Here is a 396,988-nt window from a genome sequence, read left to right on the forward strand (position 1 = left end):
CACCGCGTCATCATCGTGCGGATAGGTAAGGACCAGCTTGCCCTTCAGCTTCGGGTCGAGGAAATCGAGCGCATCACGCGGCGCCTGATCCATCGCGATCTGGTTGACATTGACGGTGTTGCTGAAGGCGAAGAAGCCGATGGAGTGGAAGGCGCCCTCGGGATCGCGCGTGTCGGGCCACAGCACATCCCAGTCGAGCGGCTTGTAGGCCAGCAGCTTGCCGTCGGCCTTCCAGCGATCGAAGTCACGCAGCGTCTGCAGCATCGCGACATCGGCTTCGAGCCGGCCGCGGGCGAGCTGCAGGTCGATGCGCGCATCGTGATACTTCGACAGGTCCGCGAAGATGCGGATCTGCATGCCCGGGAAGCGCGCCTTGAAGGCGTTTTCCCAGGCCGCATAGGCGTTGGGGACGTCGCCACCGGCATAGACGACAAGCTGACCGCCCTCGGCCATGGCGGCGCGATGCAGCTCATCGAGGCTGCGCGTCTCCACCGCCGGCGCCGGGCGCTGGGGCGTCGCATCGGCGAGCGCGCGCCCGGCGGCGAATACGGCCGGCGCTGCGGCCAGCAAACGCGTCAGGCCGCGGCGATGCAGGGGTATGGGGGTGGCGTCGGCCATTGGTGCGATCCTGGTAATCCGGTGATGGGCCGGATATCGAACCTGCCGTCGGTCACAACAATCGCGGCCGGTGCTTACAGAAAGTATCGAATTACGTTATAAAAACGCCATGGAGCGCCTGAACGGGCTGACCGCCTTCATCCGCACGGTCGAGCTGGGCAGCCAGGCTGCCGCCGCCGAAGATCTCGGCCTGTCGCGCATGGCCGTCAGCCGGCACATCCAGGGGCTGGAACGCCGGCTCGGCGTCCGGCTGCTCCAGCGCACCACACGCCGCCAGACGCTGACCGAAGCCGGCACCGCCTTCTTCGACCGTGCGCGCTTGGCCCTCGAGCAATTGCAGGACGCCGCCGACCACGCCGCCGAGTTCCGCACCGCGCTCCATGGCACGCTGAAGATCAGCGCGCCGGTCTCCTTCTCGACGCGCAGCCTGGCACCGGTGCTGGCGCGCTTCTCGACCGAGTATCCGGAACTGCAGGTCGAGCTGATGCTCAATGACCGCCAGGTGGATCTGATCGAGGAAGGCTTCGACCTGGCCTTGCGCATCGGCGAGGTCACGGATGGCAGCCTGGCCGTCCGCCGGCTTGCCCGATTCCCGGTCATCCTCTGCGCCTCGCCGGATTATCTCGCGCGCCACGGCACGCCAACCACGCTGGAGGATCTGCGGCAGCACAACTGCCTGCGCTACCTGCTCTCGGGCCAGAGGCACGGCTGGACGCTGCCGGACATCGACGGACAGCGCCGGCTGATCCCGGTGCGGGGGAACCTCGCGACGAACAATGGCGATGCCTTGCTGGCGGCCGCGCTGGCCGGACAGGGGATCATCCTGCAACCGACCTTCATCGTGCAGGAGGCGCTGCGGGAAGGGCGGCTCGTCACCGTCATGGCGGATCGGGAACCGCGGCGGATCGACCTTCATGCGGTCTTCCCGGCGACACGGATGATGCCGGTCAAGCTCAGGCGGATGCTCGATTTCCTGGCGGAGGCGTATCGCGACGCGCGCTGACGCCGGGTCGACGACGACCTTGTCCGGAGCGCCTTTGGAAAGGGGCGCTGCCCCCTCCAAACCTCACCCCGCCGAAGGCCGAAAGGCCTTTGGAAACCTCCATTTGATGCTGGGCGCCAGGGACCTGTGCAGCCGGACAATACGGTTGGCGCCCGGTGCCAAGAAGCGATCTGGAGCCCCCGGCAAGGCGCCCGCCCCGATACGGCCGATCGCCCGACCCGTCCTGCGCCAAGCATTGGTTTCCAAAGGCCCTTCGGCCTTTGGTGGCACGGGGTCCGGGGAGGGGCAAAGCCCCTCCCCGGCGTGCCGCACCGCCCGTCCTATTCGGCCACCGCCACCTGTCGCACTGGGGCGCCTTCCCGCGGCAGCAGCAGCGCGGCGCAGAGCATCGCCGCCGTCAGCACCGCCAGGATGCCGAACAGCACCCCTGCCCCAGCCGTGTCATCGGCATAGGCCCAGGCGACCAGGTTCACCCCCAGCGGCGTCGCGGCGAAGCCCATCGCGAACTTCATCCCGAAGGCCAGGCCGCGCCGCCGGCCGGAAGAGTAGCGCGCGAGCAGAAGGTTCTCGACCGGGGCCGACATGTCGAAGGTGAAGCCGATCACTGCCGCGGCGATCACCGCCGCCGGACCACCGATCGCCCCGGCCAGCGCCAGGGGCACGAATTTCAGTGCGAAGGTGCCGACATAGAGCCATTTGAAGGGCAGCCGATCCGCCAGCCGCCCACCGACAAGCTGCCCGACGCTGCCGGCCAGTAGCGTCGCCCCTACCACCAGCCCGAGCTGCGCGGATTCCCGGACATCGAGCGCCAGCGTGTCGCTCAGCCATTTGGGCAGGGCGGTCGAGAAGGCCGCATAGACGATGGACCCCAGCGAGAAGGTCACCGCCAGCACCACCAGCACCCCGAAGGGTGCGCGGATATCGGCCACCGCCGCGCCATGCCCCGCATGCCGTGCATGATCCGGCGACCCGGCGACCTGCCCGCCGGCAATGGCCGCCGCGAGCAGCACGCCCACCGCGATCGTCACCAGCCCCGGCGCGATCAGCGCCGCGCGCCAGCCAGCTCGGCGAGACCACCCGCGATCACCGCCGCCAGCGCCACGCCGATCGACCCCGCGATGCCGATCCAGCCCATCACCCGCCCGCGGACGGCCGCCGGCACAGCCATGGTGGCCCAGGCCAGCGCCACCGGATGGTAGATCGCCCCAAACAGCCCGATGGCCCCCAGCGCCACCCCCATTCCCGCCGGCCCATTCACCAGCCCCGCCCCGACAGCCGACGCCCCGATGCCCAGGTAGAACACCGCCATCATCCGCGCATGGCCGAAACGGTCCGCCAGCCACCCCGCCGCCGGCGCCCCAAGCCCGATCAGCATCGCGCCCACGGTCCAGAGCGTGATGATCTCCGCATAGGGCCGGTCCCAGACCCGTTCGAGGATTACCGCCAGCGTCAGGAAGACGCCGGTCAGCACGTGATGCAGGAAATGCCCGGACGCGGCGAAGAGGACGGTCAGCCGCGCCGCGGGCGCCATGCTACTGCGCCGCCGCGGCGGTGACGCCGGCGACCCGCGTGCGGGTGCGCAGCGTGACGAATTCCTCGGCCGCGGTGGGGTGGATGCCGATGGTGCGGTCGAAATCCTGCTTGGTCGCGCCCATCACCACCGCAATGCCGATGCCCTGCATGATCTCGGCCGAATCCTCGCCCAGCATGTGGGCGCCGAGGATCTTCTGCGTGTGCTGGCAGACCACCAGCTTCATCAGGGATTTGCGCCCCTGCCGCTTGCTGATGGTGTGCCGCATCGGCGTGAAATGCGCGACATAGACGTCGACGGGGCCGCGCTCGGCGGCTTCGGCCTCCGTCAGGCCGACGGTGGCAATGGGCGGCGACATGAAGACCGCGGTCGGCACGTTCTCATAGGACGCCTTGCGCGGGTTCTTGCCGAACAGCGTGTCGGCCAGCGCGTGGCCGACCGCGGTCGCCATCGGTGTCAGATTCACCCGATCGATCACGTCGCCGATGGCGTAGATGTGCGGGACATTGGTGCGGTGTTCGTCATCCACCACGACCGCGCCGCCGCGCGTCGTCTCGACGCCCGCCTTGTCCAGGCCGAGACCCGCAGTGTTCGGCACGCGGCCGGTGCAGAAGAAGACCGCATCGGCCTCCCGCATGAACAGGTCTCCCTGGGAGACGACCAGCGTCTCCCCCATCCGCGCGATACGCGTCGGCGTGACGTCCGAGTTCAGGCGGATGCCCTGGGCGGCGAGCGCCTCGGCCGCCGCGGCGCGGATATCCTCGTCGAAGCCGCGCAGCGGCAGAGGCGCGCGATAGACCAGGTCCACCTCGGCGCCGAGGCCGCGCAGGATCGTCGCGAATTCCACCGCGATATAGCCCGACCCCAGCACTACCGCCCGCTTCGGCAATTCCTTCAGCGTGAACAGGTCGTCGGACACCAGGCCGAGTTCCGCCCCCGGGATGTCGAGTCGATGCGGCGTCCCACCCGTCGCGATGACGATGCGTTCGGCGGTCACGCGCTGCCCCCCGACATCGAGCGTATGCGCATCGACGAAGGTCGCCCGCGCATCGAAGCTGGTCACCCCTGCTCCGGCGAGCAGCTTCCCGTAGATGCCCGACAGCCGCGCCACCTCGGCATCCCGCGCGGCGGCGAGCTTGCCCCAGTCATGGCCATGGACCTCCATGTCCCAGCCGAAGGCTGCCGCATCTTCCGCCCAGGCGCCGTACTCGGCGGCATTGACCATGATCTTCTTGGGCACGCAGCCGACATTGACGCAGGTGCCGCCCCAGAAGCGTTCCTCGGCCACCGCGACGCGGGCGCCATGCCCCGCCGCGATGCGGCCCAGCCGCACCCCGGCCGAACCGCCGCCAATGACGAAAAGATCGAAGTCGTAGGCGGCCATGGGTCGCGCTCCTCAAGTCATTCGGCGTGCAATCTGGGCGTTCGGGTGGCAGGTGCCAACCATGCGATATTTGCGAATAAGTCTCATTTGCTATATCCGCCGACCATGTTCCGCCGCCGTCCGTCCCGCCCGCCCCGGCCCATCCGTCCGGTCATATCCCCCGCCACGATCCGGGCGACGAGCCCCGAAGCCCTCGCCGCCGCCTTCGCCGCTCCACCCGACCAGGCCGCCCCCTGGATCGAGGCCGCGGCCAAGCTCGGCCATGTCCGCGCGCAGATGCTGTGGGGCCAATACCTGCTGGACGCGGTCGGTGGTGTCCCGCGCGACCAGGTGGCAGCCGTCGAATGGTTCCGTTCGGCCGTCCAGGCGGGCGACCGGGAAGCCATGAACATGCTCGGCCGCTGCCATGAGAATGGCTGGGGCCTGCCGGTAGACTACGCCGAGGCGGTGCGGTGGTTCCGCGCCTCGGCCGAGGCCGGATTCGACTGGGGGCAGTACAATTTCGCCAACATGCTGCTGCGCGGCGACGGCATCGCCGAGGACCGCGCCGAGGCCCTGCGCTGGTACCACGCCGCCGCCGCCCAGGGTCACGCCAAGTCGATCAACATGGTCGCGCGCTTCTACGAGGAAGGCTGGGTCGTCCCGCGCGATCCGCAGCGCGCGGCGCAGCTCTACGCCGTCTCCGCCGAGCGCGGCGACTTCCGCGGCCAGTTCAACCTGGGTGTGCTGCTGACCGCGCGCGGGCAGATCGAGGACGCAGCCCACTGGTTCCGCGAGGCCGCGCGCGTGGCGCACGACACCTTCCGACGCGGCATGGCCGAGAAGCTGGCGGCGCGACCGGAACCGGAGCTGCAAGCTATCGCCGCGGAGATCAGGGAGGGCTTTGCCCTCACCGAACCTCACCCACCAAGGGAACCCATGCGCGTTGCCGGCAACGCGCATGGGAGCCCATCGGCCCACGGCCTTTGGAAACCATCACCTGGCGCCGGGCACGACGGTCAGCCCATGGGCGAGCAGAGTTCCACCAGAGCGCCGTTGATATCACGGACATAGCCGACAAGCTGGCCCCAGGGTTTCTGTTTGGGCGGCATCAGGGGCACGGCGCCGGCTGCCACCGCTTTCGCATAGGCGCCGCGCACATCCTCCGTCACCAGGCCGATCTCCACCGCCGGCGGCGCATCGGCCGGACGCGTGTGGCGGAAGACCGCGCCCTGGTCCTCGATCAGCGATTCAGCCGCGAAGGCCAGGGCCGTCGCGCCCGTCTCCATCTCGGCATAGCTGCCGTCATCGGCGGCGAAACGCTGCGCGAACCCGAAAGCCGCCGTGTAGAAGGCGACCGTCGCCGCCACATCCGGCACGTAATGGATGACATATCCCAGCTTCATGGCGCGGGCCTTCGTGGCACGACGATGCGCACGGTGAAGACCTGCACCTCCTCGCCCTTCTGGTTCAGGGTCCGGTTGCGCACCAGCGCCGAACCGCGGTCAGGCCGGGATCGCGACGGCGCCGCCTCCAGCACCTCGATTTCCAGCGAGAGGCTGTCGCCCGGTCGCACCGGGCGCGGCCATTGCAGATCCCCACCCCCGCCGATGATGCCGCCGGCGATGTGTCCCACCGCCTCGACCACCATGGGCATGGTCAGCGCCGCCGTGTGCCAGCCGCTCGCCGCGAGGCCCTGGAACAGCGGATGCGTCGCCGCCGCCGCCGGGTCCGTGTGGAAGGGCTGCGGATCGTAGCGGCTGGCGAAGGCGATGATCTCCGCCTCGGTGATCGTCACCGGGCCGGCGGTGAAACGCCGGCCCGGGGTCAGGTCCTCGAGGTAGAGCGGGTCCTTCACGTCCCGATGCCGCCGAGGGCGAGATACTTCACCTCGAGATATTCCTCGATCCCGAGATGGCTGCCCTCACGGCCCAGGCCGGACTGCTTGAAGCCGCCGAAGGGCACCTCGGCCGTCGAGATGATGCCTTCGTTGATGCCGACGATGCCGTATTCCAGGGCCTCGGCGACGCGGAAGATGCGGCCGACGTCGCGCGCGTAGAAATAGGAAGCGAGGCCGAACTCGGTGTCGTTGGCGAGCTGGATGGCCTCCTCTTCCGTCTTGAAACGGAACAGCGGCGCGACCGGGCCGAAGGTTTCCTCGCGGAAGATGAGCGCGTCATGCGCGACATTCGCGAGCACCGTCGGCTCGAAGAAATTGCCGGTGTTGCCGAGCCGCTTGCCGCCGGTGACGACCTTCGCACCCTTGGCCAGCGCATCGGCGATGTGCTCCTCAACCTTCGCCACGGCCTCCGCGTTGATCAACGGGCCCTGCGTCACGCCCGGTTCCATGCCGTTGCCGACCTTGAGCGTCTCCACCGCCGCCTTCAGCTTGGCGGCGAAGGCGTCATAGACACCGTCCTGCACCAGGATGCGGTTGGCGCAGACGCAGGTCTGTCCGGTGTTGCGATACTTCGACGCCATCGCGCCGAGGACAGCCTGATCCAGATCCGCATCGTCGAACACGATGAAGGGCGCATTCCCACCCAGCTCCATCGAGGTCTTCTTGATCGTCGCCGCACACTGCGCGAGCAGCACGCGCCCGACCTCGGTCGACCCCGTGAAGGACAGCTTGCGCACGATCGGGTTGGAGGTGAGCTCCTTGCCCGTCTCGCCGGAAGGCCCGGTGATGACGTTGCACACGCCGGCCGGCATGCCCGCGCGCTCGGCGAGCACGGCGATCGCGAGCGCGCTGAACGGCGTCTGCGAGGCCGGCCGGATCACGCCCGTGCAGCCCGCGGCCCAGCCCGGACCGGCCTTGCGGGTAATCATCGCGCTCGGGAAGTTCCACGGCGTGATCGCCGCGAAGACGCCGATCGGCTCCTTCGTCACGATGATGCGCCGGCCCTTGGCGTTCTGCGGGATGGTATCGCCATAGACGCGGCGGCCTTCATCCGCGAACCACTCGATGAAGGACGCGGCATAGACCACCTCGCCCTTCGACTCCGCGAGCGGCTTGCCCTGCTCGGCCGTCATGATGGCGGCGAGGTCGTCTGCATTCTCATGCATCAGCGCGGCGAGCTTGTGCAGGATAACCGCGCGGTCCTTCGCCAGCATCGCGCGCCAGGCCGGCCAGGCGGCGTTCGCGGCCTCGATGGCGCGGCGCGTCTCCACCCCGGACAGGGCGGGGACCTGGCCGATCACCTCACCGGTCGCGGGGTTGCGCACGGCCAGCATCTTGCCGCTGTCGGCCTGCACCCATTTGCCGTCGATGTAGTTGGCCTGACGGAAGAGATCGGGATCCTTGAGCGGAACTTTGGCGGTGACGTCGAGCATGGCGGTCCCTTTCCTCCGGGGTGTGGCCGGAAGATAGGACCGCTACCCGCCGCTGTCAGGATGCCGGGGCTTCTCCCAGCATCGCGAGCACCCGGGTCGCGGTGGTGCCGATGTGGTCCCGCAGCCCCTGCAGGGCCGCCGCGTCACGGGCCAGCACCGCATCGCCCAGCGCCTGATGCGCGGCGGAACTGCGCGGCCAATCCTCCATCGCGCTCTTCATCAGGCGGCGATAGCGGGTGGTCTGCATGTAGAGCTCGTCGCAGAAGGCGCGCAGCGCGATCAGCGGGCAGGCCGCAATCAGCGCCCGATGGAAGCGGTGGTGCTTCGCCTCATAGACATCGAGCCAGCCGGGCTCGGGACGGCGCCGTTCGATCTCCCGTCGCATCAGGGACAGGCTGGCGACGATCTCGTCCTCCCAGGCTGCGTCGCCGTGCTCCATGGCCAGGCGCAGCGCCTCCGGCTCCACGATCTGCCGCGACCGCGTGATGTCGAGCAGATGCGTCCGGGTGACCGGCGGGACCGAGAAGCCCTTCTGCCCCTCGAAGACGACGAAGCCCTCGGCGGCGAGGCGCGACAGCGCCTCCCGCAGCGGCGTCGCGCCGTAGCCGAAGCGCGCCGTCAGGTCCCGCAGCCGCAGGCGCGCATCGGGCGGCAGGGCGCCGGCGACGATCTCCTCCCGCAGGCGGTGGGTCGCGGCCTCGACGGCGGTCGCCGGTTCTGTGTTCATCCAGAAAATATATTTTGGGTTGCCATCTCGATCAAGCTGCGCATGATCGACAGCATTCGGGAGCGAACGGAGCGTCCATTGGCCCAGCGCGATGCCACCCATGACCCTGCGCGAAAGAGCTGGGTCGCCTCGGCGAACACGTCTGAGACGGATTTCCCCATCCAGAACCTGCCGCTGGGCGTGTTCAGCACCGACGGCACGGATCCGCGCTGCGGCGTGGCGATCGGTGATGCCGTGCTCGACCTGTCCGCCGCCTTCGCCGCGGGGCTGGTGACCCATCGCGCAGTGACGGAGTCTTCGCTCGCTGCGCTCATGGCCCAAGGCCGGGCGGCTTCGGCGGCGCTGCGCGCGGAAGTCTCGGCCCTGCTGACTCAGGGATCACCCGCCCAGGCGCAGGCGGACGCGCTGCTGGTGCCGATGGCCGCGGCGCGCATGCACCTGCCGGCGACGATCCGCAACTTCTCCGATTTCATGGTCAGCTACGACCATTGCCTGCGATCCGGCCGCCGGCGCGATCCCGAGAACCCGCTGCCGCCGGCCTTCCGGCAATTGCCCGTCGCCTACCATTCCCGCGCGTCGTCCGTGCGCGTCTCGGGCGAGGCGGTCATCCGCCCCCACGGCCAATGGCGCCGCCAGGACGGCACCATGCAGTTCGGCCCGACCGAGGCGATGGACTACGAGCTGGAAATGGCGATCTGGATCGCCGGCGACAACGCGCTCGGCGCGCCCGTGCCGATGTCCGCCGCGCCCGACCGCATCTTCGGCTACGGGCTGCTGAACGACTGGTCCGTGCGCGACGTGCAGCGCTGGGAGATGCCGCCGCTCGGCCCCTTCCTCGGCAAATCCGTCTCCACCTCCGTCTCGCCCTGGATCGTCACGGCCGAGGCGCTTGCGCCCTTCGAGGTGCCGGCGCCGGTGCAGGACCCACCCGCCCTGCCCCATCTCGACAGTCCGTGGAACCGGTCCAACGGCGCGCTGTCCGTGCGCATGACCGCGGCGATCCTCACCGCGCGCATGCGCGCCGAGGGGATGGAGCCCTTCCTGCTGACCGACACGCAGTTCGCGGACATGTACTGGACGGCCGCGACGATGGTCGCGCACCACACCTCCAACGGCTGCAACCTGCTGTCCGGCGACCTGCTCGGCAGCGGCACCGTCTCGGGGCCCGAAGAGATCGCGCGCGCCTGCCTCGCCGAGATCAACCAGACCGGCGCCGTCACCCTGCCCACCGGGGAGACCCGCCGCTGGATCGAGGATGGCGACGAGATCGTCTTCCGCGGCCGTGCCGAGGCCCCGGGCGCCGTCCCGATCGGCTTCGGCGAATGCCGCGGCGTGCTGCAGCCCGCCATCGCCTGGCCTGCCTGATCCAAAACCCCGCGCATGGCCACCAGGGCAGGCCCGCGCACGCTACCGCCCCAAGAGGAAACGTCCCATGGCACGAAGGCTCATCGACATCTCGGTCGCTCTGAAGGCGGGCATCGCCTCCGACCCGCCGCGCATGCTGCCGGAGATCGAGTATCACGACCACAAGATGACCGCGCCCGCCATCGCGCAGGAATTCGGCATCAGCGTCGATCAGCTGCCCGAAGGCGAATACGCCGCCGTCGAGCGCGTGCGCATCAGCACGCATAACGGCACGCATCTCGATGCGCCCTATCACTTCTTCTCCCGCATGAACGAGCGCACGGTGCCCGGCGGCGAACCGTCCTGGCGCATCGACGAGGTGCCGCTCGACTGGTGCTTCCAGCCCGCGGTGAAGCTCGACTTCCGGCATTTCGACCATGGCTATGTCGCGACGCCCGCCGATGTGCAGGCGGAGCTGAAGCGCATCGGGCACACGCTGAAGCCGCTCGAGATCGTCGTCGTGAACACGGCGGCCGCCGCACGCTACGGGCAGGACGACTACATCCACTCCGGCTGCGGCATGGGCAAGGCGGCGACGCTGTGGCTGCTCGAACAGGGCGTGCGCGTCACCGGCACCGATGGCTGGTCCTGGGATGCGCCCTTCTCCCTCACGAAGAAGAAGGTCGAGGAGACCGGCGACGCCTCGCTGATCTGGGAAGGCCACCGTGCCGGGCGCGAGATCGGCTACTGCCACCTGGAGAAGCTGTCGAACCTCGACCAGCTCCCACTCGATGGATTCATGGTCGCCTGCTTCCCCGTGAAGGTTTATCGCGGCTCGGCGGGCTGGACCCGCGCCGTCGCGATCATCGAGGAGTGACCCCGATGCGTCGCGCCCTTCTCGCTCTCGCCTTGCTCGCCCCCATCGCGGCCAAGGCGGATTTCCCCGATCGCCCGATTACCATCGTGCTGCCCTATGCGCCCGGCAGCGCGTCGGATTCCTATGGCCGCGCCCTCGGCGAGCACATGACGCGCATGATGGGTCAGCCGGTGGTGCTGATGAACCGCGACGGCGGTTCCGGCGTGGTCGGCATGCGCTTCGTCGCGCAGAGCGCGCCGGACGGCTACACGCTCGGCCTGACGCCGGTCACGCCGGTCGTCGTGCAGCCGCACATGGTCCGCAACCTCGGCATCGGCCCCGAGAGCTTCCAGCCGGTCTGCGGCACCAACGAGAATGTCCTCGGCGTGCTGGTGCGCGCCGACAGTCCCATCCGCAACCTCAACGACCTGGTCGAGGAAGGCCGCAAGCGGTCGCTGACCTATGGCAGCCCGGGGCCGAATTCGCTGCCGCAGCTCGGCGTCTTCCGCATCCAGCGCGCGACGGGGGTGGAGTTCAACCATATCCCCTTCCGCGGCGACCCGCCGCACCTGAACGAACTGCTCGCCGGCCGCCTCGACTTCTCGGCGGCCGTCGTCGCCTCGGCAAGCGGCCTGATCGACGCGGATCGGCTGCGGCTGATCGCGGTGTTCTCCGCCCGCCGCCATCCAGACTACCCGAACGTGCCGACCGCGCGCGAACAGGGGATCGACGCACAGCAGCTCAGCCAGGTCGGCATCTACGCTCCGCGCGGCACGCCTGAGCCGGTGATGGCATTGCTGGAAGAGGCCTGCCGCACCGGCACGGAGGACGAGACCTTCCGCCGCGTTGCGGCCACGCGGAAGGTGCCGGTGAACTTCATGTCGCGCGCCGATTTCACCGCCATGGTGAACAGCGAATACGAGGCCTATGGGCGCATCCTGCGGGAACTCGGCGTCCAGCCGGAATAGGACCCACCAGGGGGGCGGGGGCCGGAGCTCCCCGCCTCATCCCGCCTGCCGGACCACATGCCCCCGGATCGCCTCGGGATCCGTGCGCATCCAGCCCTTCGACCGGGCATAGGCGACCATCGCGGCGAACTGATCGCGCCATTCGGCGGAACCGGACCGACCCGAGGTCTCGACGAGCCAATCGACCGAGACCCAGGCGTGCTCGCTCCCCTCGAAGGCCACGATGCCATGCAGCGCCTCGGCCAGGCTCGCCAGGCCCTCCTGCGAACCTGCCATGATCACGCTGAAGCGCCGCAGATCGTCCACGTCAGTCAGCCGCGCCGGCTGGCCCGGCGCCAGATGCACCTCCATCGCCTCACTCCACCGTCACGCTCTTCGCAAGATTCCGCGGCTGGTCCACATCCGTCCCCTTCAGCACCGCGACATGGTAGGCGAGGAGCTGCACCGGGATGGCGTGCAGGATCGGCGCCGAGAACGACCCCACCCGCGGCAGCACCACGACGCGCTCGGCGAAGCTGCGCAACTTCATCGCGCCCAGGTCGTCCGTGAAGGCCATGATCCGCCCGCCACGCGCGGCCGCTTCCTGCAGGTTGGACGCGGTCTTCTCGAACATCGGCCCGGACGGGCATAGGGAAATCACCGGCACCGCGGAATCGATCAACGCGATGGGCCCGTGCTTCATCTCGCCGGCGGCGTAGCCCTCAGCATGGATGTAGCTGATCTCCTTGAGCTTCAGCGCCCCTTCCATCGCGATCGGGAACAGTGAGCCGCGGCCGAGGAACAGCACGTCGCGCGCCTTGGCCACCTCGGCGGCCATGGCGCGGATCTCCTCGTCGCTGTCGAGGACGGCCGCCGCATTGCCCGGGATTTCCAGCAGCGCGGCGGTGAGCTTCGATTCATCCTCGACGGAAATCGTCCCGCGCGCGCGGCCGAAGCCGATGGCGAGGCAGGCCAGCACCGCGAGTTGCGCCGTGAAAGCCTTGGTTGAGGCCACGCCGATCTCGGGGCCGGCGACGGTCAGCACGGCGCCGTCGCTTTCGCGCGCCATGCTGCTCTCGGGCACGTTGACCACCGAGAGCACTTTCTGCCCACGCGCGCGCAGCAGGTGCAGCGCGGCCATGGTGTCGGCGGTCTCGCCGGACTGGCTGACCAGGATCGCGGCCCCGCCCTCGGGCAGCGGCGGCTCGCGGTAGCGGAACTCGGAGGCGACATCGGCATCGACGGGGATGCGCGCGAGCTTCTCGATCCAGTAGCGCCCGACCTGGCCGGCGAGGAAGGCAGACCCGCAGGCGGTGATGGTCAGCCGCGGCACCTTCACGGGGTCGAAAGGCAGCTTCGGCAGGCTGACGCTGCGCGACATCGGGTCGAGATACTGGGTCAGCGTGTCGCCCAGCACGACCGGATGCTCATGCAGTTCCTTTTCCATGAAGTGGCGGTAGTTGCCCTTGCCGGTCGCGGCGCCCGACACGGCGGTCAGACGAACAGCGCGCTCCACGGGACGATCATGCACATCGAAGAACTGCGCGCCGGCATCGTTCACCACCGCCCAATCGCCCTCCTCGAGATAGGCGATGCGGCGCGTCAGCGGCGCGAGCGCCAGCGCATCGGAGCCGACAAACATCTCCTCCTCGCCATAGCCGACCGCCAGTGGCGCGCCCTGCCGCGCGCAGATCAGCGTGCGGGGATGGCCGGTGAAGATCATGGCGAGCGCATAGGCCCCATGGGCACGGCGCAACGCGGAGGAGGCCGCCTGCTCGGGCGACAGCCCCTCCAGCAGGTTCTGGTCCACCAGGCGGGCGAAGGTCTCGGTGTCCGTCTCGGTCTCGAAAGCCTGGCCCTTGGCTTCGAGTTCCGCGCGCAGCTCGGCGTGGTTCTCGATGATGCCATTATGGACCACGGAAACACGCGCCGTGCCGTGCGGATGCGCGTTGCGCTCGGTCGGTGCGCCATGCGTCGCCCAGCGCGTATGGCCGATGCCGGTGGTGCCCGGCAGCGGACTGGCATCCAGCACGGCGGCCAGGTTGGACAGCTTGCCCTCGGCGCGGCGACGGTCGATGTGCCCGTTCACCAGCGTGGCGATGCCCGCGCTGTCATAGCCGCGATATTCCAGCCGCCGCAGAGCTTCGAGAATGCGCGGGGCGGCTGCCTCGCGCCCGACGACGCCGACGATTCCGCACATCAGATTTTCTCCTTCAGAGAGCCCGGCCGATTCAGACCTGCGCGCCCCGCGGCGCTTCGGTCATCGGACGGGGTCTTCCCCTTCTTGCCCTGGAAGCCTCGCCCCTCGTAGACGGACTGCCGGCCGCGGGCGATCGCCAGCGCGTCGTCCGGCACATTCGTCGTGATCACGCTGCCCGCGCCGACCAGCGCGCGCGCGCCGACCTTCACCGGCGCGACGAGCGCGGTGTCCGACCCAATGAAGGCGCCCTCGCCGATCTCGGTGCGGTGCTTGTGCACGCCGTCGTAGTTGCAGGTGATGGTGCCCGCGCCGATGTTGGCGCCCGCGCCGACCGTCGCATCGCCGAGATAGGTCAGGTGGTTCGCCTTCGCGCCCTCACCGAGCGTCGTGGCCTTCAGTTCCACGAAGTTGCCGACATGCGCATGCGGCTCGATCACCGTGCCCGGGCGCAGCCGCGCATAGGGGCCGATGATGGCATCCCGCTTCACCGTGGCGCCTTCCAGATGGCTGAAGGCGCGGATGACGGCGCCCGTCTCCACGCTCACCCCGGGTCCGAAGACGATGTTCGGCTCCAGCACGACATCCGGCGCGAGAGCCGTGTCATGGCACAGATGCACTGTTTCCGGCGCCAGCATGGTCACGCCGGCATCCATCGCGGCGGCGCGCAACCCCGCCTGCACCTCCGCCTCGGCGACGGCGAGCTCGCCCTTGCTGTTGATGCCGCGCAGTTCGGATTCCGCCGCCTCGACGAAGGCGACCCGACGACCCTCGGCGCGCGCCAGCGCGACCACGTCGCCCAGATAGTATTCGCCCTTCGCATTGTCGTTGCGCACTTCCGCCAGCCAGCGGGCGAGGTCCACCGATGCCGCGCAGACCACGCCGGCATTGCACAGGCCGATGGCGCGCTCGGCCTCGGTCGCCTCGGCCCATTCGACGATGCGTTCGACCATGCCGTCCGGGGCCGTGACGACGCGGCCATACTTCGCCGGATCGGCCGGGCGCATCGCCAGCAGCACCAGGTCGGCGCCGCCCCGCGCGGCGAGCAGCCGCCCCATCGTCTCCGCCGTGATCAGCGGATTGTCGCCGTAGAGCACCGCCACATCGCCCGCATAGCCGCCGAGCATCGGCATCGCCGCCAGCGCCGCATGCGCCGTGCCCAGCCTCTCCCGCTGCACCGCGACCTCATGCGGCGCGACCGCGGCTTCGAGCTCCGGCATGTCGGGTCCGACGACAACCACGACGCGATCGAAACGCGCCTCCACCGACGCCAGGAGGTGCCGGATCATCGGCCTACCTCCCAGCGGATGCAGGACCTTGGGCTTGGTCGATCGCATGCGGGTCCCGAGACCGGCAGCGAGGATGATGGCAGCGGCGGGCATGCCTTTCGGTAACAAGCCGCGTGGTGCCGCGTCCAGCACGACGATGGTCAAGTCGCATTGCGGCGTGTGTCGCGGTGCCCCGGCGCACGGAACGGTCTCTTGCCTGAACCATCCGGGCTGCGTAGCGATGGGGTATGAACAGGATCGCCGTCTTCGACCTCGATGGCACGCTGGTGGACAGCGCGGCCGACATCCATGCCTCGCTCGACCGGCTCATGGCCAGCCTGGGACTGGCCGGTTTCACCCGCCCGGAGGTGATCGGCATGATCGGCGACGGCGTCCGCGCCCTGGTCACCAAGGCGCTGACCGCCCGCGGCCAGCCCTTCGACGAGGCCGCCCTCGACCGCTTCACCGCGGACTACACCGCCGCCGCCTCCGACCAGACCCGGCCCTTCGATGGCATCCCCGAACTCCTCGACGAATTGGCCGCCGAGGGCTGGCGCATGGCCGTCTGCACCAACAAGCCTGAGGAGGCCGCCCGCAAGCTGCTCGACGATCTCGGCCTCGCCGACCGTTTCGTCGCGCTCGGTGGGGGCGATTCCTTCCCCGTCCGCAAGCCCGACCCGCAGCACCTGCTGGCGACCCTCGCGGCGGCCGGCGGTGAGGTCGCGCACGCCGTGATGATCGGTGACCACCGCAACGACGTGCAGGCGGCCGAAGGGGCCGGCGTGCCCTGCATCTTCGCCGGCTGGGGCTACGGGCCGATCGCCATGGCCAACGGCGCGCCTGTCGCCGCACGCCCGGGGGATCTGCCGGGGATCATGGCGGCGCTGCTGGCATAGGACCGATAACGGTCAACCTCACGGCTGACCCGGCATGAGGCGGCAACGCCGCTACCCATGGGTGCGACAGGGGGCAAGCCGCCGCCCGACACGCCCCTTTGTCGATGCCAAGATGACGCTGTCGGGCGCGCGCCCCGCGCCGCCGGGCTCGGGCGCGGCCATCCGGTGGACTTGGCGTGCCCTGTTCCCGGATGAGGCGCCGGTCAGCCCGGCAGCCCGGAATGCCCGCCACGTGTCGCAGAGCCCGCGGCCGGTTCGCCGGCGGCGTGTGCCGTCGCGGTCATGTGGTCCAGAGCCATCTGCATGCGCTCGATGTCCTGCCTCGGCGGGGCCCCGAACATGCGGCGGTACTCCCGGCTGAACTGCGATTGACTGTCATAGCCCACCGTAAAGCCGGCCAGCCCGGCGCTCGTGCCTTCGGCAAGCATCAGCCGCCGCGCCTCCTGCAGGCGCAGCTGCTTCTGGTACTCGAGCGGCGTCATCCGCGTGATCGCCTTGAAATGGGCGTGCAGGGAGGAGGCGCTCATGCCGGCCGCGGCGGCGATCGTGTCGATCCGCAACTGCTCGCGGAAGCCATTCCGGATCGCGGCAATGGCGCGGGTCACCCGGTTCAGGCGGCTGTCCCCGGCCGCCATGCGCCGCAGCATCGCGCCGTGCGGCCCGGTCAGCAGGCGATAGAGAATCTCCCGCTCCACAAGTGGTGCGAGCACGGCAATGCTGTCGGGCTGACCGAGCAGCTTCACCAGACGACAGACGGCGTCGACCAGATCAGGATCGCTGGGATAGACGGCCAGCGTGGGCAAGTCGTCCGCCTCGGGGGCACCGCGGTCCGCGACCGTCAGCTCGGCAAGGGCCGCCAGGTCGAGATCCATCTTGCAACAGAGATAGGGCGCGCCCGGACTGGCTTCGAGCACATGACCGACCAGCGGCAGATCGACCGAGACTAGCAGGTAGCGCGACGCATCATAGACAACGCTGTGTTCGCCAAGGGAGACGCGCTTCGATCCCTGGGCGATCAGGCAAAGAGACGCCTCATAGACCGCGGGCACCGGCACGGTCGGCCTGTTCGCCCGGATGAGCGACAGCCGCGGCACTGCCGTTCCGGACATGCCCGCTTCCGGCGCATGACGCGTGATGAGCGCGGCGAGTTCATCGATCCCGTCCATGCCCCCTTGATCCACCATGTCGCGAAGGCCGGCAAGCGTCACCTGTAGGATTTGTAGGATTGTGCAAATCCCATGGACGATCGCTCTAACGCCCGCCGCGACGGTTGCGCCATCTCCTGCCCTGCAATTCCCGAACGGAAAGGAACCAGCATGACGGGACTTAGCGAGAAGATCGTCCTCATCACCGGCGCGTCGAGCGGCATCGGCGAGGCGACGGTACGCGAACTGGCCGCGGCGGGCGCGAGGCTGTTCATCGGCGCACGCCGCAGCGAGCGCCTGAAGGCGTTGGCGCAGGAATTGGGCGCACAGGTCGACTGGCGCGAACTCGATGTCACGGACCCGGACAGCTTCGGCGCCTTCGCCGAGGCCGCCGAAGCGCGGTTCGGCCGGATCGACGTGCTGGTGAACAATGCGGGGATCATGCCGCTGTCACCGCTCGCCGCGCTGAAGCGGGACGAATGGACACGAATGATCGATGTCAACATCCACGGCGTCCTGAACGGCATCGCCGCGGTCCTGCCGCGCTTCGTGGCGCGCGGGAACGGCCATGTCGTCAATGTCGCGTCGGTCGGCGCACATCTCGTGCTGCCGACGGCCGCGGTCTATTGCGCCACCAAATATGCCGTGTGGGCGATCACCGAGGGGCTGCGGCAGGAGCATGACGACATCCGCGCCACCATCATCTCGCCCGGCGTCGTCGCGACCGAACTGGGCAACGACATCACCGACCCGCAGGTAGCCGCCGCGCTCAAGGATTGGCGGCAGAAGTCGCTCACCCCCGATGCGATCGCCCGCGCCATCCACTACGCGCTCGCGCAACCCGAAGGCGTGGACGTCAACGAGGTGATCGTGCGTCCCACGGCCGCCAACATGTAGGGGAGAACCCGGCACTTCGGGGTCGGCCTTCGGGCAAGCAGGCCGGCTCCCCGAAGGGCCCTCCCGCCCCTCTCAATGCGCCGGGTCGCTGCAATGCCCGTGGTCGAAATCCGCCAGTGTCTCGATCACCCGGCATTCCCCGACCACCCCGCCGGCGCAGCTCGTCGCCATCCGTTCCAGTTCCGCGCGCAGTGCGGCCAGCCGCCGCATGCGCGCGTCGATCTCGCGGATCTGCGCCGTGGCGAGGTCATGCGCCTGCCCGCAATCGGCCTCCGGATGGCTGGCCAGGTCCAGCAATGCGCGGATCGCGGCACTCTCGAACCCCAGTTCCCGCGCGTGGCGGATGAAGCCGAGCCGGCGCAGATGCGCCTCGGCATAGACGCGGTGGCCGCCTTCGCTGCGGGCCGCGGGGGGCAGCCAGCCCTCCTGTTCGTACCAGCGGATGGTGGTGGGCTTCACGCCCGTCGCACGGGCCAGGTCGCCGATGGAATAGGTCATCCGTCGCGCTCCGCCAGGAAGCGGGCGAAGGCGGCCAGCGCCTTGTCGCTCGCATGGTGTTCGAGACCTTCCGCATCCTGTTCCGCCGTCTCGGGATCGAGCCCGACGGCGATCAGGAACCGCACCACCAGGTCGTGCCGCGCCTTGGCCGTGGTCGCCATCTCGGTCCCCGCATCGGTCAGGAACAGGCCGCGATAGGGCTTGGTCTCGACCAGCCCGTCGCGCTGCAGCCGCCCGACCGTCGCGGTGACCGTCGCCTGGGACACGCCCATGCGGCGCGCCAGGTCCACGGCCCGCGCCTCGCCTTCCACCCGCAGCAGGTCGGCGATCAGTTCGACATAGTCCTCCGCCGTGGCGGTGCGGTCCGCCTCCCGCTGCCGCGCGAAGCGGGCGGCCTGGTCCTCGGCGGGGGGAAGCGAACGACGTGGCATCTGAGACTGGCGATTCCGCAATTGACCCTCTTGATAGCCGCCCGAACACTTCTTAGCCTAGGCTAACTTTCGGAGACACTGCATGACCCCGCCCTCGGACACTGCTGCTGCGGCACTTCCCGGCCCGGCCCCCAGTCTGCCGGAGGTGCACCGCTCCGTAGCGGTGCCCAATGCCGGGGGGTTCCTGCGCAAGCTGTTCGCCTTCATGGGGCCGGGCTATCTGGTCGCGGTCGGCTACATGGACCCGGGCAACTGGGCGACCGCGCTCGCCGGCGGATCGGCCTTCGGCTACACGCTGCTCTCGGTCGCGCTGCTCTCCTCGCTGATGGCGATCCTGCTCCAGGCGCTCTGTGCGCGGGTGGGCGTCGCCACGGGGCGCGATCTCGCCCAGCTCTGCCGGGAACGCTTCCCGAAGCCCGTCGCCTATCCGCTGTGGCTTTTCGCCGAGGCCGCGATCTGCGCCACCGACCTTGCCGAGCTGATCGGCACGGCGATCGCGCTTGAACTGCTGTTCGGCATTCCGCTGCTGGTCGGTGTCGTGCTGACCGCGCTCGATGCCTTCCTGATCCTGTGGCTACAGAACAAGGGCGTGCGCTGGCTCGAAGCCCTGATCTTCGGCCTGATCATGCTGATCTTCGGCTGCTTCGCGGTGCAGATCGCGCTGTCGAACCCGGTCTGGGGCGATGTGCTGCGGGGCTACATCCCGGCGACCAGCATCGTCACGAACCAGACCCAGCTCTACATCGCCATCGGTATCCTGGGTGCGACGGTGATGCCCCACAACCTCTACCTGCACACTGCCGTGGTGCAGTCCCGCGCCTGGGAGGACAGCGAGGCCGGCCGCAGGGAGGCGATCCGCTTCGCCACCTGGGACAGCTCCATCGCCCTTGGCCTCGCGCTGATGATCAACTCCGCGATCCTCATCACCGCCGCCGCGGTCTTCCACACGTCGGGCAACACGGAAGTCGCGGAGATCCAGGACGCCTACCAGCTCATGACCCCGCTGCTGGGCGGGACGCTGGCTGCGACGCTGTTCGCCGTGGCGCTGCTGCTGTCGGGCGTCAACTCGACGGTCACGGCGACGCTGGCGGGCCAGGTGGTGATGGAAGGCTTCCTGCGCTTCCGCCTGCCGCCGGTGACGCGGCGGCTGATCACCCGGCTGATCGCCATCGTCCCGGCGGTGATCGTCACTTGGCACTATGGGGAATCGGGAACGGCACAGCTGCTGATCCTGTCCCAGGTGATCCTGTCCATGCAGCTTCCCTTCGCCGTCATCCCGCTGATGATGTTTGCATCGGACAAGCGGCGGCTCGGCGCGCTCGCCGCGCCGCGCTGGCAGGTCGTGCTTGGCTGGGCCTGCGCGCTGCTGATCCTGGTGCTGAACACCAAGGTGCTGTTCGACGCGCTGTTCGGGGACTGACGCCAACGGCCCTGTCCGGGACCGTCGGCATCCGCATGTGCCGGCCATCGGATGTCGGGCGCGAACCACCGGCCTGCCTGACTTCACCGGGCTGCCGGCGAGCCGCATTCCGGTACCCCGGTCATGTTGCAGGGCAAGGTGACCGGGAACTCGTCGCGGCCTCGGCACGAGACCCGTGCCGCTGGCATGACACGAATTCGCCTCTTGAACCTCCAGCCGCTGGAGGCCCCATACCCATATCCGTGAGCTGAGGAGCCACGGTTGATGGGATCGCAGAACAAGGTGCAGTGGCGCGTCGAGGGCATGGATTGCGCCGCCTGCGTGATGAAGGTGACGAAGGCGGTCGAAAGGCTGCCCGGCGTGTCCGAGGTCTCGGTCAACCTGATGTCGGAGCGGCTGACCGCGACGCTCGTCCCCGACACAGGCAGCGCCGAGGCCATCATCCGGCAGGTCACTGCGCTCGGCTACACGGTCAGCCCGATCGATGGCGTGGCGCCGGCCGCGCCGGCGCATCACCACGACCATGACCATGACCATGACCATGACCATGACCATGACCACGATCATGATCACGGCCACGACGCCGCCGGGGAGGCCCCCGCGGCCCACGGTCACGACCATGATTCCCCCGCCGATGCCGGCAAGCCCTGGTACGCCACCGGCAAGGCGAAGCTGGTCTGGCTGCTCGGCGGGCTGGTGGTCGGCGCCTATGCGCTGTCGCTCGCGCTGCCGCACAACTTCACCTACCCGCTCTTCCTCGCCGCGACCCTTGTCGCGCTGATCCCCTTCGGCCGCCGCGCCTTCGCCCTCGCCCGCGCCGGCAGCCCTTTTTCCATCGAGACGCTAATGGTCACCGCCGCCCTCGGCGCCGTGGTGATCGGCGCGGCGGAGGAAGCCGCCGTCGTCGTCCTGCTCTTCGCCCTGGGCGAGATGCTGGAAGGGGTCGCCGCCGGCCGCGCGCGGGACGGCATCCGGGCGCTGGCCGCGCTGATCCCGCGCATCGCGCTGCGTCTCGGACCCGACGGCACCACCGAACAGATCCCGGCCGAACGCCTCGCCATCAATGACCTGGTCCTGGTGCGCCCCGGCGACCGCGTGCCCTGCGACGGCGTGATCGAGGACGGCACCTCCGCCCTCGACGAGAGCCCCGTGACCGGGGAGAGCATCCCGGTCACCCGCGCCCCCGGGGACGCCGTCGTCGCCGGCAGCATCAATGCCGAGGGCGCGCTGCGCATCCGCGTCACGCGCGCGGCCGCCGACAACACCATCGCCCGCATCATCCGCATGGTGGAGGAAGCGACCGCCTCCCGCGCGCCCACCCAGCGCTTCATCGAGCGCTTCGCGGCCTGGTGGACACCCGGGGCAATGGCGGTTTCCGCCGCGGTGATCCTCCTCACGCCGTTCCTCTTCGGCTGGGACTGGGAGACGAGCCTCTATCGCGGCCTCGCCGTGCTGCTGATCGCCTGCCCCTGCGCGCTGGTGATCTCAGTGCCTGCCGCGATGGCCTCGGGGCTGTCGGCCGGGGCGCGGCGCGGGCTGCTGATCAAGGGCGGCGCGGCGCTGGAAGCGCTCGGCCAGGCGCGCCACGTCGCCTTCGACAAGACCGGCACGCTGACCGAGGGCCGGCCCCGCGTGACCGACCTGCTGCCCGCCGCGGGCGGCGACGAGGCCGCGCTGCTGGCCATGGCCGCCGCGGTGGAGCAGGGCTCCTCCCACCCCCTCGCCCGCGCCATCCTGGCCGAGGCCGAGTCGCGCGGCGTCGCCATCCCGCCGGCCGACGCCCAGGGCGCGATCCCCGGCCGTGCCGTGACCGGCCTCGTCGACGGCCGCCGCATCAGCATCGGCAGCCCGCGCCATGCGCGGGAGGAAGGTGCCGATCTGGGTCCGCTCGCCGACGCCGTCGCGCTCTGCGAAAGCGAGGGCAAGACCGTCGCCGTGGTCATCGCCGATGGCGCCGCCGCCGGGCTGATCGCGCTGCGCGACGAACCCCGCGGCGATGCGCCGTCCGGCGTCGCGGCCATCCGGGCGCTCGGGCTGCGCCCGGTGATGCTGACCGGCGACAATGCCCGCACCGCGACGGCGATCGCCGAGGGGCTCGGCCTGGAGGCCCAGGCGGAACTGCTGCCCGACGACAAGCTGCGCGCCATCGCCGCGCTGCGCGAGGATGGCGCGGTGGTGATGGTGGGCGACGGCATCAACGACGCCCCGGCCCTCGCCGCCGCGACGGTCGGCGTGGCGATGGGCGGCGGCACCGATGTCGCGCTCGAGACCGCCGACGCCGCCGTGCTGAAGGACCGCGTCTCCGGCGTCGCGGAACTGGTCGGCCTGTCCCGCGCGACCCTGCGCAATGTGAAGGAAAACGTCGCCGTCGCGGTCGGGCTGAAGGGCGTCTTCCTGGTCACCACGCTGATCGGCGTCACCGGCCTGTGGCCGGCCATCCTGGCCGATACCGGCGCCACGGTGCTGGTCACGCTCAACGCGCTGCGGCTGCTGCGCTGGCGGCCTGCGGCGTAGCGCGCCCCCTGGAACCGTCGCCGCTGTCGTGCCACCACCGGCACCCAGACAGCGACGGCTCCGGTGACGATGACCCTTCTCCCGCGCGGCCTGGCCGCCCTGATGCTTCTCACTGCCTGCGCCGCGCCGGGCGAGCGGACCGCCGTCGACAGCCTCTCGCCCGAGGCGAGCCTCGATGCGCGCAGCCTCGGCCGGGCTGCCGCCGCCGCGCGGCCGGCCTCGGTGCAGGTGCGGGATGAGCCAGGCAATCCGGCGGTTCTCTTCACCGTCTCGCCGCGGCTGCAGACCGGGTCGCCGAACAGCCTGCCGATGATCGTCACCAGCTTCGGCGCGGAACGCCAGCGATCGGACGGCGCGACCGCCTATCGCGCCCTGGTCAGCATCAGCAATGCGCGCCGCGCGGCGGGATTCGCGCATGCCGCCACGCGACAGGGCACGGACATCCCGCTGCAGGTCCTGTCGCGCGACACGCAATGCGCCGGCGCCGGCTGCCTCTTCGCCGAAACGCTGATGCTGACCTTCCCAACCGACATGGTGCGCCAGGCCGCCGAGGCTGGCGCCCCGCTGCGCGCCCGCCTGACCGGCAGTGCCGCCTATGTCGAGGCCAACATCCCCGCCGGCCATGTCCGCGCGCTGTGGGAGGCGACGGCGGCCCCCGCGACCCGCTGAAGCGCCGGCCCCAGCCAACAGCGGCTGCAGGGGACCTGGGCCGACTGCCCCGCGCGTCCTGTCCGGGCATCCATGCCATCGCCCGCCCCCGCGGTGAGGGTGGCTGGACCGTCCGGCACGGTTTCCGCTACATGGGGAGAAGATGAGAATGCTTCTCATCCCCACCTGCGGCTGGAGCGCCGCACCCGACGCGGCCCTGCCCCACACCTGACGATGATGCGCACAGACCCCGTTCCCATCGTATGCACCGCGCCGCGTTCCAGGCCATGACCACCGCCACCGATGTCACCATCGCCGGGGCGCAGCGCTTCGACCTCGCGGGCGCCAATGGCGGGGCCTATCGCGTCATGGTCGCCGTCCCGCGCGGGCCGATCCCCGCCGGAGGGTTTCCCGTCCTCTATCACCTCGACGGCAACGCGGTCTTCGCGAGCATGGTCGAGGCCCTGCGCATCCAGGCCCCCCGCGGCCCGGCGACCGGCGTCGCGCCGGGCGTCATCGTCGGCATCGGCTACTCGGTGGATGGCCCCTTCGACCGCAACCGCCGCACCTTCGACTACACCCCCGCCGCCGATCCCGCGACGCTCGGCGAACGCCCCGATGGCGGTGCCTGGACCGAGACCGGCGGCGCCGACGCCTTCATCGAAGTGCTGGAAACCCAGGTGAAGCCGCTGCTCGCCGGCCTCGCGCCGATCGACCCGGCGCGACAGGCGCTGTTCGGCCATTCCCTCGGCGGGCTGCTGGCGCTGCATCTGCTGCTGACCCGGCCGGAAGCGTTCGCCCGCATCGTCGCGGTCAGCCCGTCGCTCTGGTGGAATGGTGGCGCGCTGCTGCGCGACCTCGAGGCCCGGCATGCCAGCCTGCCCGCCAACCGCGCCCGCGTAATGATCGCCGTGGGCGGCGAGGAGGAACCCCCCGAGACGCCCGGCGAGGACCCCCACGCGGCCCGCCGCCGCTCCCATCGCCTGATCACCAACGCCCGCGCCTTCGCCGACCGCCTGCCCGCCGATGTCTTCCGCATCCTCCCGGAGGAGAATCACGGCTCCGCGGTCCATGCCGCGCTCGGCCCGGCGCTGCGCTTCGCGCTGCCCGCCGGCCCCGCCCCAGATCTCACCGGAACCAGGCCATGACCCCGTCACGCCGCTCGGCGCCCCTGCTGTCGCGCCGCGCCCTGCCCCTGCTGCTCGCCCCCTTGGCCGCCCCGGCCCTCGCCCGGGCTGGTGAGGCGGTGGTGGTGAAGGACCTGCTCGGCCGCGAGGTGCGCCTGCCGCGCCCCGCGCGCCGCATCGTGCTGACCCAGGGGCGCCACCTGCCGGCGCTCGCCCTGATCGACCCCGACCCGCTGAGCCTGATCGCCGGGTGGTCCGCCGACCTTCGCCAAGCGAACGCGCCGGAATACGCCCAGCTCCGCGCGCACGCGCCGGGGGTGGACCGCATCCCCATCATCGGCCGCGGCCCGGTCGACACCATCTCCTTCGAGGGCATTCTCGGCCTGCAACCGGATCTCGTGCTGCTCAGCCGCTTCACCGCCGGCGGGCCGGATGGCGGGCTGGTCCGGCGGCTCGACGCCGCGGGGCTGCCCTGCGCCGTGATCGATTTCTTCGCCGATCCGCTGATGGATTCCGAACCCAGCGTCGCCATCCTCGGCGCGCTGATCGGCCGTTCGGAACAGGCAGCCGCTTTCAACGCCTATTACCGCACCAAGATGGACCAAGTTGCCGCGCGCGTCGGGTCGGTCGAACCCAAGCTGCCGATCCTCGTCCATGCGCATGCCGGCGGCACCGCCTGCTGCTTCTCGGCCGGCAGCGGCATCTTCACCAGCATGGTCCACGCCGCCGGCGGGCGCAGCATCGCTGAGGGCGTGCTGACCGGCCAGATGGGCCAGCTCAGCCTGGAATACATCCTCTCGGCCGATCCCTTCGCCTATGTCGCGACGGGCGGGCCCTTCGGCGGCGCGCGCGGCGGCATCACCATGGGCACCGGCGCCACGGCGCCGGAGGCGCGCGACGGCCTCGCCCGCGTCATCGAGACCACCGGCCTCGACAACCTGTCGGCCGTGCGGGCCGGCCGCGCCCATGCGCTGTGGCACGGCTTCAACGACACGCCCGCCCATTACCTGGCCGTCGAGGCCCTGGCCCGCTGGCTGCACCCGGATCGCATGCAGGGCATCACGCCCGATGCCTCGCTCGCCGAGCTCAACGACCGCTTCCTGTCCATCAAGATGCAGGGCACCTACTGGGTCGATCTGCGGTGAGCGCGGTCCTGTCCGAGGGCTCCGCCGGCGCGATCGCGGCCTATCGCGCCAGCCTGCGCCGCCGACGGCTGGTGCTGGGCGTGCTGGCCGTCATCGCGGTCGCGGCCTTCCTGGCCGATATCGCGATCGGCCCTTCGGCGCTGTCGGCGGCCGATGCGCTGCGCGCGCTGTTCGATCCGTCCTCGGCCACGCCGCTGTCGCGGACCGTGGTCTGGCAGGCGCGGCTGCCGCCCGCCGTCATGGCGGCGCTGGTCGGCATGGCGCTCGCCGCCGCGGGGGCGGAAATGCAGACCATCCTCAACAACCCGCTTGCCAGCCCCTTCACCCTCGGCGTCTCCTCGGCGGCGGCCTGCGGGGCGGCACTCGCCATCGTGCTCGGCCTGACGATCCCGGGCCTGCCGGCGCGCTGGGCGGTGTCGGGGAATGCGTTCCTCTTCGCCTTTGCCTCCGTCGCGCTGCTGCAACTGGTCATCCGCTTCCGCGGCGCGGGGGTGGAAACGCTGGTGCTGCTCGGCATCGCGCTGGTCTTCACCTTCAACGCCATCGTCGCGCTGATCCAGTTCGTCGCCAGCCAGGACGCCTTGCAGCAACTCGTCTTCTGGACACTGGGCAGCCTGGGCCGCACGCAATGGGACGGCATCGCGCTGGTCGCCATCGTGCTGGTGGCGGTGATCCCCTTCTCCTGGCGCGCCGCCTGGCGGCTGACCGTGCTGCGGCTCGGCGAGGAGCGCGCCCGCGGCCTCGGCGTCGATATCGGCGCGCTGCGCTTCGCCGCGCTGCTGCGCATCTCGCTTCTCGCCGCCGTCGCCGTCGCCATGGTCGGCACCATCGGATTCATCGGGCTTGTCGCCCCGCATGTCGCGCGGCTGCTGCTGGGCGAGGATCATCGCTTCCTGCTGCCCGGCAGCCTGCTGTGTGGTGCCGCGATCATGTCGCTCGCTGCCTCGGCCTCCGAGATGCTGGTGCCCGGCGCTGTGCTGCCGCTTGGCATCGTCACCGCCCTGGTTGGGCTGCCGGTCTTCATCCTGCTGATCCTCGGCGGGCGGAGGCGCGGATGAACGGGCTGACACTTGCCGGCGTCACCGCTGGCTACCGCCATCGCCCGGTGCTGCGCGGCCTGACCTGCGGCCCGATCCCGAGCGGCTGCGTCACCGCCCTGGTCGGTCCGAACGCCGCCGGCAAATCCACCCTGCTGCGCGCCATCGCCGGCCTGGTCCATGCGCAGGGGTCGATCCGCTTCGGCGATCGCGAGTTGATCGGCATGCCGGCACGCGAGCGCGCCCATCACCTCGCCTTCATGCCGCAGGCTCTGCCGCAGGATACCGGATTGTCGGTCATCGAGGCGTTGCTCGGCGCCTGGCGCGCCATGCCCGATGGCATGCTCCGCGGCAGCGAGGCCGCGCTGCTGAATCGCGTGGGGGAAGTGCTGGACCGGCTGCGGCTCGGCCATCTCGGCATGGCGCCGTTGCAGTCGCTGTCGGGCGGGCAGCGCCAGATGGTGGCGCTCGCCCAGGCGATCATCCGCGACCCGCCGCTGCTGCTGCTGGACGAACCGACCAGCGCGCTCGACCTGCGCCGGCAGCTCGAGGTGATGGGGCTGCTCGGCGAATTGGCGCGCGAAGGGCGCACGGTGATCGTCGTGCTGCACGACCTGTCGCTCGCGGCCCGCTGGGCCGATTGCCTGCTGGTGATGAACCAGGGCGCGGCGCACAGCTTCGGGCCATCCGAGACCGTGCTGACGCCGGAGATGCTGGACGAGGTATATGGCGTCGAAGCGCGGATCGAGCCGTGTTCGCGCGGCGGGCGGACGCTGCTGATCGATGGGGTCAGCGAACGAGCGATGCCGGGATAGCGTCCCTCCGCCTCCACCATTGCCGCGCTTGGCGCTTCACCCCGTCTTGCACCACATCCGCATCAGGTTGTGGTAGCAGCCCACCAGTCCGAGCACGCTGACATGGTCGTCAGGCAGGATCTGTCGTGCCTGGATGATGGACATGTCCATCTCAAACAGCAGCCGGCGCTGGGCGTCGTCGGCGACCATGGACTGGGTCCAGAAGAACGACCCCCAGCGGCTGCCGCGCGTTACCGGGTTCACGCGGTGCAGGCTGGTCGCCGGATAGACGATCATGTCGCCTGCCGGCAGCTTCACCGCCTGCGCGCCGTAGGTGTCCTCGATGACCAGTTCGCCGCCGTCGTATTCCTCGGGCGCGCTGAGGAACAGCGTCGTGGACACGTCCGTCCGCATCCGTTGGCCGGAGACGGTGCGGATCGCGTTGTCAACATGGGTGTTGAAGGTCATGCCGACGTCATAGCGGTTGAACATCGGCGGATAGACCTGCAACGGCAGCGCCGCCGAGGTGAAGAGCGCATTGCGGCCGAGCGCACGCAGGACGATGTCGCCCAGCTCGCGCGCCGTCGCGGAATTCTCCGGCACCTGAAGGTTGATCTTGATCTTGGCCGATTGTTCCCCGGCCGTGACGCGCCCATCCACCCAGTCGGCGGCGTCGAGCTTCCGGCGACAGAAGGCGACCTCCTCCGCGGTCAGGACATTGGGGACGTGAATCAGCATGCCATTCTCCTTGGTGGCGCTACGCCGATGCCAGGGCGGGTGCGCACGATAGGAGGCCGTCCAGACGGCATTGTCCGGACGGCCCCTGCGGCCCTTCACAGGGCGATGTCATGACCCGACCAAGCGGTGCAGCCCGGCTGGGACAGGCATCTCAGAAGCTGACGCCGACCGTCGCCGTCACCGCACGGCCCGTCCCGATCACGGCGCGGTTGCCGAAGAGCTGGGTGTAGTTGCGGTGGTCGGTCAGGTTGTAGCCGTTCACCCGCACCATGAGCTGGTCGTTGATACGGTGCGAGATGAAGGCGTCGAGCGAGAAGTTGTCCGGCACCTCGTTGGTGTTCGCCGCGTTCACATAGGTCTGGCCGCTCCAGGTGAAGCCGCCGCCGACCGTGACGTTCCACGGCGAGCCCTGGTTGAACTCGTAGCTGGTCCACAGCGTCGCCGCGTTCTCCGGCACGTAGGGCACGCGCTGGCCGACATTCGCCGCGTTGGCCGAGCTCGTCGTCTCGCTGTTCATGTAGCTGTAGCGCGCATTGATCAGCCAGGCCGGCGTGATGCGGCCCGTCACGCCGAGATCGACGCCGCGGATCCGCTGCTGGTCACCCGTGGAGAAGACGGTGCCCGTCGCCGGATCGGTCTCCGTCGCGTTGTTCTTCTCGATCTGGTAGACGGAGGCGCTGAGGCCGAGCCGCCCATCGAGGATGCTGGCCCGCCCGCCCACTTCGAAGATCGTGTTCTGCTCAGGATCGAGGCTCGCATTGGCGGCGCTGGCCTGGCCGGGCTGCGTGGCCCAGTTCGACCCCGGCGCAAAGGTCGACTGCGCGTAGGAGAAATAGAGGGTGTATTCCGGCGTCGGCTCCCAGATGATCGACGCGCGCGGATCGACGAAGCTGTTGTCGGCGTTGAGCGTGGTCACAGGGTTGGTGCCGCCGTAGGCGGTGTAGTCAGACTGCTGGCGCGTCCAGCGCACGCCCGCAAGGACCGAGATTTCCGGCGTGAACCAGACGCGGTCGCTGGCGAAGATGGCGGCCTGGGTCGTCTCGTTCTGCCGCTGGGCCGTGGCGCCCGTGCTCACCGCATAGGCGAAGTTCAGGTCGTTGTTCGGCGCAAAGAGGTTGCCGCGATAGGCCGTGCGCCCGGAATCCGCCGTGTAGGTATAGGTCGTGCGCTGGAAATCCTCATACCACAGGTCGAGGCCGAGCGTGGCTTCATGCCGCAGCGACCAGGTGTTGAAGCGCGCCACGCCGGTGGTGATGTTCTGCACGCCCCAGGTCTGGGTGGTGTAGGGCGAGCCGCCGCCGCTGAGGCTGTATCGCGGGATGCCGCCGCCGCCGAACAGATTGCCCACGCAGGTCGCGTCGCAGGACGCGACGGAGAAGCTATAGGACTTGTCCGCGAAACCGAGACGGGTGTCATTGTAGACGGTGAGCCAGTCACTGGCACGGTGCTGCAGGCGCGCCGTCACCCGGTTGACCGTGGCCTGGTCGCGATCGGTGAAGTCGCTGCCATACCACGTGGCACGGGACACGCCGTATTCGGTCACAGGCCGTCCGACCGTCGATCCGGGGCGAGTTGCGAACATGACGCCGGCATCGGCCGGTTCGTCATAGCGGTAGTACATGTATTCCAGGGTGAAGGTCGTGTCGGTGCCCAAACCGAAGGCCACCGACGGCGCGATGCCCCAGCGTTCGCCCTGCGGCATGTGCCGGTCGGTCAGGCGCTGCTGCTGGTACATCATGTTGAGGCGGAAGGCGCCCGTGTCGCTGAACTGGTAGTTCGCGTCGGCGGTGGCGCGCCCCATCATGGTCATGCCGGCCGTGACCTCGCCCGCGAGCGAATTGCCCAGATGCGGCACGCGGCTGTTGATGTTGACGACGCCGCCCGCGGCACCCGACCCGAAGGCCACGCCCGACGGGCCGAGCAGCGCCTGCACTTCCTCGAAGGTGAAGGAGTCGCGGCGGAAGCTGCCGAAGTCGCGCAGGCCGTCGACATACAGGTCGTTCTGCGAGTTGAAACCGCGGATGCGGAGCTGGTCGCCGTTGATGCCGCCATTGCCCTCGCCGATCGACGAGGTGATGCCCGGGACGTTGCGCAGCGCCTCGCCGAGCGAGGTCACGCCCTGCTGCTGCATCACTTCCCGCGGCACGACCTGGATGGTCTGCGGGATGTCCTGGATGCGGCCCGGCAGGCGACCGAGGCCGGTCGTGCCTTCCAGCGTATTCTCCGGCTGCTGGCCCTGCACGCTGATCTGCGGCAGCGCGACGCCGTCGGGCTGCGCGGCCGGATCGGCGGTCTGGGCATCGGCCGTCGAGCCGCCGGCGAACACCATCCCGGCCGCGAGGCCGGTGCCGAACACGGTCGAACCGACCGCCGTTCTCAGGGATGAGGCCACTGTCATCAAGAATCTCCCACCTGGATGCGCCACGGGGCGCGATGGCCGCACCGTGATGCGATTGAGAGTCGTTATCAAGTAGGTGAGAGGCTTGTTGATCCACCTGGGTTACTGGCCCGTAACGCCTGTGACTTCCTTGCAACAAGCAGCCGGAACGTTCTGCCGCACCGCGTGATGGCGGCCTCTCGCCGAATTCGGTCCCGCGAACTGGCCGGTGGGACGGGGAAGCCCTACCCCGCGCGTCGTCACCCAGTCGGGGGCGGCCCCATTCGGATCGTGGCCGCGTCCCACAGCACCTGCGCCCCGATGTCGCGCAGCCTGCGACACCCGGTCAGCGCCATCGCGACCTCGAATTCGGCGCGCAGCATCTGCACCGCATGGGCGACGCCCGCCGGCCCCGCCACCGCCAGGGCATGAACATAGGGCCGCCCGATCAACACCGCCGTCGCGCCGAGAGCGAGCGCCTTCAGCACATCCGTCCCACGCCGGATGCCGCCATCCATCAGCACCGGCACGCGCCCAGCCACGGCCCCGGCGACGACCGGCAATGCCTCGATCGACGCCGGCAGCGTGTCGAGCACACGCCCGCCATGGTTCGACACGATGATGCCGTCCGCGCCCTCGGCGATCGCGCGCTCGGCGTCTTCCGGCGCCGTGATCCCCTTGACCAGCAGAGGCAGACGCGTGGCGGCGCGCAGGCGCGCAACATCCGCCCAGCGCGCGGCGGTATCGATGAAACCGTTGAAGATCAGGCTCTCGCCGAGTCGTGCGCACGGCACGGGTCCCGGCCGGGCGCCGTGCAGATGCGCAGCCGGCCCGAACATCCCCGGCGCCACGCCGGCCCGGCGTTCCCGGTCGCGCATGCCACTGACCGGCGCGTCGGCGGTCAGCACGATGGCCTTGGCCCCGGCCCGTTCCGCCCGTGCGACCAGGCCCAGGGTGAAGTCGCGATCATGCTGGATGTAGAGCTGGAACCAGAAACTGCCACCCGTCGCGGCTGTCGCGATCTCCTCCACCGCAGCATCCGATTCCGTGCTGACGACGAAGCCGGCCCGCGCACCCACTGCCCCCACGGCCGTCGCGAGTTCCGCCTGCGGGCAGGCCAGCCCGTGATGCGCGACCGGGGCGAGCAGGATCGGATGCGCGAAGGTTTCGCCGAACAGGTCGAGCCGCGTGTCGCCCCCCGCCAGATCGGCGAAGACACGTCCCTTCAGCCGGATCGCTTCGAAAGCCTCGCGATTGCGCCGCAGCGTGATCTCATCGGCGGCGCCTCCGGCGACATACGCCCAGGCCTGCTCCGACAGCCGACCCCGCGCGTGGCGCTCGTAATCCGCCAGGCTCGCCACATCGGCGGGGATCTGGAAGCGACCGCTCATCGCCGGCGATGGCCCCCGCCCTTTCCTTCGGCTGCCTGTTGGTCGAGACTGCGTCGCATCCGCATCCACTACCCACGGGGCGCCCGCGTGTCCAATTCCCTGCTGCCCATGCTCCGCCGCCACGAGGCCGAGCTGATCGCCATCCGCCACGACCTGCACCGGCACCCCGAGCTGGGCTTCGCGGAAAGCCGCACCGCCGCCATCGTCGCGAAGGCGCTGCGCGGCTGGGGTATCGAGGTCGCGGAAGGCATCGCCCGCACCGGCGTCGTTGGCACCATTCGCGGCCGGCGCGGCGGGTCGCGGGCCATCGCGCTGCGCGCCGACATGGACGCCCTGCCCATCGCCGAGGCGACCGGCCTGCCCTACTCCTCCGCCAATCCGGGCGTCATGCATGCCTGCGGCCATGACGGGCATACGACGATGCTGCTCGGCGCCGCCCGGCACCTCGCCGAGAATCCGGATTTCGAGGGCACCGTCCACCTGATCTTCCAGCCGGCCGAGGAGGGCCTCGGCGGCGGCCGGCTGATGGTCGAGGAGGGGCTGTTCGACCGCTTCCCGGTCGATGCTGTCTTCGGCATGCACAACGAGCCCGGCCTGGCGCTCGGGAAATTCGGCATCCGCGTCGGGCCGATGCTGGCCAATGTCGATACCTGGTCCGTCGTCTTCCGCGGATCGGGCGGCCACGGGGCCGTACCGCACCGCGCGACCGACCCGACTCAATCCCTGGCGCAGTTCGTCGGCACGCTGCAATCGGTGATCGGCCGCAATGTCCCGCCCGGCCAGACCGCGGTGCTCAGCGTCGGCCACATCGCCGCCGGCGACGCCCGCGCCCCCAACGTCATCCCCGCCGAGGTGACGCTCTCCGGCACCGGCCGGTCCTTCCTGCCCGCGGTGCGGGAGGTAATGGAACGCCGGCTGCGCGAGATCGCCTCGGCCGCCGCCCTCGCCCATGGCTGCACGGCCGAGATCGTCTATCGCCACGACTACCCGGCTCTAGTGAACACGGCGGATGAGGTCGCCCTAGCCGCCCGCGCCGCGACCGCGCTGGTCGGCGCCGGGGCCGTGAACGCCGACTATCCCCCCATCACCGCCGGCGAGGACTTCGCCTACATGCTCCAGAAGCGTCCTGGCGCCTTCATCCTGGCGGGCAATGGGGTCGCCCCGGACGGAACCTTCCACCACGTCCACACCCCCCGCTTCGACTTCAACGACGGGCTGCTGGCACTGGGGGCGGCGTATTGGGTCAGCCTGGTGGAGCATGCGCTGGGCGGGTGAGTGCGGAACGGCGCCACGGTTGCAGCGGGGCGGGCTCTGTCCCTCCCCGAGCCCCAAGGCGGCCAATGGCCTTCCTGGCGACCAGCCTGCTTTCGCAGTCGCCGTTGGGGGGCGCGCCGCCCCTCCAAACCATCCCGCCAAGTACCTGGAGCACTTGGAACGCAATCTGTTTGGTACTGGACGCGACGGACATATCGCCCCCGCAAGGCGCGCATCGTGCGCGAGAGCGGGTCTCGGCGCCATTCTGCCAGCAGCGCATGGCGCCAAGTATCGGTTTCCAAAGGCCCTGTGGACGGTGGCTCCCCATTGACGTTGCGAGGCAACGTCAATGGGATCCCGTGGCGGGGTGAGGTTTGGAGAGGGGCGGCGCCCCTCTCCAATGCGCCCCCTCCCCAGGCATTCCCGTCATGCAGCGGCTTGAAGTTGCGAATGATCCGCAATCTTGCCTATACCGCCGCAGCGCCGGATCGGCCGGTCGCGTGGATCGGGATGGCGCATCGGGGAAGGATGGCGTGATGGCGAAAGTGGGGACCGAGGCTGACCCTGCGCCACGCGACGGGCTGCTCTTCACCCTCATGGTCGCCGTCTTCTCGGGCAGCATGGCGATGATGGCCTTCGTCGCGCTGATTGGCCCGATCGCACGCGTCACCGGGCTGCAACCCTGGCAGGCGGGATTCGCCGTCGCTGCCTCCGGCGTCATGTGGATGGTCAGCGCCCGTCCCTGGGGCCTGGCGAGCGACCGGCTCGGCCGCCGCCCGGTTCTGATCGCCGGCGCGGTGGGCTTCGCCCTCGCCTATTGGGCGCTGTGCCTCTTCGTTGATGCACTGCTGCGCTGGCAGGTGCCGGTGCTCGTCGCCTTCCTCGGCCTCACCATCGGGCGCGCGCTGGTGGGCGGCGCCTATGCCGCCATCCCCGCCGCGAGCGGCGCACTGATCGCCGACCGGGTGGAGCCGGCACGGCGGGCTTCGGCCATGGCCGCGCTCGGGACCGGCAGCGGGGCGGGGCTGGTGGCGGGGCCGGCGCTCGCGGCGCTGCTGGTGCCCTATGGGCTCAGCCTGCCGCTGGTCGCGACGGCGATCCTGCCGCTCATCGCGCTGGCCGCGCTGTGGTGGAAGGTCCCGGCGACGCCGCCCAAGCCCATGCCGCAGCGCCATCGCCTGGCGCTGACCGATGCGCGGCTGCGCCATCCGCTCGCCATCGCCTTCACCGCCATGTTCAGCGTCTCCATCGCCCAGGTCAGCATCGGCTTCTACGCCATGGACCGGCTGGGCCTGTCGCCCGAGGCCGCGGCGCAGGCCGCCGGCACGGCGCTGATGCTGGTGGGCGTCGCGCTGGTGCTCTCGCAGACTGTCGCGGCACGCCGGCCCATCGCGCCGGCGCGCATGGTGCAGCTCGGCGCACTGGTCGCCGGAATCGGCTTCGGCGCCGTGATGCTGGCGGATCGAAGCTGGATCCTCAGCGCCTGCTACTTCGTCGCCGCGCTCGGCATGGGTTGGGTGTTCCCCGGCTTCGCGGCGCTGACCGCCAATGCGGTGGGCCCTGCCGAACAGGGTGGCGCGGCGGGCGCGGCGGGTGCCGCGCAGGGCCTCGGCATGGTGGTCGGGCCGCTGGCGGGGACGCTGCTCTACGCGCTGGCGCCGGGCCTGCCCTACCTGCTCGCCGGGCTGCTGTTGCTCGGTGTCTCGGCCTCGCTGTGGTGGGTGCCGCGCCGCGTCGCGCGCGGTGCCGCGCCATGACCCTTCACGCCTCTATCGGAACGCCGCCGTGCTCCCACTGAAACAGGTCTGGCCAGAGGAATTCGCCGCGCGCTATCGCGCCGCCGGATATTGGCGCGGCGAGACCTTCCCCGGCTTCCTGCGCGCCCGCGTTGAAGAACGCCCCGAGGCGGAGGCGATCATCGCCGGCGATGTGCGCTGGACCTATGGCGAACTCTGGTCGCGCGCCGAAACCGCGGCGGCCGGCTTCCTAGCCCTCGGCCTGCGGCCGGGCGATCGCGTGGTGGTCCAGCTCGGCAACATCCCCGAGTTCTTCTCCGTCGTCTTCGGCCTGTTCCGCGCGCAGATGGTCCCGGTCTATGCGCTGCCCGGGCATCGCCTGACCGAGATCGCCCATTTCGTCCACAAGGCCGAGGCCGCGGCCTATGTCTGCGCCGATCGCGGTGCGGATGGCTTCGATTATCGCGGGCTGGCGCGCGACCTGCGCGCCGGCGCGCCCGATCTGCGGCAGGTGATCGTGGTGGGCGAGGCGGAGGAGTTCACGCCCCTCGCCGGCCTCGACGGCGACCGCTCCGCCTTGCCGGGCGATCCCGACCCGTCCTCGGTGGCGTTCCTGCAGATTTCCGGCGGCACCACGGGGCTGTCGAAGCTGATCCCGCGCACGCATGACGACTACATCTACAGCTTCCGCGCCTCCAACGAGATCTGCGGCGTGACGGCGGACAGCGTCCACCTGATCGCCCTGCCGGCAGCGCACAATTTCCCGATGTCCTCGCCGGGGCATATGGGGTCGCTGCATGCAGGCGGGCGCGTCGTGCTGGCGCCCTCGCCGAGCCCCGATATCTGCTTCCCGATCATCGCGCGGGAGAAGGTGACGATCAGCGGCCTGGTGCCGCCGCTCGCGCTGCTCTGGGCACAATCGGCGCCGGCGTCGAAGCACGACCTGTCGAGCCTGAAGGTGCTGCTCGTAGGCGGTGCCAAGCTGACGCCCGAGGCCGCGCGCCGTGTGCAGGACGCCCTGCCCGCCTGCCGCCTGCAACAGGTCTTCGGCATGGCCGAGGGGCTGGTGAACTACACGCGGCTCGACGACCCGGATTCCACCGTGCTGGAAACCCAGGGCCGCCCGATCAGCCCGGATGACGAGGTGCTGATCCTCGACGACCAGGGCAATCCGGTGCCGGAGGGCCAGCCCGGCAACCTGCTCGCACGCGGTCCGTACACCATCCGCGCCTACCACAATGACGACACCGCCAATGCGCGGTCCTTCACGCTGGACGGCTTCTACCGCACCGGCGACATCGTCTGCCGCACGCCCGGGGGCTACCTGGTCGTCCAGGGCCGCGCCGGCGACCACATCAACCGCGCCGGCGAGAAGATCTCGGCCGAGGAGATCGAGGACCATCTCCTGGCCCATCCCAACGTCTTCGACGCGGCGGTGGTGTCGGTGCCGGACGAGTATCTCGGCGAACGGTCCTGCGCCTTCATCATCCCGCGCGGGGAGAAGCCACGCGCGGCGGCGATCAAAGCCTGGATGCGCGGCCGAGCCATCGCCGAGTTCAAGGTGCCGGACCAGGTGGTGCTGGTGGACAGCTTCGAGACCACCGCCGCCGGCAAGATCAGCCGCAAGGAGCTGCGTGCCCGGCTGCGCGCGAAGCTGCTGGCCGAGGAAGCCGCACAGTGACGACGATGACGCAAGAGAGCATGCGCGCCGACCTCGCGCGCCTGCTGCGTATGGCACCGGACGAGATCGAGGAGGACGACAACCTGATCGACCTCGGCCTCGATTCCATGCGGGCGATGTCGCTGCTGACGCGGTGGTCGGAACAGGGCGTGGAACTGGACCTCGCCGCGGTGGCGGAGACAGTGACGCTGCGTGCCTGGTGGGCCCTGGCCGAGACGGCGATGGCGCGCGCCCATGGCTGACGGTGACGTGCGCGCGCCGGCCCTGGCGCTGAGCGAGGCGCAGGAAGGCCTGTGGTACGCGCAGCGCCTCGACCCCGGCAATCCCGTCTTCAGCACCGGGCACTATCTCGACCTGCGCGGCGCGCTCGACCTCGAGGCCTTCCGCGCCGCGGTGGACGGCATGGTCGCCGAGGCCGACGCGCTCGCCTTCCGCATCGAGGACGCGCCGACCGGCGTGACGCAGCGCCCTGACCCGGCGCTGCGGCCTTGGCTCGAGATCGTGGACCTGTCGCGCGACGCCGATCCACTCGCCGCGGCGCGGGCCGAGATGGCGCGCGACATGGCCAGGCCGGTCGATCCCGCACGTGGGCCGCTGGCCGCGGAACGGCTCTATCGCCTCTCGGAGACGCGTCACCTCTGGTATCACCGCGCCCATCACTTGGTGCTGGACGGCTTCGGCACGGAGTTGCTGATGCGTCGTGCGGCTGCGCTCTATGCTGCTCGCGTGACGGGCGCCGATCCCGGCCCGCGCCTCGCCGCCTTCGACGCCGCCATGGCCGAGGATGCCGCCTACCGCGCATCCCCGCGCCGCGCGAAGGATGCCGCCTATTGGCGTGACGCCATGGCGGATGCGCCTGATGTCACCAGCATCGGCCAGGGCGTCGCACTGACCGCGCGATCGACGCACCATGCCGCTGCGGCGATCCCCGCCGACACGGCCGCCGCACTGCGCCGCTTCGCGAACGCGCATGACCTCGCCTGGCCCGATGTGATGACCGCTCTGCTCGGCGCCTATGTCCGCCGCCTGACCGGCGAGGCAGAATCCATCATCGGCGTCACCTTCATGAACCGCTTCGGCAGTGCCGCGGCGCGCACGCCGGCGACGGTGATGAACGTGCTACCGCTGCGCATCCGATTCGATGAAGCGCAGCCGCTGGCACAGGGCGTGGACGATGTCGCGACTCAACTTGCGGCCCTGCGCCGCCACGGACGCTATCGCGGCGAGCAGATCCGCCGCGACCTCGGCCGTGTCGGCGCGGGCCGCCGCCTGCATGGCCCCATCGTCAACATCCAGCCCTATCATGAGCTTCCCACCTTCCCCGGACTGACGGCGGAGCTGCATCTGCTCGGCACGGGTCCGGTGGACGACATCACGTTCGACCTGCGCGGCGATCCGGCGGCAAACGCCCTGCGCCTCGATGTCGAGGCCAACCCCACCCTCCACAGCGCCGAGGAGACCGCCGGCCACGCGGCCCGCGCGGCGCAGTTCCTCGCCGCGGCGCTGGAGGCCGGCGACCTCGCTTCCGTCGCGACCGCGACGCCCGAGGAAGCACAGCGCTTCGTATTCACGGTGAACGAGACGGCGCATCCGCTGCCGGACACCACCCTCGCTGCGCTGATCGCGCGGAGAATGGCGTCACAGCCGGATGCCGAGGCGCTGGTCTTCGAGGGCCGCGCGCTGACCTATGCGGAACTCGACCGTCGCAGCGCCGCGCTGGCCGGCACGCTCGCGGCGCGCGACATCGGGCCGGGCGATCTCGTCGCCATCGAGCTGGACCGTTCGGTGGACCTCATCGTCGGGCTGCTGGGCGTGATCCGCGCCGGCGCGGCCTATCTGCCGATCGACGCCACGCATCCGGCGGATCGCATCGCGCGCATCATGAAGGCCGCCGCGCCGCGTGTGCTGCTGTCCCACGCGGCGCTGCCCGGCAGCGTCCCGCTGCTCCCGCCCACCGGCTGGCCGGAGACCGGCGCCGCGCCGGACGGCCCGGCGCCGAGCGATGCGGCCTATCTTCTCTACACCTCGGGTTCGACCGGCGAGCCGAAGGGCGCCGTCATCGAGCATCGCGCCATCGTCAATCGCCTCGAATGGATGGGCGTCCACTACGGCATCGGCCCCGGCGACCGCATCCTGCAGAAGACGCCGGCGACCTTCGACGTCTCGGTCTGGGAGTTCTTCCTCCCCTTCCTCTCCGGCGCCACGCTCGTCGTCGCGGCACCCGGCGCGCATCGTGATCCCGCCGCCATCGCCCGGCTGATCCGCGACCAGCGAATCACGACGGCGCACTTCGTGCCCTCGATGCTCGCCGCCTTCCTCGCGCATCCCGATGCCGCCGGCATTGCCATGACGCGCGTCTTCTGCTCGGGCGAGGCGCTGACGCCCGATCTGCGCGACCGCTTCCACGCGACGATGACGGCGGAGCTGCACAACCTCTACGGCCCGACCGAGGCCGCCGTCGATGTCAGCTATTGGAACGCCTCGCGCGGCGACCGCAGCGACCCGATGCCGATCGGCTTCCCCGTTTGGAACACGCGGCTCTACGTGCTCGATGCGGCGCTGCGACCAGTGCCGCCGGGCGTGACGGGGGATCTCTACATAGCCGGCGTGCAGCTCGCGCGCGGCTATCTTGGCCGGCCGGATCTGACCGAGCGCGCCTTCATCCCCGACCCCTTCCACCCCGGCGAGCGCATGTACCGCACCGGGGACCTCGCCCGCTTCCGGCCGGATGGCGCGATCCTCTATCTCGGCCGCGCCGACGGGCAGGTGAAGCTGCGCGGCCAGCGCCTCGAACTCGGCGAGATCGAGGCGGCGATCGCCTCTTGCCCGCTCGTGCTCCAGAACCGCGTCATCGCGCGGGAGGACCGGCCGGGCGACAAGCGCCTCGTCGCCTATCTCGTCCCCGCGCCGGACTACGAGACGGAGGATCTGCGCGCCCATGTCGCCGCGCGTGTGCCGGACTACATGGTGCCCTCGGCCTTCGTCGCGCTCGATTCACTGCCGGTGAACAGCTCCGGCAAGCTCGACCGCAACGCCCTGCCCGTGCCCGACCTGCCGCAGGGCGCCGGGCGCGAACCGGCGACGGACACGGAACGCCGCGTCGCAGCCCTCTTCGCGGAATGCCTCGGCGTCCCGAAGGTCGGCGCGGATGACGACTTCTTCGCCCTCGGTGGCCATTCGCTGCTCGCCGTCGACCTGATGCTGCGTGTGCAGGAGGAATTCGGCCGCGATCCCGGCCTCGGCGCGCTGTTCGAATACCCCACGGTCGCGCGCCTTGCCGGCCTGCTCGATTCGACGGCCGTGCCGCCTTCCGATGACGGGCTGCGGCCGCTGATCGTGCTCGCGCGCGGCGAGGCGAATCGCCCGCCGCTGTTCGTCGTGCATCCGGCGGGCGGCATCGCCTGGTGCTATGGCGGCATGGCGCGGGCGCTGGCCCCGGAGATCGGCGTGCTCGGCCTGCAATCGCCTGCCCTCGACGCCGCGATCGCGCCGGCGGCGAGCATGGAGGCACTGGCCGCCGACTATGCCGACCGCGTGCTCTCCTCCGGCACGAAGGGCCCAGTCCACCTCGCCGGCTGGTCGGTCGGCGGCATCATTGCCCAGGCCATGGCGGTGCGGCTGCGCGACCTCGGCCGGGAGGTCGGCCTGGTCGCCCTGCTGGATGCCTATCCGGCGGAGGTCTGGCGCGCCCAGCCTGAGCCCGACGATGCCGCGATCTATGGCGCGCTGATCGCCATCGCCGGCATCGATCCGAGGCAGCACCCCGACCTGCCGCTGGAACGGGCTGCGGTCATCGACTTCCTGCGTCGCATGGGCACGCCCCTCGGGCGCCTGCCGGAAGCCGCGCTGGACGGCGTAGTGCGCGTGGTCGAGGGCAACAACCGCCTGGTGCGCGGCCATCACCATCGCCGCTTCGACGGCACACTGACGCACTTCCGCGCCGCCCACGACCATGCCGGGCGCGGCCTGTCGCCCGTCCTGTGGACACCCCACGCCGCGCGCCTGGAGACTATCGACGTCCCTGCCCTGCACGGCCAGATGATGGGCGAGGCCGCCACGGCCGTGATCGTCCCGGCGCTGCGCCGGCGCATGTAACGAATCCTCACGGCGCGCCGGCAGTGATTGACCTCGGCGGCTCGTCTGTTACGCAACTCATTCTCATTTGCATAAAGACACGGGCGCCCCGCGGCGACCCGGCCGGGGATCTGCATGATGACGCTGCATTGGCGGGATACGCCCGAACGCTATGGTCTCGTCTCGCGGCTGCTGCATTGGGGCATGGCGCTGATCCTGCTGTGGCAGTTCACCGGCATGATCCTGCGGCTGATCCTGGGCCGCACGCCGCTCATGGCCTTCTGGGTGGGGTCGCACCAGTCGGTCGGCACGGTGCTGCTGGGGCTGATCGTGATCCGGCTCGCCTGGGCCTTCGCCAACCGTAGGCGCCGGCCGGCGCATGACCGGACGCCGGTCGGCCGGGCCGCTGCCATCGGCCAGGGGCTGCTCTACCTGCTGATGCTCGTCATCCCCGCCATCGGGCTGCTCCGGGCGCTCGGCAGCGGCCGCGGCTTCGCCTTCTTCGGTCATCAGGTGGTGGAACGGACGGGCCAGCGCATCGACTGGATGGTCGCGCCCGCCCAACTGCTGCATTCCAAGCTTGCCTGGCTGCTGCTGGCGCTGATCCTGGGCCATGTGGCGATGGCGCTGGTGCACCAGTTCGCCTGGCGCGACGGCGTGCTGCTGCGCATGGCCGGGCAGGCACCGCGCCGTGCCGCCGGGGACGCAGCGTGACCGGCACGGCCTGGAAATCCGGGCCGGCCGACCCACACTAGCCGACGGGATTGCGTCGGCGCGCGAGCGCGCCGCGGTGCAGGAGACACCCCCATGCGCTCTCTCTCCCTTTTCGCCGCATCGACCATCGCAGGGCTGGTCGCTGCGGCGCCCGCCATGGCCGGGGTCGACATTACCTTCGTCAATCCCCGCGGCTTCACCGATGCCGGGCTCTACAGGGTCGGGCGGGTGGATGAGAATGCGCCTGCCCTGACCGGCCTGCGGCGCATTTTCGAACGCAGCGGCCGGGGCCTGCCACCGGGCCAGGACCTGAAGATAGAGGTGCTGGACGTCGATCTTGCGGGTTTCTTCCCGCCCTGGCGCGGCACGAGGCCGCCGATCCGCGTCATGGAACCGACGACCTGGCCGCGCATCACGCTGCGTTACACGCTGACGCAGAATGGCCGCGTGATTGGCAGCGACGACGCGGTGCTGACGGACATGACCTATCTGCGGCGCCCGGCCGTCGCGCGCTCCACCGATCCGCTGCGCTTCGAGGAACCCATGATCGCCGACTGGTTCGCCGTCCGCTTCGGCGTGACGCGGCGCCCCGCTGCGCGGTAGCGCCCGCTCCCGACGCCCTGGTGGCGCCATTCCCGGGGCGCTAGACGCCCAAATGCTCGGTGAGCATCTCCCGTCGGGCCTGCAGGGTTGCGGACGCGCCGTCGAAGACGATGCGCCCGCCGGCCAGCAGGATCGCGCGTTCGCACAGCCGCAGCGCCAGGGGCAGGTTCTGTTCGACGATCAGTACCGTCTTCCCTTCCGCTTCCAGCCGCCCAAGGGTGGTCACGATCACCTCCTCCGCGATCGGCGGGGCGAGGCCTTCGCTCGGTTCGTCCAGAACGAGCACTGGCGCCTGGGTCAGCAGCGCCCGGCCGATTGCGAGCATCTGGCGCTCGCCGCCGGACAACGCGCTGCTGAGTGTGGCCCGCCGCTCGGCCAGGCGCGGGAACAGCGTGAAGACGCGGTCGAGCGTCCAGGTGCCTGACCGGCCAGACAACGTCGCGAGACGCAGGTTCTCGGCCACGGTCAGGTCGGGAAAGCCGCCGCGTCCCTGCGGCACCAGCGCGATGCCGAGCCGCGCGATGCGATGCGTCGGCCAGCCCGCGACCTCGCGCCCCATGACTCGCACCGACCCCGCCACCTGAGGGCCGAGATTGAACACGGCATGCACCAGCGTCGTCTTGCCCGCCCCGTTGCGACCGAGCACCGCCACGCGCTCGCCGGGCCGCAGCGCGAGCGATACGCCCTCGAGCACCGCCGCGCCGCCATAGCCGGCCGAGACGCCGGACAATTCGAGAACAGGGCTCACGGCGCCGCGCTGCCAAGATAGGCGCGGCGCACATCGGCATCCGCGCGCACCTCGTCCGGCGTGCCGACGCGGATGACCCGGCCGAGTTCCATGACCACCACCCGCGCGCAATGGCCGAAGACGATGTCGATGTCGTGCGCGACCAGCAGCAGCGCCGTGCCCGGATGGTGACGCCGCAGCATGTCCAGCAGCCGGTCCGATTCCGCGCGCGTCAGCCCGGCCGTGGGTTCGTCCAGCAGCAGCAGGCGGGGAGACAGCGCGAGAGGCATCAGCGCATCGACGATGCGGCGCTCGCCGTGGGAGAGGTCGCGCAGAGGCGTGTCCGCGCGGTGGCCCAAGCCGGCCTCCGCGAGCAGCCGCGCCGCCGTGTCGTCCGCCGCGGCCGTCCCGCGGCCACCACCGAACCAGCGCAGGCCGTCGCCGGCATGTTCCCGCACAGCCATGGCGATGTTCTCGCGTGCCGTCAGGCCGGGGAAGACCATCGCGGTCTGGAAGGTGCGGGCCATGCCGCGCGCGACACGGCGTGTGGGCGGCATGCCGCGCAGATCCTGCCCAGCGAAGCGGATGCTGCCGGCATCGGGCGGCAGGAAGCCGGTAATGACATTGAACAGCGTGGTCTTGCCGGCACCGTTCGGGCCGATCAGCCCGACCGCTTCGCGTTCGCCGATCTCGAAACCGATGTCGGTCAGCGCGGCGAAGGCGCCGAAGCGTTTGCCGACGCCGCTCAGGGCAAGGATGGGAGTCATTCGGCACCCCCACGCCAACGCCGCATCCCGCCGGCAATGCCATTCGGCAGCAGCAGCACGGTCAGCACGAAGACCAGTCCGACGCAGAGCTGCCAGCGATCCGTCCAGGCGCTGAGATAGGTCTGGATGCCGAGATACACCGCGGCTCCCAGGAAGCCGCCCCACAGCGAACCGATGCCGCCGATCACCAGCATGATCACCATGGCCGCGGATTGCGTCCAATGCACGGATTGCGGCCCGACATAGAGGTTGACGAAAGGATAGAGCGCCCCCGCCGCGCCGGCGATCGCCCCCGCCAGCAGCAGCGCGCGGAAGCGCACGGCAAACAGGCTGTAGCCTAGCGCGCTCATCCGGATCGGCTGTTCCCGCGTGCCGACCAACGCGCGACCAATCGGCGCGGCGACATAGGATCGCGCTACGAGCCAGGCCAGGATCGCGAGCAGCACCGCCAGCAGGAACAGCGGCTGCGCGCCGGGCAGCGCCCAGGGGCCGAACGACAGCGCCGGCAAGCCACGCAGCCCATCCGCGCCGCCGGTTACGTCGCGCCAGTGAAAGGCGACTTCCCACACCATCTGCCCGGTCAGCAGGGTCAGGATCAGCAGGAAAAGCTGCCCGCTGCGCAGGATGACGACGCCCATCGCCGCCGCCAGTAGCGTGCCCGTGGCGATGCCCGCGCCGAGCATCAGCAGCACATCGCCGCCCCAGGCGCGCGCGGCGATCGCGGCGGCATAGGCCGCGCCGCCGAACAGCGCCGCATGCCCCAGCGACACCAGCCCGCCGAAGCCGATCAGCAGGTCGAGGCTCATCACCGCGATGCCGAGCAGCAGGATCTCGGCGAGGAAGCGCAGCAGGAAGTCATCCGCGAGGACAGCGGTCACGACGGCCAGCAGGGCCGCCGCCAGGACGGCGCGGGTCATATGCGGCGGAGCGGCGGTGCCACCAGCCCGGACGGGCGGAGCATCAACAGCAGCACCAGCACTGCGAAGGCCGCGAGATTGGCGAATTCCGGAAACCACACCTTGGAGAAGGTCAACGCGAAGCCGACCACCAGCGCACCCGCGACCGTGCCGCCGAAGCTGCCGAGGCCACCCACCACCACGGTGACGAGGGCGAGCAGCAGCACCTCCTCATCCAGCCCCGGATAGGCAGCGAGCATGCCCGCACCCAGCGCGCCTGACAGTCCGCCCAGACCGGCGGACAGCACCAGCACCAGGGTCAGCACGCGGCGCGTGTCGATGCCGAGCGTCTCGACGATGCCGCGATCGCTGACCGCGGCGCGCAGCACCGCACCCCAGACCGTGCGGTCGAGCAGCAGCCACAGCGCCAGCCCCAGCGCCACGCCCGCCCCGATCAGGAACAGCCGGAAGATCGGAAACGGCATGTCCAGGATGAACACCACGCCCTGCAGCGTCTCCGGCAGCTCGGGTGTCAGGATCTGCGCGCCGAATCCCCAGCGCATCAGGTCGGCGAAGATCAGCGACAGCCCATAGGTCAGCAGCACCTGCATCAGATGCGGCTGCGCGTAGAACTGCCGGAAGGGGAAGCGCTCCAGCACCGCGCCGACCAGCCCCGACGCCAGGAAGGCCGCCGGGAAGGCGAGCCACCAGGGCGCCCCGCTGCCCAGCCAGAAGATCCCGACATAGCTGCCGAGCAGGAAGAAGGCGCCATGCGTCAGGTTCACGAAATTCATCAGGCTGAGCACCACCGAAAGCCCCAGCCCGTTGAGCAGCAGCAGCGCCGAGAAGGACAGTGCGTTCAGCGTCTGAACGGCGGCATAGCCGAGCAGGTCAGGCATTCGGCCCTGGATCGCGGAGCTGCGGATAGGTGTGCACGACGGTGTTGACCAGCGGCTGGCCCGGCGCGCCGGCATTCACCTCGTTCACATGGATGTCGAGGATCGCCTGCCCGTTGCGCGGGTCGAAGGGCATGCTGCCGAAGGCGGTGTCGATCGGCGCGTCGAACAGCGCCTGGCGGGTCTGCGCCCAGTTCCCGGTCGGGTCGCCGTTGGACCGCTCGACGGCCGCGCGCAACACCTGGCCGCAGACATAGCCGGTGGTGCTGAACTCGCCGGGCAGGGGCTTGCCGGTGGCGCGATAGGCCTCGACGAAAGCGGCGGAGGCCGGCGCGGTCGGCGATTGGTGGAAGGTGTTGATGGCGCCGAGCGGCGCGTCGCCGACCGCGGGCAGCACGTCTTCCTGGTCGAAGCAGGCGCCGGTGCCGGTCAGGCGGATGCGCCCGGCCAGACGGTATTCCTTCCACTGGCGCAGGAAGCGCACCGCGTCGCTGCCGGCGAAGAAGACATAGACGGAATCGGGCCGCTCGGCGGCGATGGCGGTCAGCAGCGGGCCGAAATCGGCGGTGCCGAGCGGCGTCCAGAATTGCCGCCCGATCCGTCCGCCGAGGCCCTGATAGGTCGTGACGAAATCGCCGACATATTCGCGCCCCGCCGCGTAGTCGGACGCCGCAGTGACCACGCGCGCACCCGACTGAGTCTCATACGCGCGCCGCGCGGCGCTGCTGCCCAGCATCCAGTTCGTCTTGGTCGGGCGCAGGACATAGGGGCTCGCCGCCTTGCGGGCCAGGTCGTTGGCCGAACCCAGGATGAAGGTCGGCTTCTGTGCCTCGGTCACCACGTCGCGCAGCGCCAGCGCAACACCGGAATGGATGACGCCGCAGAGTAGGTCCACGCGGTCCTGCTCGATCAGCTTGCGCGCCTTGCGCACGCCGTCATCGGGACGCGCCTGGTCGTCCTCGACGATCAGTTCCACCGGGCGGTCGGCGAAGCGTTCGCCGGACTGCACCAGCAGCAGTCGCATGCCGGCGCGCATGCTCTCACCGAGTGCCGTGAAAGGGCCGGAGAGGGAGGTGATCATGCCGATGCGCAGCGGCCGTGGCTGCGCGAGCGCTGCGCGCGGCAGCGCGACGGCCGGAAGGCCGGCAAGGGCAAGGCGGCGGGTGATGCGCATGGTCGGCGGTTCCATCTGCGGCGACTTCGATGTGGCGGCGCGTTTCGCTGTTACGATAAGTTGCGAGTAATTCTCACTATCTTGTTGCAGAGCATGGGGGCCGCGACAAGGTGTCCTCGCTGCCGCGGTTCATTGCCGCGCCTCGGCAATGATGATAATGCGAGGCATTCTTAGTTATCGACCATCCCTCCTCCGAGGAAGGCCTCCGATGCCCTCACCGTCCCTGAACCGCTCGGCCGTTTCGCGGCGCCATCTCTTCGCCCTGCTCGGCGCCGGCGCCGGCCTCGCCGCCATGCGCCCCGGCCCCGCCAGCGCGGCGCCGGCAATCGAGAAATCCCTGAAGGTCGGGACCGGGCTCTATGAGCTCGCCGTCAGCACGGTGAGCGACCTGGTGCATGTCGCCGCGGTCGGCCCGCGCGGCGCCAATGCCGCGAAGATCCTCGGCCTCGACCTGCGCACGCTCGAGACCCGGCAGACGATCGAACTCGGCGAGGATGCGGCCTTCGGCCTCACCGCAAACAACCGGCGCGGCCTGCTGCTCGCGACCGGCACGCGCTCGGGCGCGCTCAAGATCATCGACGTACGCACCGGCACGGTGCGCGCGAGGCTGACCGAGGGCGAGCAGTCCCATTTGCGCGAGGTCGTGGCCGACGAAGCCCGTGACCGCGCCTTCGCCACCTCCTTCGGCGCGCGGGACCGGCCGAGCGCAATCTGGGTGGCGGACACGGCCGGCGACCGCATCGCGAACGTCATCACCGAGGGGCTTGAGGGCGGCATCACCGGCATCGCCTTCGACGCGGCCAATGACCGGCTTTTCGCCACCGCGCTCACCTCGAACGAGGTCGTCGAGGTCAGCCTGGCGCGCAATGCGGGCGTCCGCCGCTTCCCCTCGGGCGGCGAGGGCGCGGTCAACATCGCCTTCGATCCCGCGAGCGGCCGGCTTTTCGTCGCCAACCTGCGCAGCGGCACGCTGACCGTGCTCAACGCCGCCTCGGGCGAGGTGGTGAAGTCGATCGCGACGGGGGAAGGCGCGCTCGGCGTGGCGCTCTCCGGGGACGGCGCCATCGCCTATGTCGCGAATCGCGGCGCCGGCACGACCAGCATCGTCGACCTGCGCAGCCTGACGGTGACCGCGAATCTCGCGACCGGCACGCATCCGAACACCGTCGCGGTCGATAAGCGGAGCGGGCTCGCCTACGTCTCGAACAAGGCGCGGATGCCACCGCGCGGCCCGCGCCCGGCAGCCGGCAGCCCGCCACCACCGCCGCCCGCGCCGATCGACGATCCCAACGGCGACACGGTCAGCATCATCCGTCCCTGAGCCGCCCGCCTGCGGTCCTTGCCCGGCAGCATCCGCGCTGCCGGGCCTCGCCCCGACTCAGAGTCCGTCCGGAGATTCCGGAACCGCGCCACATGCCGCGTTTCCAGACAGGCTCTCACAGCAGCCCGCGCGCGATCCCGCCATCGACGTTCACCGTCTGCCCGGTCACATAGCCGGCGCGCGGGCTCGACAGCCACACCACCATGGCCGCGATCTCCTCCGGCGTGCCGAAGCGGCCGATCGGAATTTCATGAGCGAATTCGGCGATGATTTCCTCGAAGGGCACGCCGCGTTCCGCCGCCATCTTCGTCGCGCGGTCGGTCCACAGCCGCGTCAGCGTCCGCCCAGGCGCGACGCAGTTCACGCGGATGCCCTCGGCCGCGTATTCGCCGGCGAGGGTCTTGGTCAGCCCCAGCAGTCCCGCCTTGTGAACGTTGGACACGATCTGGTTGGGATAGGGCATGCGCGACGCGGCCGCCCCCAGCAGCACGACCGACGGTGCCGCGCCTTGGCGCAGCAACGGCAACGCCGCGCGCACCACCCGCACGGCGGACAGCACGTTGAACTGGTAGTTGCCCATCCAGTCGGCGTCGGTGAGCGCCTCGAAGCCCGAGCGGATCGACCCGCCCACCGCATCGACCAGCGCGTCGAGCGCACCCCAGCGCGACGCGACCTCCGCCAACAGGCGATCAGCCGCACCTTCGGCGGTGATGTCCGCCACCGCCGTTGCCGGCCGGCGTCCGGTCTGCGCCGCGATGCGGTCCGCCGCCGCCGCGATCCCGGCCTGGTCGCGGGAGGCGATCATCACCTCCGCCCCCTCCCCCGCCAGCACTTCCGCCGTCGCGAATCCGATGCCGGCGGAGGCACCGACCACCAGCACCCGCCGCCCCGCATAGCCGAGATCCATCGCGCTTCCCCCGTCTCGTGTTCAGTCCCGGAATTCGATGCGCAGCTCCTGCCCCTCGGCCGTGCTGCGCGTGCTGTGGCTCGTCGTCTCGCGCAGCGCGAGCCACAGCGAGACCGCTTCCATGGCATCGCCCCCGGCCTCGATGTCGTCCAGCGCCGGCCGCCGCGCCGGCTTCGGCAAGGGCTGGCCGCGGAAGGTGATGGTCAGCGCCACCGCTTCCTCGAGCTGCGTCGCCGTTACCGTCATGCTCGACAGGCCGCGGCCGGCCAGCAGGTCGCCGAGTTCGGCGAGCGCATGGTGCATCTTGCGCACCGTCTCGGGCCGCAGCCCCCAGGCGCCGCCGATGGCATGCGCGCTGTCCTGCAATTCATCGCCCATGCCGGACCAGAAGCGTTGCTCGAAACGCTGCACGCGCTTGACCAGCGGCAGGGTGACCAGGTTGGCGAGGAAGGCCACCAGCGCCGCCATGGCCAACGGCGCGGCCAAGGGAGGCATGGCGGTCGCGAAGAAGCGCGGGGCCGTCAGCACCGCGAGCCCCGCCGTCAGCCCCAGCCCCGCCACCACGGTGCGCCGCGTGTCGAGGCTGCGCAGCACCACCATCGCGCAGCCCTGCGCCATCATGAATCCGGCGACATAGAGCAGCATCGCCGCCTGCACCGGCGCCGGCACCAGGATGAACAGCGCCACCGCCTTGGGGCAGAAGGCAAGAAGGAACAGGACCGCGGATCCCGCCCAGGCGATGCCGCGGGCGAAGGATCGCGTCGCGATCGACAGCGCCGCGCAGGAGGCCGACGCCCCGCCCGGCAGCGCGCCCACCGCCCCGGTCAGCGCCACGGCCAGGCCATGGGCAAGGATGCCACGGCGGATCGGCCCCGGATCGGCCCGCGTCCACCCGCCATCGGTCGCCCGCTGGAAGGCGACGAGCACGCCGACCGTCGAGGCCAGGGTCGGCACGAGCGTCAGCAGGAAGCCCAGCAATTGACCGCGGTCGAAATGGAAGTCCGGCACCGCCGCGGGCCGCGGCAGCGCAAACCAGGGGGCGGACACCAGCAGGTCATGCGCCCCGTCCGGAGCCATGCCGAGGGCCAGCGAGACAACCGTGCCGACCGCCGCGCCGATCAGGACGGCATAGGGGGCGAAGCGCGACCGCCGCACCGCGACCGCGACCATCACGGCGAAGGCGCCGAAGGCGACGAGCGAACCGGGCAGCGCATCCCGCGGGGAGGCCGGATCGACATGCACAAGCGTCATCATCGCCGGCAACAGGGATGCGCCCACCATGAAGACCACGACGCCCGTCACCTCGGTCGGCAGCAGCGCCGTCAGCCGCCGCGTCAGCGGCGAGAACAGCATCGCGACCAGGCCGGTGATCACCACCATCGCCGCAACCTGCCCCAGCGTCGCGCCCTGCGAGGCCGCCAGCAGCATCGGCGCCAGCAGCGTCGCCGAGGGCGCCGCGACGATCGGATAGCCTGAGCCGAATGGCCCCCGCGTCAGCCCCTGGAGCGCGGCGTAGAGCGCGAGCCCCATCAGAGACAGGCACAGCAGGTTGGTCGCATCGAGCTGCGTGCCGCCGAAGGCCGCGGCGGCGATGCCCGGCAGCAGGAAATAGATGGATTGCAGTCCGATCTGCTGGCTGGCGAGGGCGAAGGCGCGCCCCGACGGCACCTTGTCGTTCAGCCCCAGCACCACATCGGGCACATGGGTCGGCACGCGGTCCCCGCGCCGGCCGATCAGCGTGCCCCAGAATCCCTCGACCCGGCCGCTGCCGGCTTCGGCGCTCATGGCGTGGGCATGGTGTGGGCGAGACTGCCTCCGAGGCGCAACGGCTCCGCACGGCGGGCGAGGCCGGTGGCGTCGTCCGTCTCGACGAACAGGCCGCAGAGCGTCGCCTCGCCCTCCGCCGGCGCCAGGCGTTCGGCCGGGACCTTGCGCCAGAAGCGCAGGGAGGCCCCACCCTTCTGCATGCCGATCACACTGTCATAATCGCCGCACATCCCGGCATCGGTCTGATAGGCGGTGCCGCCGGCTAGGATCCGATGATCGGCTGACGGCACATGGGTATGCGTCCCGATCACCAGCGAGGCGCGGCCATCGAAGGAATGGGCCATGGCCTGCTTCTCGGAGGTCGCTTCGGCATGGATGTCGATCACCACGGCCTGGACGCTGCCCTGCGCGCCGAGCGTGTGCTTTGCGAGTTCCGCCTGCACCGCGCGGAAGGGATCGTCGAGCGGTTCCATGAACAGCCGCCCCATCGCCTGGATCACCAGGGCGCGACGCCCGCCCGGGACCTCGACCACCGTCGCGCCGCGGCCCGGCGTGCCGGGGGCGTAATTCATCGGGCGGATCAGACGCGGTTCGGATTCGATGAAGGGGATGATCTCCTTGCGGTCCCAGGCATGGTTGCCGAGCGTCAGCACATCCGCCCCGGCGGCGAACAGCGCACGCGCCATGTCGGGCGCGAGGCCGAAGCCGTGCGAGGCGTTCTCCCCGTTCACCACCACCAGGTCGAGTTGCAGGTCGCGGCGCAGCGCGGGCAGCGCGGCTTCCACCGCGTCGCGTCCGGACCGCCCGACGATGTCACCGAGGAAGAGGAGCCTCACGAGCCCCGGCCGCAGATCACGACGCCATTCTCCGTCGCCACGCGGCCGAGCCGGATATCGGTCGGGCCCGCGGGCACTCCCGGAGGTTCCTGCATCTCCTGTGCCGCATAGGCAACCCCGATCGCGGTCGCCTGCGGCAGGGCGGCGAGGGTCCGATCGTAGTAGCCGCCGCCATAACCGAGCCGCCGGCCGGAGCGGTCGAAGGCGAGCAGCGGGACGAAGAGCCAGTCGGGCGTCACGTCATGGCCCGTCGCGGGATGGCGGGTGCCCATGGGGCCGTGCGCGAGCGGATCTCCCGCCGCCCAGCGCCGGAAATGCAGCGGCTGGCCGCGCTTCGGCGTGACCGGCAGGCAGAGCTTCTGGCCGCGCTCCGCCAGGGCGTGCAGCAGCGGCTTCACATCAATCTCGGGCCCCATGGGCCAGAACAAGGCGACCATGGCCGATGGCGGCGGCGGGCAATCGCGCAGCACCACCGAGGCAAGCGCCTCGCCCTTCCCGGCCGGATCAACCGTCGCGCGCCGCGCCAGCGCCAGGCGCCGTGCCTCGGCCTTCAGTTCGGCAAGCAGGACGTCGCAGTAGGGAGCATCACTCATCGGGCCACCCTACCCTGCCCCCGCGCGCCCGAAAAACGGATCGCAGCGCTGCCGCGATGCGCGAGCGCACAGACCGACCACGGCACAGGGCGGCACAATGCGCCGGACGAAATCCAGGCCGGCAGCAGGGTCTGGTGTACCGAAAGCGGATCGCCGCCGAGCCGCGATCCGGGAGCGCACAGCGCGACCGCGCTCAGGCCGACAGCGGCGCCCGGCCGACCAGCGCGGGGCGCGAAAGCCAAGCCGGCGGATGCCGGCGCTGGCGTCCGAGGCACAAAAAACCAGCCAGCGGCCGGCACCAAGAACGCCCGCTGCAAAGCTGGCACTGAACGTGAAGTGCGGAGCCACCATGGCCGCTGGCGTCTCATCCTCCCAAGGCCTGCTAATGCAGGTGGGCGCCGGGTGCCCGGACCACGATCCGGACAGAGCCAGCTCCCGGAGGATGCTTATTGGCCCCGGGGATGAATTGCCTGGCGCACCGGGCAGCTCCGCAGGAGATACCTAGGCGCGCTCCAGGGTCGCCGCAATGCCCTCGATCGCTTCGGCGAGCGCATTCAGCCGGTCGGCGAGGTCGTAGTCGGGCGACGGCGCAACGGGCGGTGCGGCGGGAACGGCGCCGCCGGCGCGCATCGCGCTGTTCTCGGCCTGGAGATCCGAGGTCTCGTCGGCCAGTTGCAGGGCGGCGAGCAGCAGCATGCGGGTCTCGCCGAACTGCATGCCCATGGCTTTGAGCGCGCCGATGCGCTTGTCGACCTCGGCGGCCATGTTGGTCAGGTGGCGTTCCTGGCCGTCCTGGCAGGCGACGGGGTGGGAGTAGCCGCCGACGCGGACCGTGACCTGTGCCATCAGCCCTCCTCACCCAGCACGCCGCGCAGTCGCGCGATGGTTTCGTCGAGACGGGCAGCCAGAGCCGCCACGGCAGCCGGATCAACGCCCGGCGGGGTGGAGTCGCCCTCACCCCCGGCTGGTGCCGCCGGACGAGACGCCGCAGCGCGTGTGAGCCTCTCGACCGCCGCTTCCAGCCGCTGGGTGGCTTCGGCCACCGGATCCACCGCCTCGCTCAATCCGCCCCCTAGAACGGTTCGTGATTCACTTCCCCGCGATGGCTCGCAGGGCTAGGGAAAGGCTTGGCAGAGAGGGGCCTCGGGGTCAACGGTGACATCAGGTGTCAGCATGCCGGCCGTCGTGGTCCACGCTCTCGCCCAGGCCGAGGTGGCGCTGGCGGCGGCCGGGCCGGCGGGGGTGATGCTGCTCTCCGCGCCCGGCGCCGGCACCTTTGCCGGACCGGCCTGGTTCCTCGCCCTGGCGGCCGAGGCGGCGCGGCGCCATCCCGGCAAGGCCTGGGTTGCGGCGCTGGACTGCGCCGATGCGCCGGGCGCCGCGCTCGCCGCCCTGCGGGCGGGCACGCGGATCGTCGTGCTGGCCGGTGCCTGCCCTTCCTTCCCCGCCGTCGCGGCCGCGGCTTCCGAGGCCGGCGCGACCCTGCTGCCCGCCCGCCCGGCGGCTCTTGACCTCGGCCGGCTCGACCTGCGCCGGCGCGATGACCTCGCGCGCATTGCCGCCTGGTTCGCCATGGAAGCGCCACAGGGATCGGTGAAATCGCCTGCCCCGTGACAGAAACCGGCACCTGCGCTATCGCGCCGGGGTCGATCGGATGCCGTAGAAGGAACGCCGGACCATGAAACTGACCCGTCGCGTGAAGGAAATCCTCTCCTGGTATGAGAGCGACAACCCCGGGACCAAGGCGAACCTCGCCCGCATCCTGATGGAGGGAAAGCTCGGGGGCACCGGCAAGATGGTGATCCTGCCGGTCGACCAGGGCTTCGAGCATGGCCCGGCCCGTTCCTTCGCGCCGAACCCCGCCGCCTATGACCCGCACTACCATTTCGAACTGGCGATCGAGGCCGGGCTCAACGCCTATGCCGCGCCGCTCGGCATGATCGAGGCGGGGGCTGCCTCCTTCGCCGGCTGCATTCCGACGATCCTCAAGGTGAACAGCTCCAACAGCCTGTCCACCACCAAGGACCAGGCGGTGACCGGGTCGGTGTCCGACGCGCTGCGCCTGGGCTGCTCGGCCATCGGCTTCACCATCTATCCCGGCAGCGAATACCAGTTCGAGATGATGGAAGAGCTGCGCGAGCTCGCCGAGGAAGCGAAGGCGGCCGGCCTTGCCGTCGTCGTGTGGTCCTATCCGCGTGGCCCGATGCTCGACAAGGTGGGCGAGACCGCCTTCGACATCTGCGCCTATGCCGCGCACATGGCCGCCCTGCTCGGCGCCCACATCATCAAGGTGAAGCCGCCGATGGAGCCGCTGTCGCTGGAGGCCGCGAAGAAGGTCTACATCGAGCGCAAGATCGACGCCTCCAGCCTCGCGGCCCGGGTGAAGCATGTGGTGCAGTCCTGCTTCAATGGCCGCCGCCTGGTGGTCTTCTCCGGCGGCGAGGCCAAGGGCACCGAGGCGCTGCTCGAAGAGGTGAAGGGCCTGCATGCCGGTGGCGCGAACGGGTCCATCGTCGGCCGCAACGCCTTCCAGCGGCCGAAGGAGGAAGCGCTGAAGCTGCTCGCCTCCATGATCGAGATCTACAAGACCAAGCCGTAAGACGCCCCCGATCGGGCGTAGCGGCAGCGCCGCCGCGGGGGATGCCCCGCGGCGGCGCTTTTCTTTCAGATGACGACGTGCTCGCGCCAGTGGCGATGCAGAGCCGCGATATCGCCCTCGGTCATCAGCGGCATCGCCATGCCGATCTGCGCATCGGTCCAGTCCCACCAGCGCAGTTCGAGAAGCATGGCGCGTTCCGCCTCGGCGAAGCGGTAGCGGATGAGCCGCGCCGGATTGCCGCCCATGATGGCGTAGGGTTCGACATCGCGCGTCACCACCGCGCGTGCCCCGATCACGGCGCCGTCGCCGACCGTAACGCCGGGCATGACCATCGCCTCTGCCCCGATCCAGACATCATGGCCGATGACGGTGTCGCCGGCCGGGCGATAGCCATCCGCCGCGGCGGCGAAGACGGGCTGGTCCGGCACGTAGTGGAAGGGGAAGGTGCTCACCCAATCGAGGCGGTGGCCCTGGTTGCCGGCCATGATGAAGCTCGCCCCGGTGCCGATCGAGCAGAAGCTGCCGATGACGAGCCGGTCCACCCCCGGATCGGGCGGCAGGTAGCGGGCGCAATCGTCGAAGCCATGCCCGTGGTAGTAGCCGGAGTAGTAGCTGTGCCGCCCGACCACGATGTTGGGGTTGGTCACCTGACGCGACAGAGGAATGCCCTTGAAGGGGCTCTCGAAGACATTCTGCATGGATTAGTGCCCTTCCGACGGACCAGCCGTCGGCTCATGAAGTATCGCCGCCGGGGACGCGCTCGTCCGCCGGCTCCTCGGGGCCCTCGCGCGCAGCGCGGGGCCGGTTCAGGTGGTACTCGGGGCCGATTTCATGCGTCGGGAAGGTTATCCGCCCGGACCGGACGACTCAACAGGCGCCCGGAGCACGGGCGTCCTCGCCTCAGGTTGACATTCCCTTTCATGTGCCCTTGGTGCGATCCAAACGCTCCATGAGGATATCCTGATGTACGAAGATCGCGTCCGTCGCGCCGACCTCCGCGACCGGATCGTGACCGCCGAGGAAGCGGCCAACTTCATCAAGGACGGCATGACCGTCGGCATGAGCGGCTTCACCCGCGCCGGCGAGGCCAAGGCGGTGCCGATGGCGCTCGCCGAGCGGGCCCGCCGCGACCCGTTGAAGATCACGCTGATCACGGGCGCCTCGCTGGGCAACGACCTCGACAAGACGCTGGCCGAGGCGCACGTCCTGTCCCGCCGCATGCCCTTCCAGGTCGATCCCGCCCTGCGGAAGGCGATCAATGCCGGCGAGGTGATGTTCGTCGACCAGCACCTGTCCGAGACCGTCGAGCTGCTGCGCAGCCGCCAGATCGGCCCGGTCGACATCGCGGTGATCGAGGCCGTCGCCATCACCGAACAGGGCGGCATCGTGCCCACCACCTCGGTCGGCAATTCGGCGTCCTTCGCCATCCTGGCCGAGAAGGTGATCATCGAGATCAATCTCTCCCAGCAGGCGGAACTCGAAGGCCTGCACGACATCTACATCCCGACCTACCGGCCGCACCGCATGCCGATCCCTGTCGTGGCGCCGGAAAGCCGCATCGGCCTGCCCTTCATCCCGATCGACCCGGACAAGATCGCGGCCATCGTCATCACGACGAAGCTCGACAGCTCCTCGACCGTGCTGCCGCCGGATGGCGAGACGCGCGGCATCGCCGGCCACCTTACGGAGTTCTTCCTGCACGAGGTGAAGAAGGGCCGCCTGACCGAGACGCTGCAGCCGCTGCAGGCCGGCATCGGCACGATCGCGAATGCCGTGCTGCACGGCTTCATCGACACGCCCTTCCACAACCTCAAGATGTATTCGGAGGTGCTGCAGGATTCGACCTTCGACCTGTTCGATGCCGGCAAGCTCGACTTCGCCTCGGGGTCGTCCATCACTTTGTCGAAGGCCAAGTACGACGCCGTCCTGCCCGACCTGCCGCGCTACAAGCAGCGCCTGATCCTGCGCCCGCAGGAGATCAGCAACCATCCCGAGATCGTCCGCCGCCTCGGCATCATCGGCATCAACACGGCGCTGGAATTCGACCTCTACGGCAACATCAACTCCACCCATGTCGGCGGCACGCACATGATGAACGGCATCGGCGGGTCGGGCGACTTCGCGCGCAACGCCTTCATGTCGATCTTCGTGACCAAGGCGACGGCGAAGGGCGGGAACGTGTCGAGCGTCGTGCCGATGGTCAGCCATGTCGACCATACCGAGCATGACGTGGACATCGTGGTGACCGAATGCGGGCTCGCCGATCTGCGCGGCCTCGCTCCGCGCGAACGCGCCGAGGTCATCATCGCGAACTGCACGCATCCCGACTATCGCGACGCGCTGAAGGACTACGTCCGCCGCGCCCAGGCGCGCGGCGGGCACACGCCGCATGTCCTTGAGGAAGCGCTGTCCTGGCATACGCGGCTGCGGGAGACGGGGAGCATGAAGGCGTAGGACGCTTGGAGGGGGCTTTGCCCCCTCCAAACCTCCCCCACCAAAGGCCACAGGGCCTTTGGAAACCGTCACTTGGCGCCGGGCGCCGTGGGCCGGATGGGTGCCGAAACCCACATTTGCGCACGGAGCGCGCTGTGAGGGCGCAGCATGCCTTTCGCGCCCGGCGCCAAGTATCCGGCATTCCAAATGCTCTCAGCATTTGGCGGGGTGGTCCGGAGGGGCAGAGCCCCTCCGGTCGCCATCGGGCCTCACCCCTTCCAGGGATCATAGGTCCCGAAATCCCACAGATACCCACCCGGATCGCGCGCCACGTACTCCCGCGACCCGTACTCCCGGTCGAGCGGCCCTTCCAGGATCTCCGCCCCCGCCGCCCTTGCCTTGGCGCAGTGCGCGTCCGTGTCGGCCACCACGACATAGAGGCAGTCCGTGACCCCGCGGACCTCGGCCGGCAGGTGCATGTCGAAGAACTTCCGCTCCGCCCCGCCCACCATCACCATGCCGCGAGTCTCGCCCGCGCCATAGGTCAGCTCGGCATGAATCACCCCGCCATCTGGGCTGGGGATCACCAGCTTCTCGACGAAGCCGAAGGCCTCGGTCAGAAAGCGGATCGCGGCCTTGGGGTCGGCGTAGCGCAGACAGGGAATCACGGCGGATGAATGCGGCATCTCAGGGCGTCTCCTCGGAAGGCTGCCGACTCTATCTGATCACGCCGCCGCGGCTCGATCCCGCCACCTTTCGTGATCGCCTGGCCGAGGCGTTGGACGCCGGCGACGTCGCCTGCCTTCAGCTCCGGCTGAAGGATGCGGCGCAGGATGAGATCAAGCGCGCGGTCGAGGTCCTGATGCCCATCGCCCAGGCCCGCGACGTCGCCTTCATTCTCAACGACGATGCGAAGCTAGCTCACGCGCTGGGCTGCGACGGGGCGCATCTCGGCCAGACGGATGGCGACCACGAAGGGGCGCGCAAGCTGCTCAAGGACCGCATCCTCGGCATCACCTGCCATGCCTCCCGCCACCTCGCGATGGAGGCGGGCGAGCTCGGCGCCGACTATGTCGCCTTCGGCGCCTTCTTCCCCACCGACACGAAGGAGACGGTCCACACCGCCGGAACGGACCTGCTGGAATGGTGGTCGGAGATGATGGAGATCCCCTGCGTCGCGATTGGCGGCATCACCGCCGCGAACTGTGCGCCGCTGGTGCGCGCGGGGGCGGATTTCCTCGCCGTAGTGGGCGCGGTGTGGAACCACCCCGAGGGCCCGGCAGCCGGGGTGCGCGCGATGAACGCGGCTACAGTGCGCATGTGATCAGTCATAATGTGTCTCGCTTGGCCAAACGGGCAATGAACACACTCGCTGAACTCGCTCACAATTCACGGGTTAGTCGGAGAATAAGTCAGATACCCAGCAATTCTCGGAGCATTTTGAGTCAGTAAATACAAAGAAACGGCACCTGTTATTATCATTCTAGTTATATCAACGGCATCTTTTCCAATCTTAAGTATCTTAAATATTTTAATGAAATTCATCTCTATTTCTCTCATGATGGATTTTTCGTCAAAATCTGGAGATTGTCGAATTGTTTCTTTTGCTACAAAATATGCTGCCACGACATTTCGAAGCGACTCTACTGCATATCCGTGGTCTAGCCATTTTAGCTTCTCCAATCGAAATTTAAATTCTATCAAGCCATCTATCATGGCTTGCCGGCAGAAATCCAAATCATCCGTTTGTCTATTTTCCAATAAATTCAAAAATTCATCGATTATATTTATTAATTCACTAACCTCGGTCTCTTCGAGAAAATCATACGCATACGCCTTCCTCAAAGAGATCGAAGCCATTTTAATAGCGGATGTATTATTGTCATTGATATATCTTTCACAAACTGTCTGCCAAGTATTTACTAACCCAGTCTGCGAAAATGCCAGAGCACATTGGTCTAATTTTCCAATAATTTCCTCCTTAATGTCGTCAGCAAAATCTTATTTCCTTATTATTTCTTTGAGTTTATCGAATCTCTTCGAGATTTGGAATAGTAATTGAAAAAAATCCATAGACCATGAAGTTACGCCGAATCTCTTCGCAAGAAAGTCGGCGCCTCTCTCGTTCGAATTTTCGACTAACGATCTACAGAGGTCGGCGAGTTCTCGTGCAGGATCGGTAGTTCTAACCACAGCGAAACTCCAGATCGGATTGTCTTGTCCGCCGCCTCGTATCGCCAGAAAGCGCCGCTAATTCTATTTTTCGCCTGACGGGTCCGTCAGTCAATCCCGGCCGAGTCTAGCGATGTCCGATGAGATCTGACCGAGCCGCATTACCCACCGGCTGAGTCCCTTGGCTCCTTGGCAATACGGACGAAGATGCCCAGCGCCTCCTCCGGGCTCGCCTCGCGGTGCTTCCCGGCCAGCACATCGGCGCGCGACCACAGCCAGGACGGCACCGCGTCGTCCCGCATCTCCCAGCCGGGGAACAGCCGCGCCTCAGCCGGTTCCAGGCGCAGCAGCGTCACCTCGACATGGCGGATGTCGCGGCGGATGCGGACGAAGGTCTCCTCCACCGCCTGGCGGGGGCCTTCCAGCAACTGCACGAACAGGTCCCAGCGGCTGACCAGCATCCCTGTGACGTCCGCTGCCGCATTGCGGGCACGGGCGACGGTCAGGATATCGGCAAGCTGCTGCGGGTCGTATCCCAACGGGCGGGAGACGTAGATCAACTGGATCAGCGACATGCGCTCTCCTGTTCGCCTGGCCGGCGCGCGATGCTGACATGATTCTCACACTTTTCCGAGAGGGCCGATGAACGAGACCGAGTTCCACCGCCAGCTTCATCGCCCCGGCACGCTGATCGATGTCGGCGCGCATGACGGGCTGATTACCCTCCCCCTCGCCCGCCTGCCCGGCTCCCGCGTGATCGCCTTCGAACCCCTTCCCGCCGCCTTTGCGCGCCTCCAGGCCACGCTGCGCGCTGCTTTCGGGGGTATGCCGGCGCATGTGGACTGCCGCGCTGCCGCCCTGGGCGACCACGCGGGCGAGATCACCCTCGCCATGCCGGTCCTCGACGGCGTCGCGCAGGAACAATGGGCGAGCACCGCCAAGGACTACGCCGCGCATGTCTCCGCCCGCGTCGCGGTCGAACGCTTCACCGTTCCATTGCTGCGCCTGGACGATCTCGGCCTGACGGACGTCACCGCCATGAAGATCGACGCGGAGGGCGCGGAATACGAGATCCTGCGCGGCGCCCGCGACACGTTGCTGCGCTGCCGCCCCGTCCTGACGATCGAGATCGAGGAACGCCATCGCGAAGGCAGCACCTGGGCCGTGCCGGCCTTTCTCGATGCCCTTGGCTACGACGTGCTCTTCGAACTGCACGACACCTGGCATCCGGTCGCCGCGCTCGACCGCGCGACCATGCAGCGTGCCTCGCCCGATCCCTCCATCTTCGAGGCCTCGGACCCCTATGTCTTCGTCTTCTACGCCCTGCCGAGGGAAGATGCCCCGGCCCTGCTGGCACGATTGCAGGCCCCGGCGTAGCCTTCCGCCCAACGGAGGGAACCATGTCCATCACCGCGCAACGCTTCACCGTCACCCGCGCCTCGGGGCTGCTGGGGGCGGAGGTCTCGGGCCTCGACTGGCGCCGCGGCATCGACGACGCGACGCTCGCCGCGCTGCGCGACACCTGGCTGGAACACGGCGTGCTGTTCCTGCGCGATGCGGCGCTGCCGGCGGCGGATTTCCTCGCCTTCGCCGCGCGCTTCGGCACGCCGGTCGAATATCCCTTCGTGCGCGGGCTGGATGGCTTCCCGCAGATCACGCCTGTCATCAAGGAACCACATGAACGGGTGAATTTCGGCGGCGTCTGGCATTCCGACACCGCCTATCTGGACCGCCCGCCCATGGCGACGATGCTCATCGCGCGAGAGGTCCCGGCCGCCGGCGGCGATACCCTCTTCGCCGATTGCCGCGCGGCCTATGAGGCACTGTCCCCCGGCCTGCGCGCGACGCTCGACACGCTGCGCGCCATCAATTCCTCGAAGAAGGCCGATGCCTCCAAGACGCGGGAGGACCGCCAGAAGGAACGTGGCGCCGTCACCAACGCGGATGTGCTGGAAGCCACGCATCCGGTGGTGCGCACGCATCCCGAGACCGGCCGCAAGGCGCTCTACGTGAACCTCGGCCACACCACCCGCTTCGATGGCTGGACCGAGGCGGAATCGAAGCCCCTGCTCGATGTCCTCTTCGCCCACATCACCAGGCCGGAATTCACCTGCCGCTTCCACTGGACGCCCGGCGCGATCGCCCTGTGGGACAACCGTTCGGTCCAGCACTATCCGGTGAACGACTATCACGGCCTGCGGCGGGAGATGCACCGCGTCACCCTGCTCGGCGACGTGCCCGTCTGACATTGGGCAGCGACGGTTGACGCGGCGGCGCGTCCGTTGGATGGGCTAGGACTGGTTGAGGGATCAGAAATGTCGTCATTGCTGCCCCTGGAGGGGCTTCTTGTCGTTGCGATGGACCAGGCCGTGGCCGCGCCCTATTGCGCCTCCCGCCTCGCCGACGCCGGTGCCCGCGTCATCAAGATCGAACGCCCCGAGGGCGATTTCGCCCGTGGCTACGACGCCGTGGCGAATGGCCTCTCCTCCTACTTCGTCTGGCTGAACCGGGGGAAGGAGAGCATCTGCCTCGACATCAAGAAGCCGGACGACAAGGCACTGCTCGAACGCCTGATCGCCAAGGCCGATGTCTTCATCCAGAACCTCGCCCCCGGCGCGATGAAGCGCGCCGGCTTCGGCAGCGCCGAGCTGCGCGAGAAGCATCCCCGCCTGATCACCGTGGACATCTCCGGCTATGGCGAGGAAGGCGACTACGCCAGCATGAAGGCCTATGACCTGCTGGTGCAGGCGGAATCGGGCCTCGCCTTCGTCACCGGCCGCGCCGAGGGCCCCGGCCGCGTCGGCGTCTCGGCCTGCGACATCGCCTGCGGCATGCACGCCTATGCCGCGGTGCTGGAGGCCCTGCTCTCCCGCTCGATCAGCGGCAAGGGCCGCGGCATCGCCGTCTCCCTGTTCGACGGCATGGCCGACTGGATGTCCGTCCCGCTCCTCCAATACGAGGGCACCGGCCGGAACCCGCCCCGCATCGGCCTCGCCCATCCCTCCATCTGCCCCTATGGCGCCTTCCAGACCAAGGACGGCCACGACGTCCTGATCGCCATCCAGAACGAGCGCGAATGGGCCACCTTCTGCACCCATTTCCTCGACGAGCCGGATCTGCCGCAGAAACCCGGCTTCACCGTGAACAACGACCGCGTGGCTCATCGCCCCATGGTCGACGCGCATATCCAGGCCATGTTCGCGACCCTGACCCGCGACGAATGCGCGGCGAAGCTGCGCAAGGCCAACACGGCCTATGGCTTCGTCAACGACTGCGGCGGGTTGCAACAGCACCCGGTGCTGAAGCGGAAGCCCGTGGAGACGGAGAAGGGACCGATCCAGATCGCCCTGCCCGCGGCGCGGCTGTCGGATGGCGAGCGGCCCTTCGGCAAGGTGCCGTCACTCGGCGAGCACAGCGAGAAGATCCGGGCGGAATTCGCGGCGTAGAGCGAGGTCCAAGGAGCTTCGCCCCGCCCCAAACCTCACCTCTCCCCTGTGATCCGGCCAAGCCCGGCCGGTGAGGCTACTATCGGAGGGGCTCTGCCCCCCCGAACCCCCCGCCAGGGGCTTGGAGCCCCTGGACCGCAATCTTCTGGCGCCGGGCACGACTTTCCAGTCACCCCCGCCAGGCGCGCTGCGTGCGCAAATGCGCGTTTTGGCATGTATCCTGCCAGTGGCGCACGGCACCGAGTTGAGGTTTCCAAAGGACTTTCGGCCTTTGGTGGGTTGGCTTGGAGGGGCAAAGCCCCTCCAACGCCCCAGTGAAATGCCCGAGCTGACCGTTTGGCCCGGCGGAGAAGGCTCAAGACGGCCAAAGGCACCCGCCGTCACATCGGCCGCCGGAAGAACAGCACCCGCGACGGCGCCGGCGAGTTCCGCACCGGCTGCGGCGCCGGCGCCACCCGCCCGATCGCCATGATCGGCGCCGCCCGATATGCGTCGAGCCCCCGCCCTTGCCCCGCCGCCCCTGGTGCAAGCGGGATCACCTGTGCCCGTTCCGCCCGGTTCGCCAGGCTCAGCGGCCCGCTGCCACCGGCGGCGAAGCGCGCCAGCAGCGCGGCCTCGGCGGCTGGATCGCCGGGCGGACGGCCCTGTTCCCCGGCCCAGGCCTGGAGCACCCGGGCGCGATAGGGCTCAGCCCGTTCCGGCGTCTGGGAATGGTAGTGGCCGGCGGCGCGCGCCCAGTCCTGGGTAGAAGCCTGCAGTTCGGACAGGAATTGCGCGGCGTAGCGGGCGTTGGTCAGCGGGTCGAAGGCCTGATCCAGGCCAGGGAAGGCATTGGGGTGGTGGTAGAGGTTCACTTGCATGCAGCCGACGTCGATCAGCCGCACGCCGCGGGCCTGAAGTTGCCGTACCTCGGCAATCGCTGCCTCCCGCGTCGGGAAGAACATGCCGCGGCCCTCGGCGTTGATGGTCCAGGGCCAGGGGCCGAACTGGCCAGTCACGGGGTCGCGCCGGCCGGATTCCACCCGCCCGATGGCTTGGAGGAGGCCCGCCGGCACGCCCCTTTCCCGCTCGGCCGTGGCGATGGCGGCCCGGCAGGCGGCACCGGGGTCGGGCAGAGGGGGAGTCTGGCCCCCCGCGACAGGGGCGAATCCCAGGAGTCCGAGCAGGAGCGACAGGGCGATGAGGGGATTCGGCAGGGCTGGGCACATGCCTGGGCAAGCGCAAGGCCCATGCCACGCAACAAACCTGCGCGGCCATGCTGCGCCGCGCCATTTTTGCTGCAATGCAAAAAGTCTCTTGCAGGAGGCGGCCACCGCGCATAAGTTCCGCCTCGCAGCGAGTTGGCCTCGCCACTCGCTGTCTTTCTTGGACGTTTCCTCCCTAAACTTGGCGGTGCCTTCGGGCACCGCCTTTCTTTTTTCCGGCACACGAGAGAAAGAATTTCTCCAAATGGAGAAAATCCTTCTACGCCATGCTGCACTGCATCAAGCTCGGAGAAAGGTCCAATCGGTCGTCGTCAGATGCCCGATCAGGGCGGTGAGGTCCCGCGCCAGGGGAACCAGCCCGGCATTCCGCTCGATCCGCGTCTCGTCCATGTAGAGCGAGCGGGCGATCTCGATCTGCAGGGCATGCACCGCATCGCGCGGGCGGCCGTAATGGCGAGTGACATAGCCGCCGGCATAGGGATCGTTGCGCCGGACGCGGTAGCCGAGGCCGAGCAGCACTTCCTCGACCAGCCGCGTCGCTCGCGGGGCGCAGGCCGTGCCATGGGCGTCGCCGAGCACGAAATCCGGCGGGTTGGCGAGCTGCGCCGGATGCGCCGGCATAGAATGGCAGTCGATCAGCAGGCAGAAGCCGAAGCGGGCCCGGGTCTCGGCCAGAAGCTGCGCCAGGGCGGCGTGATACGGCTCCCAGCACTGGCGGATGCGTTCCTCGGCCTCGGTGAAGGACAGGCGGCGGCGATAGACCGTCTCCCCGGTCGCGACGATGCGCGCGATGGTGCCCAGCCCTGCGCCGACGCGGGGGCTTGAGGTGTTCACCCAGGGCGGCAGCGGCCCATCGAACATGCCGGGGTCGAGTTCCCAGGGTTCGCGGTTCACGTCGCACCAGACGCGTGGAAAGGTCGCGGCGATCAACGGCGCGCCATGGGTCGGGGCGGCGGCGAACAGTTCGTCGACGAAGGAATCCTCGCTGCGGCGAAGCGCGAGCGGCGCCAGCCGCGCCTCGGCGACCAGCCGCGCCGGATAGTCGCGGCCCGAATGCGGCGAGGCGAAGACGATCGGCAGGGTCTGCCGCGCCGGGCGTTGGATGTGGAAGGGCGCGGTCTGGGCCGGCGCGTCCAGGTTGGGGGCGGGAAGGTCCATGCAGCTCCAACGGAACCATAGCACCCGATCCGTGTCACGCCACAGACATCTCCCGGGACCACGCCGGCGGCCCGATGCCACGCATCGGGCCGGGAGCGCACAGCGCGACCGCGCCCAACCCGCCAGCCGTCGCCCGTGCGCCAGTGCACGGCGCGAAGGCAAGGCGGCCGGATGGCCGCCGCCCGCCGTCTGAGGGCAAAGCAAAGACTCCGGCCGCCACTGGCGGCCGGGATTAGCGAAATAGTCAGCCGCGCCGTCGCATGCTGGTCCCGATGTCCGGCAAAACCAGCGGTGCCAAAAACAGCGGCACCATCGTCATCAAGCGAGAGGAAGTCATCGAAGGCGGCCACCACGGCGGCGCGTGGAAGGTCGCCTATGCCGACTTCGTCACGGCCATGATGGCGTTCTTCCTGCTGATGTGGCTGCTGAACGCGACCACCGAGGAACAGCGCCGCGGCCTGGCCGACTATTTTGCGCCGACCAACCTGCTGGCACGCTCGGTTTCCGGCTCCGGCCAGCCCTTCGGCGGCCAAACGCCGAATGATGATGGCAACGTCACCTCGAATTTGGGCGCCATGACCATTCAGCCCGGCCGCCTGCCGGTGGTGATGGATATCGAGGAAGACGACACCGAAACCCCCGCCCGCCCCATGCCCCGCCGTGACGGCCCCGAGGGCCGCGAGGATGCCGAGGATGCACGCCTGACCGTCGCCACCCCGCCCGGCGCCCAGGCCGGGCCGGAGCCGCCCCGTGGCGGCCCGTCCGACACCCCGGCGCCCGAGGCCAGGCCCGAGGCGCTGGGCGAGGTCGAACTGCGCCAGGAACTCGCCCGGCGCGAACGCGAGGCCTTCGAGGCCGTCGCCCAGCAGATCCGCGACACCGTCGCGGCCGATCCGGCGCTCGCCGACCTCGCCCGCCAGATGCTGGTGGAACAGACCCGCGACGGGCTGCGCATCCAGCTCATCGACGCCGACCGCCAGCCGATGTTCGCCCTGGGCGGGACGGCGCCCAATGACCGCGCCCGGGCGCTGCTGGCCCGCGTCGCCCAGGCCGCCGCGCGTCTGCCCAACCCGATCGCCATCGCCGGTCACACCGACGCCACGCCCTTCCGCGGCGGGGGTGAGCGGAGCAACTGGGACCTCTCGACCGAGCGCGCCAACGTCACGCGCCGCCTGCTGATCGAGGCCGGGCTGCCCGAGACCCGCATCCGGTCCGTCTCCGGCCTCGCCGATCGCGAGTTGCTGATGCCCGACGCCCCCAACGCGTCGGCGAACCGCCGCGTCTCCATCACGGTCCTGCGCCAGAATCCGGACGCCGCCCCATGATCGCGCTCGCCGGCCTCGGCTTCCTGCTGGTCTGCGTCTTCGGCGGCTATGTCGCCGCGGGCGGGCATCTCGAGATCATCCTGCATTCCCTGCCCTTCGAATTCGCGATCATCGGCGGGGCGGCGATCGGCACGCTGATCATGTCCAACAGCATGGCCGAGCTGAAGCATGTCGGCGGCGGCTTCGGGAAGCTGCTGAAGGGCGCGAAATACACGCGGCAGGACTACATGGACCTGCTGTCGCTGCTCTACTACCTGGTGCGCCTGGCGCAGACCAAGGGGCCCATGGCGCTCGAACCCCATATCGAGAAGCCGGAGGAAAGTGCCGCCTTCAACAAGTTTCCGCGCATCGCCCATGACCATCACGTGGTCCATCTGATCTGCGACTATCTGCGCATGGTCGGCATGAATGCCGACGATCCGCATCAGATCGAGGACGTGATGGCGCGCGAGCTGAAGAAGGCAAAGGAGGAGGAGATGCACCCCTCCCACGCCATGCAGGCCATGGCGGATGCGCTGCCGGCGCTCGGCATCGTCGCGGCGGTGATGGGCGTCATCAAGACCATGGGGTCGATCGACCAGCCGCCGGCGGTGCTGGGGCGGCTGATCGGCGGCGCGCTGGTCGGCACCTTCCTCGGCGTGCTGCTGGCCTATGGGCTGATGGGACCCTTCGCCTCACGCCTCAAGGGCGTGGTGGAGGAGGAGAGCAAGTTCTTCGAGGTGATCCGCGCCGTCCTTGTCGCGCATCTGCACGGCAATGCCCCGCAGGTCGCCGTCGAGACCGGCCGCAAGATGGTCCCCACCGGCCACATGCCGAGCTTCCAGGAACTCGAACAGACGCTGCAGGAATTGCAGATCGCCTGACGGTCAGTGGATGGGGTGGCCAAGCTGTTCCAGCGCGAAGCGCAGCGGCGCATCAGAGATGCGCAGTAGCCCCGCATGGGCGTTCTGCAGCTCGAGGATCATGAAGATTGCGCCGCTCACCGCCAGCGCGCCGGCGCCGATCGCCAGCACGATGATCGTGTTGGCGCGAACGAACAGCCCCATGGCGAGGAACATCAGCGACAGCCAGGACACCAGCACGGCGAGGAAGGGCCATTGCAGGTCGTCCGTCACGTCGCGCACCAGCAGCGTTGTGCGCGCCTGCACCAGACGTGAGGCGATCGCCAGCGCCTGCTGCTGTGCCGCATGCTCCGCCGCATTGGCCGGCTGGAGGCCCGCCACCGCGTCGTAGAAGGCGTCCAGATGCTGCGGGTCGATCATCGCCGTCTCGTCGGACCGCGCTTCCAGCACATGGGCGTCGATCGCCGCGTGCAGCATGCGGCGCAGCGCCGCCCGGGCCGACGCCGCCGCCGGGCCGGTATGGGCCAGCGCCCCGTCGAGCACCATGATGTCGGCCGCGAGCGCCGAGGCGCCATCGGCCTGCTCACGGTAGTGGGTATTGGCCGAGGCGATCAGCAGGCCCAGCACCAGCGTCGCGATGGAGGCGATGAAGGCCTGGACCAGCCGGACCACATCCTTCGATTCGCCGCTGCGGTGATCCTCGAGCAGGGCGCGATGCAGCAGCAGGCCGACCAGGCCGAAGGCGAAGGTCACGACGAAGACCCCCGCGCCGATCAGCAGCGTCATCTCGACCAGTCCTCTCCCTGGCGCGACGCGCATCCCGCGCGCGCCCAGGGCCGATCATGGCCATGGGCGCGCGGCGCCGCCAAGGGTCAGCAGCTTTGTGTCAGGCCTTCACGCCATAGATGGCGCGCGCGGCTTCCGGGCTGACCAGCCCGTCCTCGATGTCACGCTGCACGAGGGCCGGGTCGCGTTCCTTCGGGTCGCCCATGCCACCGCCGCCAGGCAGCTTCAGCAGCAGGCGACGACCCTTGGGAACGACCTGGAAACCCTTGGTGCGCAGGATCGTGCCGTTGGAATCGTTCAGTCCGACCCAGCCTGTGGCGCCTTCCCCGCCGCCCTCACGTCCCTTCGGCGCGTTGGCGACGCGGTCGAAGATGGCATTCACGGCGAATTCGGCATCGCCCTTCGCGCCGATCTCCATCACCTGCCCGAAGCCGCCGCGGGTGCGGCCCGCGCCGGCCGAATCGGGGCGGAGCTGCTTCTGCCAGAAGATGACCGGGGCGACGTTCTCGGTCGCCTCCACCGGCATGGTGCGCACGCCGGACGGGAAGGCCGTGCCGTCCAACCCGTCCTTGGTCGGCCGCGCGCCGGTGCCGCCGGAGTTGAAGGTGATGATCTCGAAATCCTCGGTCTCCGCCGCCTGGCCGGAGACCTGCGAGCCACCCCGCAGCGGCGGGTTCCACAGCGCCGAGGAGCCTTCCGCATTCACCCGATGCGGCACCGCCTGGTGCAGGCAGCCCATCATCAGGTCGGGCAGCAACTGGCCGACGACATGGCGCACGCTGACCGGATACGGGCGCGGGGCGTTGAGGATGCAGCCCTCCGGGATCTCCATCTGGAAGGGCAGCAGCGACGCCCAGTTGTTCGGCACTTCCGGTGCGACCACGACCTTGATGCCGAAGCAGGCATAGGCGCGGCAATAGGCCGGCGGGACATTGATGCCGCGGCTCGACAGGCCCGAGGTGCCGGCGAAGTCGACCACGATGCGGTCGTCATGCGTCGTCATCTTCGCCTTGAGCGTGACCGGGGCCTCATAGCCGTCCGACACGATCGAGGCGTGAAAAGTGCCGCGCGGCAGCTTCGCGATCTCGGCGAGGGTCGCGCGGGTGCTGGCCTCGAAGATGTAGGCCCCGATCTCGTCGAGGCTGTCCATGTCGAACTCGTCCAGCATCTCGACCAGACGCTTCGCGCCGGCGTCGTTGCAGGCGCAGAGGCTGTAGATGTCGCCCTCGAGCTCGACCGGCGTGCGGGACCCGGCGCGGATGAAGTCGAAGAAGGTCTCGTTCGCGACGTTGCGGTCGAAGCACTTCACGATGGGGATGTAGAGGCCTTCCTCGAAGACGCTCCGCCCCTCGGGCCCCATGCCGAGGCCACCGATATCGATGATGTGCGCGGTGTTGGCAAACAGCCCGACGATCTTGCCCTTGCGGAAGGCCGGCGTGACGACGGTCAGGTCGTGCAGGTGGCCGGTGCCGAGCCAGGGATCGTTGGTGATGTAGTGGTCACCCGGCTGCATGCCGGCCGCGGGGAACTTCGCGAGGAAGTGCCCGACCGCCTCCGCCATGGAATTCACATGGCCTGGTGTGCCGGTCACCGCCTGGGCCAGCATGCGGCCTTCGAGGTCGAAGATGCCTGCCGACAGGTCGCCCGCCTCGCGCACCGTGGTGCTGAAGGCGGTGCGGATCATGGTCTGCGCCTGTTCCTCGACCACCGCGATCAGGCGGTTCCACTGGATCTGGCGCTGGATGGTGGCGAGTGCGCCGGTTTCCTTGCTCATCACGCGGCCTCCTGCGTCAGGTCGAGATAGCCGAGCCCATCCATCCGGCAGTTCCAGGATGGCCCGATCAGGGTGCTGGTCTCCGCCTCCGCCACGATGGCGGGGCCGTGGATCGTCGCACCGGGGGACATGTGGTCGCGGTCATAGACCGGCCATTCGGTGACTTCACCGGTCGCCGTGTCGCGCACCATCTGGGTGCGGATGGGCTTGGGCGCGGGCGCATCGGCCACGGGCGCGGCCGGTTCGACATGCGCTTCCACGGTGCGGACGGTGACGGCGAAGGAGAGGATCTCCACATCCGAACCGGGCACCGGTCGGTCGTAGAAGCGGGTGTATTCGGCGTCGTAGTCGGCGCGGATCGCGGCGACGTCGGATGCGGTCAGCGCGCGCGGCGGCAGGTGGACCGCGATCTCGTGGCCCTGGCCGACATAGCGCATATAGGCGATGCGCGTTTCCTCGACCGGCGCGCCGAAGGCGCCTTCGGAGACGACCTTGGTCGCCTCGGCCGACATGGACGACAGCAGCCCGTTCACCGCGGCGAGGTCGAAGGACCCGAAGCGCTGATACAGCGACTTCACCACCTCATACGCGACGGGCGCGCGCAGGAAGCCGATGGCGGACCCGACGCCGGCGCCGCTCGGCACCAGCATGCGCTTAACGCCGATCTTCTCGCACACCCGGTAGCCGTGCACCGGCCCGCCGCCGCCGAAGGCGATGACGAAGCGGCCATCATAGCCCTTGCCGGATTCGATGGCGTGAACGCGCGCGGCGTTCGCCATGTTCTCATCCACCATCTCGACCACGCCGAGCCCGGCCATCTCAGCCGACAGCGCCATCTTGCCGCCGACATGCTCCGCAAGCGCGGACAGCGACAGTTCCGGCTTCAACGGCAGCGACCCACCGGCGAACAGCGAGGGCTCATAGCGGCCGAGCGAGAGGTTCGCATCCGTTACCGCCGGATGCGTGCCGCCGCGGCCGTAGCAGGCCGGTCCCGGATCGGCGCCCGCCGATTCCGGCCCCACCTGGATGCGGCCCATGGAATCGACCTGGGCGACGGACCCGCCACCCGCACCGATCTCCACCATCTCGATGACGGGGATACGCAGCGGCAGGCCGGAGCCCTTCTTGAAACGGCCGACGCGCGCGACCTCGAAGGTGCGGGACGCCTGCGGGCGGAAATCGTCGATCAGGCAGACCTTCGCCGTGGTGCCGCCCATGTCGAAGGACAGCACCTTGTCGAAACCGCGCTGCTTCGCGACGAAGGCGGAGAAGATCGCGCCACCCGCCGGGCCGGATTCCACCAGGCGGATCGGGAAGCGCGAGGCCGTCTCGATCGTCGTCAGCCCGCCGCCCGACAGCATCAGGAACAGCGGGCAGGTCAGCCCCGCGGCACGCAGCCCGACTTCCAGCCGCCCGAGATAGGACGCCATCAGCGGCTGCACATAGGCATTGGCAACCGTGGTCGAGAAACGCTCCCATTCGCGCATCTCGGGCGAGACCTCGGAAGACAGCGAGACCTTCACCTCCGGCCACATCTCCCTCACGATCTCGGCCGCGCGCTGCTCGTGCGCCGGGTTCACGAAGGCATGGAGGAAGCCGATGGCGAGGCTCTCGATGCCTTCCTCCTTCAGGAAGGCAACCTGCTCGCGCACCGCCGCCTCATCCAGCGGGAGCAGCACCTTGCCGGTGTTGTCCAGCCGTTCCGGCACCGCGACGCGCCAGCGGCGACGCACCAGCGGCTGCGGCAGTTCGATGTTCAGGTCGTACTGGTCGTAGCGGGCCTCGTTGGCCAGCGCGAGGACATCGCGGAAGCCCTCGGTCGTCAGCAGGGCGGTCTTCGCACCCTTGCGCTCGATGATCGCATTGGTCGCGAGCGTCGTGCCATGGATGACCAGGGCGAGATCGCCCGCCGCCATGCCGGCCTTGGCGAGAACCTGGGTCACGCCTTCCAGCACGCCCTTCTCGGGCGCGGCGGGGGTGGTGAGGACCTTTGCCGTCCAGCGCTGCTCGCCCTTCTCGATGGCGAGGTCGGTGAAGGTGCCGCCGATATCGACGGCAAGGCGAGCTTTGGCCATGTCAGATGTCATGCTGTCCTGGAAACGGAAAAGGTCGTGATGCGCGGGACATGCATACCCCGCGCCAGCGGCGATCAGAAGACCGCCAGGCGGGAATTCAGCAGGTCGGTCACCAGCATGCAGCCCGGCGCGTGGGTGATGCAGAAGGGTGGCTTGCTGGCGGCGACCACGGCCTGGGGCGTCACGCCGCATGCCCAGAAGACGGGCAGTTCATCCTCGGCCACGGTCACGGCGGCACCGGCATCGACCTTGGACAGGTCGGTGATGCCGATCATCTCCGGCTTGCCGATATGCACCGGCGCGCCATGCACCGAAGGAAAGCGCGAGGTGATCTGGATGGCGCGGATCGCCTCGGCCGGGGTGAAGGGGCGCATGGACACGACCAGCGGGCCGTGGAACGGGCCGGCAGGCACGGTCGGGACGTTGGTGTTGTAGACCGGCACCGGCACCCCTTCCTCGAAATGGCGCAGGCACAGCCCGTCGGCGAGCAGCGCTTCCTCGAAGGAATGGGAACAGCCGAGCAGGAAGGCCACCAGGTCGTCGCGCCAGAGATGCGTGATGTCATGGACCTCCTCGACCATCATGCCGTCGCGCCAGACGCGGTAGGTGCCGATGTCGGTACGGATGTCGATGTCACGGCCTAGGCTCGGCAGCGACGGATCGCCGGGTTCCGAGGACGCCAGCAGAGGGCAGGGCTTCGGGTTCAGCGCGCAGAAGCGTTGGAAATCGGGGGCGAGGTCACGCGGCAGGATGGCAAGGTTCGCCTGGACATAGCCTGGCGCCATGCCCTGGGTCGGGCGGGTCCATTCGCCGCGGCGAATGCGCTGGCGAACGTCCCAGCCTGTCTCGTGCAACGCGGGATTGTGGTCCATGGGTGCCTCCTGGTCCGCGAGGGCATAGCAGCCCCCGCCGCGCCCCGTGTCGAACGCGAAATCTGGATCGATCCGATCGCAATTATCGATCATGCGTTCCGGAAATCTCCCGCGCCAATGCCGCAATGGTCGCTGCGACGTGGCTGTCGGGCTTGCGGATATAGCTGACATGGAAGGCGACGTCCGGCAGCGTGACATCGGTGACGTGGATCTGTCGCAGCGCACCCGATGCCAATTCACGATCGGCCACGATCAGTTGCATCACGCTGACGCAGACCCCCGCGCGGGCCAGTTCCGCCATCGTCGCGATGGACGTGCTGCCCCACAGCCGCACCCCTGGCGTGCCGGCCTGGTCGAACAGGGCGCGCAGCGCAGCCGAGACCTCCGTGTCATGCGAAAAGCTCAGGATCGGCCAGCGCGTGAGTTCCGCCAAACGCAACGGCCTGTCCGGCAGACCGAGCGCAGGGCTCGCCAGCCAGCCGAGGGGATAGGAACACAGCGGCTCGTTGATCGCCCGCGGATCGTCCACCGTCCCGGCCAGCATGGCGATGTCGATATGCCCGGCCACGAGGCTCTGGCGCAGCGCCGGGGTGATGTCCACCACCATATCCAGCACGATGCCCGGATGCGCCGCGCCGATGCGCTGCACCAGGCGCGGCAGTAGCGTATGCGCAAGCGTTTCCGAAATGCCGATGCGCAGCAGGCCGCGCATCGAAGCGGGGTCGGCGATGGCGCGCAGCATCTCCTCGCGCAGATCGACCATCTGTTCGGCATAGCGCAGCAGGGCGGTGCCCTCGGCGGTCAGCGTGATACGCGGACCACGCTGGAAGATGCGGATGCCGAGTTCCTGCTCAAGCTGCGCGACACGGGCGGAAATCGCCGATTGCGTCGTGTTCAGCCGCGCCGCAGCGGCGCGGAAGCCGCCAAGGCGGACGATCCAGAGGACGGTCTCTAAGGAGCGGAGGTCGCGCATGGGATTCCGAGAGGGGCGTCGCCCCTCTCAGGCTCACCCCGCCAAAGGCCCGAGGCCTTTGGAAACCGATACCGGGCGCGGGGTGCCGCTGTCAAAACGAAGCCCATCAGCCGCGCCGAGTGCCGGCGGTCCAGGGTGCACGGCACCCTGGCGGGGTGGCTTGGAGGGGCAGAGCCCTTCCAGCCTTACTGCGCCGCCTCCGCCGCCCAGCGCTGCACCACGGCACAGGCCTGCGCGAAGTCTTCCATCCGCATCGCCTCATGCGGATTGTGGCTGCCATTCTGGTTGCGCACGAACAGCATGCTCGACGGGATCTTCGCCTCGGCGAAGGCGGCGGCGTCGTGGCCGGCGCCCGAGGCCATGTCGAGATGCCCGACGCCCAGCGCCTCGGCCGCGCGCTTCAGCCCGGCACGGATCTCCGGGTCCATGATGGCCGCGCGGCTGCCCGTCTCGGGGCCGAGTTCGAAGCGCACACCGCGGCGGGCCTCGATCTCCTCCATGAAGCGGTGCATCGCCTCGAACATCAGGTCGCAGGCATGCGGGGACACGCTGCGCACGTCGAGCTGGAAGGTCGCCTCGCCGGCGATCTTGGTGAAGCCGGCCTCGGCCGTCGTCGCCATGGTGCAGAAGGTGCAGACCAGCACATGGCCCATGGTGTCGAGCCGACACCATTCCTCATCCATGCGGTGCACCAGCTCGGCCAGCGCGGCGGCCGCGTCGCGGCGATACTTGCGTGGCGTCGCACCCGAATGATTGTACTCGCCGGCCACGCGACCCTGGCGCAGGCGGCGGCTGCCGGGAATGCCGGTGACGATGCCGATCGGCAGTTGCTCGGAGTCCAGCACCGGCCCCTGCTCGATGTGCAATTCCAGGTAGCCGGCGACGTTGTGGGCGCCGAGCGCGTGCTCGCCGCGCGCGACGGCGTCCGGGTCAAAGCCTTCCTCGCGCATGTGGTCGGCCAGGCTGCGGCCGGTGTCGTTGCGCGGGATTTCGAGCCCATCTGCTTTGAACAGGCCGAGCGCCATGCGCGACCCCGGATAGGACACCGGGAACCAGGCGCCGGCTTCCTCGGCGCGGATCGCCATGACGGTGATGTCGCGGCCAGGCACGAAGCCGGCGCGCTTCATCCCCGCCACCGCGGCGAGGCCCGCGAGCACCCCGGCCGCGCCATCGTAGTTCCCGCCCTCCCGGACGGAATCGAGATGGCTGCCGATGACGATCCGCTTCGCCGTCCGGTCCGTCCCGGGCAGGGTCATGTAGAGATTGCCCGCGACGTCATTCGCGCATTCCAGGCCGAAGCGTTCCGCCGCCGCGCGCACCAGGGCATGGGCCATGCGCTCGCCGGGGCCATAGGCCTCTCGCGTCACGCCCTCGCCATCGGTGCTGCCGGCCCTGAGCCCGGCGAAGAGTTCGTCGGCAAGATCCACATCGGGGGTCAGGTTCGGCAGCATCGTTTGGTATCCCTGGGTTTGGAGCTTCCGATTCAGACCTCCGGGTGCTCGGCGCCGATGGCGCCTGCGCCCTTCGGTCATCGGATGCTCACAGCATCGACCGCACGCGGCCACCATCCACGCGGACCATCGAACCGGTGATGTAGGAGCCGGTCTCGCCAGCGAGGAAGGCGCCCATCGGGCCGTATTCGCTCGGCTCGCCCACGCGGCCCGCCGGGACTTCCTTGCCGGCGCGCGCAATCTCCTCATCGACCGTCGTGCCGGCCTTCTCGGCGCGGGAGGCAGCGGTCTGGGTGATGCGGTCGGTGCGGATCGACCCCGGCGCCAGCACGTTCATGGTCACGCCATCGGCCGCGACCTCGCCCGAGAGCGTCTTCAGCCAGGCCCAGATGGACGCGCGCAGCGTGTTCGACAGCGCGAGGAACGGGATCGGGTGCTGCATGCCCGAGGAACCGACCACGATCACGCGGCCCCATTTCTGCGCCCGCATCGCCGGCATCAGCTTCATGGTGATGCGGATCGGCGAGACCACGATGTTCTGGAACCACTTCACCATGTCCGCTTCCTTCATCTCGGAAGCGGTGCAGGGCGGCGGACCGCCATGGTTCAGCACCAGGATGTCCACGCCGCCCATCGCGGCGACGGCGGCATCGGCGAGCTTGTCCATCTCCTCGCCCGAGGAGACATCGGCCTGCACCACGGTCACCGCCGGCGCGCCGAGCGCCTTCAGATCGGAAGCGGCCTTCTCCATCGCGGCGACGTCGCGGCCGCTGATGGTCAGCACCGTGCCCTCGGCCGCCAGCGCATCGGCGATCGACCGGCCAAGCCCCTTGGCGCCGCCCATGACCAGGGCGCGTTTGCCCTTCAGACCAAGATCCATGCTCATCCCTCCCGAAACCGGCTGCAAAAATGGGAGCGGACCCTGCCCCCTCCCCCGCCCCCTGGCAAGACGGGCGGTGCCGGGCCATGGTGCGGCCCGTTGATTCGAATCAAAGCAGGAACCGTTCCATGGCCAAGCCCACCGTCCTGGTCACGCGCAGACTGCCCGAGGGCGTGCAGGACAAGCTGGCCGCGACCTTCGATGCCCGGCTGAACCCCGAGGACGCCGCCTGGTCAGGCGATGGAGCGGAGATCGTCCGCCGCGCGGCCGAAGCGGGTCCGGCCGGCATCCTCTGCGCCGCCGGCGATGCGCTGAATGCCCGGACCATCGCCGCCCTGCCGGACAGCGTCCGCATCATCGCCACCTTTTCCGTCGGCACCGACCATATCGACCTGCCGGCGGCGCAGGCGCGTGGCATCGCCGTGGCGAACACGCCGGACGTGCTCTCCTTCGCGACCGCCGAGATCGCCTTCACCCTGATGCTCATGGCCGCGCGCCGTGCCGGCGAAGGCGAGCGCCTGGTCCGCGCCGGCGCCTGGACGGGCTGGGCGCCGACGCAGCTCATGGGCACGACGCTGGAAGGCAAGACGCTCGGCATCCTCGGCTTCGGGCGCATCGGGCGGGAGCTCGCGCAGATGGCGCGCGGGATGCGCATGGCGATCCACTACCGCAACCGCAGCCGCGTCGCACCCGAACTGGAAGAGGGCGCGATCTATCACGACAATGACGACAGCTTCCTCGGCGCGATCGACGTGCTGTCGATGCACATCCCGGGCGGGGCGGAGACGCGGCGATGGCTCGATGCCACGCGTATCGCGAGGCTGAAGCGCGGCGCCATCGTGGTGAACACCGGCCGCGGCACCACCGTGGATGACGACGCGCTGATCGCCGCGCTGCGATCGGGCCACCTCGCTGCCGCCGGCCTCGATGTCTATGACGGCGAGCCGCGCGTGCATCCGGGCTACCTTGTGCTCGAGAACATCGCCCTGCTGCCCCATCTCGGTTCGGCGACCGTCGAGACACGCCAGGCCATGGGCGATCGCTGCATCGAGAACCTCGCCGCCCTGCTGATCGAGGGGCGCGAGCCGCCTTTCCGCGTCGCCTGACCTTCCCCACGCAAGGACACCGCCATGCATTTCGACTTCCGCAGCATTCCCCCCGAACAGGCCTACAAGCTCGTCGTCGCCTCGGTGGTGCCGCGCCCGGTCGCCTGGGTCGTCACCCAGGACCGCGAGGGCAACGTCAACGCCGCGCCCTATTCCTTCTTCAACGCCTTTTCGAGCAACCCGGTGATCGTCGGCATCGGCTGCGGGCCGCGCTCGCCCGGCTCGCCCAAGGACACGCTCGCCAATATCGAGGCGACGGGGCAGTTCGTGGTGAACCTCGTCTCCGCCGCGACCGCGGAGCAGATGAACGTCACCGCCATCGACTTCCCCGCCGGCGTGAACGAGATCGAACAGGCCGGCCTGACCACCGCGCCGAGTGCCGTGGTGAAGGTGCCGCGCATCGCGGAAAGCCCGGTCGCGCTGGAATGCGAGATCTTCCAGTTCGTCCCGGCCGGCCACCACACCATCGTCATGGGCCGGGTCGTGGCCGAATACGTCCGCGATGACTGCGTGATGGATGCGTCGAAATTCTACCTCGACACGCCGAAGCTCGAACTCGTCGGGCGCATGCATGGCCGTGGCTGGTATGCGCGGACCACCGACCGCATCGAAATCCCGCGCATCCCGCTCGCCGATTGGCAAGCGCGGCAGAAGTGACGCGCGGCGCGGCCTGACGCGCTCGCACTGGACACCACGGCGCGCAGCCGTCAGCCTGGACCGCAATGCTGCGGCCCAGGCAAGGGCCCGCGCCGGAGAGGATGTCCATGACCGATCTGCGCCCGTCGCGACGGAGCCTGCTGCTGCTCGCCGCCACAAGCCTACCCACCCCCGCGCTGGCCCAGGTCTATCCCGACCGCCCGCTGCGCTTCGTGATTCCCTGGCCGCCGGGCGGCACCAACGACATCGTCGGGCGCCTGGTCGCGGACGGCCTCGCGCACCGCCTCGGCCAGCCCGTGGTGATCGAGAACCGTGGCGGCGCCGGTGGCGCGCTGGGGGCGGAGGTGGTCGCGAAATCGGCCCCGGACGGTTACACGCTGCTGCTCGGCGGCTCGGGCAGCCTCACCATCAATCAGCTCGTCCGCAAGCGCCTGCCCTATGACCCGGCGACCGCCTTCGCGCCGGTCGGAATGATCGGCAGCGGCGCGAACGTCATCATCGTTCATCCCTCCGTGCCCGCGACCAACCTGCGCGAGTTGCAGGCCGTGGCGCGCGCTGCGAACCCGCCATTGAACTATGCCTCGCCCGGGGTCGGCAGCACCGGCCATGCGGCCGGCGCGCTGATCACCCAGGTGCTGGGCGTCGAGATGCAGCATGTGCCCTATCGCGGCACCGGCCCTGCGATGAACGACGTGGTGGCGGGCCGCATCCAGGTCTTCACCAACGCCCTTGCGCCGATGCAGCCGCAGATCGAGGCCGGGACGGTACGAGCCCTGGCCATTGCCGGCCCGCGTCGCAATGCCGCCCTGCCGAACGTGCCGACCACGGGCGAGGCGGGCTTCCCCGACATCCAGGCGGCGACCTGGTACGCGCTGTTCGCGACCGGCGGCACACCGCCCGACCGGGTCGATCGCCTCTTCGCAGCGCTCTCTGCCACGCTGGCGGATGGCGACATCCGCAAGAAGCTGGAGGATGGCGGCCTCGACGTCGAACCGAGCGAAAGCCCCGCCGCCTTCGCGCGCTTCGTCGCGGAGGATGCGGCGCGGTGGGAACCCGTGGTGCGTCGCGCGGGTGTCAGCGTCGAGTGACGGACCAGAGAGGGGCTTTGCCCCTCTCCAATGCCCCCTCCCCCTTGCGGCTGCGCCCCGTTGCGGCAGGATGGGCGTCAAGGGATAAGGAAACAACGTCCATGATCGCTCGCCGCCGCTTGGCGCTTGCGGCCCTTCCGCTGCTTGCGGCCCCCGCTCTCGCCCAGGGCGCGCCCTGGCCGAACCGCACCATCCGACTGATCGTGCCATGGCCGCCCGGCCAGGCGACCGACCTCGTGGGCCGCATCATGGCGCAGCGCTTGTCGGAGACGCTCGGCCAGCAGGTGGTGCCGGAGAACAAGCCCGGCGCGGGCGGGTCGATCGGCACGGATTTCGTCGCCAAGGCGGCACCCGATGGCTACACGCTGCTCGCCGCCTCGATCGGGCCGATCTCCTTCGGGCCGCTGTTGCAGCGTCTGCCCTACGATGTGGAGCGCGACCTCGCTCCCATCGCGACCTTCTCGGGGTCGCCTTATTTCCTCGTCGTGCGCGACGACAGCCCCGCGCGCGACGCGAAGGGACTGATCGACCTGCTGAAGCGTGAGCCGGGCAAGCGCAGCTATGCCTCCTCTGGCGTCGGCGGCGCGCAGCACCTGCTGACCGCGCTGCTCGTCGCGCGCACCGAGGTCGATGTGCTCCATGTCCCCTTCCAGGGCAGCGGCCCGGCCATGGCGGCCTTGCTCGGCGGCCAGGTGGATTTCGCCATCGAGACCCTCGCAGCCGCGGCCGGGCTGATCCGGGAGGGCAAGCTGCGCGCGCTCGGCAGCACGGTCGGCCGCCGCACGGCATTGATGCCCGAGGTGCCGCCGCTCGCTGAAGTGCTGGACCTGCCGGGCTACGACTATATCGGCTGGATCGGCATGATGGCGCCAGCGGCGACGCCGCGGCCGATCCTCGACCGGCTCTCGACAGAACTCGCCACCGCCTCGGCGCTGCCCGAGACGCGCCGGCGCCTCGCCACCATCGGCACCGAATCCCTCCCGCGGAATCCGGACGAGTTCAGCAGCCTGCTCGCACAGCAGCGGGAGGCCTTCGGCACCGTCATCCGGCAACTCGGCATCCGGCCCGATTGACCTGCGACAGCAAGGACAGACCCATGACCCGCACCGTCGGCCACCTCCTGGCCGAAAGCCTCGCCGCCCATGATGTCGATCTCATCTACGCCGTGCCTGGCGAATCCTATCTCGGCCTGACCGATGCGCTGACCGAGTTCCCGCAGATCCGCCTGGTGGTGTGCCGGCATGAAGGCGGCGCCGGCTTCATGGCTGTGGCCGATGGGCGCATGCGCGACGGGCGGGCCGGCGTTGCCCTCGTCTCGCGCGGGCCTGGCCTGACCAACGCGATGGTCGCACTGCACAGCGCCTATCACGACGCGACGCCGCTCGTGATCCTGGTCGGCCATGTGGAACGCAAGGATGTCGGCCGATTGGCGCTGCAGGAGCAGAACTACTCACGCCTGCTGGCCGACGTGACCAAGGGCGTGCTGGAGGTCATCCAACCGATCCAGGCGAGCGAGGTGATCGCGCGCGCCTTCCACCTCGCCCAATCCGGCACGCCCGGCCCGGTCGCCGTCATCCTGCCCGAGGATATCTTCGACGAACCCGCCGAAGGCCCGGTGGTGAAGCCGCGCACCCTGCCTCGGCCCGGACCGCGGGCCGAGGACCTCGATGCGCTGGCCGAGATGCTGGCCAATGCGGAACGCCCGCTGGTGCTGGTGGGCGGCGCGATGACGACGGGCGGGACACAAGCGCTCGCCGACCTGACGCGCCTTGCCGAGGCCTGGTCCCTGCCGGTCAGCCCGACCCATCGCCGGCCGCATCTGTTCGACGCGCATCACCCGAACTACGGCGGCTACATGGGCATCCGGGTGCCCAAGCCGCTGATCGAGGAAATGAAGAAGGCGGATCTGATGATCTGCCTCGGCGAGCGGCTGTCGGACAGCATCAGCCAGTCCTACACCTTCCCGGCCGCACCCGATCCGCAACTGCCGCTGGTGCAGGTCTGGCCGGATGCCAACGAGATCGGCCGGGTCTGGCGCGTGGACCTGCCGATCGCCGCCGACCCGCATGCGGTGATCCGCGGACTTCTGGCCCGCAATGCGCCGGAAGCGAGCGAGGCGCGCAGACGCTGGGTGAAGGGGCTGAACACCATCCACCGTTCCTTGCTGGCCCCTGAATGGGACCGCATGGAAGATGGGGTGAATTTCGGTGCCGTCTGCGCCGCCATGGCGCGTCACATCCCGGATGACGCCGCAGTCACGTCCGATGCGGGGAATTTTGCTTCTTTTCTGCACAGATATTTTCCATTCAGGCAAACCCACATGTTTCTTGCCTCAAATGTGGGCGCCATGGGGTCGGGCGTGCCGATGGCCGTCGCCGCCGCCCTGCGCCGCCCCGGCAAGCGGGCCGTGGCCTTCGTGGGCGATGGCGGCATCCTGATGACCGGCAACGAGATCGCGACCGCAATGCGGGAGAAGGTCGCGCCCGTGATCATCCTGTCTGACAATTCCACCTACGGCACGATCGGAATGCATCACGAAGGCCGCTATCCGGGCCGCCCCTACGACCAGGCGACGCGGCTGGTGAACCCGGATTTCGTGGCCTGGGCGCAATCCTTCGGCGCGGCAGGCTTCGACATCCAGGCCGAGGAGGACATCGAACCGGTCCTGACCGCAGCCTTCGCGGTGACCGACCGTCCGGTCGTCGTGCATGTGAAATCCTCCGCCGTTCAGGCCTCGGCGTGGAAGAAGCGGACCATGCCGTTGCCGGTCAGCGCCTGATCTCCCGAAGGCACGCCGCGCGGTATCCGGCGGCGTGCCCTTTTGGGGCTTCTTTGCGCTGCGGCCGCCACCTCCGCATGGAAATTTTATGGCCGGCAGCGCGAAGCTGCGCCACCGGCCGGCGCGCATCCGATGGGCGGATGCGCGCCGGCTGGCCTGCCCGGTTCGTCGCGCCGCGCGGTGGGCGAGGCCGCGTCAGCACGATTGCCATTTTGCGGCACGCGGCTTGCTCGGGCTTGTCATGGGAAGGGAAGGCCCGGTGCCCGGGCGCTCTCTCGACGTCGCTAGGCGACGCAGAAGAAAAGGACCAGACGCCCAGATGTTCAAGAAAATCGCTGCTCTCGCCCTTGGGTTCGGCCTGCTTGCCGCACCGGCGGTTGCCCAGGTCGATCTCGGTTCGGGTTTCTCCCTCACCGGGACGGTGACCGGGACGACCGACTACGTGTTCCGCAACATCAGCCAGACCAACAACCGGCCGGCGATCCAGGGCAGCCTGGAGCTGTCGCATGAGACCGGGTTCTACATCGGCACCTTCGCGAGCAACGTGGCCTTCCCGAACACCAATGCCCGGCAGGAAGTCGATGCGATCGGCGGCTTCCGCTATACCTTCGCCGAGGCCTTCACCGTCGACCTCAGCGCCGTCTACTACGGCTATCCGGGCTATTCGGAGCAGCCGGGCCAGAACCAGATCGCCTTCTTCGAGACGGTCCTGAAGCTGAAATACGCGCTGGACCCGGTGACCTTCGTCGGCACCGCCGCCTGGTCGCCCGACTACTTCGCATCCTCGGGCGACAGCTGGTGGCTCGAAGCCGGGATCGACGTGAAGCTGCCCATCCACGACATCGTCATCTCGGGCCGCGTCGGCTATCAGTGGATCGAGGACAACGCCCGCTTCGGCGCGCCGGACTACTTCGCCTACAGCGTCTTCGTGACTGTCCCGATCGCCTACGGCTTCTCGGCCGCGGTCGGCTTCTACGGGACCGACATCAGCCAGTCCCAGTGCGGCGGGCTGAAGGTCTGCGACAACCGCTTCATCGGTTCGATCAGCTTCACCTTCTGATCGGACGTCTCGCGGAAGTTGGGGGGCCCTGCCCCTCCAAACCACCCCGCCACCGGGGTCCCATTGACGTTGCTTTGCAACGCCAATGGGTGCCCCTGGTGCCTGGAGCACTTGGAACGCAATCTTCCGGTACCGGGCGCAGCGCCGGTGCTGCGCCCTCTAAACGCCCTTTGTGCGCAAAGGCGGGTTCCGGCACCATTCAGGCCATGGCGCACGGCGCCAGGTATCGGCTTCCAAAGGCCCTGTGGCCTTTGGTGGGGTGAGTCCGAGAGGGGCAAAGCCCCTCTCGGTCCCACGGTGCAGAACGAACCCTCCGCGCGGCGTCAGCCCAGGTCCAGCTTCCGCGGATCCAGCACCACCTGTGGCAGGTCATAGGCCATCAGGTCAGCGTGCAGCCGTGGCAGATCCGCCTCAAACAGTCCGCGCGTGACCCCGGCGGCGAGCCGCGGCGCGGCGATGGCCATGGCGTTGATCGACGCCCCCGACGGCCCGAAGGACATCGACGTCCCGATACCGAACAGGTGGATGTCGCGGATCCAGGGTGTCTCGCCCGGCCGCTTCTCCACGAAGGATGAGTCCGGGGCAAGGTAGGGAAAGGCGAGCAGCCGGTCATCCGCCTCCTCGGGCGGCGGCGTGTAGCGGTCGGCCCAGAGCGCGATGTTGTCCGCGCAGGCCTCCAGCATCGGCACGGCGAAGGGGTCCATCCGCACGCCGGTGCCGCAGATGGCGAAATCGGCAGTGACATCGCCACGCGCCGTCTCCAGCACGAGGCGGCCCTGTGCTTCCCGCGCGCCGGTCCAAGGCTGGCCGACATGCATGGTGAAGTTCGGGAAAGCATTGGCGCGGTCGTAAGTGTCCTGCGCGAAGCCCTCCCGCATGCCGAGGATTTTCGCCATGAAGCGCCAGCGCCAGGCGTCCGGCATGTCGGCCATGTGGCGCAGGAAGCCGGCGAAACTCAGCCAGCGATAGGGCTGCACCACCATGGGTTCGGCGCGGCGGCAGAAGAGGTGCACCTCTGCCGCGCCGGCCTCGAGCGCCATGGCGGCATTGTCGAAGGCGGAGGCGCCGGCGCCCAGAACGGCGACCACCTTGCCGCGCAGCCCAGCGAAGTCGATTTCCTCCCAGGCATGGGCGCGGAGCGGCTTCGGCAGGGCCTCGACGAAATCCGGCATCCAGCGGCGGCCGACGCCTTCCTGGCCTGTCGCCAGCACGACCTTGCGGGCGAGCATCGCGCCGTCGCTGGTGTCGACCGACAGGCAGGGCAGGCCGTCATCGGTCCGAGCCGGCGTGATGCGCCCGGCGGTGACGCCGTTGCGCACCGGGATGCCGGTCACGCGGCGAAACCAGACCAGGTAGTCGTTCCACAATTCCTTCGGGATCAGGCGCATGGCGGCGAAATGGGCGGGACCCCACTGCGCCTCGTGCCAGGCTTGGTAGGTTAGGGAGGGGATGCGCAGATCCGGCCCCGTCTGATCCTTCAGGGACCGCAGCGCGCGCATGCGGGCATAGGTGACCCAGGGGCCCTCGCGGCCGGCCGCAGCGCTGTCCACCACCAGGATGTTGTCCACCTTGTCGCGCCGCAGCGCGAAGGCGACGGCGAGGCCCCCCTGCCCGCCCCCCACGACCAGGCAGTCGAGCACCGGCCGGTCGCCAGCCGTCTTCGGTTCCAGCCAGGCGGGACGAGGATGGGCGATGAGGTCGAGGTCGCGGGCGACATCCGCCTCAAGTTCGAGCAGCGTGCGCGGTGCGGGCATGGCCTTCCAGATGCGGCGCGACCCCGCCGCACAAAATCAAGGCAACCGATCAGGAATTCGGCGGATCAATGAGGCTGACATGGGCAGCGACCACCCGCCAGCCCTCGGGCAGGCGCACCCAGGATTGCTGCTGGCGCCCGATCTTCGCACTGCCAGCCCGCTGGAAGGTGATCGAGGTGGTCGCGAAATCCTGCCCATAGGTCGTGACGGAGCTGCGCAGCACCGTCCGAGCCAGGCCGACCGGCGAGCGCGCGGCACGGAACGCCGCGATCTCCTCCGCGCCGAACAGGTTCTCCCCAGTGCCGAAGCGAACCGTGGTCGGGCTTTCCCAGAAGAGTTCGTCCAGAACGCGGACGTCGTTGGTGACGAGGGCGGTCTCGTAACGGGCGAAGGCGGCTTCGACCTCCGCCTTCACCTCCGGGATGTCGATGTCCATGGCCGTCAGGCTCCGAAGGGGGCGACGGGCGCGCGGGCCACGCCGTCGCGTTCAAGGGCGCGGGCGACACGCAGGGCGAGGTCCTCCCGCCAGGCCGGCGCGATGACCTGAACGGCGAGCGGCAGAGACCGCCCCGCCGGCCAGAGCGGCACAGCGACCACCGGCAGGCCGATGAAGGAAATCGGCTGGGTATAGACGCCGATATTCGGCCGCAACGGCAGCTCGACGCCGTCCAGCATCACGGTCTGCGTGCCGAGCTTCGGCGCCGACATCGGCGTCGCCGGGGCGATCAGCACGTCATGGCGCGCGACCAGAGACGCGGCGGCGTCCGCGAACCAGCGGCGAAAGCGTTGCGCCGTCTGCACCCAGGACGCCGGCAGCAGCGCGCCGGCGATCAGGCGGTCGCGCACGGCGGGGTCGAAATCAGCGGGGTGCGTGCGCAGGCGCGGGCCGTGGAATTCGGCGGCCTCGGCCATGGTAATGAGGAAGGCAGCGCCGCGGGCGCGTTCGGCTTCGGGCAGTTCCGCTTCCTCCGTCACGCGAAGCGCGGCGCAAGCAAGGTCCAGCGCGGCATCGCTTTCCGCCAGACGATTGCGCGCGAACCAGCCGCCGAGGCGGGCGATGCGGATGCCCTCCACACCGCTATCAAAGCCGGAGCCGATGGGTTCCGGCGCGCGCACCGTGCAGCCGGGATCGCGCGCATCGGCCCCCTGCATGACGTCATAGGACGCCGCGAGATCGCGCACCGATCGCGCCAGCGGCCCGACATGGTCGAGCGCCGTGACGAAAGGAAAGCTGCCCCCGCGCGACAGTCGCCCATAGGTCGGCTTCAGCCCGAAGGTTCCACAGAAGGAGGACGGCACGCGGATCGACCCGTTGGTGTCCGACCCCAGCGCAATCGTGGCGAGACCGCCCGCCACCGCCCCGCCCGAACCACCCGACGACCCGCCGGTCATGCGGGTCACGTCATGCGGATTGCGCGACGGCCCGTCATGCGCGTTCTCGCCGGTGAAGTCATAGGCGTATTCGCCCATGTTCAGCCCGCCGAGCAGCAGCGCGCCGGCGCCCTCCATCCGTGTCACGAGCGTCGCGTCGGCAGTGGCTGGCGGCAGGTCGCGATTGATGCGCGACCCGGCGCGCGTCGGCAGGCCGGCAATGTCGAACAGGTTCTTCACCGCGAAGGGCGCGGCGGCGAGCGGCGGCAGCGACTCACCCTTCGCCTTCGCCGCGTCCAGCGCCGCGGCACGCGCCCGGGCACGATCGGCCGTCACGTCGGTGAAGGCGTTCAGCACCGGATTGCGCGCGACGATGCGGGCGATCGCGGCCTCGGCGATTTCCGCGGCACTCGCTTCCCCCGCCCGGAAGGCCGCGGCAATCCCGACCGCATCGCGGTCCAGCAAGGCGTCGAGGCTCATCGGCCAGGCTCGAAGATCGGCGCCGGCTCCGTAGAATCCGGCAGCGGGAAGAGCTGCAGGGAAGTCGCGATCGGGCCCGCCACGCGCAGATTGGCAATCACGGCCGCGCGCCAGGCGGGGTCCATCGGAATGCCGGTGGCGGGAAGCAGCGCATCCAGCAGCGCCTCGGAATCGGGGGGTATCGGGTCAGGCATGGGGCAAGGCTCCGGTGTCGCGGCGTTGCATGCAATCCCCACGCCGCGTGATCACCGGGTCCGGGGTCAGCCGCCCGCCATCCGCGCCCAGAGCTGCCGCGACAGCGTGCCCAGCCGATCCTCGATCGCGATCATCGCATCCACCACCAGATCCTCGCGCCAGCGCTGGCCGAGGATCTGCACCCCGATCGGCTTCGGCCCTTCCGGGAACTCACCCAACCCCGCCGGCACATTCCCCGCCGGCAGGCCGAGATAATTGCCGAGCGTCGACCAATGCCCCTGCCCGATGCTCTCGCGCAGGCCCTCGGCCCCCTCCGCGTCGCGGCCTGGCGCGTAGAAGGGCACCGGCAGGAAGGGCGAGAGGAAGAGCGGATACTCCGCCATCAGCTCCGACCATTGCCGCGCATAGAAGGTGCGGCGGGCGAGCATCTGCAGCATCGGCTTCATCTCGACCGTCGGGGTGCGACGGTAGTTCTGCTCGAAGACGCTGACGATGGCGGGGGATCCGTATTTCTCGATGTCCTCGGCCATCAGGTGATAGCTCTCGGTCATCAGCGCCTGGCGGCCTTCGAAGGCGATCTCGCGCAGGGAGGGCGCCGCCATCTCCTCGACCACATAGCCCGCATCGGTCAGCGCGGCGCGGGCGGCGAGCAGTGCCTTCTCGACCAGCGGATGCAGCGGCAGGTCCGGCGCCTCCAGGCTGAAACCGACCTTGATCGGGCCGTCCAGCGCCGGGCCACGCCAGGGCAGCGGCACATGGAAGGGATCGCGCGGATCGGCGGCGATCATCGGCGGCATGGACAGGTGCAGGTCCCGCGCGGACCGCGCCAGCAGCCCCTGCGCCGACATCTGCTGGGCGAGGATGCCGCGCTCGGCCGTCTGCGACGGATTGTAGACCGGCACGCGCTGCACGCCCGGCTTCACGGTGACGATGCCATTGCCGGCGGCCGGAAAGCGCAGCGACCCGCCGATGTCATTGCCATGCCCCAGCGCGCCGATGCCCGCCGCCACCGCAGCCCCTGCCCCGCCCGAGGACCCGCCCGGGCTGACATGCTTCCCCCAGGGGTTCCAGGTCCGCCCGAACAGTGGATTGTCGGTGTCGCAGCGGCGGGAGAATTCCGGGACATTGGTCCGCCCGATCACCACCGCCCCGGCATCCAGCAGGTTCTTCACCAGCGGCGCATCGCCCGGCGCGATCAGGTCCTTGAAGGCGACGACGCCGTTCGAGCTTGCCTCCCCCTTCTGGTCGATATTGATCTTGATGGTGATGGGCACGCCATGCAGCGGGCCTTTCGGCCCCTTCCACGCATCCAGCGTCTTCGCCCGTTCCAGCGCCGAGGCCGAGAGGTCCGTCACCACGGCGTTCAGCCCCGGATTGACCGCCTGCATCCGGTCCACCGAGGACTGCACCGCATCCACCGCACTCACCTCGCCCTTTCGGATCAGGGCGCTAAGCTCGGTGGCGGACTTTTGCCAAAGCGGACCCGTGGACATGACGGCGCGACCCCTTCCGTGGAACAGGCGCGAATGATGCCCGGATGCACGCGGAGAACAACTCGCCGCGCCGCTCGATCCGCTTGCCTTACGACCCTCGGTGCGCATACGCCATGATTTGGCCCATGGCGTCGTGTTCCCTGGGCTGCCCGGCGAAGCATAGCGCCGGACTGCCAGGAACGCCCGATGCCCGATCCCGACGCCCCCGCGCTGTCCGTCGTCGTCCCCGCCTACAATGAGCAGGAGGTCCTGCCGGAATTCCACCGACGCCTGGCCGCCGCGCTTGCGGGCATCGGCATGACCTGGGAGGTCGTCTATGTGAATGACGGGTCCCGCGACACGACGCTCGAGGTCATGCTCGGCATCCAGGCCGCGGATCCACGGGCAGCAATCGTCAACCTGTCCCGCAACTTCGGCAAGGAGATCGCGCTGACCGCGGGGCTGGATCACGCCCGCGGCGCCGAGGCGATCGTCGTCATCGACGCCGACCTGCAGGACCCGCCGGAACTGATCCCCACCCTCATCGCGACCTGGCGGGAGGGCTTCGACGTCGTCTACGCGCGGCGCAACACGCGGGAGGGCGAGACCTGGATGAAGAAGGCGACCGCGCACGCCTTCTACCGTGTCATGCAGCGCCTGGGCGGCAAGGTGCAGTTGCCGCCCGACACCGGCGATTTCCGCCTGATGTCCCGTCGCGCCATCGACGCGCTGCTGACGCTGCGCGAACAGCACCGCTTCATGAAGGGGCTCTTCGCCTGGATCGGCTTCCCGTCCAAGGCCGTGCGCTACGACCGCGCACCGCGCGCCGCCGGGGAGACGAAGTGGAACTACTGGAAGCTGTGGAACTTCTCGCTGGAGGGCATCACCTCCTTCACCGTCGCGCCGCTCAAGGCGGCCACCTATGTCGGGCTGATCACGGCGATCGGTGCGGTGCTCTACCTGGCGCAGCTAGTCATCCGCACGATCTTCTTCGGCAATCCCGTCGCGGGCTATCCCAGCCTGCTGGCCGTGGTGCTGTTCCTGGGCGGGGTGCAGATGATGATGCTGGGGATCATCGGGGAGTATCTCGGGCGCATCTTCAACGAGACGAAGCGGCGGCCGCTGTACTTCGCGGAGCGGGTGCTGCCGAGCCGGATGGGGTGACACGCTGGCCAGGCCGCACCTTCGCCGCAGGCTGCGCCGATGATGCCGGGGAGGCGCTCTGCACTCTCCCTGAGCCAACCATCGTCAAAAATGTTCCATATGTCGCAGTTGGAGGGGCGCCGCCGCTCCAAGCCTCCCCGCCAGGATGCTGGGCATCCTGGACCGCAATCGTCCCGGTGCCGGGCGCGACAGATGGAATGCCCGGCCAAGTCGGCATCCTGCGCAAAGGCGGGTTTCAACTCGCGGTCTGCTGGCGTGATAGCTAGGTCTGCAAACGCCCATCGGCCGACGCGGACTCCCACTCGCGTTGCGAAGCAACGTGAATGGGAGCCCTGGCCGACAGCAAGGCCAGGAGGAAGTAAAGGCCTCTCCGCTCCCGACCCTTACGACGCCGGCGCTGGGGCGACGTAGATCTGGCCCCCATTCGCACGGAACGCCTCTGCCTGTTCCGCCATCCCCTTTTCCGCCGCGTCCCGGATCTCCTGCGATATCTTCATCGAGCAGAATTTCGGCCCACACATCGAGCAGAAATGCGCAAGCTTCGCGCCCTCGGCCGGCAGCGTCTCGTCGTGGAAGCGTTCCGCCGTCTCGGGGTCGAGCGCCAGGTTGAACTGGTCCCGCCAGCGGAATTCGAAGCGTGCGCGCGACAGCGCATCGTCACGTTCGCGCGCGGCTGGGTGGCCCTTCGCGAGATCCGCCGCATGCGCCGCGATCTTGTAGGTGATGACGCCCGTCTTCACGTCGTCACGGTCGGGCAGGCCAAGGTGTTCCTTCGGTGTGACGTAGCAGAGCATGGCGCAGCCGAACCAGCCGATCATGGCAGCGCCGATGCCTGACGTGATGTGGTCGTAGCCCGGCGCGATGTCGGTGGTGAGCGGGCCGAGCGTGTAGAAGGGCGCCTCCCCGCAGACTTCCAGCTGCTTCGTCATGTTCACCTGGATCTTGTGCATCGGCACATGACCCGGGCCTTCAATCATGACCTGCACGTCCTGGTCCCAGGCGATCTTGGTCAGCTCGCCGAGGGTTTCCAGCTCCGCGAATTGTGCGGCGTCGTTGGCATCGGCGATGGAGCCGGGCCGAAGGCCATCGCCGAGGGAGAAGGACACGTCATAGGCGCGCATGATCTCGCAGATCTCGGCGAAGTGGGTGTGGAGGAAGTTCTCCCGATGATGCGCCAGACACCACTTCGCCATGATCGATCCGCCGCGTGACACGATGCCCGTCACGCGCTTCGCGGTCAGCGGGATGTAAGCCAGCCGCACGCCGGCATGGATGGTAAAGTAGTCGACGCCCTGCTCGGCCTGTTCGATCAGCGTGTCGCGGAAGATCTCCCAGGTCAGGTCCTCGGCGCGGCCGGCGACCTTCTCCAGCGCCTGGTAGATCGGCACGGTGCCGATCGGCACCGGGGAGTTGCGGATGATCCATTCCCGCGTGGTGTGGATGTTCCGACCGGTGGACAGGTCCATCACCGTGTCGGCACCCCAGCGGATCGCCCAGACCAGCTTGTCGACTTCCTCGCCCACCGAGGACCAGACGGCCGAATTGCCGATATTCGCGTTGATCTTCACCAGGAAGTTCCGGCCGATCGCCATCGGTTCGGATTCCGGGTGGTTGATGTTGGCAGGGATGATGGCGCGGCCGCGCGCGACCTCGTCGCGCACGAATTCCGGCGTGACATGGTCGGGGATGGCGGCGCCGAAGGATTCCCCGTCGCGCGCGGCGGCCTCGATCATCTTCGCGCGGCCGAGATTCTCGCGGATCGCGACGTATTCCATCTCGGCCGTGATGATGCCGCGCCGCGCATAGGCAAGCTGCGTCACCGCTCCACCGGCGCGCGCGCGCAGCAGCGACCGCGCGCCGCGATCGAAGACCGGCACGGTGATCGCCTCGCCCGGACGCAACCCGTTGTCCTCGGGACGGATGGCGCGGCCCGCATGGGTCGTGACATCGCCGCGCGCCTCGATCCAGGCGCGGCGCAGTTCCGGCAGGCCGCGCCGGATATCGGCCGCATGCGCCGGATCGGTATAGGGGCCGGAGGTGTCGTAGACGCGCACCGGCGGCTCGTTCGCAGTCGGATGTAAGTCGATTTCCCGCATCGCAACACGGAGCGCCGGATGCAGTTGGCCGGCGACATGCACCTTGCGCGAGGCCGGCAGCGGTCCTGTGGTGACCTCGGGGATCTGGGGGGGAAATGTATCTGGCATCTTGGATCTCCTATCGTTGATTCGATGGAGACCCGGGCTAACGAAGCGCGGGACGGAATCGGGGCACCCGGTTCCGCATGTTCCTTGTCCCTACGCCGGCATGACCCGGATCAGGTTCAAAGGGTCACCGCGCTACCAGCGGTATCTCAGCCCCTGCGTGGGGCCCCCCTTGGAACGCACTGACATTGCTCCGTCATGTGCCGCCGGGTCAATCCTCGGCTGCCCCCCCTTTTCCCGAACGCTCGGTCGGGCGAACATGCGTCGGATCGAACAAGGAGGAAGCGGCGCCATGACGCTCGAACCCGGCCGCCCCAGGCCGGAACCCACGCCCGAGACCAAGCATTTCTGGGACGGCACCCGGAACGGCAAGCTGCTGCTGCAGCGCTGCAAGGACACGGGCAAGGCGTATTTCCCGCCCCGTCCCTTCAGCCCCTACACGGGCTCGCGCAATGTCGAGGTCTTCGAGGCCTCGGGCAAGGCAACGTTGCATTCCTACGTCATCCATCACCGGCCCGTGCCAGGCTTCAAGCCGCCCTACGCCATCGCGGTGGTCGAACTGGAGGAAGGGCCGCGCATGATGACGAACATCGTCGACTGCGCGCAGACGCCCGAAGCGCTGGTGCTCGACATGCCGCTCGAGGTCGCCTTCACCAAGATGGATGAGGAGATCACCCTCGCCCTGTTCCGTCCGGCGAAGGGAGCGTAACGCCATGACGATCAAGCCAGGCGAGATCGCCATCGTCGGTGCCGCGGAATCCACGCGCATCGGTGCCGTGCCCGAGATGGCGCAGATTATGCTGCACGCCGATGCCGCGCTGAACGCGATGGCGGATGCGGGCCTCAAGCCGTCCGACATCGACGGCGTGGCCTGTGTCGGTCCGATGATGCCGCAGCAGATCGCGCACTACCTCGGCATCACGCCGAAATGGGTGGATGGCACGGGTGTCGGCGGCTGTTCCTTCATGCTGCATGTCCGCCACGCGGCGGCGGCCATCCATGCGGGCTATGCCAAGACCATCCTCATCACCCATGGGGAAAGCGGCAAGTCGCGCGTCAACGCGACGCCCCGCCCGCCGGAGCCGCAGAGCCTGAACGGCCAATTCGAGGCCCCCTTCGGCCCGATGGGCCCGCCCACGCTCTTCCCCATCCCCGTGCTGCGCTACATGAAGACCTATGGCGCGACGCATGAGCACTTCGCCAAGGTCGCGGTGGTGCAGCGCGAATGGGCGGCGAAGAACCCGCGCGCGGCCTTCCGCGATCCCATCACCATCGACGACGTGCTGAACAGCCGCATGATCGCCTATCCGTTCCGGCTGCTGCAGTGCTGCCTGGTCACGGATGGCGGCGGCGCGCTGATCCTCACCTCGGCCGATCGGGCGAAGGATTTCCCGCAGAAGCCCGTCTACATCCTGGGCAGTGGTGAATCCGTCGAGACGACGATGGTCAGCCAGATGGAGGACTTCACCTCCTCCCGCGCCTTCCGCGTCGCCGGGCCGGAAGCCTTCCGCATGGCCGGGCTGAAGCATGAGGACGTGGATCACCTGATGATCTACGATGCCTTCGCGCATCTGCCGCTCTACGGGCTGGAGGATCTCGGCTTCGTCAAGCGCGGCGAAGCGAAGGACTTCATCTGGGAAGGCAATACGCGCATCGGCGGCAAGCTGCCGATGAACACCAATGGCGGCGGCCTGTCCTACACTCACACCGGCATGTACGGCATGTTCGCCCTGCAGGAGAGCGTGCGCCAGGTGCGCGGCATCGCGCCGGCCCAGGTGCCGGACGTCACCATCAGCGTCTGCCACGGCGTGGGCGGGATGTTCTCCGCCTCCGGCACCGTCGTGCTGTCCAACGAGCGGCCATAAGGCCGCGCCCCCGGTCCCGCGGCATCACCGCGGGACCGGCAACAACCCTGCGCTCGGGAGATACGGACCATGACCATCACGACGAAGCGTCGTGCCCTTTTCGCTGCCGGCGGCGCGCTGCTCGCCGCTCCGGCCGTGGCCCAGTCGGGCTTTCCCAACCGGCCCATTCGCCTGATCGTGCCCTGGCCGCCGGGCGGGTCCACGGATGGGCAGCTCCGCTCGCTGGCCGATCTCGCCACGCGGCATCTCGGCCAACCGGTGATCATCGAGAACCGCAGCGGCGTGTCCGGTACCCTCGCCGCGCAGATGATGGCGGCCGAACAGCGCGGCGACGGATACCTGGTCGGGCAGATGCCCATCACGGCCTTCCGCATGCCGATGATGACGTCCCGCCCCGGCTGGGACCCGATGAAGGACTTCACCTACATCATCCACCTGACCGGATACCTCTTCGGCGTGGTGGTGAAGGCCGACAGCCCCTGGCAGACCTGGCAGGAGTTCATGGCCTACGCCAAGGCGAACCCGGGCAAGGTCGCCTATGGCTCTCCAGGCGTGGGATCCACGCTGCACATCACCATGGAACGCATCGCGGCCGAGAACGGTATCGACTGGCTGCACGTGCCCTTCCGCGGCGGCGCGGACAACATCCAGGCGGTGCTGTCCGGCCAGACCCAGGCGAATGCGGATTCGACGGGCTGGGCACCGCTGGTCGAAGCCGGGCAACTCCGCCTGCTCGTCACCTGGGGCGAGAACCGCGCCGCGCGCTTCCCCGATGTGCCGACACTGCGGGAGGTCGGGATCAACATCGTGTCGGCGTCGCCTTATGGCCTCGCCGGGCCGAAGGGCATGGACCCCGGCGTGGTGCGCGTGCTGCACGACGCGTTCAAAGCCGCGCTGATGGACCCCGCGCATGCCGAGGTGCTGGCACGCTACGACATGCCGCGCATCTACAAGAACAGCGCGGACTACACGAACTTCGTCGGGCAGGTGATGGAGGAAGAGGGGACGATGATCCGCAGGCTGAACCTGCGCATCAACTGACGGAAATGGAGGGGGCTTTGCCCCCTCAAGACCTCCCCCACCAAAGGCCGCAGGGCCTTTGGAGACCGTCACTTGGCACCTTGCGCCGCGGTCAGGATGGAACGCCGAAACACACCCTTGCCCACAGAAGGCGCTGGGAGGGGGTAGCGTGCACGCCGTGCCCCAACACCAGGTGCCGGCGATCCAGGCCACACGGTGGTCCGGAGGGGCAGCGCCCCTCCGGCTCCGTCCCAGCAGGACCATCGGGGATGATCCGGAAGGCCTTTCGGCCATTGGTGGGGAATCGGAGAGGGGCGACGCCCCTCTCGGTCACTCACCCGCCGGCAGATCCACCTTCCCCGTGTGAAGCTGCAACCGGGAGAATTCTGGCGCCTCCTGCCCCGCATCCTTGAAGGCCTGCTTCAGCGCCGCGATGTTCGGCGCCAGGATCGACTCCCGGTTCGCGCTGACCCAGTCCCGCGACTGCTGCGGCATGGCGAGCGAGCCCTGGAAGCGCGGCATGACCCACCGCGCGAAGAGCTCGAAGGACCGCCAGGTCGCCTCGCGATCCGCCCATTCATGGGCGCGGAACAGGATGCCGCCGGTGCCGCCATCGGTGAAGGACAATAGGCGCTCGATGCCGGCCGCGATGGTCTCGGGCGATCCCACCAGGGTCGAACCTTGCGCCAGCCCGTCGCGCAGCGGGTCTTCCGAGCGCATCGGCGGACGGCCCAGGGTTTCGGAGAAATAGGTCAGCGTCTCCATCGCCTCGCCATGGCGGACCTCGCGCAGGGCGCGCTCGTCATCCTCGGCGCAGTGCATGTTCACGACCAGCCGCCAGTTCTTGCGGTCCATGGTCTTGCCATGCTTGGCAGCTTCGGCCTCTGCCATCCGCCACTGTTCGGCGAGCATCTTCGGCCCGCCATGCAGCCCCGCACCCAGAGACAGAAGCCCAACCCCATGCTTGCCGGCGGCCAGCGCGCCGGAGGGCGTGGTGGAGGAGGCGACAGTGACCGGAAAGCGCGGCTCAGACCAGGGCGCCATATGGAGCCGCGCCTCGCGCAACGTGAACCAGTCGGTCTCCATCGTGACCGGTTCCTCGCAGGCGAGGAGCTTCATGATGGCGGTCAGGGACTCATCCATCCGCCGGCGCTGATGCCCGGGATCGATACCCATCATGTAGGCGTCGGAGACCAGCGCCCCCGGCCCGCAGCCCAGGATCACCCGCCCCTTCGTCATGTGGTCGAGCTGCACGAAGCGCTGCGCGACCAGCAGCGGATGATGGTACGGCAGGCTGGTGACGCCCGAGGCCAGCGTGATGTGCCGCGTCTTCTCGGCGAGCGACGCGATCATGATCTCGGGGCTCGCGATCAGTTCCCAGCCGGCGGAATGGTGCTCGCCGATCCAGGCCTCGTCATAGCCAAGGGAGTCGAGCCACTGGATCAGCGCCCCGTCGCGATCCATCGCGAGCGTCGGGTTGTCCCCGACCCGGTGGAAGGGGGCGAGGAAGATGCCGAAGCGGAGACGGCGCGGGGCCATGCGGAGGGTCCTTCTGATTGCGGCGCGCGGCGCCAGTCACATGGAGGGTGGATCGCCGGCGAGAAATTCCTCACCGCCATAATCGGCTTCGATCGGCAGGCGCAGCCAGCGGCCTTCAGGCGTGTCGCGCTGGATGGGCTGCACCGTCACCACAGGCTTGGCGCGCGCGGCGGCGAAGGCCTCTGCGACCGAGTTGCTGCGCGCCAGCTTGGTCAGGTTCATCCGCGTCGGGAAGACAAGTTTGCGCGTGCCGGCTTCGCCCTCGGCCAGCGCGTCGAGGGGGCGGATCCAGACGCTGTCCACCGCCTCGCCGCCATCATGCACGGCATCCTGGTCGGCCGGCGCGGCCGCGAGGAAGAAATGCGTGTCGAAGCGCTTCGGCACCGGGATGGGCGTGATCCAATGCGCGAAATGCGCGAGGGCATCCACCGCCGGCACCAGGCCGCGGGCGCGCAGCATGGCGGCAAACTCACCCTCGGCGGGGGGCACGTCGCCAGGTCCGGCGAGCAGCACGCCGCATTCCTCCCAGGTCTCGCGGATGGCGGCGACGCGGAAGGCCGCGGTCGCATCGCCGCCGGCCAGCACGGCATCGGCGGGTTCCACGCGGCCGCCGGGAAAGACCAGCGCGCCGGAGGCAAAATCGATCTGATGGTGGCGGACCACCATGAACACTTCGAGGCCCTGCGGCCCATCGCGCAGCAGCAGGACGGTCGAGGCAGGACGGGCGGGCACAGGGGCTGACATGGGTGCCATTGCAGCGCGGCTCGCCGCCCACGGCAAGGCGCGTTGACGTCATGAAGCCTGCACCGCAGGCTTTCCGCCAAACAATTGGGGGAGATGGCAATGGTCCAGCTTGCGCACTGGGCGCGACAGGATCCGGGAAAGATCGCGGCGCATTTCCCCGATCTTGGCGCCGAGGTGAGCTTCGGCGTACTCGACGCGCGGGCGAACCGGATCGCGCAATGGCTGATCGGGTTTGGACTGCAGCCGGGCGACGGGATCGCCATGCTGCTCGACAACCGGCCGGAATTCCTCGAACTCGCCTTCGCCTGCCGGCGGGCGGGGCTCTACTACACGCCGCTGTCGGTGCATCTGCGACCGCAGGAAGTCGCCTACATGATGACCGACGCGGCGGCAAAACTGATCATCGTCTCGCCGGGTCTGGCGGAACTCGCCGCGGCATTGCTGCGCGACGGCGCGACCGGGGAGGCGCCGCGCTTCGCGCTTGGCGAGGGTCTGCCCGGCTATGAGAGCTTCGAGGCGGCGGTCGCGGCCTATCCGGTGCCGGCTGCGCTGCCCGAACGGCCGGTCGGTCGGGAGTTCCTTTACTCCTCCGGCACGACCGGCCTCCCCAAGGGGATCAAGCGGCCGATGCTGCCCTGGGACAAGCGCGACGCCCCGGAATGGGACATGACCTGGAAGACGCTCTACGGCTTCGGCCCGGACATGGTCTATCTCTCGCCCGCGCCGCTCTATCACGCCGCGCCCCATGCCTATGTGCGCCGCACCATCACGGAAGGTGGAACCGCGGTCATCATGGCCAAGTTCGACGCGCTGCGCGCGCTGGACCTGATCGAGCGCCACCGCGTCACGCACAGCCAATGGGTGCCGACCATGTTCGTGCGCCTGCTCGCGCTGCCGGAGGCGGAGCGCGAGCGCTTCGACGTCTCCTCCCTCCGTGTCGCGATCCATGCCGCGGCACCCTGCCCCATCGCCGTGAAGCAGCAGATGATGCGGTGGTGGGGTCCCATCATCTGGGAATACTACGCGGGTTCGGAGAGCGTGGGGACGACGGTGGTCTCGCCCCAGGACTGGCTGGCACGGCCCGGCACGGTCGGGCGCCCGGTGAATGGCGTGCGGCTGCATATCTGCGACGACGACGGCAACGAACTGCCCGTCGGAGAAACGGGGCGCATCTGCTTCGAGGGCGCGCCGCGCTTCGCCTATCACAACGCGCCGGAGAAGACGGCCGCGGCCTACAATGCACGGGGGTGGGCGAGCCTCGGCGATCTCGGCCGCGTGGATGAGGAGGGCTGGCTGTATCTCTCGGACCGGCGGGCGGACCTGATCCTGTCCGGCGGCGTGAACCTCTACCCGGCCGAGATCGAGGCGGTGATCGTGCAGCACCCCGGCGTCGCTGAGGTCGCCGTCGTCGGCATCCCAAACGCCGATTTCGGGGAGCAGGTCCATGCCGTGGTCGTGCCACGCGACCCGCACGCGGACACCGCGGCCTTGCAGGCCGAACTCGAAACGCGGTGCCGCGAGAAACTTGCCGGGCCGAAGCGCCCACGCTCCTGGGAGTTCGTCGATGACCTCCCGCGCAGCGAGGCCGGCAAGCTGCTGCGCAGGATCCTGAAGGAGCGCTACCTCACCCCGTCCTGAGGCCCAGCCGTTCCACGCGCTGCCGCTCGGCCGCGTAGGTCTCGAGCAGGTTGCGCGCGTAGTCCTCGCTGCTCAGGTATTCGACCGGCTGGTCGAGCCGCCGCAGCGTCGCGAGATGCGCCGGATCATAGAGCGCGGCCTTGAACCCGTCATGCAGGGCGCGGGTGACCGCCGGGTCGAGCCCCGCCGGCCCGGCGAGCCCATAGGGCGAGGTCACGACCATATCCTGGTAGCCGAGTTCGATCAGCGTCGGCACGGTCGGCCAGCGCGGGGACCGTTCGCGCACCCAGACGTTCAGCAGGCGCAGCTTCCCCTCATCGACGAGCTGTCCGATGCCGGAGCCGGCGGCCTGTGCCTCGATATGCCCGCCCATCAGCGCCGGCGCGGCTTCGGCCTCGCCCCGGAAGGGAACATGGATGACGTCGAGATTCTCCCGCGCCGCGAGATCGACCATGGTCAGGTGCGGCGTGCCGTTCGCGCCGGTATTGCCGATGCGGACCTCTCCCGGGCGTCGCCGCGCATCTGCCACCAGATCCTGCCAGGTGCGATAAGGACTTTCGGCCGAAACCAGCACGCCGAACAGGTAGCCGGTCAGGTGGATGATCGGCGTGAAGTCCTTGGTCGCGTCATAGGGCATGCGCTGCATATGCGGCAGGCGCAGCACCGGCAGGGTGATCTGCGCGACCAGATAGCCATCGGGCCGTGCCCGCGCGACCGCCGCTGCGCCCAAGGTGCTTCCGGCGCCGGGCCGGTTCTCGACGAGCACGGTCTGGCCGAAATGCCGCGTCGCGGCCTCGGCGAAGGAGCGCATCTGCACATCCGTGGCACCGCCCGGCGTGAAGGGCACCAGGATGGTGATGGGCCTGTTCGGAAAGCGCTCCTGCGCCGCCGCGCCCTTCACGAAAGGCGCGGCCAACGCGGCACCCAGGGCACCGCGTCGCGTGAATACCGTCATTCTTGTCCTCCCTTCCCGCGCGTCACAGCGTCCGCGCGATGATTTCCTTCATGATCTCGGAACTGCCGCCATAGATGCGGCCCACCCGGGCATCCGCCCAGGCGCGGCCAATCTCGTATTCGGCCATGTAGCCATAGCCGCCATGCATCTGCAGGCAGTCATCCAGCAGCTTGTTCTGCATCTCGGTGCCGAGCAGCTTTGCCGTCGCCGCCATCTCGATCGACAGGCCGCCCTGCATGTGCAGCGCCAGGCAATGGTCGGCGAAGACGCGGAACATGGTGGCGTTGGCCTTCAGCTCCGCGAGCTTGAAGCGGTTGTGCTGGAAGTCGAAGACGGTCTGGTTGAAGACCTTGCGATCCTTGGCATAGGCGATGGTGGTGTCGAGCATCGCCTCCATCGACGCGGCCGCGCGGATGGCGATGATCAGCCGTTCCTGGGGCAGGTTGCGAATGAGGTAGGAGAAGCCGCTGTTCTCCTCGCCGAGCAGATTCTCCGCCGGCACGCGCACCTCGTCGAAGAAGAGTTCCGAGGTATCGGCGGCATGCAGGCCGATCTTCTCGAGGTTGCGGCCCTTGGTGAAGCCGGGCGTGCCTTCCTCGACGCAGATAAGGCTGATGCCCTTGCGGCCCGCAGCGGGGTCGGTCTTGCAGACCACGATCACCAGCCCACAATTCTGGCCGTTGGAGATGAAGGTCTTCGACCCGTTGATGATCCAGTCAGACCCGTCGCGCCGCGCCGTGGTGCGCACCGCCTTGAGGTCCGATCCCATGCCCGGTTCGGTCATGGCGATGGCGGTGATTATCTCGCCGCGCGCCATGCGCGGCAGCCAGTCGCGCTTTTTTTCGGGCCGGGCGAGGTCCTCGACATAGGGCACGACGATGTCGGAATGCAGCGGGAAGCCGATGCCGGAGGCGTTGGTGCGCCCGATCTCCTCGATGATCACGGCGGAATAGCCGAAATCGGCGCCGGCGCCGCCATACTCCTCGGCCAGCATGGGGCAGAGCAGCCCCTCCGCACCGGCCTTGCGCCAGACCTCGCGCGGCACGATGCCGGCGTGCTCCCAGTCGCGGTGGAAGGGCACGATCTCACGTTCGAAGAAGCGGTGCACCTGGGCGCGGAACAGCTCGTGCTCGGTCGTGAAGACGGGGCGCACGGTTGCGGCGGCCATGTCCATGGGCGGGTCCTCCGGTTTGCTTGGCCGCAATGCTACCGTGCGGCCGGTGCGGCTGTCAGTGCCGTCGCGATCTCCTCCGGCGACAGGCCCCAATCTGCCAGGGCAGCCGCCCCATCGGCGCCGCGCTCCGGCGCGGGGCGCGGTTCGGGCGGCGGCGTGCGGGAAAAGCGCGGGCTCGGCATGGGCTGGAAGCCGCCGGCGCGGGGGAAGAAGGTGCCGCGCGCGACATTGTGCTGATGCCGGGGCGCTTCCTCGAGGTCCAGCACCGGAGCGACGCAGGCGTCGCTGCCTTCGAAGACCGCGGCCCAGTCGTCGCGTGTGCGCGTGCGGAAGATGGCCGCGAAAGTCCTGCGCATGGCAGGCCAGCAGGCCGGATCATTGCGGTCTGCGAACTCGGCGGCCTCCAGGCCCAGGCCCTTCAGCAGCAGCGCGAAGAACTGCGGTTCCAGGGCGCCGACGGCGACGTACTTGCCATCCGCGCAGTCATAGGTGTCGTAGAAGGGGCAGCCGCCGTCCAAGCGGTTGGTGCCACGCGCATTGCGCCAGGCGCCGGCCGCATAGCGCCCGAAGAAGGCGCCCATCAGCGTCGCGGAGCCATCCGTCATCGCCGCATCCACGACTTGGCCACGACCGCTGCGTGATGCCTCGAAGATCGCGGCCATGATGCCGTAGGCGAGCAGCATCCCCCCGCCACCGAAATCGCCGACGAGGTTGATCGGCGGCACGGGCCGTTCACCGGCACGCCCGATCGACCCCAGCGCGCCGGTCAGGGCGATGTAGGTGATGTCGTGCCCCGCGGCTCGCGCCAAGGGCCCGTCCTGCCCCCACCCCGTCATGCGGCCATAGACCAGGCGCGGATTGCGCGCCTGGCACGCCTCCGGCCCCAGGCCGAGGCGCTCCGTCACGCCGGGGCGGAAGCCCTCGACCAGCACATCCGCGGCTTCGACCAGCTTCAGCACCGCCGCGACGCCGGCCGGCGATTTCAGGTCGAGCGCGACGCTGCGCCGCCCGCGCCCGAGCACGTCATGGGGATCGCCTTCCGTTGGCCCTTCGGGTCGGTCGATACGCAGCACCTCCGCCCCGAGATCGGCCAGCATCATGCAGCAGAAGGGACCGGGCCCGATGCCGGCGAGTTCAATCACGCGAAGACCGGAGAGCGGGCCGGGCATGGGTCAGCGCCCCTCGAATTTCGGCGGGCGCTTCTCGCGGAAGGCCGCCACGCCCTCGACGAAATCCGCGGAGTTGCGGATCGCGGCCATGCGCTGGCCATGGATCGCCATCTGCTCGGACGGGCCGCGGGGGATGATGTCCTCGGTGACCATGCGCTTGATCTCACCCACCACCATCGGCGCCATGCCGAGCAGTTCGGTCGCCCATTCCTTCGCCTTGGCCAGCGCCTCGCCTTCCGGCACCACCTCATTCACCAGGCCGACACGTTCCGCGCGCTGCGCATCGATGATGCGGCAGAGCAGTGCGATCTCCATCGCGATCTTGTGCGGAATGCGGCTGACCAGGCCGGCGATCATGCCGCCGGTCAGGCCGAGCTTCGCCTCGGGATAGTAGAACTTCGCGGTCGATCCGCAGACCATCAGGTCGCACATCATGGCGAGCACGATGCCGCCACCGACGCACCATCCCTCGACCGCGCAGATCACCGGCTTGAGCGGCTTGAATCCCACGGTCGGAATGGCGCGCCACAGTTCCGGCGGGTCCGCGACATCGGCGCCGAAGGTGAAGGCGCGCGTGCCCGTCGCGGTGATGATGGCGCAGCGCAAATCGTCGCGCCGCTCGAACTCCTTCATGACGACCTGAAGCTGCTCGGCCATGGGCTTGCTGATCGCATTGCCCTTGGCCGGGTTGTTCAATGCCACGATGCGGATCGGACCTTCGTCCGTGACAGTCACCAATTCCACGTCAGTTCACTCCTGCTCCGGTACGTCGAATGATTTCCGCGAAGATCGCGCGGTCGCGCGTGATGCGGTTGGCGAAGGCTTCGCCGGTCTCGAAGGCGGGTCGCAGGCCGCCGATCGCCATGCCACGGGCCACCTGTTCGGATTTCAGTGCCTCATCGAGCGTCGCGGCGATGCGTTCGCAGACCGGTCGCGGCGTGCCGGCGGGGGCGGCAATGCCGAACCAGGACATGGCGCCACGGTCGGCAAGGCCGACCTCCATGAGTGTCGGCACGTCGGGGAATTCCGGGTGGCGCTGGTCGCCGAAGCTCGCCAGCGCACGCAGCCGGCCGTCGCGCACCATGGGAAGCGCCGCCGGGTCGCAGATCATCTGGATATGTCCCGCCACCAGGTCGTTCACCGACAGGCCGGACCCGCGATAGGGGACGTGTTCGAACTGGGCGCCCGCCTTCTCGCCGAAGATCTCGCACTGCATCTGAGTGATGGTGCCGTTGCCGGCGGACCCGAAGCGGATCTGTCCGGGATGCGCCTTGGCGTAGGCCACCAGCTCCTGGATCGTACGCACCGGCAGCGAAGGGTTCACCACCACGAAGGCATCCGAGGCCGCGATGCGTGCAATGGGGACGAAATCCCTGTCCACGTCATAGGGCGGCCGCATCATGGTCGGACTGATCGTGAAGATCGCGGTGGGAAAGAGCAGCAGCGTGTGCCCGTCGGGCCGCGCGCGGGAAACCATCTCCGCCCCGATCGTGCCGCCGGCGCCGCCCCGATTCTCGATGACAATGGTCTCGCCGATGATGCGCGACCATTCCTGCATCAGCGGACGGGCAACATTGTCGGTGCTGCCGCCCGGCGGATAGGGCACGACCAGCACCACCGGGCGGCCATCCGGCCAGGCCGATTGCGCAAATGCCGGTCGTGCGAGCAGCCCGGCGCCAAGCAGCGGCAGGATGCGGCGATGCAGCGTCAGTGTCATGGCGTCTCCTCCTTCTTGAGCGTGGCGCGGGCATCCACGGCGATCGCCCCCTGCCCTGCCGCGCGCAGGATCAGCGGGTTGACGTCGAGTTCCACCAGGCGCGGGCCGAGATCGGCCGCGAGCCAGGATAGGCGTTCCAGCGCCGCGGCCGCCGCGTCGATGTCGGCGGGCGGGCGGCCGCGCAGGCCATGCAGCAGCGGGGCGACGCGCAGACCCTCGATCAACGCGCGCGCGGTCGCGGCGGAGACCGGCGCGGGCGCCATGCGCACATCCTGCAGGAACTCCACGAGGATGCCTCCCGCGCCCACGATCACCATCGGGCCGAACTGCGGATCATGCGTGGCACCGAGGAAGAGCTCGGCCTCACCGCGCGCCATTTCCTGCACGACGCAGCCCTCGGCCGCACCCGGCGCGGCGTGGTCGAGCGCCGCGATGATGTCGGCGAAGGCGGTACGCAGCGCGTCCTCGTCCCGCAGGTTCAGCCGCACCAGGCCGAGATCGGATTTGTGCACCACCGCGCGGCTGACGCCCTTCAGCACGACGGGGAAGCCGATGGTGCGCGCAGCGGCAACAGCCTGATCCGCCGTGGCGGCGGCGGCTTCACGCGTCACCGGCAGGCCGTAGGCGGCGAGCAGGCGCTTCGCTTCGCCTTCGGTCAGGACGCCGGACGGCAAGGCCGACGCCGGGCCGGTGCCTGCCGGGCGCAACGGCGCGTCGCCAGCGACACGGCCGGCGGCGGCGGCATCCAGCGCGCGCGCCACGGCCAGGGCATCCGCCATGCGGTCGTAGAAGGGAAAATCCGCGGCGCGCATCACCGCGCGCGACGCATCGCCCACCGCCCCCGCTGTCATCAGATACAGCAGCGGCTTGCCGCCCTCCCGCGCCAGCGGCGGGAACAGCGCCGTGCGCCCGGCCATGTCAGGCTGCGTCGTCATGGGCACGACCACGGCGCCGACATCGGGGTCCGCCATGAAGGCACGGATGCATTCGGCAAGTCCGTCGCCGCTGGTGCCTTCATGGAAGGACCCCGTATCGACGGGCAATGCCACATGGCTGTCCGGCATCCAGCGCCCGAGCACCGCCCGCGTCTCCGGCGCCATCCGCGCGATGCGCAGACCCACCCCCGGCATCATGTCCGCAAAGGTCACGGTACTGCCGCCCGACGACGCAATCGGTGCCAGGCCAAGCCCCGGCGCCGGCCAGCGTGGCAGCCGCACCGCCGCGTCGCAGGCCAGCACCATCGCCTGCGGGTCTTCCATCACCACCGCGCCGGCATCGCGGCAGATCGCCTCGAAGGCCGGGAAGGCGCCGGCGAGGCTCGCCGTGTGCGATCGCGCCGCCTGGGCGCCGGCCTCGCTGCGCCCGGCCTTGACGATGAAGACCGGCTTGCCGGCCGCGCGCGCCGCGTGCAGCGACGCCCGGAAGCGTGCCGGCTCCCGCAGCCCTTCGATGTAGAGGCCGATCGCCCGCGTCGCCTCGTCCGCGACCAGGTGTTCCAGGAAATCCTCCAGCCCCAGATCCGCCTGGTTGCCGACCGAGACGCAGCAACTGAACCGCGCCCCGTGATGCCGCCCGAAGGACAGCAACGTGCCCATCAGCGCCCCGGACTGGCTGACCAGGCCGATCGATCCCGGCGCGTAATTTTCCTCCTCCAGGGCGAGGCTGGAGGACAGCATCGCCCGCCCGACCGGGTTGAAGATGCCGAGGCAGTTCGGCCCGACCAGCCGCATCCCCGCGCGGCGTGCGATGGCCAGGACGCGGTCCTGCAGTGCCGCGCCCTCGGGCCCCGCTTCCGCGAGCTTGCCGGTGATGATGATGCAGGCGCCCACGCCGGCGGCGGCGCAATCGGCGATCTGCGCCTCCAGCGTGGCCGCCGGCACGGCGAGGATCGCGACATCCGGAGGCTCAGGCACCGCGCTGACGCGCGGATAGGCCGGCAGGCCGCGGATCGTCGCACGGTTCGGGTTGATCGGCAGCAGCCGGCCCGGAAAGCCGTGCTTCTGAAGATAGTGGATCACCCGCCCGCCGAACTTGCCGACATCGTCCGACGCGCCGACCACCGCGACGGATCGCGGCGCGACGATGCGCGCGACCGGCAGCGGCCGCGCCACTCTCGTAGTTCCCTCCAAAGCCCGTCTCCATCCGCGGGTTCGATGGAGGCAGGCTAGGGCAGGTTGCGCGGCGCGTCAGCCCACTGGATCGGCCCGGAAGCCTTTTCCCCAACGCGACAGCCGCGCATGGGATGGCGAGGGGAAATGCGCGAAGCAGAGCAATGTCTGTGCTTCGCAGGCGCATTCCAGCACGCGCCGGCGGGTCTGCGCCGCTATGGCCGGGTCCCAGTCGGCGCGCATGCTGATCTCCGGGTAACGCGCCTGGAGCGGGGAATGGATCAAGTCGCCGGTGAACAGCGCCTCCTGCCCCGCCGAAACGACGCGCAGCGCGACATGGTGCGGCGTATGGCCGGGCGTGGGTTCCAGGCGGATGGCGTCGGTGATGGCGTAATCATCGGCGACCATCTCGGCCCGTCCGGCCTCGACCACCGGCAGCACGGAATCGGCGAAGGGATAGGCGTGCGCCTTGGCGTGCTCGCCGGCCCAATAGGCATATTCCTCGGCCGAGAAGACGTAGCGTGCCTTGGGGAAGGTCGGCACCCAGCGGCCATTCTCCAGCCGCGTGTTCCAGCCGACATGGTCGACATGCATATGGGTGCACATCACGATGTCGATATCCTCGACCGTCAGGCCGAGGGTGGCGAGGCCGCGCATATAGGCCTCGCCGCGCATCCGGTTCCAGAAGGGGTGGTTCGGGCGTTCCTTGTCGTTGCCGACGCAGGTGTCGACAAGGATGGTGTGGTGCTTCGTGCGCACCACCCAGGACTGAATGCACAGCACCAGCTTGCCCGTCACCGGGTCGAGCGCCATCGGCTCGAGCCAGGCGCGGTTCTCCGCCAGTAGTTCCGGCGTCAGGTTGGGGAAGAAGGTGAGCGGATCGAAGAGCGGCGTCTCTTCCTCGACGATGCGCTGGATGGTGATGTCGCCAAAGGCGAAGCTCGTGGTCATGACTGTCCCCTTCCCTATCGTGCCTCATGGTCGCGCGGTGCGCGCAGCAGCACGATGCCGACGATCAGCGCCGGCACGCCGCTGGCCGTGAAGCCGAGCCCATAGCTGCCCGTCGCGATCAGCACGCCGGAATAGACCAGCGGCAGAAGCAGGCCTCCGAACTGTCCGAAGGACAGCACGCCGCCCGTCACCGCGCCATGCTGGCCGGGATCGGCCAGGCGGGAAGCCTCGGAGAGCAGCACGCCGTGCCAGGACATCGCTGTGGCACTGAGCACTGTCGCCACGATGCCGATCAGGAACAACGGCCATTGCGCATTGAGCAGCGCCATGGTCGCAGTGCCGCCTGCCATGCCCAGGGCGAGCCAGCACATCACCATCGGCGGCTCCACATGCCCACTGCCGAGCCAACCCCAGAACAGGCGCCCCGGCACCGCGATCACCATCGCCATCGAGAAGACGAAGCCCGCTGCCGCCAGCCCATGGCCAAGCTCCGTCAGCGCCACGACGAAGTAGGAGGTGAAGACGGTCTGCAGCCCGTTGAAGGCGAAGCAGGCGAAGGCGAGCCGCCGCAGATCCGGCGCGGCGAGCACGCTCGTCAGCGTCCGGTGGAAGTCCGACAGGCGGAAGGACTGGCTCGGCTTCCGGTCAGAATCGAACTGCGCGCGCAGCGGCTGCAGCATCACCGCGAAGATCAGGCAGGCCGCGCTGGCGATCAGCAGCGTGCCGCGCCAGCCGGTCAGGCCGGTGAGCCAGGGGCCCAGCACGCCCGCGGCCAGCAGTCCCACGGGCACCGCGGTCTGCTTGATGGCATAGATCAGCGGCGCACGTTTGGGCGGCGTATAGTGTCCGAGTAAATGCGAGCTGGCCGGCGTGGACATCGCCGCCGCCCCGCCGCCGATCACACCCGAGAGCAGGAAAAGCAGCACCGGCCCCACTGTCGCGAGAGCCATGCCGAGGCCGAGCAGCACCAGCGCCACCTGGCTCATCCGCAGCGCGCCATGGCGCAGGATGAAGGACCCGCAGCCGAGCTGGAACAGCAGAGCCGAGGCCGCCTGCGCACCGACATAGATGCCGAGCCAGGCGGGGTCGATGCGGAGATCCTCGAAAATCGCGGGCGCGATGATGGGGGGCAGCGAGCGGCCGACCGTCGCGAAACTCTGCTGGAGGAACATCGCCGAGAGAGCGAGCAGCAGCAGCTTCTTGGCGTGATCGAGGCGCATGTCGCTCCGTCGTGGTCCCCGTCGCGGGCCGAGGGCTCCGCCGAGGCAGCACGATAGGCACAGCGAAGCGAGGCTGCGAAGCCCCCTGCCCGATTGTGCGGCGCCATTGCCACCTCGGCGGGCAATGTGTGACTGTGCAGGGCAATTGGTCTTTCCTGGTGCCTTGCTCCGATGACGGGCTAGCCTTTTGATGCGGCACGTCAATCACGCCAGGAGACCGGCCATGGGCTTCCGCCGACTGCGCACCACGCTGCTCGCCGCCGCCATCGCTGCCGCCCCGATGATCGCCGCCCCGGCCCAGGCCCAGCAGCGCCCGATGGTGTGGGGCGACAGCCTGCCGGCCACGCTCGACCCCCACGCCATCTTCGACGTGCCGAGCCAGTTCATCCTGCTCAACGCCTATGACGGGCTCTATCGCTACCAGGCCAATCCGCCGCAGCTCGTGCCTTGGCTCGCTGCGAGCCACACGACCAGTGCCGACGGCCTGACCTGGGAGTTCACGTTGCGCCCGGGCATCAAGTTCCAGGACGGCAGCGACCTGACGGCCGACGACGTCGTCTATTCCTTCCGCCGCCTGCTCGCGATGCGGCGCGCGCCCGCCGCCGCCTTCACGCCGGTGCTGAAGCCCGAGAACGTCACCGCGGCCGGTCCGCTCACCGTGCGCTTCGTGCTCTCCTCGCCCTATGCACCCTTTCTGTCCGCGATGCCGCTCGTCGCCATCGTGAACCAGCGCGCCATCGCGCCGCATGTGCAGGGGGACGACTGGGGCACGGCGTGGCTGTCGGCAAATGGCGCCGGGTCAGGCGCCTATCGCATCGTGCCGGAGACCTATCAGGCGCGGGTCGCGCTCGACATGGAACGCTTTCCTGGCCACTTCATGGGCTGGTCGCACAATCAGCGCCCGATCGAGTCGGTGCGGTCACGGCCGGTGATGGAAACCTCGACCCGCGTGCTGGCTCTGCTGCGCGGCGAGATCGATGCGACGGACTCCTACCTGCCGACCGATCAGGTCGAACGCGTGGATCGCAATCCCCGCACCCGCGTCGCCCGCGATGAGAGCATGCGTGTCTTCATTATCCGCATGAACAACCGCAAGCCGCCCTTCGACAATCGCGATGCACGCCTGTGCTTCGCGCATGCCTTCAACTACCAGGGCTTCAACGAGATCGTGCTGCGCGGCCTTGTCGTCCGCAATGCTGGGCCCAACCCGAACAACCTGTGGGGCAATCCGCCGGACCTGCAGCCCTACAACTTCGACCTCGCCGTGGCGCGCCGGCATTGCGATGCTGCTCGGGCAGCGGGTGCACCGCTTGATCGCGAGATCGAGATCCATATCCAGAGCGAACTGGAGCAGACCGTCCAGGCCGCCCAGATGTTCCAGGCCGACCTACGCCGGCTCGGGGTGAACCTGCGCATCGTGCCGAACACCTGGCCCAATATCACCGCGGCCACCGCCCAGGCGCAGACCACGCCGGACATGTGGATCCACTGGGTGTCGACCTATTTCGTCGATCCGGAGAACTGGATCGGCCAGATGTATGACAGCCAGTTCCACGGCACCTGGAAGGCGAGCTCCTGGTACACCAATGCGCAGGTCGACGCCCTGCTGCGCCAGGCGCGCGGCAGCCTGGACCAGGCCGAGCGTGACCGGCTCTACCAGCAGGCGACGCGCCAGGTGGTGGCCGACAGCCCGGACATCTGGGTGTACAACACGCTGAACCTGCGTGGCCTGTCGCGGCGCGTGCAGGGCTACCAGTTCTCTCCCGTCGGGTCGGGCGGCGAGATGCGCCTGATGTCGCTGGAGAACTGATCGCGACGTCATGGCGCGCTATATCCTGCGGCGTATCCTGCTGACCCTGCCGGCCCTGTTCGGCTTGGTCATCCTGACCTTCGTGCTGTCGCGCGTGATCCCCGGCGATCCGGCGACAGCCCTGGCCGGCGATGCGGCGACGCCGGCCCAGATCGCTGATATCCGGGCCCGCTACGGGCTCGACCGGCCGATCATCGAACAGGCCGCGATCCATGTGCGGCAGGTGGTGACCGGCGATTTCGGGCGCAGCATCTTCTCCGGCCGGCCGGTCGCCGAGGAAATCGCGCAGCGCCTGCCCGCCACGTTGGAATTGACCTTCGTCGCGTTGTTCCTGGCGACGGCGCTGGGCATTCCGCTGGGGCTGCTGGCGGCGTTGGACCACAACGGGCCGGTCGATCATCTGGTGCGGGTTCTCTCCGTGGGCGGGCTTGCCATCGCCTCCTTCTGGCTCGCGATCATGCTGCAACTGTATTTTTCCATGGACCTCGACATTCTGCCGCTGCGCGGGCGCATCGACGTCGCACTCGGCATGCCGCCCCGGGTGACAGGGTCGGTGCTGATCGACAGCCTGCTCGCCGGACGGCTCGACATGTTCGCGAGCGCCTGCCGGCACATCGTCCTGCCGGCGGTGACGCTCGCCCTGCCCGGCCTCGCCACCATCGCGCGCTTCACGCGCTCTGGCGTGCTCGAGACGCTGCAGAAGGACTTCGTCCTCTATGCCCGCGCGGCGGGCTATGGGCGGGTGCGGCTCGCGGCGATCTACGTACTGCGCAATGCGGTGAATGTGACGGTAACGCAGATCGGCCTGCTGTTCGGCGCACTGATCTCGGGCGCCGTCGCGGTGGAGGCGGTTTTCGACTGGCCGGGCCTCGGTACCTATGCCGTGCAGGCGATCCTGGCCGCGGACTACAAGGCGCTGCTCGCCGTCACGCTGGTGGTCGGCGTCGTTTATGCGGTCGTGAACGTCGTGGTGGACGTTGTGCAGGCGCTGATCGATCCGCGCGTCGCGGAGGATCACCGGTGACCGCGCTGCGCCATATCTTCCGCGATCCGGTCGCGGCCTTCGGCCTGCTCATCGTCATCTTCGCACTGGTGGTCGCGGTCTTCGCGCCCTGGCTCGCGCCCTACCCGGACGATGCTTTCGAGAGCCACATCCTCCAGCGTCTGCGCCCGCCCTCGACGGAATTCCCCTTCGGCACGGACAATCTCGGGCGCGACATCTTTTCCCGCGTGATCCTCGGCACGCGCAACGCCTTCGCGGTGGCGATCACGGTGGTCGTCGCGGCGATGGCGATCGGCGTGCCGGTCGGCCTCGCCTCCGGGTGGCGGGACAATTGGGTGTCCGACACGCTGATGCGCGTGACGGATGTGTTCCTTGCCGTGCCGCAGCTCATCCTCGCGCTCGCGCTGGGGCAGCTCATGGCGCCGGGGATCGGTACGGCGATGGTCGCGCTCGCGCTGACCTACTGGCCCTTCTTCGCGCGCACTGTCTATGCCGAAACGCGACGGCTGCGCGGGTCGCTCTTCGTCGACGCGCTCGCCGGCATCGGGGCTAGCCCGACGCGCATCCTGTTCCTGCATGTGCTGCCGAACGCCGCGCCGGCCATCCTGGTGCGCGCGACGATCGGCATGGGCTTCACCATCCTGACCGCGGCGCTGCTCGGCTTCCTCGGTGTCGGCGCGGCACCGCCCTCGCCCGATTGGGGGCTCGCCGTGTCGGAGGCCCGGCAGCATCTGCCCGAAGCCTGGTGGTTCCCGACTTTCCCGGGCCTGGCCATCCTGCTGCTGGTGCTGGGCTTCAACCTGTTGGGCGACGGGCTGCGCGATGCGGCCGATCCGCGCCTGCGCCGGTCCCGCCGATGACCCGCCCCATCCTTCAGCTCGAGGGCCTGGCCGTGCAGCTCCGCACGGAGGCCGGCACGGCGCGCATCCTCGACGACGTCACCTTCAGCGTGCCGGCGGGCGGCAGCCTAGGCATCGTCGGCGAGAGCGGCTGTGGCAAGTCCACGCTGCTGCGCGCGATCCTTGGCATTCTGCCGCGTGGGGCAGAGACGCCCGTCGGCAGCATCCTCTTCGAAGGGCGCGACATCCTCACCGACCGCGCCGCCTCGGCACGCGGGCGCATCGGCTTCGTGCCGCAGGATCCCTATCTCTCACTCAACCCGGTGTTCCGCGCGGGGGACCAGATCCTCGAGATCATGCGCCGCCACGCGCCCGGATCGCGCCGCGACCATCGCGCCCGCATCGTCGAGCTCTTCCGCGCCGTGCAACTGCCCGACCCGGAAGGCGCGCTGTCGAAGTATCCGCACCAATTCTCCGGCGGCCAGCGCCAGCGCCTGCTGATCGCCGCGGCCCTGGCCTGCGACCCGTCGCTGCTGGTGGCGGACGAACCCACCACCGCGCTGGACGTCACCACGCAACGCGAGATCCTCGCACTGCTGCGGCGACTGGCGACGGAGCGCGGCCTCGCCCTGCTGTTCGTGACCCATGATTTCGGCGTGCTCGCGGCGGTCTGCGATCGCGTCACGGTGCTCTATGCCGGGCGCGTGGCGGAAGGCGGGCCGACCCGCGCGGTGCTCGACGCGCCGGAGCACCCCTACACGCGCATGCTGCTCGCCTGCCATCCGGATCGCGCGACGGATCTGGTGGGCATTCCCGGCGCCGTCCCGGCGGCCACTGCCCAACCCTCAGGCTGCCGCTTCCATCCGCGCTGCCCGATCGCGCGCCCGTCCTGCGCGGAAGCGCCACCGCCTGCCATCGCGATCGGCGACCGCGTCGTCGCCTGCCCCTATCACGCGGAGCCGATCCTTGCCTGAGATCCTCGGCGCGACAGACCTCGTCGTCGAACTTGGCGCGCGGAAGGGGCTGCTGCGCAGCCGTCCGGGCGTGCGCGCCGTGGATGGTGTCGATCTCGCGGTACAAGCGGGCGAGACCTTCGGCATCGTCGGCGAGAGCGGCTGCGGCAAGACGACTCTCGCCCGCACGCTGCTCGGACTGCAGCGCGAGAGCGGCGGCGTGATCCGGCTCGAGGCCGGCACCGTGTCGGGCCAGGAGCCGCGCGCGGCACGCGCCTCCCGCGCCGCGGTGCAGTATGTGCATCAGGATCCGGGCGCGGCGCTCGATCCCTGGTGGCGGGTCGGCGCGACGCTCGCCGAGGGCCTGCGTATCCACGGCGTCACCGATGCGGCGGAACAAACGGCACGCATCGCGGAGATGCTGACCGCCGTTGGCCTCGCGCCCGCCATGGCGGATCGCTACCCGCATGAACTATCCGGCGGGCAGCAGCGGCGCATTGGATTGGCGCGCATCCTGCTACTGCGGCCGAAGGTCGTGATCCTCGACGAGCCGACGGCAGGGCTCGACCTGTCCGTGCAGGCCGCCGTTCTGCGGCTGTTGCGCGATCTGCGGGACCGCTTCGGCCTGACCTATGTGTTCATCTCGCACGACCTGTCCGTGGTGCGGCGCGTCTGCGACCGCGTCGCGGTGATGTATCTCGGCCGCATCGTGGAACAGGGCAGCGCCGAGGAACTCTTCGCCACGCCGCGCCATCCCTATACCCGCGCGCTGCTGGCCGCCGCACCGCATCTCGACGGGCGTGAGACCGGCCCCGCCCTGAAGGGCGACCCGCCGAGCCTGCGCGCCATCCCGTCCGGCTGCCGCTTCCATCCGCGCTGCGCCATCGCCGTCCCCGATTGCGCCATGCGCGATCCGGTGCTGGAACCGGCCGGCCCGGACCACATCGTCGCCTGCCATCGCTGGCGAGCCGCCTGAAGGCACCGCCCATGTCATCCTGCGATCCCGTCACGCTCGAGATCATCCGAGGCGCCGCACGCGCTGCCCAGGCGGAAATGGAGGCGTTGCTCGAGCGCACCGCCATGTCCGCCTTCATCCGCGAGAAGAAGGATTTCTACACCGCGCTGTTCGATGCGGATGGCGCGATGGCGGTGGGCAGCGACCTGCCGATCTTCGGCGACATCGTCGGCCCCGTCGCCGAGCGCTTTCCGATCGAGACCATGCGCGAGGGCGACCTCTACTGGTACAATGACTGCTACGGCAGCCGCGGCGCGGTGTCGCATTCCAACGACCAGGTCTTCCTCGCGCCCGCTTTCCACGATGGCAAGCGCGTCGGCTTCGTCATGGGCTGGGCGCATTTCTCCGATATCGGCGGGCTGCGTCCCGGGTCGATCAGCCCGGATGCGACGGACCATTTCCAGGAGGGCATCATCATCCCACCCTCGCGCCTGATGCGCGACGGCGAGATGAATGAGGACCTGCTGCGCACCTTCTGGCGCAACAGCCGCTTCCCCACCCAGTCGCAGGGCGATACGCGCGCATTGATGGCCGCGGTGCGGCTCGGCGAGAAGCGCCTGTCCGAGATCGCCGGGCGCTTCGGGCCCGATGTGCTGGCCGATGCGTTCCGCCAGTTGCTCGACCGCACCGAGGCGATAGTGCGCGCGAAGCTGGCTGCCATCTTCCCGGTCGGCACCACGCGCTTCGCCGACACCATCGACACGGACGGGCATGGCAACGGCCCCTTCACCCTGCGTCTCGCCCTGACGCGCAGCGCGGATGACCGCTTCACCTTCGACGCGACCGAGACCGACGACCAGGCGCCGGGACCGGTCAATCTGCTGATGCATCCGGATGTGCCGGGCATGGCGCTCGGCCTCTACGTGCTGCAAGGAACAACGGGGCAGGTACTGAATGCCGGGGCACCACGCGCCATCGACGCGGTGCATCTGCGGGAGGGCTCGTTGCTCGCGCCGCGTGCGCCGGCGCCGCTCGGGCTGCGCGGCGTCACGATGATGCGGCTGCTGGCTGCGCTGCATGGACTGGTCGCAGTCGCGCAGGGCGGCCAGGCGCCGGCCGCGCATTCCGCCTATGTCGTCATCGCGCTGCGCGGGATGGCGGGCGGGAAGCGCTTCCTGCTGAGCGACGGCATCGGCGTCGGCTATGGCGCGCGCCCCTTCGCCGATGGCACAGACGCCGTCTATTTCGTCGCGCAGGAAAACTATCCGGCCGAGTTCATGGAACTCACCTATCCGGTGCGGCTGCGGGCCTATGGCATCAACTGCGATTCCGGCGGCGCGGGACGCTGGCGCGGCGGCTGCGGCGTGGTCCGGGAATTCGAGGTTCTGGCCGATACCGCGATGCTCGCCGTGCGCATCGACAGCGTGGTGAACCCGCCCTGGGGCGTGTCCGGCGGGATGAATGGCGGCTCCGGCGGGGCGACGATCGGTGGCCGGCCCATCGCGCCGCTCTCGGACGGCAACATGCTGAAGAAGGGCGACGTCTTCCGCATCGAGACCGGCGGCGGCGGCGGCTGGGGCCACCCCTTCGACCGCCCCGCTTCCGACGTCTTGGCCGATGTCGCCGGCGGTTTCGTCAGCATCGAGGCCGCCGCGCGCGACTATGGCGTCGTGATCCGCGACGGCGCGATCGACGCCGCCGAGACCGAGGCGAACCGCGCCACCCGACCGGCCTCCGGCCTGTTCCACCGCCGGGAGTATCGCGATGCCGTCGCGTGACCTGCTCGTCGCCGTCGATATCGGCGGCACCTTTACCGATGTCACGCTGCAGGATGCCGCGACGGGCCGCGCCTGGACGGCGAAGACGCCCTCGACGCCGCGCGATCCCTCGGAGGGCTTCATCGCCGGCGTGACGCAGGCGCTGGCGGAAGCCGGGCGCGACGCCGCCGAGGTCGCGCGCGTGCTGCACGGCACCACCGTCGCAACCAACATGATCCTGGAAGGCCGCACCGCGCCGACCGCGCTGATCACCACGCGCGGCTTCCGCCATGTGCTGGAGATCGGCCGCGCTGACTTGCCGCGACGCGACAATCTCTGGGCCTGGGTGAAGCCGAAGCGGCCCGTCCCGCCGGGCCTGGTCTTCGAGGCCGCCGGACGCATCGCCGCCGATGGATCGGAACTGGAAGCGCTGGACGAAACCGCGGTTCGCGATGCCGCGCGCGCAGCCAAGGCGGCCGGCGTCGCCGCCATCGCCGTCTGCTTCCTCCATGCCTTCGCCAACCCCGCGCATGAACGCCGCGCCCTGGCCATCCTGGCCGAGGAGGTGCCCGACCTGGCGCGCACCGCATCCGTCGATGTGCTGCCCGTGGTGCGCGAATACGAACGCAGCATGGCCGCCGTGCTGAATGCCGCAGTGATGCCGGCGATCTCCGGCTACATCGCGCGGCTAGAGGCACGGCTGGATGCGGCCGGCGTCGCCGCACCGCTGCTGCTGATGAAGTCGAATGGCGGCGTGGCCGGCGCCGCGGCGATCCGGCGCGCGCCCGCGCAGACCGCCCTGTCGGGCCCCGCGGCCGGTGTCGTCGGTGCACGCGCCGTCTGCGCGGCGGCGGGTGTGGCGGACCTCATCACCGTCGATATCGGCGGCACCAGCGCGGACATCTGCCTGATCGCGCAGGGCGAGATCGGCCTGACCCAGCATGGCCGCGTCGGCCCCTGGCCGCTGCCGCTGCCCATGGTGGACATGGTGACGATCGGCGCGGGCGGCGGGTCCATCGCCCGTGTCGGGACCGACGGCACGCTGACGGTCGGCCCGCAGAGCGCCGGCGCTGATCCCGGCCCGGCCTGCTATGGCCGCGGCGGCACGGAAGCGACGGTGACGGATGCGCATCTCGTGCTCGGCCACCTGCCGGACCGGCTGCTGGGCGGGCGCATGGTGCTCGACAGGGCGAAGGCGCGCATCGCGGTTCAGGCCGTCGCCGACGCGCTGCTCCTGCCGATCGAAGACGCCGCGCGCGGCATCCTCGCCATCGCCGACAACAACATGGTGGGCGCGATCCGCGTCGTCTCGGTAGAACGCGGGCATGATCCGCGCGACTTCACCCTGGTGCCCTTCGGCGGTGCGGGGCCGTTGCATGGCTGCGCGCTGGCGGAACTGCTCGGCATCACGCGTGTACTGGTGCCGCCGAGCCCGGGCGTGCTCTGCGCACAGGGCCTGCTGGCGGCAGACCTGAAGGCCGAGTTCAGCCGCACCGTCGCCGAAGCCCTGGACGGTGCTGACCGCACGCGGCTGGAGGCCACCTTCGCCGCGCTGGAAACCGAAGCCGCCGACTGGTTCGCACAGGAGGCCGTCGCGCAAGCGGATCGCAGCACGCGCCGCGTCGCACTCATGCGCTACGAGGAACAGGGACACGAACTCGCCATCCCCTGGCCCGCGGATGGCGATCTCGCGGTGCTCGGAGCGGATTTCGCGGCCGCGCATCGTGCGCTCTACGGCTTCGACCTGCCGGACGTCGCCGTGGAGATCGTCACCCTGCGCGTCGAGGCCGCCGGTGCTCTGCCGACCCCCGCGTCCTCGCCACCCCTGGGCGGCGCGGCGGAAGGCGCCATCACGGGCCATCAGACCATCCGCCTGCGCGACGGCGCCGTGGAGGCGCCGATCATCGATCGCGTGCGGCTTGGCCCCGAGGCGACCTTCGCCGGGCCCGCCATCGTCACGCAGCTCGACGCGACCACGCTGGTCGCGCCGGGCTGGCAGGCGCGGATGGATGCATCCGGCGCCCTGCTGCTGACGCGGTCAGCCTAGCGCGGCCAACGCGTCGGCGAGCGCCGCTTCGGCTTCGCGCAGCGCGAAAGCGAGGCGGTTGCCGGCGCGGCGCGCATCCACCGCGGCGAATTTCTCCGCATCGCTGCCGGCGTCCGTCGCCGCCAGGTCACGGATCGGCTGCAACACCGCCCAATCGGGCAGCGGCAGCGCATGCGGATGCAGGAAACGATCCCCCTCCGCATAGTCCATCGGCACCAGCGCGCGGGAGACGCGCATCAGCGCCGGATTGACCCGCTGCGCCGCCGCCGGTGTCGCACTGCCGGCGCGCGCGGTGACCTGCCGCGCGGCCTCTTCCACACGCGCCGCAGCCGCCGCGAGATGGCTCAGATCGAAACACCCGGACAGCGCGCCCTCCAGCGGCACGAGCGCCTCGCGCAGCGTCGCCGCCATCGCAGCGTGATCCAGCGGCAGCACCGTGTCCGACAGCAGCCGCCACACCGCCTGGCCCAGCACGCGCGTGTCGCGCACGAGATTCGCCTCGTCGATCTTGTCGATCAGGTCGTCGGGCGTATGCCACCACCAGCCGAGCGCATTGCGCGCCGCCGCATGGCTCTTCGCCTGCTCGCTGATCGACCCGAACATGGAGGGGATGCCGATGCCGACGAAGCTCTCGTCGCTCCTGCGATTCTTGCGCTTGCCGACATAGGGCTGGTTGGCGTGACGCGTCACCGCCTCCTCGGCGAGCTTCCGGAGTTCGGCCATCGCCGCCGCATGGGTCAGCACCGACGCCCCGACGCCGCCCAGACTGTCCACATTCACATGCGCGACGCAGCGCCGGTCGAGCTCATCCCAATGCGTGTCCGCATACCAGGCCGATCCCGAATAGCGCCCATGCGAATGCCCCGACCAGAAGCACACCCGCAGACCGCGCTTCCAGCCGGCGCGGCGCCCGGCGCAGAGCCGCGCGACCTCCATCATCCCGGCATTGGCCGAGCCATTGTCCATCACGCCGAAATACCAGGTGTCGTGATGGCCGGAGAGCATCACGAAGCTGTCCTCCCCACCCGCTGGCGCATCGAGTTCCGCGACCAGGATCGGCGTCTTGCGCCAACCCGTATCGACCTCGGCATTCAGCGTCACGACCGGTTCCTTCCCGGCCGCAAGCGCATCGCGGATCGCGATGCCATCGGCATGGCTCACCGAGCACACGACGGTGTTCGGCATTTCGCCGATCGTGCTCGCCCCCGGGCTGCCCCAGACCGGTGAGATGCACATCTCATGGATGTGCTCGTGATGGCTGATGTGCAGATGGCCGGCGGCGCCCGCCCGCATCGCGCGCTGCGCCGTGGCCGGCGTCGCCATGCCCTCGATCAGCAGGATGCGGCCGCGCAGGTCCTTGCCGGCGAAATCCGCGGGACTACCGCTGCCGACATGGACCGGCACGCCCGACAGCCCGCCCGCCGGCGACGGCTTCGAGAAGGATTGCGTGATCGCCTTCAGCGGCTTGCCATCCACCAGCACCGAGGCCTTGCCCGGCAGGCTGATGAAGGCATCGTGGAGGATGACCTCCGTGCGGAAGCCATAGTCCCGCATGCGGCCCTCGACGAAGCCGAGCGCCTCGCGCTCCTCCGTCGTGCCGGACAGCTTCACCCAGCGAGCGATCTCGCGCAGGTTGGCCATCATCTCCGGGCCGCTGACCTCGTCCGTGAGCGTTCCAGCCACATCATCCTCCTGCGCCGTGCGGCATGATGCTTGCACCCTCCGGCGCGGTCGTGAAGGTGGGTCCCGCCGGCGCGACGGAGGATTGCCATGACCGCCACCGAGACACTCGCCACCTGGGTCGCAACGGTGCCGCGCACGCGCACCGCGGCGGTCGCGCCACTCGCCACGGCCGGCATGCGCGACGCGATCGGCTGCATCCTGGCCGGCGCGCAGGAGGAGACGCCGCGACGCGTCGCCGCCGCTGTCACGCGCTGGGGCAGCGGCCCATCCCATGTCATCGGCAGCGGCCGCGCCCTGCCCTCACCCTGGGCAGCGCTGGTCAATGGCACGGCGGCGCATGTGCTCGACTACGACGATACCTTCGGCCCGTTGAGCGGCCATGCGACCGCGGTGCTGGTGCCGTCGATCCTGGCTTTGGGCGAGGAGATCGCGGCCGACGGACCCGCGCTGCTCGATGCGCTGGTGGTCGGGCTCGACGTCATGGCCGCAGTCGGGCGCGGCGTGAATCCGAAGCACTACGCGCTGGGCTGGCATGCGACCTCGACCATCGGGGCGATCGGCGCGGCCGGGGCCTGCGCACGGCTGATGAACCTCGATGCGCGCGGTGCGCAGGATGCGCTGAGCCTCGCCGTCAGCATGGCGGCCGGGACACGGATGCAGCTCGGTGCGCCGGCGAAGTCGCTGCATGCCGGGCTTGCAGCGAAAGCGGGCATCCTCGCCGCGACGCTTGCCGCCGAGGGCGTCGGCGGTGCGGCGGAGGCGCTCGAAGGCCAATGGCGCTTCGTCGAGATGTTCACCGGCCGCCCCGCCCCCGAAGGCGTCATGGCACCGCCTGCCGACGATGCGCCGCTCGCCATCGAATCCGATGGCCTCGCCTTCAAGGCCTATCCGACCTGCGCGGCGACGCATCTCTCGCTCGATGCGCTGCTCGCCCTCCGGCCGCATTTCGCGCCGGAGGAAGTCACGGCCATCGAGACCGACCTGCCGCTCGTCCTCCGGCGCAACCTGATGCATCCCGATCCACGCACCGGCATGGAAGCGCGCTTCAGCATGGAATACTGCCTGGCCGCCGCCGCGACGCAGGGTGCGCTCGGTCCGGCGGATTTCGAGGGCGCGGCGCTGGTGCGGCCGCCCGTGCGCGCCCTGATGCCGCGCATCGCGATGCAGGGCCTGCCCGAACCCGACGGCGCGCCGCCGCCCGCCACCACGGTACGGGTGCGCCTGGCCGATGGCCGCGTGCTGACCGAGACGCGCACCATCCGCCGCGGCTCGCCCGACAATCCGATGAGCGAAGCCGAACTGGTCGCGAAGTTCCGCGACTGCGCGTCGCGGCTGCTGCCGCCGGAGCGTGTGGCGGCGGCGGAAGCGGCGATCGCGGGGCTGGCGTCGGGTGGATCGGCGCGGGATCTTGTGGCGCTGCTGTCCGGCTGACGCATGAACGTCGCCCTGTCCGGGCACATGCCCTGTGCTGCCGAATGGAGAGGGCCACCGCCCCTTCAGTTCCGCCCGCGCCAGTCATTCCCGGCAGCCGCAAGGATCACGAGATTTCCTGCTCACGCAGGACCAATGCCATTCGGTCGACGAATGCCCTATCCCAGGGAGACGACCTGCGCCGTTTCCTCCGCGGCCTCGATGTCGCCAGTCGCAGGCCAGCGATACCGGCGGATCGCCTGAACGAAGCTCGCCACCGCCGGCGACCAGCGTCGCCCGGCGACGGTGACGAGGCATATGTCGCGCACCACTTCCGGTTCTTCCACGCGGCGCAGCACCAGGCCGGGATGCGTCGCGGAGAATTCCGGGATGAAGCAGACACCCATGCCGGCGGCGACCATGGTCTGGATCCAGTCCTCGCGCTCAGAGCGGTAGGAGCGGTTGATGAAGGCGCCGGCGGTCTCGCAGCGTTCGCGCAGCACGTCGCGGAATTCGCAATTCGCGCGCTGGAGGTATGTCTGCCCATCCATGTCCTTCATGGCGATGGCGTTGCGCCGCTCGAAGGGATGGCCGATGGGGCAGGCGAGGACGAAGCGTTCGCGATAGAGCAGCTCGGCGCGCAGGCGATCGTCGAAGGCCTCGGGCTGGGCCATGACGGCGATGTCGATCTCACCCTGCAGCAACGCGGCGGACAGGCGCGAGGGCACGGCTTCGCTCAGCGTCAGCTCGATGCCGCCATGGTCGGCCCGGAAGCGGTTCAGGAAGCCGACAAAGCGCATCGGCCCGATGGTGCACATGACGCCGAGGCGCAGATGCGCGCTTTCCAGGCGCAGGAAGCGCGCGGCGCTGTCCTTCGCCGCGGCGGTGCGCGCCATCACCTCCTCCAGATGCGGATGCATGAGCCGGCCGAGTTCAGTGAGGTGGGTGTTGCCGCGTTCGCGGGAGAAGAGCAGCCCGCCGAGCTCGGCCTCCATCTTCTGAATCGCGCGCGTGAGCGCCGGCTGGCTGACGTTGCACTGCTCCGCCGCCTTGGTGAAGTTCAGCGTCTGGCAGACGGCCAGGAAGTAGCGGATCTCGTGGATCTCCATCGCGGATCCCCTTCAGCACATCGCGCCCGGCGGCCGGGCGGCCGCGGGATGCATCGGTCCGGCGCGGGACCTTAGCCGCGCCGGCGATCCGGGTTCCATAACGATCGGCCATGGAATCCCTGCCGGACGGGCATTGGCCCGCACGGGCACGCGCGCCGATCCTGTCCAGGCGGGCGCATGCAGGTATCCGGCAGGCTCCGCCACGCGAACCACGGGGATGCGAGGAGGACAGCCGATGAGCGACATGATCATGACGCCGGCCGGTTTGACGGAAACGGGCGACCGCCCGCGCGAACTGGAAGGGCGGGTGGCGATCGTCACCGGATCAACGAGCGGGATCGGCCTCGGCGTGGCGGAGGCGCTTGCCGCGCGCGGTGCCGCCGTGGTGCTCAACGGCTTCGGCGATGCCGCGGCGGTCGAGGACACCACCCGCCGCATCAGCGACGCCCATGCCGTGCCCGTGCGCTACGACGGCGCCGACATGTCCGACCCGGCGCAGATCGAGGCGCTGGTCGAACGCACCCGCCGCGCCTTCGGCCCGACCGACATCCTGGTGAACAATGCCGGCATCCAGCATGTCGCGCCGATCGAGGAATTCCCGCCCGAGAAATGGGATGCGATCACCGCGATCAATCTCTCGGCGGCGTTTCACGCGACGCGCGCGGCGCTGGGCGCGATGAAGGAACGCGGCTGGGGACGCATCGTCAATGTCGCCTCGGCGCACGGGCTGATCGCCTCACCCTTCAAGAGCGCCTATGTCGCCGCGAAGCATGGCGTGATCGGCCTGACCAAGGTCACGGCGCTCGAGGCCGCGGAACATGGCGTCACCTGCAACGCGGTCTGCCCGGGCTATGTCTGGACGCCGCTGGTCGCCGGCCAGGTCGCCGCGCAGGCGCGCGCGCATGGGCTGAGCGAGAAGGAGGTGATCCGCACCGTCTTCCTCGCCGAACAGCCGACGCGCCGCTTCGCGACCATCGAGGAGATCGCGGCGACCGTCGCCTTCCTCTGCTCGGATGGCGCGGCCTCGATCACCGGCGTCGCGCTGCCGGTGGATGGTGGCTGGACGGCGCATTGAGGGCTGCCGGGGGCGTTCAGGCGCAGGCGGCGGACAGCCCCTGCGCCGCGCACCAGGCCTCGGCCTCGTCCGCGGCCTCCCGGTCGGCGGCGCGCAGCAGGTCGAGGAAGGCCGTCTCGGCTTCCGGCATCGGCGCGTTGCGCAGCCGGACGATGCCGGGCAGCACGGACATCCAGGGCTCGCGCCAGCGGATCGCGGCGACCTCGCCGCAGCGCAGCCAGGGGGCGGCCACCGACAAGGTGGTCCCTGCGATCGCGTCCGAATGGATGGCGGCGCGCAGCATGGCCGTGGGGCTTTCATGGACGAGCGCGGGAAAGGCCGGATGCATCCAGCCGGCCTGCCGCGCCACGGCGCGCGCGGCGGCCAGCGGCGCATGCACCTCGGTGGGGACGCGCCCGATGAAGACCATCGGATAGGCCATGATGTCCGGCAGGCCGATCCCATCCAGCGTCAGCAGCGGGTGACCCTGCCGCACCACGAAGACCCCCGGATGCGGCCGCAGGCGCTCGACCTCGAAGGCCGGATCCTCGCCGAGGCTGCGCAGGTCGAACAGCCCGAGCGTCGCCTCGCGCGCATGCAGCGCCGCCGGCACCTCCGCCCAGTTCGCTGCGTTGAGCCGCACCCGCACGCGCGGATAGAGCGCCAGCATCCGCGACGCCGCCACCATGGCCAGCGTCTCGGCCATGAAGGCGCCGGCCACGATGGTCAGGTCGCGGACCTGGTCGCCCCGCACCTCGGCGGCGCGGCTGTCGAGCTGCTTCAGTCGATCGAGGATCACCGTGGCCTCGGCGATGACGGTGCGGCCGAGATCGGTCGGCAGCATCCCGCGCGGCGTCCGTTCGAAGAGCGGCCCACGCAAACGTGATTCCAGCGAGGCCAGTTGGCGGGTGAGGGCCGGCTGGGCGACCCGGAGTACGCGTGCGGCGCGGACCATCGTGCCGTGCTCGGATATCGCGAGCACCAGCCTTAGATCACGCATTTCGAACATATGCTTCTCCGGGCAAGCGGTCATTGCGGATTGGGTATTGGTCTTCCACCCCGCGTGCGGAGCATAGTCCGCGCGCCGGCCACGGAAAGGACAACGCAGTGCAGGGAGAGATTGCCCATGCGCCAGGGCTGGCGACCGAAGGCGCCATGGTCCGCATCCCCGGCGGCACCTTCCTCATGGGTTCCGACGTCCATTACCCGGAGGAAGCGCCGCAGCATCGCGTTCATGTCGATGCCTTCCGGATGGACGCGACCACGGTCACCAATGCGCAGTTCGCCGCCTTCGTGGACGCGACCGGCTATGTGACCGTCGCCGAGCGGCCGCTCGATCCGGACCTCTATCCGGGTGCGAAGCCCGAGAACCTGCAGCCCGGCGGCCTCGTCTTCCACATGACGGAAGGGCCTGTCGACACGCGCGACATCTCCAACTGGTGGCGCTGGACCCAAGGCGCCTGCTGGCGCGCGCCCGAGGGCCCCGGGAGCACGATTGAGGGGCGCGAGAACCACCCCGTCGTGCAGGTGGCCTATGAGGATGCGGAAGCCTATGCGGCCTGGGCCGGCAAGGCGCTGCCGAGCGAGGCCCAGTGGGAGTTCGCCGCGCGCGGCGGACTGGAAGGGGCCGAGTTCGCCTGGGGCGACGACCTCGCGCCGGGCGGGGTGCATGTCGCCAATACCTGGCAGGGGCCCTTTCCCTGGCGGAACTTCCTCGCCGACGGGTTCGAGCGGACCTGCCCGGTCGGCTCCTTCCCCGCCAATCCCTATGGGCTGTTCGAGGTCTGCGGGAATGTCTGGGAATGGACGACGGATTGGTGGGCCGCGAAGCACGCGCCCGATCCGGACAAGCCCTGCTGCACGCCGGCCAACCCGCGCGGGCCGGATATCGCGGGCTCCTTCGATCCCGCCCAGCCGCGCATCCGCATTCCGCGGAAGGTGGTCAAGGGCGGCTCCTTTCTCTGCGCACCGTCCTACTGCCGGCGCTATCGCCCCGCCGCCCGCCACGCGCAGATGGTGGACACGGGCATGAGCCATATCGGCTTCCGCTGCGTCCGGCCTGAATCCCCAGCGACCTGACCCAGGATCTTCAGGAGTGGCCACCATGAACCGGAAGAATTCGCGTCGCGACCTGTTGCTCGGCGGCAGTGCGCTGATGGCGGCGGCTACGCTCGGCGCCCCCGGCGCCCGCGCCCAGCAGACGCCGGCCCCAGCTGGTGCGGCCCCGGCCGCCGCCACCGGCCGCCGTCAGCCGAACATCGTGTTCATCATGGCCGACGATGTGGGGTGGTTCAACATCCGCGCCTACAACCGTGGCATCATGAACACGGATACACCGAACCTCGACAGGCTCGCTGCCGAGGGGATGCTGTTCACGGACTACTACGCGGAGGCGTCCTGCACCGCCGGCCGCGCCAACTTCATCACCGGCGAGCTGCCGATCCGGACGGGCCTCACCACCGTTGGCCAGGCCGGCGCGACGGTCGGCATGCCGGCCGCGGCGCCGACCATCGCGACCGTCCTGAAATCGATGGGCTATGCGACGGCGCAGTACGGCAAGAACCACCTGGGCGACCGCAACGAGTTCCTGCCGACGCTGCACGGCTTCGACGAGTTCTTCGGCTACCTGTACCACCTCGACGCCATGGAGGATCCGTTCTGGCATTCCTTCCCGCAGGAACTGCGGGACCGCGTCGGGCCGCGCAACCTGGTCCGGTCCTTCGCGACGACTGTGGACGACCCGACCGAACAGCCGCGCTGGGGCAAGGTCGGCAAGCAGCGCATCGTCGACGAGGGCCCTCTGCCACCACGCCCGATGCCGGGCATCCGCTACAACATGCACACCTTCGACGAGGTCATCACGGAGAACGTGAAGGACTTCATCGATCGGTCGGTCGAGGCGAACAAGCCCTTCTTCGTCTGGATGAACCCGACGCGCATGCACGTCATCACCCACCTCTCGCCCCACTACCAAGGCCTGCGCAACGGCCAGAATGGCTGGTACGAGGAAGAGGCCGGCATGAAGCAGCTTGACGACAATGTCGGGGCGGTGATGGCGCATCTGAAGGCGAAGGGCCTCGACGACAACACCATCGTCGTCTTCACCACCGACAACGGCGCCGAGAACTTCACCTGGCCGGATGGCGGCAACACGCCCTTCGCCGGCGGCAAGGGCACGGGGCTCGAAGGCGGCTTCCGCGTGCCCTGCATCGCCCGTTGGCCGGACCACATCCCCGCGGGCAAGGTCGAGAACGGCATCATCTCCGGGCTCGACTGGTTCCCCACCTTCGTCGCCGCGGCCGGCAATCCGAACATCACGCTCGAACTGCGGCAGGGCAAGGATCTCGGCGGCACGACCTACAAGGTGCATCTCGACGGTTACGACCAGACGCCGATGCTGACCGGGCGCGGGCCGAGCAACCGCAATGAGGTCTTCTACTTCACCCAGACGCAGCTCGCCGCGGTGCGCATCGGCGACTACAAGTACCGCTTCCTCGACCAGCCGACTGGCTGGCTGGGCGGCACGGTGCAGCTCGACTGGCCAATGATCACCAACCTCCGCCTCGATCCCTTCGAGCGGATGGGCATGCCGAACGGCGCCAATGGCTCGCTGAACTTCTACCAGTTCTACGTGCATGAATTCTGGCGCTTCGTCTTCGTGCAGCAGGAAGTCGGGCGCTATGCGCAGACCTTCATCGACTACCCGCCGATGCAGGCCGGTGCTTCCTTCAACATGGAAGCCGTGAAGCAGCAGGTTGAGCAGGCGATCACCCGGGCTCGCCGCATGAACCAGTGACCCGCGGCACTGCCCGGCAGCCTTTTTGGCCGGGCAGTGCGCTATAAGGTGTCCGTCGGGGCATGGCATCACGGCCCGACTGGCGCAGCAGGACGGGGCGCGCATCGCGGCGCCCCGCTCCGGACTGAGAGGTGAGGAGCTGCCGGCATGAAGACGACATTCGACGGTTTGCGGCGCCGCCAGGCGCTGATGGCTGCGGCTGCGGCGCTGATGTCCCCGCGCCTCGCCCTCGCGCAGACCGACAATCCATTGCCGTCCTGGCGCGACGGGCCGCGGCGCCAGGCGCTGCTCGATTTCGTCGCCGCCGTGACTACCGAAGGCGGGCCGGATTTCGTGCCGCCGATCGAACGCGTGGCGACCTTCGACAATGACGGCACGTTGTGGGTCGAGCAGCCGGCCTATACCCAGTTGTTCTTCATCCTCGACCGCATCCGCAGCATGGCGCCGCAGCACCCGGAATGGACCGCGGATGCGATCTTCCGCGCGGCCATTGAAGGCGACATGGCCGCCCTCGCGGCCGGCGGCACGGCGGGGCTCGTGAAGCTGGCCGCCGCGGCGCAGGCGGGCGGATCGCCCGAGGACTTCGTCAAGCTGGCGGCCGACTGGCTGGAGACGGCGCGCGACGGGCGCTGGCACAAGCCCTTCACCGAGCTGGTCTATCAGCCGATGATCGAGGTGCTGTCCTTCCTGCGCGCCAAGGGCTTCTCGACCTTCATCGTCACCGGCGGCGGCGTCGATTTCGTCCGCAGCTTCTCCGAGCGCGTCTATGGCGTGCCGCGGTCCCAGGTGGTGGGGTCGACCTTCGCCCTGAAGCCGGGCGAGGCGGATGGCCGCATCACCCTGACACGGGAGCCCACCATCGACTTCGTGGATGACGGGCCGGGCAAGCCCGTGGGCATTGCGCGGCACATCGGCCGGCGGCCGATCGCCGCCTTCGGCAACTCGGACGGCGACTATCAGATGCTGCGCTACACCACCGAGGGCACCGGCCGCCGGCTCGGCATGATCGTCCATCACGACGATGCCGGGCGCGAATACGCCTATGACCGGCAGAGCTCCATCGGGCATCTGGAGAAGGCACTGGACGAGGCGCCGCAGCGCGGCTGGCAGGTGATCTCGATGAAGGACGACTGGGCCCGCATCTTCCCCTGACCAGCCGGCCCGCGGCGGCGCGCGTCAGGTCACGCTGATCCGTGCCGCGCGGGCGACCTCGCGCCAGCGCAGGATGTCGTCGCGCAGCGCCTGGCGGAAGCCGTCGATGGGCAAAGGGGCTGGCATCGCGCCCTCGGCCGAGAGGAAGTGCTGGTAGGACGGCGCGACCACGGCCTTGTTGATCTCGGCATTCAGGCGCTGCTGCACCGGCACGGGCACGCCGCGCGGACCGAGGATGCCCCACCAGACCGTCACCTCGAAATTGATGCCGGTGCTTTCGCGGATGGTCGGCACCTGCGGCATGGAGGGCATGCGCTCGGCCGTGGTCACGGCGATCACCGGCACGGTGCCGGCCTCCACCAGGCCACGGACCGAGGCGATGGTGGTCATCAGGAAGTCGATGCGGCCGGACACCAGATCGGCCTGCGCCGGCGCGATGCCGGCATAGGGAATGGCTTCCATCTGGAGGTGGCTTGCCAGATTGAACGCCTCCATCGCGAAATGGCCGACGCCACCGAGTCCCGCCATGCCATAGAGCAGCGAACCCGGATTGGCGCGGGCATGGCTCACGAGCTGGTCCATGGTGCGGAAGGGGCTGTTGGGCTTCGTCACGACCACCATCGGCGCAGTGCAGAGCTGCGCGATGGCATCGAAGCTCTCGATGGCGTCGAAGGAGGTGCGGCGGATGGTGGAACTGGTGGCGAAGGAGCTCGACACGAGCAGCAGCGTATGGCCATCGGCCGGCGCGTTGGCGACGAAGGCCGCGCCGATGGATCCCGCCGCGCCGGGCCGGTTCTCGATCACCACAGGCTTGCCGAGGGCGGTCTGCAGCGCCTCGGCCACCGGCCGGGCGAAATTGTCGTTGCTGCCGCCGGGCGTGAAGGGCACGACGATGCGGACAGGCTGGTTCGGCCAGGCCGGCGTCTGCGCCCGGGCGTGGCCGGCGAGGCCAAGGCCGGCGGCGGCGCCGAACAGGGTGCGGCGGGAGGTTTGGATGGGCATGGGGTTTCCTCCGAGGGCCCCGGGGCAGGGAGGCTGCGACCGAGGCGATGCGAACTGATATTATTGTACGGACATGAGTATAACTTTCCGATGCCCCGATCAATAACCCCCGCCCGCCGCGGCCGGCCGCCCCGTCTGGACGTCAACCCGGCCGCCGCGTCGGATGCCGCGCAGCTCCTCGCCGGCAGCCAGCCGCTCTACGTCACCGTGGCGACCGCCCTGGCGGCGGAGATCCTCGACGGCCGGCGCCCCGTCGGCGCCCTGCTGCCGACCGAACAGGAGCTCTGCCAGAGCTTCGGCGTCAGCCGGTCGACCATCCGCCAAGCGCTGCGGCGCCTCGGCGAGATCGGCCTCGTCGCCGGCGCGCAAGGCGTCGGCACGCGCGTCATCGCCGACCAGCCGCGCGGGCAATACGTGCTCGCCGTGCGGTCGGTGACCGATGTGATGGGCTATGCCGAACGCGTCCGGCTCGACATCGCCGAGCGCGTGACAGTGAAGGCCGACGAGGCGCTGGCCGCCCGGATCGGCTGTGAACCCGGCACGGCCTGGGAGCACGTCACCGGCATGCGCTGCGCGGCCGAAGGGCGCGGCGCGCCGATCTCGATCTGCGAACTCTACATCGCCGAGGAATTCGCCGATGTGGTGGAGTCGAAGGAACTCGCAGACATCCCGGCCTATCGCCTGATCGCTCGCCGGCGCGGCATCGCGGTCGAGGCCGTGGAACAGGAGATGGGGGCCATCGCCCTCGACGCTACACAGGCGGCGGCGCTCCGTGTGGCGCCGGGGTCGCCGGGGCTATGCATCCGGCGGCGGTTCCTCGCCGCAGGCGGGACGCTGATCGAGGCGACGACCAACATCCACGCGGCAGCGGACCACTTCGTCTACACGCTGCGACTGGGCGCGCCGGACGGCGGGTGAGTGCTTCATTCTGCACTATGGGACCGAGAGGGGCTTTGCCCTTCTCGGATTCTCCCCAGCAAAGGCCGAAAGGCCTTTGCAAACCTCAACCTGGCGCCGGGCGCCACAGGAAGAATGATGCCGAGACCCGCTCCTGCGCACGAAGCGCGCGGGGATGGATCAGAATGCCCGTAGTGCCTGGCGCCAACAGATTGCGCTCCAAGTGCTCCAAGCACTTGGCGGGGTGAGGTTTGGAGAGGGGCAGAGCCTCTCTCCATTGCCGTCAGCGCCTCATCTTCGCGCGTATGGGGCAGAGCCCCTCCGATAGCGACCTCTACGCCGCCAGAACCTCAGCGAGCGGCGCGACATCCGCGAGTTCGTCCACCTGCCACAGCATGGCGAGCGCCTCTTCCGCCTTCGCCTGTCCCAGGCGAGGCGCGGCGAGGCCGAGGAACTTCTCCGCGACACCTTCGTCGCTCAGCGGCTTGGACGCCGAGCCATACGGCTCCATCACCGTCCGCTGCAGCACGCTGCCGTCATGGCGCGTGACCGAGACCTTCGCGCCGCGCTTGCGGGGATAGATCTCGTCGCATTCGGCATCGACGCCGGTGGTAATGCGGCCGGCCAGGTCAATGATCGCCGGGTCCTGGCGGTCGGCCTCGCCGAAATCCGCCAGCGTGACGCGGCCACGCTGCAACGCCGTGGCGACGACGAAGGGGATGCTCATCTGCGCGGTCGTCATCTCGGACCAGCCGACGCCGCCATGCGTGGCGGCGACGCGGTAGCTGCCGATCTCGACGGACTTCACCTGCTCGGCGATCAGGCCCTCGGTCGCGGCCATGTCCAGCACGGCATCGACCATGGCGTGGATATGCCGGCAGGAGGCATAGGGCTTCATGTAGCAGTTGGCGACGGCGAAGCGTGACTTCGGATGGTTGTCGCCGGCAGCGAGCAGGTCGATCTTCGCGTAGTCCACCTCGCCGGTGTCGCCGCCGGCATAGGCGTTGAAGTAGCCGTCCTTGAATTCCAGGGCGCCGCGCGGGCCGGGCAGGCCGGATTCGGTCAGCAGGGCAGCGAGCAGACCCTCGCGCGCCGCATGGCCCGGATGGGTGCGCTTCACGTCGCCGCCGGCGAGGAAGGTAAAGATCCCCGCGGCATAGGAGGCTGCGGTGCCGATCATGTTCTCGACCTGGTCGGCATCATGGCCGAGCAGGACGGAAGCAGCGCTGCCGGCCGCGAAGACGCCCGCGGTGCCGGTGTTGTGGAAGCCGCGCCAACGCGCGCGCGGATGGCTCGCGGCGGAGATGCGGCAGGCTGCCTCGTAGCCCGCGACGATCGCGGTCAGGAAGCGGCGGCCATCGACATGGCGCTGCGCGCCGAGTGCCAGCGCGGGCGGCACCACGACGCCGCCCGGATGAACGGAACCGGCGCGGTAGCCGTCGTCGAGCTCCAGCCCATGCCCCGCCGTGCCGCCGATATAGGCTGCCGAGAGCGCGTCATAGCGCTGCGCCACGCCGGCCATGGGCACCGCGCCGGCGCCGATGCCGGCCGCCGCGAAGGCCTTTTCCACCGACAGCGTCGCGTCCTGCGTCGCCCCGGCGATCATGGCGCCCAGCGTGTCGATCAGGTGCCGCCGCGCCGCATGCCGGGCGAAATCATCGACCTGGTCGAGGTCGAGGCCTGCGACGAACTCGGCAAGCGCCCGGGTCGGACCGGTGGTCGTGACACCTGTTTCGGGAAGGGGCATGTCCATCGGTGCGTTTCCTTGCTCTGATAGCCGGCCGCGCAGGCCGAGTTGTCATCTTGTAAGAACAAGATTATGACCGCGCCGTCCTGTGTGCAAGCGGCGCGGCGGACCCTGTACTGGAGGAAGCGGCCATGGCCGACACCGATGTGAACGACACGCTCCTGGAAACGCAGGAGGGCCACGTCGTTACCCTGTCCATCAACCGCCCGCCGAACAATCACGTCAACCGGGATCTGATCGTGCGCATCGCCGAACGGCTGGAGGCGCTGGACCAGGATTCCCGGTGCCGGGCCGTGGTGCTGACCGGGACAGGCAAGCACTTCTGCGCGGGGGCGGATTTCTCGAAGGGCGATTCCGGCGGGCTCTCCTCGCCGGAGGGGCAGCCGGGACGGATCCTCTACGTCGAGGCCGGGCGGCTGCTGCGGACGCGCAAGCCGATCATCGCCGCGGTGCAAGGGGCGGCGATCGGCGCCGGGCTCGGCCTGGCGGTCGTCACGGATTTCCGCGTCACCTGCGCCGAGGCGCGCTATTCGGCCAATTTCACGCGGCTCGGTTTCCATCCGGGTTTCGGCCTGTCCTACACCCTGCCGCGGCTGATCGGACAGCAGCAGGCGGCGTTGCTGTTCTACACCGGCCGGCGCATCGACGGGACGGAAGCGGAACGCATCGGCCTCGCCGACATGCTGGTGCCGCAGGCGGAGGTGCTGTCCGCCGCCCAGGCCCTGGCGCGGGAAATCGCGGTGTCCTCGCCGGCGGCGGTGCAGACCGTCCGTGCCTCCATGCGGCGCGGCATGGCCGAGGCCTTCGATGCCGCGACCGAGCGCGAGTTCATGCAACAGAGCTGGCAGCGGCAGATGGAAGACTTCGCCGAGGGCCGCGCCGCCATGGCCGAGCGCCGTGAACCCCAATTCAAGGGACGCTGATCGTGAATGCGATGAATGACCGCGCCACGCTTGCGGATGCGATCTTCCGGCCGCGCGCCATCGCGCTGATCGGCGCCACCGCCGACCAGACCAAGAACAACGCCCGGGCCCAGCGCGTGCTGAAGAAGGCGGGCTATGCGGGCCGCATCCTGCCCATCAATCCCCGCGCGGCGGAGATCATGGGCGATGTCGCCTATCCCTCCATCCGCGAGGCGCCAGGTCCGATCGACCACGCCTTCATCATGGTCCCCGCCGCGGCGGTGCCGGATGCCATCGCCGGCTGCGTCGAGAAGGGCGTGAAGGTCGCGACGTTGTACAGCGCCGGCTTCGCGGAACTCGGCGCCGAGGGCCGTGCCGCGCAGGACCGCATCGTCGCCATGGCACGCGAGGGTGGGATGCGGCTGATCGGGCCGAACTGCCTCGGCCTGGTGAACGTCACCGATGGCGTGCCGATCACCAACAACGCGGCGGTCGAGGCCGAGGCGCTGAAGCCCGGCTGGCTGTCCGTGGTGTCGCAGAGCGGGTCGATGATGGGCGCGCTGCTGTCGCGCGCCATGGCCCGCGACTTCACCTTCGCGAAGCTGGTGAGCGTCGGCAACGAAAGCGACATCGGCGCCGGCGAGATGGCCGAGCTGATGGTCGAGGACGAGGCGACGCGCTGCGTGCTGATGTTCCTCGAGACGCTGCGCGATGCACCGAAGCTCGCCGCCGCCGCGCGCCGCGCGCATGCGCTGGGCAAGCCGGTGATCGTCTACAAGCTCGGCCGGTCGGATGTCGGGCGGCAGATCGCCGTGTCGCATACCGGGGCGATGGTGGGCGCGGATGAGCTCGCCGCGACCTTCTTCCGCGAGAACGGCATCCTGCGCGTCGAGACGCTGGAGGGGCTCGTGGAACTGCCGCGCCTCGTGCTCGGCCGCACCCCGCCCAAGGGCAACCGCGTGGCCGTGCTGACCGGCACGGGTGGCGGCGCCGCGATGGTGGTGGACGGCGTCGGCCTGCGCGGGGACGCGGTCGTCGGCCCGACGACGGAGATGCGCGAGCGCCTCGCCGCGCAGGACATCCATATCAGCGCCTCCCCGCTGATCGACCTTCCGATGGGCGGCGGCAAGGGGCAGTACACGACGGTGCTGAAGGAACTTGTTGCGTCGGACCACTGCGATGCGGTGGTCGCGGTGCTGGGGTCCACGGCGCGGCTGCGGCCGACCCAGGTGAACGAGAATGTGCTCGACGTCTATGACGGATCGAAGCCGATCGCCGTCTTCGCCGCCCCGCAGGCCGATGAGGCGATCCGCATCTGCGACGAGGCCGGCATCGCGGCCTTCCGCACCCCCGAGACCTGCGCCGATGCGCTGCACAGCTTCCTGAACTGGCGCGCCCCGAAGCCGGTGGAGGCCGTGCCGCCGGCGGCCTGGCGCGGCGCGGCCGAACGGCTCTACGCCGTGGGCGCGCCGCGGCTCGACGAGGCGCAGGCCTGCGCGGTGTTCGAGGCGCTGGGCATCGAAGGCCCCGGCAGCCGCATCGTCGCGGCGCCGGAGGAGGCGACGGGCTTCGCCGGCCCGGTGGCGGTGAAGCTGCTGTCGCCGGACATCCTGCACAAGACCGATGCCGGGCTGGTGCGGCTGAATGTCGAGGGCGATGCCGCCATCCAGGCGACCGTCGCGGACCTGCTGGCGATCGCCCGCGACAAGTTCCCGCAGGCGCGCGTCAAAGGCGTGCTGGTGGCCCCGATGCATCGCGGCCTTGCCGAGGTGATCCTCGGCTACCGCCGGGACCCCGAGGTCGGTCCGGTGGTGATGCTCGGCATGGGCGGCGTGCTGGCGGAGTTGAAGCGCAGCTATTGTGTCCGCCTCGCGCCGGTGAGCGAGGCCACGGCGCTGGAGATGATCGCGGAACTGCCGGAACTCAAGCTGATCCAGGGCTTCCGCAACCTGCCGCGCGGCGACGTCGCGGCCCTCGCGCGCGCCATCCGCTCGATCTCGCTACTCGCCTGCCTGGACGGCGAGGCCGTGCAGGAAGCCGAGATCAACCCGCTCATCATCCGTGCCGAGGGGCAAGGGGCCGTCGCCGTCGATGGCCTCATCGCCCTCGGCTGATGCTTCAGGAAGTCGACCGATGACGATGATCACCGAAGAGGCCCGCATGCTGCAGGACCTCGTCGCCAAATTCGTGGAGCGCGAGCTGATCCCGCTCGAACCCGCCGTGCTGGCGCGGGAAGCGGCCGGCCAGAAATGGGCGCTGACCGAGGAAGAAGAGGGTCCGATCCTCGACAAGTGCAAGGAACTCGGCCTCTGGGGCCTCGACGTGCCGGAATCGATGGGGGGTGCGAACCTCGACACGGTGACGCGCATGCTGGTGGAGGAGGAAGTCTCCCGCACCATAACGCCCTTCGAGTTCCCGCCCGACAGCCCCAACCTGCACATGATGCTCTCGGTGGTGAACGACTATCAGCGTGAGCGCTACCTGCAGCCCTATGCGGACGGCACGGCGAAGTCGGGCATCGCGATCTCCGAGCCCGGCGCCGGCGGCGACCCGGCCGGCATGATCACCCGCGCGCGCAAGGACGGCACCGACTGGGTCATCAACGGCCGCAAGATCTGGGTCAGCCGTGTCCCGGCCGCCGACTTCATCATCGTCATGGCCCGCACCGGCGAGGGCAAGCGCGCCGAGGGCATGACCGCCTTCATCGTCGAGAAGAACACGCCCGGCTTCATCATCGAGCGCGAGATCAAGATGATCGGCGGCCGGCTGACCTATGAGCTGGTCTTCGACGAATGCCGCGTGCCGGAATCCCAGGTGCTGGGCGAACTCGGCCAGGGCTATGCGCCGATGCAGCTGCGCCTGAACGTGCGCCGGCTGCAGATGGGCGCCCGCTGCGTCGGCATGTGCCGCCGCGCCATCGAGATGATGACCGAGCAGGCCAAGCAGCGCGTGACCTTCGGCGTGAAGCTCGCCGACCGCCAGGCGATCCAGTGGTGGATCGCCGATGCCGCCATCAAGATCCACGCGACGCGGCTGATGGTGCTCTCGGCCGCCGAGAAGATGGATGCCGGGCAGGACGTGAAGGACGAAGCGTCCATGATCAAGGTCTTCGCGACCGAGATGGCGCGCGATGTGCTCGACCAGGCGATGCAGACTTTCGGCGCCATGGGGATGACGAAGGAGATGCCGCTGCACCTGTTTGCCCAGCAGGCGCGGCTGATGCGGATCTATGAGGGCCCGACCGAGGTCCACCGCATGGCCATCGCCAAGCGCGTGCTGCGGCGCGGGTCGGTCTGATCGGTCGGGGGGCGGCGGCTGCGGCCGCCGCTCGCCTGCCGCCGGGTCAGGCCGTCGCGTTGCGCAGCTTCACCGCCGGCGCGCGGTTCCGCCACAGGCCGAGCAGCAGCGAGGTCAGCGCCAGCGTGTCCGAGCAGAGGCCGAACACCGACCCGACCATCAGATTGTGCGAGCACCAGAAGAACACCGAGGCCAGGAACCACAGCCGCAGCTTCTGCGTGTCCAGTTGCAGCCGCCCGAAGGCCGACATGGCCTGCCCGCCCTGGGACAGCAGGGACGGCAGGCCGTTCCAGGTCAGGGCACTGACCACGCTGCCGATGGCGAGGGTGGCGCCCACCACGGCGATGCGATGCCGGCGCTCAATCAGCACCACGAGCGCGATGCCCTGCAAGGCGCCCATGACGCACATGGCGGCCGCCGTCGTGGCGCCCAGCAGCAGGTAGTGCAGCGCGAACAGCAGAGAGCCGGCCACCTGCACAGCCAGGATCGCCTTACGCCGGCGCAGCAGCGGCCAGGTGATGGACGAGCCGAGGGCGACGAAACCGGCAATGTTCGCAGGCTCCGTCAGCGCGGCGACGGAAGGCAGAAGGGCGGAGAGGGACACGATGGGCTCCAGGCGGGCACCGGCGTGAATCGGATGCTCGGCGGAGGGGAGATACGCGAAAAGCAGGGCGAAGATGTGACCAGAGCCACGCATCAGGCGCATGGCATCTTTGACATCATGTGACAGCAGCATGGAATGCGAGCCGCCGTGGCGATGGCTCATGTCGCAGTGATGCGGCGGCACCACAATGGTCTATCGATGCGAAATAGCATCGGCTTCATGCTTCCCTGGGTGATTTAGGACTTGTTAACGTATGCGTGAAGTTTGGGCACCGTACCGCCCATTTGAACCAGCGGCGCCGCGGATCGGGGGATTCCAGGCGCCGTCGCTGCACGCATCAGGGGGTCATCAATGAACCACATCGTCGAGCCTCGTCGGCTAGGGATGCTTCGGCCGTCGGAACACGTCTCGCTTGGGGTCCCGCAGGACCCGATCGCCGCGGCGACGCATGCGATCGAGCGGATTCTCGCCGCGGCCCATGAGGCCGGGCAGGACGATGCCGTCCGCCTGCTGCACGCGGTGACGGCTCTGCTGTCGGCTGCGCCCCGCCAGTAAGGGCGTTTCCACCGGGCATCGGTCCGGGCTGTGCGGCCCGGCATCGCCATGGAAACATGGCGGCGCCGGGCCTTTGCATGTCCGGCCATGAACAGGGAGACGTCCGCCATGATCGCCAAGGTCGCCTTGGTCACCGGTTCGGGCCGCGGCATCGGGCTCGCCACCGCGCGCCGCTTCCTGGCCGAGGGCTGGCGCGTCGCATTGCTCGACATCGACGGAGGGCTGCTCGCCGCGGCCATGGCCGATATCGGCGAGCCCGACCTCACCCTGCCGCTGCTGTGCGACGTCGCGGACGGGCCAGCCCTGCGGGCGGCGGTGCAGCGGGCCGCGACGCATTTCGGCCGGCTCGATGCGCTAGTGAACAATGCCGGCATCGCCGTGTTCAAGCCGATCCTGGAGACGACGCCCGAAGAATGGGCGCGCACCATGGCGGTGAACCTGACCGGCCCCTTCCTGGCCACCCAGGCGGCCGCGCCGATCATGGCCGAGACCGGCGGCGGGGCGGTGGTGAACATTACCTCCATCTCCGGTGTCCGTGCCTCGACGCTGCGGGTTGCCTACGGCACCTCGAAGGCCGCGCTCGCGCATCTGACGAAGCAGCAGGCGGTGGAACTGGCCGCACTCGGCATCCGTGCGAATGCGGTGGCACCCGGCCCGGTCGATACGGCCATGGCCAAGGCCGTGCACACGACGGAAATCCGCCGCGACTACCACGATGCCATTCCGCTGAACCGCTATGGGCTCGAGGAGGAACTCGCCGAAGTGATCATCTTTCTGTGCACCGAGCGCGCCTCCTACATCACCGGCCAGGTCATCGCCGTCGACGGCGGGTTCGAGGCGGCCGGGATCGGATTGCCGACCCTGCGGGCAGCGCGGCGGAACCTGTAGGCGGCACCCACGCGCGCGAGGGCCCGGAGGCCGTCGACCTTCACGGTTCCCGCGTCGTCGTGCGGCACCCACGCGCGCGAGGGCCCGGAAGAGGACCCCTTCGCCGAGGGCGTGATACGCCCCCCGCATCGAACCGATGCGGGACCGGTCTTGGCGCTCTGCCCGCCGCGCGGACCACACTCCCGCCTGCAGATCCGGCGATCGCGCCGGCGCAGGTCGAGGAGGGTGTCATGAACCATCAGCCCGGAACCCCCCGGCGCAGCCATGGCGAGGCGGCGCCCGGCGCCTGGGAAGCCCTGATGGCCGCCGCCCAATGCGGCGATGCCCGCGCCTATGACCGGCTGTTGCGGGAGATCCTGCCACTGCTGCGTGCCGTGGCACGCCGGCGGCTCAACAATCCGGCCGATGTCGAGGAAGCTGTGCAGGACACGCTGCTGACCGTCCACCAGCTTCGCCACACCTACGAACCCGGCCGGGCGCTGCGTCCGTGGCTGCAGGTGATCTGCGAGCGCCGCTGCGTCGACCGCATCCGCTGGCGGCACCGCCATGCGCGCGACGAGTTGCCGATCTCCGAAGCCGAGGAATGCATCGCCGCGCCGGCGACGCGCGACAATGGCCCGGGCCAGGTGATGGGCGCGGAGTTGCGATCCCTGGTCGCGACGCTGCCGGCCGCGCAACGCATCGCGCTGACCCTGACGCGATTCGAGGAATTGTCGCTCGCGGAGGCGAGCCGGCGGTCGGGCTTCTCGGTCGGGTCGCTGAAGATCGCGTGCTGGCGCGGCGTGCGGACGCTGCGGCAGCGGCTGGAGCAGGCGGCCTGAGAGTCTGTCCGGAAAATCTGGCACCGGCCCGCACCCCACCCGGCCACCCATTCAGGACACCGTCGTTGGGTGGCCGGGTGGGGGCGCGGGCCGGTGCCGGACCTCAGCAGTCGCCGCCACGCGACTTCTGGGACAGGCTCTCAGTCCCAGCACTCCTGCGCCGCTTCCTCCAGCACCCAGGCGCGGAAGGCGGCGACGCGCGGATGCGTCACCGTCGCCTCCGGGCAGATGAACCAGTAGCTGCTGTCGGCCGGTACCTGTTGCGGCAGCGGCCGCACCAGCCGCCCGGCGCGCAGATCCTCCCCGGCCAGCACATGGTTGGCGAGAGCCACCCCCTGCCCGGCCATGGCCGCCTGCAGGCTCATATGCGTCTGCGCGAAGTGCAGGCCACGCGAGGCATCGACCTCCCCCGCGCCCACGGCGGCGAGCCAGGCGCTCCAGGGAATGTCGTGCAGACGGCCGAGGCTGTCGGCCCAGGTATCCTCATGCAGCAGCGTGAAGTGCGCCAGGTCGTGCGGGTCGCGCAGCTTCGGGCCGGAGCCGAGCAATTGCGGGCTGCACACCGGGAAGACGATGTGCGGGAACAGCAGGTCCGCGTGCAGCCCGGGCCAGGACGGACCCGGCCCGTGGCGGATGGCGACGTCGACATTCTCGCGCGTGAAGTCGGTCGGCAGGGGGTTCACCTCGATCCGCACGTCGATATCGGGATGCCGCGCGCGGAATCCGCCGAGGCGCGGAATCAGCCAGCGCGCGGCGAGCGAGGGTGACATGCTGGCCGTGAGCACCGGGGATGCGGCATGGCGCCGCACGCGGTCGCTGGCCGCGGCGAGGCGGGCGAAGACCTCGCGCAATTCGCTGCCGTAGAGCTGTCCGGCATCGGTCAGCAACACGCCCCTGGGCAGGCGGCGGAACAAGGCGACGCCGAGCCAGTCCTCAAGCTGCTTCACCTGCTGGCTGACGGCCCCCGGGGTGACGAGCAGATCCTCCGCCGCCTTGGCGAAGCTGAGATGCCGCGCGGCGGCCTCGAAGGCACGCAGCGAGGCCAGGGGTGGCAGGCGCGAAGACATAGGCAAGAGATAGTTCGGCTAAGCCTCATGCGCAATCGAATTGGTTTGTGAATGACGCTGACCGGGACCAGAGTCTCGTCAGAAATTCCAGCGAAATGCGGGAGAAATCCATGTCATTCACCACCTTCACCTCGGCCGCGCGGGCGCTGCCCGCTCTCCACCTGTCGCGGCTTGCGGGCGATGCCCTTCATGCAGTCAGGCTGATGCTGGCGCGGTCGCGCGAGCGGCAGGTCCTCGCCACGCTCGATGCCCGCACCCTGCGCGACATCGGGGTGACGGCGTTCGAGGCGGGAATCGAGGCGCGCAAGCCCTTCTGGCGCGTCTGAGCCTCAGCGCGCAGCCTGCCGCGTGGCCGGCCAGGCGATCCGCGCCTGCGCCAGCCGCGCGGCGGCGATCGACAGGCACATCGCCAGGAAGGCCACCCAGGCATAGGGCCAGAACAGCGGCATGCCGAGCAGGATGAGCCCGTCATTGCCGCCCGGCACCAGCAACCCGCCCCAGGCCATGATCGCCCCGCCGGCGAAGCAGCGCAGCAGCGCCGACGACGTGACGCGCTGGCTGCCCAACCGGCCCGCATGCCACCCGCCCAGGATCGCGCCCGCCAGCAGCGCGCCGAACAGCAGCAGCCGCGCCGTGACGCTGGCCGCCATGCCGCGCGATGCTTCCATCAGCGCGTCCGTGTAGCTCCAGGCGCCCACCAGCAGCAGCATGACGACGAAGGTGATGCCGATCACCGTCGTCGCGGCATGCGGCGTCCAGCGGCCCCTGGCGTGCCGGGCCAGTCGCCAGGCCAGCACCAGCGCGACCGGCAGCGCCGCCCAGGCCGGTGCCTGCAAGATCGGCGAGGCTGCGGCCGGCATCACCGTGGCCCCGCTGCCGGCTAGCCGTGCGAAGGCAAGGCAACCCGCGAAGAAGCCGATCGGTGTCGCGAGATACGCCCATTCCCCATTGCCCAGCCGTGCGATGGACCCGAAGGCACAGGCCCGGTTCACCCAGGCGCCAAGCCCGAGCAGCACCGCCCCCGCCACCGTCCATCCATGCAGCGCGTAGCCGCCCGGCATCGCCCCTGGCAGCCCCAGCGCATTCGCGACGACCAGCCCGCCCGCGACCCAGGCCGAGGCCTCGACCATCGCGGCGAGGCGGCGGAAGGACCGCTTGTCGATCACCTCATCCACCGCCGCCACCGTGCAGGTGGCGCCGCGCTGGATGGCGAAGCCCATCAGCCCCGCGCAGATCGCCGCCAACACGAAGGCGGCACTGAGCAGCAGGATCTCCATGGCGCATCCTCCCTCACGCGGCGGCGCTTCGTTCGGGGGGTGTCTCCGCCTCGGCCGGCTCGCTCTCATGCTCGACGCTGCGGGTGAAGCGGATATGCGTGATGTCGGCCGGGAACAGCATGCCCCAGCTCCATTCGACGAAGATGCGCAGCTTCCGCCCGAAGGTCGGCATCTGGGAGAGGTAGTAGGCGCGCCACAGCAGCCAGGCCGGCAGGCCCGCGATGCGCAGGCCAAAGACCTCGGCGACGCCGTTCATGTGGCCGATCGCCGCCATCGACCCGCGCGGGCGATAGCGGAAGGGCCGCACCTCCCGCCCTTTCAGCGCGGCGAGCAGGTTGCGCGCGAGCTGTTCGCCCTGGCGGATGGCGAATTGCGCCGTCGGCGGGGAAACGCCGCCATCCCGCGCATTGACCACCCAGGCGCAGTCGCCGACCGCCCAGACGTTGGGCAGGCCCTCCACGCGCATGCCCGGCTCGACACGCATGCGCCCGCGTTCCAGAGGCAGGCCGAGGGAATCGACCAGCGCGTTGGGGCGCGTGCCGATGGTGCCGATCATCGTCGCGCCCTCGATCAGCTCCCCATCGGCGAGCATCACGCCATCCTCCCGGATGCGCGCCGCCGAGGCATCGAGCCGGATCTCCACCCCATCGGTCATGAGCATCCGGTGAGCCGCCTCGCCGAGCGATGCCGGCAGCTCGGGCAGCAGGCGCGGCAGGTTCTGCACCAGCACGACCTTCAGCGCCTTGGCCTCGGCGCCCGGGTAGTAGCGCGCGATGCCCTTCAGGCAATCCGCCAGCGCCCCGGCGACCTCGACGCCGGAGAAGCCCCCGCCGATCACGACGAAACGCCCGAGGCGACGCCGGATCGCCGGATCGCTCTCCAGCTCGATGCGCGCCAGGCGCCGCAGCACGATGTTGCGGATATGCAGCGCGTCGCCGACGGTCTTCAGCGGCAGCGCATGTTCCGCCATGCCGGGGATCAGGTCCCGCCGGGCGCGATTGCCGAAGGCGAGCACCAGGTGGTCGTAGGCGAAACCTTGCTCGCCGGCGAGGGTGTCGCAGGTGATGCGCCGCGCCGCGAGGTCGATCCCCGACACCCGCCCCATCACGAAGCGCCCGCGCCGCCCGATGCCGAGCACCTGCCGCAGGGGGGCCACGACATGCTCCGGGAAGACCGAGGCACCCACCACCTCGGAGAGCATCGGATTGTAGGTGGTGTAGCTCTCCTCGCTGATGAGCAGCACTTCCCAGCCGGGCGGCAGGCGCCGGGCCAGCATGCTCGCCGCGGTGGAGCCGGCGAAGCCGCCGCCGATGATCGCGATCCGCTGCATCCTCGCCTCCCTCACCCTTCGCTGAGGATCGTGCCGGCTTCGGTCTCATGGAGGATGAATCCCTCCAGCGGATCGAACTGATGCGTCCAGGGCTGCTGGTCGAGCACGCGGATGGTGTCGGCGTAACCCGCTTCCCAGCGTTCCCGGATGCCGCGCGCGCTGAAGTCGATGTCCTTGGTGTGGTCTTCCCCCACCACGGCGGGGGCCTGCAGCCGGACGACATGCATGCGCGTGAGGCAGCCATAGGCCGTCATGTGCCGGATCTCGGGATCGGCCTTGGTCTCCTCCGGCAGGCGCTGGGCGAGTTCCGCGATGATGTGGCGCAGCCGGTGGATCTGCTTCTGCCGCTCGACCTGCGACTTGGCGCGGGAGGCGTATTGCACGTCCTTCTGCCGCGCCATGACCTTGATCATGTCGTCGGGCTCGGGCCCTTCCGGGTGCCAGATGTTGACGGTGAAGACGAGGCCGCTGCGCCGCGGGGCATCGTCGAACACCGCCTCGACCGGCGTGTTCGAGAGGATGCCGCCATCCCAGTAGAGTTCGCCATCGATGCGCACCGCCGGGAAGGCCGGCGGCAGCGCGCCGGAGGCCATGACATGGCGGATCGAGACCGGCATGTCGCGGCTGTCGAAGTAGCGCATCTGCGCGGTGCGGACATTGGCCGCACCGACGGTCAGTCGCGTCGTGCACGCGCTGAGGATCTCCGTGTCGATCACCTCGTCCAGCGTCTTCTCGAGCGGCGCGGTCGAGTAGTAGCCGGCAGTCTCCGGCTCCAGCGTCAGGCCGAGTGCCGCCAGCGGGTTCGGCTTGAAGAAGGCCGGCAGCCCGCCGAGCACGGTCATCGCATTCGCCGCCGCCGCACCCCAGCCGGGCATGCGGCAGACGAACTCGGCCACCGGGTCGCGCTGCATGCGGGACCAGAATTCCCGCAGGCGCGGCAGCCGCTGATCGGGCCGGTTGCCGGCGATGATCGCGGCGTTGATCGCGCCGATGGAGGTGCCGATCACCCAGTCCGGTTCGATACCGGCCTCGTCGAGCGCCTGGTAGACGCCCGCCTGATAGGCCCCGAGCGCGCCGCCGCCCTGCAGGACGAGCACGATCTGACCGAGCTGCGTCCGGTCGATCACGGCGTGCCGCCTGGTGTCCGGTGTGGTGAGCATGGTCGGGCGTCCTTCGATGCGGGATGCCGCGGCGCATCGGGCGGCAGCCCGCGCGACCGTCGGTTTCCCCCATCGGTTCGTCAGCGGCCGCGCAATGGTTTCGCTGGCGGCGCGCTACCGCCGCCGCATGATCGCCACCGGCACCAGGGCCGCGGCGCAGATCAGCGCCACGGCGAGAAAACTGTCGCGGAAGGCCAGCATGCTGGCCTGGGACAGCAGCATCTGGGACAGGAAGTTCTCCGCCGCCGCCTGGCGCAGGGGTTCCGCGACCCCGTCCTGCGCCAGCAAGCGTTCCACCTGATCGAGCAGCGCGCGCGTCGCCGGCCCGCCGGTCTGGGTGTCGTTCAGCGCCTGGACGTGGAACTGGGTGCGGCGTTCCAGGATGATCGAGAGCAGGTTCACCCCCATCGCGCCGCCGAACTGCCGCGCGAAATTCACAGCCCCCGACCCCTGCCCCACCCATTTCGGTGGCAGGGCCCGCAGCGCGCCGGCATTCATGCTCGGCATCGCGAAGCCGAAGCCGATCCGCCCGATCAGCATCCAGATCGCCAGCGTCCAATAGGGCGTGTCGGTCCCGATCCCATGCATCAGCAGGGAGGAAGTGCCGAACAGCAGCAGCCCTGCCCCGATCGGCATCCAGGGCGGGAAGCGATCGGCCAGCCGCCCGCCGATCGGAAACACCAACACCATGGCGAGGCCCGCCGGCATCAGCAGCAGCCCGGCCCGCGTCGCAGTATAGCCCTGCACCGTCTGGGCAAAGAGTGGGACGAGATAGGTCGATCCGAACAGCGCCGCCCCATAGACCAGCCCCACCGCCGCCGAACAGGCGAAGGCGCGCACCGTGAACAGGCGCGGGTTCAGCATCGGCGTCTCGGTGCGCAATTCCCACAGCACGAAGCCGACCGCCGCGCACAGGGCGAGGCCGAGCTCGACCATGACGCGGTTGGACTCCCAGCCCTCCCGCTGGCCGCTGGACAGCCCGGTCAGCAGGGCGAGCAGCGCCAGCACGAGCAACAGGAAGCCCGGCCCGTCGAAGCGCCGGCGCTGGCCGCCATGCGACGGCCCGGGCAGGAAGACGAGCCCCAGCGCCAACCCCGCGAGTGCGAAGGGCACGCCGAGGAAGAACACCGCGCGCCAGCCCGCCCCGTCCACGATCACGCCGCCCACCGCGGGCCCCAGCGCCGGGGCCAGCACCACGCCCACCGCATAGAGCCCCATCGCCGCGCCGCGCCGCTCGGCTGGGAAGACCTGGAAGATGATCTGCATGCCGAGCGGCTGGATCATCCCCGCCGCCGCGCCCTGCAGCACGCGCCCCAGGATCAGAACGCCCTCATTCGGCGCCGCGCCCGAGATGATCGACCCCAGCACGAACAGGATGATCGCCGCGGCATAGGTCAGCCGGCAGCCGAAGCTGTCCACCAGCCAGCCATTCAGCAGCATGGTCGAGGTCACCGCGGCCAGGAACGCCGTCGCGATGAGCTGCGCATGGTCCTGCCCGATGCCGAAGGCGCCCATCACCTGCGGCAGCGCGACATTGACGATGGTCGCCGACAGGATCGTCGCGATGGTCCCGATCATCACCGCGAAGGTGACGAGGAAGCGATAGGACGCGCCCCAGCGTTCGCGCATCTCCTCGATGGGCGGCCCCGCCAGCCGGCCAGGCCAGGCCGGCGCAGCGGCCGCGTCACTCACGCGCGAGCGCCTCCACCTCGACCATCATGCCGGGCCGCAACAGGCCGTCGCGGGTGCCCTGCGGCAGGGCGATGCGCACCGGCAGGCGCTGGGTGATCTTGGTGAAGTTGCCCGAGGGATTCGGGCTCGGCAGCAGCGCGAATTCGCTGGTGGCGGCGGTGCCGACGCGTTCGACCACGCCGTCGAAGTTGCGGCCCGGATAGGCATCGACCCGCAGCCGCACCGGCGCGCCGGGATGGAAGTAGCGGATCTCGGTCTCGCGCACATTGGCCTCGACCCGCACGCGGGCGGGGTCGTGGATCAGCATCAGGCGCTGGCCGGCGGTGACGTATTCGCCGCGATCGACGAAGACGCGGCCCACGGCGCCGTCGAAGGGCATCAGGATGGTGCGGTCGCGGATATCCATCGCGATGCGGTCGCGCTGGGCCGCCAGTTCGCGCTGCTGCGGGTCCAGCGCATCGAGCTGGCGGCGCAGCACGGTCAGTTCCTCCCGCGCCGCGCCGGCGGTGGCGAGCTGGGCCTCGGCGTTGCGGATCTCGGCGGCGACGGACAGCACCCGCTGGGTCGCCGATTCCAGCAGCGCGCGCGTCTGTTCATGCCGCTGCCGCGTGCCGGACCCGGTGCCGAAAAGCTGCCCGGCCCGCTGGAACTCGCCTTCGGCGAAGACGCGTTCGGCCACGGCGGCGGGCAGCGCCGTGCGAGCGGCTTCGAGCCGGGCGCTCTGGGCCGCCTGCTGGCTTTCCGTCTGGCGGTCCACCATGGCGAGGCGGGCTTCCAGCTCGGCCCTGCGCGCGGCAAGGCCGGCGAGGCGCGCCTCGGTCTCCCGCAGGGCGAGCTCGGCCTCCCGGCTGTCGATGCGCAGCAGCACCGCGCCGTTCGCCACGCTGTCCCCGGCGATCACGTCGAGTTCGGTGATCCAGCCCGGCAGGCGGCTGGACAGGGCGACCATGTCCGCCGCGATGCGCGCATCGTCCACGAAGATAGTGGTGAAGCGGTGATGGACCCAGGTCGCCGCGCCGCCGATCACCGCCAGCACCGCGACGAGACCGGCGGCGAGCCGCATCCGGCGTCGGCTGGCCCGGCGCGGCGGCAGCATCGTCGTGGGCGTGCTGCTAGGCTGACCGACGTCCATCCCCGGCCTCCTCCTCCAGCCGCGCCAGCCCGGCCGCGACGCGCTGCAGCACGGCGAGGCAGACGGCCAGTTCCTCCTCCGGAATGCCGGCGAGGATATCGGCGCGGACGGCGGCGGCCTCGCCCTCGATGCGCATCACCACAGGGCGCGCCTGGTCCGTGAGATGAATGGTCTTGGCACGGCGATCCTGCGGTGCGGTGCGGCGTTCGACGAAGCCCTGCCGTTCCAGCCAATCGAGGGTGCGGACCAGGGTCGGACCCTCGATGCGCAGCCGCGCGGCAAGTGCCGTCTGGGTAATGCCGTCGCCGCGGCGGGCCAGGTTCAGCAGGACCAGCCAGCGCGCCTCGGTCAGGCCGAAAGGCGCGATGCGCTGATCGAGCCGCGCCCGCCAGCGCCGGGCGATCTGGCCGATCGCGACGCCGAGTTGCCAACGCGTCTGGGCGAGGCCGGAACCATCAGGCATGCCGGTGACGCTAGCAGGACAGTTAGGTGACGAATAGGTAGGAGGCTAAGAAACCGCGTCGACCATCCGGCACCGGCCCGGCCCCTGCCGCGCCCCGGCACCTGACAGCAGCATCCCGGATGGATGGCCGCTGGAGCGCAGGCCCGTGCCGATCGATCCGGGAATGCTCTAGGATCGCCTGCGGAATGGACGGAGCTGCGCAGTCAGCTCGGTCCATGCGCGACAATGGGACAGGGATCTTCCCTGATCCTGGAACGGGCGGAGGCCGTCAGACCATGAGGACCCTAAGAAGGGCCCTGATCGAGGGCGCGATGGTGGTGCTGCCGATCGGCGCGATCGTGCTGCTCATCCTGGGCATCGTGCACAAGCTGCAGGAAGCCGCCGATCCCCTGGCGGGAAGCTATGTCCATCCGACGCTCGTCGCCGTCGGCATGCTCGTGCTGCTCTGCCTCCTGGTCGGGCAGTTGATCCAGTCCGCGGGCGGGCGCTGGGCCCGGCGCCTCCTCGAGGACAAGCTCTTCGAGAAGATCCCCGGCTATCGCCTGGTGAAGGCCCTGACCAGCGACGGGCTGTTCGGGCAGGATGGCGGGCGGGTCATACGCCCTGCCCTGGCCTCGATCGAAGACGGGCAGTGCCCCGCCCTGGTGATGGATGAACTCGATGACGGGCGGTTCGTCGTCTTCGTGCCCGGATCGCCGGCGCCCATGTCCGGCGCGATCTACATCTTCACCCCGGATCGCGTGAGCTTGCTCGATGTTCCGTTGCTGCCCTTCATGAAGGCGATCTCGTCCTGGGGCCTCGGCCTCCGCGAACTGGTCACGACCGAGGCGGCCTCGCGCCAGGCGGCATCACCGGTCCCGGGATGACGGGTCGTCCCTGACGGTCCCCGGACGAGGGGTCTGCCGGGCGCCCGCGCGTGCGGGATGCGACCATTCTGATGGGCAGCATCCCGGTTGCCGCTATAGCGCCACCTTGCCGGCCAGCGCAGCCATGCGCTCGGCGTCGGGCATCCGGCCTTCGAACCAGATCGCGGCGCATACCTTCGACATGGCGTTGCCGTCATGGCCGATGCCGGGCACCACCTCGATCCGCCAATGGCAGGGCACGCCGCGCCGGGCCGCTTCCTCCCGCGCGAAGCGCAGGAAGTTGTGGGCGCGCGCGAAGCGGTGCGGGCCCTGGGCGATGGCCTCCGGGTTGGATGGCAGGGAGGCGCCGGCCGTCTCCACATCCGCGTCGCCGGCGAGGATCAGCAGCGGATAGGCCAGCCAGGCCTCGACATCCGCATCGGTCAGGCCGATGCCGCCGAGCCCTTCCGGAAAGCGCCGGTCCAGCGTCGGGAGCGAATACCAGCCGGCATTGCCGCAGCCGATGGCGCAGAAGGGCGAGCGGTCCGTCAGCGAGGCCATGCGGTGCGCATATTGCGACCCCGCCGAATGGCCGAAGAGGAAGGCCTGGCGCCGCTGCGTCACGCCACCCGCACGCAGCGCCGCGAAGACCCGCGCCGGGACGTGATAGGCCCAGCCCTCCGCCGGGGTCACCGCGCCGGCGTCGTCGAGCACGCCGCCATTGTTGTAGGTCTCGGCCCCCGGATGCGTCGTATTGGCGAAGGTCGGCGCCAGGATCAGCAGACCATGGCGGTCGGCGGCCTCGATCCAGAAATCGCGATACTCGTCGCCATTCCGGCCCATGCCGTGCTGCACGAAGACGACGGGCTTGTCCGGCCTATGGCCGGCAGCGCGATAGGCATTGAGCACCAGCTCCTTCCCCGGCGCATGCAGCGCATCGGTGAAGGGCATGGCAACGCGGCCCGGCGCGGCGAGCGCGCGGGCCAGTTCCTGCGGGTCGATCATGGGGCGGGCTTCACCTCGGCGGCGGGAGTCGTCTGGTCCACGCGTCCCGCGAAGGCGAGGCCCCGGCGGAAGGCCCAGGCGGCATTCTCGAAATGGATGGGGATGATGGGCATGCGGTCGCTGACGAGGCGGCTCGTCTCCTCCATCAGGCGCTCGCGCTCGCCATCGTCCATGGCGACGAAGGAGGCACGGGCAGCCCGGTCGATCTCCGGGTCGGAGAATTCGCCGTAGTTGCTCATGCCATAGCCGCGCGCGCGGTCGGTGGTGGTGATCCAGGACCGGACGAAGAGCTGCGTCTCGGCCGCCGCGGGCGACCAGCCGCCCATCGGCACCGAGAATTCCTTCCGCCCGCGGCGCGGGAAGAAGACGTTGGACGGCATGGCATCGACCGTGACGGTGACGCCGACGCGCTGGAAGAACTGCGCCAGCGCCTGGGCGATGCGGGCATCGTTGATGTAGCGGTTGTTGGTGGCGTGCAGGGTGAAGGAGAAGCCGCTCGCCACCCCGGCCTCGGCCAGCAGGGCGCGGGCCCGGGCGGGGTCGTAGGGCAGCGCGCCGACACCCGCGACGGTGCCGCGCATGCCCTCTGGCAGAAGCTGCCCGGCCGGGGTGGACAGGCCGTCCATGATGCGGTCGGCCAGCACGCGCCGGTCGATGGCGAGCGACAGTGCCTGGCGCACGCGCGGGTCGCGTAGAGGATTGGCGCCGTTCGGCCCCTGCACGAACGGCGCGTTCTCCCGCTGGTCGAGCTGGAGGAAGACCAGCCGCAGCGTCGGCGACACGGCGAGGGCGAAGTTCGGGTTCTGCCGGATGCGCGGTACGTCGGCCGTCGCCGGCGCCTCGATCAGGTCGAGATCGCCCGCCAGCAGCCCGGCCAGGCGCGGACCGGCATTGGTCACCGGGCGCAGGCGGACCTCGGCCCAATGCGGCTTCTCGCCCCAGTAGGTGTCGTTGCGCTCCAGCACGATGCCGCTGCTGCGGTCATAGGAGCGCAGCCGGAAGGGACCGGTGCCGATCGCCGCGCGGCCTTCGTTGAAATCGGCGAGGGTCGGCCAGGGCCCCTGCTTGCCGCAGCCATCGGGAGTGAAGGTCAGGCCGCTGCGCTCGCCGCGCGACAGGATGGCGATGCCGGCGAGGTCCGCGGTCAGCAGCGGTTCCGGCGTCGCGGTGCGGATCACCAGGCGCTGCGGGGTCTCGACCGTCATGGCCGCGATGCGGCGGATCTGGCGGGAGAAGGACCCGACCACCTCGCTGTCGTTGTTGAGCACGCGGCAGTAGGAATAGACCACGTCCTCGGCGGTGAAGGGCTGGCCGTTGTGGAAGGTCACGCCGTCCCGCAGGTCGAAGACCCAGGTCAGGTCGTCGCGGCGCGACCAGCCGGTGGCGAGCGCCGGCGCCGGGACCTGCCGCTCATCGAGCCCGGTCAGGCCGTCGAACACATGGTCGCGATAGGTCGAGTTCGGCGCCGAAGCATAGTTGTGCGGATCGGCGGCGCTGGTCTCCGCGGCCATGCCGATGCGCAGGGTCTGCGCGGCAAGGGGCGCAACGAGCGCGGTGGCGAAGGCGAGCGCAAGGGCAAGGCGGCGCATGAAGAATCCGTCCGGATGGAGTCGCGAAACGGCGCGCACCCTACGCCGGGGGCGGCGCCATGTCGCCCCGGGCCCGGCGACCTCTAAGGCCGTTTGGAAAGATCATCCTGATGCCCCGTGTGCTGCCGCTGCAGACCCAGGAGAGGCTTTGTCCCTCCAGCGACGACAGCAGAAGCATCCGGGCCATCGGGACGGTCATTGACCGAGGGCAACACCCCCCGCGAGCTCGTCGAAGCCTTCGCGACGGGCCGCGTGGTCGGTGAGCAGATTGGCCGCCACCAGGGCGGCGACACCAAGCAGGAACGGGATCAAGGGTCGGTCTCCAGATTTCGGTTCCTCCCCAACCCGACGGTTATGTTGCATCGCACAATGGCGCTGTCCAGAGGGTCGTCAGGACATTCTGACATGGACCGGATGTGACAGGGGGACGAGCGCCGTCAGCGCGACCCCGTGCCCGGGCGGCGACGGCGCATTGCTGCGGTGTCGCGGCGTCGGGCGGGCCGGTACCGGCGATCATGCCCGGAGCGATCTTTCAACTCCCGATACGGCCTTCGATGCTATTCTGGAGCCCTCCTCCGATGGCGGGCCCGGCATGTTGACGACGCTCCTCGCGCAGTTCGGCATCAGCACCGCGGCGGCACTGGGAGCCGCCTGGACCGCGGTCAGATTCTTCGGCGCATCGTGGGTCGAGCACCGTTTCAAGCAGCAGCTCGAGGAGTTGAAGTTCCGCCATGACCAGCAGATCACCAGCCTCAAGCTGGACCTCGACATCCTGCGGAACCGCGTCTCCAAGTTGCACGACCAGGAATTCATCGTGCTCCCGGAAATCTGGAGCAAGATGTCGGCGGCGCTGAGCCGGATCACCGCGGCCAGCGATCCCCATCGCGCCTATCCGAGCACGATCGGCATGAACGAGGGCGAGCTCAACGAGTATCTGGAGACCGCGCCCCTGCTGGTATGGGAAAAGGGCGCGATCAGGAATTTCGCAGCGGACAGGCAGCAGGAACGGGACACGTCCCTGCGCAACATGCTCGACTGGGCGGGCTACCGGCAGGCACGCCAGCTCGCGGAGGATTTTCGCGCCTTCCTGCAGTCCCGGCGCATCTTCATGTCGGAGGACCTCACCCGCCAGCTCGACCGCTGCAACGAGACGCTCGACGCCGCCGTTTCCGAGTTTCGCCACTTCCTCGAAGCGCGCCAGGCGAACCGGTCCTTCGACTTGGTGATCTGCCCGCGGCTGAAGGAGGAGTCCGCGAAAATGGCGGATGCGGTACGGGTCGAGATCCAGAAGAAGCTGATCCCTGAACGGGCCAACTGAGACGAACGACCTGTCTGCGGGACCTCGGTATTCCCTTTTGCAGGCCCTCAAACGCCGGGCTGCCGGCGCGGCGCACTCAATCGGCCGCCGCTTCCATCATGCAGGCCTCGTAGAGGCGCGGGTGCTCACGACGGACGCGCAGGGCGAGACGCGTCGCGACCTCGGCATTGGCCTTGGTATCGCCGATCAGGTGGGTGTAGCCGACACGCTCGGCCGCCTCCGGATCGAAGGCATCGTTCGAGGAAGGGAAGAGGAACCCGACCCGCACCGCCGCCGCGTGGCGAGCCTGCCAGTCGAGGAAGGCGGCCAGGAAGTACTGCTCGACCAGGATGTTGTCGCGCACGCCGAGCGACGGAAAGATCAGCCGGTTGCGCGGATGGCGAATGACCTCCATCGCCAGCCGCGCATAGCGCGCGAGCAGTGCCGTATCGTTGCCGCCCAGGATGCCGCAGCAGATCGCCCGGTTGCCCTGCCGCGCCGCGTAAGCCGCCCATTGCGGCGGCACCCAGCCGTCGCCGCGGGCCATGCCGCGCATGAAGGCGTCGATCCGGTACAGCGACTGATCCTCGAAGTCGAAGCGTTCCGGGTTCTGCGCAAAGACGGCAGCCTCGATGACGGGGGCCGGGAGGGGCTTCCAGAGAATGACATCGCTGTCGAGATGGACGAAGGGTTCGGTCTGCGCGGCGTAGGTGCTGAGCTTGCCGAGCACCCACCATGCGTCGTCATCCTCCGCGTCGAGCGCATCGAGCGTCAGCGCCACATGCCGGAAGGGCAGCCGCAGCCGGTCCACCAGCAGCGCGGCGCCGGCGCTGTCGGCATGCAGGCAGGTCACCGGGTAATGGCGCGCCGCCTCGGTGACCGAAAGCGCCCAGGCGAGAAGATGCGTAGCCTTCGAATGCCAGGCGCGGTGGTAGTAAGCGCGATAGGGCTTGGACCAGAAGGACCAGACCGCCCGGGTCACAGGAGGTGGCTGCCGATGCCCTGCGACACGGCGCCGGATGAAGACCCCAGGACCAGCGCCATGACGGCGAAGACATCCGGAACCTCCAGGAGCCGGCCATCCACGGCGAGGATCAGGCTGCGCGGGCCGATCGCGGCGTCGCCGGCGATGTCGATGGCGATGTCCACTTCCTCGGCGCGGCGGTCGAGCACCTCGATGCCGATTCCCGAACCGGAGAAACGCAGCCCCGCGTGACGCAGCATCCCGGACCCGCTGAGTGTCGCGACGATGAGCGACCGGCGGACACCCCAGTTGCGCGAACATCTGATCCGGTCGGGCGGGTGCGTGCTCATCCGCGGTTCCGCTGCGGGTATGGCCGATCTCATCCCGGTGTCGGACGGCCACCCGGCTCCCCATCGTGGGACGCCTCGCTCGTGCCGTACAGGGTTCGAGACACCAAGCAGCCATGATCGGCGCCATGCGGCGACGCCGCGGTGTGGCTGCCCCGGACGTCCCTGCGGACGGACCCGGAGGCCGATGCCCCCTCGCCGAGCGATCGGGCTAGCGCAGCCCCGGATCGTCCAGGATGGCCAGCACCGCGTGCAGGATCCGCACGGCCCGCTCATGCCCTGCCTCATGGGCATTGGCGAGCGCACTCTCGAGCGCCGGCGTCACCGCAGCGAGATATCCGGTCGCGAGTTCCGATGAGGCTCGCAGCGGAAGCCGCGTGGAGACCGGCAGATCGGTTGCATGGGAAGGCGCGGCCGTCATTTTCATAGCAAGCGTCCTATCGCTCACTGGTTCAACTACACTTTCAAGCGTTAGTTGCGCCCCCATGCGTGTTTCAACTATCATTCGCTCGCGTAATGGTTGCGTTGCGCTCTCAGCCGGACTAACCGACTGACACTGCTCCATCTTGCGTTATCTCGCTCTTGTTTCGTTGACGCACAATTAACGAACGCTATGCTCGCGTGACGATTGGTCACGCGCTTTTCGCAATGGTTTTTTGGCTCTCCGGCCTGCCGCGGGGCTATGCCGCGCAGCCGTTCCGCCCTGGCCAGCAGATGGGCAAGGCATCGATTCGCCTTTCGGAGGACTTTATGCAGGGAAGAGGCGTCGCCGCTGCCGTCGAGAAGGCCATTCGGGATCAATTGGCGCTGACGGATCAGCCGCGTGCCGCTCTCATGTTGCTTGCGGAGGAGTTGTACACTGCTCTGGCGCGGGTCGCCGATGCTGGGCCGCCCGGTGCATTGGACCATGTGCGACGCGAGTTCCGTGAGGCCATCGCGAAAATCTGGCGCGAGTACGGCAACGACGAGCCGTTGCCGCCGATCAGGATCCTACCCGTGCACGCACTGGGGACCGGCATCGACAGGCACAGCGGCGGCGAGGCCCAGCCCCCAGCGAGCACGTGATCGCCGGAAACCCGGCGTCCCCATCCGCCAACCAGACCCGATCGATTCCCGGCCCTGCCTCTCGCCCACGTCACAGCAAGCCGGCCAGGCCACGCTGTCTGCGGCGGGCGCGCAGACCCACACGCCAACGACACCCTCCTCGGACTGAGGTGAGGCTGCAACCGGGCCTTCCGGGTCCGGCAGACCACACCCCCCAAGGCACGCTGCCGGCGAAGCCCCGCGCGTCCGTGATGCGCGACCTCGCCTCTTCGCCGATCGCGCGGAGAGGCCCGCTTCCTCCAATGCCGCTGTCACTCCGAGCGAAGATCCTCGGCGGCCTGACAGCCGCGCCGTGCGTCATTCGCGGCGTCATGCGCCGCACGGATCGGGCGTGGGAGCCGCCGCCCTCCGGTCGCCGCCAGCACGATCGACACCGCCGTCGCCAGCGACACGCGATGCCCGATGGAGACGTAAAGCGGCTTCGCCCCACGTCGCGTGCGCAGCGCCATGCCGATGCGCCGGCCCTTCCACAGCAGTGGCGCAGTGTCGCCGGGCGCAGGCCCGGGTTCGCCCCCCCCCACCAGTAGCGACTTCGCCACGCCGATCGTCGGCACGCCGAGCACCAGGCCGAGATGACAGGCCATGCCGAAGCCCCGCGGATGCGCCGTGCCCTGCCCGTCCACAAGCAGGACGTCCGGCATCACCGCCAGCCGGGACCAGGCGGCGGCCAGCGCCGGCACCTCGCGAAAGCCGAGATAGCCGGGGACGTAAGGAAAGTCGGCTCGGCGCGTCTCGCTCGCCTGCGCCAGCACGGCGCCGTCGGCATCGAGCGTGACGAGCGCCGCATGCACGAGCTTCGCCGGATCGAAGCGCGTGTTGCTGACATCGGCACCGCCGAGGCGCCGCGGCGCGGATGGCAGATCGTCTTCGGCGACCAGCAGCGCGGCCATCTCGGCCTGCGCGGCGCGCGCCTGCGCGATGTCGCGCGGGTGCAGCCAGTGCGGTGGAGTCTCCGTCGCCATGATGCGACCATGCCATGGTTCGGAGCCGGCCTCGATGGCGTGCCGCCGGCTCGCGCCACCCGGCCCGTCACGCTCGCATATGATCATTGCGGACGGCATTGGAGGGGCGCCACACCTCCAGACCACCCCGCCGCGGGTCCCCAAGGACGTGGCCATGCAAAATCCTCGGGGACCCATCGGCCCGAGGCATTTCGAAACCTCACTGGGCGCTGCGCGGGCCCCGTGTTCGCCCCTCAACGCGTTCCGCGCAGGATGGGCATTTCAGCGCCCGTCGTGACAGGTATCCATCGCGCCACCTATCGGCTTCCGCGGACATCGTGCCCGACAGGTGCTTCGTCCCCCTGCCAGCACGCTTTGCGCGCAAGCGTGGCTTCCGCATCAGGCCCACCAGTCGCCCCACATACCAAATGGAGGTTTCCAAAGGCCCTTCGACCTTTGGCGGGGTGAGCCCGAGAGGGGCTTCGCCCCTCTCGGTCCCGCAGCGCCGCCGCGTGTCAGAAGCTCCCCGTGTAGCGCAGCCTGGCCAGGATCGAATGCGACGTGCCACGGCTGCCGCTTTCCTCATCGACATAGCGCGCATACTGGTAGCCGAGATCGGCGCTGAAGCCGTAGCCGATCGCGCGGCCGACCGAGACCTCGTACCAGTTCTCCGCCGGCACCGGGTCGATGCTGCGCTTGCGGCGAAGCTGCTGCCAAGCGGCGACGCCATGCCAGGGACCGATGCGGTGCTGGATGCCGACCGTGGTGAAGGTGACGCGGTCGCTCAGCGTCGTCTCGGAGGTGTCGATCATCTCCTCGCCGGTATCGGCGTCGATCGAGGTCGTCTCGACTTCTACGCGCGGGCGGCCGCCGGCATTGCGGAACTGCACGCCCTCGACGAAGAGCAGCGTCGCCTGCTCGCGATCCCAGCGATGCTCATAGCGCGCCCCGGCGGCGTAACCCCATTCGCGCGCGGTGCCGTCCGACCCCGGCGCGAGCGACATCACCGCGACGTGATAGGAAAAGCCCGGCAGGAAGGGGATGCGGTCGCCATCGAGCGCGACGACGCCGTTGTTGAAGGTGCCGTTGTTGCCCGGCCCGCCCTGCGCATCCGTGTTGCGATTGTAGCGCTCATAGCGTTCGGAACAGCAGCGGCGCGAGGTGACATAGGTTCCGGTCAGGAAACTACGATCCAGCGTGAACAGCGCGGCCGAGATGTCGTGCTCGCCGAAGCGCGGATCGGAGACATAGGTCCAGGTCCCCGCCGCGCCGAGCGACTGGTCCACCAGATAGACCTCATGCGCGCGGATCGCGGTCAGGATGCCGGGGAAGTCATGGTAGCCGCGGCCGAATGGCGCGACCAGGATGCCGCCCTGCAGCACCAGCGTGTCGGCCGGCTTGAACTCGGCATAGAGCTGTTCGAGGAAGATCGCCTGGCGGCGGAAGCCAATCAGCCCGCCATCGGGGAAGCCGCCGGTCGAATCGCCCTCGCCAATCGGTTCCGTGGCGAGCACGCCCTGCAGCGAGAAATTCTCCGTCAAAGCGAGGCCCATCGCGACCTCGCCGAACAGGAAGACGGAGGTGCCGGTGCGGGCATCATCGGTGGCATTGGTGGTGCCGACGCCGATCATGCTCATGTCGATCTCAGTGGAGAGCTGCGGGAAGCGCACCCCAACTGCCGCCGGTGGGACTTCCGGCAGGGGCTGCGTCAGAGTTGCCGCATCCTGCGCGGCGGCCGGAAACGCGAGGGCGACCAGGACAGCGGCAAGGCTAGTGCGCCTCACGAGGCACCTCCGCGCATCGCCGGGACCAGCAGGCCGACATTGTGGCGGAACATCGCCTCATAGGTCGGTGCCGGGCCGTCCGGCGGGGACAGGGCATCGACGTAGAGCCGTCCGCCGAGCTGCATGCGCGCCTCGGTGGCGACGCGGCTGATCATGGCCGGGTTGGTCATGTTCTCCATGAAGATCGCCGTGATGCGCTCCTGGCGGATCTGCCGGATCAGCCGGGCGACCTCGGCGGCAGAGGGTTCGTCCTCGGTCGAGACGCCCTGCGGGGCAAGGAACTCCACGCCATAGGCCGCCCCAAAATAGCCGAAGGCATCGTGGCTCGTGACGACGCGGCGGCGGTCGGGCGGCACCGTCGCGATCTGCGCGCGCACCCAGGTATCGAGACTGGCGAGGCGGGCGATGTAGGACTCGGCATTGCGGCGATAGGTCGCCTCGCCTTCCGGGTCGGCTGCGATCAGTGCGGTCGCGATATTGCGCACATAGACCTGGCCAAGACGCAGATCCTGCCAGGCATGCGGATCAGGCACGCGGCTCGGCCCGACGCTGTGCGGCCGGCGCCGGCCGGCGCCGCCATGATCGTGGTCGTGGCCGGCCATGGCGCGGGGCGTGATGCCTTCGGTCGCCGTCGTCACCGTGCCGCGGAAACCGGCGGCGCCGACCAGCCGGTCCATCCAGGCATCGAAGCCAAGGCCGTTGCGGATCACCACCTTCGCATCGCGCAAGGCGGCGACGTCGGAGGGGCGCGGCTGGAAGCCATGGGCATCGGCGTTGGGACCCGCGATGACGCGCAGCGCGATCCGCTCGCCACCGACCTCAGCCGCCATGTCACCAAGAATGGAGAAGGAGGCGACGACCGTCAGGCGGGAGGTCTGCGCCGCCGCCGGGCTGGCAGCGAGAAGGGCAAGGAGGACACGGCGATGCATGGGCCAACTCGATGGGATGTTATACTATAACGATGCCGCGACACGGCGCGCTTGGCAAGGGTGACGCGGGATCCCACCAAAGGCCGAAAGGCCGTCCTGATTACCCCGCTGCTTCCACTGGCGCAGTTGGAGGGGCGCCGCCCCTCCAAACGTGCTTGGAGCACCTGGAGAGCAATTTTCTGGCGTCGGGCGGACGTGTCGGGATGCTTCGACCCGACGCGCACCGTGCGGGAAAGCGGGGCTCGGCACCATTCCGCCTGCGGTGCGCGGTGCCAGGTCGAAGTTTCCAAAGGCCCTTCGGCCTTTGGCGGGGTGAGCCCGAGAGGAGCAGGACCCCTGCCGGTTCCGCAGCGACGTATCGGAACCATGAGGATGGCAATGGCGCCGCCGGCCGCGGTGGTCCGAAGGGACAGAACCCCTCCGGCTCCAACCTCGGCGAGGCTCTCGCAAGGCCCCGAAAGCTGTCCGGCCTCGCGACTGACGGTTCGAGGGCGAGTGCTGCTCAGCCCTTGCCGAACAACCGCCTCAGCCAGCCAAGCAACCCGCCGCCCTGTGCCAGATCCCGCCGCCGATGCGTCACATGCGGCCGGCGGGCTGGCGGCGGCAGGGCGCTCGCCACGCTGTGCCGGGCGGCGTCGTGGGAAGCGATCAGCCGGCGCTCCAGTGCGATGACCTGGCTGACGGCCTCGGGCGGGGACAGTAAGGCGAGTTCGGCCGCCGTCGCCTCGGCGTCGTCCCAGGCTTCGGACCGGCGCAGGGCGTCCACCACACGCACGGTCTGCTCGGCGTCGAGCGGGGGTCCGCTGCGCCACAGCGCCACCGCATCCTGCCGCCAGGCATTGGCGAGGTCGGACTTGCCGGCGTCGTCGGCGACCCAGGCGGCCTGGAGGGTGGCCTCGGCCGCGGCGTGCAGCGCGCCCGTCTCCTCGAGCACATGGGCCCAGGCGAGGAAGCGTCGCGCCAGCGGCGGGTGGGACGCATCCTGGATCAGCGCCCGGAACGGCGCGGCCGAGACCGCCGCCGCCGCGCCGGGATGCGCCCGCGCGATGGCTGGGGCGGTGTAGTGGCAATGCGGGCATTGCTGCAGCCAGCGCTGCATGGTCGACCGGACCGGCTCACCCGGGCGCAGGTCGAGATCGGGCGCCTGTTCCGGCGGCGGCAGGCGGAACGGGGGCTGGCGGCTCTCGCGCCCACACACGCCGCAGGCAACTTGGCCGGCGGCGGCGGAACGCGACGGTGCGGACGGCGTCTCTGCCATGGAGGCGTCACGATACACCATGACGGACCGAGCCGGTATCGAGCGATGTGATCGATGCACCATTGCAGTGACGCGCGGGCTTGGGCACATGTTGTCCATGCCCCGCGGCGACCTTTTTCCCGATATCGCGCCTTATGAAACCGGCCTGCTGCCCCTGTCGGGCGGGCACGTCATGTATTGGGAGCAGGTCGGCAATCCGCGCGGACAGCCTGTGCTGTTCCTGCATGGCGGGCCAGGCGCCGGGGCGGGCGCGGTGCATCGGCGTTTCTTCGATCCCGCCCATTGGCGCGTGGTGATCTTCGACCAGCGCGGCGCCGGCCGGTCCCGCCCCCTCGGCGAGCTGCGCGAGAACACCACGCCGCACCTGGTCGAGGACATCGAGACGCTCCGCCGTTTCCTCGGCATCGAGAAATGGCTGCTGTTCGGCGGGTCCTGGGGGTCGACCCTCGCCCTCGCCTATGCGCAGGACCATCCGACCCGGGTCGCGGGCTGCGTGCTGCGCGGGGTCTTCCTCGGGCGGCATGCCGAGGTCGAGTGGTTCCTGCGCGGCCTGAAGCGCGTCTTCCCCGACGCCTGGGCCGCCTTCGCCGAGCACCTGCCCGAAGCTGAGCGTGGCGATCTGCTGGGCGCGTATCTGAAGCGGCTGTGCGATCCTGACCCGGCGGTGCACCTGCCTGCGGCGCGCGCCTGGAGCCAATATGAAGGGTCGTGCTCGACCCTGCTGCCCTCCCCCGAGACGGTGGCGAGCTTCGCGCAGGATCGTACCGCGCTCGGCCTCGCGCGGATCGAGGCGCATTATTTCGCCCACGACCTGTTCCTGCCGCGCGAAGGGCTGCTCGGGCGCATCGGCCGGTTGACCGGCATCCCAGCCGAGATCGTGCAAGGCCGCTACGACATGGTCTGCCCGCCGGAGACCGCCTTCGACCTGGCCGCGGCCTGGCCTGGCGCCCGGCTGACCGTGGTACCGGATGCGGGGCATTCGGCACTGGAACCCGGTGTGCGGACGGCCCTGGTCAGTGCGGTGGAGCGGTTCCGGCGCCGCTGAGAGCGTGGTATGAGGGCGCCGGTGGGTCCCCGTAGCTCAGCAGGATAGAGCACAGGATTCCTAATCCTGGGGCCGTGAGTTCGAATCTCGCCGGGGACGCCACTTCCACTTCCTCCAACTACTCTCCCGGCTGGGCCTGCGCGCCGTGTGTGGCAGCTATCCCGCGGTTTTCGCGGGCCAGGTGGCAGATGCGAGACCGCAACGAGCGCCGAAAACCCTCTCTCTTGCGCGGTTTCTCTCCGAGCCTGGGGACTTGGGCGATTTACTCGCCAGGCCGGAAGTCACGGGAATCCTCGGTTTTCTGCGGCCGAAAATTGGCTGAGTTGGTGGAGCGCGTTGCCCCCCAATCCACCTCTGATCCGGCAGCCCGCGTCACGGCGTGGAGGCAGCCCCACTCGCGCCACGCAGCGCTTCCCACAACTCCCCCGGTCCGAGCAGCGTCGCCAGCATGCGCGCCCGGATCGTCTCCGAGTTCAGCGCCTGCTTGCTCATCACCTGGTGCGCAGCCATGGCGTCCATGATCGCGTTCATCAGCTCATCGCCGAGATTGGGGGAGTTGGTGAACTGCTCCTTGGTGTTCGCCGTTGCCTGGCTGCGGAGCAGGTCAGATTCCAACATCTTCGTCTTGATGACCCCGTCCACATAGGCCACGGCGTCCCCCTCGGTGATCTCCCCCTCGAACAGGTCGTTGATCGCCGAGATGATTTCCTGCAGCCGCAGCTTGTGCTTGTCCTGCACCTGGCCCGAACCTGTCTCGGTCACCGGCGTCAGTGGCGCGGCCAGCGCATTGCCGCCCAGGTTCAACTTCTGTTGCCCTAGATCCCGCATCCGATGGTGCGTCAGCTTCAGCGCCGAGAGATCAATCCCCTCCCGCTCTCGCCCATAGTCCAGCAGCGGCAGGAGCATCTTGGCGAAGAGGTAGAGCTTCTCGAACTCAGTGTTCCCGTAGTCGAACATCTGGCCCAGGAACTCGTACACCCGAACGTAGCTGCCCAGGTCCCGCTTGAAGAGCCACAGCGCCTCCATCTCGTCCTTGGCCGCCTGCTGCGCCTTGGACCCATCAGGCTCGCCACGGAACGCCTGCTGCGCCTGCTTGAACTTCGTCAGCAACCGGCTGCTCACGGGACCGATCGCGGCGTCGAGGTCGCCCTGCGTAGCTTTCGGGTTGATCGCCACCTTGGCGACCCGCTCGACCTCGTACTGGTCGTAGTATCCCATCGCATCCAGCTTGTTCCGCAAGTCCAGAACCACGTTGGGGTCGCTGACGTCGGCCAGCGCCGCGGTGGTGTGGTACTGCTTGAAGGCCTCCAGCACGGCCTCGGGCTCGTTCACGAAGTCCACCACGTAGGTGGTGTCCTTGCCCGGGTAGGCGCGGTTCAGGCGCGACAGCGTCTGCACCGCCTGGATGCCGCCGAGCTTGCGGTCCACATACATGGCGCAAAGCAGCGGCTGGTCGAAGCCGGTCTGGAACTTGTTCGCCACGAGCAGGATGCTGAATTCCGGCGTGGCGAAGGCCTCCCGAATATCCCGCCCACGCAGGCCCGGGTTCAGGCTCGTCTCCGTGAAGGCTTCAAGCCCGGTCTCCGGGTCATTCACCTCGCCCGAGAAAGCGCCGAGCAGCCCGATCGCATAACCCTTCCTGGCGATGTAGGCCTCCATGGCCTTCATCCAGCGCACCGCATCCTTTCGGCCGGCGGTCACCACCATCGCCTTGGCCTTGCCGCCCAGCAGGTGCGCCACGTTCTGCCGGAAGTGCTCGACCACGATCTCCACGCGCGCGGCGATGTTGTGCGGGTGCAGGCGCACCCAGCCCATGATCCCCTTCTTCGCCTCGCTGGCGTCCACCTCCTTCTCGTCGATCTCCTTCCCCGCATGGGTCAGGCGGAAGGCCATCTTGTAGGCGGTGTAGTTCTTCAGCACGTCGAGGATGAAACCCTCCTCGATCGCCTGGCGCATGGAGTAGGTGTGGAAGGCGATCGGCAGATTGTCCTTCCCCGCCGGCTTGGATGGATCCGGCCGGCGGCCGAACAGTTCCAGCGTCTTGGCCTTGGGCGTGGCGGTGAACGCGACGAAGGTGATACCGGCATCCTGGCCGACGCGCCCGCTCATCTCCGCGGCCAGCAGATCCTCGATGCTGGCCTCGCCGCCATCGTCTAGATCCTGCTGTTCCTGCGCTGTCAGCGTCATCTTCAGCTTGGCTGCTGCCTGTCCGGCCTGGGAGGAATGTGCCTCGTCCGCGATCACCGCGAAGCGCTTGCCCTTGCTGGCGGACAGGTCCCGCACCGCCTTGAGGGCGAACGGGAAGGTCTGGATGGTGCAGACCACGATCTTCTTGCCGGACGCCAGCGCCTCGGCCAACTCGCCGCTTTTCGCCCCGCCATCGCCGGTGATCACCGCCACCACGCCGGCGGTGCGCTCGAAGCCCTCGATCGCCTCGCGCAGCTGCTTGTCCAGCACCGTGCGGTCGGACACCACCAGCACGGTGTCGAACACCTTCTTGCTGCCGGCGTCATGCAGGTCGGCCAGGAAATGCGCCGTCCAGGCGATGGAGTTGGTCTTGCCGGACCCGGCCGAGTGCTCGATCAGGTACTTCCCGCCCGGCCCATCCGCCAGCACCTGCGCCACCAGCTTCCGCGTGGCATCCAACTGGTGGAAGCGCGGGAAGATCCAGCCCTTCAGCTTCTTCTTGTCGTCCTTCAGCGGCACCAGGTAGCGGCCGAGGATCTCCAGCCAGCCATCGCGCTGCCAGACCTGCTCCCACAGATAGGCGGTCGGGGCGCCATTCGGGTTGGGCGGGTTACCCGCGCCGAAATCATGGCCGCGGTTGAACGGCAAGAACTTGCTGTCGGCGCCAGCCAGCAGCGTGCACATCTGCGCCTCGCTATTGCTGACCGCGAAATGCACCAACGCACCACCGGGGAAGGCCAGTAGCGGCTCCGCCGCGTTCTTGCCGGGCGCCTTCGGCAGACGGTCGAAGCGGTACTGGTCCACCGCATCCTGCACCTTCTGGGTGTAGTCCGACTTCAGTTCCACCGTCGCGACGGGGATGCCGTTGAGGAACAGCACCAAGTCGAGGCAGTTCTCGCCATGCACCGAGTACCGCAGCTGCCGCACCACCCGCAGCCGGTTGGCGGCGTAGCGCGCCTGCAGCGCATCATTCATCGCCAACGCCGGGCGGAACTGGCACAGCGCCAGACGCTGCTTCAGCCCCACCACATCGAGGCCGGCGCGGAGCACCTCTAGCGTGCCCTGCCTGTCCAGCGCCGCGCGCAGGCGGTCGGCCAGCACGGTAGCGGCGGCGGGGCCATTGGCCTTGGCCAGCGCCCCCCAGGCATCCGGCTGGGTCGCCTGCACCCAGGCGATCAGATCCTCGGTGAACAGTGCGCGCTGGCGGTCGTAGCGTGCGGCGGCGTCGGCCTCATACAGCCAGCCATGCGCAGCCAAATGGGCGCAGATGCCATCCTCGAAGGCAATTTCCTTGTGGATGCCGGTCATGGTAGCGCCAGCACGCGTTGGCGCAGGGCACCATCCAGTCGGATCATGGCGTCGATCATCTCATCCTGGATGCGGGGCCACTCCGCCTCCGCCGAGCGATAGCCGCCGGAGACCGGATGATAGACGCGGCATTGCCGGACCCCCTCCTTCTCCTGCCAGATCAGGGGCGCGCGGAAGGCGGCCTCGATGGCCTCGCGGCCCTCCTGAAGGCGCAGGAGCTGCTGCCGCCCGTCATCGCGCTGGATCAGCAGTTCAACCCGCGACGTATCCTTCGCCACGACGTAGTTGAGCGTGAAGCCCGACTTGCCGATCGAGCCGAACAGGACGCCGAGATCCGCATCCGGCGTCCGGCCGCGATGCAGGTCGATGCGCGGCGCGGCGCGCTCGGCGAGCTGCGCCAGGAACCGGGCGAGGAGATTCGCCCGCTCGCCACGCTCCTTCCGCTCGGCCGCGCGCTTCTCCTCAAGCCGGGTCTGGAACTCGGCCGTCTCAGGCAAGGGGATGATCGGGTGGATGTCGAGCAGCAGGCGCCCATCCTCCATCCGGTAGGGCTTGAGCCGGACGCAGCGGATATCGACGTCGTGGTCGCGCAGCCAGAGCACCGCGGTGGTCAGTTCCTTCCCGAAATCCGCGGCGGCCAGGACGATGCGCGTGTCCTTCGCGAAGCTGTCCTCGTCCGGCGCGCTCCATCCGAGGAAGGCGAGGATATCCGCGCGGGCCGTGTCGGTGTCCGGGTTGGCGCGGTCACGGTAGCGGGCGAGCGCGTCCACCGCATGGCTGAAGGTCATCTTGGCGACCATGGCGGCGTAGCGCAGCGCCTGCAGTTCCATATGGCCGCCATCATCGGTGCGCTTGAGCTCCACGACGACGAGGTTGGCGTTGTCGTCGAGGCAGAGAAGGTCGATGCGCCGGGTGCTGTCGGCCCAGTCGCTGAATTCCTCGGCGAGGACCATCAGGCCGCCTTCCAGGCTGGCGATGCGGTCCTTCAGCAGGCGTTGGATGTCGCCGCGTTCGCGCAGGCCCGCGGCTTCGAAGGTGGTGGCGGCGACCGGGACCAGGCCTTCGGGGCGGGCTTCATAGATCGGCATGGCGAGGGCCTCAGCCGGGGCGTGCAGGCGCGAGGCCCATGGCGGCGAAGGCGGCTGCCACGTCCGGCTTCATCGACCAGCGGGGGGTGCGTTCGGTCAGGTCCGCGAGGATGCCGCAGTAGAAGTCCTTGTTGGGCCGGTCCGACGGCGGGGCGGGCCAGAGATAGGCCTCGCGGTTGAAGCACATGGTGCCGAAATGCATGTGCCACGCCTTGCCGCCCCAGCCGAGCGCACGGGACAGTTCCTCGGAGGTGGCGCCGGGATGGTCCAGCAGGGCCTGGATGACCTTGCGTTCCGTCTCGGTCATGGGGTGGGCGCGGAAGGCTTCGGCCACACGCTGGGCGACCGGCAGGGGGCCAAGGCGGTCGATCAGCGATTGGCGATCGGCTTCCGCTTGGTCCGCCATGGCCTGCAGGATGCGGGCCGCGTCGGTCTTCTGCTGCGGCGTTCCCGTCGCCTGCAGGCGTTCGGCATTGGCGCGGAGGCGCGCGCGTTCCTCGGTGGACAGGCTGGGCAGGGTCTGCAGGGTTCGGTCGATGCTCATGCTGCTTCCTGTGCCGCGGGGACGAGGCCGCGCACGTCGATCTTGCCGGTGACGGCGGCGGAGATCAGGGCGGCGCGGCGTTCCTGAAGCAGACAAATCTGTTTCTGTACCTCCGCCTCGACCCCGGCAAACTTCGCCAACGCATCCCGGATGAAGGCAACAATTCGATCCTGCTCCTCCAAGGGCGGCACCAGAACTGCGCTGGCCCGCAACCTATCGCTGCGGATGCCGCTGGCCGTCGATCCGCTCGCCCGGGTCCAAAGTTCCTTCCGGCCGAAGTCCGATCGAAAATGCCAAAAGAGGAAGTCGCTCCTGATCTTGGCTTCATCGGCCTTCAGAAGGATCATCCGTTGGCCGGGTGCAACCCTCGTATCCTCAATTTGAGCAACCTCGCCGAGCGGCGCTTCGGTGGTGAGCAGGACGTCGCCGAGGGCAGGAAAACCGCGGGTCATCCGCGAAGCATACTCAGCTTCTGATATGAACACCGGATCGAGGGCGTGATCTATGCGGCCCTCCTTGATCTGAGTGGCGGTAATGAGGGGAATACCATCGTCGATCTTGTTGGGTGTCGAACCGCGGTAGTCGACGAACTGCCGTACCACACGCGTCAGCGGCAGGACTTCCCAATGCTCTGGCACAAATGCCGGGGTGCCAACGCCCGAAGGCTTGGTCCGCGGTGCGTGTGCGGCGCCCGTCGTCATGGCACCATAGACGACGCTTTGCCGCTTCTCCTTCAGCAGCCCGATCAGCCGCTCCTGCTCGGCCACCAGCGCGTCAATCTTGCCGGTCTCGCGGTCGAGGAAGGCAGCGATGGCGGATTGCTCGGCCGGCGGTGGGACCGCCAGCAAGATGTTCCGCATCTCCGAGAAGTTCGTGCTCCAGAGATCGGCTACGATGCCTTTCCCGTAACGGTAGAACTCCTCCTGGAAGACTGGGCTCTTCAGCAAGTGGCCCACGAATTCCATCTCGATCGGCTGATGCGGATAGAGCACGATATTGATGAGGGAGACGGAGCCATCGAGCGCCGATAGCCCTGATGAGCCCTTTCGATCCGAGCGCCCATTGATGACGAAGTCACCGGTGCAGACGCGCTTGCGATTGTCACCATCGTCTGTCTTCGCCGCCGTTTCGAGCTGGGGCACTATTCCGTTCTTGGTGACAGAGAGCGCAGGAAAATCCCGATCGCTCACCTTTTCGCGGCGCTCTGCCAGGTAGTAGCCGAGCCGGCGTAGGGTCCAATGCGCCGGGACCTCGCCAAGCCATTCAACGCCGCTGTCCTGATACGCTGGATATCTCGAAACGCTCATGCTTTGCCGCCTCCAGCCGGTGGGGCCATCTGCCGCTTCGGCGGCGTCTTCGCCGCGGCTTCCAACTGCCGCAGCGCATCCGCATCATCCTCGGCACCGTTCACGCCGCCAGCCCGCCGATCATTGCCAGAATGCGGTCGGTCACCTGCTTCAGGTCGGCATCGATCTCAGCCAGCGGCCGCGGTGGTTCGAAGACGTAGAAGTGCCGGTTGAACGGGATCTCGTAGCCGGTCTTCGTCTTGTCCTCGTCGATCCAGGCATCGGGCGCGTGGGGCAGGACCTCCCGCGCGAAATACGCCTGCACGTCCTCGGTCAGCGGCACGTTCTCGGTGTCGCGCAGCGCCGGGTCTGGCTGCGGCTTGCCCTTCTGCTTGCCCTTCTGGCCGAGCACGGGCCGGCCAGCCTCATCCTTAAGCGGCCGTTCCACGGTGATGGTGCGGTAGCCGAAGGCCTCGTTGCGGAACACGCGGGAGAGCGGGGCCAGCTTCACGGTGCCGCCCTCGGGTGCGGGCGGTGGGGCCTCGCCGTCGCGCACCACCACGCGGCTGGTCTTGCCGTCCGCGGTGGTGAGGGTGGCGAGCTGCGCCTCGACGCCATCACCGAACAGGCGCGTGACGGCGGCGATGTCCTCCTCGCCCATCTCCTTGCGCTTGGAGCCGAGGCTCTTGCGCATCTTCTGCCACAGCGCGGAGGCGTCTATCAGCTGCACCAGGCCGCGCCGCGCCTCGGGCTTCCGGTTCGACAGGACCCAGACATAGGTGGCGATGCCGGTGTTGAAGAACATGTCGGCGGGCAGGGCGATGATCGCCTCCACCAGGTCGTTCTCCAGCACGTGGCGGCGGATCTCGCTTTCGCCCGAACCCGCGCCGCCGGTGAACAGCGGCGATCCGTTGAGCACGATGCCGATGCGGCTGCCGCCATCCTTGGCGGGGCGCATCTTCGAGATCAGATGCAGCAGGAACAGCAGTGAGCCGTCCGAGATGCGCGGCAGGCCGGGGCCGAAGCGGCCGGCATGGCCCATCTGCTCGGCTTCCTTACGGACTTCCTTCTCGACCTTCTTCCACTCCACGCCGAAGGGCGGGTTGGAGAGCATGTAGTCGAACTTCCGCCCGGCATGCCCGTCATCCGATAGCGTATTGCCGGGCAGGATGTTGGCGACGTTCTGGCCCTTGATGAGCATGTCCGCCTTGCAGATGGCGTAGCTCTCGTCGTTCAGCTCCTGGCCGAACATGGTCAGGGAGGCCTTGGGGTTGTGCTCCAGCAGGTGCTCGCCGGCGACCGAGAGCATGCCGCCCGTTCCCGCCGTGGGGTCGTAGATGGTGCGCACCACCGGATTGCCGGGGGTGAGGATGTCGCTGTCCTCAATGAACAGCAGGTTCACCATGAGGCGGATGACCTCGCGCGGGGTGAAGTGCTCACCGGCGGTCTCGTTGGAGATTTCGGCGAACTTCCGGATCAGTTCCTCGAAGGCCAGGCCCATGTCGTGGTTGTTCACGGCGTCCGGGTGCAGCGGGAAGCCGGCGAACTTCTCGGTCACCTGGTAGAGCAGGCCAGCCTTTTGCAGGCGGTCGGTCTGCTCTGCGAAGCGGAAGCGCTCAAAGATGTCGCGCACCGCGGGGGAGAAGCCCTGGATGTAGGCGGCGAGGTTGGCGGCCAAATGATCCTGGTCCCCCATCAGCGTCTTCATGTCGAGCGGGGAGGTGTTGGCGAAGGGCACGCCGGTGAGACGGAGCAGAAAGGGTTCGGGGTTGATGCCGACTGCTTCCTTGGCGGCCTTCTCGGCCATCACCTTCGCCTTGGTCGGCGCCAGGACGCAGTCGAGGCGGCGCAGCACGGTGAAGGGCAGGATAACCTTGCCGTACTCGGAGGGCTTGTAATCGCCGCGCAGCAGGTCGGCGACGGACCAGATCAGCGCCGACAGAGAGGCGTGGGTCACCGCTGGTGGGATGATGACATCTGATGACCGCGAAGTGGTGCTGGTTGGTGTCGTCATGGCACTGTCGGTGAGTCCCGTTGGGAGCCGGACCAACGTTCGAGGCGATGGTGCTTCGGAAGCGGCTGGCAGAAGACTTTGCTGCTTCGGTTGAGAGGGCCGCCCCTGGGTCAGTGCCACCGACCCGCCCCGCCCGCGGCCGGCGATGATGGTGCCGTCCTCGATGAGTGCCGCGTGGACGGTCCAGTAAGTATCGTCCTGCCAACCCAGGGTATCGCGCAGGCGCCCATTGCCGGCGCTGCCGCCAAGTTCCTTCAGGGTCTCGATAAAACGCTCACGTAGGACTTCGCGGACCATGGCTTCCCGGGATCATATTGGCGAAGCAGCCTGACGATTCGGGGCTGCGGCGCGATATGATCAACCATGGGTGGAACGGATTCAATCGCGCGGTGGGTTATGCCTGGTCCGCGCGCGCGAATCTTGTCTGTGTGCCTTCCATGCGTCACCCGAGAGCGCGACGTTGCTCCGCCCACGCGTCGTCGATCGACATCCCGGGCCGGATGCTGTTCGCGTCCACGGCCTGCCGACCATCGAGGATGCCCTCCACCAGATCCGGCGCCAGCAGGGTTAAGCGCAGCAGGCGCGCGACATAGGACCGATCTGCCCCCTCGGCGACGCCCAGGTCGCGCATGGAGGCGTAGCGTCCCTCCTCCAGCATCCGCCGCCAGCGAAATGCCCGCGCCAGCGCCTTCACCAGGGCGGGATCGCCGCTGGAGGTCTCCACGCCCGGCCCGTCCTGGCGAGCCTGCACTGGCGCCCCATCCGGCCCGATGATCTGCTTCCGCCCGCCGCGGCGCCGGATGGTCATCGGCACCACCACCGTCACGCTGGTCATGCTGCGATCGCCTCGCGCGGCTGCTTCGCCACCATGTCCCGCGCCAGCCCAGCCAGCCCTTCCAGGTTCAGCCGGATCTCGGCGCCCGCCTCGGTGACCATCACGCGCTCGACCAGCAGCCGCACGATCCGCTCCTGCTCGCCAGGGAACAGCTCGTCCCAAAGCGGGTCGAGCCGGCCGAGCGCGTCGCGCACTTCGGCCTCGGTCAGGTCCGGCGCCTCCTCCCGCGCTGCCCGCCACGTGCCAACGACGACTTCGGACTGACGTAGCAGCGCACGGACCTGCGCCATCACTAGCCCTTCGATCTCCCCGGCCGGCAGGCGCCGGTGCGGCGCGTCGTCTGCCCCGCCCTGCAGCACCGCCTGGCTGACGTAGTAGCGGTAGAGCCGCCCCTTCTTCCGGGTGTGGGTCGGCGACATCGCCCGCCCGTCTGGCCCGAAAATCAGGCCGCGCAGCAGCGCCGGCGCGGTGGCGCGGTTCTTCGCCGCGCGAGCACGTGGGCTCTCAACCATGATGGCGTGCACCCGGTCCCACAGATCCCGCGGGATGATGGCAGCGTGCTCGCCGGGATAGGACGTCCCCTTGTGCACCGCCTCGCCAAGAAACGTGCGGTTCACCAGCAGCTTGTAGACCGCCCCCTTGTCGAAGGGCCGTCCGGTCTTGGTGACGAGGCCCTCGGCCCGGAGGACGGGCAGGAGCCGGGTGGCAGAGCCGATCTCGGCAAAACCCTCGAACACCCGCCGCACCGTCGCGGCGCCGGCTTCGTCGACCACGAGCTTGCGGTTCTCGACCCGGTAACCAAGCGGCACCGGCCCGCCCATCCACATCCCCCGCGCGCGCGAGGCGGCGATCTTGTCGCGAACGCGCTCGCCAATGATCTCCCTCTCATATTGCGCGAAGCTCAGCAGGATGTTCAGCGTGAGCCGGCCCATGCTGGTGGTGGTATTAAAGCTCTGAGTGACAGCAACGAATGTGACCTCGTTGTCGTCGAAGGTCTGCACCAGCTTGGCGAAGTCCATCAGCGAGCGGGACAGGCGATCAATCTTATAGCAGACGATGACGTCGATCAGGCCGGCCTCGATGTCGGCCAGCAGGCGCTTCAATGCGGGGCGATCGAGCGTGCCGCCCGACACGCCGCCATCATCGTAGCGATCGTGCACTAGCACCCAGCCCTCGGAGCGCTGCGACGTGATGAAGGCCTCGCACGCGGCCCGCTGCGCGTCGAGCGAGTTGAACTCCTTGTCCAGCCCCTCGTCGGTAGATTTGCGGGTGTAGACGGCGCAGCGGAGCTTGCGGATTTTCGCCGGCAGGACGGGTTCGCGGCGGGTCATGCGCCGGGCTTCCGCAGGCCGAAGAACACCCAGCCGTTCCAGCGCGTGCCGGTGATGGCGCGGGCTATGGCGGAGAGCGATTGGTAGGGGCGACCCTGGTATTCGTAGCCGTCGCGCGTGACGGTGACGACATGCTCGACGCCCTGGTACTCGCGGATCAGCCGCGTGCCGGCGATCGGCCGCTGCTCGTGGCGGATGCGACGCAGGGTGATATTCCTGCCGTCGAATTGCTCGCCCAGCGCCTCGAGCCGCGCCAGCGTCTCAGGCTTCAGGCCGCCATAGGCGAGTTCCTGGATGCGGTATGCGAGGCGGCTCTCCAGGAAGCGCCGATTGTACGGCGGCGGCTCCGTGCCGAAGAGGCTGCGCCACTCGGCCTTCAACTCCCCGATCGGCATGCCCGGCAGCGCGGCGAGACGCGCCGGCACGTTCGGCTTCGGGATGGCGGTTATTGTCGTCGTCGTGGCGTTCGGCTTCGCGCGGGTCATGCGTCTCCCTTTCCCCTGGGGTTCGCACGAAGGCGCTGGCCGGGGACGGAGTGTAGGCGAACCACGCTCTCGCCGCCGGCCGCGCGGACGTCTTCCGCGGCAGCGCGGCTGCGCAGCCGCAGCAGGCCGCGGGCAAGGAGGTCGCAGACCTCGCGGAGATGGGGTGGGAGGTGGGCGTTGATGGGACGGTCGTCACGCTGCATGGCGTGACAATACGAATCGTTGATCGCTGCCGGGAGTGCTGATTTGTAGCGCTACGCCGTGCTTCGGCCGGCTGGCCCGTCCTGCTCAGGCGACCGAGACGTCCGGCGGCAGGATCACCACCCGCGCCCCGATCGGGACGCGTTGGTAGAGGTCGATGATGTCCTGGTTGATCAGCCTGACGCAGCCGGCCGAAGCCATGGTGCCGATGGTCCAGGGCTCCACCGTGCCGTGCAGGCGGTAATAGGTGTCGACGCCGTCCTGGTAGAGGTAGAGCGCCCGCGCGCCGAGCGGATTGCGGCCGCCACCTGGCACGCCGTCGCGGAACGGGCCATAGCGCTGCGGATCGCGCCGGACCATGTCGGGCGTCGGGCGCCAGTTCGGCCAGGCGGCCTTGCGCTCGACAAAGGCTTCGCCCGTGAGATTGAAGGCCTGGTCCCGGCCCACGGCGATGCCGTAGCGCATGGCGCGGCGGCCCTCGAGGGCGAGATAGGCATAGCGGGCGGCCGTATCGACGACGATGGTCCCCAGTTCGTCATCGCGCGGATAGGCCACCTCGCGACGGAGGAACCGCGGATCGATGCGCCGGAGGTTCACCGCCGGGATCCAAAAGCGATCCGTGGTGATGGCCGCGTAGATCCGGCGATAGTCCGGCTCGATCGCCGGCACGGCCGCGGGCGGCGGTGCGGGCGCAGCAGGTGGGGCGGCATCAGCTTGGGGCGACGCCACGCCCGGCACGGTTTGCGGCGCCTCGGACGACGCGCACGCCGCGAGCAGGCCAGGCAGGCCGGCGACAAGGCTCCTTCGGCTAACCCGCATCGATCGTCCGGAATCCCCTGAGCAGCAGCGAAACTGCTTGCGCCAAGTCAACGATAGCGACGACGCCGTTGTCCACAGGCTCGCCGCCGCTTACGCGCCGACCTGCCGGCCGAGCCAGATCACCCGCCCGATGACATGGACGTCCTCCGCGCTCAGACCCCGCTGCGGCTGATAGGCGGCGTTGTCCGACAGCACGCTGAGCCGCGGCGGCCGGCCCAGCTCCACCTGCACCCGCTTCACCTGCAGGCCGTTGCCGGTGCGGATGACGTAGATCCCGTCCTTGTCCCCCGGCTGATTCTGCCGGAAGTCGACCAGCACCGTGTCGCCCGTGCGCAGGGTCGGCTCCATGGAGTCCCCATCCACCGAGATCACCGCCAACTGGTCGAGCGGCGCGGTGGTGACCGTGCGGACCCACTCCTCCCGGAAGGCAATGCGATAGACCACCGCCTCCCGGTCGATCTCCTGGCCCGGGCCGGCTGAGGCGCGGGCATCATAGACGGGCAGCAGCGCCCAGTTGTCGCCGCCCATGCTGATCACCTCGGCCGCGGCCGGGCCGGTGTAGGAGGTGGGCGGCCGCGGCGGCGCAGCCTTGCGTCGCACCCGCTGGCCAAGCACCGCAGCGGCTTCCTCCGGGGTGTTGATGGCGATGCCCGCGTCACCCGCCTCCTTGCCGAACAGCAGCATCTGCCAGGTGATGCCGAGGGGCACGGCGAGCTCGCGCGCCGCCCGCGCCGTGAGCGGCCGACGGCCACTCTCATAGGCGCGGTAGGTCGCCTCCGGCACGCCGGCGAGACGGGCCAATTCGGCCCCTGAATCAATGCCCTTGGCTTCGCGAAAGCGGCGGAGGCGGTCTGCGGTGGATTCCATGGCGCTGCAATATGTAGCGCTTTCTTCGCGATTGTGTAGCAGGTTTCTGCATATACAAACAGTCTTGTTTGCGTGCCGCGACGGAGCGTATCTGTCCGGCATGCCCGCCAGGTCATCCCCCCGCCCGCGACCAGCCGCGCCAACGCGGCGGGCTTCGCCCTCCCCGCCTTCGCCGCCGCGCAGCTTCGCCGAGGTGATCAGTCTCTGGCCCAGCGCCAGCGACCTCGCCGCCGTGCTCGACGTCGAGGCGGTCACTGTCCGCGCCTGGCGCCGCCGGGGGATCCCCGCCCGCTACTGGGCCGCGGTCGCCGAGGCGGCGCGTTTCAGCGGCCGTCCCATCGATGAACGCCTGCTCGCCGAGCTGGGCGCGCTCCGGAGGTACCGCCATGCATGATCTCGACACCGCCCCGCCGGCATCCCCCGCGCTGCCCGATCAGGTGCTGCCGCTCGGCTCGGCGGAGCTGATGGCTTGGGTGGTGAACGCCATGCCCGGTGATCGCGCCATTTACTGGCGCGGCCATGTCGCGCGGGACATGTGGCACGGCTGGGCTGCCGGCATGCGCCGTCGCGACTGTAACGCCCTGGGAGAGACGGCGCGGCTCGCCTTCCGGTTGGCCGAGAGGGGCTTCCTTCGCCTCGTTCAGCATCGCATCGGTCCGCACGACTATGCCTATGTCGCCATCGCGCTCGGCATGTCGCCCGCGCGGCCCGCACCGCAGGTGATCGCGTGATGGGCAAGGCCTCCCGCGACAAGGGCCTGCGCCGCGAGCGGGCTATCGTCGATGTCCACCGCAAATCCGGCATCCACGCCGAGCGCGTGCCGCTGTCCGGTGCACTCGGCTACCGCGGCAACGACGCCGATGTCGATCTCTACGTGCGCGGCGCCGAACCGGTGAAGGCCGAGGTCAAGGCGCGCGGCGACGGCGCCGGCTTCAAGACCCTGCTGCGCTGGATCGGGAACAAGGACGCGCTGGTGTTGATCCAGGACCGCACGATGCCGCTGGTCGTCGTCCGGTTCGACGTCTGGCTCGAGGTCGCCGGCCGTAGCGCGCGGTTCAATGACCCGGATGGCGATGCCGGCCGTTGCGCCCGCCGCCGCAGCGCCGAGCAGGGTCCGCTGCCGCCGACCGACGCCATCGCGCGGGAGGCCGCATGAGCCGCCGCCCCCTCCGTGCCCGTCACCTGCAGCGCGCCCGCGACCTCGCCCGAACCGCGGCCGGCGGCGCCGCCCTCGCCGGCGGCTTCCTCGCCCTGTGCTGGGCCGTCGGCCTCGCCTCGATCCCCTGACGCATCCCCGCCTCCCGGAGACCGTTCCATGAGCAACCGAACCACCCTCGCTGATCTGCGCGGCATGGATGCCGGCCAGGCGTCCCGTCTGCCGCCCGCCCATCTTGCCCTGCTGCTGGAAGACGCCGCCGCGCTGCGCGCCGATGCGAAGCACGTCTCCGACCTGCTCGCCGACGCCCTGCATCGTCGCTACGGCCCCGTCGCCACCGAGCGCCGACAGGCTGAGGGCAAGGACACCGGGCGGGTCCGCTTCCTCGACGCCGGCTTCGAGATCTCCGCTGATCTGCCCAAGCGGGTGGAGTGGGACCAGGGACGCCTCGCGGCCGCGACCGAGACCCTCCGCAGCTGGGGTGAGGATCCGGCGGATTACGTCGCCACCGAGATCAAGGTCCCCGAGAGCCGCTTCACCGCCTGGCCGCCGAAGCTGCAGGCGCTGTTCCAGCCCGCGCGCACCGTCGGCACCGGCCGCCCCTCCTACAGCCTCGAACAGGTGGAGTGCTGAGCATGACCCACGAACTGCGCATCCGCGTCGCGATCCCGCTGGAGGGCGACGCCATCGCCCGCGCGAAGGAGGTCACGGCCTTCGAGGAGACGCTCGACGGCTTCGCCGAGGCAGTCGCCCGCGCCGGCGGCGACATCAGCGTCGACGTCATCAAGGCCAAGCCCCGCGCGCCGAAGCAGGAGACGCATTGATGGCGATCTCCCTCGCATCCCTGCGTCGCAGCGGCGACGCGCGGCCGCCGCGTTTTCTCGTCTATGGCGTCGCCGGCATCGGCAAGACCCAGCTCGCTGCCGGCGCCCCGGCACCGGTCTTCCTGCAGACGGAGGACGGGCTCGGGACCATCGCGGCCGACACCTTCGGCCTGCTGCGCAGCTTCGAGGCGGTGATGGAGGCGATCACCAGCCTCTACACCGAGCCCCACCACTTCCAGACCGTGGTGCTCGACAGCCTCGATTGGCTGGAGCCGCTGATCTGGCAGCACACCGCCGAGGCCAATGGCTGGAATGACATTGAGCAGCCCGGCTACGGCAAGGGGTATGTCGCCGCGCTCGACGCTTGGCGCGCCTTCCTCGACGGGATCAATGGGCTGCGCGACGACCGCGGTATGGCGGTGATCCTCATCGCCCATGCCGACATCCGGCGCTTCGACAGCCCGGAGACGGAGCCCTACGACCGCTACCAGCCGAAGCTCCATGCCCGGGCCGCCGCGCTGGTGCAGGAGCATGTCGATGCCGTGCTCTTCGCGAACTACCGCATCACCACGCTGAAGTCGGATGCCGGCTTCGGCAAGAAGGTCGTCCGCGGCGTCACCGGCGGCGATCGCCTGCTGCACACCGTCGAGCGCCCGGCCTTCCTCGCCAAGAACCGCTTCGGCCTGCCGGAGAGCCTCGCGCTCGACTGGCCGACGCTCGCCGCCGGCATCCCCTTCTACGGCGCCCCCAACACCTCTTCCCCAACGCCCACCGCCCCGACCGACAGGAGCTGAGCTATGGCCTCCCTCAACGGCACCTTCGACGCCAGTGGCGTCGCCCCCGCCCAGCCGATGGATCCGCTGCCGGCGGGGAAATACCGCGCGCACATCATCGAGAGCGAGCTGCTGCCGACGCGCTCGGGCGATGGCCAGTACCTCAAGCTGGTGCTCGAGGTGCTCGACGGCCCCTATGCCCGGCGCAAGCTGTGGGACCAGCTGAACCTGGTGAACGCGAGCACCCAGACCATGGAGATCGCGCAGCGGACGCTGTCGGCGATCTGCCATGCGGTTGGGCAGATGCAGGTCGCCGACAGCGAGCAGCTGCACTTCAAGCCGATGCTGGTCAGCGTGAAGTACGAGCCGGCGGGCACCGACAAGCACGGCGTCTTCCATCAGGCCCGCAACAAGATCACTGGCTATGCCGCGGAGCGTGCCGCGCCCGGGATCGTCTCGGCAGCGGCGCCGCGCGGCCCGGCGCCCGCTCCAGCCGCCGCCGTTGCAGCGCCGCCTCGGCCGGCGACCGCCACGCCGCCCTGGCGCCGCAGCGCCTGACCCGGGTGCGCCATGGTCGTGCTGCCGCCCCCGCCCGCCGCCACGGTCGCCGCCATCTACGCCGCCTACGAGGCGGCGGGCGATGCTGGCTGGCGGGCCCATCTCGGCGCCTCGCAGATCGGTACGGGCTGCGAGCGCGCGCTCTGGTGCGGCTTTCGCTGGGCGACGCGGGCGCGGCACACCGGCCGGCTGCTCCGGCTGTTCGAGACCGGGAACCTCGCCGAGGCGCGCTTCGTCGCTGACCTCCGGCGTATCGGCGTCACCGTGCTCGACATCGATCCGGCGACGGGGCGGCAGTGGACGCTGCGCGATCCCACCGGCCACTTCGGCGGCAGCATGGATGCGGTCGGCATCGGCTTTCCCGAAGCGCCGAGAGCCTGGCATGTCGTCGAGTTCAAGACGCACAGCGCCAAGTCGTTCGCCAAGCTGACCGCGGAGGGCGTGGCGAAGGCCAAGCCGCTGCACTGGGCACAGATGCAGGCCTACATGCAGCTCGCCGGCATCGATCGGGCCTTCTACCTCGCGGTGAACAAGGACACCGACGAGCTCTACCAGGAGCGGGTGCGCTACGACGCCGAGGCCGGGCTCCGGCTGCTCGCCAAGGCGCAGCGCATCATTACTGCAGTCCGACCGCCGGCACGGATCAGCGAGGATCCGGCCTGGTGGGAATGCCGCTTCTGCGACCATCACGCGGTCTGCCACCAGGGCACCGCTCCCGAACGCCACTGCCGGTCCTGCCTGCATGCCTCGGCCATGGCTGAGGGCGCTTGGCACTGCACCCGCCATGACCTGCCGCTCTCGCGCCGCGAGCAGGAGGCCGGCTGTGCGGCGCATCTCTACATCCCGGATCTGGTGCCGGGCGAGCAGATCGACGCCGGGGAGGATTGGGTCAGCTACCGGCTGCGGGATGGCAGTGCGTGGCACGATGGAGTGGCAGCGTGACCCTGTCGCTGCGGCCCTATCAGCGCGCGGCGATCGACGCGCTGTACGACTACTTCGGCGGTGCCACCGGCAATCCGCTCGTGGTGATGCCCACCGGCACGGGGAAGTCGGTCGTCATCGGCGGCTTCATCCGCGAGGCGATCGCCGCCTACGCCGACACCCGCGTGCTCGTCCTCACCCATGTGAAGGAGCTGATCCAGCAGAACTTCATGGCGCTGCTGCGTGCCTGGCCCGAGGCGCCGGCTGGGATTTACTCCGCCGGCCTGTCGCGACGGGACATTCGCGCGCAGGTGCTGTTCGCCGGGATCCAGTCCATCCACCGTCATGCCCGACAGGTGCAGCGCTGCGACTTGGTGCTGATCGATGAAGCCCATCTCCTCGGGCGCAGCGACAGCGGCATGTACCGCTCCTTCCTGCAGCAGCTGAACGAGATCAATGGCGGGCTGCTCAAGGTCGTGGGCTTCACGGCCACCCCGTACCGCCTCGACAGCGGGCTGCTGCACGAGGGCAAGGATCGGCTTTTCACGGACATCGCCTACGAGGTGCCGGTGCTGGACATGATCCAGCAAGGCTATCTCTGCCCCGTCGTGCCGAAGCACACCGAGACGCAGCTGGATGTCGGCGGGGTCGGCACGCGCGGCGGCGAGTTCATCGCCAAGGACCTCGAGGCCGCGGTGGACCGCGACGAGGTCACCCGGGCGGCGGTACAGGAGATCGTCCAGCATGGGGCGGGCCGCGGCTCCTGGCTGGTGTTCTGCTCCGGCATCGCCCATGCCCGCCATGTCCGCGACGCCATCCGCGAGCACGGCGTCTCCTGCGAGACGGTCACCGGTGATACGCCGGCGCCCGAGCGCGATGGGATCCTAGCCGCCTTCAAGGCGGGACGGCTGCGCTGCGTCACCAATGCCAATGTCCTGACCACCGGCTTCGACGCGCCGGGGACCGACCTGATCGCCCTTCTGCGCCCGACCAAGAGCGTCGGGCTCTACGTGCAGATGGTCGGCCGCGGCACGCGCCTCGCGGAAGGAAAGGACGACTGCCTGGTCCTCGACTTCGCGGGCAACACGGCGCGGCACGGACCAATCGACAAGGTGGATGGCCGCAGGAAGGAACCGGCCGCTGATGGCGAGGCGCCGATCAAGGTCTGCCCCGAGTGCCAGACCATCAACCATGCCAACGTCCGGCGGTGCATCGAGTGCGACTACGAGTTCCCGCCGCCGGAGGTGAAGGTCGCGGCGCAGGCGGCGTCGAATGCCCTGCTGTCGATCCAGGAGCAGGCCGCGTGGTGCGAGGTCACTGGCATTCGCTACGCCCGTCACGAGAAGCCCGGCAAGCCCGCCTCGCTCCGCGTGATCTACGAGTGCGGCCTCACCTCGCACAGCGAGTGGGTCTGCTTCGAGCACCCCGGCTTCCCGCGCGACAAGGCCTGCACATGGTGGCGTCGTCGTGCACCGCATCTGCCACCGCCGGACACGGTGGATCAAGCCATGGCCACGACCAGTGCGCTGCGCCAGCCGATCGCCATCCAGGTTCGCCCGGTCGGCCAATACACCGAGATCGTCAACGCGAGGTTCGTGTGATGTACGCACCATGGAGACGTCCCGCTGAACCGAGGCCGGAATCTGAAACCTCGCCGGCTCGCCTAGACGAGGCCGAGGACAAGAAGCGCAGAAATCGCGAAGCGGCGCAGCGTTATCGCGAGGCCAACCGCGAGAAGATCCTGGCCAAGCAACGCGAGCGCCGTGCTGCCGACCCCGCGAAGGCCCGCCTGCAGCGAGAACAAGCGATGAAGCGCTGGAAGGAACGCAATCCGGAGAGGGCAATTGCCAAGCATGTCCTTCGCTACGAAGCGGTGGTCGAGCAAGAGCGTGAAGCAGCCAGGCAGCGATCGCGCGAGCGGCGCGCACGCGATCCCGAAGCTGCACGCGAAGCGGATCGTCAGTACCGCGCCCGGAATCTCGATCGGATGCGAGCCCAGGCGCGGGCGCGGTACGCGCGGAAGAAGACGGCAAGTGCAAGACATGAGAACGATCCGACGCCTACGGAGATGCCGGGTCTGCCAACGTCCAGCGCGCCATTGGGACTGGTTCCATCGGCACCGGCCGTTGCGGGTTCATTGGACGGTGCCGTCCTGCTCTCCGTTTTGCCTAGCCCTCTGGCCGGAGCGCCGCATGGTTGATCCCAACGAGCAGGAGGTCGCAGCGATGCGCGCCGCCGGCGACATCGCCGGGCAGTTCATCGAGACGGTCGGCCGCAGCGATATGGCGACCTGGTCGGCGGAGGACTGGCGCGGCTTCATCGAGGCGATCTGCGGCGCCTACGTCGACAGTCTGGTGGAGCAGCAGATCTCTATCACCACCGCATTGCATAAGGTTCAGGGAGTCCCCGGATGAGCGACCAGCATTGCAGCAGCTGCCGTTGGTGGGTGCCCCACTACGTCTATGGGAGCATCGGTGAATGCCGCCGGCACGCGCCGCGACCGGCAGTGAAGGGTAGCGTCAATGCGGAGGACGAGGATGCCTGGCAGGCCATCTGGCCTGACACTGGCAGCGATGATTGGTGCGGCGAGCACGAACCAACCGATACGCCCCGAGGCCTGAAGGCGGAATGACCGACGCCTCGTTCATGGCGGAGCACGGGGCACGGTTGGTGGACAACGGCTATCCCGTCATCCCCATCATGCCGGGCGCCAAAGTGCCGGGGCGCTTCAGCATGGGCGAGTGGACACCGTATCCCGACTGGATGCGACACGCCGATCGGCCGACGAAGCCGTTCGAGATCGACATCTGGCGGCGCTGGCCGGGCTGCGGTGTCGGAATTGCTTGCGGCGCGGTGGTCGGGCTCGACATCGATGTCACCGATGCGGCGCTTGCGATCCAACTCACCGACCTGGCGACGGAGATGCTCGGCGAGACGCCCTGCCTCCGCATCGGCCAGGCACCGAAGCGCCTGCTGGTCTACCGCACCGAAATGCCCTTCGCAGGCCGGAAGCGCCATCCGCTCGAGGTTCTGGCGCGCGGCCAGCAATTCGTCGCCCACGCGATCCATCCCGGCACGGGGAAGCCCTACAGCTGGCCGCAGGACAGCCTGCTCGACGTTCCGCTGGCGTCGATGCCCGCCGTTGCGGAAGACCAGGTCATGGCCTGGCTCGACCAGGCCTATGCGCTGATCCCGGCGGAGATGAAGCCGCGCACGCTGATTTCCGACAGCGCGCCGGCGGGTGCGTGGAAGGGCCCGTCCGATCCGCACGGCACCTTCGAGGCGGTGCAGGCCGCCCTCCAGTTCATCCCGAACGAGGATGTCGACGGAGCTTCCTGGATCACCATGGGCGCGGCGATCAAGGCGGCGCTGGGGGAGGAGGGCCGGCAGCTCTGGCTCGACTGGTCGCGGCAGTCCTCGAAGTCGGGCGCGTCGGGCCGCGGCGACACGCCAGAACGTCGCTGGAAGACCCTGCGTCCGCACAGCATCGGCGCCGGCAGCATCTACGCCATGGCGATCGAGCGCGGCTGGGTACCGTCGCCGGAGGTCACGTTAAATGCCACGGCGGCGGAACGCGCGGCGCAGCCGCACCCCGCGGCAGGCTTGCTGGCGAAGGTAGCGAACGCGGCGCCAACGCCAGCGCCGCCGACGTACCGTGTGCCGCCCGATCTCCTCGAGGTCGACGGGGCGCTGAAGCTGTTCGTCGACTACGCCACCAGCACGGCCGTCAGCCCGCAGCCCTTCCTGGCACTCGGTGCCGGGCTCTGCCTGCTAGGCGTGGTCGCCGGCCGGCGGTATCGCACGCCGACCGACCTGCGCAGTAACCTCTACGCCATCGGCATCGCCGACAGCGGCGGCGGCAAGGACCATGCGCGCCGCTGCGCGAAGCGCGCGCTCTACGCTGCAGGGCTCGATCGCTACCTCGGCGGTGAGGATCTCGCCTCCTCCGCCGGTCTGCTCGCATCGCTGCAAATGCATCCTAGCCGCTTGTTCCAGGTCGACGAGTTCGGCCAGTTCCTGCGGCTGGTGCTGGCACCGCGCGCGCCCTTCCACAAGGCGGCGATCTGGACCGAGCTGACGAAGCTCTACACCTCGGCCTCCGAGGCCTATATCGGCGCCGAGTATGCGGACCAGAAGGCGAAGCCCCGCGTCACCCTGCACCAGCCCTGCGCCTGTCTCTGGGGCGTCACCGTGCCGGGCCCGTTCTGGAAGGCCATCGAGGGAGGCGCCCTCAGCGATGGCTCCCTGGCGCGCTTCCTGATCTTCCTGACCGAGGACGACTATCCCGCGCCGGTCGAGCATCCGGCGGACGCAGAACCGACTGCAGCGCTCGTCACGATGCTGCAGGCCATCGCCGGCGGCGTGCCGGGCCACGATCACGGCGGCAACCTAGCCGAGGCCATGCAGGCATCTGCGCCGGTGCGGCCCTACGTGGTGCCGCTGACGCCCGACGCTGAGGCGGCGATGAGTGCGGTTCGGCACGACGCCACCGAGCGCCTGCGGTCCCACAAGGGATCCTTCGCAACGGCCCTGTTCGGGCGTTACGCCGAGAACACCGCGAAGCTCGCCATGCTCGCCGCGATCAGCCGCGATCCGGCCCAGCCGACGACGGTGGTCCGGGACGTGACGTGGGCCGCGCGCCTCGTCGAGCACTCGATCGGCACGCTCCTGCGCGAAGCCGAGCGTCGCGTCTCGGACAACGACACCGAAGCCAAGCACAAGCGGCTCCTGGAGATCGTGCGAGATGGCGGGCGTCAGTCGCGCAGCGACATCACGCGGCGATCGCAGTTCCTCTCGCGCCGCGAACGCGAAGAGATCTTGGCCTCACTGATCGAGGCGGGCCTCGTCATCGCGGAACAGGAGCCCGGCGCGACCAAGCCGACCACCTTCTACAGCGCGGTCAGTCCGGCCTGGCCCGCGCGCGCCACGGAGGCCTCACCATGAAGCATCCAGCTCGCACGAGATTTCCCGCATGCCCAAACCCAGGCGCGCGGCCGGGTTGGGAGGTATCTTCAATAGTTCAATCTTTCTCGCGCACGCGTGGATGCACACGCGCGCCCACGGCCAGGGGCAGATGTATACCCATTGAAGTATTATTATTATTGAATTTTCTCCCCTCTCCCAAGGGGCTGCCCGCATGCATGCGCGCGACCGCGCGGGTGGTGCGGCCGTGACGCTGCCTGGCTCTCCGCGACCGCCGCGGTCGTCGCTCGACCTTGGTCACAGCCCGCCGACGGACCACGACCTCGACGGCATGCGCGCCGCTGCCTGGCACCAGCACGGCGTCGCCGCCCTCGCCATCCACGACATCACCGACCCCTGGCTGCGCCAGGCGGTCATCAACGAGGCCACCCGCCGCTGGGGGGCGCGCAGGACAGGAGATCGCCATGGTCGCTAAGCGCAAGCGCCGGAAGACGCCGAACAACACTGCGGAGGACATCGGCCGCCCGAGCCGCTGGCGCCTGCAGCATGGCGGCTTCACCGAAGGCGTCCGCGAGGCGGACCCCGAAACCGGTGGACCGGTCGTCCACCGCTACGCCATCGACACCCTCGGCGTGATGCTGAACAACGGCACGATCACCCGCGAGATGCACGATGCGGGCGCGATCTTTCGTCGTCAGTTCCGTGCCGCTGCGCTCGACACGCTGCGCGCCATGCCGCTGATCCGCGTTCATGGCGGTCGCAGCGTCGACACCACGACCGAGCAGCAATTCCAGGCGCGGGAGAAGGTGGCGGCGGCGATCGATGCGCTCGGTGGTCCTGCCAGCCCCGCCGGTGCCTGCGTGTGGCATGTCGTCGGGCTGGAGAGTTCGATCACCGAATGGGCGCGCCGGTCCGGCTGGGGCGGGCGTCCGATCGGGCATGCGCAGGGGCAGGGCGTGCTGGTCTCGGCGCTTGGGGTGTTGGCGGCGCATTACGGGCTGACGCGCGTCGCGGCCTGATCTTCCGAAGTCCGCCAACATGCCAAAGGCACTAGGCAACAGTGATCGGGTGCGGTGGGATTAGAGTAGGTACGAGATTCGGCCGCAGTCCCGATAAGGAAGGGGCTCAGCTCCAGTAGGTAGTCAGCGATGGATTGCAGTTCCCGAGCCACTGCGTTGCGGACATCGCCACGAAGGTCCGTAGCGCGATTCCTCTTGGACACGAACGTTTGGCGCTACGTTGTGGACGAGGAGGCTGTGCCTGCTCTCTTGGCGGCGGTTCGAAAGAACTCGACTGAAATCTTGATCGCCCCTGGCGTGGTCTACGAGGGGCTGCGCACGCGAGATGCAGATGTTCGCCGGCGCCTCGCTTGGGCGATGACACGCCCGAAATGGCGCCGTCTAATGCCAGAGGCATTCTCGGAAGCACAGGAGTTGCTCGGCGAGATCCGACGGCTTCGTCCAGCTTGGCTCCGACCGTCACCGAATCGGATCTGGTCCAACAGGTTCCGACGCGATTGGTCACGCATGAAGGGTGGGTTCTGGGATCGCGTTCAATTTTCTCCTGATGACGAGGCACGACACATTCGCGATCTGGGCGATGAGCACCTGGAGGCAGCCAGGGTCCAAGCTCAGGAGCGCAGGGACGCCTTTCGACAATCCTCGTGGAAAGAGACTGATCGGCTCGACAAGACATTCGTTGAGTTCATTCATCCACCTCCAGGGTGGAAGGGTGGAAGCATAGAGGCTTGGCGAGCCCTTGGATGGTCCACGACGACCATGGCCCTGGCGACGCAGGGACACCCGTATATCGACTGGCTTTCTGACGAGGTCGATCTCGATCGTATCCGCACCGATCACGCTGCTTGGGCCCGCTTCTGGTTTATCGATGCCGACCTCAAAGCGATGCCGCGGTTCTGGGTTCGGTGGGCGTTTGAGCACGTCCAACAGTTCCGGCGCGTGACAGACGGCACACCCGGAGATGCTCAAATAGCAACCTATCTGCTTGACGCCGATGTGGTCGTCTCAGCGGACAAAGGCCTCATACAGATCCTCGACAGGGTGAGGGGTTCTTGTCCCTTCCGGCTTGCAGAGGGGCACCTGCTCGAGGCCGGTAGGCCGGGCGTCGACGCGTTGCTGCAGCAGTTGCGCCACCCCTCCGATACCTGAGGTGATTCTACCAACCGCTACATCTTCGCACTCCCCAGCGGAATCTGGTTTGGGTAGGTTCTCGATACTCGTTGGAGATGCGACCGCGGCGCGGGCTCCTGAGCCACAGCGTCGCCTAACTGAGACAGTGGCTCGCGAGCCGATGGTTCCTTCCTGGGCCCGGCGTATGCGGGGGGCGGAAGCGCGCAACATCGCTAGCGCCTGGCCCGAAACATGGTTCGCAGTTCGCACCCTTCGGCTCTAATATCAATCGCTTAGCTGCGAACCATTGTCGCGTCGGTTCGCAGCCGCGGTTCGCACGGTTCGCACCCCACCCCCTTCCCGGATGGCCCAATGACGCTCCCCTGGATGGCAGCGAAGATCCTGCTGCGCCCGGTGGCGGAGCTGCGCGCGCATCCCGGCAACGCGCGGCTGCATGGCGCGGCACAGATCGAGCAGATCAAGGCCAGCATGCTGGCCTTCGGCTTCACCAACCCGCTGCTGGTGGACGAGGCCAGCGTGCTGATCGCGGGCCATGGCCGGCTCGAGGCGGCCCTCGCGCTCGGCATCGAGAAGGTGCCGACCATCGTGTTGCGGCATCTCTCCGCCGCGCAGAAGGAGGCGCTGCGCCTCGCCGACAACCGCATCGCGGAGAACGCAACCTGGGACCAGGCGCTGCTGCGGGAGGCGCTCACGGCGGTGCAGGCGGCGCCTGACCTCGACCTTGCGGCACTCGGCTTCTCGTCTGCGGAGCTCGACGACATCCTCGCGGCGGCTGGAGAGGCCGTGTCCAACGGCGACGCGCCCGAGGCTCTGTCGGCGCCCGCGGTCCAGGGGGGCGGGGACGGCGCGGCGGGTGCGGAGCAGGAGGGGGCGGAGGATGATCCCGCCAACGCCGAACCGGATCCGCCGCGCCAGGCCGTCACCCGGCCGGGCGACCTCTGGCTGCTCGGCGAGCACCGCCTGCTCTGCGGCGACAGCACGGATGCCGCGACGGTCGCTCGCGTCATGGGCGCGGACCGCGCAGTGCTGCTGTTCACCAGCCCGCCCTACGGTAACCAGCGCGACTACACCACAGGCGGCGTCTCGGATTGGGACGCGTTGATGCGCGGCGTGTTCCAGCACCTGCCGGCGACCCTCACCGGGGATGGCCAGGTGCTGGTGAACCTAGGCCTGATCCACCGCGAAGGCGAGTGGCAGTCCTACTGGCAGGGCTGGCTCGATTGGATGCGCGCGCTCGGCTGGCGACGCTTCGGGCTGTACGCCTGGGACCAGGGTCCCGGCCTGCCGGGCGACTGGAACGGCCGCCTCGCACCGGCCTTCGAGCTGCTGTTCCACTTCAACCGCGAGGCCCGTGCGCCGAACAAGATCGTCCCCTGCAAGTGGGCCGGCACGCCGAACAAGGGCAGTGGGCTGCGCGCCGCCGACGGCGAAGTAAAGGCCTACACCCATATCGGCCTGCCGGTGCAGGAGATGCGGATCCCCGACAGCGTGCTGCGCATCACCCGCCACAAGGGCCGTGGCATCGAGACCGAGCACCCGGCAGTGTTCCCCGTCGCGCTGCCCGAGTTCCTGATGCGCGCCTACACGGAGGAAGGGGACTTCGTGTTCGAGCCCTTTTCGGGGAGCGGGACCACCATCCTGGCGGGCCAGCGCACCGGGCGCCGCGTCTGCGCCATCGAGCTCGCGCCGGCCTATGTCGACCTGACGATCGCCCGCTGGCGGATGCTGCATTCCGACCTGCCAGTGATGCTGGCGGACAACGGCCGCGACTTTGACGCCGTCGCCGCAGCGCGGACGGAGGCCTTGGTCGATGCTGCCTGATCTCGCGGTCACCACCGTCCCGGTCGCCGCGCTCGTCCCTTACGCCGAGAACGCCCGCACGCACTCCGAAGCGCAGGTAGCGCAGATCGCCGCCTCCATCGCCGAGTTCGGCTTCGTGAACCCGGTGCTGGTGGACGCCACCGGCGTGCTGGTCGCGGGCCACGGCCGGGTCATGGCGGCCAAGCGCATCGGTATGGCCGCGGTGCCGGCGATCCGGCTCGCCCACCTGACCGAGGCGCAGGCCCGCGCCCTCCGCCTGGCCGACAACCAGATCGCGCTGAACTCCGGCTGGGACGAGGCGCTGCTCGCCGCCGAGATCGCCCGCATCCGCGATGAGGCGGTGGTGGACCTCGACGTCCTCGGCTTCTCGGGGATGGAGCTCGACCGGCTGCTGGCCGCCGCGGATGCCGGCCTCGAGGACGACGGCGACGATGCGCCGGCCCCTCCCGCGGTGCCGGTCATGCGCACGGGCGACCTCTGGCGCTGCGGGGACCATCGCCTCCTCTGCGGCGACGCCACGAAGCTCGGCAACGTGCAGCGCGCGCTCGGCGCCGACCGCCTCGCCGACATGGCCTTCACGGACCCACCCTACAACGTCGCCTACCAGGGCGGCACCGCGGCCCGAATGACCATCGCCAACGATGCGCTGGGCACCGGCTTCCTCGACTTCCTCCGCCCCGCGATGGCGAACCTGCTCTCGGTGACGAAGGGCGCCTGCTACGTCTGCATGTCCTCGTCCGAGTGGCCGACGCTGCATCGCGCCTGGCAGGAGGCGGGCGGGAAGTGGTCCAGCACCATCATCTGGGCGAAGAACACCTTCGCCCTCGGCCGCGCCGACTACCACCAGCAGTTCGAGGCAATGCTCTACGGCTGGAAGGCCGGCGCGCAGCACTACTGGTGCGGCGCGCGCGACCAGGGAAATGTCTGGCACTTCGACAAGCCGGCGAGGAACGACCTCCACCCCACCATGAAGCCGGTGGCGCTGGTCGAGCGCGCGATCCGCAACAGCAGCAAGCAGCGCGACACGGTACTGGATCCGTTCGGCGGCTCCGGCACGACGATGATTGCGGCGGAGCGGACTGGGCGGCGCGCCGTGCTGCTCGAGCTCGACGCGGCCTATGCCGACGTGATCGTCCGGCGCTGGCAGGAGGCCACCGGTGAGGCGGCCGTCCTGGATGGCGAAGACCGCACCTTCGCGGATGTCGCCGCTGTGCGCGGCTTGGCCGCGTCACACGACAGCGTCGCAGCGTAGCTCAAACCGGCATTCGGGATGCCCGGCCGCGGCGCAGGCCACCTCGCGGCAGACGGGCTCACCCGCGCGCCCCGCCATCTCCAGCACATAGCGCATGCCGCCGGCGAAGCTGCCCTCGAATGTGTAGCAGACGTGCCGCCTTGTCTCGGGCCCGTAGCCGAGCGCGAAGGCGGAATGCCGCACGGTCACGGTCGCCGTCCCGGCGGCCTCGTCCAGCGCGGTGATGTCGAGCTGACCATAGCCACGCTGCGACAGCCGCTTGAGGTAATGGCGGAAGGTGTCGACCGGCGTGAGGCCGTGCGTCTTGGCCTCTGCCCGGCACCATTGCAGGGCGGAGAGGTCGCTCGAAGCGTAGAGGATCTCCCGATACGCCGCGGGGCCGATGGCGGCCTCGATGCCCTTCTGCATATTCACCAGGAAATGCCGCGGCAGGTAGATCATCGGCAGGCCATCGGTCGTCCAGATGCCTGTCTCGGGATCCACGTCGATGGGAACTTGCGGCTGGGCCATGGCTTCTCCTGACGGCCGCGGGCCCAAGGGCCGGGGCGGCGATCGCGATGTGATCGGGAAAGCGCAATCTTAGCAATGGGATAACGCTGCACCTCGCTTGGCTCGGGCGGGGCACAGCGCGAATGGTCCGTCACGCGCAGGGGATGCCCTGCACCAAGACGGAGACGACGATGACCGACCGCGAAGCCCGCGCCGCGCGCAACCAGCAGAAGAGCCTCGAGGCCTTCCTGCAGCAGAAGGCCCGCTTCGACACGATGATCGCGGAGCTGCAGCAGATGAGCGCGGACCACTTCGGGGCGGATCCCGAGGACGTCCTCTGGGGCAAGGCCGCCACCCTCGAACACTGGAACAGCCGGCTCGCGAGCGTGACGGATTGCTACTTCAGGCGGGGCGAATTCGCCGAGTAGCACGCGGCACAACCCGCTGCGGCCCCGACCGGCAACGGGCTCCCATCGCAGCAAGCTGCGATGGGAGCCCGGACCGGCGGGGCTCCCGGCAGTAGGGGCCGATCGTCGGCACCCGAAACCGGAGACCACCACGATGACGAAGCTTACCGACACCCAGCGCGTGATCCTGAGCGCCGCCGCGCAGCACGAGATGGGCCTCGCCCGCGCGCCGAAGACCCTGCCGGCCGCTGCCCGCAACGCGGTGTTCCGCAGCCTGATCAAGACCAACCTGCTCACCGAGATCAACGCCCCGCGGGAGCATGTCGGGCTCGGCTGGCGCCAGGATGAGGACGGGACCTGGATCGTGGCGCGCATCACCGACGAGGGGCTGCGCGCCATCGGCATCGACCCGAACGAGGGAGACGCGAAGGCCGCCGCGCCGGTGGCCGACACAGCGCCCACGGGCGGGGAGGACGCCGCGGAGGGAGATGCCCCCGCGGAGGAGGCCGAACCCGCCCACGCCGCGCCCACGTCCGCCCCGCGCGCGAGCCTGCGCGATGCCGCCGCCGCGGTCCTCGCAGCCTGGGACGACGAGGCCAACCGCGAGACTGACATGATCACCGCCCTCGACGGGCCGATGGCGGCTCTCCGCGTCGCCCTGGCAGGCAAGCCGCCCCGCGCGCGGCGCAAGCCGCGCGAGGGCACGAAGCAGGAGCAGGTGCTCGCCCTGCTCCGCCGCGAGGAGGGCGCCACCATCGCGCAGATTTGCGAAGCCACCGGCTGGCAGCAGCACACGGTTCGGGGCTTCTTCGCGGGCCTGAAGAAGCGCCAGGGGATCGAGGTGCAGGTGCTGGAGCGGGTCCGGCAGGTCGGCCCCAACAAGGAGGGCGCCCGCGGGTCCTACACGGTCTACCACCTGCCGGCCTGAGCCCGCCGAAACTCCGCGAAGGGGCCCGCCGCCGAGGGGTAGCGGGCTCTTCTTCGTCATGACCATCTTGAGCGGCGGGAGGTCGCCGCCATGCCGGAGCTGACCCCCTCCACCCGCGAGGCCGCCCGCCGCATTGGCATCACCGAGACGGCGCTGCGCAAGGCCGAGCAGACCAACCGGATCGCCCGCGAGCCGGACGGCCGGTGGGACATCGACAAGACCCGCCGCCGCCTGGTGGAGACCGCCGACCCCGTGCGGTCGCCGCTTGCTGCGGGCAGCGGCGGTGACGGCACGCCTTACGCCCGGCTGAAGGTCGCGCAGCTCGCACTGAAGGTGGAAGCGCAGCGGCTGGCGCTGGACGAGAATAAGCGCCGGCTGCTCGACGCCGCGGAGGCCAACGCCACGATCGACGAGATCGCCGGCGCGATGCGCGACGCGCTGCTGAACTGGCCCGCCCGCGTGTCGGGGCTGATCGCCGCGGAGCTCGGTGTCGACCCGCACCTGCTGCAGACCATCCTGCAGCAGCACATCACCGACCTGCTTTCGGAGGCGGCCGATCGCTTCGATCCCACAGGCATCGGCGGAGATCGGTCCCCGGACGCGTGACCATGTGCGCCGGCGCGCCGGGGCGATGCTCCGACCGCCGCCGCAGCTCAGGGTGTCGGAATGGGCGGAGCGGCATCGGATCCTCGGCAGCCGCGCCTCCTCGGAACCCGGTCCTTGGCGGACGAGCCGGACCCCGTATCTGCGCGAGGTGATGGACGCGCTGTCGGCGGTGCATCCCGCCCGGCGCGTGGTCTTCATGAAGGGCGCGCAGGTCGGCGCCACCGAGGCCGGGAACAACTGGCTCGGCTACATTCTGCACCACGTGCCGGCCCCGGTGCTGGCGGTACAGCCGACCGTCGAACTCGCGAAGCGCTTCTCGCGCCAGCGCATCGACCCGCTGCTGGAGGAGACACCAGCCCTCCGGGAGCGCGTCGCCCCCGCCCGCGCGCGCGACAGCGGCAACACGCTTCTGTCGAAGGAATTCCCCGGCGGCATCCTGGTGCTGACCGGGGCGAACAGCGCGGTCGGGCTGCGCTCGATGACGGCGCGCTTCCTGTTCCTTGACGAGATCGACGCCTATCCGGGCGATGTCGAGGGCGAGGGCGATCCGATTGCCCTGGCCGAGGCGCGGGCGCGCACCTTCGGCTGGCGGCGCAAGGCCTTCCTGGTCTCGACGCCGACGATCGCCGGGCGCAGCCGGATCGAGCGGGAATACGCCGCCTCCGACCAGCGGCGATTCTTCGTGCCGTGTCCCCACTGCGGCGAGATGCAGTGGCTGAAGTTCGAGCGGCTCCGCTGGGAGAAGGGCGACCCCCGCTCAGCGCGCTATCACTGCGAGGCCTGCGACGAGGCGATCGAGGAGCACCATAAGACGGCCATGCTGGCCGGCGGCGCGTGGCGGGCGACCGCCAGCGCCGAGGATCCGCACACGGTGGGGTTCCACATCTCCTCTCTCTATGCGCCGGTCGGCTGGTACTCCTGGGAGCAGGTCGCTCGGGATTGGGAGGCAGGCCAGGGCAAGCCCGAGGACCTCAAGACCTTCAGGAACACCGTGCTCGGCGAGACCTGGCAAGAGCGCGGCGAGGCGCCGGATTGGGAGCGGCTGGTCGAGCGGCGCGAGGACTTCCGGATGGGCGTCGTGCCGGCCGGGGCCCTCTGCCTCACCGTCGGCGTCGACGTGCAGGACGACCGCCTGGAGTGCGACGTCTGGGGTTGGGCCGAGGGGTACACCTCCTGGCTCGTCGACCACGTTGTCATCCCGGGCAGTCCGCGTGAGCGGGAGCCTTGGGACGCGCTGGCGACGCTGCTCGGGAGGGATTGGCCCAGGACCGGCGGCGGCACCCTCCGCGTCGTCAAGGCCTGCGTCGACACCGGTGGCCGGGACACCGCGGCGGTCTATGGCCATCTCCGGCGCCTGCGGGATCCGCGCATCGCGCCGACCAAGGGCGTGGACGGCTGGAACCGGGCGCAGCCGGTGCAGGGTCCGACGCCAGTCGATGCGCTGGTCGATGGCCGCAAGCTCCGCCGTGGTCTGAAGCTCTGGACGGTGTCGGTCTCGACCTGGAAGGCCGATCTATATCGCCGGCTCTGGCTCGGCCGCGGCGACGCGGAAGAGTTCCCGCCCGGCTGGGTGCACCTGCCGCGGGGCATCGAGGCGGAGTGGGTGAAGCAGCTGGTTGCGGAGCAGCTGCGCACCACCAAGGATCGCCGCGGCTTTGCCCGGCAGGAATGGGCCAAGCTGCGCGAACGGAACGAGGCGCTGGACTGCGCCGTGCTGGCACGCGCCGCGCTCTGGCTGCTCGGCGCCGACCGCTACGGCGAGCGCTTCTGGCAGCAGCTGCGGGACCAGATCGCCGATGCCCCGCTGCGGCCGAGCGAGCTTCCCGCCGGCGGGAATGTCGCGCCGCCGTCGCCACCGCCGGTCGCGCCCGACACCCATCGCCCGCGCGGCTGGCTCGCGCCACGCAGCGGTTGGCTGCGCTGACACTGGAGATCTCCATGACCGCCATCGTCTCGGTGCGCACCACCATTGCCGCCGGCCAGGCGCTGAGCGGACCCGTCGCCAGCGTCGGCTACGGCGTCTGCCTGTTCCTGTTGCCGGCCGCCTGGACCGACGCCCCTCTTACCCTGCAGGGCTCGCTCGACGAGGGCGAGCCCGCGGCCTGGGCGGACCTCTATGACCATCTCGGCAACGAGGTGGTGCTGACGATCGCTGCCGGCCGGGCGCTCACCCTGCCGCCGACACTGCTGCTCGGCTGGCGCTGGCTGCGGCTGCGCTCCGGCCTCGCCGCCGCGCCGGTGAACCAGGCAGCGGAGCGCCTGCTCACCCTCGGCATCCGGCCCCTCGCGTGACCGCGCTGTTCCAGCACCACCTGCCGCCTGCGCCGGCGATGCTGCCCTACGTCTCGGGGCGGTTCTACGCCTCGCAGCATGTGCGCGCGGTGGGCGGCGCCGTCGCGATGACGGCGAACCGGCTCTGTTGCGTGCCCTACGTGCTGGCGCGGCCTGGGCTGTTCTCGGCCATGGCGGTGAGCGTGACGACCGGCGCCGCGGGCGTCCTGCGCATGGCCTTGGCTGCCGACGATGGAACGGGGCATCCCGGGCGCCTCATCGAGGAGCCGGTAGCGGACGCCGACACCACCGCCGCCGGCAATGCTCTCTGCCCCTTTGCACAACCGCGCTGGATCCCGACCGGGATCTGGTGGCTGCTGTTCTGCTTTTCCGGGGCACCCACGGTGCGCGGCACCAGCACCCAGGCGTTCAGCGGCGGCAACACGCTGCTGCTCGGCTCGGCCGCGGCGGATGGCGGCGCTGGTGGCGGCACCAGCGGCAGTGAGAACGGCTTCTTCGTGGCGCTGACCCACCAGGCCGGTGTGCCGATCATGCCGAACCCGCCGATCGGGCTGTCCTATCTGGTCAACGCAGCGGCGCCGCTGCCGACGCTGCGGGCGGCGTGATGGATCCGACCGTCCTTGCATGGGCGCTGGCGCAGCCGGCCGGCAGCCGTGCCGCCACCCTCGCGGCCGCCTACACCGGCGGCACCACGCGCGTGACTTTCGACGGCCGCACCGTGGAGTACCGAAGCCTCGACGAGCTTGGCCGCGCGCTTGCCGCGCTGCATGGCGCGGAGAACAGCGCGGCGCGGCGGCCCGCGGTCACGCTGGCGAGCTTCACCCGCGGAGGCAGTGCGTGATCGACCGCATGACGCGCCGCTTCCGCGGTGCCTGGCATGTGCTGCGCGGCTACGCCGCGGCGCAGGACCACCGCGCCTCGGCCTGGGCGCCCTCCGGCGGCAGCGCCAATGCCGAGGTCGGCCTGGCCGCGTCGACCGTGGCACGCCGCGCGCGCGACGCTGTCCGCAACGATCCCTACGCTAGCCGCATCGTCGACCTGTGGACCGGCAATGCGGTCGGTGCGGGCATCACCACCCGCTGGCCCGACGATGCGCACAGCCGCGCCTGGCAGCGCTGGGCGGAGAGCACCGCCTGCGATGCCGAGGGCCGGCTGGACCTCTACGGTCTTCAGGCGCTTGTCATGCGTGCCGTTGTCGAAAGCGGCGAGTGCTTCGTGCGCTTCCTGATGGTGCCGCCATCGCGTGCCAATCCGATCGGCCTGCGCCTGCAGGTGCTGGAGAGCGATCACCTCGACACGGCGCGCAACGGCATGGTCGACGTCGCGCCGACCATCCAGGGGATCGCCCTCGGTGAGGTCGGCGAGCCGGTCGGCTACTGGCTGCATCGCGTGCATCCCGGCGCGGCGTGGCTTCTCCGGGGTGCAACCTGGCAAGGCAGCGAGCGCATCGCGGCCGATGATGTGCTGCACGTCTATCGTAAGCGCCGGCCCGGCCAGCTGCGCGACGTCTCCTGGCTCGCGCCCATCCTCCTTCGCCTGCGCGACCTCGGCGACTACGAGGCCGCCCTGCTGATGAAAGCCAAGATCGAGGCCTGCCTCGCCGCCGTGGTGACGGAGGAGGGCGACGAGGCGCTGACTGGCGCCGCCGCCGGCCTGCTGCGGGATGCGCAGGGCCGGACGGTCGAGAGCTTCGAACCTGGGATGATCCTGTATCGCCGCGGCATGGGCAGCGTGGAGGTGGTGAACCCCTCGGGCGGCGGATCGCATGCAGCCTTCGCCCGCCGCGCGCTCGAAGCCGCCGCGGTCGGTGCCGGTCTGACCTACGACCAGGTCTCCGGCGACCTCACCCAGGCGAACTACTCCTCGCTGCGCGCCGGCAAGATCGAGTTCCGCCGCCTCTGCGAGCAGGTGCAGTACGGCATGCTGATCCCGATGCTCGTGCGCCCCATCGCCGAGCGCTTCCATTCGCAAGGTGCCCTCCTCGGTCTGTGGGGCGCCGAGATGCCGGACGGCGTGTCGCACGTCCCGCCGGCGCATGAGATGATCGATCCGCTCAAGGATACCACCGCCCTGATCGCGCAGGTGCGCGCCGGCTTCGTGCCGCAGCCCGAGGCGGCGGGGGCCTTCGGCTACGACTTCCGCGCCGCCGTGGAGATGATCCGCGAGGCCAATGCGCTGCTCGACGAGGCCGGCATCTCGCTCGACACCGATCCGCGCCGGGTCGCGAAGTCCGGCGCGGCGCAGGACGCCGCGCAGATGGCCGCGGTCGAGATCGCCGCCACCGGCGCTGCGGCACCGCCGCGCGAGACCCCAGCAGAGGGCTGACCATGACGGACATCATCGAACCGGGCGGGGGCGACCCCGCGCCGGAGCCTGCTGCTGCGCCGGATCGACTTCCCGCCGCCGGGCAGTTGATCCTGGCGCAGCGCGCCATCACCGCCCCCGCCACCGTCGACCGCGCTGCACGGACCGTTGAGGTGGTGTGGAGCACCGGCGCGCGGGCTCGGAACTTCGTCCCCGCCCTCGGCCTGATCACCGAGGAGCTGGAGATGTCGCCCAACGCGGTACGCATGGACGCACTCCGCTCCGGCCGCGCCCCGGTGCTCGACACCCATCGCCGCGGCGGCGCGCGCGACGTGCTCGGCCGCGTCACCGCGGCCCGCCTCGAGCGCGGCCGCGGCTATGCCACACTGCAATTCAGCACGGCCGCCGACGTCGAGCCGGTCTGGCAGCGCATCGCCGACGGCACGCTGCGCGCGGTCAGCGTCGGCTATCGCGTGCACCGCTATGTGCCGCGGCCGGACGCCGCCACTGGCGAGACCATCCAGCGCGCGGTGGATTGGGAGCCCTTCGAGATCTCCGTCGTGCCGGTCCCTGTCGACCGGGACGCATCCGTGCGTGGCGAGGCGCCGCAGGGTGCGCCCGCCATCGCCATCGAACCCGCCCTGCCTGGCGAGAATACCCCCATGCCCGAGACGACGCCGGAAGCCCCGGCCGCCCCGGCGCCGTCCGCGCCGCCCACCCCGCCCCAGGAGCCGACTGTGACCACCACGCCCGAGCCGACCCGCGCCGCACCGGACCTCGACGCGGTCCGTGCCGAGGCCCAGCGCGCCGAGCGCGAGCGCATCGCCGGCATCGACGCCGCGGTCGAGGCCGCCCGCGCCCTGCTGCCCGTGGAACGCATCACGCCCATCCGTGCCGAGGCGATCGCGGCCGGCTGGACCGGCGACCAGGCCCGCCGCGCCCTGTTCGACGCCCTGGTGGCGCGGGGGCCGCGCCCGTCCATTCCCGCCCGCCCGGAGACCGGCCCGAGCCACGACGACCCGGCGCAGATCCTCGACGCCATGGCCGAGGCGCTCGCCGCCCGCGCCATGCCCGGCTATCAGCCCCAGGGGGAGAATGGGCGGGCCGGCCGCCATGCCGAGTTCATGGGCTGGCGTCCCTCCGACATGATCGGCGAGCTGCTGCGGGCCCGCGGCGAGCGGAGCGTGCCGCGCAACCCGACGCTGCTCGCCGAGCGGGCCTTCCACACCAGCTCGGACTTCCCGCTGCTGCTGGCGGCCGCTGCCAACAAGATGCTGCTCGCTGCCTACCAGCCGGCGCAGCCGACCTACCGCCAGATCTTCCTCCGCCGCGACTTCCGCGACTTCAAGCCGCACCGGCACCTGCGCATCGGCGACTTCCCGACCCTGCTGCCGCTCGCCGAGAATGGTGAGATCCAGGTCGGCACCATGTCCGAGAGCCAGGAGATCGTGCTCCTGCAGACCTTCGCGCGGCGCATCCGCGTCACCCGGCCAATGCTGGTCAACGACGATCTCGGCGCCTTCACCGATTTCGCCGCCGCCATCGGCCGCCGTGTCGCCGAGTTCGAGAACGCCACCGCCTACAACCTGCTGAACTCGGCCAATGGCGAGGGCCCGACGCTGACCACCGGCAGCGCGCCGGTGTTCGCCACCGGTGCGGCGCGCGCCAACAAGGCCAGCACCGGCACCGTGCTCGACACCTCGACCATCGGCGCCGGCCGCACCGCCATCATGAAGCAGCGCACGCTCGACGGCCTGCCGATCTCGATGGGCCAGACCATGCGGCTGCTGGTCGGGCCCAACCTCGAGCTCGCCGCGCGGCAGGCGACGGTGGTCGTGCAGGCGAGCGAGATCGGCAAAGCCAACGTCTTTGCCGGCTTCGTGCAGCCGGTGATCGAGCCGCTGATCGGGGCGAACCGCTGGTACCTGTTCTCCGACCCGGTCGCCGCACCGGTCTATGTCTACGGCTACCTGAACGGCGCCGAGGGGCCGCAGGTCACGACCGGCCCGGTGCAGGGCGCGGACGGTGTCGAGGTCAGCGTCATCTTCGACTTCGGTGTCGGTGCGATCGACTGGCGCGGCGCCTGGTTCAACCCGGGCACCTGATCCCGCCGCTCCCCTCCATTCCATCCGCATCGCGCCAGGGCGCCGCCGGACCTCCGGCCGGCGCCCTGCGCGCTTTCAGGAGACCTTCTCATGCGCAACTGCATCCGTCCCGACGCGCGCTCCATCCCGATGGTGGTGCCCTATGCCGGCGGGATCCTCTCTGGCCAGGGCATGCTGGTCGGCGCCTTCTTCGGGGTGGCGGCCTCCGACGCTGCCCAGAACGCCAACGTCGACTGCGAGACCCGCGGCGAGTTCGAACTGACTAAGGAGCCCGCGCTGGCCGTCAGCCAGGGGGCGCGGGTGTTCTGGGACAATACCAATCGCCGCATCACCACCACCGCCACCGGCAATTTCCAGGTCGGACTCTGTACCGTCGCCGCGCTGGCAGGGGATGCCACTGTGCGCGTGATGCTTGCCCGTGTGCCGGCCTCGGGGGCGTGATGGCTGCGCTGCTGCCGCGCGACCGCGCGCGCCTCGAGGGCGTGCACCGCGACCTGGTGCGCGTCGTCGAACGGGCCCGCCTGACGGTGCCCTTCATCGTCACCGAGGGGCTGCGCTCGCGGGCCCGGCAGACCGGGCTGGTGGCGATCGGTGCCTCGCGCACGATGAACAGCCGGCATATCACCGGCCACGCGGTCGATCTGGCCTACTGGCTGGACGACGGCGACGGCACGGTCGAGCAAGGCGAGATCCGCTGGGATTGGCCGCTGTATGAGCAGATCGGCGCCGCGATGAAGGCCGCGGCGAAAGAGCTCGGTGTGGCGATCGTCTGGGGCGGCGACTGGGCCTCCTTCCGTGACGGGCCGCATTTCGAGCTCGACCGCACGGCGTATCCCTGATGGGCGCCGCGATCCTCGCGCTGCTCGGCCGGCACGCGCTGCCGATCGGTCTGGCAGCAGCCGTCGCCATGACGGCGCTGACGGCCACGCACTTCCGCACCCAGCGCGACGCGGCGCGTGCTGAGGCGGCCATGGCCAGCCGTACGGCCCAGGCCAATGCCACGGCGCTCGCCCAGGCCACGGTCGAGCACGACCGCCACATCGCCGCGCTGACTGGCGAGGCCGAACGCGCCCGTGCCCAGGCCGCGCGCCTCGGCGCCAACCTGGAGGCTCTCCGCCGTGACCCGAGCCACGCTGCTGGCGCTGCCCCTGTGCTGCGCGATGCTGTCGACCGCTTGCGCGCCGGCCGCACCGCCGGAGATCCGGCTGCTGCCGCTCCGCCTCCCTGACGCCCTGCTGATCTGTGCGGCCGCGCCGGCACTGCCGATCTCGGACATCCTGACCCAAGGGCAGGTGGCGGAACTGCTGCTGGCCTATGACGCGGCCCATTCCGACTGCGCCGGGCGGCTGGCCGCGGTGCGGCGGCTGAATCCCACCGACGCGGGCGAGCAGTGAACGCCTTCGCCGATGCGATGGGCGCGCTGGTCGCCGATCCAAATCTCGGGGCCGACACTGTCTACCGGCAGGGCGGCATCGGCCCGGCAGTTCCGGTCCGCGTCCTGCGGTCTTCGCCCGACGGCGTCATCGATGCCTTCGGCACCGAGATCCTCTCGGCCACCGACATCCTCTCGGTTGCCATCGCCGCGCTGCCTGACCTCGCCGCCGGCGACAGCTTCGCCATCGGCCCTGACCTGCTCACCGTCACCCACGCCGAGCGCGACGCCTCCGGCACCGCCTGGCGCGTGCTCTGCCAGCGATAGGAGTTCCCGCCATGCCGCAGAACGCCCTGACCCTGCTGGAGATCCTGCGCGACCTGCTGCTCGGTGCCGCTGCCGGCCTCGCCGGCGGCTTCGTGCGCTGGAACAACCCGGAGCGTCGGCGCTTCGGCTGGTGCCTGGCCTGGGAGGTGCCCTCCGCCGCGCTGGTCGGCAGCGCCGGCTATGCGCTCGGCGGTTTTCTCGAGTTCAACGAGTACGGCCGGTTCCTCTTTGCCTTCGTGTTCGGCTACCTCGGCCAGGCGGCGCTGCATGACCTCGCTGTCGCCATCATCCGCCACCGCACTGGCCTGCCACCAGGCAGCACGCCGTGAGGCTCGGCGCCCGCATCGTCGGCGACCTGCGCCAGGTGCTCGCCGCCGAGGTCCGCGCCGGCGAGCGCGCGGCGATGACGGCGATCCGCGCCGAGACCGAGCAGGTGACGCAGGAGCTGCGGCGGCAGATCACGAGCAGCTTCGGCGGCAATGCGCGTGGCATCGCCAGTGCCTGGCGCTCTCAGGTGTTTCCCCGCGCGGGGCAGTCGCTGCGACCCGCCGGGCTGGTCTGGACCAAGGTGCCGAACGTCATCGATGCCTTCGATCGCGGCGCGCTGATCCGCGCCAAGGGTGGCCGGAAGTTCCTCGCCATCCCGACCGGCTTCAACGCGGCGCGGGGGCGCCGGGGCCGCGGCGAGAAAGGCATGCGCGTCACCCCAGCGCAGATGGTGGCGTCGGGGCAGGCATTCCTGCGGCCGTTCCAGTCGGGGCGGGGTTTCGTGTGGTGCCTGCCACTGCGACAGGGCGAGCAGACCGGACGGCGCCGCCGCACCCGCCTGGTCGCCGGCGGCCTCGCCGAGATCGGCACCGGCAACCGCAAGGGTCGCGAGGCCTGGGCGCGCGGCATGCTCGCCCGCGGCATGGTGCCGATGTTCTTGCTGCTGCCGCAGGTGAAGCTCGCCAAGCGGCTCGACGTGAAGGGTGCCGCCGAGCGCGGCCTGCGCCGGCTGCCCGGGCGCTTCGTGGCGGCGTGGGAGCGTGAGAGCGGGAGGACGACACCGTGAGCATGCGCGAGACCGCCATCGCGGCGCTGCACGGCCGGCTGCAGACCGCGCTCGCCACCCGCAATCCGGCCCCCCTGATCCTGCGCGGCGAGACCGTGCCGCAGCGCCTGCCGCCAGGCGGCCTCGTTGTCATTCGCGACGGGGAGACCGTCGAGGAGACGGCGATCCTCTCGCCGCTCGCCTGGGCCATTGAGCATCGTGCCGAGGTCGAGGTCACCGCTGGTGGCGCGACGCCCGCGGTCCGCAATGCGCTGCTCGACGCGCTGCTGGTAAATATCGCCGCCGCCATCACCGCCGACCGCACCTTCGGCGGTGCCGTGGAATGGGTGCAGCCCGGCGCGCCCGATTTCGAGGATGTCGAGTTCGAGGGTGCCGCCGCTGCTCGCACCGCCTCCGTCCCCGTCACCCTGTTCTTCACCGTCGCCGGCTCGCCGCTGGCCTGACGCTTCTCCTCCCCGTTGATCCCGGAGATCCCCGATGCCCCGTGCCATCGGCGCCAATTGCCGCCTGCTCATGATCCCCGAGGCGACCTACGGCACTGCCCCCTCGGGCGACTGGCTGCGCATGCCCTTCCTCTCCTGCGACCTCGGCGCCGAGCAGCCGCTGCTCGATGCCGACGTGATCGGCGTCGGCAGCAGCCGCGATCCGGCGGCACCCTTCCTCGACACCGTCACCGTGCAGGGTCAGGCGGTGGTGCCGGTCGATCTCAACAACATCGGCCACTGGCTGCGCCTGCTGCTCGGCCCGCCGACCACCACCGGCACCAGCCCGAACTTCATCCACAGCTTCGGCTCGGGCGCCGCCGCGCTGCCCTCGAACAGCATCGAGATCGGCTATCCGGACGTGCCGAACTACGATCTCTGCACCGGCGTGCGCGCCGACACGCTGGAGATCGACTTCTCACCGACCGGGCCCGCCACGGCGACCTTCGGGCTGATGGGGCAGGGCTCGACGCGCGGTGCCTCGAGCTCGGGCGGCACGCCGAGCGCCGCCGCCTACAACGCCTTCAACAAGGCGCAGGGGGCGATCAGTCGGAATGGCTCGGCACTCGCCCAGGTGACGGGTGCGCGGCTGACCTATGCCAACGGTATGGAGATGGTCCGCACCATCCGCGCCGATCGGAAGGTGGAGGGCGTGGATCCCGGCATCGCGCGCGCCACCGGCCAGATCACCGCGCGCTTCGCCGACACCACCCTGCTCACCCAGGCGCAGAACAACGCGCCGGCGGAGTTCGCCTTCAGCTACGCGATCGATGCGAACCGCAGCCTCACCTTCACGCTGCACGAGGTGTACCTGGCGCTCGCCAAGACCCCGGTCGAGGGGCCGGGCGGGGTCGAGGCGAGCTTCGAGTTCCGCGCGGCCTACAACGCAACCGCCACGCGCATGATGACGGCGCTGCTGAAGAACCAACAGGCGGGGACGGAGTACGCGTGATGCGCTAAATGCCAACTGCAAATGGTCCTTCCATTACGGCGTCAGTATACAACCCGAGGTGGAAATACCGTCCACGATATGGCACCTTCTTCGTTGACGAATCGGGGTCCGGCGAGTGCCCGACAATCTTCCTGCTGTTTCCGTTCCGCATCCATTTTCGGTCGGACCCGCCGCTCAGCGCCGAGCCGAACTCCTGGCAATCTTCGATCGCCTGAGCACCGAAGGACAGGAACTGGTCGTCGCTGCCGCACGCATCGCGCAGCGGCACCACGGCTGCATTTCGCGCCAGGCTCGCGGCGCTTCCATCGCGGAGGTGGACGACTGACAGCGACCTCCAATCAACGGACCCGAGCGGCGCATTGTTGATCAGAAGCAGCGGTCGTGCCCGAGTTGGTGCTCGAATGTATGGGCTGGACAGGTTGCCGAGATCGCTCGGAGGAATTGGCCGGCTGCAGCGGAGTGTTCGTGAACCGAGCTGCCGGCTCGAAAGGATAGGACATTGAAGGAACTTGGCTCGTAACCGGTCTCTCGATGTCCACTTCGCGCCTACTGAAGCGCTTCGAGATCGGCGATGAGGATTCTCTAACTTGCCACTCGGTGACTATGGAGTGTCGCCGACTGCAGGCTCGAAGCCTGCCTTGACCGGCGCACGCCGCGCCGCGGCAACGATACGACCAGCGAAACAGAGAGGCAGCGTCACAAGTTGGTCCTGCGCGGCGGCCACGTCAGCAGAAGTCAGCGCGCCGGTGATCCGGACGCGATGCTGGTGGCCCTCTGGCACCAGCACCAGACGCCCGGCGTCGAACAGTACGTGCATGTGAATCGTTAGCAGCAGCCCGTTATCTGGGGAGTTGTCGTCAAATCCATCCGGGGCGGTCACGATGTGCGCGGCGTTCAGCAGAAGTGGATCGTCGCAGCCGGTGATAGCGCAGCGTCGACCGAACAAAAGCATCACCTGCCGTCGGAATTGCCCCTGACCAGGACGCAGCATCGCCGACCCCTGTACACGGGCCAGTGGCAGTCGAGCCATGGGCGGTTCGATCTGGGGGGGTGCGGGGGCGTCATCAGGGTCGCGTGGAACTGGGAGTAGGCCGTGGGCGGAAGTCCAGTGCCGATAGTCCTCGGCCATTGGGTTCGACGGGATCAGCGTTGCGATGGCATGCAGCGGCACAGATTCGATGTGGAAGGTCGTGCCTGTGAGATCAGGGCGCCACATCGTGCGGGCAATCTTGCCGCTGTCCTCGCTGATGCGGACACCTTTGAAGACCCGGGATGTGTAGTCATCAATCACGCTCGGAGCGAACGCATGGTCCGGAATGACGAATGGATCGCGACGAGGATCGTTCGGGAACCAGTCAACGATATTGCGATGCTCCATTGGCCCCGTGGGCGTCGCGACAAATGCGATCTCCGCAACGTTTGGGGCGATCTTGATGGCGTGAATGAGGTGCGTCTTGCGGACATAGGCGCGCGCAAGATCATGGGAACTGGCAAACTCCAGCAGATGCTGCGACTGAGGGTCGTCCAGCGGTGCGCGGGCCGCCGCGATGATCCGCTGCTGATGCTCCCCCTGACGGACATGGATGCAGAGCCCCCAGGTCGTGGGATCGAAGCCCAAGGCACGAATTGAGTCGCCCAATGGATTCTGGAAGTCGATGTAGACGCGGTCGTCTTCGACGCGTGGTGAGAAGGTGGCCGAGACGGGGATGATGTCGTCGCCGCCGTCTTGGCGGCTTGTGGGTGACGTCGCCTGCGTCGGAAGAAAACGCCTATAGTCGTCGAAGTCTGGTGTGTCTTGCGCGTCCTGCCACTGCGCGTCGGTGATGGACGTGGCAATCCTGCGCCAGTCAGCAAAGGCGCGTACCTTCGTCATGGCAAAGGCGACCGCGTAAGGTGGCAGATCGACGCGGGAGTCGGTTGCGCGGACTACCTCATCGATCATTCGCGCCCGATCACCCGGTTCGCGAACGAGCCAGGGAATGAGCACCGGGCCCAAGCCGATACTAGGTTGGCCAGTGGCTTCGTTCACAACAATCACACTCAGCGGCGGGACGTTAATTCCCTGCTGCTGACCGACTTCCCATAGCAGATGACCAAGGATGCCGATTTGCCTGCCAACTCCCAGAGAATGTAGCGCCAAGCCGTACTGACGACGCAGTCGATTAGCGACGTCGCCATAAGTGATCTCACGCCGCTGCTCCAACGACGTGATGAGGATGTCGAACAATGGCTTGGTGAAGTTGGTCATGGTGAATATTGGCCCGCGACCCAAAGCGATCGCAACTATCGGACTGCCTGGAACGGGCCGCTGCAGGCCACTTCGCTGCGGCCAGCGGAAAGTCGATCGACTGGCGCGACGACAAGAGGGGGCGGCGGTGTGGGCTAGCGACAGTCGGATGCCCTCAATCTCGCTCACTGCGCTCACCCCGCGCTGACGCGCATTGCTTCGCTTCCTTCCTTCCACATGGAGAAGTCCATGCTCACCCTCGACCTTCCGGCCGAGCCGTACTGGCTCGACCTGCCGCGCGGCGTCCGCGTCGAGATCCGGCCCGTGACCACCGCGGTCATGGCCGCGGCGCAGGCCGCCGCTGCGCGCCGGCTCGCCGCAATCCGCATCGCCGACCCGGACCTCGACCCCGACATGTCCCGCGGGCTCTCCTTCGCCTTCCTGGTCAAGGCGCTGGCCCGCCACGCCGTCACCGCCTGGGAGGGTGTCGGCGACGCCGCGGGCACGCCGCTGCCGCTCTCGCCCGAGGCGGTCGAGCGCCTGATGGACCTCGACGACATCGCCGCCGCCTTCTGGGACCGCGCCACGGCGCCGGTCGCCGCGGTGGCCGCCGAGGGAAACGGCTGAGGGCCCGCGCCGCCTGGCACTTTGGCTGCGGGCCCGACTACTGCCGCGGCTGCGCCGCCCTCGGCCGCGACTGCGCCGACGCCTGCCCCTACGCCGCGCACGCCCCCGCCAGCCTTGAGGGCCACGCCTGCTGGGCCGCCGGCACGACGTACGCCGCAGTCACCATGGCCGGCCTGACCCTCGACACCGCCGGGGCGCTCGCCGCGGCGCGCGACCTCGGTGCCGCGGGCTGGGCTGCCGCCGAACTCCTGCTCGCCATCCGCATCGGCATGGCCGAGGGCGCTGCCGCCCGCCGGGACGGGGAGGGAATGCCGCATGGCTGAGGCAACCCGCCGCGTCTCGGTGCGCCTCTCGCTGGACGATGCCGCCCGGGTCAAGGCCGGGCTGCGCGAGGTCGGCGAGACCGGCCAGCGCTCCCTCGACCAGATCAAGGGCGGCGCCGAGCGCGCCTCCCGCTCGCTGGAACTGCTCGACGTCGCCGTGCGGGGGATTCAGCTCGCCGGCGTGGCGGTCGCCGCCCGGGCTCTGGTCCAGGCCGGCGACGCGCTCACCCAGAGCCTCTCCCGCCTGCAGAACGCCACCGGCTCGGTCGAGCGCGCCGGCCAGGTATACGAGGCGCTCTATCGCAACGCGCTGCAGACCGGCGTCGCGGTCTCGGAGAGCGTCGATGCCTTCCAGCGCTTCTCGATCGCCGCCCGCGAGATCGGCGCCACCTCCGACCAGGTGGTCCGCCTCGTTGGCGGCCTGCAGCGCGTCGCCATCGTCTCCGGCGCTTCCACGCAGGAGATCTCCTCGGCCACGCTGCAGCTCGCCCAGGCGCTGGCCTCGGGCGTGCTGCAGGGCGACGAGCTGCGCTCCATCCTCGAGGCCATGCCGCTGCTGGCCGAGGGGCTGGCCAAGGAACTCGGCGTCTCGATCGGCGAACTGCGCAAGCTCGGCTCCGAGGGCAAGCTCACCGCCGAACGGGTCTTTCCGGCCCTGCTGCGCGCCACCGAGCGGCTCGGCGCGGAACTCGACCGCGCCCCACTCTCCCTCGGCCGCGCCTTTGGCCAGCTGTCCGTGGCGACGGAGAACTTCCTCGGCCAGCTCGACCGCGCCATTGGCCTGTCCAACGCCCTGGCCCGGGCCCTCTCGGCTGCGGCCCGCGCGGTGGACGGCGTCCGCCAAGGCGCCGGCCTGCTGACCGAGGAGGAACGCTTCGCTGGCATGCGCCGCCAGGCCGAGGCGCTGGCGGCGCAGATCGCCCGGCTGGAAGGCCAGCAGGACGGCCGCGCCAGCCTCACCGCCCCGGTCCGCCGCGGCAGCATCCGCCCCGGCCTGGTCGGCACCGCCGAGCAGCAGGCAGGCGTCGATCGCGCCGCCCGGCTGGAGGAAATGCGCCGGCAGTACACGGAGCTTCAGGCCGAGATCACCCGCGGCGAGCAGGCCGCCGGCGAGCGCCAGCGCAGCGAGCAGGAGAGTGCCGCTGCTGCCGCGGCTGATGCCCGCCGGCGCCGCGCGACCCAGGACGTCCAAGACCTCACCCGCGACCTCGACGACCGCTTCCGGATCAACCGGGAATACGAGGAGCGGGTGCGCCGGCTGCGCGAGGCCGAGGCCGCCGGCGGCGTCACCGCCGCCGAGCGGACCCGCCTCGAGACCCTCGCCCTGCAGGAGCGCGACGAGGCACTGCGTCGGCTGGAGCCGCGCGTCGCCGCCGTCCGCCGCGCCAGCACCGAGGGCGCGCGGGAGGCCCGCGAGGCCGAGCGGGAGCTGAACGAGCTGCTGCGCGAGCGCGAGCGGCTGATCCAGCAGAACGAGACCGCCTATGAGCGCTACCAGCGCCGTCTCGCCACCCTGTCCAGCCTGGTGGAGCGCGCGGAACGGGCGGGCCGGGCGGTGCCCGACGAGACCATCCAGCGCGAGGCGGTCGCGGCGATGGAGGAACTGGAGCGGGCGGAGGAGCGTGTGCAGCGCGGCGCGGAACGCACCTCCGACACCGTCCGCGAGCTGGGACTTACCTTCTCCAGCGCCTTCGAGGACGCGATCGTCAAGGGCGAGAAGTTCTCCTCGGTGCTGGAGGGCCTGCTGCAGGACATCACCCGCATCCTCGCCCGCAAGGTCATCACGGAGCCGCTGGGCAATGCGGTCTCGGCCGGGCTGTCGGGGATCTCCTTCGACAGCCTGTTCACCGATATCGGCTCCTGGCTCGGTGGCCTGTTCCGCGCCGAGGGTGGGCCGGTCGCCGCCGGCCAGCCCTATGTCGTCGGCGAGCGCGGGCCAGAGTGGTTCGTCCCGCGTCAGGCCGGGACGGTGTTACCGAATGGTGTGGCGCCCGGCGGGGGCGGTCCGACCATCCACACCAGCATCACGATCGACGCGCGCGGTGCCGATGCCGGCGTCGAGGCGCGGCTGCGGCTGCTCGCCGGACAGATTGCGCGGCAGGCCTCGGCGATGACGCTGGACGCCATCCGTCGTGGTGGGGCGGCCTACGACACGGTGCGCGGGTAGCCGGAGGGGTCCAGCATGACCGAATACGCCTGGCCGGCCGCGCTACGCCCGTCGCGACTGAGCTTCTACCTGCAGCACAACACGCTGCGCTTCGTCTCGCCGGTGAGCCGCGCCACCCAGGTGCTGCGCCGCGACGGCGCGCGGTGGATCGCCGAGGCGAGCTTCGATCCCCTCAACCGCACCCAGGCCGGCGTGCTGGAGGGGCTGCTGGCGGCGCTCGCCGGCTCGGCCAACACCGTCCGCATCTGGGATTGGCGGCGCGAATACCGCACCGGCGATCCGCGTAGTCAGGGCGAGATGCCGTCAGGGCCCTACTCCTTCTCGGACGCGACCATCTTCACCGATGGGACGGGGATGGTGGTGGGCAGCGGCACGCCGTCGCTCGCCGTCGGCGCTGCACGCGGCGCTCTCTCCCTGCAAACTCAGGGCTGGTGGCCCAACGCGGTGGCGGTCGGGGCGGGGGACCATATCGGCCTCGCCGGCCGGCTCTACATGGCGACGGAACGCGTCGTCGCCTCCGGCACCGGCACCGCCACCATCCCGATCGCCCCGCCACTGCGCGCCGCCGCCCCGCTCGCCGAGCCGCTGGTGCTGACCACGCCGACGGTGGCCATGCGCCTCGCCTCCGACGACGAGGGCGCCAACCCCACCCGGCCGGGCCGCTTCACCGCCATCACCATCCGCCTGGAGGAGGCGCTCCCATGACGGAGGGCATCACCGCCACGCCGCGCCTCTCGCCCCAGGCTGCGGCCGCTGCCACCGCGCCGGTCGCCACGCCGGTGGTGCTGGTCGAGCTCGACTTCGCCTCCGGTCCGATCCGCGCCTGGACCGGGCTCGGGCCGCTGCATTGGGCTGGAGTCACCTATGAGGGCATGGGCACCATCGGCGCCGTCTCCGACATCGAGGAGACCGCCGAGCTGCGCGCGGTGCGCATCACCCTGACCCTCTCGCCTGTGCCGCAGGAGGTGGTCGACATCGCGCTGGCCGAGCAGTCCTTCCGGCTGCGCCCGGCGCGGCTGTGGGGCGCGCTGCTCGATGCCGAGGGCGCCTTCGTCGCCGACCCGTTCCCGCTCTGGACCGGGCTGATGGACACCATGCAGGTGGTGGACGGCGCAGAGCCCAGGATCTCGCTCACCTGCGAGAGCCGCCTCGTCGACCTCGAGCGCGCCGAGGTCCGGCGCTACACCGATGCCGACCAGCAGGCCGAGTATCCGGGGGACCGCTTCTTCGAGTTCGTTCCCGCCCTGCAGGAGGCGGAGATCCGGCTGCCGGCGAGCTGATGACCCGGCTGCCGGATTGGCACGCGCGGTTGGCAGCCCTGCTGGCCGCGGCGGAGACGCGCCGCTTCGAGGCCCATCGCTGGAACTGCGGGCGGTTTGCCCTGGCAGCGGTGATGGCGACGACCGGACGCCGGCCGGCCTGGCGCAGCCTGCCGACGCTGGAGGCGACCTCGGACAGCGCCGGCTTCCCGCGCATCCCGCCGGCTTTCGCGCGGGCCGGCGACATCGTCCTTGCGAGCGACCCACCGCGGTTCGGCGTCGTGGTGGATGGCGGCCGCGCTGCCTTCGTCGGGCCCCGCGGCTTGGTCCGCATCTCCCTGACCGATTGCACCACTGCCTGGAGGATTGGCTGATGCCGGCTGCGGTGCCGCTTATCGCCGTCGCGGCTGCCGGCATCGCCTCCGCCGCGGTCGGTGGCGGGATCATCGGTGCGGTGGTCGGCGCCGGCGCTGCCTTCATCGTCTCCGCCATCGGCCAGTCGGTCTTTCCGCAGAAGCAGAAAAAGCAGGCCGGCCTCAGCCCACAGGCGGCGGCGATCGCCGGCTTCGACGCCGGCCAGCCCGGCGCCGGCCGCACCCAGGCCTTCCGCCAGCCGGTCACCGAGCACCAGCTCGTCGTCGGGCGGTGCAAGGTGTCGGGACCCATCGTCTTCCTGCACTCCGCCACCGACGACGAGGGCCGCGCCGATGGCTACTTCTACTCGGTGGTCGTACTGGCCGCGCACCGCGTCCGCGCCATCGGCGAGGTCTATCTCGGCGACAAGGTCGAGAGCGACGGGTCCCTCGCCGGGCTGGTGCGGATCGACCGCCACCTCGGCGAGCCCGACCAGGCGGCCGACGCCAACCTCATCGCCGAGACCGGCGGCCAGTGGACCACCGAGCATCGCGGCCGTGGCCGTGCCTATGTCGCGGTACGGCTGAAACTCACCGCCGAGGCGTTTCCCGCCGGCCCGCCCAACATCGCCGCCATCGTCGAGGGCGCCGACACCATCCTCGACCCGCGCACCGGCAGTGTGGGCTGGTCCGACAATCCCGCCCTGCTGCTCGCCTGGTACCTCACCGCGCCCTTCGGCTGGCGCGCCGCCTGGGCCGACATCGACATCCCCGCCCTGATCGCCGCTGCCAACATCTGCGACGAGCTGGTCGGCACCCGGGCCGGGATCTACGAGCGCCGCTACACCGCCAATGGCGTGCTGTCCCTCGCCGAGGGCAAGATCGCCATCACCCGCAAGCTCGCCGCTGCCATGGCCGGCGCGCTGGTGGTCTCGGGCGGGCGGTTCTTCATCCATGCCGGCGCGCCGGCGCTGCCGGCCGCCACGCTCACCTCCGACGACCTCCGCGGCGACGTCACCATCCAGGGCGCGCGGCCACGGCGGGACCTCTTCAACGGGGTGCGCGCGGTCTATGTCGAGCCCGCCGCCAACTGGCAGCCGACCGACGCGCCGCCGCTGCTGGCGAGCAACTACGTCGCCCAGGATGGCGGCGAGATGATCTATCGCGACCTGGAGTTCCCGCTGACCACCTCGGTCAGCACCGTGCAGCGGCTGATGAAGGTCGAGTTGGAGCGCAACCGCCGCCAGCGCACCGTGGCCTTTCCCGCCAACCTCTCGGCCCTGCGGCTCAGGCCCTGGGAGGCGGCGACGGTCGCCCTCGATCGCCTCACCCCCTTTCCGGCGCGGGTCACCGCCTGGTCGCTGGCCGCCGAGGGTGGTGTCGACCTCACGCTGGAGGAGGAGGACGCCGCGGTGTGGGACTGGAATCCGGCGGTGGATGAGCGCGCGACAGGGAGCAACCCCGGCGTGGTGCTGCCCAATCCTGGCGTCATCGCCGCACCCGCCAGCATCACCGTGGAGACGCCGCAGGCGACCGCCTTTGCCGTTCTCTCGCTCGCCTGGGCCGCGGTCGGCTCCTCCCATCTCGCCGGCTACCAGGTCGAGTTCCTGCCGGCCTCGGTGGTGGCCTGGCAGGGCTATGGTGGCTCCCTCGGTGCCACGGCGGCCGCGATCCCCACGGCCGAGCCGACCGGCTTCCGGGTGCGCGCGGTGGCGCGCAGTGGCGCGGTGTCGGGCTGGCGGCAGGCGCTCGTCCCGGCCGCGGTGGCGGCGCCCACGGCGACGGGCATCGCGGGCGGGATCCGGCTCTCCGGGGGCTTCCCACCGGATGCTGTCCAACTGCAGGTGTTCGAGGCGGCCAGTAACAGCCTCGCTGCTGCGGCCAGGCTGCCGGAGGAGCCGACCAGCCTCTTCTGGGACCGCACGGGCCTCACCGCTGGCGACACGCGCTGGTACTGGCTGCGCGCCGTCTCCGCCGAGGGCAACGTCTCGGCCCTGGCCGGGCCGGTCTCCGCCACCGCGCTCTGAACCGGAGCCATCTCTCATGCCTGCCCGCATCGACGACCTGCTGGTGCTCGACACCGCGGTCAGCAAGACCGACCTCGCAAAATACCTGCGCGACCGCGAGACCGTGCTGCCTTCTGACTTCGGCGGCCTCGGCGATGGTGTTGCCGACGATCGCGCCGCCATCCAGGCGGCCTTCGATCGTGCGGCGGCGGATGGGAAGTTCGCACTCATCCCACCCGGCACCTGGAACGTCTCTGCCGGCGTCACGCTCGGCGGTGGCGCCCGCGGTCTGATCATGCATGGCGTCATCCGCTATACCGGCTCGGCCGCGACCACCGTCCTGACGCTGGGCGACGGCGGCACCGTCCGCAACGGCGAGAAGCACTATGCCGGGCTGCAGGTCATCCGGCAGGCCCAGTCCGATTGGCTGGACGAGGGCGACATCGGCATCCTGGTGCGCAACATCGACGCATCCGTGGTCGAGCTGCGCCTGGTCTCGGGCTTCACCATCGGCATGCGCACTCTCGGCGACGGCCGCGGCGTCGAGGACAGCACCTTCCACCTCGGCCGCATCCTCAACAACCGCATCGGCCTCGATATCCACTGCGCCACGGCGACCGCGTGGAACACCTCCATCCGCTACTATGGCGGCCACTTCGCCATCGCGACGGGAATCAACCCCACCGTCGACCGCTTCGGGATCCGGCTGTCGAACGCGCCCGGCGCTTACAGCAACCACAACCGGCACGTCTTCGATGCGCCGAATTTCGAACTGCGCCAGCTCGATCCCAATGTGGCGATCCCCTTCCTCAATGAGACCAGCGGCTCGGCGATCATCGGCCGGGCGCTGCGCATGGAGGCCTGCTCGCCGATCGTCGCGCGCCACACCGCCGCGGCGCAGGACTGCGAGTACGAGGTCGCCTGGTCCAACACCTACCAGGTCGGCATCGACTACACGGCAACCGCGACCCGCTGCGGCAACACCGTGCTCAACCGACATCGCGCGCCGGCCTCGCGGCATCTGCGGCTGCTCGGCTCCGTGCCGAATGTCCGGGCCGCGGCCTTCCGGCACAGTGCCACCGAGATCGGTGTCGAGGGACTGGCGGTGGTCGCCACCTCGACCACCTCCGCCACGACGCTGGCAGGGCTGTCCTTCAATGGGCTGGACGACATCACGCCGACCGGGCGCGGTCTGCTGCTCGCCGCGCAGCGGGGGTTGGCCTTCGTGGTGGAGTGCAGCCAGGCGAAGGAGTTCGCCCTGGTGCATTCCCTCGTCGGTGATGCCGATGGTGGGCGGATCTTCGTACGGTGCTTCGATGCGGCGATGAACGTGCGGGAGAACGTCGCCGGTGACGCGCTGGCCTCCATCACCACGCTGCTGTGGAACGTCCCGGCCAAGGCCTGGACTGGCGGTGCCGCCATGGCCGACGCCTCACTGAACAAGCGCATGACGGTGCGGCTCGGGCCGGCGGTCGCCTTCGCGCAAATCGGCATCGTCGGCTTTGACGGGCAGATCGAGGTCGAGGCGCTGCGGCTCTACGGCCTGCCCGAGGCCGCACCGGCGTTGCTCTGCGGCACCCCAGCGCTGCCCGTCGGGCAACGGGAGTTCGCCGCGGAGGTGGCGTGGGACCTGCCGAGCCTGGCGCCTGGCGAGACCAGCCTGCTCGACGTCACTGTCCCCGGCGCCCGGCAGGGCGACCTCGCCCATGCCGCGCTCGTCTCTTCGACGCGCTTCATCGAGCTCGACGCCGCGGCCTGGTCCAACAACACGGTGCGCGTCATGGCCAGGAACATTTCGCCCGCAACCTTCGACTTGGGCGCGGCGACGCTGTCCGTCGCCGCACGAAAGCGCAGGCTTCCCTGACCCGTTAGAACACCCGATCCGTCATCAGCAGCGGCGTGTTAGGCGGCACGAGGCCCGCATCCTGGGCGATGCCGCGCGCAAAGAAGATCAGGACCTTGCGGCGATCGTCGTCGACGGCATCCCAGATGCGCAGATACTCGTCGCGCTGCGCGGGACCAGGTTTGCGGCCAGGAACGCGTTTCGGTTCACTTGAAGCTCGCTTGCGGCCCATACCCAACGTCCTCCGTGGCGCCACGGAAATCACCCTGACACTCGTGACGTCGCACGCCAAGCGCCGTCGACGTCATGCCGTCACGATGAGAGCACGGTGATCTCAGGCGGACTCGATGCCGCACCCATGCGACCGCGCCTTGCCGGTACCACACAGCCAGGGCATTCACATGATCTCAACGGCGCCAGGAGGATGCTCTCGATCATGAATTTCCGGCGCCCTCACAGCCTTACAGCATGGCTCCAGATCCTATTCACCGGTCTCGCGCTTCTCTGTGCGCAGGCCGTAGCTGCGGCCGAACTTCGCGGGCGGGTCGTTGGCATCACCGACGGCGACACGCTGACACTGCTGTCCGTGCGGCGCGAGGAGATCCGCATTCGCTTGTCCGATATCGACACGCCCGAGCGCGGTCAGCCCTACGGCGATCGTGCGCGTCAGTTGCTCGCGGATCTGGCGTTCGGGCGCGATGCACGCATCGAAGTGCGCGACACGGATCGATATGGTCGCACTGTCGGTCGGGTCTTCGTCGGCGCGGTGGACGTGAACGCCGAACTGGTTCGCCGAGGTTCGGCTTGGGTATTCCGACGCTACAGCAATGACCCGACGCTGCTCCGTCTCGAAGCCGATGCGCGTTCCGCGCGTCGTGGCCTATGGGCGCTGCCTGAGGCGCAGCGTCTGCCGCCATGGGAATGGCGGGCAAACGGCCGCCACCACTGAGTTTCGCTCCGCTGTGGGGCTACAGCAGCCCCTCGCGCCGGAAGCTGAACCAGACGCCACGGCCGATAATGACGTGGTCATGCAGGGCGATCGACAGGATCTCGCCCGCTTTCTTGATCTCCGCCGTCATCTCAACATCCGCTCGAGACGGCGAGGGATCCCCAGAGGGGTGATTATGCACCAGGATCAGCGCGGTCGCGTGCAGGTCTAGGGCGCGGCGAACTACCTCGCGGGGATAGACTGGCGTATGGTTCACAGTGCCGCGCGCCTGGGCCTCGTCGGCAATGAGGCGGTTCTTGGTGTCGAGAAACAGGACGCGGAACTGCTCGACCTTCTCCCTCGCCATGACGGCGGTCAGGTAGTCCATCAACTGGTCCCACTTGCCGAGCACAGGGCGCTCCATGACCTCCGCGCGCGCCAAGCGCAGCGCCGAGGCCTGCACGAGCTTGAGGGCAGATACGCTGTGGGTCCCAAGCCCACGAGTTGCCATCAGCTCCTGCTGCGGCGCGGCCAGCACATTGGCGAAGCTCCCGAAACGGTTGATCAGCGCCTTCGCGAGCGGCTTGGTGTCCCCTTTTGGCATGGCGAAGAACAGCAGCATTTCCAGGAGCTCGTAGTCGGCGAGGGCATCGGGACCGCGAGTGAGCAATTTCTCCCGCATCCGCGCTCGGTGACCGTGCGGGCCGGTGGAAGGAAACGGCGCGTCCGCCGGGTATCTGCGCGCACCGTCGTCCTCTCGTGGCGCCGGGTACCGCGGGCGACCGAGCCCTGCCGAGCGGTCAAAAGCCGGTAGGGCCGCGTCCTCGGCGAACCCCGTTGGTTGCCGCGCGTCTGAGGGCGCCACCCTCGCGGACCGGAGAACACCGCTACGAGTAAGGTTGCGCCAGAACTGCCACACGCTTTCCAAGCCCCTGCGGCCCCGCAGGCGGAACGCCATCTACGGGAGCTATCCAGGCGGAAATCTACCCAAGGTTTATAATGACGTCTACATTCCACCGGCAGGTTTACGCGTGGGTTGCATACAGTGGATCAGCCGGGGTCCCATGGCGGGCCGGCGCCGGGCCGGAAGCTGACGAGCGGGTTGCCAGAGGGCGTAGTGACCGGGGATTGGGAGATTGCACGCCAGACGGTTCTGCGGCGTGACGGGCATCGGTGCGTTCAGTGCGGCGGCGACCTCAAGGCCGATGGCGCGCATGTGCACCACTTGCTGCCTCGCGCATCTGGTGGCACCGACGAGCCGGCCAACCTGATCAGCCTATGCCCAATGTGCCATGCCGCGGTGCATCCGCATCTCGGTGCCGGGCTGGCCCGTCGCCTGCTCCAAAGGGCGGCCGTGCGCCTGGCGCATTGGCTCGACACCGAGGGAAGACTGGCGCGCGAGACCGGGCACCTCGGCCCCGCATTAAGGCTGTTCGGGTTGGACGCCTTCCGCCCAGCGCAGATTGACGTCGTGGAAGCGGCCCTGCAAGGCCGGTCCCTGCTGCTCGTCAGTCCAACCGGATCCGGCAAGAGCCTGGCCTTCCAAGTGCCGGCCGTACTGACGCCCGGCCTTTGCCTCGTGGTCTCCCCGCTCAAGGCGCTGATGTCGGACCAGGTCTCGGGCCTCCTGCGGCGAAGGATCCCGGCGACGTTCATGAACTCGGACCTCTCGTCCGAGGAGAAGCAGCTGCGCCTCGACCTGCTCACGAAAGGGTCCTTCAAATTCCTCTACCTGGCACCCGAGCGGTTCTTCGGAGCGAATGAGCGGGAGTTGGCGTTGCTGCGCGCGCTGCGGCCTGCCTACCTCGTCGTGGACGAGGCGCACTGCATCGATCGCTGGGGGCGCGATTTTCGGCCCGAGTACGGGCGGCTGGGGGAAGTCCGACAGCAACTGGGCAATCCGCCGGTCCTGGCCTTCACGGCAACGGCCGGCCGCGAGACGCAGGCGCGCATCCTCGCCTCGCTCGGAGCAGCCGAAGGGGATGTGTTCGTGCATGGCGCGAACCGCCCCAACATCACCTTCCTTAGGCGGCGGGTGCGCCAGGACGCACGCCCGGCCTTCGTCGCCGAACTCCTGCGCCTCGCAGATGCGATAGGCGTCAAGTCGATGGTGTTCGTGCCAACCCGGAAGATCGGCGACGCCCTCTCCGCGGCCCTGGAAACGCAGGGTGTCGCTACGCCCTTCTTCCATGGCCAGCTCCGCACGCAGGAGAAGGAGGATCTGCTGCAGCGCTTCGGGGGCCATCTCGAGCCCAAGCTGTCGCGCATCATCTGCACCAACGCCTTCGGTATGGGGGTCGACATTCCTGACGTGCGGCTCGTGTTCCACTGGCAGCACCCGGCCTCGCCGGAGGATTACCTGCAAGAGTTCGGGCGTGCCGGCCGCAACGGCCAGAGAAGCGTTGCCGTCCTTCTCACCGACCCGAAGCCGGACGGCCCGGCGCTCAGCCTGCTAGACTTCATGGCCGGGCTGACCGTGGAAGAGGCGAAGGTGACATCGGGAGAGCGCGCTGAGCTTCTGGCCCAGAAGCGGCGCCTGTCGCGCCAGATGCAGACTTTCGCATTCGACCGCAGCTGCTTTCGTGATGCGCTGCTGAGCTATTTCGGCGAGGCTCGTGCTCGGCCACGCCGCCCACTGGCGCTGCGCATCATCGACTGGGTTTTCGCCAAGCATGGCGCGCGCGCCGAGACCGGAGTTTGTTGCGACGTTTGCCACGCTCGACGCTGCTCCCCGGAGGACCACGCCCGGTTTGTTTGTGAAGCGCTTGGTGTTCCACGGCCGGCGGAAATCCAGAGCGGATCCTATGCGCGGCGGTCCGGGCGTTTGCGCTCTTGACGCGATGAGCGGCCGACCAGCCTCATTGTATTCTCATCGCAGCCAGACCGGAGAGCTTACCTAGCATGGACTTCGACGATCGCCTCGAGCGTCGCCACGTTCTCGCGGCGATGGAGAAGATCAAGCAGGAGGATGTGCCCGAGCGGGCCCAGTCGACCAAGTACGACGTACTGCACCCGGACGACGGGAGGCCATTCCCCCCGAAGCTCGTCCTGTCCATCGCGGCGGAGCTCGCTACTGGCGAACCATTGCCCCGGACAAAATTCACGGGTGGTGAGCAAACGAACGCGCGGCTCCGTGCTCTGGGCTTCGAGGTGGTCCCGAAGGTGGCGACGTCCGGACCGGTGACACTCGATGCGCTTCGGCCGGGCGATGTTTTGACGAACGACCAGCTGTCCCGGCTGTTCGGCGTCGGAAATGCCGGCGGCATGAGGTGGTCAGGTAGCCAAGGCCGCTTGGTGGTCATCGCCGACCACACGAAGAGCCTCTACGACGATCGTTGGGAGGACGATGTCCTCCACTACACAGGAATGGGACGGGTCGGCGACCAGACTCTGACCGGCCAGAATCAGCGCTTGGCCGAACAGGCCAGGACCGGGACGCCGGTGCATCTCTTCGAGGTCTTCCGCCAGAACGCGTACGTCTACGTTGGCGAGGTCCGGCTTACGGGTGAGCCGCGTCGGGAGCGCCAACTGGATGACGAGGCCAATGAGCGCTGGGTGTATGTCTTCCCGCTCGCATTGGTCGGCGAGGCGCAGCGTCCCGTCCCGGATCGTCGAGATCTGGATCGTATTGAGGGCAATCGTCGAAACGTCCTGTCGCGGGCCTCAGTTGGCGAACTCGTGAGGCGAGCGAGGCTTGGCGGTCGTGAACAGCCCGGAACTCGGCAGACTGTGGTCGCCCAGTTTGAAAGAAATCTGGCCGTCGCTGAGCTGGCGAAGCGGCTGGCCGAGGGCAGATGCGATCTATGTCGCGAACCGGCGCCTTTCTCGGTGTCCCGCGTGCCCTACCTCGAGTGCCACCACGTCGTTCACCTCGCGCAGGGTGGAGCGGACACGATTGAGAACGCGGTAGCGCTGTGTCCGAATTGCCATCGCAGGATGCACGCGCTGGATCTGCGCAGCGATCGCGAAAGGCTACTCGCGCGAATTGCGGCCCGCGACCTCGTGATGTCAGAAGCCTAAATGCTCGTCCCCGAAGCGAGATGCCATCAGGTCAGGGTGTCAGCATGGCACGGATGAACTGCCTGGAGGCCTGTGCCCCAGGAAACAGTGACGATGGACTTCGCTGTAGTGGATGACATCCTTGAAAGCTGGATCGGATAGGTCGGTCCCTTTCTAAGGCAGCGAAAAATCGTTCCCGGCGAAGCGGTCAATCACGCCGAGGTGCGGGGCGTAGACACGAATGAACGCCGTCACCGTCTGTACGGCCCATCGCGAGCAGCCGTAGGTGAAAGCGCCATGCGGCATCTCCGGCTTCGGCGCTGCGAAGAACCGGTTCGGAGGGCCAATCCGCGTCAGAAGTTCTGTGAACACTGCTTCATCAGGGATCGCTTCATGATCCCACCGCGGCTTGAAGTGGATGAGGCGGTTGCGCATCCAGATCAGCAGCTTCAGATCGCGCCACTCTTGCAGCGAGGTGGCCGCCGGCCTCCCGATGATCTCCGCAACCTTCTCCGCTCGGCTGCGAGGGTTGCCAAATCGGCTGTCGAACTCACTGCGTAGCTCCGCAACCTGCGCGGCGGTCAGCCCGTGCTTCACTGGATTGTCGAGCAGGTCCTTGACAGCCTCGTTGACGGCGGCCTCAAGCGCGGCGGCCGACATGACGACCGCCGTTGGCACCGCATTCAGCATGTCATCGGCCCAAGGTCCGAATTCAACTGCACTGGCGTTGTCGACCTCGACCCGATGCACGATCAGTGCTGCCTTCTTTGCCGCCAGCAGACACTGGACCGAGAGGCCGCGTCGGACGCTAGCTTCCGCGGTGAGGATTGGCGCCGCAAGTGTGATGGCCAACTCGCCGTAGATCGCCTTCGGCTTCTCATCCTTAGCCATTTTCGCTTGCTCCACCCATCCTAGTCACCTTGCACTATGAGAGGTTGGTTCGCGCTGACGGCCGCCAGGTACTCGTCAAAGCCCAAGACGAAGAAAATCATGTCATGGTCGGTGTGCGGAGGCGGCGCGCAGCTTCGATGGAGTCCTGGCCGCAGTCGGTCGCTAGCCTTTGCCACCGCCCACTGTTTCTTCTAGTAGCTGTTCTCGCTCGCCTTCAGTCGGCACGGATGGCACCAATGCCTCTCGCATCAGGCGCCGCTTTCGATCAAGCAAGGCATGGAGATTCTGGTCGAAAGACCGCCTGGCGTCCGGCAGCATGGCCACCGGAACATGAATGGTGACTGGCCGCATTTGGCCAATGCGAAGGACGCGGCCATTGCATTGGTCCTCAACCGCCGGGTTCCACCAACGTGAGAGATGGATGACATGATTGGCTGCGGTGAGCGTGAGCCCAACGCCGCCGGCCCGCGGAGAAAGCAGCATGATATCGAAACCCGCGTTGGAAGCCTGGAAACTGTCGACGCGGGCCTGTCTTGCCCTACCATCTACCGTGCCGTTGATGACCATGGGCGTGGCGGGCAAGCGATAGCGTCGTTGCAATAGGCCCGCCAGGCGCGCTTGCATGGCTAGGTCATCAAGGAAGATCAGGGCTCGCTCGCCCTTTGCCGCGATCTCGTCGAGTGCCTCAATTGCAACGCTCAGGCGTGCGGAGCTGGCGATGAATGCCGCATCCCCGATCTCAATCCCGCTGTCCGGATGCAGGCAAATGGCGCGCAGTCGCTGCAGTGCCTCCAGAACCGAACCGCGTCGCGAGGCATCCTGGGCTGACCGAATGGTTTCCTCGTATTCCTCCAGTTGCATGGCCTGCATGACGGCCGTCCGCACCATCACTTCGCAGGCTGGAAGCTCTGGCAGGCGATCCTCCTTCAGACGACGCAAGAGCAGAGGGGGCTGCCTCTCCCTCTCCCGATCGAGGCTTTCACGCAAACGCCGCAGCGTCTCGGTGTCGGCGTTCCGCTCGAAGCGCGCGCTGAACGACTTCAGGTCGCCGAGGCAGCCGGGATGAACGGCGTCAACGATGCACCAGAGGTCCGCAAGACGGTTCTCGACTGGCGTTCCGGTAAGGCCGACGCGGAACTCCGCCTGCATCGCCTTCGCGGCGTCGGTCAGGCGCACACCCGGAGTTTTGATCTTCTGGGCCTCATCGAAGAGCAATGCAGCAAAACGCACCTCGCCGAAGTCGCGGTCGTAGTCGCGCAGCGTTTCATAAGTCGTCAGCACCCAGTCCGCCTCTCGCAACTTTCGGACATCGAGTGCAGGCCGACCGTCATGGTCCCGTCTTCGCATTGCCGCCAAACCACTGCCATAGGCGGCTGCACAGCGTCCCAAGCCGGGAGCGAGCAAGTGCCGGTCATGCTCCGCGCGCCAGTTTTCCAGCAAACCCGTCGGCGCGACGATTAGGATCGGCGCTCGTCGGATTAAGCCTGCCGTCATCCCTTCGCGGAGCCAGGCGAGAAAGGCCAATCCCTGCAGGGTCTTCCCCAAACCCATGTCGTCGGCAAGCAGTACGCCCGGAAGGCCTCTCGACCATGCGCGCTGCAGCCACGTGATACCTTCGGCCTGGTGCGGCATCGGTCGCGTCGCAAGCGCCTGTGGTAGGCGATGCAGCGGTGCAGGACGCGCTGGGGCTACGTCCTCCTCAACATCAAGCTCCTCCTCGTTGGGTTTAATCAGCAACGCCTCGGGAGCCGGCCCGGTGTTCTTCGGTGCGCGCGCCGGCCGCATCAATGCAGCCTCGGCCTGCTGCAGCGCCTCAAGGGTCTCGTGGCGGGCAGGGATCTCGACCCGCTCGCCCGCCACAATGAGATCTATGTTCGGTCTGCCTGCTCCGATCGCTTCCTCGATCCGGCTTTGCAAGGCCAGGATCTCATCCCGGCTTAATGCAATCGGGCGGCCGTCTACTTCGATCCCGCCAGCGGAGGCCTCACCACCTGCTGCCTCACCTTCATTCCCTTGGGGACCGAACCAATCCGTCGCGGGCAATGGAACCCACGGCAGCACGCGTCTCGTCCAAAGTCCAAGGCCCACCACGCGCTCCGACCAAACAGGCGTCTCCTGGAACACCTGCTCGAAAACAGTCGGGTCCGTCTCGTCCCCAAGGACCTCGCGCAGGAACGCGCGTGGGGAAGCGGCAAAGGCGCGCCGCGTCGCCGGCGGCGCCGAGGAGATGCGACGCACCTCTGCCAGCGCACGACGAAGCGGCGGTGCGAGCACCACGATCCAACCATCGCCGAGCGTGTAGACTGGGCGAGCAGTCGTAAACCCTTGGAACTGCTCCTCGCCAAAGCGACGCTGTTTCTCGGGCGCCAGGATTGGCTCCGAAGTCTCGGCGCCGCTGCGATGGAGGACAGGCACAAGGCTCAGCGCGTCTCCCTCCCCCTGGAGGTCCAGGGAGAAAGCATCCGCCTGAACAATGGTGATCCTACCGAGTAGCCCCCGCGCTGAGACTTCTCCCTGCAGTTCGGCTGCGGGCAGCGCTTCGCGAAGGGCCGCGATTGCCGCGAGCCGTGCGGCCATGTCGTCGGCCGAAGCGGCGGCAAGGCTGTCCACGGCCTCCGCGATATCAAGTAGGGTCGTCGGAAGCCGCTGCAGTTCGGCGCCAACCCGAAGCCACGCGCCGATTCGCTCTACGCCAAGCACCGCTTGGCCGTTCGAGCGCTGCCAGGAAAGTACGGCTCGGAAGCCAGGATGGACCAAGTTGCCGTGGCCTTCCACCACCGCGCGTAGTCCGGTCGCCGGTGGCAGGCCGACAACTGCAGCCTCGCGGGCACTCAGTCCAGCGATCGCTTGGTGTTCGACCAGCAGCGCCTCGCCCTCTGCAATGGCACTGCCAGCCGCGATGAGGCGTTGCGCCAGATCCACGCCCGGCAGCAGAGGGGCGGGCGCTTCGAGCGCCCACAGATCGATGGGCACGGCCGCATCGGGCCCTTCCAGTCGGATCTCCGTCCATTCCGATGATACACGATGGGTCAAGCGCAGCGTCATGTCGGCATCCAGTTGGAGCGGGTGAGCGTGATGCGGGCTTTCCGTGCGATCAGCTCCGCCGCGCTGCCCTGCCACACGCCGTTATCGGAGCCCCTATGCACTAGCCCCATCCCGTCAGCGGATCCTCCCACGCCGGTCTCCGGACTCGGCGGGAAAGGGAGCCCCTTGCTGACTAGATCATCCCGCGCGTAGGTCTGGCGATGCAGTGCTGGTGCATTCGCCCAGTCCCTTGGCCATGCACGTAACTTGCCGTTGTGGCTCCACTCGCAGACGACAAGCGGGCCAATGTGCATGAGCAGCACGGACTGATTGCCCTGCACGCCGCCACCCTCGAGGCGCCCGTGGGCGCCGGCAAGATCGCGCACTGCGCGGGCGGCTGATCCAACCCGATAGCCGAGGGCGAGCCAGGCATCCTCAATGGCGCCTCGCTCGAGGTACGCAGACCAGAACGCCTTGCGATAACGCCACTGATGGTCCAGCGCGTATTCGTCAATCAAGTCGAAGAAGGCGTCGAGAGAGGCGCGTGCGAGCCAGCGGCGCATCAGTGCCGTTGCGGTATCGCCGACAGGGGTCCAGTTCGGAGCGCGCGTTCGCGGATCCCCGAGATGCCGCAGGAGGAAGTCCCGCACGGGATCCCGCAGAGCCGCGTCCGGGGCACGCCCTGCATCGAGCCACGCACCAAGCAGGCCGCGGCCCACGGCACCCCGCATCTCCTGCCCGAAGCGAAGCTTGTCGTCCGGCGCCAGCACCGCAAGGCTGCGGTCGAGCATGACGCGCGCATCACTGCCGCGAAGCACCGCCGGCAGCATCGCCAGCAGCTCCGATAGGACGGCCCGCATGTAGCCGCCGGTCGCGCGGAATGAGTCATCGAGACCGATCGCCATCCAGATTTGGCCAACCTCCTGTCGGCCCGACAGCAAGGCCTTCGCAATCCGCGGCACGCCTTTGCTAGCGTCGAAGATGGCGAAGTCACGATCGGCCTCCTGCCAACGCTGCAGAAGGGCATCCTGCGAGGCTCGGAGCAACCTGCGTATAGCGAGGCCGCCCTCCCGTGCGACTCCGCTGTCTGCCGCGTAGTCGCGCAACCAGGCCTCGATCATCGCGCGGATGAGGCGAGGCGAAGCGCTCGCGGCTCCGATCATGGCCTCCATCAAACCCGGAATGGCCGCTCCTTGTGGCGATCCGTTCCACAGAATCCAGACGGCATTGCGCAATTCGCGTCGGGTGATAGGCACCTTGTCCCCGCCGGTGAATACCGCCTGCATTCGCTTGCGCAGCGCCTCGAGGTCGGTCGCGGAGGGGATGCGGATCCCCTGGAACATGGTCTCAAGCTGTGCGGCCGCGCGCTGGCTGGGTGACTTCGACAATTGGTCGAAAGCACGGGGCACCAAGGTGATGCCAGCCTTGAGCCGGCCAAGCGCATCACGGGCGTGGCTCATGGCGGCAGCCGTCGAAGCGCCTCGACCTGCTCGATCAGCCGCTGCACCTCTTCCGACGTCCGCGAGGAGAGGAGGAATCGCAGATCGATGCGACGGTTCTGGGCAAAGGCTACCTCCGTCGTGCCCCATGCAACGGGCCGCCGTTGGCCGTAGCCGGAGAGCCCGAGCAGCGGTACACCGTCAGCGTTCCGCAACTCGTCGAGCGAGGGCTGCAGCCGTCGCAGCTCGGCGAAAACGCTGAGTGCCCGGCTCGCTGAGAGCCGGTCGTTCTGCAGCACGGATTGCTCGGCGGTTTGGTTGGTGAAGCCTTGCTGGTCCGTGTGGCCTTCAATGAACACGGCTTCCAGGATGGGTGCATCTCGGGGGCCACAGCGCGAGCGATCGGTGGTGCCGTTGGTGAAGCAGGGGAGGATCCGCCCGAGGGTCTCGGCGAGAACCTGAACTGTTTGCTGGGCGCGCCCCAACAGATCGGCGCTTCCGGTGTTGAAGGGCACGTCCTCCGACAGACGCAAAACGCCCGACTGCTGGTCGATCCGGACTTGCATTCTACGTCCGTCTGGGAAGCGGTGTCGCTCCAATTCCGATTTGAGGCGGTCCAGTAGCTCGGCCCGCCCCTGCTCGCGCTCGCGGATCTCCTGCTGAAGACGGGCGATCACGGCGTCCAGCGCGGTCTGCAGTCGCTCGTTCTGCAAGCGGAGACGTTCATAACGATCGAGCGCGACGACCTGATCCCGTTCCGCGTCGCGGTAGTTCAGCGCGAAGACGGTGAGCATCAGCAGAAATATGAAGAGGATCCCGACCATCAGGTCGCTCACCGAGGCGAAGTATCCTTCGCCTCCCTCCGCGTCCGGCTCTGTCGTGCTACGCGCCATGGTCAGCGCTTCTTCATTTGGTCGAGGAAGTCACCCAGCGTCTCCTCGAGCTGCTTCACTGCTGCGCCCAGATGGCTCGTTGCCTTCGCAAGATTGCTATCAGTCTGCGTGACGAAGGCGGCAACCTGCCCAGTGAAGCCTTTGAGCCCCTTCTGCAATTCGTCGAGGGTGCGGGCGAGTTCCTTATCCACGCCTTCGAATCGGGCGGCGGCTTGGGTCAGCCCCTCCATGAGTCTGCCACTCGTCGTCTGCGTGCCTTCGAGGCGCGCCACGGCACCGGCGATCTGTTCCATCGCTGCGCGCAAACCTTCTGCAACGGCGCGAAGCGGCTGGACGGCATCCCTGGCCGCTGCTCCGGCTGCTTTGAGGTCTGCGGCGCCGACGGCGAACGGAGCGGACGAAGCGGTCACGACACTCTCCAAGTCCGCGATTCTGGCGGCGATGCGCTCGGCAGCCTCTCCGAGCAGCCGGGCTTGCGCACCCATACCTTCCATCCGAGCCGCCACCGCACTGCCAGCAGATTGGAGATGCGCGCCAGCAGCCTCCCCGCCCTCACGCAAAGCCGCGGCGGAAGCGGTACCGGCGTCAGTGACACCCTTGGCCGCCTCGGCGAGCGCTGCTGCCAGCGCCGTCCCTGCTTCGCCTAGCGAAACTCGCAGAACTTCTCCGCCTGCCGTCGCCTGTTCGCGGACCACTTCGCCCGCAGCGCCGACGCTCGTCCGCAGTTCCTCCAACATCGCGCGAAGCTCGTTTCGCATCCCCTCGGTTGCCTCGGCGATGCGCTGGACGGCGTCTTCGGCGCCACGTCCGAGTGCACCCCCAGACGCTTCTCCCGCCTTCTCCAGGATCGCAGCAACGTTCGCCGCGGTGGCTTCGAACCCCAAGGCAGCCGCCGCGATCCGCTCCGCTAGCGCCTCGAAAGCGGAGGATCCGGCCGTCCGGCTGGCCTCGGCGAGCGAGCGGAGCTCGCCCAGCATGGCGGCGAATTGCTCAGCAAGCCGGGCATTCGATGCCTGCGACTCTTCACCCATGCGGCGCTGCATATCGTTGGCCGCAGCTGAGAGCGTCTCGGCCACCTGCCGAGCTGCCACCTCGAAGGTGCTCGCGGCAGCCTCGATGCGCGCCGAGAGCTTCTCCCCGGCATCGGTGCCGACCGCCCGGGTCTGTTCCGCCGTGGCTCGTAGCGCTTCCACAACCCCCGTCATCTGATCGGTGATGCGGCCAAGAGCCCTTTCGGCGCCTTCCCCCATCCGCGTTGCCATCGAGTCGGCTGCTTGCGCCATGCGGACAGCAGCATCGCCAAGGCTGCTCTGCACCCCTTCGAGCCGGCTGCCGAGGCTCGAAAGGGTGTCCGCCACCTGCTGCATGCGATCCCCGGTACCGCCCTGAAGACGCTCTAGAAAGGCGTCGAGCATCGTCTGGATGGCATCCTCGTTGCGGGAGGACATGCCGGCCGCCAATTGCTGAACGGCCTGGGCCAGTGGCCCGACGTGCTCACCAAGGCGCTGATCGAACGCCCTGTCGAGCGCTGTACCGATGTTGATTGCGAGGTCCGTGTTGAAAGACTGGAGTTGCTCGTGCTGCTTCGAGAGAATGCGGTTGGCCTCAGCCTGAAGGGCTGCGGGCGTGACGAGCGGTACCCTGACTTCGACCGCCTCCAGAAACCGATCGAGCTCGGAGTCCGTTCTCTTGAGACTATCTTTACGAAGTAACGCATATGAAATGGACAAGAAAAGGCCGACGAGAGAGGTGATGAACTTAAATGAGGCAGTATCGAGCAGGTTCTTTAGTGCTCGGTTGCGCTCGGTCTGGACCGAATTGACCGGTAAGGGCCGGCTGGCTGTCTCCTGGACCGGCGCCTCCACGACGGTCCTGCGGGCGATCTCTTGAGCCGGTTCCCCTGCGACGATGCCGCCTGCTGTGCCGAGCGCCGCGGCCAACCCAAGGAAGGTGAAGAGGAGGCCGGCACCTACCAGCAAGTTCGGCATCGCTGCGTGATAGCGGGTATCGACTCCGACCGCCCGCAGCAGGGAACCGACGTCGAACCAGTCCCCCGCACGGCTGGTCGCCCGGACTACGCCGACCTGGTCCTGATCTTTCGGGATTAGCAGCGAATCACGAAATTCGCGCCAGCGCCCACCCACCAGAGGGATCTTCGCCAGTTCCGCCGAAAGGCTTTCATAGGTGCGCGTGAAGCCGGGGGCATCAGACACCGATTCAAGCCGCTGCCGCGCTTCGGCCAGTGCCTTCGACACAGCGCGCGTGCCGGACACGAGGCGGGCTGCTGAAAGCACGGCCCACGCCACGAGCAGGCCGACTACTGACCAAACAACCCAACTGCTCGCAATGATCGGCGCTATGAGATGCATGTTTCCTGTAGGCCCCAGTTTTAATAAGTTTGGCGCGACGATCGATGCAAAACAATCAAGGGCTCAGGCTGTTTGCCAGATGACTTCCACCGTCCTGGTCCGGGTTCTGGATGCTGACCGACCGCTGGAGGATCGCACCTGTCGCCTGCTGCGGCTGCGCGATGGCCGGCAGGCGGCTGTCTGGCGTGGGCTTGCCTATCCATTGCGTGACGATGGGGCAATCGATGTCGCGGGGCCGGGTATAGCGCCGGCCGAGTGCCTGCCGCCGGCACGGGACGTCGGCACAACTGAGCAATCGCTCCGTTGGGGCATTGTGGAGGGGGCGGAGGAGGCCTGGATCCTGTTGGCAGGTACCGTCACGGACCGTGACGGGGCGGCATCGCATCTTCGCGGAGCGGGCCTAGCCGTACTGCGCAGCGGTGCTTGGCTCGGCGATCCGGTCGATGGCTTCGCAGCGGACTGGTTCGTCCGCATTGCTCGCCCACCGGGCGGAGGCGAACTCCGGCGACTGATTGAGGGTGTTCTGGGCCATCCCTTTGGCGTTCCGCAGGCCGTAAGCGAAGCCTCCGAAGGCCTCCGCCAGCGTCTGGTGAGATCCGAGTTGGAGCGCTTGCGGACGGAGGCTGTCGCGCTGCGGGGTGAAGTCGCGCGGCTACGAGCGGACGCTGGCAGCGCGGCGGAGTTGGTCGCGCGCATCGCCACGCTGGAAGCCGCTCTCGATGACGCGAACCGAGAGTTGGCAAAGGAGAGAGCGACGCCTGCGGCCGTAGTGTCGACGGCATCGCCGGCTGTGGAGGCGCCGGCTTCCGCCCAGGCATCGCCACGCCTTGCGCGTCGCCTGCAGGACGAGGTTGCTGCCGTGCTGGAAACGCTGCTGCCCGGTATGCAGTTGCTGCGTGACAGTCTCGTCGTTGCGAGCGGGGAGTTCCGTGACCGCTCCGGATTCTACCGTGCACTCCGCGAACTGTCCCAAGGCGGCCCGCGTCTGCCGCCCGCATGGAAGAAGTTGCGCGGCATGGACGATTGGTGGGAACGCCATGTCAGCAACGGCGAGGACGACGCGGGGCGCGTCTATGCACGTGCCAGTCGCGGAGGATTGCAGTGGTCGGTCCTGCTGTCCCACAAGGGCGACCAGGAACGTGACCTCGTCTGGCTTCGGCGGACTATCTGCCACGAGGCGTGAGGCTATCGGTTGCTCTCTCCGGCGAATTACGTCTGCATCGATACCATGATGCCTTCGCCACGCCTCCCGCTCAGAGAGTGTATTTTACCGGTTCCCTTTCCTACACCACCGTTTCCCGACATGGGACCGCGGTTCCCCGGCCCGTCGGGCCGGGTCCCGCCGCACGTGGTCCCGCAGGATCCAGCCGCGATCCATCGCCTCCGCGACGCGGGTCTGTTCCGACAATTCGATCTGGTCGATCGCCGCCCCCTCGCGCAGGAGGGACAGCATGGCCGCTTCCGCCTCGGCCGCCGCGGCGGCAGGCAGGCCTTCGCCGAGGGGATGGGGGCGCCTTCAGCACGCGCGGCCAGGCGCGCTTCCTGAGCGATGCGTTGGGCACGGCCGGCTATCTTGAGGTCAATGCTGATGACGACCCCGGCGCGGCGGAATTTCGCAGCTGGGTCGAGTTCGCCACCACGACCGGCGGCGTGACCCTCACCGCATCCGATCTCGCCTTCGTCTGAGCGCCGGATCGCGGGCCGGGCGGGGCACGCCGCCCCTCACCCGGCCTGCTCGACCGCGCGCGCCATCGTCGCGGCCGCGGCATCGCCCAGGCCGGCCTCCTGCACCAGCGTGCGCCAGGTGAAGAAGCTCATCGCCAGCCGCAGCATCGCGGCCTGGGGCGGGGCGAGTCCCTCCCCCAGCACGGCCTCGCAGGCAGCCATGGGCGGGCCCAGGCGCAGCGCCGCGACCTCCCGCGTCAGGGCGTGGAATTCCGCGTCGCGCAACACGCAGGCGGCCAGCATGGCGTTGCGGGCATACCAGCCGTAGAGCGCCGCGAGGCCCGTGCGCAGCCGCGCCCCGCGCTCCGCGATCGCCCCCCAGGGCGCCGGGTCCGGCAGCGGATCGCGCACCAGGGACAGTTCCGAGCAGGCGAGGAAGAGGCTCCGCTCATCGGGAAAATGCGCATAGAGCGTGTGGCGCTGCACGCCGGCGCGCTCGGCGATCTGGCTCAGCGTCGTCAGCGCCGGGCCTTGCGTGCCGTGAAGGTCGACCGCGGCCTCCACGATGCGAAGCCGGGTCTGCGCCTGCTGCTCGGCCCGGCGCTTCAGCGTGTAGGTCCGCGTCATGTGATTTTCGATACACACATCCGTGTAATCATTGTTGCGCACCTCATCCTAATTTGGCTACACAAATACGTATCACGAAAATACCGCCGCGACCCAGCCCCACCCGGCGGCGTCCCATCAGACGGAGCCCCCCATGGAAACGCGCATCGACGAAATCGCCGACGGCATCTTCCGGCTGTCCACCTTCGTGCCGGACATCGCCCCGCCGGCCGGCTTCACCTTCAACCAGTTCCTCGTCCTCGGCGACGAGCCGCTGATGTTCCACACCGGGCTGCGACGGATGTTCCCGCTCAACCACGCGGCGCTGGCCCGCATCATCCCCGCCGAGCACCTGCGCTGGATCGCCTTCGGCCATTTCGAGGCCGATGAATGCGGCGCGATGAACGAATGGCTTGCCGCCGCGCCGCAGGCGACGCCGGCACATGGCCAGACCGGCTGCCTGGTCTCGCTGACCGACTTCGCCGACCGCGCCCCGCGCATCCTGGCGGATGGCGAGGTGATCAACCTCGGCCGCGGCAAGCGGTTGCGCTTCATCGACACGCCGCACACGCCCCATGGCTGGGACGCCGGGGTCATGTTCGAGGAATCGACGCGGACCCTGTTGTGCGGCGACCTCTTCACCCAGCTCGGCAACGACCGCGCCCTGACGGAAGGCGATGTCGTCGGCCCGGCGATCGCGGCCGAGGATCTGTTCCGCTACTCCGCACTCAATCCCGCCATGGGCGCGACCATCCGCAGCCTGGCCGCGCTGGCGCCGCGCACCTTGGCGCTGATGCACGGCCCGTCCTTCACGGGCGACGGTGCGACCGCGCTGAGCGCGCTCGCCGACGACTATGATCGCCGCGTATCCGGGGCGGTGCGGGCCATGACGGCCACAGTCTGATGCCTGGAGGGGCATTGCCGCATCGCTCCGAAGGTCGCGACGCCAAGGCGCCTTGGCGGGGCCACCGGAAGGGCAAGCCCCCTCCTGCGCCAAGGCCGCCCGCGCAGCAGCCGGTATCGCGCGAGGACGGCCCCCTGGCACAGGCCACGCCCCCCGGTGTCAGTTCCGCTGCGCCAGCCTCTGCCCGGCGATGTACCCCCAGGCCATGTTCGGCCCGATCGTCGTCCCCGTCCCGACATTGCGCGTGCCGATCGGGTTCGCCATGGCGATGCCGGCGGCGAAAAGGCCCGGGATCACGCTGCCGTCCGGTCGCAGCACCTCGGCGTGCTCGTTGGTCCGCGCGCCGCCCTTGGTGCCGAGGATCGACCGGCTGAAGGGCATGGCCAGGAAAGGTGCCTGGACGATCGGCTTGATCCCCGCCCGCCGCCGCTTGTCCCCGGCCGAGGCCGCGTCCGCCCGCGCCGGGCGGCCGAAATCCCGGTCCTCGCCGGCCTCGGCGAAGGCGTTGAAGCGGGCGACGCTGGCGGCCAGCGCCGCCGCCGGCACGCCGATCTGCGCAGCGAGGCCGGCGATGTCCCCGGCCTGGCGCATCCAGCCCGGATCGGCCTTCGCCGCCCAGCGCACCGGCGGGACATCGTCCAGCATCCGGGCGTCGGTGATGACCCAGGCCGGCAGATGCACCGGCTCGCCCGTTGCCGGGTCCCGGCGGTCGAGGGCCTCGCCGATATTGAAGGTCAGCTCGTTCATGAAGCGCTCGCCATGGCGGTCCACCAGCATGGCGTAGGGCTCGGTATGGAAGGGCACCGGCTGGGCCAGGACCCGTCCCTCGTAGCGCACGGGGATGGAAGGTGTGATCGTCGCCTGGTCCATCCGCGCCAATGCGGCGCCGGCCGCCTCGGCCATGCGCTGGCCATCGCCCTCATGCGCACCGGGGCTGCCGAAATAGTCGAGCGGGCCCGGGAAATGCCGCGCCATCAGCGCCTTGTCCCATTCGAAGCCGCCGGTCGCGATCACCACGCCGGCGCGGGCGGTCCAGGTCTCGCGCCGGCCGTTGCGTTCGACGATCGCGCCGGTCACCGCCCCCGTCGCGTCCTGGGTCAGCGACAGCGCGCGGGCGCCCATGCCGATCGTCACCCCGGCATCGAGGCAGCCCCGCACCAGCCCGGTCACCAGCGCCGTGCCCTTGCCGCGGGTGTTGGTCAGCAGCCGCCAAAGCAGCCGCGGCCACAACTCCAGGGCCGTGCGATAGGGCTTGTGGTAGAGGTCGGTGGTGACCGCCTCGTGATAGGTGAAGATCTCGGGGATGGTGGATTTGCGGATGCGGAGCGCGAAGCGCCCTGCCCGCCAGCGGCTGAGCGGCAGGGGCGACATCATCCGCCCACGCGGTTTCGCGCCCGGCAACGTCCGCAGTGGGTCAGGCTCCGGCGTCAGGGCGAAGCGCAGCGGGGTATGGGCCTCGACGAAGCGCAGCATCTCGGGCGCCGCGGCCACGAAAGCCTGCCACAGCGGCTCCTCTGTCGCCGCCCAGCCTTCCGGCGCGGCGGCGCGGATGTAGGTCAGGGCCTCCTCGGCGCTGTCCTCGATGCCGGCGGCCGCGGCCAGGTGGTTCGCTGGAATCCAGGTGCCGGCCCCGGACATCGCCGTGGTGCCACCCAGCCGGTCGGTTTTCTCCAGCACCGCGACCGACAATCCGCGCACCGCCGCGGTCAATGCCGCCGTCAGCCCCGCCGAGCCCGACCCGAGCACGAGCACATCCGTCGTATATTCCGCCATTGGCCCCGCCGATGGTGATGATCCCCCGATCCCATTGGCATCGGATCGGCGACCGCACCAGATTTGCGGCACCGAAAGGATACCGCCCCAATGCCCGACACCCTGCCCCAGCCCATCACCCGCACCGCCATTCATCCGGCGACCCGCATCGGCCATGTTCATCTGAAGGTCGCGAATATCGAGCGTGCGCTCGGCTTCTGGCGCGACGTCATCGGGCTCGAAGAACAGCAGCGCTACGGCGACCAGGCCGTCTTCCTGTCCGCCGGCGGCTACCACCACCACATCGCCCTCAACACCTGGGAGAGCAAGGACGGCGCCTGGCCGCCGCCGGGCACCACCGGTCTGTTCCACGTCGCGCTGCTCTACCCGGATCGCAAGGCGCTGGCTCAGGCGCTGCTGCGCTTGCTCGAAGCCGGGTGGCCGCTGGAAGGCGCGTCGGACCACGGCGTGTCGGAAGCACTCTACCTGCGCGACCCGGACGGCAACGGCGTCGAACTCTACCGCGACCGGCCGGAGGCCGATTGGCCCCGGGACGCGAGCGGGAAACTCGCCATGGTGACGCGGCGGCTCGACCTGAACGCGCTGCTGGCTGAGGCGAACTGACGCGGACGGGAGTTTAGCCGAGCCGCCCAAGGCGGCGGGCCCTCCCGCAGCCCGGAAGGACTCCGTTGGGACGGCCATCGAAGGAGTGCTGCCCAACGCATGGTGGGTGACGGCGATGGGAGAGGGGCGCTGCCCCTCCCCCCTCAACGGCGCCGGAAGCCGGTGCTGCCTTTTGCCCTTGGCCCTGGGGAATGACCGGTGCGGGCGGAATTGGAGGGGCACCGCCCCTCCAAACCACCCCGCCAAAGGCCCGAGGCCTTTGGAAACCGTCGCTTGGCGCCGAGCGCCGCTGGCAAAATGGCGGGCCGAAACCCGCTCTTGCGCACCGAAGGCGCTGCGAGGGTCCAGCATTACCCCCCGCCCTGCGCCAACCGAGTGCGGTCCAGGTACTCCAAGTACCTGGTGGGGTGGTTCGGAGGGGCGGCGCCCCTCCGATCTTCCTCGGCGGAAGTAGACCAGCCATCAGGAAGGCCCTTCGGCCTTTGCTGGGGTGACCCCGAGAGCGGCAAAGCCCCTCTCGGTTCGACAGGTCAGGAAATCGGGCCGCTGGCATTACGCCCCGATGCTGCCGCCACCCCGCTTCACGATGGCGATCACGGCCGGCCGCGGCGGCATGGTATCCTGGAAGTCCGGCCAGCGGGTCGAGGGCCGCTCGAAGGTGGACCCGCGATCCTCGCCCGGATGCTGGATGGCCAGGAAGATCGTGCTGTCGTCCGGCGTGAAGCACGGCCCGCAGACCTCGGCCCCCGTCGGCGCCTGGTAGAAGAGGCGCGTCAGCGCCCTGCCCGGCCCCTGGGTGTCGGACGCATAGAGCCCATCCGCCACGCCCGCCGCGCTCGGCGCACCATCAGTCGCGATCCAGATGCGGCCCTTGCTGTCGAAGGCGCAGTTGTCCGGGCAGGACAGCCAGCCCTGGTCGCTGGTGGCGCGGTGATAGCGCGCGCCGGCGTCCTGGCCGGGCTTGCCGGCGAGCAGGAAGATCTCCCACCGCGCCTCGGTCGCTGCATGGTCGGGACGGCCGTTCACGGAGGGCGGCACGATCTCGATGATGTGGCCATGCGCGTTGCGCGGCCGCGGATTGGCGCCGTCGATGCGATCCTCGCCGCGGCTCGTGTTGTTGGTCAGGATGACGTAGGTCCGGCCGGTCACCGGGTTGGTCTCGACATCCTCGGGGCGATCCATCGGCGTCGCGCGCAGCAGGTCGGCGGCGCGGCGGGTGTTGATCAGCACCTCGGCCTGGTTGCGGAAGCCGTTCTCGGCGGTCAGCGGGCCCTGGCCATGGACCAGCGGCAGCCAGGCCACCTTCCCGTCGTCGCTGAGGCGCGCGACGAACAGCGTGCCCTCGTCCAGCAGATCGCGGTTGGCAGCGCGGTCATTCGGGTTCCAGGGGCGCGCGGTGACGAACTTGTAGACGTAGTCGAAGCGCTCATCATCGCCGGAATACAGCACCACGCGGCCGTCATGGTTCACGACATGCGTGCAGCCTTCGTGCTTGAAGCGGCCGAGGGCGGTACGCTTCACCGGCACACTCTGCGGGTCGTAGGGGTCGAACTCCACCACCCAGCCGAAGCGGTTCGGCTCGTTCGGTTCCTTGTCGAGGTTGAAGCGATCCTCGAAGCGGCCCCAGGCATAGGAGGCGTTCTCGACAATGCCGTAGCGGCGATACATCTCGGCAAGCGCACCGGTGCGCGCGGCGGCGCCGCCGAAATACTGGTTGAAGTTCTCCTCGCAGGTCAGGACCGTGCCCCAGGGGGTGTTGCCGCCCGCGCAGTTGTTCAGCGTGCCGAACACCTTGGTGCCGGTCTGGTCGGCGCCGGTCTTCATCAGCTCATGGCCGGCGGCGGGGCCGCTGATGCGCATCTCGGTGGCGCCGGTGATGCGGCGGTTGTACCGGCCGGCCGGCACGGCGGCCCAGCGGCCATCGGTGCGGCGGACCTCCACGATGCTGAGGCCATGGGCCATCAGCTCGACCTTCGCCTGCTCGGCATTGGTGCGGAGCCGCGCCGCGCTGCCCGTGCCGATGCCGGCGAACATCATCGAGCTGTCGGTATATTCGTGGTTCACCACCAGCAGGCCGTGATCGGCGCTGCGCGAGCCCTGCGGCAGCGGCTTGAAGTCGATGAAGTCATTGTTGTAGCCGAATTGCTGCGCCTGGGCCGCTTCGGTCTGCGCCGTAGGGTCGAAGGCCGGCGCATCGGCCAGCACGGCATCGCCCCAGCGCATGACGATCTGCGTCTCGTAGCCCTCGGCCACCGCGTCGCGCTGGGCGAGCTGATGGCGCAGCTCAGGGAAGGTCAGGGTCGAGGGGCCGCCCGTCATCGGCACGCCCTGCGCGACCGCCTGCTGGGCGCCGGCGACGAGCTGGTCGGCGAAGGTCAGCGCCGCCGCGGCGCCGCCGAGGCCGCGCATCGCGGCGCGGCGCGACAGGCGACGGGCGATGATCTCGCCGATGGATTCACGGGGATCGGGGTTGCTGCCGATATCCTCGAGCTCGAGCTCGATGGCGGCGTCGGAAGACTGATTGTCCGGCATGTTCTTGTTCCGTCCTGGGTATCACCTGGGGCGGGCGGAGAGTGCTGGGCTACCAAGACAGTGACATGACACTTTCTTTGCGGTTTGGAGTCGCCGTGGACGCGCCGGCATCTGCGACCGATCCGCGCGCCGCAGCCCAAACGCGAAAGGGGGCCGCGTGGCCCCCTTCCCTGCCGTCCCCGACGCGTCAGCCCGCGTCAGAGGAGTTCCACGCGACCCGTCGCAAGGTCGTAGATTCCGCCCTTCACGGCGAGCGTGCCGCGCCCGATCAGATCGGTCAGGATCGGCGAGGACGTCTCCAGCCGCCGGACATTGTACTGGACGTTGGCGACCAGGGCCCGCCGCGTCACGTCCCCGCCCGTCTGGGCGAGCGCCGGCTCGATGCCGGGCTTCATGGCGGTGGCCAGGCCGGCGATGTTGCCGGGCAGGGTATTGCCCTGCCGCAGCGCGTCGACGGTCGCGTTCACGGCACCGCAGCTCGTATGGCCGAGCACGAGGATCAGCCGGGTGCCGAGCACGCCCGCCCCGAATTCCAGGCTGCCGAGCCCGTCGGCGGTGACGAAATTGCCGGCCACGCGCACCACGAAGAGGTCACCCGGCGACTGGTCGAAGGCAAGTTCCGGCGCGACGCGGGAATCCGCGCAGCCGAGGACCGCCGCGAAGGGATGCTGGCTCTGCGCCAGGCTGGCGCGCCGGGCCGAGAAGTCGCGTTCCCGCGGTTGGTTGGCGACATAGCGGGCATTGCCCTCCATCAGCGCGCGCAGCGCGGCATCGGGCGTTGCCGGGCGCTCCGCGGTCTGGGCCCGGGCCTGTGGCGCGGCGACCGTCGTGGCGAGCAGGGCCGCGCCCGCGGCGAAGAATGAACGGCGTCCGACGGATCCCGGATGACAGGCGAAACACATGGCGTCAGCACTCCCCAGATGACGATCCATGAATGGAATGTCATTCTGCCGTCGGCCGCGCAACTTTTGCGTGCATAAGGTCCGCCATGGGCCGAGCCGGGAAGCGGCGCCGCCGCGCCGCCACCCCCGCCCGGTTCAGCGCGGCCCGTCGGCCCGCTGGACGGTCAGTTCGAAGGCGCCCGAGGTGTTGCCCAACACGCTGGCGCGCACGAAGACGTCGCCCTTGCGCGCGGCCTCGACCTGGAGCCGGGAGGCGAGGCCCTCGCCCCCGTCATCGTCCTCCGACAGCACCTGGCCGGCCGAATCCAGCAATTCGAGCACCGTATCCGTGCCGTCGCGCAGGTCCCGCGTCGCGATCACCAGCGCGCCCGGCGGCAGGCGGAAATAGGCCTGCTGCCCGCGCCGCAGGCGGATCGGCGTCGCGCTGCCCGGTTCCAGCGCTGGCGCCTGCGCGGCCGCTTCGAGCGAGAGCGGGAAGGTCACCGGTTCCGGCACATCGGCCTCGACCGCGACCTCGAAATCGCCGGTGGCGTCGCCGAGCAGCCGCACGCGGACGAAGAGCGGCCGCGCATCCGACGCTGCGACCTCGATGCGGGAGGCAAGGCCGCCGCCCCCGTCATCGTCCTCGGCGACCTCGTTGCCTTCGGCGTCGAGCAGGGTCAGCACCGTATCCGCGTTGCGGCGAAGGTTCTGGGTGACCACGGCGATATCGCCGTCGGGCAGGCGGAACACCGCCGTCTGGCCGCGCCGCAGCCGCACCGGCACGGCCTGGCCGGCGACGAGGGCCGGCGCCGCGGCGGCCTCGCGCAGGGAGCGCGGGAAGCTCGGCGTGCTGCTTGGCGCCTCCGGCTCCAGCACCAGCTCGAAGCTGCCGCCGGTCAGGGCGCCGACGCGCAGGAACAGCGGGCGCCGCTGGGCGGCGGGGATGTCGAGGCGGGAGGCGAGCTGTTCCTCGCCCCCGTCATCGTCGGTGCCGATCTCGCGGCCATTGGCATCGAGCAGGGTCAGCACCGTGTCGGTGCCGGGATCGAGCCGCCGCGTCAGCGCCGTCAGGTCCGGCGCATTGGCCGGCAGGCGGAAGACCACTTCCTGCCGGCTGCGCAGCGTCAGCGGCAATGGCGTGCCGACATCGAGGGCCGGGCGGGTCACGGCCTCGGCCAGGGTGCGCGCCGGGGCGTTGGGATCGCGTGGCGGGGCGCGTTCCAGCATCACCTCGAAGCGGCCGGCGGCCCCTTCCAGGATGCCGACGCGCAGGAAGAGCGGCCCGCGCTGGTCGGCCCCGATCTCGAGGCGGGAGGCGAGGTTCTCCTCCCCGCCATCATCATCCTCCTCCAGCACGCGGCCCTGAGAATCAAGCAGCGCGATGACGGTATCGGCGTCGCGCGACAGGCGGCGCGTCTGGGCGACCAGGTCGCCCTGGCCTTCCGGCAGGCGGAGATAGGCGGTCTGGCCGCGGCCCAGCGCGACCGCGACGGGCATGCCGACCTCGATCGGCACCTGCTGCTGCGCATCGGCGAATTCGAGGGCGAGCGCAGGCAGCGCGGGCTGCGCGGCGAGCGGGATCGGGGCGCTGAAGGCGAGAAGCGCCGCGGTGGCGAGGACGGCATAACGCGTCGCCCGGCGGGTGTTCGGCCGATGCATCGCGGAGTCTCCCTGTGTTCCGTATGCAACAGCGCTAGCGCCGCGGGGGCGGGGGGGTCAATCGCGCCGCGCAGAATCCTGTGATCCGCTTCAGAGCCTCGCCCGATTCAACCGAGTTCGAAGCTGGTAATGCCGTAGATCATACGCAGCGGAAGGGTCGGGGCAGCCCCGGCATACATCCGCGCCGTCTCGAAGGCGGGGGCCATGCCGGCCTCGGCGGCCATGGCGATGGCGTCGGCATTGGGTTCCGGCAAGTCGAGGAAGACCGGGCCGGGCGGCGCCTCGGCGATCAGCGCGGCGAAGACGGCGCGCGCGGCCACGGGGTCCTCGGCAAAGAGCGGACCGATCTTCGAGCCTTCTCGGCAAGGCCGCAGCACGCCGAGGGCGCGGGGGCGCTGCGGGCCCATCACCAGCCGCGCGACATGGCCGGGCGCGCTGATCCAGCGGCGCAGGAAGGCGTCGCGCTCAGCCGGGAAGAAGCGGCGGTCGAAGGCGGCGAGGACGATGAAGGGCACGCTGTCGGCCGCGACGACCGGCGGCGCGGCGGCGATCCGCGGCGGGCGCGGCGTGGTCGCCCCGTAGCGGATGTTCCGGTGCGCCAGCACGAAGCCGGACCGGCGGTAGTTCTCCTGCTGCGCCACCACGCCGTCGAGCCCGGCCACGCCCGGCTGCAGCCGCGCCATCGCCGCCTTCCACAGGGCCATCCCATGGCCCAACCCGCGGAATTCGGGCCGCACGATGTAAAATCCGAGGAAGCCGAAGCCGTCGCCGTAGCGCACGGCGGAGACGCAACCGATCGCTGCGCCATCCTCCTCGGCGATCAGGAAGCCGTCGGGGTCGGCGGCGAGGAAGCAGGCGGCATCGCCGAGGCCGGGATTCCAGCCCTCCGCCGCCGCCCAGTCGAGCGCGAGCGACAGGTCGTCGGGCCGCATGGTGCGGATGGTCGCGGCAGTCATCGCGTCGCCTCCCCCGGCAGCACCCGCGCGGCGCGATAGCCCGCGATGTGGCGGTCGATCATGGTCAGGCTGTCCAGAGCCTTCGTGAAGCCCGCCATCCGCGCCGCATCCATCGCGAACTGGACCTCGTAGCCGAGGCCCAGGAAGAAATCCGCGAAGTCCCAGCTCGCCACGCGATCAAGCGGCAGGGTCAGGCCATGGCGCGCGCGCAGCGTGTCCCACACCGCCTCCCGCCCCGCCATCAGCACGCGCATCGACGCATCACTCGGGCCGCCGGCGGCGAGGCCGAAGCGTGCCGCGAGCAGCGCCCAGACCTCGGGCCAACGCATCGCGTCGCCATTGGTCACATTGAAGGCGCGGTTGGCGCAACGCGGGTCGCGCATCATCCACAGCACGGCGTCGGCGAGCAGCCCGGCCTCGGTGACCTGCTGCGGCGCCTCCCAGGCGGCGACGGAGCCGGGAAAGTCGAAAGGCAACCCGGCCTCGCGGCAGATCGCGGCGTAGGCCCCGAGCGTCGAGACCATGTTGCGCGCCCGCCCCGGCGCGACATCCATCACGAAGTTCGGCCGGCTCGCCGACCAGGACCAGGCACGCCCGGCCTGGCGCGCCGCGACCAGGTCCTGCTGCGCGTGATAGAATCCGGCCTGGGCGGGACGCGGATCATCCTCCCGCGCCGGGACGGGAAACGGGCCGAGGTGCATCCCGTACCACTTGCCGCCCTGGATCATGTGCAGGTGCGCGAAGCCCGGCAGCACCGCCTCGGCCGCATCCAGCAGGTTGCGCAGCATGGCGACATTGGCGGGAATGTCCTCGATCCCCGTCTCCCCATGTGGCGCGCGCGAGGCGTAGAGGAGATGCGTGATATCCGGCCGCGCCGCGAGGGCGCGGCGCAGGCCGTCGGGATCCGTGAGATCGGCCTCGATCCAGTCGCCCGCCCCGTCGGGACGGCGGCGCGACAGGCCGGTGACGCGCCAGTACGGGTCGGCGAGCGCGGCGTCCATCATGCGGGACGCCGCGGCACCGCTCGCACCCGCCACGAGAAGACCCGTCGCCGCCATGCCGTGCTCCCCTGCCGCTTGCGCGTCAGGCTAGACGAACGCGGCGGCCTGTCACCCCTCAGCGCCAGCCGAGCGCCGGGGCGACCTGCTTCAGGATGCCCTCGATGACATGGGCGCAGTAGTCGACGCCGAGCTGATTCGGGATGGTCAGCAGCAACGTGTCGGCCTCGGCGATCGCCTCATCCTCGCGGAGCTGGCGGATCAGCGCCTCGGGCTCGGCGGCGTAGCCGCGGCCGAAGATGGCGCGCGTCTTCTCGTCGATGAAGCCGACCTGGTCCTCCTCCTTGCCGCCACGGCCGAAATAGGCGCGGTCGCGATCGTCCAGCAGCGGGAAGATGGATCGGCTGACCGACACGCGCGGCGTGCGTGCGTGCCCGGCCTCCTTCCAGGCCTCGCGATAGACGCGGATCTGCTTGGCCTGCTGGATGTGGAAGGGCTCGCCGGTCTCGTCGTCCTTCAGCGTGGAGCTCTGCAGGTTCATCCCCCGCTGCGCCGCCCAGATAGCGGTGGCGTTGGAACCGGAGCCCCACCAGATCCGCTCGCGCAAGCCTTCCGAATGCGGCTCGAGGCGCAGCAGACCCGGCGGGTTGGGGAACATCGGGCGCGGATTGGGCTTGGCGAAGCCCTCGCCCTTCAGCACCTCGAGGAACACCTCGGCATGGCGGCGGCCCATGTCGGCGTCGCTCTCGCCTTCCGCAGGGGCGTATCCGAAGTGGCGCCAGCCATCGATCACCTGCTCGGGCGAACCGCGGCTGAGGCCGAGTTGCAGCCGCCCACCGCTGATCAGGTCGGCCGCGCCGGCATCCTCCGCCATGTAGAGCGGGTTCTCGTAGCGCATGTCGATCACGGCGGTGCCGAGCTCGATGGTCTTGGTCTTCGCCCCCATGGCGGCGAGCAGCGGAAAGGGCGAGGCAAGCTGCCGCGCGAAATGGTGCACGCGGACATAGGCGCCATCCGCGCCGAGTTCCTCCGCCGCGGCGGCGAGGTCGATGGATTGCAGCAGGGCATCGGCCGCCGAGCGGGTGCCGGATTGCGGCGACGGTGTCCAATGGCCGAAGGAGAGAAAGCCGATCTTCTTCATGACGAACCTGGTCCAGTGGGCGGGCGTGATCGCCCGCGTTGGGTCGTCATATGCCGTGTGATGCGCCGGGAACCCAATCACCGGGATCGATGATGGTCATGGCATTAGGTCGAATGGGCTTTGCGCCCTTCACGCATCGTGCACCAAAGGCCGACAGGCCTCCTGATGACCCTGATAGGTCCGCTGGGACGGAGCCGGAGGGGCGCCGCCCCTCCGGACCACCCCGCCCAGGCCACAGTGTGGCCTGGACCGCCGGCACTTGGTGCCGGGCGCAGCGTGCATGCTGCTCCCTCCCAGCGCCCTTTTCGCGCAAGGGCGTGTTTCCGCCCCCGTCCTGACCATGGCGCACGCTGCCAAGTGACGGTTTCCAAGGGCCTCGGGCCTATGGTGGCGTGAGGTTCGGAGAGGGGCAGAGCCCGTCTCCAAACGCCGCCCTCAATGCATCACATCGCCGCCATTCGGCGACAGGCACGCCCCCACGTAGAAATTCCCTCCCGGCCCTGCCAGCAGCAGCGCCGTCGCCGCGATGTCCTCCGGCACGCCAAGCCGGCCCGCCGGCAGCGTCGCCTCGATTGCCGCCCGCCATTCCGGCCCGCGCACCCGGGTTAGCGCCGTATCGATCGGCCCCGGCGCGATGCTGTTCACCCGCACACCGTGCGGGGCGGCCTCCAGCGCCAGCGCCCGGGTGAAGGACAGGATCGCACCCTTGGCCGCGCAATAGGGCACGATGCCGGCCGCCCCCTTGAAGGCGAGCTGGGAGGAGAGGGTGATGATCCGCCCCCGGCCCCGCGCCACCATGCCGGGATAGACCGCCTGCGCGGCGACCGCCGTGTGCATCACATGGACGTCGAGGATCCGGCGGAAGACCTCCTCCGTCAGTGTCTCGAAGGCGCCGCGGATGTTGATCCCGGCATTGGTCACGAGGATGTCGGCGGGACCGAGGGCGGCCTCGGCTGCCGCGATGAAGCCACGCAGGCGGCCGCTGTCGGCGACGTCCAGCGCCTCGTGATGCACGCGACGGCCCACGGCGGCGATGGCGGCCGCGGTCTCCGCCGCGCCCGCGCCGTCATCAAGGTGGCAGAAGGCGACATCCGCCCCGGCGCGGGCGAAGCTGCGCGCGATCGCCGCCCCGATGCCACGGCTGCCCCCGGTGATGATCGCGACCTGCCCCGCCAGTTCCGTCATGCCCGCCGCCCCTGCTGCCGGCGCGCATGCTCGCATCGCTGCTCCGCGCCGGCCAGATATGGCCGCGCGGGCGGCGCTCAGGCAGGGTTTCCGGCCAAGCCGCCCGGAGAGACCGCATGGACCAGGAAACCCCCTCACCCGCCGCGATCCAGGCCATTGTCCATCGCGGCGTGCCGCTCGCCGCCGCCTGGGGGGTGGAAGTCGTCGCGTCCGAGGGCGGCACCGCCACCTGCCGCCTGCCCTGGCGGGAGGACTTGCTGCGCCCTGGGGGGACCGTGTCCGGCCCGGCGCTGATGGGCCTTGCCGACGTCGCCATGTGGGCGGCGCTGCTCGGGGTCACCGGCGGGCGGGACGAAAGTCTGACCACCAGCCTGACCATCCATTTCCTGCGCCGCCTGGCCCCGGGGCCCGTGCTGGCCGAGGCACGGCTGCTCAGGCGCGGGCGGCTGATCGTGGGCGAGGTGCTGATCCGCTCCGAGGCTTCGGAGGAGATCGCCGCCCATGTGACGACCCAATGGGCCGCGGTCAGCCCTTCCGCGCGCCCCAGCCGATGAAGGGGCCGTTGCGCCAGCCCGACTTCCCGTAGCGGAAGGGCGCGCCGTCGGGGCCCACTACCTGGCCGCCCGCCGCATCCAGCACCGCCTGGCCGGCCGCCGTGTCCCATTCCATCGTGGGTCCGAAGCGCGGATAGACATCCGCCTCCCCCGCCGCGACCAGGCAGAATTTCAGCGAGGACCCGACGGAACGCAGCCCGGCGACAGGCTGTTCGGCCAGGAAGGCCTCGGTCGCCTCGTCCCGATGCGAACGGCTGGCCACCGCCACGACGCCCTCCGATTCCGGCGCCCGGCAGCCGATTCGGTGCCAGTCGGCCTCGCCGACCTGCTTCGTCCAGGCGCCGGCACCGACCGCCCCGGCCCAGAGCCGGCCAAGCGCGGGGGCAAGGACCACGCCGACCACCGGGCGGCCCCCTTCGACCAGGGCGATGTTCACGGTGAACTCGCCGTTGCGGGAGATGAACTCCCGCGTCCCGTCCAGCGGATCGACCAGGATGAAGGTCTCGGCCGGGTCGGGGGCGCGATGCGCGGCATCCTCCTCCGACACCACGGGAATGCCGGGGCAATCGCGGGCGAGCCCTGCCAGGATCACCCTGTGGGCGGCGAGATCGGCCTCGGTCACCGGGCTGCCATCAGCCTTCGCGGTTGCGGCGGCATGGCCATAGACCGCGAGGATCGCGGCCCCGGCCTCTTCCGCGATGGCCGCGAAAATCCTCGAAAGCCGGGTCCTGGCGCCAGCGTCGGTGATCACTCGGGACAACTCCTCGATATCATGGTGCAGTGCAACTTGCGCGAGCATATCCGGCATGGGAAGAGGTGAGACAGCCAACCTGCCCTGCTCTGGCCGCGCCGCCGCATCGAAGAGGAATCCGTGACGAGCTCCTCCATCAAAGCACCGCTGACGCCGCATCTCGCGCGGCTCGAGGCAGAATCGATCGGGATCATTCGCGAAGTCGCGGCCTCCTTCCGCAAGCCTGTGATGCTCTACAGCATCGGCAAGGATTCCGGGGTGATGCTGCATCTGGCGCTCAAGGCCTTCGCGCCCGGCAAACCGCCCTTCCCGCTGCTGCATGTCGATACAACCTGGAAGTTCCGCGAGATGATCGCCTTCCGCGACATGATGGCGCAGCGCGTCGGGATGGAGCTGCTCGTCCACACCAACCCCGATGGCATCGCGCGCGGCATCAGCCCGATCGCCTCGGGATCGGCCCTTCACACACAGGTGATGAAGACCGAGGCGCTGAAGCAGGCGCTCGACAAATGGGGCTTCGACGCGGCCTTCGGCGGCGCGCGGCGCGATGAGGAGAAGTCGCGCGCGAAGGAGCGCGTCTTCTCCTTCCGTGGCCAGGGGCATTCCTGGGACCCGCGCGCGCAGCGGCCGGAGCTGTGGTCGCTGTTCAACACGCGCATCCGCGACGGCGAGAGCATCCGTGTCTTTCCGCTGTCGAATTGGACCGAATACGACGTGTGGGACTACGTCCTTGCCGAGGACCTCCCCGTCGTGCCGCTCTACTTCGCCAAGCAGCGCCCGGTCGTGAAGCGGTCGGGCACCTGGATCATGGTCGATGACGACCGGCTGCCGCTGAACCCGGGCGAGACGCCCGAGATGCGGATGGTCCGCTTCCGGACTCTCGGTTGCTATCCGCTCTCGGGCGCCGTCGAAAGCACAGCCGCAACGCTGCCCGACATCATCGCCGAGATGCGCGCCGCCAAGACCAGCGAGCGTCAGGGGCGCCTCATCGACAGCGACGAGGAAGCCTCGATGGAGAAGAAGAAGCGCGAGGGCTATTTCTGACATGACGCAACAGCGCGCGCCGGAAGCCCGCGAGCTTCTGCGGTTCCTCACCTGCGGTTCGGTCGATGACGGCAAGTCCACGCTGATCGGGCGGCTGCTCTACGACAGCCAGCTCATCTTCGAGGACACGCTGGCGGCCATCACCAAGGACAGCCGCAAGCACGGCACCACCGGCGAGGACATCGACCTCGCCTTGCTGGTCGATGGACTTGAGGCCGAGCGGCAGCAGGGCATCACCATCGATGTCGCCTACCGCTTCTTCCAGACGCCGAGGCGCAGCTTCATCGTCGCCGACACGCCGGGCCACGAGCAGTACACGCGCAACATGGCGACGGGTGCCTCGGGCGCCTCGCTCGCCGTCATCCTGATCGACGCGCGCAAGGGCGTGCTGACCCAGACGCGCCGGCATTCCTACATCTGCTCGTTGCTGGGCATCCGCGATATCGTGGTCGCGGTGAACAAGATCGACCTGGTGAACTTCAGCGAGGACACCTTCGACCGCATCGTCGGCGACTATGTCACCTTCGCCTCGGAACTCGGCTTCCGGTCCATCGCGCCGATCCCGATGAGCGCGCGTTTCGGCGACAACGTCACCGTGCGATCGGGCAACACGCCCTGGTATCACGGCCCGACGCTGATCGAGCATCTCGAGACCGTGGACGTCTCGCAGGATCTTGCGGGGCATCCCTTCCGCTTTCCGGTGCAGTGGGTGAACCGGCCGAATCTCGACTTCCGGGGCTTCTCGGGCACCATCGCCTCGGGCCGCATCGCGCCAGGCGACCAGGTGGTGGTCGCGGCGTCGGGCAAGACGTCGCGCATCGCGCGCATCGTCACCGCCGATGGCGATCTCGAGGTCGCCGAACCGGGCCAGGCCGTGACGCTGACACTGGAAGACGAGGTCGACGTCGCCCGCGGCGACATCCTGGTCCGCCCCGCCGAACGCCCGCCCGTCGCCGACCAGTTCGCCGGCCATCTGCTGTGGATGGATGAGGAGGCGATGCTGCCCGGTCGCTCCTATCTGATGCGCATCGGCCATGTCTGGACGCCGTGCTCGGTGACGTCGATCCGCCACCGCGTGGATGTGAACACGCTGGAGGAGCATGCGGCGCGCCGCCTGACGCTGAACGAGATCGGATTCTGCAACTTCTCCGCCGGCCAGCCGATCCCGGTCGATGCCTATGCGGACAACCGCACCACCGGCGCCTTCATCCTGGTGGACCGCTTCACCAACCGCACCGCGGCTGCCGGCATGGTCGCCTTCCCGCTGCGCCGCGCGTCCAACATCCACCATGAACATTTCACGGTGGACAAGTCGGCGCGCGCGGCACTGTCCGGCAACAAGCCGATGGTGCTGTGGTTCACCGGCCTGTCGGGGTCCGGCAAGTCGACCATCGCCAACATCGTCGAGCAGGCGCTGCACCGCGCGGGCCGGCAGACCTACAGCCTGGACGGCGACAACATCCGCCACGGGCTGTGCCGCGACCTGGGCTTCACCGCCGAGGACCGCGTCGAGAACATCCGCCGCGTCGGCGAGGTCGCGAAGCTCTTCGTCGACGCGGGGATGATCGTGCTGTGCTCCTTCATCTCGCCCTTCCGCGCGGAACGGCGGATGGTGCGCGACCTGCTCGGCGCCGGCGAGTTCGTCGAGGTCTTCGTCGACACTCCGATCGAAGCCTGCATCGCGCGCGATCCGAAGGGGCTCTACGCCAAGGCGCAGGCGGGGCAGATCAAGAACTTCACCGGCATCGACAGCCCCTATGAAGCGCCGGAGGCGCCGGAGCTGCATGTCTCCACGGTGGGACGCAACGCGGAGGAATGCGCAACCGCGGTGCTGGAACGGCTGCGGGAACGCGGGATCGCCTGCTGAGGCCGGTGGAGAGGGGCGTTTCTCCTCTCCGAACGGCACTGCGCCAAGGACCTTCCTAATGACCGGGATGGGTTCTGCGGATGAAGATGGGAGGGGCAAAGCCCCTCTCGGTCCCACCCTTGCCAATCCGCGCCGAACACGCTTCAAGGCGCGCCCCCTTTCCGGACCGCGCCCATGCCCCCCGCCATCGGTATCGATTTCGGCACGACCAACAGCGTGGTCGCGATGGTGGCGGCCGATGGATCAGTGCGCGCCTTGCAGCACCCGACCGGGGAGGTCTTCCGCTCCATCCTCTGCTTTTGGGCCGGCGCGGATGGGCGCCCGCACAAGGCGGCCGGGTCGGCGGCCATCGACGCCTATCTTGAGGAACCGCTCGACAGCCGCCTCATCATGTCGATGAAGAGCTACCTGGCGCAGCGCAGCTTCACCGAGACGCGCATCTTCGGCCGCGCCTGGACGCTCGAAGGGCTGATCGCGCTGTTCCTGAAGGAATTGCTCGCACCCTTCGCGAGCGAACTCGCCGGGGCGCGTGTCACCGTGGGCCGCCCCGTGCGCTTCGTGGGCGAACGCGCCGACAATGATTTCGGCGAGCAGCGCCTGCGCACGGCCTTCGCCGAGGCCGGGCTGGCAGATGTCGAAGTCGGCCTGGAACCCGCTGCGGCGGGGCATCGCTTCGCGCAGGAGCTGGACCATCCGGCGACGGTGCTCGTCGCCGATTTCGGCGGCGGCACCAGCGACTTCTCCCTGCTGCGCTTCGACCCGGGCCCGCCACGACGCGTGACGGCGCTGGGGCATTCGGGCGTCGGCATCGCGGGCGACGCATTCGACTTCCGCATCATCGACCACGTCGTCTCGCCGCTGCTCGGCAAGGGCACGCAATACACGGTGATGGGCGGGAGCCCGCTGCCGGTGCCGCCCGCCTGGTATGCCGCCTTCGCGCGCTGGAACCAGCTTTCCATGATGCGGGCGCCGCGCACGCTGCGCGACATCGCGACGGTGGCGCGCACCGCGGAACATCCCGAGCGCCTGCATCACCTGATCGCCCTGATCGAGCAGGAAGCCGGCTATGCGCTGTATCGCGCCGTCTCGGGCGTGAAGGCGGCGCTGTCGAAGCAGGACAGCGCCGTGCTCGACTTCGAGCATGGCGACTTCGAACTGCGGACCGAGATCGCCCGGCGCGACTTCGAAGCCTGGATCGCGCCGGAACTCGCGCGCATCGCGACCGCGGTGGATGCCGCGCTTGCCGATGCGCAGGTCGGGCCCGAGGCCGTCGATCGCGTCTTCCTCACCGGCGGCACCTCGCTGGTGCCGGCGGTGCGGCGCATCTTCGAAGAGCGCTTCGGTGCCGATCGCGTGCTGTCCGGCGGCGAATTCGTCTCCGTCGCCGAGGGCCTCGCGCTCATGGCGCGCGAGCCCGCCTGACGCTACCCGGCGAGCGCGGCCCCCACCGCGGCCAAGGCCGCTTCCCGGCGGGCGCCTTGGGGGGAGCCCTCGGTCAGGAAGGCGGTGACGACCAGCGGCGCACGTCCCTCCGGCGGCCAGACCACGCCGATGACGTTGCTGGTGTTGCGCGCGCCGGTGCCGGTGCGGTCGCCGACCACCCAGCCCGGCGGGACCCCGGCGCGCAGCCGCGCGTCACCGGTGCGGTTGCCGCGCAGCCAGGCGACGAAGCGCGTGCGGCTGGCTTCGGACAGCACGGCGCCGAGGGCGAGCCGGCGCAATGTCGCCGCCATTGCCTCGGGCGTCGTGGTGTCGCGTGGGTCGCCGGGCAGCGCCTGGTTCAGCGTCGGTTCGGTGCGGTCGAGCCGTGTCGCCTCATCCCCGATGCGACGCAGCCAGGCAGTCAGGCCGGCCGGCCCGCCGACCGAGGCCAGCAGCAGATTGGCCGCCGCATTGTCGCTGATCGTCATGGTCGCCGCGCAGAGATCGGCGATCGTCATGGCCTGGCCCACCTTCGTCTCGACGACCGGAGACCAGGACAGGATGTCCGCGCGTCGGATCGGGATGGTGCGATCCAGCCGCTCCTGCCCCGCATCCACCCGCGCCAGGACGCAAGCCGTCAACGGCGCCTTGAAGGTGCTGCACATGGGGAAGCGCTCGGCGAGGCGATGGCCCGCCACCTGCCCCGTCGCCGTATCCAGCACCGCGACGCCGAGCCGCCCGCCATACTCTGCCTCGATGCGCGCGAGCCGGGCCGGCAGGGGCGTGCCCTGTGCCGCCGCGCCGCGCGCCGCGAGCGCCGCGACACCCGCCGCGCCGATCATCCAGTGCCGCCTGTCGATCATGATCCCTCCTGCCCTTGGTGACGGGTGGAGTGATGGCCGTCAGCGGCCCGCGCCACAAACGATCATTCCTTGCCGTTACCCCAAGCTGTTCTTATGGCTTGATGCATGACCCTGCCGCCCCTGCCCCTCAATGCGCTGCGCGCCTTCGAGGCGTCCGCTCGGCATCTCAGCTTCACCCGAGCGGGTCTCGAGCTGCGCGTCACCCAGGCCGCGGTCAGCCAGCAGGTGAAAGGCCTCGAGGAAATCTTGGGTGTCCGCCTGTTCCGCCGTCTGCCCCGCGGCCTCGGCATGACCGAGGAAGGCGAGGCGCTGCTCCCCGTGCTCAGCGAATCCTTCCGCCGCATCGGCAGCACCCTGGAACGCTTCCGCGGCGGTCGCCTGCAGGAGGTACTGACGATCGGCGCCGTCGGCACCTTCGTCACCGGCTGGCTGCTGCCGCGCCTGCCCGCCTTCCGCGCGGCGCATCCCTTCATCGACTTGCGGCTGATGACCAACAACAACCGGGTGGATCTCGCAGGCGAAGGACTGGACGCCGCGATTCGGTTTGGCGCCGGCGCCTGGCACGGCACCGAGGCGACGCGCCTGCTCGCCGCACCGCTCTCCCCGCTTTGCGCGCCGTGCATCGCCGCGCGGCTGCGCCAGCCGGCGGATCTGCTGCGGGAAACGCTGCTGCGTTCCTACCGCGTCGACGAATGGGACCGCTGGTTCGCGACGGCCGGGCTGGGCGCGCCGGCGATCCGCGGCTTCGTCTTCGATTCGTCCCTGACCATGGCCGAGGCGGCGGCCCAGGGCGCCGGCGTCGCCCTGCTGCCGGCACGCATGTTCGACCACGCGCTGCGCGAGGGCCGCCTGGTGCGGCCCTTCGCCGCCGAGGTCACGCTCGGTGCCTATTGGCTCACCCGGCTGCAGTCGCGGCCGGAGACGGAGGCACTCGCCGCGCTGCGCGCCTGGTTGGTCGCCGAGGCCGCGAAGGTCTGAGAGGTCGCGTGGATAACACGCTATACAGCGGGCTTCCGCCCCCCGGGCACCGGCCGGCATCCCCACCCGGCCACCTGCGTCCGGATCCTGGAATGGGCGGCCCCGCACGGGTGCGGGTCGGTGCCGGGTCTTACAAGCGGACTCCGACTTGGCTTCCACGGCGCCTTGCCTTAGGCGGGGCCCTCTCTCAGGCGGCCCCATCGGCCGCGCAGAACGATGAAGGCATCACCCATGGCCGAGACCCTTCCCGACCGGCTCTCCACCGACCCTGACAGCCCCTGGTTCAACGAGGAACTGCTCCAGCGCGGCGTCGGCATCCGCTTCCGCGGGGAAGAGAAGACGAATGTCGAGGAATACTGCGTCTCGGAAGGCTGGGTGCGGGTCAGCATGGGCAAGGCGGTGGATCGCCGCGGCAAGCCGCTGACGCTGAAACTGACCGGCACCGTCGAGCCCTATCTCCGCGAGCCCGGCAAGTAACGTGAAGGGCCGGGCGACGTCTCGCCCGGCCCTGCGTCAGGTCGCTCGGTCATGTGCCGCCCGGCCGGGCCTCCCCCAAAGCCGGCGGGCCGCCCCCTCACATGTCCTGCGACCTGTAGATGCTGTAGGCGCCGAGCAGGGTCATCACACTGCCGCCGATAACGAGCGCGAGGCTGACCCAGTCCGGCTCGGGCCATCCGAGCGGCCCGGAGAGGTTCAGCAGCGTCGCGCTGTGCCAATAGGCGATCCGGACCCCAGCCATGGTCGCACCCAGCCCCACCGGCAGTGAGACCAGACCCAGCACCAGCGCGAGCGTGGCGTCCGAAACCGCGTGGCGCCCCGCAAGGGTCGCTATCGTCCGAGCGCCGGCTTCTCCCGCCCCTGCCATCGCATCCGTCCCTGATGCCCGCGTGGCGTGCATTCGATCACAGACTCGAGATACGACACAATCACAAAGCGAATCTCAAATTCAAATTCGCCCGTCGAAGCGCCACCTGTGGGGGCAGAAACGGCGCCTACCCACCACATCTCGTTTCGTGCACAATTCACGCTGGCGCTCGGCCGGTGGAACGCCAGAACGCCGTGGCGAAATCGGGTGACCATGGGTGGAAGAAACCCATCCCGTTTCCGCCAATGACGCGCCCGGCGGCGGCGCGGGTCAGTGCCGGACATGCGCCGGGGCCGGCGCATGTCCTGGCGTCTGTCAGCCCGCCGCGCGCTGGAGGACGCCGCGCGTGGCGAGCCAGCGTTCCATCCGCGCCAGCGCCTCGTCCAGCAACGCGTCGCCCTTGCAGAAGGCGAAGCGGGCATAGTGGTTGGGCGCCTCCTCGGAGGCATAGAAGGCGGTCACCGGAATGGCCGTGACCTTCGCCTCCTCGGTCAGGGTGCGGCAGAAGGAGACGTCATCCCCGTTCCAGCCCAGCGGCCGGACATCGGTGGTGATGAAATAGGTCCCCTTGGTCTCGAGCACCCCGAAGCCGAGCCCCGCCAGGCCGGCTGCCAGCCGGTCGCGCTTCTGCTGGAGATGCGCCGACAGCCCCGCGAAATAGGCGTCGTCCTTGGCGAGGCCGACCGCCACCGCGCGCTGCAGGTTTGGCGCGGTGGTGAAAGTCAGGTTCTGGTGCGCCTTGGCGACATTGGGCATCAGCGACCGGTCGCAGCTGATGTAGCCCACCTTCCACCCGGTCAGGCTAAAGGTCTTGCCCGCGGAACCGATGCGCATGCAGCGCTCGCGCATGCCCGGCAGGGTCATCAGCGGGATGTGCTTCCAGCCGTCGAAGGTCAGGTGCTCATAGACCTCGTCGCAGATGGCGTAGCAATCGTGCCGGGCGATCAGGTCGCCGATGAAGGCGAGCTCGGCGGCAGTGAACACCTTGCCGGTCGGGTTCATCGGCGTGTTGAACAGGATCGCCTTGGTCTTGGGCCCAAAGGCCGCGGCGAGTTCCGCGCGCGGCAGGTCCCAATTCGGCGGCGACAGGCGCACGAGCTTCGGCACCGCGCCGAGCAGCTTCACCACCGGCAGATAGGTGTCATAGAGCGGCTCGATCAGCACGCATTCGTCGCCCGGGTTGAGCACGGCCATCAGGCAGGCGGTGATCGCCTCCGTGGCGCCGGAGGTGACGACGACCTCGGCATTCGGATCGACCTCCAGGCCATAGAACCGGCTGTTATGCGCGGCGACGGCGTTGCGCAGCTCCGGCAGGCCGGTCATCGGCGGATACTGGTTGCGGCCGTCGAGCAGCGCCTCGGCCGCCGTGCGGACGACATCCTCGGGCCCGTCATAGTCGGGGAAGCCCTGGCCGAGATTGATCGCCTGGTGCTGGTTGGCGAGCGCCGACATGACGGTGAAGATCGTGGTGCCGGTGGCCGAAAGCAGGGCATTCTGAGGCTGCACTGACGGCAACTCCTGGAAGATCAGGGACGCCCCCCGCCGGGGGCATGAAGCCGGCCTGGCCGAAGAGGGGCGACGGTTATGGCGCCCGGCCATGGACAAGGCAATGGACGCCGATGATGCGTCTGACGCTGGCATGCGGAGGGCCTCGCGCCGGCCGGCCTGCGCCGCCTTCGGGTCCACGCGGTGCCAGGGTGCGGCCACGAAGTCGCTCGCACGCTGCGCCGGCGTCAGCCGTTGCGGGCATCCTGCAGGCGCTGATCTGGAACGGCGACCCATCCTGCGACGGCTGATCCCGGCCCGCGCGCCAGCACCGCCCGAGGCCTTCCGCCGCGGTCGCGGCGCCGGTCGAGGCGATCCGAGGACGCCGCGATGCCCGGCAGACTTTCGATCAAATTTTACTCATACTGCACACGATTCGCTCAGGACCCTGTTCGCCTCCCCGATTTTCCCGGAGCGGGTCGGATTGTGGCCCCGGCACGCCGCATGCAATACCCGTTTCCGTGCGACCCGACCGCCGGGCCGCGCAGCACGGCATGGGACTTCAACGCGAACCGGGATCTGTGAAACCGGGAGGAATGGCTTGGCGCCGCAGGGCGCGGGGGCCGCTGGACAGGAGCCGATGAAGAAGATCGAGGCCATCATCAAGCCCTTCAAGCTCGACGAGGTGAAGGACGCGCTGCACGAGATCGGGCTCCAGGGCCTGACCGTCGTCGAAGCCAAGGGCTTCGGCCGGCAGAAGGGCCATACCGAGCTCTACCGCGGCGCCGAATATGTCGTGGACTTCCTGCCGAAGGTGAAGATCGAGGTCGTCTGCGGCGACGACATGCTGGACCGCGCCGTTGAGGCGATCCTCGCCGCAGCCCGCACGGGCCGCATCGGCGACGGCAAGATCTTCGTCTCCGACATCGCCGAGGTGATCCGCATCCGCACCGGCGAGCGCGGGGACGACGCGGTCTAGGACCGCAACGGGATTCGCCGCACCTCCCCCGGCGGGGGGGCGGCGCCCGGACCGGTGGCAGCGCTGGGGCGCCTGCCGGGACGGAATAGCCGGGCGGCGCGGAGTCCACCGCACCGCCCTGCACGCCGGGTCGTGCCGCGGGGCTCCGAAGCCGCGGTGCGGAAGCAAGGTTTCGGGGTTTTCGCAGTCAGGGAACAGGACAGCACATCATGGCCAAGAAGCCCGCCGCCGCTGGAGGCGACGCCGTCTCCAAGGTGCTGGAGATGATCAAGGAGCACAGCGTCGAGTACGTGGATCTCCGTTTCACCGATCCGCGCGGCAAGTGGCAGCACACCGCCCAGCACGTGAGCACCGTCACCGAGGACGTGTTCACCGACGGCTTCATGTTCGACGGCTCCTCGATCGCCGGCTGGAAGGCGATCAACGAGTCCGACATGATCCTGATGCCGGACCCGACGACGGCCTGCATGGATCCGTTCTCGGCCAAGCCGAGCCTGATCCTGATCTGCGACATCTTCGAGCCCTCGACCGGCCAGCTCTATGCGCGTGACCCGCGCGGCACGGCGAAGAAGGCCGAGGCCTATGTCGCCGCATCGGGCGTGGGCGACACCGTCCTGGTCGGCGCCGAGGCCGAGTTCTTCGTGTTCGACAGCGTGAAGTTCGGCACGGGCGGCAATTACGGCATCTACCAGCTCGAGAGCATGGAAGGCCCGGGATCCAGCCTGAAGGACTATCCGGAAGGCAACATGGGCCACCGTCCCGGCGTGAAGGGCGGCTACTTCCCGGTCCCGCCGGTCGACAGCGAGGCCGACCTGCGCGCCGAGATGCTCTCGACCATGGGCGAGATGGGCCTGCCGATCGAAAAGCACCACCATGAGGTGGCGCAGTCCCAGCACGAGCTCGGCACCCGCTTCGGCAAGCTCGTGACGATGGCCGACCAGATGCAGATCTACAAGTACTGCGTCCACAACGTCGCCCACAGCTACGGCAAGACCGCGACCTTCATGCCGAAGCCGATCTATGGCGACAACGGGTCGGGCATGCACACCCACCTGTCGATCTGGAAGGCGGGCAAGCCGCTGTTTGCCGGCAACGGCTACGCCGACCTGTCGGAGCTGTGCCTGTACGCGATCGGCGGCATCATCAAGCACGCGAAGGCCATCAACGCCTTCACGAACCCGTCGACCAACTCCTACAAGCGCCTGATCCCGGGCTTCGAGGCCCCCGTGCTGCTCGCCTATTCGGCGCGCAACCGCTCGGCCTCCTGCCGCATCCCCTACACGACCTCGCCGAAGGCGAAGCGCGTCGAGGTGCGGTTCCCGGATCCGACCGCGAACCCCTACCTGGCCTATGCCGCGCTGACCATGGCGGCAATGGACGGGATCAAGAACAAGATCCACCCCGGCGATCCGATGGACAAGGATCTGTACGACCTGCCGCCGGAAGAGCTGAAGGACATCCCGACGGTGTGCGGCTCGCTGCGCGAGGCTCTCGAATCCCTCGCCGCCGACCACGAGTTCCTGCTCGCCGGCGACGTGTTCTCGAAGGAGCAGATCGAGAGCTACATCGAGCTGAAGTGGAGCGAGGTGTACAAGTTCGAACACACCCCGCACCCGGTCGAGTTCGAGATGTACTACTCTGCCTGATCCATCCGGATCGGGATTGATGAAAGGGGGCTCCGCGCATCGCGCGGGGCCCCTTCTTCTTTGCGACGGCAACGCGTGCCGCGGCGTCGCGTTCATCCTTCGACCAGGCCGCCCCGCCGGGTGGCCCGGCGAGCCTCCCGATCAAGAAGGAGACCGAGGATGGAACCGCGATACCGAAGCCATTGTCGACGCGTCGCAGGCGGCTGGGCCGCGGTCGCACTGCTCGCGGCCTGCGCAGCCCCCGTCCAAGCCCAGGACCGCGTCGTGCCGTCCGTCCCCGGGGCGCCGCCGGCGCCACCGGGACCGCGCATCCCCGAACGCATCGAACCCGCCCCGACGCCACCGCCGACAAACCCGCCCGGCACGACGCCGGCGCCCATGCCACCTGCGGGTGCTGTGATCACCCCGCCGGCCCGGATCGACCCGGACATCCGGGTGCCGGCACCCGTACCGGACCCCCACACCACGCCGGTGATCCCGCCGCCGATGCCGCGGCCTGCGCCGGGACAGTAATCGCGGCCGGTCAGGCCGGCGCGAGCGCCACGGCGCGGAAGGCGGCGACGAAGCGGTCCACATCCTCCTCGTCATTGTAGACATGCGGGCTGATGCGCAGTTTGCCGAGGCGCGGCGCGGCATAGGCCCTCTCCGCCGCCAGCGCGTCGATCAGCCCGGCCGGCATGCCGCCGGGGAAGGACACGCAGAGCATGTGCGCCGGCCGCAGGCTGCGCTTCGGCAGCATCGCGCCGGCGGCCGCCAGGCCTTCCTCCAGCCGGGCCGTCAGCATAGCGCAGCGTTCGGCGATGGCGGCATGGCCCCAGCGCGCCATCAGTTCCAGTGCCACCGCCGACATCTCGATGCCGATGAAGTGGTCGCGTTCCCCCATGTCGAAGCGGCGCGCGGTCGGCGCATAGGACAGGTCGGCGAAATACGGGATGCGGTCGTTCTGCACGCCCTTGCGGCCGAAGCCCGTCTGTTCCAGCGGCACACCATCCTGCCGCCGCTTCGCGACATAGATGAAGGCGCGGCCATAAGGCCCCAGCACCCATTTGTAGGTCGGGAAGATCAGGAAATCTGGGTCGATGCGCTTCACATCGAGGTCCATCATCCCCGCGCCATGCGTCGCGTCGATCAGCAGCGCCGCGCCCTTCGCCTTCAGCGCCGTGCTGATGCGGTCCATGTCCAGCACCGCGCCATCCGACCAGTGCACGTTGGAGATCGACGCCAGCGCGATCGGCGCGCCGGGCTTGGCGATGGCTTCCTCGACCGCCGCGGTCCAGTCGCCATCCGTCGGGCGGGCCACGGTCTCGACCGTGAAGCCCTGTGCCGGGGCGCGCTGCAGCCATTCCAGGATGGGCGAGGAATGGTCGTCCTCGATCACCAGCACCCGGCTGCCGGCAGGGGGCGAGAACAGCCGCCCCGCCACCGCGACGCCATAGGAGACGGAGGAGATCAGCGCGACATCGGCCGCCTCGGCACCGATCAGTGCCGCGGCGGCGGCGCGGCAGCGCTCGATCACCTGCCCCGGCAAACCGGGGTCGATCTCCCAGGGCCTGCCCTTGCGTGCCACACCCATGCGTCCGGCCTCCTGCACCGCGAGCGGCAGGGGCGACCAGGCGGCGGCGTTGAGGTAGGCGACATCGCGCGGAATGTCGAAGAGGTGGCGTTGCGAGGCGAGCATGGCGGGTTCCCCTGGACGGATCAGCCAGCCTAGATCACCCCCGGCGCATCGGGAAATTGCCCCTCATCCACCTGGCGGAAGCTAACCCTATATCTCGTGGGTCCCGGCAGGTTTTTCACCAGATGTCGCGATTCTTCACGCGTCCTTAGCCGAATCGGATTCAGTCCTGCGTCACCGGCACGATGGCGCCGGCGAGCAAGACGCGAATGAGGACGACGATGTCGCAGCACCAGCCGGACGCCCGCGAGGTTGCCGCCGAGGACACCCCGATCGGCGATCTGGAATTCGACGGTCAGGTCGGCGCGACCCTGCATCACCACCGGCGGAGGCTCGGGCTGACGGCGACGCAGGTGGCACGGCGCGTCGGCATCACGCAGCGACGCATGGCGCGGCTGGAACTGGGGCTCGAACCGCTGACGCTGCGCCTCGCTTTGGCACTTGGAGTCGCGCTCGACATGCCGCCGGCCTGGTTCCTGGGCCTCGACGCCGCCGCCGTGCCGGAGGCGATCGGCATCAGCGCGGAGCAGGCCCAGCAGGGCTGGGCCCAGGCGCTGGCCATGCGCATCGCCGCCACCGGCGCGGCAGAGTTGCAACACTGACGCACCAACCGCCGCGCGACATCGCGCGCCGGTCGATACGGCCCGGGATTTGCGTGCCTGCCTCGCCTAGCCTCGCAAGAGCAGCATTCCCGGAGATCCCTGCATGGAGCGCCTGTTCCGGCTGAGCGAACGCGGCACCAACCCGCGCACCGAAATCCTCGCCGGCCTCTCGACCTTCCTGACCATGGCCTACATCGTCGTGGTCAATCCCTCGATCATCTCGGCGGCGGGCATCGATCCGGGGGCGGCCTTCGTCGCCACCTGCCTCGCCGCGGCCATCGGGTCGATGCTGATGGGGGTGATCGCGAACTTCCCCATCGCGTTGGCGCCGGGGATGGGGCTGAACGCCTATTTCGCCTTCGCCGTGGTGCAGGGCATGGGCGTGCCCTGGCAGGTCGCGCTTGGCGCGGTGTTCCTGTCGGGGCTGCTGTTCTTCGCCGTGTCGATCTTCCGGGTGCGGGAATGGCTGGTGAACGGCATCCCGCTGTCGCTGAAATTCGGCATCGCGGCGGGGATCGGCTTCTTCCTCGGCCTGATCGGGCTGCGCGGGATGGGGCTGGTGGTGCCGCATCCGGCGACGCTGGTGGGGCTGGGGCCGCTGGCGGTGACCAGCACCATCATCGCCTGCGGCGGCTTCCTGCTGATCGCCGGGCTGTCGGCGCGCGGCGTGCCGGGGTCGATCGTCATCGGCATCATCATCACCGCGCTCGCCGGCATTCCCTTCGGGCTGACGACCTTCCACGGCATCGCCTCGATGCCGCCCTCGCTGGCGCCGACCTTCCTGCAGCTCGACATCGCCGGGGCCGTCGGGCTCGGCATCACGGGCATCGTCTTCACCTTCTTCATCGTCGATCTGCTCGACAACACCGGCACGCTGATCGGCACGGTCCATCGCGCCGGACTGATGAACAAGGACGGCACGGTGCCCAATCTCGGCCGCGCGCTGGTCGCGGATTCCACGGGTGCGATGATGGGCGCGGTGCTCGGCACCTCGACCACCGTCAGCTACATCGAGAGCGCGGCCGGCATCCAGGCCGGCGGCCGCACCGGGCTGACGGCGGTCACGGTCGGCGTGCTGTTCCTGCTGGCGTTGTTCCTCGCGCCGCTGGCCACCTCCATCCCAGGCTTCGCCACCGCGCCGGCGCTGGTCTTCGTCGCCTGCCTGATGGCCAAGGCGCTCGCCGAGCTGAACTGGGAGGACGCGACGGACTACATGCCCGCCATCGTCACCGCCCTCGCCATGCCCTTCACCTTCTCCATCGCGACCGGCATCGGGCTCGGCTTCATCACCTATGCCGGGGTGAAGACGCTGGCCGGGCGGCCGGGCGAGGTACATGGCGCGGTCTGGCTGATCGCGGCCCTGTCGCTGCTGAAGTTCGCGCTGCTGTGACGCGCGACAGTTGAAATACCGACCGGGTCGGCAAGCATCGGTTTGCCGATCCCTGGCATAGTCCGCTCCAACCATGATCAGGAGACGGTCCGATGCCGCAGCCCATCCTCATCGTCGGCGCCGGCCCGGTCGGGCTGACGCTGGCCGTCGAGCTGACACGCTTCGGCGTGCCGGTCCGCATCGTCGATCGGGCCGCCGTCCGCACCGACAAGTCGAAGGCCCTGGTGCTCTGGAGCCGCAGCCTGGAGCTGATGGACCGGACGGGCGAGACCAGCGCCTTCCTCGCCGCCGGCATGCGTTCGGGCGGGGCGAACATCCTCGCCAAGGGCCGCCAGCTCGGCCGGGTGAGTTTCACGACCGAAGGCACGCCCTACCCCTTCGCGCTGATGATCCCGCAGAGCGAGACCGAACGGCTGCTGGAGGAGCATCTCGCCGCCCGCGGCGTGACCGTCGGACGCCAGGTCGAGCTGATCCGCTTCACCCCGGGCGCCGATGGGGTGGAAGCCGTGCTGCGCGGCGTCGATGGTAGCGAGGAGACCGTCCAGGCGCCCTGGATGATCGGCTGCGACGGCGCGCACAGCGCTGTACGTCACGGCCTCGGCATGGCCTTCGAGGGTGACACCCTCCCGAGCCAATGGGTCCTGGCCGATGTACATCTGAAGGGCCTGCCCACCGCGCCGGATGAACTCGCGCTGTTCTGGCACGCCGATGGCGTGCTGGCGCTGTTCCCGATCTCGCCCGGCCGCTACCGCATGATCGCCGACATCGGCGAGACCAGCGACGGCACGGCCCGCCCCGACCCGACGCTCGAGGAGGTGCAGGACCTTCTCGATCGTCGCGGGCAACCGGGCATGGTGGCCTCGGACCCGATCTGGCTCGCCGGCTTCCGCATCAATGAGCGCAAGGTGAAGTCCTACAGCGCCGGGCGCGTCTTCCTGGCGGGCGATGCCGCGCATATCCACAGCCCGGCTGGCGGCCAGGGCATGAACACGGGCATGCAGGACGCCTTCAACCTTGCCTGGAAGCTCGCGCTGGTGGTCCAGGGGAAGGCGGCCGCGGAACCGCTGCTCGAGAGTTACAGCATAGAGCGCAGCGCCGTCGGCGATATCGTGCTGTCCAATGCCGGGCGCATGACGGCGGTCGCGACCCTGCGCGGCAGTGCGAAGCAGACGCTGCGCAACCTGATGGCATCGCTGGTGCTGCATGTGCCGGCGATCCGCCGCGTCATGGGACGGACGCTGTCGGAGCTGACCATCGCCTATCCGCAGAGTCCGCTGACCGTACCGGGCGGGCGCCATAGCGGCGGACCCGCAGCCGGGGACCGCATGCCGCCGCGCCCGGGCGAGCCGCCGATCGGCGCTGGCGACACGCCGCGCTTCGCCCTGTTCGCCGAGGCATCGCCCGAAGCGACGGAACTGCTGGCGCGATACGGGGCGCTGATGGAGGCGACACCACGCGCCCCGATCGCGCCAGGGGCGATGTGGCTGGTGCGGCCGGATGGCTATGTCGCGCTGGTCGCCAAGGCGGGGGAATGGGCGGAAATCGAGGGCTATCTGGGCCGGTTGGTGGCCAAGGGCTGAGGGGTCCTGCGCTTACGCTACGGCCGGAAGATTGGAGCGGCCCTGCCCCTCCGAACCATCCGGCAAAGACCACAAGGCCTTCCTGGTGACCCCGCTGCTTCCGCTGTGGAACCGAGAGGGGCTTTGCCCCTCCCGGACTCTCCCCAGCAAAGGCCGAAGGGCCATTGCAAACCTCAACCTGGCGCCGGGCGCGGCGGCCCAGTCATCATCAGATACGCGCTTCGTGCTGCCCCTGCATGCATGATCGAGCGCCGTGCACCACGCGCGCTTTGACGTCGCGAACGGGCCTCCCCGCCCAACACCAGGCATCGGTTTCCAAAGGCCCTGTGGCGTTTGGTGGGCGCGAACCACTGCTTCGCGGTGAGAGAGGGGCAAAGCCCCTCCCCGTCGCGTCGTGAGCCTCATCTGCGCGCCCATGGGGCAGAGCCCTTCGCGCCGCGTCGCCCTCTTTCACGCCTCCAGCATCTCCGGCGGCCCGTAGACGAGACGCCGCTCCCGTGCCCGGTCGAACAGGCCAAGCAATGCCTTCGCGCGTTCCGTAGCGTCCGGCGCGCCCTCGAAGGCGATGCCCTGCCGCGCGGGCGTGTCCATCAGGCCGAGATAGCCCATCCAGGTCCGGGTGAAGGTCTCGAGGTCGGCAGCGATCACCGCATCCACCGGATGGCCGGGGTCCTTCATGCACAGGTCCACATGCGGGTGCATGAGGACGAACCACCAGCTCCGCTGCGCCGTGCGCGCCGCCGGGATGTTGCGGAAGTCGAAGCGGATGACGAAACGCGCCGCGGGGAAGGACGAACGCGGGATCTGGCCGCTCACGCTCATGAGCAGGAAATGCGGATCGAAATCCTCAGGCCGCAGGATGGATTGCGTGTGGCGCTGGCCCCAGAGACTCAGCGCCTCGATGATCGGACGGAAATCCTCACCGGCCGATGTCAGGGCATAGACGTTGCCGGGGCCGCTCGGCTTGGTGGTGATCGAGATCACGCCGTGATGCTCGAGGTCGCGCAGCCGCTGGGTCAAAAGCGTCTTCGACATCAGCGGCAGGCGGCGGCGCAGATCGTTGAACTGCGCCGGCCCGCAGCAGAGCTCGCGGAGGATCAGCGGCGTCCAGCGCTCCGCGAAGAGCTCGCAGGTCTTCGCCACCGGGCAGAACTGGCCGTAGCCGGGCATGCAGCACGATCGATCGATTGCGTAGATGAAATCAAGTCCATTTTCTGGCCTTGAGACCGGCCTTCCGGAAGCGCGAGGGTCCGCGCCACCGCAACTTCTACAAAAGGGAGAAGACCGATGCCGGACACCCAGGTCACCGATCGCCCCAAGACGGATTGGATCACCGCCGCCGATGCCGTGGGGCGCGAGATCGCCGCCACCACCGCGCGTCATGACGAGGAGGACAGCTTCGTCGAGGAAGGCTTCCGCGCACTGAAGCGGGCGGGCTTCTTCAAGGCGCTGGTGCCGGCAGAACTCGGTGGGCTCGGCGCCGACTACCGGGAGATGTGCGGAGCGATCCGGCGTCTCGGGAGCTATTGCGGATCGACCGCCCTCGCCTTCTCGATGCATGCGCATCTGGTCGCCGTGCCGGCCTGGCGCTGGCGGCACGAACAGGCGCCGGTGGAAGGCCTGCTGAAGCGCGTCGCCGCCGAGGACCTGGTGCTGATCTCGAGCGGCGGATCGGACTGGCTGCCGAGCAACGGCCATGCCGAGAAGGTCGAGGGCGGCTTCCGCGTCACTGCGAAGAAGGTGTTCTCCAGCGGCTGCCAGATGGGCGACCTGCTGGTGACCAGCGCGATCCACGATGACCCGGAGAAGGGCCCGACCGTGCTGCACTTCGCCGTGCCCTTCAAGGCGGAGGGCGTGCGGCGGCTCGATACCTGGCGGGTGCTGGGGATGCGCGGGACGGGGTCGCACGACGTGGCGCTGGAGGGTGTCTTCGTGCCCGATGCGGCAATCGTCGCGCGGCGCGAGCCAGGCAAGTGGCACATGCTGTTCCACCACATCTTCGTCATCGCCTTCCCGCTGGTCTATTCGGCCTATCTCGGCGTGGCAGAGGGGGCGCGGAACCACGCGCTGGAGATCGCGCGCGCCAGGCCGAAGACCCATGCGCTGACGGTCGCGGCCGGGCGGATGGAGAATGCCTTCCTGCAGGCGGAGATCGGGCTCGACCGCATGATCGCCATCGCAGAGACCGAGGCGCCGGGACCCGAGCGCACCAGCCGCTCGGCCATGGCGCATACCATCACCGCCCAGGCCGCCATCGCGACGGTGGAACGCGCCATGGAGATGGTCGGCGGCGCGTCCTTCTACCGGGACCTGGGGCTGGAGCGCGCCTTCCGCGACGTGCAGGGCGCGCGTTTCCATCCGCTGCAGGAATTGCCGCAGCTCGAACTCACCGGCCGCATGGCGTTGGGGATGGGCATCGACGGTTGACGGGACGCGCAGAGGGGTGCGTATCCCGCGCCCCTCTGCGCCGGATTAGCGCCCTGCCGTGCGGGGAGGGCGACGCGGACGGTTCCAGGGCGGCAGGCCACGGCCTGCCGCCTTTCCGGCGTCGCCACGGGACTGCCTGGCGGGTCGCCGGCGCCAGCCTTGCATCGTCAAGTGCCACGCGTGATTTGGCTTGAATTGCGGAAAGATCCTGCAACGCACAAATTCTTGATGAGAATCAATACGAATATCATTGAATGAAATTTGGCGAAATTATTAGTTGAATTATCGAAACGATGATCTTCTGTTGTTTTCTAAATGAAATCACTTTTTCGTGCTTTTCTTCTACTTAATACATTTTGGATAATGAATAGGAATGTTTGGAATCAATTATCCGATCTGAATCTCTCCGATTTCCATCGACCGCACATCTCTTGGTTGTCCTACACTTCGTGCAGAATCTATTATTTTCAATATCTTATTGTGGCATAATGAGTCACCGATGAGCTGGCACTCTCCTCATATCGATGAAAATATTTCCGCTTCTCGGTGAATTTTGACTCTCTCTATATTCATCTCTGGCGCAACGGTTCAGGCGATTTCTTCTATTTCCTACCGGCGGCATCAATCGAGGACACCCGAAGGGTCCGTCGGAGGGACCGGTTGCGTCGGTGTTTTTTGTTCCGATAACGAACCAATACGGAGAAACGCGCCATGGCCTACGCATTCGATGCGAAGAACAGCACGAAGTTCTTCCTGACCGGGACAAGCGGCAACGATTCGATCAACCTCAGTGACAACATCATCCAGGGCACCGAAGTTGATCCCCCCCTTCCGCAGGATGTTGATCTCCTCGCGGGTGGCATCGGTTTCTTCCGCCAGATCAAAATCACGGGTTATGAGGGGAACGATACCGTCACCGCCGGCAATGCCGTGCTGGCGAAGCTCATCGCCGATGGCGGCGACGGCAATGACTGGCTCGAAGGCGGCAGCAACGCCGACAAGCTGATGGGCGGCGCCGGATTGAACTACCTCAATGGCTATGACGGCAACGACACCATCACCGCCGGCAACGACAGCGACACCATCCTCGGCGGCAGCGGGATGGATTTGATCATGGGCGGCGGCGGCGACAACCTCGTGCAGGGGGAGGACGGGAACGACACCATCACGACCAATGGCGATCGGGACACGATCAGCGGCGGCATCGGCGACGACATCATCAACGCCGGCAGCGGTGCGAATTCGGTCCTCGGCGGCACCGGCAACGACAGCCTCTGGGCCAATGGCGGCAACGACACCATCGACGGCGGTGCGGGCAACGACACCATCGCCGCGGGCGACGGCCACAACAGCATCCTCGGCGGCACCGAAGACGACAGCATCGTCTCGGGCACCGGCAACGACACCATCAGCGGCGGCACCGGCAATGACTCGATCGACGCCGGCGACGGCAACAACACCGTGCTGGGCATGGCCGGCAGCGACACCATCACGACCGGCGATGGTGACGACACCATCAATGGCAATGGCGATAGCGACGTCATCAACGCCGGTGACGGGAACAACCTCGTCTATGGCGGAATCGGCCACGATCTGATCACAACCGGGTCGGGCAATGACACGATCGCCTCCGGCGAAGGCAACGACACCGTCACCTCGGGCGCCGGCAACGACGTCCTGACGGATGGCAGCGGCAATGACATGATGAGTTCGGGCGAGGGCTCGGACACGATCATGGCCGGCGCCGGCAACGACACCATCGACCCGGGCAGTGGCGAGGACACCATCTCCGACGGCACCGGGGCGGACCGGGTCCTGCTCTCCGACGGTGACAACGACCGCGTCAACAACACCAAGGATGGCGGCGCGGACGTCTTCATCTGGTCCGAGCTCCACGAACCCGGCGCGAGCGGCCCCGAATGGGACAGTCTCGCCTATTTCGACGTGATCTCCGCCTCCCATGACCAGCTCGACCTGTCGCAGCTGGGCAACGGCCTGGTCGCCGATGTCTATGGCTCGGCCGGGGATAGCGGGGCCTTCGTCGTCTACAAGGACCTCGACGCCCGCGATGCCGGCGATGCCAGCCTGGTGATCGAGTGGGACAACGGCACGCCGCTCGAGAAGATCAACATCGGCATCCAGTCCGGCGCCGATATCCGCATCGGCTTCGGCTGGAAGGTCTTCGACGCGGTCAGCGGGGACAGCATCATCTGATGGCCGCGTGATCGGAACGCGGCCGCCGCCCCAGCCCCCCGGGCGGCCGCTTCCTCCGCGCCGGCGGGACGTCATCCCGTCCGGCCGGCGCGGATCATGCGTCGAGGGCTTCCGCCTCGATGCTCGCCGCATTCTCCTGGATGAACTGGAAGCGCAACTCCGGCTTGCGGCCCATCAGCGCCTCGATGCGATCGGAGGTGCGGGCGCGGTCCTCGGGCGGCAGGATCACCCGCAGCAGCGTGCGCTTCTTCGGGTCCATGGTGGTCTCCTTCAACGAGGCCGGCGGCATTTCGCCCAGGCCCTTGAATCGGCTGACCTCGACCTTCTGGTTCGCCTTGAAGCGCGCCTTCAGCACGCGCTCGCGATCGGCATCGTCCATCGCATAGACGGACACGCCACCGGCCTGCAGGCGATAGAGCGGCGGCTGCGCCAGGAAGACCCGGCCCTGCCGCACCAGCTCGGGCAGTTCCTTGTAGAAGAAGGTCATCAGCAACGCGGCGATATGCGCGCCGTCGACATCAGCGTCGGTCATGATGACGACGCGGCCGTAGCGCAGCCTGGCGATGTCGAAGCGGTCGCCGACGCCGCAGCCCAGCGCCTCGATCAGGTCCTTCAGTTCCTGGTTCTGGCGCAGTTTCTCGGTCGACGCGCTCGCGACGTTGAGGATCTTGCCGCGCAGCGGCAGCACGGCCTGGGTCTCGCGGTCGCGCGCCTGCTTCGCCGAACCGCCGGCCGAATCGCCCTCGACCAGGAACAGCTCCGTCCCCTCGGCGCTTTCGCGCGAGCAATCGGCGAGCTTGCCCGGCAGGCGCAGCTTGCGCGTCGCGGTCTTGCGCGGCGTGTCCTTCTCGGCGCGGCGGCGCAGGCGTTCCTCGGCACGCTCGATCGCGAAGGCGAGGAGATTGTCCGCAGTCGCGGGATCGCCCGCGAGCCAATGGTCGAAATGGTCGCGCAGCGCGTTCTCGACGAGCTTCGCTGCCTCCGGGCTGCTCAGCTTGTCCTTGGTCTGACCCTGGAACTGCGGCTCGCGCACGAAGACGGACAGCATGCCGGCAAGCCCGCCGAGCAGATCCTCGGCCGTCACATTGGCCGCACGCTTCTCCTTCTTCAGTTCGCCATAGGCGCGCAGGCCCTTCACCAGCGCGGCGCGAAAGCCCGCTTCGTGGGTGCCGCCCTGCGGGGTCGGGATGGTGTTGGCGTAGGTGTTGAGGAAGCCGTCGCCGCGCTCGACCCAGGTCGCCGCCCATTCGACGCGGCCGGCGCCATCCGGGAAATCCGCTTGGCCGGCCCAGGGCGCGGGCACGACGGTCGCCTGGCCCTCGATGGCCGAAGCGAGGAAATCGGACAGGCCGCCGGGGAAGTGCAACACCGCCTCGGCGGGCGTGTCGTCCTTGATCAGCGATGGGTCGCAGGACCAGCGGATCTCGACGCCGCGGAACAGATAGGCCTTGGAGCGGCAGAAGCGGAACAGCCGCGCCGGACGAAATTCCAGCGCGCCGAAGATCTCCGGGTCCGGCTTGAAGCGGATGGTGGTGCCTCGGCGGTTCTGCACCGCCCCGGCATTCTTCAACTTGGTGACCGGCTTGCCGCGTTCATAGGCTTGGCTGAACAGCATGCGGTCGCGCGCGACCTCCACCTCCAGCCGCTCGGCCAGCGCATTCACCACCGAGGAGCCGACGCCGTGCAGGCCGCCCGAGGTATCATACGCCTTGCCCGAGAACTTCCCGCCCGAATGCAGCGTGGTGAGGATCACCTCCAGCGCCGAGAGCTTCGGGAACTTCGGATGCGGATCGACCGGAATGCCGCGGCCATTGTCGCGCACCGTGATCCAGTTGCCCGGGGCGAGCGTCACCTCGATGCGGTCGGCATGGCCGGCCACCGCCTCGTCCATCGCATTATCGATGACCTCGGCCGCGAGGTGGTGCAGCGCATTCTCGTCCGTGCCGCCGATATACATGCCCGGGCGCCGGCGAACGGGCTCCAGCCCCTCCAGCACCTCGATGTCCTTGGCCGAATAGCCTTCGCTCTGCCCGGCGGCGCCTTTCCGCGCGCCGCCCCGGCCGAACAGATCGTTCATGTCTTGTTCCCTTGATGCCGGGCAGAATACCGGCCGGCGCCGCAGGAAACAACGCAGGCGGCGATTCGAACCTGCTCAGAGTCGGTTTGGAGACGCGACAGGTCGCACTTCCGCGTCCGTCACCGGCCCGCACCCCCACCCGGCCACCCACGTCAGCAAACTGGAGTGGGTGGCCGGGTGGGGGTGCGGGCCGGTGACAGATCTTTCAAACGGTCTCTCAGGCCCCCAGTTCGAAGCCCGAAACTGCCGCATCCCGCGCCAGAGCGAGGCTCTCGGCGAAATTGTCGCGCTTGGCGATGTTCGTCGCCGCAAGTTGCCGGACCGGCGAACTACCTGCGGCCGCGGGCGCGACGGGCTCGGCGATCTGGAAGGCCCCGGCCGGCGCATAGCCGCGCAACCCCTGCCCTTCCACCAGCGCGAAGCCCGACTGGGCGGGGCGCACCGTCACGGACTGGCCGGTCGGGACGCGGCCGATCTCGGGCGCGCCGGCCTCTGGCCGCAGACGCAGGGACACGGTGGCGGCGGCGACCACGCGCCGCGTCGGCCCGGTGTTCGCGCGGGCTCGCCGGGCCGCCGCGGCCGTGCCGGGCGCGGCGGCTTCCAGCGCCGGCTCGCGCTGGCGGGCGCGGGCTTCCATGGCGTCCAACACGGCCTGGGCGCGGGCCAGATCCCGCGCCAGGCGCGCCCGCAGCGCCGCCATGCGGGATTCCGCCGTCGCCTGGGGCACGCGATTGGCGGCATATTCGGCACGGATCGTCCGCGCCTCGATCCAGCGGCAATAGAGCAGCGCATCGAAGGCGATCTGCAGCGCGTCGAGATCGGCATTCTCCTGCCGCAGCGTCGCGTCGAACCCGGCGCCGCCGGCGGCGCCCCGGCTGAAATCTGTGGGTACGGTGCCGCGCGGCATCTGCCCCGGCTCCGTCCAGCGGCCGCCCGCCGTCCCGGCCCCGCCGAGGAAGGCGTCGCCGGAGCTGTTGAAGCTCGTTGACTGGGTGCGGCAACCCTCACCCGCATCCGCATCGGGACGCAGGCCAGCGCAGCCGAGCAGAAGCAGCGCGGCCGAGACGGGCACCGCCAGCAGCAGGGGCGGGACGTGCAGGGCGCGGGTCAGCGGAGTGTTCCCAGCGTCTGCTCCATCAACCATTGCGGGCCAGGCTGTGTGTGAATCGCGGTGGCGCGATCGCGCCGCCACGCGTTGAAGACGCCCCTGATGCTGTCCATGGCCATGGCCCTGGCTCTCCCTGCCCCGCGATTGGGGCAGGATGGAATGGGCAGGGCATGCAATCAAGCCGCGCCGCCGGGCGGGAAGGCCGCCTCCGCCCGGCGGATGAAACGCTTCAGCCGAGATGCGCCTCGAGCATCCAGAGCTGCTTGTCGAGCATGCGCGACAGGCCCGTCAGCAGATCGGCCGTATCGGCGTCGCCGGCCTCGTCGGTCGTGTCGATGCCCTCGCGCACCGACTTCGCGAGCGCGGCATAGCGCGTCGTCAGCGCCTTCACATGATCGATGCCGTCACGCAGATCGGACGGATAGGGTTCGAGGCGCGTCTTCTCACCCACCGCCTGGGTCGTGCCATCCGGCGTCCCGCCGAGCTGCACCACGCGCTCGGCGATATCGTCCGTCACTTCGTTGAGCTGGTTGTAAAAATCCTCGAACAGCTTGTGCAACCCGGCGAATTGCGTGCCACGCACGGTCCAGTGCGCCATATGCGTGCTGTTGGTCAGGTCCATCGTGTCGGCAAGCGTCGCGTTGAGCACGGCGACCGCGACTTCGCGCGCATTGGCGCCAAGGTCGTTATGCGTGTCGTGCAGCTTGGTGGATTTCGATTTGGCCATGGGGAGGCACTCCTCGATGCTTCGGGGGACGTGACCATAACGCGGAATGCAGCATTCGGCTGCACGCCCGCCCGGCCGCCCGACGACATCATCGCCGGATCTGTTGTTGGGCGGGGCGTGCGGGCCGGTGTCGGACGCGGAAATGCGCCGCGTGGCGCGTTGCCGTACAGGCTCTCAGGGCTGCACGCCGAGATAGCGCGCCGCTTGCGGTGCGCCGCCGGTGGCCTGGAACGCCGCGGCACGGGCCAGCGCGGAGCGGTCCGCAGGGTCGAGGCGACCGGCCTCGCGCAGATGCTCCGTCCAGGATTCGACTGACCACAATTCCACCCAGCGCTCGGGATGGGCGACGTCCTCCAGCAACTGCCAGCCATGCGCGCCGCTGCGCCGGCGGACATGCCGCACCTCCCGCATGGCCGCGAGGAATTCGGCGCGGCGCTTCGGGTCGATCGTGTAGCGCACCGCCTCGGTGACCCGTCCCGACTCCCCGGCGAGCACTGCGCGCAGCTCGTCGGCAGGCGCCTCGGGGCGCGGCATGGGCACGGTGGGGGCCTCGCCGGTCGGCGCAGCATCGAGGCCCCAGCCGCGCACCGCGATCGCCGCTGCGGCAGCCGTGCCAGCCGCCACCAGCAGCGCCGGCGCGATGCCGATATGCGACCCCGCCCAGCCCCACAGCACCGCGCCCAGCGTCATCGCCCCGAAGAAGCAGAGCTGATAGATGCCGATCGCCCGCGCCCGCACCCAGCCCGGCGTCGCGAACTGCGCCGCCGCCTGCAGGGTCGACGCCGCGGCGAGCCAGCCGGCCCCGAACAGCAGCATCGAGACGACGACCGGCAGCCAGTGGTTCGACAGGCCCAGAATGGCGAGCGCGAGCGCCGAGACCAGCGAGAAGACCGTCACCATCGCGCCGCGCGTCGGCAGCCGCACGCGCAGCGAAGGCAGGGCGAACCCGGTCGCGACCGCGCCCACGCCCATCGCGCCGAGCATCATCCCATAGGCCTCGGGTCCCAGGCCGAGCCGGCCGCGCACCACCAGCGGCAGCATCCCCCACACCGCCGAGGTAAAGAAGAAGAACACCACCGCGCGCAGGATGGTCGCGCGCATCGCGGGGCTCGCCATGACGAAGCGCAGCCCGGCGCGCATGGCACCGAGGAAGTGCTCGGGCGGCATCGGATTGACCGGCGCCTCGCGTTTCCAGAACAGCAGCGCCAGCAGCAGGGACAGGAAGCACAGCGCGTTGAGCGCGAAGGCCGCCCCGGTCCCCGCCAGCGCGATGGCGAAGCCGCCGATCGCCGGACCGACCGCACGCGACAGGTTGAAGCCGATGCCGTTCAGCGCGATGGCCTGCACCAGGTCCTCGCGCGGCACCAGTTCCGGCGTCGTCGCGGCCCAGGCGGGGAAATTCAGCGCATTGCCCATGCCGATGCAGAAGGTGAAGAACAACAGGCCCCATGGGCCGATCCAGCCGGCCCAGGTCAGCAGCGCGAGCATCGCGGCGACCGAGAGCACCCAGGCCTGCGCGCCGATCAGGTAGGTGCGGCGGTCGATGATGTCCGCCGCCGCCCCGGCCGGTAGGGCCATCAGAAAGACCGGCAGCATCGAGGCCGCCTGCACCGCGCTCACCATGGCGGGCGAGGGATCGAGGCTGGTCATCATCCAGGCCGCCCCGGTGTTCTGGACCCAGAGACCGATATTGGCTGCGAGGTTGGCCCACCAGAGCAGCCGGAAGGCCGGGTGGCGAAGCGGAGCGAAAGCTAGGGGCATCGGCCCAAACTGGCAGAAGGTGCCGGCGGCGGGAACGGGTTTGCACGCTGGCCCGTCATGCGCCGCCTGGGCTAGCCTGCCGCGATGGCCAAGCGCATCGCGACCTATGCCGAGTTCTGGCCCTACTACCTGCGGGAGCACGCCAATCCGGTGACGCGGGCGGTGCACGCCTTCGGCACGGCGGTCGCCGTGCTGCTGATGGTTGCCGGGCTCCTGTTCGGACCCTGGTGGCTGGTCCTGCTGGCGGTGGTCGCCGGCTACGCCTTCGCCTGGGGCAGCCATATGCTGGTCGAGCAAAACCGGCCGGCCACCTTCACCTACCCGACCTGGTCGCTGATTTCCGATTTCCGCATGGCCTGGCTGATGGCAACGGGGCGCCTGGGGCCCGAGTTGGAGAAAGCCGGCGTTCCCTAGGGAGACGCCGCGCCGGCTGAGACCGCCGAGCCGTGCTGATGACCTCGTCATCCACGGGGCGAACGGTATGGCGCGCGGAGTTGGTGGGGCGGCCGCGCGCGAAACCAGGACTCTGATACCGAGTCAGCCGAAAGGCTGGCTGGTATGAGACCACCTTCGCGGCGGGAAACGGATTGGCCCGCGCAGGACCGCCGAGCGAAGCTGGTGGCTGCGGCATCACCGCCAGGAAGAAGAAAAATCTTTCCTGCATGACGCCTATTGCGAGGCTCTGGAGAACATACTTTCTCTCCCGGTGATCAAAGACCGGACCGCCCGATGCCCCAGATCTTCGTCATCCATGAGAACGACGCCTGGCTCGCCCCGCTGCGTGCCTCTTTCGCCGCCGCCGGCCTCGCCCATGAGGAATGGCTGCTCGACCGCGGCGTGCTCGACCTGACGCGGCCGCCGCCAGCGGGCGTCTTCTACAACCGCATGTCCGCCTCCTCGCACACCCGCGGCCACACCTACGCGCCGGAATACGCGGCGGCCGTCATCGAATGGCTGGAACGCCACGGCCGCACTGTGGTGAACGGGCGCCGCGCCTTGCAGCTCGAAGTCTCCAAGGTCGCGCAATACGAGGCGCTGGCCGCCTTCGGCATGCCGACCCCGGCGACCCTCGCCGCGATCGGCGAGGAACACATCCGCGAGGCCGCCGCGCATCTCGGCTTCCCGCTCATCCTGAAGCACAACCGCGCCGGCAAGGGGCTCGGCGTGCAGTTGGTGCGCAGCGCCGCTGCCCTCGAGGAAGCGGTCGCGCGCCTCGCCGCCGACGAGGACCCCTACGCCCGGCCGCGCGACGGCATCTGGCTCGTGCAGCGCTACATCGCCGCCCCCGAACCCTTCATCACCCGCGCCGAATTCGTCGGCGGCAAGTTCCTCTACGCCGTCCGCGTCGATACCTCGGAGGGCTTCCAGCTCTGCCCGGCCGATGCCTGCGCCATCGAGGACGGCGCAGTCTGCCCGGCCGTCGCGCCGGGCGAGAAGTTCCGCATCCTCGACGGCTTCACCCATCCGTTGATCCCGCGCATGGAGGCCTTCCTTGCCGCCAACGGCATCGGCGTCGGGGCCATCGAATTCATCACGGATGCCGAGGGGCAGACCTTCGCCTACGACGTCAACACCAACACCAACTACAACCCCGAGGCCGAACGCCGGGCCGGGATCTCGGCCACCGATGCGGTGGTGCGGCACCTCGCCGGGCTACTGCAACCGGCGGCGCAGGCGGCGTGACGATGCGCCGCGCCCTGCTCGGCCTGCTCGCGGGCCTCGCCTTCGCCACCCCTGCCCTCGCTGAGGACGCGTCCCATGATGCCCGCCCGATCCGCTGGCTGGTCGGCCTGCCGGCCGGCAGCGGGCCGGACATCCTGACGCGCGTGCTGGCCGAGCGACTTTCGCCGAAGCTCGGCCGACCGATCGTCATCGAGAACCGGCCGGGTGCGGCAGGCAACCTCGCCGCGCAGGCGCTCGCCCGCGCGCCGGCGGACGGGTCGACGCTCGGCACGTTGCTGGCGGCGACGGTGTCGATCAACCGGCATCTCTACCGCGACCTCGGCTTCGATCCGTCGAAGGACTTCACGCCGATCAGCCACTTCGCCTCCTTCCCCGGCGTGCTGCTGGTGCATCCCTCCGTGCCGGTGGAGACGCTGGACGAATTCACCACCTGGGCACGGGCGCAGCCGCAGGCGCCGCTCTGCGCCACGGGCGGGGCGGGGGTGGTGCCTCATCTCGCCCTCGCCTGGCTGATGCGTGAGATCGGGTCGCGCTGCGAGTTCGTGCATTACCGCGGTAGCCCGGACGCGCAGCGGGACCTGATCGCCGGACGCGTGCCGGTGCTGATGGACGGGTTGCCGACCTCGCTGCCGGGCCTGTTGGCCGGGCAGACCCGCGGCGTGGCCGTCACCTCCCTGCAACCGAGCCATCTGGCGCCGGACCTGCCCACCATCGCGGCCCGCCTGCCGGGCTTCGAGGCGCTGTCCTGGATCGCCGTCGGCGCGCCGGCCGGCCTGCCGGAACCGATTGCCGCGCGAATCGAGACCGCGGTGGCCGAGGCGATGACCGACCCGGCGCTGATCACGCGGTTCCAGGCCCTGGGCGTGGAGCCGGCGGCCTCGGGCCGGGAGGCACTCGCGGCACGCATCGCGACCGAGGATGCACGCTGGGGCGCGCTGATCCGCGAGGTCGGAATCACGCTGGAGTAGGCTCCGGTAACACCGGGGGGCAGGAACCGGAGGGGCTCTGCCCCTCCGGACCACCCCGCCAGGTGGCTGGGCCACCTGGACCGCAGGCGCTTGGCGCCGGGCACCACGGGTATAATGCATCCCCGCGGCGCGCTCCGTGCGCAATGGCGCGTCTCTGCACCCAATCCTGACAACGGCACCCGGCGCCACGTCATGGTTTCCGAAGGCCCTGTGGCCGATAGGTCCCCATTGATGTTGCGAGGCGACGTCAATGGGATCCCGTGGCCGGGAGAGGTTTGGAGAGAAGGGCAGAGCCCCTCTCCATTCGCCAATGGGCTCGTGCCCATGGGCCAAAGCCGCCAGCTCCTCCGCGGCGGCCCACCGCGCGACACCCTGGTCACGACGACAGCACCGGCCCTGTGTTCGCGCGCCCATCATCACCCGGCCGGCACTGCGAAAGCAGTCACGCGGCCCGCGCCGCCGGATCGCACAATTCCTGACGAGCGATTTCATGCTCGGCGACACCTGGACGTTGCGCATCCCCCACGCCGTGCATCGCGGGCCACCGATCAACTTGCCCAAGACCTGACACCCGACAGAATACTTCCTGGGATATCTGCCCATTCTGAAAGTTGAGAGTGATTGGCAATTCCATTCCTGAAAGAAAATCGAACGCCGATCATCCAAAGGGATAGGAGGAACACGAGGATCGAGCGATATAGACTGTCCTCAGCACCGCACTCCGTGCGCCACTGATCTCAAGGACGCCCGATGTTCGCTTTCCTCGGCAATCGAAAGCCCTTCTCGCAGCTTTCGGAGAAGGAAATCCTCGCCCTCGCCATCTCCTCGGAGGAGGACGATGCGCGCATCTACGCCAGCTATGCCGAGCGGCTGCGCCACGACTTCCCCGCCACCGCCGCGATGTTCGACGACATGGTGACGGAGGAGGACGGCCATCGCCGTTCCCTGATCGCCGATTTCGAGCGCCGCTTCGGCAATACCATTCCGCTGATCCGGCGCGAGCACGTCGCCGGCTACTATTCGCGCCGCCCCATCTGGCTGGTGGAGAATCTCGGCGTCGACCGCATCCGCCAGGAAGCCGAGCGGATGGAAGATGATGCGCGCCGCTTCTATACGGCCGCCGCCGGCCGGGCGAGCGATGCGGGCACGCGCAAGCTGCTCGGCGACCTCGCCCTGCAGGAGGGTGGGCATCTCGATCGCGTCGCCGCCTCCGAAGCCACGCATCTGACCCAGGATGCGCGGCAAGATGAGGACGAACGCGCCCGCCGCCAGACCCTGCTGACCTGGGTGCAGCCTGGCCTGGCGGGACTGATGGACGGGTCGGTCTCGACCCTTGCGCCGATCTTCGCGACGGCCTTCGCGACGCAGGACCCGGGCACGACCTTCGCGGTGGGTCTCGCGGCGTCGGTCGGCGCGGGCATCTCCATGGGCTTCACCGAGGCGATCCACGATGACGGCGTCATTTCGGGCCGCGGGTCGCCAATCAAGCGCGGTATCGCCTCAGGCAGCATGACGGCGCTGGGCGGGCTGGGGCATGCCCTGCCCTACCTGATCCCGTATTTCTGGACCGCGACCGCGGTGGCCTTCGTCGTGGTCTTCATCGAGCTCTGGGCCATCGCCTGGATCCAGAACCGCTTCATGGAAACGCCCTTCCTGCGGTCGGTGACGCAGGTCGTGCTCGGCGGCGCGCTGGTGCTGGCGGCGGGCATCCTGATCGGCAGCGGCTGAGACACCGGTCGGGCGGCCGACAGGCCTTGGCCGCCCGCCTTACGCGGTCAGCCAGGCCGCCATCGCCGCGTTCACGGCTTCTGGCGTTTCCATGGTTGGCAGATGCCCGGCATCGGCGAAGTGGCGCAGGCGCGCGCCGGGAATCAGCGCCGCCATCTCCGCCGCCAGTTCCGGCACGGTCAACACATCGTCCGCGCCCACGCCGACCAGGGTCGGCACCGCGATGGCGGACAAATGCGGCCGCGAATCGATGCGGTGCATGATCGCCTCCTGCTGGCGCAGGAAGGCGTCCTTGCCGACGCGCTCGGCCATGGTCATCACCTCGGTCGCGAGGGGCGTCTCCAGCCGGGCGGGATGGATCAGTTGCGGCAGCAGGCGCGGCGTCACGCCGCGGAACTGACCGGACCGCGACAGGCTGAGGAGGCCGCGCCGGCGGCGCTTCTGCTCCTCGGTATCCGCCCGCGCGCCGGTGTCGAGCAGGCAGAGCCGTGTCACCCGGCCCGGCACCTGCCGCATGATCTCGAGAGCGACATATCCGCCCATGGACAGGCCGGCGAGCGCGAAGGGGCCATCGACCGCGGCGATCGCCCGGGCCGCCATTGTCTCGATACGGTCATCCAGCGTCAGGTCGGCGACAATGGGCGCCGCAAGCGGCGCCAGCGCCGCCGCCTGGTCGCGCCAAAGCCGCGCGTCGCAAAGCAATCCGGGCAGGAGCAGCAAGGGGAGCTTCTCGGTCATCGCCTCGCTCTATCGCGGCATGGGTGGGCAGTCCATGCGCTGGGCGCGGGCCACGGGGCGCCGAAAACCTTGATCTTCGATGCAATGCGGCGCATATGCGGGGCGCTCGTGGATTGGCGGGCCGGATCGTCGGCCCCGGAGTGCGCCCCGCCGGGGCTCGGCCACCCACCGCACCACCCCGCTGGCGGCCCGTTGCGCCGGGCCCATGGAACAGAGCGAACTTGAACGAGCTTCCCCCTACGGCCGCGGAAGCGGTCGATGCCCCGGTTCAACCGGTCCTCGCCCTTGAGGCGCCAGCGGCAGATGCCGCGCCCGAGACCATCATCGCCGCCGAGGCGGCCGAGGATGTCCCGGCCGATCCCGCGCCCGCCGATGTGATCGCCGAGGCCGAGCCCGAGGACGGCGCGCCGGCGGGTCAGGCTGAGGCCTCCGCGGACGAGGCGCCGGCCCAGGCCGTTGAGGACGCCGAGGACGAAGTCCCGGAATACACCGAGGAAGAGGACGAGCCCGAGCCGGCCCGCACCACTTTCGCGGATCTCGGCCTGTCCGAGGAACTGCTCCGTGCCGTCGTCGAAGTGGGCTATGTCCATCCGACGCCGATCCAGGAAGCGGCGATCCCCTGGGTGATGATGGGCCGCGACGTGCTGGGCTGCGCCCAGACCGGCACGGGCAAGACGGCGTCCTTCGTGCTGCCGATGCTCGACATCCTCGCCGGCAGCCGGGCCAAGGCGCGCATGCCGCGCAGCCTGATCCTGGAACCGACCCGCGAGCTCGCCCTGCAGGTCGCCGAGAATTTCGAAAAATACGGCAAGTACCTCAAGCTCAACCACGCCCTGCTGATCGGCGGGGAGAGCATGAACGACCAGCGCGACGTGCTCGAAAAGGGCGTGGACGTGCTGATCGCGACGCCGGGCCGGCTGCTCGACCTGTTTGACCGCGGCCGCATCCTGATGGCGGATGTGAAGCTGCTGGTGATCGACGAGGCGGACCGCATGCTGGACATGGGGTTCATCCCCGATGTCGAGCGCATCGTCTCGATGCTCCCGGCGATGCGCCAGACACTGTTCTTCAGCGCCACCATGGCGCCCGAGATCCGGCGCCTGGCCGATGCCTTCCTGTCCAACCCGAAGGAGATCTCGGTCTCGGCGCCCGCTTCGGTGGCGACGACGATCACCGCCGGCCTCGTCTATGTCCAGCCGCATGACAAGCGCGAGGCGCTGCGGCGGATGATCCGCATCGAGCAGGTGCAGAACGCGCTGATCTTCTGCAACCGCAAGACGGATGTGGACATCCTCTACAAATCGCTGAAGAAGCACCGCTTCAGCGCCGGCGCCCTGCATGGCGACATGGACCAGGCGACCCGCTTCGCGACGCTGAATGCCTTCAAGGCGGGCGAATTGCAGCTTCTGGTATGCTCGGACGTCGCGGCGCGCGGCATCGACATCGGTGGGCTGAGCCACGTCTTCAATTTCGACGTGCCCTTCCGAGACGAGGACTACGTCCACCGCATCGGCCGCACCGGCCGTGCCGGGCGCGAGGGCCACGCGTACACCATCGCCACCGCCGATGACGCCAAGAATGTCGCGGCGATCGAAAAGCTGACCGGCAAGCCGATCCCGCGCATGGCAGTCGAGGGTCTCGACCCCGTGCCGGAGGAAGAGATCGAGGAGGCGCGCAACGCGCCGAAGGGTCGCGGCCGTGGCCGTAGTGCGTCGAGCAGCAGCGCCAAGGGCCGCAGCGGCGATCGCCGTGAGGGCGGACGCCGCGACGGCAGCCGCCGTGACGGCGCCCCGCGCGACCGTGCGCCCCGCGAACGCGACCGCGAGGAGGCCGAAGCCCGCCCGCGCCGCGAGCGCGAAGACGCCGCCGAGGCGCGCCCGCGCCGCGAGCGGGAGGACGCCGTCGAGGCCCGCCCCCGCCGCGATCGGGATCGCGACCGCGACGCCCGGATCGAGCGCGAGACCGCCGAGCCGCGGGCCGAGCGCGAGCCGCGCCGGGATCGTGACCGTGACCGCGACCGTGACCGCCGCTACCGGCAGGAGGATCTCGGCCCGCCGGTGAAGGGCTTCGGCGATGCCATCCCGGCCTTCATGCTGATCCCGCTGCCACGTCCGCGGGCGGAGAAGGCGGCGGAGCCAGCAGCGACCGAGACGGCGCCGGAGACCGAGGCGGCCTGAGCCGTCTTCACCAGCGAGTGAGAGAGGCCGGAGGACAATCAACCTCCGGCCTTAATTTTTGGCATGAAATGGGAATATTGTCCGATCCATCCGGCCTGGAGTGACTGACGATGGAGTGGAACAGGTGTTGGCCGGCCGGCGCGCCGATCTCGCGGGACCCGTCCTGGGGCGTCTGCGTGGATTTGGCGCCCGCGACCCCGCGGGCAACATACGGATTCCGTATTCTCCATTGAACGCCAACACCCCGGCAGTGGCGCCTCGCCGCCTCCCACGCTGATCATGCGCCTTTACTGGCGGCTGCTGGCCGCTTGGCCCCGTTTCCTGACGGCCGAGGAAGGTGCTGAACGCCGGCAGTGGGGGGCAGCGCCCGACGATGTGCGCGGCGCCTATCGGGCGCTGCGCAACACGCCGGCCTTCGCGGCCGCCGTTCCGCGCCTCTTTCCAGGCGAACAGGCCGACCTCCAGCGGGAGGATGGCTGGTACGGGAATTTCACCAGCAGCGCATTCGACTGGGCACGCATGGATCTGAATGACAACGGCTTATTGGAAGTCGTCCTCGTGCTCTCGGCGCCTGGCCAAGCGTGCCCTGAGGATGGCTGCCCAGGGTTCGTCATGGTGCAGGATGGCACCTCCGATGGCTGGCGCATCGCCTGCGAAATCAACAACCCCGGCTGGTCCAGGCCGGTGCGGCGGCGCCGGCGTAGCGTCGGCTGGCATTGGTTCGAAACAGGCGCCGGTCTGATCGGCTGGCGACGGGGTGCCCCAGGACGCGGCTGGCGCAGCGGTCCCGTTTGCTATCGCGCCGGGCACCCGCGGCCCTCGAGAACGGAACGGCAGTACTTGCGCGGCCTGACCGACAGTTCCGAACTCCACACCTTCAGCGAAACCGACAGCCCCTACGCCGCCGCGCTGCACGGTCTGTGGCCCGAGGATATCGGCCAGCCCCGCGGCGCCGAGGATTGGCGCCGCCGCTTCGACCCGCTCCTGCATCTGCGCTCGCTGTGGGGCGATCTGGAGCCGGTGCGGCCCGGTGCCGTGGCGCTGATGCTCGCCTCGCCGCTGCTCTGCCGCGACGGGCGCTGTCCCGTCGCCATGGTCAGCGGGGCGACCAACGCCGCGCCCCGCACCACCCTGTGCTTCTTCGACGTGCCATGGGATGCCGACGTCACCCGCCTGCCCGAACGCGACATCGGCATCCGGCGCCTTGCGATCGGTGACCGGCTGGTCGGCTGGCGCGAGGCCCCCGACAATCCGCGCGGCATCGCCTGCACCGTCACGGACCTCCCGGCGCCCGGATGACGCTCGGCCCTTGCTCCCCGTGCCGTGCCGGCGCAGATAGGCAGCGTCTTGGGGAAACGCCCCCGCCGCCAGACGAGGAGCCCGTCATGAACGTCGTCTCGAAGCCCGCCCGCGCGCAGTTCGTCTGGGACGACCCGCTGCTGCTCGACGAGGTGCTCACCGAGGACGAGCGCATGATCCGCGACAGCGCGCGCGACTTCTGCCAGGAGAAGCTGCTGCCGCGCGTGCAGGAAGCCTTCCGCAAGGAGCACTTCCACCGCGAGATCATGAACGAGTTCGGCGAGATGGGCTTCCTGGGCGCGACGCTCGACAGCCATGGCTGCGCCGGCGTCGGTTATGTCGCCTATGGCCTGATGGCGCGCGAGGTGGAGCGCGTCGATTCGGGCTACCGTTCCGCGTTCAGCGTGCAGTCCTCGCTGGTCATGTATCCGATCCACGCCTTCGGGTCGGAGGCGCAGAAGGACAAGTACCTGCCGAAGCTGCGCACCGGCGAATGGGTCGGCTGCTTCGGCCTGACCGAGCCCGATGCGGGCTCCGACCCGAATTCGATGCGCACCCGCGCCAAGAAGGTCGATGGCGGCTACATCATCAACGGCTCCAAGACCTGGATCACCAACTCCCCGATCGCCGATGTCGCTGTGGTCTGGGCGAAGGATGATGAGGGCATCCTGCGTGGCTTCGTGCTCGAACGCGGCATGAAGGGCCTCACCTTCCCCAAGATCGAGGGCAAGTTCTCGCTCCGCGCCTCGGTCACCGGCATGATCATGATGGACGATGTCTTCGTGCCGGAAGAGAACCGCCTGCCGGGCGTGAAGTCGCTCGCCGGTCCGTTCAGCTGCCTCAATCGCGCCCGTTACGGCATCGCCTGGGGTGCCATGGGTGCCGCCGAGGATTGCTGGCACCGCGCACGTGACTACACGATGAACCGCAAGATGTTCGGCAAGCCGCTGGCGCAGACGCAGCTCATCCAGAAGAAGCTCGCCGACATGATGACCGAGATCACCCTCGGCCTGCATGCGGTGCTGCGCGTCGGCCGGCTGTTCGACGAGCACAAGGTCGCGCCGGAGATGATCTCCCTGGTCAAGCGCAACAATTGCGGCAAGGCGCTCGACATCGCCCGCATGGCGCGTGACATGCACGGCGGCAACGGCATCGTCGACGAGTATCACGTGATCCGCCACATGGTGAATCTCGAGACGGTCAACACCTATGAAGGCACCCATGACGTGCACGCGCTGATCCTCGGCCGTGCGCAGACCGGGCTGAACGCCTTCGGCTGATCGCCCCGACCCGGAAAGGCCGGATCCCCGGCCTTTCCGTTTTGTCATGATCTGTTGCATCGCAGCATGACCCGCTAGGCTGGCGCGATCAGGAGAACCCGATGATCGCTCGCCGCACTCTCAGCGCCGCCGCCCTCGCGCTGCTTGCCACCCCCGCCCTCGCCCAGACCGCCTGGCCGCGCCGACCGGTGCGCCTGCTGGTGGGCTTCGCCCCGGGTGGCTTCACAGACATCGTCGCCCGCGCGGTCGCCGAGCAGTACAGCCAGATCCTGGGCGTCAACGTGGTGGTGGAAAACCGCTCCGGTGCCTCCGGCACGCTCGCGACCGATTTCGTCGCCAAGGCGCCAGCCGATGGCTCGGTGCTGCTGCTCGGCCATTCCACGCCGAACGCCGTCGCCGCCGCACTGTTCAGCAACCTCCCCTACGATCCGCTCACGGACCTGACGCCGATCGCCCAGATCGCCGTCCACCCGCATCTGCTGGTGGTCCCGGCCTCCTCCCCCCATCGCTCGACCGAGGCACTGGTCGCCGCGGCGCGCGCGCAACCGGGCAGCATCTCCTTCTCCTCGGCCGGCATCGGCTCGGTCCATCACGTCGCCTGCGCCACCCTCGCGCAGAAGGCCGGCGTCGAGTTCGTCCATGTCCCCTATCGCGGCAGCGCACCGGCGATGGCCGACCTGCTGGCCGGCCGCGTCGACATGACGATCGATGGTGTCAGCGCCGTCGCCGGTCCGATCAGCGAAGGCAAGCTGCGCCCGCTCGCCGCCGGCACCCTGGCGCGCATCGATCGCTGGCCCGACATGCCGACCCTGCAGGAACAGGGCTATGGCGAGATCGACGCCATGAGCTGGGTCGGCGTCTTCGGCCCGGCCGGCCTGCCGCCCGAGCTGGTGCAAGCCGCCGCCGCCGCTGCCGACACCGCCCTGAAGGCCGAAGGCATGCAGCGCGTGCTGCAGGCCGGCAGCTCCCTCCCCGCCACCCGGCGCGGCCAGGAATTCCGCGATTTCGTGGCGCTGGAGATCACCCGCTACCAGGCGGTGCTCGGCAACAGCCGCATCGCCCTTTGACCATGAGCTGCCATGCCCGACGCCGCTGAAACCACCATCACCGCGCTTGGGGCGGGCGGCGATGGCATGGTGAGCCTGCCGGGCGGGGAGACCTGCTTCGTGCCCCGCGCCCTGCCCGGCGAGCGGGTGCTGGTGGGCCCCGCCACCCGCCGTGCCGGCGCGCTTCACGCACGCCTCGAGGCCGTTCTCTCGCCAAGCCCCGCGCGCCGCGATCCCCCCTGTCCGCATTTCACTGAAGGCTGCGGCGGCTGCGCCCTGCAGCACTGGGCGCCCGAGGCCCAGGCCGCGTGGAAGCGCGAGCGACTGCGCGAGGCCCTGTCCCGCGCCGGCTACCCCGATGCCGTGGTTGCCGAGACCGTCACCACCCCGCCCGGCCGCCGCCGCCGCGCCGATTTCGCCCTGCGTCGCAGCCCGGGCCAGGCGCTGGTCGGGTTCCACGAATCCGGCAGCGGCGCGGTACTCGACCTCGCGCAGTGTCTCGTGCTGGATCCGCGCCTCGTCGCACTGATCGATCCCCTGCGCGACCTGCTCCGCCGCCTGCCGGCGCTGCGGAAGGAGGGTTCGGCGGTCGTGAACCTGCTCGACACCGGACCGGACCTGCTGCTGCGCACCGATGGCGCGCTGTCTCCCCCGGAGCGCGTCGTGCTCGCCGCCTTCGCCCAGCGGGCCGGCATCCCGCGCATTGCCTGGGCACGGAAGGACGGCCCGGTCGAGATCGCCGTGCAGCTCGGCCCCGCGACCATCGCGCTGTCCGGCGTGGAGGTCGCGCCGGCGCCCGGCGCCTTTCTCCAGGCCAGCCCCGAGGGCGAGGCCGCCATCATCGCCGCCGTGCTGGCCGGACTGCCGGCGCGCCTCGCCGGCCGCAGACGCATCGCGGATCTGCATGCCGGGCTCGGAACGCTGTCGATCCCGCTCGCCGCGCAGGGTCGCGTCGCCGCCTTCGAGGGCGAGGCGACCGCAGTCGCTGCCCTCGCCACGGCGGCAGCACGCGCCGGGGTGAAGGTGACCGCCACCCGGCGAGACCTGGTGCGCCAACCGCTGACGGTCGCGGAGCTCAGCGCCTTCGCGGCCGTCGTGCTGGATCCGCCCTACGCCGGCGCGGCGGAACAGGTTCCACTGATCGCGCGCAGCACGGTGCCGGCGGTGGTCTATGTCTCCTGCAGCCCGTCGGCCCTGTCGCGCGATGCACGAGCCTTCGCCCAGGCTGGATGGACGCTGGAAGCGGCGACGCCGATCGACCAGTTCGTGCATTCCGCGCAGCTCGAGGCGGTCATCGCTTTTCGTCGGGGCGGGCGGCGGTAGGCGGCGAAACGCGGTGCCGCGGCGGAAGATCGGGGGTGCAGCCATCCCGCCCGCCTCCCGGATTGTTTTGTGCGCGGGAGCAGGTTTCGGCACGGCGTCTGCCGAACGTGCCCGGCGCCAGATTCGGTTGCCAAAGGACTTCCCGAGGCCCCTGACGCTTCGGCTGTGGAGTAGGAGGGGCGCCGCCCCTCCAAGCCACCCCGGAAAAGGCCGAAGGGACTTTGCAAACCTCCCTTTGGCGCCGTGCGCCACGGGCAGAACGGAATGCTGAAATCCGCCCTTGCGCCCGAAACGCGCCAGGAGGGCATGGAATGACCTTCCCGCCCGGTACCGGCAGAATGCGGTCCAGGGGATCCAATCCCCCTGGCGGGGTGGTTCGGAGGGGCGGCGCCCCTCCGATCTTCGCCCTCGGGAGCAAGCGGATCGTAAGGACGGCCTCCCGGCCGTTGCCTGGGAAGGCTCAAAGCCCGTCTCGGTTCCCCGGCTCCGGGCAGCCGCTCACCGTGGCTCCATTCGCGACAGATAGAGCGTCGTCACGCGCCGCCGTTCCAGCAGGTCCTCGATGGTGCAGGGTTTGGCGCGGGCGTCTCCGTCGACGAAGCGCAACGGGAAGCGGTCGGACAGGGCGGCCAGCATCGCCGGCGCGTCGTCGCAGCGGCTGGCGTCGAAGTCGAGCAGGATGCGCAGCCTCGGGCTGCGGTCGATCAGCCCACCCATGCCGTCGACGACCAGCTTGGCCTGGCTGCTGACGCCCATGCGCACCACGTCAACGGTGCCCTGGGCGAGGTCCTCCAGCGCTTTGGCGGGTGCGCCGCAATAGTGCCGACCGGCCTCATGGGTGAAGGCACTGGCGAAATGCCCGTCGGCGGGACCCGTCAGCAGCGCGGGCACCCGCAGTGATTCATGGGTGGTCTCCGCCGCAGCCACCCGTTCGGTCGAGATGATGCCGCCCAGACCGTTGAGCATCACGTTGCGGCGCAACAGCCAGTGCAGCCAGGGATTGGCTTCGAGCGCGGTGACATGGCCTTCCGGCCCGACCAGGTCGGCCAGCAGCAGGGACCAGTAGCCGTAGATCGCCCCAACGTCGTAGGCGGTCTCCCCGCGGGCGACGTTGCGGCAGAGGAATTCCGTCACCCAGTATTGCCAGTAGCCATCGAGGAGCAGATGCGGCGCGATGCCCGCATCCGCGGCATCGGTGAACATCTTGAAGCGGCCGAGCACCCGGCACAGCACGCTGCCATCCGGCAGCGACACGGTCTGGGTGCGATCACGGATCTGTGCCTCGATCTCGCGGCGATTGCCGGTACGCAGCAGTTCCTCGAGCGTCGCGATGTCGCGCCGGCCCACCTCGGCGCGGACGGCTTCGAGGGTCGCGCGCAGCACGGCAAGTTCGCCACGCATACGGAACAGTTCCTCATGCGTGCCATGAATCGCGCCGCGGCTCTGTCGGGGACCTCGGGCGAAGAGCCAGGACAGGAAACGCGGCACGACGCCCGCCTTCGGGGTCTCGACCGGGTCAGGCGATATCAGGGGATTATCCTTCGGCACCGGCGATACTTGGCCCCTGCAAACGCGGTTGTGCTACCCCCGGGCAGATTCACATCCCGCGTGCGTGCTGGCAACCCATTGATGCATCAGCACCTCTTGACCACGGGACAAGGCACCCCACCGTTCGGTCATTCGCCATTGGAGATACGCCAGATGCGGCCAAGCCGACGCAACGCTCTCCTTGCCCTTGGGAGCGCCATTGCCACTCCGGGCGTGCTTCGCTCCGCAGCCGCCCAGGCACCGCTGCCGGAAACCTCCGGGCAGGCACCTGGCTTCTACCGGTTCAAGGTCGGCGACCTGCTGGTCACGACCGTTCACGATGGGTTCTTCGCGCGCCCGCTTGAGGGCTTCGTGCGCAACGCGCCGCTCGTCCAGGTGCAGGAGGCCGCGAGCACAGCTTTCCTGCCGACCGACCGGCAGGTAATTCCCTTCACCATCACCTTCGTCCAGCGCGGCGATACGCTGGCGGTCTTCGACACCGGGAACGGCGTGACGCCGACCGGCGCGACGAATGGGCGCATGATCGCCAACATGGCCGCCGCGGGGATCGATCCTGCCCGCGTGACGCATGTGATCTTCAGCCATTTCCATGGCGACCATGTGAACGGGCTGCTCAACGCGTCGGGCGGGCGCGCCTTCCCCAGCGCGCAGGTGCTGGTGCCCGCGCCGGAATGGGCCTGGTGGACCGAAGCGAGCAACGGGACGCGCAGCCCTGAAGGCCAGCGCGGCAACTTCGCCAATGTCGCGCGGCGCTTCGCACCCTATCAGGGCAGCGTCACCCCCTTCGCCATGGGCGCGGAGGTCATCCCCGGCATCACCGCCATCGCCGCGCCGGGCCATACGCCGGGCCACACCATCTTCCGCATCGCCGATGGCGCGGCGCAGATGATGTTCGTGGCCGATGTGACGAACCGGCCGGAAATCATGATGGCCCACCCGGACTGGCAGATCGTCTTCGACTTCGACGGTGATGCGGCCGCGGCAACGCGGCGGCGGGTGCTGGACATGGTCGCGACGGACCGGATCCGCATCACTGGCTACCATTTCCCCTTCCCGGCGAATGGCTATGTCGCGCGGGCGGGCAACGGGTTCCGCTTCGTGCCGGCGAATTGGTCCAGCGTGGTGTGATGCTGTGACGCCGCGTCGGCGAGGTGGACGGCCGGTTGAACCGGAGAGGCTCTGCCCCTCCGGACCGCCCCGCCAAATGCTGAGAGCATTTGGAACGCCGGATACTCTGTGCCAGGCGCGAAACTCATCCTTCGCCCTCCGAGCGCGTTCCGTGCGCAAGTGCGGGTCTCGGCGCTAATCCCGCCGGCGACGCCAGCGCCGGGTGACGGCTTCCCAAGGCGTCGGGTCCAGGCGGGCTCCCATACGCGTTGCGAAGCGATGTGAATGGGAGCCCGTGGCAGGATGGATCGGAGGAACAAAGCCCCTCCGCGTCTCTGACGGTGCAGTCAGGCATGATGCTTGAACGTAGGACTCTCCTGCCCATCCGTCGCACGCGACAGCGCATCGGCCGCACCAGCATGGCACGCCCCGATCGGCGATCGTTCCATAGCCAGCGGTCATGCCGCACGGCACGGGCCGTTCCCATACGATGGCCCGTGTGCCGCGCTTGACGGCCAAGGATCGCCCGAATTACTGACTATCCAGTCAGTCATTAATGCGCGATCGATGACCCCCCCCGCCCGTCGCCGCAAGGAAACACGCCCTGCCGAAGTGCTGGATGCCGCGCTCGACACCTTCCGGGCCCGCGGCTTCGCCGCCACGCGCATGGAGGACATCGCCGCCCGCGCCGGCATCTCCAAGGGCACGATCTACCTCTACTTCCCGTCCAAGGAAGCAGTGTTCGAAGCCCTGGTCCGTGCCAACATCGTGCCGGTCATCGAACGTCTCCAGGTCGCCATGGCGGAGGCAACGGGGCCCGCGACGGACCGGTTGCGGTTGCTTGCGCGGACCTTCGCCATGGTCTCGGCCGATCCGCGTCTGGTCGCGATCCCCCGCCTGGTCCTCGCGGAGGCGGGCAACTTTCCCGATATGGCCCGCTTCTACCGGCAGGAGGTGGTGGGCCGCGGCCTCACCCTGGTCACCGGTATCCTCGAACACGGCGTTCAGGCGGGCGAGTTCCGCACGCTCGATGCGGCCCTCGCCGCCCGGCTGTTCCTCGCCCCCATGGTGTTGGGGGCGCTGTGGCGCGCCACCTTCGCTCCGATCGAGGACAGCCCGCTGCCGACCGAAGACCTCCTTGCCTTGCATCTCGACCTGTTCCTGCGCGCCATCGCCGCGGAGTCCCCGCCATGAGACGCCTCGCCTACCTCGCCGTCCTTCTTGCCCTCGGTTCCTGCGACAAGCCGCCGGATTCCGGCGCCTTCCAGGGCTATGTCGATGCGGAGTTCCTGCGCATGGCCGCGCCCGAGGGTGGCTGGGTCACCGCTGTCCCGGTGACCAAGGGGGAGAACGTCGCCGCCGACACGCTGCTGTTCACCCTGGATGACACGCTGCAACGCGCCGCGGTGGCGCAGGCGCGTGCGAGTCTCGCCCAGGCGCAGAGCTCGCTCGATGACCTGCTGAAGGGTGCGCGGCCGGAGGAGATCGCCTCGATCGAGGCGCAGCTCGCCGCGGCCGAGGCGTCGCTCGAACTCGCCCGGCTGCAGCGTGCGCGGCAGGAGGAACTGGCGCGCACGCGTGTCGCTTCCGAGCAGGCGTTGGACCAGGCGCGCGCCGCGGCGGACCAGGCCGCGGCGCAACGCGACCGGATGAAGGCCGACCTCGCCACCGCGCGGCTGCCGGCACGCACCGACCGCATCGCCGCGGCCCGCGCCAGCGTGGAAGCCGCCCAGGCGGCGCTCGAACAGGCCGAATGGCACCTCGCCCAGCGGCGCGTGACGGCCCCGGTCGCCAGCCTGGTCGATGACGTGGTCCGCCACCCCGGGGAATGGGTGCCGGCGAGCGGCACCGTCGTCAGCCTGCTGCCGCCCGACGCAACCAAGGTGGTCTTTTACGTGCCCGAGGCCCAACGGAACGCCTTGCGGTTGGGCGACACGGTGCGGGTGGAATGCAGCGGCTGCCCGCAGGACCTGACGGCGCGCATCAGCCGCGTGGCGCAGGAGGCCGAATACACTCCGCCCGTCATCTACAGCCGCGAGACGCGCCAGAAGCTCGTCTGGCGCACCGAGGCGATCCTCGCCGCCATCCCCGGCGCGCCCACGCCCGGCCAGCCGGTGACGGTGCGCGCGCGGCCATGAGCGACGCGCCCGCCATCTCCGTGCGCGGCCTGACCAAGCGCTATGGCGACAAGGTGGTGGTGGACGGGCTCGACCTCGATGTCGCGCGCGGGCAGATCCATGGCTTCCTCGGGCCGAACGGCAGCGGGAAGACGACGACCATCCGCATGCTGTGCGGGCTGCTGGTGCCGGATGGCGGAACGGGGACATGCCTCGGCCGCGACATCCGCACCCAGGCCTGGGAGATCAAGCAGCGCGTCGGCTACATGACGCAGCGCTTCAGCCTGTATGAAGACCTCACCATCGCGGAGAATCTCGACTTCGTCGCGCGGCTCTACGGGCTGGATGGGCGGCGGCGGCGCGTCGCACGCGCGTTGGAACGGCTGGGGCTGACATCGCGCGTGGGGCAATTGGCCGGCACGCTGTCGGGCGGGTGGAAGCAGCGCCTCGCACTGGCCGCCTGCGTGCTGCACGAACCGGAATTGCTGCTGCTCGACGAACCCACCGCGGGCGTCGACCCCAAGGCGCGACGGGAATTCTGGGACGAGATCCACCTGCTCGCCGAAGGCGGCATGACCGTGCTGGTCAGCACCCACTACATGGATGAGGCGGAGCGCTGCCACCGCATCGCCTATCTCGCCTATGGCAAGCTGCTTGCGGTCGGCAGCGTGGCCGAGGTGATCGCGACCTCGGGGCTGTTCACCTGGCATGTCAGCGGGCCGGAACGGCGCATCGCGTCACTGGCGCATGAACTCGCCTCGCGCGCGGGCTGCGAGATGGTGGCCCCCTTCGGCGCCACGCTGCATGTCAGCGGCCCCGATGAGGCCGCTCTGGAAGCCGCCATCGCGCCCTATCGCGACGAGCCCGGCCTGAGCTGGACCAAGGACGAGCCTTCCCTGGAGGACGCCTTCATCCACCTGATGACGGGAACGCCCGGATGAGCGGCCCACGCTTCGCCTGGCACCGCCTGGTCGCGATGGTGGTGAAGGAATTCATCCAGATGCGCCGCGATCGGCTGACCTTCGCGATGATGATCGGCATCCCGATCATCCAGCTCGCGCTGTTCGGCTATGCCATCAACGCTGACCCCCGCAACCTGCCCACCGCGGTGATGAGCGAGGACAACAGCCCCTTCAGCCGCGCCATCGTCGCCGGCTTGCAGACCAGCACCTATTTCCGCATCGCCGAGGTGACGCAGGACCCTGCCGAACTCGACCGCATGCTGGCGCGCGGCGAGGTGCAATTCGCCGTCGAGATCCCCGCCGGCTTCGGCCGCGCTCTGATGCGCGGGGATCGCCCCGCCCTGCTGGTCATGGCCGATGCGACCGACCCCGCCGCCACGGGCAATGCGCTGGGTGCGCTGGATCGCGTCGTGGAAAGCTCGCTGTCGCCGCTGCTGGACGGCTCCCTCGCGACCTTGCAGCGCGGCCCCTCCCCGGTCGATCTGCGGGTGCAGCGCCGCTACAATCCGGAAGGCATCACCCAGTACAACATCGTGCCTGGGCTGATGGGCACCATCCTGACCATGACCATGATCATCATGACCGCGCTCGCCGTGACGCGCGAACGCGAGCGCGGGACCATGGAGAACCTGCTCGCCATGCCGGTCCGCCCGACCGAGGTGATGATCGGCAAGCTCGCCCCCTTCATCCTGGTGGGCGGCATCCAGGTCCTGGTCATCATCGGCACCGCGACGACACTGTTCCACGTGCCGATGGTGGGCGATCCGCTGGTGCTGTCGGTCGGGTTGCTGACCTTCATCATCGCGAACCTGGCGGTGGGGTTCCTGTTCTCGACCATCGCGCAGAACCAGCTTCAGGCGATGCAGATGAGCTTCTTCTTCTTCCTGCCATCCATCCTGATGTCGGGCTTCATGTTCCCCTTCCGCGGCATGCCGGACTGGGCGCAGGTGATCGGGGAAGCCCTGCCGCTGACGCATTTTCTGCGCGTGGTGCGCGGGGTGATGCTGAAGGGGAATGCGCTGGCGGATACCTGGCCGGATATCTGGCCCATGCTGGTGTTTCTCGGCGCGGTCTCGGTGCTGGCGGTGACGCGGTATCGGCAAACCCTCGACTGACGGTGTTTCGAGGGGGGCTTTGCCTCTCCATTGACCTCCGACGTCATCGCTTCCGCGACGCGCCTGGCTAGGCTGCTGCTCCCGCACCGGAGCGCCGCAATGTCCATCGCCTACGTTATCACCTTCACCGTCCGCGACGGCCAGCGCGAGCGCTTCCTGTCCATGCTGACGGGCGTGCTGGACGCTATGCGGGAGGAGGACAGCTTCATCAGCGCCATACTGCACGAGGACCCGGACACCCCCCGCCGCTTCCTGCTGCATGAGGTCTGGCGTGACCACCAGGATGTGCTGGAAGTGCAGCTTGCGCGGCCCTATCGCGCCGCCTGGCACACGGCCTTGGCGGACCTGCTGGAGAGACCGCGCGAGATCGGGATGTGGACGCCGGTCAGGGAGGACCGGCGCGCCTGATCAAACGTGGAAGGATTCGCCGCAGCCGCAGCGGCCCTTCTCGTTCGGATTGGTGAAGGTGAAGCCGGCGGTCATCGCCTTCACCTCATAGTCCATGACCGTGCCGATCAGGAACAGCGTCGCCTTGCGGTCAATCAGGACGGTGACGTCCTTGTCGCGGACGACCTCGTCGGTCGGCGCGGCTTCGTCGGTCCAGGACAGGTCGTAGGACAGGCCGGAACAGCCCTTCGCCTTCACGCCGATGCGCAGCAGCCTGCCGTGCTGCCCATTCGCGTAGAGGCCACGCAGCCGCTCGGCCGCCGCGTCCGTCAGGGTCATGACCGGCGGCAGCGAACGCTTCGGGCGGGGGGCGTCGACGGTGGCGCTCATCGTTGGCCTCCTCAGAACATATTCAGGGCGAGGCGGGCGTCCTCGCTCATGCGGGACTGGTCCCAGGGCGGATCCCAGACGACCTCGACATCGACATCGGACACACCTTCGACGGCGCTCACCGCTTCCTCCACCTGGCCAGGCAGTTCCTGGGCCGAGGGGCAGGCGGGCGTGGTGAGGGTCATCTCAACCTTCACCTTGCCGTCGTCAGCGATCTCGATCGCGTAGATCAGGCCGAGCTGGTAGATGTCGACCGGGATCTCCGGGTCATAGACGGTGGAGATCGCGGCGATCACCGCATCCTCGTTCACCTTCGGCGCCGGCGGCTTCACTTCGCCATCGGGCGTCCAGGTGGCGCGGGTCTCGGTGGTGGCGGGTTCACTCACTGCTCGCCTCCTTGGTCCCGTCGAGCGCGGCGTTCAGCGTGTGCCAGGCCAGCGTCGCGCATTTCACGCGGGAGGGAAATTCGTGCACGCCGGAGAGGGGCGCGAGACGCTCCATCTCCTCGGAGAACTCGGCGCCGCAATCGGGGCAGGCGCCGGTCATGGCCAGCTCGCGGAACTTGGCGCCAAGCTCCTTCGCCTGCTCCGCCGTCTTGCCCTTCACCGTCTCGGTCATCAGCGACGCGCTGGCGGTGGAAATCGCGCAGCCGCGCCCCTGGAACGCGGCGTCGGCGATATGCCCGTCGGGCGACATCTTCACGAAGAGCTCGATCCGGTCACCGCACATCGGGTTGTCGCCGCGCGCGGTGGCGGTCGCGTCCTCCAGCCGGCGGAAATTCCGCGGCTTGCGGCCGTGGTCCAGGATGACTTCCTGGTAGAGGTCGCGCAGATCGTCGAACAGGCCGCTCATTTGAAGAACTCCCGTGCCTCGATCAGCGCGGTGGCCAGGATGTCGATCTCCTCCTTCGTCGTGTAGACCCCGAAGGAGGCGCGAGTGGTCCCGCCCTCGACGTTGAAGCGCGCATGCAACGGCTCGGCACAGTGGCGGCCGGCGCGCACCGCGATGCCGGCGCGGTCGAGCAGCGTCGCGAGGTCATGCGGATGCGCGGCATCCAGCGCGAAGGCGAAGACCCCACCGCGATCCTGCGCACGGCCGAGCAGCGTCAGGCCCGGCACCTCGGACAGCGCGCCCATCGCGTGGTCGACCAGGGCGCGCTCATGCGCCTCGATCGCCGGCATGCCGATGGCGGTGACGTAGTCGATGGCGGCGTGCAGGCCGACGGCCTCGACGATCGGCGGCGTCCCGGCTTCGAACTTCGCGGGCGCCGGGGCCCATTCCGACTTCTCGAAGGTCACATAGGAGATCATGTCGCCGCCGCCGAGGAAGGGCGGCATGCGGTCGAGCAATTCGAGCCGCGCCCAGAGAATGCCGATGCCGGTCGGCCCATACAGCTTGTGACCGGTGAAGCAGTAGAAGTCGCAGCCGATTGCCTGCACGTCGACGCGGCGGTGCACCGCGGCCTGGGACCCATCCAGCAGCACCTTGGCGCCATGGGCGTGGGCCAGCGCCACGATGCGCTCGACCGGTGTGACGGTGCCGAGCACGTTCGACATATGCGCGACCGCGACCAGCCCGACCTTCCCATCAGCGAGCTTTGCCTCGAGATCCTCCATGTCGAGCTCGCCGGCATCGGTCACGCGGCAGACGCGCATCTCGATGCCCTTGTCGTCGCGCAGCAACTGCCAGGGGATGATGTTGGCGTGGTGCTCGAGCTCGGAAATCAGCACCGCCTGGCCGGGCTTCATCACGCCGCGACCCCAGCTATGGGCGACGAGGTTCATCGCCTCGGTGCTGTTCTTCGTGAAGACGATCTCGCGCGGGTCGGCGGCGTTCAGGAAGCGCGCCGTGGCGGCCCGCGCCGCCTCGTAGGAATCCGTCGCCAGTTCGGACAGGCGATAGGCCCCGCGATGGACATTGGCGTAGGCCGTCTCCATGCAGCGGACCATGGCCTCGATCACGGCGCGCGGCTTCTGCGCGGACGCCCCGGAATCGAGGAAGACCAGCGGCCGCCCGCGCGCCTGCGGCTGCGACAGGATCGGGAAATCCTGGCGGATGCGCGCGACGTCGAAGCCAGCGGGGGCCAGCGTGTCCATCACGCAGCCGCCCCCTGGCGGGACCACCAATTGTCCAGCGCCCGGGTCAGGGCGCCGCGCAGGGTTTCGTCCGTCACCGTCTCCACCGCCTCATGCAGGAAGGCTTCTACCAGCATGGCCTTGGCCTCGGCTTCGGGGATGCCGCGGGAGCGGAGGTAGAAGAGGCTGTCCGCATCCAGCGCACCCACCGTCGCGCCATGACTGCACTTCACGTCATCCGCGTAGATTTCAAGCTGTGGCTTGCTGTCGATTTCGGCTTCGTCCGACAGCAGCAGCGCCTGGTTCATCTGGTAGCCGTCAGTGCGCTGGGCGATCTGATGGACGTGGATCTTGCCCTGGAACACCCCGCGCGAGCGCCCGGTCAGCACCGTCTTGTAGGTCTGGCGGCTGGCACAGTCGGGCGCGGCGTGATCGAGCGCCGTGGTGGTGTCCACATGCTGCCCGTCGGCCGCCATCTGCGCCCCGTTCATGTGGCAGGCGGCCTTGGGGCCGGTCAGCGCCGCATGGATCTCGTTGCGCGTCAGGCGCGCACCGGCGGCGACGGTGAAGTTGTCGTAGGAGCCGCCCGCCGCGATGGTCGCGTAGATCGTGGACAGGTGGAAGACGGTCGCTTCCTCCTGCAGCATGCGGCCATGGGTGAGGGTCGCACCCTCAGCGACTGCGATCTCGAAGACCGGGTTGTGCAGGCACTGGCCGCGGCCGGTCGCCGTCTCGATCAGCGTCAGCGAAGCCCCGGCGCCGAGCCGGATCAGGTGCCGCGGATGGAAGGCGAAGGGGCGCCCGGGATCGACGGCAATGGACACGAGTTCCAGCAACCCGCCCTCCACGCCTTCGGGGATGTCGAGGAACAGCCCGTCCTCGAACAGCATGGTGTTCAGCGCGGCGAGAGGCTCGCTTTCCGGCCGCGCCAGCGCGCCGAGATGCGGTTCGGCCTCGGCCAGGTCGCGGGCCAGCGACAGCACGCGATAGGGCACGCCGTCCAGCGTCGACAGGTCACCGCGGAAGCGGCCATCGACGAAGACCGCGCGATGCGGCGCGTTCGGCACGGGCAGGGCGATCGCACCCTCGACCATGGTCAGCGGCTCGGCGAAATGCGCCTGCGCGATGGGGCCGAGGTCGGTGTACTTCCACTGCTCCACGCGTCGCGTGGGGAAGCCGCGCGCGGCGAAATGCGCCGCGGCATCCGCGCGCAGCGTGTTCAGCCATGGCTTGCGCGCGCCGGGCAGATGGTCCTTCAGCCCTTCATAGCGCGCCAGGAAGCCGGCAGCGCCGGCTGGAGCGTTTGCCGTCATGCAGCCGCCTGGACGGACGCATAGCCCTGCGCCTCCAGCTCCTTCGCGAGTTCGGGCCCGCCCGACTTCACGATGCGGCCCTGCATCAGCACATGCACCCGGTCCGGCACGATGTAGTCGAGCAGCCGCTGATAGTGGGTAATCACCAGCGCCGAGAAGCCCGGCCCGCGCATCGCATTCACGCCATCGGCGACGATCTTCAGCGCATCGATGTCGAGGCCGGAATCCGTCTCGTCGAGGATCGCCATGGAGGGCTGCAGCAGCGCCATCTGCAGGATCTCGTTGCGCTTCTTCTCGCCGCCCGAGAAGCCGACATTCACGCCGCGCTTCAGCATGTCCTCGGGCATGGACAGCGCCTTCATGCGTTCGCGCGCCAGCTTGAGGAACTGCATGGCGTCCAGCTCGCTCTCGCCCTTCGCGCGACGCAGCGCGTTCAGCGCGGTGCGCAGGAAGGTGGCGTTGCCCACGCCCGGCAGCTCGACCGGATACTGGAAGGCCAGGAAGAGGCCGGCAGCAGCACGTTCCTCGGGCTCCATGGCCAGCACGTCCACGCCGTTCAGCGTGGCGGACCCACCCGTCACCTCATAACCCTCGCGCCCCGACAGCACGTAGGACAGCGTGGACTTGCCCGAGCCATTCGGGCCCATGATGGCGTGCACCTCGCCGGTCGGCACTTCCAGGTCGATCCCCTTCAGGATCTCCTTGCCGTCGATCTCGGCGGTCAGTCCTTCGATACGCAGCATCTAACCAACGCTCCCTTCGAGCGAAATCTGCAACAGCTTCTGGGCTTCCACCGCGAATTCCATCGGCAGCTCCTTGAGCACCTCGCGGCAGAAGCCGTTCACGATCAGCCCGACCGCCTCCTCCTGCGTCAGCCCGCGCTGGCGGCAGTAGAAAAGCTGGTCTTCGGCGATGCGGCTCGTCGTCGCCTCATGCTCCACCTTGGCGGAGACACAGCGGTTTTCGATGTAGGGCACGGTGTGCGCGCCGCAGAGGTCGCCGATCAGCAGGCTGTCGCACTGGGTGAAGTTGCGCGCGCCCTTGGCCTTCGCCCCGATGCGCACCAGGCCGCGATAGGTGTTCTGCCCATGTCCCGCGCTGATCCCCTTCGACACGATCGTCGACTTGGTGCGCGGGCCGATGTGGAACATCTTCGTGCCGGTATCGGCCTGCTGGTAGTTGTTGGTGATGGCAACGGAATAGAACTCGCCCACCGAATCCTCGCCCTGCAGGATGCAGGAGGGATACTTCCAGGTAATGGCCGAGCCCGTTTCCACCTGCGTCCAGGAAATCTTGGACCGCGCGCCGCGGCAGGCGCCGCGCTTGGTGACGAAGTTGTAGATGCCGCCCTTGCCCTCGGCATCGCCGGGGTACCAGTTCTGCACGGTGGAGTACTTGATGGTCGCGTCATCCAGCGCCACCAGCTCGACCACTGCCGCATGAAGCTGGTTCTCGTCACGCATCGGGGCGGTGCAGCCCTCGAGATACGAGACATAGGACCCTTCGTCGGCGATGATCAGCGTGCGCTCGAACTGGCCGGTCGACTTGGCGTTGATGCGGAAATAGGTGGACAGCTCCATCGGGCAGCGTACGCCCTTCGGGATGTAGACGAAGCTGCCATCAGTGAAGACCGCGCTGTTCAGCGCGGCGAAGAAATTGTCGGCCTGCGGCACCACCGTGCCGAGGTACTTCTTCACCAGCTCGGGGTGCTCCTGCACCGCCTCGCTGATCGAGCAGAAGATGATGCCCTCCTTGCCCAGCCTCTCCTTGTAGGAGGTGGCGACGGACACACTGTCGAACACCGCATCAACTGCGACTGGCATGCGGCCCTCGGCCGGGACCGAGCCCGCGCCCTCGACGCCGGCCAGGATCTCCTGCTCGCGCAGCGGGATGCCGAGCTTGGCGTAGGTCTTCAGCAGCTCGGGATCGACCTCGTCGAGCGACTTCGGGCCTGGCTTCGTCTTCGGCGCGGCGTAGTAATGCGCGTCCTGGTAGTCGATCGGGGGGTACTTCACCGCGGCCCAGCGCGGCTCCTCCATCGTCTTCCACGCGGCGAAGGCGCGCAGGCGCCATTCGAGCAGCCAGTCGGGCTCGTTCTTTTTCGCGCTGATGAAACGGACGATCTCCTCGTTCAGCCCTTTGGGGGCGAACTCCATCTCGATGTCCGTCTCGAAGCCCCACTTGTAGGTGGACTCCGTGACCGACTGGACGGTCTCGATCGTCTCGGTGACGGCAGGCATCAGGTCTTCTCCGTCCTACTCGGCGGCGGCAATCGCGCGGCGCCGCGCCGCGGTGACGACCTCGGGATGCGGCACGATGGCCGGCACGCCCGCAAGGTCGGCAATGGAAATGCCGGACAGCGCCCGGCGGATGGCATTGTTCACGGGGTCCCAGCGCCCGCGGACCGGGCAGCGGGCCTCCGCATCGCAAGAACCGGCGGCATTGTCCACGCAGGCAGTCAGCGCGATGGGCCCGTCTATCGCGGCGATGACCTCGGTCAATGGGATCTCGGCCAGCGGCCGCGCCAAGCGGTAGCCGCCCGTCGCCCCCCGGCGCCCTTCCACCAGACCGGCATGGGCCAGGATCTTGAGAACCTTGGCCACGGTGGGCTCGCCCAGCCCCGTCGAGGAAGCGAGGCCCGGCGCGGTCAGGACGCCGCCGGCCTCGGACTCATCGAGCCGCGCCAGCACCACCACCGCGTAGTCGGTCATCTTCGACAGCCGCAACACGGCCGTTGCCCTCCGGCAATCAGTACCCGATTGGTACGGTTTGCAGATGCTCTCGCGCCATGCCGAAGTCAAGGCGCCTGGACGAGGCTGAGAACGGCTCTCATCCTGATCCGAATCGCTGAGGAGACCGGCCGATGCCGACGATACGCACCGATGATGGCGTGGACCTGCACTACGAGGAGGCCGGCAGCGGCATTCCCATGGTCTTCGTGCATGAATTCGCCGGCGACAGCCGGTCCTGGGAATTGCAGCTCCGCTACTTCTCCCGCCGCTACCGCTGCATCGCCTTCAATGCGCGCGGCTATCCGCCCTCCACCGTGCCGACTGATCCCAAGTCGTATTCGCAGGATCGCGCGACGGATGACATCGCCGCCGTGATCAAGGGGCTGAACCTGGCCCCGGCCCATGTGGTGGGCCTGTCCATGGGCGCCTTCGCGACCCTGCATCTCGGGCTGCGCCATGCCGGGCTGGCGCGCAGCCTGGTCGCCGCCGGCGTCGGCTATGGCGCTGCCCCCGACAAGCGGGCGCAGTTCCGCGCCGAGACCGACGTCGCCATCGCCAAGCTGCGCGAACAGGGCATGGGGGTCTATGGCAGGACCTATGCCCATGGCCCGACCCGCCTGGTTTTCGAGGAGACTGACCCGCGCGGCTTCGCCGAATTCGAGGCGCAGCTCTGCGAGCATTCGACCGAGGGCTCGGCGCTGACCATGAACGGCGTGCAGCGCGAGCGCCCGTCGCTCTTCGACCTCGCCGAGGGCTTCCGCGCCTACACCACCCCCACCCTGATCGTCGCCGGCGACGAGGACGACCCGACGCTGGAACCCGCGCTCTACCTGAAGCGCACCATCCCGACGAGCGCCCTGCTGGTGCTGCCGAAATGCGGGCACACCATGAACCTGGAGCACCCCGACGCCTTCAACCGCGCGGTGCTGGACTTCGTGACGCAGGTCGATGCCGGGGCGTGGAAGCGGCGCATCCCGGAAAGCCTGTCCGGGTCGATCATCGCCGGCAAAGCGCCCTGATCAGTTCGGGAAGCGGTTCGTCCAGACCGCGAATGGCGCATCGGGCGGCAGCTTGAACACGGCATAGTCCAGTTCAGTCGGCCGCCAGCCCGGTGCGCCATAGACCGGGCGCACGCAGCACAGCGTGCCCGGATGCTCGGCGGCGTAGCGCTCCATCTCCCGCCACTGGCCGCCACGATTCACGCTGGCCAGTTGCGGGAAGAGATTGATGTCCGTCCCGCCGCCCATGGTGTGAGCGAAGAAGTGCCCGCGATCATCCCCCGGATAGGTCGCGGACCAGACGCCGCCCAGGAAGCCGGCCATGCGAACCTTGTCGCGGGTACTGGCGGGTTCGGGCCGCGACAGGCCCCAGACCGCAACCACGCGATCCTCCGTCCCCAGGTCGAACATGGTGCGGATGAAAGCACCCGATCCGTCCTCGGCCGGAAAGGTCACCGTCAGCAGTTCGCCGGGTGTGCCGGCCATGCCGAGATACTCCTCCCCCACCGCATCCCACAGCGCGGCGTCGACATGGGCGATCAGGGCATCGCGCCCGCCGGGATTGGGCGCGGAACGGGCAATGTCGTCGAAGATGGACATGGGTCGCCTCGACTGTCGGGACAGTGGTCCGGGCATCATAGCGGTCGGTCGGTTTCATCGGCGTGATTCAGGCCACAGGCTGCTGAAGCATTCACGCCAGCCGTGAGACCGAGAGAGGCTCTGACCCTCTCGGACCCTGCCCATCAAGGGCCGAAAGGCTTTCCTGGTTACCCTTAATCCTCGACCGTTGCTGTTGGAGGGGCGCCGCCCCTCCAAGCCACCCTGCCAAAGGCCACAGGGCCTTTGGAAACCGTCACCTGGTGCCGCGCATCTCTGGCAGAATGCATGCCGGAACCCACTCCTGCGCACCAGGCAGGATTGGCGGGCGCGGAACGCCTGCCGTGCCCAGCACCAAGGGATTGCGGTCCAGGGGATCCAATCCCCTGGCGGGGTGGCTTGGAGGGGCAGAGCCCCTCCAACTTCGCCACAGTCACAACCCCAGCTTCATCCCCTGATGGCTCGCCACGAACCCCAGCGATTCATAAAAGCGCCTTGCCTCCGTGCGGGAATTGCTGGTGGTGAGCTGCACCATCGCGCAGCCGCGCGCACGGCACTGCTCGACCGCCCAGCCCAGGAACCGCCGGCCGAGGCCGCTGCCGCGACGGCCCGCGGCGACGCGCACACTCTCGATCTGCCCGCGCCAGACGCCGCGATGCGACAGCCCGGGAAGAAAGGTCAGTTGCAGGCAGCCGACCACCGCGCCGTCCTGTTCCGCGACGGCGAGCAGCTGGTTCGGATCGGTCTCGATCGCCGCGAAGGCGGCGTCATAGGCCGGGTCGCCGGGCTGCTCGCGCGCCGCGCCCAGCACGTCGTCGGCCAGCAGCGCGACGATCGCCGGCACATCGGCCGCGACCGCGCGGCGAAAGATGGTCCCGCTCATGCGTAGAGATCCCCCCGCGTCGGCGGCAGGCCGGATGCCCCGCGCGCGCGCTTCGTCGCCACCGTCTGGAAGATGCCGACCGTGCCGCGCTCGAAGGCGAGCGCGCAGCCGGCGAGATACATCAGCCAGATCTTCGTCCGCGCCTCGCCGGCCTCGGCATAGGCGGCCTCGCGATTGGCATAGAGGCGTTCGGTCCACAGCCGGCAGGTGCGGCCGTAATGCTCCCGCCAGCCCTCGGTGTCGTGGATCTCGAAGCCGTTGCGTTCCATCGCGTCGGTGGTGCCGCCGATGTGGTCCAGCTCGCCGCCGGGGAAGATGTAGTTCACCAGCGTGCGGAATTCGGGGTTCGCCTTGCGGAACTTCTTCTCGGTGGCCTTCATCGGCCGCGCGATAGCGTGGTGCAGATAGATGCCGCGCGGCTTCAGCAACGACCGGATGTGCCGGAAATAGCCATCGCGATTGTCGAGACCGACATGCTCGAACATGCCGATCGAGGCGATCTTGTCGAACTCCCCGGTGAGCTCGCGGAAGTCGCGCAGCTCGATCGTCACGTGATCCTGCAGGCCAAGCCGCTTCACCTTCTCCGTCGCGAAATCGAACTGCGCCTGGGACAGCGTCACGCCATGCGCCTGCACGCCGAAATGCTGCGCGGCGTGGCAGACCAGTCCGCCCCAGCCGCAGCCGATGTCGAGCATCCGCTCGCCCGGCTTCAGCCGCAGCTTGCGGCAGGACATATCCAGCTTGGCCTTCTGCGCGGTGGCGAGGTCGGCATCCCAGTCCGGGTAATAGGCGCAGGAATAAACCATCTCGGGGTCGAGGAAGAGGCTGTAGAAGGCGTTCGACACATCGTAATGGAACTGCACCTGCGCCTTGTCGTCGCGTCCCTGGCCGTGCTTCGCCGCCTGCACGCCGGCATAGGCATGCCCCTGCCCGCCCCCGCCCGGGCCGAACAGGAAGGGCAGGAAGGCGCGCAGCGCCAAGCCCTTGTTCAGCCGCTTGGCGATCCCGCGAGTCGACCCCGACCCGGCCGCGGCCGCGAGGTCGAGCAGCGTCCCACCTTCCAGATCGACCGCGCCCTCGGCGATCAGTTCCACCACCGTCGGCAGGCGCGGCCGCCGCACCAGCCGGGTCAGCGCGGCGGGGGTGCGGATCGCCAGCACCAGCCGGCCATCCGCCTTGGGGGAGAGCGGCAGCACCGTCCCGTCCCACAGACCGACCGATAGGTCGATCGGCGCCACACCGGCCACATGCTCCGCAAAGCGGCGCAGCGCCGCGATCCGGCGATCATCCCTGCCCATGCCGTCCGATCCTGCCTGACAATTCCGTGCCCGCTCTACGGGCAGCCGATGGCGGCGGCAACCCGGCTTCACGCCCCGCCGGGCCGGGTCTAGAAGCGATATCGGCTTAACACCACGGAGGGGATGCCAGAATGCCGAACATGCTCGAGGGCAAGGTCGCTATCGTCACGGGGGCCGGCAACGGCATCGGCCGCGAGATCGCCATCATGATGGCCGGCCAGGGTGCGAAGGTCATCATCAACGACATCGGCGCCTCGGTGTCGGGCGAGGGCATGGATGCGACCCCCGCGCAGCAGACCAAGGCGATCATCGCGCAGAATGGCGGCCAGTCCGAGATCAGCGCGGAAAGCGTCTCCTCCTGGGCCTCGGCGCAGAAGATCGTGCAGGCGGCAATGGATCATTTCGGCCGCATCGACATCGTCGTGAACAACGCCGGCATCCTGCGCGACCAGATCTTCCACCGCATGACGCCCGAGGAATGGGACGCGGTGATCGCCGTCCATCTCAACGGGTCCTTCTACGTCTCCCGCGCCGCGGCCACGCATTTCCGCCAGCAGCAGTCCGGCGCCTATGTGCACATGTCCTCGACCTCCGGCCTGATCGGCAATTTCGGCCAGGCGAACTACTCGGCCGCCAAGCTCGGCATCGTCGGCCTGTCCAAGTCGATCGCGCTCGACATGGCGCGCTTCAACGTGCGGTCGAACTGCATCGCGCCCTTCGCCTGGTCGCGCATGACCGGCACCATCCCCGCCGAGACGCCTGAGCAGAAGCGCCGCGTCGAGCGCATCATGCAGATGACGCCGGACAAGAACGCCCCGCTCGCGGTGTTCCTCGCCTCGGATGCGGCGAAGGACGTGACCGGGCAGATCTTCTCCCCGCGCATGAACGAGCTGTTCGTCTACAGCCAGATCCGCCCGATCAAGTCGGTGCATCGCGAGAGCGGGTGGACGCCGGAGAGCATCGCCGAATACGCGCTGCCGTCGCTGGCGCAGGGCTTCTCGAAGCTCGAGCGGTCCGGCGATGTCTTCTGCTGGGACCCGATCTGAGGTCCCGCATGCGGCGGGTCATGGCCCTGGCGGCGTGTGCCGCCCTCGCCCTGCCCGCCGCAGCCCAGGATACGCGGCCCGAGGATGGCACGCCCTTCGTGACCGTCACGCCGCCGGCGGGCGAGGCGCCGTCCTCCGGTCTGCCGCAGCCCAGCGTGCCGATGGTGGTGCTGGACGCGGTCCAGCGGCTGCCGCCCAGCGGCGCGCTCGAGGCACCCCTGCGATCCGCCGTCTGCGCCTTCGCCCCCATCGCCCGGCACCTGGAACCGCTCGCCAGCAACGTGCCCTGGGCACAGCTCAGGGCCGTGGTGCTGTTCGGCGATCTGCCGGGGCTCACACCGGGCCAACGCGCCGCGGTGCTGCGCCCGACGCGCGAATTGCTGGCTCGCGCCGCGACGCGCGACCGCATCGCCGAGGGCGGCATCGCCCTGTTCGATCACGACATGCAGCCGCTGCCCGCCAACGCGCCGAGGCCGGCCTTCCTGGCCATCCTGATCCCGCCGCCCGAGGCACCGCCGGAGGATTGCGTGGCGCAGCCGCCGCCCAGCGCGCTTCCGGCAGCCGGAAGGTCACTCTACCCCCCGCCTGCGGGGACGGCGCCGCCTGGCGGGGCTGCCGGGCCACCAGTGGCGATCGGCCCGCCACAGCCGAGGCCAGGCCCTCCGCCGCCCTACCGCACGCAACGGCCGCCGCCGGCACCGCCCGGTTATCATCCGCGCAGCCAACCCCCGCCGGGCCACTATCCGTGGCCCAACTGACCGGGCCGCGCCGTCCCGCCGGAAGCGGAGACATCCATGGCTGACCGCACCCCCGCCGTCGAAGCCCTCTGGGCCGCCTACCGCGCCGCGGCAGGGCTCGACCACGACCGCTACGACGTGGTGGCGATGGGTGATGGTCCGGAGCTGGCTGATGAACTGGTCGCGCTGATCGCATCCGGCCCGAAGCGGGCCACCGCCTCGCTCGACCGCGACTATGGCGCAGGCCGCGCGCCGCGACCGGCGCCGGGCGACCATGTCGTGGTCGTCGACGGCGCCGGCCGGCCACGCTGCATCTGGCGCACGACCGAGGTGCAGGTGAAGCCGCTGATCGCCGTCGATGACGCCTTCGCCTGGGACGAGGGCGAAGGCGACCGCAGCCGCGCCTTCTGGCTCGCCGCGCATCGCGGCTATTTCGCCCGCCAGGCGGCGCGCGAGGGCTTCGTCATGACCGATGACGAGCCCGTCGTCTTCGAGCGCTTCCGCCTGGTCTGGCCGACGCCCGACCCATGACCTTCCTCTCCCGCGCCCGGGGTGCCACGCTGCCGCCATGACGACGCCCGCAGACCTGATCCATGCCCGCTACGGCAAGGTACCCTTCGATCCGCCGGAGGAGATTCCCCCCGCCCTGGCCGCGCTGCTCGACCGCCGCGTGACGCGCCGCTACCGCGCCGAGGAGGTGCCGGGCCCGCTGCTCGACACCATTCTCGCGGCCGCGCAATCGGCGCCGTCGAAATCCGACCTGCAGCAATATTCCATCATCGTCACGCAGGATGCGGCGAAGATCGCCAAGGTCGCCGACTGGATCGGCACCATGCCGTGGATCAAGGATGCGCCGGTCTTCCTGCTGTTCTGCGGCGACATGCGGCGCGGCCAGCTCGCCTGCGCGCATCACGGCCGTGCCCATGCCAACAACAACATGGACACCTTCCTCAACACCGCCGTCGATGCGGCGCTCGCCATGGGCATGGCGATCGCGGCGGCCGATGCGGCCGGCCTCGGCACCTGCCCCATCTCCTATGTCCGCAGCCATATCGAGAAGGTTGGCCCGCTGTTCCGCCTGCCCGAGGGCGTCTATCCCGTCGCCGGGCTGACCCTCGGCTGGCCCAGCGCGCGCAACGACCCGACGCCGCGCCTGCCGCCCTCCGTCATCGTGCATCGGGAGGGCTACAGCGATGGCGGCCTGCCCGTGGCGCTCGACGAATACGACGCGCTGCGCCCGCGCCAGAAGCCGCGCTATCCGGAGGTTCATGGCCCGGCCCCGCAGGGCTGCACCTGGTCGGAGAACTCCGCGCGCCAGCTCTCGGTGCCCGAGCGCTTCGGCTTCCGCGCCTGGCTGCGCCTGAGGGGCTTCGCGCTTGACTGACGCCCTGGCCGACAATCCCGGCGGCGCCGATGCCGAAGGCCAGTCCCGCCGCACGGTCCGCCCGCGCGACGCGGCGAGCCTGATCATCTGGCGCGACGGCCCCGCCGGCCCCGAGGTGCTGATGGGCAAGCGCCATGCGCGCCACCGCTTCATGCCCGACGTCATGGTCTTCCCCGGTGGCCGGGTGGACCCGGACGACCATCGCCAGCCCACGGTGTCCGAACTCGGCACGGCGACGCGCCGCATGCTGGAGCACCGCGCCACACCCGGCCGAGCGCGGGCCATCGGCATCGCGGCGGTGCGCGAGCTGTTCGAGGAGACCGGCCTCGTCCTCGGCCGGCGCGAGGGCGATGCGGTCTTCGCCGATCTCGGCGCCCTGCACTATGTCTGCCGTGCGGTGACACCGGGCGGGCGGCCGATCCGCTTCAATGCGCGCTTCCTCGCCGCCCCGGCCGAGACGGTGCACGGCGACATCGCCGGATCGGGCGAGCTTGAGCGCCTCGACTGGTACACGCCCGAGGCTGCGCATCGCCATCACGTCGCGGACATCACCAGCAAGGTGCTGCTGGAATTCCTCGACTGGCTGGCGATGACGCCGCAGAAGCGCGCGAGCCGGCCGCTGATCGTCTTCCGTGGCATGGACAACCGCCAGCCGGATCGGTGAGCATCACCGACCTGTCGCGCGCCGCCGCGTCGAAGGCTCGCGATGTCATGCATTTTCGACCGAAGCGTCAGACCGCCGACGCGGGCGTCACATAGATCTCCGACCCAGTCATCTCCATGGCCTCGGGTATCCCCAGGATGCGTCTTGCAGCCCTCGCCCTGCTTTGCCTTCTGCCGGCGACGGCCCGGTCGCAGGAGGTGCCGCCGACCGTCTCGATGCAGGGCTGGCGGCCGACGCTCACCCTCGGCGGCGGCGACGTCGTGCTCCAGCCCTCGCTGCGGTTCGACCTCGATGGCGGCACCTTCTGGGACCAGCCGCAGAACGACGGGCAGCCGCGCCGCTTCGACGGCGGGTTCAACGTCCGTCGCGCGCGCCTGGGCGTGCAAGGCACCGTCCTGCGCGACTTCACCTACAACGTCACCTGGCAGTTCGAACCAGACCCCGGCAAGCAGTTCGACTGGGCCTCGGTCTATCTAATGGATGGCTGGATCGCCTATTCGGGCCTGCCCTGGGTAACCTTCCGGGTGGGTGCCTTCACGCCGCTCAACACGCTCGATTATTCCGGCAGCAGCTTCGAGACGCTGTTCATGGAACGCGCCTCCATCATCAACATCGCCGCCAGCATCGCCACGGGGGACAGCCGCTATGGCGCCGGCGCCGAGTTACACAGCGACCGGCTCTTCGGCGCCTTCTATGCGACCGACGGCGTCTCGACGACGCGCGACGACGGCAATCAGCGCGGCCTCGCCGGACGTGTCGCCGCGCTCGCCGTCGATACGGAGGAGGTGAAGCTCCTCGTCGGCGGCAGTGCGTCCTATCAGTTCCAACCGGGCACATCGGGCAATGCGACGATCCGGCTTCGCGACTATCCGCAGTTACGGCTCAGCCCGCTTCAACTGCTCAACACCGGCTCCATGCCCGCCGACGCTGCCTCCGCCATCGGGCCCGAGCTGTCCGGCACTGTCGGCAAGCTGCTGTTCCAGGGCGAATACCAGCGCATCCAGGTCGATCGCACGAACGGCACGAACCCCATCTTCCAGGGCTATTATCTCTCGCTGGCCTATCCGCTGATTGGCCAGGCCCGACGCTATGACAGCCACCGCGCCGTCTGGACACGCCCCCACTTCGCGGAGCTGGACCCCGCGCAAGGACATTGGGGCTATCTCGAACTCGCTACGCGCTACAGCAGCGCAAACCTCTTCGACGGGGCCGTGCGCGGCGGGCACCAGACCATCTGGGGCACGGCGCTCAACTGGTATCCGTTCCGCGCCCTGCGGGCCTCCGTCGAATACCAGGTCGGCCAGATCACGCTCGACGGTCCGAACCGGGGCTTCCAGTCGATCGGCGTCCGCCTCTCCGTCGCGCTGTGATCAGTGCCAGTGTCCGGCCTCACGGTCGCGACGCGGTTCCAGCAGCATCAGCCCGCCGAGGATCATCGCACCGCCGCCCAGCGCCAGTGCGGCCGCCACGGACAGCGACACGCGCCCAGGCGCGGTTGCATCACCCAGCAGCAGCACCACCAACAGGAGATTCCCGAGGAAACCGGTTCCGATCAGGGTCAGGGGAATGAAAGGCATGGCGTCGCTCCGTTCATGACGGAGTTAAACTGCCTGCGGAGGCGGCAGATGGACGCCAGCAGGGCAAATTCGTGGCAGTGGCCGCATGGACAGCAGGGCAGCCATCTGAAACTGTGCCGCCGGAAATCAGCATAGGAGGTTTCCCCATGCGCAGGCTTCTCGCCGCCGCTCTTCTCACCGCCGCCGTCTCAGGTCCCGCCCTGGCGCAAACCCAGCAGCCGCCGCTGCGTTGCGGCGTGGACGGCACCTTCGCGCCGCATGCCTTCCCCTCCCTGCAGGGTGGCGTGCAGGGCTTCCAGATCGACCTGTTCAAGGAAGTCGCCCGCCGCATGGGGCGCGAGATCGTCATCGATTCCGCCGCCTTCTCCGGCCTGATCCCGGCGCTGAATGCCGGGCGCTACGACTTCCTCTGCGCGCCGACCACGGTCACGCCGGAACGCGCCCAGGCGCTGCTCTTCACTGAGGGCTATCTGTGGACCGAGCTGCAGTTCGGCATCCGCCGCGGCACGCCGCCGATCCGCTCGGAGGAAGACCTGCGCGGCAAGACCATCAGCGTGAACAAGGGCACGCCCTATGAGGCATGGGTGAACAACAACCGCGAGCGGCTGAACCTGACGCTGCTCGCCTTCGACAGCCAGGCCGACGCGGCGCAGGCGGTGATCCAGGGCCGCGCCTATGCCAACCTCTCGGGCAACACCGTCGTCCGCTACTCGGCCTCGCGCTCGCCACTCTATATCGCGGACTTCGTCCTGCCCGGCACGCGCTTCCACTGGGGCACGCCGTTCCGGCTGGATTCCGCCGCGATGCGCAACCAGGTGGAAGACATCATCACCTGCATGAAGCGTGACGGCACCGTCGCCCGGCTGTCCGAGCGCTGGTTCGGTTCCGCCCCCGGCCCCGACCAGGCCGAGCGCATCGAATTCCCCGGCTATGGCGTGCCGGACCTGCCGGGCTACGACCCGACGCCGCAGAACCCGAACTGCGGGTGAGCGCCGCCACTGCGCGCGAGCCGATCGTCGAGGCCCGCGCGATCCACAAGCATTTCGGGCATCTCCACGTCCTCAAGGGCGTGGACCTGAAGGTCGCCGAGAAGGAACTCGTCTTCCTGATCGGCCCTTCGGGATCGGGCAAGTCGACGCTGCTGCGCTGCCTCAACCGGCTGGAGGATCCCAGCTCCGGCCAGGTGATCGTGGACGGCATCGACATGCTCGATGCGAAGACGGACATCAACAAGGCCCGCCAGCGCATCGGCATGGTGTTCCAGTCCTTCAACCTCTACCCGCACATGACGGCGCTGGGGAATGTGATGCTGGCGCTGCGCAAGGTGCAGGGGCTCGGCCGCGCGGAAGCCGAGGCGAAGGCACGGGCGGCGCTGGCGCGCGTGCACCTCGCCGATCGCGCGGATCATTATCCGCTGCAGCTTTCGGGCGGGCAGCAGCAGCGCGTCGCCATCGCCCGCGCCATCGCGCTCGAGCCGCGCGTGATGCTGTTCGACGAACCGACCAGCGCGCTCGATCCCGAACTGGTCGGCGGCGTGCTCGCGGTGATGCGCGAACTGCGCGAGGACGGGATGACCATGGTCGTGGTCAGCCACGAGATGGGCTTCGCCAAGGCGGCCGCCGATCGCGTGGTGTTCATGGCGGACGGGCTGATCGTCGAGGAAGGGCTGCCGGCGGAGATCTTCTCCCAGCCGAAGCATGACCGCACACGGGCGTTCATCTCGCAGATCGAGCGGCATTGATGACCACGGACAGGCTGGAGGGGCGGAACGCCCCTCCCCGGTCAGGTATCGGCGCCCTCGCATTCCCGCGCCGGGCGAGTGAAGGCGAACCAGCCATTCGGGCCGCGCAGGCAGCCATTGGACCAGTTCCCCTCGATCACGCGGCCGCGGATCACCAGCCGGCCACGGCCATTCGGATGCGCAAGGCTCCATCCGCCTTCATAGACAATGCCGGCGGCAGGAATCTCGACACGGCCAGACACGAAATGGTCGTTGCGGAAGACACCTTCCTGCACCACCCGCGTGTCCTTGCCCGCGGTGATCATCAGGCGGCCCTGGCCCTCGTTCTTCCCGCGACGCAGCGCGCCGTCATAGACCATGCTGCGCTCGACGCCGTCCTCCTCCCAGCGGACGACGGCGCGGCCCTCGCCTTCCGCCGGGCCGTCCGGGCAGGGACCGGTCCAGGAGGCTGTCAGCCCCGTCGCGCCGGCGCGGATACCACTCGCCCAGAGCCAGCAGCCTTCCGCCCCGTCGCTGACGAAGCCTGCCTGGCCGCCGGGCACCATGCGCTCGGTCTCGGGCGGCGGGCCGGCGGCGGCGCACATCAGCGCCAGGGCGGCGAGCATCGCGGTCTTGTACGGCGTCATCCGGGGCAGTCCTTCCACGGTGGCGGATCCAGGCCGAAGCCTAGCAAGAATCATAGCAACTGCAGCGCCGGAGGTTGCATCCCATGACCGGCTGGGAACGCTTCACCGACAGTTTCTTCAATGCGCGCGTGATGGCGCAGTACCTGCCGAAGATCATCGAGGGCTTCGGCCTGACCGTGGTCCTCGCGCTGTGCATCATTGTCGCGGGGCTGGTGCTGGGGCTGCTGCTCGCGCTCGTCCGCGCCTTCGGTATCCGGCCGCTGAACTGGCTGATCATCTTCACGGTCGACCTGTTCCGCGCCCTGCCGCCGCTGGTGATCATCGTTCTGCTGTTCTTCGGCCTGCCCAATGCGGGGCTGGAGCTGTCCGGCTTTGCCTCGGCCTGGCTGTCGCTGACGCTGGTGCTGATGGCCTTCTCCGAGGAGATCTTCTGGGCCGGCATCACCTCGGTCCCGAGGGGACAATGGGAGGCCGCGCGATCGACCGGGCTCGGTTTCGTGCAGACGCTCGTCTACGTGGTTCTGCCGCAGGCGCTGCGCATCACCATCCCGCCGCTGACCAACCGCACCATCGCGATCACCAAGGGCACGGCGCTCGCCTCGGTGGTGGCGGTGCCGGACATCCTGGGGGCGGCGAATGCGGGGGTGTCCTTCTCCTTCAACCCTTCTCCGCTGACGCTCGGCGCCATTGCCTATCTGGTGCTGTTCCTGCCCGTTGTCGTGCTCGGTCGCTGGATCGAGACGCGCTTCGCGTGGAAGCGGTGACGCCATGCGATCGCGAAGCAGCACAGCCGCAGGCGAGGAGCGCAGCGTGAATCGCGTGGTCGGAAACTAGCGCCATGGATCTCGACCTCTTCCTCGAATCATTCTTCAACTGGCAGATCGTCACCGAGGCTTGGCCGATCCTCTGGCAGGGGCTGAAGGCGACGTTGCTGCTGTCCGCGCTGGTGGTGCCGCTCGGCGCCCTGGGCGGCGTCCTTATCGCGGTGCTGTCCACCTTCCACGCGCCCTGGATCAAATGGCCGCTGCGTGTCTGGGTGGACATCTTCCGCGCCCTGCCGCCCCTGGTGCTGCTGATCTTCATCTTCGCCGGCCTGCCCTTCGTCGGCATCGACGTCGGCGCCTGGGGGGCCGTCGCGATCGGCTTCTTCCTCAACACCGGCTCCTATTACGGAGAGATCCTGCGCGCCGGCATCGAGAGCGTGCCGCGCGGGCAGATCGAGGCGGCGCGGTCCACCGGCCTCACCCGCGGGCAGACCATGACCTATGTCGTGCTGCCCCAGGCCGTGCGGAACGTGCTGCCGGACCTGATCTCAAACACGCTGGAGGTGGTGAAGCTGACCTCCATCGCCTCCGTCGTCGCGCTGCCGGAGCTGCTGTTCCAGGCGCGGCAGGCGCAGTCCGTGACTTACAACGCGACGCCGATCATGGCCGCCGCGGTGATCTACTTCATCCTGCTGTGGCCGGTGGTGCGGATGCTGTCGCGGCTGGAAAACCGGCAGTTGGCGGGCCGGCGCTGATCGGGCGATGATGGTCGGGACCGCGCCGGCAGAGCGCGGCCCAACCAGAACGTCCAGGAAGCTCCATCCCCATGACATTCCGCCTCGGGCGCCGGCCCCTGCTCGGCGCCCTCGCCGCCCTTCCCGCGCCGGCCTTCGCCCAGGGGGCCGCGCGGCCCATCACGATCATCGTCCCCTTCGCCCCGGGCGGCAGCACGGATGTCGTCACCCGGCTGCTGGCCGAGCGCATGACGACGCTGCTCAGCCAACCCGTGCAGGTGGAGAACCGCCCCGGCGCGAATACCGTCATCGGCGCCGAATACGTGGCGCGGTCCCGGCCCGATGGCCTGACGCTGTTGATGGCAGCCGGCACCACGCTGACCATCAACCCGGTCATCGTGCCCAACCTGCCCTATAAGGTGGATGACTTCGCGCCGGTGATGCTGGCGACGACCTTCCCCTTCGGCATCATCACCCGGCTGGAGGGCGGCCCGGTGGACGTGCCGGCCTGGGTGGCCGCGGCCAAGGCGCGGCCGGGCCAGATGACCTATGGCACCAATGGCCCGACGACGCTGACCAATGTCGCGATGCTGATGGTCATGGAACGGCTCGGCATCACCATGCAGGACGTGACCTATCGCGGGGATTCCGCGCAGCTCACCGCCTTCCTCGCCGGCGACCTCGACATGCTGATCGTCGCGGGCAGCACGGCCCAGCCGGTCTATCGCAACCGCCAGGGGCGGCTGATCGCCTGGACCAGCGCACGCAAGGTGGACTCCACGCCCGACGTGCCGTCCATCGCGCAATACGCGCCGGGGCTGGATGTGCTGTCCTGGTTCGGGATGCTCGCCCCTGCGCGCACGCCGACCGATATGGTGATGCGGCTGAACGCCGCGGCGAACGAGGCCCTGCAGGATGCGCGCATCCGCGACAGGCTGACGACGGAGGGGCAGTTCCTCGCGGGCGGCACGCCGGACGATTTCGCGACCTTCCTGAAACGGTCGGACGAGCAGTGGCGACCGATCCTGCAAAGGCTGGACGTGCCGCGAAACTGACCAAGGCGGAAGGCGCCGCCCGATACACGCGCGGTTCGCGGCCCTGATGGAACGGAGGAGGGCTCTGCCCTCCACCGAACCCCCACCGGCCAAAGGCCACAAGGCCACAAGGCGTTTGGATACGATCACCTGGCGCCGGGCAGGACTGGCGCGACGTCTGCCTCCGGGATTTGCAGGCAGCCAGCGATGCGCCGTGACCGCGCCTTGCGCCGTGGCACGCTGCCGCGGGCAGCCTGCGGCAGAAGACGAATTTATCTCATTGATCTAACACGAATATTGCCAAGCCCATCCCCAGAATCAGCCTGAACCTCAAGCGAGGGCGGCTTGAGGTTTCCAAAGGCCTTTCGGCCTTTGGTGGGGTGGGGTCTCGGGGAGGGGCAAAGCCCCTCCCCGCCTTCAATCCGCAGCGATCCGAACGAACCCATCCCGTGTCTGGGGCAGCTTCCGCCCCAGGATCTGTTCCGCCACCTGTGTCCGCAGCACCTGCGCCGTGCCGCCGGCGATGGCGAACATCCGCGCGTCTCGGACATAGCGTTCCATCGGGTTCTCCCGTGAGTACCCCGCCGCGCCCCAAACCTGCAGCGCGTTGTTGGTCACGCGGATCGCCATGTCGGCGGCCATGACCTTCGCCTGGGCCGCGGCCAGCCGGTCCGGGAACCCGTTCGGCCCGGCCGAGCGCGCCGCACGCCAGATCAGCGCGCGAGAGGCTTCCAGTTCGATCGACATGTCGGCGAGCATCCAGGCGAGCCCCTGGAACTCCGCGATCGGCCGGCCGAACTGCCGGCGGCACTGCGCCCGTTCCAGCGCATGGCCATAAGCCCCGGCGGCAAGGCCGAGCGCCACGGTTCCCGCGCCGACCCGCTGGCCGTTATACGCATCCATCAGCCGGCCGAAGCCGCGCGCCCAGCCGCCGGGCGGGCGCAGCACCATGTCGTCCTTCACCACCACGCCGCGCAGGGCGATATTGGCCTCGGGCATGCCGCGCAGGCCCATCGACGGGATGCGCTCGGCCGTCATGCCGTCCGGCATGCCTTCCCCGGTGCGGGCGACGATGAAGCCGCCGATGCCCTTCTCCTCGCCATCCTCGATGACGCGGGCGAAGACCAGGTGCAGGCGGGAGACGCCGCCGCCGGTGATCCAGGTCTTGTCGCCGTCGATCACCCACTCATGGCCGCGCTTCACGGCGCGGGTGCGCATGTCGGTGGCAGCGGACCCAGCCTCGGGCTCGGTGATCAGGATGGCGGGCTTGTCGCCGGCCAGGACCAGGCCCGCGGCGATGCGTTTCTGCGCCTCGGACCCATAGGCCATGATGGCGCCAACCGCGCCCATATTGGCTTCCACGGCGATGCGGCCGCAGACGGCGCAGGCCTTGGAAAATTCCTCGATGACCAGGACCGCGTCGAAATAGGACAGGCCCGGGCCGCCCATCGCCTTCGGAATCGTCAGCCCCATGAAACCGGCCTCGGCCATGCGGCGAACCATGGCCCAGGGATATTGCTCGGAGCGGTCGGTCTCGGCGGCCTGGGCGGCAGCCTCCTGCGCGACCTCCCGCGCATGGTCCCGCAAGCGTCTTTCGGCCTCGGTCAGACATTCCATGATCGTTTCATTCTCCCCTGATGCGGCGTTCGATGGCCTCGACGGCGGCGCGGTCGAGGCGCAGCGCGCGGGCAAAGCTGTCGAGCCAGGCGCGCTCCGCGCCTTCGATGCTGGCCGCGCCCGCGACGGCGGCGGCGTAGAGCTGGGCCGCGAGCATCGGGTCCGCGGCCTCGCGCGCCAGAGCTTCCGGCGTGGCGTTGCTGTCGAAGGCGGCGAGCACGGCATCGCGCCCGGCCTGGCTGAGCCCGGCGGCATCGAGCTGGTCGGCGATGCGGGCGCGCTCCTCGGAATCGATCTGCCCGTCGGCCTTGGCCACCGCGATCATGGCGCGCAGCATCAGCAGCCCCTCGCGGTCCTCGGCCGAGACCGGCGGCGGGGCGGGCACGCCCGGCACCGGGTTCCAGGCATCGGACGGTGCCGGCTTCCCGGCGGGGGCCGAGCCCCAGGGATCGCCGCGCGGCGCCGGGGCCGGCTTGCCCACCGGTGCGCCCCCCCAGGGACCGCCGGAAGGCGGAACGGAACCGCGAGCGGGCGCCGGCTTCCGGGCCGGCGGCGTGCCGGCGGGAACGGCATCGCCCCATCCGCCCGGCAGCGGCTTCCCGCCCCGGCGCGGCGCCGGTGGGGGCGGCGCCGGCTGCTGTTGCTGGGATTTCGCCAGTGCCTCGATCGCGACGCCGGCGAGCATCGCCAGCGCGCGGCCGAGATCCTGCTGGCCGCCGCGCCGTCGCGTGCCCCGCGCCGGCCGGCCGCCACCCAGCACCGTTCCAAGCATCCCGCCCAGGTCGAACTGCGCCACGGCCCGGATCCCTTCCTCCGAGCCTCTGTTGCTACAGGCCGTGCAGCGCCGCCGCAATGGCTGGCACGAGGGCGCGGAACTCCTCCGCGCGCGGGCTGCGCGCCCGCCAGGCCAGCGCGATACGCCGGCCGAAGGCACCATCGAGCGGCCGCACCGCCACATCCGCCCCCGCGGTGACCCCGCCGGCCACCGCCAGGCTGGGCAGCAGCGTCAGGCCGAGCCCGCCGCCCACCATCTGCACCAGGGTGTGCAGGGAGGTCGCGGCGAACTCCTCCGAGGCCGCTGCGCCCGGTAGTCCGCAGGCGGACAGGGCATGGTCGCGCAGGCAGTGGCCATCCTCGAGCAGCATGATCCGCTCGCCGGCCAGGGCGGTTGGGGAGATCGCCTCCAGCGCCGATAGGCGGTGGCCGGGCGGCAAGGCGACGTGGAAGGGATCCTCGGCGATGTCGACGGATTCGATCTCCCCGCAATCGCAGGGCAGCGCGAGGAGGAGCAGGTCGAGCCGCCCGGATTCCAGGCTTTCGACCAGGCGGTCGGTGATGTCCTCCCGCAGCCAGAGCCGCAGGCGCGGAAACGCCTCCCGCAGGCGCGGCATCAGCCGGGGCAGCAGGAACGGCCCGATGGTCGGAATAGTGCCGAGGCGCAGCGGCCCGGTCAGGGGATCCCGTGCGGTCTCGACCGTCTCGACCAGGGCCGTCAGCGCGGCGAGCGCGGTGCGCGCCCGCCCGACCAGTTCGCGCCCGAGCGGCGTGAAGACCGGCCGCTTGCCCCCCGTGCGTTCGAGCAGTGCGGCGTCGAGCTGGCGTTCCAGGGCGAAGATGCCGGAGGACAGGGTGGACTGGGTGACGGCGCAGGCAGAGGCGGCACGGCCGAAATGGCCATGCTCGGCGAGCGCGACGAGGTAGCGGAGCTGCTGGGGACTCGGCAGGGCGGTCATGGGCAGTGAAGATTACGCTGAAGATGCATGACACCAGGGGGAGGAATGCAACGCGGCCATGCCGCAGGTGAAGGACGACCGCAGCCAGGGAATGACGGGTGCGGTCGGAAGATTGGAGGGGCGCTGCCCCTCCAAGCCACCCCGCCAAAGGCCCGAGGCCTTTGGAAACCTTGACCTGGCGCCGGGCGCGGCGCTCTGGCCAATTCCAGACACGCGTTTCGTATTCAACGTCCGGAAGCATGCCCGAGCGCCGCGCACCAGGCTCGCTTCGACACCACGGAACCGGCTTCCTGCCCAACACTCAGGTATCGGTTTCCAAAGGCCCTGTGGCCTTTGGTGGGGTGACCCCAAGAGGGGCAAAGCCCCTCTCGGTCCAACCGAGGCCTCTACGCCGCGTCGGCCCCGTCGCCGCTGCCGAGGCTGACCAGCGCCTCGCGGTCCAGCAGCTCGATGCCGGAATGGCCGTGCAAACGAATCCAGCCGCGCTTGCGGAAGGCGGAGATCGCCCGGCTCACCGTCTCCAACGTCAGGCCGAGGAATTCGCCGATATCGGCGCGCGTCGCCGGCAGGTCGAAGACAGGCCCGGCACGGCCGCGCCGCTCCTGCGCCTCGGCAAGCGAGACGAGGAAGGCCGCCACGCGCTCCTCGGCGCTGAAGCGGCCGAGCGCGAGAATGTGATCCTGGCTCGCCGCCAGTTCCTTCACGCAAAGGTCGAGGAAGCGGCGCTCCAGCGCCGGATAGCGGCGGAACAGCTGCTCCAGCCGCTTGCGGTCCAGCCGGCAGACCATGCCGCGGGTGAGCATCTCGGCCCCGAAGGCATGCTCCGCCGCCGGGGTGAAGCCGAGGATGTCGCCGGAGAAGCGGAAGCCGATCACCGACTGCCGGCCATCCGGCAGCACACGGGTCAGCCGCGCCATTCCTTCCGTCAGCGTATAGACGTGCCGCGCGGTGTCGCCCTGGTGGAAGATGGTGTCGCGCGCATCGAGCGACAGCCGCTCGCTCTCGCCAGACATATCGTCGAGCGCCGCGACGTCGAGCGGCGCGCACAGGCCGACCGAGCGCGAACCACATTTCACGCAGAGATTGGCCTCCGACCCGAGCCCATCCATCAGCGCCCGGGTGCTGTCGAGAGGATGCATATCGTGCGTTCACCTGGCTCGGCGGGGTGCGTGCCCGCGCTATCCCCGTGGCCGGTCGGCCACGGCCGCACTCTCCTAGTATTGTTGAGGCACATCAAGATGAAACACGTGCTGGCATGGATCACGGCACTGACAGATCTTCGCCGTGGTTGCGTCGCCGCCCGGACCACCGAAACTCGCACGCGACAAAGACTCGGAGGATGACCGCCGTGACCCAGGCTGCGCCCGCATTTCGTCTCGACGGAAGAAGAATTCTCGTGACCGGCGCATCGCTCGGCATCGGGCGAGCGGTTGCGCTCGCAGCCGCAGCAAGCGGCGCGGTCGTGACGCTCTCGGCACGGCGGCGGGACGGGCTGGAAGCGGTCGCCGCCGAGATCGCGGCGTCCGGCGGCACGGCGACGGTGCTGCCCTTCGACGCCGCCGATCCGGCCGCGATCCGGGCTGCGCTGACGGATGCCGGCCCCTTCGACGGGCTGGTCAACAATGCCGGCAGCGTGACGCGCGAACCCTTCCTGGAGGCGACCGAGGGAGAAATGGATCGCGTCCTCGCCCTGAACGTGAAGGGGGCGACGCTCGTCGCGCAGCTCGTCGCGCGCGGCATGGTGAAGGCGGGGCATGGCGGGTCGATCGTGAACATCAGCTCGGTCGCCGGGCTGGTCGGGTCGCGCAACCGCAGCCTGTATGCGGCGACGAAACACGCGGTGATGGGGCTGACGCGGGCGATGGCGCTGGAACTCGCGCCGCATCGCATCCGCGCGAATGCGGTCTGCCCGGGGCTGGTGAACACGCCGCTCGCCGCCGACCTGATGGCCGATCCGAAGGTCGTCGCGGCCGCGCGCGCGCGCATCCCGCTCGGACGCATCATGGAACCGGAGGACATTGCCGGCCCGACGGTGTTCCTGCTGTCGGATGCATCCTCGGCCGTCACCGGCATCGCGCTGCCGGTCGATGGCGGCGTGACGGCGGAGTAGGCCCCATGCCCGTCACCGTCCGCGCCTGCGGCGCCGCCCGCACCGTCACCGGCCTCTCCCTGCTGTTCGAGACGCCGCGCACGCGCTTCCTCGTCGATTGCGGCATGTTCCAGGGCCCCAAGACGCTGAAGGCGCTGAACTGGGAACCCTTCCCCTACGACCCGCGCAGCATCGCCGCGGTGCTGCTGACGCATGCGCATATCGACCATTCCGGCCTGCTGCCGAAACTGGTGAAGGATGGCTTCCGCGGCCACATCCATGCGACCGCGTCCACGGTCGATCTGTGCTCCGTCATGCTGCCGGATTCCGGGCATGTGCAGGAGATGGAGGTGGATCACCTCAATCGCCGCAACCGCCGCCGCGGGCGCGCGCCGGTCGAACCCATCTACACCGCGGCCGATGCCGGCGCGGCGATCCAGTCCTTCCGCCCTGTGCCGATGGATCGCTGGATCGCGCTGGACGCCCTGCCCGGCGTGCGGGCGCGCTGGTGGAACGCCGGGCACATGCTGGGCTCAGCGTCGATCGAGCTGGAATTCGCCGAGGAGGACGGCGCGCCGACACGCATTCTGGTGTCCGGCGATCTCGGCCCCGACTGCACGGTGTTCCACCACGACCCCGAAGGGCCACAGGGCGTCGATCACGTCTTCTGCGAATCCACCTATGGCGACGAGGACAAGCCCTGCGTCGGTCACGAGGAACGCCGCGCGCGCCTCGAAGCCTTCGTGAAGGACGCCGTGCATCCGGACGGCGCGCTGCTGATCCCCGCCTTCGCCGTGGAGCGCACGCAGGAGATCTGCTGGGACCTGGTCACGCTGATGCAGTCGGGCCGCATTCCGCAGGCGCCGATCTTCGTCGACAGCCCGCTCGCCATCCGCGCGACGGAAATCTTCCTCGACCACGCGGCGGAACTCGATCACGGCACCGATGTGCGGCGCGCCCTGCGATCCCCCTTGCTGCACCAGACCGAGACCGGCGAACAATCCCGCCAGATCGCGACGGTCGAAGGCTTCCACATCATCATCGCCGGGTCCGGCATGTGCGATGCCGGGCGCATTCGTCATCACCTCAAGCGCTGGCTCTGGGCGCCGGAGGCAACAGTACTGCTCACCGGCTACCAGGCGGAAGGCACGCTCGGCCGGTTGCTGCAGGAGGGCAAGCGCGAGGTCCGCATCCAGGGCGAGCCCATTCACGTCGCTGCGCAGATCCGTCAGATTCGCGACTATTCCGGCCATGCCGATGCGGTGGAACTCGCCGCCTGGCTGCGCGCGCGCGGGCCTGTCGCCGGTGGCGTATTCCTGGTGCATGGCGAAGAACCCGCGATGCAGGCCCTGGCGCAGCGCGTCGTCAGCGAAGGCATCGCGCGCGAAGACCAGGTGATCATGCCCGTTCTGGACGATCGCTACCTGTTGCCGCGCGGCGGCGCGCCGGTGCGGCAGGAGGTGACGCGGCGGCGCAGCGATCCCGCCTCGGCCGGGCATCCGGACTGGCACAACGCCCGCGCGGCGCTGCTGCTGGGCATCGACGAAGCGATCGAGAAGGCGCCGGATGCCGCCGCGCGGGACCGGTTGATGGGCGCGCTGCGGCGGGCGCTGGACGCGGCGTAGGGCGGAGGTCGGGGAAAGCCCCTCTCTGCCGTGCCGCGCCCCCAGGCGAACGCCGAGAGGTCCTTGCGAACCGTACCCTGCCGTCGGGCAGGGTGGTTCCACGCTGGCGCCGCATTGTGCGGCGCGCCCCGCGCTGGCCTGGCACCCTTGTGGCCCGCCATGCGGCGGGAGCCGGGGCAGCCAAGGTCTCGCGGAGCATGGCGGGTTGAGCGGCAAGGCGCGGAGGCGCGAGACCCGTCTCCACTCCCCTTCCCCACCCATTCGTCGCGCGCGTGAGGAACGTCCCGACGCCCCACTCGACGTGACCCGACTCGCTTCCGCCCTGCCGCGCACCTGCCTAGGATCGCGGCATGACGGAAGCCGCCGCCCCCGCCGCCCAGCCCATGCTCAGCCTTCGAATCGACCTGCCGGATGGCGGGCGCATCGGCCCTGGCAAGATCCGCCTGCTCGAGGCGATCGACCGCGAGGGCTCCATCTCCGCCGCTGGCCGCGCGCTCGGTATGAGCTACCGCCGCGCCTGGGACCTCGTCGATGCGCTGAACAAACTCGCCAACACTCCGGTCATCGATGCCAGCACCGGGGGGTTTCGGGGTGGTGGCGCGACGCTGACCGATGCGGGGCGGAACCTCGTCGCCGACTACCGGGCCATCGAACGGGCGGCCCAGCGCGCCGCGCTGCCGCGGCTGACAGCCCTCGCGCGGCGCACCGGAAAATAACGATCACGCGAGGAGACGAGGCATGCTGTTCGGATCCCTGTTCCGGCTGGGCGTGTGCCGTTGCGGCTCCGCCTCCGATGCGCTGCCGCTTTCGGCCGAACCGGTCCAGCCGCCGCCCGGCGGCGATCCGGCGCTCGGCCCGGCCTTCGGTCCTCTGCCCGGCCCGGAAGCCTCCTGGACGAGCTTCCGCGCCGGACCGATCACCGTCGTCTACACCCTCGACGCGGTGACGCATCCCTTCCACGCCCTGCCGCCGGACCGCGCCGCACCGCCGGCCGGCCCGACCGATGTCGCCATAGGCGGCCTGGCCCTCGGCCAGGTCTCGGACCCCGCGCATCCTGCCCATGTGCAGGCGGTGGCGCTGATGGCGGCCTATTCGGCCGAGATCTACCGGAAGCTCGGCTTCAAGGTGCCGGCGACCGCGACCATCCGCCTCTGCACCCATGGCGGCGAGGCCGGCGCGAACTACCGCGGCGGCACCGAGGTCTGGCTCGACCATCTCTGGGTCTCCACCCGCCTCGACGGCCCCGATGCGCTGCTGACCGTCGCGCATGAGCTGTTTCACCGCGTCCAGTATCTCTACAACCCGACCACGGCGAAGACCTCGCCCCTCTACGCCGCGCTGCGCGAGGGCGGTGCGCGCCTTGCCGAGGACTGGGTCCTCAATTCCGGCGACCGCTACCTCAAGGACGGCGCCGAACTGCTCGGCGATCCGGGCCGGCCCCTGCTGTTCCACCACGCCCCGGGCGGCGAGATCGCCCCGCATTCCTACGCCGCCGCCCTGTTCTGGCGCTGGATGTGCGAGCAGCACGGCAAGGTCCCGCGCGACATCACCGGCGGGCATGAGGTGATGCGCGCCATCCTCGAAGGCATGATCGACGAGACCGGCTACATCCTGCAGGATCTGCGCGAGGCGCGCAGCCTCGTGGTCGGCCAAGGCCATCTCGACCGCTTCGAGCACCTCGACGTGAAGGGCGGCGAAACGCTCTCGACCGAGACCGACTGGGGCAATTTCCTCGTCGCCAACTGGATGCACGGCACGGCGAAGCCGGTGGTCGACCTGCGCTTCGACTATGTCGAGGACGATGCCGATGGCGGCCGCTTCGCGAAGAAGCGCCCCTTCGTCTGGCCGAACGAGACCATCCACGCCGAACGCCTCACGACCAAGCCCTATGTCTTCGAGATCCCGGCCGGCGCGGTGCGGGCCGGCTTCGCCGCGCGCTACACCATCATCGACCTGGCCGGCGCGCCGCCGCCCCTGCTGCAGGTCGATTTCGCCGTCGATCAGGGCATGGAGGACCCGCTGGTCCAGCTCCTGCTCATCCGCCGCGACGGGTCGGGCCAGGAGTTCCTGCAGGACCTGATCCGCATCGATGCGCGGCACTGGACACGCTTCGTGCCGACAGCGGGCCTCGCCCAGGTCATTGTCATCGTGGCGGCGCGGGAGAAGCCCGGGCGTTACCGCCTCGCCATCGCCGCCGCATCCGACAAGCCGGTGCTGCACGTCACCCCCTGGAACGCCGCGCCCGGCACCAGCTTCGAGACCGATCCCCGCGCCGCCGACTGGCCCTGGGCCTCCCCCGACCTGGCGCTGGACGGCAATGACATCCGCCTGCGCGCCACCAACCGCGGCGACGCGCCGACCCCGCCCCTGCCTGTTGCCTTCGCCGCCCAGGGCACCACGCCGGACGTGCCGTTGCGCGCCGCGCAATGGCGGCCGCTCGGGGACGCCACGCTGCCACCCATCCCGCCGGGCGGGACGGCCGAGATCCGCATTCCCTGGCAGGCCCCCGGCATTCCAGTCGCCGCGAAGGGCTGGGGCCTACGCGCCACCATCAGCGGGGCCGACCATGGCCGCGACATCGTCGTGCTCTCCTCGGTCGGCGCGGTGAACCGCCCGAAGCGCATCGACGCCGTGCTGTGATCTGAATCACCGCCCCCGCGCAAAGGTGAACGCACACTGAAGGACTTCAGTGTGGGGGCCTGTCCATCATGGCGCGGATGCGCACGGCAAGGGGTCGCATCGACAGCTCCTCGGCCATGCCGAGCGCGCGGTGGAAGGTGGTTTCGGCCATAGCCTCGTCGCCGGCGCGCCGGGCGATCTGCGCCTCGATCATCAGCGCATGAGCGAGCGCCCCCCGCGCACCCTGCCGCTCCGCGAGGTTCCGCGCCGCCTTCGCCTGCGTCGCCGCCGCCTCGTCTTCCCCGGCGGCGAGATGCGCCTCGGCCAACAGGGCGAGACGCAATGGCTGCTGGTACAGAAAGCCCATCGCATCGGCATGCGCAACCGCGGCGGAGAGCTGCTGCACCCCGTCCCGCCAGCGCCCGGCGGCCGTGCAGGCCGCGCCGAAGAAGCCTTCGGCGACCGGGATCATCAGCTCCGTCTCCGCCTTTCGCGCGAAATCCAGCGCAGCCTCCAACGAGGTCATTGCCGCGTTGGGCTCGCCCGTCATCAGGCGCAGATGCCCCTCGGCAATGGATGCGAAGATCGAGGTGAAGGGCCGCTTCACCGTCGCGGCCAGCGCCTGGCAGGCTTCCACCGCCTCCGAGGCCCGCTGGAACTCCCCCAGTTCCGACAAGGCCCGCGCCCGGTAGCCCAGCGCCACCACGGCGAGCGGCCGATCGAGCCCGAAGCGATCGAGATAGCCCGGCTGCTCCGCAAGCTCGGCCACCGTCGCCATGGCCGTCGCCGCCGCGGCGAACTGGTTCAGTCCCACCTGGCCGAGCCCCGCCTGGAATCCCGCGCGCACCACCAGCGCCGCATCACCGGCACTGCGCCCGATCGCCGCCGCCCGTTCCGCGGCCCCGATCGCGCCGGCATTGTCCCCCGCGAGCCAGCATTGATGGCTCATGAAAATGGCGAGCTGCCCAAGCCGGTGGTGGTCGCCGAGCCGCTGCGCGATCCGCTCCGCCTCGCGCAGCCGTTCGAACAACGGCGCCACCTGGCCGAGCCGGAACATCGGCGTGCGCAGGTCGAAGCGGATATCCACCGCGTCCTGCAGCACCTCCTCGGCGTCCGGCAGGTGTTTCAGGGCGCCGATCGCCTGCTCGAAGAACTGCACCGCCTCCCGGTTCGCCGAGCGCGCCGCGGCCTTGGCCCCCGCCTGCCGGCCATAGCGTGCCGCCTTGGCCCAGGCCTCGCCGCGCGCGGCATGCAGCGCCAGCGCCTCGACCCGGTTGGTCATGCGCTCGCCATGCGGACCTTCCAGCACCGCCAGCAGCCGGGCGTGCCGGTCGCGGCGATAGGTCTTCAGCATGCCGGCATAGGTGGTTTCCTGGATCAGCGCGTGGCGGAACTCGAAGACTGCCTCCTCGCCTTCCAGCGAGCCGCCCATCAGATTCGCATGGGCGAGGCGCGCCAGGGCCGGGACCACCTCGCGCTCCGGCCGCTCCAGCATCGCGGCGAGGACGGGCGGCGCGACCTCCCGCGCCATGATCGCCGCGGCCTGGAGCACCTGCTTGTCGGCCGGCAGCAGGCGGTCGATGCGCGATGCGATCAGGCTGCGCACCGTGTCCGGCAGGTCGAGCGTGTCGACATCCGCCACCAGCCGGTAATCCCCCACCTCCCCCACCAGGGCGCCCTGTTCGAGCAGGGAGGAGATGCATTCCTCGAGGAAGAAGGGATTGCCGCCGGTGCGTTCGGCGAGCAGCCGGGCCAGGCGATGGTTGCCGACGGCATCGCCCAGCATGCGCCGGATCAGTTCCAGCGTGCTGTCGCGCGTCAGCGGGTCGACGCGCAGCGCGCTGATGCTGTCCGGCCAGGCGTGGGTGAATTCCGGCCGGTGATCCAGCAGCAGCATCTGCCGCGACGCCGGCAGGCTATCCGCCACGCGGTCCAGCACGGCAAGCGTCTCGCCATCGGCCCAGTGCAGATCCTCGACGGTCAGCACCAGCGGGGACTGGTCGGCGAGGTGGCGGAACCAGCCGGCAAAGGCCGAATGCAGCCTGCGCTGCCGCTGGTCGGGGGCGAGCGCCTTCCAGAACGGTTCCTCGGGCCCGTGGCTCAGCGTCGCGACCAGCGCGGGCACGGCATCGGCCATGCCGGTGGCGTCGCGCAGCCCCTGTTCCACCCGATCATGCACGCGCGCCGTGTCGTCCTCGGGCTCGATGCCGAAATGGCTGCGCGCGAGGCTCGCCAGGGGCGCGAGCGGCGTCGTCGCGTCGTAGCGCTGGCAGAAGGCGTGCATCACCCGCGGATTGTCATGCGGCTGGCGGGCGAGGAATTCATGCACCAGGCGCGACTTGCCACAGCCGGCATCGCCGACCAGGACGACCCCGGCGCCATGCCCGGCAATGGACCGGTTCAGCGTCGCATCCAGCACCGACATCTCGCCGGTCCGGCAAATGAAGGGCGTCCGGCGCCGCCGGGTCGCCACTTCGAGCCGCGGCCGCCGCGGATCGACGGTGACGAGGCGATAGACCTCCACCGGTTCGCTGGCACCGCGCAGGTCCAGCATGCGCGGCGTATCGACTGTCACATAACCTTCAACCAGCCGCAGCGTGGCCGCGGAAATCCAGGCCTCGCCCGGTTCCGTCGCCTGTTCGATACGCGCGGCGATGTGCACCACGGCCCCCGCCGCATCGAGCCCGGCGGAGAGATCATTGGCCACATCATGGACGACGACCTCGCCCGAATGCACGCCGATGCGCGTCGCGATGTCGATGCCGTGCCGCGCCCGCTGTTCCTGCCCGATCCGCCGCAGCAAGTCGCGCATGTGGATGGCCGCGCAGCAGGCGCCGAGCGCGTGCTGCTCCATCGCCACCGGCGCGCCGAACATCGCCATGATGCCGTCGCCGACCACGCGGTTGACCGTGCCGCCATAGCGCCGCACCGCCTCGACCATCGCATCCATGGCCGGGCGGAAATACTCGCGCGCGCGTTCCGGGTCCTCATTGAAGATCAGCCGGGTCGAACCGCGGATATCGGCAAACAGCACCGAGAGCGCCTTGCGCTCCTCGGGCCGCGGCGTCGGCACAGGCGTCAGGGACTGCCCGCAGCCATGGCAGAACCGGGCACCCGCAAGCACGGGCGTCCCGCATCTCGGGCACCTGTTGGGCTCTTCCGCAGCCGACATGAGAATGCGATACCACCTACGGTTACAGAGATGAAGGATCGACCATCACATGTCCAACGATCCCTTTGAGAAGATGCCCCTCGCCAAGGCTCGCGAGGCAAGCTTCGACGCCGACGCCGACATGGCGACCTACGAGATTCACTGGCCCGCCGGGTCGGTGACCCGCGCCGTGTTCCACCCGGGCGCCTTCACTGTCACCTACAAGCAGTCGGGACGCATCCAGCGTTACCTGATGATTGACGGGGAATGGGTCGCCCAGGACCCGGAAGACGTCGTCGCCGGCCAGCCGGTGAAGCGCGACGAGGTCGGCGTGATCCAGCGCGTCGTGAACCTGGGGGACACGCCGCTCGACGCGGACAAGGACCAGGAAGGCGGACGGTCGAAGGTCTGGCCGTGACGCGCTGACGGCCGAAGAAGGTCGAGGGAGGAACACCTCCCCCGAATCCCCCTCCGTTTTTTGGTGTGTTGCGCTGCTGCGCCGGTGGGGAGGGTGGAAGCCAAGGCTTGGCGCGGGAAGCGGACGTGCATGTTTGCGGGCGCTTCGCGGGAGGGCGTCAGCTACGCTCCGTCCAGGCCGCGACGGCCGGTGGCGCCACCGAACATGCCCTGATCGAGCCCAAAGCCGGTAAGGCCCGGTGAAGCCGGCTTTCACGGCGGAGAGGCTGGTCCGACTATCTCCAGCGGGCAGCCGAGGACCAGGACGTCTTCAAGCGCATCAACGCCCTGATCGGGGATGCCCGCCGGCATCCCTTCGCCGGCATCGGCAAGCCGGAGTCCTTGAAGGGACCACTCGCGGGCTTCCGGTCACGCGGGAGCACCGCCTCGTCCACCGCGTCACGGGCAAGGCTGGCGAGGACGAGCGGATCGAGGGCGTGCAGGCGCGGTATCACGACGAGCAGGCGACGAAACGCAGCAGGCATCCGCAAGAGGCCATGGACGGGCGGGACAGAATGCGATAGGAATGATTTTCTATTCCATCGCCGCTCTTTGACTTTCGAATCAGCCCCGCACCGATCCTTCCCGCCACCCCTGCAATTTGTCCAAATCAGCACACGCACCCGTGAGGCACACTCTACCCCCGCCCACGAAACCCCGTCGCCACCACATACAGTTCCGCGCTGTCCTTCCGGCTCGCCGGCGGCTTCATGTGCCGCACCACCGCGAAGTCCCGCTTCAACGTTGCCAGCATCTCCGCCTCCGTCCCGCCCTGGAACACCTTGGCGATGAAGGCCCCGCCCGGCGCCAGCACCCGCTGGGCGAAATCCAGCGCGATCTCGGCCAGCCCCATGATGCGCAGATGGTCTGTCGCGTGGTGCCCCGTCGTGTTCGGCGCCATGTCGGACAGCACGGCATCGGCCTTGCCGCCCATGGCCGCGATCACGCGGTCTTCGGCCTCCTGTTCCGTGAAATCGCCCTGCAGCGTCACCGCGCCCGGCACCGGGTCCATCGGCAGCAGGTCGATGCCCACCACCTGGCCACGCGGCCCCACCGCCTCCACTGCCACCTGCGTCCAGCCACCCGGCGCCGCGCCCAGGTCGACGACCCGCATGCCCGGCTTCAGCAGCTTCAGCTTCTCCTCCATCTCGAGCAGCTTGAACGCCGCCCGCGACCGGAATCCGCGTTCCTTCGCCGCCCGCACATAGGGGTCGTTCAACTGCCGCGTCAGCCAGCGCTGGCTCGCGGTGGAACGCCCCTCGGCCGTGCGCAGTCGCGTCGTCATGCCCCGGCCTTGGCCGGGCGGTTGCTTCGCCATGTCGTATTCCTTAGCGCCCGGCGCGGCGGCGCGATGCGCAGCGATCGGCGCGCATCATGCGGGTCAGCATGCCTTCCCGCAGGCCGCGATCGGCGACCGTGATACGTTCGGTCGGCCAGACCCGCCGGATCGCGGCATAGACCGCGCAGCCCGGCAGCACGAATTCCACGCGGTCCGGCCCGACGCAAGGGTGCTGCGCCAGCCCTTCCCGCCCCAGCGCGAACAGGTCGCCCAGCGCGGTGTCCGCCGCCTCGCAGTCCAGAGTCTTCCCATCCACCAGCGGCCGCTTGTAGCGCGGCAGCGCCATGGCGACACCGGCCAGCGTCGTCACGGTGCCCGAGGTCCCCATCAGCCGCACCCCGCCGCGCCGGATCTCCTGCCCGATGCAGTGGACGCGGTCGAAATGCGCCAGGTGGTCGGCGACTTCCGCGACCACCTCGCAGAAGCCGCGTTCGGTGAAGCAGTCCTGCCCGGCGCGCTCGGCCAACGTCACCACGCCGAGCGGCAGGGAAAGGTAACCGATCAGTTCCGGCGAAGCGCCGTAATGCGCGCCTTCCGGCACGCGGATCCAGGCGATCTCGGTGCTGCCCCCGCCGATGTCGAACAGCAGGGCGCGCCGGTCCTTCGGTTCCATCAGCGGCGCGCAGGATTCCATCGCGAGTTCGGCTTCTTCGCGCGCCGAGATGATGCGCAGATGCAGCCCCGTCTCGGCCGTGATGCGCGACAGGAAGGACCGTCCATTGGTCGCGCGCCGGCAGGCCTCGGTGGCAACCGCCTCGAAGCGCCGGACCGGCCGGCGGGCGAGTTTGTCGGCGCAGGCGCGCAGGGCGGTCGCGGCGCGGTCCATAGCCCCGTCGGCAAGCCGCCCCGACTGCGCAAGCCCTTCACCCAGCCGCACGATGCGGCTGAAGGAATCGACCACGCGGAAGCCCGACCCGGTCGGCGCCGCGATCAGCAGCCGGCAATTGTTGGTGCCGAGATCGAGCGCAGCGAAGGCTGCGGATGCCGGGTCGCTCCGCGCGAAGACCGACGCCGCCGGGAGGGGCGGGAGGTCGGGGGCGGGGCGTGTCGTCGTCTCGGGCATTGCAGGGTCCGGACCAACGGCGGCGGCTGTCGGTCTCGCTGTCATGATCCGGAGATGTGGGGGCCGGGGCAAGGGCTTTCCATGCTTACCTTGGCGGAAGGACCTCACGACATGTCACAGACGGTGTTGCCCACCCCGCCCGAGGGTGCTACATGCCCCGCCCCGGCCGATGGCCGGGCCCGCTTGGGGGATAGTTTAACGGTAAAACTCCCGACTCTGACTCGGGCATTCTTGGTTCGAATCCAGGTCCCCCAGCCAATCTTCCCTTCTCTACGACGTTGAGGCCTCTACGGCGCACCACGGTGCAGCTGTGGTCTCGCCTCGCCCCTGCTCGCGCGCTGGAGCGGCTACCGCACTCCAGCGTCGTGTCCTCAGCGAGCTCATCGCCCGACCCGGTGCTCCCACCGGATCGGGGCAAGCCTTAATCCACCCACTCACCCTTGCGCATCACCGGCGCGACCGACCCGTCGAAGCCGATTCCATCCACGTCCGTCTCGGCCGACCCGACCATCCAGTCGACATGGATCAGGCTGCGGTTGGCCCCGGCCGCGTCGAGTTCCGCCGCCGACAGGTCGTCCCTCACGAAGCACTTGGAATAAGCTTGGCCGAGCGCGATGTGGCAGGCCGCGTTCTCGTCGAACAGCGTGTTCAGGAACAGCACGCCGCTCTGCGAGATCGGGTTGGAATGTGGGACGAGCGCGACCTCGCCGAGCCGCCGCGCGCCGTCATCAGTGCCGATCATGCGCTCCAGCACGGCGGCGCCGCTGCTGGCGCTGGTCTCGATGATACGTCCGCCCTCGAAGCGCACGCGAATGTCGCGGATCAGCGTGCCCTGATAGGATAGCGGCTTGGTGGCGCTGACCACGCCCTCGGTCATCGCGGCGTGGGGGGTGGTAAAGACCTCCTCGGTCGGGATGTTGGGGTTCCCGGTGATGCCGTTCTTGGCCGGGCTCGCACCGCCCATCCAGGCATGGCCGTCGGCGAGTCCGACGCGCAGATCGGTGCCCGGGCCACGGAACTGCAGCGCACGGAAGCGCTTCGCGTTCAGCATGTCCCGCCGCTTGCGCAGCGCGGCGTTGTGGTCGCGCCACGCCGCGACCGGATCGGCGGCGTCCACGCGGGACGCCTTGAAGATCGCGTCCCACAGCTTCGCCAGCGCGACATCGGGCGCATCGTCCGGAAAGACCGCCGCCGCCCAGGCCGGCGTCGCCGAGGCGACCAGCGACCAGTTGATGGTCGAGGTGGTGATGAGCTCCAGCGCCGGCTGATACGCCTTGGACCGCGCCCGGTTGGCGCGCGCGACCTTCTCCGGGTCCTCGTTCGCCAGCAGCGCGGGATCGTCGCCGACGATGGCGAGGCGCGCCGCGCCCTTGCGGAAGGCCGCCGCCATGCCGTCATAGAGCCAGTCGGCGGCGACATCGAAGCTCTCGTCGCGGGCGAGGCGGTAGCGCGCCAGCGTCGCGCGGTCGTCGCCATAGATGGTGGTGACTAGGGAGGCGCCCGCCTTGTAGGCTTGCTCGGTGATGCGGCGGGACAGGTCCAGCGCCTCCAGCGAGGCGGTCATCATCACTTCCTGCCCCGGGGCGAGGTTCAGCCCGACCTTCACGGCGATCTCGGCCAAGCGGTCGAGCCGCGCCTCGAAGGTCAGGGCGTCGGGCAGGGTCGCGTCATCGTTCATGCGCAGTCTCCAGCGTCCTGCTGTCCAGGACGAAACCATCATAGCCGCGCGCCGCCACATCCGCGCAGATGGCGCGATACCGCGCCATGCCGCCGGCATAGGGCATGAAGACCCGCGGCTTGCCCGGCACGTTCGCGCCGAGATACCAGGAATGCCCGGCCTGCGGCAGCAGGGTGGCGTTGGCGGCGTCGTTCACATGGGCGACCCAGCGATCGACGGCAACCGGGTCGGGCTCGATGCGGGCCACGCCCTGCGCGCGTAGATGGGCGATGCAGGCGGTGATCCATTCCACATGCTGTTCGATGCAGACCGGCATGTTGGTCAGCACGGAGGGGCTGCCCGGACCCGTGATGGTGAACAGGTTCGGAAAGCCCGCCATCTGCAGGCCGAGATAGGTCTTCGGGCCTTCCCGCCACGCCTCCTGCAAGGAAAGCCCGTCGCGGCCGGTGATGCCGATGCGCAGCAACGGGCCGGTCATGGCGTCGAAGCCCGTGGCGAAGACGATGATGTCGAGCGGGTGTTCGGTCCCGTCCGCGGTCAGGATGCCGGCCGGCGTGATGCGCTCGATCGGCGTCGCACGCAGGTCCACCAGGGAGACGTTGTCGCGGTTGAAGGTCTCGAAATAGTCGCTGTCGATGGGTGGGCGCTTGGTGGCGAAGGGGTGGTCGATATTCGCCAGGATCGCCGCCGTCCTCGGATCCTTCACCACCTTGCGGATCTGCGCCCGCAGGAAGGCCGCCGCCGTGTCGTTCGACGCCTTGCTGGTCAGCAGGTCGCGGAAGGCGGCGCGGAAGCGCAGACCGCCATAGGCCCAGGCGTCCTCGTAGATCTTCTCCCGCTCCGCATCGCTGACGTCGAGGGCCGAGCGATCCTCCATCAGGAAGGGATGGCCGTTGGTCGAGGCATGCATCAGGCCGCGGATCTCAGCGGTATGGGACTTGGCCCAGCGCTTGAAGTCCTCGGTCAGCGGGGCGTTGCGTGCGGGGATCGAGTAGTTGGCGGTGCGTTGGAAGACGGTCAGATGCTCTGCGGTCTGCGCGATGACGGGCGCGGCCTGGATGCCCGTCGATCCCGTGCCGACCATGCCGACGCGCTTGCCGGTGAAGTCCACGCCCTCATGCGGCCAGAGGCCCGTGTGATACCATTGGCCCGCGAAGTCGCTCAGGCCTGGGATCTGCGGGATGTTCGCGGCCGAGAGGCAGCCGACCGCGGTGATCAGGTAGGTCGCGCCGTAGCGCGCGCCATCCTCCGTGCGGACATGCCAGAGATTGGCCGCCTCGTCGTACTCCGCGGCCATGACGCGCGCGTTCAGCCGAATGTTGCGCCGCAGGTCGAACCGGTCGGCGACATGGTTCAGGTAGCGCAGGATTTCCGCCTGGCCCGGGTAGCGTTCCGACCAGTTCCAGTCCTGCAGCAGCGCCTCGTCGAAATAGAAGGCGTAGGAGTGGCTTTCGGAATCGCAGCGCGCACCCGGGTAGCGGTTCCAGTACCAGGTGCCGCCCACCCCGTCGCCCGCTTCCAGCACCTGCACCGACAGCCCCAGCCGGTCGCGCAGGCAGAGGAGCTGATAGAGGCCGGCGAAGCCGGCACCAATCACGATTGCGTCGACATGCGTCTCGGGCCCCGTGGCGGGCATGGCGTCTGGACTCATGGCGGAACGTTCCTTCTGCCCGCACCTGGTCGCGCGGGTCGTTGGCTTGGACAGGCGGAAGTGTCCCGCGCCGGGTGCCGGGGGGCAAGTCGCATCGCCTTGATGCCCGCCGCGGTGCTGCGTAGCGTTCCGGCCCGCAAGAGGAACGCCCATGTCGATCATCGATGTCCAGGTGCATGTCTATGAACGTGACCATCCCGGCCGCCCCTGGAAAGGCAAGCTGCACGGCCCGGCCGAGGTGACCGGCGAGGACATGGTCAATGCCATGGACGCGGTGGGCGTCGATGGCGCGATCATCGTGTCGATCTACGCCATGTACCGCTTCGACGGGTCCTATGCGGTGCAGGTGCGCAATGCGCATCCGGACCGCTTCGCGCTGGTGAAGCCGGTCGATACCAACGATCCCGCGGTCGCCGAGGTGATCGAGGACTGGGCCAGGACCGACGGCACGGTTGGCATCCGCATCATGATGAACCAGGACGTGCCGCAGGACCCCGACGACCCGGGCGTCGCGCGTGTGCTGAGCACGGCGGGCCGGCTCGGCCTGCCGGTGAACCTGCTGGCCCGTGGGCGCCTGGCGCAGGTCGAGGCCCTGGCGGCGAGGCACCCCGACACGCGGCTGGTGATCGACCATCTGGGGCTGGAACAGCCCTTCGATCCGCCCGTGCCGGCCGAGCCCTTCGCCGAGTTGCCGCTGCTGCTGCGCCTCGCGCCCCACCGGAACGTCGCGGTGAAGATCAGTGGCGCAGGCACGCTGTCCCACGCCGGCTATCCCTTCCCCGACATCTGGGACCCGCTGGCGCGCATCTATGACGCCTTCGGCTTCGACCGCTGCATGTGGGGCACCGACTGGACGCGCGCGACGGCCTTCCTGACCTATGCGCAGGGCGTGGACGCGTTCCGCCTGACCGATCGGTTGACCGAGAGCGAACGCGCCGCCCTGATGGGCGGCACGCTGACCGAGATCTATGGCTGGGCGCCCAAGGCGCGCTGAGCCCCAACGGAGGAACCGCATCGTGGATTTCAAGGACAAGGTCGCCATCGTCACCGGCGGCGGCAACGGCATCGGGCGCGCGGCCTGCCTCGGCTTCGCCGGCCGCGGCGCGAAGGTCGTGGTGGTGGATCGCGACTCGGATGCGGCGCACGCCGTCGCCGCCGAGATCGGCTCGGCCGCCATCGCCCATCCCGCCGATGTGACACGCACCGCCGATGTGCAAGGCTATGTCGCGCGCGCGCTGGACGCCTTCGGCCGCATCGACTGCTTCCACAACAATGCCGGCATCGAAGGCCGCGTCATGCCGACCGCCGAGTATGACGAGGATGTCTACGACGCCATCATGGCGGTGAACGTGAAGGGCGTGTTCCTCGGCCTGCGGCACGTGCTGCCGGTGATGATCAGGCAGGGCAAGGGCGCCATCGTGAACACGGCCTCCACCGCCGGGATCATCGGCACGCCGGGCATGCCAGCCTATTGCGCGTCGAAACACGCGGTGATCGGGCTGACCAAGGTGGCCGCCGGCGAGGTCGGGCCGCAGGGCGTGCGGGTCAACGCCGTCTGCCCGGGACCGATCGCGACCCGCATGATCGAGGATCTGGAACGCCAGATCTCGCCCAACAATCCGGGCGGGGTGACGGAACGCTACACCGCCGGGCTGCCGCTGCGCCGCTACGGCACGGCGGAGGAAGTGGCGAATGTCGTGCTCTTCCTGTGTTCGGACCTGGCGGGGAACGTGACCGGGGCGCAGTACGTGGTGGATGGCGGACGCACGGCGGCGCCGACGGGCGGGGTGTCGATCGGCAAGGCCGAGGTCTGAGGGGCCGGCGACTCATACGGGCCAGGGTGGATCGGGGAAGGGCTCTGCCCTCCCCCGAACCCCCACCCGCCAAAGGCCACAGGGCCTTTGGAAACCGTCACTCGGTGCTGGGCAGGGAGACCTCTTCGCGATGTCGAAGCGCGCATGATGCACGCCGCTTGGCCATGCCTCTGGCGCCGAACGCGAAATGCGTGTCCGATGATGGCCGGACCGCCTCGCCCAGCGCCAGGTCAAGATTTCCAAAGGCCCTGTGGCCTTTGGCGGAGTGAGGTTGAAGGGGGCAGAGCCCCTCTCCACCTGCCACCGTCCACCAAGCCTTCGCGCCTATGGGGCAGCGCCCCTCTCCGGTCAGCCCTCGGGATCCCCGGGTGCCGTCTCCCACCCAAGCCCCACCAGCGCCACGACCCGCCGCCCTGCCCTTTCGGACTTCAGCACGATCGCGCCCCGTTCCTCGAGCCACCCGAGCATCCGCCGCGCGCGCCCGAGCGACCGGCTGCCATAGGCCCGCGCAATCGTCGCGTCAGAGGGGCATGGATCGCCGGCCAGCGCCGCGCGGGCGAGCAGCAGATAAACCCCCTGCGCGTCCTCCGGCAGGGATTCCGCGCGCTCCAACGCCAGCGGCCAGTCCGTGCCTTCCATCGCCGCCGGATCGACACCCGCCAGGGCGATGGCGAGCATTCGGCGGAAGGCCGGAAGATCAAGCGCCGCGCCCGGGATCTCCTGAATCCGACAGCGCACCTGGAAGTCCTGGTAGAGCACCGCGGCGGGGCGAAACGGGGCCTCCGCGTCAGCCATGATCTGCGCGAGGATCGCGGCATGGCGTGCGGCGCGTTCGGCGGCCTCTTCCGGGCTGGGTGGCAATTCAAGGGAGGGTTGCACCTCGGCCGCCGCGGCCGGGATGTATTGGGCTAGCTGCTGGAGGATATCCGGCGCCGGCGGGCGCGGCTGGCGCACCCGGCGGGGCGGCAGCGATGCCTCGGGTTCCGGCGCGCTCAGGATCAGTTCGCGGGCCTGCTCCACCGCGGCCATGTCCGGCGGCGGGACCAGCTTCGGACCAGCGCTGCGGGATGCCGTCTCCACTCCGCCGACGCGCACGCTGAGCGGCCGGCGCGACAGCGCGGGCCCGAGGGCGACGAAGGTGCCACGCGGCAGGTCGCGGAACATCTCGGCCTGGCGGCGTTCCATGCCGAGCAGGTCCGAGGCACGCGCCATGTCGATATCGAGGAAGGTCCGCCCCATCATGAAGTTCGACGCCTCGGCCGCGACGTTCTTCGCGAGTTTGGCGAGGCGCTGCGTCGCAATGATGCCGGCGAGACCACGCTTGCGGCCGCGGCACATCAGGTTGGTCATCGCACCCAGGGCCAGGCGGCGGGCATCGTCCGAAACCTCGCTGGCGGCGGCGGGGGCGAAGAGCTGCGCCTCGTCCACCACCACCATCACCGGGGACCAAAGGTCGCGATCGGCGTCGAACAGCCCATTGAGGAAGGCGCCGGCACGGCGAAGCTGGTCGTCGACTTCGACCGATTCGAGGTTCAGCACGACCGAGACGCGATGGCGCCGCACCAGGTCGGCATTGCGCGCCAGGGCGGCCTCGGAATGATCGGCGGCGTCGATGACCAGATGGCCGTGGCGATCGGCGAGCGTGACGAAATCGCCCTCCGGGTCGATCACCACCTGCTGCACCCACGGCGCACTCTGTTCGAGCAGCCGGCGCAGCAGATGCGACTTTCCGGATCCGGAATTTCCCTGGACGAGGAGACGGGTGGAGAGCAGTTCCTCAAGGTCGAGCAGCGCCGCCTCGCCCGAGGCTGCCAGCCCCATCTCGATTCCGATCGTCATCCAGCCTTCCCGGTCCTGCCGCCGCGCCCGGGACTCGACCGGCGCGCGGCGGGGTGTCGTCCTACCGAAGAACGGCCGGGGCCGGAAGGCGCGCTCAGGGACCGTTTGGAAAGTCCGGCCCCGGCCGGCACCCCCAAGCCGGCATGCCGGAACGGGCGGGGTGCGGGCCGGGGCCGGCCCCGGAAACGCACCGCGAGGCGCGTTTCCGAACAGGCTGTCAGCCCGCGGTCAGGCCGAGCTCGGCGATCAGCGCGGTCTCCTGCTGCACCATCTCCCGCAGCAGGGCGGCGTAGTCGGCGCTGTTGCGGTATTCGGGCAGCATCTCGTAGCGGTCGCGCATCTCGACGAAGCCGGGATCATCCATGGCGGTATGGAAGGCGTCGTGCAGGCGGGCCGTTACCTCGGGCGGAAGGCCGGCCGGCGCCATGATGCCGAAGGGCGTGGTGATGACCTTGTTGTAGCCAAGGTCGATCAGCGTCGGCGTGTCGGGGAAGCGGCGCAGGCGCTGCGGCGTCCAGGCCTGGACGAAGACCGCCTGGCCGCCCTCGACCAGCCCCGCCATGCTGGTGGACCCCGCCATCAGGTCGATATGGCCGCCGATCATCGCCTGTGAGCCATCGGCATCGCCGCGGAAGGGGACGTGGGTGACGTCCAGGCCCTCGCGCTTGCAGAGTTCGGCGAGATGGACATGCGGCGTGCCATTGGCGCCGGTGCTGCCGAAGGTCAGCTTGCCGGGATTGGCGCGCGCTTCCTCGACGAAGCTGCGCCAGCCATTGGCGAAGCGGCCGGCCTTGGCGGCGACGACGAAGGGATAGCCCACCACGCAGATGACCGGGGTGAAGTCCCGCAGCGTGTCATAGGGCAGGCGCTGGAGGATCTGCACCCGGATGGCCGAGGCCGGGAACTGCGTCAGGGTGTAGCCGTCCGGCCGCGCCCGGGCGACCTGCGCGGCCCCGAGCGTATTGGCAGCACCCGGCTTGTTCTCGATGACGATGGGCTGGCCCATCAGCTTGGACGCCGCCTCGGCCAGGGCGCGCATCGAGATGTCGGTGGTCCCGCCCGGCGGGAACGGCACGATCAGGGTGATGGGGCGGTTCGGGAAGGCGGTCTGCGCCTGGGCAATGCCGGGCGCGGCGAGCGCCCCCAGCATCAGGGCACGGCGGCGCAGCCTGGGCAGGTCGATCAAGGTCATTCCTCCGGTCGGCATTGCCCCGGAGGCTAGGGATTGCGCTGCAGCGCCGCAATCCCGCGAACGTGACCGTTACGTGGGCCGGAAGGAGATCGGCTTGGCGCCGTCCCACAGCACCGACCGCCCGACCACGGCGAGGCGGTCGATGCCCTCCCGGATCGTCAGGACATGGTTGCCGGCGAGCTGCCCGGCCTTGGACGCGAAGCAGGTCGGACCATAGGCGATAAGGATCTCGGTCTCGCTGACCCCGCCCGGATAGACGATCACCTGGCCTGGCGCGGGGTAGGAGGTCGCATTCTCGAAGCCGAGGCCGAGGTCGAAATCCCCCATCGGGATCCAGCAGGCCTCGCCCGACCAGCGGACATGGATGATGCGGTTGGAATAGGGGACGAAATCGCGGAAGCGAGCGACGGTCTTGGGGGCGTCCTTGGATTCGTAGAAGGCCTCGAAGACCTCGCCGCCGATATCGATGATGACGTCCGCCACGATGCCGCACTCCGTTCCGGGTTGGTGACATGCCCGTTACGGGAGTGCGGCCGCGGCGGCAAGAGGTTCAGGAATTCGGGCCGCGTTCCATGGAATAGGGCTGCCAGCGCCGCAGGCTGGACTTCTCCAGCACCGTCGGGTTGACGCAGGACATCGGCCACTTGCCCTGCAGCGTCAGCGCCAGTTCCTGCCCCACGCGCCGCTTGCGCGCCGGGTCGAAGCGGGAGGAGGCCGAGGCGTTGTGCGGCGAGAGGATGATGTGCGGCATGCGGTGCAGCGGGTTGTCCTGCCGGGTCGGCTCGATCTCGAAGACGTCGAGGCCGGCGCCGGCGATCCACTTCTCCTCCAGCGCCTTGATCAGCGCGGCCTCGTTCACCGTCGGCCCGCGGCCGGTGGTGATGAAGAGCGCGTTCTTCTTCATCTGGCGGAAATGGTGCTCCTTAAGGAAGCCGCGCGTCTCGGGCGTGTCCGGCAGGTGCATGGACACGAAGTCGGAGGTGGAGAGGACTTCCGAGAGGGAGGCGGGCTCCACGCCGAGCGCCGAGAGGGTCAGCTCCTCGACATAGGGGTCATAGGCCTTGAGGTGCAGGCCGAAGGCCTTGGCGCGGCGGGCGGTGGCGCGGGCGACGCGGCCGAAGCCGATGAAGCCCAGCGTCTGGCCCATCAGGCGCGGCACGGTCAGGAGTTGCGGACGGCCTTCGGACCAACGGCCCTCGCGCACCATGCGATCCTGTTCGATGCAGCGGCGATGGGTCGCCAGCAGCAGCATCATGGCGTGGTCGGCGACTTCCTCGATGAAGGTGTCAGGGCAGTTGGTGACCGGGATGCCCTTCGCCGTCGCCGCGGCGACATCGACGTAATCGACGCCGACCGTACCGAGCGCGATGTGCCGGCACTTGGTCAGCGCGTTGATCATCGCCGCGGTGAACTTCATCCCCTTCGCATAGACCGCATCGGCGGTGGGTGCCGCGGCGATGAAGCCTTCATCGGTCGCCGGGCATTCGATGATCTCGGCGTCGAGGCCTTCCAGCGCCTCCATCTCATAGTCGTAGCCACCGCCGGCCGTGGTGAAGGACGCGCCGGCCGGCGTCAGGATCTTGTACGTCGCCAAGTTGGTTCTCCTGTTGGACCGCTCACTCCTTCACCGCGCCGGTGAGGGAAGAGACGTAGTAGTCGACGAAGAAGGAATAGAAGATCGCGACGGGCAGCGAGCCGAGCAGCGAGCCGGCCATCAGCGCACCCCATTGGTAGACATCGCCGGTGACGAGTTCGGTCAGGATGGCGACCGGGACGGTCTTGTTCTCGCTGCTCTGGATGAAGGCGAGCGCGTAGATGAACTCGTTCCAGGACAGGGTGAAGGAGAAGATGCCCGCGCTGATGAGCCCCGGCACCGCGAGGGGCAGGGTTATCTGGCGCAGGATCTGCAGCCGCGTCGCGCCGTCGATCAGCGCGCATTCCTCAAGCTCGAAGGGGATCGACTTGAAGTAGCCGATCAGCAGCCAGGTGCAGAAGGGCACGAGGAAGGTCGGATAGACCAGGATCAGCGCGATCGGGCTGTCGAACAGGCCGAGCTGAAACACCACCGTCGCCAGCGGGATGAACAGGATCGACGGCGGCACCAGATAGGCCAGGTAGATGCCCAGGCCCACATACTGGCTGCCCTTGAACCGCAGCCGCTGGATCGCATAGGCCGCGAGGGTCGAGGCGATCAGCGACAGCACGGTCGCGCAGACGGCAACCGTCATCGTCGTCAGCAGCCAGCGCGGATAGGAGGTGCCGAACAGCAGCAGCCGGATGTGGTCGAGCGTCGGCGAGGTGATCCAGAACGGGTTGTGCGTGTCGTAGTCGTAGAGCTCGGCATTCGGTTTGAATGCGGTGATCGACATCCAATAGAAGGGAAACAGCAGGATCAGCAGGAAGCAGGCGAGCGGGATCCAGATCGTCACCATGCGCCGCGACCGGCTGTCCCAGGACAGCGTCTCCGGTGGCGCCGTGGCATTGCCGGGTGCGGGCGGGGCTTCGACGGTGCTGCTCATGGCCTTGCCCCCCTCAGTCGTTCGCCTCGCCCTGCTGCCACTTGCGGCGCGCCAGGGCGAAGTAGGAAAACAGCGTCGCGAAGATGAGGAAGGGCAGCATGGCGACGGCGATCGCCGCCCCCTCCCCCAACTGCCCACCCGAGATGCCGCGCTGGAAGGCGAGCGTGGCGAGCAGCTGCGTGGCGTTCACGGGCCCGCCGCGCGTGATGGCGTAGACGAGCTGGAAGTCCGTGAAGGTGAAGATGATGCTGAAGGTCATGACGATCGCGAGGATCGGCAGCAGCATCGGGAAGGTGATGTAGCGGAAGCGCTGCCAGCCGGTGGACCCATCCAGCAGCGCCGCCTCGTACAGCGAGGGCGAGATGGTCTGCAGCCCGGCGAGCAGCGAGATCGCGACGAAGGGAATGCCGCGCCAGATATTGGCGCCGATCAGCGACCAGCGCGCCGGCCAGGCGGTGTTGATGAAGTCGATGTTGGTGTCACGCAGCCCGAGCTCGATGAACACCCAGGAGATGATCGAGAACTGCGGATTGTAGATCCACCAGAAGGCGATGGCCGTCAGCACCGTCGGCACGATCCAGGGCAGCAGAATGATGGCGCGCAGGAAGGATTTGAACGGCAAATGGTTGTTCAGCAGCAGCGCGAGCCACAACCCCAGCCCGAATTTCCCGACCGTCGCGACGGCTGTGTAGAAGACCGAGAAGAAGACCGCGTTCCAGAAGATCGGGTCCTCCATCATATACTCGAAGTTCTCGAGCCCCACCCAGACGCCGCTGCGCCCGATCGTGGTGTCGGTGAAGGCGAGCCAGATGCCAAGGCCGAGCGGATAGGTCAGGAAGACCAGGAGCAGGCCGACCGCGGGCAGCAGGCACATCACGACGAGCAGCGGCTTCCAGTCGAGCAGCTTGGAAAGCCAGCTCTGGTCCTGGCTTCGGCGGACCCAGCCTTCGGCGGCGGTGACGGACATGGACGCTCTCCCCGATCGGCCGGCGGCGGCACGCGGCCGCCGCCGGGATCACCTCATGAACGGCGGAAGATGCGGCGCGCGCGGCGATCAGCCTCGCGCATCGCGGCCTCGGGCGTGGATTGGCCCGAAGCGACCGAAGCGAACATCTGTACCAGCACGTATTCCGCGTTCGCCTGGCCAGAGGCGACCGTGATCGGCCCGCGATAGCCGTTCCAGAACTGGTTGTTCATGCTGTCGCGGAAGATCGCGATCTTCGGATCGCTGGTCCACACCGAGGCATCCTTGTAGGCATTCACTGGATGCGCCCAGTAGCCGAGGTTCGCATCGAGCCACGGCTCATATTGCGGCTGCTCCATCAGGAAGGCGAGCAACGCCTTGGCTGCGTTCGGATAGCGGCTGTGCTTGAACACCATGGCGTTGAGCGTGAGCGGCGCGCTGGGCCAGGACGATGCGACCCCAAGCGGCATCACCGAGTGTTCGGTATCCTCCGCGATGGCGCGCGTCGCCGGGTCGTTCTTCAGTGCGAAGTACAGCGAGACGCCGTTCGACGTGACGAACAGCGTGTTCGCCGCGTAGGCCTGGTTGTTGCTGATATCGCCCCAGGAGATGGTGCCGCCATCGACGAAGGTCGGGTACAGTTCCTTCAGGTAGTTCAGCGCCGCCAGCGTCTGCGGGCTGTTCACCGAGACCGCGCCCTCGGCATCCGTGATGGCCGCGCCATGCGACCACATCAGCCAGTTGGCGAAGCCGTTGCCGTCGCCGACGGCGTTGCCCAAGGCGAAGCCCGCCGGCTTGTTCGCCTGGCGCAGCTTCTTGCACATCTCCAGGAAGCCGGGCAGGTCGCTGGGCGGCTGCTGGTAGCCGACCGAAGTGACCGCCGACTTGCGCCACACCAGCGGCCCCGCGGTGCCACCGAAGGGCAGGCCGATCCAGTTGTTGGTACCGTGGCGCTTGCCGTACTTCTCGCCCACGAACATCCAGCCGCCATACTTGCGGCCGATGTACTCGGCGATGTCCGACACCTCGACGAGCTTGTCGACATAAATGTGCGGCGCGTCACCGAAGCCGATGATGACATCGGGCCCCGCGCCGGTATTCGCGGTGACGGCGGTCTGCTGGTTGATATCCTCCCAGCCGACGAAGTCCACGCGCACCTGCACGCCGGTCGCCTGGGTGAAGCGGGCGCAGTTGGCGCGGAACACTTCCTCATCAGGGGCGACGAAGCGGACCGGGCGCAGCATACGCAGCGTCGCACCGCTTTCGATCGGCAGGTTCGGCGGGGTGACGCCGGCCGCCATCTGGACGCGGGACTGCTGGCCGAAAGCCTCGCCGGCCGTGCCGAGCGCGGCAAGCGCGGCGCCGGTCCCGAGGATGCTGCGACGCGTGATGATGTTGGCCATATGTCGTTTCCTCTCCCTGTTCGTTGTGTTCCAGTCTCAGATGCGCTGGCCCGTTCCCTTGTCGAAGAGGTGGATCAGCGACATGTCGGGGCTCACCCGCAGGATCTCACCGGGGCGTGCCGAGATGCGCTCGCGGAAGGCGCCGATCACCGGCGCTCCACCGACATGCATCAGTGTCTGCGTCTCGGAGCCCGTCGGCTCCACGACATGGATTGTTGCCGGCAGGCCGCCGTCGGGATCGAGATGCAGGTGCTCCGGCCGGATCCCATAGATGACGTCACCCGAAGCAGGCGCGCCCGGCGGCAACGGCCAGGCCACGCCGCCAGGGCCGTGGAAGACGCCGTTCTCGATCCGCCCTTCCAGCATGTTCATCGCCGGCGACCCGATGAAACCCGCCACGAAGAGGTTGGCCGGCCGGTCATAGAGTTCAAGCGGCGCGCCCGCCTGTTCGATGCGGCCATGGTTCATCACCACGATCAGGTCGGCCATGGTCATGGCCTCGATCTGGTCGTGGGTGACGTAGACGGTCGTGACCTTCAACCGCTGATGCAATTCCTTGATCTCGGAGCGCATCTGCACGCGCAGCTTGGCATCGAGGTTCGACAGCGGCTCGTCGAACAGGAAGACCTGCGGGTTGCGCACGATGGCGCGACCCATCGCCACGCGCTGGCGTTGCCCACCCGAGAGCTGCCGCGGATAGCGGTGCAGCAGCTGCTCCAGCCCCAGGATCTTCGCGGCCTTGCCGACCTCCCGCTCCATCACCGCCGCCGGCGCGCCGGCGAGCTTCATCGAGAAGGCCATGTTCTGAAACACGGTCATGTGCGGATAGAGCGCGTAATTCTGGAACACCATCGCGATGTCGCGATCCTTGGGCGCGACGTTGTTCACCACCCGCCCGCCGATCGCGATCTCGCCGCCCGTGATGTTCTCGAGCCCCGCGAGCATGCGCAGCAGCGTGGATTTGCCGCAGCCGGATGGGCCGACGAGGACGACGAACTGCCCGTCCTCGATGCCCACGCTGACCCCGTGCAGGATCTGCGTGCTGCCGAATGCCTTCCGCACCTCGCGGATATCGACCGTCGCCATCTACCCTCCCTTGAGAACGGGCAGGTTCGCCCTGCCTCGCTTCAGCGTCTCCCTACAGCCGCGACACGGCGGTTTCCTTGGACGTGATGAATTCCAGGAGCGCCGGCGTGCCGTTACGCGTCTGTTCAATGCCCCGCTTGATGGCGGGGATGATCTCCGCGACCTTCGTCACCCGTTCACCATAGCCGCCGAAGGCTCGCGCCATGGCGGCATAGTCGCCGGAAATGTCGGTCGAGCGGAACTTCTCCGTGCTGACCGGCATGACCTTCAGCTCGATCGCCATGGAGAAGTTGTTCAGCAGGATCGACAGGATGGGGATGCGCTCGCGCACCGCCGTCTCGAAATCCATCCCCGTGAAGCCGATCGCCGCATCGCCCCAGACATTGATGCAGAGCTTGTCCGGCGCGGCGAGCTTCGCGCCCATCGCCAAACCCAGCCCGTAGCCGAGCTGCGTCGTCTTGCCCCAGCCGAGATAGGAGAGCGGCGTGCGCGCCACCCAGAAGGGCGAGAGCTGGTCGCGCGGCGACCCGGCATCATGGGTGATGATGGTGTTGTCCACATCGACGGTGCGCCAAAGGTCGCGCAGCACGCGATAGGGATTCAATGGTTCCGCATCGCTGTCCGTCTTCGCAGCCCAGGCGGCGAGCCATTCGGCGCGATGCTCCTGGATCTCGCGTGCCACCGGACCGGCGTCGCGCTTCTCCGTCACCCGACCTTCGAGTTCGGCGATCAGCGCATCGAGCGTCAGCGCCGCATCGCCCACCAGGCCGATGTCGCAGGCCACATCCTTGTTCAAGTGATCGGGGTCGAGTGTTGCATGGATGATCTTCTTCCCCGCCGGCATCTTCACGCCGAAATTCGTCTCGGTGAAGGAGCAGCCGATGCCGAGGATAAGGTCGGCCGTGTCGAGGAAGTGCCGCACCGGCTTCGGAATCGCCAGGCCGCCGGAGCCGAGCGCGAGGGGATGATCCTCCGGGAAGGAGGACTTGCCGCCGAGGCTCGTCGTCACCGGCGCCGCCAGCAGCTCCGCGAGCCGACGCAATTGCGGCCAGGCGCGCGCCCAGTGCACGCCCGTGCCGGCATAGATGACCGGCCGCTTCGCCGAGGCCAGCGCATCAGCGGCGCGCGCGACATCGGCCGGATCGGGCCCGTAGCGCGTGGCGAGAACCGGCGTGTAGTTCAGCGGCTCAGGCACTTCCTCGTTCCACATGTCGGTCGGGATCTCGACCAGCACGGGACCGCCGCGGCCGTTGCGCAGGCGCGTGAAGGCGCGACGCAGGATGTTCGGCACCTCCGCGGCCTGGATGATCGGCTCGGCGGATTTGGTGATGCCGCGCATCTGGATCGACGAGTTGAAATTCGGATCGACATGCGCGAGGCGGCGCGCATAGCCCATCGGCAGCACCAGCACCGGCACGCTCTCGCCATAGCATTGCGCGACGCCACCATAGGCGTTCTCGGAACCAGGCCCGTGCTGCATGCAGAAGGCACCAATGGTGCGGCCCGAGGTGACGCGGCTGATCGCGTCCGCCATGTGCAGCCCGATGCGCTCCTGGCGCACCATCACCGGGCGGATGTCGATCTCCGCCGCATGCTCGATCAGATGATTGACCGGATAGCCCGTGAGGATGCGAATGCCCTCACGCTTCATGATCTCGGCGATTGCCGCGCCCAGCTTCATGCTCGTCCATTTCCTCATTGCCGGCACTCTTGCGGCCCGGCTGCTATGGCAGCCTAGACGCCGTATCACGGAGACGGCAACCCCCGCTTTCAGCCTGCCTTAGCGATCGGCAGGCTGCTTAACTTCACGGCGCCATCCCGCGCTGCGGCGCAACGTGCGCGGTCGCTTCAGATCGCGTTGTCGAGATCACGCAGCGCGCGCTGAGCGGCCTGGACGATGTCGGACGCGTGCGATTGCCGGCCCCAGACCATGGCCTGGCCGAGCCAGCGACGCGCCGCCACCGCGTCGCCGCGTGAGGCCGCACCGCGCCCGGCGCGCAGCATCAGGTCCGCTGCCGTGCTCACCGCGCCATCGCGCCGCTCGGCTTCAGCCTGCAAAGCGAGTAGCCGCGCGAGGCCGCGGTAATCCAACGTCTCCCGCCGCAGCACCGCGGCCTCCTCCGCCAGGCGCCGCGCCGCCGCGGAATCGCCGTTCAGCAAGGCGGCGCGCGCGGCGAGTTCCAGCGCATCGCCGCGAAAGGCACGGGAGGTCGGCTCGCCCAGCGCCGCGCGTGCTGTCGCCAATCCGTCACGGTCGCCGGCATCCGCGGCGATCAGGCCACGCAGGAACCAGGCGCGCAGCGCGGCATCGCCATCGCTCCCGGCATCCGCGATCACCTGCCGCGCCGCAGCATCGGCCGCGGCGGCATGGCCAAGTCGATACTGTGCCAGCGCCTCGGCGAGCCGCAGCGTGGCCGGCACGGACGCATGGCGCCGCGCGAGTTCGGCCTCCACATCCTGCGTCGTGCGCAGCGCGGCCGCCGCATCGCCGCGTTCCAGATCGGCCGCCGCGAGGCCGATGCCGGCATCGGCGATCGCCTCCGCATCGTCGCGCACGCGCGCGCGCGCGAGGGCCGCGCCATAGAGCCGCGCCGCATCGCCCGGGCGTTCCGCTTCCAGAGCCAGGCGCCCGGCGCGCGCCTGGGTCGCCAGGGTGCGATCCTCCGGCGGTGGCGGCGGAGGTGGCGTGCCGCCGCAGCCGGTGAGCAGCGGCAGGAGCAGAAGGACGCGCCTCACGGCCGCAGGCGGTCCGCCGAGGGGCGCGTCGGCTCGCGCGGCGGCGGTCCGTCGCCGCCCAGCAGCCACAGGCCGCGAAGCTGGGTCAGCAGCAATTCGAGTTCGCGCGTCGTCTGCTGCGTCTGCAGCAGCAGGCCCGGCAGGGTGCCCGTGCTGTCCTCGATGTTGCGCAGCGTGCGCGGCAGGCGTGCGGTCGTCGCCGTCACGTCGCGTGCGGCGCTCTGGAGCGTCGTCAGCAATTGCTCGACGCGGCGGATCAGGCCGGGGATGACGCTTCCGCCCTCGCCCCGGCTCTCGGTCAGCAGGCGCTCGGCTTCCGCGGCGATGGCGTCCATGCGGGCGATCAGCCGGTTCGCCGCATCGACGACCGAGGCCGCATCGCGCGCCGCATCCTCGGCGGTGCGTGCGAAGCTGTCGCTGGTCAGCAGGCGGCCGAGGCTGCCCTCGCCCAGTTCGATGCGCGCGGCCACCTGCCCGATGCTGCGGGAGGTGCGGCCGATATCCTCGATGATCGGGAAGATGCGCAGGCGCAGTTCATCGAGCAGCAGTGCCAGAGGGTCGGGCGGCGGCGGCTCGCGCACGGCCTCAAGCACCGTCGTCGCGGCGTCGAGCGGCGCGCCGTCGCCCGGCCCGACATTGAGGAAGATGGTACCCTCGGCGCCGCGGCGCTGGCGGATGGCGACCGGCGAATCGCGCCGGATGAAGTCGCGCGCCGAGGGTTCGCGCAGATCGACTTCGGCAATCAACCGGCGGTCCGGCCCGAAGAGGATGCGCCGCACCGTGCCGGCCGGCACACCGAGCACCTCGACCTCCGCGCCCGCGCGCAGGCCGGCCGCCCCCTCGCGCGGCAGGGCCACGCGGAAGCTCGGCGTCTCGGGCGCCTGCGCCTGCAGCGCGGTGGATCCCAGCATCAGGAACAGGGCGACGCGGGCGGCCGCGACGGCGCCCTGACGCGGCATTACGAGCACCGCCCGCCACGCACCCGGTCACAACACCGCACAGTCATCGTCGTCATTCCCCGATCATGCTGCGGCGACCCTAGGTGTCCGCCGGACTCCCCTCAAGCACGGAGTGCTGGCGCTTCCGTCCCAATCCTTTAGCCTCGGTGTCACGGCAACGACCGTGTAGGGGAGACAATCAGGAATGCACCTTTCGGACCGCGTCACCGGTCTGTGCCTTGCGTTGCTCGGATCGCTGGCTTTCTGGGGTGGGTCGCGCCTGCCCGCCGTGCCCGGGCAGGATGTCGGGCCGGCCGCCTTTCCCATGGTCATCGGCACGGGCCTCGTCCTGTGTGGGCTGATGATCGCCTTCGGCATCGGCCACACCTTCGAAGTCGAGGAACCCGCCGAACGGGAAGAGGCACCCGGCCTCGCGAAACTCCTCGGCGGACTCGACTGGCTCGCCGCCTTCCTGCCGCCGGTGCTGCTGCTGTTCTACGTGGTCGCAGCCGACCGGCTCGGCTTCCTGATCACCGCCGCGATCATGCTGCTGGTGGCTTCGCGCGCGCTCGGGGCGTCGTGGCGGCTGGCCATCGGTGTCACGGTGCTCGCGCCGCCCTTCGTGCACCTCGTCTTCTACAAGCTGCTGCGGGTACCCCTGCCCGACGGCCCGCTCACGATGCCGTGGTGACCGCATGAACGCGCTTCTCGACGCCATCCAGATGGTCGCAACTGGCGAGGTGCTCGTCGCGATCCTGGCCTCTGCGGTCTATGGCATGGTCATAGGCGCCCTGCCCGGCCTGACCGCCACCATGGCGACCGCCCTGCTGGTGCCGGTCACCTTCTATCTGTCACCCATCGCCGCCGTCGCGACGATCATCACCTCCTCCGCCATGGCGATCTTCTCGGGCGACATCCCGGGCTGCCTGATGCGCATCCCCGGCACGCCGGCCAGCGCCGCCTATACCGACGAGGCCTATGCGCTGACGCGCAAGGGCCAGGCGGAGCTCGCGCTCGGCGCCTCGCTATGGTTCAGCGCGCTGGGCGGCATCGCCGGCACCGTCGCGCTGATGATCATGGCGCCCGCGCTCGCCGAGATGGCGCTGTCCTTTTCGACCTTCGAGTATTTCTGGCTCTCGCTGCTGGGGCTGATGTGCGCGACGCTGGTCGCGCGGTCCTCGCCGATCAAGGCGATCGCCTCGGCGCTGCTGGGGCTGCTCGTCGCCTGCGTCGGCATCGAGAATCCGGGCGGCGTGCCGCGCTTCACCTTCGGTAGCACCGATCTACTCGGGGGCATCGAGGCACTGCCCGCACTCGTCGGCGTCTTCGCGGTCAGCGAAATCATGCGCGCCATGGTCAGTGCGCCGCCGCCGCCGCTGCCCAACCGCAAGCTCGGTTCCATCCTGGCCGGCCAATGGGACCTGACGAAGCGCTTCCAGAAGCAGATGTGGCGCGGCAACGTCATCGGCGTGCTCATCGGAGCACTGCCGGGTGCCGGGGCGGACATGGCGGCCTGGGTCGCCTATGCGACATCGAAGAAGATGTCGAAGACGCCAGAGAAGTTCGGCACCGGCTATCCGGAAGGCCTGGTGGAATCCGGGGCGGCGAACAACTCGGCGCTGGCCGGCGGCTGGGTGCCCGCGCTGCTCTTCGGCATTCCGGGCGACACCATCACGGCGATCGCGATCGGCGTGCTTTATATGAAGGGGCTGAATCCGGGGCCGACGCTGTTCAGCGAAAAGGCCAGCAGCATGTACGCGCTCTACATCGTGTTCATGCTGGCGAACATCCTGATGATCCCGCTGGGCATCCTGATGATCCGCGTCTCGCGCCAGGTGCTCCGAGCACCGCGAGCAGTGGCCATGCCGCTGATCCTGCTGCTCTGCGCCGTGGGCGCCTACGCCATCGGCAACAACCCCTTCGCGGTGGTGCTGGTGGCTGCCTTCGGTGTCCTCGGCTTCGTCATGGAGCGCAACGGGTATCCGGTCGCCGCCCTCGTGCTCGGCATCGTCATGGGCACGATGGTCGAGCAGAACCTGGTCACATCCCTGATCAAGTCCGACGGCGACATCCTGCCCTTCTTCGAACGGCCGGTCGCCGCCGGGCTCGCCTTTTTCACCCTGGCCGCCATCTTCTGGCCCGCCGTGGTCTGGCTGATCCGTCGCTTGCGGCCCGCCGCGGCGGCGCGATAGCGTCGTTGCACTTCAAGGAGGAAACCAAGAAATGTCTCAGTTCACCCGCCGCGGCGCCCTCGCCGCCGGCGCCCTTGCCGGGATTGCGCCGCTCGCACGGCCGGCCCTTGGCCAGGGCAACTACCCCAGTCGCCCTGTCCAGGTCATCGTGCCCTGGGGCGCAGGCGGTGGCACCGATGCGACCGCCCGCATCGTCGCCAGCCTGCTCGAGAAGGAGATGGGACAGCCCTTCAACGTCGTGAACCGCACCGGCGGGTCCGGCGTCGTCGGCCATTCGGCGATCGCCCAGGCGGCGCCGGACGGCTACACGATCGGCATGATCACGGTCGAGATCTGCATGATGCACTGGCAGGGTCTCACCGAGCTCAAGCCGACCTCCTACACGCCGCTCGCCCTGATGAACGAGGATCCGCCCGGCGTGCAGGTGAATGCGAGTTCGCCTTATCGCGACATCAAGGCGCTGGCCGATGCGATCAAGGCATCCCGCCCGGGGCAGATGAAGGCGTCCGGCACCGGCCAGGGCGGCATCTGGCACCTCGCACTCGCCGGCTGGCTGGGCGCGATGGGGCTGCGCGCCGACCATGTGCGCTGGGTGCCGTCCAACGGCGCGGCGCCGGCGATGCAGGACCTCGCGGCCGGCGGCGTCGACATCGTCACCTGCTCGGTGCCGGAAGCGCGAGCGATCATCGAGGCGGGGCGGGCGCGCTCGCTCGCCATCATGGCGCCGCAGCGCAATCCGCAATTCCCGAACGTGCCGACGCTCAACGAGACGCTGAACATCAACTACAGCGTCGGCGCCTGGCGCGGCATCGCGGCACCGCTGAACCTGCCCACGCCGATCGCGCAGAAGCTGACGGCGTCGCTGCAGAAGGTCTGGAACAGCCAGGAGTTCAAGGACTTCATGAACGCCCGCGGCTTCGGCATGGTGTGGGGCGACGCGGACGGCTTCGCGACGCATATGCAGCGGGCCGACCAGACGCTCGGCGACGCGATGAAGGCAGCGGGGCTGGTGCGGAGCTGAGCGCGCTGTTGGAGAGGGGCGCCGCCCCTCTCCAAGCCTCTCCCCGCCATAGGCCGAAAGGCCTTTCGGTCTTTGGTGGGGTGGGGTCCCGAGGAGGGGCAAAGCCCCTCCCCGTCACACCGCGATCGCGTAGGCCGGCCGGCGCGGATCCGCCCCGGCCTCGATCAACCCCGTCGCCGGGTTGGTGCGGATCAGTTCCACGCAGCCGGCGAGCGCCGTCCAGTCCGGCCAATCGGCGATGACGTGGTCGCGCGCGGCAAGTGCCTCGCGTACCGGCGCCTCGATCCGCCCTTCCAGCGCCAGCCGGCCCGGGAAGTAGTCATGCGGCGCGGAGGAGGACGGGAAGGCGTAGGTGGCGACGCGCGGCGCCTCGATCGCCGCCTGCGGCTCCATGCCGAAATGCAGCAGGTTCAGCATCACCTGCAGCATCGCCTGCGGCTGCACGTCATTGCCCGGCGTGCCGAAAGGCATGATGCCGCCATTGGCCAGTTCGACCATGGCGGGGCTCGGCGTCAGGCGCGGGCGCTTGCCCGGCGCATAGCCCGCGGGATGCGCCGGATCGGTGCGGTTCTGCGACCCGCGGCCGGAGACCATGAGCCCCGTCCCGGGCACCAGCGGCCCGGTCCAGGACCCGTCCGACGGCGTGGCGGAGACCGCATTGCCCCACCGATCGACGACGCAGACATAGGAGGTGCCGGCCTCGACCGGCGGCTCGATCTCGCGCGACACCTCAGGATCGGCATCAGGGCCGATGCCGATGATCCGTTCCGGCATGCCGGGATGGGCTCGGGCCGGATCAATCGCCGCGGCACGACGCGCGATGTGGGCATCGGACAGCATCGTCGCGATCGGCACATCGACGAAGTTTGGATCGCCCACATGGTATTCGCGATCGGCGAAGGCGCCCTTCAGGCTCTCGGCGATGACATGCAGGTACTCCGGGCTGTTGTGCCCCAGGCCGTCAAGGCCGAAGCGCTCGGCGATGCGCAGCGCCTCCAGCAGCACCGGCCCCTGGCACCATGGGCCGCAGCCCAGCAGGCGGTTGCCGCGCCAATCGACGGACAGCACCGGCTCCAGCGGCGAGTGGTAGTTCGCCATGTCGGACATGGTGAGGAAGCCGCCCTCGCGCGCCTGGAAGGCGGTGATCTCGCGCGCCAGGTCGCCGCGGTAGAAGGCGTCGTGGGCAGCCTGGAGACCGGCCTCCCGACCCTTGCCGGACGCCGCCTTCTCCTGGTCGATCATGTAGCCGATGGATTTCGCCAGATCGGCCTGGACGAATTTCTCGCCCACCTTGGGTGGCTTGCCGCCGGGCTGGAAGATCTCGGCGTTGTAAGCCCAACGCGCATAGTCGGCCGCGCGCTTGTCAAGGTTGTTGGCCAGGACCGCATAGACCGCGAAGCCGTCGGCCGCGAAGCGCATCGCAGGCGCCGCGACATCGGCGAAGGACATCGTGCCGTGGCGGCGCAACGCACTGATCCAGGCATCGGGCGCGGCCGGCACCACGGTGCGCAGCACGCCGGGCGGCATCTTCCCGCCGTGCTTCTCGCGGAACAGGTCGGGCGGGATGGAAGCGGGCCAAGGGCCGAGGCCCGCAATCGTCTCAACCGTCCCATCGGCCATGCGGATCATGATCGGCGCGACGCCGGCAAAGCTGACGATGTCCGGATGCAGCACGCCGAGCGCGATGCCGGCGGTGCAGGCGGCATCCACCGCGTTGCCGCCGCCTTCGAGCACCGAGAAGGCCGCGGCGGCCGCGAGGTAATGACCGGCCGAAACCGCATGGCGCGTGCCGGTGATGGTGGGGCGCGTCAGGGGCATGGTGGCCTCCCTCCTCAATCCGGCTTGGCGCCGGAGCGATGCACGACATCCGTCCAGCGGCGGATCTCCACCGGCAGGAAAGCCGTGAACTCCGCGGCGGTCGAGCTGCGCGGGCGCATGCCGGCCGTCGCCATCACCTCGCGGAAGGCGTCGGATTCGGTCGCGCGGCGGATCGCCTCGCTGGCCTCGGCGACGATCTCGGGCGGCGTGCCGGCGGGCATGACGAAGCCGATCCAGCCGCTCGCCTCATAGGCCGGGTAGCCGGCCTCGGCGAAGGTCGGCACGTCGGGCAGCAGCGGATCGCGGCCGCTGCCGGTCGTCGCCAGCGCACGGATGCGCCCGTCCCGGATACCCGGGATCAGTGCGTTGATGGTGTTGAAGGTCATGTCCACCTGGCCGCCGAGCAGATCGGTGATGGCCGGTGGTGAACCACGATAGGGGACGTGGACGATCTCCACACCCGCGGTCAGGCGGAACAGCTCGCCTGCCATGTGCGTGGAAGATCCGCTGCCGGCCGAGGCCCAGGTCAGCGTCCCCGGCGCCGCCTTCGCGGCTGCCACCACTTCGGCGACGGAGTGGAATCGCGAATCCGCCCGTACGCCGAGGGCACAGTCGTTCGAGGCGCCGAGCCCGAGCGGTGCGAAGGAGGTCAGCGAATCATAGGGGATGTTCGGCATCATCGCCGGCGAGATCGCAAGCGAGGAGGAATTCACCACCCCCATCGTATAGCCGTCGCGCGCCGCCTTCGCGAGCACATCAGTGCCGATGGTCCCGCCGGCGCCGACGCGGTTCTCGACCACCACCGGCACGCCCCAGGCCTCCTGCAACAGGCGGGAGACGGTGCGGCCGACGATGTCCATCCCCGAGCCCGGCGCGGCCGGGATGATCATGCGCACCGGACGGTTGGGCCAAGCCTGGCCCTGCGCCAGGGCAAGCCGTGGCGCCAGTGCCAACCCCGCCGCCACTCCCAGCCAGTGCCGCCGTCCGGACCCGCGCGGCGGGCCAACCGGATGGCTGAAAGCAGGGAGCGGGCGGGGTTGGGTCATGGCTGGGCCTCGAAGGCTAGGCCCGGTGAGTGTGGACCTCTTCGCAGACGCAGCAAGAGCCAATCTGCAACCGTCCTGTCACCGCCCCTTGAAGACCGGCTTCCGCTTGTCGGCGAAAGCGGCGAGCGCCTCCTTCGTGTCCTCGGTCTTCGCCAGCAGCGCCGTCTGGGTCTGCTCGTAGCGATAGCCTTCGTGCAGCGGCATGTACTCGTTCAGCGTAAAGGCGCGCTTGGCGGCCTCGACCGCGAGCGGCACCTTGCCCGCGATCTCCCGCGCCATGGCCTGCGCCGCGGGCAGGAGGTCGTCCTTCGGGTAGCAGCCGGAGGCGACGTTCATGCGCAGCAGGTCGGGACCGTAGAGCCGCCGTGCCGTCATCAGGAACATGCGCGCATCGGACTGGCCGAAATGCCGCAGCACGTGCTTCACGCCACCGGCCAGGCCGACATCGACCTCGGTCATGGACATGAAGCCTTCCTCGGCGACCAGAATGATGTCGCAGACCAGGGCAAGCACGCAGCCCGCCCCGATCGCTGCGCCATTCACGGCTGCGATTACCGGCTTGCCGCATTCCATGACGCAGTCGAAGCCGCCGCGCACTGCACGGCTGTGCCGCGGGAAGGCGCCCGGCTTCGACGCATCCGGCCGGTCCTTCAGATCCGCCCCGGCCGAGAAGGTCTTGCCCGCGCCGGTCAACACGATGGCGCGCACCTCCGGCGTTTCGTGCAACACGTCAAAGACGCGCATCACCTCCTCGCGGAAGACGCCGTTCTGCGCATTGACCGGCGCGCGGTCCATGAAGACCGTTGCCACGCCGTCGGCAACCTCGATGCGGAAGACCGTCAGATCCTCCAGTCCCGGCAATGCGGTCATGCGGTAAAGGCCACGCCCTTCTCGGGCACCACGACCTTGGCATTGGCGCCGTTCATCTCCGCCACGAAACCCGACGCATCCGGCAGCAGCAGGCCGAAGGTCGCGTAGTGGCAGGGGATTGCCGTGCGCAGGCTGGGCAGGAAGCGCTTGACCGCCAGGGCGGCGCTGCGCGGGCCCATGGTGAAGCGGTCGCCACAGGGCACCATGGCGATGGCGGGCTTATAGAGCTCGTCGATCAGCGCCATGTCCGAGAAGATGTCGGTGTCGCCCATGTGATAGACGACCGGTTCCGCCTTGTCCTTCGGTGTCACCACGATGCCGTTCGGCAGGCCGAGGCATTGCGACACGCCATTCGCATCGATCTCCGACGAGGAATGGAAGGCGATGGTCAGCGAGACGGAGAACTCGCCCTGATCCGTCGTGCCGCCCGTGTTCATGGGGTCGAGCTTCTCGATCCCCTGGCGCGCGAGATACATGGCGAGATCGTAGTTGGTCACCAGCTTCGCGCCGGTGCGCTTGCAGATCGCGACGGTGTCGCCGATGTGGTCGCCATGGCCATGCGTCAGCAGCACATGCGTGGCACCGGCGCTCGCCGCTTCCGCATCGCCGCCGAAGGCCGGATTGCCGGTGAGGAACGGGTCGATCATCACGACCGAGGAACCGAATTCCAGGCGGAAGGCCGAATGGCCGAACCAGGTGATCTTCATGCGGAAGTCTCCGTTAGTCAGGGGAAGGTCATTCGGATCGTGTCGGCGATCAGGGCCGGCTTGTCCTTGCCCTCGATTTCCATGGTCGCGCGCACCACGATCCGGTGCGTGCCGTTCGCGCCGTCATCCACCGAAACCAGGGCCTGGCGGAGCCGCACGCGGTCCCCGGCCTGGACGGGGTTGACGATGCGCACCTTGTCGGACCCGTAGTTCAGCGTGCGCGACGGCCAAGTCACCTTGTAGACGCCGGCGCCGAGCTTCGGCAGCAGCGACAGCAGCAGATACCCATGCGCAATGGTCTTGCCGCCCGGCATCTCGGTGCGGGCACGGTCGACATCGACATGAATCCATTGATGGTCGCCGGTGACGTCGGCGAATTTGTCGATCATCTCCTGCGTCACCTCAAGCCACTCGCCGACGCCGAGTTCCTGGCCGATCAGCGCCTTCAGCGCCTCCGGCGTTGCCACTTCGCGCATGCGTTCCTCCGTGCTGGCGGCGCGGAGTGTCGTGCGGGGCCGCGTCGCGATCAACCCCGCTTCCGGGACGATCCGGGTCGCCCTAGCCTGACGCGATGGATCTCCGCCCGGGCACGCCCCGCTTCATCGCCGCCATGGTGGCAGCCCAGGTTCTGACCCAGATCGGGGCCTTCACCCTGCCGGCGCTGCTGCCGGTCTATATCGACCGCTGGTCGCTGTCGGGCACGGAGGCCGGCTGGCTGATCGGCGTCTTCTTCGCCGCCTATGTCCCCGCCGTCCCCGTGCTGCTGGCGCTGACGGACCGCGTGCCGGCGCGGCGGATCTACCTGGTGGGCACCGGGGCGACGGCGCTCGCGCATCTCGGCTTCGGCCTGCTGGCGACGGATTTCTGGTCCGGGCTGACATTCCGCGCCCTGGCCGGAGTCGGCTGGGCGGGTGCCTACATGCCGGGACTGAAGGCGATCGCCGATCCGCTGACCGGCCCGGCGCAGTCGCGCGCCGTGTCCTGGCACGCGGCGGGGGTGGGGTTCGCCGGCGCCTTCTCCTTCGCCCTGGCGGGTGTCGTCGCCGCGCTGGCCGGACCGGAGGCCGCCTTCATCACCGGCGGCACCCTCGCCGCCGGTGCTTTCGCCATCGCGCTGCTGATCCTGCCGGACACGCCGCCACCGCCGCGCGCGGTTGGCGGAAAGCTCCTCGACTTCCGGCCCGTGCTGCGCAACCGGCGCGCCATGGCCTGGGTCGCCGGCTATTGCGTGCATACGCTGGAACTGGCGGTGCTGCGGGCCTGGGGCGTTACCTTCCTTGCCGCATCCTTCGCGGTGTCGGCTCCCCCGACCTGGCTGCCCGGGCCGACGGTGCTGTTCACCATCGCGGGGCTGGTCGGCAATGCCGTGTCCATCGCCGGCAACGAAGCCTCTGAGGCGCTGGGCCGCGGGCGGGTGGTAACGATCGCGATGCTGTCGGGCGCGGCGCTGTCGCTCGCCACGGGCTTCGCTGCGGGGGCACCGGCGCTGCTCGTCCTCGCCTTGGTGCTGACGTGGAATGCGGCGATCTACGTGGACAGCTCAGCGCTCACGGCCGGCACGGTGCAGGCCTCCGATCCCGCGCTGCGGGGTGCGACGATGGGGCTGCATTCCATGGCGGGCTATGCGGGTGGCTTCGTCGGGCCGCTGCTGTGCGGGGCGTTACTGGATCTTGCCGGCGGAGAAGGTTCCCTCGCCTGGGGCCTCGCCTTCGGTCACGTCGCGCTGATCACCCTGGCCGGGCTGGTCGTGCTGCGCCGCCTCGGCCGCGCCGGGTAGCGTCGTATCGTCGGGTCCTGCCGATGACCTCTCAGCGGCAAGACCCGACGGTACGGCGCGCGGGGTTGGAGGGGCGGCCGCGCGCGAAATCAAGGCTCTGATGCCGATTCAGCCGTTAGGCTGGCCGGTATCAGTCCGCCGCGAAGCAGTAGAACAGGCCCGACCCGCCCGTGGCCGGCAGCGCATCCTGCCCGCAACCGCGCGTGGGATGGGACGCGTTCCACGACCGCGACGCCGAATCGTCGCCCAGGCCGAGCCGGTCGTGATGCCCGACCATCGCCGCGCCGTCGGGCCCGGAATAGGTCCAGTTGCGGCAGGTCATGTCCGGGCTGGCCGGCAGCGCCGTGCCGTCGGGCGCGGAGCCGGTGAGGATATCATGGGTGTTCGGCGTATCGCCGCGCCCGTTCACCGGGGCCCCGCGCTCAGTGACCGCGGTCTGCTTGGTCAGGCCGTTCGCGCCGTGCAGTTCCTCGATATTGTTGGCGACGACCGCGCCCGCGGCGTTGCGCCAGGGGCCGCGACCGATGCGGTCGCGTGCGTTCACCGCCGGGCTGGTGGGCGTCGCGCTGGTGGACAGATAGGCGCGCCAGTTGCGCGGCCCCATGCCGGTCGCCAGCGCCAGCGCCTGGCAATGCGCATCCGCGCCCGCCAGCCCACCGAGGTCGCCACCGCGCCCCGGTCCGACGCTGGTGACGAAGAAGGTCATCTGCCCCGGCTGGGGCGGCTGGGTGCTGGTCTGGGCCAGCGCGGCCGTGCCGGAGCAGGCCAGGGCCACAAGGGCGAGGCGAAGCCGCGTCATGCTGATCCTCCCGTCCGGCGCCTCATCGCGTGGGCGCCAGGGGCGGGAGCATGCCGCGATTCCCGACGCGGCACGACCCCCGTGCTCAGGCCACCAGCGCGAGCACGGTGAACAGCGCCCCGACCACGGCGACGGTCGCCCCGGCGGTCGCGCGCAGCCGCGGCATCCGCGGCGCCAGACGCCGGGCCAGCGCCATGATCCCGAGCCCGAGCGCCGCCTGCGCCAGCGCCAGGCCGGCGAGGTAGGCGACCAGCGGCGTCGCCTCCGCGCCGATGATGGCTTCGGCGAAGGCATGTCCGTGGAACAGCCCCGCCAGGCCGAAGGCGGCCGGCAACAGCATCGCCGGTACGTCCCGCCACAGCAGCGCCAGCCCGGCGGCGAGTACCGACAGGGCGACGATCGCCTCGACCGGGCCGAGACCCATCCCCGCCATATGCACCAGGCTGCCGAAGAAGCCGCCCAGCACGAAGACCAGGATGGACAACACCCCGATGCCGGTCGACAGGCCCGCGGCCAGGATGCCGGCGGCGACCAGGAAGGCCAGGTGGTCCGCCCCGATCACCGGATGCGCGATGCCGGAGACGAAGCCCTGCCAAACCGTGGAAGGCGTGGTGCCGCCCATGGCGTGATGGGCGAAGGCCGGCAGCGGCATCAGGGCGAGCAGGGTGGCGAGGCGTTTCATGGCAGTCTCCTTGTTCCAGCCATGCTCGCCGCTGCGACGCGCGGCTGCAAGGGCAGGCGCGGCGGACTACATCAGGTGGGATGCTGGCCCAGGAACCCGTCATTCGCCTGACCGCCTTCGCCGCCGTGCTGCTGGCCATGGCGCTGCTGGAGCACGCCTTCCCGCGGCGGCCGCAGCGCCTCGGCTGGCGGCGCTGGCCGTCGAATCTCGGGCTGGTGGCGCTCTCCGCGATCATGCTGCGGCTCATCGCCCCTGCCGGCGTGGTGGGCGTCGCGCTCTGGGCCGAGGCGCGGGGGATCGGCCTGTTCCCGGCATTCGGCCTGCCGTTCTGGGTGGCGGCGCCCGCATCGGTGCTGCTGCTGGACCTGCTGGTCTATGGCCAGCACCGGCTGTTCCACGCCGTGCCGGTGCTGTGGCGGATGCATCGGGTGCACCATGCGGATCCGGAGCTCGATGCCTCCTCCGGTCTGCGCTTCCATCCGGCGGAGATGCTGCTCTCGCTCGGCATCAAGGGGTTGGGCGCGGTTGCGCTCGGCGCGCCGCCGGAGGCCGTGCTGGCCTTCGAGGTGCTCCTGAACGCGACGAGCCTCTTTTCTCACGCGAATCTCGCCATGCCCGCTCGGCTCGATCGCGTGCTGCGGCTGTTGCTGGTCACGCCGGACATGCACCGCATCCACCACTCGGAAATCCCGGCGGAAACGGACAGCGATTTCGGCTTCTGCCTGTCCTGCTGGGACCGGATCTTCGGGACGTATCGTGCGGAACCCGAACGCGGCCAGCTCGGCATGGTGATCGGCGTCGAGGGGTTCCGCGCCGATGCGGCGCAGCGGTTGGACCGGCTGCTGGTCCAGCCGCTGAAGGCTGAGCCCTAGCAGGCTGCGAAGACGCTGGCCGGTGCCTTTCCGCGCGGGATTCGTCCGCGTCTCGCCCCGATGCAGCAACATCGAGGCTTCAGCACATCCTGTCCTGCCCGAAAATTCGCTCGCCCATCCACAGCCGCGAGTTTCTCCGCAGCCTGCTAGATCGGGCAAACCCCGGCCTCGCATTGCAGCCGGGCGAGATCGACTGCCTCGGCGACGCCGGGATCGCGAATGCCGGCGACGATGGAGCGGAAGCAATCCTCCGGCACTTCCTGTTCGGGCAGGTATTCGTAGCCGAGGTCGCGATCGGGCCGCGACGGCAGCACGGCGCAGCAGCGCAGATGCGGCTGATGCGCCCGCAGCAGGTCGCGGAACGCCTCCAGCCCCACGCGATCCGTCGCGATTTTCAGCGTGTAGGAGACCTGGTTGCCGCGCTCCGCCCCGATCCAGTGGCGTTCCAGCAGCATCAGCCAGTGGTATTGCTCCTCCGGCGTCGCTTCCGGTGCCGTCACCAGACGGTCGCCGATGCCGAGGCGCTGGATCAGCGGCAGGGTCGGGAAGCCGACGATGGTCACGCCGGGGAAGGTCTCCAGGTCGCGTGTCGGATAGCCCCGCGCGGCGTAGTCGGCGACCAGCGGATCGCCATCCGGCCCGCCGCGGAACTGGACCCAGCGCAGATATTGCCGGCGCGGCGGCAGATGCGCGCCCTCGGTCAGGCCGAACAGCTTGCTGGTCGTGCCCGCCGGCTTGATCGTCGTCACCGTGGCCGGCGGCACCATGCCCAGGGACTGCGCATAGGCCGTCGCTTCCTCCTTGGCGATCGCGGACAGCCGGGCCAGCGCCTGCCAGAAGGGCTGGGCGCGCGCCTCGTCGATCAGGTCGCGGAAGCCCAGGCCGAAGCGTGCCCAGGCCCATTCGTGCAGCCCGGTCGGCCCGATACCGATGCGATCGGTGCGCGCCACCTCCGCCGCATAGAGCGCATCCATCCGATTCACCCGGATCAGGAAGCGCACGCCGAGACGCACAGCATCCTCCATCCGCGCATCCCACTCCTGCGCGACATGCTCCGGCACGGCGCCGGGGGTGAGGCTGTGCAGCGGCACCGGACAGGCGAGCAGCGGCGCGAAATCGGAGATCACGCAATAGCCGCCTGTCACATGCAGGACGACCTCCCCGCAGGGATTGGTGGTGACGGGGAAGATGGTGGTCGCTGCGCGGTGCGCGACCTCCTCCAGCAGCGCCGCGCCGGCGCCGATGGCGTAGCGGGCGGACCCGGCCTCGGCGGTCGCGGGCTTCTGCCGCGCGAAGCCCGTCCGCACGTCCTCGAGCCGATCGCCGTTGATGAAGCCCGGCTCGCCATTGATATAGGCGCAGGCCGTCGCCGCCTGGAACAGCGCCTTGGCGTGACGGGTGAGTGGCTCGTCATCGTCGCGATCCAGTCGCGCCCAGAATTCCGCATCGACCATCAGCGAGTGGTTCGCGGTCCACAGACCGCCTTCCGCCTTCAGCCGCACGAAGCGCAGCGCGCCGGAATCGCGCCAGGATTTCGTCGCCATGCGCGCGGCACGGCGGGCACCGCCGACCTGCACCTCCGTCGAGAGGATATGATCCACCCGCAACGCCTGCTCCCAGGGGCGCAGCGCGTCGCCGGCACGGTCGCGATCGCGCGCGGCCTCGATCACTTCCCGCCGCAGGCCGATGAAGGCGCGCAGCAGCGACAGCGGCCCCGAGGCCGGCCGCCCCTGCATGCCGCGGATCGGCGCACCGAGCGGGCGGATGCCCGACAGGTCCAGCAGCAGCACGCGCTTGCGCTCACGCCGGAAGGCCATGGCCTCCAGCGTCTCGACAGCGCGCGCCCAGCCTTCGCGCGTATCGGCGATGGCGTGGCGCACGGCGTCCTGCGGCACGCGCGACAGGTCATGCACCAGTTCGCGCGCGAGGAAGGCGCGCACATCGGCCTCCTCGGTGCCGTTGAAGGCGTCGAGGCCCATGCCCCAGCGCAGCAGCCCGAACTCCACGCCGAAGCGATGCAGCGCAGCACGGTCGCGCGGCCAGTCGGGATGGGTGGGGGCGAGATAGAGTAGCAGCTCGGGCGCCTCGCCCCAATCCACGGGGCAAAGATCGTCGTCATAGGCCCGCCCCACCCCCGCCCCGTTCAGCAGCAGGTAGAATTTGGTGAAGGAGGCGCCGGCGGTGGCGCAGTTGGTGAAGACCTCCATGTTGCGCCGGGGCTGGTCAGCATCACCGTGCTGGAGATGTCGGCCGGAGGTGATCAGCGCGCCGGACGCGATCGCGTTGCGCAGCCGCGCGCGCTCGCAATGCTCGGCGCGCGTCAGGATGCGTCCGAGCAGAGCCATGTTCCCGACCGCGACACGATCGGCAACGCGCTCGAAATCCTCATGGTCGGAGGGGCGCAGCACGGTGCGCCGCGCTACCGCGAGACCCATGCCCGGGTCGAAGGCACGGGCGGGCTGCGGGGCCTCGCTAAAGGCCGCACCGGGGGGCACGGCATCGAGAGGTGGTGCGGGGGTGAAGCCGTCCATCGTCTCCTCGGCCGCCGTTCGGGGGGATGGTCCGGCAGCCGTCACAATATAGCGGGTCGCGACTCGGTTTCCCACCATATCTCGCGTTCGTGCGGGCATGGACATGGGGCGGCCCGGCGCTCAGTCTGGCGGCCCACCCTGATGCGCGCAGGACTGCCATGAATGCCGTGACCCAGACCAATTCGCCGATCGTCTCGGCCTTCATCGCCCATACGCCGGGCAGCGCGGCGGCCTATGAGGAGGCGCGCACCCATTTCCCCGGCGGGGTGACGCATGATGCGCGCTATGTGCGCCCCCATCCGCTGGCGATTGCCCGCGCGGCCGGGCCCCGCAAATGGGATGTGGATGGCAACGAGTATGTCGACTACGCGGGCGGCCATGGCGCGCTGATCCTCGGGCATGCACATCCGGCGGTGACGGCGGCGGTCGCGGAGCAGCTCGCCAAGGGCACGCATTACGGCGCGAACCACACGCTGGAGACCCGGTGGGCGGAACTCGTGAAGTCCATGGTGCCGAGCGCGGAAATGCTGCGCTTCACCAATTCGGGCACCGAGGCGACGCTGATGGCGCTGCGCGTCGCCCGCGCCGCGACGGGCCGCACCAAGCTGCTGCGTCTGCGCGGCCATTTCCACGGCTGGCACGACCACATGGCCTTCGGCGTCACCGGCCATTTCGACGGCACGCCAACACCCGGCGTGCTGGAGGCGCTGACCGAGAACGTCCTGCTCGTCGACCCGAATGACGAGGCCGGCCTGCGCGCGCTGATGGCCGCGCATGGCGACGAGATCGCCGTGGCGATCCTGGAGCCGACGGGGTCCAGCTACGGCCAGGTGCCGCTACGTGACAGTTTCGTGCATCTTCTGCGCGAGGAGACGGCGAAGCACGGCGTCGTCCTGGTCTTCGACGAGGTGGTTACCGGCTTCCGCGTCGCCCGCGGCGGCGCGCAGGAGGTGCTGGGCATCCGCCCGGACCTGACCACGCTCGCGAAGATCCTCGCCGGTGGCCTGCCCGGCGGGGCGGTGGTCGGGCGGCGCGACCTGCTGGAACTGCTCGACCCGGAACGCGCGGCCGCGCGCGGCGTCGAGAAGATCCCGCACCAGGGTACCTACAACGCCAATCCGCTCTCGGCCGCGGCGGGCATCGCGACGCTGGAGATCCTGCGCGACACCGATGCCATCGCGCGCGCCCATGCCTATGCCGCCGAGCTGCGCAGCGCGATGAACGGCGTGCTGGAGGAGCTGTCGGTCCCCTGGGCGGTCTATGGCAGCAACACCGGCATCCACATCTTCACCAACTGGAAGAAGCTGCCGATCACGCCGTCGTCCTTCGATCCGCTGGCACTCGGCTATGCGGACCTCAAGGTGCCGCGCGGGACGCAGGTGGTGACGAAGCTGCTGCTGGCGATGCGCACCCATGGGGTGGATTTCTCGCCCTGGCCGGGCGGGCCGGTCTCGGCGATGCATGGGCCGGCGGAACGCGATGCCACCGTCGCCGCCTTCCGCGCCGCGCTGCGCGACCTGCGCGCAGAGGGCGAGATCGGCTGACATGCCCGCCGCACTGACGGTCCGGGCCCTGCTGCTCGGGGAAAGGCTGGATCATCGCGGCCTGCCGCGCGACGGGGCGCCGGTGGTCGATCCGGTGCCCCTCGCGACGCCGGACGGGCTGACCGCCTTCGCCTTCCGCTGGGGCGCCGTGGTGCTGGTCGGCGCCAGCACCGAGCAGGAACGCTCGATCATCGAGATGCTGCGGCCGCGCGTGACGAATGCGCTCGCCAAGCCGATCGAGGAGGTGGCGAGCATCCTGCCTGGCGCCGAGCAGGACGGCATCGACCCCGATGGCGTGATCCGCCTGCGGGATCTCGGCGCGGCGCGCCTTGCCGTGGTGGCGGATGCGCTGGCGAAGAGCGCCGCCCTCGCCCATCAGGAGGTGCTGTTGGCCCAGGCGCTGGACCGGCTCGAGCCCATCGTCACCACGCTGCGCACCGAGGGGCGGCTCGCCGCCTCGTCGCGCGCGCTGCACCGGCAGATCGGCCATGCGCTGGCCGCCCGCAGCCGTACCACCGCGCGCGTCGAGGCCGAGGACAAGCCGGAACTGCTCTGGGATCACCCGGAGCTGGAGCGCCTCCATGCCCGCCTGGCGGACGAGTACGAGTTGAAGGAGCGCAGCGCGGCGCTCGACCGCAAGCTGTCGCTGATCGGCGACACCACCGAGGGCGTGCTGTCGCTGATCCACGGGCGCCGTGCGCTGGGTCTGGAAATCGCGGTGGTCGTGCTGGTGGGGATCGAGGTCGTCTTCACCCTTTGGGAATACCTCGTCAGGCCGCTGTTCCTGCACTGAGCCGGGGCATCACCCGCGCCGCGGGCGCGGGGGTGGCGACGGCATCGGTGCCTCGATGCCCAGCGCGTCGATGGGAACGGAGGCCGCCATGGCCATCAGCCCAGCGCGGTTCGGGTGGAGCATGTCCCCTGCCCCGCCCACCGTGCTGTTGGGGATGAATTCCGGCTTCAGCCGACCGGTCGCGCGGTCGATGGTCACCGCGTCGAAATCCGCGACGGCGTCGAAGCTGCCGGGGCGGCGGATCCAGTCGTTCACGGCGCGCCGGCGGGCATCCACTTCGGGCGTGCCGTGGCCGCCATTGTAGCCGAGCGCCGTCGTCAGGGTCGCGCCCACGACGCGGAGGCTTTTCTCGCGCATCCGACGCACGCCCTCGGTCAGGCCGGCGATCACCTGGTCAGCCGTCGCATCGGCACTGCCCAGGTCGTTGATGCCCTCCATCCAGATCACCGTGCGGACGCCCGAGACCTGCAACACATCGCGTTCCAGTCGCGACAGGGCGGAAGGTCCGCCCGGGATCGGGTTCTGGGGCGTGTACTCGGCGGGCCCGACGACGCGATTGCCGCCAATGCCGGCATTCACCACCGAGACGCGCTGGCCGAAGCGCGCGTGCAGCCGGCGCGACAGCCCGTCCGGCCAGCGGTCGTCGCCATTCATCGTCGAATTGGTGCCGTCGGTGATGGAATCGCCGAGGCAGACCACGACCGGCGTGCCCGGGCTGCCCCGCATCTCCACCATGTCGAGGAAGAACCAGGATGCCGTGGTGAAGGGGAAGGCGGCATCGGTCTCCTCGCCCCCCCTCGCGCCGGCGCCGGGTGGCGTGACATAGCTCGTCGTCAGTGCCTTGGCATGCCAGGTCATCGGACCGGTCGGGCCGGGCAGATGCAGGCTGACGGCCAAGCGGCGCCCCTCATGGCGCGGGTCCCCCGGGCGCATCGCGAAGGGCAGCATCACAGGGTCGCTCCAGGCGGTCGTGCCCGGCGCGACGGTGATGGCTCCACCGCCACTGAAGGTGACGGGCCGGTTGGACCCGCGCATAACGTTGCCGCCCATGGTCTGCAGCCCGACATGGACGCCGTCGATCGTCACCGGGCGTGTGCCGAAGGCATTGGAGAAGCGCAGCCGCGCCGCCGCCCCCCAGAAATCCGGCCGCACCATCAGGCGCAGCGTCTGGTCGCGGGCGCCTTCAGCCGGGTTCGGGAAGGCGAAGCTCTGATCCGGCTGGGCGGAGGGATTGCCGGACGGGTAAGGCCCGTGCGCCGAGGCAGTCCAGCTGCCGACCCAGGGGCCGTCGAAGGGCATGGGCGGCCGCGGCCGCCCCTGCGCGAGAGCAGGCGAGGAGAGAAGTCCAAGGGCGAGAGGCGCACGCAGCAGCGAGCGCCGGCCGACTTCTGTCATGGTCGTTTCCTCCGTTGCGGCGCTCTGCGTCGCCGAGGGAGGAAGCCTGAACCCCAGCGCGCCCCAGGCGCAAGCCGGCATCAGGGGACAAGGACGAGCGCCCCTTCCACCTGGCCCCGTCGCAACCTGTCCAGCGCCGTGGGCGCCTGGTCGAGCGGCAGCGATTCGACGCTCGTCCGCACCGGCACGCGCGGCGCCAGGGCAAGGAATTCCTCGCCATCGCGGCGCGTCAGATTGGCGACAGAGCGGATGATACGCTCCTCCCACAGGATGCCGTAGGGGAAGGACGGGATGTCGGACATGTGAATGCCGGCGCAGACGACGATGCCGCCCTTGTCCACGGCCCGCAGCGCCGCGGGCACCAGCGCGCCCACCGGCGCGAAGAGGATCGCGGCATCGAGCGCCACCGGCGCCGGCGCGTCCGAGGCCCCGGCCCAGACGCAGCCCAGACCGCGTGCAAAATCCTGTGAGGCCGCATCATCCCGGCGGGTGAAGGCATAGACCTCGCGCCCTTCCCAGATCGCGACCTGCGCGACGAGATGCGCCGCCGCGCCGAAGCCGTAGAGGCCGAGCCGCTTCCCCTCCCCCGCCATGCGGAGGGCGCGGTGGCCGATCAGCCCGGCGCAGAGGAGCGGCGCGGCCTCGACATCGGAATAGGTGTCGGGGATGGCGAAGCAGAAGCGTTCATCGGCGACGGTGAATTCGGCATAGCCGCCATCGATCTGGTAGCCGGTGTAACGCGCGGCATCGCAGAGATTCTCCTGCCCGCGGCGGCAGAAACGGCATTCCCCACAGGCGAAGCCGAGCCAGGGCACGCCGACCCGCGCGCCGACGGGGTAGCGCGTCGCGCCCTCCCCGCGCGCGACGATGCGGCCGACGATCTCATGCCCGGGGATCACCCCCGGCTTGGGCGATGGCAGGTCGCCATCGACCACATGCAGGTCGGTGCGGCAGACGGCGCAGGCGGCGACACGGATCAGCACCTGGCCCGGCCCGGGCGTCGGCTCCGCGCGGCTTTCGAGCCGCACGGAATGCCGCGCCGTGTCGAGCACCATCGCGCGCATCGCGCGGCGCCCTACGCGGCGATGGCGGGCCGGCGGGACCGCCAACCCGTCGCCTGCTCATAGGCATGGCCGGCGCGCAGCACGGTCGCGTCCTCGAACGGACGGCCGATGAGTTGCGCACCGACCGGCAGGCCGTGCTCGCCGAAGCCGGCGCAGACGGTCAGGGCCGGCTGGCCGGTGATGTTGAAGGGATTGGTGAAGTTCGGTGCCTCGAAGGAGGTCCATTTGCCCGGCACGGTGATCAGCGGCGCCTCGGACAGCGCGGCGGCGGTCAGCAGCAGGTCGCAATCCTCCATGGCCTTGGCGACGATGTCGCAGAGCTCCCGCCGCCGCCGCTGCGCCTGCAGGTAGTCGGACGCCGTCAGCGTGCTGGCGAGCACCAGGCGCTCGCGCAGGAATTCGCCATAGTCGCGATACTTCGTGCGCAGCCAGGACTCGTGCACCGCGAAGGCGTCAGCGGCGAGGATGATCCAGCCCACGGCGTTGAAGTCCTGGATCGGCGGCAGCGTGACTTCCGTGACGGTCGCGCCGAGCCCTTCCAGCGTCTTCGCCACATCCGCGATGCCGGCGGCGACGCCGGGGCTCACCGGTGCGTCGGTCTCGTGGAAATGCCGGATGACGCCGATGCGCAGGCCCTTAACGCCATCCTTCAGCCCCGACAGCAGGTCGGGCTTCGGCCGGTTCGCCGAGGACGGATCGGCCGGGTCATGCCCCGTCAGCGGATGGAGCAGCAGCGCGCAATCCTCGACCGTCCAGGCGAGCGGGCCGACCGTGTCGAGGCTCTGCGACAGCGGCAACACGCCGACGCGCGAGCACAGCCCATAGGTCGGCTTGATCCCCGCCGTGCCGCACAGCGCCGCCGGCCCGCGGATTGACCCGCCGGTATCGGACCCCGTCCCGCCCAGGATCACACCCGCCGCCACCGCGGCCCCCGTGCCGGAGGAGGAGCCGGCGGTGAAGCGCTTCGTGTCCCAGGGGTTGTGCGCCGGGGGCCAGGGCAGGTCGAAGGATGGCCCGCCCCAGGCGAATTCGTGCGTCGCGAGCTTACCGAGCGTGACGGTCCCGGCCTCGGCCCAGGCGCGCACCGCGGCGGCGTCCTTCAGCGGCACATGGTCGATCAGCACGCGGGAATGCGCCGTCGTCGGGATGCCGGCGGTCTCGTAGATGTCCTTGTGGCCGATCGGGATGCCGTCGAGCGGCCCTTTCAGCGTGCCGGCCATCTGCCGAGCCTCGGCGGCCTTCGCCTGTTCCAGCGCCAGTTCCGGCGTGAAGCGGATGAAGGCGTGGATCTGCGGGTTCAGCGCCTCGGCCTTGGCCAGGCGATCCTTCATCAGCTCGACCGGGGAGAGCTTCTTCGCGGCGATCAGCGCCGCCGCCTCGGCGATGGTCGGGATCATGGCGTGGCCGCCTTGGGCGCGAAGGTGACGGCCATTTCGACGCTGACATCGCGCGGGGTGCGGACGCGCTCGGCCATGGTCATGGTGTAGACGGTGACGGCACGGATGCCCTCCTTCTCCGCCTCGGTCAGCGGGATGCCGTGGCGCGCGATCAGCGCGTCGAACTGGGGTTTGTCCATGGGGTCGGGCATCGCGGCGTCTCCTTCGGCAGGGCCCGGATGCTGCGCCCCTGGGCGCGAAGGTCAATCCCAGCGGCGGGGCCTTTCCGGCACCCGTTGTGCCCGCTGCCCACGGCGCGTGCACAGTACGACCGCGCATGCCTGGACAGGGGCCACGCGCCCGCGCTTTACCTTGGCGCCATGACGACACCCGTGACCTTCGCCGCTCCGCACGCCTTCCTCGGTGCTCGCCCGCATGACCGGGGCGCGGCCTTCTGCGTCGCCGGGGTGCCGCTCGACATCGGCACGACCAACCGGGCCGGCAGCCGGGACGGGCCGCGGGCCATCCGGGTCGCCGCGCGCATGCTGACGGATGGCCGCCATCCGGTGACGGGGGTCGATCCGACCGCGCTCGACCTGTCCGACCTCGGCGAGTTCGAGATCGCGCTGGGCGATATTCCGGCAAGCCTGGCCCGGATCGAGGAGCAGGCTTTCGGCCTGAACCACCTGCTCGCCTTCGGCGGCGAGCATGGCGTGACGCTGGCCCTGCTGCGCGCCCTGGTGAAGCGAATCGGCGAGCCCGTCGGCCTGGTGCATTTCGACGCGCATCTGGACACGTCCGAGGACAATTTCGGCCAGCGCTTCGCCCATGGCTCGGTCTTCTGGCACGCGATCACCGAGGGGCTGATCACGCCGAAGCGCATGATCCAGATCGGCATCCGCGCCCCTGCCTGGCCCGAGATGTATGACTGGACCCGGGGCCAGGGCGTGACGATCCTTTCGGCACAGGAGGTGCATGAAAGCACGCCAGCCGCGATCGCCGAACAGGTGCGCGAGGTGCTGGGGAGCGGCCCCGCCTACCTTTCCTTCGACATCGACTGCCTGGACCCAGCCTTCGCCCCTGGCACGGGCACGCCCGAGATCGGCGGGCTGGCGAGCTGGCAGGCGCAGGGAATCCTGCGGCGGCTGGGCACGCTCGACTTCCGCGGGGCGGATGTCGTGGAGGTAGCGCCGGCCTACGACGTCGCGGAAATCACTGCGCTGGCCGCGGCGACGATCGGGTGGGAGTATCTCTGCCTGATGGGCGCGCGGTGAACGGGCTCTGCCCCGCTCCCGACTTCGCGCCACCGCAGGCTGAAGGGTCTCTGGAAATCTCGATTGGTGCCGGGCGCATCGGGCACGACCACCTTGCCCATGCGCATGCCGCGCCATCACACTTGCGGCGGTCCAGTTGCACGTACGCCTGGCGGGGCGAGGCTTGGTGAGGGACGGCGCCCCTCTCCAATGCACGTCACGTCAATGCGATACCATCATACCCACGCTCGGCGATCCCGTTCGCCCAGGCGCGATAGGCCGGCGCGCTACCCGTGTAGCGCGCGACGTGGCGAACTTGCTTGCCGGCGACATTGATGTTGACGCCTGTCATCCAGGAATCCACCTCCATCGAGAGCAGACCCTTCGCCACCTCGTTGACATGATCCATCCAGGCGGCGATGGCCGCGGGCTGCGCCTCCGCCCGCGTCAGGCCGTTTGCCTGCATATGGCCCAACAGGGCGGAGACCCATTCCACGTTGAACTCGATCGAGCGCGGGATGTTGCCCAGCGCCGTATGCGGGCCGAGCAGCATGAACATGTTGGGGAAGCCGTGCTCCAGCATGCCGACCAGCGATGTCGCGCCGTGGTCCCAGACCTGCTTCAGCGTGACGCCGTCGCGGCCACGGAAATCGATGCGGTCGAAGGCGCCGCGCAGCGCGTCGAAGCCGGTCGCGTAGACGATGATGTCGACATCGTAGGTCGCGTCGCTCGTCTCGATGCCGGTCGGCGTGATGCGCGTGATCGGCGTCGCGCGGCTGTCCACGAGCGTGACGTTGGGCTGATTGTAGACCTCATAGTAGCGGGTCTCGAGCGGCACGCGGCGGGTACCGAAGCCGTGGTTCTTCGGGATGAGCAGCTCCGCGACCCTCTGGTCCTTCACCCGCTGACGGATCTTGTTCGCGACGAAGTCCGAGATGACGCGGTTCGCCTCCCGGTTCGTCAGCATGTCCTTGAAGTTGCCGACCCAGATGCCGAAGCCACGCTCGGCGTACAGCTTTTCGAGGAAGGCATTCCGCTCCTCCTCCGTCACGTCAAAGGTGTTGCGCGAGTCGGGGGTGTGGAGGAAGCAGGAGAAGGTCTCCTCGCAACGCGCGAAAATCTCGTCGTAGCGGGCGCGGATCGCTGCCATCTCCTCGGCGCCGATCGTCGCGTTGTGCAGCGGCGCGCACCAGTTGGGCGTGCGCTGGAAGACGGTGAGCTGCGCGGCGGTCTTGGCGACTTCCTGGATGGTCTGCACGCCCGAAGCGCCGGTGCCGATCACGGCGACGCGCTTGCCGGCGAAGTCCACGGGCTCCTTCGGCCAGAGGCCGGTGTGGAAGGCCTGTCCCCGGAAGCTGTCCATGCCCGGGAAGTTCGGCATGGTCGGCGATGACAGCGCGCCGATGGCGGTGATCAGGAAGCGGCTGCGGAATGCGCCGCCGTCCTCGGTCGTGACGGTCCAGCTCAGGCCGGCTTCGTCCCAGGCGGCGGCCGTGACGCGGGACCGGAAGCGTATGCTGCGGCGCAGATCGTATTTGTCGGCAACACGGTTCAGGTAACGTTCGGTCTCCGGCTGCGGGGCGAAGTGCTCGGACCAGTGCCATTCCGCGAGCAGCTCCCGGTCGAAGGAATAGCCGTAGGAATAGCTCTCGGAATCGAAGCGGCAGCCGGGGTAGCGGTTCCAGTACCAAGTGCCGCCGACGCCCGTGCCGGCCTCCAGCACCAGAGCCCTGAGCCCCAGTTCGCGCAGGCGGATGAGTTGATAGAGACCCGACATGCCCGCGCCGACGACGATGGCGTCGAACAGGACCGCCTCGGCAGTCGCATCCCGGACCGGGGTTTCGATGATGGCCATGACTTCCTCCTGAACTCGGCCGCCGCGGTTCCGACTGGCTGGTCCGTCGGCGCGATCTTACGTCCGCCTCGCGCGAGCCTGTAGCCCCTGCGTGGCATGCCGCCGCCCCGGCTCCCTTCGCGATCGGGACAGCAACAATGTCTTGACGCACGCCCCCTGCGCCCATGAGGCTATCGTCAAAGCTCGACCGCCGGGGACCACAGGGGCCGAAATTCAGGCACCGGTCGTCCTTGAAAATGGCAGGGAGGAGGCGTGGCCCCATCGCATTCGGGCGCGACCCTTCTTTCCTGGCCGGTCGGCAAGGGATGGAAAGCGGAGGGAAAGCGCCATGGTGATCCATCGTCGCTCGGTCCTGGCAGGTGCGGCTGCGCTTGCTGCAACGCGTGCCCATGCACAGGGAGGCGGCGCGCCGATCCGCATCGGCCTGCTGCACGATCTGTCGGGGCCGTTCGCGGGGGCAGGGTCGGTGCCGCTCTCAGTCGGCGCCGAAATCGCGATCGAGCTGTTCAACGAGCGCGGAGGCGCCGGCGGACGCATGATCCAGCCCGTCGCGGCCGACAGCCAGAGCCGCGCCGAAGTCGCGATCAACGAAGCCGAACGGCTGATCGGGCAGGAGAATGTCGACGTCGTGATGGGCGTCTACAGCTCCGCCCATGCGGTGCCGCTCGCCCAGCGCATGCAGGCCGCGGGCAAGATCCTCTGGATCAACAGCGCCATCGCGACGGCGGTGCTGAAGGGCAAGCACTTCACCAACGTATTCCGCCCGACCGTGCATTCGGACCAGTACGGCGAAGGCAGCATCGCCTTCCTCGCCGAGCACTGCCAGCGCACTACGAACATCGCGCCCAACGCCTTCAAGATCGGCATCATCCATGAGGACGGCCCCTATGGCGTCGGCGTGGCGACCGCGCTGGAGGAGAACGCGAACAAGATCGGCATGCCGATCGCGCTGAAGGAAGGCTACTCGGCGACGGCGCCGGATCTCTCGACCCTGGTCACCAAGCTGCGTCGCGCGCGGCCGGATGCCATCCTCCAGGTCGGCTACAATCCGGACATCACGCTGTTCCTGCGCCAGGCCAAGGCTGGTGGCCTGCGCACGCGCATGGTCATCGGCCATGGCGCGGGGTATTCCCAGATCGACCGCCTGGCCGAGACCTTCGGCAAGGACATCAACCACTTCTGCAACGTCGACCCGGCCGGCACGCAGATGCTGGACCCGGCGAAGCTGTCGTCCCAGGCGCGGGAGCTGCAGCAGATCCTGTTGGCGCGGTATCGTGCGCGCACCCAGGCCACGGACGCGCCGACTCATGCCTCGATGGGCTTCAACAATAGCTGGATCTTCCTGGAGCACGTGCTGAAACCAGCCGTGCTGGAAGGCGGCGGCTCCATCGACGCCATCCGGCGCGCAGCGCTGTCGGTCGACATCCCGGTCGGCGGCACGATCCAGGGTTACGGCGTGAAGTTCAACCCGCCCGACCACGAACTTGCCGGGCAGAATGCGCGCAGCCTCGCGGTGGTGATGCAGTTCGAGGATGCGCGCGCCAAGGTGGTGTGGCCCACCGCCATCGCCGGCGGGCCGCCCGTCATGCCACTGCCCGCCGACAACGCCTTCGCGCTTCGCTGAGCGACAAACGGTGCAGCACATGGGACGGCCAGCATGGGTGTGACCATGCTGGAAGTGACACGGCTGACGAAGGCCTTCGGAGGCTTCGTCGCCGTCAACGAGGTCAGCTTCAGCGTGACCGAAGGAGAGATCCTCGGGCTGCTGGGGCCGAACGGGTCGGGCAAGAGCACGACCTTCAACTGCATCGCTGGCATGCTGAAGCCGACGGCGGGCAGCGTTAAACTGGCCGGCGAGGAGATCGCCGGCCAGACCGCGGATACGGCCTGCCGCAAAGGGATCGGAAGGACCTTCCAGATCCCGCGTCCCTTCCGCGGACTGTCGCTGTTGGAGAACGCGGTGCTCGCCGCGCATTACGGCAATGGCGGCCATCTCTCGCATGATGAAGCCGAGGCGATCGCGCGCGACGCACTGACGCTGGCACAATTGCCGCCCGAAGCTGATGCAATGGTCGGCGGGCTCGGCGCGGCCGGGCTGAAGAAGCTGGAGCTCGCGCGCGCATTGGCGACGCGGCCGAAGCTGCTGCTCGCCGACGAATCCCTCGGCGGGCTGGATGCCACGGAGATGCGTCAGGCCGCCGACATGCTGAAGCGCATCCGCGACGAGCGTGGCATCACCATCGTCTGGGTCGAGCACATCATGGGTGTTCTGCTCTCAGTCGTGGATCGCGTCGTGGTGCTCGACCACGGCGCCGTCATCTTCGAGGGCACGCCGCGCGAGGCGCAGCAGGACGAGAAGGTCGCCGAGGTCTATCTCGGCCCGCCCGAGACGCGGGCGGCATGAGCAAGGGAGACGAAGGCTGATGGAAGGGGCCGTTCTGCGCCTCGAGGGCATTCGTGCGGGCTACGGCGACTTCCAGGCTCTGTTCGATGTGGGGCTGACGGTCTCGCCCGGCGAGGCCGTGGGCGTCGTCGGACCGAACGGTGCGGGCAAGACGACGCTGCTGCGCGTGATCTCCGGCATGCTGCGGCCGAAGGCCGGCATGGCCCGTTTCGGCGAGACCGATATTGCCGCCACGCCGGCCCATGTGCTGCCGGCCGTCGGCATCGCGCATGTGCCGGAGAACCGCAGGCTCTTCCCGCACCTGACGGTCGAGGAGAACCTCAAGGTCGGCGCATATATCCCCGCCGCGCGGAAGCGCTTCGCCGAGCGCTGCGCCTATGTCTACGACATGTTCCCGCGCCTCAGGGAACGCCGCCATCAGTTGGCGGGCACGATGAGCGGCGGCGAGCAGCAGATGTGCGCGATCGGCCGCGCGCTGATGTGCTCGCCACGCATCCTGCTGCTGGACGAACCCTCCGCGGGCCTCGCGCCGCTGGTGGTCGCGCAGGTCTTCGAGCTGGTGCAGCGAATCCGGGGCGAGGGCCTGACGGTGCTGATCGTTGAACAGAATGTCGCGCAGGTGCTGCGCGTGGTGGACCGCGCCTATGTGCTCGATGCCGGGCATGTGGTCGCGGAAGGCTCATCGGCGGCGCTGGCCGCGGATCCGGCGATCCGCAGCGCCTTCCTGGGAGGGCACTGAATGGACCCGTTCCTGCTCGAGGCCATCGTCAACGGTATCCTGCTCGGCGGCGTCTTCGCCCTGCCGGTGCTGGGGCTGAACCTGGTGTTCGGCGTCGTGGACGTGGTTTGGCTCTGCTATGCGGAGCTGGTGATGGTCGGCATGTACTGCGTGTGGTTCCTCTACACGCAGGCGGGCTTTCCGCTGGCGCTGGCGTTCCTCGTCTGCCTGCCGGTCGTCGGCCTGCTGGGCCTGCTGCTGCACCAGGTCGTCGTGCGGCCCCTGCTGAACAGTCCGCCGATCACGCAGGTGCTCGCCACCGGCGGCGTGATCTTCGTCCTGCAGGGATCAGCGATGCTGGCCTTCGGGACGGATTTCCGCTCCCTCGGCGTCGAGATGCCGCCGATCGAGGTGGAGGACATCTTCATCTCGGGCACTAAGCTCGTGGCCTTCGTCGCCGCGCTGCTCGGCGCCGGTGCGCTGTGGACCTTCCTGAAGTTCACTTATGTCGGCACGGCGATCCGCGCCATCGCGCGCGACCGCGAGGTGATGCCGCTGATGGGTGTTGATCCGAAGCGCATCTACATGGTGGCCTCGGCCATCGGCGGCGGGCTGGCGGGTCTCGCGGCCTGCCTGCTCGTCGTGCAGCTCGACGTGCACCCCTATATCGGCCTGTCCTTCGGGCCCATCACCTTCATGATCTGCGTGATGGGCGGCCTGGGTAACATGCTGGGCGGCTTCCTCGCGGCGTTTCTGATGGGCGTGATCGTGTCGACCGGCGGCTTCTGGTGGAACACCGAGATGAGCTACGTGGTCGCCTTCGCCTGCTTCATCGTGGTGATGTTCGCCCGGCCACGGGGGCTCTTCGCGCGATGATCCGTGTCGCTGTCGTGGTCTTCGCCATCCTGGCGGTTCTGCCCCTGCTGGGGCTGCCGGACTACTTCATGCACCTCGGCATCGCGACGATGCTGATAGCGTTAAGCTGCACGGGCTGGGCGCTGATGGGGCGGTTCGGACTGGTGTCCTTCGGGCACGGTGCCTTCATCGGCATCGCCGCCTACACCATGGCGCTGCTGTGGAACGATGTCGGCCTTTCGCCCTGGATCGGGCTGCCGGCGGGGGTGTCTCTGGCGGTCGCCGCGGCCGCCCTGCTGGCCTATCCCTGTTTCCGACTGCGCGTCGTCGGACACTATTTCGCGCTGGTGACACTCGCGGCCGGCGAGATCGTGCGCATCCTGATCGTCGCGTTGCGCGACTATACGGGCGGGTCGCTCGGCATGACGCCGCGGCTCGCGCCCGATCATGCCGTGGCGGCGATGCAGTTCGGCAAGCAGGGCTTCTGGTGGATCGCACTGATCGCCTGGGGTATCGGGATCTTCGCCTGGTGGCGTATCGACCGCAGCATGTCGGCCCGGGCGCTGTCCGCGATCGGAGAGGACGAGGACGCAGCGGCCGCCATCGGGATTCGCGTGACGCGGGAGAAGATGGCGATCACGCTGCTCTCTGCCGGCCTGGCGGCCCTCGGCGGGGCGCTCGGAGCGCAGTATCGCCTCTATCTGAATCCCGAAACCCTGGCCGGCATCGGCGTGTCCTTGCAGATTGTCTTCGGTGCGCTCGCCGGCGGGATGTACTCGATGCTGGGACCGACCGTCGGTGCTGCATTTACGACAGCTCTCGAGGAAGTCCTGAGGGTCGCATTCGGCACAGCTTTCATCGGTGCGGCGCCGCTGATCTACGGCATCCTGCTGGTGCTATTTATTCAGTTCCTTCCCCGTGGGATCGTTGGCTGGTTTGATCGCCGAAGATAGGCCACAAGCGCAAAGCCCGCCGCGGTGTCCCGTGGCGGGCTGCAAATGATGTGGTCCTGAATCCGGAAACTGATCCATCGGGAGGGTAACTTTCTCGGGCACTCTGACCAAGGAGGCAGAGTGCCATGAAGACGAAGCGGCATTCGGAGGAGCAGATTGGTTTTGCGCTGCGACAGGCGGAGAGCGGGACGGCGGCTGAGGAGATCTGCCGCTAGCTCGGACACCCCGAGCCGACCTTCTGCAGGTGGAAGAAGCAGTTCGCCGGGATGGGCGTGGCGGAGAACCGGCGGCTAAAGCAGCTCGAGGAAGAGAACGCCAAGCTCAAGCGGCTGATGGCGGATCTGACGCTCGACAGGACGATGTTACAGGACGTGTTCCGGTGAAGATGGCGAGGCCCGCTGTACGCCGCGACGTGGTGCGCCACCTACAGGGCGTCCACGCGGTGGGCGAGCGGCGGGATCCGCAGACCGAACTGCGCGTATGGCTGCGGGCCATGGCGGCGAGCCGGGTGCGCTACGGCTACCGACGGCTGCATGTGCTACTGCGCAGGGAGGGATGGCCAGGTGAACGCGAAGCGCGTGTATCGCCTCTACAGCGAGGAAAGCCTGACGATCCGGGCCAAGGTGCCGCGGCGCAGGCGGGCTTGGCGGTACCGCCTCGGACGGCCCGGCGCGACGGCGCCGAACGGGATCTGGGCGATGGACTTCGTCGCCAACCAGTGGTTCGACGGTCGGCCGATCCGCATCCTGGCCGTGCTCGATGCCCACACGCGAGAGGCGCTCTCGATTGTGCCGAGAGGCAGTTTCCGAGCCTTCGACGTGGTGCAGGACCTCGACCGCCTGTCGCGCGAGCGGGGCCGTCCGAAGACGCTGAAGATGGACAACGGGCCGGAGTTCGCTGGGCGGATGCTGGACATTGCGGCGGCGCGCGGGGTCAAGTCGATGCAGGTGTCGCTGGACTGGCTGCTGAGCAAGGCCGTGATGGCTGCGCCGGTCGTCGGCGTCAGTGACCCGTCCCAGATCGGTCATGCCGCCGCCGCGGTCGACATCATTCTGACCATCGAAGAGGCCGCGGACGGAAGCGCCGCACGAAGCGCGAATTGCGGCGTAGCAAAACGCAGCCGGGGGCAGGCTCCCCATCCCCTGACGGCACGTGCCACCGTATGCCGAAGGCGATGCATCGGGTTGAACATCGCCGGGTTCGAGCAACGCTTCAACGCGTGGGTGGCTGGCGTGACGGCAAGCGGGACAACGAGCAGGTTTGCGTCATGGCCCGGTGCGGGGCGACGCCCTCGCGCACAGACTTTGAGAAGGCGCTGAGGGCTCGCGGCGCTGCCGGAAGGTCGGTGATCGCTCCAGACAGCGACAAACGGTACTGCGGGAGCGCGTCGCCGTCTGATCGGTCGGTGTATGGATTGCGTACGATCTTGAGTCTCTCAGCGACCGCGATCGCCGATAGCGCCTTGCCCCCCGACTCCTCGCCCATATACTGCCCCAAGGGACGGATCGCCGCGCACCCATGACGGGATGACAGCGCGTGGCTGAATACGGGCGAGACAGGTCGGTTGCTCTCCACGATGCCGGGGATGCGCCGTCATTATTGATGGTCGGTCGATCCTCCCCGACGATCCTCACCGTACCGGAAGCCGACGGTCCGAATGCCGATCGGACATGGGATCGTGGTCCGGTCGCCGAACCGGCTCGCCACGGACACGCGATGCTTCGAGACGCGGCGTCGCCGTTCCCGATTAACCCGGCGCAGCCTGGCATCGGTGCACGCGACGCGATGTTGGGGCGCGAGACCCCATTCGTATCCCGCTTCGAGACCCAGATCGGGAACGCAGTGTCGTCCGCAGTGATTCTAGGCATCGTCGCGGCGCCGTGCCCGCGGGACACGCAGGTTACCCGCGGCCGCCGTTTCGCCGAACGTCGCGATGACAGGCCGCATAGGGAGCCAGGCTCCAGATCGGCGCCCAAGCGATGCGGCTTCATGGCATTGCGTCGCCGTCCACCGGACCGGGCTCGGCCCCGCGGCTGGGTGTGCATGCAAGATCACGGCGCACAAGCAACTACCCCTCATGGAGAAACGAGATGAAGTACCTGATCGAGCAGATGACCTCGGTCGAGTTCGCGGAACGCATGGCGGAGGACCCGGTGATCCTGCTGCCGCTCGGCAGCCAGGAGGTGCAGGGCCCCTGCAACCCGATGGGCGACTTCATGCTGGCGCGCGACCTCGCTGCGCAGGTTGCCGAGCGCACAGGCGCGCTAGTCGCCCCCACCTTTCCCTTCGGCTGGTCCGATTCCTTTCGCGCCGTGCCCGGCGGCATCCAGGTCTCGCCTGAGAGCTTCACCGGTGTGGTGCGCGACATGATCGGCGCCTTCCTCGACCACGGCGTCAACCGCTTGCTGGTGTTCAACGGCCACACCGGCAACCACGCGCTGCTCGATCGCCTGGTGCGCGACATCCGCCGCGAACGCGGTGTGATCGTCCCCTTCATCGACATCTGGCCGATGGTGCCTGCCCACGTGCGCGAGCAGGCGCATGGCGCCAACTGGAAGGCCTCGGTCGGGCACGGTGTCGACCCGATCGGATCCGTCTACGCCCACCTCTATCCGGAACTGCGCCGCCCCGATCTCGCGGACCCCGTGCACAACGGCAAGATCCTGATGGGCCTGCCGACCCAGGGGCTGAACTCGGTGCGCATGGGTGAACTGGAAGTCTATGTGCCGATGCACATCACCGACCACACCGACGGCACGGTGAATGGCGATACCTCGATCTCGAACGGGGCGGCGGGGAAGATCTTCGCCGACTACATCGTCGATCAGGCGTCGAAGCTCGTCGAGCACATGAAGACCGCCGACCTCCTCGCGCCGAAGGCGTGATGCCAGGGCGCGCCGGGGGCCCTCCGCAGCGCAGGATAATGGCAGCGGGAGGCTTGCGGCGTGCGGCATCGTGTCCGCACTGAGGCGGCCTGCGAGCGGCCTTCATGGCGACGCGAGATGGCACATCGCTTGCTTATCCTCGTCGGCGCTGGTCGCCGGCGGGAGCGTGCGTTCATGCAGTATTGGGAACCCAAGGCCATGACCTCACCCAGGCAGATCCATCTCGGCGTATCGATGCGCAACCCGTATCACATCGCGGCGTGGCGCCATCCGGAGGCTCCGTCGCGCGCGGAAATCGATCTCGACAACTACGTCCGCGTCGCGCAGATCGCCGAACGCGGCAAGTTCGACATGGCCTTCCTCGCTGACGGCGTCGGCGTGCGCGCGAAGGAACACGCCGCGCGCCACATGATCGCGCATGACATCGTGAATTTCGAGCCGATGACGCTGCTCGGCGCACTGTCGATGGTGACGAGCCGCATCGGCCTCGTCGCCACCGCCTCGACCACTTACAACGAGCCCTATCACATCGCCCGCAAGTTCGCCTCGCTCGACCACATCTCGAAGGGCCGCGCGGGCTGGAACCTCGTCACCTCCTGGTCGGAGGCGGAGGCACTGAACTTCGGGCTCGACGAACCACCCGAGAAGCTCGGCCGCTACGACCGCGCCGCCGAATTCGTCGAGGTGGTGAAGGGCCTGTGGGAAAGCTGGGACGATGACGCCTTCCCGATGGACAAGGCGTCCGGCACCTTCTTCGACCCCGCGAAGATGCATGTGCTCGATCATCGCGGCAGGCACTTCAAGGTGCGCGGCCCGCTGAACGTGCCGCGCAGCCCGCAGGGACGTCCCGTCATCATCCAGGCGGGCGCGACCGACCGTGGGCGGGATATTGCGGCCGCGCACGCCGATGTCATCTACGCGGCGTCGCAGACCCTCGCGGAAGCGCAGGCCTTCTACCGCTCGGTGAAGGACCGCATGCCGAAATACGGCAGGCGCCCGGAGCAGCTCGCGATCATGCCGGGCTTCTCGATCATCGTCGCCCCCACCGAAGCGGAGGCGCAGCGCAAGTTCCGCGTGCTGCAGGACCTGCTCGATCCGAAGGTCGGGCTGATGATGCTCTACAACATGATCGGCGACTTCTCGGGCTACGACATCGATGGTCCCGTGCCGCGCCTCGACGCGCCGCCCCAGGTGCGCAGCGAGATCCTCTACGGCATCGCCGAGCGTGAGAACCTCTCGATCCGCCAACTCTACGAGCGCATCGCGGTCAGTCGCGGCCATCATTCCATCGTCGGCACGCCCGAACAGGTCGTGGACGAGATGGAGGAATGGTTCACCCAGGGCGGCGCGGACGGCTTCAACATCCTGCCGCCGCACCTGCCCGGCGGGCTCGAGGACGTGGTGGACATGGTCGTGCCGGAACTGCAGCGCCGTGGCCTATTCCGGACCGAATACGACGGCAACACGCTGCGCGAGCATCTCGGGGTGGTGATCGCGCCGGGCGAGCGATCCACGCAGCACATCGAAGGAGAAGTGGCATGACCGGGCGACGCGATCTTCTCGGCATGGGCGTCTTCGCGGCGCTCGCCGCGGGCCTGCCCATCACCGCCGCACGCGCGGCGTCGGACACGCTGCGTGTCGCGCTGTCGACTTTCCCGGCGACGCTCCGGCCCTACGCCTCCTCGGGCAACACGGGCAACGGCATCAAGCTGATGATCCATCGCGGCCTCACCTCCTACGATCCGGGCGGGGAGCTGCAGCCGGAGCTCGCGACCTGGACCCAGCCGAGCCCGACGGAATACGTATTCGAGCTGCGCGACGCCTTCTTCCACAACGGCGATCCCGTGACCGCGAACGACATCGCCTATTCACTGAACGAGATCGTCAAGGAAGGCTCGACCGCCTTCCTCAAGGACAGCTTCGAGAGCGTGGAGCGCGTCGAGGTTCTTGCGCCGAAGCGCATCCGGCTGTCGCTGAAGCGCCCCTCGGCGACGCTGCTCAACCTGCTCGCCTCCCCCTTCGCGCCGATGATCTCGGCGAAGTCCGCCGATGCCCCGCCGGAGGAGCCGATCGGCTGCGGTCCCTTCACCATGGTCAGCCGCGTCCGCGGCGAGGGCTTCGTATTCCGGCGCTTCCCGCGCTACTATCGCGAGGGCCAGCCGAAGATCGAGACCGTCCGCTCGACCTACTACGGGGATGAGAGCCTGCGCGCCGCGGCGGTAGAAAATGGCGATGCGGACCTGATGGAAGCCGTGCCCTGGCAGTCGATCACGCCGATGCGCCAGAACCCCAATGTGCGGGTCGAGACCGGCATCGGCGGTTACTACTACTTCCTGTTCAACTTCACCCGCGGCCGCTTCACCGATGCGAAGCTGCGCCAGGCCGTCGGCCTTGCGGTGGACCGGGATGCCTTCGTCGCCGCGGCCTTCTACGGACATGGCGCGCCGCTGCATGGGTTGCCGATCCCCGAAGGCCCCGCCTTCTCGCTTGAGATGGCGGGCGAACCCTTCAAGCGCGACGTCCCGCGCGCGAAGCGGCTGATGGCGGAAGCGGGCTTCCCCAACGGCTTCTCGGTGAACGTGCCCTGCTACAGCTCGGTCAGCGCCTTCCAACGTGCCGGGCAGGTCGTGCGCGAGAACCTCGCCGACATCGGCATCGAGATGAATCTCGTCCTGGCCGACTATGCGCGCTACACGACGGGCGGCAACCGCGGCCAGTATGAGCTTGGCCTTTATGGTGCGACAGGATTCTACAACGACCCGGACGCCATTGCGTCGATGTTGATCGGCCCGCCAAGCTATCTTCGTTCCTTCGGCTTCCGCAGCGAGCGTGTCGAGACGCTGCTGCAGAACGGCCGCGCCGAGCTCGACCCTGCGAAGCGGCGCGTCATCTACGCGGACCTCCAGAAGGCCAATGGCGAGGAAGCGGCGATGATCGGCCTCGGCTGGCGGCACGAAGGCTATGCGATGCGCAACAACGTCACGGGCTTCAAGCGCATGCCCTACTTCCTCACCACCTACTCACCGATCCAGATGGGGACCATCGCGGTCGGCTGATCCAGCATATGTGGTTCGCCAAGCGCATCGCGATGTCGCTGCTGCTCGTGTGGATGGTCGCCACCATGGCCTTCGGCGCCATCCACATCGTGCCCGGGGACCCGGCCGAGATCATGCTCTCGGAGGGCGGCTTCGCACCCGATCCCAGCGCGGTCGCTGCCCTGCGGGAGGAACTCGGCCTCGACCGGCCGCTCCTGACGCAGTACGGCGACTGGGTGCGCGGCCTCGTGCGCGGGGAGCTCGGCCATTCGCTGCTCGACCAGGAACCGGTCGGCGAGCTCATCGGCCGGCGCCTTCCCCGCACGCTGGAGCTGATCCTTGTCGCCACCCTCTTCGCCGCGCTTGTCGGCATCCCGCTCGGCGTGCTCGCGGCGGTGCGTCGCGGCAGCCTGCTGGACCGCTGCCTCAACGGCTTCGCCGCGCTGTTCGACGGCATGCCGGTCTTCGTCATCGCGACGCTACTGATCCTCGTGCTGGCGCGCCAGCTCGGATGGGTCTCGACGGGCGGCTACGTGCCCTTCGCGCAGAACCCCGCCGAGCACATCAGGTTGCTGCTGATGCCGTCGATCGCGATCGGCCTTGGCTTCGCGGCCGTCGTTCTGCGCATGACACGGGCGGCGGTGCTCGACACGCTGAACCGTGATTTTGTGCGCACCGCGCGCTCCAAGGGCGCCGCGCCGCTGCGCATCCTGGTCCGCCATGTGCTCCGCAATGCGCTCATGCCCGTCATCACCGTGGTTGCACTGCATATGGGCGCGATGCTTGGCGGGACGGTGCTGACCGAGTTCGTCTTCAACTGGCCCGGCATCTCAAGCATGATGGTCGATGCGGTGAACAGCCGCGACTACCCCGTCGTGGTCGGCACACTGTTCGTCATCGCGTCGCTCTTCGTCGCGCTGAACCTCGCGGTAGACCTGCTCTATGGCCTGATCGACCCGCGGGTGCGCGCCTGATGCATCGCTTTCCCTGGTGGGCCGCGGCATTCGTCGCGCTCAACATCGCTGTCGCCATCCTCGTGCCCTGGCTCGACCTGCACGACCCCTATGCCATCGCGACGACCAGACAGTTCGAGGCGCCGTCCTGGACCCACCCGCTCGGCCTCGACGAACTCGGCCGCGACGTGCTGTCGCGTCTGCTCTGGGGTAGCCGCACCTCTCTCAGCATCGCACTCGCCGCGGCCGCCTTCGGCTGCATCGTCGGCGTGCTGTTCGGCATGGCCGGCGGCTTCCTGCGCGGCGCGGTCGAGACGGTGATCCTGCGCAGCACCGATGCGCTGCTCTGCTTCCCGCCGCTGCTGCTCGCGCTGCTCGCGGTCACGCTGATGGGCGTCGGCTATTCCACGCTGATACCGCTCATGGCGCTGGTCTTCCTGCCAAGCTTCATCCGCATCGCCTATGCGAGCGTGCTGTCAATCCGCTCGCAGGACTATGTGGAGGCGATGCGCGTGCTTGGCGCCGGGCGCGTCCGCGTGCTCGCCGGCACGATCCTGCCCAATATCGCGGGACCGGTGCTGGTGCAGTTCAGCCTAGCCGCCTCGGCCGCCATCACGCTGGAATCCGGGCTGTCTTTCATCGGGCTCGGCGTCGCGCCGCCGACGCCGACCTGGGGTGGCATGATCGGCGCCGGGCGGGGCGTGATGCAGAACGCCCCGCTGCAGCTCCTCTGGCCCTGCCTGATGCTCACCATCACCATCGTCAGCATCAACATGCTTTGTGACGGGTTGCGGGACATGCTGGATCCGCAGAGCGTGCCGGTCCGACTGACGCGGCGTCAGCCCCTGCCGGCGGCACCGACTGCTCCCGCCATGCAGGAATTCCAGCTCGACGGGCTGGACGTGGCGATCGCGACGCCCGATGGCCGCAGCATCATGCCGGTACAGGGCGTGTCTTTTGCCGTCGCGTCCGGCCAAACCCTGGCACTGGTCGGGGAGAGCGGTTCCGGAAAATCCATGACCGGCCTCGCGCTGACCGGCCTGCTACCCCTCAATGCCGCAGTCGTCGGGGGTGCAGCCTGGCTCGACGGGCAGGAACTGTTGCGCGAGGACGAGACCAAGGCGCGTGCGCGCCGCGGCCGCGACATCGCCATGATCTTCCAGGATCCCGCCAGCAGCCTCAATCCGCTGCAGCGCGTCGGGACGCAGATCGAGGAGATGCTGCGCCTGCATGATCCCGGCGATGCGCCACCACGAGGTCCAAGGGTCATCGAGCTGCTGTCGCGCGTCGGCATTCCCGACCCGGCGCGCCGAGCCCGTGCCTGGCCTCACGAGCTGTCGGGCGGCATGCGCCAGCGCGTGATGATCGCGATGGCCATCGCCAACCGGCCCAGCCTGGTCATCGCCGACGAACCCACAACGGCGTTGGACGTGACGATCCAGGCCCAGATCCTCGAACTCCTCGCGGAATTGCAGCGTGAGACCGGCCTCGCCCTGATCTTCATCACGCACAACCTTCCGGTCGTGGCGGAAATGGCCGACAGGGTTGCGGTGATGTACGCGGGCCAGATCGTCGAAACGGGCGCGGTCGCCGAGGTCTTCGCCGATCCGCGGCATCCCTATACGCGGGCATTGCTCGCAAGTGCCGCGCCGCCCGAGGGTTTGGCGCCACAGGGCTTACCGGGCCAGGTGCCCGCCTTCAACGCCCTGCCACATGGCTGCCGCTTCGCGCCGCGCTGCGGCATGCGAGGCGACGCCTGCGAGGCAGCGCCGCCGCCCCTCGTCGATACCGCGGCGGGCTGGCAGTCACGCTGCATCCGCTGGAAGGAACTGGCATGAAGCCGCCCGAGCTCGTGGTCGCGGAGGATCTCACGCGACGCTTCGGCGGTGGCGGCCTGATTGCGCGGCGGCGTCCCGTCCAGGCGGTGACGGAAGTCAATCTCAGCCTGGAACGCGGGTCGGTCATCGGGCTGGTGGGGGAGAGCGGTTCGGGCAAGAGCACGATCGGGCGCCTGTTACTCGGCCTGCTGCCGCCCAGCGACGGTCGCGTGCTGTTCGACGGCATGGATCTCCGGCACACGACGCTGCCCGAGATGCGGCGTCTGCGCCGGCGGATGCAACTCGTCTTCCAGGATCCCTACTCCAGCCTCAATCCGCGCCGGCACGTCGGATCCCAGATCGCCGATGGGATGGCCATCCATGGCCTGGTGCCGCGTTCGGAGATGCCGGTGCGTGTGACGGAGCTTTTGCGCCTGGTCGGGCTCGATCCGTCCCATGCAGGGCGCTTTCCGCATGAGTTCAGCGGCGGGCAGCGGCAGCGCATCGGCATCGCCCGCGCCCTGGCGACGTCGCCGGACTTCCTGGTGGCGGATGAGCCCGTCTCGGCTCTCGACGTTTCCGTGCAGGCGCAGGTACTGGCACTGCTGGCTGACCTTCGCGCCCGGCTGAACCTCACTATGGTGTTCATCAGCCACGACCTGACTGCCGTGCGTCACCTCTGCGACCGTGTCGTCGTGCTCTATCTCGGCCGGATCATGGAACAGGGACCGACCAGGGAGGTGTTCCGCGCGCCCCGCCACCCTTACACGCAGGCCCTGCTGTCGGCAGCGCCGAGCCTGTCCGAGGGACGGCGGCAGCAGCGCCTGATGCTGCGCGGCGAACCGCCAAGCCCCGCCAATCCGCCGCCTGGATGCGTTTTCCAGACGCGTTGCCCGCGCGCAGTTGAGCGCTGTCGCCAGTTCGTCCCGCCGCTGCGAGCGCGCACCTCGGACGGCCATCTCGACGCCTGTTTGCTCGATGCCTGACGCCTGGTGACGCCGAGGAGCGGTCAGGCGGGTCGCGGCCCTGGCTGCTCAAGTAGGACTCGTTGCCCCGCTTCAGAGGACGGATTGGGAGTAGCGGTCAGTCCTTCATGAGCATCTTCCTCGCTTCGAATTCGATGGGCGAGAGATAGCCGAGGGACGAATGGCGCCTGGTCGGGTTGTAGAAGCCCTCGATGAAGTGGAATACGGCCATGCGCGCCTCGGCCTGGGAACGGAAGCGACGCCGTTCGAGCAGCTCGCACTCGAGTGTGGCGACGAACGCCTCGCCCAGCGCGTTGTCGCAGGCATCGCCGACCGATCCCGTGCTGGGGCGGACGCCGGCCTCGCAGCATCGCATTCCGAAGGCCAGCGACGTGTACTGGCTGCCCTGTCGGCATGCACCCGCGGCGCGCCGTAGGTCCCGTGCGAGTCGGCATGGATCGTTGGGATCCGGCGCAGCAGGGCCGCATCCGCCTGGGCGTGCGCCGAGGCCGGCCGGCTGCGCCAGACGTAGTAGCCGGAGGCCGAGATCCGCAGCACACGGGCCATGGCGCGGATGGGGAATTCGGCCTGGTGCGCGCTCATGAACTCGAAGACCCGGACGAGGTCTTGTCCCGCGCGAACCAGGCCGCCGTCTTCGCCAAAATGTCGCGCTCCTGGCGCAGGCGATGGTTCTCACGGCGAAGACGGCTCAGTTCCTTGCGCTCGGCGCTGGTCGTCCCGCCGCCTTTGCTCGCTCCGGCGTCTCGATCCGCCTGGTGAACCCCATGCGCGATCGACTGCGCGTTCGGTTCGAACTCACGCGCAAGGTCCTGCGAGGTTCGTCCCGACCGAACCAGTCCACCATCCGCCGCCGGAACTCAGGCGGGTCGAGCACTCTGAACCTGGGCATCTCAGACACCTCCGTCTCAAGCCTCGGGGTGTCCACGAAAGAGGATCAACATCACGCATCAGCGGGATCGCGCGACGGACCGCCCTTTACCGTTCTGCGCGACCCCCTCGCAGAGGATCATCCGCCCGTCGGCAGGAAGCGCCAGGCGGCGCGCTCCTGCGGGTCGAGCTGGGCGGTCAGCCCGCGCTCCCAGGCCAGGTACTGCCGCGCTGCTTCGCGGTTGCCGCTGTGCCGGTCATGCGCGAAGAACAGGAAGTCGATGCAATCGGCATCGCGCGGCGACGCGGGCGTCGCCTCGACGGCGAGCCCGGCCTCCTGCCATGCAGCCGGCGTGGCGGCGTGCCAGTGATCGACGCGGACGCCTCGCTCAGCGAGGTCGAGCGCGGCGAGTGCCGCGATACCCTCCTCCGGCGCGATCAGGACGACAGGATCGGCGGTCGGCGCGCCAAGCTGCGCGAGGCGTGGCCGTATAGTCCAGGTGGCGCCGCGCAGATGCCCGGCGCGATAGGCCATGCTCGGCCGGAGGTCGAGCACGGTCGCAGGCCCAGCGGCCAACAGCGCGGCAAGCCCGTGCAGGTCGAGGGCGGGCGGTGCAGCCGGCCTCGACACGGGTCGGCCTGCCGCCTCGGGCAGGCGCGCGGCAAGCCCTTCCTCCAGCACGAAGGCCTCCCATCCCATCTGGCGCAACCAGGCGGCGGTCATCGGCGCGCGCACGCCCTCCGCGTCGAAGACGACGATCCGCGCGCCACGGACGCCGACATACTGATCCGTGGTCTGCATCAATTGGCCGCCTGGCGCACTCCGCGCTCCGGGCAGCGAGCCTGCGGCGAATTCCGCCGGCGTGCGAATGTCACACAGGAAGGTGGTTCTCGCCGGATCGGCGGACCAGGCCACCAGGGTCGCCGCATCGATGCCGACGACGCCGCAGCGTTCCGCGTGGCGGGCCGCACGGGCCCGCGCCTCGGCAAGATCCTCGGGCGCCGGCGGGTAGAGGCGATCGGCGCCGCGGTCGAGCGCCATCCCGGCGAGATGCCAACCCTGCGTGCCGTTCTCCAGCGCCAGCACCGGATTGGGCACCCCGAAATGGCGCAGGGTCTGGGCTCCGATGATGCTGCGCGTCCGGCCCGCGCAGTTCACCACGATCGTCGTCGTGGGATCCGGCGCCAGCGCGGCGATGCGCAACGGCAATTCCCCATTCGGGCAGCAGATGCTGCCCGGGATGGTCGTCCTGCGGTACTCGTCGATGGTCCGGCCGTCGAGCACCACCAGGTTGTCGCCCCGCGCCCGCCGTTCCGCGAGCTCGGCCGCGCTGATATGCGGCGTGTGGTAGGTCTCCTCCACCATCTCGCCGAAGGTCTTGCTCGGCACGTTCACCCCGGCAAACAGCGCGTGGCCGGCTGCCTTCCAGCCTGCCGTGCCGCCTGCCAGCAACGCGACGTTGGCATAACCCAGCGCCTCCAGCCGGGCCATGGCGCGTGGTGCCACCGCGTCGTCGCCATCGTCGAAGACGACGATGCGCGTGGCTGGGCGCGGCACCAGCCGCGCGATGTCCAGTTCCAACCGCGAATAGGGCAGCGGCACGGCATAGAAGGGATGCGCCTCGCCATGCTGCCCGGCCTCGCGCACATCGAGCAGCGCGATTTCCGCCCCGTCATGCAGCCACGCCTTGAGGGTGGCGGGAGGTATCATGTGCATGGTCAACGTCTCCTCTGGGCGCCGATCAGCGGCGTCGTCACGATGCGGCCTTCGGTGTCGGGGCGCTCGGCCCGCTCGCCATGGCCGGGGTGCTGAACAACCGCCCCACCCCTGCTGGGGGTGCCTTCACGCGCTGCAGGGCGGCCCAGAGCGAGGCCTGGTTGGAGCTGATCACCGGCCGGTCCAGCGCGGCTTCCAGCCGGGGAATCTGGTCGAAGGTCAGCAGGTTCGTGCAGCTCAGGAACACGGCATCGGCCCGGCGCGCAGCGTCGCGGTTGCGCAGCACCATTGCCGCCGTCTCCTCCGAATCGATCGAGCTGATGGTACGGACCGCGTCGCAGCGAAAGGAATCCCAGCCCGTCAGGCTGAAGCCGTGGAATTCCAGGAAGCGAATCTCGTGCTCATTCACGTCGTCCGGATAGGGCGTGACCATGAAGACCGAGCGCGCGGCCACGGCGCGCAGCGCCTCCAGCACGGCGGTGGAGGTGGTGAACGCCGGGATGCCGGTGACCTCCGTGATGCGGTCGGCAATCTGCGCCTCCCGCCCGGGCCCGCCCACGAAGCTGCCGCTGGTGCAGCCATAGAGGATCACCTCCGGCCGCGCGCGCACCAGGTCGAGCGCGGCACGGTCCACCTGCTCCGCCATCGCCAGCAGGGATTCGCGGGTGACCAGTGCATCGCCAGGCCGGCCGACGCGGCTGTGGTTGATGGCGAAGCCGAGCGGCAGATGCCGCGGCAGCTCCCATTCCAGCGCCATGTTGCCCGCCGGACCGATGACGCCGATGCGGCGCAGATCGGCGTGCTTCATCGCTCACTCTCCCCCGAGGCGGACGAACCCTTGCTCCAGATCCGCGATCAGATCCTCGGCGCGTTCGAGGCCCGCATGCAGGCGCATGGTCTGCCCCTCCGGCGCCCAGCGCGTCGCGCTCCGCAGGGCGGCGGGATTGGTCGGGATCAGCAGGCTTTCATAGCCGCCCCAGCTCGACCCCATGCCGAACAGGCGCAGCCCGTCCATCATCGCGGCCAGGCGGGGCTTCTCCACGGGATTCAGGACGAAGCCGAACAGCCCGGAGGCACCGGTGAACTGCGCGCGCCACAGCCCATGGCCGGGATCGTCCGGCAAGCCAGGGTGCATCACCCGCGCCACTTCCGGCCGCGCAGCGAGCCACGCGGCCAGCGTCAACCCGGTCTCGTGGTGCTGCCGCATCCGCACCGCCAGGGTGCGCAGCCCGCGCAGCGCCAGATAGGCGTCGTCCGGCCCGACGCAGAGGCCGAGCCGCTGGGCATGGGCACGCACCCGATCATGCACCGTCGCGGCGCAGGCCAGCGTACCGAGCATCAGATCGGAATGGCCGGAGATGTACTTCGTCGCCGCCTGCAGCGAGATGTCGACGCCCATCGCGAGTGGCTTGAGGAAAAGCCCGCCCGACCAGGTGTTGTCGATCACGCTAACGATGCCGCGCGGGCGCGTCTGCGCCAGGATCGCGGGGATGTCCTGCACCTCGAAGGTCTGCGAGCCGGGGCTCTCAAGCCATATCAGGCGCGTTTCCGGCCGCAGCAGCGCGGCGATGCCGCCGCCGATGACGGGGTCGTAGTAGGTGACCTCCACGCCGAAGCGGCGCAGCAGGTCCTCGCAGCCATGCCGGCAGGGGCCATAGACATTGTCGGGAACCAGCACATGCCTGCCCGGCTCGGCAAAGGCGAGCAGCGCCGCCGCGATGGCGCTCGCGCCGGAGGGCGCCAGCACGGTGCCCGCCGCCCCCTCCAGCGCCGAGACCGCATCTTCCAGCGCGAAGCTCGTCGCCGTGCCGCGGCGGCCGTAGCGCAGCCTCGCGCTCTTGCGCGCCTCGAAGGCCGCGAGGGTGGGAAAGAGGATGGTCGAGGCATGCACCACCGACGGGTTGACCGCGTGGGGCTGCGCTCCGGACTCGCGCGCCACATGGCAGAGCAGCGTCTCCGCGGCCTCGGTATCCTGCATGTCGGCGACTCCCTCTAAAGACACGCTCAGTTCTTCAACATCGTTCATGGCCGGGCCGCCTGAGGCTGGCGTTCGATGACCTCGCGCCACGTCGCGATCTCATGCCGGATGAAATCCGTGAAGGGAGCAGACGCGAGCGGGGAGGGCTCGAAGCCGATGGCGCGAATCCGCGCCTGCACCTGCGGCAGCTCCAGCACCGCGGCGATCTCCGCCTCCAGCCGCGCCAGGATCGCCGGCGGCAATCCACCTGGCGCGGCCAGCCCGTACCACACCGCGACATCGAAATCCGGCAGGATGCGGCTGATGGGCGGCGTGTCGGGCAGGCTGGGCCATGGCCGGGCGGTACTGGTTGCCAGCAGCCGCACCGCGCCCTGCTGGACCACCGCGAGCCCGGACATATCGGTGAAGAAGAGGTCCACATTGCCGGCCACCACGTCCTGCAGCGCGGGCGCCGTGCCGCGATAGGGCACGATGGCCATGCCGCCGCCCAGCCGCTGGTTCAGCAGCTCGGCCGCCATCTGGGTGTTGGTACCGACGCCGCCCGTGGCGAAGGAGAGGTTGCGGCCAGCGCGCGCCGCCGCCTCGAACCCGGCGAGGTCGGCCGCGGGGAAATCATTGCGGCACACCAGCAGCAGCGGACCCATGGACAGACGCGAGACATGCGTCAGCCCCATCGGGTCATAGTTGCTGGGCCGGGTGAGCGGTCCGATGGTGATGCTGCTGCCGCCCGTGATGCCGAGGGTATAACCATCCGGCGCGGCGCGAGACAGCATCTCGATCCCGATGGCGCTGCCCCCGCCGGCGCGGTTCTCCACCACAATGGGCTGGCCCAGGCGCGGCTGCAGCGCCTCGGCGACCACGCGCCCCACCAGATCCACGCCGCCGCCAGGAGCAAAAGGCACGATCACGCGAACCGGCCTGTCCGGCCACGATGCCGCCTGCGCATGCGCGGCCAGGGCGGGGGCGAGCGCGACGGCGCCCAACACCGCGCGCCGGCGCACCTGGGTACGCACCCTCGCCTCGCCATCCTTCGGGTCTCTACGCATCATCGTCACCGGATTTGCCTCATGCACGCAATGGTATACAAATGAATTCATTGGCAGGTCAATCTGCCGTCAGCACGGGCCACGAGGAACCGACCGTCATGACCGAACGCCGCGGCGAGGCCCTCATCGCCTTCATCGCCAGCGCCGCCGATCGTCCCCTTCCCCCCGCGGTGCAGGACGGGGCGCGGCGCGCGCTGGCCGATTTCCTCGGCCTGGCGGTGGGGGCGCATGACGATGCGCCGGTTGGCCCGGCGCGCCGCGTGGCGGCCGCCTGGAAGACCGCAGGCGGCGCCCGCGCGGTGATGGGCAGCCGCATGGCGCCGGCACTGGCGGCCCTCATCAACGGCACCGCGGCGCACGCGATGGATTTCGACGACACCCATCCGATGGGCGGTGGCCATCCCAGCGCGCCCTGCTGGTCCGCTGCCCTCGCCCTCGCCGAGGATGGCGGGCTGACGGAGGAGCTCGCGCTGCGCGCCTTCGTCACCGGCTACGAGATCATGGCGCGGCTGGGCGGCGGCGGTCCGCCGGGCGTCGGGCGCGCCCTGCAGAAGGCCGGCTTTCACCCAACCTCGCTGTTCGGCCGCGTCGGCGCCGCGGCGGCGGCCTGCGTGCTGCTCCGTCTCAATCCGGCGCGCATCCCGCATGCGCTCGGCGCCGCCGCCACCATGGCGGGCGGCCTGGTCGGATCCTTCGGCACCGACGGTAAGCCCTTCCATGCCGGCAAGGCGGCGATGGACGGCATCATGGCGGCGCAACTCGCCGCCGAGGGATTCGTCGCCGCCACCCATCTGTTCGAGCTGGACGGCGGGCTGCTCGGCACCTTCCTCCAGCGCGGACTGCCGGAGGTGGTGCCGCCGCTCGACTTCGACGCCGCATGGGAAGTGCTGAACAACGGCTTCAAGCCCTATGCGAGCTGCCGCGCCACGCACCCCGCCGCCGAGGCAGCACAGGGCCTCGCCGCGCGCATCGGCAACCGCGACATCGTCGCTGTGACGGCACGGGTGCATCCGGACGCCATGGTGGTGGCGGGCAAGCTCGACCCGAAGACCGCGCTGGAGGCCAAGTTCAGCGTGCCCTTCTGCGTCGCCATGGGCCTGCGCGGCCGCGCCCTGGTGGCCACTGACTTCCATGCGGGGGTCGCCCAGGATCCCGCGCTGCGCGACCTGTTGCCGCGCATCGTCTGCGAGGTGGTGGCGGGCCAGGTGCCGCACACCGCCAGGGTCGAGGTCGTGCTGGAGGATGGCGAGCGGCTCGCGAACACCGTCGCGGTGATGACCGGCCACCCCGACAATCCGATGGGATGGGACAGCCTGCGCCGGAAGTTCGACGGGTTGGCGGCGCCGGTGCTCGGCGCCGAGAAAGCAGGCGCGCTGTTCGAGGAGGCGCGCGGCTTCGGGACACGGCCGGGCGCGCTGGGCAGGATCTCCACGCTGATCGCAGGCTGACGCGGGGAGGTCCGATGGCGGTCCCTCCGTCAGCCCGGCGGGACCATCATCGCAGTCAGCCGACGGACCGAGGGCAATGCGTCCAGCGCCTGCAAACTCTCGAAAACACGTGACGCGGCCTCGACCGGCAGGATACGGGTGGCGCAATCCTCGAACTTCATGCGCAGCATCTCGACCGGCAGCGGCGTCTCTGGGCCGCGGCCGAGCGGCGCGGATACGGATTCGCGCAGCACCGTGCCATCGGCGAGCACCACCTCCACCTCCGCGCCGTAGTCGTTGGAATCATCGTCGTGCGGCCGGGTCGCGATGCGCCCCATCACCGCGCGGATGATGGGATCGCGAAAGGCGTCGCCCTCGAAGTCGGCGAGGCCGACGCGGCCGCTGATCAGCGCGCGGACGACGTTGTAGGGCAGGCTGAACTTGGCATCGAGCGTGCTGGTCGCCGGGCGCTGCACATGGGGCAGCAGGCGCCGGCGATGCATCGTCACCGTCACGCGCGCGATCCGGGCGGGGTCCAAGGCGTGGCGCCGATGCAGCGCGATGGCCGCGTCCAGCGCGCCATGGACGCTGTACACGCAGGGGTACTTCTTGATCGAGATGCCCGGTGCCAGCAGGTCGAGCGGTGCGCCCCAGCCATCCAGCATGCGCGTCGCGTCGTGATGACCGGCACCGTTGAACACCTCCAGGAAGCCCTGGGGATGCTCGAAGGCGTCGGCACCGGCGGTGAAGCCGCCCTCGGCCAGCAGCGCCGCGAGCAGCCCGTTGCGGGCGGCGTTGCCGGCATGCAGCGGCTTGGCCTGCGTGCCGAAATTGGACTTCACCCCGGCGGCCAGTGAGACGCAGAGCGACAGGGCGTTCGCCAAGCGCGCATCCTCCAGCCCGATCAGCCTTCCGCAGGCCGCGGCGGCGCCGAAAATGCCGAGCGTCGCAGTGGGGTGCCAACCCTTCTCGTAGTGATGGAAGTTCACGCCGCGCGCGATGCGCGTCGCCACCTCCACGCCGACGATGTAGGCATCCAGCAATGCCGCGCCGGAAGCATCGCGTTGTTCGGCCAGCGCCAGTAGCGCCGGCACGATGACCACCGTGGGATGGCCGGCCATCGACTTGCTGGTGTCGTCGAAATCCAGCGCATGGCCCGCCGTGCCGTGCACCAGCGCCGCTTCGAGCGGCGGCAGGCGCTCCGCCCTGCCGGGCAGGGAGCAAGATGCGCCGGGAACGCCGCCACCCACCGCATGCAGCATGGTCCCGGTGCACGCCTCCTGCGCGCCGGCCAGGGCACAGCCCAGCATGTCCGTGATCGCCGTGATCGCCCAGCGACGTGCCTCGGGGGGAAACGTCTCCGCACGCAACGCATTGGCGCGCTGCGCCAGCTCCAGCGCCAGACCCATGCCATTCCTCCCTGGCGCGGCAGCGCCGAATGTCGTTCCGGGAAACACGCCGCATGGCGCGCCTCCAGGCGGGCTTTCAGCCCTCGCGGCGCATTTCCATCGCCAGCGTGCGTTCATCGGTGCGGCCGTCGTAGCGAACCGGGTCGCGCAGCGCCCAGACATTCACCGGGTGGTACAGCGGGACCACCGTCAGATCGCGCATCGCCTTCTCGGTCGCCTCGGCGAACAGGGCCTGGCGGCGCGCATCGTCGAGGGTCCGCAGCCCCTCCTCGACCAGCGCATCGACATCCGGATTGCTGTAACGGCCGCGATTGATGGCGCCGAAGCCGCGCGCCGCATCGGCCGAATGCGCCACCGACTTCAGCGCCGGCGAGGCCTCGCCCGTGCCGCCGCCGAAGCCGGCCAGCCAGATGCTGAATTCCGGCCCGCCCTCTGGCCCACCCCGGGTCGCGCGACGATAGAAGGCACTGCTCGGCATCGCATCCACCGCGGTGCGGATGCCGACGCGGCTCAGCATCTGCCCCACCGCTTCAGAGACGCGGGCGTCGCGCACGAAACGGTCATTCGGGCTGTGAAGGGTGAGTTGGAAGCCGTCCGGCAGCCCGGCCTCGGCCAGGAGTTCACGCGCGCGGCGCTGATCGGGCCGCTCAGGCGGCAGGTTCCCGCTGGCGCCGAAGATGCCGGGCGGCACGAGCTGACCCGCCGGCTCGCCGCTGCCTTCCAGGATGCGCCGCGTGATCGCCTCCCGATCGATCGCGAGCGACATCGCCCGGCGCACGCGCAGGTCGCGCAGCGCGTTGGGCAACGGCCCGCCATCCTTCGCCGCAACGAAGGGTGTGGTCGCGCGGAACTGGTCCATCATCAGGAAGATCACGCGGTTGGTCACCCGCCGCGTCAGGCTGATGCCCGCCATGCGCGAGAGATTCGCGATGTCGGAGGGCGGCACGTTCTCGATCACCTGGACATCGCCCGAGAGCAGCGCGGCCACGCGGGCACCGGCTGCCGGAACCGGTCGCAGCACCACGCGCCGCCAGACCGGCTTCGGACCCCAATAGGCGTCGTTGCGCTCCATCACGATGCGAGCGCCGGGCACCGCCTCGACCAGTCGGTAGGGCCCGGTGCCGATCGCCGCCCTGCCGGAGGCATAGTCGGCCGTGCTCGCCCCCTCGCCTGCCCTGCGGGAGATGATGGAGACCGTCGAAAGCTCGTTCGGAACGATCGGATTGGGCGCGGTCGTGCGTATCAGCAGCGTGCGATCGTCGATCTTCTCCGCCGTCTTGTCGCCGAGATAGGCACGGAAGGAGAAGGGCGCGCCCGGCACGTCCTTCGCGCGTTCGAGGCTGAAGATGACGTCCTCGACCGTCAGGGGATTGCCGTCATGGAAGGTGACGCCGGGGCGCAGCTTGAACTCCCAGCTCGTCTCGTCCAGCACGCGCCATTCGGTGGCGAGGCCCGGCTGCGGCATCTGCTCGGGCGAGGCATGCACCAGGCGGTCGAACAGATGTTGAGCCAGGGAGTTGTTGGCACCCTGGTTGTGCCAGTGCGGGTCGATCGCCGTCGGCTCGAAGGAGACGCCGATCGTCAGCGTGTCATCCCCGCCCTGCGCGCGGAGAGGCAGCGGCAGGGCGCCCGCGGCGAGAACGCCGGCGGCTCCGGCCAGGAAGGAACGGCGCTCGGACGTCATGACGATCGGTCTCCTGGAAGGGGATGGTGGCGCCGGAAGTCTCACAGCGCCGCGGCAACGTGCGCGCGGAAGGCCGAGCGTTCGCGCAGCGCCGCGTGGCAGGCGGCGAGGCGCGGCCAGTCGCGCCCTGCACCACCTCCCTTCAGGAAGCGGTGCACGGGCGGGCCGAGCACGATGTCGCCGATCGTCAGGCGCTCGCCGAGGATGAAGGGACCGGGCTGCAACGCGGCTTCCACGATGGCGAACAGGTGCAGCACCGTGGCCTCCTCGCGCGCGAAGGCTGCGGCGTCGCGCGCCGCCTCCGGCTGATCGAGCAAGCGCCGATAGGCGAGGAAAGGCGGCACCAGGTTGATCGAAACCCAATCCATCCAGCGATCGGAAAGCGCCCGCGGACCCGGCTCCGCGGGCCAGAGCCCACCGGCGCCGTGGCGCGCCGCCAGGTAGCGGACGATGGCATTGGACTCCCACAGGACGAGGTCGCCGTCCTGCAGGGTGGGGATGCGGCCATTGGGATTCAGTGCGCGATAGGCGGGGTCGTCATTGCCGCCGAAGGGCCCGCCGAGATCGATCCGCTCATGCGCCAGGCCGAGTTCGTCCAGCGTCCAGAGGACTTTGGCGACATTGGACGAATTGCGGCGCCCCCAGACCCTCATCCCGCTCGAATCCCCGCGCATGGCAGCACCTTCATCATCGGTATGGATTTGCATATTCTGGTATGCAATTGCGTACTGTCAATCATTGTGTCACGAACAAGAAGGCCGGAGAGGCAATGCCCCTCCGGCCTTTCCGTGCGATCTGCCTGTGCTGGGAAACTCAGCCGTCGTTTGGAAAGCCCGGCACCGGCCCGCAACCGCACCCGGCCATCCACGCCAGTATCCTGGAATGGGTCGCCGGGGTGGGGGGTGCGGGCCGGTGCCGGACATGGAAACGCGCCGCATGGCGCGTTTCCAATCAGACCCTCAGCGGCCGCCGGCGGCCCCGGTCGGCGTGCCGTCCTCCAGCATCATCGCGACACGGTGCCGCTGGGAGGATTGGATATGCGCACGGATCGCCACCTCCGCCGCAGCTCCATCGCGGGCACGCAGCGCCATGACGATGGCGCGGTGCTCGTGATGCGCCTCCTCGGCGCGGTTGCGCGCATGCAGCAGGCTCGGCAACAGCGACATCGTCACCGAGAGCTGGCGCAGGCTGCGCAGCAGGTAGCGGTTGTGCGCGGCCAGCGAGAGCAGCTCATGGAAGCGCCAATTGATCTGCGCGATGCGCGTCCGGTCGCCGAGGCTGCGCCCCTCCTCCTCGACCAGGCTTTCCAGCGTGGCGACCTCGATCTCGCTCGCATGCCGTGCCGCCAGTTGCGCCGCGGCTCCTTCCAGGATCTCGCGCATGGCGTAGAGCTCGACCATTTGCTGGTGGTCAAGTTGCGTGACCACCAGGCCGCGGCGCGGTTCGTTGGTCAGCAGCCCATCCGCCTCCAGCCGCACGATGGCGTCGCGGATCGGCGTGCGGGAGATACCGAACAGGTTTGCCAGCTCGGCTTCCGTCACCCGCGTGCCGACGGTCAGTTCGCCGTCCTGGATGGCGGCCTTCACCCGGTCATAGGCGTCCCGTGCAAGGTCGCGTACGCCAGAGGATGGAATCAGAGGTTTCTTGTCGCGCATGGAGCCTGTCTAGGAGCAAGGCCTGCTCGGGGGAAGTGAGATCGCGCTTTTCGGAACCTCTTGCCGACACAAGAGGACTGTTGTATTTTTTCGTATGCAATTGAGTACACGCACTCACTGCAATGCATCAGCCCGTCACGAAGAGACCCCGAACAGCATGAGCGCGCGTCTGGCCGTCGATATCGGCGGCACCTTCACCGACATCGTCCTCGAACTCGGCGGCGGCCGCTTCGTCTCCGGCAAATACCTCACCACGCATGACGCGCCGGAACGCGCGGTGCTCGAAGGCACGCGGGACCTGCTGGTCCGCACCGGCACGGCGCCCGCCGACATCCGGCTGATGGTGCACGGAACCACGCTCGCGACCAATGCGCTGATCGAACGCAAGGGTGCCCGCACCGCGCTCGTCACCACAGCCGGCTTCCGCGATTCCCTCGAGATCGCACATGAGCACCGCTTCGAGGTGTCGGACCTCTATATGCGGCGCCCCGACCCGCTGGTGCCCCGCGACCTGCGCTTCGAGGCCATGGAGCGCCTCGCGGCGGATGGCGGCATGCTGCGCCCGCTGGACGAGGCCTCGGTCGCCGCCCTGGTGCCGAAACTGCGCGCAGCAGGCGTCGAGGCCGTCGCCATCTGCTTCCTGCACAGCTATGTCGACGGCGCGCATGAACGCCGTGCGGGCGAGATCCTGCGCGCCGCCCTGCCGTCGGTGAAGATCGCGCTCTCCCACCAGATCTGCCCCGAGATCCGCGAATACGAGCGCGCCTCCACCACCTGCGCGAACGCCTATGTGCAGCCGATCATGGAAGGCTATCTGCGCCGGCTGGAGGCGGGCATCGCCGCGCTCGGCATTCCCGGCCGCATCATGCTGATGATGTCGAGCGGCGGGCTGGCGAGCCTCGACGTGGCCTGCGCCCAGCCGATCAAGCTGGTTGAATCCGGCCCGGCCGGCGGCGCCGTGCTGGCCGCGCATGTTGCGGCGAAGGGCGGCATCGCCAAGGCGCTCGCCTTCGACATGGGCGGCACCACAGCGAAGCTGGTGTTGATCGACGACGCCACCCCGCATCCCAGCCGCCATCTGGAGGTCGCACGCGCCTACCGCTTCCTCAAGGGCAGCGGGCTCCCACTGCGCGTGCCGGTGATCGACCTGGTGGAGATCGGCGCCGGCGGCGGCTCGCTCGGCCATGTGGATGCGCTGGGCCGCATCGCGGTCGGGCCGGAGAGCGCCGGCTCCGAACCCGGCCCGGCCTGCTACGGCCGCGGCGGCAACCGCCCGGCGGTGACGGATGCCGATCTGCTGCTCGGCAAGCTCGATCCGGACTCCTTCGCCGGCGGCAAGATCCGGCTCGACGGACGCCGCGCCGAGGCGGCACTGACCGAGGCGATCGGCCGCGAGGCAGGGATGGACCCCGTCACCGCCGCCGCCGCCATGGTCGAGGTGGTGGATGAGAACATGGCCAATGCCGCGCGCGTCCACGCCACCGACAATGGCGCGGAACTCGAGGGTCGCACCATGATCGCCTTCGGCGGCGCGGCGCCGCTGCATGCCGCACGCATCGCGCAGAAGCTCGGCATCCGCACGGTAATCGTGCCGCGCGGGGCGGGGGTCGGCTCGGCCCATGGCTTCCTGCTCGCCCCGGTTTCCTACGAAGCAGTACGCACCCGCCTGGTCCGCTTGGCGACCTATGATGCGGCGGCCGTCTCCGCGATCTTCACGGAGATGCGCGCGGAGGCCGAGCCCATCGTCCGCCTGGGAGCGGCGGATGCGCCGCTCGTCGAGCGCCGCGCGGCCTATATGCGCTACCGCGGCCAGGGGCATGAGGTGATGGTCGCCCTGCCGGCAACGGAGCTCGGCGCGGAGGGCGTCGCCACGCTACGCGCGCTGTTCGAGGCCGAGTACCGCCGGCATTTCGGCCGCATCATCCCGGGGATGGAGGTGGAGTGCCTCACCTGGACCATGACGCTGATCGCCGAGACGCCGGCCGCGCCGGTGCCGGAACTTCCTGCCGCCGCCGCCACCGCCGCCGCCGGCAGCCGCGCGCTGTTTGATACGGCGACCATGCGGACGGAACCGGCTGCGCTGCACGCCCGCCCCGGCCTGCCGCCGGGCACGCGGCTCACCGGCCCCGCCATCATCGCCGAGGAGGAGACCACCACGGTCCTCCCCGCAGGCTTCACCGCCGAGATCGACGCACTCGGCCAGATCGTACTGACCAACGAGGCCGCCGCGCCATGAACGACGCCACCAGCGCCGCCCAGGACATCCGCACCCAGATCATCTGGAGCCGCATGATCGCCGCGGTCGAGGAACAGGCGCGCAGCCTGATCCGCGCCGGCTTCAGCACCTCGACGCGGGAGGCCGGCGACGTCTCCGCCGGCGTGTTCAATCCCGAGGGCGAGATGCTCGCCCAGGCGGTCACCGGCACGCCGGGGCACATCAACTCCATGGCCCGCTCGGTGCGTCATTTCCTCGACGTGTTTCCCGCCGAGACGATGCAGCCCGGCGATGCCTACATCACCAACGACCCGTGGAAGGCGACCGGTCACCTGACCGACCTCACCGTAGTCACGCCGGTCCATCGCGACGGGCGCATGATCGCCCTTTTCGCCTGCACCACTCATGTCGTGGACATCGGCGGCAACGGCCCTTCCCCCGAATCGCGCCATGTCTTCGGCGAAGGGCTGTTCATTCCGATCATGAAGATCGCGGACCGTGGCACGATGAACGACGTGCTGCTGCAGATCATCCGCGCCAATGTGCGGGAACCGGTGCAGGTCGAAGGCGACGTCTTCGCCCTGGTCGCCTGCAACGAGATCGGCGGGCGGCGGCTGCAGCAGATCCTCGACGAATACGGGCTCGCCGACCTCGACGAGGTCGGGCGCAGCATCCTGGAGACCTCCGGCCGCGCCATGCGGCGCGCCATCGCGGCACTGCCGCGCGGCACATGGCGCAATCACATCCGCATCGACGGATATGAATCGCCGATCGACCTCGTCGCCGCGGTGACGGTGACGGCGGACGAGATCCTGATCGACATGGAGGGGACCTCCGGCCTCTCCGCCTTCGGCATCAACTGCCCGCTCTGCTACACGGAGGCCTATGCGGCCTTCGGCGTGAAATGCCTGGTCGCGCCCGCCTTGCCGAACAACGCCGCGACGCTCGCCTGTATCCGCATCACCGCGCCCGAGGACTGCATCGCCAATGCGCCCTTCCCGCGGCCGGTGGTGGCGCGCTCGACCATCGGCATGTTCCTGCCGGACCTGGTGTTCGGCTGCTTCGAGCAGGCGCTGAAGGACACCGTGCCGGCCGAGAGCACCGGCTGCCTGTGGAATATCCGCCTCGGCTCCGCGGGCGGCGGCGGCCACACGCCGTTCATGGTCACCTCCTTCCACAGCGGCGGCGCCGGCGCTCGGCCGGCGGATGACGGGCTCTCCGCCACGCCTTTCCCTTCGGGCATCCGCAACGTGCCGGTGGAAGTGACCGAGGCGATCACCTCCCTTGTCGTGTGGGAGAAGGCCTACCGGCCGGACTCCGGCGGGGCGGGCCGCTGGCGCGGCGGGCTCGGGCAGACCATGGTGATCGGCAACCGCGCGCCACAGCCGCTGACCCTCTATGCGCGCTTCGAACGGGTGGAGAACCCGGCACGCGGCCGACAGGGCGGGCAGCCCGGCGCGTCCGGTGCGGTGAGCCTGGCCTCCGGAACCCGACTGAAGGCGAAGGGCATGCAGGCGATCCCGCCCGGCGACGCGGTCATCATCGCGATGCCCGGCGGCGGTGGCTACGGCGACCCGGCCTCGCGCGACCCGGACCTGGTCGCCCGCGACGTGCTCCTCGGCTTCGTCACCGCCGCCGCGGCGCAAGCGGAGTACAAGGTGGTGCTGCACGCCGACGGTGCCGTGGATGCCGATGCCACGGCACGGCTGCGCGCCGGCTGACGCATGCCCGTGCCGCTGACCCGCCGACTGGGCGAGATCGTCGCCGGGGCTGTTGACGCGGCGCTGCCGCCGGCCGTGCTGGCCCGCGCGCGCGCCGGCATCCTCGATACGCTTGGCTGCCTGGTCGCCGGCTTCGGCGAGCCGGCGGTGTGCAGCCTGTCGGCTGCGCTCGGCGCGGAGGGCCTGGATGGGCCGTGCAGCCTTGGCCTTGGCGTCGAGGGTGCGCAGCCGCTACGCGCGGCGCTCGTCAACGGCACCGCGGCCCATGCGCTCGATTTCGACGATGTCGCCTTCGGCGGCCATATCGGCGCCGTGGTCGTGCCCGCCGCGCTGGCGGTCGCCGAGGCCCGTGGCGCGTCGGGGCTCGACCTGCTGCGCGCCTATGTCGCCGGCTATGAGGCCTGGGCGGAGGTCGCCTCGCGCGAAGGCAGCATGTACCATGTGAAGGGACTGCATCCGACCGGGCTGCTCGGCCCGATCGGCGCCGCGGCCGCCTGCTCGGTGCTGCTGCGGCTGGACGCCGATGCCACGGCACGCGCCCTGGCGATCGCGGCCTCGCAGGGCGCGGGGCTGCTGGCAAATTTCGGCACACCCACCAAGCCATTCCATGCGGGCCGCGCGGCACAGTCCGGCGTCCTGGCCGCGCAGCTCGCCGCTGCCGGCCATGGCGCCGCGGCGGATGCGCTGGAAACGGAGACAGGCTTCCTGCGCGCCTATACTCCCCGGGGAGAGATCGACCTGGACCGCGCGCCGCATCACGACGGCGGCGCCTGGCGGCTGGAGGCGGTGGCGCCGAGCGTGAAGCGCTATCCGGTCTGCTACGCCGCGCATCGCGCGATCGACGCCGCGCTGGAACTCCGCGCCCGCCATCCCGTGCCATCGGAGCGGATCGCCTCCATCGAGGTCACGCAGAGCGCCCGCCATGGCAGCATCCTGCGCTGCCATGCCCCCGAGACGGCGGCCGAGGCGCGCTTCAGCGTGGAGTTCGCGGTGGCATCGGCGCTACTGCATGGCTGGGTCGGCTTCGCCGAGACCGCGCCGGATCGGCTGCGCGACCCCGCGCTGCGCCGACTGATGGCGCTGACCACGCGGCTGGTGTCCAACGACGCGGACCCTGTCCTGGACGGCTTCGCCCGCGCCGATCATGTGGCACTGACGCTTGACGACGGCACGCGGCTGCGAAGCGCCGAGGTCACGCGCGCCCTGGGCCATGCCGACAACCCCATCGAAGCCGGCGCTCTGGCCAGGAAGTTCACCGATTGTCTGACGCAGGCACGCCGTCCTACCGAGGCCGTACACCTCCTCGGCCTGCTCGCCCGGCTGGAAACCCTGGCCGATTGCCGCGTTCTGCGCATGGGATTCCCAGCCGCATCGGAGATGCTCGACCTGATCCCGGTCTCCCCGGAGAGGCGACCACGCTGATCGAGGTTAGAGAATTTCTCGATTGAACGGCACCAGCCTGACCTTCCACCCCCTAAACGGGATCCATCGGTGATGGGAGAGTTGGGCGCCTTGGAAAGAGGCGGGAATGGGGCTTCAGCACCATCAACGGCAGCGCCAGGCGCGGCAGCGGCGTCCTGAACAACGAGCTCCACATCGGGCGAATCGTGTGGAACCGACAGCGCTACGTGAAGGGTCCCGATACCGGCAGGCGCGTCGCGCGGCCAAACCCGCGCGAGGAGCGGGCCGTCCAGGACCTGCCGGAGCTGCGTGTTGTCGATCAGGAACTCCGGGATGCCGTGAAGGCCCGACAGCGCGCGATCTCCGCGGAGGCCACGAATGATGGCGAGAACCATTTTCGCGACCGGCGTCGCCCCAGATACCTGCTCTCGGGACTGACCCGGTACGGCTGGTGGGGCGGGACCTATGCGCTGATCTCGTCGAAAATGTTGGGCTGCTCGACGGCGGGCAGCAAGGGCACCTCCGGCCACCATCTGAACATCCGGCGTGATCGGCTGGAGGAGCGCATCCTCGACACGCTACAAACGAAGCTGATGAATCCGATGCTCTTCGCGGCGTTCTGCGACGAGTTCACGCCGGAGATGAATCGGCTGCGGATGGAGGGGCGGGCGTCGATCGCTGCCGCATGGGCGGAGGTGAAACGAATTGAACGTGACTTCAAGAAGATCCTGGACCTCTATCTCAAGGACACGATGCCGATCGAGACGGCGAAGGAGCGCAGTGGCAAGCTCGAAGCCCGAAAGATCGAACTGACCCGCTTTCTGGAAGGTGCCGAGGAGCCTCTACCGGTACTGCATCCGAGCATGGCGTTGATCTATCGCGAGCGTGTGGCGGCGTTGCACAGGGCGCTGCTTTGTGGGGTTGAGCGGGCGCTGGTGGAGGATGGTGAGTTGGCGATCGGCTTGTTGGGTGACCTTGCCGGTGTGCTGCGCGGCGATCTGGCGGGCATTGTGTCGCTGGCTTCAAACGCAAAGC

Annotated in this window: 361 protein-coding genes, 2 tRNA genes, 1 other RNA gene, 4 pseudogenes and 1 riboswitch (1 of these 369 only partly in view); of the genes and pseudogenes, 192 read left to right on the forward strand and 176 right to left on the reverse strand. The window is 69.2% G+C overall.

What is annotated here, in order from left to right; all coding sequences use genetic code 11:
- Positions 1–618: the 5' portion of an ABC transporter substrate-binding protein gene (locus KPL78_RS12790; protein ID WP_219763349.1), read on the reverse strand. 477 nt of this gene lie to the left of the window's left edge; 618 of the gene's 1,095 nt are visible here — the first part of the coding sequence; the start codon lies at positions 616–618; the stop codon falls past the left edge of the window.
- 109 nt (positions 619–727) lie between these two features.
- On the opposite strand from KPL78_RS12790, the gene KPL78_RS12795 reads away from it, so the two are divergent.
- Positions 728–1,621, forward strand: coding sequence for a LysR family transcriptional regulator (locus KPL78_RS12795; RefSeq protein WP_219763350.1), 894 nt, complete (start codon positions 728–730; stop codon positions 1,619–1,621).
- Positions 1,622–1,941: 320 nt separating this feature from the next.
- On the opposite strand, the gene KPL78_RS12800 is transcribed toward KPL78_RS12795, so the two are convergent.
- The 3 genes from KPL78_RS12800 to gorA are packed head-to-tail and all read right to left on the reverse strand — an operon-like array spanning position 1,942 to position 4,536.
- Positions 1,942–2,649 carry an MFS transporter gene (locus KPL78_RS12800; protein WP_219763351.1) on the reverse strand — a complete coding sequence of 236 codons (708 nt, stop codon included), beginning with the start codon at positions 2,647–2,649 and terminating at the stop codon, positions 1,942–1,944.
- A gap of 14 nt (positions 2,650–2,663) precedes the next feature.
- Complete coding sequence (locus tag KPL78_RS12805) at positions 2,664–3,152, reverse strand: MFS transporter (protein WP_219763352.1); 489 nt, start codon at positions 3,150–3,152, stop codon at positions 2,664–2,666.
- A 1-nt stretch (position 3,153) separates the two neighbouring features.
- Complete coding sequence (gene gorA / locus KPL78_RS12810) at positions 3,154–4,536, reverse strand: glutathione-disulfide reductase (RefSeq protein ID WP_219763353.1); 1,383 nt, start codon at positions 4,534–4,536, stop codon at positions 3,154–3,156.
- Between the two features lie 105 nt (positions 4,537–4,641).
- Between gorA and KPL78_RS12815 the strand changes: the two genes are divergently transcribed.
- A complete protein-coding gene (locus KPL78_RS12815; protein WP_219763354.1) occupies positions 4,642–5,589 on the forward strand; it encodes a tetratricopeptide repeat protein in 948 nt (315 codons plus the stop codon).
- On the opposite strand, the gene KPL78_RS12820 is transcribed toward KPL78_RS12815, so the two are convergent.
- The 4 genes from KPL78_RS12820 to KPL78_RS12835 are packed head-to-tail and all read right to left on the reverse strand — an operon-like array spanning position 5,535 to position 8,575.
- Complete coding sequence (locus KPL78_RS12820) at positions 5,535–5,921, reverse strand: VOC family protein (RefSeq protein ID WP_219763355.1); 387 nt, start codon at positions 5,919–5,921, stop codon at positions 5,535–5,537. The genes KPL78_RS12815 and KPL78_RS12820 overlap by 55 nt on opposite strands.
- Positions 5,918–6,373: a MaoC family dehydratase gene (locus tag KPL78_RS12825; protein ID WP_219763356.1), complete on the reverse strand. Its 456-nt coding sequence runs from the start codon at positions 6,371–6,373 to the stop codon at positions 5,918–5,920. Before KPL78_RS12825 ends, KPL78_RS12820 begins: the two co-directional genes overlap by 4 nt.
- The gene (locus KPL78_RS12830) at positions 6,370–7,848 is read right to left on the reverse strand and encodes an NAD-dependent succinate-semialdehyde dehydrogenase (protein WP_219763357.1); all 1,479 of its coding nucleotides are present in this window, start codon (positions 7,846–7,848) and stop codon (positions 6,370–6,372) included. Before KPL78_RS12830 ends, KPL78_RS12825 begins: the two co-directional genes overlap by 4 nt.
- Positions 7,849–7,903: 55 nt before the next feature.
- Positions 7,904–8,575 carry a GntR family transcriptional regulator gene (locus KPL78_RS12835; RefSeq protein ID WP_219763358.1) on the reverse strand — a complete coding sequence of 224 codons (672 nt, stop codon included), beginning with the start codon at positions 8,573–8,575 and terminating at the stop codon, positions 7,904–7,906.
- A 42-nt stretch (positions 8,576–8,617) separates the two neighbouring features.
- Here KPL78_RS12835 and fahA point away from each other — a divergent pair, with 42 nt between their 5' ends.
- From fahA to KPL78_RS12850, 3 genes are all read left to right on the forward strand, one after another.
- Positions 8,618–9,940, forward strand: a complete 1,323-nt coding sequence (gene fahA / locus KPL78_RS12840) for a fumarylacetoacetase (protein ID WP_219763359.1) — start codon at positions 8,618–8,620, stop codon at positions 9,938–9,940.
- Positions 9,941–10,007: 67 nt separating this feature from the next.
- Positions 10,008–10,796 (forward strand): cyclase family protein, encoded by a 789-nt coding sequence (locus tag KPL78_RS12845; protein ID WP_219763360.1) that lies wholly within the window; start codon positions 10,008–10,010, stop codon positions 10,794–10,796.
- 5 nt (positions 10,797–10,801) lie between these two features.
- Positions 10,802–11,743 carry a tripartite tricarboxylate transporter substrate binding protein gene (locus tag KPL78_RS12850; RefSeq protein ID WP_219763361.1) on the forward strand — a complete coding sequence of 314 codons (942 nt, stop codon included), beginning with the start codon at positions 10,802–10,804 and terminating at the stop codon, positions 11,741–11,743.
- Between the two features lie 36 nt (positions 11,744–11,779).
- Here the strand turns inward: KPL78_RS12850 and KPL78_RS12855 are convergent, their stop codons facing one another.
- The 3 genes from KPL78_RS12855 to glmU are packed head-to-tail and all read right to left on the reverse strand — an operon-like array spanning position 11,780 to position 15,301.
- The gene (locus tag KPL78_RS12855) at positions 11,780–12,094 is read right to left on the reverse strand and encodes a hypothetical protein (protein ID WP_219763362.1); all 315 of its coding nucleotides are present in this window, start codon (positions 12,092–12,094) and stop codon (positions 11,780–11,782) included.
- A gap of 4 nt (positions 12,095–12,098) precedes the next feature.
- Positions 12,099–13,922 (reverse strand): glutamine--fructose-6-phosphate transaminase (isomerizing), encoded by a 1,824-nt coding sequence (glmS, locus tag KPL78_RS12860; RefSeq protein ID WP_219763363.1) that lies wholly within the window; start codon positions 13,920–13,922, stop codon positions 12,099–12,101.
- Complete coding sequence (gene glmU, locus KPL78_RS12865; protein ID WP_219763364.1) at positions 13,922–15,301, reverse strand: bifunctional UDP-N-acetylglucosamine diphosphorylase/glucosamine-1-phosphate N-acetyltransferase GlmU; 1,380 nt, start codon at positions 15,299–15,301, stop codon at positions 13,922–13,924. The genes glmS and glmU overlap by 1 nt, the downstream gene beginning before the upstream one ends.
- Positions 15,302–15,435: 134 nt before the next feature.
- Here glmU and gph point away from each other — a divergent pair, with 134 nt between their 5' ends.
- Positions 15,436–16,083 carry a phosphoglycolate phosphatase gene (gph, locus tag KPL78_RS12870; RefSeq protein ID WP_219763365.1) on the forward strand — a complete coding sequence of 216 codons (648 nt, stop codon included), beginning with the start codon at positions 15,436–15,438 and terminating at the stop codon, positions 16,081–16,083.
- A 203-nt stretch (positions 16,084–16,286) separates the two neighbouring features.
- Here the strand turns inward: gph and KPL78_RS12875 are convergent, their stop codons facing one another.
- Positions 16,287–17,249, reverse strand: coding sequence for an AraC family transcriptional regulator (locus KPL78_RS12875; RefSeq protein ID WP_219763366.1), 963 nt, complete (start codon positions 17,247–17,249; stop codon positions 16,287–16,289).
- 150 nt (positions 17,250–17,399) lie between these two features.
- Here KPL78_RS12875 and KPL78_RS12880 point away from each other — a divergent pair, with 150 nt between their 5' ends.
- A complete protein-coding gene (locus KPL78_RS12880; protein ID WP_219763367.1) occupies positions 17,400–18,125 on the forward strand; it encodes an SDR family oxidoreductase in 726 nt (241 codons plus the stop codon).
- A gap of 72 nt (positions 18,126–18,197) precedes the next feature.
- Here the strand turns inward: KPL78_RS12880 and KPL78_RS12885 are convergent, their stop codons facing one another.
- Positions 18,198–18,623, reverse strand: coding sequence for a MerR family transcriptional regulator (locus tag KPL78_RS12885; RefSeq protein ID WP_219763368.1), 426 nt, complete (start codon positions 18,621–18,623; stop codon positions 18,198–18,200).
- Complete coding sequence (gene mntR / locus KPL78_RS12890) at positions 18,620–19,075, reverse strand: manganese-binding transcriptional regulator MntR (RefSeq protein ID WP_255568948.1); 456 nt, start codon at positions 19,073–19,075, stop codon at positions 18,620–18,622. Before mntR ends, KPL78_RS12885 begins: the two co-directional genes overlap by 4 nt.
- A 61-nt stretch (positions 19,076–19,136) precedes the next feature.
- On the opposite strand from mntR, the gene KPL78_RS12895 reads away from it, so the two are divergent.
- The 7 genes from KPL78_RS12895 to KPL78_RS12925 all read left to right on the forward strand — a co-directional run bounded on the left by KPL78_RS12895 (position 19,137) and on the right by KPL78_RS12925 (position 27,760).
- Entirely contained in the window at positions 19,137–20,474 is a 1,338-nt protein-coding gene (locus tag KPL78_RS12895; RefSeq protein ID WP_219763370.1) for an Nramp family divalent metal transporter, read from the forward strand.
- A gap of 264 nt (positions 20,475–20,738) precedes the next feature.
- On the forward strand, positions 20,739–22,988 hold the full coding sequence (locus KPL78_RS12900; protein ID WP_255568949.1) for a heavy metal translocating P-type ATPase: 2,250 nt from the start codon (positions 20,739–20,741) through the stop codon (positions 22,986–22,988).
- Between the two features lie 69 nt (positions 22,989–23,057).
- Positions 23,058–23,657 carry a hypothetical protein gene (locus KPL78_RS12905; protein ID WP_219763371.1) on the forward strand — a complete coding sequence of 200 codons (600 nt, stop codon included), beginning with the start codon at positions 23,058–23,060 and terminating at the stop codon, positions 23,655–23,657.
- A 266-nt stretch (positions 23,658–23,923) separates the two neighbouring features.
- Entirely contained in the window at positions 23,924–24,784 is an 861-nt protein-coding gene (locus tag KPL78_RS12910; protein WP_219763372.1) for an alpha/beta hydrolase, read from the forward strand.
- Positions 24,781–25,908, forward strand: a complete 1,128-nt coding sequence (locus KPL78_RS12915; RefSeq protein WP_219763373.1) for an ABC transporter substrate-binding protein — start codon at positions 24,781–24,783, stop codon at positions 25,906–25,908. Before KPL78_RS12910 ends, KPL78_RS12915 begins: the two co-directional genes overlap by 4 nt.
- The gene (locus tag KPL78_RS12920; RefSeq protein WP_369412745.1) at positions 25,905–26,966 is read left to right on the forward strand and encodes a FecCD family ABC transporter permease; all 1,062 of its coding nucleotides are present in this window, start codon (positions 25,905–25,907) and stop codon (positions 26,964–26,966) included. The genes KPL78_RS12915 and KPL78_RS12920 overlap by 4 nt, the downstream gene beginning before the upstream one ends.
- A complete protein-coding gene (locus tag KPL78_RS12925) occupies positions 26,963–27,760 on the forward strand; it encodes an ABC transporter ATP-binding protein (RefSeq protein WP_219763374.1) in 798 nt (265 codons plus the stop codon). Before KPL78_RS12920 ends, KPL78_RS12925 begins: the two co-directional genes overlap by 4 nt.
- A gap of 36 nt (positions 27,761–27,796) precedes the next feature.
- Here KPL78_RS12925 and KPL78_RS12930 read toward each other — a convergent pair whose 3' ends face one another.
- The 3 genes from KPL78_RS12930 to KPL78_RS12940 form a co-directional block, all read right to left on the reverse strand.
- Positions 27,797–28,477, reverse strand: a complete 681-nt coding sequence (locus KPL78_RS12930; protein ID WP_219763375.1) for a Fe2+-dependent dioxygenase — start codon at positions 28,475–28,477, stop codon at positions 27,797–27,799.
- 151 nt (positions 28,478–28,628) lie between these two features.
- Positions 28,629–30,875, reverse strand: coding sequence for a TonB-dependent receptor (locus KPL78_RS12935; protein WP_219763376.1), 2,247 nt, complete (start codon positions 30,873–30,875; stop codon positions 28,629–28,631).
- A gap of 239 nt (positions 30,876–31,114) precedes the next feature.
- On the reverse strand, positions 31,115–32,245 hold the full coding sequence (locus tag KPL78_RS12940; RefSeq protein ID WP_219763377.1) for an alpha-hydroxy acid oxidase: 1,131 nt from the start codon (positions 32,243–32,245) through the stop codon (positions 31,115–31,117).
- An 87-nt stretch (positions 32,246–32,332) separates the two neighbouring features.
- Here KPL78_RS12940 and KPL78_RS12945 point away from each other — a divergent pair, with 87 nt between their 5' ends.
- The 7 genes from KPL78_RS12945 to KPL78_RS12975 all read left to right on the forward strand — a co-directional run bounded on the left by KPL78_RS12945 (position 32,333) and on the right by KPL78_RS12975 (position 42,307).
- Positions 32,333–33,520, forward strand: coding sequence for a M20 aminoacylase family protein (locus KPL78_RS12945; protein WP_219763378.1), 1,188 nt, complete (start codon positions 32,333–32,335; stop codon positions 33,518–33,520).
- A gap of 515 nt (positions 33,521–34,035) precedes the next feature.
- On the forward strand, positions 34,036–35,256 hold the full coding sequence (locus KPL78_RS12950; protein WP_219763379.1) for an MFS transporter: 1,221 nt from the start codon (positions 34,036–34,038) through the stop codon (positions 35,254–35,256).
- 28 nt (positions 35,257–35,284) lie between these two features.
- Complete coding sequence (locus KPL78_RS12955; RefSeq protein ID WP_219763380.1) at positions 35,285–36,916, forward strand: (2,3-dihydroxybenzoyl)adenylate synthase; 1,632 nt, start codon at positions 35,285–35,287, stop codon at positions 36,914–36,916.
- A gap of 5 nt (positions 36,917–36,921) precedes the next feature.
- Positions 36,922–37,158, forward strand: a complete 237-nt coding sequence (locus KPL78_RS12960; RefSeq protein ID WP_219763700.1) for a phosphopantetheine-binding protein — start codon at positions 36,922–36,924, stop codon at positions 37,156–37,158.
- Positions 37,151–41,011, forward strand: coding sequence for a non-ribosomal peptide synthetase (locus tag KPL78_RS12965; RefSeq protein ID WP_219763381.1), 3,861 nt, complete (start codon positions 37,151–37,153; stop codon positions 41,009–41,011). The genes KPL78_RS12960 and KPL78_RS12965 overlap by 8 nt, the downstream gene beginning before the upstream one ends.
- Before the next feature lie 114 nt (positions 41,012–41,125).
- Positions 41,126–41,704 carry a cytochrome b gene (locus KPL78_RS12970; RefSeq protein WP_255568951.1) on the forward strand — a complete coding sequence of 193 codons (579 nt, stop codon included), beginning with the start codon at positions 41,126–41,128 and terminating at the stop codon, positions 41,702–41,704.
- Between the two features lie 93 nt (positions 41,705–41,797).
- Positions 41,798–42,307 carry a DUF3016 domain-containing protein gene (locus KPL78_RS12975; RefSeq protein WP_219763382.1) on the forward strand — a complete coding sequence of 170 codons (510 nt, stop codon included), beginning with the start codon at positions 41,798–41,800 and terminating at the stop codon, positions 42,305–42,307.
- Between the two features lie 40 nt (positions 42,308–42,347).
- Here the strand turns inward: KPL78_RS12975 and KPL78_RS12980 are convergent, their stop codons facing one another.
- The 5 genes from KPL78_RS12980 to KPL78_RS13000 are packed head-to-tail and all read right to left on the reverse strand — an operon-like array spanning position 42,348 to position 46,767.
- A complete protein-coding gene (locus KPL78_RS12980; protein WP_219763383.1) occupies positions 42,348–43,055 on the reverse strand; it encodes an ABC transporter ATP-binding protein in 708 nt (235 codons plus the stop codon).
- Positions 43,052–43,801: an ABC transporter ATP-binding protein gene (locus KPL78_RS12985; protein ID WP_219763384.1), complete on the reverse strand. Its 750-nt coding sequence runs from the start codon at positions 43,799–43,801 to the stop codon at positions 43,052–43,054. The genes KPL78_RS12980 and KPL78_RS12985 overlap by 4 nt, the downstream gene beginning before the upstream one ends.
- Positions 43,798–44,718: a branched-chain amino acid ABC transporter permease gene (locus KPL78_RS12990; protein ID WP_219763385.1), complete on the reverse strand. Its 921-nt coding sequence runs from the start codon at positions 44,716–44,718 to the stop codon at positions 43,798–43,800. Before KPL78_RS12990 ends, KPL78_RS12985 begins: the two co-directional genes overlap by 4 nt.
- Positions 44,715–45,596: a branched-chain amino acid ABC transporter permease gene (locus tag KPL78_RS12995; RefSeq protein WP_219763386.1), complete on the reverse strand. Its 882-nt coding sequence runs from the start codon at positions 45,594–45,596 to the stop codon at positions 44,715–44,717. Before KPL78_RS12995 ends, KPL78_RS12990 begins: the two co-directional genes overlap by 4 nt.
- Complete coding sequence (locus KPL78_RS13000; protein WP_255568952.1) at positions 45,589–46,767, reverse strand: ABC transporter substrate-binding protein; 1,179 nt, start codon at positions 46,765–46,767, stop codon at positions 45,589–45,591. Before KPL78_RS13000 ends, KPL78_RS12995 begins: the two co-directional genes overlap by 8 nt.
- Before the next feature lie 208 nt (positions 46,768–46,975).
- On the opposite strand from KPL78_RS13000, the gene KPL78_RS13005 reads away from it, so the two are divergent.
- Positions 46,976–48,088, forward strand: a complete 1,113-nt coding sequence (locus KPL78_RS13005; RefSeq protein WP_219763388.1) for a YncE family protein — start codon at positions 46,976–46,978, stop codon at positions 48,086–48,088.
- A 115-nt stretch (positions 48,089–48,203) separates the two neighbouring features.
- On the opposite strand, the gene KPL78_RS13010 is transcribed toward KPL78_RS13005, so the two are convergent.
- The 7 genes from KPL78_RS13010 to KPL78_RS13040 all read right to left on the reverse strand — a co-directional run bounded on the left by KPL78_RS13010 (position 48,204) and on the right by KPL78_RS13040 (position 53,234).
- Positions 48,204–48,995 carry an SDR family NAD(P)-dependent oxidoreductase gene (locus tag KPL78_RS13010; RefSeq protein ID WP_219763389.1) on the reverse strand — a complete coding sequence of 264 codons (792 nt, stop codon included), beginning with the start codon at positions 48,993–48,995 and terminating at the stop codon, positions 48,204–48,206.
- A 21-nt stretch (positions 48,996–49,016) separates the two neighbouring features.
- On the reverse strand, positions 49,017–50,780 hold the full coding sequence (locus KPL78_RS13015) for a solute carrier family 23 protein (protein ID WP_219763390.1): 1,764 nt from the start codon (positions 50,778–50,780) through the stop codon (positions 49,017–49,019).
- Entirely contained in the window at positions 50,777–51,598 is an 822-nt protein-coding gene (locus KPL78_RS13020) for a TIGR00282 family metallophosphoesterase (RefSeq protein WP_219763391.1), read from the reverse strand. Before KPL78_RS13020 ends, KPL78_RS13015 begins: the two co-directional genes overlap by 4 nt.
- Entirely contained in the window at positions 51,595–52,191 is a 597-nt protein-coding gene (locus KPL78_RS13025) for a 5-formyltetrahydrofolate cyclo-ligase (protein WP_219763392.1), read from the reverse strand. Before KPL78_RS13025 ends, KPL78_RS13020 begins: the two co-directional genes overlap by 4 nt.
- 337 nt (positions 52,192–52,528) lie before the next feature.
- Positions 52,529–52,683, reverse strand: a non-coding RNA gene (ssrS, locus tag KPL78_RS13030) — 6S RNA.
- Positions 52,684–52,692: 9 nt separating this feature from the next.
- A complete protein-coding gene (locus KPL78_RS13035; RefSeq protein ID WP_219763393.1) occupies positions 52,693–53,037 on the reverse strand; it encodes a cell division protein ZapA in 345 nt (114 codons plus the stop codon).
- Positions 53,037–53,234 (reverse strand): hypothetical protein, encoded by a 198-nt coding sequence (locus tag KPL78_RS13040; RefSeq protein WP_219763394.1) that lies wholly within the window; start codon positions 53,232–53,234, stop codon positions 53,037–53,039. Before KPL78_RS13040 ends, KPL78_RS13035 begins: the two co-directional genes overlap by 1 nt.
- A 130-nt stretch (positions 53,235–53,364) precedes the next feature.
- Between KPL78_RS13040 and KPL78_RS13045 the strand changes: the two genes are divergently transcribed.
- Positions 53,365–53,805 carry a hypothetical protein gene (locus tag KPL78_RS13045; RefSeq protein ID WP_219763395.1) on the forward strand — a complete coding sequence of 147 codons (441 nt, stop codon included), beginning with the start codon at positions 53,365–53,367 and terminating at the stop codon, positions 53,803–53,805.
- Positions 53,806–53,869: 64 nt separating this feature from the next.
- Positions 53,870–54,790 carry a class I fructose-bisphosphate aldolase gene (locus KPL78_RS13050; RefSeq protein WP_219763396.1) on the forward strand — a complete coding sequence of 307 codons (921 nt, stop codon included), beginning with the start codon at positions 53,870–53,872 and terminating at the stop codon, positions 54,788–54,790.
- A 65-nt stretch (positions 54,791–54,855) separates the two neighbouring features.
- On the opposite strand, the gene catB is transcribed toward KPL78_RS13050, so the two are convergent.
- Positions 54,856–55,488 carry a type B chloramphenicol O-acetyltransferase gene (gene catB, locus KPL78_RS13055; protein WP_219763397.1) on the reverse strand — a complete coding sequence of 211 codons (633 nt, stop codon included), beginning with the start codon at positions 55,486–55,488 and terminating at the stop codon, positions 54,856–54,858.
- 265 nt (positions 55,489–55,753) lie between these two features.
- On the opposite strand from catB, the gene scpC reads away from it, so the two are divergent.
- A complete protein-coding gene (gene scpC, locus KPL78_RS13060) occupies positions 55,754–57,244 on the forward strand; it encodes a succinyl-CoA:acetate CoA-transferase ScpC (RefSeq protein WP_219763398.1) in 1,491 nt (496 codons plus the stop codon).
- Positions 57,245–57,492: 248 nt separating this feature from the next.
- On the opposite strand, the gene KPL78_RS13065 is transcribed toward scpC, so the two are convergent.
- Positions 57,493–57,909 carry a VOC family protein gene (locus tag KPL78_RS13065; protein ID WP_219763399.1) on the reverse strand — a complete coding sequence of 139 codons (417 nt, stop codon included), beginning with the start codon at positions 57,907–57,909 and terminating at the stop codon, positions 57,493–57,495.
- On the opposite strand from KPL78_RS13065, the gene thiE reads away from it, so the two are divergent.
- Entirely contained in the window at positions 57,897–58,547 is a 651-nt protein-coding gene (gene thiE / locus KPL78_RS13070) for a thiamine phosphate synthase (RefSeq protein ID WP_219763400.1), read from the forward strand. The two genes, KPL78_RS13065 and thiE, sit on opposite strands and share 13 nt — an antisense overlap.
- 65 nt (positions 58,548–58,612) lie before the next feature.
- On the opposite strand, the gene KPL78_RS13075 is transcribed toward thiE, so the two are convergent.
- A complete protein-coding gene (locus tag KPL78_RS13075; RefSeq protein WP_219763401.1) occupies positions 58,613–59,083 on the reverse strand; it encodes a hypothetical protein in 471 nt (156 codons plus the stop codon).
- A 473-nt stretch (positions 59,084–59,556) separates the two neighbouring features.
- Positions 59,557–59,970, reverse strand: a complete 414-nt coding sequence (locus KPL78_RS13080; RefSeq protein WP_219763402.1) for a BLUF domain-containing protein — start codon at positions 59,968–59,970, stop codon at positions 59,557–59,559.
- 67 nt (positions 59,971–60,037) lie between these two features.
- On the opposite strand from KPL78_RS13080, the gene KPL78_RS13085 reads away from it, so the two are divergent.
- The 3 genes from KPL78_RS13085 (at position 60,038) to KPL78_RS13095 (ending at position 62,841) form a co-directional block, all read left to right on the forward strand.
- Complete coding sequence (locus tag KPL78_RS13085) at positions 60,038–60,772, forward strand: FkbM family methyltransferase (RefSeq protein ID WP_219763403.1); 735 nt, start codon at positions 60,038–60,040, stop codon at positions 60,770–60,772.
- Between the two features lie 23 nt (positions 60,773–60,795).
- Positions 60,796–61,641: a TauD/TfdA dioxygenase family protein gene (locus KPL78_RS13090; protein WP_219763404.1), complete on the forward strand. Its 846-nt coding sequence runs from the start codon at positions 60,796–60,798 to the stop codon at positions 61,639–61,641.
- A gap of 69 nt (positions 61,642–61,710) precedes the next feature.
- Complete coding sequence (locus tag KPL78_RS13095; RefSeq protein WP_219763405.1) at positions 61,711–62,841, forward strand: CaiB/BaiF CoA transferase family protein; 1,131 nt, start codon at positions 61,711–61,713, stop codon at positions 62,839–62,841.
- Between the two features lie 380 nt (positions 62,842–63,221).
- Here KPL78_RS13095 and KPL78_RS13100 read toward each other — a convergent pair whose 3' ends face one another.
- Positions 63,222–64,049, reverse strand: coding sequence for a lytic transglycosylase domain-containing protein (locus tag KPL78_RS13100; RefSeq protein ID WP_255568954.1), 828 nt, complete (start codon positions 64,047–64,049; stop codon positions 63,222–63,224).
- Positions 64,050–64,325: 276 nt separating this feature from the next.
- A complete protein-coding gene (locus KPL78_RS13105; RefSeq protein WP_219763407.1) occupies positions 64,326–65,204 on the reverse strand; it encodes an N-formylglutamate amidohydrolase in 879 nt (292 codons plus the stop codon).
- 272 nt (positions 65,205–65,476) lie between these two features.
- On the opposite strand from KPL78_RS13105, the gene KPL78_RS13110 reads away from it, so the two are divergent.
- Complete coding sequence (locus KPL78_RS13110; RefSeq protein ID WP_219763408.1) at positions 65,477–66,529, forward strand: flagellar motor protein MotB; 1,053 nt, start codon at positions 65,477–65,479, stop codon at positions 66,527–66,529.
- Positions 66,526–67,392 carry a flagellar motor stator protein MotA gene (gene motA, locus KPL78_RS13115; RefSeq protein WP_219763409.1) on the forward strand — a complete coding sequence of 289 codons (867 nt, stop codon included), beginning with the start codon at positions 66,526–66,528 and terminating at the stop codon, positions 67,390–67,392. The genes KPL78_RS13110 and motA overlap by 4 nt, the downstream gene beginning before the upstream one ends.
- A 3-nt stretch (positions 67,393–67,395) precedes the next feature.
- On the opposite strand, the gene KPL78_RS13120 is transcribed toward motA, so the two are convergent.
- The 7 genes from KPL78_RS13120 to KPL78_RS13150 all read right to left on the reverse strand — a co-directional run bounded on the left by KPL78_RS13120 (position 67,396) and on the right by KPL78_RS13150 (position 76,182).
- A complete protein-coding gene (locus tag KPL78_RS13120; RefSeq protein ID WP_219763410.1) occupies positions 67,396–68,157 on the reverse strand; it encodes a bestrophin-like domain in 762 nt (253 codons plus the stop codon).
- A gap of 100 nt (positions 68,158–68,257) precedes the next feature.
- Positions 68,258–69,931: a hydantoinase B/oxoprolinase family protein gene (locus KPL78_RS13125; RefSeq protein ID WP_219763411.1), complete on the reverse strand. Its 1,674-nt coding sequence runs from the start codon at positions 69,929–69,931 to the stop codon at positions 68,258–68,260.
- Positions 69,931–72,006 carry a hydantoinase/oxoprolinase family protein gene (locus KPL78_RS13130; protein WP_219763412.1) on the reverse strand — a complete coding sequence of 692 codons (2,076 nt, stop codon included), beginning with the start codon at positions 72,004–72,006 and terminating at the stop codon, positions 69,931–69,933. The genes KPL78_RS13125 and KPL78_RS13130 overlap by 1 nt, the downstream gene beginning before the upstream one ends.
- A 74-nt stretch (positions 72,007–72,080) precedes the next feature.
- The gene (locus KPL78_RS13135; protein ID WP_219763413.1) at positions 72,081–72,878 is read right to left on the reverse strand and encodes a putative hydro-lyase; all 798 of its coding nucleotides are present in this window, start codon (positions 72,876–72,878) and stop codon (positions 72,081–72,083) included.
- An 82-nt stretch (positions 72,879–72,960) separates the two neighbouring features.
- The gene (locus KPL78_RS13140; RefSeq protein ID WP_219763414.1) at positions 72,961–73,851 is read right to left on the reverse strand and encodes a LysR family transcriptional regulator; all 891 of its coding nucleotides are present in this window, start codon (positions 73,849–73,851) and stop codon (positions 72,961–72,963) included.
- A 185-nt stretch (positions 73,852–74,036) separates the two neighbouring features.
- Positions 74,037–75,302 (reverse strand): hydantoinase/carbamoylase family amidase, encoded by a 1,266-nt coding sequence (locus KPL78_RS13145; RefSeq protein WP_219763415.1) that lies wholly within the window; start codon positions 75,300–75,302, stop codon positions 74,037–74,039.
- An 88-nt stretch (positions 75,303–75,390) separates the two neighbouring features.
- Positions 75,391–76,182 (reverse strand): SDR family oxidoreductase, encoded by a 792-nt coding sequence (locus tag KPL78_RS13150; RefSeq protein WP_219763416.1) that lies wholly within the window; start codon positions 76,180–76,182, stop codon positions 75,391–75,393.
- 128 nt (positions 76,183–76,310) lie between these two features.
- On the opposite strand from KPL78_RS13150, the gene KPL78_RS13155 reads away from it, so the two are divergent.
- The 6 genes from KPL78_RS13155 to KPL78_RS13180 all read left to right on the forward strand — a co-directional run bounded on the left by KPL78_RS13155 (position 76,311) and on the right by KPL78_RS13180 (position 82,872).
- Positions 76,311–77,288: a 2-hydroxyacid dehydrogenase gene (locus tag KPL78_RS13155; RefSeq protein ID WP_219763417.1), complete on the forward strand. Its 978-nt coding sequence runs from the start codon at positions 76,311–76,313 to the stop codon at positions 77,286–77,288.
- A gap of 24 nt (positions 77,289–77,312) precedes the next feature.
- A complete protein-coding gene (locus KPL78_RS13160; protein WP_219763418.1) occupies positions 77,313–77,945 on the forward strand; it encodes a flavin reductase family protein in 633 nt (210 codons plus the stop codon).
- 107 nt (positions 77,946–78,052) lie between these two features.
- A complete protein-coding gene (locus KPL78_RS13165; protein ID WP_219763419.1) occupies positions 78,053–79,033 on the forward strand; it encodes a Bug family tripartite tricarboxylate transporter substrate binding protein in 981 nt (326 codons plus the stop codon).
- A gap of 101 nt (positions 79,034–79,134) precedes the next feature.
- A complete protein-coding gene (locus tag KPL78_RS13170; RefSeq protein ID WP_219763420.1) occupies positions 79,135–80,106 on the forward strand; it encodes a Bug family tripartite tricarboxylate transporter substrate binding protein in 972 nt (323 codons plus the stop codon).
- Positions 80,107–80,129: 23 nt separating this feature from the next.
- Positions 80,130–81,812, forward strand: a complete 1,683-nt coding sequence (locus tag KPL78_RS13175; protein WP_219763421.1) for a thiamine pyrophosphate-dependent enzyme — start codon at positions 80,130–80,132, stop codon at positions 81,810–81,812.
- Positions 81,813–82,131: 319 nt separating this feature from the next.
- Positions 82,132–82,872 (forward strand): TorF family putative porin, encoded by a 741-nt coding sequence (locus tag KPL78_RS13180; protein ID WP_219763422.1) that lies wholly within the window; start codon positions 82,132–82,134, stop codon positions 82,870–82,872.
- A gap of 323 nt (positions 82,873–83,195) precedes the next feature.
- On the opposite strand, the gene KPL78_RS13185 is transcribed toward KPL78_RS13180, so the two are convergent.
- From KPL78_RS13185 to KPL78_RS13205, 5 genes are all read right to left on the reverse strand, one after another.
- A complete protein-coding gene (locus KPL78_RS13185) occupies positions 83,196–84,626 on the reverse strand; it encodes an NAD(P)-binding domain-containing protein (RefSeq protein ID WP_219763423.1) in 1,431 nt (476 codons plus the stop codon).
- Positions 84,627–84,675: 49 nt separating this feature from the next.
- Positions 84,676–85,062: an oxalurate catabolism protein HpxZ gene (gene hpxZ / locus KPL78_RS13190; RefSeq protein ID WP_219763424.1), complete on the reverse strand. Its 387-nt coding sequence runs from the start codon at positions 85,060–85,062 to the stop codon at positions 84,676–84,678.
- Positions 85,063–85,067: 5 nt separating this feature from the next.
- Complete coding sequence (locus KPL78_RS13195; RefSeq protein ID WP_219763425.1) at positions 85,068–86,477, reverse strand: AtzE family amidohydrolase; 1,410 nt, start codon at positions 86,475–86,477, stop codon at positions 85,068–85,070.
- Complete coding sequence (locus KPL78_RS13200; protein WP_219763426.1) at positions 86,474–86,671, reverse strand: DUF4089 domain-containing protein; 198 nt, start codon at positions 86,669–86,671, stop codon at positions 86,474–86,476. The genes KPL78_RS13195 and KPL78_RS13200 overlap by 4 nt, the downstream gene beginning before the upstream one ends.
- 66 nt (positions 86,672–86,737) lie before the next feature.
- Positions 86,738–88,273, reverse strand: coding sequence for an amidase (locus KPL78_RS13205; protein ID WP_369412746.1), 1,536 nt, complete (start codon positions 88,271–88,273; stop codon positions 86,738–86,740).
- A gap of 78 nt (positions 88,274–88,351) precedes the next feature.
- Here KPL78_RS13205 and KPL78_RS13210 point away from each other — a divergent pair, with 78 nt between their 5' ends.
- Entirely contained in the window at positions 88,352–89,308 is a 957-nt protein-coding gene (locus tag KPL78_RS13210) for a glycosyltransferase family 2 protein (RefSeq protein ID WP_219763428.1), read from the forward strand.
- A 383-nt stretch (positions 89,309–89,691) separates the two neighbouring features.
- Here KPL78_RS13210 and thiC read toward each other — a convergent pair whose 3' ends face one another.
- The gene (gene thiC / locus KPL78_RS13215; protein WP_219763429.1) at positions 89,692–91,512 is read right to left on the reverse strand and encodes a phosphomethylpyrimidine synthase ThiC; all 1,821 of its coding nucleotides are present in this window, start codon (positions 91,510–91,512) and stop codon (positions 89,692–89,694) included.
- 69 nt (positions 91,513–91,581) lie between these two features.
- Positions 91,582–91,692, reverse strand: a riboswitch (TPP riboswitch).
- A 109-nt stretch (positions 91,693–91,801) separates the two neighbouring features.
- Between thiC and KPL78_RS13220 the strand changes: the two genes are divergently transcribed.
- From KPL78_RS13220 to KPL78_RS13230, 3 genes are all read left to right on the forward strand, one after another.
- Positions 91,802–92,218: a Zn-ribbon domain-containing OB-fold protein gene (locus KPL78_RS13220; RefSeq protein WP_219763430.1), complete on the forward strand. Its 417-nt coding sequence runs from the start codon at positions 91,802–91,804 to the stop codon at positions 92,216–92,218.
- Between the two features lie 4 nt (positions 92,219–92,222).
- The gene (locus KPL78_RS13225; RefSeq protein WP_219763431.1) at positions 92,223–93,374 is read left to right on the forward strand and encodes a thiolase C-terminal domain-containing protein; all 1,152 of its coding nucleotides are present in this window, start codon (positions 92,223–92,225) and stop codon (positions 93,372–93,374) included.
- 69 nt (positions 93,375–93,443) lie between these two features.
- Positions 93,444–94,415, forward strand: coding sequence for a tripartite tricarboxylate transporter substrate binding protein (locus KPL78_RS13230; protein ID WP_219763432.1), 972 nt, complete (start codon positions 93,444–93,446; stop codon positions 94,413–94,415).
- A 309-nt stretch (positions 94,416–94,724) separates the two neighbouring features.
- Here the strand turns inward: KPL78_RS13230 and KPL78_RS13235 are convergent, their stop codons facing one another.
- The gene (locus tag KPL78_RS13235) at positions 94,725–95,933 is read right to left on the reverse strand and encodes an LLM class flavin-dependent oxidoreductase (RefSeq protein WP_219763433.1); all 1,209 of its coding nucleotides are present in this window, start codon (positions 95,931–95,933) and stop codon (positions 94,725–94,727) included.
- Positions 95,934–95,969: 36 nt separating this feature from the next.
- Complete coding sequence (locus tag KPL78_RS13240; RefSeq protein WP_219763434.1) at positions 95,970–96,677, reverse strand: NUDIX hydrolase; 708 nt, start codon at positions 96,675–96,677, stop codon at positions 95,970–95,972.
- A gap of 99 nt (positions 96,678–96,776) precedes the next feature.
- On the opposite strand from KPL78_RS13240, the gene KPL78_RS13245 reads away from it, so the two are divergent.
- On the forward strand, positions 96,777–98,315 hold the full coding sequence (locus tag KPL78_RS13245; protein WP_219763435.1) for an AMP-binding protein: 1,539 nt from the start codon (positions 96,777–96,779) through the stop codon (positions 98,313–98,315).
- On the opposite strand, the gene KPL78_RS13250 is transcribed toward KPL78_RS13245, so the two are convergent.
- From KPL78_RS13250 to KPL78_RS13285, 8 genes are all read right to left on the reverse strand, one after another.
- A complete protein-coding gene (locus KPL78_RS13250; RefSeq protein WP_219763436.1) occupies positions 98,302–99,270 on the reverse strand; it encodes a tripartite tricarboxylate transporter substrate binding protein in 969 nt (322 codons plus the stop codon). The genes KPL78_RS13245 and KPL78_RS13250 overlap by 14 nt on opposite strands.
- A 22-nt stretch (positions 99,271–99,292) precedes the next feature.
- On the reverse strand, positions 99,293–100,444 hold the full coding sequence (locus KPL78_RS13255; protein WP_255568957.1) for an acyl-CoA dehydrogenase family protein: 1,152 nt from the start codon (positions 100,442–100,444) through the stop codon (positions 99,293–99,295).
- Between the two features lie 32 nt (positions 100,445–100,476).
- The gene (locus KPL78_RS13260) at positions 100,477–101,613 is read right to left on the reverse strand and encodes a CaiB/BaiF CoA transferase family protein (RefSeq protein WP_219763437.1); all 1,137 of its coding nucleotides are present in this window, start codon (positions 101,611–101,613) and stop codon (positions 100,477–100,479) included.
- Between the two features lie 3 nt (positions 101,614–101,616).
- A complete protein-coding gene (locus tag KPL78_RS13265) occupies positions 101,617–102,357 on the reverse strand; it encodes an enoyl-CoA hydratase/isomerase family protein (protein ID WP_219763438.1) in 741 nt (246 codons plus the stop codon).
- 1 nt (position 102,358) lies between these two features.
- Complete coding sequence (locus KPL78_RS13270; protein WP_219763439.1) at positions 102,359–103,330, reverse strand: tripartite tricarboxylate transporter substrate binding protein; 972 nt, start codon at positions 103,328–103,330, stop codon at positions 102,359–102,361.
- Positions 103,327–105,441, reverse strand: a complete 2,115-nt coding sequence (locus KPL78_RS13275) for an acetate--CoA ligase family protein (protein WP_219763440.1) — start codon at positions 105,439–105,441, stop codon at positions 103,327–103,329. Before KPL78_RS13275 ends, KPL78_RS13270 begins: the two co-directional genes overlap by 4 nt.
- 75 nt (positions 105,442–105,516) lie before the next feature.
- Positions 105,517–106,389 carry an MBL fold metallo-hydrolase gene (locus KPL78_RS13280; protein WP_219763441.1) on the reverse strand — a complete coding sequence of 291 codons (873 nt, stop codon included), beginning with the start codon at positions 106,387–106,389 and terminating at the stop codon, positions 105,517–105,519.
- A gap of 14 nt (positions 106,390–106,403) precedes the next feature.
- A complete protein-coding gene (locus KPL78_RS13285; RefSeq protein ID WP_219763442.1) occupies positions 106,404–107,609 on the reverse strand; it encodes an MFS transporter in 1,206 nt (401 codons plus the stop codon).
- 223 nt (positions 107,610–107,832) lie between these two features.
- Here KPL78_RS13285 and KPL78_RS13290 point away from each other — a divergent pair, with 223 nt between their 5' ends.
- Genes KPL78_RS13290 through KPL78_RS13320 form a run of 7 tightly spaced genes read left to right on the forward strand, consistent with a single transcriptional unit; the run spans position 107,833 to position 116,973 of the window.
- On the forward strand, positions 107,833–109,419 hold the full coding sequence (locus KPL78_RS13290) for an ABC transporter substrate-binding protein (protein WP_219763443.1): 1,587 nt from the start codon (positions 107,833–107,835) through the stop codon (positions 109,417–109,419).
- A 10-nt stretch (positions 109,420–109,429) separates the two neighbouring features.
- The gene (locus KPL78_RS13295; RefSeq protein WP_219763444.1) at positions 109,430–110,443 is read left to right on the forward strand and encodes an ABC transporter permease; all 1,014 of its coding nucleotides are present in this window, start codon (positions 109,430–109,432) and stop codon (positions 110,441–110,443) included.
- The gene (locus KPL78_RS13300) at positions 110,440–111,282 is read left to right on the forward strand and encodes an ABC transporter permease (RefSeq protein WP_219763445.1); all 843 of its coding nucleotides are present in this window, start codon (positions 110,440–110,442) and stop codon (positions 111,280–111,282) included. Before KPL78_RS13295 ends, KPL78_RS13300 begins: the two co-directional genes overlap by 4 nt.
- Positions 111,279–112,235, forward strand: a complete 957-nt coding sequence (locus KPL78_RS13305) for an ABC transporter ATP-binding protein (protein ID WP_219763446.1) — start codon at positions 111,279–111,281, stop codon at positions 112,233–112,235. Before KPL78_RS13300 ends, KPL78_RS13305 begins: the two co-directional genes overlap by 4 nt.
- On the forward strand, positions 112,228–113,190 hold the full coding sequence (locus tag KPL78_RS13310; protein WP_255568960.1) for an oligopeptide/dipeptide ABC transporter ATP-binding protein: 963 nt from the start codon (positions 112,228–112,230) through the stop codon (positions 113,188–113,190). The genes KPL78_RS13305 and KPL78_RS13310 overlap by 8 nt, the downstream gene beginning before the upstream one ends.
- Before the next feature lie 11 nt (positions 113,191–113,201).
- Positions 113,202–114,947 carry a hydantoinase B/oxoprolinase family protein gene (locus tag KPL78_RS13315; protein ID WP_219763447.1) on the forward strand — a complete coding sequence of 582 codons (1,746 nt, stop codon included), beginning with the start codon at positions 113,202–113,204 and terminating at the stop codon, positions 114,945–114,947.
- On the forward strand, positions 114,934–116,973 hold the full coding sequence (locus KPL78_RS13320; protein ID WP_219763448.1) for a hydantoinase/oxoprolinase family protein: 2,040 nt from the start codon (positions 114,934–114,936) through the stop codon (positions 116,971–116,973). Before KPL78_RS13315 ends, KPL78_RS13320 begins: the two co-directional genes overlap by 14 nt.
- Here KPL78_RS13320 and KPL78_RS13325 read toward each other — a convergent pair.
- Positions 116,965–118,656, reverse strand: a complete 1,692-nt coding sequence (locus KPL78_RS13325) for a M28 family peptidase (protein ID WP_369412747.1) — start codon at positions 118,654–118,656, stop codon at positions 116,965–116,967. The genes KPL78_RS13320 and KPL78_RS13325 overlap by 9 nt on opposite strands.
- An 87-nt stretch (positions 118,657–118,743) precedes the next feature.
- On the opposite strand from KPL78_RS13325, the gene KPL78_RS13330 reads away from it, so the two are divergent.
- Positions 118,744–120,087 (forward strand): MmgE/PrpD family protein, encoded by a 1,344-nt coding sequence (locus KPL78_RS13330; RefSeq protein WP_219763449.1) that lies wholly within the window; start codon positions 118,744–118,746, stop codon positions 120,085–120,087.
- 158 nt (positions 120,088–120,245) lie between these two features.
- On the opposite strand, the gene KPL78_RS13335 is transcribed toward KPL78_RS13330, so the two are convergent.
- Entirely contained in the window at positions 120,246–121,175 is a 930-nt protein-coding gene (locus KPL78_RS13335) for a LysR family transcriptional regulator (RefSeq protein ID WP_219763450.1), read from the reverse strand.
- Between the two features lie 235 nt (positions 121,176–121,410).
- On the opposite strand from KPL78_RS13335, the gene KPL78_RS13340 reads away from it, so the two are divergent.
- Positions 121,411–122,250 (forward strand): 3-hydroxybutyrate dehydrogenase, encoded by an 840-nt coding sequence (locus KPL78_RS13340; protein ID WP_304621874.1) that lies wholly within the window; start codon positions 121,411–121,413, stop codon positions 122,248–122,250.
- A gap of 16 nt (positions 122,251–122,266) precedes the next feature.
- On the opposite strand, the gene KPL78_RS13345 is transcribed toward KPL78_RS13340, so the two are convergent.
- Entirely contained in the window at positions 122,267–123,229 is a 963-nt protein-coding gene (locus tag KPL78_RS13345) for a LysR family transcriptional regulator (RefSeq protein ID WP_219763451.1), read from the reverse strand.
- 107 nt (positions 123,230–123,336) lie between these two features.
- On the opposite strand from KPL78_RS13345, the gene KPL78_RS13350 reads away from it, so the two are divergent.
- From KPL78_RS13350 to KPL78_RS13360, 3 genes are all read left to right on the forward strand, one after another.
- The gene (locus KPL78_RS13350) at positions 123,337–124,308 is read left to right on the forward strand and encodes a formylglycine-generating enzyme family protein (RefSeq protein WP_219763452.1); all 972 of its coding nucleotides are present in this window, start codon (positions 123,337–123,339) and stop codon (positions 124,306–124,308) included.
- 25 nt (positions 124,309–124,333) lie between these two features.
- A complete protein-coding gene (locus tag KPL78_RS13355; RefSeq protein ID WP_219763453.1) occupies positions 124,334–126,025 on the forward strand; it encodes a sulfatase-like hydrolase/transferase in 1,692 nt (563 codons plus the stop codon).
- Between the two features lie 147 nt (positions 126,026–126,172).
- The gene (locus KPL78_RS13360) at positions 126,173–127,177 is read left to right on the forward strand and encodes an HAD family hydrolase (protein WP_219763454.1); all 1,005 of its coding nucleotides are present in this window, start codon (positions 126,173–126,175) and stop codon (positions 127,175–127,177) included.
- 24 nt (positions 127,178–127,201) lie between these two features.
- Here KPL78_RS13360 and KPL78_RS13365 read toward each other — a convergent pair whose 3' ends face one another.
- The gene (locus KPL78_RS13365) at positions 127,202–128,179 is read right to left on the reverse strand and encodes a tripartite tricarboxylate transporter substrate binding protein (RefSeq protein ID WP_219763455.1); all 978 of its coding nucleotides are present in this window, start codon (positions 128,177–128,179) and stop codon (positions 127,202–127,204) included.
- 90 nt (positions 128,180–128,269) lie between these two features.
- Here KPL78_RS13365 and KPL78_RS13370 point away from each other — a divergent pair, with 90 nt between their 5' ends.
- Positions 128,270–129,097, forward strand: a complete 828-nt coding sequence (locus tag KPL78_RS13370) for a GntR family transcriptional regulator (protein WP_219763456.1) — start codon at positions 128,270–128,272, stop codon at positions 129,095–129,097.
- Between the two features lie 313 nt (positions 129,098–129,410).
- On the opposite strand, the gene KPL78_RS13375 is transcribed toward KPL78_RS13370, so the two are convergent.
- Entirely contained in the window at positions 129,411–130,829 is a 1,419-nt protein-coding gene (locus KPL78_RS13375) for an MmgE/PrpD family protein (RefSeq protein ID WP_219763457.1), read from the reverse strand.
- Positions 130,830–130,954: 125 nt separating this feature from the next.
- Between KPL78_RS13375 and KPL78_RS13380 the strand changes: the two genes are divergently transcribed.
- The 3 genes from KPL78_RS13380 to KPL78_RS13390 are packed head-to-tail and all read left to right on the forward strand — an operon-like array spanning position 130,955 to position 135,022.
- The gene (locus tag KPL78_RS13380) at positions 130,955–131,746 is read left to right on the forward strand and encodes an enoyl-CoA hydratase/isomerase family protein (protein WP_219763458.1); all 792 of its coding nucleotides are present in this window, start codon (positions 130,955–130,957) and stop codon (positions 131,744–131,746) included.
- Positions 131,747–131,757: 11 nt separating this feature from the next.
- On the forward strand, positions 131,758–133,839 hold the full coding sequence (locus KPL78_RS13385; protein WP_255569015.1) for an acetate--CoA ligase family protein: 2,082 nt from the start codon (positions 131,758–131,760) through the stop codon (positions 133,837–133,839).
- 19 nt (positions 133,840–133,858) lie between these two features.
- Entirely contained in the window at positions 133,859–135,022 is a 1,164-nt protein-coding gene (locus KPL78_RS13390) for an acyl-CoA dehydrogenase family protein (protein WP_219763460.1), read from the forward strand.
- Positions 135,023–135,068: 46 nt separating this feature from the next.
- Here the strand turns inward: KPL78_RS13390 and KPL78_RS13395 are convergent, their stop codons facing one another.
- The gene (locus KPL78_RS13395) at positions 135,069–135,626 is read right to left on the reverse strand and encodes a YgjV family protein (protein WP_219763461.1); all 558 of its coding nucleotides are present in this window, start codon (positions 135,624–135,626) and stop codon (positions 135,069–135,071) included.
- 351 nt (positions 135,627–135,977) lie between these two features.
- Here KPL78_RS13395 and KPL78_RS13400 point away from each other — a divergent pair, with 351 nt between their 5' ends.
- The 3 genes from KPL78_RS13400 (at position 135,978) to KPL78_RS13410 (ending at position 137,890) form a co-directional block, all read left to right on the forward strand.
- Positions 135,978–136,181, forward strand: coding sequence for a hypothetical protein (locus tag KPL78_RS13400; RefSeq protein WP_219763462.1), 204 nt, complete (start codon positions 135,978–135,980; stop codon positions 136,179–136,181).
- Between the two features lie 108 nt (positions 136,182–136,289).
- Complete coding sequence (locus tag KPL78_RS13405) at positions 136,290–137,069, forward strand: SDR family NAD(P)-dependent oxidoreductase (RefSeq protein WP_219763463.1); 780 nt, start codon at positions 136,290–136,292, stop codon at positions 137,067–137,069.
- Between the two features lie 230 nt (positions 137,070–137,299).
- On the forward strand, positions 137,300–137,890 hold the full coding sequence (locus KPL78_RS13410; protein ID WP_219763464.1) for an RNA polymerase sigma factor: 591 nt from the start codon (positions 137,300–137,302) through the stop codon (positions 137,888–137,890).
- Positions 137,891–138,030: 140 nt separating this feature from the next.
- On the opposite strand, the gene KPL78_RS13415 is transcribed toward KPL78_RS13410, so the two are convergent.
- Positions 138,031–138,957, reverse strand: coding sequence for a transcriptional regulator GcvA (locus KPL78_RS13415; protein WP_219763465.1), 927 nt, complete (start codon positions 138,955–138,957; stop codon positions 138,031–138,033).
- 110 nt (positions 138,958–139,067) lie between these two features.
- On the opposite strand from KPL78_RS13415, the gene KPL78_RS13420 reads away from it, so the two are divergent.
- Positions 139,068–139,283: a DUF1127 domain-containing protein gene (locus KPL78_RS13420; RefSeq protein ID WP_219763466.1), complete on the forward strand. Its 216-nt coding sequence runs from the start codon at positions 139,068–139,070 to the stop codon at positions 139,281–139,283.
- Positions 139,284–139,286: 3 nt separating this feature from the next.
- Here the strand turns inward: KPL78_RS13420 and KPL78_RS13425 are convergent, their stop codons facing one another.
- The 6 genes from KPL78_RS13425 to KPL78_RS13450 form a co-directional block, all read right to left on the reverse strand.
- The gene (locus KPL78_RS13425; protein ID WP_219763467.1) at positions 139,287–140,234 is read right to left on the reverse strand and encodes a YeeE/YedE thiosulfate transporter family protein; all 948 of its coding nucleotides are present in this window, start codon (positions 140,232–140,234) and stop codon (positions 139,287–139,289) included.
- Between the two features lie 13 nt (positions 140,235–140,247).
- Positions 140,248–141,564: an NAD(P)/FAD-dependent oxidoreductase gene (locus tag KPL78_RS13430; RefSeq protein WP_219763468.1), complete on the reverse strand. Its 1,317-nt coding sequence runs from the start codon at positions 141,562–141,564 to the stop codon at positions 140,248–140,250.
- Positions 141,565–141,575: 11 nt separating this feature from the next.
- Complete coding sequence (locus tag KPL78_RS13435; RefSeq protein WP_219763469.1) at positions 141,576–142,724, reverse strand: patatin-like phospholipase family protein; 1,149 nt, start codon at positions 142,722–142,724, stop codon at positions 141,576–141,578.
- Positions 142,725–142,838: 114 nt separating this feature from the next.
- Positions 142,839–144,416: a DHA2 family efflux MFS transporter permease subunit gene (locus KPL78_RS13440; RefSeq protein ID WP_369412748.1), complete on the reverse strand. Its 1,578-nt coding sequence runs from the start codon at positions 144,414–144,416 to the stop codon at positions 142,839–142,841.
- On the reverse strand, positions 144,409–145,548 hold the full coding sequence (locus KPL78_RS13445; RefSeq protein ID WP_219763470.1) for an HlyD family secretion protein: 1,140 nt from the start codon (positions 145,546–145,548) through the stop codon (positions 144,409–144,411). Before KPL78_RS13445 ends, KPL78_RS13440 begins: the two co-directional genes overlap by 8 nt.
- Positions 145,529–146,011, reverse strand: a complete 483-nt coding sequence (locus KPL78_RS13450; protein WP_219763471.1) for a MarR family transcriptional regulator — start codon at positions 146,009–146,011, stop codon at positions 145,529–145,531. The genes KPL78_RS13445 and KPL78_RS13450 overlap by 20 nt, the downstream gene beginning before the upstream one ends.
- 275 nt (positions 146,012–146,286) lie before the next feature.
- On the opposite strand from KPL78_RS13450, the gene KPL78_RS13455 reads away from it, so the two are divergent.
- Complete coding sequence (locus KPL78_RS13455) at positions 146,287–146,877, forward strand: DUF502 domain-containing protein (protein ID WP_219763472.1); 591 nt, start codon at positions 146,287–146,289, stop codon at positions 146,875–146,877.
- Positions 146,878–146,970: 93 nt separating this feature from the next.
- On the opposite strand, the gene KPL78_RS13460 is transcribed toward KPL78_RS13455, so the two are convergent.
- Positions 146,971–147,861, reverse strand: coding sequence for an alpha/beta hydrolase family protein (locus KPL78_RS13460; protein WP_219763473.1), 891 nt, complete (start codon positions 147,859–147,861; stop codon positions 146,971–146,973).
- Positions 147,858–149,450, reverse strand: a complete 1,593-nt coding sequence (locus KPL78_RS13465; RefSeq protein WP_219763474.1) for an ABC transporter substrate-binding protein — start codon at positions 149,448–149,450, stop codon at positions 147,858–147,860. The genes KPL78_RS13460 and KPL78_RS13465 overlap by 4 nt, the downstream gene beginning before the upstream one ends.
- A gap of 592 nt (positions 149,451–150,042) precedes the next feature.
- On the opposite strand from KPL78_RS13465, the gene KPL78_RS13470 reads away from it, so the two are divergent.
- A complete protein-coding gene (locus KPL78_RS13470; protein ID WP_219763475.1) occupies positions 150,043–150,768 on the forward strand; it encodes a hypothetical protein in 726 nt (241 codons plus the stop codon).
- A 76-nt stretch (positions 150,769–150,844) separates the two neighbouring features.
- On the opposite strand, the gene KPL78_RS13475 is transcribed toward KPL78_RS13470, so the two are convergent.
- The 3 genes from KPL78_RS13475 to KPL78_RS13485 all read right to left on the reverse strand — a co-directional run bounded on the left by KPL78_RS13475 (position 150,845) and on the right by KPL78_RS13485 (position 152,485).
- On the reverse strand, positions 150,845–151,729 hold the full coding sequence (locus KPL78_RS13475) for a DUF6734 family protein (protein WP_219763476.1): 885 nt from the start codon (positions 151,727–151,729) through the stop codon (positions 150,845–150,847).
- On the reverse strand, positions 151,726–152,061 hold the full coding sequence (locus tag KPL78_RS13480) for a hypothetical protein (protein ID WP_219763477.1): 336 nt from the start codon (positions 152,059–152,061) through the stop codon (positions 151,726–151,728). Before KPL78_RS13480 ends, KPL78_RS13475 begins: the two co-directional genes overlap by 4 nt.
- A gap of 208 nt (positions 152,062–152,269) precedes the next feature.
- Complete coding sequence (locus KPL78_RS13485) at positions 152,270–152,485, reverse strand: hypothetical protein (RefSeq protein ID WP_219763478.1); 216 nt, start codon at positions 152,483–152,485, stop codon at positions 152,270–152,272.
- A gap of 194 nt (positions 152,486–152,679) precedes the next feature.
- On the opposite strand from KPL78_RS13485, the gene KPL78_RS13490 reads away from it, so the two are divergent.
- Positions 152,680–153,123: a hypothetical protein gene (locus KPL78_RS13490; protein ID WP_219763479.1), complete on the forward strand. Its 444-nt coding sequence runs from the start codon at positions 152,680–152,682 to the stop codon at positions 153,121–153,123.
- 290 nt (positions 153,124–153,413) lie between these two features.
- On the opposite strand, the gene KPL78_RS13495 is transcribed toward KPL78_RS13490, so the two are convergent.
- From KPL78_RS13495 to KPL78_RS13510, 4 genes are all read right to left on the reverse strand, one after another.
- Positions 153,414–154,124, reverse strand: coding sequence for an endonuclease V (locus tag KPL78_RS13495; protein WP_219763480.1), 711 nt, complete (start codon positions 154,122–154,124; stop codon positions 153,414–153,416).
- Positions 154,125–154,618: 494 nt separating this feature from the next.
- Entirely contained in the window at positions 154,619–155,887 is a 1,269-nt protein-coding gene (locus KPL78_RS13500; RefSeq protein WP_219763481.1) for a hypothetical protein, read from the reverse strand.
- A complete protein-coding gene (locus KPL78_RS13505; protein WP_219763482.1) occupies positions 155,884–156,816 on the reverse strand; it encodes a metal ABC transporter substrate-binding protein in 933 nt (310 codons plus the stop codon). Before KPL78_RS13505 ends, KPL78_RS13500 begins: the two co-directional genes overlap by 4 nt.
- A 502-nt stretch (positions 156,817–157,318) precedes the next feature.
- On the reverse strand, positions 157,319–158,095 hold the full coding sequence (locus tag KPL78_RS13510) for a hypothetical protein (protein ID WP_255568962.1): 777 nt from the start codon (positions 158,093–158,095) through the stop codon (positions 157,319–157,321).
- Positions 158,096–158,171: 76 nt separating this feature from the next.
- Here KPL78_RS13510 and pip point away from each other — a divergent pair, with 76 nt between their 5' ends.
- Together pip and KPL78_RS13520 are read left to right on the forward strand one after the other, a co-directional pair.
- On the forward strand, positions 158,172–159,119 hold the full coding sequence (gene pip / locus KPL78_RS13515; protein ID WP_219763708.1) for a prolyl aminopeptidase: 948 nt from the start codon (positions 158,172–158,174) through the stop codon (positions 159,117–159,119).
- Positions 159,120–159,144: 25 nt separating this feature from the next.
- Positions 159,145–159,221, forward strand: a tRNA-Arg gene (locus KPL78_RS13520).
- A 270-nt stretch (positions 159,222–159,491) separates the two neighbouring features.
- Here KPL78_RS13520 and KPL78_RS13525 read toward each other — a convergent pair.
- The 10 genes from KPL78_RS13525 to KPL78_RS13570 all read right to left on the reverse strand — a co-directional run bounded on the left by KPL78_RS13525 (position 159,492) and on the right by KPL78_RS13570 (position 172,084).
- The gene (locus tag KPL78_RS13525) at positions 159,492–162,614 is read right to left on the reverse strand and encodes a type I restriction endonuclease subunit R (RefSeq protein ID WP_219763483.1); all 3,123 of its coding nucleotides are present in this window, start codon (positions 162,612–162,614) and stop codon (positions 159,492–159,494) included.
- Positions 162,611–163,702, reverse strand: coding sequence for a DUF4268 domain-containing protein (locus KPL78_RS13530; RefSeq protein WP_219763484.1), 1,092 nt, complete (start codon positions 163,700–163,702; stop codon positions 162,611–162,613). Before KPL78_RS13530 ends, KPL78_RS13525 begins: the two co-directional genes overlap by 4 nt.
- 10 nt (positions 163,703–163,712) lie before the next feature.
- Positions 163,713–164,246: a hypothetical protein gene (locus KPL78_RS13535; protein ID WP_219763485.1), complete on the reverse strand. Its 534-nt coding sequence runs from the start codon at positions 164,244–164,246 to the stop codon at positions 163,713–163,715.
- Positions 164,243–165,553, reverse strand: a complete 1,311-nt coding sequence (locus KPL78_RS13540) for a restriction endonuclease subunit S (protein WP_219763486.1) — start codon at positions 165,551–165,553, stop codon at positions 164,243–164,245. Before KPL78_RS13540 ends, KPL78_RS13535 begins: the two co-directional genes overlap by 4 nt.
- A 100-nt stretch (positions 165,554–165,653) precedes the next feature.
- Positions 165,654–167,843, reverse strand: coding sequence for a type I restriction-modification system subunit M (locus KPL78_RS13545; RefSeq protein ID WP_255568963.1), 2,190 nt, complete (start codon positions 167,841–167,843; stop codon positions 165,654–165,656).
- A 145-nt stretch (positions 167,844–167,988) separates the two neighbouring features.
- A complete protein-coding gene (locus KPL78_RS13550) occupies positions 167,989–168,381 on the reverse strand; it encodes a hypothetical protein (protein WP_219763487.1) in 393 nt (130 codons plus the stop codon).
- Positions 168,378–169,712 (reverse strand): recombinase family protein, encoded by a 1,335-nt coding sequence (locus KPL78_RS13555; RefSeq protein ID WP_219763488.1) that lies wholly within the window; start codon positions 169,710–169,712, stop codon positions 168,378–168,380. Before KPL78_RS13555 ends, KPL78_RS13550 begins: the two co-directional genes overlap by 4 nt.
- Positions 169,709–170,197, reverse strand: coding sequence for a DUF2924 domain-containing protein (locus tag KPL78_RS13560; protein ID WP_219763489.1), 489 nt, complete (start codon positions 170,195–170,197; stop codon positions 169,709–169,711). Before KPL78_RS13560 ends, KPL78_RS13555 begins: the two co-directional genes overlap by 4 nt.
- A 288-nt stretch (positions 170,198–170,485) precedes the next feature.
- Positions 170,486–171,067 carry a L,D-transpeptidase gene (locus tag KPL78_RS13565; RefSeq protein ID WP_219763490.1) on the reverse strand — a complete coding sequence of 194 codons (582 nt, stop codon included), beginning with the start codon at positions 171,065–171,067 and terminating at the stop codon, positions 170,486–170,488.
- Between the two features lie 240 nt (positions 171,068–171,307).
- Entirely contained in the window at positions 171,308–172,084 is a 777-nt protein-coding gene (locus KPL78_RS13570; RefSeq protein ID WP_219763491.1) for an XRE family transcriptional regulator, read from the reverse strand.
- A 193-nt stretch (positions 172,085–172,277) separates the two neighbouring features.
- Here KPL78_RS13570 and KPL78_RS13575 point away from each other — a divergent pair, with 193 nt between their 5' ends.
- From KPL78_RS13575 to KPL78_RS13655, 18 genes are all read left to right on the forward strand, one after another.
- Positions 172,278–172,478 carry a hypothetical protein gene (locus KPL78_RS13575; protein WP_137125661.1) on the forward strand — a complete coding sequence of 67 codons (201 nt, stop codon included), beginning with the start codon at positions 172,278–172,280 and terminating at the stop codon, positions 172,476–172,478.
- Positions 172,471–172,815, forward strand: coding sequence for a hypothetical protein (locus tag KPL78_RS13580; RefSeq protein ID WP_219763492.1), 345 nt, complete (start codon positions 172,471–172,473; stop codon positions 172,813–172,815). Before KPL78_RS13575 ends, KPL78_RS13580 begins: the two co-directional genes overlap by 8 nt.
- Entirely contained in the window at positions 172,815–173,240 is a 426-nt protein-coding gene (locus KPL78_RS13585) for a hypothetical protein (protein ID WP_219763493.1), read from the forward strand. Before KPL78_RS13580 ends, KPL78_RS13585 begins: the two co-directional genes overlap by 1 nt.
- A complete protein-coding gene (locus tag KPL78_RS30195) occupies positions 173,237–173,371 on the forward strand; it encodes a hypothetical protein (protein ID WP_255568966.1) in 135 nt (44 codons plus the stop codon). Before KPL78_RS13585 ends, KPL78_RS30195 begins: the two co-directional genes overlap by 4 nt.
- A gap of 28 nt (positions 173,372–173,399) precedes the next feature.
- Positions 173,400–173,873: a hypothetical protein gene (locus tag KPL78_RS13590; protein ID WP_219763494.1), complete on the forward strand. Its 474-nt coding sequence runs from the start codon at positions 173,400–173,402 to the stop codon at positions 173,871–173,873.
- A gap of 2 nt (positions 173,874–173,875) precedes the next feature.
- Entirely contained in the window at positions 173,876–174,064 is a 189-nt protein-coding gene (locus KPL78_RS13595) for a hypothetical protein (RefSeq protein ID WP_219763495.1), read from the forward strand.
- A complete protein-coding gene (locus tag KPL78_RS13600) occupies positions 174,064–174,858 on the forward strand; it encodes an ATP-binding protein (protein WP_219763496.1) in 795 nt (264 codons plus the stop codon). The genes KPL78_RS13595 and KPL78_RS13600 overlap by 1 nt, the downstream gene beginning before the upstream one ends.
- Before the next feature lie 3 nt (positions 174,859–174,861).
- Complete coding sequence (locus KPL78_RS13605; protein ID WP_219763497.1) at positions 174,862–175,395, forward strand: DUF669 domain-containing protein; 534 nt, start codon at positions 174,862–174,864, stop codon at positions 175,393–175,395.
- A 12-nt stretch (positions 175,396–175,407) separates the two neighbouring features.
- The gene (locus KPL78_RS13610) at positions 175,408–176,337 is read left to right on the forward strand and encodes a PD-(D/E)XK nuclease family protein (RefSeq protein ID WP_219763498.1); all 930 of its coding nucleotides are present in this window, start codon (positions 175,408–175,410) and stop codon (positions 176,335–176,337) included.
- Entirely contained in the window at positions 176,334–177,917 is a 1,584-nt protein-coding gene (locus KPL78_RS13615; RefSeq protein WP_369412749.1) for a DEAD/DEAH box helicase, read from the forward strand. The genes KPL78_RS13610 and KPL78_RS13615 overlap by 4 nt, the downstream gene beginning before the upstream one ends.
- Positions 177,917–178,516, forward strand: a complete 600-nt coding sequence (locus tag KPL78_RS13620; protein ID WP_219763499.1) for a hypothetical protein — start codon at positions 177,917–177,919, stop codon at positions 178,514–178,516. The genes KPL78_RS13615 and KPL78_RS13620 overlap by 1 nt, the downstream gene beginning before the upstream one ends.
- Complete coding sequence (locus tag KPL78_RS13625) at positions 178,509–178,730, forward strand: DUF6511 domain-containing protein (protein ID WP_219763500.1); 222 nt, start codon at positions 178,509–178,511, stop codon at positions 178,728–178,730. The genes KPL78_RS13620 and KPL78_RS13625 overlap by 8 nt, the downstream gene beginning before the upstream one ends.
- Positions 178,731–178,944: 214 nt before the next feature.
- A complete protein-coding gene (locus tag KPL78_RS13630) occupies positions 178,945–181,260 on the forward strand; it encodes a bifunctional DNA primase/polymerase (RefSeq protein WP_219763501.1) in 2,316 nt (771 codons plus the stop codon).
- 193 nt (positions 181,261–181,453) lie between these two features.
- The gene (locus tag KPL78_RS13635; RefSeq protein WP_219763502.1) at positions 181,454–181,714 is read left to right on the forward strand and encodes a hypothetical protein; all 261 of its coding nucleotides are present in this window, start codon (positions 181,454–181,456) and stop codon (positions 181,712–181,714) included.
- A complete protein-coding gene (locus KPL78_RS13640; RefSeq protein ID WP_219763503.1) occupies positions 181,704–182,258 on the forward strand; it encodes a DUF6456 domain-containing protein in 555 nt (184 codons plus the stop codon). Before KPL78_RS13635 ends, KPL78_RS13640 begins: the two co-directional genes overlap by 11 nt.
- A gap of 507 nt (positions 182,259–182,765) precedes the next feature.
- The gene (locus tag KPL78_RS13645) at positions 182,766–183,407 is read left to right on the forward strand and encodes a hypothetical protein (RefSeq protein WP_219763504.1); all 642 of its coding nucleotides are present in this window, start codon (positions 182,766–182,768) and stop codon (positions 183,405–183,407) included.
- Between the two features lie 333 nt (positions 183,408–183,740).
- Entirely contained in the window at positions 183,741–185,210 is a 1,470-nt protein-coding gene (locus tag KPL78_RS13650; protein WP_219763505.1) for a site-specific DNA-methyltransferase, read from the forward strand.
- Positions 185,200–186,462 carry a site-specific DNA-methyltransferase gene (locus KPL78_RS13655; RefSeq protein ID WP_219763506.1) on the forward strand — a complete coding sequence of 421 codons (1,263 nt, stop codon included), beginning with the start codon at positions 185,200–185,202 and terminating at the stop codon, positions 186,460–186,462. The genes KPL78_RS13650 and KPL78_RS13655 overlap by 11 nt, the downstream gene beginning before the upstream one ends.
- Here KPL78_RS13655 and KPL78_RS13660 read toward each other — a convergent pair.
- Positions 186,439–186,972: a 4-vinyl reductase gene (locus KPL78_RS13660; RefSeq protein WP_219763507.1), complete on the reverse strand. Its 534-nt coding sequence runs from the start codon at positions 186,970–186,972 to the stop codon at positions 186,439–186,441. The two genes, KPL78_RS13655 and KPL78_RS13660, sit on opposite strands and share 24 nt — an antisense overlap.
- A gap of 170 nt (positions 186,973–187,142) precedes the next feature.
- Here KPL78_RS13660 and KPL78_RS13665 point away from each other — a divergent pair, with 170 nt between their 5' ends.
- The 19 genes from KPL78_RS13665 to KPL78_RS13755 all read left to right on the forward strand — a co-directional run bounded on the left by KPL78_RS13665 (position 187,143) and on the right by KPL78_RS13755 (position 200,105).
- The gene (locus KPL78_RS13665; RefSeq protein ID WP_219763508.1) at positions 187,143–187,379 is read left to right on the forward strand and encodes a hypothetical protein; all 237 of its coding nucleotides are present in this window, start codon (positions 187,143–187,145) and stop codon (positions 187,377–187,379) included.
- A gap of 133 nt (positions 187,380–187,512) precedes the next feature.
- Entirely contained in the window at positions 187,513–188,286 is a 774-nt protein-coding gene (locus KPL78_RS13670; protein ID WP_219763509.1) for a DUF3489 domain-containing protein, read from the forward strand.
- A gap of 90 nt (positions 188,287–188,376) precedes the next feature.
- Entirely contained in the window at positions 188,377–188,892 is a 516-nt protein-coding gene (locus KPL78_RS13675; protein ID WP_219763510.1) for a hypothetical protein, read from the forward strand.
- 25 nt (positions 188,893–188,917) lie between these two features.
- The gene (locus tag KPL78_RS13680; protein WP_219763511.1) at positions 188,918–190,816 is read left to right on the forward strand and encodes a phage terminase large subunit family protein; all 1,899 of its coding nucleotides are present in this window, start codon (positions 188,918–188,920) and stop codon (positions 190,814–190,816) included.
- A gap of 14 nt (positions 190,817–190,830) precedes the next feature.
- A complete protein-coding gene (locus tag KPL78_RS13685) occupies positions 190,831–191,184 on the forward strand; it encodes a hypothetical protein (RefSeq protein ID WP_219763512.1) in 354 nt (117 codons plus the stop codon).
- Entirely contained in the window at positions 191,181–191,789 is a 609-nt protein-coding gene (locus KPL78_RS13690) for a hypothetical protein (protein ID WP_219763513.1), read from the forward strand. The genes KPL78_RS13685 and KPL78_RS13690 overlap by 4 nt, the downstream gene beginning before the upstream one ends.
- A complete protein-coding gene (locus tag KPL78_RS13695; protein ID WP_219763514.1) occupies positions 191,789–192,025 on the forward strand; it encodes a phage head-tail joining protein in 237 nt (78 codons plus the stop codon). The genes KPL78_RS13690 and KPL78_RS13695 overlap by 1 nt, the downstream gene beginning before the upstream one ends.
- The gene (locus KPL78_RS13700; RefSeq protein WP_369412750.1) at positions 192,022–193,509 is read left to right on the forward strand and encodes a phage portal protein; all 1,488 of its coding nucleotides are present in this window, start codon (positions 192,022–192,024) and stop codon (positions 193,507–193,509) included. The genes KPL78_RS13695 and KPL78_RS13700 overlap by 4 nt, the downstream gene beginning before the upstream one ends.
- Positions 193,510–193,511: 2 nt before the next feature.
- Positions 193,512–195,593, forward strand: a complete 2,082-nt coding sequence (locus tag KPL78_RS13705) for a prohead protease/major capsid protein fusion protein (protein WP_219763515.1) — start codon at positions 193,512–193,514, stop codon at positions 195,591–195,593.
- A gap of 90 nt (positions 195,594–195,683) precedes the next feature.
- Positions 195,684–196,034: a DUF2190 family protein gene (locus KPL78_RS13710; protein WP_219763516.1), complete on the forward strand. Its 351-nt coding sequence runs from the start codon at positions 195,684–195,686 to the stop codon at positions 196,032–196,034.
- Complete coding sequence (locus KPL78_RS13715) at positions 196,034–196,432, forward strand: M15 family metallopeptidase (protein ID WP_219763517.1); 399 nt, start codon at positions 196,034–196,036, stop codon at positions 196,430–196,432. The genes KPL78_RS13710 and KPL78_RS13715 overlap by 1 nt, the downstream gene beginning before the upstream one ends.
- Entirely contained in the window at positions 196,432–196,821 is a 390-nt protein-coding gene (locus KPL78_RS13720; RefSeq protein ID WP_219763518.1) for a hypothetical protein, read from the forward strand. The genes KPL78_RS13715 and KPL78_RS13720 overlap by 1 nt, the downstream gene beginning before the upstream one ends.
- Positions 196,754–196,987 (forward strand): hypothetical protein, encoded by a 234-nt coding sequence (locus tag KPL78_RS13725; protein ID WP_219763519.1) that lies wholly within the window; start codon positions 196,754–196,756, stop codon positions 196,985–196,987. Before KPL78_RS13720 ends, KPL78_RS13725 begins: the two co-directional genes overlap by 68 nt.
- Complete coding sequence (locus KPL78_RS13730) at positions 196,984–197,292, forward strand: head-tail joining protein (RefSeq protein ID WP_219763520.1); 309 nt, start codon at positions 196,984–196,986, stop codon at positions 197,290–197,292. Before KPL78_RS13725 ends, KPL78_RS13730 begins: the two co-directional genes overlap by 4 nt.
- An 11-nt stretch (positions 197,293–197,303) precedes the next feature.
- On the forward strand, positions 197,304–197,621 hold the full coding sequence (locus KPL78_RS13735) for a phage holin family protein (RefSeq protein ID WP_219763521.1): 318 nt from the start codon (positions 197,304–197,306) through the stop codon (positions 197,619–197,621).
- Positions 197,618–198,346: a DUF6441 family protein gene (locus tag KPL78_RS13740; protein ID WP_219763522.1), complete on the forward strand. Its 729-nt coding sequence runs from the start codon at positions 197,618–197,620 to the stop codon at positions 198,344–198,346. The genes KPL78_RS13735 and KPL78_RS13740 overlap by 4 nt, the downstream gene beginning before the upstream one ends.
- Before the next feature lie 2 nt (positions 198,347–198,348).
- Positions 198,349–198,789, forward strand: coding sequence for a hypothetical protein (locus tag KPL78_RS13745; RefSeq protein WP_255569019.1), 441 nt, complete (start codon positions 198,349–198,351; stop codon positions 198,787–198,789).
- Between the two features lie 34 nt (positions 198,790–198,823).
- A complete protein-coding gene (locus KPL78_RS13750) occupies positions 198,824–199,780 on the forward strand; it encodes a phage tail tube protein (protein WP_219763524.1) in 957 nt (318 codons plus the stop codon).
- A 115-nt stretch (positions 199,781–199,895) separates the two neighbouring features.
- Positions 199,896–200,105: a hypothetical protein gene (locus KPL78_RS13755; RefSeq protein WP_219763525.1), complete on the forward strand. Its 210-nt coding sequence runs from the start codon at positions 199,896–199,898 to the stop codon at positions 200,103–200,105.
- 276 nt (positions 200,106–200,381) lie between these two features.
- Here KPL78_RS13755 and KPL78_RS13760 read toward each other — a convergent pair whose 3' ends face one another.
- The gene (locus KPL78_RS13760) at positions 200,382–202,028 is read right to left on the reverse strand and encodes an HNH endonuclease signature motif containing protein (RefSeq protein ID WP_219763526.1); all 1,647 of its coding nucleotides are present in this window, start codon (positions 202,026–202,028) and stop codon (positions 200,382–200,384) included.
- A 228-nt stretch (positions 202,029–202,256) separates the two neighbouring features.
- On the opposite strand from KPL78_RS13760, the gene KPL78_RS13765 reads away from it, so the two are divergent.
- The 8 genes from KPL78_RS13765 (at position 202,257) to KPL78_RS13800 (ending at position 210,606) form a co-directional block, all read left to right on the forward strand.
- On the forward strand, positions 202,257–202,634 hold the full coding sequence (locus KPL78_RS13765) for a phage-derived protein YdaY family protein (RefSeq protein WP_219763527.1): 378 nt from the start codon (positions 202,257–202,259) through the stop codon (positions 202,632–202,634).
- Between the two features lie 164 nt (positions 202,635–202,798).
- Complete coding sequence (locus KPL78_RS13770) at positions 202,799–202,957, forward strand: hypothetical protein (RefSeq protein WP_219763528.1); 159 nt, start codon at positions 202,799–202,801, stop codon at positions 202,955–202,957.
- Positions 202,950–205,124: a tape measure protein gene (locus tag KPL78_RS13775; protein WP_219763529.1), complete on the forward strand. Its 2,175-nt coding sequence runs from the start codon at positions 202,950–202,952 to the stop codon at positions 205,122–205,124. The genes KPL78_RS13770 and KPL78_RS13775 overlap by 8 nt, the downstream gene beginning before the upstream one ends.
- 15 nt (positions 205,125–205,139) lie before the next feature.
- On the forward strand, positions 205,140–205,829 hold the full coding sequence (locus tag KPL78_RS13780) for a hypothetical protein (RefSeq protein ID WP_219763530.1): 690 nt from the start codon (positions 205,140–205,142) through the stop codon (positions 205,827–205,829).
- Entirely contained in the window at positions 205,826–206,404 is a 579-nt protein-coding gene (locus tag KPL78_RS13785; RefSeq protein ID WP_219763531.1) for a hypothetical protein, read from the forward strand. Before KPL78_RS13780 ends, KPL78_RS13785 begins: the two co-directional genes overlap by 4 nt.
- Positions 206,404–206,757, forward strand: a complete 354-nt coding sequence (locus KPL78_RS13790; protein WP_219763532.1) for a DUF6950 family protein — start codon at positions 206,404–206,406, stop codon at positions 206,755–206,757. The genes KPL78_RS13785 and KPL78_RS13790 overlap by 1 nt, the downstream gene beginning before the upstream one ends.
- Entirely contained in the window at positions 206,757–208,763 is a 2,007-nt protein-coding gene (locus tag KPL78_RS13795; RefSeq protein WP_219763533.1) for a phage tail protein, read from the forward strand. Before KPL78_RS13790 ends, KPL78_RS13795 begins: the two co-directional genes overlap by 1 nt.
- 16 nt (positions 208,764–208,779) lie before the next feature.
- The gene (locus KPL78_RS13800) at positions 208,780–210,606 is read left to right on the forward strand and encodes a glycoside hydrolase family 55 protein (RefSeq protein ID WP_219763534.1); all 1,827 of its coding nucleotides are present in this window, start codon (positions 208,780–208,782) and stop codon (positions 210,604–210,606) included.
- A gap of 4 nt (positions 210,607–210,610) precedes the next feature.
- Here KPL78_RS13800 and KPL78_RS13805 read toward each other — a convergent pair whose 3' ends face one another.
- On the reverse strand, positions 210,611–210,817 hold the full coding sequence (locus KPL78_RS13805) for a hypothetical protein (protein ID WP_219763535.1): 207 nt from the start codon (positions 210,815–210,817) through the stop codon (positions 210,611–210,613).
- A gap of 192 nt (positions 210,818–211,009) precedes the next feature.
- Between KPL78_RS13805 and KPL78_RS13810 the strand changes: the two genes are divergently transcribed.
- Entirely contained in the window at positions 211,010–211,534 is a 525-nt protein-coding gene (locus KPL78_RS13810) for a thermonuclease family protein (protein WP_255568971.1), read from the forward strand.
- Between the two features lie 19 nt (positions 211,535–211,553).
- On the opposite strand, the gene radC is transcribed toward KPL78_RS13810, so the two are convergent.
- A complete protein-coding gene (radC, locus tag KPL78_RS13815) occupies positions 211,554–212,378 on the reverse strand; it encodes a RadC family protein (protein ID WP_408904482.1) in 825 nt (274 codons plus the stop codon).
- A gap of 252 nt (positions 212,379–212,630) precedes the next feature.
- Between radC and KPL78_RS13820 the strand changes: the two genes are divergently transcribed.
- Positions 212,631–214,349: a RecQ family ATP-dependent DNA helicase gene (locus KPL78_RS13820; RefSeq protein WP_219763537.1), complete on the forward strand. Its 1,719-nt coding sequence runs from the start codon at positions 212,631–212,633 to the stop codon at positions 214,347–214,349.
- Between the two features lie 65 nt (positions 214,350–214,414).
- Complete coding sequence (locus KPL78_RS30200) at positions 214,415–215,533, forward strand: HNH endonuclease (protein ID WP_255568972.1); 1,119 nt, start codon at positions 214,415–214,417, stop codon at positions 215,531–215,533.
- Between the two features lie 153 nt (positions 215,534–215,686).
- Here KPL78_RS30200 and KPL78_RS13830 read toward each other — a convergent pair whose 3' ends face one another.
- The 5 genes from KPL78_RS13830 to KPL78_RS13850 form a co-directional block, all read right to left on the reverse strand.
- Positions 215,687–216,403, reverse strand: coding sequence for a hypothetical protein (locus KPL78_RS13830; protein ID WP_219763538.1), 717 nt, complete (start codon positions 216,401–216,403; stop codon positions 215,687–215,689).
- A gap of 162 nt (positions 216,404–216,565) precedes the next feature.
- Entirely contained in the window at positions 216,566–219,448 is a 2,883-nt protein-coding gene (locus tag KPL78_RS13835; protein WP_219763539.1) for a DEAD/DEAH box helicase, read from the reverse strand.
- The gene (locus KPL78_RS13840; protein WP_219763540.1) at positions 219,445–220,887 is read right to left on the reverse strand and encodes an EH signature domain-containing protein; all 1,443 of its coding nucleotides are present in this window, start codon (positions 220,885–220,887) and stop codon (positions 219,445–219,447) included. Before KPL78_RS13840 ends, KPL78_RS13835 begins: the two co-directional genes overlap by 4 nt.
- Positions 220,884–221,702 (reverse strand): OmpA/MotB family protein, encoded by an 819-nt coding sequence (locus KPL78_RS13845; protein WP_219763541.1) that lies wholly within the window; start codon positions 221,700–221,702, stop codon positions 220,884–220,886. The genes KPL78_RS13840 and KPL78_RS13845 overlap by 4 nt, the downstream gene beginning before the upstream one ends.
- Positions 221,703–221,761: 59 nt before the next feature.
- The gene (locus KPL78_RS13850; RefSeq protein WP_219763542.1) at positions 221,762–224,128 is read right to left on the reverse strand and encodes a hypothetical protein; all 2,367 of its coding nucleotides are present in this window, start codon (positions 224,126–224,128) and stop codon (positions 221,762–221,764) included.
- A gap of 79 nt (positions 224,129–224,207) precedes the next feature.
- On the opposite strand from KPL78_RS13850, the gene KPL78_RS13855 reads away from it, so the two are divergent.
- Positions 224,208–225,311: a hypothetical protein gene (locus KPL78_RS13855; RefSeq protein WP_219763543.1), complete on the forward strand. Its 1,104-nt coding sequence runs from the start codon at positions 224,208–224,210 to the stop codon at positions 225,309–225,311.
- A gap of 84 nt (positions 225,312–225,395) precedes the next feature.
- Here KPL78_RS13855 and KPL78_RS13860 read toward each other — a convergent pair whose 3' ends face one another.
- Positions 225,396–225,581 carry a hypothetical protein gene (locus KPL78_RS13860; protein WP_219763544.1) on the reverse strand — a complete coding sequence of 62 codons (186 nt, stop codon included), beginning with the start codon at positions 225,579–225,581 and terminating at the stop codon, positions 225,396–225,398.
- Positions 225,582–225,682: 101 nt separating this feature from the next.
- Between KPL78_RS13860 and KPL78_RS30205 the strand changes: the two genes are divergently transcribed.
- A complete protein-coding gene (locus KPL78_RS30205; protein WP_255568973.1) occupies positions 225,683–225,814 on the forward strand; it encodes a hypothetical protein in 132 nt (43 codons plus the stop codon).
- 36 nt (positions 225,815–225,850) lie between these two features.
- Here KPL78_RS30205 and KPL78_RS13865 read toward each other — a convergent pair whose 3' ends face one another.
- Positions 225,851–226,420, reverse strand: a complete 570-nt coding sequence (locus KPL78_RS13865) for a TetR/AcrR family transcriptional regulator (protein ID WP_219763545.1) — start codon at positions 226,418–226,420, stop codon at positions 225,851–225,853.
- Between the two features lie 133 nt (positions 226,421–226,553).
- Between KPL78_RS13865 and KPL78_RS13870 the strand changes: the two genes are divergently transcribed.
- Positions 226,554–227,303, forward strand: coding sequence for an oxygen-binding di-iron domain-containing protein (locus KPL78_RS13870; protein ID WP_219763546.1), 750 nt, complete (start codon positions 226,554–226,556; stop codon positions 227,301–227,303).
- A 159-nt stretch (positions 227,304–227,462) separates the two neighbouring features.
- Here KPL78_RS13870 and KPL78_RS13875 read toward each other — a convergent pair whose 3' ends face one another.
- Positions 227,463–229,076 (reverse strand): FAD-dependent oxidoreductase, encoded by a 1,614-nt coding sequence (locus KPL78_RS13875; protein ID WP_219763547.1) that lies wholly within the window; start codon positions 229,074–229,076, stop codon positions 227,463–227,465.
- A 90-nt stretch (positions 229,077–229,166) separates the two neighbouring features.
- Here KPL78_RS13875 and KPL78_RS13880 point away from each other — a divergent pair, with 90 nt between their 5' ends.
- Complete coding sequence (locus tag KPL78_RS13880; protein WP_219763548.1) at positions 229,167–229,679, forward strand: VOC family protein; 513 nt, start codon at positions 229,167–229,169, stop codon at positions 229,677–229,679.
- 552 nt (positions 229,680–230,231) lie between these two features.
- Here KPL78_RS13880 and KPL78_RS13885 read toward each other — a convergent pair.
- The 7 genes from KPL78_RS13885 to KPL78_RS13915 all read right to left on the reverse strand — a co-directional run bounded on the left by KPL78_RS13885 (position 230,232) and on the right by KPL78_RS13915 (position 239,034).
- Positions 230,232–232,211 (reverse strand): PhoX family protein, encoded by a 1,980-nt coding sequence (locus KPL78_RS13885; protein ID WP_219763549.1) that lies wholly within the window; start codon positions 232,209–232,211, stop codon positions 230,232–230,234.
- A gap of 197 nt (positions 232,212–232,408) precedes the next feature.
- Positions 232,409–233,143, reverse strand: a complete 735-nt coding sequence (locus KPL78_RS13890) for a carbonic anhydrase (protein ID WP_219763550.1) — start codon at positions 233,141–233,143, stop codon at positions 232,409–232,411.
- Between the two features lie 105 nt (positions 233,144–233,248).
- Entirely contained in the window at positions 233,249–234,754 is a 1,506-nt protein-coding gene (locus KPL78_RS13895; RefSeq protein WP_219763551.1) for a hypothetical protein, read from the reverse strand.
- 107 nt (positions 234,755–234,861) lie between these two features.
- On the reverse strand, positions 234,862–235,710 hold the full coding sequence (locus KPL78_RS13900; protein ID WP_219763552.1) for a GNAT family N-acetyltransferase: 849 nt from the start codon (positions 235,708–235,710) through the stop codon (positions 234,862–234,864).
- Positions 235,707–236,768 (reverse strand): SDR family oxidoreductase, encoded by a 1,062-nt coding sequence (locus KPL78_RS13905; RefSeq protein WP_219763553.1) that lies wholly within the window; start codon positions 236,766–236,768, stop codon positions 235,707–235,709. Before KPL78_RS13905 ends, KPL78_RS13900 begins: the two co-directional genes overlap by 4 nt.
- A gap of 58 nt (positions 236,769–236,826) precedes the next feature.
- Positions 236,827–237,849 (reverse strand): LLM class flavin-dependent oxidoreductase, encoded by a 1,023-nt coding sequence (locus KPL78_RS13910; protein WP_219763554.1) that lies wholly within the window; start codon positions 237,847–237,849, stop codon positions 236,827–236,829.
- 435 nt (positions 237,850–238,284) lie between these two features.
- Positions 238,285–239,034: an SDR family NAD(P)-dependent oxidoreductase gene (locus tag KPL78_RS13915; protein ID WP_219763555.1), complete on the reverse strand. Its 750-nt coding sequence runs from the start codon at positions 239,032–239,034 to the stop codon at positions 238,285–238,287.
- Between the two features lie 116 nt (positions 239,035–239,150).
- On the opposite strand from KPL78_RS13915, the gene KPL78_RS13920 reads away from it, so the two are divergent.
- Complete coding sequence (locus tag KPL78_RS13920; protein ID WP_219763556.1) at positions 239,151–239,588, forward strand: PaaI family thioesterase; 438 nt, start codon at positions 239,151–239,153, stop codon at positions 239,586–239,588.
- Here KPL78_RS13920 and cysQ read toward each other — a convergent pair.
- Positions 239,560–240,339, reverse strand: a complete 780-nt coding sequence (cysQ, locus tag KPL78_RS13925; RefSeq protein WP_369412751.1) for a 3'(2'),5'-bisphosphate nucleotidase CysQ — start codon at positions 240,337–240,339, stop codon at positions 239,560–239,562. The two genes, KPL78_RS13920 and cysQ, sit on opposite strands and share 29 nt — an antisense overlap.
- A gap of 120 nt (positions 240,340–240,459) precedes the next feature.
- Here cysQ and cysD point away from each other — a divergent pair, with 120 nt between their 5' ends.
- The 3 genes from cysD to KPL78_RS13940 all read left to right on the forward strand — a co-directional run bounded on the left by cysD (position 240,460) and on the right by KPL78_RS13940 (position 244,672).
- Entirely contained in the window at positions 240,460–241,383 is a 924-nt protein-coding gene (cysD, locus tag KPL78_RS13930) for a sulfate adenylyltransferase subunit CysD (RefSeq protein ID WP_369412752.1), read from the forward strand.
- 1 nt (position 241,384) lies between these two features.
- Positions 241,385–243,250: a sulfate adenylyltransferase subunit CysN gene (gene cysN, locus KPL78_RS13935; protein WP_219763558.1), complete on the forward strand. Its 1,866-nt coding sequence runs from the start codon at positions 241,385–241,387 to the stop codon at positions 243,248–243,250.
- 174 nt (positions 243,251–243,424) lie between these two features.
- The gene (locus KPL78_RS13940) at positions 243,425–244,672 is read left to right on the forward strand and encodes an Hsp70 family protein (protein WP_219763559.1); all 1,248 of its coding nucleotides are present in this window, start codon (positions 243,425–243,427) and stop codon (positions 244,670–244,672) included.
- A 2-nt stretch (positions 244,673–244,674) separates the two neighbouring features.
- On the opposite strand, the gene bla is transcribed toward KPL78_RS13940, so the two are convergent.
- Positions 244,675–245,535 (reverse strand): class A beta-lactamase, encoded by an 861-nt coding sequence (gene bla / locus KPL78_RS13945; protein WP_219763560.1) that lies wholly within the window; start codon positions 245,533–245,535, stop codon positions 244,675–244,677.
- A gap of 105 nt (positions 245,536–245,640) precedes the next feature.
- Between bla and KPL78_RS13950 the strand changes: the two genes are divergently transcribed.
- Together KPL78_RS13950 and KPL78_RS13955 are read left to right on the forward strand one after the other, a co-directional pair.
- Positions 245,641–246,513, forward strand: coding sequence for a LysR family transcriptional regulator (locus tag KPL78_RS13950; RefSeq protein ID WP_219763561.1), 873 nt, complete (start codon positions 245,641–245,643; stop codon positions 246,511–246,513).
- A gap of 231 nt (positions 246,514–246,744) precedes the next feature.
- Complete coding sequence (locus KPL78_RS13955; RefSeq protein ID WP_219763562.1) at positions 246,745–246,990, forward strand: DUF3297 family protein; 246 nt, start codon at positions 246,745–246,747, stop codon at positions 246,988–246,990.
- 97 nt (positions 246,991–247,087) lie between these two features.
- On the opposite strand, the gene KPL78_RS13960 is transcribed toward KPL78_RS13955, so the two are convergent.
- Together KPL78_RS13960 and KPL78_RS13965 are read right to left on the reverse strand one after the other, a co-directional pair.
- Positions 247,088–247,378: a hypothetical protein gene (locus tag KPL78_RS13960; RefSeq protein ID WP_219763563.1), complete on the reverse strand. Its 291-nt coding sequence runs from the start codon at positions 247,376–247,378 to the stop codon at positions 247,088–247,090.
- 315 nt (positions 247,379–247,693) lie between these two features.
- Positions 247,694–248,884, reverse strand: coding sequence for an aminotransferase (locus KPL78_RS13965; RefSeq protein ID WP_369412753.1), 1,191 nt, complete (start codon positions 248,882–248,884; stop codon positions 247,694–247,696).
- Between the two features lie 619 nt (positions 248,885–249,503).
- Here KPL78_RS13965 and KPL78_RS13970 point away from each other — a divergent pair.
- Both KPL78_RS13970 and glnA read left to right on the forward strand, forming a co-directional pair.
- The gene (locus KPL78_RS13970; protein ID WP_219763565.1) at positions 249,504–249,842 is read left to right on the forward strand and encodes a P-II family nitrogen regulator; all 339 of its coding nucleotides are present in this window, start codon (positions 249,504–249,506) and stop codon (positions 249,840–249,842) included.
- Positions 249,843–250,051: 209 nt separating this feature from the next.
- On the forward strand, positions 250,052–251,488 hold the full coding sequence (gene glnA / locus KPL78_RS13975) for a type I glutamate--ammonia ligase (protein ID WP_219763566.1): 1,437 nt from the start codon (positions 250,052–250,054) through the stop codon (positions 251,486–251,488).
- A gap of 523 nt (positions 251,489–252,011) precedes the next feature.
- Here glnA and KPL78_RS13980 read toward each other — a convergent pair.
- The gene (locus KPL78_RS13980; RefSeq protein ID WP_219763567.1) at positions 252,012–253,166 is read right to left on the reverse strand and encodes an aminotransferase class V-fold PLP-dependent enzyme; all 1,155 of its coding nucleotides are present in this window, start codon (positions 253,164–253,166) and stop codon (positions 252,012–252,014) included.
- Between the two features lie 218 nt (positions 253,167–253,384).
- Between KPL78_RS13980 and KPL78_RS13985 the strand changes: the two genes are divergently transcribed.
- The 3 genes from KPL78_RS13985 (at position 253,385) to KPL78_RS13995 (ending at position 256,735) form a co-directional block, all read left to right on the forward strand.
- A complete protein-coding gene (locus KPL78_RS13985; RefSeq protein WP_219763568.1) occupies positions 253,385–253,765 on the forward strand; it encodes a helix-turn-helix domain-containing protein in 381 nt (126 codons plus the stop codon).
- 103 nt (positions 253,766–253,868) lie between these two features.
- Positions 253,869–255,155 carry an NCS2 family permease gene (locus KPL78_RS13990; protein ID WP_219763569.1) on the forward strand — a complete coding sequence of 429 codons (1,287 nt, stop codon included), beginning with the start codon at positions 253,869–253,871 and terminating at the stop codon, positions 255,153–255,155.
- Between the two features lie 92 nt (positions 255,156–255,247).
- Positions 255,248–256,735 (forward strand): FAD-dependent monooxygenase, encoded by a 1,488-nt coding sequence (locus KPL78_RS13995; RefSeq protein WP_219763570.1) that lies wholly within the window; start codon positions 255,248–255,250, stop codon positions 256,733–256,735.
- A gap of 450 nt (positions 256,736–257,185) precedes the next feature.
- On the opposite strand, the gene KPL78_RS14000 is transcribed toward KPL78_RS13995, so the two are convergent.
- Positions 257,186–257,905, reverse strand: coding sequence for a winged helix-turn-helix transcriptional regulator (locus tag KPL78_RS14000; protein WP_219763571.1), 720 nt, complete (start codon positions 257,903–257,905; stop codon positions 257,186–257,188).
- Positions 257,906–258,022: 117 nt separating this feature from the next.
- Here KPL78_RS14000 and KPL78_RS14005 point away from each other — a divergent pair, with 117 nt between their 5' ends.
- Complete coding sequence (locus KPL78_RS14005; protein WP_219763572.1) at positions 258,023–259,162, forward strand: acyl-CoA dehydrogenase family protein; 1,140 nt, start codon at positions 258,023–258,025, stop codon at positions 259,160–259,162.
- Positions 259,163–259,873: 711 nt separating this feature from the next.
- Complete coding sequence (locus KPL78_RS14010) at positions 259,874–261,376, forward strand: calcium-binding protein (protein ID WP_219763573.1); 1,503 nt, start codon at positions 259,874–259,876, stop codon at positions 261,374–261,376.
- A 94-nt stretch (positions 261,377–261,470) separates the two neighbouring features.
- On the opposite strand, the gene parE is transcribed toward KPL78_RS14010, so the two are convergent.
- The 4 genes from parE to KPL78_RS14030 all read right to left on the reverse strand — a co-directional run bounded on the left by parE (position 261,471) and on the right by KPL78_RS14030 (position 267,049).
- A complete protein-coding gene (gene parE, locus KPL78_RS14015; protein ID WP_219763574.1) occupies positions 261,471–263,453 on the reverse strand; it encodes a DNA topoisomerase IV subunit B in 1,983 nt (660 codons plus the stop codon).
- Between the two features lie 217 nt (positions 263,454–263,670).
- Complete coding sequence (locus KPL78_RS14020) at positions 263,671–264,597, reverse strand: SH3 domain-containing protein (protein WP_219763575.1); 927 nt, start codon at positions 264,595–264,597, stop codon at positions 263,671–263,673.
- Positions 264,598–264,790: 193 nt separating this feature from the next.
- Positions 264,791–265,288: a DNA starvation/stationary phase protection protein Dps gene (dps, locus tag KPL78_RS14025; RefSeq protein ID WP_219763576.1), complete on the reverse strand. Its 498-nt coding sequence runs from the start codon at positions 265,286–265,288 to the stop codon at positions 264,791–264,793.
- A 174-nt stretch (positions 265,289–265,462) separates the two neighbouring features.
- On the reverse strand, positions 265,463–267,049 hold the full coding sequence (locus KPL78_RS14030; protein WP_219763577.1) for an MFS transporter: 1,587 nt from the start codon (positions 267,047–267,049) through the stop codon (positions 265,463–265,465).
- 84 nt (positions 267,050–267,133) lie between these two features.
- Here KPL78_RS14030 and KPL78_RS14035 point away from each other — a divergent pair, with 84 nt between their 5' ends.
- From KPL78_RS14035 to mbfA, 4 genes are all read left to right on the forward strand, one after another.
- Complete coding sequence (locus KPL78_RS14035; RefSeq protein ID WP_219763578.1) at positions 267,134–267,463, forward strand: Mpo1-like protein; 330 nt, start codon at positions 267,134–267,136, stop codon at positions 267,461–267,463.
- Positions 267,464–267,778: 315 nt separating this feature from the next.
- Entirely contained in the window at positions 267,779–268,732 is a 954-nt protein-coding gene (locus tag KPL78_RS14040) for an ATP-grasp domain-containing protein (protein ID WP_219763579.1), read from the forward strand.
- Positions 268,733–268,734: 2 nt separating this feature from the next.
- Positions 268,735–269,700, forward strand: coding sequence for a Bug family tripartite tricarboxylate transporter substrate binding protein (locus KPL78_RS14045; protein WP_255569022.1), 966 nt, complete (start codon positions 268,735–268,737; stop codon positions 269,698–269,700).
- 750 nt (positions 269,701–270,450) lie between these two features.
- Positions 270,451–271,428 carry an iron exporter MbfA gene (gene mbfA / locus KPL78_RS14050; protein WP_219763581.1) on the forward strand — a complete coding sequence of 326 codons (978 nt, stop codon included), beginning with the start codon at positions 270,451–270,453 and terminating at the stop codon, positions 271,426–271,428.
- 39 nt (positions 271,429–271,467) lie between these two features.
- Here mbfA and KPL78_RS14055 read toward each other — a convergent pair whose 3' ends face one another.
- The gene (locus tag KPL78_RS14055) at positions 271,468–272,166 is read right to left on the reverse strand and encodes an alpha/beta fold hydrolase (protein ID WP_219763582.1); all 699 of its coding nucleotides are present in this window, start codon (positions 272,164–272,166) and stop codon (positions 271,468–271,470) included.
- A 95-nt stretch (positions 272,167–272,261) separates the two neighbouring features.
- On the opposite strand from KPL78_RS14055, the gene KPL78_RS14060 reads away from it, so the two are divergent.
- The 5 genes from KPL78_RS14060 to KPL78_RS14080 all read left to right on the forward strand — a co-directional run bounded on the left by KPL78_RS14060 (position 272,262) and on the right by KPL78_RS14080 (position 279,291).
- Positions 272,262–274,343, forward strand: coding sequence for a DEAD/DEAH box helicase (locus KPL78_RS14060; RefSeq protein ID WP_219763583.1), 2,082 nt, complete (start codon positions 272,262–272,264; stop codon positions 274,341–274,343).
- Between the two features lie 279 nt (positions 274,344–274,622).
- Positions 274,623–275,642: a hypothetical protein gene (locus tag KPL78_RS14065; protein WP_219763584.1), complete on the forward strand. Its 1,020-nt coding sequence runs from the start codon at positions 274,623–274,625 to the stop codon at positions 275,640–275,642.
- A gap of 86 nt (positions 275,643–275,728) precedes the next feature.
- On the forward strand, positions 275,729–276,922 hold the full coding sequence (locus KPL78_RS14070; protein ID WP_219763585.1) for an acyl-CoA dehydrogenase: 1,194 nt from the start codon (positions 275,729–275,731) through the stop codon (positions 276,920–276,922).
- Positions 276,923–277,023: 101 nt separating this feature from the next.
- Positions 277,024–277,989, forward strand: coding sequence for a Bug family tripartite tricarboxylate transporter substrate binding protein (locus KPL78_RS14075; RefSeq protein ID WP_219763586.1), 966 nt, complete (start codon positions 277,024–277,026; stop codon positions 277,987–277,989).
- A 12-nt stretch (positions 277,990–278,001) separates the two neighbouring features.
- Entirely contained in the window at positions 278,002–279,291 is a 1,290-nt protein-coding gene (locus KPL78_RS14080; RefSeq protein WP_219763587.1) for a class I SAM-dependent RNA methyltransferase, read from the forward strand.
- A 498-nt stretch (positions 279,292–279,789) separates the two neighbouring features.
- On the opposite strand, the gene KPL78_RS14085 is transcribed toward KPL78_RS14080, so the two are convergent.
- Complete coding sequence (locus tag KPL78_RS14085; RefSeq protein WP_219763588.1) at positions 279,790–280,692, reverse strand: class I SAM-dependent methyltransferase; 903 nt, start codon at positions 280,690–280,692, stop codon at positions 279,790–279,792.
- A 360-nt stretch (positions 280,693–281,052) separates the two neighbouring features.
- Here KPL78_RS14085 and KPL78_RS14090 point away from each other — a divergent pair, with 360 nt between their 5' ends.
- The 6 genes from KPL78_RS14090 (at position 281,053) to KPL78_RS14115 (ending at position 286,548) form a co-directional block, all read left to right on the forward strand.
- Positions 281,053–281,967 (forward strand): MBL fold metallo-hydrolase, encoded by a 915-nt coding sequence (locus KPL78_RS14090; RefSeq protein WP_369412754.1) that lies wholly within the window; start codon positions 281,053–281,055, stop codon positions 281,965–281,967.
- 546 nt (positions 281,968–282,513) lie between these two features.
- Positions 282,514–283,140, forward strand: a complete 627-nt coding sequence (locus KPL78_RS14095; protein WP_219763590.1) for a TetR/AcrR family transcriptional regulator — start codon at positions 282,514–282,516, stop codon at positions 283,138–283,140.
- Positions 283,137–284,084 carry an HlyD family secretion protein gene (locus tag KPL78_RS14100; RefSeq protein WP_219763591.1) on the forward strand — a complete coding sequence of 316 codons (948 nt, stop codon included), beginning with the start codon at positions 283,137–283,139 and terminating at the stop codon, positions 284,082–284,084. Before KPL78_RS14095 ends, KPL78_RS14100 begins: the two co-directional genes overlap by 4 nt.
- Positions 284,081–285,004: an ABC transporter ATP-binding protein gene (locus tag KPL78_RS14105; protein ID WP_219763592.1), complete on the forward strand. Its 924-nt coding sequence runs from the start codon at positions 284,081–284,083 to the stop codon at positions 285,002–285,004. Before KPL78_RS14100 ends, KPL78_RS14105 begins: the two co-directional genes overlap by 4 nt.
- Positions 285,001–286,140, forward strand: coding sequence for an ABC transporter permease (locus tag KPL78_RS14110; RefSeq protein ID WP_219763593.1), 1,140 nt, complete (start codon positions 285,001–285,003; stop codon positions 286,138–286,140). The genes KPL78_RS14105 and KPL78_RS14110 overlap by 4 nt, the downstream gene beginning before the upstream one ends.
- A gap of 99 nt (positions 286,141–286,239) precedes the next feature.
- Positions 286,240–286,548: a putative quinol monooxygenase gene (locus KPL78_RS14115; protein WP_219763594.1), complete on the forward strand. Its 309-nt coding sequence runs from the start codon at positions 286,240–286,242 to the stop codon at positions 286,546–286,548.
- Here the strand turns inward: KPL78_RS14115 and KPL78_RS14120 are convergent, their stop codons facing one another.
- Genes KPL78_RS14120 through KPL78_RS14155 form a run of 8 tightly spaced genes read right to left on the reverse strand, consistent with a single transcriptional unit; the run spans position 286,549 to position 293,034 of the window.
- Entirely contained in the window at positions 286,549–286,917 is a 369-nt protein-coding gene (locus KPL78_RS14120) for a HesB/IscA family protein (protein ID WP_219763595.1), read from the reverse strand.
- Positions 286,918–286,928: 11 nt separating this feature from the next.
- Complete coding sequence (locus KPL78_RS14125; RefSeq protein WP_219763596.1) at positions 286,929–287,303, reverse strand: SUF system Fe-S cluster assembly protein; 375 nt, start codon at positions 287,301–287,303, stop codon at positions 286,929–286,931.
- The gene (gene sufU / locus KPL78_RS14130) at positions 287,296–287,769 is read right to left on the reverse strand and encodes a Fe-S cluster assembly sulfur transfer protein SufU (protein ID WP_432761281.1); all 474 of its coding nucleotides are present in this window, start codon (positions 287,767–287,769) and stop codon (positions 287,296–287,298) included. The genes KPL78_RS14125 and sufU overlap by 8 nt, the downstream gene beginning before the upstream one ends.
- Positions 287,766–289,013 (reverse strand): aminotransferase class V-fold PLP-dependent enzyme, encoded by a 1,248-nt coding sequence (locus tag KPL78_RS14135; RefSeq protein ID WP_219763716.1) that lies wholly within the window; start codon positions 289,011–289,013, stop codon positions 287,766–287,768. Before KPL78_RS14135 ends, sufU begins: the two co-directional genes overlap by 4 nt.
- Complete coding sequence (gene sufD, locus KPL78_RS14140; RefSeq protein ID WP_219763597.1) at positions 289,013–290,305, reverse strand: Fe-S cluster assembly protein SufD; 1,293 nt, start codon at positions 290,303–290,305, stop codon at positions 289,013–289,015. The genes KPL78_RS14135 and sufD overlap by 1 nt, the downstream gene beginning before the upstream one ends.
- On the reverse strand, positions 290,302–291,048 hold the full coding sequence (gene sufC / locus KPL78_RS14145) for a Fe-S cluster assembly ATPase SufC (protein WP_219763598.1): 747 nt from the start codon (positions 291,046–291,048) through the stop codon (positions 290,302–290,304). Before sufC ends, sufD begins: the two co-directional genes overlap by 4 nt.
- The gene (gene sufB, locus KPL78_RS14150) at positions 291,049–292,545 is read right to left on the reverse strand and encodes a Fe-S cluster assembly protein SufB (protein WP_219763599.1); all 1,497 of its coding nucleotides are present in this window, start codon (positions 292,543–292,545) and stop codon (positions 291,049–291,051) included.
- A gap of 15 nt (positions 292,546–292,560) precedes the next feature.
- Positions 292,561–293,034, reverse strand: coding sequence for an SUF system Fe-S cluster assembly regulator (locus tag KPL78_RS14155; RefSeq protein ID WP_219763600.1), 474 nt, complete (start codon positions 293,032–293,034; stop codon positions 292,561–292,563).
- A 134-nt stretch (positions 293,035–293,168) separates the two neighbouring features.
- Here KPL78_RS14155 and KPL78_RS14160 point away from each other — a divergent pair, with 134 nt between their 5' ends.
- Positions 293,169–294,056 carry an alpha/beta fold hydrolase gene (locus tag KPL78_RS14160; protein WP_219763601.1) on the forward strand — a complete coding sequence of 296 codons (888 nt, stop codon included), beginning with the start codon at positions 293,169–293,171 and terminating at the stop codon, positions 294,054–294,056.
- Here the strand turns inward: KPL78_RS14160 and KPL78_RS14165 are convergent, their stop codons facing one another.
- The 3 genes from KPL78_RS14165 to KPL78_RS14175 all read right to left on the reverse strand — a co-directional run bounded on the left by KPL78_RS14165 (position 294,057) and on the right by KPL78_RS14175 (position 296,813).
- On the reverse strand, positions 294,057–294,635 hold the full coding sequence (locus tag KPL78_RS14165) for a DNA/RNA non-specific endonuclease (RefSeq protein WP_219763602.1): 579 nt from the start codon (positions 294,633–294,635) through the stop codon (positions 294,057–294,059). It abuts the gene before it with no gap.
- 430 nt (positions 294,636–295,065) lie between these two features.
- Positions 295,066–295,515, reverse strand: a complete 450-nt coding sequence (locus KPL78_RS14170) for a GNAT family N-acetyltransferase (protein ID WP_219763603.1) — start codon at positions 295,513–295,515, stop codon at positions 295,066–295,068.
- The gene (locus KPL78_RS14175; protein WP_219763604.1) at positions 295,512–296,813 is read right to left on the reverse strand and encodes an SAM-dependent methyltransferase; all 1,302 of its coding nucleotides are present in this window, start codon (positions 296,811–296,813) and stop codon (positions 295,512–295,514) included. Before KPL78_RS14175 ends, KPL78_RS14170 begins: the two co-directional genes overlap by 4 nt.
- A 131-nt stretch (positions 296,814–296,944) precedes the next feature.
- On the opposite strand from KPL78_RS14175, the gene KPL78_RS14180 reads away from it, so the two are divergent.
- From KPL78_RS14180 to KPL78_RS14205, 6 genes are all read left to right on the forward strand, one after another.
- Complete coding sequence (locus tag KPL78_RS14180) at positions 296,945–297,859, forward strand: SDR family NAD(P)-dependent oxidoreductase (RefSeq protein ID WP_255568978.1); 915 nt, start codon at positions 296,945–296,947, stop codon at positions 297,857–297,859.
- An 8-nt stretch (positions 297,860–297,867) separates the two neighbouring features.
- Positions 297,868–298,617: a hypothetical protein gene (locus KPL78_RS14185; protein ID WP_219763605.1), complete on the forward strand. Its 750-nt coding sequence runs from the start codon at positions 297,868–297,870 to the stop codon at positions 298,615–298,617.
- 36 nt (positions 298,618–298,653) lie between these two features.
- Entirely contained in the window at positions 298,654–299,127 is a 474-nt protein-coding gene (locus KPL78_RS14190) for an ASCH domain-containing protein (protein ID WP_219763606.1), read from the forward strand.
- A gap of 37 nt (positions 299,128–299,164) precedes the next feature.
- Positions 299,165–299,980, forward strand: a complete 816-nt coding sequence (locus KPL78_RS14195) for a nitroreductase family protein (protein WP_219763607.1) — start codon at positions 299,165–299,167, stop codon at positions 299,978–299,980.
- Positions 299,973–300,644, forward strand: coding sequence for an NUDIX hydrolase (locus tag KPL78_RS14200; RefSeq protein ID WP_255568980.1), 672 nt, complete (start codon positions 299,973–299,975; stop codon positions 300,642–300,644). Before KPL78_RS14195 ends, KPL78_RS14200 begins: the two co-directional genes overlap by 8 nt.
- 137 nt (positions 300,645–300,781) lie before the next feature.
- Positions 300,782–302,014, forward strand: a complete 1,233-nt coding sequence (locus KPL78_RS14205; protein ID WP_219763608.1) for an OprO/OprP family phosphate-selective porin — start codon at positions 300,782–300,784, stop codon at positions 302,012–302,014.
- Here the strand turns inward: KPL78_RS14205 and KPL78_RS14210 are convergent, their stop codons facing one another.
- Positions 302,015–302,221, reverse strand: a complete 207-nt coding sequence (locus KPL78_RS14210) for a hypothetical protein (RefSeq protein WP_219763609.1) — start codon at positions 302,219–302,221, stop codon at positions 302,015–302,017.
- Positions 302,222–302,367: 146 nt separating this feature from the next.
- On the opposite strand from KPL78_RS14210, the gene KPL78_RS14215 reads away from it, so the two are divergent.
- Entirely contained in the window at positions 302,368–303,210 is an 843-nt protein-coding gene (locus KPL78_RS14215; RefSeq protein ID WP_219763610.1) for a transporter substrate-binding domain-containing protein, read from the forward strand.
- Positions 303,207–303,962 carry an amino acid ABC transporter ATP-binding protein gene (locus KPL78_RS14220; protein WP_369412755.1) on the forward strand — a complete coding sequence of 252 codons (756 nt, stop codon included), beginning with the start codon at positions 303,207–303,209 and terminating at the stop codon, positions 303,960–303,962. Before KPL78_RS14215 ends, KPL78_RS14220 begins: the two co-directional genes overlap by 4 nt.
- A gap of 41 nt (positions 303,963–304,003) precedes the next feature.
- Here the strand turns inward: KPL78_RS14220 and KPL78_RS14225 are convergent, their stop codons facing one another.
- Entirely contained in the window at positions 304,004–304,588 is a 585-nt protein-coding gene (locus KPL78_RS14225) for a hypothetical protein (protein ID WP_219763611.1), read from the reverse strand.
- An 83-nt stretch (positions 304,589–304,671) separates the two neighbouring features.
- Between KPL78_RS14225 and KPL78_RS14230 the strand changes: the two genes are divergently transcribed.
- From KPL78_RS14230 to KPL78_RS14240, 3 genes are all read left to right on the forward strand, one after another.
- Complete coding sequence (locus tag KPL78_RS14230; protein ID WP_219763612.1) at positions 304,672–305,352, forward strand: amino acid ABC transporter permease; 681 nt, start codon at positions 304,672–304,674, stop codon at positions 305,350–305,352.
- Positions 305,353–305,426: 74 nt separating this feature from the next.
- Positions 305,427–306,107, forward strand: a complete 681-nt coding sequence (locus tag KPL78_RS14235) for an amino acid ABC transporter permease (protein WP_219763613.1) — start codon at positions 305,427–305,429, stop codon at positions 306,105–306,107.
- A 71-nt stretch (positions 306,108–306,178) separates the two neighbouring features.
- Positions 306,179–307,141 carry a Bug family tripartite tricarboxylate transporter substrate binding protein gene (locus tag KPL78_RS14240; RefSeq protein ID WP_219763614.1) on the forward strand — a complete coding sequence of 321 codons (963 nt, stop codon included), beginning with the start codon at positions 306,179–306,181 and terminating at the stop codon, positions 307,139–307,141.
- A 396-nt stretch (positions 307,142–307,537) separates the two neighbouring features.
- Here KPL78_RS14240 and acdA read toward each other — a convergent pair whose 3' ends face one another.
- The 4 genes from acdA to KPL78_RS14260 form a co-directional block, all read right to left on the reverse strand.
- Entirely contained in the window at positions 307,538–308,737 is a 1,200-nt protein-coding gene (gene acdA / locus KPL78_RS14245) for a 3-sulfinopropanoyl-CoA desulfinase (RefSeq protein WP_219763615.1), read from the reverse strand.
- 7 nt (positions 308,738–308,744) lie between these two features.
- A complete protein-coding gene (locus KPL78_RS14250) occupies positions 308,745–309,533 on the reverse strand; it encodes a DUF533 domain-containing protein (RefSeq protein ID WP_219763616.1) in 789 nt (262 codons plus the stop codon).
- 31 nt (positions 309,534–309,564) lie between these two features.
- On the reverse strand, positions 309,565–310,470 hold the full coding sequence (locus tag KPL78_RS14255) for a hydrogen peroxide-inducible genes activator (protein WP_219763617.1): 906 nt from the start codon (positions 310,468–310,470) through the stop codon (positions 309,565–309,567).
- A gap of 386 nt (positions 310,471–310,856) precedes the next feature.
- Complete coding sequence (locus tag KPL78_RS14260; RefSeq protein ID WP_219763618.1) at positions 310,857–311,609, reverse strand: Crp/Fnr family transcriptional regulator; 753 nt, start codon at positions 311,607–311,609, stop codon at positions 310,857–310,859.
- 200 nt (positions 311,610–311,809) lie between these two features.
- Between KPL78_RS14260 and KPL78_RS14265 the strand changes: the two genes are divergently transcribed.
- The 4 genes from KPL78_RS14265 to KPL78_RS14280 all read left to right on the forward strand — a co-directional run bounded on the left by KPL78_RS14265 (position 311,810) and on the right by KPL78_RS14280 (position 316,824).
- The gene (locus KPL78_RS14265) at positions 311,810–312,580 is read left to right on the forward strand and encodes an SDR family NAD(P)-dependent oxidoreductase (RefSeq protein ID WP_219763619.1); all 771 of its coding nucleotides are present in this window, start codon (positions 311,810–311,812) and stop codon (positions 312,578–312,580) included.
- Between the two features lie 5 nt (positions 312,581–312,585).
- Positions 312,586–314,184 carry an MBL fold metallo-hydrolase RNA specificity domain-containing protein gene (locus tag KPL78_RS14270; RefSeq protein WP_219763620.1) on the forward strand — a complete coding sequence of 533 codons (1,599 nt, stop codon included), beginning with the start codon at positions 312,586–312,588 and terminating at the stop codon, positions 314,182–314,184.
- A 350-nt stretch (positions 314,185–314,534) separates the two neighbouring features.
- Entirely contained in the window at positions 314,535–314,900 is a 366-nt protein-coding gene (locus KPL78_RS14275; RefSeq protein WP_219763621.1) for a winged helix-turn-helix domain-containing protein, read from the forward strand.
- 22 nt (positions 314,901–314,922) lie between these two features.
- Positions 314,923–316,824 (forward strand): serine/threonine-protein kinase, encoded by a 1,902-nt coding sequence (locus KPL78_RS14280; RefSeq protein WP_219763622.1) that lies wholly within the window; start codon positions 314,923–314,925, stop codon positions 316,822–316,824.
- A gap of 46 nt (positions 316,825–316,870) precedes the next feature.
- Here KPL78_RS14280 and KPL78_RS14285 read toward each other — a convergent pair whose 3' ends face one another.
- Positions 316,871–319,927 carry an AAA family ATPase gene (locus KPL78_RS14285; protein ID WP_219763623.1) on the reverse strand — a complete coding sequence of 1,019 codons (3,057 nt, stop codon included), beginning with the start codon at positions 319,925–319,927 and terminating at the stop codon, positions 316,871–316,873.
- A gap of 97 nt (positions 319,928–320,024) precedes the next feature.
- Here KPL78_RS14285 and KPL78_RS14290 point away from each other — a divergent pair, with 97 nt between their 5' ends.
- Positions 320,025–320,372: a cupin domain-containing protein gene (locus KPL78_RS14290; RefSeq protein WP_219763624.1), complete on the forward strand. Its 348-nt coding sequence runs from the start codon at positions 320,025–320,027 to the stop codon at positions 320,370–320,372.
- A gap of 675 nt (positions 320,373–321,047) precedes the next feature.
- Here the strand turns inward: KPL78_RS14290 and KPL78_RS14300 are convergent.
- Both KPL78_RS14300 and KPL78_RS14305 read right to left on the reverse strand, forming a co-directional pair.
- Entirely contained in the window at positions 321,048–321,728 is a 681-nt protein-coding gene (locus tag KPL78_RS14300; RefSeq protein ID WP_219763625.1) for an RlmE family RNA methyltransferase, read from the reverse strand.
- Positions 321,729–321,738: 10 nt separating this feature from the next.
- Complete coding sequence (locus KPL78_RS14305) at positions 321,739–322,812, reverse strand: Ppx/GppA phosphatase family protein (RefSeq protein WP_219763626.1); 1,074 nt, start codon at positions 322,810–322,812, stop codon at positions 321,739–321,741.
- Positions 322,813–322,996: 184 nt separating this feature from the next.
- Here KPL78_RS14305 and KPL78_RS14310 point away from each other — a divergent pair.
- A tRNA-Gln gene (locus KPL78_RS14310) sits at positions 322,997–323,070 on the forward strand.
- A 163-nt stretch (positions 323,071–323,233) separates the two neighbouring features.
- On the opposite strand, the gene KPL78_RS14315 is transcribed toward KPL78_RS14310, so the two are convergent.
- Together KPL78_RS14315 and KPL78_RS14320 are read right to left on the reverse strand one after the other, a co-directional pair.
- Positions 323,234–324,490: an aminopeptidase gene (locus KPL78_RS14315; protein WP_219763627.1), complete on the reverse strand. Its 1,257-nt coding sequence runs from the start codon at positions 324,488–324,490 to the stop codon at positions 323,234–323,236.
- The gene (locus tag KPL78_RS14320; RefSeq protein ID WP_255568983.1) at positions 324,480–326,141 is read right to left on the reverse strand and encodes a flavin-containing monooxygenase; all 1,662 of its coding nucleotides are present in this window, start codon (positions 326,139–326,141) and stop codon (positions 324,480–324,482) included. Before KPL78_RS14320 ends, KPL78_RS14315 begins: the two co-directional genes overlap by 11 nt.
- Positions 326,142–326,292: 151 nt before the next feature.
- On the opposite strand from KPL78_RS14320, the gene KPL78_RS14325 reads away from it, so the two are divergent.
- Both KPL78_RS14325 and KPL78_RS14330 read left to right on the forward strand, forming a co-directional pair.
- On the forward strand, positions 326,293–327,135 hold the full coding sequence (locus KPL78_RS14325) for an amidohydrolase family protein (RefSeq protein ID WP_219763628.1): 843 nt from the start codon (positions 326,293–326,295) through the stop codon (positions 327,133–327,135).
- A 22-nt stretch (positions 327,136–327,157) separates the two neighbouring features.
- A complete protein-coding gene (locus KPL78_RS14330) occupies positions 327,158–327,955 on the forward strand; it encodes an SDR family NAD(P)-dependent oxidoreductase (protein ID WP_369412756.1) in 798 nt (265 codons plus the stop codon).
- 348 nt (positions 327,956–328,303) lie between these two features.
- On the opposite strand, the gene KPL78_RS14335 is transcribed toward KPL78_RS14330, so the two are convergent.
- The 11 genes from KPL78_RS14335 to KPL78_RS14385 form a co-directional block, all read right to left on the reverse strand.
- Entirely contained in the window at positions 328,304–329,794 is a 1,491-nt protein-coding gene (locus KPL78_RS14335; protein WP_219763630.1) for a helicase HerA domain-containing protein, read from the reverse strand.
- Between the two features lie 217 nt (positions 329,795–330,011).
- Positions 330,012–330,980 carry a Bug family tripartite tricarboxylate transporter substrate binding protein gene (locus tag KPL78_RS14340; RefSeq protein WP_219763631.1) on the reverse strand — a complete coding sequence of 323 codons (969 nt, stop codon included), beginning with the start codon at positions 330,978–330,980 and terminating at the stop codon, positions 330,012–330,014.
- Between the two features lie 75 nt (positions 330,981–331,055).
- Positions 331,056–331,469 (reverse strand): DUF3830 family protein, encoded by a 414-nt coding sequence (locus tag KPL78_RS14345; protein ID WP_219763632.1) that lies wholly within the window; start codon positions 331,467–331,469, stop codon positions 331,056–331,058.
- A 67-nt stretch (positions 331,470–331,536) separates the two neighbouring features.
- Positions 331,537–332,580 carry a C-terminal binding protein gene (locus tag KPL78_RS14350; protein WP_219763633.1) on the reverse strand — a complete coding sequence of 348 codons (1,044 nt, stop codon included), beginning with the start codon at positions 332,578–332,580 and terminating at the stop codon, positions 331,537–331,539.
- A gap of 22 nt (positions 332,581–332,602) precedes the next feature.
- Positions 332,603–333,505, reverse strand: coding sequence for a carbohydrate ABC transporter permease (locus KPL78_RS14355; protein ID WP_219763634.1), 903 nt, complete (start codon positions 333,503–333,505; stop codon positions 332,603–332,605).
- Between the two features lie 13 nt (positions 333,506–333,518).
- Complete coding sequence (locus tag KPL78_RS14360) at positions 333,519–334,472, reverse strand: carbohydrate ABC transporter permease (RefSeq protein WP_219763635.1); 954 nt, start codon at positions 334,470–334,472, stop codon at positions 333,519–333,521.
- 53 nt (positions 334,473–334,525) lie between these two features.
- On the reverse strand, positions 334,526–335,872 hold the full coding sequence (locus KPL78_RS14365; protein WP_219763636.1) for an ABC transporter substrate-binding protein: 1,347 nt from the start codon (positions 335,870–335,872) through the stop codon (positions 334,526–334,528).
- 36 nt (positions 335,873–335,908) lie between these two features.
- Complete coding sequence (locus KPL78_RS14370; protein WP_219763637.1) at positions 335,909–336,958, reverse strand: ABC transporter ATP-binding protein; 1,050 nt, start codon at positions 336,956–336,958, stop codon at positions 335,909–335,911.
- Between the two features lie 52 nt (positions 336,959–337,010).
- Positions 337,011–338,639 carry a thiamine pyrophosphate-requiring protein gene (locus tag KPL78_RS14375; RefSeq protein WP_219763638.1) on the reverse strand — a complete coding sequence of 543 codons (1,629 nt, stop codon included), beginning with the start codon at positions 338,637–338,639 and terminating at the stop codon, positions 337,011–337,013.
- A 167-nt stretch (positions 338,640–338,806) separates the two neighbouring features.
- Entirely contained in the window at positions 338,807–339,694 is an 888-nt protein-coding gene (locus tag KPL78_RS14380; protein ID WP_219763639.1) for a hypothetical protein, read from the reverse strand.
- Positions 339,691–340,653 (reverse strand): MlaD family protein, encoded by a 963-nt coding sequence (locus KPL78_RS14385; RefSeq protein ID WP_219763640.1) that lies wholly within the window; start codon positions 340,651–340,653, stop codon positions 339,691–339,693. The genes KPL78_RS14380 and KPL78_RS14385 overlap by 4 nt, the downstream gene beginning before the upstream one ends.
- A gap of 184 nt (positions 340,654–340,837) precedes the next feature.
- Here KPL78_RS14385 and KPL78_RS14390 point away from each other — a divergent pair, with 184 nt between their 5' ends.
- The 3 genes from KPL78_RS14390 to KPL78_RS14400 are packed head-to-tail and all read left to right on the forward strand — an operon-like array spanning position 340,838 to position 343,845.
- Positions 340,838–341,323 (forward strand): tripartite tricarboxylate transporter TctB family protein, encoded by a 486-nt coding sequence (locus KPL78_RS14390; RefSeq protein ID WP_219763641.1) that lies wholly within the window; start codon positions 340,838–340,840, stop codon positions 341,321–341,323.
- 4 nt (positions 341,324–341,327) lie between these two features.
- The gene (locus KPL78_RS14395; RefSeq protein ID WP_219763642.1) at positions 341,328–342,824 is read left to right on the forward strand and encodes a tripartite tricarboxylate transporter permease; all 1,497 of its coding nucleotides are present in this window, start codon (positions 341,328–341,330) and stop codon (positions 342,822–342,824) included.
- A gap of 31 nt (positions 342,825–342,855) precedes the next feature.
- Positions 342,856–343,845, forward strand: a complete 990-nt coding sequence (locus KPL78_RS14400) for a tripartite tricarboxylate transporter substrate binding protein (RefSeq protein WP_219763643.1) — start codon at positions 342,856–342,858, stop codon at positions 343,843–343,845.
- 114 nt (positions 343,846–343,959) lie between these two features.
- Here the strand turns inward: KPL78_RS14400 and KPL78_RS14405 are convergent, their stop codons facing one another.
- The 5 genes from KPL78_RS14405 to KPL78_RS14425 form a co-directional block, all read right to left on the reverse strand.
- Positions 343,960–345,663 (reverse strand): gamma-glutamyltransferase family protein, encoded by a 1,704-nt coding sequence (locus KPL78_RS14405; RefSeq protein ID WP_219763644.1) that lies wholly within the window; start codon positions 345,661–345,663, stop codon positions 343,960–343,962.
- 14 nt (positions 345,664–345,677) lie between these two features.
- The gene (locus KPL78_RS14410) at positions 345,678–346,709 is read right to left on the reverse strand and encodes a Bug family tripartite tricarboxylate transporter substrate binding protein (protein WP_219763645.1); all 1,032 of its coding nucleotides are present in this window, start codon (positions 346,707–346,709) and stop codon (positions 345,678–345,680) included.
- A 78-nt stretch (positions 346,710–346,787) separates the two neighbouring features.
- Complete coding sequence (locus tag KPL78_RS14415) at positions 346,788–347,579, reverse strand: enoyl-CoA hydratase/isomerase family protein (RefSeq protein ID WP_219763646.1); 792 nt, start codon at positions 347,577–347,579, stop codon at positions 346,788–346,790.
- Complete coding sequence (locus KPL78_RS14420) at positions 347,576–348,286, reverse strand: metal-dependent hydrolase (RefSeq protein ID WP_219763647.1); 711 nt, start codon at positions 348,284–348,286, stop codon at positions 347,576–347,578. The genes KPL78_RS14415 and KPL78_RS14420 overlap by 4 nt, the downstream gene beginning before the upstream one ends.
- Before the next feature lie 17 nt (positions 348,287–348,303).
- Complete coding sequence (locus KPL78_RS14425) at positions 348,304–348,762, reverse strand: MaoC family dehydratase (RefSeq protein ID WP_219763648.1); 459 nt, start codon at positions 348,760–348,762, stop codon at positions 348,304–348,306.
- Between the two features lie 95 nt (positions 348,763–348,857).
- On the opposite strand from KPL78_RS14425, the gene KPL78_RS14430 reads away from it, so the two are divergent.
- Entirely contained in the window at positions 348,858–350,063 is a 1,206-nt protein-coding gene (locus tag KPL78_RS14430; protein ID WP_219763649.1) for an MFS transporter, read from the forward strand.
- A 130-nt stretch (positions 350,064–350,193) separates the two neighbouring features.
- Here the strand turns inward: KPL78_RS14430 and KPL78_RS14435 are convergent, their stop codons facing one another.
- Positions 350,194–350,862: a hypothetical protein gene (locus tag KPL78_RS14435; protein WP_219763650.1), complete on the reverse strand. Its 669-nt coding sequence runs from the start codon at positions 350,860–350,862 to the stop codon at positions 350,194–350,196.
- Between the two features lie 85 nt (positions 350,863–350,947).
- A complete protein-coding gene (locus tag KPL78_RS14440) occupies positions 350,948–351,544 on the reverse strand; it encodes a HupE/UreJ family protein (protein WP_219763651.1) in 597 nt (198 codons plus the stop codon).
- An 80-nt stretch (positions 351,545–351,624) separates the two neighbouring features.
- Here KPL78_RS14440 and KPL78_RS14445 point away from each other — a divergent pair, with 80 nt between their 5' ends.
- Positions 351,625–352,416, forward strand: coding sequence for a sterol desaturase family protein (locus KPL78_RS14445; protein WP_219763652.1), 792 nt, complete (start codon positions 351,625–351,627; stop codon positions 352,414–352,416).
- A gap of 146 nt (positions 352,417–352,562) precedes the next feature.
- On the opposite strand, the gene KPL78_RS14450 is transcribed toward KPL78_RS14445, so the two are convergent.
- Positions 352,563–354,947 (reverse strand): recombinase, encoded by a 2,385-nt coding sequence (locus KPL78_RS14450; RefSeq protein ID WP_219763653.1) that lies wholly within the window; start codon positions 354,945–354,947, stop codon positions 352,563–352,565.
- 158 nt (positions 354,948–355,105) lie between these two features.
- On the opposite strand from KPL78_RS14450, the gene KPL78_RS14455 reads away from it, so the two are divergent.
- Positions 355,106–356,491 (forward strand): aspartate aminotransferase family protein, encoded by a 1,386-nt coding sequence (locus KPL78_RS14455; RefSeq protein WP_219763654.1) that lies wholly within the window; start codon positions 355,106–355,108, stop codon positions 356,489–356,491.
- Between the two features lies 1 nt (position 356,492).
- Positions 356,493–357,284, forward strand: coding sequence for an RMD1 family protein (locus KPL78_RS14460; protein WP_219763655.1), 792 nt, complete (start codon positions 356,493–356,495; stop codon positions 357,282–357,284).
- 9 nt (positions 357,285–357,293) lie between these two features.
- On the opposite strand, the gene KPL78_RS14465 is transcribed toward KPL78_RS14460, so the two are convergent.
- The 4 genes from KPL78_RS14465 to KPL78_RS14480 form a co-directional block, all read right to left on the reverse strand.
- Positions 357,294–358,679, reverse strand: a complete 1,386-nt coding sequence (locus tag KPL78_RS14465) for a GDSL-type esterase/lipase family protein (protein WP_219763656.1) — start codon at positions 358,677–358,679, stop codon at positions 357,294–357,296.
- An 80-nt stretch (positions 358,680–358,759) separates the two neighbouring features.
- Positions 358,760–359,743: a zinc-dependent alcohol dehydrogenase family protein gene (locus KPL78_RS14470; RefSeq protein ID WP_219763657.1), complete on the reverse strand. Its 984-nt coding sequence runs from the start codon at positions 359,741–359,743 to the stop codon at positions 358,760–358,762.
- A gap of 11 nt (positions 359,744–359,754) precedes the next feature.
- Complete coding sequence (locus tag KPL78_RS14475) at positions 359,755–361,140, reverse strand: amidase (protein ID WP_219763658.1); 1,386 nt, start codon at positions 361,138–361,140, stop codon at positions 359,755–359,757.
- Complete coding sequence (locus tag KPL78_RS14480; protein WP_219763659.1) at positions 361,137–361,331, reverse strand: hypothetical protein; 195 nt, start codon at positions 361,329–361,331, stop codon at positions 361,137–361,139. The genes KPL78_RS14475 and KPL78_RS14480 overlap by 4 nt, the downstream gene beginning before the upstream one ends.
- Before the next feature lie 180 nt (positions 361,332–361,511).
- Between KPL78_RS14480 and speB the strand changes: the two genes are divergently transcribed.
- On the forward strand, positions 361,512–362,393 hold the full coding sequence (gene speB / locus KPL78_RS14485) for an agmatinase (protein ID WP_369412757.1): 882 nt from the start codon (positions 361,512–361,514) through the stop codon (positions 362,391–362,393).
- A gap of 196 nt (positions 362,394–362,589) precedes the next feature.
- On the opposite strand, the gene KPL78_RS14490 is transcribed toward speB, so the two are convergent.
- Complete coding sequence (locus KPL78_RS14490; RefSeq protein ID WP_219763661.1) at positions 362,590–364,227, reverse strand: flavin-containing monooxygenase; 1,638 nt, start codon at positions 364,225–364,227, stop codon at positions 362,590–362,592.
- Positions 364,228–364,555: 328 nt separating this feature from the next.
- Between KPL78_RS14490 and KPL78_RS14495 the strand changes: the two genes are divergently transcribed.
- The 12 genes and pseudogenes from KPL78_RS14495 (at position 364,556) to KPL78_RS14555 (ending at position 378,833) form a co-directional block, all read left to right on the forward strand.
- Positions 364,556–365,851, forward strand: coding sequence for an ABC transporter substrate-binding protein (locus KPL78_RS14495; RefSeq protein ID WP_219763662.1), 1,296 nt, complete (start codon positions 364,556–364,558; stop codon positions 365,849–365,851).
- Positions 365,852–365,884: 33 nt separating this feature from the next.
- Positions 365,885–366,631, forward strand: coding sequence for an ABC transporter ATP-binding protein (locus KPL78_RS14500; protein WP_255568985.1), 747 nt, complete (start codon positions 365,885–365,887; stop codon positions 366,629–366,631).
- Between the two features lie 94 nt (positions 366,632–366,725).
- Positions 366,726–367,370 (forward strand): annotated as a pseudogene (locus tag KPL78_RS14505) (ABC transporter ATP-binding protein); the annotation flags it as partial.
- Positions 367,371–368,225, forward strand: a complete 855-nt coding sequence (locus KPL78_RS14510; RefSeq protein ID WP_219763664.1) for a branched-chain amino acid ABC transporter permease — start codon at positions 367,371–367,373, stop codon at positions 368,223–368,225.
- On the forward strand, positions 368,222–369,157 hold the full coding sequence (locus KPL78_RS14515) for a branched-chain amino acid ABC transporter permease (protein WP_219763665.1): 936 nt from the start codon (positions 368,222–368,224) through the stop codon (positions 369,155–369,157). The genes KPL78_RS14510 and KPL78_RS14515 overlap by 4 nt, the downstream gene beginning before the upstream one ends.
- Before the next feature lie 125 nt (positions 369,158–369,282).
- Positions 369,283–370,476, forward strand: a pseudogene (locus tag KPL78_RS30215) (transposase).
- Between the two features lie 771 nt (positions 370,477–371,247).
- Positions 371,248–372,042: a creatininase family protein gene (locus KPL78_RS14530; RefSeq protein WP_219763667.1), complete on the forward strand. Its 795-nt coding sequence runs from the start codon at positions 371,248–371,250 to the stop codon at positions 372,040–372,042.
- A 198-nt stretch (positions 372,043–372,240) separates the two neighbouring features.
- On the forward strand, positions 372,241–373,584 hold the full coding sequence (locus tag KPL78_RS14535) for an LLM class flavin-dependent oxidoreductase (RefSeq protein ID WP_219763668.1): 1,344 nt from the start codon (positions 372,241–372,243) through the stop codon (positions 373,582–373,584).
- Positions 373,581–375,098 (forward strand): ABC transporter substrate-binding protein, encoded by a 1,518-nt coding sequence (locus KPL78_RS14540; protein WP_219763669.1) that lies wholly within the window; start codon positions 373,581–373,583, stop codon positions 375,096–375,098. The genes KPL78_RS14535 and KPL78_RS14540 overlap by 4 nt, the downstream gene beginning before the upstream one ends.
- Positions 375,099–375,106: 8 nt before the next feature.
- Complete coding sequence (locus KPL78_RS14545; protein WP_219763670.1) at positions 375,107–376,051, forward strand: ABC transporter permease; 945 nt, start codon at positions 375,107–375,109, stop codon at positions 376,049–376,051.
- Positions 376,051–377,868 carry a dipeptide/oligopeptide/nickel ABC transporter permease/ATP-binding protein gene (locus KPL78_RS14550; protein WP_219763671.1) on the forward strand — a complete coding sequence of 606 codons (1,818 nt, stop codon included), beginning with the start codon at positions 376,051–376,053 and terminating at the stop codon, positions 377,866–377,868. The genes KPL78_RS14545 and KPL78_RS14550 overlap by 1 nt, the downstream gene beginning before the upstream one ends.
- On the forward strand, positions 377,865–378,833 hold the full coding sequence (locus KPL78_RS14555; protein ID WP_219763672.1) for an ABC transporter ATP-binding protein: 969 nt from the start codon (positions 377,865–377,867) through the stop codon (positions 378,831–378,833). Before KPL78_RS14550 ends, KPL78_RS14555 begins: the two co-directional genes overlap by 4 nt.
- Before the next feature lie 97 nt (positions 378,834–378,930).
- Here the strand turns inward: KPL78_RS14555 and KPL78_RS14560 are convergent.
- The 5 genes and pseudogenes from KPL78_RS14560 to KPL78_RS14580 all read right to left on the reverse strand — a co-directional run bounded on the left by KPL78_RS14560 (position 378,931) and on the right by KPL78_RS14580 (position 384,492).
- A pseudogene (locus KPL78_RS14560) lies at positions 378,931–379,722 on the reverse strand (integrase core domain-containing protein).
- Positions 379,723–379,839: 117 nt separating this feature from the next.
- The gene (locus KPL78_RS14565; protein ID WP_219763673.1) at positions 379,840–381,417 is read right to left on the reverse strand and encodes a rhodanese-like domain-containing protein; all 1,578 of its coding nucleotides are present in this window, start codon (positions 381,415–381,417) and stop codon (positions 379,840–379,842) included.
- A gap of 37 nt (positions 381,418–381,454) precedes the next feature.
- A complete protein-coding gene (locus KPL78_RS14570; RefSeq protein ID WP_219763674.1) occupies positions 381,455–382,225 on the reverse strand; it encodes a maleate cis-trans isomerase family protein in 771 nt (256 codons plus the stop codon).
- 3 nt (positions 382,226–382,228) lie between these two features.
- Positions 382,229–383,443 (reverse strand): cystathionine beta-lyase, encoded by a 1,215-nt coding sequence (metC, locus tag KPL78_RS14575; protein WP_255568986.1) that lies wholly within the window; start codon positions 383,441–383,443, stop codon positions 382,229–382,231.
- Positions 383,440–384,492: a Bug family tripartite tricarboxylate transporter substrate binding protein gene (locus KPL78_RS14580; RefSeq protein ID WP_219763675.1), complete on the reverse strand. Its 1,053-nt coding sequence runs from the start codon at positions 384,490–384,492 to the stop codon at positions 383,440–383,442. The genes metC and KPL78_RS14580 overlap by 4 nt, the downstream gene beginning before the upstream one ends.
- Before the next feature lie 47 nt (positions 384,493–384,539).
- Here KPL78_RS14580 and KPL78_RS14585 point away from each other — a divergent pair, with 47 nt between their 5' ends.
- Positions 384,540–385,889 carry an MmgE/PrpD family protein gene (locus KPL78_RS14585; protein ID WP_219763676.1) on the forward strand — a complete coding sequence of 450 codons (1,350 nt, stop codon included), beginning with the start codon at positions 384,540–384,542 and terminating at the stop codon, positions 385,887–385,889.
- A gap of 29 nt (positions 385,890–385,918) precedes the next feature.
- On the opposite strand, the gene KPL78_RS14590 is transcribed toward KPL78_RS14585, so the two are convergent.
- The 4 genes from KPL78_RS14590 to KPL78_RS14605 all read right to left on the reverse strand — a co-directional run bounded on the left by KPL78_RS14590 (position 385,919) and on the right by KPL78_RS14605 (position 390,616).
- Positions 385,919–387,277: an MmgE/PrpD family protein gene (locus KPL78_RS14590; RefSeq protein ID WP_219763677.1), complete on the reverse strand. Its 1,359-nt coding sequence runs from the start codon at positions 387,275–387,277 to the stop codon at positions 385,919–385,921.
- A 76-nt stretch (positions 387,278–387,353) separates the two neighbouring features.
- Complete coding sequence (locus KPL78_RS14595) at positions 387,354–388,961, reverse strand: ABC transporter substrate-binding protein (protein ID WP_219763678.1); 1,608 nt, start codon at positions 388,959–388,961, stop codon at positions 387,354–387,356.
- Positions 388,962–389,002: 41 nt separating this feature from the next.
- On the reverse strand, positions 389,003–389,635 hold the full coding sequence (locus tag KPL78_RS14600) for a glutathione S-transferase family protein (RefSeq protein WP_219763679.1): 633 nt from the start codon (positions 389,633–389,635) through the stop codon (positions 389,003–389,005).
- 285 nt (positions 389,636–389,920) lie between these two features.
- Entirely contained in the window at positions 389,921–390,616 is a 696-nt protein-coding gene (locus KPL78_RS14605; protein WP_219763680.1) for a GntR family transcriptional regulator, read from the reverse strand.
- 157 nt (positions 390,617–390,773) lie between these two features.
- Here KPL78_RS14605 and KPL78_RS14610 point away from each other — a divergent pair, with 157 nt between their 5' ends.
- The 4 genes and pseudogenes from KPL78_RS14610 to KPL78_RS14625 all read left to right on the forward strand — a co-directional run.
- Positions 390,774–392,852 carry a hydantoinase/oxoprolinase family protein gene (locus KPL78_RS14610; RefSeq protein ID WP_219763681.1) on the forward strand — a complete coding sequence of 693 codons (2,079 nt, stop codon included), beginning with the start codon at positions 390,774–390,776 and terminating at the stop codon, positions 392,850–392,852.
- Entirely contained in the window at positions 392,849–394,552 is a 1,704-nt protein-coding gene (locus tag KPL78_RS14615) for a hydantoinase B/oxoprolinase family protein (RefSeq protein ID WP_219763682.1), read from the forward strand. The genes KPL78_RS14610 and KPL78_RS14615 overlap by 4 nt, the downstream gene beginning before the upstream one ends.
- 3 nt (positions 394,553–394,555) lie before the next feature.
- Complete coding sequence (locus KPL78_RS14620) at positions 394,556–395,974, forward strand: MmgE/PrpD family protein (RefSeq protein WP_219763683.1); 1,419 nt, start codon at positions 394,556–394,558, stop codon at positions 395,972–395,974.
- 206 nt (positions 395,975–396,180) lie between these two features.
- Positions 396,181–396,988 (forward strand): annotated as a pseudogene (locus KPL78_RS14625) (recombinase family protein); the annotation flags it as partial.

This window comes from Roseomonas alba (genome assembly GCF_019430885.1).
Classification (GTDB): domain Bacteria; phylum Pseudomonadota; class Alphaproteobacteria; order Acetobacterales; family Acetobacteraceae; genus Neoroseomonas; species Neoroseomonas alba.

Bases quoted from the DNA above. Each gene is read 5' to 3' on its own strand.
- KPL78_RS13905 (WP_219763553.1), bottom strand. From the start codon at position 236,768: ATGGCGGCGACGGGTCTTCTCGTGGCGGGTGCGAGCGGTGCCGCGGCG.
- KPL78_RS14480 (WP_219763659.1), bottom strand. From the start codon at position 361,331: ATGCCCGACCCCATGGACAAACCCCAGTTCGACGCGCTGATCGCGCGC.
- KPL78_RS12960 (WP_219763700.1), top strand. From the start codon at position 36,922: ATGACGCAAGAGAGCATGCGCGCCGACCTCGCGCGCCTGCTGCGTATG.
- KPL78_RS13410 (WP_219763464.1), top strand. From the start codon at position 137,300: ATGAACCATCAGCCCGGAACCCCCCGGCGCAGCCATGGCGAGGCGGCG.
- KPL78_RS13225 (WP_219763431.1), top strand. From the start codon at position 92,223: ATGACGATCAAGCCAGGCGAGATCGCCATCGTCGGTGCCGCGGAATCC.
- KPL78_RS14490 (WP_219763661.1), bottom strand. From the start codon at position 364,227: ATGGCCATCATCGAAACCCCGGTCCGGGATGCGACTGCCGAGGCGGTC.
- KPL78_RS13800 (WP_219763534.1), top strand. From the start codon at position 208,780: ATGCCTGCCCGCATCGACGACCTGCTGGTGCTCGACACCGCGGTCAGC.
- KPL78_RS13970 (WP_219763565.1), top strand. From the start codon at position 249,504: ATGAAGAAGATCGAGGCCATCATCAAGCCCTTCAAGCTCGACGAGGTG.
- KPL78_RS14185 (WP_219763605.1), top strand. From the start codon at position 297,868: ATGCGGCGGGTCATGGCCCTGGCGGCGTGTGCCGCCCTCGCCCTGCCC.
- KPL78_RS13505 (WP_219763482.1), bottom strand. From the start codon at position 156,816: ATGCATCGCCGTGTCCTCCTTGCCCTTCTCGCTGCCAGCCCGGCGGCG.
- KPL78_RS13330 (WP_219763449.1), top strand. From the start codon at position 118,744: ATGACCGCCACCGAGACACTCGCCACCTGGGTCGCAACGGTGCCGCGC.
- KPL78_RS13235 (WP_219763433.1), bottom strand. From the start codon at position 95,933: ATGGCCCCGCGCCGTCTCCGCTTCGGCATCTTCCTCGCCCCCTTCCAC.
- pip (WP_219763708.1), top strand. From the start codon at position 158,172: ATGCCCCGCGGCGACCTTTTTCCCGATATCGCGCCTTATGAAACCGGC.
- sufB (WP_219763599.1), bottom strand. From the start codon at position 292,545: ATGCCTGCCGTCACCGAGACGATCGAGACCGTCCAGTCGGTCACGGAG.
- KPL78_RS13540 (WP_219763486.1), bottom strand. From the start codon at position 165,553: ATGAGCGTTTCGAGATATCCAGCGTATCAGGACAGCGGCGTTGAATGG.
- sufD (WP_219763597.1), bottom strand. From the start codon at position 290,305: ATGACGGCAAACGCTCCAGCCGGCGCTGCCGGCTTCCTGGCGCGCTAT.
- KPL78_RS13370 (WP_219763456.1), top strand. From the start codon at position 128,270: ATGCCCCGATCAATAACCCCCGCCCGCCGCGGCCGGCCGCCCCGTCTG.
- KPL78_RS14105 (WP_219763592.1), top strand. From the start codon at position 284,081: ATGAGCGACGCGCCCGCCATCTCCGTGCGCGGCCTGACCAAGCGCTAT.
- KPL78_RS13725 (WP_219763519.1), top strand. From the start codon at position 196,754: ATGCTGTCGACCGCTTGCGCGCCGGCCGCACCGCCGGAGATCCGGCTG.
- KPL78_RS14305 (WP_219763626.1), bottom strand. From the start codon at position 322,812: ATGCCCGAGACGACGACACGCCCCGCCCCCGACCTCCCGCCCCTCCCG.
- KPL78_RS12805 (WP_219763352.1), bottom strand. From the start codon at position 3,152: ATGGCGCCCGCGGCGCGGCTGACCGTCCTCTTCGCCGCGTCCGGGCAT.
- thiC (WP_219763429.1), bottom strand. From the start codon at position 91,512: ATGCCAGATACATTTCCCCCCCAGATCCCCGAGGTCACCACAGGACCG.
- fahA (WP_219763359.1), top strand. From the start codon at position 8,618: ATGATCGACAGCATTCGGGAGCGAACGGAGCGTCCATTGGCCCAGCGC.
- KPL78_RS14550 (WP_219763671.1), top strand. From the start codon at position 376,051: ATGCATCGCTTTCCCTGGTGGGCCGCGGCATTCGTCGCGCTCAACATC.
- KPL78_RS14510 (WP_219763664.1), top strand. From the start codon at position 367,371: ATGGACCCGTTCCTGCTCGAGGCCATCGTCAACGGTATCCTGCTCGGC.
- KPL78_RS14500 (WP_255568985.1), top strand. From the start codon at position 365,885: ATGGGTGTGACCATGCTGGAAGTGACACGGCTGACGAAGGCCTTCGGA.
- KPL78_RS14230 (WP_219763612.1), top strand. From the start codon at position 304,672: ATGACCGGCTGGGAACGCTTCACCGACAGTTTCTTCAATGCGCGCGTG.
- KPL78_RS13650 (WP_219763505.1), top strand. From the start codon at position 183,741: ATGACGCTCCCCTGGATGGCAGCGAAGATCCTGCTGCGCCCGGTGGCG.
- KPL78_RS13240 (WP_219763434.1), bottom strand. From the start codon at position 96,677: ATGTCAGCCCCTGTGCCCGCCCGTCCTGCCTCGACCGTCCTGCTGCTG.
- KPL78_RS14460 (WP_219763655.1), top strand. From the start codon at position 356,493: ATGCCCGCCGCACTGACGGTCCGGGCCCTGCTGCTCGGGGAAAGGCTG.
- KPL78_RS13795 (WP_219763533.1), top strand. From the start codon at position 206,757: ATGCCGGCTGCGGTGCCGCTTATCGCCGTCGCGGCTGCCGGCATCGCC.
- KPL78_RS13610 (WP_219763498.1), top strand. From the start codon at position 175,408: ATGGTCGTGCTGCCGCCCCCGCCCGCCGCCACGGTCGCCGCCATCTAC.
- KPL78_RS13485 (WP_219763478.1), bottom strand. From the start codon at position 152,485: ATGAAAATGACGGCCGCGCCTTCCCATGCAACCGATCTGCCGGTCTCC.
- KPL78_RS13150 (WP_219763416.1), bottom strand. From the start codon at position 76,182: ATGGATCTTGGTCTGAAGGGCAAACGCGCCCTGGTCATGGGCGGCGCC.
- KPL78_RS13620 (WP_219763499.1), top strand. From the start codon at position 177,917: ATGTACGCACCATGGAGACGTCCCGCTGAACCGAGGCCGGAATCTGAA.
- KPL78_RS13715 (WP_219763517.1), top strand. From the start codon at position 196,034: ATGGCTGCGCTGCTGCCGCGCGACCGCGCGCGCCTCGAGGGCGTGCAC.
- KPL78_RS13130 (WP_219763412.1), bottom strand. From the start codon at position 72,006: ATGGCCAAAGCTCGCCTTGCCGTCGATATCGGCGGCACCTTCACCGAC.
- gph (WP_219763365.1), top strand. From the start codon at position 15,436: ATGAACAGGATCGCCGTCTTCGACCTCGATGGCACGCTGGTGGACAGC.
- KPL78_RS14495 (WP_219763662.1), top strand. From the start codon at position 364,556: ATGGTGATCCATCGTCGCTCGGTCCTGGCAGGTGCGGCTGCGCTTGCT.
- KPL78_RS14390 (WP_219763641.1), top strand. From the start codon at position 340,838: ATGCACCTTTCGGACCGCGTCACCGGTCTGTGCCTTGCGTTGCTCGGA.
- KPL78_RS13480 (WP_219763477.1), bottom strand. From the start codon at position 152,061: ATGAGCACGCACCCGCCCGACCGGATCAGATGTTCGCGCAACTGGGGT.
- KPL78_RS13915 (WP_219763555.1), bottom strand. From the start codon at position 239,034: ATGACGGAACTGGCGGGGCAGGTCGCGATCATCACCGGGGGCAGCCGT.
- KPL78_RS14165 (WP_219763602.1), bottom strand. From the start codon at position 294,635: ATGTCCATCTTCGACGACATTGCCCGTTCCGCGCCCAATCCCGGCGGG.
- glmU (WP_219763364.1), bottom strand. From the start codon at position 15,301: ATGCCCGCCGCTGCCATCATCCTCGCTGCCGGTCTCGGGACCCGCATG.
- KPL78_RS13875 (WP_219763547.1), bottom strand. From the start codon at position 229,076: ATGGCGGAATATACGACGGATGTGCTCGTGCTCGGGTCGGGCTCGGCG.
- KPL78_RS13360 (WP_219763454.1), top strand. From the start codon at position 126,173: ATGAAGACGACATTCGACGGTTTGCGGCGCCGCCAGGCGCTGATGGCT.
- KPL78_RS30195 (WP_255568966.1), top strand. From the start codon at position 173,237: ATGAGCCGCCGCCCCCTCCGTGCCCGTCACCTGCAGCGCGCCCGCGAC.
- KPL78_RS13950 (WP_219763561.1), top strand. From the start codon at position 245,641: ATGACCCTGCCGCCCCTGCCCCTCAATGCGCTGCGCGCCTTCGAGGCG.
- KPL78_RS13145 (WP_219763415.1), bottom strand. From the start codon at position 75,302: ATGCTGCCGAACCTGACCCCCGATGTGGATCTTGCCGACGAACTCTTC.
- KPL78_RS14085 (WP_219763588.1), bottom strand. From the start codon at position 280,692: ATGCGTGGCGAACTTGCCGTGCTGCGCGCGACCCTCGAAGCCGTCCGC.
- KPL78_RS14610 (WP_219763681.1), top strand. From the start codon at position 390,774: ATGAGCGCGCGTCTGGCCGTCGATATCGGCGGCACCTTCACCGACATC.
- KPL78_RS14535 (WP_219763668.1), top strand. From the start codon at position 372,241: ATGACCTCACCCAGGCAGATCCATCTCGGCGTATCGATGCGCAACCCG.
- KPL78_RS13135 (WP_219763413.1), bottom strand. From the start codon at position 72,878: ATGGACCACAATCCCGCGTTGCACGAGACAGGCTGGGACGTTCGCCAG.
- KPL78_RS14590 (WP_219763677.1), bottom strand. From the start codon at position 387,277: ATGGGTCTGGCGCTGGAGCTGGCGCAGCGCGCCAATGCGTTGCGTGCG.
- KPL78_RS13445 (WP_219763470.1), bottom strand. From the start codon at position 145,548: ATGGACGTCGGTCAGCCTAGCAGCACGCCCACGACGATGCTGCCGCCG.
- KPL78_RS13780 (WP_219763530.1), top strand. From the start codon at position 205,140: ATGACCGAATACGCCTGGCCGGCCGCGCTACGCCCGTCGCGACTGAGC.
- thiE (WP_219763400.1), top strand. From the start codon at position 57,897: ATGAATGCGGCATCTCAGGGCGTCTCCTCGGAAGGCTGCCGACTCTAT.
- KPL78_RS13810 (WP_255568971.1), top strand. From the start codon at position 211,010: ATGCTCTCGATCATGAATTTCCGGCGCCCTCACAGCCTTACAGCATGG.
- KPL78_RS13365 (WP_219763455.1), bottom strand. From the start codon at position 128,179: ATGCCCATCCAAACCTCCCGCCGCACCCTGTTCGGCGCCGCCGCCGGC.
- KPL78_RS13670 (WP_219763509.1), top strand. From the start codon at position 187,513: ATGACGAAGCTTACCGACACCCAGCGCGTGATCCTGAGCGCCGCCGCG.
- KPL78_RS12835 (WP_219763358.1), bottom strand. From the start codon at position 8,575: ATGAACACAGAACCGGCGACCGCCGTCGAGGCCGCGACCCACCGCCTG.
- KPL78_RS13010 (WP_219763389.1), bottom strand. From the start codon at position 48,995: ATGGATCTCGGCTATGCGGGGCGGCGGGTGCTGGTGGTCGGTGCCTCC.
- KPL78_RS13015 (WP_219763390.1), bottom strand. From the start codon at position 50,780: ATGAGCGCCGAAGCCGGCAGCGGCCGGGTCGAGGGATTCTGGGGCACG.
- KPL78_RS13895 (WP_219763551.1), bottom strand. From the start codon at position 234,754: ATGCATCGGCCGAACACCCGCCGGGCGACGCGTTATGCCGTCCTCGCC.
- KPL78_RS14190 (WP_219763606.1), top strand. From the start codon at position 298,654: ATGGCTGACCGCACCCCCGCCGTCGAAGCCCTCTGGGCCGCCTACCGC.
- KPL78_RS12795 (WP_219763350.1), top strand. From the start codon at position 728: ATGGAGCGCCTGAACGGGCTGACCGCCTTCATCCGCACGGTCGAGCTG.
- KPL78_RS13230 (WP_219763432.1), top strand. From the start codon at position 93,444: ATGACCATCACGACGAAGCGTCGTGCCCTTTTCGCTGCCGGCGGCGCG.
- KPL78_RS14160 (WP_219763601.1), top strand. From the start codon at position 293,169: ATGCCGACGATACGCACCGATGATGGCGTGGACCTGCACTACGAGGAG.
- KPL78_RS13695 (WP_219763514.1), top strand. From the start codon at position 191,789: ATGGATCCGACCGTCCTTGCATGGGCGCTGGCGCAGCCGGCCGGCAGC.
- KPL78_RS14315 (WP_219763627.1), bottom strand. From the start codon at position 324,490: ATGAACGATGACGCGACCCTGCCCGACGCCCTGACCTTCGAGGCGCGG.
- KPL78_RS13550 (WP_219763487.1), bottom strand. From the start codon at position 168,381: ATGACCAGCGTGACGGTGGTGGTGCCGATGACCATCCGGCGCCGCGGC.
- KPL78_RS14455 (WP_219763654.1), top strand. From the start codon at position 355,106: ATGAATGCCGTGACCCAGACCAATTCGCCGATCGTCTCGGCCTTCATC.
- KPL78_RS13560 (WP_219763489.1), bottom strand. From the start codon at position 170,197: ATGACCCGCGCGAAGCCGAACGCCACGACGACGACAATAACCGCCATC.
- KPL78_RS13590 (WP_219763494.1), top strand. From the start codon at position 173,400: ATGAGCAACCGAACCACCCTCGCTGATCTGCGCGGCATGGATGCCGGC.
- KPL78_RS13960 (WP_219763563.1), bottom strand. From the start codon at position 247,378: ATGGCAGGGGCGGGAGAAGCCGGCGCTCGGACGATAGCGACCCTTGCG.
- KPL78_RS13210 (WP_219763428.1), top strand. From the start codon at position 88,352: ATGCCCGATCCCGACGCCCCCGCGCTGTCCGTCGTCGTCCCCGCCTAC.
- KPL78_RS13855 (WP_219763543.1), top strand. From the start codon at position 224,208: ATGACTTCCACCGTCCTGGTCCGGGTTCTGGATGCTGACCGACCGCTG.
- KPL78_RS12820 (WP_219763355.1), bottom strand. From the start codon at position 5,921: ATGAAGCTGGGATATGTCATCCATTACGTGCCGGATGTGGCGGCGACG.
- KPL78_RS12940 (WP_219763377.1), bottom strand. From the start codon at position 32,245: ATGAGCGGTCGCTTCCAGATCCCCGCCGATGTGGCGAGCCTGGCGGAT.
- KPL78_RS12875 (WP_219763366.1), bottom strand. From the start codon at position 17,249: ATGGACGGGATCGATGAACTCGCCGCGCTCATCACGCGTCATGCGCCG.
- gorA (WP_219763353.1), bottom strand. From the start codon at position 4,536: ATGGCCGCCTACGACTTCGATCTTTTCGTCATTGGCGGCGGTTCGGCC.
- KPL78_RS12925 (WP_219763374.1), top strand. From the start codon at position 26,963: ATGAACGGGCTGACACTTGCCGGCGTCACCGCTGGCTACCGCCATCGC.
- KPL78_RS13775 (WP_219763529.1), top strand. From the start codon at position 202,950: ATGGCTGAGGCAACCCGCCGCGTCTCGGTGCGCCTCTCGCTGGACGAT.
- KPL78_RS14370 (WP_219763637.1), bottom strand. From the start codon at position 336,958: ATGGCGACGGTCGATATCCGCGAGGTGCGGAAGGCATTCGGCAGCACG.
- KPL78_RS13050 (WP_219763396.1), top strand. From the start codon at position 53,870: ATGAAACTGACCCGTCGCGTGAAGGAAATCCTCTCCTGGTATGAGAGC.
- KPL78_RS13200 (WP_219763426.1), bottom strand. From the start codon at position 86,671: ATGCCTGACCCGATACCCCCCGATTCCGAGGCGCTGCTGGATGCGCTG.
- KPL78_RS14215 (WP_219763610.1), top strand. From the start codon at position 302,368: ATGCGCAGGCTTCTCGCCGCCGCTCTTCTCACCGCCGCCGTCTCAGGT.
- KPL78_RS13120 (WP_219763410.1), bottom strand. From the start codon at position 68,157: ATGACGCTGCTGATCGGCGCGGGGGTCTTCGTCGTGACCTTCGCCTTC.
- KPL78_RS14360 (WP_219763635.1), bottom strand. From the start codon at position 334,472: ATGTCCGTCACCGCCGCCGAAGGCTGGGTCCGCCGAAGCCAGGACCAG.
- KPL78_RS13750 (WP_219763524.1), top strand. From the start codon at position 198,824: ATGCCCCGTGCCATCGGCGCCAATTGCCGCCTGCTCATGATCCCCGAG.
- KPL78_RS13580 (WP_219763492.1), top strand. From the start codon at position 172,471: ATGCATGATCTCGACACCGCCCCGCCGGCATCCCCCGCGCTGCCCGAT.
- sufU (WP_432761281.1), bottom strand. From the start codon at position 287,769: ATGAGCGGCCTGTTCGACGATCTGCGCGACCTCTACCAGGAAGTCATC.
- KPL78_RS13630 (WP_219763501.1), top strand. From the start codon at position 178,945: ATGACCGACGCCTCGTTCATGGCGGAGCACGGGGCACGGTTGGTGGAC.
- KPL78_RS13345 (WP_219763451.1), bottom strand. From the start codon at position 123,229: ATGCGTGATCTAAGGCTGGTGCTCGCGATATCCGAGCACGGCACGATG.
- KPL78_RS13245 (WP_219763435.1), top strand. From the start codon at position 96,777: ATGGTCCAGCTTGCGCACTGGGCGCGACAGGATCCGGGAAAGATCGCG.
- KPL78_RS13195 (WP_219763425.1), bottom strand. From the start codon at position 86,477: ATGAGCCTCGACGCCTTGCTGGACCGCGATGCGGTCGGGATTGCCGCG.
- KPL78_RS13495 (WP_219763480.1), bottom strand. From the start codon at position 154,124: ATGGCGACGGAGACTCCACCGCACTGGCTGCACCCGCGCGACATCGCG.
- KPL78_RS13315 (WP_219763447.1), top strand. From the start codon at position 113,202: ATGTCATCCTGCGATCCCGTCACGCTCGAGATCATCCGAGGCGCCGCA.
- KPL78_RS14420 (WP_219763647.1), bottom strand. From the start codon at position 348,286: ATGAAGATCACCTGGTTCGGCCATTCGGCCTTCCGCCTGGAATTCGGT.
- KPL78_RS14175 (WP_219763604.1), bottom strand. From the start codon at position 296,813: ATGGGCAGGGATGATCGCCGGATCGCGGCGCTGCGCCGCTTTGCGGAG.
- KPL78_RS12880 (WP_219763367.1), top strand. From the start codon at position 17,400: ATGACGGGACTTAGCGAGAAGATCGTCCTCATCACCGGCGCGTCGAGC.
- KPL78_RS13765 (WP_219763527.1), top strand. From the start codon at position 202,257: ATGCTCACCCTCGACCTTCCGGCCGAGCCGTACTGGCTCGACCTGCCG.
- KPL78_RS14060 (WP_219763583.1), top strand. From the start codon at position 272,262: ATGCGGGGCGCTCGTGGATTGGCGGGCCGGATCGTCGGCCCCGGAGTG.
- KPL78_RS13890 (WP_219763550.1), bottom strand. From the start codon at position 233,143: ATGGATCGTCATCTGGGGAGTGCTGACGCCATGTGTTTCGCCTGTCAT.
- KPL78_RS14180 (WP_255568978.1), top strand. From the start codon at position 296,945: ATGCCGAACATGCTCGAGGGCAAGGTCGCTATCGTCACGGGGGCCGGC.
- KPL78_RS14555 (WP_219763672.1), top strand. From the start codon at position 377,865: ATGAAGCCGCCCGAGCTCGTGGTCGCGGAGGATCTCACGCGACGCTTC.
- KPL78_RS13735 (WP_219763521.1), top strand. From the start codon at position 197,304: ATGCCGCAGAACGCCCTGACCCTGCTGGAGATCCTGCGCGACCTGCTG.
- KPL78_RS13595 (WP_219763495.1), top strand. From the start codon at position 173,876: ATGACCCACGAACTGCGCATCCGCGTCGCGATCCCGCTGGAGGGCGAC.
- KPL78_RS13880 (WP_219763548.1), top strand. From the start codon at position 229,167: ATGCCCGACACCCTGCCCCAGCCCATCACCCGCACCGCCATTCATCCG.
- KPL78_RS14620 (WP_219763683.1), top strand. From the start codon at position 394,556: ATGCCCGTGCCGCTGACCCGCCGACTGGGCGAGATCGTCGCCGGGGCT.
- KPL78_RS14335 (WP_219763630.1), bottom strand. From the start codon at position 329,794: ATGACGATCGGAATCGAGATGGGGCTGGCAGCCTCGGGCGAGGCGGCG.
- KPL78_RS12995 (WP_219763386.1), bottom strand. From the start codon at position 45,596: ATGCCTGACCTGCTCGGCTATGCCGCCGTTCAGACGCTGAACGCACTG.
- scpC (WP_219763398.1), top strand. From the start codon at position 55,754: ATGTACGAAGATCGCGTCCGTCGCGCCGACCTCCGCGACCGGATCGTG.
- KPL78_RS14100 (WP_219763591.1), top strand. From the start codon at position 283,137: ATGAGACGCCTCGCCTACCTCGCCGTCCTTCTTGCCCTCGGTTCCTGC.
- KPL78_RS13100 (WP_255568954.1), bottom strand. From the start codon at position 64,049: ATGTGCCCAGCCCTGCCGAATCCCCTCATCGCCCTGTCGCTCCTGCTC.
- KPL78_RS13940 (WP_219763559.1), top strand. From the start codon at position 243,425: ATGCCCCCCGCCATCGGTATCGATTTCGGCACGACCAACAGCGTGGTC.
- KPL78_RS12985 (WP_219763384.1), bottom strand. From the start codon at position 43,801: ATGACTCCCATCCTTGCCCTGAGCGGCGTCGGCAAACGCTTCGGCGCC.
- KPL78_RS14605 (WP_219763680.1), bottom strand. From the start codon at position 390,616: ATGCGCGACAAGAAACCTCTGATTCCATCCTCTGGCGTACGCGACCTT.
- KPL78_RS13430 (WP_219763468.1), bottom strand. From the start codon at position 141,564: ATGCAGCGGATCGCGATCATCGGCGGCGGCTTCGCCGGCTCCACCGCG.
- catB (WP_219763397.1), bottom strand. From the start codon at position 55,488: ATGCAGAATGTCTTCGAGAGCCCCTTCAAGGGCATTCCTCTGTCGCGT.
- KPL78_RS14540 (WP_219763669.1), top strand. From the start codon at position 373,581: ATGACCGGGCGACGCGATCTTCTCGGCATGGGCGTCTTCGCGGCGCTC.
- KPL78_RS14570 (WP_219763674.1), bottom strand. From the start codon at position 382,225: ATGAAGCACGCCGATCTGCGCCGCATCGGCGTCATCGGTCCGGCGGGC.
- KPL78_RS14425 (WP_219763648.1), bottom strand. From the start codon at position 348,762: ATGCGCGAAGTGGCAACGCCGGAGGCGCTGAAGGCGCTGATCGGCCAG.
- KPL78_RS13985 (WP_219763568.1), top strand. From the start codon at position 253,385: ATGTCGCAGCACCAGCCGGACGCCCGCGAGGTTGCCGCCGAGGACACC.
- KPL78_RS14065 (WP_219763584.1), top strand. From the start codon at position 274,623: ATGCGCCTTTACTGGCGGCTGCTGGCCGCTTGGCCCCGTTTCCTGACG.
- KPL78_RS13870 (WP_219763546.1), top strand. From the start codon at position 226,554: ATGGAAACGCGCATCGACGAAATCGCCGACGGCATCTTCCGGCTGTCC.
- KPL78_RS13320 (WP_219763448.1), top strand. From the start codon at position 114,934: ATGCCGTCGCGTGACCTGCTCGTCGCCGTCGATATCGGCGGCACCTTT.
- KPL78_RS13105 (WP_219763407.1), bottom strand. From the start codon at position 65,204: ATGGACCTTCCCGCCCCCAACCTGGACGCGCCGGCCCAGACCGCGCCC.
- KPL78_RS14040 (WP_219763579.1), top strand. From the start codon at position 267,779: ATGCCCCAGATCTTCGTCATCCATGAGAACGACGCCTGGCTCGCCCCG.
- KPL78_RS13840 (WP_219763540.1), bottom strand. From the start codon at position 220,887: ATGAGCCACGCCCGTGATGCGCTTGGCCGGCTCAAGGCTGGCATCACC.
- KPL78_RS14600 (WP_219763679.1), bottom strand. From the start codon at position 389,635: ATGCGCGGGGATTCGAGCGGGATGAGGGTCTGGGGGCGCCGCAATTCG.
- KPL78_RS13355 (WP_219763453.1), top strand. From the start codon at position 124,334: ATGAACCGGAAGAATTCGCGTCGCGACCTGTTGCTCGGCGGCAGTGCG.
- KPL78_RS14280 (WP_219763622.1), top strand. From the start codon at position 314,923: ATGCTGTTCGGATCCCTGTTCCGGCTGGGCGTGTGCCGTTGCGGCTCC.
- KPL78_RS13280 (WP_219763441.1), bottom strand. From the start codon at position 106,389: ATGACCACGAGCTTCGCCTTTGGCGACATCACCATCCAGCGCATCGTC.
- KPL78_RS14400 (WP_219763643.1), top strand. From the start codon at position 342,856: ATGTCTCAGTTCACCCGCCGCGGCGCCCTCGCCGCCGGCGCCCTTGCC.
- KPL78_RS13415 (WP_219763465.1), bottom strand. From the start codon at position 138,957: ATGTCTTCGCGCCTGCCACCCCTGGCCTCGCTGCGTGCCTTCGAGGCC.
- KPL78_RS12855 (WP_219763362.1), bottom strand. From the start codon at position 12,094: ATGGAGGTGCATCTGGCGCCGGGCCAGCCGGCGCGGCTGACTGACGTG.
- KPL78_RS13335 (WP_219763450.1), bottom strand. From the start codon at position 121,175: ATGGAGATCCACGAGATCCGCTACTTCCTGGCCGTCTGCCAGACGCTG.
- KPL78_RS12885 (WP_219763368.1), bottom strand. From the start codon at position 18,623: ATGACCTATTCCATCGGCGACCTGGCCCGTGCGACGGGCGTGAAGCCC.
- KPL78_RS13980 (WP_219763567.1), bottom strand. From the start codon at position 253,166: ATGCTCGCCTCGCAACGCCACCTCTTCGACATTCCGCGCGATGTCGCC.
- KPL78_RS12975 (WP_219763382.1), top strand. From the start codon at position 41,798: ATGCGCTCTCTCTCCCTTTTCGCCGCATCGACCATCGCAGGGCTGGTC.
- KPL78_RS14075 (WP_219763586.1), top strand. From the start codon at position 277,024: ATGATCGCTCGCCGCACTCTCAGCGCCGCCGCCCTCGCGCTGCTTGCC.
- KPL78_RS13465 (WP_219763474.1), bottom strand. From the start codon at position 149,450: ATGCGCCGCCTTGCCCTTGCGCTCGCCTTCGCCACCGCGCTCGTTGCG.
- acdA (WP_219763615.1), bottom strand. From the start codon at position 308,737: ATGGAATGTCTGACCGAGGCCGAAAGACGCTTGCGGGACCATGCGCGG.
- KPL78_RS13680 (WP_219763511.1), top strand. From the start codon at position 188,918: ATGCTCCGACCGCCGCCGCAGCTCAGGGTGTCGGAATGGGCGGAGCGG.
- KPL78_RS13790 (WP_219763532.1), top strand. From the start codon at position 206,404: ATGACCCGGCTGCCGGATTGGCACGCGCGGTTGGCAGCCCTGCTGGCC.
- KPL78_RS12950 (WP_219763379.1), top strand. From the start codon at position 34,036: ATGGCGAAAGTGGGGACCGAGGCTGACCCTGCGCCACGCGACGGGCTG.
- KPL78_RS12935 (WP_219763376.1), bottom strand. From the start codon at position 30,875: ATGACAGTGGCCTCATCCCTGAGAACGGCGGTCGGTTCGACCGTGTTC.
- KPL78_RS13885 (WP_219763549.1), bottom strand. From the start codon at position 232,211: ATGCCGGACAATCAGTCTTCCGACGCCGCCATCGAGCTCGAGCTCGAG.
- KPL78_RS14365 (WP_219763636.1), bottom strand. From the start codon at position 335,872: ATGGCCAACATCATCACGCGTCGCAGCATCCTCGGGACCGGCGCCGCG.
- KPL78_RS13085 (WP_219763403.1), top strand. From the start codon at position 60,038: ATGAACGAGACCGAGTTCCACCGCCAGCTTCATCGCCCCGGCACGCTG.
- KPL78_RS12965 (WP_219763381.1), top strand. From the start codon at position 37,151: ATGGCTGACGGTGACGTGCGCGCGCCGGCCCTGGCGCTGAGCGAGGCG.
- KPL78_RS14440 (WP_219763651.1), bottom strand. From the start codon at position 351,544: ATGAAACGCCTCGCCACCCTGCTCGCCCTGATGCCGCTGCCGGCCTTC.
- KPL78_RS13005 (WP_219763388.1), top strand. From the start codon at position 46,976: ATGCCCTCACCGTCCCTGAACCGCTCGGCCGTTTCGCGGCGCCATCTC.
- KPL78_RS13205 (WP_369412746.1), bottom strand. From the start codon at position 88,273: ATGCGCACCGAGGGTCGTAAGGCAAGCGGATCGAGCGGCGCGGCGAGT.
- KPL78_RS13285 (WP_219763442.1), bottom strand. From the start codon at position 107,609: ATGCGCCTCGATCACGCCAAGAAGCTGCTGCTGCTCGCTCTCTCGGCG.
- KPL78_RS14070 (WP_219763585.1), top strand. From the start codon at position 275,729: ATGAACGTCGTCTCGAAGCCCGCCCGCGCGCAGTTCGTCTGGGACGAC.
- KPL78_RS13390 (WP_219763460.1), top strand. From the start codon at position 133,859: ATGACGATGATCACCGAAGAGGCCCGCATGCTGCAGGACCTCGTCGCC.
- KPL78_RS14395 (WP_219763642.1), top strand. From the start codon at position 341,328: ATGAACGCGCTTCTCGACGCCATCCAGATGGTCGCAACTGGCGAGGTG.
- KPL78_RS13175 (WP_219763421.1), top strand. From the start codon at position 80,130: ATGACCCGCACCGTCGGCCACCTCCTGGCCGAAAGCCTCGCCGCCCAT.
- KPL78_RS13170 (WP_219763420.1), top strand. From the start codon at position 79,135: ATGATCGCTCGCCGCCGCTTGGCGCTTGCGGCCCTTCCGCTGCTTGCG.
- KPL78_RS13155 (WP_219763417.1), top strand. From the start codon at position 76,311: ATGGCCAAGCCCACCGTCCTGGTCACGCGCAGACTGCCCGAGGGCGTG.
- KPL78_RS13685 (WP_219763512.1), top strand. From the start codon at position 190,831: ATGACCGCCATCGTCTCGGTGCGCACCACCATTGCCGCCGGCCAGGCG.
- KPL78_RS13745 (WP_255569019.1), top strand. From the start codon at position 198,349: ATGCGCGAGACCGCCATCGCGGCGCTGCACGGCCGGCTGCAGACCGCG.
- KPL78_RS14375 (WP_219763638.1), bottom strand. From the start codon at position 338,639: ATGAAGCTGGGCGCGGCAATCGCCGAGATCATGAAGCGTGAGGGCATT.
- KPL78_RS14270 (WP_219763620.1), top strand. From the start codon at position 312,586: ATGCCCGTCACCGTCCGCGCCTGCGGCGCCGCCCGCACCGTCACCGGC.
- KPL78_RS13645 (WP_219763504.1), top strand. From the start codon at position 182,766: ATGAAGGGTGGGTTCTGGGATCGCGTTCAATTTTCTCCTGATGACGAG.
- KPL78_RS13400 (WP_219763462.1), top strand. From the start codon at position 135,978: ATGAACCACATCGTCGAGCCTCGTCGGCTAGGGATGCTTCGGCCGTCG.
- KPL78_RS13385 (WP_255569015.1), top strand. From the start codon at position 131,758: ATGAATGACCGCGCCACGCTTGCGGATGCGATCTTCCGGCCGCGCGCC.
- KPL78_RS14450 (WP_219763653.1), bottom strand. From the start codon at position 354,947: ATGGACGGCTTCACCCCCGCACCACCTCTCGATGCCGTGCCCCCCGGT.
- KPL78_RS13860 (WP_219763544.1), bottom strand. From the start codon at position 225,581: ATGCTGTCCCTCCTGCGCGAGGGGGCGGCGATCGACCAGATCGAATTG.
- KPL78_RS13585 (WP_219763493.1), top strand. From the start codon at position 172,815: ATGGGCAAGGCCTCCCGCGACAAGGGCCTGCGCCGCGAGCGGGCTATC.
- KPL78_RS14010 (WP_219763573.1), top strand. From the start codon at position 259,874: ATGGCCTACGCATTCGATGCGAAGAACAGCACGAAGTTCTTCCTGACC.
- KPL78_RS13720 (WP_219763518.1), top strand. From the start codon at position 196,432: ATGGGCGCCGCGATCCTCGCGCTGCTCGGCCGGCACGCGCTGCCGATC.
- KPL78_RS13635 (WP_219763502.1), top strand. From the start codon at position 181,454: ATGCATGCGCGCGACCGCGCGGGTGGTGCGGCCGTGACGCTGCCTGGC.
- KPL78_RS14320 (WP_255568983.1), bottom strand. From the start codon at position 326,141: ATGAGTCCAGACGCCATGCCCGCCACGGGGCCCGAGACGCATGTCGAC.
- KPL78_RS12910 (WP_219763372.1), top strand. From the start codon at position 23,924: ATGACCACCGCCACCGATGTCACCATCGCCGGGGCGCAGCGCTTCGAC.
- KPL78_RS14475 (WP_219763658.1), bottom strand. From the start codon at position 361,140: ATGATCCCGACCATCGCCGAGGCGGCGGCGCTGATCGCCGCGAAGAAG.
- KPL78_RS13110 (WP_219763408.1), top strand. From the start codon at position 65,477: ATGTCCGGCAAAACCAGCGGTGCCAAAAACAGCGGCACCATCGTCATC.
- KPL78_RS13065 (WP_219763399.1), bottom strand. From the start codon at position 57,909: ATGCCGCATTCATCCGCCGTGATTCCCTGTCTGCGCTACGCCGACCCC.
- KPL78_RS13460 (WP_219763473.1), bottom strand. From the start codon at position 147,861: ATGATCGACCCGCAGGAACTGGCCCGCGCGCTCGCCGCGCCGGGCCGC.
- KPL78_RS12900 (WP_255568949.1), top strand. From the start codon at position 20,739: ATGGGATCGCAGAACAAGGTGCAGTGGCGCGTCGAGGGCATGGATTGC.
- KPL78_RS13470 (WP_219763475.1), top strand. From the start codon at position 150,043: ATGTTGACGACGCTCCTCGCGCAGTTCGGCATCAGCACCGCGGCGGCA.
- KPL78_RS14035 (WP_219763578.1), top strand. From the start codon at position 267,134: ATGGCCAAGCGCATCGCGACCTATGCCGAGTTCTGGCCCTACTACCTG.
- KPL78_RS14260 (WP_219763618.1), bottom strand. From the start codon at position 311,609: ATGCATCCTCTCGACAGCACCCGGGCGCTGATGGATGGGCTCGGGTCG.
- KPL78_RS14205 (WP_219763608.1), top strand. From the start codon at position 300,782: ATGCGTCTTGCAGCCCTCGCCCTGCTTTGCCTTCTGCCGGCGACGGCC.
- KPL78_RS13805 (WP_219763535.1), bottom strand. From the start codon at position 210,817: ATGGGCCGCAAGCGAGCTTCAAGTGAACCGAAACGCGTTCCTGGCCGC.
- KPL78_RS13920 (WP_219763556.1), top strand. From the start codon at position 239,151: ATGGACCAGGAAACCCCCTCACCCGCCGCGATCCAGGCCATTGTCCAT.
- KPL78_RS13705 (WP_219763515.1), top strand. From the start codon at position 193,512: ATGACGGACATCATCGAACCGGGCGGGGGCGACCCCGCGCCGGAGCCT.
- sufC (WP_219763598.1), bottom strand. From the start codon at position 291,048: ATGCTGCGTATCGAAGGACTGACCGCCGAGATCGACGGCAAGGAGATC.
- glnA (WP_219763566.1), top strand. From the start codon at position 250,052: ATGGCCAAGAAGCCCGCCGCCGCTGGAGGCGACGCCGTCTCCAAGGTG.
- KPL78_RS13250 (WP_219763436.1), bottom strand. From the start codon at position 99,270: ATGACGGTATTCACGCGACGCGGTGCCCTGGGTGCCGCGTTGGCCGCG.
- KPL78_RS14470 (WP_219763657.1), bottom strand. From the start codon at position 359,743: ATGCGCGCGATGGTGCTCGACACGGCGCGGCATTCCGTGCGGCTCGAA.
- KPL78_RS13375 (WP_219763457.1), bottom strand. From the start codon at position 130,829: ATGGACATGCCCCTTCCCGAAACAGGTGTCACGACCACCGGTCCGACC.
- KPL78_RS14515 (WP_219763665.1), top strand. From the start codon at position 368,222: ATGATCCGTGTCGCTGTCGTGGTCTTCGCCATCCTGGCGGTTCTGCCC.
- KPL78_RS13035 (WP_219763393.1), bottom strand. From the start codon at position 53,037: ATGGCACAGGTCACGGTCCGCGTCGGCGGCTACTCCCACCCCGTCGCC.
- KPL78_RS13025 (WP_219763392.1), bottom strand. From the start codon at position 52,191: ATGAGTGATGCTCCCTACTGCGACGTCCTGCTTGCCGAACTGAAGGCC.
- cysN (WP_219763558.1), top strand. From the start codon at position 241,385: ATGACGCAACAGCGCGCGCCGGAAGCCCGCGAGCTTCTGCGGTTCCTC.
- KPL78_RS13770 (WP_219763528.1), top strand. From the start codon at position 202,799: ATGGCCGGCCTGACCCTCGACACCGCCGGGGCGCTCGCCGCGGCGCGC.
- KPL78_RS14120 (WP_219763595.1), bottom strand. From the start codon at position 286,917: ATGAGCGCCACCGTCGACGCCCCCCGCCCGAAGCGTTCGCTGCCGCCG.
- KPL78_RS13420 (WP_219763466.1), top strand. From the start codon at position 139,068: ATGTCATTCACCACCTTCACCTCGGCCGCGCGGGCGCTGCCCGCTCTC.
- KPL78_RS14585 (WP_219763676.1), top strand. From the start codon at position 384,540: ATGACCGAACGCCGCGGCGAGGCCCTCATCGCCTTCATCGCCAGCGCC.
- KPL78_RS13305 (WP_219763446.1), top strand. From the start codon at position 111,279: ATGACCCGCCCCATCCTTCAGCTCGAGGGCCTGGCCGTGCAGCTCCGC.
- KPL78_RS14615 (WP_219763682.1), top strand. From the start codon at position 392,849: ATGAACGACGCCACCAGCGCCGCCCAGGACATCCGCACCCAGATCATC.
- KPL78_RS13835 (WP_219763539.1), bottom strand. From the start codon at position 219,448: ATGACGCTGCGCTTGACCCATCGTGTATCATCGGAATGGACGGAGATC.
- KPL78_RS14410 (WP_219763645.1), bottom strand. From the start codon at position 346,709: ATGACCCAACCCCGCCCGCTCCCTGCTTTCAGCCATCCGGTTGGCCCG.
- KPL78_RS14005 (WP_219763572.1), top strand. From the start codon at position 258,023: ATGCCGGACACCCAGGTCACCGATCGCCCCAAGACGGATTGGATCACC.
- KPL78_RS13255 (WP_255568957.1), bottom strand. From the start codon at position 100,444: ATGGACATGGCCGCCGCAACCGTGCGCCCCGTCTTCACGACCGAGCAC.
- mbfA (WP_219763581.1), top strand. From the start codon at position 270,451: ATGTTCGCTTTCCTCGGCAATCGAAAGCCCTTCTCGCAGCTTTCGGAG.
- KPL78_RS13995 (WP_219763570.1), top strand. From the start codon at position 255,248: ATGCCGCAGCCCATCCTCATCGTCGGCGCCGGCCCGGTCGGGCTGACG.
- KPL78_RS12895 (WP_219763370.1), top strand. From the start codon at position 19,137: ATGACCCCGCCCTCGGACACTGCTGCTGCGGCACTTCCCGGCCCGGCC.
- KPL78_RS13090 (WP_219763404.1), top strand. From the start codon at position 60,796: ATGTCCATCACCGCGCAACGCTTCACCGTCACCCGCGCCTCGGGGCTG.
- KPL78_RS13625 (WP_219763500.1), top strand. From the start codon at position 178,509: ATGGTTGATCCCAACGAGCAGGAGGTCGCAGCGATGCGCGCCGCCGGC.
- KPL78_RS14385 (WP_219763640.1), bottom strand. From the start codon at position 340,653: ATGCCGCGTCAGGGCGCCGTCGCGGCCGCCCGCGTCGCCCTGTTCCTG.
- KPL78_RS13910 (WP_219763554.1), bottom strand. From the start codon at position 237,849: ATGAAGAAGATCGGCTTTCTCTCCTTCGGCCATTGGACACCGTCGCCG.
- KPL78_RS13605 (WP_219763497.1), top strand. From the start codon at position 174,862: ATGGCCTCCCTCAACGGCACCTTCGACGCCAGTGGCGTCGCCCCCGCC.
- KPL78_RS14275 (WP_219763621.1), top strand. From the start codon at position 314,535: ATGACGGAAGCCGCCGCCCCCGCCGCCCAGCCCATGCTCAGCCTTCGA.
- KPL78_RS14355 (WP_219763634.1), bottom strand. From the start codon at position 333,505: ATGAGCAGCACCGTCGAAGCCCCGCCCGCACCCGGCAATGCCACGGCG.
- KPL78_RS14115 (WP_219763594.1), top strand. From the start codon at position 286,240: ATGTCCATCGCCTACGTTATCACCTTCACCGTCCGCGACGGCCAGCGC.
- KPL78_RS13710 (WP_219763516.1), top strand. From the start codon at position 195,684: ATGCGCAACTGCATCCGTCCCGACGCGCGCTCCATCCCGATGGTGGTG.
- KPL78_RS13270 (WP_219763439.1), bottom strand. From the start codon at position 103,330: ATGACACTGACGCTGCATCGCCGCATCCTGCCGCTGCTTGGCGCCGGG.
- KPL78_RS13530 (WP_219763484.1), bottom strand. From the start codon at position 163,702: ATGCCGATCTATGAAGCCCGCCCCGAAGGCCTGGTCCCGGTCGCCGCC.
- KPL78_RS14325 (WP_219763628.1), top strand. From the start codon at position 326,293: ATGTCGATCATCGATGTCCAGGTGCATGTCTATGAACGTGACCATCCC.
- KPL78_RS14045 (WP_255569022.1), top strand. From the start codon at position 268,735: ATGCGCCGCGCCCTGCTCGGCCTGCTCGCGGGCCTCGCCTTCGCCACC.
- KPL78_RS13510 (WP_255568962.1), bottom strand. From the start codon at position 158,095: ATGGTGTATCGTGACGCCTCCATGGCAGAGACGCCGTCCGCACCGTCG.
- KPL78_RS14565 (WP_219763673.1), bottom strand. From the start codon at position 381,417: ATGCACATGATACCTCCCGCCACCCTCAAGGCGTGGCTGCATGACGGG.
- KPL78_RS14595 (WP_219763678.1), bottom strand. From the start codon at position 388,961: ATGACGTCCGAGCGCCGTTCCTTCCTGGCCGGAGCCGCCGGCGTTCTC.
- KPL78_RS14020 (WP_219763575.1), bottom strand. From the start codon at position 264,597: ATGGTTGATGGAGCAGACGCTGGGAACACTCCGCTGACCCGCGCCCTG.
- KPL78_RS14255 (WP_219763617.1), bottom strand. From the start codon at position 310,470: ATGACCGCCCTGCCGAGTCCCCAGCAGCTCCGCTACCTCGTCGCGCTC.
- hpxZ (WP_219763424.1), bottom strand. From the start codon at position 85,062: ATGGACATCGACATCCCGGAGGTGAAGGCGGAGGTCGAAGCCGCCTTC.
- KPL78_RS12815 (WP_219763354.1), top strand. From the start codon at position 4,642: ATGTTCCGCCGCCGTCCGTCCCGCCCGCCCCGGCCCATCCGTCCGGTC.
- KPL78_RS13850 (WP_219763542.1), bottom strand. From the start codon at position 224,128: ATGCATCTCATAGCGCCGATCATTGCGAGCAGTTGGGTTGTTTGGTCA.
- KPL78_RS13760 (WP_219763526.1), bottom strand. From the start codon at position 202,028: ATGACCAACTTCACCAAGCCATTGTTCGACATCCTCATCACGTCGTTG.
- parE (WP_219763574.1), bottom strand. From the start codon at position 263,453: ATGAACGATCTGTTCGGCCGGGGCGGCGCGCGGAAAGGCGCCGCCGGG.
- KPL78_RS13140 (WP_219763414.1), bottom strand. From the start codon at position 73,851: ATGCGCGACCTCCGCTCCTTAGAGACCGTCCTCTGGATCGTCCGCCTT.
- KPL78_RS12830 (WP_219763357.1), bottom strand. From the start codon at position 7,848: ATGCTCGACGTCACCGCCAAAGTTCCGCTCAAGGATCCCGATCTCTTC.
- KPL78_RS12905 (WP_219763371.1), top strand. From the start codon at position 23,058: ATGACCCTTCTCCCGCGCGGCCTGGCCGCCCTGATGCTTCTCACTGCC.
- KPL78_RS13095 (WP_219763405.1), top strand. From the start codon at position 61,711: ATGTCGTCATTGCTGCCCCTGGAGGGGCTTCTTGTCGTTGCGATGGAC.
- KPL78_RS13450 (WP_219763471.1), bottom strand. From the start codon at position 146,011: ATGCCTGATGGTTCCGGCCTCGCCCAGACGCGTTGGCAACTCGGCGTC.
- KPL78_RS13405 (WP_219763463.1), top strand. From the start codon at position 136,290: ATGATCGCCAAGGTCGCCTTGGTCACCGGTTCGGGCCGCGGCATCGGG.
- KPL78_RS13955 (WP_219763562.1), top strand. From the start codon at position 246,745: ATGGCCGAGACCCTTCCCGACCGGCTCTCCACCGACCCTGACAGCCCC.
- KPL78_RS13655 (WP_219763506.1), top strand. From the start codon at position 185,200: ATGCTGCCTGATCTCGCGGTCACCACCGTCCCGGTCGCCGCGCTCGTC.
- KPL78_RS14000 (WP_219763571.1), bottom strand. From the start codon at position 257,905: ATGCCCGGCTACGGCCAGTTCTGCCCGGTGGCGAAGACCTGCGAGCTC.
- KPL78_RS14290 (WP_219763624.1), top strand. From the start codon at position 320,025: ATGTCCAACGATCCCTTTGAGAAGATGCCCCTCGCCAAGGCTCGCGAG.
- bla (WP_219763560.1), bottom strand. From the start codon at position 245,535: ATGATCGACAGGCGGCACTGGATGATCGGCGCGGCGGGTGTCGCGGCG.
- KPL78_RS14435 (WP_219763650.1), bottom strand. From the start codon at position 350,862: ATGACGCGGCTTCGCCTCGCCCTTGTGGCCCTGGCCTGCTCCGGCACG.
- KPL78_RS14135 (WP_219763716.1), bottom strand. From the start codon at position 289,013: ATGGACACGCTGGCCCCCGCTGGCTTCGACGTCGCGCGCATCCGCCAG.
- KPL78_RS13125 (WP_219763411.1), bottom strand. From the start codon at position 69,931: ATGAGCAAGGAAACCGGCGCACTCGCCACCATCCAGCGCCAGATCCAG.
- KPL78_RS14445 (WP_219763652.1), top strand. From the start codon at position 351,625: ATGCTGGCCCAGGAACCCGTCATTCGCCTGACCGCCTTCGCCGCCGTG.
- KPL78_RS13660 (WP_219763507.1), bottom strand. From the start codon at position 186,972: ATGGCCCAGCCGCAAGTTCCCATCGACGTGGATCCCGAGACAGGCATC.
- KPL78_RS13080 (WP_219763402.1), bottom strand. From the start codon at position 59,970: ATGTCGCTGATCCAGTTGATCTACGTCTCCCGCCCGTTGGGATACGAC.
- KPL78_RS13380 (WP_219763458.1), top strand. From the start codon at position 130,955: ATGGCCGACACCGATGTGAACGACACGCTCCTGGAAACGCAGGAGGGC.
- KPL78_RS14580 (WP_219763675.1), bottom strand. From the start codon at position 384,492: ATGAATTCATTTGTATACCATTGCGTGCATGAGGCAAATCCGGTGACG.
- KPL78_RS13425 (WP_219763467.1), bottom strand. From the start codon at position 140,234: ATGGAGATCCTGCTGCTCAGTGCCGCCTTCGTGTTGGCGGCGATCTGC.
- KPL78_RS13185 (WP_219763423.1), bottom strand. From the start codon at position 84,626: ATGCCCGCACCGCGCACGCTGCTCGAACTTGAGGCGGATGTCGCCCGC.
- KPL78_RS13295 (WP_219763444.1), top strand. From the start codon at position 109,430: ATGGCGCGCTATATCCTGCGGCGTATCCTGCTGACCCTGCCGGCCCTG.
- KPL78_RS12850 (WP_219763361.1), top strand. From the start codon at position 10,802: ATGCGTCGCGCCCTTCTCGCTCTCGCCTTGCTCGCCCCCATCGCGGCC.
- KPL78_RS13075 (WP_219763401.1), bottom strand. From the start codon at position 59,083: ATGGCTTCGATCTCTTTGAGGAAGGCGTATGCGTATGATTTTCTCGAA.
- KPL78_RS13665 (WP_219763508.1), top strand. From the start codon at position 187,143: ATGACCGACCGCGAAGCCCGCGCCGCGCGCAACCAGCAGAAGAGCCTC.
- KPL78_RS14465 (WP_219763656.1), bottom strand. From the start codon at position 358,679: ATGACAGAAGTCGGCCGGCGCTCGCTGCTGCGTGCGCCTCTCGCCCTT.
- KPL78_RS13165 (WP_219763419.1), top strand. From the start codon at position 78,053: ATGACCGATCTGCGCCCGTCGCGACGGAGCCTGCTGCTGCTCGCCGCC.
- KPL78_RS13220 (WP_219763430.1), top strand. From the start codon at position 91,802: ATGACGCTCGAACCCGGCCGCCCCAGGCCGGAACCCACGCCCGAGACC.
- KPL78_RS13785 (WP_219763531.1), top strand. From the start codon at position 205,826: ATGACGGAGGGCATCACCGCCACGCCGCGCCTCTCGCCCCAGGCTGCG.
- KPL78_RS13600 (WP_219763496.1), top strand. From the start codon at position 174,064: ATGGCGATCTCCCTCGCATCCCTGCGTCGCAGCGGCGACGCGCGGCCG.
- KPL78_RS12915 (WP_219763373.1), top strand. From the start codon at position 24,781: ATGACCCCGTCACGCCGCTCGGCGCCCCTGCTGTCGCGCCGCGCCCTG.
- KPL78_RS13160 (WP_219763418.1), top strand. From the start codon at position 77,313: ATGCATTTCGACTTCCGCAGCATTCCCCCCGAACAGGCCTACAAGCTC.
- KPL78_RS14430 (WP_219763649.1), top strand. From the start codon at position 348,858: ATGGATCTCCGCCCGGGCACGCCCCGCTTCATCGCCGCCATGGTGGCA.
- KPL78_RS14405 (WP_219763644.1), bottom strand. From the start codon at position 345,663: ATGCCCCTGACGCGCCCCACCATCACCGGCACGCGCCATGCGGTTTCG.
- KPL78_RS14225 (WP_219763611.1), bottom strand. From the start codon at position 304,588: ATGACGCCGTACAAGACCGCGATGCTCGCCGCCCTGGCGCTGATGTGC.
- KPL78_RS14170 (WP_219763603.1), bottom strand. From the start codon at position 295,515: ATGAGCGGGACCATCTTTCGCCGCGCGGTCGCGGCCGATGTGCCGGCG.
- KPL78_RS13990 (WP_219763569.1), top strand. From the start codon at position 253,869: ATGGAGCGCCTGTTCCGGCTGAGCGAACGCGGCACCAACCCGCGCACC.
- metC (WP_255568986.1), bottom strand. From the start codon at position 383,443: ATGAACGATGTTGAAGAACTGAGCGTGTCTTTAGAGGGAGTCGCCGAC.
- KPL78_RS13830 (WP_219763538.1), bottom strand. From the start codon at position 216,403: ATGGCTAAGGATGAGAAGCCGAAGGCGATCTACGGCGAGTTGGCCATC.
- KPL78_RS14095 (WP_219763590.1), top strand. From the start codon at position 282,514: ATGACCCCCCCCGCCCGTCGCCGCAAGGAAACACGCCCTGCCGAAGTG.
- KPL78_RS14055 (WP_219763582.1), bottom strand. From the start codon at position 272,166: ATGACCGAGAAGCTCCCCTTGCTGCTCCTGCCCGGATTGCTTTGCGAC.
- KPL78_RS12845 (WP_219763360.1), top strand. From the start codon at position 10,008: ATGGCACGAAGGCTCATCGACATCTCGGTCGCTCTGAAGGCGGGCATC.
- dps (WP_219763576.1), bottom strand. From the start codon at position 265,288: ATGGCCAAATCGAAATCCACCAAGCTGCACGACACGCATAACGACCTT.
- KPL78_RS12930 (WP_219763375.1), bottom strand. From the start codon at position 28,477: ATGCTGATTCACGTCCCCAATGTCCTGACCGCGGAGGAGGTCGCCTTC.
- KPL78_RS14415 (WP_219763646.1), bottom strand. From the start codon at position 347,579: ATGACCGCATTGCCGGGACTGGAGGATCTGACGGTCTTCCGCATCGAG.
- KPL78_RS14530 (WP_219763667.1), top strand. From the start codon at position 371,248: ATGAAGTACCTGATCGAGCAGATGACCTCGGTCGAGTTCGCGGAACGC.
- KPL78_RS12990 (WP_219763385.1), bottom strand. From the start codon at position 44,718: ATGACCCGCGCCGTCCTGGCGGCGGCCCTGCTGGCCGTCGTGACCGCT.
- KPL78_RS14210 (WP_219763609.1), bottom strand. From the start codon at position 302,221: ATGCCTTTCATTCCCCTGACCCTGATCGGAACCGGTTTCCTCGGGAAT.
- KPL78_RS14030 (WP_219763577.1), bottom strand. From the start codon at position 267,049: ATGCCCCTAGCTTTCGCTCCGCTTCGCCACCCGGCCTTCCGGCTGCTC.
- KPL78_RS14110 (WP_219763593.1), top strand. From the start codon at position 285,001: ATGAGCGGCCCACGCTTCGCCTGGCACCGCCTGGTCGCGATGGTGGTG.
- KPL78_RS13535 (WP_219763485.1), bottom strand. From the start codon at position 164,246: ATGAGCATCGACCGAACCCTGCAGACCCTGCCCAGCCTGTCCACCGAG.
- KPL78_RS13640 (WP_219763503.1), top strand. From the start codon at position 181,704: ATGGTCGCTAAGCGCAAGCGCCGGAAGACGCCGAACAACACTGCGGAG.
- KPL78_RS13455 (WP_219763472.1), top strand. From the start codon at position 146,287: ATGAGGACCCTAAGAAGGGCCCTGATCGAGGGCGCGATGGTGGTGCTG.
- KPL78_RS13435 (WP_219763469.1), bottom strand. From the start codon at position 142,724: ATGCTCACCACACCGGACACCAGGCGGCACGCCGTGATCGACCGGACG.
- KPL78_RS13525 (WP_219763483.1), bottom strand. From the start codon at position 162,614: ATGACCGGCATCCACAAGGAAATTGCCTTCGAGGATGGCATCTGCGCC.
- KPL78_RS14300 (WP_219763625.1), bottom strand. From the start codon at position 321,728: ATGGCGAAGCAACCGCCCGGCCAAGGCCGGGGCATGACGACGCGACTG.
- KPL78_RS13865 (WP_219763545.1), bottom strand. From the start codon at position 226,420: ATGACGCGGACCTACACGCTGAAGCGCCGGGCCGAGCAGCAGGCGCAG.
- KPL78_RS14080 (WP_219763587.1), top strand. From the start codon at position 278,002: ATGCCCGACGCCGCTGAAACCACCATCACCGCGCTTGGGGCGGGCGGC.
- KPL78_RS13675 (WP_219763510.1), top strand. From the start codon at position 188,377: ATGCCGGAGCTGACCCCCTCCACCCGCGAGGCCGCCCGCCGCATTGGC.
- KPL78_RS13260 (WP_219763437.1), bottom strand. From the start codon at position 101,613: ATGCCCGGCCCGCTCTCCGGTCTTCGCGTGATTGAACTCGCCGGCATC.
- motA (WP_219763409.1), top strand. From the start codon at position 66,526: ATGATCGCGCTCGCCGGCCTCGGCTTCCTGCTGGTCTGCGTCTTCGGC.
- KPL78_RS12970 (WP_255568951.1), top strand. From the start codon at position 41,126: ATGATGACGCTGCATTGGCGGGATACGCCCGAACGCTATGGTCTCGTC.
- KPL78_RS13180 (WP_219763422.1), top strand. From the start codon at position 82,132: ATGTTCAAGAAAATCGCTGCTCTCGCCCTTGGGTTCGGCCTGCTTGCC.
- KPL78_RS14265 (WP_219763619.1), top strand. From the start codon at position 311,810: ATGACCGCCGTGACCCAGGCTGCGCCCGCATTTCGTCTCGACGGAAGA.
- KPL78_RS13570 (WP_219763491.1), bottom strand. From the start codon at position 172,084: ATGGAATCCACCGCAGACCGCCTCCGCCGCTTTCGCGAAGCCAAGGGC.
- KPL78_RS13555 (WP_219763488.1), bottom strand. From the start codon at position 169,712: ATGACCCGCCGCGAACCCGTCCTGCCGGCGAAAATCCGCAAGCTCCGC.
- glmS (WP_219763363.1), bottom strand. From the start codon at position 13,922: ATGTGCGGAATCGTCGGCGTCGTCGGGCGCGAGGCAGCCGCCCCGCGC.
- KPL78_RS14235 (WP_219763613.1), top strand. From the start codon at position 305,427: ATGGATCTCGACCTCTTCCTCGAATCATTCTTCAACTGGCAGATCGTC.
- KPL78_RS14545 (WP_219763670.1), top strand. From the start codon at position 375,107: ATGTGGTTCGCCAAGCGCATCGCGATGTCGCTGCTGCTCGTGTGGATG.
- KPL78_RS13045 (WP_219763395.1), top strand. From the start codon at position 53,365: ATGCCGGCCGTCGTGGTCCACGCTCTCGCCCAGGCCGAGGTGGCGCTG.
- KPL78_RS13340 (WP_304621874.1), top strand. From the start codon at position 121,411: ATGAGCGACATGATCATGACGCCGGCCGGTTTGACGGAAACGGGCGAC.
- KPL78_RS14240 (WP_219763614.1), top strand. From the start codon at position 306,179: ATGACATTCCGCCTCGGGCGCCGGCCCCTGCTCGGCGCCCTCGCCGCC.
- KPL78_RS14195 (WP_219763607.1), top strand. From the start codon at position 299,165: ATGACGACGCCCGCAGACCTGATCCATGCCCGCTACGGCAAGGTACCC.
- KPL78_RS13545 (WP_255568963.1), bottom strand. From the start codon at position 167,843: ATGGTCCGCGAAGTCCTACGTGAGCGTTTTATCGAGACCCTGAAGGAA.
- KPL78_RS13000 (WP_255568952.1), bottom strand. From the start codon at position 46,767: ATGCGCATCACCCGCCGCCTTGCCCTTGCCGGCCTTCCGGCCGTCGCG.
- KPL78_RS13900 (WP_219763552.1), bottom strand. From the start codon at position 235,710: ATGACTGCCGCGACCATCCGCACCATGCGGCCCGACGACCTGTCGCTC.
- KPL78_RS13290 (WP_219763443.1), top strand. From the start codon at position 107,833: ATGGGCTTCCGCCGACTGCGCACCACGCTGCTCGCCGCCGCCATCGCT.
- KPL78_RS30200 (WP_255568972.1), top strand. From the start codon at position 214,415: ATGGACTTCGACGATCGCCTCGAGCGTCGCCACGTTCTCGCGGCGATG.